This window comes from Nitrincola alkalilacustris (assembly GCF_008973755.1).
GTDB classification, from domain to species: Bacteria; Pseudomonadota; Gammaproteobacteria; order Pseudomonadales; family Balneatricaceae; genus Nitrincola; species Nitrincola alkalilacustris.
The window spans coordinates 172504-617830 of record NZ_WBOM01000002.1; the positions used below are offsets into that span (position 1 = coordinate 172504).

At 53.8% G+C, this 445327-nt stretch carries 392 protein-coding genes, 3 tRNA genes and 1 other RNA gene (1 of these 396 cut by a window edge); 237 read left to right on the forward strand and 159 right to left on the reverse strand.

The annotated features are described in order from the left end of the window. Window positions 1–417, forward strand: partial view of an oligoribonuclease gene (gene orn / locus F7R27_RS03650; protein ID WP_151702866.1) — the 3' portion only. It extends 126 nt beyond the left edge of the window; the window shows 417 of its 543 coding nt (coding positions 127–543); its start codon lies beyond the left edge, outside the window; its stop codon occupies window positions 415–417. A gap of 7 nt (window positions 418–424) precedes the next feature. On the opposite strand, the gene queG is transcribed toward orn, so the two are convergent. Beyond that, entirely contained in the window at window positions 425–1507 is a 1083-nt protein-coding gene (gene queG / locus F7R27_RS03655; protein WP_151702867.1) for a tRNA epoxyqueuosine(34) reductase QueG, read from the reverse strand. A 53-nt stretch (window positions 1508–1560) separates the two neighbouring features. Between queG and F7R27_RS03660 the strand changes: the two genes are divergently transcribed. The 12 genes from F7R27_RS03660 to F7R27_RS03715 all read left to right on the forward strand — a co-directional run bounded on the left by F7R27_RS03660 (window position 1561) and on the right by F7R27_RS03715 (window position 14990). Next, complete coding sequence (locus tag F7R27_RS03660; protein ID WP_151702868.1) at window positions 1561–3078, forward strand: NAD(P)H-hydrate dehydratase; 1518 nt, start codon at window positions 1561–1563, stop codon at window positions 3076–3078. Then, window positions 3075–3560 (forward strand): tRNA (adenosine(37)-N6)-threonylcarbamoyltransferase complex ATPase subunit type 1 TsaE, encoded by a 486-nt coding sequence (gene tsaE / locus F7R27_RS03665; RefSeq protein ID WP_151702869.1) that lies wholly within the window; start codon window positions 3075–3077, stop codon window positions 3558–3560. Before F7R27_RS03660 ends, tsaE begins: the two co-directional genes overlap by 4 nt. Before the next feature lie 13 nt (window positions 3561–3573). Beyond that, a complete protein-coding gene (locus F7R27_RS03670; protein WP_151702870.1) occupies window positions 3574–4920 on the forward strand; it encodes an N-acetylmuramoyl-L-alanine amidase in 1347 nt (448 codons plus the stop codon). A 26-nt stretch (window positions 4921–4946) separates the two neighbouring features. Then, on the forward strand, window positions 4947–6872 hold the full coding sequence (gene mutL, locus F7R27_RS03675) for a DNA mismatch repair endonuclease MutL (protein WP_151702871.1): 1926 nt from the start codon (window positions 4947–4949) through the stop codon (window positions 6870–6872). A gap of 5 nt (window positions 6873–6877) precedes the next feature. Then, complete coding sequence (gene miaA / locus F7R27_RS03680; protein ID WP_151702872.1) at window positions 6878–7819, forward strand: tRNA (adenosine(37)-N6)-dimethylallyltransferase MiaA; 942 nt, start codon at window positions 6878–6880, stop codon at window positions 7817–7819. 130 nt (window positions 7820–7949) lie between these two features. Beyond that, window positions 7950–8189, forward strand: a complete 240-nt coding sequence (hfq, locus tag F7R27_RS03685; protein WP_151702873.1) for an RNA chaperone Hfq — start codon at window positions 7950–7952, stop codon at window positions 8187–8189. A gap of 8 nt (window positions 8190–8197) precedes the next feature. After that, complete coding sequence (gene hflX / locus F7R27_RS03690; protein WP_151702874.1) at window positions 8198–9499, forward strand: ribosome rescue GTPase HflX; 1302 nt, start codon at window positions 8198–8200, stop codon at window positions 9497–9499. Window positions 9500–9571: 72 nt separating this feature from the next. Further along, window positions 9572–10795 carry an FtsH protease activity modulator HflK gene (hflK, locus tag F7R27_RS03695; protein WP_151702875.1) on the forward strand — a complete coding sequence of 408 codons (1224 nt, stop codon included), beginning with the start codon at window positions 9572–9574 and terminating at the stop codon, window positions 10793–10795. Then, window positions 10792–11718 (forward strand): protease modulator HflC, encoded by a 927-nt coding sequence (gene hflC, locus F7R27_RS03700; RefSeq protein ID WP_151702876.1) that lies wholly within the window; start codon window positions 10792–10794, stop codon window positions 11716–11718. The genes hflK and hflC overlap by 4 nt, the downstream gene beginning before the upstream one ends. 202 nt (window positions 11719–11920) lie before the next feature. After that, complete coding sequence (locus F7R27_RS03705; RefSeq protein WP_151702877.1) at window positions 11921–13093, forward strand: ATP phosphoribosyltransferase regulatory subunit; 1173 nt, start codon at window positions 11921–11923, stop codon at window positions 13091–13093. Between the two features lie 39 nt (window positions 13094–13132). Next, window positions 13133–14428, forward strand: coding sequence for an adenylosuccinate synthase (locus F7R27_RS03710; RefSeq protein ID WP_151702878.1), 1296 nt, complete (start codon window positions 13133–13135; stop codon window positions 14426–14428). 199 nt (window positions 14429–14627) lie between these two features. Continuing rightward, entirely contained in the window at window positions 14628–14990 is a 363-nt protein-coding gene (locus tag F7R27_RS03715; protein ID WP_151702879.1) for a hypothetical protein, read from the forward strand. Here the strand turns inward: F7R27_RS03715 and F7R27_RS03720 are convergent. Next, window positions 14974–15786, reverse strand: a complete 813-nt coding sequence (locus F7R27_RS03720) for an inositol monophosphatase family protein (RefSeq protein ID WP_240776218.1) — start codon at window positions 15784–15786, stop codon at window positions 14974–14976. The genes F7R27_RS03715 and F7R27_RS03720 overlap by 17 nt on opposite strands. A 187-nt stretch (window positions 15787–15973) precedes the next feature. Between F7R27_RS03720 and F7R27_RS03725 the strand changes: the two genes are divergently transcribed. The 11 genes from F7R27_RS03725 (at window position 15974) to F7R27_RS03775 (ending at window position 25521) form a co-directional block, all read left to right on the forward strand. Continuing rightward, window positions 15974–16732 carry an RNA methyltransferase gene (locus tag F7R27_RS03725; protein WP_151702880.1) on the forward strand — a complete coding sequence of 253 codons (759 nt, stop codon included), beginning with the start codon at window positions 15974–15976 and terminating at the stop codon, window positions 16730–16732. Then, entirely contained in the window at window positions 16725–17525 is an 801-nt protein-coding gene (cysE, locus tag F7R27_RS03730) for a serine O-acetyltransferase (protein WP_151702881.1), read from the forward strand. The genes F7R27_RS03725 and cysE (F7R27_RS03730) overlap by 8 nt, the downstream gene beginning before the upstream one ends. Before the next feature lie 81 nt (window positions 17526–17606). Continuing rightward, the gene (iscR, locus tag F7R27_RS03735; protein WP_151702882.1) at window positions 17607–18104 is read left to right on the forward strand and encodes a Fe-S cluster assembly transcriptional regulator IscR; all 498 of its coding nucleotides are present in this window, start codon (window positions 17607–17609) and stop codon (window positions 18102–18104) included. A gap of 57 nt (window positions 18105–18161) precedes the next feature. Beyond that, the gene (locus F7R27_RS03740) at window positions 18162–19334 is read left to right on the forward strand and encodes an IscS subfamily cysteine desulfurase (RefSeq protein ID WP_151702883.1); all 1173 of its coding nucleotides are present in this window, start codon (window positions 18162–18164) and stop codon (window positions 19332–19334) included. Window positions 19335–19348: 14 nt separating this feature from the next. Beyond that, window positions 19349–20785 carry a Fe-S cluster assembly protein SufB gene (gene sufB, locus F7R27_RS03745; RefSeq protein WP_151702884.1) on the forward strand — a complete coding sequence of 479 codons (1437 nt, stop codon included), beginning with the start codon at window positions 19349–19351 and terminating at the stop codon, window positions 20783–20785. 46 nt (window positions 20786–20831) lie between these two features. Further along, on the forward strand, window positions 20832–21581 hold the full coding sequence (gene sufC / locus F7R27_RS03750) for a Fe-S cluster assembly ATPase SufC (protein WP_151702885.1): 750 nt from the start codon (window positions 20832–20834) through the stop codon (window positions 21579–21581). Between the two features lie 2 nt (window positions 21582–21583). Continuing rightward, on the forward strand, window positions 21584–22894 hold the full coding sequence (gene sufD, locus F7R27_RS03755; RefSeq protein ID WP_151702886.1) for a Fe-S cluster assembly protein SufD: 1311 nt from the start codon (window positions 21584–21586) through the stop codon (window positions 22892–22894). Continuing rightward, the gene (locus F7R27_RS03760) at window positions 22887–24137 is read left to right on the forward strand and encodes an aminotransferase class V-fold PLP-dependent enzyme (RefSeq protein ID WP_151702887.1); all 1251 of its coding nucleotides are present in this window, start codon (window positions 22887–22889) and stop codon (window positions 24135–24137) included. Before sufD ends, F7R27_RS03760 begins: the two co-directional genes overlap by 8 nt. Window positions 24138–24151: 14 nt before the next feature. Continuing rightward, window positions 24152–24511 carry a HesB/IscA family protein gene (locus F7R27_RS03765; RefSeq protein WP_151702888.1) on the forward strand — a complete coding sequence of 120 codons (360 nt, stop codon included), beginning with the start codon at window positions 24152–24154 and terminating at the stop codon, window positions 24509–24511. A 2-nt stretch (window positions 24512–24513) separates the two neighbouring features. Next, entirely contained in the window at window positions 24514–25047 is a 534-nt protein-coding gene (gene sufT, locus F7R27_RS03770) for a putative Fe-S cluster assembly protein SufT (protein WP_206060363.1), read from the forward strand. A gap of 51 nt (window positions 25048–25098) precedes the next feature. Beyond that, the gene (locus F7R27_RS03775) at window positions 25099–25521 is read left to right on the forward strand and encodes a SufE family protein (protein WP_151702889.1); all 423 of its coding nucleotides are present in this window, start codon (window positions 25099–25101) and stop codon (window positions 25519–25521) included. A gap of 10 nt (window positions 25522–25531) precedes the next feature. Here the strand turns inward: F7R27_RS03775 and F7R27_RS03780 are convergent, their stop codons facing one another. Next, entirely contained in the window at window positions 25532–25801 is a 270-nt protein-coding gene (locus tag F7R27_RS03780; RefSeq protein ID WP_151702890.1) for an EscU/YscU/HrcU family type III secretion system export apparatus switch protein, read from the reverse strand. Then, window positions 25798–27870, reverse strand: coding sequence for a flagellar hook-length control protein FliK (locus F7R27_RS03785; RefSeq protein ID WP_151702891.1), 2073 nt, complete (start codon window positions 27868–27870; stop codon window positions 25798–25800). Before F7R27_RS03785 ends, F7R27_RS03780 begins: the two co-directional genes overlap by 4 nt. A gap of 248 nt (window positions 27871–28118) precedes the next feature. On the opposite strand from F7R27_RS03785, the gene ccmA reads away from it, so the two are divergent. From ccmA to ligA, 11 genes are all read left to right on the forward strand, one after another. Continuing rightward, a complete protein-coding gene (gene ccmA / locus F7R27_RS03790) occupies window positions 28119–28769 on the forward strand; it encodes a cytochrome c biogenesis heme-transporting ATPase CcmA (protein WP_151702892.1) in 651 nt (216 codons plus the stop codon). Window positions 28770–28774: 5 nt separating this feature from the next. Continuing rightward, the gene (ccmB, locus tag F7R27_RS03795) at window positions 28775–29506 is read left to right on the forward strand and encodes a heme exporter protein CcmB (protein WP_151702893.1); all 732 of its coding nucleotides are present in this window, start codon (window positions 28775–28777) and stop codon (window positions 29504–29506) included. A 9-nt stretch (window positions 29507–29515) separates the two neighbouring features. Beyond that, window positions 29516–30271 carry a heme ABC transporter permease gene (locus F7R27_RS03800; protein WP_276612554.1) on the forward strand — a complete coding sequence of 252 codons (756 nt, stop codon included), beginning with the start codon at window positions 29516–29518 and terminating at the stop codon, window positions 30269–30271. Further along, window positions 30261–30458, forward strand: a complete 198-nt coding sequence (ccmD, locus tag F7R27_RS03805; RefSeq protein WP_476739164.1) for a heme exporter protein CcmD — start codon at window positions 30261–30263, stop codon at window positions 30456–30458. Before F7R27_RS03800 ends, ccmD begins: the two co-directional genes overlap by 11 nt. Further along, window positions 30455–30988, forward strand: a complete 534-nt coding sequence (gene ccmE / locus F7R27_RS03810) for a cytochrome c maturation protein CcmE (RefSeq protein ID WP_151702894.1) — start codon at window positions 30455–30457, stop codon at window positions 30986–30988. The genes ccmD and ccmE overlap by 4 nt, the downstream gene beginning before the upstream one ends. Then, complete coding sequence (locus F7R27_RS03815; protein WP_151702895.1) at window positions 30985–32952, forward strand: heme lyase CcmF/NrfE family subunit; 1968 nt, start codon at window positions 30985–30987, stop codon at window positions 32950–32952. The genes ccmE and F7R27_RS03815 overlap by 4 nt, the downstream gene beginning before the upstream one ends. 14 nt (window positions 32953–32966) lie before the next feature. Beyond that, window positions 32967–33503: a DsbE family thiol:disulfide interchange protein gene (locus tag F7R27_RS03820; protein ID WP_151702896.1), complete on the forward strand. Its 537-nt coding sequence runs from the start codon at window positions 32967–32969 to the stop codon at window positions 33501–33503. Beyond that, window positions 33503–34039, forward strand: coding sequence for a cytochrome c-type biogenesis protein (locus F7R27_RS03825; protein ID WP_151702897.1), 537 nt, complete (start codon window positions 33503–33505; stop codon window positions 34037–34039). The genes F7R27_RS03820 and F7R27_RS03825 overlap by 1 nt, the downstream gene beginning before the upstream one ends. Then, complete coding sequence (gene ccmI / locus F7R27_RS03830; RefSeq protein ID WP_151702898.1) at window positions 34036–35268, forward strand: c-type cytochrome biogenesis protein CcmI; 1233 nt, start codon at window positions 34036–34038, stop codon at window positions 35266–35268. The genes F7R27_RS03825 and ccmI overlap by 4 nt, the downstream gene beginning before the upstream one ends. A 58-nt stretch (window positions 35269–35326) precedes the next feature. Continuing rightward, window positions 35327–37570, forward strand: a complete 2244-nt coding sequence (zipA, locus tag F7R27_RS03835) for a cell division protein ZipA (protein WP_151702899.1) — start codon at window positions 35327–35329, stop codon at window positions 37568–37570. A 132-nt stretch (window positions 37571–37702) separates the two neighbouring features. Then, window positions 37703–40042: an NAD-dependent DNA ligase LigA gene (gene ligA, locus F7R27_RS03840; RefSeq protein WP_151702900.1), complete on the forward strand. Its 2340-nt coding sequence runs from the start codon at window positions 37703–37705 to the stop codon at window positions 40040–40042. A gap of 82 nt (window positions 40043–40124) precedes the next feature. On the opposite strand, the gene F7R27_RS03845 is transcribed toward ligA, so the two are convergent. The 4 genes from F7R27_RS03845 to torR form a co-directional block, all read right to left on the reverse strand. Continuing rightward, window positions 40125–41540 (reverse strand): aldehyde dehydrogenase family protein, encoded by a 1416-nt coding sequence (locus tag F7R27_RS03845; RefSeq protein WP_151702901.1) that lies wholly within the window; start codon window positions 41538–41540, stop codon window positions 40125–40127. Between the two features lie 93 nt (window positions 41541–41633). After that, window positions 41634–42962 (reverse strand): alginate export family protein, encoded by a 1329-nt coding sequence (locus F7R27_RS03850; RefSeq protein ID WP_206060364.1) that lies wholly within the window; start codon window positions 42960–42962, stop codon window positions 41634–41636. A gap of 182 nt (window positions 42963–43144) precedes the next feature. Beyond that, complete coding sequence (locus F7R27_RS03855; protein WP_151702902.1) at window positions 43145–49501, reverse strand: AAA family ATPase; 6357 nt, start codon at window positions 49499–49501, stop codon at window positions 43145–43147. Between the two features lie 3 nt (window positions 49502–49504). Next, window positions 49505–50239, reverse strand: coding sequence for a two-component system response regulator TorR (torR, locus tag F7R27_RS03860; protein ID WP_151702903.1), 735 nt, complete (start codon window positions 50237–50239; stop codon window positions 49505–49507). 240 nt (window positions 50240–50479) lie between these two features. Here torR and peaA point away from each other — a divergent pair, with 240 nt between their 5' ends. From peaA to qhpG (F7R27_RS03895), 7 genes are read left to right on the forward strand one after another with little or no spacing between them, the layout of a single operon-like run. Next, window positions 50480–52078 carry a quinohemoprotein amine dehydrogenase subunit alpha gene (gene peaA, locus F7R27_RS03865; protein WP_151702904.1) on the forward strand — a complete coding sequence of 533 codons (1599 nt, stop codon included), beginning with the start codon at window positions 50480–50482 and terminating at the stop codon, window positions 52076–52078. 37 nt (window positions 52079–52115) lie between these two features. Continuing rightward, window positions 52116–53546 carry a quinohemoprotein amine dehydrogenase maturation protein gene (gene peaB, locus F7R27_RS03870; protein ID WP_151702905.1) on the forward strand — a complete coding sequence of 477 codons (1431 nt, stop codon included), beginning with the start codon at window positions 52116–52118 and terminating at the stop codon, window positions 53544–53546. 1 nt (window position 53547) lies between these two features. Further along, window positions 53548–53871 carry a quinohemoprotein amine dehydrogenase subunit gamma gene (qhpC, locus tag F7R27_RS03875; RefSeq protein WP_151702906.1) on the forward strand — a complete coding sequence of 108 codons (324 nt, stop codon included), beginning with the start codon at window positions 53548–53550 and terminating at the stop codon, window positions 53869–53871. Window positions 53872–53884: 13 nt separating this feature from the next. Further along, window positions 53885–54997 (forward strand): quinohemoprotein amine dehydrogenase subunit beta, encoded by a 1113-nt coding sequence (gene peaD / locus F7R27_RS03880; RefSeq protein WP_206060365.1) that lies wholly within the window; start codon window positions 53885–53887, stop codon window positions 54995–54997. A 6-nt stretch (window positions 54998–55003) separates the two neighbouring features. Continuing rightward, window positions 55004–56749: an ABC transporter ATP-binding protein gene (locus F7R27_RS03885; RefSeq protein ID WP_151702908.1), complete on the forward strand. Its 1746-nt coding sequence runs from the start codon at window positions 55004–55006 to the stop codon at window positions 56747–56749. Continuing rightward, complete coding sequence (gene qhpE / locus F7R27_RS03890) at window positions 56742–57425, forward strand: subtilisin-like serine protease QhpE (RefSeq protein WP_151702909.1); 684 nt, start codon at window positions 56742–56744, stop codon at window positions 57423–57425. The genes F7R27_RS03885 and qhpE overlap by 8 nt, the downstream gene beginning before the upstream one ends. Next, window positions 57422–58735 carry a flavin-dependent monooxygenase QhpG gene (qhpG, locus tag F7R27_RS03895; protein ID WP_151702910.1) on the forward strand — a complete coding sequence of 438 codons (1314 nt, stop codon included), beginning with the start codon at window positions 57422–57424 and terminating at the stop codon, window positions 58733–58735. Before qhpE ends, qhpG (F7R27_RS03895) begins: the two co-directional genes overlap by 4 nt. A gap of 51 nt (window positions 58736–58786) precedes the next feature. Here the strand turns inward: qhpG (F7R27_RS03895) and F7R27_RS03900 are convergent, their stop codons facing one another. Then, complete coding sequence (locus tag F7R27_RS03900; protein ID WP_168927417.1) at window positions 58787–59566, reverse strand: LuxR C-terminal-related transcriptional regulator; 780 nt, start codon at window positions 59564–59566, stop codon at window positions 58787–58789. Window positions 59567–59704: 138 nt separating this feature from the next. On the opposite strand from F7R27_RS03900, the gene F7R27_RS03905 reads away from it, so the two are divergent. Continuing rightward, window positions 59705–61399 (forward strand): FAD-dependent monooxygenase, encoded by a 1695-nt coding sequence (locus F7R27_RS03905; RefSeq protein WP_151702912.1) that lies wholly within the window; start codon window positions 59705–59707, stop codon window positions 61397–61399. 8 nt (window positions 61400–61407) lie between these two features. After that, entirely contained in the window at window positions 61408–61593 is a 186-nt protein-coding gene (locus F7R27_RS03910; protein WP_206060366.1) for a hypothetical protein, read from the forward strand. A gap of 43 nt (window positions 61594–61636) precedes the next feature. Here the strand turns inward: F7R27_RS03910 and F7R27_RS03915 are convergent, their stop codons facing one another. After that, a complete protein-coding gene (locus F7R27_RS03915) occupies window positions 61637–62281 on the reverse strand; it encodes a CBS domain-containing protein (RefSeq protein ID WP_151702913.1) in 645 nt (214 codons plus the stop codon). Window positions 62282–62399: 118 nt separating this feature from the next. Beyond that, window positions 62400–64415 (reverse strand): bifunctional tRNA (5-methylaminomethyl-2-thiouridine)(34)-methyltransferase MnmC2/FAD-dependent 5-carboxymethylaminomethyl-2-thiouridine(34) oxidoreductase MnmC1, encoded by a 2016-nt coding sequence (mnmC, locus tag F7R27_RS03920; RefSeq protein ID WP_206060367.1) that lies wholly within the window; start codon window positions 64413–64415, stop codon window positions 62400–62402. 168 nt (window positions 64416–64583) lie between these two features. Here mnmC and rfaH point away from each other — a divergent pair, with 168 nt between their 5' ends. The 5 genes from rfaH (at window position 64584) to F7R27_RS03945 (ending at window position 69575) form a co-directional block, all read left to right on the forward strand. Beyond that, the gene (gene rfaH, locus F7R27_RS03925) at window positions 64584–65075 is read left to right on the forward strand and encodes a transcription/translation regulatory transformer protein RfaH (protein ID WP_240776219.1); all 492 of its coding nucleotides are present in this window, start codon (window positions 64584–64586) and stop codon (window positions 65073–65075) included. A gap of 10 nt (window positions 65076–65085) precedes the next feature. After that, window positions 65086–66108 carry an NAD-dependent epimerase gene (locus tag F7R27_RS03930; RefSeq protein WP_151702914.1) on the forward strand — a complete coding sequence of 341 codons (1023 nt, stop codon included), beginning with the start codon at window positions 65086–65088 and terminating at the stop codon, window positions 66106–66108. After that, window positions 66109–67386, forward strand: a complete 1278-nt coding sequence (gene tviB / locus F7R27_RS03935; protein ID WP_151702915.1) for a Vi polysaccharide biosynthesis UDP-N-acetylglucosamine C-6 dehydrogenase TviB — start codon at window positions 66109–66111, stop codon at window positions 67384–67386. Next, the gene (locus tag F7R27_RS03940) at window positions 67383–68354 is read left to right on the forward strand and encodes an NAD-dependent epimerase/dehydratase family protein (protein WP_151702916.1); all 972 of its coding nucleotides are present in this window, start codon (window positions 67383–67385) and stop codon (window positions 68352–68354) included. The genes tviB and F7R27_RS03940 overlap by 4 nt, the downstream gene beginning before the upstream one ends. 141 nt (window positions 68355–68495) lie before the next feature. Next, a complete protein-coding gene (locus F7R27_RS03945; protein WP_151702917.1) occupies window positions 68496–69575 on the forward strand; it encodes an MraY family glycosyltransferase in 1080 nt (359 codons plus the stop codon). Here F7R27_RS03945 and nadC read toward each other — a convergent pair. Then, on the reverse strand, window positions 69565–70407 hold the full coding sequence (gene nadC, locus F7R27_RS03950; RefSeq protein ID WP_151702918.1) for a carboxylating nicotinate-nucleotide diphosphorylase: 843 nt from the start codon (window positions 70405–70407) through the stop codon (window positions 69565–69567). The genes F7R27_RS03945 and nadC overlap by 11 nt on opposite strands. 40 nt (window positions 70408–70447) lie before the next feature. Here nadC and ampD point away from each other — a divergent pair, with 40 nt between their 5' ends. The 3 genes from ampD to aceE all read left to right on the forward strand — a co-directional run bounded on the left by ampD (window position 70448) and on the right by aceE (window position 75277). Then, window positions 70448–71044: a 1,6-anhydro-N-acetylmuramyl-L-alanine amidase AmpD gene (gene ampD, locus F7R27_RS03955; protein WP_151702919.1), complete on the forward strand. Its 597-nt coding sequence runs from the start codon at window positions 70448–70450 to the stop codon at window positions 71042–71044. 340 nt (window positions 71045–71384) lie between these two features. After that, window positions 71385–72587 (forward strand): methionine gamma-lyase, encoded by a 1203-nt coding sequence (locus F7R27_RS03960; protein ID WP_151702920.1) that lies wholly within the window; start codon window positions 71385–71387, stop codon window positions 72585–72587. 5 nt (window positions 72588–72592) lie between these two features. Continuing rightward, a complete protein-coding gene (gene aceE, locus F7R27_RS03965) occupies window positions 72593–75277 on the forward strand; it encodes a pyruvate dehydrogenase (acetyl-transferring), homodimeric type (RefSeq protein WP_151702921.1) in 2685 nt (894 codons plus the stop codon). Between the two features lie 76 nt (window positions 75278–75353). Here aceE and F7R27_RS03970 read toward each other — a convergent pair whose 3' ends face one another. Then, entirely contained in the window at window positions 75354–77330 is a 1977-nt protein-coding gene (locus F7R27_RS03970; RefSeq protein WP_206060368.1) for a polysaccharide biosynthesis protein, read from the reverse strand. A gap of 194 nt (window positions 77331–77524) precedes the next feature. Then, the gene (locus F7R27_RS03975; protein WP_168927418.1) at window positions 77525–78433 is read right to left on the reverse strand and encodes an SPOR domain-containing protein; all 909 of its coding nucleotides are present in this window, start codon (window positions 78431–78433) and stop codon (window positions 77525–77527) included. Window positions 78434–78770: 337 nt separating this feature from the next. Here F7R27_RS03975 and F7R27_RS03980 point away from each other — a divergent pair, with 337 nt between their 5' ends. Further along, window positions 78771–81287, forward strand: coding sequence for an EAL domain-containing protein (locus tag F7R27_RS03980; protein WP_151702923.1), 2517 nt, complete (start codon window positions 78771–78773; stop codon window positions 81285–81287). Between the two features lie 105 nt (window positions 81288–81392). Then, window positions 81393–83516, forward strand: coding sequence for a GGDEF domain-containing protein (locus tag F7R27_RS03985; protein WP_151702924.1), 2124 nt, complete (start codon window positions 81393–81395; stop codon window positions 83514–83516). Between the two features lie 67 nt (window positions 83517–83583). Here F7R27_RS03985 and F7R27_RS03990 read toward each other — a convergent pair whose 3' ends face one another. The 4 genes from F7R27_RS03990 to F7R27_RS04005 form a co-directional block, all read right to left on the reverse strand. Next, window positions 83584–84354 (reverse strand): MetQ/NlpA family ABC transporter substrate-binding protein, encoded by a 771-nt coding sequence (locus F7R27_RS03990; protein WP_151702925.1) that lies wholly within the window; start codon window positions 84352–84354, stop codon window positions 83584–83586. A gap of 57 nt (window positions 84355–84411) precedes the next feature. Then, the gene (locus F7R27_RS03995; RefSeq protein ID WP_151702926.1) at window positions 84412–85077 is read right to left on the reverse strand and encodes a methionine ABC transporter permease; all 666 of its coding nucleotides are present in this window, start codon (window positions 85075–85077) and stop codon (window positions 84412–84414) included. Next, window positions 85074–86084 (reverse strand): methionine ABC transporter ATP-binding protein, encoded by a 1011-nt coding sequence (locus F7R27_RS04000; RefSeq protein WP_151702927.1) that lies wholly within the window; start codon window positions 86082–86084, stop codon window positions 85074–85076. Before F7R27_RS04000 ends, F7R27_RS03995 begins: the two co-directional genes overlap by 4 nt. Window positions 86085–86246: 162 nt before the next feature. Further along, window positions 86247–86579 (reverse strand): hypothetical protein, encoded by a 333-nt coding sequence (locus tag F7R27_RS04005; protein WP_151702928.1) that lies wholly within the window; start codon window positions 86577–86579, stop codon window positions 86247–86249. Window positions 86580–86677: 98 nt separating this feature from the next. Here F7R27_RS04005 and F7R27_RS04010 point away from each other — a divergent pair, with 98 nt between their 5' ends. Both F7R27_RS04010 and F7R27_RS04015 read left to right on the forward strand, forming a co-directional pair. Next, window positions 86678–87328: a peroxiredoxin gene (locus F7R27_RS04010; protein WP_240776221.1), complete on the forward strand. Its 651-nt coding sequence runs from the start codon at window positions 86678–86680 to the stop codon at window positions 87326–87328. A 72-nt stretch (window positions 87329–87400) separates the two neighbouring features. Further along, window positions 87401–87865 carry a protein tyrosine phosphatase family protein gene (locus tag F7R27_RS04015; RefSeq protein WP_151702930.1) on the forward strand — a complete coding sequence of 155 codons (465 nt, stop codon included), beginning with the start codon at window positions 87401–87403 and terminating at the stop codon, window positions 87863–87865. A gap of 21 nt (window positions 87866–87886) precedes the next feature. Here the strand turns inward: F7R27_RS04015 and F7R27_RS04020 are convergent. The 9 genes from F7R27_RS04020 to F7R27_RS04060 all read right to left on the reverse strand — a co-directional run bounded on the left by F7R27_RS04020 (window position 87887) and on the right by F7R27_RS04060 (window position 96107). Next, window positions 87887–87963, reverse strand: a tRNA-Met gene (locus F7R27_RS04020). Window positions 87964–88032: 69 nt separating this feature from the next. Next, window positions 88033–88455 (reverse strand): PilZ domain-containing protein, encoded by a 423-nt coding sequence (locus F7R27_RS04025; RefSeq protein ID WP_151702931.1) that lies wholly within the window; start codon window positions 88453–88455, stop codon window positions 88033–88035. Next, a complete protein-coding gene (locus F7R27_RS04030) occupies window positions 88452–89246 on the reverse strand; it encodes an OmpA/MotB family protein (RefSeq protein ID WP_151702932.1) in 795 nt (264 codons plus the stop codon). The genes F7R27_RS04025 and F7R27_RS04030 overlap by 4 nt, the downstream gene beginning before the upstream one ends. 4 nt (window positions 89247–89250) lie before the next feature. After that, window positions 89251–90039, reverse strand: coding sequence for a motility protein A (locus F7R27_RS04035; protein ID WP_151702933.1), 789 nt, complete (start codon window positions 90037–90039; stop codon window positions 89251–89253). A gap of 111 nt (window positions 90040–90150) precedes the next feature. After that, complete coding sequence (gene apaG, locus F7R27_RS04040; RefSeq protein WP_151702934.1) at window positions 90151–90537, reverse strand: Co2+/Mg2+ efflux protein ApaG; 387 nt, start codon at window positions 90535–90537, stop codon at window positions 90151–90153. A 16-nt stretch (window positions 90538–90553) separates the two neighbouring features. Then, window positions 90554–91357 (reverse strand): 16S rRNA (adenine(1518)-N(6)/adenine(1519)-N(6))-dimethyltransferase RsmA, encoded by an 804-nt coding sequence (gene rsmA / locus F7R27_RS04045; RefSeq protein ID WP_151702935.1) that lies wholly within the window; start codon window positions 91355–91357, stop codon window positions 90554–90556. 24 nt (window positions 91358–91381) lie between these two features. Further along, window positions 91382–92371 carry a 4-hydroxythreonine-4-phosphate dehydrogenase PdxA gene (gene pdxA / locus F7R27_RS04050; protein WP_151702936.1) on the reverse strand — a complete coding sequence of 330 codons (990 nt, stop codon included), beginning with the start codon at window positions 92369–92371 and terminating at the stop codon, window positions 91382–91384. Between the two features lie 6 nt (window positions 92372–92377). Further along, complete coding sequence (locus tag F7R27_RS04055) at window positions 92378–93670, reverse strand: peptidylprolyl isomerase (RefSeq protein WP_240776222.1); 1293 nt, start codon at window positions 93668–93670, stop codon at window positions 92378–92380. After that, on the reverse strand, window positions 93657–96107 hold the full coding sequence (locus F7R27_RS04060; protein WP_151702938.1) for an LPS-assembly protein LptD: 2451 nt from the start codon (window positions 96105–96107) through the stop codon (window positions 93657–93659). Before F7R27_RS04060 ends, F7R27_RS04055 begins: the two co-directional genes overlap by 14 nt. Before the next feature lie 117 nt (window positions 96108–96224). Between F7R27_RS04060 and F7R27_RS04065 the strand changes: the two genes are divergently transcribed. The 3 genes from F7R27_RS04065 to djlA are packed head-to-tail and all read left to right on the forward strand — an operon-like array spanning window position 96225 to window position 98795. Continuing rightward, complete coding sequence (locus tag F7R27_RS04065) at window positions 96225–97265, forward strand: aminoglycoside phosphotransferase family protein (RefSeq protein WP_151702939.1); 1041 nt, start codon at window positions 96225–96227, stop codon at window positions 97263–97265. After that, window positions 97262–97960 (forward strand): N-acetylmuramate alpha-1-phosphate uridylyltransferase MurU, encoded by a 699-nt coding sequence (gene murU / locus F7R27_RS04070; protein WP_151702940.1) that lies wholly within the window; start codon window positions 97262–97264, stop codon window positions 97958–97960. The genes F7R27_RS04065 and murU overlap by 4 nt, the downstream gene beginning before the upstream one ends. Beyond that, on the forward strand, window positions 97953–98795 hold the full coding sequence (gene djlA / locus F7R27_RS04075) for a co-chaperone DjlA (protein ID WP_151702941.1): 843 nt from the start codon (window positions 97953–97955) through the stop codon (window positions 98793–98795). The genes murU and djlA overlap by 8 nt, the downstream gene beginning before the upstream one ends. Here the strand turns inward: djlA and F7R27_RS04080 are convergent. Further along, window positions 98792–99868 carry a DUF3530 family protein gene (locus F7R27_RS04080; RefSeq protein WP_168927419.1) on the reverse strand — a complete coding sequence of 359 codons (1077 nt, stop codon included), beginning with the start codon at window positions 99866–99868 and terminating at the stop codon, window positions 98792–98794. The genes djlA and F7R27_RS04080 overlap by 4 nt on opposite strands. A 115-nt stretch (window positions 99869–99983) precedes the next feature. On the opposite strand from F7R27_RS04080, the gene rpe reads away from it, so the two are divergent. From rpe to F7R27_RS04095, 3 genes are all read left to right on the forward strand, one after another. Further along, window positions 99984–100658 (forward strand): ribulose-phosphate 3-epimerase, encoded by a 675-nt coding sequence (rpe, locus tag F7R27_RS04085; protein ID WP_151702943.1) that lies wholly within the window; start codon window positions 99984–99986, stop codon window positions 100656–100658. Further along, window positions 100658–101377, forward strand: coding sequence for a phosphoglycolate phosphatase (locus F7R27_RS04090; protein WP_151702944.1), 720 nt, complete (start codon window positions 100658–100660; stop codon window positions 101375–101377). The genes rpe and F7R27_RS04090 overlap by 1 nt, the downstream gene beginning before the upstream one ends. Window positions 101378–101539: 162 nt before the next feature. After that, the gene (locus F7R27_RS04095) at window positions 101540–102592 is read left to right on the forward strand and encodes a cytochrome-c peroxidase (RefSeq protein WP_151702945.1); all 1053 of its coding nucleotides are present in this window, start codon (window positions 101540–101542) and stop codon (window positions 102590–102592) included. A 65-nt stretch (window positions 102593–102657) separates the two neighbouring features. Here F7R27_RS04095 and F7R27_RS04100 read toward each other — a convergent pair whose 3' ends face one another. The 4 genes from F7R27_RS04100 to gatC all read right to left on the reverse strand — a co-directional run bounded on the left by F7R27_RS04100 (window position 102658) and on the right by gatC (window position 106314). Continuing rightward, entirely contained in the window at window positions 102658–102852 is a 195-nt protein-coding gene (locus tag F7R27_RS04100) for a bacterioferritin-associated ferredoxin (RefSeq protein WP_151702946.1), read from the reverse strand. Between the two features lie 218 nt (window positions 102853–103070). Continuing rightward, window positions 103071–104525 (reverse strand): Asp-tRNA(Asn)/Glu-tRNA(Gln) amidotransferase subunit GatB, encoded by a 1455-nt coding sequence (gene gatB, locus F7R27_RS04105; protein ID WP_151702947.1) that lies wholly within the window; start codon window positions 104523–104525, stop codon window positions 103071–103073. A gap of 13 nt (window positions 104526–104538) precedes the next feature. Continuing rightward, a complete protein-coding gene (gatA, locus tag F7R27_RS04110) occupies window positions 104539–105990 on the reverse strand; it encodes an Asp-tRNA(Asn)/Glu-tRNA(Gln) amidotransferase subunit GatA (RefSeq protein WP_151702948.1) in 1452 nt (483 codons plus the stop codon). Window positions 105991–106026: 36 nt separating this feature from the next. Next, window positions 106027–106314, reverse strand: a complete 288-nt coding sequence (gene gatC, locus F7R27_RS04115; RefSeq protein WP_151702949.1) for an Asp-tRNA(Asn)/Glu-tRNA(Gln) amidotransferase subunit GatC — start codon at window positions 106312–106314, stop codon at window positions 106027–106029. 200 nt (window positions 106315–106514) lie between these two features. On the opposite strand from gatC, the gene F7R27_RS04120 reads away from it, so the two are divergent. From F7R27_RS04120 to F7R27_RS04150, 7 genes are all read left to right on the forward strand, one after another. Next, window positions 106515–107552 (forward strand): rod shape-determining protein, encoded by a 1038-nt coding sequence (locus F7R27_RS04120; protein ID WP_151702950.1) that lies wholly within the window; start codon window positions 106515–106517, stop codon window positions 107550–107552. A gap of 121 nt (window positions 107553–107673) precedes the next feature. Next, window positions 107674–108477: a rod shape-determining protein MreC gene (gene mreC, locus F7R27_RS04125; protein WP_276612556.1), complete on the forward strand. Its 804-nt coding sequence runs from the start codon at window positions 107674–107676 to the stop codon at window positions 108475–108477. Beyond that, window positions 108470–108958, forward strand: a complete 489-nt coding sequence (mreD, locus tag F7R27_RS04130) for a rod shape-determining protein MreD (protein ID WP_151702952.1) — start codon at window positions 108470–108472, stop codon at window positions 108956–108958. Before mreC ends, mreD begins: the two co-directional genes overlap by 8 nt. A 6-nt stretch (window positions 108959–108964) precedes the next feature. Beyond that, window positions 108965–109573 carry a Maf family protein gene (locus F7R27_RS04135; RefSeq protein ID WP_151702953.1) on the forward strand — a complete coding sequence of 203 codons (609 nt, stop codon included), beginning with the start codon at window positions 108965–108967 and terminating at the stop codon, window positions 109571–109573. Window positions 109574–109602: 29 nt separating this feature from the next. Then, window positions 109603–111078, forward strand: coding sequence for a ribonuclease G (rng, locus tag F7R27_RS04140; protein WP_151702954.1), 1476 nt, complete (start codon window positions 109603–109605; stop codon window positions 111076–111078). An 11-nt stretch (window positions 111079–111089) separates the two neighbouring features. Beyond that, window positions 111090–114863 carry a YhdP family protein gene (locus tag F7R27_RS04145; protein ID WP_151702955.1) on the forward strand — a complete coding sequence of 1258 codons (3774 nt, stop codon included), beginning with the start codon at window positions 111090–111092 and terminating at the stop codon, window positions 114861–114863. A 3-nt stretch (window positions 114864–114866) separates the two neighbouring features. Then, complete coding sequence (locus tag F7R27_RS04150; protein ID WP_151702956.1) at window positions 114867–115691, forward strand: carbon-nitrogen hydrolase family protein; 825 nt, start codon at window positions 114867–114869, stop codon at window positions 115689–115691. Window positions 115692–115699: 8 nt separating this feature from the next. Here the strand turns inward: F7R27_RS04150 and yjgA are convergent, their stop codons facing one another. From yjgA to F7R27_RS04205, 11 genes are read right to left on the reverse strand one after another with little or no spacing between them, the layout of a single operon-like run. Further along, on the reverse strand, window positions 115700–116245 hold the full coding sequence (gene yjgA / locus F7R27_RS04155) for a ribosome biogenesis factor YjgA (protein WP_151702957.1): 546 nt from the start codon (window positions 116243–116245) through the stop codon (window positions 115700–115702). Between the two features lie 17 nt (window positions 116246–116262). Further along, the gene (locus F7R27_RS04160; RefSeq protein WP_151702958.1) at window positions 116263–116532 is read right to left on the reverse strand and encodes an HPr family phosphocarrier protein; all 270 of its coding nucleotides are present in this window, start codon (window positions 116530–116532) and stop codon (window positions 116263–116265) included. A 31-nt stretch (window positions 116533–116563) separates the two neighbouring features. Next, the gene (gene rapZ, locus F7R27_RS04165) at window positions 116564–117421 is read right to left on the reverse strand and encodes an RNase adapter RapZ (RefSeq protein WP_151702959.1); all 858 of its coding nucleotides are present in this window, start codon (window positions 117419–117421) and stop codon (window positions 116564–116566) included. Window positions 117422–117424: 3 nt separating this feature from the next. After that, the gene (locus F7R27_RS04170; protein WP_151702960.1) at window positions 117425–117889 is read right to left on the reverse strand and encodes a PTS sugar transporter subunit IIA; all 465 of its coding nucleotides are present in this window, start codon (window positions 117887–117889) and stop codon (window positions 117425–117427) included. 28 nt (window positions 117890–117917) lie between these two features. After that, window positions 117918–118208: a ribosome hibernation promoting factor gene (gene hpf, locus F7R27_RS04175; protein ID WP_151702961.1), complete on the reverse strand. Its 291-nt coding sequence runs from the start codon at window positions 118206–118208 to the stop codon at window positions 117918–117920. Window positions 118209–118262: 54 nt separating this feature from the next. After that, the gene (locus tag F7R27_RS04180; protein ID WP_151702962.1) at window positions 118263–119843 is read right to left on the reverse strand and encodes an RNA polymerase factor sigma-54; all 1581 of its coding nucleotides are present in this window, start codon (window positions 119841–119843) and stop codon (window positions 118263–118265) included. Window positions 119844–119886: 43 nt separating this feature from the next. After that, window positions 119887–120612 (reverse strand): LPS export ABC transporter ATP-binding protein, encoded by a 726-nt coding sequence (gene lptB / locus F7R27_RS04185; RefSeq protein ID WP_151702963.1) that lies wholly within the window; start codon window positions 120610–120612, stop codon window positions 119887–119889. A 2-nt stretch (window positions 120613–120614) separates the two neighbouring features. Beyond that, complete coding sequence (gene lptA / locus F7R27_RS04190; protein ID WP_151702964.1) at window positions 120615–121127, reverse strand: lipopolysaccharide transport periplasmic protein LptA; 513 nt, start codon at window positions 121125–121127, stop codon at window positions 120615–120617. Beyond that, a complete protein-coding gene (lptC, locus tag F7R27_RS04195; protein ID WP_151702965.1) occupies window positions 121114–121680 on the reverse strand; it encodes an LPS export ABC transporter periplasmic protein LptC in 567 nt (188 codons plus the stop codon). Before lptC ends, lptA begins: the two co-directional genes overlap by 14 nt. After that, a complete protein-coding gene (locus tag F7R27_RS04200; RefSeq protein WP_151702966.1) occupies window positions 121681–122217 on the reverse strand; it encodes a KdsC family phosphatase in 537 nt (178 codons plus the stop codon). It abuts the gene before it with no gap. Next, window positions 122217–123188 (reverse strand): KpsF/GutQ family sugar-phosphate isomerase, encoded by a 972-nt coding sequence (locus tag F7R27_RS04205; protein WP_151702967.1) that lies wholly within the window; start codon window positions 123186–123188, stop codon window positions 122217–122219. Before F7R27_RS04205 ends, F7R27_RS04200 begins: the two co-directional genes overlap by 1 nt. 387 nt (window positions 123189–123575) lie before the next feature. Between F7R27_RS04205 and F7R27_RS04210 the strand changes: the two genes are divergently transcribed. The 9 genes from F7R27_RS04210 (at window position 123576) to hisD (ending at window position 130171) form a co-directional block, all read left to right on the forward strand. Next, window positions 123576–124385 (forward strand): ATP-binding cassette domain-containing protein, encoded by an 810-nt coding sequence (locus tag F7R27_RS04210; protein WP_151702968.1) that lies wholly within the window; start codon window positions 123576–123578, stop codon window positions 124383–124385. After that, a complete protein-coding gene (mlaE, locus tag F7R27_RS04215) occupies window positions 124382–125164 on the forward strand; it encodes a lipid asymmetry maintenance ABC transporter permease subunit MlaE (protein WP_151702969.1) in 783 nt (260 codons plus the stop codon). Before F7R27_RS04210 ends, mlaE begins: the two co-directional genes overlap by 4 nt. A 2-nt stretch (window positions 125165–125166) precedes the next feature. Continuing rightward, window positions 125167–125625, forward strand: coding sequence for an outer membrane lipid asymmetry maintenance protein MlaD (mlaD, locus tag F7R27_RS04220; protein ID WP_151702970.1), 459 nt, complete (start codon window positions 125167–125169; stop codon window positions 125623–125625). Between the two features lie 4 nt (window positions 125626–125629). Next, the gene (locus F7R27_RS04225; protein ID WP_151702971.1) at window positions 125630–126286 is read left to right on the forward strand and encodes an MlaC/ttg2D family ABC transporter substrate-binding protein; all 657 of its coding nucleotides are present in this window, start codon (window positions 125630–125632) and stop codon (window positions 126284–126286) included. Then, entirely contained in the window at window positions 126273–126566 is a 294-nt protein-coding gene (locus F7R27_RS04230; RefSeq protein WP_168927420.1) for an STAS domain-containing protein, read from the forward strand. The genes F7R27_RS04225 and F7R27_RS04230 overlap by 14 nt, the downstream gene beginning before the upstream one ends. Window positions 126567–126668: 102 nt before the next feature. Further along, the gene (locus F7R27_RS04235) at window positions 126669–126908 is read left to right on the forward strand and encodes a BolA family protein (RefSeq protein WP_151702973.1); all 240 of its coding nucleotides are present in this window, start codon (window positions 126669–126671) and stop codon (window positions 126906–126908) included. Window positions 126909–126932: 24 nt separating this feature from the next. Further along, complete coding sequence (gene murA, locus F7R27_RS04240; RefSeq protein ID WP_151702974.1) at window positions 126933–128195, forward strand: UDP-N-acetylglucosamine 1-carboxyvinyltransferase; 1263 nt, start codon at window positions 126933–126935, stop codon at window positions 128193–128195. Between the two features lie 19 nt (window positions 128196–128214). After that, the gene (gene hisG, locus F7R27_RS04245) at window positions 128215–128859 is read left to right on the forward strand and encodes an ATP phosphoribosyltransferase (protein ID WP_151702975.1); all 645 of its coding nucleotides are present in this window, start codon (window positions 128215–128217) and stop codon (window positions 128857–128859) included. Between the two features lies 1 nt (window position 128860). After that, on the forward strand, window positions 128861–130171 hold the full coding sequence (gene hisD / locus F7R27_RS04250) for a histidinol dehydrogenase (protein ID WP_151702976.1): 1311 nt from the start codon (window positions 128861–128863) through the stop codon (window positions 130169–130171). Between the two features lie 114 nt (window positions 130172–130285). On the opposite strand, the gene F7R27_RS04255 is transcribed toward hisD, so the two are convergent. Further along, window positions 130286–131434: a S1C family serine protease gene (locus tag F7R27_RS04255; protein WP_151702977.1), complete on the reverse strand. Its 1149-nt coding sequence runs from the start codon at window positions 131432–131434 to the stop codon at window positions 130286–130288. Window positions 131435–131510: 76 nt separating this feature from the next. Between F7R27_RS04255 and F7R27_RS04260 the strand changes: the two genes are divergently transcribed. Further along, entirely contained in the window at window positions 131511–132272 is a 762-nt protein-coding gene (locus F7R27_RS04260) for a Nif3-like dinuclear metal center hexameric protein (RefSeq protein ID WP_151703249.1), read from the forward strand. 4 nt (window positions 132273–132276) lie between these two features. Here the strand turns inward: F7R27_RS04260 and F7R27_RS04265 are convergent, their stop codons facing one another. Beyond that, window positions 132277–132876 carry a Z-ring associated ZapG family protein gene (locus tag F7R27_RS04265; RefSeq protein WP_168927421.1) on the reverse strand — a complete coding sequence of 200 codons (600 nt, stop codon included), beginning with the start codon at window positions 132874–132876 and terminating at the stop codon, window positions 132277–132279. 261 nt (window positions 132877–133137) lie between these two features. On the opposite strand from F7R27_RS04265, the gene F7R27_RS04270 reads away from it, so the two are divergent. Beyond that, entirely contained in the window at window positions 133138–134676 is a 1539-nt protein-coding gene (locus F7R27_RS04270) for an HDOD domain-containing protein (protein WP_168927422.1), read from the forward strand. On the opposite strand, the gene F7R27_RS04275 is transcribed toward F7R27_RS04270, so the two are convergent. From F7R27_RS04275 to F7R27_RS04285, 3 genes are read right to left on the reverse strand one after another with little or no spacing between them, the layout of a single operon-like run. Next, window positions 134677–135246, reverse strand: a complete 570-nt coding sequence (locus tag F7R27_RS04275; RefSeq protein ID WP_151702980.1) for a cob(I)yrinic acid a,c-diamide adenosyltransferase — start codon at window positions 135244–135246, stop codon at window positions 134677–134679. It lies immediately after the preceding gene. Window positions 135247–135306: 60 nt separating this feature from the next. After that, window positions 135307–136092 (reverse strand): polyphosphate kinase 2, encoded by a 786-nt coding sequence (ppk2, locus tag F7R27_RS04280; protein WP_240776225.1) that lies wholly within the window; start codon window positions 136090–136092, stop codon window positions 135307–135309. After that, on the reverse strand, window positions 136085–137014 hold the full coding sequence (locus F7R27_RS04285) for a ketopantoate reductase family protein (RefSeq protein ID WP_151702982.1): 930 nt from the start codon (window positions 137012–137014) through the stop codon (window positions 136085–136087). The genes ppk2 and F7R27_RS04285 overlap by 8 nt, the downstream gene beginning before the upstream one ends. Window positions 137015–137095: 81 nt before the next feature. Here F7R27_RS04285 and F7R27_RS04290 point away from each other — a divergent pair, with 81 nt between their 5' ends. After that, entirely contained in the window at window positions 137096–137578 is a 483-nt protein-coding gene (locus F7R27_RS04290) for a YajQ family cyclic di-GMP-binding protein (RefSeq protein WP_151702983.1), read from the forward strand. A gap of 50 nt (window positions 137579–137628) precedes the next feature. On the opposite strand, the gene F7R27_RS04295 is transcribed toward F7R27_RS04290, so the two are convergent. Beyond that, window positions 137629–138390: an SDR family oxidoreductase gene (locus F7R27_RS04295; protein WP_151702984.1), complete on the reverse strand. Its 762-nt coding sequence runs from the start codon at window positions 138388–138390 to the stop codon at window positions 137629–137631. A gap of 414 nt (window positions 138391–138804) precedes the next feature. Between F7R27_RS04295 and F7R27_RS04300 the strand changes: the two genes are divergently transcribed. From F7R27_RS04300 to F7R27_RS04325, 6 genes are all read left to right on the forward strand, one after another. Further along, window positions 138805–139284, forward strand: a complete 480-nt coding sequence (locus F7R27_RS04300; protein ID WP_151702985.1) for an FxsA family protein — start codon at window positions 138805–138807, stop codon at window positions 139282–139284. A gap of 224 nt (window positions 139285–139508) precedes the next feature. After that, window positions 139509–139802 (forward strand): co-chaperone GroES, encoded by a 294-nt coding sequence (locus F7R27_RS04305; RefSeq protein ID WP_151702986.1) that lies wholly within the window; start codon window positions 139509–139511, stop codon window positions 139800–139802. A gap of 64 nt (window positions 139803–139866) precedes the next feature. Continuing rightward, window positions 139867–141510 (forward strand): chaperonin GroEL, encoded by a 1644-nt coding sequence (gene groL / locus F7R27_RS04310; protein WP_151702987.1) that lies wholly within the window; start codon window positions 139867–139869, stop codon window positions 141508–141510. Window positions 141511–141664: 154 nt separating this feature from the next. Further along, complete coding sequence (locus F7R27_RS04315; protein ID WP_151702988.1) at window positions 141665–142648, forward strand: GumC domain-containing protein; 984 nt, start codon at window positions 141665–141667, stop codon at window positions 142646–142648. Window positions 142649–142761: 113 nt separating this feature from the next. After that, a complete protein-coding gene (gene trhP / locus F7R27_RS04320; protein WP_151702989.1) occupies window positions 142762–144120 on the forward strand; it encodes a prephenate-dependent tRNA uridine(34) hydroxylase TrhP in 1359 nt (452 codons plus the stop codon). Between the two features lie 33 nt (window positions 144121–144153). Continuing rightward, the gene (locus F7R27_RS04325) at window positions 144154–145041 is read left to right on the forward strand and encodes a prenyltransferase (protein WP_151702990.1); all 888 of its coding nucleotides are present in this window, start codon (window positions 144154–144156) and stop codon (window positions 145039–145041) included. Here the strand turns inward: F7R27_RS04325 and F7R27_RS04330 are convergent. Then, complete coding sequence (locus F7R27_RS04330) at window positions 145025–145633, reverse strand: Lcl C-terminal domain-containing protein (protein WP_151702991.1); 609 nt, start codon at window positions 145631–145633, stop codon at window positions 145025–145027. The genes F7R27_RS04325 and F7R27_RS04330 overlap by 17 nt on opposite strands. A 245-nt stretch (window positions 145634–145878) precedes the next feature. Here F7R27_RS04330 and F7R27_RS04335 point away from each other — a divergent pair, with 245 nt between their 5' ends. Beyond that, window positions 145879–147384, forward strand: coding sequence for a fumarate hydratase (locus tag F7R27_RS04335; RefSeq protein ID WP_151702992.1), 1506 nt, complete (start codon window positions 145879–145881; stop codon window positions 147382–147384). A gap of 50 nt (window positions 147385–147434) precedes the next feature. Here F7R27_RS04335 and F7R27_RS04340 read toward each other — a convergent pair whose 3' ends face one another. The 3 genes from F7R27_RS04340 to galU are packed head-to-tail and all read right to left on the reverse strand — an operon-like array spanning window position 147435 to window position 151216. Next, window positions 147435–148700 carry a nucleotide sugar dehydrogenase gene (locus F7R27_RS04340; protein ID WP_151702993.1) on the reverse strand — a complete coding sequence of 422 codons (1266 nt, stop codon included), beginning with the start codon at window positions 148698–148700 and terminating at the stop codon, window positions 147435–147437. Continuing rightward, window positions 148697–150322 (reverse strand): glucose-6-phosphate isomerase, encoded by a 1626-nt coding sequence (gene pgi / locus F7R27_RS04345; protein ID WP_206060401.1) that lies wholly within the window; start codon window positions 150320–150322, stop codon window positions 148697–148699. The genes F7R27_RS04340 and pgi overlap by 4 nt, the downstream gene beginning before the upstream one ends. A 21-nt stretch (window positions 150323–150343) precedes the next feature. Further along, window positions 150344–151216, reverse strand: a complete 873-nt coding sequence (gene galU / locus F7R27_RS04350) for a UTP--glucose-1-phosphate uridylyltransferase GalU (protein ID WP_151702995.1) — start codon at window positions 151214–151216, stop codon at window positions 150344–150346. A 169-nt stretch (window positions 151217–151385) separates the two neighbouring features. On the opposite strand from galU, the gene F7R27_RS04355 reads away from it, so the two are divergent. Continuing rightward, window positions 151386–152732 (forward strand): UDP-glucose dehydrogenase family protein, encoded by a 1347-nt coding sequence (locus tag F7R27_RS04355; protein ID WP_151702996.1) that lies wholly within the window; start codon window positions 151386–151388, stop codon window positions 152730–152732. Here the strand turns inward: F7R27_RS04355 and F7R27_RS04360 are convergent. Then, window positions 152713–152928, reverse strand: a complete 216-nt coding sequence (locus tag F7R27_RS04360) for a DNA gyrase inhibitor YacG (RefSeq protein WP_151702997.1) — start codon at window positions 152926–152928, stop codon at window positions 152713–152715. The two genes, F7R27_RS04355 and F7R27_RS04360, sit on opposite strands and share 20 nt — an antisense overlap. Before the next feature lie 31 nt (window positions 152929–152959). Further along, window positions 152960–153559, reverse strand: coding sequence for a dephospho-CoA kinase (gene coaE, locus F7R27_RS04365; RefSeq protein WP_151702998.1), 600 nt, complete (start codon window positions 153557–153559; stop codon window positions 152960–152962). A 165-nt stretch (window positions 153560–153724) separates the two neighbouring features. Between coaE and F7R27_RS04370 the strand changes: the two genes are divergently transcribed. Then, on the forward strand, window positions 153725–155095 hold the full coding sequence (locus tag F7R27_RS04370; RefSeq protein WP_240776227.1) for an MATE family efflux transporter: 1371 nt from the start codon (window positions 153725–153727) through the stop codon (window positions 155093–155095). Here F7R27_RS04370 and dbpA read toward each other — a convergent pair. After that, a complete protein-coding gene (dbpA, locus tag F7R27_RS04375; protein ID WP_151702999.1) occupies window positions 155076–156455 on the reverse strand; it encodes an ATP-dependent RNA helicase DbpA in 1380 nt (459 codons plus the stop codon). The genes F7R27_RS04370 and dbpA overlap by 20 nt on opposite strands. 221 nt (window positions 156456–156676) lie before the next feature. Here dbpA and phbB point away from each other — a divergent pair, with 221 nt between their 5' ends. Further along, entirely contained in the window at window positions 156677–157426 is a 750-nt protein-coding gene (gene phbB, locus F7R27_RS04380; RefSeq protein WP_151703000.1) for an acetoacetyl-CoA reductase, read from the forward strand. Between the two features lie 73 nt (window positions 157427–157499). On the opposite strand, the gene F7R27_RS04385 is transcribed toward phbB, so the two are convergent. From F7R27_RS04385 to F7R27_RS04395, 3 genes are all read right to left on the reverse strand, one after another. Then, window positions 157500–160328: a DUF349 domain-containing protein gene (locus F7R27_RS04385; protein ID WP_151703001.1), complete on the reverse strand. Its 2829-nt coding sequence runs from the start codon at window positions 160326–160328 to the stop codon at window positions 157500–157502. A gap of 178 nt (window positions 160329–160506) precedes the next feature. Further along, complete coding sequence (locus F7R27_RS04390; protein ID WP_151703002.1) at window positions 160507–161691, reverse strand: hypothetical protein; 1185 nt, start codon at window positions 161689–161691, stop codon at window positions 160507–160509. 91 nt (window positions 161692–161782) lie between these two features. Then, window positions 161783–162211: a YchJ family protein gene (locus tag F7R27_RS04395; RefSeq protein ID WP_151703003.1), complete on the reverse strand. Its 429-nt coding sequence runs from the start codon at window positions 162209–162211 to the stop codon at window positions 161783–161785. 125 nt (window positions 162212–162336) lie between these two features. Here F7R27_RS04395 and sbcB point away from each other — a divergent pair, with 125 nt between their 5' ends. Both sbcB and F7R27_RS04405 read left to right on the forward strand, forming a co-directional pair. Then, complete coding sequence (gene sbcB, locus F7R27_RS04400) at window positions 162337–163791, forward strand: exodeoxyribonuclease I (protein ID WP_151703004.1); 1455 nt, start codon at window positions 162337–162339, stop codon at window positions 163789–163791. A 22-nt stretch (window positions 163792–163813) separates the two neighbouring features. Next, on the forward strand, window positions 163814–164404 hold the full coding sequence (locus F7R27_RS04405) for a hypothetical protein (RefSeq protein ID WP_151703005.1): 591 nt from the start codon (window positions 163814–163816) through the stop codon (window positions 164402–164404). 48 nt (window positions 164405–164452) lie between these two features. Here the strand turns inward: F7R27_RS04405 and F7R27_RS04410 are convergent, their stop codons facing one another. Continuing rightward, window positions 164453–167293 carry an insulinase family protein gene (locus F7R27_RS04410; RefSeq protein WP_168927423.1) on the reverse strand — a complete coding sequence of 947 codons (2841 nt, stop codon included), beginning with the start codon at window positions 167291–167293 and terminating at the stop codon, window positions 164453–164455. A 202-nt stretch (window positions 167294–167495) separates the two neighbouring features. On the opposite strand from F7R27_RS04410, the gene F7R27_RS04415 reads away from it, so the two are divergent. After that, window positions 167496–168392, forward strand: a complete 897-nt coding sequence (locus tag F7R27_RS04415) for a DMT family transporter (protein WP_151703007.1) — start codon at window positions 167496–167498, stop codon at window positions 168390–168392. 18 nt (window positions 168393–168410) lie between these two features. Then, on the forward strand, window positions 168411–169292 hold the full coding sequence (locus tag F7R27_RS04420; protein WP_151703008.1) for a Tim44 domain-containing protein: 882 nt from the start codon (window positions 168411–168413) through the stop codon (window positions 169290–169292). A 56-nt stretch (window positions 169293–169348) separates the two neighbouring features. Here the strand turns inward: F7R27_RS04420 and yaaA are convergent, their stop codons facing one another. Then, the gene (gene yaaA, locus F7R27_RS04425) at window positions 169349–170125 is read right to left on the reverse strand and encodes a peroxide stress protein YaaA (RefSeq protein ID WP_151703009.1); all 777 of its coding nucleotides are present in this window, start codon (window positions 170123–170125) and stop codon (window positions 169349–169351) included. A gap of 81 nt (window positions 170126–170206) precedes the next feature. Continuing rightward, window positions 170207–170440: a DUF2789 domain-containing protein gene (locus F7R27_RS04430; RefSeq protein ID WP_151703010.1), complete on the reverse strand. Its 234-nt coding sequence runs from the start codon at window positions 170438–170440 to the stop codon at window positions 170207–170209. 201 nt (window positions 170441–170641) lie between these two features. Between F7R27_RS04430 and F7R27_RS04435 the strand changes: the two genes are divergently transcribed. Together F7R27_RS04435 and F7R27_RS04440 are read left to right on the forward strand one after the other, a co-directional pair. Beyond that, window positions 170642–171919, forward strand: coding sequence for a tryptophan--tRNA ligase (locus tag F7R27_RS04435; protein ID WP_151703011.1), 1278 nt, complete (start codon window positions 170642–170644; stop codon window positions 171917–171919). A gap of 22 nt (window positions 171920–171941) precedes the next feature. Next, entirely contained in the window at window positions 171942–172787 is an 846-nt protein-coding gene (locus F7R27_RS04440; protein ID WP_151703012.1) for a sulfurtransferase, read from the forward strand. Between the two features lie 22 nt (window positions 172788–172809). On the opposite strand, the gene F7R27_RS04445 is transcribed toward F7R27_RS04440, so the two are convergent. The 4 genes from F7R27_RS04445 to F7R27_RS04460 all read right to left on the reverse strand — a co-directional run bounded on the left by F7R27_RS04445 (window position 172810) and on the right by F7R27_RS04460 (window position 177537). Next, the gene (locus F7R27_RS04445; RefSeq protein ID WP_151703013.1) at window positions 172810–174258 is read right to left on the reverse strand and encodes a DUF4139 domain-containing protein; all 1449 of its coding nucleotides are present in this window, start codon (window positions 174256–174258) and stop codon (window positions 172810–172812) included. A 23-nt stretch (window positions 174259–174281) separates the two neighbouring features. Next, window positions 174282–176342, reverse strand: coding sequence for an SUMF1/EgtB/PvdO family nonheme iron enzyme (locus F7R27_RS04450; RefSeq protein ID WP_151703014.1), 2061 nt, complete (start codon window positions 176340–176342; stop codon window positions 174282–174284). Window positions 176343–176405: 63 nt separating this feature from the next. Continuing rightward, window positions 176406–177254, reverse strand: a complete 849-nt coding sequence (gene kdsA / locus F7R27_RS04455; protein WP_151703015.1) for a 3-deoxy-8-phosphooctulonate synthase — start codon at window positions 177252–177254, stop codon at window positions 176406–176408. 79 nt (window positions 177255–177333) lie between these two features. Continuing rightward, on the reverse strand, window positions 177334–177537 hold the full coding sequence (locus tag F7R27_RS04460) for a DUF2788 domain-containing protein (protein WP_151703016.1): 204 nt from the start codon (window positions 177535–177537) through the stop codon (window positions 177334–177336). A 292-nt stretch (window positions 177538–177829) separates the two neighbouring features. Here F7R27_RS04460 and dauA point away from each other — a divergent pair, with 292 nt between their 5' ends. Beyond that, on the forward strand, window positions 177830–179587 hold the full coding sequence (dauA, locus tag F7R27_RS04465) for a C4-dicarboxylic acid transporter DauA (RefSeq protein ID WP_151703017.1): 1758 nt from the start codon (window positions 177830–177832) through the stop codon (window positions 179585–179587). On the opposite strand, the gene F7R27_RS04470 is transcribed toward dauA, so the two are convergent. Beyond that, on the reverse strand, window positions 179580–182201 hold the full coding sequence (locus F7R27_RS04470) for an EAL domain-containing protein (protein ID WP_240776228.1): 2622 nt from the start codon (window positions 182199–182201) through the stop codon (window positions 179580–179582). The genes dauA and F7R27_RS04470 overlap by 8 nt on opposite strands. Before the next feature lie 180 nt (window positions 182202–182381). Between F7R27_RS04470 and F7R27_RS04475 the strand changes: the two genes are divergently transcribed. Next, on the forward strand, window positions 182382–182981 hold the full coding sequence (locus tag F7R27_RS04475) for a DNA-J related domain-containing protein (protein ID WP_151703018.1): 600 nt from the start codon (window positions 182382–182384) through the stop codon (window positions 182979–182981). On the opposite strand, the gene F7R27_RS04480 is transcribed toward F7R27_RS04475, so the two are convergent. Further along, window positions 182964–184775 (reverse strand): flagellar regulator YcgR PilZN domain-containing protein, encoded by a 1812-nt coding sequence (locus F7R27_RS04480; RefSeq protein ID WP_151703019.1) that lies wholly within the window; start codon window positions 184773–184775, stop codon window positions 182964–182966. The genes F7R27_RS04475 and F7R27_RS04480 overlap by 18 nt on opposite strands. A 203-nt stretch (window positions 184776–184978) precedes the next feature. On the opposite strand from F7R27_RS04480, the gene F7R27_RS04485 reads away from it, so the two are divergent. Continuing rightward, complete coding sequence (locus F7R27_RS04485) at window positions 184979–185596, forward strand: LysE family translocator (protein WP_151703020.1); 618 nt, start codon at window positions 184979–184981, stop codon at window positions 185594–185596. Window positions 185597–185642: 46 nt separating this feature from the next. Further along, window positions 185643–186047, forward strand: a complete 405-nt coding sequence (locus F7R27_RS04490; RefSeq protein WP_151703021.1) for a hypothetical protein — start codon at window positions 185643–185645, stop codon at window positions 186045–186047. Between the two features lie 6 nt (window positions 186048–186053). On the opposite strand, the gene F7R27_RS04495 is transcribed toward F7R27_RS04490, so the two are convergent. Further along, window positions 186054–187076, reverse strand: coding sequence for an AbrB family transcriptional regulator (locus tag F7R27_RS04495; RefSeq protein ID WP_151703022.1), 1023 nt, complete (start codon window positions 187074–187076; stop codon window positions 186054–186056). A 212-nt stretch (window positions 187077–187288) separates the two neighbouring features. Here F7R27_RS04495 and F7R27_RS04500 point away from each other — a divergent pair, with 212 nt between their 5' ends. Together F7R27_RS04500 and F7R27_RS04505 are read left to right on the forward strand one after the other, a co-directional pair. Next, entirely contained in the window at window positions 187289–188854 is a 1566-nt protein-coding gene (locus F7R27_RS04500; RefSeq protein ID WP_151703023.1) for a methyl-accepting chemotaxis protein, read from the forward strand. Between the two features lie 12 nt (window positions 188855–188866). After that, on the forward strand, window positions 188867–189346 hold the full coding sequence (locus F7R27_RS04505; RefSeq protein ID WP_151703024.1) for a GNAT family N-acetyltransferase: 480 nt from the start codon (window positions 188867–188869) through the stop codon (window positions 189344–189346). A 20-nt stretch (window positions 189347–189366) separates the two neighbouring features. Here the strand turns inward: F7R27_RS04505 and F7R27_RS04510 are convergent, their stop codons facing one another. The 6 genes from F7R27_RS04510 to F7R27_RS04535 all read right to left on the reverse strand — a co-directional run bounded on the left by F7R27_RS04510 (window position 189367) and on the right by F7R27_RS04535 (window position 195802). Continuing rightward, window positions 189367–190020 (reverse strand): DUF1826 domain-containing protein, encoded by a 654-nt coding sequence (locus F7R27_RS04510; RefSeq protein WP_151703025.1) that lies wholly within the window; start codon window positions 190018–190020, stop codon window positions 189367–189369. Further along, on the reverse strand, window positions 190017–191222 hold the full coding sequence (zigA, locus tag F7R27_RS04515; protein ID WP_151703026.1) for a zinc metallochaperone GTPase ZigA: 1206 nt from the start codon (window positions 191220–191222) through the stop codon (window positions 190017–190019). The genes F7R27_RS04510 and zigA overlap by 4 nt, the downstream gene beginning before the upstream one ends. A gap of 139 nt (window positions 191223–191361) precedes the next feature. After that, window positions 191362–192171 carry a flagellin N-terminal helical domain-containing protein gene (locus tag F7R27_RS04520; RefSeq protein WP_151703027.1) on the reverse strand — a complete coding sequence of 270 codons (810 nt, stop codon included), beginning with the start codon at window positions 192169–192171 and terminating at the stop codon, window positions 191362–191364. Between the two features lie 146 nt (window positions 192172–192317). Beyond that, the gene (locus tag F7R27_RS04525) at window positions 192318–194492 is read right to left on the reverse strand and encodes a putative bifunctional diguanylate cyclase/phosphodiesterase (protein WP_151703028.1); all 2175 of its coding nucleotides are present in this window, start codon (window positions 194490–194492) and stop codon (window positions 192318–192320) included. Between the two features lie 27 nt (window positions 194493–194519). Continuing rightward, window positions 194520–195293 (reverse strand): DUF6969 family protein, encoded by a 774-nt coding sequence (locus tag F7R27_RS04530; protein WP_206060369.1) that lies wholly within the window; start codon window positions 195291–195293, stop codon window positions 194520–194522. An 8-nt stretch (window positions 195294–195301) separates the two neighbouring features. Continuing rightward, window positions 195302–195802, reverse strand: coding sequence for a hypothetical protein (locus F7R27_RS04535; protein ID WP_151703029.1), 501 nt, complete (start codon window positions 195800–195802; stop codon window positions 195302–195304). A 4-nt stretch (window positions 195803–195806) separates the two neighbouring features. Between F7R27_RS04535 and F7R27_RS04540 the strand changes: the two genes are divergently transcribed. The 19 genes from F7R27_RS04540 (at window position 195807) to F7R27_RS04625 (ending at window position 217114) form a co-directional block, all read left to right on the forward strand. Beyond that, window positions 195807–196085, forward strand: a complete 279-nt coding sequence (locus tag F7R27_RS04540; RefSeq protein WP_151703030.1) for a hypothetical protein — start codon at window positions 195807–195809, stop codon at window positions 196083–196085. A 246-nt stretch (window positions 196086–196331) separates the two neighbouring features. After that, entirely contained in the window at window positions 196332–196460 is a 129-nt protein-coding gene (locus F7R27_RS18905; RefSeq protein WP_276612555.1) for a hypothetical protein, read from the forward strand. Window positions 196461–196973: 513 nt separating this feature from the next. After that, complete coding sequence (gene arsS / locus F7R27_RS04545; RefSeq protein ID WP_151703031.1) at window positions 196974–197978, forward strand: arsenosugar biosynthesis radical SAM (seleno)protein ArsS; 1005 nt, start codon at window positions 196974–196976, stop codon at window positions 197976–197978. Next, window positions 197978–198919 carry a metallophosphoesterase family protein gene (locus F7R27_RS04550; RefSeq protein WP_151703032.1) on the forward strand — a complete coding sequence of 314 codons (942 nt, stop codon included), beginning with the start codon at window positions 197978–197980 and terminating at the stop codon, window positions 198917–198919. Before arsS ends, F7R27_RS04550 begins: the two co-directional genes overlap by 1 nt. Next, window positions 198916–201063 carry an FAD-dependent oxidoreductase gene (locus tag F7R27_RS04555; RefSeq protein WP_151703033.1) on the forward strand — a complete coding sequence of 716 codons (2148 nt, stop codon included), beginning with the start codon at window positions 198916–198918 and terminating at the stop codon, window positions 201061–201063. Before F7R27_RS04550 ends, F7R27_RS04555 begins: the two co-directional genes overlap by 4 nt. Window positions 201064–201080: 17 nt before the next feature. Further along, window positions 201081–201908 carry a sterol desaturase family protein gene (locus tag F7R27_RS04560; protein WP_151703034.1) on the forward strand — a complete coding sequence of 276 codons (828 nt, stop codon included), beginning with the start codon at window positions 201081–201083 and terminating at the stop codon, window positions 201906–201908. After that, window positions 201901–202665, forward strand: coding sequence for a TIGR04283 family arsenosugar biosynthesis glycosyltransferase (locus F7R27_RS04565; protein WP_151703035.1), 765 nt, complete (start codon window positions 201901–201903; stop codon window positions 202663–202665). Before F7R27_RS04560 ends, F7R27_RS04565 begins: the two co-directional genes overlap by 8 nt. A gap of 13 nt (window positions 202666–202678) precedes the next feature. Continuing rightward, window positions 202679–203287, forward strand: a complete 609-nt coding sequence (locus F7R27_RS04570) for a TIGR04282 family arsenosugar biosynthesis glycosyltransferase (protein WP_151703036.1) — start codon at window positions 202679–202681, stop codon at window positions 203285–203287. A gap of 89 nt (window positions 203288–203376) precedes the next feature. Further along, window positions 203377–204759: a sodium:solute symporter family transporter gene (locus F7R27_RS04575; protein WP_151703037.1), complete on the forward strand. Its 1383-nt coding sequence runs from the start codon at window positions 203377–203379 to the stop codon at window positions 204757–204759. An 86-nt stretch (window positions 204760–204845) separates the two neighbouring features. Continuing rightward, the gene (locus F7R27_RS04580; RefSeq protein ID WP_240776229.1) at window positions 204846–205430 is read left to right on the forward strand and encodes a sigma-70 family RNA polymerase sigma factor; all 585 of its coding nucleotides are present in this window, start codon (window positions 204846–204848) and stop codon (window positions 205428–205430) included. 2 nt (window positions 205431–205432) lie between these two features. Next, the gene (locus tag F7R27_RS18985) at window positions 205433–205615 is read left to right on the forward strand and encodes a zf-HC2 domain-containing protein (protein ID WP_420846612.1); all 183 of its coding nucleotides are present in this window, start codon (window positions 205433–205435) and stop codon (window positions 205613–205615) included. 254 nt (window positions 205616–205869) lie between these two features. Then, window positions 205870–206718: a tripartite tricarboxylate transporter substrate binding protein gene (locus F7R27_RS04590; RefSeq protein WP_240776230.1), complete on the forward strand. Its 849-nt coding sequence runs from the start codon at window positions 205870–205872 to the stop codon at window positions 206716–206718. Window positions 206719–206821: 103 nt separating this feature from the next. Next, window positions 206822–207769 carry a tripartite tricarboxylate transporter substrate binding protein gene (locus F7R27_RS04595; RefSeq protein ID WP_151703040.1) on the forward strand — a complete coding sequence of 316 codons (948 nt, stop codon included), beginning with the start codon at window positions 206822–206824 and terminating at the stop codon, window positions 207767–207769. Between the two features lie 172 nt (window positions 207770–207941). Beyond that, a complete protein-coding gene (locus tag F7R27_RS04600) occupies window positions 207942–208892 on the forward strand; it encodes a tripartite tricarboxylate transporter substrate binding protein (RefSeq protein WP_206060371.1) in 951 nt (316 codons plus the stop codon). A gap of 171 nt (window positions 208893–209063) precedes the next feature. Next, entirely contained in the window at window positions 209064–210014 is a 951-nt protein-coding gene (locus F7R27_RS04605) for a tripartite tricarboxylate transporter substrate binding protein (protein ID WP_151703042.1), read from the forward strand. Window positions 210015–210142: 128 nt separating this feature from the next. Next, complete coding sequence (locus tag F7R27_RS04610) at window positions 210143–211093, forward strand: tripartite tricarboxylate transporter substrate binding protein (RefSeq protein WP_151703043.1); 951 nt, start codon at window positions 210143–210145, stop codon at window positions 211091–211093. Window positions 211094–211280: 187 nt separating this feature from the next. After that, window positions 211281–213932, forward strand: a complete 2652-nt coding sequence (locus tag F7R27_RS04615) for an EAL domain-containing protein (RefSeq protein WP_168927424.1) — start codon at window positions 211281–211283, stop codon at window positions 213930–213932. 161 nt (window positions 213933–214093) lie between these two features. Beyond that, entirely contained in the window at window positions 214094–216220 is a 2127-nt protein-coding gene (locus F7R27_RS04620) for a putative bifunctional diguanylate cyclase/phosphodiesterase (RefSeq protein WP_151703045.1), read from the forward strand. A 195-nt stretch (window positions 216221–216415) separates the two neighbouring features. Further along, complete coding sequence (locus tag F7R27_RS04625) at window positions 216416–217114, forward strand: SDR family oxidoreductase (protein WP_151703046.1); 699 nt, start codon at window positions 216416–216418, stop codon at window positions 217112–217114. A gap of 69 nt (window positions 217115–217183) precedes the next feature. Here the strand turns inward: F7R27_RS04625 and F7R27_RS04630 are convergent, their stop codons facing one another. The 4 genes from F7R27_RS04630 to F7R27_RS04645 form a co-directional block, all read right to left on the reverse strand. Then, window positions 217184–218167, reverse strand: coding sequence for a calcium/sodium antiporter (locus F7R27_RS04630; protein ID WP_151703047.1), 984 nt, complete (start codon window positions 218165–218167; stop codon window positions 217184–217186). A gap of 169 nt (window positions 218168–218336) precedes the next feature. Then, the gene (arsJ, locus tag F7R27_RS04635) at window positions 218337–219557 is read right to left on the reverse strand and encodes an organoarsenical effux MFS transporter ArsJ (protein WP_151703048.1); all 1221 of its coding nucleotides are present in this window, start codon (window positions 219555–219557) and stop codon (window positions 218337–218339) included. A gap of 4 nt (window positions 219558–219561) precedes the next feature. Then, window positions 219562–220575, reverse strand: a complete 1014-nt coding sequence (locus F7R27_RS04640) for an ArsJ-associated glyceraldehyde-3-phosphate dehydrogenase (RefSeq protein ID WP_151703049.1) — start codon at window positions 220573–220575, stop codon at window positions 219562–219564. An 89-nt stretch (window positions 220576–220664) separates the two neighbouring features. Continuing rightward, window positions 220665–221006, reverse strand: coding sequence for a metalloregulator ArsR/SmtB family transcription factor (locus F7R27_RS04645; protein ID WP_151703050.1), 342 nt, complete (start codon window positions 221004–221006; stop codon window positions 220665–220667). A gap of 153 nt (window positions 221007–221159) precedes the next feature. Here F7R27_RS04645 and F7R27_RS04650 point away from each other — a divergent pair. Further along, a tRNA-Ser gene (locus tag F7R27_RS04650) sits at window positions 221160–221247 on the forward strand. A 210-nt stretch (window positions 221248–221457) separates the two neighbouring features. Here F7R27_RS04650 and F7R27_RS18990 read toward each other — a convergent pair. After that, the gene (locus tag F7R27_RS18990) at window positions 221458–221628 is read right to left on the reverse strand and encodes a YccF domain-containing protein (RefSeq protein WP_206060405.1); all 171 of its coding nucleotides are present in this window, start codon (window positions 221626–221628) and stop codon (window positions 221458–221460) included. 273 nt (window positions 221629–221901) lie between these two features. Here F7R27_RS18990 and F7R27_RS04660 point away from each other — a divergent pair, with 273 nt between their 5' ends. From F7R27_RS04660 to F7R27_RS04700, 9 genes are all read left to right on the forward strand, one after another. Next, on the forward strand, window positions 221902–222552 hold the full coding sequence (locus F7R27_RS04660; RefSeq protein ID WP_151703051.1) for a hypothetical protein: 651 nt from the start codon (window positions 221902–221904) through the stop codon (window positions 222550–222552). Next, window positions 222549–222989, forward strand: a complete 441-nt coding sequence (locus F7R27_RS04665) for a hypothetical protein (RefSeq protein WP_151703052.1) — start codon at window positions 222549–222551, stop codon at window positions 222987–222989. The genes F7R27_RS04660 and F7R27_RS04665 overlap by 4 nt, the downstream gene beginning before the upstream one ends. Before the next feature lie 58 nt (window positions 222990–223047). Then, window positions 223048–223596 (forward strand): hypothetical protein, encoded by a 549-nt coding sequence (locus F7R27_RS04670; RefSeq protein WP_151703053.1) that lies wholly within the window; start codon window positions 223048–223050, stop codon window positions 223594–223596. A gap of 153 nt (window positions 223597–223749) precedes the next feature. Then, a complete protein-coding gene (locus F7R27_RS18995; protein WP_206060372.1) occupies window positions 223750–223917 on the forward strand; it encodes a TA system antitoxin ParD family protein in 168 nt (55 codons plus the stop codon). 4 nt (window positions 223918–223921) lie between these two features. Then, window positions 223922–224095: a PIN domain-containing protein gene (locus F7R27_RS04680; protein WP_206060373.1), complete on the forward strand. Its 174-nt coding sequence runs from the start codon at window positions 223922–223924 to the stop codon at window positions 224093–224095. A gap of 174 nt (window positions 224096–224269) precedes the next feature. Then, window positions 224270–225562, forward strand: coding sequence for a hypothetical protein (locus F7R27_RS04685; RefSeq protein ID WP_151703054.1), 1293 nt, complete (start codon window positions 224270–224272; stop codon window positions 225560–225562). Continuing rightward, window positions 225552–226145: a condensin complex protein MksE gene (locus F7R27_RS04690; protein WP_151703055.1), complete on the forward strand. Its 594-nt coding sequence runs from the start codon at window positions 225552–225554 to the stop codon at window positions 226143–226145. Before F7R27_RS04685 ends, F7R27_RS04690 begins: the two co-directional genes overlap by 11 nt. Beyond that, window positions 226142–228910 carry a hypothetical protein gene (locus tag F7R27_RS04695; protein WP_206060374.1) on the forward strand — a complete coding sequence of 923 codons (2769 nt, stop codon included), beginning with the start codon at window positions 226142–226144 and terminating at the stop codon, window positions 228908–228910. Before F7R27_RS04690 ends, F7R27_RS04695 begins: the two co-directional genes overlap by 4 nt. Before the next feature lie 4 nt (window positions 228911–228914). Further along, the gene (locus F7R27_RS04700) at window positions 228915–229805 is read left to right on the forward strand and encodes a DUF7281 domain-containing protein (protein WP_151703056.1); all 891 of its coding nucleotides are present in this window, start codon (window positions 228915–228917) and stop codon (window positions 229803–229805) included. Between the two features lie 325 nt (window positions 229806–230130). On the opposite strand, the gene F7R27_RS04705 is transcribed toward F7R27_RS04700, so the two are convergent. From F7R27_RS04705 to F7R27_RS04775, 13 genes are all read right to left on the reverse strand, one after another. Continuing rightward, on the reverse strand, window positions 230131–230418 hold the full coding sequence (locus tag F7R27_RS04705) for a hypothetical protein (RefSeq protein ID WP_151703057.1): 288 nt from the start codon (window positions 230416–230418) through the stop codon (window positions 230131–230133). A 206-nt stretch (window positions 230419–230624) separates the two neighbouring features. Next, window positions 230625–231923: a lytic murein transglycosylase gene (locus F7R27_RS04710; protein WP_240776232.1), complete on the reverse strand. Its 1299-nt coding sequence runs from the start codon at window positions 231921–231923 to the stop codon at window positions 230625–230627. Between the two features lie 310 nt (window positions 231924–232233). Continuing rightward, on the reverse strand, window positions 232234–232557 hold the full coding sequence (locus tag F7R27_RS04720; protein WP_151703059.1) for a helix-turn-helix domain-containing protein: 324 nt from the start codon (window positions 232555–232557) through the stop codon (window positions 232234–232236). Between the two features lie 59 nt (window positions 232558–232616). Then, a complete protein-coding gene (locus F7R27_RS04725) occupies window positions 232617–232865 on the reverse strand; it encodes a hypothetical protein (RefSeq protein ID WP_151703060.1) in 249 nt (82 codons plus the stop codon). A gap of 27 nt (window positions 232866–232892) precedes the next feature. Further along, the gene (locus F7R27_RS04730) at window positions 232893–233633 is read right to left on the reverse strand and encodes a M15 family metallopeptidase (protein WP_240776233.1); all 741 of its coding nucleotides are present in this window, start codon (window positions 233631–233633) and stop codon (window positions 232893–232895) included. Window positions 233634–233637: 4 nt separating this feature from the next. Beyond that, the gene (locus F7R27_RS04735) at window positions 233638–234915 is read right to left on the reverse strand and encodes a TRAP transporter large permease (protein WP_151703061.1); all 1278 of its coding nucleotides are present in this window, start codon (window positions 234913–234915) and stop codon (window positions 233638–233640) included. Next, on the reverse strand, window positions 234912–235403 hold the full coding sequence (locus tag F7R27_RS04740) for a TRAP transporter small permease (protein WP_151703062.1): 492 nt from the start codon (window positions 235401–235403) through the stop codon (window positions 234912–234914). The genes F7R27_RS04735 and F7R27_RS04740 overlap by 4 nt, the downstream gene beginning before the upstream one ends. A gap of 83 nt (window positions 235404–235486) precedes the next feature. Beyond that, complete coding sequence (gene dctP, locus F7R27_RS04745) at window positions 235487–236518, reverse strand: TRAP transporter substrate-binding protein DctP (protein WP_420846611.1); 1032 nt, start codon at window positions 236516–236518, stop codon at window positions 235487–235489. A 97-nt stretch (window positions 236519–236615) separates the two neighbouring features. Next, on the reverse strand, window positions 236616–237557 hold the full coding sequence (locus F7R27_RS04750) for a LysR family transcriptional regulator (RefSeq protein WP_151703064.1): 942 nt from the start codon (window positions 237555–237557) through the stop codon (window positions 236616–236618). Window positions 237558–237662: 105 nt separating this feature from the next. Further along, window positions 237663–238082: a YccF domain-containing protein gene (locus F7R27_RS04755; RefSeq protein ID WP_151703065.1), complete on the reverse strand. Its 420-nt coding sequence runs from the start codon at window positions 238080–238082 to the stop codon at window positions 237663–237665. Window positions 238083–238430: 348 nt separating this feature from the next. Then, complete coding sequence (locus F7R27_RS04765) at window positions 238431–239603, reverse strand: MerR family transcriptional regulator (RefSeq protein ID WP_151703066.1); 1173 nt, start codon at window positions 239601–239603, stop codon at window positions 238431–238433. Window positions 239604–239869: 266 nt separating this feature from the next. Then, window positions 239870–240361 (reverse strand): EAL domain-containing protein, encoded by a 492-nt coding sequence (locus F7R27_RS19000; RefSeq protein ID WP_420846613.1) that lies wholly within the window; start codon window positions 240359–240361, stop codon window positions 239870–239872. Window positions 240362–240617: 256 nt separating this feature from the next. Further along, complete coding sequence (locus F7R27_RS04775) at window positions 240618–241526, reverse strand: LysR family transcriptional regulator (protein WP_168927426.1); 909 nt, start codon at window positions 241524–241526, stop codon at window positions 240618–240620. Between the two features lie 106 nt (window positions 241527–241632). Between F7R27_RS04775 and F7R27_RS04780 the strand changes: the two genes are divergently transcribed. Continuing rightward, entirely contained in the window at window positions 241633–242622 is a 990-nt protein-coding gene (locus F7R27_RS04780; protein WP_151703069.1) for a quinone oxidoreductase family protein, read from the forward strand. 62 nt (window positions 242623–242684) lie between these two features. On the opposite strand, the gene F7R27_RS04785 is transcribed toward F7R27_RS04780, so the two are convergent. Together F7R27_RS04785 and F7R27_RS04790 are read right to left on the reverse strand one after the other, a co-directional pair. After that, complete coding sequence (locus F7R27_RS04785; RefSeq protein ID WP_151703070.1) at window positions 242685–245135, reverse strand: GcvT family protein; 2451 nt, start codon at window positions 245133–245135, stop codon at window positions 242685–242687. A gap of 289 nt (window positions 245136–245424) precedes the next feature. Beyond that, window positions 245425–246876 (reverse strand): diguanylate cyclase domain-containing protein, encoded by a 1452-nt coding sequence (locus F7R27_RS04790; RefSeq protein ID WP_151703071.1) that lies wholly within the window; start codon window positions 246874–246876, stop codon window positions 245425–245427. A gap of 124 nt (window positions 246877–247000) precedes the next feature. On the opposite strand from F7R27_RS04790, the gene copM reads away from it, so the two are divergent. Then, window positions 247001–247378, forward strand: a complete 378-nt coding sequence (copM, locus tag F7R27_RS04795) for a CopM family metallochaperone (protein ID WP_151703072.1) — start codon at window positions 247001–247003, stop codon at window positions 247376–247378. 39 nt (window positions 247379–247417) lie between these two features. On the opposite strand, the gene F7R27_RS04800 is transcribed toward copM, so the two are convergent. Continuing rightward, complete coding sequence (locus F7R27_RS04800) at window positions 247418–249649, reverse strand: NADP-dependent isocitrate dehydrogenase (protein ID WP_151703073.1); 2232 nt, start codon at window positions 249647–249649, stop codon at window positions 247418–247420. A 179-nt stretch (window positions 249650–249828) separates the two neighbouring features. Then, on the reverse strand, window positions 249829–250887 hold the full coding sequence (pyrC, locus tag F7R27_RS04805) for a dihydroorotase (protein WP_151703074.1): 1059 nt from the start codon (window positions 250885–250887) through the stop codon (window positions 249829–249831). A 162-nt stretch (window positions 250888–251049) separates the two neighbouring features. On the opposite strand from pyrC, the gene F7R27_RS04810 reads away from it, so the two are divergent. From F7R27_RS04810 to F7R27_RS04845, 8 genes are all read left to right on the forward strand, one after another. Beyond that, window positions 251050–252684: an alpha/beta hydrolase gene (locus F7R27_RS04810; protein WP_151703075.1), complete on the forward strand. Its 1635-nt coding sequence runs from the start codon at window positions 251050–251052 to the stop codon at window positions 252682–252684. A gap of 139 nt (window positions 252685–252823) precedes the next feature. Further along, window positions 252824–253003, forward strand: coding sequence for a DUF6435 family protein (locus tag F7R27_RS04815; RefSeq protein WP_151703076.1), 180 nt, complete (start codon window positions 252824–252826; stop codon window positions 253001–253003). Then, entirely contained in the window at window positions 253003–253377 is a 375-nt protein-coding gene (locus F7R27_RS04820; RefSeq protein WP_151703077.1) for a thiol-disulfide oxidoreductase DCC family protein, read from the forward strand. Before F7R27_RS04815 ends, F7R27_RS04820 begins: the two co-directional genes overlap by 1 nt. Window positions 253378–253530: 153 nt before the next feature. Then, window positions 253531–254604, forward strand: a complete 1074-nt coding sequence (locus F7R27_RS04825) for an NAD(P)-dependent alcohol dehydrogenase (protein WP_151703078.1) — start codon at window positions 253531–253533, stop codon at window positions 254602–254604. Between the two features lie 223 nt (window positions 254605–254827). After that, window positions 254828–257002 carry a catalase/peroxidase HPI gene (katG, locus tag F7R27_RS04830; protein ID WP_151703079.1) on the forward strand — a complete coding sequence of 725 codons (2175 nt, stop codon included), beginning with the start codon at window positions 254828–254830 and terminating at the stop codon, window positions 257000–257002. Window positions 257003–257143: 141 nt separating this feature from the next. Continuing rightward, window positions 257144–260377, forward strand: coding sequence for a DEAD/DEAH box helicase (locus F7R27_RS04835; RefSeq protein WP_168927427.1), 3234 nt, complete (start codon window positions 257144–257146; stop codon window positions 260375–260377). A 102-nt stretch (window positions 260378–260479) separates the two neighbouring features. Beyond that, window positions 260480–260911, forward strand: coding sequence for an antitoxin Xre/MbcA/ParS toxin-binding domain-containing protein (locus F7R27_RS04840; protein ID WP_151703081.1), 432 nt, complete (start codon window positions 260480–260482; stop codon window positions 260909–260911). Next, window positions 260911–261426 (forward strand): RES family NAD+ phosphorylase, encoded by a 516-nt coding sequence (locus tag F7R27_RS04845; RefSeq protein WP_151703082.1) that lies wholly within the window; start codon window positions 260911–260913, stop codon window positions 261424–261426. Before F7R27_RS04840 ends, F7R27_RS04845 begins: the two co-directional genes overlap by 1 nt. A 4-nt stretch (window positions 261427–261430) precedes the next feature. On the opposite strand, the gene nadS is transcribed toward F7R27_RS04845, so the two are convergent. The 4 genes from nadS to F7R27_RS04865 form a co-directional block, all read right to left on the reverse strand. Further along, window positions 261431–261733 (reverse strand): NadS family protein, encoded by a 303-nt coding sequence (gene nadS, locus F7R27_RS04850; RefSeq protein WP_151703083.1) that lies wholly within the window; start codon window positions 261731–261733, stop codon window positions 261431–261433. Window positions 261734–261744: 11 nt separating this feature from the next. Continuing rightward, the gene (locus tag F7R27_RS04855; protein ID WP_151703084.1) at window positions 261745–262065 is read right to left on the reverse strand and encodes a type II toxin-antitoxin system RelE/ParE family toxin; all 321 of its coding nucleotides are present in this window, start codon (window positions 262063–262065) and stop codon (window positions 261745–261747) included. 165 nt (window positions 262066–262230) lie between these two features. Beyond that, window positions 262231–262998, reverse strand: coding sequence for a 3-hydroxyacyl-CoA dehydrogenase (locus F7R27_RS04860; protein ID WP_151703085.1), 768 nt, complete (start codon window positions 262996–262998; stop codon window positions 262231–262233). A 54-nt stretch (window positions 262999–263052) separates the two neighbouring features. Next, complete coding sequence (locus F7R27_RS04865) at window positions 263053–264210, reverse strand: acyl-CoA dehydrogenase family protein (protein ID WP_151703086.1); 1158 nt, start codon at window positions 264208–264210, stop codon at window positions 263053–263055. A gap of 132 nt (window positions 264211–264342) precedes the next feature. Between F7R27_RS04865 and F7R27_RS04870 the strand changes: the two genes are divergently transcribed. Beyond that, window positions 264343–265365 carry an AraC family transcriptional regulator gene (locus F7R27_RS04870; RefSeq protein WP_151703087.1) on the forward strand — a complete coding sequence of 341 codons (1023 nt, stop codon included), beginning with the start codon at window positions 264343–264345 and terminating at the stop codon, window positions 265363–265365. On the opposite strand, the gene F7R27_RS04875 is transcribed toward F7R27_RS04870, so the two are convergent. Further along, the gene (locus tag F7R27_RS04875; protein WP_151703088.1) at window positions 265350–265832 is read right to left on the reverse strand and encodes an Lrp/AsnC family transcriptional regulator; all 483 of its coding nucleotides are present in this window, start codon (window positions 265830–265832) and stop codon (window positions 265350–265352) included. The genes F7R27_RS04870 and F7R27_RS04875 overlap by 16 nt on opposite strands. 215 nt (window positions 265833–266047) lie before the next feature. Between F7R27_RS04875 and F7R27_RS04880 the strand changes: the two genes are divergently transcribed. The 5 genes from F7R27_RS04880 to F7R27_RS04900 all read left to right on the forward strand — a co-directional run bounded on the left by F7R27_RS04880 (window position 266048) and on the right by F7R27_RS04900 (window position 274252). After that, the gene (locus tag F7R27_RS04880; RefSeq protein WP_151703089.1) at window positions 266048–269587 is read left to right on the forward strand and encodes an indolepyruvate ferredoxin oxidoreductase family protein; all 3540 of its coding nucleotides are present in this window, start codon (window positions 266048–266050) and stop codon (window positions 269585–269587) included. 340 nt (window positions 269588–269927) lie between these two features. Next, window positions 269928–271142 carry a M24 family metallopeptidase gene (locus F7R27_RS04885; RefSeq protein ID WP_240776236.1) on the forward strand — a complete coding sequence of 405 codons (1215 nt, stop codon included), beginning with the start codon at window positions 269928–269930 and terminating at the stop codon, window positions 271140–271142. Between the two features lie 32 nt (window positions 271143–271174). Beyond that, complete coding sequence (gene dctP, locus F7R27_RS04890) at window positions 271175–272245, forward strand: TRAP transporter substrate-binding protein DctP (RefSeq protein WP_206060376.1); 1071 nt, start codon at window positions 271175–271177, stop codon at window positions 272243–272245. A 115-nt stretch (window positions 272246–272360) separates the two neighbouring features. Continuing rightward, window positions 272361–272960 carry a TRAP transporter small permease gene (locus F7R27_RS04895; protein WP_151703090.1) on the forward strand — a complete coding sequence of 200 codons (600 nt, stop codon included), beginning with the start codon at window positions 272361–272363 and terminating at the stop codon, window positions 272958–272960. Beyond that, window positions 272957–274252, forward strand: coding sequence for a TRAP transporter large permease (locus F7R27_RS04900; protein ID WP_151703091.1), 1296 nt, complete (start codon window positions 272957–272959; stop codon window positions 274250–274252). The genes F7R27_RS04895 and F7R27_RS04900 overlap by 4 nt, the downstream gene beginning before the upstream one ends. A gap of 8 nt (window positions 274253–274260) precedes the next feature. On the opposite strand, the gene F7R27_RS04905 is transcribed toward F7R27_RS04900, so the two are convergent. Continuing rightward, window positions 274261–275136, reverse strand: coding sequence for a LysR substrate-binding domain-containing protein (locus F7R27_RS04905; protein WP_151703092.1), 876 nt, complete (start codon window positions 275134–275136; stop codon window positions 274261–274263). A gap of 140 nt (window positions 275137–275276) precedes the next feature. Between F7R27_RS04905 and F7R27_RS04910 the strand changes: the two genes are divergently transcribed. The 4 genes from F7R27_RS04910 to F7R27_RS04925 all read left to right on the forward strand — a co-directional run bounded on the left by F7R27_RS04910 (window position 275277) and on the right by F7R27_RS04925 (window position 279236). Further along, window positions 275277–276401, forward strand: a complete 1125-nt coding sequence (locus F7R27_RS04910) for a GlxA family transcriptional regulator (protein WP_151703093.1) — start codon at window positions 275277–275279, stop codon at window positions 276399–276401. Between the two features lie 89 nt (window positions 276402–276490). Beyond that, window positions 276491–276964 carry a hypothetical protein gene (locus F7R27_RS04915; protein ID WP_151703094.1) on the forward strand — a complete coding sequence of 158 codons (474 nt, stop codon included), beginning with the start codon at window positions 276491–276493 and terminating at the stop codon, window positions 276962–276964. A 215-nt stretch (window positions 276965–277179) separates the two neighbouring features. Beyond that, on the forward strand, window positions 277180–278115 hold the full coding sequence (locus F7R27_RS04920) for a 6TM ABC transporter family protein (protein ID WP_151703095.1): 936 nt from the start codon (window positions 277180–277182) through the stop codon (window positions 278113–278115). Then, window positions 278115–279236: a toxic anion resistance protein gene (locus tag F7R27_RS04925; RefSeq protein ID WP_151703096.1), complete on the forward strand. Its 1122-nt coding sequence runs from the start codon at window positions 278115–278117 to the stop codon at window positions 279234–279236. Before F7R27_RS04920 ends, F7R27_RS04925 begins: the two co-directional genes overlap by 1 nt. Before the next feature lie 31 nt (window positions 279237–279267). Here F7R27_RS04925 and F7R27_RS04930 read toward each other — a convergent pair whose 3' ends face one another. Beyond that, a complete protein-coding gene (locus tag F7R27_RS04930) occupies window positions 279268–279897 on the reverse strand; it encodes a LysE family translocator (protein ID WP_151703097.1) in 630 nt (209 codons plus the stop codon). Between the two features lie 258 nt (window positions 279898–280155). Between F7R27_RS04930 and F7R27_RS04935 the strand changes: the two genes are divergently transcribed. The 4 genes from F7R27_RS04935 (at window position 280156) to F7R27_RS04950 (ending at window position 285192) form a co-directional block, all read left to right on the forward strand. Then, complete coding sequence (locus F7R27_RS04935) at window positions 280156–280473, forward strand: HPF/RaiA family ribosome-associated protein (RefSeq protein ID WP_151703098.1); 318 nt, start codon at window positions 280156–280158, stop codon at window positions 280471–280473. A 148-nt stretch (window positions 280474–280621) separates the two neighbouring features. Further along, window positions 280622–280852, forward strand: a complete 231-nt coding sequence (locus tag F7R27_RS04940; protein WP_151703099.1) for a DUF2798 domain-containing protein — start codon at window positions 280622–280624, stop codon at window positions 280850–280852. A gap of 201 nt (window positions 280853–281053) precedes the next feature. Then, complete coding sequence (locus F7R27_RS04945) at window positions 281054–284278, forward strand: ATP-binding protein (protein WP_151703100.1); 3225 nt, start codon at window positions 281054–281056, stop codon at window positions 284276–284278. Then, window positions 284275–285192: a GGDEF domain-containing response regulator gene (locus F7R27_RS04950; protein WP_151703101.1), complete on the forward strand. Its 918-nt coding sequence runs from the start codon at window positions 284275–284277 to the stop codon at window positions 285190–285192. Before F7R27_RS04945 ends, F7R27_RS04950 begins: the two co-directional genes overlap by 4 nt. Here the strand turns inward: F7R27_RS04950 and qhpG (F7R27_RS04955) are convergent. Continuing rightward, entirely contained in the window at window positions 285186–286643 is a 1458-nt protein-coding gene (gene qhpG / locus F7R27_RS04955; protein ID WP_151703102.1) for a flavin-dependent monooxygenase QhpG, read from the reverse strand. The two genes, F7R27_RS04950 and qhpG (F7R27_RS04955), sit on opposite strands and share 7 nt — an antisense overlap. Before the next feature lie 222 nt (window positions 286644–286865). Here qhpG (F7R27_RS04955) and F7R27_RS04960 point away from each other — a divergent pair, with 222 nt between their 5' ends. The 8 genes from F7R27_RS04960 to F7R27_RS04995 all read left to right on the forward strand — a co-directional run bounded on the left by F7R27_RS04960 (window position 286866) and on the right by F7R27_RS04995 (window position 299858). Next, window positions 286866–288428: a ferritin-like protein gene (locus F7R27_RS04960; RefSeq protein ID WP_240776244.1), complete on the forward strand. Its 1563-nt coding sequence runs from the start codon at window positions 286866–286868 to the stop codon at window positions 288426–288428. Continuing rightward, entirely contained in the window at window positions 288425–290728 is a 2304-nt protein-coding gene (locus F7R27_RS04965) for a hypothetical protein (protein WP_151703104.1), read from the forward strand. Before F7R27_RS04960 ends, F7R27_RS04965 begins: the two co-directional genes overlap by 4 nt. Next, window positions 290700–292076 carry a radical SAM/SPASM domain-containing protein gene (locus F7R27_RS04970; RefSeq protein ID WP_206060377.1) on the forward strand — a complete coding sequence of 459 codons (1377 nt, stop codon included), beginning with the start codon at window positions 290700–290702 and terminating at the stop codon, window positions 292074–292076. The genes F7R27_RS04965 and F7R27_RS04970 overlap by 29 nt, the downstream gene beginning before the upstream one ends. A 177-nt stretch (window positions 292077–292253) precedes the next feature. Further along, complete coding sequence (locus F7R27_RS04975) at window positions 292254–294056, forward strand: sensor histidine kinase (protein WP_151703105.1); 1803 nt, start codon at window positions 292254–292256, stop codon at window positions 294054–294056. Then, a complete protein-coding gene (locus tag F7R27_RS04980; protein WP_151703106.1) occupies window positions 294053–295414 on the forward strand; it encodes a sigma-54-dependent transcriptional regulator in 1362 nt (453 codons plus the stop codon). The genes F7R27_RS04975 and F7R27_RS04980 overlap by 4 nt, the downstream gene beginning before the upstream one ends. Window positions 295415–295683: 269 nt before the next feature. Further along, the gene (locus tag F7R27_RS04985; RefSeq protein WP_151703107.1) at window positions 295684–296646 is read left to right on the forward strand and encodes a TAXI family TRAP transporter solute-binding subunit; all 963 of its coding nucleotides are present in this window, start codon (window positions 295684–295686) and stop codon (window positions 296644–296646) included. 182 nt (window positions 296647–296828) lie between these two features. Continuing rightward, complete coding sequence (locus tag F7R27_RS04990; protein WP_240776246.1) at window positions 296829–298784, forward strand: TRAP transporter permease; 1956 nt, start codon at window positions 296829–296831, stop codon at window positions 298782–298784. Between the two features lie 135 nt (window positions 298785–298919). Beyond that, entirely contained in the window at window positions 298920–299858 is a 939-nt protein-coding gene (locus F7R27_RS04995) for a glutaminase (RefSeq protein WP_151703109.1), read from the forward strand. Window positions 299859–299885: 27 nt separating this feature from the next. On the opposite strand, the gene F7R27_RS05000 is transcribed toward F7R27_RS04995, so the two are convergent. After that, window positions 299886–300635, reverse strand: a complete 750-nt coding sequence (locus F7R27_RS05000; protein ID WP_151703110.1) for a response regulator — start codon at window positions 300633–300635, stop codon at window positions 299886–299888. A gap of 138 nt (window positions 300636–300773) precedes the next feature. Here F7R27_RS05000 and F7R27_RS05005 point away from each other — a divergent pair, with 138 nt between their 5' ends. Next, the gene (locus tag F7R27_RS05005) at window positions 300774–301109 is read left to right on the forward strand and encodes a DUF1904 family protein (RefSeq protein WP_168927428.1); all 336 of its coding nucleotides are present in this window, start codon (window positions 300774–300776) and stop codon (window positions 301107–301109) included. 79 nt (window positions 301110–301188) lie between these two features. Next, window positions 301189–302667 carry a GGDEF domain-containing protein gene (locus F7R27_RS05010; RefSeq protein WP_151703112.1) on the forward strand — a complete coding sequence of 493 codons (1479 nt, stop codon included), beginning with the start codon at window positions 301189–301191 and terminating at the stop codon, window positions 302665–302667. A gap of 88 nt (window positions 302668–302755) precedes the next feature. Here F7R27_RS05010 and ahpF read toward each other — a convergent pair whose 3' ends face one another. Further along, the gene (gene ahpF / locus F7R27_RS05015) at window positions 302756–304333 is read right to left on the reverse strand and encodes an alkyl hydroperoxide reductase subunit F (protein ID WP_151703113.1); all 1578 of its coding nucleotides are present in this window, start codon (window positions 304331–304333) and stop codon (window positions 302756–302758) included. A gap of 129 nt (window positions 304334–304462) precedes the next feature. Beyond that, window positions 304463–305032 carry an alkyl hydroperoxide reductase subunit C gene (ahpC, locus tag F7R27_RS05020; RefSeq protein WP_151703114.1) on the reverse strand — a complete coding sequence of 190 codons (570 nt, stop codon included), beginning with the start codon at window positions 305030–305032 and terminating at the stop codon, window positions 304463–304465. 279 nt (window positions 305033–305311) lie between these two features. On the opposite strand from ahpC, the gene nspC reads away from it, so the two are divergent. Together nspC and F7R27_RS05030 are read left to right on the forward strand one after the other, a co-directional pair. After that, window positions 305312–306409, forward strand: a complete 1098-nt coding sequence (gene nspC, locus F7R27_RS05025; protein ID WP_151703115.1) for a carboxynorspermidine decarboxylase — start codon at window positions 305312–305314, stop codon at window positions 306407–306409. 45 nt (window positions 306410–306454) lie between these two features. Continuing rightward, window positions 306455–307696: a saccharopine dehydrogenase family protein gene (locus F7R27_RS05030; protein ID WP_151703116.1), complete on the forward strand. Its 1242-nt coding sequence runs from the start codon at window positions 306455–306457 to the stop codon at window positions 307694–307696. A 127-nt stretch (window positions 307697–307823) separates the two neighbouring features. Here the strand turns inward: F7R27_RS05030 and F7R27_RS05035 are convergent, their stop codons facing one another. Both F7R27_RS05035 and trxC read right to left on the reverse strand, forming a co-directional pair. Then, on the reverse strand, window positions 307824–308150 hold the full coding sequence (locus F7R27_RS05035) for an antibiotic biosynthesis monooxygenase family protein (RefSeq protein ID WP_151703117.1): 327 nt from the start codon (window positions 308148–308150) through the stop codon (window positions 307824–307826). Window positions 308151–308211: 61 nt separating this feature from the next. Then, window positions 308212–308643, reverse strand: a complete 432-nt coding sequence (gene trxC / locus F7R27_RS05040) for a thioredoxin TrxC (RefSeq protein WP_151703118.1) — start codon at window positions 308641–308643, stop codon at window positions 308212–308214. A gap of 95 nt (window positions 308644–308738) precedes the next feature. Here trxC and F7R27_RS05045 point away from each other — a divergent pair, with 95 nt between their 5' ends. The 13 genes from F7R27_RS05045 to ureG all read left to right on the forward strand — a co-directional run bounded on the left by F7R27_RS05045 (window position 308739) and on the right by ureG (window position 318299). After that, the gene (locus F7R27_RS05045; RefSeq protein ID WP_151703119.1) at window positions 308739–309344 is read left to right on the forward strand and encodes an ABC transporter ATP-binding protein; all 606 of its coding nucleotides are present in this window, start codon (window positions 308739–308741) and stop codon (window positions 309342–309344) included. Beyond that, window positions 309331–310122, forward strand: a complete 792-nt coding sequence (locus F7R27_RS05050; RefSeq protein WP_151703120.1) for an ABC transporter permease — start codon at window positions 309331–309333, stop codon at window positions 310120–310122. The genes F7R27_RS05045 and F7R27_RS05050 overlap by 14 nt, the downstream gene beginning before the upstream one ends. An 88-nt stretch (window positions 310123–310210) precedes the next feature. Then, entirely contained in the window at window positions 310211–310675 is a 465-nt protein-coding gene (gene bfr, locus F7R27_RS05055; RefSeq protein WP_151703261.1) for a bacterioferritin, read from the forward strand. Window positions 310676–310690: 15 nt separating this feature from the next. Further along, window positions 310691–311158 (forward strand): bacterioferritin, encoded by a 468-nt coding sequence (gene bfr / locus F7R27_RS05060; protein ID WP_151703121.1) that lies wholly within the window; start codon window positions 310691–310693, stop codon window positions 311156–311158. A gap of 105 nt (window positions 311159–311263) precedes the next feature. Then, complete coding sequence (locus F7R27_RS05065; RefSeq protein WP_151703122.1) at window positions 311264–312151, forward strand: ATP-binding protein; 888 nt, start codon at window positions 311264–311266, stop codon at window positions 312149–312151. Window positions 312152–312236: 85 nt separating this feature from the next. Then, window positions 312237–313067, forward strand: coding sequence for an urease accessory protein UreD (locus F7R27_RS05070; protein WP_151703123.1), 831 nt, complete (start codon window positions 312237–312239; stop codon window positions 313065–313067). A 268-nt stretch (window positions 313068–313335) separates the two neighbouring features. Continuing rightward, window positions 313336–313638 (forward strand): urease subunit gamma, encoded by a 303-nt coding sequence (ureA, locus tag F7R27_RS05075; protein ID WP_151703124.1) that lies wholly within the window; start codon window positions 313336–313338, stop codon window positions 313636–313638. 10 nt (window positions 313639–313648) lie between these two features. Beyond that, window positions 313649–313954, forward strand: a complete 306-nt coding sequence (locus F7R27_RS05080) for an urease subunit beta (protein ID WP_151703125.1) — start codon at window positions 313649–313651, stop codon at window positions 313952–313954. 31 nt (window positions 313955–313985) lie between these two features. Then, on the forward strand, window positions 313986–315689 hold the full coding sequence (gene ureC / locus F7R27_RS05085) for an urease subunit alpha (RefSeq protein ID WP_151703126.1): 1704 nt from the start codon (window positions 313986–313988) through the stop codon (window positions 315687–315689). A 101-nt stretch (window positions 315690–315790) separates the two neighbouring features. Next, window positions 315791–316327: an urease accessory protein UreE gene (gene ureE / locus F7R27_RS05090; protein ID WP_151703127.1), complete on the forward strand. Its 537-nt coding sequence runs from the start codon at window positions 315791–315793 to the stop codon at window positions 316325–316327. Window positions 316328–316366: 39 nt separating this feature from the next. Next, entirely contained in the window at window positions 316367–316918 is a 552-nt protein-coding gene (locus F7R27_RS05095) for a HupE/UreJ family protein (RefSeq protein WP_151703128.1), read from the forward strand. An 8-nt stretch (window positions 316919–316926) separates the two neighbouring features. Beyond that, complete coding sequence (locus F7R27_RS05100) at window positions 316927–317625, forward strand: urease accessory protein UreF (RefSeq protein WP_151703129.1); 699 nt, start codon at window positions 316927–316929, stop codon at window positions 317623–317625. A gap of 47 nt (window positions 317626–317672) precedes the next feature. Continuing rightward, entirely contained in the window at window positions 317673–318299 is a 627-nt protein-coding gene (ureG, locus tag F7R27_RS05105; protein ID WP_151703130.1) for an urease accessory protein UreG, read from the forward strand. A 106-nt stretch (window positions 318300–318405) separates the two neighbouring features. Here ureG and gpt read toward each other — a convergent pair whose 3' ends face one another. Further along, on the reverse strand, window positions 318406–318909 hold the full coding sequence (gene gpt, locus F7R27_RS05110; RefSeq protein ID WP_151703131.1) for a xanthine phosphoribosyltransferase: 504 nt from the start codon (window positions 318907–318909) through the stop codon (window positions 318406–318408). 158 nt (window positions 318910–319067) lie between these two features. Then, window positions 319068–320846 (reverse strand): diguanylate cyclase domain-containing protein, encoded by a 1779-nt coding sequence (locus tag F7R27_RS05115; RefSeq protein WP_151703132.1) that lies wholly within the window; start codon window positions 320844–320846, stop codon window positions 319068–319070. Window positions 320847–321064: 218 nt separating this feature from the next. Here F7R27_RS05115 and F7R27_RS05120 point away from each other — a divergent pair, with 218 nt between their 5' ends. Further along, a complete protein-coding gene (locus F7R27_RS05120; RefSeq protein WP_168927429.1) occupies window positions 321065–321490 on the forward strand; it encodes a bacteriohemerythrin in 426 nt (141 codons plus the stop codon). Window positions 321491–321600: 110 nt separating this feature from the next. Here the strand turns inward: F7R27_RS05120 and F7R27_RS05125 are convergent, their stop codons facing one another. From F7R27_RS05125 to modA, 5 genes are all read right to left on the reverse strand, one after another. Then, the gene (locus F7R27_RS05125; protein WP_151703134.1) at window positions 321601–322551 is read right to left on the reverse strand and encodes an SPFH domain-containing protein; all 951 of its coding nucleotides are present in this window, start codon (window positions 322549–322551) and stop codon (window positions 321601–321603) included. Window positions 322552–322615: 64 nt separating this feature from the next. Beyond that, entirely contained in the window at window positions 322616–323107 is a 492-nt protein-coding gene (locus tag F7R27_RS05130) for an NfeD family protein (protein ID WP_206060378.1), read from the reverse strand. A 34-nt stretch (window positions 323108–323141) separates the two neighbouring features. Next, the gene (locus tag F7R27_RS05135; protein ID WP_151703135.1) at window positions 323142–324260 is read right to left on the reverse strand and encodes an ABC transporter ATP-binding protein; all 1119 of its coding nucleotides are present in this window, start codon (window positions 324258–324260) and stop codon (window positions 323142–323144) included. Window positions 324261–324263: 3 nt separating this feature from the next. Beyond that, window positions 324264–324941, reverse strand: a complete 678-nt coding sequence (gene modB, locus F7R27_RS05140; RefSeq protein ID WP_151703136.1) for a molybdate ABC transporter permease subunit — start codon at window positions 324939–324941, stop codon at window positions 324264–324266. Beyond that, a complete protein-coding gene (gene modA / locus F7R27_RS05145; protein WP_151703137.1) occupies window positions 324942–325763 on the reverse strand; it encodes a molybdate ABC transporter substrate-binding protein in 822 nt (273 codons plus the stop codon). 287 nt (window positions 325764–326050) lie between these two features. Between modA and osmF the strand changes: the two genes are divergently transcribed. The 5 genes from osmF (at window position 326051) to F7R27_RS05170 (ending at window position 329968) form a co-directional block, all read left to right on the forward strand. Next, on the forward strand, window positions 326051–326941 hold the full coding sequence (osmF, locus tag F7R27_RS05150; protein WP_151703263.1) for a glycine betaine ABC transporter substrate-binding protein OsmF: 891 nt from the start codon (window positions 326051–326053) through the stop codon (window positions 326939–326941). A gap of 51 nt (window positions 326942–326992) precedes the next feature. Then, a complete protein-coding gene (locus F7R27_RS05155; protein ID WP_240776237.1) occupies window positions 326993–328150 on the forward strand; it encodes an ABC transporter permease in 1158 nt (385 codons plus the stop codon). Then, on the forward strand, window positions 328147–329088 hold the full coding sequence (locus F7R27_RS05160; protein ID WP_151703138.1) for an ABC transporter ATP-binding protein: 942 nt from the start codon (window positions 328147–328149) through the stop codon (window positions 329086–329088). The genes F7R27_RS05155 and F7R27_RS05160 overlap by 4 nt, the downstream gene beginning before the upstream one ends. Before the next feature lie 17 nt (window positions 329089–329105). Continuing rightward, window positions 329106–329846 (forward strand): ABC transporter permease, encoded by a 741-nt coding sequence (locus F7R27_RS05165; protein ID WP_151703265.1) that lies wholly within the window; start codon window positions 329106–329108, stop codon window positions 329844–329846. Window positions 329847–329891: 45 nt separating this feature from the next. Further along, window positions 329892–329968: transfer RNA gene (locus F7R27_RS05170), tRNA-Pro, on the forward strand. A 55-nt stretch (window positions 329969–330023) separates the two neighbouring features. On the opposite strand, the gene F7R27_RS05175 is transcribed toward F7R27_RS05170, so the two are convergent. From F7R27_RS05175 to F7R27_RS05195, 5 genes are all read right to left on the reverse strand, one after another. Continuing rightward, entirely contained in the window at window positions 330024–331166 is a 1143-nt protein-coding gene (locus F7R27_RS05175) for an MFS transporter (protein ID WP_151703139.1), read from the reverse strand. After that, a complete protein-coding gene (arsH, locus tag F7R27_RS05180; protein ID WP_151703140.1) occupies window positions 331154–331891 on the reverse strand; it encodes an arsenical resistance protein ArsH in 738 nt (245 codons plus the stop codon). The genes F7R27_RS05175 and arsH overlap by 13 nt, the downstream gene beginning before the upstream one ends. A gap of 51 nt (window positions 331892–331942) precedes the next feature. Then, a complete protein-coding gene (locus F7R27_RS05185; RefSeq protein WP_409523094.1) occupies window positions 331943–332245 on the reverse strand; it encodes an ArsR/SmtB family transcription factor in 303 nt (100 codons plus the stop codon). Window positions 332246–332304: 59 nt separating this feature from the next. Continuing rightward, on the reverse strand, window positions 332305–333102 hold the full coding sequence (gene cysE / locus F7R27_RS05190) for a serine O-acetyltransferase (RefSeq protein ID WP_151703141.1): 798 nt from the start codon (window positions 333100–333102) through the stop codon (window positions 332305–332307). 94 nt (window positions 333103–333196) lie between these two features. Further along, a complete protein-coding gene (locus tag F7R27_RS05195) occupies window positions 333197–334027 on the reverse strand; it encodes a substrate-binding periplasmic protein (protein ID WP_151703142.1) in 831 nt (276 codons plus the stop codon). 182 nt (window positions 334028–334209) lie between these two features. Between F7R27_RS05195 and F7R27_RS05200 the strand changes: the two genes are divergently transcribed. Together F7R27_RS05200 and F7R27_RS05205 are read left to right on the forward strand one after the other, a co-directional pair. Continuing rightward, on the forward strand, window positions 334210–336636 hold the full coding sequence (locus F7R27_RS05200; protein ID WP_151703143.1) for a Lon protease family protein: 2427 nt from the start codon (window positions 334210–334212) through the stop codon (window positions 336634–336636). Next, the gene (locus tag F7R27_RS05205) at window positions 336633–337430 is read left to right on the forward strand and encodes a hypothetical protein (RefSeq protein WP_151703144.1); all 798 of its coding nucleotides are present in this window, start codon (window positions 336633–336635) and stop codon (window positions 337428–337430) included. The genes F7R27_RS05200 and F7R27_RS05205 overlap by 4 nt, the downstream gene beginning before the upstream one ends. 20 nt (window positions 337431–337450) lie before the next feature. On the opposite strand, the gene F7R27_RS05210 is transcribed toward F7R27_RS05205, so the two are convergent. After that, window positions 337451–338221 carry an amidohydrolase family protein gene (locus tag F7R27_RS05210; RefSeq protein ID WP_151703145.1) on the reverse strand — a complete coding sequence of 257 codons (771 nt, stop codon included), beginning with the start codon at window positions 338219–338221 and terminating at the stop codon, window positions 337451–337453. A 175-nt stretch (window positions 338222–338396) separates the two neighbouring features. Between F7R27_RS05210 and F7R27_RS18690 the strand changes: the two genes are divergently transcribed. From F7R27_RS18690 to F7R27_RS05225, 4 genes are read left to right on the forward strand one after another with little or no spacing between them, the layout of a single operon-like run. Continuing rightward, window positions 338397–339344 carry an acetoacetate decarboxylase family protein gene (locus tag F7R27_RS18690; protein ID WP_206060379.1) on the forward strand — a complete coding sequence of 316 codons (948 nt, stop codon included), beginning with the start codon at window positions 338397–338399 and terminating at the stop codon, window positions 339342–339344. A 14-nt stretch (window positions 339345–339358) separates the two neighbouring features. Further along, the gene (locus tag F7R27_RS05215; RefSeq protein WP_206060380.1) at window positions 339359–341551 is read left to right on the forward strand and encodes an NAD(P)-binding protein; all 2193 of its coding nucleotides are present in this window, start codon (window positions 339359–339361) and stop codon (window positions 341549–341551) included. After that, window positions 341548–345447, forward strand: a complete 3900-nt coding sequence (locus F7R27_RS05220) for a response regulator (protein WP_151703146.1) — start codon at window positions 341548–341550, stop codon at window positions 345445–345447. Before F7R27_RS05215 ends, F7R27_RS05220 begins: the two co-directional genes overlap by 4 nt. Further along, the gene (locus F7R27_RS05225; protein WP_151703147.1) at window positions 345444–346346 is read left to right on the forward strand and encodes a GGDEF domain-containing protein; all 903 of its coding nucleotides are present in this window, start codon (window positions 345444–345446) and stop codon (window positions 346344–346346) included. The genes F7R27_RS05220 and F7R27_RS05225 overlap by 4 nt, the downstream gene beginning before the upstream one ends. 28 nt (window positions 346347–346374) lie before the next feature. On the opposite strand, the gene corA is transcribed toward F7R27_RS05225, so the two are convergent. From corA to F7R27_RS05240, 3 genes are all read right to left on the reverse strand, one after another. Next, complete coding sequence (gene corA / locus F7R27_RS05230) at window positions 346375–347439, reverse strand: magnesium/cobalt transporter CorA (protein ID WP_151703148.1); 1065 nt, start codon at window positions 347437–347439, stop codon at window positions 346375–346377. Window positions 347440–347555: 116 nt separating this feature from the next. Continuing rightward, entirely contained in the window at window positions 347556–348278 is a 723-nt protein-coding gene (locus F7R27_RS05235) for a pirin family protein (RefSeq protein ID WP_151703149.1), read from the reverse strand. Window positions 348279–348323: 45 nt separating this feature from the next. Then, window positions 348324–348773, reverse strand: a complete 450-nt coding sequence (locus F7R27_RS05240) for a DoxX family protein (RefSeq protein ID WP_151703150.1) — start codon at window positions 348771–348773, stop codon at window positions 348324–348326. Window positions 348774–348887: 114 nt separating this feature from the next. On the opposite strand from F7R27_RS05240, the gene F7R27_RS05245 reads away from it, so the two are divergent. The 3 genes from F7R27_RS05245 to sbcC are packed head-to-tail and all read left to right on the forward strand — an operon-like array spanning window position 348888 to window position 354165. Next, window positions 348888–349838: a LysR family transcriptional regulator gene (locus F7R27_RS05245; RefSeq protein WP_240776238.1), complete on the forward strand. Its 951-nt coding sequence runs from the start codon at window positions 348888–348890 to the stop codon at window positions 349836–349838. A 53-nt stretch (window positions 349839–349891) separates the two neighbouring features. Continuing rightward, on the forward strand, window positions 349892–351136 hold the full coding sequence (sbcD, locus tag F7R27_RS05250) for an exonuclease subunit SbcD (protein WP_151703151.1): 1245 nt from the start codon (window positions 349892–349894) through the stop codon (window positions 351134–351136). Next, on the forward strand, window positions 351133–354165 hold the full coding sequence (gene sbcC, locus F7R27_RS05255) for an exonuclease subunit SbcC (protein ID WP_151703152.1): 3033 nt from the start codon (window positions 351133–351135) through the stop codon (window positions 354163–354165). The genes sbcD and sbcC overlap by 4 nt, the downstream gene beginning before the upstream one ends. A gap of 4 nt (window positions 354166–354169) precedes the next feature. Here the strand turns inward: sbcC and F7R27_RS05260 are convergent, their stop codons facing one another. Together F7R27_RS05260 and F7R27_RS05265 are read right to left on the reverse strand one after the other, a co-directional pair. Continuing rightward, window positions 354170–355042 (reverse strand): urea carboxylase-associated family protein, encoded by an 873-nt coding sequence (locus F7R27_RS05260; protein ID WP_151703153.1) that lies wholly within the window; start codon window positions 355040–355042, stop codon window positions 354170–354172. Between the two features lie 55 nt (window positions 355043–355097). Next, window positions 355098–357596 carry a cache domain-containing protein gene (locus tag F7R27_RS05265; RefSeq protein WP_151703154.1) on the reverse strand — a complete coding sequence of 833 codons (2499 nt, stop codon included), beginning with the start codon at window positions 357594–357596 and terminating at the stop codon, window positions 355098–355100. 192 nt (window positions 357597–357788) lie between these two features. On the opposite strand from F7R27_RS05265, the gene F7R27_RS05270 reads away from it, so the two are divergent. After that, window positions 357789–359414: a methyl-accepting chemotaxis protein gene (locus F7R27_RS05270; RefSeq protein ID WP_151703155.1), complete on the forward strand. Its 1626-nt coding sequence runs from the start codon at window positions 357789–357791 to the stop codon at window positions 359412–359414. 36 nt (window positions 359415–359450) lie between these two features. Here F7R27_RS05270 and F7R27_RS05275 read toward each other — a convergent pair whose 3' ends face one another. Genes F7R27_RS05275 through F7R27_RS05285 form a run of 3 tightly spaced genes read right to left on the reverse strand, consistent with a single transcriptional unit; the run spans window position 359451 to window position 363761 of the window. Continuing rightward, window positions 359451–360584 carry a lipocalin-like domain-containing protein gene (locus tag F7R27_RS05275; protein WP_151703156.1) on the reverse strand — a complete coding sequence of 378 codons (1134 nt, stop codon included), beginning with the start codon at window positions 360582–360584 and terminating at the stop codon, window positions 359451–359453. Window positions 360585–360597: 13 nt separating this feature from the next. Next, window positions 360598–363195 carry an ABC transporter permease gene (locus tag F7R27_RS05280; protein ID WP_206060381.1) on the reverse strand — a complete coding sequence of 866 codons (2598 nt, stop codon included), beginning with the start codon at window positions 363193–363195 and terminating at the stop codon, window positions 360598–360600. Beyond that, complete coding sequence (locus tag F7R27_RS05285) at window positions 363108–363761, reverse strand: ABC transporter ATP-binding protein (protein WP_151703158.1); 654 nt, start codon at window positions 363759–363761, stop codon at window positions 363108–363110. The genes F7R27_RS05280 and F7R27_RS05285 overlap by 88 nt, the downstream gene beginning before the upstream one ends. Window positions 363762–363972: 211 nt before the next feature. On the opposite strand from F7R27_RS05285, the gene F7R27_RS05290 reads away from it, so the two are divergent. The 5 genes from F7R27_RS05290 (at window position 363973) to F7R27_RS05310 (ending at window position 368336) form a co-directional block, all read left to right on the forward strand. Next, on the forward strand, window positions 363973–365043 hold the full coding sequence (locus F7R27_RS05290; RefSeq protein WP_151703159.1) for an AI-2E family transporter: 1071 nt from the start codon (window positions 363973–363975) through the stop codon (window positions 365041–365043). Further along, window positions 365043–366344, forward strand: coding sequence for a DNA recombination protein RmuC (locus tag F7R27_RS05295; protein WP_151703160.1), 1302 nt, complete (start codon window positions 365043–365045; stop codon window positions 366342–366344). Before F7R27_RS05290 ends, F7R27_RS05295 begins: the two co-directional genes overlap by 1 nt. Before the next feature lie 63 nt (window positions 366345–366407). Further along, window positions 366408–366788 (forward strand): DUF2946 family protein, encoded by a 381-nt coding sequence (locus tag F7R27_RS05300; RefSeq protein WP_151703161.1) that lies wholly within the window; start codon window positions 366408–366410, stop codon window positions 366786–366788. Window positions 366789–366824: 36 nt separating this feature from the next. After that, window positions 366825–367319, forward strand: a complete 495-nt coding sequence (locus tag F7R27_RS05305; RefSeq protein WP_151703162.1) for a copper chaperone PCu(A)C — start codon at window positions 366825–366827, stop codon at window positions 367317–367319. A 183-nt stretch (window positions 367320–367502) separates the two neighbouring features. Continuing rightward, window positions 367503–368336 carry a sensor histidine kinase gene (locus tag F7R27_RS05310; RefSeq protein ID WP_168927430.1) on the forward strand — a complete coding sequence of 278 codons (834 nt, stop codon included), beginning with the start codon at window positions 367503–367505 and terminating at the stop codon, window positions 368334–368336. 25 nt (window positions 368337–368361) lie between these two features. On the opposite strand, the gene F7R27_RS05315 is transcribed toward F7R27_RS05310, so the two are convergent. Next, entirely contained in the window at window positions 368362–369627 is a 1266-nt protein-coding gene (locus tag F7R27_RS05315) for an EAL domain-containing response regulator (protein WP_151703164.1), read from the reverse strand. Further along, the gene (locus F7R27_RS05320) at window positions 369620–372301 is read right to left on the reverse strand and encodes a PAS domain S-box protein (protein WP_168927431.1); all 2682 of its coding nucleotides are present in this window, start codon (window positions 372299–372301) and stop codon (window positions 369620–369622) included. The genes F7R27_RS05315 and F7R27_RS05320 overlap by 8 nt, the downstream gene beginning before the upstream one ends. Window positions 372302–372584: 283 nt before the next feature. On the opposite strand from F7R27_RS05320, the gene F7R27_RS05325 reads away from it, so the two are divergent. Genes F7R27_RS05325 through F7R27_RS05335 form a run of 3 tightly spaced genes read left to right on the forward strand, consistent with a single transcriptional unit; the run spans window position 372585 to window position 376647 of the window. Next, on the forward strand, window positions 372585–373622 hold the full coding sequence (locus F7R27_RS05325) for an ABC transporter substrate-binding protein (RefSeq protein ID WP_168927432.1): 1038 nt from the start codon (window positions 372585–372587) through the stop codon (window positions 373620–373622). A 5-nt stretch (window positions 373623–373627) separates the two neighbouring features. Then, window positions 373628–375862: an ATP-binding protein gene (locus tag F7R27_RS05330; RefSeq protein WP_151703167.1), complete on the forward strand. Its 2235-nt coding sequence runs from the start codon at window positions 373628–373630 to the stop codon at window positions 375860–375862. Next, a complete protein-coding gene (locus F7R27_RS05335; RefSeq protein ID WP_151703168.1) occupies window positions 375859–376647 on the forward strand; it encodes a TSUP family transporter in 789 nt (262 codons plus the stop codon). The genes F7R27_RS05330 and F7R27_RS05335 overlap by 4 nt, the downstream gene beginning before the upstream one ends. 27 nt (window positions 376648–376674) lie before the next feature. Here F7R27_RS05335 and F7R27_RS05340 read toward each other — a convergent pair whose 3' ends face one another. Continuing rightward, window positions 376675–377991 (reverse strand): mechanosensitive ion channel family protein, encoded by a 1317-nt coding sequence (locus F7R27_RS05340; protein ID WP_151703169.1) that lies wholly within the window; start codon window positions 377989–377991, stop codon window positions 376675–376677. A gap of 395 nt (window positions 377992–378386) precedes the next feature. On the opposite strand from F7R27_RS05340, the gene F7R27_RS05345 reads away from it, so the two are divergent. Beyond that, window positions 378387–379916: an MFS transporter gene (locus tag F7R27_RS05345; protein ID WP_151703170.1), complete on the forward strand. Its 1530-nt coding sequence runs from the start codon at window positions 378387–378389 to the stop codon at window positions 379914–379916. A gap of 32 nt (window positions 379917–379948) precedes the next feature. Here the strand turns inward: F7R27_RS05345 and gcvP are convergent, their stop codons facing one another. The 5 genes from gcvP to F7R27_RS05370 form a co-directional block, all read right to left on the reverse strand. Continuing rightward, a complete protein-coding gene (gene gcvP / locus F7R27_RS05350; RefSeq protein WP_151703171.1) occupies window positions 379949–382849 on the reverse strand; it encodes an aminomethyl-transferring glycine dehydrogenase in 2901 nt (966 codons plus the stop codon). A gap of 516 nt (window positions 382850–383365) precedes the next feature. After that, window positions 383366–383701 carry a YdbL family probable chaperone protein gene (locus F7R27_RS05355; protein ID WP_151703172.1) on the reverse strand — a complete coding sequence of 112 codons (336 nt, stop codon included), beginning with the start codon at window positions 383699–383701 and terminating at the stop codon, window positions 383366–383368. A gap of 11 nt (window positions 383702–383712) precedes the next feature. Beyond that, complete coding sequence (locus F7R27_RS05360) at window positions 383713–383913, reverse strand: YnbE family lipoprotein (RefSeq protein ID WP_151703173.1); 201 nt, start codon at window positions 383911–383913, stop codon at window positions 383713–383715. An 88-nt stretch (window positions 383914–384001) separates the two neighbouring features. After that, window positions 384002–386320 carry an intermembrane phospholipid transport YdbH family protein gene (locus tag F7R27_RS05365; RefSeq protein WP_151703174.1) on the reverse strand — a complete coding sequence of 773 codons (2319 nt, stop codon included), beginning with the start codon at window positions 386318–386320 and terminating at the stop codon, window positions 384002–384004. 48 nt (window positions 386321–386368) lie between these two features. Then, on the reverse strand, window positions 386369–387028 hold the full coding sequence (locus F7R27_RS05370; RefSeq protein WP_151703175.1) for an O-methyltransferase: 660 nt from the start codon (window positions 387026–387028) through the stop codon (window positions 386369–386371). A 143-nt stretch (window positions 387029–387171) separates the two neighbouring features. Between F7R27_RS05370 and F7R27_RS05375 the strand changes: the two genes are divergently transcribed. The 4 genes from F7R27_RS05375 (at window position 387172) to F7R27_RS05390 (ending at window position 392771) form a co-directional block, all read left to right on the forward strand. Continuing rightward, complete coding sequence (locus F7R27_RS05375) at window positions 387172–387525, forward strand: hypothetical protein (RefSeq protein WP_151703176.1); 354 nt, start codon at window positions 387172–387174, stop codon at window positions 387523–387525. Window positions 387526–388092: 567 nt separating this feature from the next. Further along, window positions 388093–389358: a cell division protein FtsA gene (ftsA, locus tag F7R27_RS05380; protein WP_151703177.1), complete on the forward strand. Its 1266-nt coding sequence runs from the start codon at window positions 388093–388095 to the stop codon at window positions 389356–389358. A gap of 94 nt (window positions 389359–389452) precedes the next feature. Then, window positions 389453–390661 (forward strand): cell division protein FtsZ, encoded by a 1209-nt coding sequence (gene ftsZ / locus F7R27_RS05385; RefSeq protein WP_151703268.1) that lies wholly within the window; start codon window positions 389453–389455, stop codon window positions 390659–390661. A gap of 184 nt (window positions 390662–390845) precedes the next feature. Further along, window positions 390846–392771, forward strand: coding sequence for a trypsin-like serine peptidase (locus F7R27_RS05390; protein ID WP_151703178.1), 1926 nt, complete (start codon window positions 390846–390848; stop codon window positions 392769–392771). 41 nt (window positions 392772–392812) lie between these two features. Here F7R27_RS05390 and F7R27_RS05395 read toward each other — a convergent pair whose 3' ends face one another. The 6 genes from F7R27_RS05395 to F7R27_RS05420 form a co-directional block, all read right to left on the reverse strand. Next, on the reverse strand, window positions 392813–394576 hold the full coding sequence (locus tag F7R27_RS05395) for an SLC13 family permease (RefSeq protein ID WP_151703179.1): 1764 nt from the start codon (window positions 394574–394576) through the stop codon (window positions 392813–392815). Between the two features lie 92 nt (window positions 394577–394668). Next, entirely contained in the window at window positions 394669–396198 is a 1530-nt protein-coding gene (locus F7R27_RS05400; RefSeq protein ID WP_151703180.1) for a carbon-nitrogen hydrolase family protein, read from the reverse strand. Between the two features lie 15 nt (window positions 396199–396213). Beyond that, the gene (locus F7R27_RS05405) at window positions 396214–397029 is read right to left on the reverse strand and encodes an RluA family pseudouridine synthase (RefSeq protein ID WP_151703181.1); all 816 of its coding nucleotides are present in this window, start codon (window positions 397027–397029) and stop codon (window positions 396214–396216) included. Beyond that, a complete protein-coding gene (locus F7R27_RS05410; RefSeq protein ID WP_151703182.1) occupies window positions 397026–397802 on the reverse strand; it encodes a TlyA family RNA methyltransferase in 777 nt (258 codons plus the stop codon). The genes F7R27_RS05405 and F7R27_RS05410 overlap by 4 nt, the downstream gene beginning before the upstream one ends. A gap of 161 nt (window positions 397803–397963) precedes the next feature. Further along, window positions 397964–398911, reverse strand: a complete 948-nt coding sequence (folE2, locus tag F7R27_RS05415) for a GTP cyclohydrolase FolE2 (protein WP_206060382.1) — start codon at window positions 398909–398911, stop codon at window positions 397964–397966. Between the two features lie 300 nt (window positions 398912–399211). Continuing rightward, window positions 399212–399709 carry an Lrp/AsnC ligand binding domain-containing protein gene (locus tag F7R27_RS05420; protein ID WP_151703183.1) on the reverse strand — a complete coding sequence of 166 codons (498 nt, stop codon included), beginning with the start codon at window positions 399707–399709 and terminating at the stop codon, window positions 399212–399214. 132 nt (window positions 399710–399841) lie between these two features. Here F7R27_RS05420 and F7R27_RS05425 point away from each other — a divergent pair, with 132 nt between their 5' ends. The 4 genes from F7R27_RS05425 to F7R27_RS18695 all read left to right on the forward strand — a co-directional run bounded on the left by F7R27_RS05425 (window position 399842) and on the right by F7R27_RS18695 (window position 403468). Further along, window positions 399842–401098, forward strand: a complete 1257-nt coding sequence (locus F7R27_RS05425; protein WP_151703184.1) for a D-amino acid dehydrogenase — start codon at window positions 399842–399844, stop codon at window positions 401096–401098. Window positions 401099–401179: 81 nt separating this feature from the next. Continuing rightward, entirely contained in the window at window positions 401180–401569 is a 390-nt protein-coding gene (locus F7R27_RS05430) for a RidA family protein (protein WP_151703185.1), read from the forward strand. 34 nt (window positions 401570–401603) lie between these two features. Then, window positions 401604–402698, forward strand: coding sequence for an alanine racemase (gene alr, locus F7R27_RS05435; protein WP_151703186.1), 1095 nt, complete (start codon window positions 401604–401606; stop codon window positions 402696–402698). Window positions 402699–402892: 194 nt separating this feature from the next. Continuing rightward, on the forward strand, window positions 402893–403468 hold the full coding sequence (locus F7R27_RS18695; protein WP_206060383.1) for an alpha/beta hydrolase family protein: 576 nt from the start codon (window positions 402893–402895) through the stop codon (window positions 403466–403468). A gap of 453 nt (window positions 403469–403921) precedes the next feature. Here F7R27_RS18695 and F7R27_RS05445 read toward each other — a convergent pair whose 3' ends face one another. Together F7R27_RS05445 and F7R27_RS05450 are read right to left on the reverse strand one after the other, a co-directional pair. Continuing rightward, window positions 403922–404716 carry a response regulator gene (locus tag F7R27_RS05445; RefSeq protein ID WP_151703187.1) on the reverse strand — a complete coding sequence of 265 codons (795 nt, stop codon included), beginning with the start codon at window positions 404714–404716 and terminating at the stop codon, window positions 403922–403924. Between the two features lie 82 nt (window positions 404717–404798). Next, window positions 404799–405359, reverse strand: coding sequence for a helix-turn-helix domain-containing protein (locus F7R27_RS05450; RefSeq protein ID WP_240776250.1), 561 nt, complete (start codon window positions 405357–405359; stop codon window positions 404799–404801). A 333-nt stretch (window positions 405360–405692) separates the two neighbouring features. On the opposite strand from F7R27_RS05450, the gene ffs reads away from it, so the two are divergent. The 8 genes from ffs to F7R27_RS05490 all read left to right on the forward strand — a co-directional run bounded on the left by ffs (window position 405693) and on the right by F7R27_RS05490 (window position 412498). Beyond that, window positions 405693–405789, forward strand: an RNA gene (gene ffs / locus F7R27_RS05455) — signal recognition particle sRNA small type. Window positions 405790–405980: 191 nt separating this feature from the next. Then, window positions 405981–407426: a sodium:proton antiporter NhaD gene (gene nhaD / locus F7R27_RS05460; RefSeq protein WP_151703189.1), complete on the forward strand. Its 1446-nt coding sequence runs from the start codon at window positions 405981–405983 to the stop codon at window positions 407424–407426. 110 nt (window positions 407427–407536) lie between these two features. Beyond that, entirely contained in the window at window positions 407537–409585 is a 2049-nt protein-coding gene (gene dnaX, locus F7R27_RS05465; RefSeq protein ID WP_151703190.1) for a DNA polymerase III subunit gamma/tau, read from the forward strand. Window positions 409586–409603: 18 nt separating this feature from the next. Next, a complete protein-coding gene (locus F7R27_RS05470; RefSeq protein ID WP_151703191.1) occupies window positions 409604–409936 on the forward strand; it encodes a YbaB/EbfC family nucleoid-associated protein in 333 nt (110 codons plus the stop codon). Window positions 409937–409939: 3 nt separating this feature from the next. Then, a complete protein-coding gene (gene recR / locus F7R27_RS05475; RefSeq protein WP_151703192.1) occupies window positions 409940–410548 on the forward strand; it encodes a recombination mediator RecR in 609 nt (202 codons plus the stop codon). Then, window positions 410548–411750: a ribonuclease D gene (gene rnd, locus F7R27_RS05480; protein ID WP_240776239.1), complete on the forward strand. Its 1203-nt coding sequence runs from the start codon at window positions 410548–410550 to the stop codon at window positions 411748–411750. Before recR ends, rnd begins: the two co-directional genes overlap by 1 nt. After that, the gene (locus F7R27_RS05485; protein ID WP_151703193.1) at window positions 411750–412037 is read left to right on the forward strand and encodes a YcgL domain-containing protein; all 288 of its coding nucleotides are present in this window, start codon (window positions 411750–411752) and stop codon (window positions 412035–412037) included. The genes rnd and F7R27_RS05485 overlap by 1 nt, the downstream gene beginning before the upstream one ends. Window positions 412038–412039: 2 nt before the next feature. Next, window positions 412040–412498, forward strand: a complete 459-nt coding sequence (locus tag F7R27_RS05490; RefSeq protein ID WP_151703194.1) for a YcgN family cysteine cluster protein — start codon at window positions 412040–412042, stop codon at window positions 412496–412498. A 77-nt stretch (window positions 412499–412575) separates the two neighbouring features. Here F7R27_RS05490 and F7R27_RS05495 read toward each other — a convergent pair whose 3' ends face one another. From F7R27_RS05495 to F7R27_RS05505, 3 genes are all read right to left on the reverse strand, one after another. Beyond that, a complete protein-coding gene (locus F7R27_RS05495; protein WP_151703195.1) occupies window positions 412576–414276 on the reverse strand; it encodes an ABC transporter permease subunit in 1701 nt (566 codons plus the stop codon). Beyond that, window positions 414261–415265: an ABC transporter ATP-binding protein gene (locus F7R27_RS05500; protein ID WP_151703196.1), complete on the reverse strand. Its 1005-nt coding sequence runs from the start codon at window positions 415263–415265 to the stop codon at window positions 414261–414263. Before F7R27_RS05500 ends, F7R27_RS05495 begins: the two co-directional genes overlap by 16 nt. Window positions 415266–415343: 78 nt before the next feature. Beyond that, a complete protein-coding gene (locus F7R27_RS05505; RefSeq protein ID WP_151703197.1) occupies window positions 415344–416366 on the reverse strand; it encodes an ABC transporter substrate-binding protein in 1023 nt (340 codons plus the stop codon). 169 nt (window positions 416367–416535) lie between these two features. Here F7R27_RS05505 and hisN point away from each other — a divergent pair, with 169 nt between their 5' ends. Continuing rightward, on the forward strand, window positions 416536–417348 hold the full coding sequence (gene hisN / locus F7R27_RS05510) for a histidinol-phosphatase (protein WP_151703198.1): 813 nt from the start codon (window positions 416536–416538) through the stop codon (window positions 417346–417348). 61 nt (window positions 417349–417409) lie between these two features. Beyond that, window positions 417410–418198: a DeoR/GlpR family DNA-binding transcription regulator gene (locus F7R27_RS05515; protein ID WP_151703199.1), complete on the forward strand. Its 789-nt coding sequence runs from the start codon at window positions 417410–417412 to the stop codon at window positions 418196–418198. A 10-nt stretch (window positions 418199–418208) separates the two neighbouring features. Here F7R27_RS05515 and F7R27_RS05520 read toward each other — a convergent pair whose 3' ends face one another. The 4 genes from F7R27_RS05520 to F7R27_RS05535 form a co-directional block, all read right to left on the reverse strand. Continuing rightward, window positions 418209–419933 carry an ATP-binding protein gene (locus tag F7R27_RS05520; RefSeq protein ID WP_168927433.1) on the reverse strand — a complete coding sequence of 575 codons (1725 nt, stop codon included), beginning with the start codon at window positions 419931–419933 and terminating at the stop codon, window positions 418209–418211. 188 nt (window positions 419934–420121) lie between these two features. Further along, window positions 420122–421807: a 30S ribosomal protein S1 gene (rpsA, locus tag F7R27_RS05525; protein WP_151703201.1), complete on the reverse strand. Its 1686-nt coding sequence runs from the start codon at window positions 421805–421807 to the stop codon at window positions 420122–420124. Between the two features lie 195 nt (window positions 421808–422002). Beyond that, window positions 422003–422776 carry a class II glutamine amidotransferase domain-containing protein gene (locus F7R27_RS05530; protein ID WP_151703202.1) on the reverse strand — a complete coding sequence of 258 codons (774 nt, stop codon included), beginning with the start codon at window positions 422774–422776 and terminating at the stop codon, window positions 422003–422005. A 1-nt stretch (window position 422777) separates the two neighbouring features. Further along, window positions 422778–424874: a carboxy terminal-processing peptidase gene (locus F7R27_RS05535; RefSeq protein WP_151703203.1), complete on the reverse strand. Its 2097-nt coding sequence runs from the start codon at window positions 424872–424874 to the stop codon at window positions 422778–422780. A gap of 228 nt (window positions 424875–425102) precedes the next feature. Between F7R27_RS05535 and F7R27_RS05540 the strand changes: the two genes are divergently transcribed. The 3 genes from F7R27_RS05540 to iadA all read left to right on the forward strand — a co-directional run bounded on the left by F7R27_RS05540 (window position 425103) and on the right by iadA (window position 428540). Then, window positions 425103–426392, forward strand: a complete 1290-nt coding sequence (locus tag F7R27_RS05540; protein ID WP_151703204.1) for a M18 family aminopeptidase — start codon at window positions 425103–425105, stop codon at window positions 426390–426392. 25 nt (window positions 426393–426417) lie between these two features. Next, on the forward strand, window positions 426418–427314 hold the full coding sequence (locus F7R27_RS05545) for a DMT family transporter (RefSeq protein ID WP_151703205.1): 897 nt from the start codon (window positions 426418–426420) through the stop codon (window positions 427312–427314). Between the two features lie 80 nt (window positions 427315–427394). Beyond that, a complete protein-coding gene (gene iadA / locus F7R27_RS05550; protein ID WP_151703206.1) occupies window positions 427395–428540 on the forward strand; it encodes a beta-aspartyl-peptidase in 1146 nt (381 codons plus the stop codon). 12 nt (window positions 428541–428552) lie between these two features. Here the strand turns inward: iadA and F7R27_RS05555 are convergent, their stop codons facing one another. Both F7R27_RS05555 and pyp read right to left on the reverse strand, forming a co-directional pair. After that, entirely contained in the window at window positions 428553–429746 is a 1194-nt protein-coding gene (locus F7R27_RS05555; RefSeq protein WP_151703207.1) for an AMP-binding protein, read from the reverse strand. A gap of 2 nt (window positions 429747–429748) precedes the next feature. Next, on the reverse strand, window positions 429749–431302 hold the full coding sequence (gene pyp / locus F7R27_RS05560) for a photoactive yellow protein (RefSeq protein ID WP_151703208.1): 1554 nt from the start codon (window positions 431300–431302) through the stop codon (window positions 429749–429751). A gap of 141 nt (window positions 431303–431443) precedes the next feature. Between pyp and F7R27_RS05565 the strand changes: the two genes are divergently transcribed. Then, complete coding sequence (locus F7R27_RS05565) at window positions 431444–432481, forward strand: NAD(P)H-dependent flavin oxidoreductase (RefSeq protein ID WP_151703209.1); 1038 nt, start codon at window positions 431444–431446, stop codon at window positions 432479–432481. A gap of 242 nt (window positions 432482–432723) precedes the next feature. Here the strand turns inward: F7R27_RS05565 and F7R27_RS05570 are convergent, their stop codons facing one another. Further along, a complete protein-coding gene (locus F7R27_RS05570; RefSeq protein ID WP_151703210.1) occupies window positions 432724–433644 on the reverse strand; it encodes a LysR family transcriptional regulator in 921 nt (306 codons plus the stop codon). A 216-nt stretch (window positions 433645–433860) separates the two neighbouring features. On the opposite strand from F7R27_RS05570, the gene F7R27_RS05575 reads away from it, so the two are divergent. Together F7R27_RS05575 and F7R27_RS05580 are read left to right on the forward strand one after the other, a co-directional pair. Then, window positions 433861–434535 carry a TorF family putative porin gene (locus F7R27_RS05575; protein ID WP_168927434.1) on the forward strand — a complete coding sequence of 225 codons (675 nt, stop codon included), beginning with the start codon at window positions 433861–433863 and terminating at the stop codon, window positions 434533–434535. Between the two features lie 196 nt (window positions 434536–434731). Next, complete coding sequence (locus F7R27_RS05580) at window positions 434732–435265, forward strand: GNAT family N-acetyltransferase (protein ID WP_151703212.1); 534 nt, start codon at window positions 434732–434734, stop codon at window positions 435263–435265. On the opposite strand, the gene F7R27_RS05585 is transcribed toward F7R27_RS05580, so the two are convergent. Beyond that, window positions 435171–436109: a LysR substrate-binding domain-containing protein gene (locus F7R27_RS05585; protein ID WP_151703213.1), complete on the reverse strand. Its 939-nt coding sequence runs from the start codon at window positions 436107–436109 to the stop codon at window positions 435171–435173. The genes F7R27_RS05580 and F7R27_RS05585 overlap by 95 nt on opposite strands. Window positions 436110–436232: 123 nt before the next feature. On the opposite strand from F7R27_RS05585, the gene F7R27_RS05590 reads away from it, so the two are divergent. The 5 genes from F7R27_RS05590 (at window position 436233) to F7R27_RS05610 (ending at window position 441023) form a co-directional block, all read left to right on the forward strand. Beyond that, window positions 436233–436961, forward strand: a complete 729-nt coding sequence (locus F7R27_RS05590; RefSeq protein WP_151703214.1) for an FMN-dependent NADH-azoreductase — start codon at window positions 436233–436235, stop codon at window positions 436959–436961. 112 nt (window positions 436962–437073) lie between these two features. Continuing rightward, window positions 437074–438024: an NmrA/HSCARG family protein gene (locus tag F7R27_RS05595; protein ID WP_151703215.1), complete on the forward strand. Its 951-nt coding sequence runs from the start codon at window positions 437074–437076 to the stop codon at window positions 438022–438024. Between the two features lie 94 nt (window positions 438025–438118). Further along, on the forward strand, window positions 438119–439075 hold the full coding sequence (locus tag F7R27_RS05600; protein ID WP_151703216.1) for a DNA-3-methyladenine glycosylase family protein: 957 nt from the start codon (window positions 438119–438121) through the stop codon (window positions 439073–439075). A 723-nt stretch (window positions 439076–439798) separates the two neighbouring features. After that, on the forward strand, window positions 439799–440092 hold the full coding sequence (locus F7R27_RS05605; protein WP_151703217.1) for a helix-turn-helix domain-containing protein: 294 nt from the start codon (window positions 439799–439801) through the stop codon (window positions 440090–440092). Then, window positions 440079–441023, forward strand: a complete 945-nt coding sequence (locus F7R27_RS05610) for a reverse transcriptase family protein (protein ID WP_151703218.1) — start codon at window positions 440079–440081, stop codon at window positions 441021–441023. Before F7R27_RS05605 ends, F7R27_RS05610 begins: the two co-directional genes overlap by 14 nt. Before the next feature lie 163 nt (window positions 441024–441186). On the opposite strand, the gene F7R27_RS05615 is transcribed toward F7R27_RS05610, so the two are convergent. After that, the gene (locus tag F7R27_RS05615) at window positions 441187–442773 is read right to left on the reverse strand and encodes an ABC-F family ATPase (RefSeq protein WP_151703219.1); all 1587 of its coding nucleotides are present in this window, start codon (window positions 442771–442773) and stop codon (window positions 441187–441189) included. A 248-nt stretch (window positions 442774–443021) separates the two neighbouring features. On the opposite strand from F7R27_RS05615, the gene F7R27_RS05620 reads away from it, so the two are divergent. Further along, window positions 443022–444347: a DEAD/DEAH box helicase gene (locus tag F7R27_RS05620; RefSeq protein ID WP_151703220.1), complete on the forward strand. Its 1326-nt coding sequence runs from the start codon at window positions 443022–443024 to the stop codon at window positions 444345–444347. Between the two features lie 297 nt (window positions 444348–444644). Then, the coding region (gene istA / locus F7R27_RS05625) for an IS21 family transposase (protein ID WP_206060391.1) at window positions 444645–445327 on the forward strand (683 nt) is incomplete at its 3' end.

Here is a 445327-nt window from a genome sequence, read left to right on the forward strand (position 1 = left end):
CCAGTCGTAACGGTTCATCAATCAGATGCTGTCCTGACACATATGGATGAATGGTGTACCCGGCAGCATGGCCAGTCCGGTCTGACGCAGCGTGTCAGAGAGAGTAAAACCACTGAAGCAGAAGCGCAGCAGATGATGATTGACTTCATCAGCCAGCATGTTGATAAGGGTGTCTCACCCATGTGTGGTAACAGTATCGGTCAGGATCGGCGTTTTCTGGTGCGCTACATGCCGGAGATGGAGGCGTTCTTTCACTACCGCAATCTGGATGTCAGCAGCATCAAGGAGCTCGCCAAGCGCTGGAAGCCGGATATCATGGGTGGTTTGAAGAAAAAAGGGACCCATCTGGCGCTGGATGATATCCGGGACTCGATAGAAGAGTTGCGTTATTACCGGCGTCACTTCTTCCGTCTTTGAGTCCTGCTCACTGAGTCGGATCAGATTTTTTCAGCTCGGTCAGTGCCCATTCGATATGCTCTCTGACCAGAGGTGATGCGCTGGCCAGTCTCTGCTGCAGTGCCTGTCTGACCTGCTCGCCACCGCGACTGTTGCCGAGCGCCACGGCGATATTGCGCTGCCAGCCTTCATGGCCTGTTCTGCGGATGGCTGACCCCTCGGTGCGTTGCAGAAAGGTGCTCTCATCCCAGTTGAAAAGGCTCAGGAGATCCGCCTGATCAAGGTGGTGTCTGGGCTTGAAATCATCCTCAGGGCTGCGTTTGGCGAAACGGTTCCACGGGCAGACCATCTGGCAATCATCGCAGCCGAAGATACGGTTGCCCATCAGAGGGCGCAGCTCAACGGGTATGCTGCCCTTGAGCTCAATGGTCAGGTATGAGATGCAGCGGCTGGCATCCAGTACATAAGGTGCCGGGAAGGCCTGAGTCGGGCAGATATCCATGCAGGCGGTGCAGCGTCCGCAATGGCTGCTTTGTTCCGGGGGGTCTACAGGCAAGGGCAGGTTGATGAACAGCTCACCCAGAAAGAACCAGGAACCGGCATGACGGTTCAGCAACAGGGTATGTTTGCCGATCCAGCCAAGGCCGGCATTGCGAGCGAGAGACCTTTCCAGTACCGGTGCGCTGTCGACAAAGGGGCGAAAGCTGGTTTCGGCAGGCGAGTGCTCACTGATCCAGCGACCCAGTGCTTGCAGCCTTTTTCGCATCAGTTTGTGATAATCACGACCCAAAGTGTAGCGTGCTATGTATGCCTTGTCCGGCTGCTGCAGGATTTTCAGTGTCTCGACTTCGGGGGGCAGGTAGTCCATGCGTACGCTGATGATCCGCTGGGTGCCGGGAACCAGCAGTGTCGGGTCGAGGCGCATGTCCGTGTTGCGATCAAGATAGTCCATCTCGCCATGCATCCCCTGTTCCAGCCAGGACTCAAGGCCTGCCAGCTCCTCCGACAGGTCGGTGTGAGTGATCGCACACTGCTGAAAACCCAGTTCTGTCGCCTTGGCTTTGATCTGTTCGGCCAGTGTGTCGAGTTCATTCCGGGTCGGGTGCGTCATATATCGGCGTGTTCTATTATACTATCAGGATAATTAAGGAGTTAGGGCTGATCATGGTTCAGAATAGAAGCAGCTTGCCTGCCACATTATACACGGCTGAGCAGTGTCGTGCGCTTGATCGTGTAGCCATCGAGCGCTTTTCCATTCCTGGTTTCAGATTGATGCAGCGTGCCGGTCATGCCGTTTTTGCCGAAATGTTGCAGCGCTGGCCGGGGTGTCGATCTGTAACTGTCCTGTGCGGTGCAGGTAATAATGGCGGCGATGGGTTGATTGTGGCCGGTCTGGCGCATCAGCAGGGGTTGAAGGTGCAAGTGTTGACGCTCAGTGCCGAGCCCTATCCTGAACAGTTGCAGGGTGAAGCGAGTCAGGCCTGGCAGTGGGCTGAGGCTGTCGGTGTGGTGACTCGCCCCTGGCGCAGCGAAATTGAGCTTACCGGTGATATCATCATCGATGCCATGTTGGGCACAGGGCTGCAGGGTGAGGTGCGCGGTCCGGTACGTGAAGCGATCTCCAGGGTTAATCAGTGCAATCGTCCGGTCATAGCGGTCGATATTCCCTCAGGGCTATGCAGTGATTCGGGACGTGTGCTGGGGACGGCGATAAAAGCCAGTCTGACACTGACGTTTATCGGGCTGAAGCAGGGCCTGCTGACGCATCAGGGTGTGGACTATTGTGGCGAGTTGCTGTTTGACGGATTAATGGTGCCGGATGAACTTTATGAAGCGATTCCGGTCAGCGGTTTTCGTACCGATGCTGAAGATGTTGCTGAAATGCTGCCGCCACGTCAGCGTTCGGCACATAAGGGTCTATATGGTCATGTCATGGTGGTTGGTGGTGAATATGGCATGGGAGGTGCCGCGTTGATGGCGGCAGAAGCCGCTGCCCGCAGTGGCTCCGGTCTGACCTCTCTGGCAACACGACCCGAGCATATAGCGTCAGCGCTGGCACGCTCGCCAGAGTTGATGGTGCAAGGCGTCAGTTCGGGGCAGGATGTCCAACCCCTGCTGGAAAAGCCGGATGTGCTGGTTGTGGGGCCGGGGCTTGGGCAGGGTGCCTGGGCTGGGCAGATGATGCAGAAGGCGCTGGCAAGTAAAAAGGCTCTGGTGCTGGATGCAGATGCACTGCATTTCCTGCACAATAGCACGGTGATGGCAAGCGTACGCGATGCTTGGGTTCTGACACCTCATCCGGGTGAGGCGGCAAGACTGCTCGGCACTGATTCGCGCAGCGTGCAGGACGACCGGTTTGCAGCTGTCAGAGAGCTACAGGAACGCTACGGTGGCACGATTGTACTGAAAGGTGCGGGTACTCTGACCTTTGATGGTGATGTTATCCATCTGTGTAATGCCGGTAATCCGGGTATGGCCTGTGGTGGCATGGGAGATGTGCTGTCGGGAGTGATCGGGGCACTGCTGGCGCAGGGGTTGAAGCCGGTTGATGCTGCGCGCATCGGCGTGCATGCGCATGCGCTGGCCGCCGATCTCTGTGCGGCAGAATATGGCGAACGCGGACTTATGGCGACAGATCTGATTGCAATGATAAGAAGGGTATTGAATGGGAAAGTGTCATGAAGTCGGGTGAAGGCAAGCTGTTTTTGCAGGATGAGCAGGCAACCCTGGATTTTGGTGCTCTGCTGGCACAGGCCGCTTCTGCAGGAGCTGTGATCTACCTGCATGGTGATCTCGGGGCAGGTAAAACCACGCTTGCTCGAGGTGTTCTGCGTGCGCTGGGGCACTCAGGCACAGTCAAAAGCCCGACCTATACCCTGGTTGAGCCCTATGAATTACCGAATGGCTCAGTGTATCATTTTGATCTTTACCGGCTGAATGATGCAGAAGAACTGGAATTTCTCGGCATAAGAGATTATTTTGATGGAAAAAGTCTGTGTCTGGTTGAGTGGCCTGAACGTGGTGAAGGACTTTTACCGGATGCTGATATGGATATAACCTTGAGTGAGAAGGGAAGCGGACGAGAAATATGCTGGGCTGCCAGTACTCAAGTCGGTCATCAACTGGCCGAAAAGCTGGATAATCAGTCATCAGCAAGTGAGTGAGCCTGAACAGAAAATGCCGAAGCTGAGCCTGAAATACTGGATACTGACATTACTTGCCCTGTTTGCGAGCAATCTGGTATTGGCGTCCACTGATGTACAGACAGTTCGTGCCTGGCTGGCGCCTGATAATACACGTCTGGTATTTGATCTCTCGGGCCCTGTGAAGCATCGCCTGTTTACACTGAGTGATCCCGATCGCATCGTCATAGATATTGAAAATGCCACCTTCCGGGCTTCGCTGGATAATCTGGGGCTGGAGAAAAGCCCTGTTCAGAATATTCGATACAGCCAGAACAACGGCGCTGTGCGAGTCGTGCTTGATCTCAAGGAGTCTGTGCGGCCCAAGAGTTTTGATCTGAAACCGAATGACCAGTATGGCCACAGGCTGGTGGTGGATCTTGAGCCGCGTCAGGTGGCCGAGGTGCCGAGTCGGGTGGTGACGCCCAATCTTGCTCCCAATCAGGTAAGGGATATCGTTATTGCGATAGATCCCGGACATGGTGGAGAGGATCCGGGGGCTATCGGACCGCGTGGGCTGCGAGAAAAGGATGTGGTGCTGGCAATTGGGCGTGAGTTGAAGCGACTGATAGATGCTGAGCCAGGCTACCGTGCAGTCATGATTCGTGATGGTGACTATTATGTCAGTCTACGTGACAGAACTGCCCTGGCACGCAGATCCAATGCCGATCTTTTCGTCTCTGTTCATGCGGATGGCTGGCACAGTCCATCTGCACGAGGGGCTTCTGTCTGGGTGCTATCAGAAAGAGGTGCCAGCAGCGAGATGGGGCGCTGGTTGGCCAGTCGTGAAAACAGCGCTGACCTGATCGGTGGTGTCGGGAGTGTCAGTCTTGAGGATAAGGATGATGTGCTGGCCAGTGTGTTGCTGGATATGTCCATGACTGCCAGTCGCACTGACAGTCGCCAGGTGGCGTCACAGATTCACGGCAACATCAGCCAGTTCGCCAGGATGCATAAAAAAGAGGTTGAGATGGCGGGTTTTGCAGTTTTACGCTCGCCGGATATACCTTCAATACTGGTTGAAACCGGCTTTATCACTAATCCGCAGGAAGCTGATCTGCTTAAAACTCCAGCCTATCAGGCGCGCATGGCTCAGGCGATTTTTTCCGGAATCACCGCCCACTTCTGGCAGAAACCGCCCGACAGGACCTGGATCGCCCAGCGCAAGTATGAAGGTGGGTCTCAGGGTGGGCCGAGCAGAACCTACCGTGTTTCACGAGGCGATACACTGTCTTTGATTGCTGCCCAGAACGGCGTCAGCCTCAGTGCGCTGCGTGAAGCGAATCAGATCTCTGGCGACCGTATCAGGGTGGGCCAGGTGTTGCGAATACCGGCGAGTTGATGTCGGCAACTGGAAATACCCGCGTTATGTCAAAAATCCAACTACTGTCGCCGCAGCTCGCCAACCAGATAGCGGCTGGTGAGGTTGTCGAACGTCCGGCGTCGGTGGTCAAGGAGTTGATGGAAAACAGTCTGGATGCCGGCGCTACCCGTATAGATCTGGATGTGGAGCAGGGTGGGATAAAACTCTTGCGGCTGCGTGATGATGGTCAGGGTATTGCGCGCGAGGATCTTGAGCTCTCTCTGAGTCGTCATGCTACCTCGAAGATTCAGGCGCTTGAGGATCTTGAGGCTGTTGCAAGCCTTGGCTTCAGAGGGGAAGCTCTGGCCAGTATCAGCTCCGTTTCCCGCCTCAAGCTTGTGTCACGTACGGCAGAACAGGACTCAGCTTGGGAGGTGCGTGCTGAAGGGCGGGATATGGCCACGGTTGTGACGCCTGCGCCGCATGGGCAGGGCACGACGGTCGAGGTGAGGGATCTTTTTTTCAATACTCCTGCCAGGCGCAAGTTTCTGCGTACCGAAAAAACCGAATATCGACATCTTGAGGAGGTGGTCAGACGTCTCGCCCTGAGCCGATTTGATGTCGGCTTTCAACTGGCGCACAATGGTAAGGCGATCTATCAGATGCGCCCAGCCAATAGTGAATTGGAGCGTGAAAGGCGACTATCCCTGCTGCTGGGTTCCAGCTTTATCGAGCATGCGCTGGTACTGGATATGCAGGCGGAAGCCTCAGGTCTGCGCCTGTTTGGTTGGGTGTCACAGCCGACACATTCACGCAGTCAACCGGATCAGCAATACTTCTTCGTTAATGGTCGCATCATCCGTGACAAGGTTGTCACTCATGCCGTGCGTCAGGCCTACCAGGATGTGCTCTATCAGGGGCGCCACCCTGCGTTTGTACTCTATCTGACCCTGGATCCGGCGCTGGTGGATGTCAACGTACATCCGACCAAGCATGAAGTGCGCTTTCGCGAAAGTCGTCTGGTTCATGATTTTATTTTCCGCTCACTGCATCGCGCCATAGCGGATATGCGCCCCGGTGACGATGCATCAGCTCAAGCCCCGCAGGGTACGAGTCAGGAGGAGGTTGTCGGTTTTCGACCAGGGGTCTCTCAGGATCACTATGAGCAGAGGCGAATGCCGCTGTATCAAAGTACCTATCAGAGCAACCATCATGGCCAGCAGGGCAGTGCACTGAGCTCAGCGGCTGTGCGGGATCAGATCAGCAGCTATGGTCGGCTCTATCCCGAGGCACCCCGTGGCGTGACCGCGCATATGGCAACCGGCGGGTCATCACAGATGGTTCCTGAAAAGGGCACTCATTCAACACCGCAGATGGCTGTGATGGGATCGGCTGATCCAGAGCGAGTGCCGCCGTTGGGTTTTGCCGTGGCGCAACTGCATGGCGTTTATATACTGGCGCAGAACGAGGCGGGTCTGGTGTTGGTTGACATGCATGCTGCACATGAGCGCATTGTCTATGAAAAGATGAAGATCTCCCTTGCTGAAGATCGCCTGCGTAGTCAGCCACTGCTGGTGCCGCTGAGTGTCTCAGTCAGTTCGCGTGAGGCGGATCTGGCAGAGCAACAGCCTGAGCTGTTCCATCGACTCGGCTTTGAGCTGCAACGCATGGGGGATGAAACCCTGGTGGTACGTCAGGTGCCGGTATTTCTGAGTAAGGCAGATGTCGCTCAGCTGATTCGTGATGTGCTGGCTGATATGATCGTGTTTGGCGAGAGTCGCAGGATAGAACAGCATATTGATGAGCTGTTGGGTACCATGGCGTGCCATGGCGCAGTGAGGGCCAATCGGCAACTGAGTCTTGCAGAGATGAACGGCTTGCTGCGGGATATGGAACAGACTGAACGCAGTGGGCAGTGCAATCATGGGCGTCCTACCTGGGTTCAGTTGGGCATGAATGAGCTGGACAAGCTCTTCATGCGGGGGCAGTAGAGCGAATGGTGCAGGATAAACGCCCGCCCGCCATTTTTCTGATGGGGCCGACAGCATCAGGGAAAACGGATCTGGCAATGCAGCTGCAGGACCGACTGCCGGTGGAGTTGATCAGTGTGGATTCAGCGATGATCTACCGTGGCATGGATATCGGAACCGCCAAGCCGGATGTTGAGACGCTGAAGCGCTATCCGCACCGTCTGATCGATATTCGAGATCCTGCTCAGGCCTATTCTGCGGCTGAGTTTCGAGCGGATGCACTCGCGGAAATGGCCGATATCACCGCAGCCGGCAGAATCCCTCTGCTGGTGGGTGGGACAATGATGTATTTCAATGCTCTGCAGCAGGGGCTGGCATCTCTGCCAGCGGCGGATGCGGAGTTGCGCCATAAATTGGAGCAGGAGGCTGAGCTGCTGGGCTGGCCGGCAATGCATGCTAAACTGGCGGAGGTGGATCCGGTCGCAGCCAGCCGCTTGAAGCCAAATGACTCCCAAAGGCTGCAGCGTGCCCTGGAGGTTTACCTCCTGACAGGCAAAACCTTGACCCGGCACTGGGAGGAACAGCAGCATCAGACGCTGCCTTATCGTATACTCTCCATGGCGCTGATGCCTGAAGACAGGGCCTGGTTGCATGAGCGGATCGAAAGGCGTTTCGATCAGATGCTGGCACAGGATTTTGAGTCTGAAGTTCGAACTTTATGGCAGCGTGGAGATCTTACAACACAGATGCCATCGGTACGCTGCGTCGGCTATCGACAGATGTGGGATTATCTTGAAGGAAGATCTGATTTCACTGCAATGCGGTATAAGGGTATAGTAGCAACCCGGCAACTGGCAAAACGTCAGATTACCTGGTTGCGTAGCTGGGAAAATGTACACAGGATTGAGTGTGGTAAAGACAATAAATTGTCTTATGCCTTGAACTTGATTCAAACAGTCGTTATATAGTTGAAGATTGGTGTGATCGAACACAAGCTCTCTCGTCATAGCCAATGGCTGATGCGTGCATTATTGATCAGCCAGCCAAACCCTAATATAACCAATAATGTAATATTTTTTTTACGGGAAGGAGTTTGCAATGTCAAAAGGGCAATCTTTACAAGACCCTTATCTTAACGTGCTGCGCAAGGAGCGTGTTCCGGTCTCTATTTTTCTGGTTAACGGCATCAAGCTGCAGGGGCAGATCGAATCATTTGATCAGTTTGTCATCCTGCTGAAAAACACCGTCAGTCAGATGGTTTACAAACATGCAATTTCAACGGTTGTTCCATCGCGCCCGGTCAAGTTACCGCAAGCTGATGAAAAGCCCGAAGAGTGAGTCGCTAATTGTTCTTTGAACGTCCCGAATCAGGAGAGCGTGCGATCCTGGTTCATATAGATATGGCATCAGAAGCCGAAAGCGAAAATCCGAGAGAGCTTGAAGAGCTGGCTCTTTCCGCAGGTGCAGATCCTGTCGTGTTCCTGAAAGGGACGCGCGCGGACCCTAGTGCCAAATTTTTTCTTGGTAAAGGCAAGGTGGAGGAGCTGTCGGAGCTGGTTCGACTGCATGAAGCCGAGCTGGTGATCTTTAACCATGCCCTCAGGCCAGCTCAGGAACGCAACCTCGAGCGTGAAATCCAGTGCCGTGTACTGGATAGAACCGGTTTGATCCTGGACATATTTGCTCAGCGTGCCAGAACGCATGAAGGTAAGCTTCAGGTCGAGTTGGCTCAGCTTGAGCATATGTCGACTCGTCTGGTGCGAGGCTGGACTCACCTTGAGCGCCAGAAGGGGGGTATCGGTCTGCGTGGGCCAGGTGAAACTCAGCTGGAAACAGACCGTCGGTTACTGCGTGGCCGTATCAAAGCTATTCAGAAGCGCCTTGAAAAAGTGCGCAAACAACGTGATCAGGGGAGACGAGCCAGGCAGCGTGCTGAAGTGCCGACCATTTCACTGGTAGGCTATACCAACGCCGGTAAATCCACGTTGTTCAATAATCTGACCTCATCAGATGTCTATGCAGCGGACAAGTTGTTTGCGACACTGGACCCGACATTACGTAAACTGGAACTGGATGATGTCGGTCCGGCCATCTTTGCTGATACAGTTGGTTTTATCCGCCATCTGCCGCATAAGCTGGTTGAAGCTTTCAGAGCAACGCTGCAGGAAACCTCCGACGCATCTCTGCTGCTGCATGTGATCGACTCCTTTGATGAGGAGCGGCAGGGGCATATTGAGCAGGTTAATCATGTGCTGGCGGAGATAGGTGCTGATGAGGTGCCCGCCTTGCTGGTGTATAACAAGATTGATCTGCTGCCCGATATCGAGCCCAGAATTGATCGTGACGAAGATGGTGTGCCCGTCAGAGTCTGGGTGTCGGCTGTTACTGGTGCTGGTACGGATCTGCTGTTGCAGGCGGTCAGTGAACGTCTCAGCACTGAGCTGTTTCAGGGTGAGTTGACGCTGTCACCTGCAGAGGGTCAATTCCGCTCTCAGCTTTATACGCGTGGGGCGGTGGTGAGCGAAAGGATTGAAGAGGATGGGCAGATCAGGCTGGATGTCAGAATGCAGCGTAAGGATCTGATGCAGATAATGAGTCGGTTGCAGCTGCAGGCTGAACATTATCTGCCACATGTTGTCGACCTTTAATCAGCTGTTGAAAGCAACATGCAGTAAAAGTTTTATAATTTCAATCAAAGTAGTGTGAATACGGAGAGAACTATGGCCTGGAACGAGCCTGGTGGAAATGGCAAGAACCATGACCCCTGGAGTGGTGGCGACAATGGCCGCGGCGGCAAAAAAAATGGAGGAGGCGGTGGCCCGGAGCAGGGACCGCCGGATCTGGATGAGGCGCTGCAGAAGGTTCAGGAGCGTCTGAGCGGTCTGTTCGGTGGTAGTGGCAATAAGGGTGGCAGCTCTGGCGGTGGCTCTGGTGGCAGCCATATGGGCAGTTTCACTCTGGTCGGTATCGCAGCAGTGCTGGCATTGCTGGTATGGGGGGCCATGGGCTTCTATACCGTCGATCAGCAGGAGCGTGGTGTTGTACTCAGGTTGGGTAAATTCCATACCATCGTATCGCCTGGTCTGCAGTGGAATCCACCGTTGATTGACCATGTGACCAAGGTCAATATCACACGAGTTCGTATCCATGATCATCGCGCCCTGATGCTGACGGAAGATGAGAATATCGTCGAAGTTGATATCAGCGTTCAGTACGTGGCTGAAGACCCAGAAAAATTCAGGCTCCGTGTCCGTAACCCTGAAGAGAGTCTTGCGCACGCCTCCGAGTCAGCACTGCGTCAGGTGGTGGGTGCATCCGAGATGAACTCCATTCTGACCGAAGGGCGTGAAATTCTTGCGGTGGCGGTTCTTGCACGATTGCAAAGCTATATGGATGCCTATAACACGGGTATTCGTATTTCCAACGTCAACGTCAGAAATGCGCAGGCACCGTCTCAGGTGCAGGATGCCTTCGATGACGTGATCAAGGCGCGTGAGGATGAGCAGCGAGTGAAGAACGAAGCTGAGGCCTATGCTAACGGTATCGTTCCTGAAGCGCGTGGTTTTGCGCAGCGTGTACTGGAAGAGGCTAATGCGTATCGTGAGCAGGTTGTGGCCAGTGCGACGGGTGAAACCAGTCGATTCCTGGCACTGATGAACGAATATCAGCGGGCGCCAGATGTAACCCGTGAGCGTCTGTATCTGGACACCATGGAACGTATCCTGGCAACCAATCCCAAGGTGCTGATCGATGTTGAGGGTGGCAATAACATGATGTATCTGCCGCTGGATAAGCTGATGGAGGGTCGTGGACAGTACCGCGACAGTTCTGGTCGGCCGGCACGCATGGATGACCAGAGTGTCAGACAGATTTCTGATCAGGTGCTTGAGCAGCTGCGTCAGCGTCAGTCAACAACTGGTGGCCTGAGGGAGGGGCGCTCATGAAAACCAATTCTGTAATCGTTCTTGTTGGTGCACTGATCCTCGTATGGCTTGCATCTGAGACACTCTATATCGTGGATGAAACGGAACGTGGTATCAAACTGCGCTTCGGTGAGGTGGTTCAGCCGGATATTCCGCCTGGGTTGCATTTCAAGATTCCGTTTGTGAACACTGTGAAAAAATTTGATGCGCGTGTCATGACCATGGATTCCAGGCCTCAGGCATTCCTGACCTTGGAAGCCAAACGTCTGATAGTGGATTCTTTCGTGAAATGGCGGATCAAGGATGTGGGCCGTTACTATGAGGCTACCTCTGGTGAAGAGATTCGTGCATCAAACCTGCTGGCCAGTCGTATTGAAACCAGTCTGCGTAACCAGTTCGGTGAGCGTACACTGAACCAGGTGGTGTCTGGCGAGCGAGAAGAGGTGATGATGCAGGTTAACCGAGCCCTGAGTTCGGTCGCTGAGCGTGAGCTGGGTATCGAGATCCTCGATGTTCGTATCAAGCGAATCGATCTGCCATCCGAGGTGTCGGCATCTGTTTATGATCGTATGCGCTCCGAGCGTCTGCGTCTGGCACGTGAGTTGCGTGCCCGTGGTAACGAGTTGGCAGAAGGTATTCGTGCAGATGCTGACAGGCAGACCACGGTTATCCGGGCCAACGCTTATCGTGAGTCAGAGATCATGCGAGGTGAAGGTGATGCTCAGGCGGCTGCCATCTACGCCAATGCCTATACCCAGGATCCGGAGTTCTACTCCTTCCACCGTAGTCTCCAGGCATATCGTGAGTCCTTCTCAGGTAACGGTGATGTCATGCTGCTCGAACCGAACAGCGACTTCTTCCGCTACCTGCGTGACTCATCCGGCGCGAATGGTTCGCAAAATGGTGGCGTTTCCGGCGCTACCAGCCTGCTGCCAACAAGGTAATGGTAAGACGAAAGCAGGTGCCAAAAGCACCTGTTTTCGTGGTATGATCAGCTAACCGGGTCGTTACCCGGTTTTTTTGTGACTTTTTATGTAGCTTTTCTGTAACTTTCAATGTGCTTTTTAAGTGCTTTTTATGTGAGAACAAGCGCCGTGATGCAGCTGTTTCGGGCTGTGTACGGTTCAGTTGATAGGGGAGTCAGGAATGGCATTGACTGACAGGTGGTTACTGCCTGAAGGTATCAAAGAGCTGTTGCCGCCACAGGCGCGTCAGGTCGATCTGCTGCGTCGTAAACTACTGGATCTGTATCACAGCTGGGGCTATGACCTGGTGATGCCACCTCTGGTGGAACATCTTGAGTCATTGTTGACGGGTACCGGACATGATCTGGACCTGAATACCTTCAAGCTCACTGATCAGGTCAGTGGTCATACCCTGGGTGTACGCGCAGATATCACGCCACAGGTGGCGCGTATCGATGCTCACCGCATGCGTACCAAAGGACCCAGTCGCTTGTGTTACTGTGGTACTGTTTTGCATACTCATCCGGCCAATATGCTGGCCAGCCGCAATCCGCTTCAGGCGGGTGCTGAGCTCTATGGGCACTCGGGTGTGGAAAGTGATGTCGAGGTGATATCACTGATGCTTGAAACATTGAGTACGCTGGGTATTCAGGATGAAATCACCCTGGATCTTGGTCATGTCGGTGTTTTCACTGCACTGGTAAAAGCGGCAGGTCTCAATGAGGATCAGAAGCAGGATTTTATCGATATTCTGCAGCGTAAGGCTCTGCCCGAGCTGGAGCAGTATCTGGATGCGCTGGATCTCCCGGCAGGCCTGAAGCAGAAATTGTCAGCACTGCCGCGCCTCAATGGCACGGTCGCTGCACTACAGCGCGCCCGTGAGCTGTTCGCAGGCTCGGATCAGGAGCTGGAGGCGATCGATTATCTTCAGGCGCTGGCTGAGGAACTTGGCAAGCGCTATCCTGAGGTGAAACTGTACTTTGATCTGGGAGAGCTGCGCGGTTATCACTATCATACAGGTGTGGTATTCGCAGCATATACACCCTCTTTCGGACAGGCGCTGGCCAAGGGTGGGCGCTATGATGAGATAGGGCAGGATTTTGGCCGGGCACGGCCAGCAACCGGATTCAGTACTGATCTGAATACTCTGGTGAATATCACCGGCTTGAGTCCGGAGCCGGAAAAGGCAATATTTGCACCCTATGGTCGCGATGATGCGCTGCATCAGGCGATCGCCAGTCTGCGTGCTCAGGGTAAGCGTGTCGTTCAGGCACTGAATGCCGATGAGGTGGCAGGTGTTGGCGAGAAACAACTCGTACTGCGTGATGATGCATGGGCTGTAGAGTCCCTTTGAGCAGACTTTGATTAACATTAACGAGCACTTGAGATTGTAATGGGAAAAAACGTCGTTGTTCTGGGCACCCAGTGGGGTGATGAAGGAAAGGGCAAGATTGTTGATCTGCTGACTGAGCAGATTGCAGCGGTCGTGCGTTTTCAGGGCGGCCATAACGCCGGTCATACACTGGTGATCGGTGGTGAGAAGACGGTTCTGCACCTGATTCCCTCCGGTATTCTGCACCGTAATGTACTCTGCCTTATTGGTAATGGCGTGGTGGTTTCACCAGAAGCGCTGTTGAAAGAGATTGCCGGGCTGGAAGCGCGTGGCGTTCCGGTCAGTGAAAGGTTGCGTCTGAGTCCGGCCTGTCCACTGATACTGCCATCTCATGTGGCACTTGATCAGGCGCGTGAGCAGCAGCGTGGTGACGCCAAGATAGGCACCACCGGCCGAGGCATCGGTCCTGCCTATGAAGATAAAGTGGCACGTCGTGGCGTGCGTCTTGCGGATCTGGCTTCACCCGAGCGCTTTGCAGTCAAGCTGAAAGAAGTGATGGCTTACCATAACTTCATGCTGCAGAGCTATTACAAGGTTGATCCTGTCGATTACGATCAGGTGCTGGCCGACTGTACCGAGATGGCCAAGATCATCGTGCCGATGATTGCCGATGTTACCGGTATTCTGCATGACCTGCGCAAGCAGGGTAAGAGCATCATGTTCGAAGGTGCGCAGGGTTCGCTGTTGGATATCGATCATGGCACCTACCCATTTGTCACCTCATCCAACACAACAGCAGGTGGTACTTCCACCGGTAGTGGTTTTGGTCCGCTGTACCTGGATTATATTCTGGGTATTACCAAGGCTTACACTACGCGTGTGGGTGGCGGTCCTTTCCCGACTGAACTGCACTGTGAAGTCGGGGCGCGTCTGGCTGAGCGAGGTCATGAGTTTGGTGCGACAACCGGTCGTGCACGTCGCTGCGGTTGGTTTGATGCCGTTGCGCTCAAGCATGCGATTCAGGTTAACTCCATCTCTGGTATCTGTCTGACCAAGCTGGATGTGCTGGATGGCCTGGAGCAGATCAATATCTGCATCGGCTACCAGGATGATCAAGGCAATACGATCAGCTATCTCAGCGGAAGTGAAGATTATGAAGCGGTAAGGCCGGTTTATGAGCAGATGCCTGGCTGGAGCGATTCGACTGTCGGCGTGAAGACGCTGGATGAGCTGCCTGCTAATGCGCGTGCCTATATCAGTCGTCTTGAAGAGTTGATCGAAGCACCGATCGATATTATCTCGACTGGACCTGATCGTGTAGAAACGATCGTTCTGCGTGACCCCTTCGACGCCTGATTGGCCCTCTTTCTTCAATCCGGCCTGTGACAGGTCGGATTGAAGTTCTCCTCGTTCTGATCCCTGCTGTTTTTATATGCTTTTTCGCTCTCTTGCGTGAGCGTGAATTCCTTATTGTTGTTTTTTCAATAAACGCTATTGATAATGCTTATCATTAAAATTAGTATAGTTGAAGATTAACACGTCAGAGGGAGGGCTTATGTCGAGAAATAATGCAGTGGACCTTGCGGACTTCATGATGCAGCATCATGAAGAGTTACTGGCGTATGCGGAGGGTCGCTTTGGTTCTGCTCGCCTGGCAAAGGAGATAGTCGGAGATCTGATGTTCTACCTCTATAACTTTGCCACTCCCTGCATGGAAGCGAATCCCATGCGGCAGGTGCTGGAGATGGTAACCCGGCTGGCGCTGTATAGAGAGCAGCTTGGTAAGGAGCGAAGTCGTACTGACAGGGCTGGGCGGACTGCCTGGTCGAGCCCTGCCACAAACCATTACGGGATGTTGGGGCAGGGCGTGATGCTTCCAGGCAGTCAGATAAGCTTTGCGCTCAAGGGTGAAGTTTGACAACGGGTTGCAGGGACTTCAGCAGTGCCTTGAACATTTTCGGGCTGCCGGCAACCAGGTTGCCGCTTTTCTGGTGACTGCTGCCACCGTTGAAGTCACCCACAAGACCACCAGCCTCCTGAATCAGAAGGATGCCGGCATCCTGCTCTGCTGCGGTCAGGCCCAACTGGAAGAATCCATCTAGGCGACCAGCAGCCGTGTATGCCAGATTCAGAACGGGTGAGCCGCTGGTAAAGGTGTTGCCGCCGGCGTTGAGGATTTCGCGAACCATCGCTTGATGCTGGCCGAGTTGTTCACGATCGCTGTTGCGGCCGAAGAAACCGGTGCCAATGAGAGTGCCCTGAACGGCTTTCTGATTGCTGACACGCAGGCGTCTGCCGTTCAGCTGAGCGCCGCTGCCGCGACTGGCTGTGAACTCTTCGGCAGTAATGGGGTTGATCACAACGGTGTGTTCGAGCTTGCCATTGACGCGGCCAGTCAGGCTGAGGGCGAACATCGGCAGGGCATTGGAAAAGTTGGTCAGGCTATCGACCGGGCTGATCTGCCACTCGCAGGTTGATGGGCCTTCACCTGTACCTTCGTGGCGACCCGTATATTCGCCATTCAGGGTATGGTGTGGATACGCCTTATGAATATTGTGCACAATGGTGCGTTCAACCTGAATGCAGGTATCATTAATAAACTCAGCCACGCTGGATTGTTCTGGTTTGATCAGATCCAGGCGTTCAACGGCACGAGATAGTTGTTCACCCGCAAGGCGGGCAGCCCGCAGGGCAATATTGACCATCGGTTGCATTAGTAAGGCGTCCAAATTGTTCAAGAGCAAAGGCATATTATACTGAAGTCGGGCCCCATGCTGAACACTTGATGGCCAATAATCCAGGCTATTTTGTCTTCAGGGCAGGATGCACGACTTCAGTTGAGGTTAAAAGTGCCGCGCTATCTGTTACTATACCCGCCTTATTTTTTACGAAAGTCGGGCTATGCTGGAACAGACGCGAATAGTACTGGTGAATACCACCCATCCAGGCAATATCGGTGCGGTTGCAAGAGCGATGAAAAACATGGGGCTATCTGATCTCTGTCTGGTGGCGCCCAAGCTCTTTCCTCATCCGGATGCCTTTGCCCGCTCGTCGGGTGCATCTGATCTGCTTGAAAGTGCCACTGTGGTTGATACGCTGGAGCAGGCGCTGGCAGACTGCCATCTGGCAGTGGGAACCAGTGCACGTGGGCGCCATATACCCTGGCCTTTGATGAGCCCACGACAGATGGCAACTGTTGCCACGACGCTGCAGTCGCAGTCTCGTCTGGCGGTGGTTTTCGGTCGCGAAGATCGCGGGCTGACCAACGAAGAGTTGCAACTGTGTCACCACCATGTCCATATCCCAACCAATGAGTCTTTCAGCTCCCTTAATATTGCGGCGGCTGTGCAGGTTATCACCTATGAGCTGCGTATGGCTGTGTTGGATCAGAATAAAGTCGAAGTCCCGCAGTGGGGTGTGGCATGGGATATAGAGCTGGCCGAAAGTCGAGAGCTGGAGCTGTTGTTTGATCATCTTGAGAAAACCCTGGTGGATATCGACTTCCTTGATCCGGATAATCCGCGCCAGTTGATGAATCGTTTGCGGCGCATGATTCTACGGGCAGTGCCGGATAAGGTTGAGGTCAATGTGCTGCGCGGTATTCTGACCAAGGTTGAGCGTCTGGCCGTTTCCCGAAAGTCAGGGGGTGATGATGTTTGAGCGCATGCGCGAGGATATCCAGTCAGTTTTCCATCGTGATCCTGCTGCACGTAATACCCTGGAAGTGATCACGGCCTATCCGGGGCTCCATGCAGTCTGGTGGCATCGCATGGCGCATTGGTTGTGGCTGCGCGGCTTCAAATGGCTGGCTCGTATCATCTCCAATTTTGTTCGCTGGCTGACCGGTATCGAGATACATCCGGGTGCCACTATCGGCAGGCGTTTCTTTATCGATCATGGCATGGGTGTGGTCATTGGAGAGACGGCTGTGGTCGGCGATGATGTCACGCTCTATCACGGTGTCACACTAGGTGGTACCAGCTGGAACAAGGGCAAGCGCCATCCGACGCTGTGCAATGGTGTGGTGTGTGGTGCCGGGGCCAAGATTCTGGGACCGATCACGATTGGTGAAGGTGCGCGCGTGGGCTCGAATGCCGTCGTGACCAAGGATGTGCCGGCCGAAGCCACCGTGGTTGGTATACCGGGGCGGGTGATCAGGCGGCAGGATACAGAGGCGGATGAACAGCGCAGACAGATGGCAGACAAGGTTGGCTTTGATGCTTATGCGGTCACGCGCGAAGTATCTGATCCGGTGGCGCAGGCGATCAGCAGTATGCTGGATCATATGCATGCCGTAGATAGAAAGCTGGATACCATGGGGCGCGTGCTCTGCGAGATCAAACCCGAATACTGTGACGAGAGGTTGCCTGAACTGAAAGAGGTGGATTTCGAGGTTGCAGTCGACTTGAAAGCTGATGTGGCTGTTTCAGACAGTCGAGATAAGGTTGACTAAAACAGTAGGTTTAATAGTTGACTAAAATCGTTGGTTTTAGCATAATCCTATTGAATCTCATAGGGGAATGCGAGGCAGAAAATGCGATTGACCACTAAAGGCCGCTATGCGGTGACAGCCATGTTGGATCTGGCGCTGCATGAAGGAAAGGGACCCATCAGTCTGGCCGATATATCCGAGCGACAGGGTATCTCTCTGTCATATCTTGAGCAGTTGTTTGCCAAGCTCAGGCGCAATGAACTGGTTTCAAGCGTGCGCGGGCCTGGCGGTGGCTATCAACTCAAGCGCGCTCAGGATCTGATTCATGTCGCAGAGGTGATCGATGCCGTGAACGAAGCTGTCGATGCGACTGGATGCAATCACAAGGCAAACTGCCAGTCCGGTGAAGTGTGTCTGACCCACTACTTATGGTGTGATCTCAGTGATCAGATCCATAACTTCCTCTCGGGCATCACGCTGGCTGATCTGGTTAAACGCAGTGATGTTCAGAGTGTTGCAGGCAGACAGGACCGTCGCCATCTGGACCAGATGATAGCCAGCAGCGGAAGAAGTGATGGCAAGCTATCTCGAATGGCCTGAGCGAAGACTCTGAGTGCCACACAGTTCACCCATTAACCGATTGAATGCAAGCGAGCAATGAAGCGCCCTATCTATCTGGATTATGCAGCAACAACGCCTGTTGATCCGCGTGTAGCGGATAAGATGATGAGTTGCCTGACACTTGATGGCAATTTTGCCAACCCGGCATCGCGCTCCCATATCTATGGCTGGAAAGCGGAAGAGGCGGTCGAGACCGCACGTCGCCAGGTGGCTGATCTGATCGGTGCCGACCCACGCGAAATTGTCTGGACATCCGGTGCGACTGAGTCAGATAACCTTGCCATCAAGGGGGTTGCTCATCAGCATGCACGGCGCGGCAAGCACATCATCACATCGATGATTGAGCACAAGGCGGTGATCGATACCTGTCATCAGCTCGAGCAGGAAGGTTTTGAAATTACCTGGCTCAAACCGGATGCACAGGGGGTGATTCATCCTCAGCAGGTAGCGGATGCCTTGCGCGAAGATACGATTCTGGTGTCTCTGATGCAGGTCAATAACGAGATAGGCACGATTACTGATATTGAGGCAATCTCCGAACTGACACGAAGCCAAGGTGTGCTGTTGCATGTGGATGCGGCACAGAGCGCAGGTAAACTGCCGATAGATCTGAGCCGTGTGCAGGTGGATCTGATGTCTTTTTGCGCGCACAAGCTCTATGGCCCGAAGGGTATCGGTGCACTTTATGTGCGAAATAAGCCCCGCGTCAGAATTGAAGCACAGATTCATGGTGGCGGTCATGAGCGAGGCATGCGTTCGGGTACGTTGGCAACCCATCAGATCGTCGGAATGGGTGAGGCCTTCCGCCTGGCAGGCGAAGAGATGGAGCAGGAGGCAGAACGTATTCTGCAGCTGCGACGTCGTTTATGGAGCCGAATTTCAGAGCTGCCGGGTATAAGCTTGAACGGCTCGGAATCGCAGCGGGTCGCAGGCAATCTGAATATTGCCGTGGCTGGTGTGGATGGTGAGCTGTTGTTGATGGCGCTGAAGGATATCGCCGTGTCGACAGGTTCCGCCTGCACCTCAGCCAGCCTGGAGCCAAGCTATGTGCTTAAGGCTGTGGGGATCCCGGATGCACTGGCTTTGGCATCCCTGCGTATCAGTATTGGCCGTTTCACGACGGAAGAAGAGATAGATTTTGCAGCTGCCCATATTACTCAGGTTGTAACGCAGCTCAATCGCGAGCCAGCGCTTGGTGGCGCACGTTAACAAAGGTAAAGATTATGTCTGAACAGGTCGAAAAGTTAATTCGCAAAGCCTACTCTGCCGGCTTCCACAGTGATATCGAGTCAAATACGCTGCCACCGGGGCTGAACGAAGATGTTGTTCGTTTTATCTCTGCCAAAAAGGGCGAGCCCGAGTGGATGCTGGAATGGCGTCTGAAAGCGTTTCGTGTCTGGCAGACGATGGAAGAGCCGACCTGGGCGCATGTGCACTATCCAAAGATCGATTTTCAGGCGATCTCTTTCTATTCCGCCCCTAAAAGCTTCGAGGATCGTCCAAAAAGTCTGGACGAAGTGGATCCTGATCTGATCGAAACCTATAACAAGCTGGGCATTCCTCTGCATGAGCAGGAGATGCTGGCGGGTGTGGCGGTCGATGCTGTCTTTGACTCCGTGTCGGTGGTGACCACCTTCCGTGAAAAACTCTTTGAGGCAGGTGTTATCTTCTGCCCGATCAGTGAAGCGGTGCATGCCTATCCCGAGCTGGTTAAAAAATATATCGGTTCTGTCGTACCACAGCGAGATAACTACTATGCGGCACTGAACTGCGCTGTGTTCTCCGATGGCTCTTTCGTTTATATCCCGAAAGGGGTGCGTTGCCCGATGGAGCTGTCCACCTATTTCCGTATCAATGAGCAGAATACCGGGCAGTTTGAGCGCACGCTGATCATTGCCGACGAAGGTTCGCATGTCAGTTATCTGGAAGGCTGTACCGCACCTCAGCGCGATGAAAATCAGCTGCATGCCGCGGTTGTTGAGCTGATCGCGCTGGACGATGCCGAGATCAAATACTCCACGGTGCAGAACTGGTATCCGGGGAATGAAGAGGGCAAGGGCGGTATCTATAACTTCGTGACCAAGCGCGGTATCTGTCACAAAAATGCCAAGATCTCCTGGACCCAGGTCGAGACCGGTTCAGCCGTAACCTGGAAATATCCCAGCTGTATCCTGAAAGGGGATAACAGCATCGGTGAGTTCTATTCGGTGGCGCTGACCAACAACTATCAGCAGGCGGATACAGGCACCAAGATGATCCATCTGGGCAAGAATACCCGCTCTACGATCATCTCCAAGGGGATCTCTGCCGGTAAAAGCCAGAATGCCTACCGTGGACTGGTCAAAATGGGCCCCACTGCCGAAGGTGCACGTAACTACACCCAGTGTGATTCGCTGCTGATCGGTGATCAGTGTGGCGCGCATACTTTCCCCTATATTGAAAGTGCACACCCGTCAGCCGTTGTGGAGCATGAGGCCACCACCTCCAAGGTGAGTGACGATCAGATGTTCCTGTGCCAGCAGCGAGGGCTGGATGCGGAGAAGGCGGTATCGATGATCGTCAACGGTTTCTGTCGTGAGGTATTCAAGCAGTTGCCGATGGAGTTTGCGGTGGAGGCCGGCAAGCTGCTTGAAGTGAGTCTTGAAGGCTCGGTCGGTTGATCGACAGTCATCTTTTAATGATTTTTTCAGTTTTGTGAGCGATGCAATGTTACAGATTAACGGTCTATACGCGAAAGTCGAAGAGCAGGAGATACTGCGCAACCTGAACCTGAACGTCAAACCCGGCGAAATCCACGCCATCATGGGACCAAACGGTGCAGGTAAAAGTACGCTGGGTAATATTCTGGCGGGTCGCCCCGGCTATGAAACAACGGCGGGCAGCATCAGCTTTCATGGTCAGGATCTGCTGGAGATGGACCCTGAGATCCGTGCGCGTGAAGGGCTGTTCCTGGCTTTTCAGTATCCGGTCGAGATTCCCGGTGTCAGCAATATGGAGCTGCTGAAAGCGTCTGTTGATGCGCGTCGCTTGCATAAGGGGCTGCCCGAGCTGTCTGCCATTGATTTCATGAAGATGGCGCGCGAAGCCTGCAAGGCGGTCAAGCTGGATCAGAGCTTCCTCAAGCGCGGTGTCAATGAAGGCTTCTCCGGTGGTGAGAAAAAACGTAATGAGATCATGCAGATGATGCTGCTTGAACCAAGCCTGTGTATTCTTGATGAAACCGATTCCGGTCTGGATATCGATGCTCTGCAGGTGGTGGCTGGCGGTGTCAATGCGATGCGTGCAGAGGATCGCAGCTTTATTATCGTGACCCATTATCAGCGCCTGCTGGATTTTATCATTCCTGATTATGTGCATGTTCTGGCCGCGGGCCGTATCGTCAAATCCGGCGACAAGTCACTGGCTCTGGAGCTCGAAGCCAAGGGCTACAGCTGGCTGGAAGATGAGGTGGCGTGAGTATGAGTGAGTTTCAGCAGCAGGCACTCAAGCTGGCCGGGCAGCAGCAAAGCCCGGGTTGGCTGGTAGGGCTGCGTCAGCGCAGTGCCGAACAGTGGCAGAAAGCGGCATGGCCGACGCGCAAAACAGAGGCCTGGCGCTATACATCGCTGATGCCACTTGAAAGTGGTCGCTTCGAAGAGTGGGCGCTGCCAGTCGAGGCCAGTGAAGCCCTTAGTCAGCAGTTGCTGCAGATCGATGCCTATCGCGTGGTTCTGGTTAACGGTGTGTTTGATCCTGCGCTATCGACTGAGTTGCCCGCATCCCTGGTGCGTTTCAGTGATGCCGATGCAGCCTGTCAGGCTCTGATCGAAGAGCACCTTGGTCGGGTAGCCGATCAGGAAAAACATCTGTTTGCCGCGCTCAACAGCGCCTGGACAAGCGATGGCTTTCTGCTGCATCTGAACAAGGGGCAGGTGCTGGATAAACCGCTCTATATTGTTCATCTGTCTCTGCCTGGCGAGAGTGCAGCGGTGGCTAATCAGCGTGTGCTGACGATTCTTGAAGCGAACAGCTCTGCACGGGTGATCGAGCACTATGTCACTGCAGACGGTCAGCAGCAAAACGGTTTCGTCAACAGCATCACCGAAGCGGTGGTGGGTGATAATGCGCAGCTTGAGCACTATCGCCTCAATCTGGAAGATGAAACGCTGCTGCATGTCGGCGGCGTGCACGTCAATCTGATGGCATCAGCTCGCTTTAACGGCTTTACCATCGCGCAGGGTTCACGTCTGAAGCGGATCGACTATCAGGTCCGACACCTCGGTCAGGGTGCCGAGCTGGATCTCAAGGGTGTCTATCTGCCACGCAATAACCAGCGCGTGGATTATCACACCAATGTTGAACATTGCGTCCCGCACTGCACGACCAATGAAGTCTTTCGTGGTGTAATCGGTGATTCCGCCAAGGCCGTATTCAACGGGCGTATCCATATTCATCCGCATGCGCAGAAGACGCTGGCCGAGATGAGTAATCGGAATCTGTTGACCTCGCTCAAGGCGGAGGTGTTCACCAAGCCCGAGCTGGAGATCTATGCGGATGACGTCAAGTGTGCGCATGGCGCCACAGTCAGCCAGTTGGACGACGGTGCGCTCTTCTACATGACCAGTCGCGGCATCTCAGAAGAGGAGGCACGTGTCATGCTCAGCTTCGGTTTTGTCAACGAATTGATCGAATCCTTGTCTGAAGAGACAGTGAAGAGTTATCTGCGTCCTCGTCTTGCGCAGCTTTTTGGTCAAGACGAAAAACTGACCAGGCATATTATTCATGAATAAGCCACTTGCAGCCGAGATCCGATCCCGCTTCGATGTGGAGGCGGTGCGTGCGGACTTTCCGATCCTGCGTCAGCAGGTCAATGGTCATCCGCTGGTCTATCTGGATAATGGCGCGACTACGCAGAAGCCTCAGGCGGTGATTGACGCGATTTGTCGTTTCTACTCAGAAGATAACAGCAATGTTCACCGCGGCGCGCATACCCTGAGCGATCGTGCCACGGAGAAGTTTGAGGCAGCGCGTAAAGCCCTTGCAGACTTTATCCATGCACCGGATCAGCGCGAAGTGATCTGGACGCGAGGCACCACCGAAAGTGTCAATCTGGTGGCTCAGAGCTGGGGGCGTACAAATCTGCAGCCCGGTGATCGGGTGCTGGTGTCGGCGATGGAGCATCACTCCAATATCGTGCCCTGGCAGATGGTGTGTGCCGAAAAAGGTGCCACAGTTGAGCCGATCGCGGTTGATGAGCACGGCTGCATCGATCTGGATGCATTTCGTTCCATGCTCGATGAGCGTGTAAAAATGGTGGCGGTCAACCATGTTTCCAATGCGCTGGGTACGATCAATCCGGTTGCTGAAATGGCCCGTCTGGCACATGCAGCAGGAGCGCTGATACTGGTTGATGGTGCTCAGGCTGCCAGCCACTGGATGGTGGATGTAGAGGCGATCGGTTGCGACTTCTATGCGCTGTCTGGCCATAAAATGTTCGGACCCACTGGTATCGGCCTGCTCTGGGGGCGTGCAGAGTTGCTGGAAGTGATGCCTCCCTGGTTGGGTGGCGGTGAGATGATCGAGTCGGTCAGCTTCGCCGGTACCACTTACAACCAGATACCCTTCAAGTTTGAAGCAGGTACACCCAATATTGCTGATGCAATTGGCCTGGCTGCGGCAGTCACCTATCTCAATAGTCTGGATCGTGACGGTGCGATTGCGCATGAAAAGGCGCTGCTGAACTATGCGCTTGAGAAAGCCGCTGCCTTTGAAGGCTTGCGTCTGGTCGGTACGGCGGTACAACGTGTATCGGTGATGAGTTTTGTGCTGGAAGGTATCCATGCTGCAGATATCGGCATGCTGCTGGATCAGCAGGGTGTAGCTGTGCGTACTGGTAACCACTGCGCTCAGCCGATCATGGATCAGTTTGGTCTGGATGGTACGGTCAGGGCCAGTTTCAGTTTTTATAATACTTTTGAAGATGTGGATCGGTTATTTGCTGCGCTGGAAAAGGCGCGAGAGTTTCTGCTCTAAGAGGAGAGATCTGTATGTCGGTTGAGCAGTTTGATCCGGCAACTCAAGTGGTTGCGGTACACCCGGCGGCGATTGAACATTTTCGTCGGCAGTTGGCACAGCGTGAGGATGCGAGCGCGGTGCGTCTGAGTGTGAAACCCAGCGGTTGCTCCGGTTATATGTATGTGCTGGATTTCGTGAATGAGCAGCAGGAAGGTGACCTGGATTATCAGCTTGCCGCTGATGTCAAACTGCTGGTCGACCGTGGCAGCCTGCCGATTGTAACCGGCACGGAGATCGATTTCGTGCGTGAGGGTATCAATCGTCAGGTCAAATTCATCAACCCTAACGCCAAGAGCGAGTGTGGTTGTGGCGAAAGCTTTAATGTGAGCTGAGAATGGAAAGACGCATGGTCGTGACGCTGGTTGATTGTCCAGCGCGAATAGTACCAGCCGGAACGCCGGTGACAATTCCGAAAGATACCTTTGTGACTATCACTCAGTCACTCGGTGGTAACTATACTCTGACCTGGAGTGGTCAGATGGTGCGGGTGGATGGCACAGATGCAGAGGCGCTGGGCCTGGTACCTGAAAAGCTGAGCTTTCCCGAGCCTGAAGATGACCAGATTCAGGAGGAGCAGGTTTGGGAAGCGCTCAGAACCATCTATGATCCGGAGATACCGGTTGATCTGGTGAATCTGGGGCTGATCTACAAGGTCAGCGTTGATCAGGATGCCAGACGTGTCGATATTCAGATGACACTGACTGCTCCGGGTTGTGGTATGGGGCCTGTGTTGGTTGGTGATGTCGAGTATCGTGTCGCCAAAGTGCCTAATGTCGAGACCGTCAAGGTCGAGCTGGTTTTTGATCCACCCTGGCAGCGCGATATGATGAGCGAAGAAGCTCAGTTGGCTACAGGTATGTTCTACTGAGCTTATGTTCTACCAAACTGCTCCTCTCTATCTGGAAATAAGGTTATCTGAATGAAACAGTTCGGCATCGATATCAGCGCCGACGATATTGTCGATACGCTCTCCTTCTTCGACACCTGGGAGGATCGCTATCGCTACATCATTGATCTGGGTAAGGAATTGCCACCCATGGATGAGTCTCTGCAAACAGAGGCGCATGAGGTCAAGGGGTGTCAGAGTCTTGTCTGGTTGTGTTATGAACGACAAGGCAACAAACTGAATTTTCAGGCACAGAGTAATGCGCATATTGTGCGTGGCCTGCTGGCAGTGGTTCTGGCCGCCTACAATGGCAAGACACCTCAGGATGTTCTGGCTTTTGATATTGATGATTACTTCAATCAATTGAATCTGATCAAGCACCTGAGCCCTAGTCGGGGCAATGGCTTGCGGGCGATGGTCAAACGCATTCAGCAGATCGCTCAGGTTAACGTCTGAGTTTGCTGGATCAAGTCTCTTTTTTCAAGTTGTAGGCAAAGGCGATCACCTCAGCGATCGCCTTGTACAGCGCTTCCGGTATCTCCTCTCCCAGCTCCAAGCGTATCAATACCTCCAGCAGCTCTGGGCTCTGGTGAATATGGATGTTGTTTTCCTGTGCTAGGGCAATGATCTGCTCGGCAATCAGGCCGCGGCCCTTGGCGACAAGGGTTGGTGCTGTGCCGGCTTCATGGTTATAGCGAAGAGCAACGGCGTTTTTGTTCAGATCTTCCGGTGTCATGTGTGCAGATCCACCAGATGTCGGGTGATCGGGTTTTGCTCTGCATGGTTGGCAGGCTTACCCAGTCGAATTCCTATTGACTCTATCTGAAATCCCTTGTTGCGCAGGTCTGTTTCAAAACCGGGTAAGCGATCCCGAATCAGTTTGACGGTCTCCGGCTGCTCGGCCCAGAAGCTGGTGGTCAGTTCCCAGCCGTCTTTAAGGCTGATCTCGGCATCAACCTTACCAAACTCATCCAGGGTGAAATGAAGTCGCACAGTCCAGGCCGTGACGAATTCACCCTCCTCATTTCGACGCCGATGCTCGGTGATCTTTAATTCGGCATTTTCCAGCTTCTGATCCAGCAGAATGGGCAGGTCCAGTCGGTATTGTCGCTCCTGACCACCGTCTGGCAGCTCTCGCCAGTTTTGCAGGCTGCCGATCTGTTGTGCGGTGGATCTGGCTAATAGTGAGTTGACCAACTGTGTCAGTTGTTCACGTGCTGCGGTAGGCAGCTGATCTGCCAGCTTCAGTAACTGTCCCAGTTGCTGTTTCAGATCCCCCCCCTGATTCAGTCGATCAGTAGACCCCTGGTGCAGGCGTGCTTCGCTGAGCAGGCCGCCCTGTTGCAGGTTGCGCTGAATCGCCTTGTCGGCGTCCTCGCTGCCGGGTTTTACGCTGAACATATTCAGCATCGACTGTACCAGTTGATTCAGAGCATTGTTCTGTTGAGTGCTGGACTTTGCGCTTAACTGCATCAGTTGATTCAAACCATCGGCCAGGGGGATTTGCAGTGGCAGCACCTCGCGTAACGCTTGTTGCATTGCAGACTGAATAGCCGGCTGTTGCGCAAGTGGCAGTGGCGTAGGGGGGAACTGGATCTGTACCTGTCCGGAGTCTGAGCGGCTAAGCGTGATCTGTTGACCTGTTTGCAGAGGTCTTGGGCTGATCAGTTCGACAATCTGTCCTGCCACCATGACGCGTACCGGGAAGCCCGATGGGCGTTGCACGGTGTCGGCCTGTGTCAGGCTGGCTGGCAGTGGGGATGGTGGCGTGGCAGGGGTAGTTGCTGGAGTCGCTTGTGTCGCTTGTGTGTTTGCTGCTGCCACCGCTGGCGTAGCTGGAATAGCAGGCGCTGCCATGCCGGCTGTACCGGATGCAGGTGCTGATGCCGTGGCTTGTGCTGAGCTCTGGCTTGCGGATGGTACAGTAGTTGCCGAGGCTGCAGCGTTAGCAGTTGACGGCGCAACATTGGGTATCTGGATGCTGTTGACGGCCAGGTTGCTTGCATTGTTGCTTACCTGATTCACGGCCTGTGCAAGAGGCGAGGTCTGCTGTCCCTGTTGAGCGGGTGCTGCAGAGGCTGGGGTTTGGGTCTGAGTGGCAGATGCATTTGTTGTGCCGGTGCCCGGGTTGGTGCTGTTGGCTGGTGCAACTGCAGTCTGGGCTGTAACAGGTGCAACCTGACTTGCTGGAGCAGCATTCTGAGCTGTTGCCGGGATTGTCGCGGCTGGCGCAGTCGTTGCTGGAGCGGCAGGAGCCGGTGCAGCAGGAGCAGATCCCTGTGCTGTCACAGTGGCGGGGCTTGTTGCAGCGGGTTGCGCAGCATTACCGGCCTGAGCGGTCGTTGTTGCCGGTGTGCTGCCGGGCTGTGGCAGCAGTACGGCAGTTTGAGGGGTATTGGCTGGCAGGCTGTTGATCATCGCCGCTGAAGTGGCTGCAACCTGAACTGTCAATGCTCTGGGGCCTGCTGCAGTGTTCTGATTACTGCGATCTGCAAGGCTGCTTTGCGGTGGCGGCGGAGGCGGTGCCACTGCTGTGGCTGGAAGCTGTATCTGTAACTGGCCGCCGGCATTCCGGCTCAGCGTAATAAGGCTACCCAGTGCAATCGGTCGCGAAGTTATCAGCTCAATCAGACGATTGTTTGCTTCTATCTGAATTCTGAACGCCTGATTCTGCAACTGATCCTGTGAGACCATTTTTACAGTACCCGGCAGCTCGCGCCCGACCGGCAGTATCCGGTTCAGGTCACCTTCGTTGCCGGAGCCACCGACAACGCGCATTGCTTGTACGTTGAGTGTTGGCAGCACTGTTATGTTTACTCCCCGTTTTACTGAATCTGGCCACAAGGCAATTGACCGGTTTTTTGACTCGGATCAGCCCCTGTATCAAATCAGTTGATATTCAAACTGACGTTGAAGTTCAGATCAGTTTATAATGACGCGTTTAGACTGTGTCGGCCAGTAGGGCTGAAAATTTATTACTGTCGCCCAATATCTCAGCGACAGATGCGATGCCGGAGTCAGCCTGTTTGTCAGATCAGCTTGTGTCAGAAAATATGTCAGAACAAGTGTCAGAGCCACTGCTGAGGGTTGAAAATCTGTTCTGCGAACGGGACGAGCGTGTTTTGTTCGACGAGCTGGGTTTTACGCTATCTGCTGGTCAGATCCTCCAGGTGGAGGGGCAGAATGGCAGTGGCAAGACAACCTTGCTGAGAATTCTCTGTGGACTTTCACGACACTATGAAGGCGAAATAGTCTGGCGTGGTGAGCCTGTCAGTCAGCAGCGAGAGCGCTATCACCGGGAGCTGGTCTATCTGGGTCATCAGCCGGGCGTCAAGGCGGTTCTTACAGCAGAGGAAAATCTGCGCTGGTATGCTGCACTTGATGGCTCCATCGATGATTCCGTTATCTCGTATGCGCTGATGCAGGTTGGCCTTGAGGGGTTTGAGGATGTGCCGTGTCATATGCTCTCAGCCGGTCAGAACCGCAGAGTTGGTCTGGCCCGACTCTATCTGAGTCAGGCACCTCTGTGGATACTGGATGAACCCTTTACAGCGATCGATAAAAAAGGGGTTGCTGCACAGGAGGCGCTTCTGGTTGAGCATGCCGAGCGAGGTGGGTGTGTGATTCTGACGACTCATCAGGAGCTGCAACTGACTGATTATCTTAGCCACATCAACCTGGACCGGCAGGTCGGAACTTCATGAACGATATGGGAACTAAGATTCGAAAGCTCGGACAACTATCCGGCACGAGTGAGGAGGTTTTTCGCCCAGGTTCCGTGTTGCTGGCGACGATCAGGCGAGAGCTGTTATTGGCTTTCAGACGACGCAGCGATCTGGTCAACCCACTGATCTTTTTCCTGATGGTGGCGACGCTGTTCCCACTTGGTATCAGTCCTGAGCCGAGTGTGTTGACACTGCTGGCGCCAGGCGTGGTCTGGGTGGCGGCGCTTCTGGCCACACTTTTGTCCATGGATAGTCTGTTTCGCTCGGATTTCGATGATGGCTCTCTGGAGCAGATACTGCTCAGCCCGCAGCCTCTTTTCATGGTGGTGCTGGGTAAGGTGGTGGCACACTGGATCATGACAGGTCTGCCGCTGACACTGATGGCGCCTCTGCTGGGTATCATGCTGTTTCTGCCGGCAGAGGGGATGGGTGGGTTGATGCTCAGTCTGTTGCTGGGCACACCGACCCTGAGCCTGATCGGTGCAATCGGAGCAGCGCTAACAGTGGGGTTGCGCAAGGGCGGTGTGCTGATCTCACTGCTGGTGTTGCCACTTTACATACCGGTGCTTATTTTCGGTACCGCAGCGGTGGAGGCGTCTGTGACGGGGCTTCCGGTGACCGGACACCTTGCGCTGTTGGGTGCACTGCTGGCGCTCGGTTTCAGCCTGGCGCCCCTGGCCATAGCCGCAGCTCTCAGAATTTCTGTCAGTGGATAGTTGAATAATATGAGTAATAAAAATTGGATGCCCCGCTGGTTTTACCAGTTAGCCTCTCCGCGCTGGTGCTACCAGATTACCGGCAAACTGATGCCTGGCTTTATCCTTGCTGCCGTATTGCTGATACTGGCGGGTGTCGCCTGGGGGCTGGCATTTGCGCCAGCTGATTATCAACAGGGCAACAGCTTCCGAATCATCTACCTGCATGTCCCATCTGCATTTCTGGCTCAGTCCATCTATATGACCATGGCGATTGCCGGTGCGATCGGCCTGATCTGGAAAATGAAAGTGGCCGATATGGTGGCCAAATCCTGTGCTCCGATCGGAGCATCCATGGCGATCTTGGCCTTGGTTACCGGTGCTATCTGGGGCAAGCCGACCTGGGGTGCCTGGTGGGTCTGGGATGCGCGTCTGACCTCCATGCTGATCCTGCTTTTTCTCTATTTCGGCGTCATGGCATTGAACTCTGCGATAGAAAACGAGTCAACTGCCGCGCAGGCGACCGCTGTGTTGGCTATCGTGGGGTTGGTGAATATTCCAATTATCAAATATTCAGTTGACTGGTGGAACACTTTGCATCAGCCTGCCACCTTCAAATTGACTGAAAAACCGGCCATGCCGGTTGAGATGTGGTTACCTCTCCTGATCATGGTGCTGGGTTTCTACTGTTTTTTTGCAGTTGCTCTGATGCTGCGACTGCGCAACGAAATCATTCAGCGTGAACGCAGAGCCGGCTGGGTGCGTGAACTGCTGATTGAAAAGTGAGGTTGCTGTGTTTTTCGAGAGCTTTGGCGAATTTCTGGCGATGGGTGGGCATGGTCTATATGTCTGGCTCAGCTATGGTTTTGGTCTGTTTGTATTGATTCTCAATATCCTGTTGCCCTTGCAGGCTAGAAAACGTTTGCTGATTCAGCAAGCACGTCGTCTGCGTAGAGAGGAGGCTCGCTCATGAATGCAGCTCGCAAGAAACGTCTGTATATCGTTCTGTCCATTCTGCTGGGTACCAGCGCAGCTGTTGGGCTGACAGCCTATGCGCTGAGCCAGAACATCAATCTGTTCTATTCACCTTCGCAGATTGCCGAAGGCGAAGCCCCAGCCAATACCCGTATTCGTGCCGGTGGCATGGTGGTAGAGGGCAGTATCAGCCGTGATCCCGGTACGCTTAAAGTCCGTTTTGATATCACCGACTATGCGCATACCGCGACGGTCCAATATAACGGCATTCTGCCGGATCTGTTTCGCGAAGGGCAGGGCATAGTGGCTCAGGGCTCTCTGGATCAGAATGGCATGCTGATCGCGACCGAAGTGCTGGCCAAACATGATGAAAACTACATGCCAAAAGAGGTGGCTGATGCGCTGGTCAAGGCTGGAAAGATGCCGGACTACAACTGGCAGCAGTCTGCCGAGGGTGAAGGAAAAGGGGGTGGTTATGGTCAGGGCTATGGTCAGGGAAATAACCAGAACCAGGGGTATGGACAATGATTCCTGAACTGGGTCAATTCTCGTTAATTCTCGGTCTGTGTCTGGCTCTGCTTCTTTCGGTAGTACCTATGGTGGGTGCCTATAATGGCAACCAGTTGTGGGTCGACTATGCGCGCCCATTGAGTAAAGGTGTGTTCGCATTTCTGTCCTTCAGCCTGCTGTGTCTGGGCTGGGCGTTTTTAAGCAACGACTTCTCGGTTGTCTATGTAGCCAATGGCTCCAACACCAACCTGCCCTGGTACTTCAAAATAAGTGCTATCTGGGGGGGGCATGAGGGCTCGCTGCTCTTGTGGGTCTGGATTCAGGCTGTCTGGACTCTGGCGGTTGCACTCAAGAGCAAAACCCTGCCACATGACATAGTCGGCCGAGTGCTGGGTGTCATGGGTATGATCACCGTAGGGTTTTTGCTGTTCATCCTGTTTACCTCCAATCCATTTGACCGCTTTCTGCCAGGTTTCCCGGCCGAGGGGGCCGATCTTAACCCTCTGTTGCAGGATTTTGGCCTGATAGTTCATCCTCCTACCCTTTACATGGGATATGTCGGGCTGTCGGTTGCGTTTTCATTCGCCATAGCTGCATTGCTCAGTGGCCGACTGGATGCCGCCTGGGCACGCTGGTCACGTCCCTGGACAACCGTGGCCTGGGCATTCCTGACCATTGGCATCGCTCTTGGCAGCTGGTGGGCCTACTATGAGCTGGGCTGGGGGGGCTGGTGGTTCTGGGATCCGGTTGAGAACGCTTCCCTGCTGCCTTGGCTGGTGGCGACCGCTCTGATTCACAGCCTGGCAGTGTCTGAAAAGCGCGGTGTATTCAAAAGCTGGACAGTACTGCTGGCCATTGCGGCTTTTTCACTGAGTCTGCTGGGAACCTTTCTGGTGCGCTCCGGGGTTCTGACCTCTGTACATGCTTTTGCCACTGACCCGCAGCGTGGGATGTTCATCCTGGGTATGCTGATTGTGGTAATCGGAGGCTCTTTATTGCTATATGCGCTTCGGGCCGGGTCGGTCAAGAGTGATTCGAGCTTCGGTCTGTTGTCGCGTGAAAGTCTGCTGCTGGTGAATAATGTCCTGCTGACAGTAGCCTGTGCCATGGTACTCATCGGCACACTTTATCCATTGGTAATGGATGCGTTGAATCTGGGTAAGATCTCCGTAGGGCCTCCCTACTTCAATGCCCTGTTTGTACCGCTGATGTCGATCATGGCCGTTTTTCTGGGTATTGCCACCGTCAGTCGCTGGAAACATACCTCCGTCTCTATGCTGGTTTCACAGCTCTGGCTGTCGGCAGTGGCGGCTGTTGTAGCTGGGCTCGTTACGCTCTGGCTCTACGGAGGAGTATTGGAATGGTGGGCGGGGCTTGCACTTGTTCTGGCTTACTGGATTCTTTTTACTGGCATGCGAGACATATACAACCGTGTCCGGCACCGTCGTAACCTGTGGCAGGGCATGCGTCAGCAATCGCGCAGCTTCTATGGAATGATACTGGCGCATATCGGTGTCGCTATCATGATTGTCGGCGTGGCGATGGTGACTGTCTTTGAAGAGCAGACCGACATGCGTATGGCACCGGGTGACAGGATGACCTTTCGCGATTACACCTTCATCTTTGATGGCACACGTGAAGTTCAGGGCCCGAACTATATTTCCGATATGGGACGTGTTCGAGTGCTGTATCAAGGCGAGCCCTACACAGAGATGTTTCCGGAAAAACGCCTGTATACCGCTCGCGGAATGGTTATGACACAAGTGGCGCTGCAGCCTGGGCTTTTCCGGGATCTCTATATTGCGCTGGGTGAGCAGCTTGAGCCGGAATCGGGTGCCTGGGCTGTCAGGCTTCAATACAAGCCCTTTGTGCGTTGGATCTGGCTGGGTGCCATTTTCATGACTGTCGGTGGCGTGCTGGCGGCAGCTGATCCACGCTATCGCAGGCAGGCACGGCGTGATGCCGAAATGGCCAAGGTCTGAAGGAGACTGTCAGGATGCGTAAGATTTTTCTCTTTATCCCGCTACTGGCTTTTCTGGCAGTGGGGGTGTTTCTGTTTCGTGGTCTGTTCATGGATCCGAGCAAACTACCTTCGGCGCTGATCGATAAACCCATTCCGACGTTCAGTCTGCCATCACTCTATGAGCCAGAGCAGATGCTGACTGCCGATAGTCTCAAGGGTGAGGTTGCACTGCTGAATGTCTGGGCAACCTGGTGCCCGACCTGTCTGGAAGAACATGGTCAGTTGAACAAAATCGCTCAGGAGGAGGGTGTCACCATCTATGGTCTGAACTACAAGGATGAGCCAGACAAGGCGCTGCGGTGGCTGGAGCGTTACTACGATCCCTACAAACTGGTGGTTGTGGATCAGGCAGGCTCACTTGGACTGGATATGGGGGTATATGGTGCTCCTGAGACGTTCATTCTTGATCGCCGTGGTGTGATACGTTATCGCCATGTCGGGGCTGTAGATGAGGCCGTGTGGCAGAAACTGCGCAGCATGATGCAGCAGATTGAAAAGGAAGAGGTCTGATGCGCTATCTGTTACTGTTTTTGCTGTTGATGCCGGGATTCGCGGTGGCTGCAATAGAGGGTTATGAGTTCAGCAGTTCAGACAATGAACGCCGTTTTCATAGCATGACCCAGGAGCTGAGATGCCCGACCTGTCAGAACCAGAATATCTCAGATTCGGATGCACCGCTTGCAGCAGACCTCAGGCGTGAAGTTCATCGCATGATAGAAGCCGGGGAATCTGATCAGGCGATTATCGATTTCATGGTGCTGCGTTTCGGTGATTTCGTTCATTACCGCCCGCGCCTGACCAGTACCACCTGGTTCCTCTGGTATGGCCCCTATGTGTTGCTTGCTCTGGGTTTTCTGGCAGTGATTCTGGTCAGTCATAATCGCCGCCGGAAGCGCAGAACTCTTTCGCCTGATGATGCCGATGCTGTGAGCAGCGCTGATGTGGTGCCGGACTCTGAAAACGAAACAGGACTTGAGGCACACCGGTTAACACCCCAGGAGCAGCAACAGCTGCAAAAACTACTGCAACAGGAACAGGATAAATGACATTACTCTGGGTTGGCATCGCGCTCCTGACGTTGGTGGCTGTCGCGATTGTTTTCTGGCCACTGCTGCGCAATCGGCATGCACATCTTGAAAAACTTCAGCTGGTGGATCGCAAGGCGCAGAATATCGAAATATTCAAAGAGCGGCTGAGTGAGCTGGAGCGCGAGCGAGATATGGGCACGCTTGCTGAACAGGAGTTTGCTGAGCTGAAAATCGAGCTGGAACGGAACCTTCTCTACGATGCAGCGGATATGCAATCCACGCAGTCTCGCGTACGGTTGGGCAAGCGTCAACTGATAGTGGTGACCCTGCTGGCATTAATGGTGCCTGTTATGTCGTTCAGTCTTTATCAGCATTTGGGTCGGGCGGATGACCTGGCCGTGGCGATGCATCGTGCTGCCTTTGATACCTCCTTCGCTGAGGGGCCAACCTCAATCGAGGAAGCGATCGAACGTCTTGAAACGGAGCTTGAACGAAACCCGAATAACCCTGAGGGCTGGTATCTGCTGGCAACTACCCTGATGAACCTGAATGAGTTTGATCGTGCTGTGGGCAGCTTCCGTCAGGCGCTCGATTATCTGCCGGAGTCTTCGCAGGAGTATCCGGGTGTGATGGGACAACTCAGCCAGGCGATGTTCTTTGCCCGTGGTGGCCAGGTTGATGATCAGGTGCGGGATCAGATAGACGCGACCCTGGCACTGGATGTGAATGAAGTAACATCGCTTGGTCTGTTGGGAATCGATGCATTTGAGCAGGGACGTTACGAAGAGGCGGCCCGCTTCTGGGAGCATGCGTTGGCTTATGCAGAAGAGGGACAGGCCAGTGTGTCTTTGCAAGCTGGTATTGATCGTGCCCGCGAGCGCATGCAGCAAGGTCAGGAGCCGGAGTTGCTGCGTATCACCATTGAGGTGGCGCCGGAACTGATGACCGAGATTCGCTCAGACCAGACTGTCTATGTTTTTGCGCGACCCGTAGGCGGGCGTATGCCGGCAGCGGCGATGCGCTTGCAGGTCCGGCAATTGCCGGCCACTGTGTCTTTTAATGATGCGATGGCGATGATGCCTGAGATGCGTCTGTCACAGTTCGAAGAGGTTGAAGTCGTGGCCCGGATCAGTCAGCAGGGTACACCTGAAGAGCAGCCGGGTGACTTTAAAGGGAGCCTTGGCAATGTTAAAGTCAGCACTTCGGATGGAACTTACACGCTGGTGATTGATCAGCTAGTAGAGTAGGCTTCAGTTTTTAATTTTTTACACTCAGACAGCAGAATACTCGGGATACGGTTACACCATGGAGATCAGTCTTCGCGAATGGCTTATAATTGGCGGTATTCTCGTCATAGTGCTGATACTGTTTGATGGCTGGCGCCGTATCAACGGTAATCGCAACCGATTACGTATTGATATAGATCCCAGTTTTTCCGACAGCGATGCATCAGAGTCCGGCAACCATTTCAATCCCGAGCTGCCTAATGGTGGTGCACGACCCTGCCGCAATACTTCAGTCGATCCAGATTCAGAGCAGGAGGTTGCTGAGGCACCTGCTGCTGAGGGTTTCAGGCATACCCGGTTAGGGGCTATGGTGCAGCCTCAGGCGCTGCAGCAAAAGGCAGAGCAAAAAATGGAGCCCTCGGGCACTAATCTCAGCTCAAATCTGGGTGCAAATCTGGGTGCCAAGCTCAAAGCCGCCTCTTCATCGGTTCTGGCAAAGGCTCAGGAAAAACCGGTAGAGCAGGATCGGATTGAGCCGGGTTTTGGTTCCATCAGTGACTCCACGCATGAGGTGGAGGACGATCAAGAGCTGTTACCGGGCCTGGAAAAACAGCAGAACAACGTTTATGGCACGACGGATGAAATGGAGGGGTATGAAACAGAACTGCCTCCGGATGAGCCTGTACGAAGCGAGCCTGTACAAAGTGAGTTGGTTCAGCCAGAGCCTGACCTGTCCGATGAGTCGGTTGAAGAGGTGTTGCTGGAATCTGAAGAGTATCAGGAAGAGGCCGACGAACCCAGAGAGCGCTGGATCTACTCCACGGATGAAATTCCGGAGCCACAGCTGGAAATTACTGTAGAGCCTGACACTCCTCTTGAGCGCGACCGTAATGAGTCTGTTGATCTTGGCGCCGAGGATAGTGATGCTTTTTTCTCTACCGAACTCGATTATGAAGAGCCGGTTGTGCCTGTCACGGATGCCTTGGTTGACGACAGCATTGAGGAGCTGGCAGAGGAGTCGGCTGAAGCGCAGTTTGAAGAGCTGTCTGAATTGATCTCTGAAGAGCTGTCTGATGAGCTACCCGAAGAGATACCTGATGAGCTGCTGTCTGAAGCCATCTCCCCGGACTTTGAGGAAGAGATTCCAGAGACATTGTCGACGCCAGATATCGAACCGCATACCGCAGACCAGGATAACGATACAGAAGCAACAGAAGAAGCCTGGGTACAGAACTTGTCGACGCCTGTCACGCATATTCAGGATACGCGTGCTCTGCATGAGATGGATCCTCTGTTTGATGATATTCCGCCCTTGCCGCGCAATACTGTTCGCCAGACGGTATCACAGCCATCTCAGCAATCCATACAACAACCGGCTCAATCCGCTCAGCCAGCGATACCGTCTCAGAAGCAGCCAGAAGTAGCTGCACAGGCACCTGTCGCTGAGCCAGAGAAGGGGCAGAACCTGGATCTGGATTTTGATCTGGATCAGCCTATTACCATGCTGCTGGGGCGGTCGCGTAACAAACGCGCAGCCATGTCCAACGCTACGGCTGAATCCGGCCAGAACGAGGTTCCGGCAGCTCCTGAGCCCAGGAAAAACACGCGACCCGAGCGTAAGAGAGCCCAGGCTCCCTCTGCCGGTGCCATACGTGATCTGTGGGCAGACCCGGAACCGAGCATTACTTTACCGGATATCGAGCCCGAAGCTGATTTTACAGCGCCTGTGCCTGCTCAGCGTGAGCGTCAGCCTGAAGAGGACACACCAACTTTTGCACAGGAAGCAGTTACTGAACCTTCTTTTTCTGCACCGGAGCCCGTCGCTGAGGCGACACCCGTGCAGGAGAGCAAACCTGCCAAAAAAGCGCTGACTGACCTCCCCGAGCCTGAGCATGTATTGGTGATCACCGTTGTGGGCGATGCCAAACAGCCTTTTTCCGGTGCATTGCTGCGCCGTGTCGTTGAGGCGTGTGGCATGGAACATGGCGACATGTCGATCTTCCACCGCTTTGAAGGAAGTGATGACACCAGTCCGGTGCAGTTCAGCATGGCAAATGCAGTCAACCCCGGTACTTTTGATCTGGAACAGATGGATGACGAGGAGACGCCCGCCGTTTCCTTCTTCATGTCGATGCTGGAGCCCCGTGATCCGATGACGGCTTATGAGTGCATGCTGGCAACCGCTGAAACGCTGGCCAAGCATGTGGGTGGAGATCTGCTTGATGAAGATCGTTCAGTTATGCGCCCACAGACCAAGGAGCACTACCGTCAGCGTATCCGTGACTTTGAAATGGAAAACCGCAGGCAGCAGCGTGTGCTGTAGTTCACCATTTTCAGCTCAGCACCATCAGCTCAGCACCTTCAGCCCAGCACTATCAGTTCGCCACTTCTGGTCCGAAGCTTCTAGCCGGAAACTTATAGTCTGTAACTTATAGCCTGAAATTAAAGTCACACTATGAATCCTGAAGTCCGTATCCAGCAGTTACGTGATCAGATCAACGAGCATAATTATCGCTATTATGTGCTGGATGATCCGACCCTTCCCGACGCCGAATATGACCGCCTGTTCGTCGAGTTGCGTGAGCTGGAGGCGGCCCATCCTGAGTGGGTGAGTGATGACTCACCTACCCAGCGTGTCGGTGCGAAACCCGATAGTGGCTTTGCCGAAGTCCGGCACGAAATGCCAATGCTGTCACTGGATAACGCCTTTACTGATCAGGACCTGACCGATTTTATCCGTCGGGTGCATGAGCGCCTGAAGCGACCTGCTGCAGAGGTGATCCAGTTCAGCTGTGAACCGAAGCTGGATGGCATCGCAATCAGTATTTTTTATGAGCAGGGGCGCCTGACTCGTGCCCTGACTCGTGGCGATGGTTACACCGGCGAAGATATCACCCTGAATGTGCGCACCGTGCGCAATGTGCCTGTCAGACTCAGAGGCGACGACTGGCCGGAGCGATTGGAGATCCGGGGTGAGATCTATATGCCGCGTGCCGGATTCGAAAAGCTGAATGAGCGCGCGCGTGAAAAGGATGAAAAAACCTTCGTCAATCCGCGTAACGCTGCCGCCGGCAGTCTGCGTCAGCTGGATCCGGCCATTACCGCATCGCGCCCTCTGGAGCTCTGCGCCTACAGTACCGGTATTGTCGAGGGCGGCACACTGCCCGACAGCCACTACGAAACCCTGAAGTTGCTGCAGAAGTGGGGGCTGCGCATCAATCCTGAGATGCGCTTGGTTGAAGGTCTGAATGGTTGCCTTGCCTACTACGAGCAACTGGCCAATAAGCGTGATGGCCTTGGCTATGATATCGATGGCATCGTGTACAAGGTGGATGACAAGCGCCTGCAGGAGGCACTGGGTTATGTTGCCCGTGCGCCGCGCTGGGCAATTGCACGTAAATTTCCGGCACAGGAGGAGATCACACGCCTCAATGCCGTGGAGTTTCAGGTTGGGCGCACCGGGGCGATTACGCCGGTTGCGCGCCTGGAGCCGGTGTTTGTCGGCGGCGTCACGGTCAGTAATGCCACATTGCATAATATGGATGAGATTGCCCGGCTGGATATCCGCGAAGGGGATCAGGTAATCGTGCACCGCGCCGGGGATGTGATTCCCAAGGTGGTGCGAGTGATCACCGAGCAGCGCACGGGCGATGAAAAACCGATTCAGGTGCCCAGCCATTGTCCGGTCTGCAGGTCGGATGTCGAACGCACCCAGTTGCAGCGCCACGGTAAAGGCAAGGTGCACAGCAGCGAAGGTTCTATCTACCGCTGTGTTGGCCGTCTGGTCTGCAGCGCGCAGCTCAAACAAGCGATCCTGCACTTCGTATCACGCCGTGCGCTGGATATCGAAGGCCTGGGCGAAAAGAACGTTGATCAACTGGTGGAGCGAAATCTGGTGCGCTCACCTGCCGATCTGTTTTCACTGACGGTAGATCATTTCCTGCAGCTTGAAGGCTTCGCACAGCTCTCGTCAGAAAACCTCTACAATGCGATTCAGGCTCGTAAGCAGACCACTCTGGCACGCTTTATCTTCGCACTCGGTATTCCCGAAGTGGGTGAAGAGACCGCCCGGACGCTTGCGACAAGCCTTGGATCGCTGCAACGGATACGCTCGGCGCTGCCTGAATTGCTGACCTGGCTGCCGGATATCGGAAATGAGGTGGCTTTCTCCATCGCTCACTTCATGCAGGATGAGCACAACCGTGAGATTCTGGATCGCTTGATTGAACAGGGCCTTGTGTTTGACGACGAAGGCGACCTGTCACCGGCTCTGGTGGGGCAGATCAGCTTTGCGCAGTTGCTGATCAAGATGAGTATTCCCGGTGTGGCACAGACCGGCGCCGAAACGCTGGCCAGTGTATTCACAACGCTGGATCAATTGCTGGGCGCCGATGCTGCCCGCCTTAGCCAGATACCTCGCTTCAGCGCAAAAGCGCGCGCAGGCCTGCTGGATCTTCTGGCAGATGATGACTGGTGCCGCCAGATCCGAGCGCTGGAACAGCAGTTGCGTGATTTTGGCATGCACTGGGAGTGTCAGGCCGAAGTTGCCGTGACGGAACAGCCACTCTCCGGCCAGACCTGGGTACTGACAGGTACGCTCGAAAGCATGACCCGCGATGAAGCCAAGGATCGCCTGGTGGCACTGGGTGCCAAGGTCAGTGGTAGTGTCTCAAAGAATACCGATTGTGTTGTGGCAGGCCCCGGAGCGGGCTCCAAGCTCACTAAAGCGGAGCAGCTCGGCGTACGGGTAATGGATGAAGCCGGATTATTAGCTTTTCTGCAGGAAAAGAGCTGACCTGCACTGAATACAGGTCAGAAAAACCTCAGCCATCTCTTGGTAACACAGATTACCAGTCTTGGCTGAAGGGGCTTTATACTCAGTTGCGATTGATGTTCAGTAACTGAGGAGCGGTGTATTCCAGTAATCCCTCTTCCCCGAACTCCAGTCCGAAGCCCGACATCTTGCACCCACCGAACGGGCAGTGTGGCAAAACTTCGGCATGGTTGTTGACCCATGCAGTACCGCACTCAAAGCGTAAGGCGATCTGGCTTGCCAGCTCTATATCATTACCCCAGACAGAACCACCCAATGCACTTTCGCTGGCATTCGCCTGAGTGATGGCATCTTCCAGATCCGTGTAACGGATCACCGGCAGCACAGGGCCAAACTGCTCTTCATTGACCAGGCGCATACCGTCACGGGCATCAGCCACAATAGTGGGCGGATAGAAGTAACCCGGCCCGTTCAATGGAGCGCCCCCGGTCAGAATACGGGCACCAGACTCGCGAGCATCGTCGACCAGAGTGCAGACCAGATCGAACTGTTTTTTGTTCTGAATCGGCCCGAAGGTCACGCCTTCATCCAGACCCGACCCTACTACCTGAGATTTGGCGATGCTGCTCAGGCGCTGGCACATCTCCTCATATTGAGACTCATGCACATACAGACGCTTCAGCGCAGCGCAGGTCTGGCCCATATTGAGAAAGGCGGTCTGAAAAATCGCGGGTGCTATCTTCTCCAGATCGGTACCAGGCAGCACAATGCCGGCATCATTGCCGCCGAGCTCCAGTGTCAGGCGCTTCAAATTGCTGGCAGCGTTGCGCATGATGGTCTGTCCGGTAGGCGTGGAGCCAGTGAAGACCACTTTACGAAGAGTTGGATGGCCGGTGATGGTATTGCCGATATCACGCTCACCCGTGACCACGTTGACCACACCGGCTGGCAGCACTTCATTGATCAGTTCGACCAGGCGCAGGGTGTTGAAGGGGGTGAAGGAGGAAGGTTTGATCACCAGCGTATTGCGGGTGCGAATGGCCGGCACTATATGCCAGATTGCAATCATCAATGGCCAGTTCCAGGGCGTGATGGAACCAATCACACCCAGCGGTTTGCGGTGTAACTCAATCAGGCGATTCTCCGAGTCCTCAATGGTTTTGACCGGCAGAGTCATCGCTGCGGTAGCGCGGGTCCAGGCTGCTGATGCACCCACCTCAATCTGAGCCAGACCGAGAGGTTTACCCTGTTCCAGTGTGATGATGCGGGCCAGTTCATCGGCATGGGCTTCGATCTTGTCGGCAATCGCATTCATCATCTCGGTAATATTGCTTTCCGGCGTATATTGCCAGGTTGCAAAGGCAGTCGAGGCTGCCGCAATTGCTTCTTCCAGCTGCCCGGCTGAGGCAGCAGGGCACTCACCCAAAGCGCTTCCTGTTGCTGGGTTGATCACACTGAAGCTGCCCTGCTCGCCGATTACCTTGCGGCCATTGATCAGCAGTGAATAGTTCATGTCCATCGTATTTTCCTTATTTTTGTCTCAAATGTCTGTATGGCCGGGTGTGAAGGGGAGGGGGCACCCGACCATGCATTTTCCGAACAACGCTAATTTTCAGAACAACACTACAGCCACCAACTGCCCATAGAGGTTGGTGCTCTTGCCACCGATCTGTGAGCCGCCATCGGCATCGCTGTGTTTGGGTCGATACACACCGATCAACGGGTTAATGATCAAGTGATCGTTAACCACCCACTCGGCATAAAGATCCAGCTCACGTCCATTCAGTGCGCCGGTGCCACCTGCCGTCTTGCTGAAATCGAAGTACAGAGCGCCTACTGACAGGGTCTCGCTCAGGCTGGCCGCCAAGCCGATATGATGAACCGCGGCGTCGCTGTTGAATGGCCCGGCATAGTTGGCGGCGACTTCGCCTTGGAACCATGTACCGTAGCCACGTGAAAAGCCGAAGAACAGAGGGTCAAAGCCCTCTTCAAAGCGAGAGTAACGATAGGTGATACTGGGGGTGAAAGGCAGGTCAGCAAAGGTCCAGCCGGTTTCAAGATACCAGGCCTTGGCATCAGGTGCTGTATCGTCCCCCTGGGTTTGTGTAACCCATTCGCCGGACAAGAACAGGTTTTCGACTCCTGCATCGCCCTGATAGCGCAGGCTGGTAGTTTTCTGACCATCACGATGGCTGGCTCCACCGTCCATGACACTCAGACCGCGAATATAGCTAAGAGCAAAGGTGCCATAAGGGAGTCCATACTCAAGATTCAGACCGGATAGCTTCATCTGTGATTGCGCTACGTTATCCGACTTGAGCCAGAATAGATCGCCGCTGAGGCCTTCGTCAGTGCCCAGGCTCAGAACCGCCGTGCGATCAAACGCCTGTCGAGGAGCCAGCCAATAGGCACCACCGCGATTCAGTTCGTCGCCCAGCGCATCGCCAAAGTTCAGGGCGTCACCATTGATCAGAAAACCATCGCCGATAGCAAAGGGCTGACGACCAAAGGACAGGTTCATCCCGTTCTCGCCAAGTGCCGGGATTAGGTTACCCGATTGCCAGCCGACATAGGCAGTTTCCAGGTTGGTCTTGCGCTCATTACCTGAGGTGAATCCACCCGCATCACCACTGCCCCAGGTGGCAGAGCTGACGATACCGATACCGCCGTAAAGACTGGATTCAGCCTGTAATACCTGAGAACCGGATAACCCCAGCTTCAAGTAGCCTTCCTGCCAGTTGATACTGCCAGCTTCGGTGTGGGCTCCCAGGTTGTAGCGCTCGCGACTGCTGAATACTCCCAGAAGAGCCTCAACATCGAGATTGAACTCAGTGCCGTTGTCGCTGTGAAGGGTGTAGGCCGATACCGGCGCTGAGATGGCGGTGATCACTGCTGCTGCCATTAAACCCAGCGGCAGGCGGCGCGATAGCGGGTAGTTCATGATCCATAGTCCTCAGGGAATCCGAGTGATACCGGGCAGGTGCCGCTCACTCTGATATTGTTATTATGTGTGTCCGAGGCTGAGGATAACGAGTGGCTGTAAACCAGATATGTGCTGAATGTAGAGAGGTGTATGAAGTTGTAACGAGTTGTAATAAGGCAAGGTTGGTGTCAAGACGAATATTACTGTTGGGTACTGAGTCCTGTAGTCAGGGCTGACTCCTGCAAGCTGGACAAGCTGGTGTCAAAAAGTTTTTTGAGATCAGAAAGTTGATCGGTTGATGGCTGGCTCTTATGCTCCAGCGCTTTGGCTTTCTCAGCGGCAGCACACAGCCCAAAGTTGCTGAAAGAGCCTGCCAGTGTATGCAGGAGATGTGTTCTGCGTTGATCCGATATGTCGGGTTGGCATAACTCTTCAAGAAACTGCTCACTCTGTAGTTTCATTTTTTGCATGAGTTGTTCGAACAGCTCCTGACCCAATTGCTGTCGATGTTGTTGCAGCAGTGATTGGTTCAGCAGCACAGGATCTGAACTGGCCTGCAGCGGCGCAGGGGATGGGTTGCCATTGTTCAGCAGGCGGCGCAACTCCTCGAACTGAAAGGGCTTACTGATCACGGCATTCATACCGGCTTCAAGGTATTGGCGCATCTCTGTTGGTGTGACGGAGGCCGTCAGGGCTATGATGCGTACCTGACGCTTGAAGGATTTTGGGTGTTGGCGTATGCGGCGAGTGGTTTCAATACCGTCCATATCCGGCAGATGAATATCCATCAGCACCAGATCATAGTCGCGGTCATTGTGCATGGACAGAGCCGTATAGCCGTCATCTGCGATACTCACCTGATGCCCTTCACTGCGCAGCAGTCCTGCTGTTACCTGCTGATTGATCTCATTATCCTCGACCAGCAGAATATCCAGTGGCTGATCAGGTTTACTCACAACGGCTTGTATCAAGGGTGTTGCCTGTTCTGGCGCTGATACCGGTTGCTCATAGCTCAGTTCAAACCAGAACCGACTGCCGACCTGTGGACGACTGCTGAAGCCGATATTACCCTGTTGCAGCTCGACCAGACGTTTGCAGATAGACAACCCAAGACCAGTACCGCCAAAGCGACGGGTGATGGAGCTATCGGCCTGAGAAAAGTGCTGGAAGAGACGCGGATGTGCACTTTCCGGAATGCCGATACCACTGTCCTCCACTTCAAAATGACAGCGCAACTGCAGATCAGAGTCCTCAATCAGGCGGGCCTTGAGGACAACATATCCGCTTTCGGTGAACTTCAGCGCATTGGTGCAGAGGTTCAACAGTATTTGATTCAGTGCTCTGGCATCGCCTCTGACACGTTCCGGCAGGTTTGGATCTAGCCGCAGAATGAAGTCCAGTGATTGCTGGTGTGCGGTGGGCAGGAGTAACTGATGCAGATCGCGCAGTATTGCCGGCAGGTCGAAGTCACTCACTTCCAGTGGCATCTGTCCTGCTTCGATCTTGGTGAAGTCCAGTACATCATTGAGAATACTCAGCAGTGAACTGCCTGAACGGTAGATCGCTTCCACCTGTTCCTTCTGCTCCGGAGTCAGCGGGCTGCGCAGCAGGAGCTGTGCCATCCCCAGAACGCCGTTCATCGGTGTGCGTATCTCATGACTCATGGTCGCCAGGAACTGACTCTTCGCCTCACTTGCCGCCTCTGCTTTTTCACGGGCCAGCTCAGCAGCCTCCTTGGCCTTGCGCTCACTGATATCGGTCAGTGATCCTTCGTAATAGATCAGTTCCGACTGTTCATTGAGAAGGCGTCGGGCAGAGATGGAAACAAATACGATATCGCCATTGTGGCGCAGCCAGCGGGTTTCAAAATTCAGGATATGGTTGTCCTGGCTGAGAATTTTCAGAAAACGGCGGCACTCCTCCGGGTCCTGGAAGCACTGGCGTGTCACGTCAGTCACGGACTGAATAAAGTGCTCGCTGGAGTCATAGCCCAGCAGACGAACCAAAGCCGGGTTGGCCGAAATGAAACGTCCTTGCGCATCCACTCTGAAAATACCTTCGATGGCGTTCTCGAACAGTGAACGATACTCCTGCTCCGATTGCTCAAGGCTCTGGTACAGCTTGGCGTTTTCTATCGATATCGCGGCCTGAGAGGCCAGTATCTGTAGTGTTTTCAGACGGTCACGGTTGAATATATCACGGCTCTCACCATGCTCAAGATAGAGAATTGCCGTCAGATCGCCATGATAGAGAATGGGAATGCACAGCAGCGAGTGTGGCCGATGGCGGCGGATATACTCATCCTGCTGAAACATCTGATGCGCCACTGCATTACCCAGCACCAGATTCTCCTTGGTGCGGGCGACATAGTGGATGATGGTCAGTGGCAGATGATCTGAACCCGCCTCCAGCGCCAGATTGTTGAAGGTACGATAGGGGGCGTCGAGGCTGGCTTCGGCTTCGATATACAGTTGTTGCTGCCGTTTCAGGATCAGCAGGCCGCGCTGTGCCCCGGCATTCTGCAGGGCGAGTTGCATCAGACGACCCAGCAGCTTTTCCAGCACGATCTCATCGGAGATCGCCTGTGATGCCTGTATCACCGAGGTGATATCAAAGGAGTGTGTGTCAAAGTTGCCTGAGTGAAGGGCGTCATCCACGGATTGATCAGCGGCAGGTGCCTCAATGATGGCTGGTGCTATGCCATAGTGACGACGCATCTGTGTCTGCTTGGCAGTGGCGCCCCAATCACCAAAAAGGCGATAGGCATCCATCAGGTAGCTGTGAGCAATTGCCGGTTTCTGCCAGTCAAGGCAGAACTGCCCGGCCAGCTCACAGGCCAGCGCCTCTTCCAGTACAAAGCTCTTCTCACGCGCTGTGCGGATCGCTTCTTCGTAATGGGTCAATGCCTGAGCCGGACGCCGTCTGGCTTTCAAGAGCTCCGCTTGCAGCAGATGATAGTGGTGTTGATGATTATCGGGTGAATACCCGGCAAGCTCACGGATATGGCGAAGGGTCCGGCGAATATGTTTCAGCTCACGATAACGATTTAAACCACTGAGTTTGGGTAGCAGGGAAAGGCGACACAGTGCAGTTACCACTTTAAGCCAGGGTGCAGTGAAGGTGCCACCGATTGAAGAGAGCAGTTTTTCACCCTCCAGGCAATGACGCAGTGCCGTATAAGCCTCTCCCAGCAGGTAGCAAAGCAATCCCTTGTAAAAGTGGTGCAGACAGATTGCCGTGCGGTGGTTTTCCCGCTTCAGTTCGGCCAGATCACGCTCTTCACTGTAGAAACGTCCATCCAGGCGCAGGGGATTACTGTTCTGCTCAGTCAGGTTATCGATGATCTGCAGTGTGAAGAGTGAGTATTGCAACGACTGCTCTTGTCCTGACTGTCGTAGCAGCTCGGTATACTGCTCCAGAGCCGGCTGGATCTCGTTGAGGTTCTGGCTGAGCGGGAAGGCATACTGAATATAGGCAGCCAGCGCATAGGCACTCCATTCCATATCACCGCAATCAAGGGCGAGCTGATGGGCCCTGAGCAGGGATTCCAGACAGAGTCTCAAGGGTTCGCGATAATGGCGGATATAGGTGTTGAACAGCACCAGGGTGCGCGGGTATGTCAGTGGAGCCGGGTACTGCAGATCCAGTTTGATGGCCAACTGACCCAGCTTGTAACCCTGTTCGATGGCATTGAACTGGCCACACAATACGCCACCGTAACCGGCAAAGGCCATCGCTGATGCCGGATTCAAGCCGTGTACAAGGCTTAGCTCCACCTCTTTGGCCATGACCAGTGGTCTCAGCTCTGAGCTGGAAAATTTGATCACACCGAACATGCTGGCCAGAATCGGCATGGCGGCCAGAAGTTGTGGAGACTGCATTTTTCGGGCAGACAGAATCTGCTCTTCAGTATGCTGCCTGAGCAGCCAATGGGTTCTCGCCAGAGCTCGCCAGAAATAAAGTTTGCCTGGTTTTTCCCGCAGTTTTACTCCAAGCCTGTCCAGCAGGTCCAGAGCGATCTTGAGGGCTTTGTCGAAACGGTTACGTGCGACCTGCGACTGAATACGGATCTCATAAAGACGCACCTTATCCAGCAGATCGTGCGCATTGGTTTCCACAGCCAGCATCAGTTGATCCATCAAACCCTGATCCGACTTGATATGGGCCAGATCGGCTGCTGCCGTGTGCAGATTCAGTGTCAGAGCATAATGCTGCAGCCAGGCATCAACCGGTAGCAGGGCAAGCCCCTGCAACAGATAGTCCAGTGCCGAATCGAAGGCTGCGGTCTCGCGTGCCCGCAGGCCTGCCCGCAGGTTAAGCTGCGCCAGCGACAGACGCTCTTCAGGCTCTGTTACCAGCCGGCGTGCCTGATTCAGATGGTTGGCTATCTCGAACAGCCTGCTCTCCTGCTCCTCCTCGTTCAGGCTTTTCAGCAACTGCTTGCCTATCTGCAAGTGCAGAGCTTCCAGGTCCGACTCACTGATCAGCGAATAGGCTGCCTGCTGCACGCGGTCATGCACGAAACGGTAACGCGAGCGGGCAGGGTCGATATGCTGAAACAGCTGAGAGCTGTCATCCTGAGGCACCACCAGCCCCTCGGTCAGCGCTGGCCACAGATCTCTTGCTGTCTGATCGGGGTGCAAAGTACTGACCAGCGACAGAATACGCAGATTAAAAACACTGCCGATGCAGGCTGCCAGAGGTAATACGCGCTGGGTAGCCACTGGCAGTCGCTGAAACTTGCTGACCATCAGTTCAATGACATTGTCGGTCATCTCCTGAACACGTATGGCCGCTTCATCCCATTGCCAGCGCTGCTCTCGAAAGGTGATCATCCCCTCCTGATAGAGTGAGTGGAGGAACTGATTCAAAAAGAAAGGGTTACCCTGAGTTTTCTGCAGGCAGGCCACTGCCAGTGAGCGACATTGATCTGGCCGACAGAGCAGGGTATCGGCCAGCAGATGGTTAACCTGCTGCAGATCCAGCGGTGTCAGTGACAGGCTGACTATCTGCTCTGAACTCTGATATGAACTCTGCTCCAACCGACTCAGAATCGTTCGCAGCGGATGACCGGCATTGACCTCCTGGTCACGGTAACTGACGATCAACATCAGGTGGCTCAGGTCGCCGATCAGCACCAGATGCTCAAGCAGGTAGAGAGATGCCAGATCGGCCCAGTGCAGGTCGTCCATAAACAGAACCAGCGGCTTTTCTGCGCTGCTCAGAACGCGCAGCATCTGAACGAAGAGCCTTGAAAAACGGTTCTGCTCCTCTGCAGGCAGCAGTACAGGGCTCTCCGGCTGTGGACCGATGATCAACTCCAGCTCAGGGATCAAGCGCAGCAGTACCTGAGCTTGCCTGCCCAGTGCTGACAGCAGTTGCTCCCGTTTCAGATCGATCTGTGGTTGAGGCTCTGTCAGCAGTTGCCGGACCAGGCTCTGCAGCGCTTGAATGATCGCAAAATAGGGGCGGTTGCGGCGAAATTGATCAAACTTGCCGCTGCTGAAGCTGCCACCACGCTCGTTCACATACTGACGCAGCTCAAGCACCAGGCTTGATTTTCCGACACCGGCATAGCCGCTGATCAGTGTCAGCGTGCGCTTTCCTGTCGCCGTCTGATCATAGCGCTGCTGCAGCTTCTCAAGCATGCTTTCACGACCATAGAGCTTTTGCGGAATCTGAAAACGCGCCGAAATATCCTGCTCGCCCAGTGGTGGCAGTTGCTGGTCAGGCGAGTGTTCCAGTTGCAGGCACTGTTGCAGGTCATGCACCAAGCCGATACTCGACTGATAGCGTTGAGCGGCATCCTTAGCCAGCAGTTTAAGCAGAATACGAGACAGACGTTCGGGGATCTTCGGGTTAAGAATATGCGGAGGTATTGGCTGCTTGGCGATCTGGTTATGGACCTGTTCCAGACTCTCCTGACTGATAAACGGGGGCTGGCCAGTCAACACCTCATAGAGTGTCACGCCAAAGCTGTAATAATCGGTTCTGTAGTCGATGCTGCGATTGATGCGGCCGGTCTGCTCCGGTGCAATATAGGTGAGATTCATCTGTGCCAGATCAGGAGCGAACCAATGAGCCTGCTCATGACTGAGCCGTGTACTCAGAGAAAAGTCGATCAGCTTCGGTGAGCCTGTTTGCGGGTGGACCAGAATATGATCCGGGCTGATCTGTTTGTGAATGATATGTGCTTCGTGCAGACGCCCCAGCAGCTCGGCAATACGGATCGCCAGTTGCAACCACTGAGTCCAGTGGCGAGCTTCGCCAGACAGAAGTTGTCGCAAGGGTACGGCACCTGAGTCAAAAAACAGAGTGGCCGGTCCTGTCTCCAGCGTGATCTGGCCAAGCGTTTGAGGCAGGTCTGGCAGATCGAGCCCTTGCAGTATCTCATACTCATGCTGCAGGCGACTCAGTCGTTGATGGCTGCTGAGCTGTCGATCCAGTTGCTTGATAATGACGGGTGCACCATCGGCCAGACAGAGCGCACGGCTGATACGGCAGAAACCCCCCTGATGAAGGCATTCGAGAATCCGGTAGCCAGCCAGAGTGCTCATGACTCAGTCGACCTGTGCAGCAAACATATAGCCCGCGCCGTGAGCTGTCAGAATGATCTGTGGGTTGGAAGGATCGTCATTCAATTTGCGCCTCAGCCGACCGATCAGCACATCCACCGATCGGTCGTTCGGTGTCCACTCCCGACCATGGATGGCGTCCATCAACTGATCACGCGAGAGCACCTGGCCGGGATGCATCACCAGGGCCTGCAACAGCCTGAACTCGCCTTCGGGTAAGCGCTCCTGAGTATCTTCTGGGCTGGTAAGCTGGCGCTTGTGAGGATCCAGCGTCCAGCCATCGAATTGCCAGCACAGTCTGGGACGGCTGCCGACAGCACCCTGCTCCTGATCCATATGCAGGACTCGCCACAGCAGATTCTTGGCACGTACCATCAATTCACGTGGATTGAAGGGCTTAGTGACATAATCATCCGCGCCCAGCTCCAGGCCAACGATACGGTCTATCTCATCTCCCTTACTGGTGACCAGTATGATGCCAACCCGCGAACTGGCACGCAATTCACGTGTCAGCGTCAGGCCATCCTTACCCGGCAGGTTGATATCCAACAGCACCAGATCCACCTGCTCCTGTCGTACACGCTGAGTCAGATCATCGGCTCGTTCCGTTTCACTGACACGATAGCCCTCTTTCTGGAAGTAGCTGACCAGCAGTGATCGTGAGGCCAGATCGTCCTCGACAATCAGTATATGGGCAGGGTGAGAGGTCTCATTTTTCATATTTCACTCAGACTCAAAGGCAACAATTCAAAGGCAGCAATTAAATGTCAGCAATAGTTCTACTCTGAACTGCACTATTCACCGAGTCAGCAAAAAGGGAAAGTGATTTTTACATTCTGTTACATCTGCGCACAACTGAGCACATTTTGGCAGTACTTCATTTACATGCCCGGTTTAGTTTAGCCATACCTGCCTTAAGGCATTTTTGCGGTAACACCATCTCATCATCAGTGAGGAGTGATGGCTTTGATTAATAATAAAACTAAAAAGGCACTGTCAGGAAGCGGCGTCCTGCTGCTGGCTGGCCTGGCCAGTCTTCCACTGGCGGCGCAGGAGGGTCATCAACTTCTGCGCAATAACTGTGGGGTCTGTCATGCCGAGTCAGGCAGTGCGGATAACCCTGTTTTCTCCCGTATCAGTGAGCAGCGCAAATCACCCGAAGGCTGGCTGATGACCATCAACCGCATGGTGCATCTGCGCGATGTTGAGATCTCTGCCGATGATAAACGCAATCTGGTGCGCTATCTGGCCGACACTCAAGGGCTTGCGCCCGACGAAGCTGCCCCCTTCCGCTACCTGCTGGAGCAGGACACCAATCTGATTGAAACAGGTGTGGACGCCGAATTGGTGGAAACCTGTGCACGTTGCCATTCGGGAGCGCGCTTTGCTCTGCAGCGTCGGACGGAACAGGAGTGGCAGTATCTGGTTGATTTCCATATGGGCCAGTTCCCGACCACGGAGCTGCATGCGCTGTCACGCGATCGCGCCTGGTATGAGATAGCGCGGAATCAGACGGCCAGTACTCTGGCCCTTCAGTATGCTCTGGACACACCCGAGTGGAGCCAGTGGCAGTCTGAACCGAAAGCTGATGTTACCGGGCGCTGGCGGGTGGTTGGCTTTGTACCCGGCAAAGGTGAGTTTGATGCCGTGATGTTGGCCGAGAGGGCAGATGATGGACGCTATGACCTCAGCATTACCGGACGTTACGCCGATGGCAGTGAGCTGTCTGGTGATGGCAAGGCGACTCTATATACCGGCTATGAATGGCGAGCTTCGCTGACCCTTGATGGTGTCCGCATGCGTCAGGTGATGGCGCTGGATGAGCAGGGGCTATCTGGTCGCATGTTCCTGGCAGCCGAACGCGAAATCGGCGGCTCAATTCAGGCCATACAGGATCAGGGCGAAGCGGCTGTGCTGGCATTGCTACCATCTTTTGTGCGCAAGGGTGAGCATGCAGAGGTGGAGGTCATTGGTCATAACCTTCAGGCAGATAGTCTGTCGCTTGGCGCGGGTGTCGTGATCGAGCAGATTCTCTCACAAGGCCCGGATAGCATCCGTGTGCGAGTCAGCGCCACAGGTGATGAGGGTATCTATCCGGTGCAACTGGGCGATGTTGCCCAGAGCGCAGGACTGGCTGTATATGAGCAGGTTGCCAGAGTCGATGTGCTGCCTCAGGACGCAGTGGCGCGTATCGGAGGCGGCGGCATGATGGCCAAGGTTAGAACAGCCTATCGCGTGGTGGGTTACAGCGCGGGTCCGGACGGCATTCCCGGTACGGAAGACGACCTGCGACTGGGTTACATGCCAGCCAGCTGGCAGATACTGCCAGCAGATGAGGAGGCCGAGCACGATCAGGATCACATCTATGCCGGTGAGATAGATGCTAACGGTATCTTCACTCCGGGTATCGATGGCCCGAATCCTGAACGGCGCATGTCGGCCAATAATGTCGGTCGCCTGACGGTGGTTGCCACAGTTACTGATGGCGAGGAGGTCGTCGAAGGATCAGGCAATCTGCTGGTATCAGTTCCCGATTTCGTGCGTCGCGTGCTGGACTGATACGTCCACCGAGTCCGAATAATAACAAGAGGTACGTATGGGAAACATGACGCTGGTAAAACCGAATCTGCATCGAGTGGATGTGGATGCGCGACAGATGCTGTTTCATATCCCCAGCAGTAGTCTTTTTGAACTGGATGGGCTCAGTCGTGAACTGCTGGCTCTGTTTGATCAGCATGATCAGGTCAGCCCCGAACTGCTCCATCCTCTGTTTGTGCGTTACGGTCAGAGCGATGTCGAAGAGGTGCTGTCTGAGCTGAGTATACTGGAGGTCGTGTCTGATGTCAGTCGTGTCGCCAGGATCAATACGGTGCCGCAGAAGGTGACGCAGTTCCCGCTCACCACGGTGGTGTTGAATGTGAACACCGGCTGTAATCTGAGCTGCACCTACTGCTACAAAGAGGATCTGACCACCCCGTCCAAGGGGCAGAAGATGGGCTACGATGTTGCGATCAAATCGATCGAGATGTTGCTGCGCGAATCGCCTAACCAACCAAGCTACCATGTTGTGTTTTTTGGTGGCGAGCCCCTGAGCAATATGCCGTTGCTGCGTGATGTGGTCGACTACTGCGAGAAACGCTTTGCCGACCTGAATGCCGAGGTTGATTTCACGCTGACAACCAATGCCACCTTGCTGACCGAAGAGCTGATCGACTGGTTTGATCAACACCGCTTTGGCCTCACCATTTCGATGGATGGACCCAAGGCGATGCATGACAAGAACCGTATCACGGTCGGTGGACAGGGCACCTATGATGTTGTCAGGAAAAAGGTGGAGTTGCTGCTCAGCCGTTATAAATCCCGGCCGGTAGGCTGTCGCGTCACACTGACACGAGGTGTGACCGATGTGGAGCGCATTTTTGACCATCTGTTCGATGAACTGGGATTTGCCGAAGTAGGTTTCGGGCCGGTGACATCGGGTGATATCAGTGATTTCAATCTGACCCAGGAGGAGCTGGCCGAAGTGTTTGCTGGCATGAAACGCCTCGGCAGACGCTATCTGCAGGAAGCACTGGCGGGCCGTAATCTCGGCTTCGGCAATATGCATCAGCTGCTGACGGATATGAACGAAGGCAACAAGAAACTGCTCCCCTGTGGTGCGGGTGTTGGCCTGTTGGCAGTGGATAAGGATGGTGGGCTTAACCTGTGTCACCGCTTCACCGGATCTGATCTGCCACTGTTCGGCGATGTCGACAAGGGCATCGACAAGCCGCGCCTGGCCGAATTTGTCGAGCAGCGCCTGGATCGCAGCAATACCGGCTGCGAAACCTGCCGTATCCGCAATCTCTGTTCCGGTGGTTGTTATCACGAAAGTTACGCTAAATATGGTGATCCCGCACATCCCTCCTATCACTACTGCGACCTGATGCGCGACTGGGTCGATTATGGTGTGGAGGTCTATTCGCGGATCATGCTGGAGAATCCGGGGTTCTTTGCGGCCCATGTCACCCCGAGGAGGAGTGCCTGAAATGAAGCATCTGAAGTCGATGAATAAGAAAGCGCACCTGATCAATCAGGCGATAAACCCGGAGCAGGTGGAGGAGGTGGTTGCGATGCAAACGGTAGTCGGGTGCACCGCAACCACCGATCCCGGTTGGGAGCTGGATCCGTTTGGTGGGCTGGGCTCGCTGTGTCAGCCGATGGAGTCTGATCTGTATGGCTGTGCTGACGCCTGCTGGTGGCCAGCGCAGGTGCCCGACACCATGAGTACCTACCCTGACTGGGGCAATGGGGTGGCAAAAGCGGATGAGGACTGGCGCAAGCTGGATGGTATCTTCGAAGATGGCGAGTAACGGAGCCGGGCATATGAAACTGAATAGATTGTTCAAACAACACAGCATCAAGGGGTTGGCTGCAGCACTCCTGTGTGCATCTGCTCTACCGGTCAGCGCAGCTCAGGAGTATCTGCTGACGGTCACCCGTCCCGGTCATCTGCATGTCATCGACATGAAAACCAATGAGGTGGAGCGCAGCTGTGATATTCCCGGAAAATTCGGTTCGGGGGCGATCACCGTATCACCGGATGGCAAGACCGCATTCGTGCTGAGTAATATCTGGGAAGATGTCTATGGCTTTGATATTCGCAGCTGTCAGATCGTCTTTCATGCCGCACAGTCCAGCGCTAGCGAAAGAGTGAAGAGCTTCCAGTCCCTGACGGTGAGTCGTGACGGCACTGAGCTCTATACAGTGCAGAATCCAACGCGACTGCTCAGTGATCGCTATGAAATTCTGGAGCCACGTCTGGCGGTATACAGGATTGCGGATGGTCTTGGCGCACAACCGGTACGTACCTTTCCGGTCGATCGTCGCATCACCAAAATTGCCGCAACCGATACCGGTGAGGTGATACTCGGGGGTGGTGATGTCAAGGCGATCAACACCCAGACGGGTGATGTGCGCATGGTTGCAGCCCTGCAAAACTGGGATCGTGGACCCTTATGGTTACCACCGGATGCTTTTGCCATGCACTCCCAGGGTGAGCAGGCGAATGAATATATCATGCCCTACGTGACAGCCCGATTCAGCGATGAAGAGTGGGATTTTGAAACCGCGGAATGGTGGTGGGGGTTGAGCCGTGTTGACCTCAGTACCGGCGAAGCGGAGTTGATAGAAGCAATTCCTTTCGAGTTTATAGTGTTCAACTTCATTACCGATCCGCGTGACAGCAATATCCTGTATGGCAGCTTCAACACCCTGTCCAAGCATGATATCAGTACGCAGGAGACACTGATCGTCAAGGAGATGCCGCACACCTACTACAACCTGAATATATCGGGTGATGGCTCGACCATCTATGTTGGTGGCACCAGCAGCGATATTTCGATCCATGATTCTGAAACCCTTGAAAAGATCGGGGCGATACATCTCAGTGGTGACATGACCACGTCGGACCTGAGAGTGGCCACGATTCGGGAATAACGCCTGATGACTATCCTGCACTGGTTGGAAGGTGCTATCGACAAGCCGGTCACGCAGAGTCTGCGGGCTGGCTTTGTCTGGTTATACAGCTTTGTCAGCCCGCGCCGGAAAGCGATTCTGGGGTTGCTGGGATTGTCATTGCTAGCCTCGATGCTGGTACTGCTGCAACCCTGGCTGACCAAACTGCTGATTGATGATGGCCTGCTGGCCGGAGACTATCAGGCGCTGGTGATTGTGGCGGCGCTGATGATGCTGGTCGGGATCATTGGCACATTGCTGTCGGGCGTCAATCGTTACCTGCACACGCGACTGTCAGGGCAGATCCTTTTTGCACTACGCAGTGATCTGTATGGTCACCTGCAACGCTTATCACCCGGTTTCTTTGGCAAACGTCGAGTCGGTGATCTGCTGTCACGTATTGATGGTGATGTTGCCACCATTCAGCGCTTTGCCGTGGATAGCCTGTTCTCGGCGATCAGCAGCCTGATCGGATTGGCTGGTGCCCTGATTCTGATGCTGGCGCTCTCCTGGCAGCTGTCTCTGCTGGTGCTGGTGTTGATTCCACTGGAGGTGCTCTGGTTGCGCCGCATGCGTCGTCAGGTGGAGCAGCGTACCCGCGATCTGCGCGAAAAGTCCGCCGATCTGTCCAGTTTTCTGGTGGAAACCCTGCCCGCGATGAAGTTTATTCAGGCTTCCGGTCAGGAGGCACGAGAAAGGTCACAGCTGGATAATCTCAACGATCAGTACCTGTCACGCCTGTTGAAACTGCAGGTGACCGAGTTCTTCACTCATGCGATTCCCGGCACTTTGACCTCATTGACCCGTGCATCGGCATTTCTGATTGGTGGCTGGTGGGTGATACAGGGGCAATGGCAACTGGGTTCGCTGATCGCTTTTTCGACCTATCTCGGCATGGCGATGGGGCCGGTCAACAGTTTACTGGGGCTCTATGTCGCGATTCAGCGCATGAGCGTCAGCCTGGAGCGGGTCTGGGAACTGAGAGCGACAGATATTCAAGTACAGGATGCAATCCAGCCGCGCCCTCTGGCACAACCGGCCAGAGGTCAGATTCAGCTCAGTGGGGTGTCATTTCGTTATGATGAGCAATCTGATCCAATACTGGACGGTGTCAGCTTTACGCTTCCTGCGGGACAGAAAATTGCGCTGAGCGGAGCCTCGGGTGTGGGTAAATCCACTCTGATCGACCTGCTGCATCGACATTTCGATCCAGATAGCGGCAGGATACTGCTCGATGGCGTTGATATCCGGGAGTTGGGCTTGGCTGATCTGCGTCGCAGTATCGCGGTGGTCAGTCAGGATATCACACTGTTTCGTGGCACTCTGGCGGATAACCTGCGCTATGCGGCCCCGGATGCCAGTGAGGCTGAAATACAGGTAGCAGCACAACAGGCGCAACTGGATGATCTCATCAACCGATTACCGATGGGGATTCATGGCCTGATTGGTGAGCGCGGCCAGCAGCTCTCGGGTGGCCAGCGCCAGCGTATCGCCATAGCCCGGGCTTTACTGCAGCAACCCCTGGTGCTGGTGCTGGATGAAGCCACTTCAGCGGTAGATGAACTGACCGAAATGCAGGTGATAGCTGCAGTGGACCAGTTGTTTGCCGACAAGACACGCATCCTGATCAGTCATCGACGCAGCACGCTTCATGGGGCCGATCTGCAACTGCTGCTGGCTGAAGGGCAGCTGAGGGGATTGCCATTACTGGATGAGGTAGTAGGTGATGGCTGAGGGCAGAGTGCGTATCGGGCTGGTGGACAGTGGTTTCAGCCCAGCGCAGGCGTCCTGGGTGCAGGTGGCTGCGGGCTTTGAAGTGATCGAGCATCAACTGTGGCTGGTGGATACCCAACCGGATCAACAGGGCCATGGTACGCGGCTGCTGGAGGTGATTCATGCACTGGCACCAGAGGCTGAACTGCTGATGGCTCAGGTGTTCAGGCAGCGTCTGACGACAACAGCGGCACAGGTGGCAGCAGCTATCGACTGGCTGGTTAAGCAGAAGGTCGATCTGATCAATCTGAGTCTGGGTCTGAGGCAGCACCGAGAGGTGCTGCAGCAGGCTTGTGAGCGTGCGTTTAAGGCAGGGGTTCATATCTGTGCAGCCAGCCCGGCACGTGGCGAACCTGTTTATCCGGCCAGCTACCCTGGTGTATTCAGAATGACCGGCGATGCACGCTGTGATCGTTATGAGATTGCGCATCTGGAAACCGCGTTTGCGGATTTTGCTGGCTGCGTGAAGCCTATCAATGGGCAGCAGAATCTCTCTGGAGCAAGTATTGGTTGTGCGCATATGAGCGCACATATCGCCCGTTATCTGGCTGAACAGCGAAGTAAACGTCCATCGCAGGTGCGACAGTGGTTGATCCAGCAGGCACATTACCAGGGCGCAGAGAGGCGATCGTCATGAGTCCACAAATTCTGATTCTTGGTGGTGGACCGGCGGCCGCGGCAACTGCAATCGGGCTGCGTCGTCTGCAATATTCGGTGACTGTCATCGCTGAACCCAGGCCATTTACTGCGGTGGAGGGTGTTTCGGAAAGAGCGCTGCAGGGTATGAATCATGCCGGATTTCACCATGCTCTAGCGACTGTCTCGCCGCCTTCTTTGCGTCGTGTGACCTGGCAGGGGCAGACCAGTGCCGCCAATACTGAGCACTTGATCGAACGTCAGAAATTTGATCAGGCGCTGGTATCGGACATGCAGGTGGCCGGTGTGGATTATCAGATCGGGCGGGTTATAAAACTGACCAGCGATGTCACTGGGCATAGTGTCGTGGTGCGCAGCCATGATGCAGGTGAATACCAATTGGATGCGGACTTCCTTGTAGAAGCCAGAGGGCGTGCAGCCCCGCTTGGAGAACTGCCCCGCCTGCGCGGACCGGAAACCCTCTCTATCCTGCAATACTGGCAGGGCGAGACAGGCCAGCCCTGCTCGGCGGTGGAAAACTTCACGGATGGCTGGGCCTGGATGGCACGCATGCTGGATGGCCGGCGTTACCTGCAACTGACGCTTGATCCCGCAGCAGAGAAGCTGCCACCCAAAGGCGAACTCGCGAGCTGGTGCACTGAGCGTCTGAACGCACTGACTCAGAGCACTCACTTCATGACCGGCGCGACCTATCTGGATCAGCATGCGCGTACCAGTACGCCTGTGCTGTGCCTGCAGTGTGCAGGGCATAACTGGTTACGGATAGGTGATGCCGCCATGGCTGTCGACCCCTTATCCGGCAATGGCATTTTTCAGGCGATCTCATCTGCGCTGCAGGCGCCGGCAGTGATCAATACATTGCTGACAAGCCCTGAGCAGCAAGAGATAGCCATCGCTTTTCATCAGGAGCGGATATCTGGGCTTTTCTACCGCTTTGCCCGTGTCGGGCGTGACTTTTATGCCGAGATTGATACAGACAGTCACCCCTTCTGGCACGCGCGCGCGCATTGGCCGGATCAGCAGTCCCTGCATACGACTGTTAGTCCCGATCAGGTCACAATCGGATTGCGCTCGGTGGTGGATGGATCATTGATTCGTGAAAGGCCGGTGGTGATCACACCCGACCAGCCGATGGGTATCTGGCATCTGCAGGGAGTGCAGATGGCGCCCTTACTGGAATCGCTGCAGCAGGAACCTGATACTGATCCGGTCACAATACTGCAAGCTCAACTGCCACCTGATCAGGCACGCAATCTGGTGCAGTGGATGCGCCAGCAGGGCTGGATCTGAGCGTTTCAGCCATACAGCCACTCAATTCGGTGACTCTTTTCAGCTACCTTTTCATCCACCCAGTAGTGCAATTAACTCGGTTTTACGCCTTATCCCCAGCTTCTGATAGGCGCGCTGGCGATAGGTCGATACCGACGTGGCCGACAGGTTGAGTGTCTGGGCGATGGTTTTGACCGGATGGGCGCGAGCGATCATCCGGCACACCTGTGCTTCACGCTCCGACAGCGACGCCAACAACAGATGACGCTGCCCCTGCAGGTCGGAATTATCGCGCAGCTGCCTGATCAGCAGGGCGCTGACAATCGGTACCGCCTGCTTCAGGCGCTCCAGCTCCTGCTGGGTAAACAGCCCCTTTTCCGCAGAACGGTAGAAGTTGATATAGAACAGGTTGCCGCTCTCCTCATCGCGCACAGCGATCGCGAACTTTTCATTCAATGCCGGCTGATTGAAAAACGTCTGACGGTACACTGCCGGCAGTGAGCGGTGCAGTAGCACTTCGCAGGCATGCTCTCCCGGATTATCCCTTACCTCAGCGATCAACTGTTGCAACAAACCATCCTTGCGGAACTGGCCCCCGGCATAGAGGCGAGCCAGCTCCAGGCCCAGCTCCGGGTTGCTCCGATTATGCGCCAGACGACAGCGCATCTGATCCGCGTGAGAGTCGAGCTCAAATACCATGAACTGCTCGATCACGGCGATCTGCGACATCAATTGAAAGAAACGCGGAAAAAAGCGGCCACTGCCCAGCGCCTCGATACACGAGGCGATGACAAGGCTCTGCTGCTGATCCGCAGTCTGTAATGCGTGCTGAGGCGAGGTCTTTGAAGGCATGCTGGCATCATTATCCGTGCAGGCCGGTCTGTCAATCTGTGTTGAGTTTGTCATAGTTTTACTAGGACAGGGCTCAGGGGCACCAGTGGTTAAGGTAGAGGTACAAGAACAACCAACAGGATTTCGAGGACGCCTCTGATGCATCAGCCTGATACCACGCCACGTCACTCCATCTATTATGACTACAGGGTTTACCCTTTCTCGCGCCCGCCGGAGATGGATGGCCACTCTCTGAACCACCAGGTAGTGATCGTCGGGGCCGGCCCGATCGGTATGATGACCGCTTTGAACCTTGCACAACATGGGATCCCCAGCGTGGTGCTGGAGGCGGATAATCAGGTGTCTCACGGCAGTCGTGCCATCGTTTTTACCCGCCGTTCGATGGAGATACTGCAGCAGGTGGGCGTAACGGCCCGCATACTAGAGAAGGCCCTGCCCTGGTCCAGAGGCAACTCCTTTTATCGTGGGCAATGTGTGTTTCGGATGGAGGCACCGGATACACCGGACAGTCGCTTTCGTCCAATGTACAACCTGCAGCAACAGTATCTGGAGGAGTATATTCTGGATCAGGTGATGCACAGTGAGCTGATCGAGATGCGTTGGGCCAGCAAAGTGATGGCCGTGGAGCAGGATGACAACAGCGTACATCTGACGGTGGACACTCCCGAGGGCGAGTATCGCCTGACAAGCGACTGGCTGGTGGCGGCTGATGGTGCACGCTCCTTTGTCCGCAGTGCCCTGAATCAGCGGATGGAAGGCGCGAGCTATAGTGGCCAGTTCGTGATTGCGGATATCCGCATCGATCTGGATTTTCCGACCGAGCGCAGGGCCTATTTTGATCCCGAGTGGAATCCGGGCAATACCGTACTGATGCATCGTGAGCCGGATAATATCTGGCGTATCGACTATCAGTTGCCGCAGGGTGAAACACCCGAGCAGGCACTGTCGGAAGCGTCGCTGCATCAGCGGATCAATGCGCAGCTGAAAATGGTCGGTATCGATGCTCCCTGGGAGCTGGACTGGTGTTCGGTCTACTCCGCCCGTACGCTGACACTGCCTGATTATCGCGTGGGGCGTGTGGTGTTTACCGGCGATGCTGCGCATATTCTGCCGATTTTTGGCGTACGCGGTGCCAACACCGGGCTGCAGGATTGTCAGAATCTGGCCTGGAAGCTGGCTCTGCATATCAAGGGGGTGGCCGGCCTTGATCTGGTGGACAGCTACAGCAGCGAGCGGGTGCAGGCGGCCAGAGAGATTATCGATGAGGCTGGCAAGAGTACTCGCTTCATGGCACCGCCGAGCAAGGGTTATCGCCTGTTGAGAGATGCGACCCTCTCCCTGTCCCTGCAGAAGGATTTCGTCGGCCCCTTGTTTCACTGGCGCACCTCTCGTGCACACAACTATCCCGATTCAAGCCTGAATACGGCGGCGGACAATGCGGTTTTTGCCAGTGGTCCGGCGAATGGCATGCCGCTGGAAAATATTCAGCTGAGCGAGAATAACTATCTGTTTGATCATCTGGATAACGCCTTTAATCTGCTTCTGTTCAATCTGACGCCAGTTCAGTTGGATCAGATGCAGACTCTGCAGGCTAATCTGCGGGCTGAAGAGATCCCGATCAATCTTCTGCATGTCACCAGTCGCCCTGCCGAGCAGGCGGAGCCATCTGTCACGCAACTGGTGGATATCAGTGGTCATATGCGCAGTGCCTATGGTGCCGGTTCCGGCAGTGTTTATCTGGCAAGGCCTGATCATCATGTCGCGGCGCGCTGGTTATCACTGGATGTGGCAGCGGTAAAACAGGCGATAGACAACATTCTGAATAAAGCATGAGAGGTAAGATGATGAACAGCAATCTGAGACCACAGGAGCTGGAAAGCGTATATGACGCGCTGGCCGAATCCCTCGATCAGGCCGGTGAGCAGGATCGGCTGTACCTGGTCAAGGTCGCCTTGTGTCTGGCCAATCTGACCGGTGATGCGGACGCGGTATTGAACAGTTTCAGAGAGTGTCTTGAGGATCTGTAGTCGATAAAAGAAGTTTACAGTCAGGATGAAAGCCGGGTCTGATTCAGGCCCAGCTTTCGATATGTGCGCTGTTGATCAGCAGGCGGATAAGATCCGAACGGGTAATGATACCCTGCAACCTGTCCTTGGCATCTATCACTGGAATGGCGGTGACAGGGTAGTTGACGAAAATGGTCGCAATCTGAGGCAGCTCAGTCTCAGGTGCTGCCACGATCATGCGTTTCTGGAAAGTCACGGCAATGGTGACTGTCGAATCCGTGCCATGATCCATGATCTCCTGGCGGGTTATCAGGCCCAGTGCTCTGTCCTCATCAGCGACAACAACCAGTTGATTTATTTCATGTTCTTCCATCTTTAGCCAGGCCTGGCGCAGGTTGTTCTCCGGTGAGATGGTCTGCACCGGCGAGGTCATGACCTTGCTGGCCGACAGGATGGGAATAGGTTTGGGCTTGCCGGCCTGCCGGGTTTCCTCATAGGCTTTTCCGGCATCCTTGCTGACAGCCGGTTGTTTACGGCGTGCCTCCGGGTCTATATGGAAAAAGTTCTCGGCATCATCTGTCAGATGCTCTTCAGAGCCGGGTGTATGACGGGAATGCTTGGGCTCAGTCAGGCCCTCGACACTGCGATCCTGAAACAGAGATCTCAAGGGTGTCTGTATCCGATATCCATGATCATAGATTGCCAGCATATTAGCAGCCTCCGCCTGTTTCTCTAACCTGTATCGGCTATATCAAATTAATCTTAAGCCGAAAAGTGTAAAACGTCTGTTTATTTGATGCTTAAATGATCACAAAGTTTATGCCGGGTCATAATTGATTACGGATAAGCCTTTTGATGATGAAGCGGGCCGGGTGGATCAGTTCGCTGAGAGAACGCTCCAGTGGCAGCGGCTCGTTGCAGATCTGAGCGGCGAGCAGTTCTGCGCTGATAGGGCAGGTGATCAGGCCTTTTGAACCATGGCCTGCATTGACAAAAAGCCCGTCATGGTAGCTCGCAGGAGTGCTGAAGCGCCAGTTGGCGTCGTCGCGCAGCTTGGCGTAGTGTTCGATGAACAGTTCGTAAACCGGCGCAGGGCCGACAACCGGCAGGTAGTCGGGTGTAGTACAGCGAAAACCGACGCGGCCTTCAGGAAGACTTGCCTGGCTCAGTGCGCCAAAGCCGGGAAGCGCAGCCAGCAGCTTGTCCAGGTTATCCTGCTGATCCCTGGCTGACAGCTGTATATCCTGCTGATGCAGATTGAAACTGGCACCATAGCAGTAGCGTCCGTGCAGGGCTGGTGAAATATAGCCATCGCCACAGACCACTGTCTTGATCCGGGGGAGGTCGGGAGTTGCATCGACATAACTGGTCTGGCCGCGAATCGGTTTCAGGGGCAGGTGGTGCAGTTGTTCAAACGCCGATGCTTCAGCTGCACCACAGACCACCACGACAGGTGCGCAGTAGTGTGCTCCCCTGGTTGTTTCAAGCATCCATTCATGTTGTACCCCTTGCTTAGTCCGGTTCAGTGACTGCACCGAGCAATCGGTGATCAGCTCTATCAGCGGATGTTGAAGCAGCCAGTGGCAGAAGGCTGGAGGCGACACCCAGCCAGCCGATGGAAAGAACAGGCCGCCCGAACTGACTTCACTGCCGGCAAGGTTGCTGGCAGATGGCTGATCCACCCACTGCACCAGCTCCTGGCTGTAATGACCCAGCGCTATCAACTCCCTCTGCCGCTCGGCTTCCTTATCTGTCAGTGCCAGTTGCAGCACACCACACAGATCCACCATATCCGGGTGCGAGTGTAGCAGTGGAGCCAGCAGACGTGTGGCCTGTTGAAAGCCTGCCAGATGAAAATCACTGTGTGCAGTGGGGCGGGCCGAGAGTTTGGCATAGAGGGCACCCTGAGGGTTGCCTGATCCGGCTTGTGCCGGCGCTGAGTGACGCTCGAACACTTTCACACTTATCCCACGCTCAGCCAGAGCACGTGCTGTGGTGGCACCTGCAAGACCCGCACCTATGATGATCGCTTCTGCGGGACGTTCAACCGGCTGTGGCTGGCGTGAAAACCAGATTGATCTGGTGGGAGCCTGTCTTGTCGGCTTCTCCATCGGATCAGTCACCATCTCGCCGGTCAGCATTTCGAGCTTGGAGCCAAAGCCCGGGGCTTTGTTCAGGTGAAAGCCGACTGTCGCCAGTCCATCCCGTACGTGTCTCGCCACAGTGAAAGTGGCCAGAGTGGTGCCCGGTTTGCTGAGCCGAGCCATGGTTTGAAACAGCGAGTCATGCCACATGGCAGGATTACGCGACGGGGCAAAACCATCCAGAAACCAGGCGTCAATGCGGGCATCCAGGGTCGGCAGCATCTCGATCAGATCACCATAGATCAGTGTCAGGTGAATGCGTCCATGATCGAATATCAGTCGATGGTAACCCTGTTGTGGCAGGGGGTAGCTGGCCAGGAGCTGTTCGCAACCATCTGAAAATTCAGGCCAGCAAGCGTGCAGTCTGCTCAGATCATCACGTTGAATCGGGTGCTTTTCAAAGGAGATGAAATGTAAAACGGCGCTGTCTGGTGCAGTGTTCAGCCACAGCTCTCTGGTGCATAAAAAGTTCAACCCCGTCCCGAAACCGGTTTCCGCAATCACGAAACATGACCGCGTCGTCAATACGTGAAAGCGCTCAGCCAGGCGGTTACCGGCAATGAAAACATGGCGCGATTCATCGACACCGCCATCGCGATTAAAGTAGATATCATCAAAATCAACAGCCACAGGTACCTGGTTCTGCCAGGTCAGGTTGGCACAGCTCAGCAGTCGGGAGGTGGCGATGGGCTTTTTCACTTATTATCCGGTCAGGTTTTCGAGTCGGCTGTATTATTGTCATAACTATTATTGGCATAACTATTTTTTGCATAACGACAGTCGGGCTGTAATCGATGCATAGCGCGAAGTATAATGCCAGAAAGGATGATCAGGCTGAAGGTTCAGTTTGGAACAGAGGAAGAGGTAATGACTGAACGGTCGTGGTATCTGGTGCAATGCAAGGCAGGGCAGACTGGGCGTGCAGATGAAAATCTTCGTAACCAGAACTATGAGTGCTTTCTGCCGATGCTGGAGGTTGAGCGTATCAAGGGGGGGCGTAGAAAACGTGTCACCGAGCCGCTTTTTCCCGGCTATGTGTTTGTCCATCTCGACAGAGTAGAGGATAACTGGGGGCCGATTCGTTCAACCCGTGGTGTATCCCGCATCGTCTCTTTCAACGGTATGCCGCTTCCAATCAGTGATGAGATCATTGATGAGCTGGAATCGAGATCCCGTATGTCAGGTGCGCTTCCTGCAATGCAAAAGGGTGATCGTATCCGTATAACTTCTGGGCCATTCAGAGAGCTGGAGGCGATCTTCGATTCGTTTGATGGAGAGGAGCGTGTCGTGATTCTGCTTGAACTGCTCCACACCCAGCAGCGTTTGCACCTGCCGATAGAGAGTGTGCTCAAGATATGACCGCATCCAGATGAAAGTATTGATTACGGGTGTTGCCGGATTTATCGGTTTCCATGTTGCGCGTGCACTGCTCGAAAGAGGGGATGAGGTTGTCGGCATCGATAATCTCAATGATTACTACGAGGTCTCGCTCAAGCAGGCCCGGCTGAAAGAGCTGCAGCCCTATGGTCTGTTCCGCTTCATCAGAATGGATATTGCTGACCGAGACGAAGTGGCGGCGCTGTTTGCACGTGAGAAGCCGCAACGGGTGGTGCATCTGGCCGCTCAGGCGGGGGTGCGCTACTCGATCGAAAACCCGCATGCCTATGGTGACAGTAATCTAACGGGTTTTCTGACTATCCTCGAAGGCTGTCGCCAGCAACAGGTCGAGCACCTGGTGTTTGCATCCTCCAGCTCAGTCTATGGTGCCAATGAGACCATGCCCTTCAGTACGGCGGATAACGTAGATCATCCGGTCTCTCTCTATGCGGCAACTAAAAAGGCTAATGAGTTGATGGCCCACAGTTACAGCCATCTTTATGGGTTACCCACCACCGGGCTACGCTTTTTTACAGTTTATGGTCCCTGGGGGCGCCCCGACATGTCGCCGTTTCTGTTTGTCAGGGCGATTTTGTCCGGGCAGCCTCTGAAAGTGTTCAATTATGGTCAGCACCGTCGGGATTTCACCTATATTGATGATATCGTAGAGGGTGTGGTTCGTTGTCTTGATCGTATTCCATCCGGTAATGCCAACTGGTCGGGTATGGTACCCGATCCTGCGAGCAGTCGTGCACCCTGGAAACTGTATAATATCGGTAACAGTCAGCCGGTTGAGCTGCTGAGGTATATAGAACTTCTTGAGCAGGCACTTGGGCAGAGCACGCAAAAAGAGCTGTTACCGCTACAACCGGGGGATGTCGAACACACCTATGCAGATGTCACCGAATTGATCCGTGATACGGGCTATGCCCCAAAGGTATCGATCGAGGAGGGTGTCACCCGCTTCGTTGACTGGTATCGCGCTTTTTACACTGATTCAGCTAAAGGATCTTGAATGCTGCAACTCCATGAGGTCAGAATCGCCATTATCGGCATGGGTTATGTCGGCCTGCCGTTGGCGGTTGAGTTTGGCAAACAGTTGCCCACGTTGGGTTTTGATATCAATCAGGCACGGCTTGCCGAGCTGGAGTCTGGACATGATGCCACGCTTGAGGTCACAGATCAGGAGCTGAAGTCGGCCACCCACCTGACCTTCAGCGCCGACCCGAAAGCAATGAAACGCTGCAATGTGTTCATTGTGACCGTGCCGACCCCGATCAATGACAACAAGCAGCCTGATCTGACACCTCTGCTGAAAGCGTCTGAAACCATCGGTGGCGTGTTAAAGCCCGGTGATTTAGTCATTTATGAATCGACTGTTTATCCCGGCGCAACCGAAGAGGATTGCGTACCGGTACTGGAGCGTGTGTCCGGTCTGATCTTCAATCAGGATTTCCATGTCGGCTACAGCCCTGAGCGTATCAATCCGGGTGATCGTCTGCATCGTGTCACCACGATTAAAAAGGTGACCTCCGGTTCCACACCAGAGGCGGCTGAGCTGGTTGATGCACTGTATCTGACGATCATCACCGCCGGTACCCATAAGGCGAGCAGCATACGTGTTGCGGAAGCTGCCAAGGTGATCGAGAACACGCAGCGGGATCTGAATATTGCGCTGGTGAATGAGTTGGCGATCATCTTCAACCGGTTGGGGATCGATACGCTGGAGGTGCTTGAGGCAGCTGGTACCAAGTGGAATTTCCTGCCCTTCCGGCCAGGGTTGGTGGGCGGTCACTGTATCGGGGTCGATCCCTATTATCTGACTCATAAGGCGCAGAGTGTCGGCTATATTCCTGACGTGATTCTGGCCGGGCGTCGCATCAACAGCCATATGGGGGCTTATGTTGCCGGTGAGATGATCAAGGCGATGCTGCGCAAGCGCATCCATGTGCTGGGCAGTCGGATACTGATTCTGGGGCTGGCGTTCAAGGAGAACTGTCCGGATCTGCGCAATACCAAAGTGGTGGATATTATTACTGCCTTGAAAGAGTTTGGCGCCGAGGTGGATGTGCATGATCCCTGGGTTTCTGCAGATGAGGCGCAGGCAGAGTATGGGGTTAAACCAGTCGCTGAACCTGCGCCGGGCATCTATGATGGCATCATTATTGCGGTTGCACATGATACCTTTCGCAATATGGGGGCTGAAGCGATTCATTCCTATGGTAAGGGGGATCATGTGCTCTATGATCTGAAATATCTCCTCAACAAGGAGCAGGCTGATATTCGTTTATGAATGCGCCAATCAAGGTGTTGATCACAGGTGCCTCTGGGTATATTGGCACTGCTTTAATGCGCTCTCTTGGTTCAGATCCACGCTTTAACTGCTTTGGAACACTTCGCCAACATACTGCGAGCCAGTCAACTGAAAAGTTTTTTTTGACCGGTGATCTGGATGCGGGTACAGATTGGTCAGGCATCCTGTCGGATGTGGATATTGTGATTCATGCCGCTGGCAGAGCTCATGTTATAAATGATCGGGCCGCAGACAGGGCGCTTGCATTTCGCAGAGTGAATGTTGATGCCACACAGACACTGGCCCTGCAGGCGGCAAAGGCAGGAGTCAAGCGGTTCATTTTTATCAGCAGCATAGGTGTCAATGGTTCATCGACACAGCAGAGCGCTTTTTCCGAGTTGCAGGAGCCAGCCCCAGAATCCGATTATGCTAGATCGAAACTGGAAGCAGAGCTGCAATTAATGACGCTCTTTTCAGATACCAATACTCAGTGGACAATTATTCGTCCACCAATGGTCTATTCAGCAAACGCGCCCGGTAATTTCAGACGCTTATTGAAGCTCGCAGCTGCCGGTTTTCCCTTGCCGCTGAAGTCGGTTGATAATCGTCGCAGCATCATTGCGCTGGAAAATCTGATTGATTTTATTCAGCTGTGTTGTGTTCATCCGGGAGCTGACAATGAAATATTTCTCATTGCTGATGAGTCGCCTGTATCCACTGCCAGCATGGTGAGCCTGCTCAGGCAAGGTATGAATAAACCGGAAAGACTTTTACCCATTCCAGTCGGATTGCTTTATCTCGGGTCCAGGCTCGTGAGCAAGCCTCTGCTTTTCAATCAGTTATGCCAGTCTCTGGTCATTGATATATCCAGGGCGCAAGGCAGACTTGGTTGGCGACCGGTTATCTCATGTGAAGATGCGCTGAAGAAAGCGGGACAAATCTATTTGCAGAATATCTCTACAGCGTGATTGTGGTGGAGTTAGCACCCTGAACCAGATGGCCCAGGAGTTAGCACTCTGACCCTAAACTAAATGGCCCACTAGCTACAGAAATTGAATTTATTGTCAATTGTCTGGATAATATGCCGACATTGAATAAAAGGATTAATAATGAGTGCAATCTTCTGGTTGCTGCCAATTGTCGTTTCAGCCTTTGTGCTGACCGGCTTCATGCTTCGGTATGCGTTGTCACGTAACATTCTTGATGTCCCGAATGATAGAAGTTCACATAGCCAGCCGACCCCTCGTGGCGGTGGCTTGGCGTTTGTGGCTACCTTTCTGACCGTGGTGGCTGTGTATGCAGCCTTCACTCTGGATACGCTGGGATGGGGGGTTGTACTCGCACTGATCCTGGGTGGTGGTCTGATTGCGCTGATCGGGTTTCAGGATGACAGGATCTATATACCGGTCAGATATCGTCTGCTGGTCCATTTCATAGCTGCTATCTGGGGGATTTACTGCCTGGGTGGTCTTCCGGATATGCCGGTGTTTGGCGTGGAAATCAAGTTTGGTTGGGCGGGCTGGCTGTTTGCCGCTTTTTATATGGTCTGGTTGCTGAACCTTTATAACTTCATGGATGGCCTGGATGGTCTGGCAAGCCTTGAAGCAGTCACCGTCTGTATCGGTGGCGCACTGGCCTACTGGGTGGCTATGGTCACTAGTGGTCAGGCAGTCAGCCTGACCGACAGCGCAATTCTGCTTCCGCTGTTTCTGGCGGCTTCCGTGTTTGGGTTTCTGCTGTGGAACTTTCCACCGGCGAAGATCTTCATGGGTGATGTTGGCAGCGGCTTTCTCGGTTTCACGATCGGTATGCTGTCGTTGCATGCCGCCTGGATTGAGCCGCAGCTGTTCTGGAGCTGGGTGATTTTGCTGGCGGTGTTTGTTGTCGATGCCACCTACACGCTGTTGTGTCGTTTGGTAAGAGGCGAGCAGATCTATCGTGCCCATCGCACCCATGCATTCCAATATGCATCACGTATGCTCGGGTCTCACCGGAGTGTTACCGTGAACGTCGCACTGATCAATGTTATCTGGCTGATACCGATGTCGCTGCTGGTGGCGATCGGTCGACTGGATGGCGCGCTGGGTGTGCTTATCGCTTACCTTCCTTTATTGCTGCTGGCTGTCAAACTCAAGGCCGGACAGCCAGAGCCGATAGTGATTCCTGATCTGGCGCGCGTCAGAAGATAATCCGCATCGACAGATCTATCGCTCTGCAGTGTTTAGTCAGAGCACCAATCGAAATAAAATCCACCCCGGTTTCTGCAAAACTCAGGAGCGTCTCGTCGGTGATATTACCCGAGGCCTCCAGTTTTGCTCTGCCTGCCGTGAGCTTGACCGCTTCGCGCATCTGATCGGGTGTGAAATTATCCAGCATGATGATATCGGCGTTTGCATCCAGCGCTTCCTGAAGCTGCTCCATACTCTCCACCTCCACCTCAACCGGCTTGCCCGGATGAAGGGACTGAGCAGTTTTGATGGCCGGAGAGATGCCGCCACAAGCCATGATATGGTTTTCCTTGATCAGAAACGCATCATACAGACCGATACGATGGTTATGGCACCCACCACAACTGACAGCATACTTCTGCGCAACCCTCAATCCCGGTAGTGTTTTACGTGTATCCAGCAGTCTTACGCCTGTTGCGGCAACACGCTGCGCATAGTGATGACTGGTGGTGGCCGTGCCCGACAGTGTCTGCAAAAAATTAAGCGCGGTGCGCTCAGCCGTCAGCAATGATCTGGCAGAGCCAGACATGGCGAAGAGCAATCCACCGGGTACGACCTGATCACCATCTTTGACATGCCATGTCAGCTCGACACTCGGGTCGACCTGATGAAACACCTCATCAACCCAGGCGATACCGCAGATCACCGCAAACTCGCGGGTGATCACCTGGGCTTTTGCCTGAGTGTCGGCGGCTATCAGATCGGCGGTGATATCACCCGTGCCGACATCCTCCTGGAGAGCATTCAGGACATTTTCTTTAATGGTTGGGTAGAGCCTGGTCAGATCGAGCATGCCGGTGTGTCATTCAGTTGCTATAGTAGAGCGCAGTTTAATGGAAAATCGTTTCCGGTCACAGCGGAGCAGAGTATTGAATAGGTATTTCAGCCTTCAGGAACATCTTTTGGTCCCAGCGGAACAGGTGGCGTCGCCGAACTTCAATGAGCGTCCAGCCGGAGAGGTCTCACTGCTGGTGATCCATAATATCAGCCTGCCACCGGGCGAGTTCGGTGCAGGCTACATCACGGATCTCTTCTGTAATCGACTTGATCCCGATGCGCATCCCTATTTCGCCGAGATAGCGCATCTGCAGGTGTCAGCGCACCTGCTGATCACCCGTACTGGCCGGGTGGTCCAATATGTGCCGTTTGATAAACGTGCCTGGCATGCCGGTGCCTCCTGCTTTGAGGGGCGGGATAACTGTAACGACTTCTCCATCGGTATCGAACTGGAGGGTACGGATGATACGCCTTACACCTCAGAACAATACGACGTGCTCAGCGTCGTGACTCGTGCGCTGATGAAGGCCTACCCGGCGATCACACCACAACGCATCACCGGACACTGCGATATCGCGCCCGATCGCAAAACCGACCCCGGCCCCATATTTGACTGGCCGCGCTTTATTGGCTCCCTTCAATCGACACTGTGAAGAAAAACAAAAGAAGCAAAAGGAAAAGGAAAAGGGGTCAGGTACATTTACGAAAAGGGGTCACAAAAGGGGTCAGGTACATTTACGCAGTACTGCGTAAATGTACCTGACCCCTTTTGCCTTTTGCTTTTCCTTGTCGTGCCTGGCCTCTCTTTGGTAAGAAATTCGAACGAGGTTTTTTCGGTCTTAATTTAAATATATTGGGGCATAATATGCCAAAAATTAACGTTTTATACCTATAAATGGCACAAATTCGCCTCTCAAATCACGCTATTCTGAATGGCATAAAGGCTGTGATCGGGATCACAGTGCCTGATAACAAGATAAAAGAGAGCCAATCATGTCTGCAAAAAAAGATCTGTCCTTCTCCACCCGTGCCATTCACAGCGGCTACGATGCCCGTGACAGTCAGGGCAGCCTGACGCCACCCCTTTATCTGACCTCCACCTTCTCCTTTGACAATGTCGAACAGGGTGCCGCACGCTTTGCTGGTGAGGAGTCCGGACACTTCTACAGCCGTATCTCCAATCCGACTCAGGAGTTGCTGGAGACGCGTCTGGCCGATCTGGAAGAGGGCGAGGCAGCGCTGGCAACAGCATCTGGCATGGGTGCCATCAGTGCTACACTCTGGACATTGCTGTCACCGGGTGATCGCATCCTGGCTGATATCACGCTCTATGGCTGCACCTTTGCTTTCTTTCGCCATGCGCTGGAGCGATTCGGGATCGAGATCGAGTTTGTCGACTGTACCGATCTCAAGGCTGTCTCTGCGGCACTGACCCGTAATACCCGTGTCGTTTATTTCGAAACCCCGGTCAATCCGAACATGCGTCTGACCGATATCCGTGCGATCAGTGATCTGGTGCATGGTTATGATCCCGAGATCAAGGTTATGGTTGATTCCACCTACTGCACACCGGCGCTGCAGAAGCCGCTGACCCTGGGTGCTGATCTGGTGGTCCATTCCGCGACCAAGTATCTGGGTGGGCATGGTGATCTGATCGCCGGTGCCGTGATCGGCAAGGCTGATCTGATTCAGCGTATCCGTCTTGAAGGCCTCAAGGATATGACCGGTGCGGTGATTTCGCCCTTTACGGCGTTTCTGGTGATGCGTGGCCTGAAAACACTCGAGCTGCGGATGCAGCGTCACAGCATCAGTGCTCAGTGGCTGGCAGAGAAACTGCAGGATCATCAAGCGGTTGAGGTGGTGTATTTCCCCGGCCTGGCATCCAATCCCTATCATGATCTGTGCAAACAGCAGATGAGTCTGCCCGGCGGCATGATCGCATTTGAACTCAAGGGTGGCTACGCGCAGAGCGTCCGCTTCATGAACAGCCTGCAACTGATCAAACGTGCGGTCAGCCTGGGTGATGCCGAAACCCTGTGCCAGCATCCGGCGAGCATGACCCACTCCACCTATACTCCAGAGGAGCGTGCCGCGCACGGTATCTCCGAGAGTCTGATCCGTCTGTCAGTCGGGTTGGAAGATGCTGGTGACATTCTGGCTGATATCGAGCAGGCGCTGAAACAGGCGATGGAGTGATCCCGATGCATGCGATACACCCGACAACCCCTGGCATCCATGATGAAGAGAAGGCGCTGGAGAATCAGGAGTGGCTGGAAGCCCTGAATAATCTGCTGGATTATCAGGGCGACGAGCGAGCCAGAGAGATGCTGCGCCTGCTGCAGAATCACCTGCTGTCGCGTCGGGTGTTTCTGCCGGAAGCCACGCTGAATACCCCCTACCGCAATACTATCGAGGTGGCGGATCAGCCCCGCTATCCCGGCAATCCCGAGCTGGAGCAGCGGATCGAGAACATCATCCGCTGGAACGCCTTTGCCATGGTTGTGCGAGCCAATGATAATGGCAGCGGAGTCGGTGGACACATTGCCACCTACCAGTCCGCGGCGACCATGCTGGAGGTGGGGTTCAACCACTTCTTCCGTGCCCGCAGTGCTGATTATGGTGGTGACCAACTGCTGGTGCAGGCACATGCCGCACCGGGCCTCTATGCACGTGCCTTTGTTGAGGGGCGCCTGAGCGAAACCCAGTTGATCAATTTCCGGCGTGAGCTGCAACCGGGTGGTGGCCTCTGCTCCTATCCCCACCCGCGGCGCATGCCGGAGTTCTGGCAAGGGCCGACGGCCAGCATGGGATTATCCACACCCTCTGCGATCTATCAGGCACGCTACATGAAGTATCTGGAAAATCGTGGCCTGAAGTCGGCCAACGGTGGCAAGATCTGGTGCTTTATCGGCGATGGCGAGTCAGATGAGCCGGAAGTACTGGGTAGTATCAACATGGCCTCGCGCGAGAATCTGGATAATCTGGTGATGGTGATCAACTGTAACCTGCAGCGTCTGGATGGCCCGGTACGCGGCAATGGCAAGATCATGCAGGAGCTGGAGCGCAGCTATCGCGGTGCCGGCTGGAATGTGATCAAGGTGATCTGGGGCAGTGAGTGGGATGCCTTGTTTGCGCGTGATCATCACGGCGTGTTGCAGGATCGCATGGACCGCGCGGTGGATGGCGACTATCAGTTCTATACCGTATCTGACGGGCCGACGGTGCGCGAGCACTGGACCGAGGGTAACCCCGAACTGACCGATCTGATGAAAACCCTCAGCGATGAGCAGATCCGCTGCATCCGCCGTGGCGGGCAGGATCGCAGCAAGATCTTTGCAGCATTCGACAAGGCAGCCAGAAACACAGGTCGACCAACCGTGATTCTGATGAAAACGGTCAAGGGCGATGGCATGGGTGCTTCGGCCGAAGGGCAGAACACTTCACACCAGAAGAAGCAGTTCACGGCCGAGGAACGGATCGCCATCGGGCGTCGCTTTGCTATCCCACTGAGCGATGAGCAACTGGCTGAAGCAGCTTTCTATACGCCGGAGGTGGCAAGTCCCGAAGCACAGTATCTGCATCAGCGCCGCGAGCAGCTGGGTGGTTATCTGCCGGCACGAAGTGAGCAATCGCCTGTGCTGACAGCTCCAGAGCTGGCGCTGTTTAAGGATGCACTGACTGGCAGCAAGCGCGAACTGTCCACCACCATGGCGTTTGTGCGCATGTTGTCGCAACTGATCAAAGTGCCTGAGTTGGGGCGTTTTATCGTGCCGATCGTGCCGGATGAGGCGCGTACCTTCGGTATGGAATCGCTCTTTACCCCTTTTGGTATCTACTCCAGCGAGGGGCAGAAATACAAGCCGGTGGATGCCACCAGCCTGCTCTCCTACAAGGAGGCAAAAGATGGCCAGCTGTTGCAGGAGGGGATATGTGAAACCGGAGCGATGGCGTCCTTCATGGCGGCGGGCACCGCCTATGCCAACTTCGGTGTGCCGACCATCCCCTTTTACACCTTCTACTCCATCTTTGGTTTCCAGCGGGTGGGTGACATGATCTGGGCCTGTGCCGACAGTCTGGCCCGCGGTTTCCTGATGGGAGGCACAGCCGGGCGCACCACGCTCAATGGCGAGGGGCTGCAGCATCAGGATGGGCATTCGCATGTGCTGGCGTCAACCGTTCCGAACCTGCTCAGTTATGATCCGGCCTTTGCCTATGAGCTGGCGGTGATTATCCGTGACGGCATAGATCGCATGTATCATCGGGGCGAGAAGATCTTTTATTACATCACCCTGTATAACGAAAACTACCTGATGCCGGCCATGCCGGATGATACGAAGCGTGTGGAAGAGGGGATACTGAATGGCCTCTACCGCTTCCAGCGCAGCGAGCAGGCAGGGCATAAGGTGCATCTGCTGGGCAGTGGCAGTCTGATGCAGGAGGTGTTGAAAGCCGCGCAACTACTGGAAGATCAGGGTTGCAGTTGCGATATCTGGAGCGTTACCAGCTACAACCAGTTACTGCGAGACGCTCAGGCGGCAGAGCGCACCAGACTCTTCAACCCGGAGGGCGAACATCTGAGCTATGTCGAGCGAGCCATGGCTAGTGAGCAGGGCGTGTTTGTTGCTGTCAGTGACTATATGAAATCCCTGCCGGGCAGTATTGCCCGCTGGTTTCCCGGTCGCTTTACGGCTCTCGGCACGGACGGCTTCGGCCTCAGCGAAAGTCGTGCGGATCTGCGTGATCATTTCGAGGTGGATGCGCGCTATATCGCCTGGGCTGCAATGGTTCATCTGTACCGGGATGGGCGAATCGACTCAGAGAGGTTAAATGATGCCAGAACGAAACTCTCCATTCCGTTGGACAAGCCAGATGCTGCTCTGCTCTGAAGAATAGATGTGGAAAAAGGGGTCAGGTACATTTACGGCCCACCGTAAAAAAGGTCAGTGGGGTCAGAGTCAGATCTCAATGCAAGCGGTCACCACTGAGGGCAGGCTCACTGACTGTCGGTTTGAGCCAGTCGACTACCGGGGTGTTGGGAGTGTAGCCGGGTACTGCCTGAATCAGGAGCGCCCGGGCCTCTTCTGGAAGCTGTTTGTCGACGGCCTGCTGCAGTGCCTGAAGGTGTTCGTATAGTGCGCTGTGGCTGAGGGCATCCTCGCTGGCGCGCATGATCCGGGGGTGTTCTGTGCCCACTATTTCGCCGGAAATCAGCAGCTCCTCGAAGAGTTTCTCGCCGGGTCTGAGGCCGGTGTAGGCGATCTCTATGCCTCCATCATGCTGATCATCACTGACTTGTAAACCGGCCAGATAAACCATTTTGCGTGCCAGGTCGATGATTTTGACCGGTTCGCCCATATCCAGCACGAATACATCGCCACCCTGCGCCATCGAGCCTGCCTGAATCACCAATTGAGCAGCTTCAGTTATTGTCATAAAGTAGCGGGTAATCTCGGGGTGGGTGACCGTAATCGGCCCGCCATTCGCTATCTGCTGCCTGAACAGGGGAACAACCGAGCCGGATGAGCCAAGCACATTTCCGAAGCGAACGATCGAGAAAACGGTCTTGATCTGTTTATGAGTTGTAAGGTCCTGAAGTATCAGCTCGGCCATGCGCTTTGTGGCGCCCATCAGGTTGGTAGGCCTGACGGCTTTGTCTGTCGAGATCAGGATGAATCGTTCCACCCCTGCAGCGGCTGCAGCCTCGGCAACCGAGCGGGTACCAAACACATTGTTCTGGATCCCCTCGATGATGTTCTGTTCAACCATTGGTACATGTTTATAGGCTGCCGCATGGTAGAGCGTATCCACCTGATAGCGTTGCAGGACACCTTCCAGGCGGGTGGTGTTCAACACAGAGCCCATGCAGGGAATCAGCTCGATATCGACACTGAGTTTAAGTTGGATGGCCCTCAATTCCTGATCGATTTTGTACAGCGCGTACTCATTCAGTTCATACATGATGATGGCAGTGGGCTGGCGCATGATGATCTGACGGCACAGCTCAGAACCGATTGAACCACCGGCCCCGGTCACCATGACTACCTTGTTTTTCAGACTGCGATCAAGCAGAGAATCGCTGGCAGGAACCGGGTCTCTGCCCAGCAGATCATCCACATCCACCTCACGGAGTTGATCAACTCTGGCTCCCCCCGAGACGATCTCTGGCATCGAGGGAATGGTCAGAACATGAACTGACAGCCCGTTAAGCTGATCAAGCGCCTGTTTGCGCTGAGCGCGTGATGCTGAGGGAAGTGCCATTAAGATGCGTGTGACACCGAAGTGAGAGACCAGACTGGCGATCTCTCGTGGCGGGTACACCTTGATGCCGATGACCGAGCTGCCCCACAGGGCCGGATCGTCATCAAGAAATGAGACGGGTTGGTACTCGCCGCCATTGCTCAGGGCAATAGCCAACTGAACCCCGGCTCCGCCGGCACCATAGATGATGACCGGCTCCTTGTCGACATGACGCTTCAGCAACCAGTGATAGTAGCTCCTGACCAGTAGTCGTGTACCACCGACATAGATCAGAGCAGCCATGGCAAAAGTGAATGCAACCGATACTGGCAGACCAGTGTTGGCTGGCAACAGTGCCAGTACCAGCAGACAGAGTGTCAGCAGGCCTACACCTTTCACAACGGCGATGATCGCCTGCAGACCCATGAAGCGCACAATAGCGCGATACAGGCCCAGTCGACCGAAAATATAGATGCCCAGCAAGGTGGTCAGAAAAAACAGCCAGCCGAAATCCTGTAGCAATGCCTTGGGCCAGACTTGGTTGGCCTGCAAGGCAAAAGCGGTCCAGAGCGCCAGCGGAATGATCAGCAGATCGGACAGAATCATCAACATCCGCTTGTGGGAGCGGCTTAACAGTATGATTTTACGATGAACCGGTAGTTCGCCCAGTTCGGAAAGCTGCTTTAATGGCTCTGATTGCATCAAAACTCCCTGAGATCAGCCAATACTATTGCCTGATATAGCAATTCAAAAGCGACCCTGAAAGGATGAGCTGAATAAAAGATGAACAGATTTTGATCCGGTATAGTACTGTATATGCGTCTTTATCGCCACGATTTATAAGAAAAGGGGTCAGGTACATTTGCCTTTGGTAAATGTACCTGACCCCTTTTCTTTTACAGCCTTCCGACAAAGCAGTCCTTGCCCTGTGATTTCAAACGTTCGCACTCTATGTTGGCTGAGCGGCTATCATCGAAGGGGCCGAGTTGCAGGCGGTATACCTGACGGCCGTTATTACGGGTAGAAAGGTTGATGAACGGGGTGATGCCGGCAGGAAGCTGATCGCCATAACGCTGCAGCCACTGGTCTCTGGCTGTGCTGGCCGAAGTCTCATCCATCAATGCGGCAACCTGAACATAATGCCCCGTGCCAGGCATTAGAGTGCTATCTTGTGCATTGTTTTTGCTGTCGCTGGATATCTCGATGGCTGCGTTGTTAGGCGGCTCCGTAGCGACCGCTACTAATCTGGGTGCGGGTTGTGCACCAGCAGTATCTGGATCTTCTGTTTCCTCATGGATCAGCAAAGTTCTGCTCAGTTGCAGTGCTTCATGTTGCTGCTGTGGTGTCAGTAACCTGGCCATTTCATCCCTTATGGTCAGCGCTTCAGGCAGGGCCTGCTCCGCAGCCAGCAGCAACCAGGCAAAGGCGCGCAGGGGGTCCAGCTCTGGCACTGCATTCTGATGCTCGAGAAGGGCAAGCAGATACTGAGCACGTGCATCACCTTGTTGCGCCGCCTTGTACCACCAGTCGTAAGTCGATTGAGTACGTGGCGAGTCATCGAATGCCACGTAATAGAGTGTACCCAAGTGCAGTTGTGCGCCGAGATGCCCCGATTCCGCTGCTGCCAGCAGGTATTGTTCTGCCTGTGCCGGGTCCGGTTTGCTGGCATAGGAAAAGTGATGACCCAGACGAAAAGCTGCAACAGTATCGCCTGATTCAGCCTGAGCGATCCAGCTAGACAGTTGCTCATCAGACACGCCTGACTGATCAGTCTGTATCTGAGCGTGACTGCTCGCGCTCGACATGAGCAGAATCAGCAGCAGGATTAATCGTTGGCAAAGGGTCATTCAGTACCTCTGAAATAATGGACTTTCAACTGAATTCAAATACTTGGTCATAGCTGATCGAAGCAGGTTGGATCACCTGCAGTGATTTACCCGACTGATCAAATAGGTTAGATTGCCTGTTGTTGTCAGCTTACAGCAGGAGCTGAACCTTGAGTATCTCCAGTGTGATCAAGTTGGTTAATTACTATATCAACAAACTGGATAATCCTGTACTGCGATTCATGGGCCTGGCATGTGTTCGACGTATCGAAGCATAAGGGTATGACCTGTTGATCTCTTTCTTTAAGTGACTCAAATGCGGATTACGCTCTATTTAGCCACTCTTCTGATTTTGCTACTGGCCATGTTGCTCAGCATCACTGGGTATTTGATACCGGGGGAAAGTATCAGTGGTCAGATAGTTCCCTTGTGGGTACCACTGGGTATCGGTTTGACGGCAGTACTGCATTATGGCAGATCCTTGTTGCCGAGTCGGAAAAAGAGAAAAACTGATAAGCGCTTACGATTGGCATTGCAGCTCAGTGCAGTACTGCTCAGCGTGGTTGGCCTGAATCAGCTGTACATGAAGCATCTGGATGAGCAGGTCGGCAGAGCGTTTCAACAGGATGTCAGGGTGCTGGATGCACAGATTCAGGCGATCGTGCAGCAGAATCTGGCGGAACTGGCCAGTCTTGAACAACTGGTCATGCCGGGTCGACTGGTTGATCCAGTTGCATTCAGGCAGGCGGTGCTGAACCTTCAGGCCAGTAATCCCTCTGTACTGGCCTATTCCTGGGATCCTGTCGTGCTGCGTGCCGAGCTGGAGATCTTTGAGCGCAGAACACGTCGAATTCTGAATGATCCAGACTATGCGGTTTATGGAGAGTCGATTGAGCCGGATGACCCGATCATTCCCGTGCAATTTGTAGAGCCGCTGGAGCACAATCGCCCGGCGTTGGGGTTTAATCTGCTGTCGATTGAGGATCGGCGCAACTGGGTCATGCTGGCTCAGTCTCTGGGGCGGCCGGTAGTGACCCAGATTCTGAATCTGACACAGGCGCCTGATGAACCTGGTTTGCTGATTCTGCATCCGGTTTATACTCTGCTTGAGCCGAACCATCTGCTGATGGGCAACAAGCAACTCTCCGGCTATATGGTTGGGGTTTTCACTGTGCAACGTATGTTTGATGCTGCACTGATGCGTGCCGGAATACAGAATATCGAATTCAGTCTGTATGAGCAGAATATGCCAGATCCTTTTTTCCAGACTCTCAGTGATGTGGCGCAGCAGGAGATCAGTTACGAAGCATTTTTTGATGTGGAGTTTGCTCAGCAGAGGTGGCGTATTCGTGCCGTTGCCGGTCCCGAGTATCGGGCACAGCATCCGGTCAGCAGTGCACAGCTGATGCAGACACTGCTGGTACTGGTAGGTTGTCTCGGTGGGCTACTGATTCTGGGAATGCATGACCGTGAACGCTTGCTGCTGGAGCAGGTCAACCGGCAAACCCGCAATTTGGCCTATCAGGCAAGGCATGATGACCTAACCGGGCTACCCAACCGATTGAGACTGACTGAGCGAGTTCAGGAGCGGTTTACTGTCGAAAGCAGTGAACCGTTCAGTGTCCTTTTCATCGATCTTGACCGATTCAAATTGATCAATGATAGCCTCGGGCATCAGGTGGGTGATCAACTGCTCAAACAGATGTCAGCCCACTTGCAACTCAAGTTGGTCGAGGGTAGTGAGCTGTTCAGAACCGGAGGTGATGAGTTTATCTTGCTGGTCAGTGGTGAGCGTGAACATGTCCATATGGAAGCAGAAAGATTTATCTATCTTTGCTCTTTGCCGCTGCAGGTGGAGCAGCACCATCTGCAGGTCACTGCGAGCATCGGTATCAGCCACTACCCGGAGCATGGTCAGGATCTGGATACTTTGATTAAACATGCTGATACCGCGATGTATCGCGCCAAGGCAAGGGGCAAAAATTGCTTCGAAGTCTATAATCCGGTATTGACCGATGCGGCTGTTGAGGCGTTTCAACTCGAGCAGGACTTGCGTGTAGCGCTTCATGAAAAGCAACTGCTGTTGCACTTTCAACCGCAATACTCCCTGCAGGATAGGTCGATCTGTGGCTTCGAGGCTCTGGTGCGCTGGCAGCACCCTGTGAAGGGTTTGCTTCCACCTGGCCAGTTTATTCCGCTGGCGGAAGAGACCAATCTGATCGTGCAGCTCGGCTGGCAGGTGATCGAGATGGCATGTGAGCAGATTCTGACCTGGCAGAAGGAGGGGATGGTAGTACCTCCTGTTGCGGTCAATATTTCGCCTCCACAACTGCTGGAGATGGACTTCATTCAGCATATCAACCGAATTGTTGATCGCTATCAAGTGCCCCGGGGGCTGTTGGAGCTGGAGATTACCGAGAGCCTGATTCTGCAGGATCCTGACATGTCGATCGATCTGCTGGGTCAGCTGAGACAGGCGGGTTATCGGTTGGCACTGGATGATTTCGGCACCGGCTACTCTTCATTAAGCCGACTGAAGCAGCTCCCGCTGGATCGTTTGAAAATTGATTACAGCTTTACGCGGGATATTGGCAAGAACCCCAAGGATGAGGCGGTAATTCTGACAGTAATTGCCTTGGGCCATAGCTTACAGATTGAAGTGCTGGCAGAAGGTGTAGAAACACAGGAGCAATACGAGTTTCTTAAACTGAAAGGCTGTAACAGTGTGCAGGGTTTCCTGCTCGGACGGCCGGTGTCGGCAGATCAATGCTGGCAATCAACGCGCGAAGTCATACACAAAGTTGATCTGAAGAAAGACAGTATCTCTTCTTGATACTTTATTTGCTCTTGGCAATATTAACTTACTAATTTTGCTATGCTGTAATCTTGGATATCAGTTCTGAGGCTGTCGCATGATGGGTCTGTTCGGGAGAGTGAAATGCTATTGAACTACCTGCGACCTGTGCTCATTCTGGCCTTGTTCCTCTGCTGTGCGAGCGCAACAGCTGCTTCTCGTATGTCTCTGGATCAGGGGTGGGAATATCGCTGGGGTGACTCACCTTTTGTTGATGGTGTGCCGCAATGGGTGTTGGCTGATGAGCCAGAGCATTGGCATGACATTGCGTTTCCTTCCAATCCTCCGGGGCGTCATTTACAGCAGAATGTCTGGTATCGGGTGGCGCTACCCCAGAGTAATTGGGTTGATCCGGTTTTGTATGTCACGAGTATCGATCTGATTGCAGAGGTGTATCTCGGAGCGAACAAAATCTACCATTACGGCGAGTTTGATGCTCAGGGCAAGGGCGATTTCATCGGCTGGCCCTGGCATATGATTGAGCTGAGCCCGGAGAATTTGGGCCAAACGCTCTATTTCCGGGTCTATTCCGACTACACCGACATCGGCCTCTGGGGTGAGGTGATGCTGATGGAACGACCGGATCTGCTGCTGATGGTTATCAGCAATTCGGTTGTGGATCTGGCGATAGCGGCTTTCTGTATCTTCATCGCTTTGTTGGCACTGGCGTTTGTGCCGATGCGACCGGGTAGCCGACACTTCGTGTATCTGGCGCTGTTTTCATTGGCGATTGCAGGCAAGTTGCTGGGCGAAAATGCCGCTGTTCAACTGGTGCTGGACGCCCCTCTGTTCCGAGTCTATCTGACGGCTGCATCCTACTTCTCGATGCCGATCTTTATCGCTTTCCTGTTAGGGCAGTGGTTGGGTAAAGAGGGGAGTCGGCTGATCAATCGCATCGGTCATCTTCATCTTGCCTATCTGCTTGTTGCACTGGGCTTATCGTTGATCGGGGTTATTCATCTGTCAATCACCTATCCGATCTTTGATGCACTCTTTACACTGACGCTGGTCGTGTTGTTGGTGTTGACCCTGCGTGATCTGAAACAGCTGAATGCTGATCAACGCCTGATTGTGACTGCTTTCAGTATCTTTGCGCTTTTTCTCCTGGTCGATATGGCAGTTGCACATGGCTTCCTGCCCTGGACACGTGTTCCGCTCTCGCTTGGTGGCTTGATCTTTATTTTAGCGCTGGTACTGATCTCCCTGCGTGAATATGGACAGACACAGAAAGCGGTGCGCCTTATGAATGCGACACTGGAGACGCGGGTCGCCGAGCGCACAGCAGCCATTCAGACCTATGCACAGATTGAACGTGAGCGCACTCAGCAGGCGGAGAGAAATCATCTGCTGAGTCTGAGGCTCGATGAGCTGGTCAATCAACTGCAGCAGTTGGATAGTCTCAATGAGGCCGGAGTTTTGCTGGCTCAGCGACTGCCTGAGGTGTTTGAGCCGACGCTGCTCAAGGTCAAGCTTCTGAGTCAGGAGGAGCGCTACGCTGAGGAGGAGTTAAGCGAGTGTGAGGTGTTCATAATAGTCCATCAGGTGCAGAGTGATCATCCGTTTGCCAAGGTATATCTGGATCTGACCTCACTGGCATCTGATGATGCAAGAGCGATGACCAGAGCCTTTCTGGTTCGTATGAGTGAACGGATCGGTGTGACCCTGACTGGCATCAATCTGCGTGAAAGCCTTCAGCAGATGTCCTATGAAGATGCGCTGACGGGGTTGAAGAATCGGCGTTTTCTGGACGACTCTCTCAAACGTGAGATAGCGCTGGCCAAGCGGCAGCAGAGCGCTTTGTCGATACTGATCTGCGATATAGATTTTTTCAAGCAGTTCAACGACCGTTTTGGTCATCAGGCTGGGGACATGGCATTGCGTGCGGTCGCGTCAGTGATGCTGGAACAGTTCCGGGAAACAGATGTCTGCTGCCGTTTTGGTGGTGAAGAGTTTGTTGTTGTCATGCCGGGTATTGCATCTGATAGCGCATTACAGCGTGCGCAGGACCTGTTGCGCAAAGTGTCTGAGCGAGAGTTGGTGTATCAGGGGCAGCATCTGGGGCATATCACAGTATCGATAGGTATTGCGACCTGGCCGAATGGTAGCTCCACACCGTACCAGTTGATGGACGATGCGGATCGGGCCCTATACCGTGCTAAGCAGAATGGGCGTAACAGGGTGGAGGTTCAGCAGATTGAGCATGCTTAGGCCAGCAGTCAGGTTGAAAGTTGAGGGGGGCTGATTCCTTCCCCCCTCAGTTTTATGGTTGTCTGAGTCAGAATGCCGGTACAACTGCACCCGTGTATTTATCCAGAATAAAAGCACGCACCTCGTCGGTTTTCAGGGCATCAACCAGAACTTTCAGCGCACTGTTCCCGGTATTGTCGGCATGTGTAACCAGAATATTTACATAAGGTGATTCGCTGCCCTCGATGAACAGAGCATCTTCGCTCGGAGACAGGCCTGCCTCCAATGCATAGTTGGTGTTGATCAGTGCCAGGTCCACCTGATTCAGCACGCGCGGCAGGGTGGCTGCTTCTATCTCACGAATGCGCAGCTTTAATGGGTTGTCAGCGATATCGCGTGGTGTTGCGGTGATACCTGCTTCAGGTTTAAGTGTGATCAGTCCTGCACTTTGAAGCAGCAGCAGGGCGCGACCGCCATTGGTGGCATCATTGGGGATGGCAATCTGAGCACGTTCCGGCAGGTTTTCCAGTGTTGAGTGCTTACTGGAGTAGGCGCCGAAGGGTTCAACGTGAACACCTGCCACGTTGATCAGAGCAGTGCCGCGTGTGGCGTTGAAGTTATCCAGATAGGGTTGATGCTGGAAGAAGTTGGCATCCAGGCGCTTTTCGGACACCTGTACATTGGGCTGAACATAGTCTGTAAACACGCTGATCTTCAGCTCCACGCCCTGTTCGGCCAGTTGAGGCTTAACAAACTCAAGAATTTCGGCATGGGGTACAGCCGTCGCGGCCACGCTGATTGATTCTGCCTGTACAGTAAAAGCAGCCAGAGCAGCAAAGGCAGCAAACAATTTTTTCATGGTATATCTCCGTCAATAACAATATCTGTGTAAGAACATCAGTGCAAAAATCTGCATTCACTTGCGTGAATAATGAACAACCAGTCGATCGCCGAGGCTTTGCAGGATCTGAACCAGTATCAGTAGCAGCACGACTGTGACGATCATCACGTCGGTCTGAAAACGTTGGTAACCATAGCGTATGGCCAGATCACCCAGACCGCCGGCACCCACTACTCCAGCCATTGCGGTATAGGAGACAAGAGTGATGGCCGTGACTGTCGTGGCTGCAATGATGCCGGGACGTGCTTCAGGCAGCAGAGCATTGGTGATGATCTGGCGTGTGCTGGCTCCCATCGCCTGTGTCGCCTCGATAATACCGCGGTCCACTTCGCGTAGAGCTGTTTCCACCAGCCGGGCGAAGAAAGGGGTGGCACCTGCCACCAGAGGTGGTATCGCACCGGCAACACCCAGAGAGGTGCCGGTTATCAACAGCGTCATGGGAATCATCACGATCAGCAGGATAATGAATGGCAGGGAGCGAAGGATATTTACGCAGAATGACAGTAGAGCATAAACGCCCTTTTGCTCGAACATCTGCTTTGGACCTGTCAGGAACAGCACAATACCTAAAGGCAAGCCCAACAGGATGGTGAACAGCATAGAGCCGCCCAGCATCATCAGGGTGTCCAGTGTCGCCATCCAGATATCGTACCAGTCTACATTGCTGAAAAACTGCATCATGCTCGGATCACCTCAACCGTTACCTGTGCCGCTTTGAGTTGTTCAATTGCCACATCGGCATCACCACCCACCAACGACAAGGTCAGTTGGCCGTAGGGTGTATCTCGTATATGGTCGATGCGACCGGACAGAATGCTGTAGTCAACACCCGACTGCCTTGCCACCTGGCCGAGCAGCGGCGCATAGGTGGCCTCGCCCTTGAAGGTCAGCCGTACGATACGCCCCTGTACCTGCGCAAAATCTCTGGATAGCTCCTGCTCATCCACATGCTCGGCCTCATATACAAAGCGGCGTGTGGTGGGGTGTTTAGGGTGCAGGAACAGATCCGAGACCTGCCCTTGCTCGACAATGTGTCCGGCATCCATCACGGCGACCTGATCGCAGACGCGGCGGATCACATCCATCTCATGCGTGATCAATACAATGGTCAGGTTAAGTTCACGGTTCAGCTCATTCAGCAGTTGCAGTACCTGTGCTGTGGTTTGAGGGTCCAGAGCGCTGGTGGCCTCGTCGCAGAGCAGAATTCTGGGATTGGTGGCCAGAGCACGTGCTATCCCGACGCGCTGCTTCTGTCCACCGGAAAGCTGTGCCGGATATTTCTGGGCATGGCTACTGAGCCCGACACGATGGAGCAGCATCGCAACACGCTCACTGATCTGAGTTGTTGAGTAGCTGCCTGCCAGCTTGAGCGGCATGGCCACATTGTCTGCAACTGTTTTGGAGGAGAGCAGATTAAAGTGCTGGAAAATCATCCCCAGGCGTTGGCGAAATTGTCGCAGCGCCCTGGCATCCATGGCGGTGACATCCTCGTTATCAACCAGAATGCGGCCTGCGGAAGGGGCTTCAAGGCGATTGATAAGACGCAGTAGAGTACTCTTACCGGCACCGGAATGGCCGATAAGACCGAAGATCTGCCCCTGTGGTATATACAGGTTGCAGGGCTCCAGTGCCGTAATCTCGCGTCCACCGACCTGGTAGGTCTTGTGTACACGTTCAAATTGGATCACAGAGAGTTAACCTTGTGGGTTGTAATGCTTTTAAGGAATATATGATGTGTTTTTTATGCAATTATATAGTAATAAATGGTGCGACTGCACCATAAATCAGGAGGTGCTAAACAATAATTTTTGCAGGTTATGATGAAATATGTTCATGTTAGTTCAGAGGGCTCAGGGTTTTAGCTGAATTCTTGGACGTGTCTGGTTATCCCCGAGCAAAGCACAAAACTCCTGCCGGCTGCCATCTCCATAGCTGACTACAACATTAAATCCCATGCCTGGGTTGTGGTTCAGTGCCAGCGTGCGGCTTGTACCCGGCGCGATACGAAATGAGCGAATGCTCGATTGGGTATCTGCACTTCCAAATTCGAGGTGTAGCGAATCGATCATCAACTCACTGGCATTGTAAAAAGTCACTTCCAGCCCCAGAACGGGTGAACTCATTCGACCTGCTATGCTACCCAGCAGCAGTGCAGCCAGTACACTGAAGAAGAGCTTCTTCATAAACTTCCTCTATCAAATTTATAGTTATATACATATTCAAAATTGGAATATGTGTGTTAAATTAGAAACACCTAATACTGAATATAGAGGATATGACAATGGAAATCACTGAAACTGTTTTTGGCTTACCGCGCTTGAATGAGCGTGCACCTGAGTTTTGTGCACCCACAACAGATGGTATGAAATCCCTGGATGACTATAAGGGAAAATGGCTGGTACTCTTCTCTCATCCTGCTGACTTCACACCTGTTTGCACGACTGAGTTCATGGCTTTTGCCAAAATGGCACCTGAGTTCAATAAGCGCAACTGTGAGCTGTTAGGGTTGTCAATTGACAGCCATCACTCGCACATTGCCTGGATGAGGAATATCAAGGAAAAATTTGGAGTAGAGATCCCTTTCCCCATTATTGCTGACCTGAAAATGGATGTTGCTCGTGCCTATGGGATGATCCACCCGGGTGCTGCGGACACGTCTGCTGTACGCGCTACCTTTATGATCGACCCGAATGGCATCCTGCGAGCAATGGTCTATTACCCTATGAGTAATGGTCGTTCAATTTCTGAGTTCCTCAGGCTGCTTGATGCGCTGCAGACCAGTGATGAATTCAAAGTGGCAACCCCCGAAGGTTGGCAGCCAGGCGATCGAGTGATCGTTCCACCATCAGCAACTGCAGCCGGTGCTAACGAGCGTGTTGAGTCTGGTGAGTATGATTGTGTAGATTTTTATTTCTGTACCAAACAGCTCTGAAAGACCATGATTGGAGTGGCAAGAGTCACTCCAGTCCTCTAAGTGTTTATTATTAAATTATGAGGTGAATAGATGGAGCTCCGAGAGCTTGAACCTGGTTTCAGCATTTGTCATGCGATCTATCCTGTCGATATTCCAGAGATTAAAGCGCTAGGTTTCAGATCAATCATTTGCAACCGTAAGCCCGGAGAAGCCGAAGATCATGTAGATGACTCTGAGTTGCGACTGGCTGCTGAGGCTGCTGGACTTGTCTGGGTTGAAATTCCAGTAGTGCCTGGCGAGTACACACAAGAGGCAGTGAAAGCCTTTAGTGAAGCGATTGAGGTGCTACCGACACCTGTACTTTGCTTCTGTCGGACAGGCCGTCGTGCTGCGTCATTATGGGTTCACAATCATCTACAGCAAACAAACTGCGATATAGGGCCTTTGCTACAAGCGGCTCATGCTGCGGGTCATGACCTGCAAGAGAGTTTTGCAGACGTAAGCAACATCAAAAAATCCCATTCATCGGACACAAAAAAACCGGGTAAACATTAAGCTTACCCGGTTTCTCTTAATTGGTAGCGGGGACAGGATTTGAACCTATGACCTTCGGGTTATGAGCCCGACGAGCTACCAGACTGCTCCACCCCGCATCAACGTGGGCAAACTATACGCCCGGGATGCGGGTATGTCAACCTATTGTTTTGTAAAGTTGGATAAAATTATGGCTTTTGGCCTGATATTTGCTCTTCCAGTTTTTTTCGCCGCTTTTCCAGGCGCTCTTCATGAGCCTGTTGTATCAGCACTTTCTGACAGTGGGTGATAAAGCGGGACAGAATCCGCTCATCCACCTCATTAAGCTGTTCAAATTCACCGGCATAATACTCGCTCCCGACTCGATTAAGCTTGAGCTGCAGATTGAGGTTAAAGGTCTGATCATCCAGTTGAAAGCTCAACAGAGCCGGATACTGTCCCGGCTGCAGATCCTTAGATCCATGAAACGCAATTCCGGTGTTGGAAAGGTCGAGGAGCTTCACCGGTTGATCGGCAATACTCAATTGCACCAGCTTGTCGCAGAGCTTTTTCATGCGGAACGAGCGGCGCCCCTTATCTACCAGGTTTTCGATACGTATCTCAGGTTTCATAGCCTTGGCTCGGGTATTTTTTCGAGTACAAACTCAATACGACGGTTGATGGCGCGGTTCACCTCGGTATCGTTGCGAACCAGGGGAAGAGATTCACCGTATCCGGTAGCTGTCAGCCTGCGTGGGGGAATGCCGCCATCTATCATATAGCGTAGCACGGTTGTGGCCCGAACAGCTGACAGCTCCCAGTTGGAGGGGAACTGAGCGGTGCTGATCGGGATATTATCCGTATGGCCCTGGATCTCCAGCTTGTACTGAGGATTGTTGAGCAGGGTTTCCAATATGGCATCAAGCATGGGTGTCATGGCGCGGTTAAAGGTAGCAGACCCTGATTCGAACAGCACTGCACCATTCACGCGCAGTGTCAGTTTGCCGTCCAGCGGGGCACCTATCTCTACCAGGTCCCCAACCTGCATCAGGTTCAGGGCCGATTCCAGCTCTGCAGTAATAGGCTCCCAGTCGATATCCAGTGAACTGGATACATGATCGTCTCGGGCATCGGGCTGGCTGATCGGGGCTTGAGCGGCTTGCGGGATCAGGGGTTGTGCCAGTTGAGGTATTTCAGTCTGTGCACCTGCATCGTATTCCAGCGGAATCAGGCTGGTAGCGCTGCCATCACGTGACAGGGCGATATTGAAAGCCTTCATGGTCTGGCTGAACGTTTCACGCTCAACGCTGGACATGGAAAACAGCAGCACAAAGAATACCAGCAGCAGGGTCATCAGGTCGGCATAGGTAGTCAACCAGCCGGGGCTGTCGCTGTCATCCATCAGTTGCTGCTTGCGGCTCATTGTTTTACTCCTTTGGTGCCTGCTGTTCGCTACGCCCAATTTTCAGGGGTTTGCGGGAATCTTCCGGCAGATAGGAGGAAAGTTGTTCATAAACATGGGCGTAGTGGTCATTGGTCAGAATGCTGATGCAGCCTTCGCGAATCACCTCAAGGTTGGTCACTTCCGACAGTGTTCTGGCTCTGAGCTTGCCTGCAATAGGCATGAATACAAGTGTGGCCAGCAAGGAACCATAGAAGGTGGTCAGCAAGGCAATTGCCATGGCAGGACCGATAGTGTCCGGGTTGGTCAGTTCGCTGAGCATCTGGATCAGACCGATCAGTGTACCCAGCATACCGAATGCGGGGGCATATAGCGCCATTTTTCTGAACACATCCTGTACGGTCATATGACGCGAAACCAGCGAATCTATCTCGTTCTGTAATGTATTGCGAATGACCTGTTCGGAGGCGGCTTCTGCGAGCAGGTTACAGGCACGACGCAAGACGTGTGAGTCGGTTTCGACATCCCCCAGGCGCAACAGACCATGCCGGTGACTGATGCGGCTCAGTTCCAGCATGGTATCGATCATATCCTTGACGTTGGTTTTGTCGCGGGTGAATACAATATAGGCAGCCCGAAAGGCGTTCAGTACATCCTTGAACTGCACTGTCAGTAAAGTGGCAGCGATGGTACCTCCGGCGACAATCATCAGACCGGGGATGTTCACGAATACATCAGCTTCACCCCCGATCAGTATGGCGGCGAAAATCAGCGCTAAACCCGAGATAATCCCAATAAGGGATGCAAAATCCATAATTTGCCCCTGATACTCAATCGCTTGATATTGAGCTTAACTGTTTAAGCCCGCCATTACACTTTACCTTTGTCGCCACTCCTCGTGAACCGTTGCTGGCACTCCGGTGAATCAGTGGAGTGCGTTGGGTTGGGCCAGTGTGAAGGGGGCAATCGCAGTGGTGAACGTCTCTTCGTCCTGAGTGGTCATCTGGTAGTGGCCCTGCATGGTGCCCACTTCTGTTGCGAGAACTGTGCCGCTGGTGTAGCTGAAGCTCTCTCCAGGGTTGATGACTGGCTGTTCGCCGACAACGCCTTCGCCCTGTACTTCCTGGATATGCTGATTGCCATCCGTAATCAACCAGGAGCGGCTGATCAGTTGTACCGGAACCGGGTTCTGATTGGTTATGGTGATCTGATAGGAGAATACGTAACGATGAGCATCCGGATCAGATTGCTCAGGCAGGTATGCTGTCTTCACGTCGATGAGGACGTTCTGTCCCAGTTCGTTAACTTCCATCTTGCTTGTGTATTCCTCAGTTGGTTTCAGTGATCGCATCACTGATGGTAACAAATTCTTGCAGTGTCAGGCGCTCAGGTCTCAGGCCGGGATCTATGCCCAGTGCCTCGAGTTGTTCTGCTGCCATCAGCGGCTTCAGGTTGTTGCGCAGGGTCTTGCGACGCTGGCCAAAGGCGGTTCTGACGACATTCTGCAGCATGGTGACATCTTTAGCGACAATTGGCAGCGTCTTGTATGGAACCAGTCTGACGATGGCTGAGTCGACCTTGGGAGCAGGGTTGAATGCAGCAGGCGGAACCAGGAAGAGGTTGTCCACCTGGCAATAATACTGAGCCATGATACCCAGACGACCATAGTGGTTGTCGCCCGGTTTTGCTGCCAGTCTCAGCACGACCTCTTTTTGCAGCATGAAGTGCATGTCCTGAATGATCCTGGCATGACTCAGCAGGTGAAAAATCAGTTGTGTTGAGATGTTGTAGGGAAGATTGCCGACAATTCGAAGCTGTTCACCCTCTTCGATCAGCGAGTGATAATCAAACTTCATGGCATCGGCTTCATGGACGCGAAACTGATCACCATGACGGAAAAACTTGGTGCGCAGTACCGGAACCAGATCACGGTCCAGCTCGACGGCATCCAGCGCACCTGCAGCATCCAGTAGCGGCTCTGTCAGTGCGCCCAGACCAGGACCTATCTCCACCAGATGCTCGCCGACTTTAGGCGAGATGGCGCCTACGATGCGGCGGATGACATGACCATCTTCCAGAAAGTTCTGGCCAAAGCGTTTGCGGGCCTTATGGCCCGGCGTCTGTTTACTCATTAGCTGCCTTTTCGTTGTTGCATATCAGTGCCTGCCAGCCATCGCCATATTACAGGCGTATTCAATGGCGGTGGTCAGGCTGCCGGCATCTGCCTGTCCGCTGCCTGCCAGATCAAGCGCTGTGCCATGATCGACAGACGTTCGGATGATAGGCAGTCCCAGCGTGATGTTCACGGCTCTGCCAAAACCTTTGTACTTCAATACCGGTAGCCCCTGATCATGATACATCGCCAGAACGGCATCTGCCTTGTCCAGGTGGTGTTCTGTAAACAATGTATCTGCCGGCAGGGGGCCGATCAGTCTTGCCCCCAGCATTCTGAATTCGTTCAGAACCGGGGTGATGATATCCAGTTCTTCATGACCCAGATGCCCACCTTCGCCGGCATGAGGGTTGAGTCCGGCAACCAGTATGCGTGGATTGCTGATGCCAAAGTGCTTTTGCAGATCATGGATCAGAACCGCCAGCACATCGCGCAGAAGGGGGGCGGTGATGGCATCGGCAACCTGCCTGAGCGGCAGGTGTGTGGTGGCCAGTGCCACCCGAAGCCCATCGGTTGCGAGCATCATCACAACCTTGCTGCTGCCGGTCAGCTGTTCAAGATACTCGGTATGACCACTGAAGGGGATGCCGGCATCATTGATGATACCCTTGTGTACAGGAGCGGTAACCAGTGCATTGAAACGCTGATCCAGGCACCCTTCTGTTGCCAGGCGAAGTGTTTCAAGCACATAGCTGGCGTTCGAAGTGCTCAGTGCTCCCGGCTGTACGGGGGCTTGCAATGTTACCGGCAGCACCTTGAGTGTGCCTGGTGAGGTTGCGACTGCCGGGGCTTCCGGGTCATAGGCTTCAAGTGCCAGAGGAAGCTGCAACAGGTCGGCTCGTTGCTGTAGCAGGTCAGGGTCGGCAATGACGATCATTTCATGCTGATGCCCCTGCTGGGCCACCTGTATACAGAGGTCTGGGCCGATGCCTGCCGGTTCTCCCGGTGTGATCGCTATGCGGAATTTTTTCAACAGTGATCAGCCTTTCAGGTCGATGAATGCCTGGGAGCGAATTTCACGCAGCCAGTTATCGAGCTCTTCTGTGTATTTACGCTGACGGATGCTGTTGCGAGCCTGAGACTCTCGCATCTCGCTTCCGACATCCTGGGTACGCCTGTCCAGCACTTCCAGAATATGCCATCCGAAACGGGATTCAAATGGCCGGGAGATCCGGCCCACAGGGGTGTCTTTCATCACCTGCTCAAATTCCGGTACCATCTGGCCATCCTGCGCCCAGCCAAGGTCGCCACCCAGCGAGCCACTGCCGGTGTCATCACTGTAGCGACGGGCCAGCTCTTCAAAAGGCTGCCCATCCTGCAGGCGGTTATACAGATCTACTGCAAGCACGCGGGTCTGCTCAGGGCTGCGAATCTCGTTGGGTGATACCAGAATGTGGCGTACCTGGCTCTGTTCGATCAGCGTAGCGCTTCCGCCACGGACGTCACGCACCAGCATGATGTTGAACCCGCTGGGTGTTCTGATCGGTGTCGTTATGCTGCCGGGCTGCATGCCGGCAACTTCAGCGGCGATGGCTCCTGGCAGCTCATTCTGACGGCGCCAGCCAAGATCACCACCATTCAGGGCATTCGGGGCATTGGATTGCGCCACGGCAGTATTGGCAAAATCTGCACCATCCTGCAGCTGTGAGAGTATCTCCAGTGCTTTGCGCTCGGCATCCTGAATCATTGCAGGGGATGCCTGAGAGGGCAGGGCAACGAGGATGTTGCTGAGCAGGAATTCAGCCTGCTCCTGCTGCTGCCCCAGCTCTGAGCTCAGATAATTTCGAACTTCCTGATCTGAGACCTGTATGCGGCGGTTGACATTGCTCTGCTGCACCTGGTTGAGCAGAATCTCTCGTCGGATCTGCTCGCGCGCCTGTGCATAGTCCTCGCCTTCGGCAATCAGAGCCTGACGAAACTGCTCCAGTGTCATATTGTTCTGAGCGGCAATGCCCTCGAGTGTCTCATTCAGCTGTCGATCACTGACACGCAGGCCCTGCTCCTCGGCTATCTGGATCTGAATGTTCTCCAGTATCAATCGATCCAGCACCTGCTGGCGCAGCGTGTCGGCAGGTGGGGACTGCATCCCTCTAGCAGCGATCTGCTGACTGACCAGCGAGGTGCGCTGGTGCAGTTCGCTCTCCATGATAATGTCGCTGTTAACGATCGCTATCACCCGGTCCAGCAGCTCCTGAGCACTGACCTGCTGGATGCAGAAAACGCTCAGCAGAACCAGCAGTGGCTGGCGCAGGAAACGCTTAAAACTTGTCATGGTCATCCTCTTTTATGCCTGTGATCTCTTCGATAAAGCCGCGGCCACCTTCAGGCCCGATGGTGCCAAGCCCACGCAGTACGAATTGTACGAATAGCCCTGTGTCCTGCTCAAAGTCTGCTGAAGGATTTCCTGACAGCCAGCGTCTGGCTGTGACACGCATTTTCCAGCAGCAGGTGCCGTATTCGACACCGAACAGTGTATCAAGGTTCTCACCTTCCTTGTGATCATACTGCCAGCGGCCAATCACATTCCACTTAGGGTTGATCGGGTAGCGGAAACCGATATCGGACTGACGGATGGTGCTGTCATTAGTATTGTTGGTGCCTTTCTTGTCACGATAGCTGATATAGAGCAAGCGCAGGTCATCTGGTGTAAAGGTCAGTTTGTAGTTCTGTTCACGCGTACTCAGACTGTTGCGATCAATTTCAGAGTCATGTGTGAAGCGCAGGGCGTCGGAGATATTCCAGCTTGCCAGCAGGGCGTAGTTGGAGCTGTTCTCATTACCTGTCCGATCTCCCGGGCGCAATATGTCACGGTCTCTGAAGTAATGTGCCTGCGCAACACCCAGGCGTGCTTTTTCAGACCCACTGGCGGTGTAGAAACCACTCGACAGACCAAGGGTGGCTTGTCGGGTGTCTGCCACCGTGTCATTTCCGCTCCAGCCATATTCATTGAACAGATTGTAGTAGCTGAAGCCCATGCGTGCCGAATCAAAGTTGAAGTAGCTCGGCTGCTCCACCCCGGGTACATCCAGCAGCATCAGTCTGGGTTCCAGAGACTGGGAGAAGCGGCTGTATTCACGATCAAAGTACAGACCTGTATCCAGGCTGGTAACCGGCGTGGTGACAGATGGACGTGAGTCCTGAGTCATCGACGTGTTGTCTAGCTGATACTGGCTGTGCCAGAGACTCACCTTGGGCTTTGCATAGCCCCAGGGTCTTTCAAAGAGATAGCTGACAGAGGGGCGCAGGTGTAAACGATCACCCACGATGCGGTCATTGCCTGTCAGCCCGGCCAGGTCACGCTGGAAGTTGACATATTCGGCAATATAGGTGAACTGCGCATCGGCAGGCAGTGCTTCACGACCGGTAAACAGCAGTTGCGGCTTGCGCTCATAGGGCGATTTACCGTCAATGATCGTTTGATAGCCATGAACGCGCCCAGTGAAATTCCAGCCGTTCCCTGTATACCGCATCTCAACTAACTGATCGAGATGATCCTTCTCTTCAACATCCAGCTTGGTGCCTAGGTCATTGAAGTAATCATCATCACTGACTCGGGTATAGTGGATGCGGCTGAACCAGTTCTTGAAGGGGGCGCCTTCATGCTCAACCTCAGTCAACCAGCGATTTTTCCCATAAATATTATCATCATGCAGGTATGAGGTACTGAGTGAGCTGATTGACCACTCATTCATGTATCTGAATTCGTTTTCCAGCAGCAGTCCACGTTTTTCAATCACTCTTGTCACCAGCGTGTCGTCGTAGTTTGGTGCCAGATTGAAATAGTAGGGTATGTTCAGCTGCAATCCGCTGTTGCGTGAAAAACTTCCGCTTGGGTACAGGAAACCGGATACGCGACGGTCATCGATAGGGAATTTGAAGTAGGGGATGTAGAAAACCGGCACATTAGCCACGGCAAATACAGCATGACGAGCAGTGCCAAAGCCCTCTTCCAGATCCAGCTCAACACTGCTGGCTTTGATCTGCCATGCATCGTTACCCGGTTCGCAGAAGGTCAGAGCACCCTTTTCCATGACAACACGATTATCTCCATAACGCGAAATACGTTTTGCAGAGCCGCGCATGTGCTCTTCATGCATCACATATTGCGCATTGATGAAATGTGTATCGCCGGTTTCAAAATTGGCATCCGCTCGATCACCTATCAACAAGAGGCCCTTTTCCCTGTAGCGGATCTGGCCTTCAAGAAAGGCTGTCATGTTGTCCTGGTCGATCTCGCCATACTCGCTGCTGATCATCCGGCTGCCCTGGCGCAGATTGATGCCGCCCACCAGGCGAGTCAGACGCGTGTTGAGGTCGGCACTGGATTCGATTGCATCGGCAAAAATCGGCTGTTCGCTGAAAGGAGCGTCGTCGTCCATGAACTCGACATCAGGTTCGATATAACCCCCGTGACACAAGCCGGGTGCCTGACCCTGTGGATAAGGATAATAATCCAGATGGGCAAACGGGCTGCTCAGACGCAGCCGGATATCATCTGACTGTGCTTGGGCTTGGGCTTGTGTCACGGCACGTGCTGCCGAACCCGTTGTCAGATTGCCGCTCTGCTGGCTGAAGCTGCAATCCCACTCACCTTCGGTATTGACGCGACAGTCCCAGCCATCGTTGCTGTCAGCAAGTGCAGCCTGTGCCGTGATGATGGCGGTAATTGCCAGTGAAAGTCTTATTGAAGCATGAAAATTGAAGGACATTCAGGTCGCCATCCAGTTGCAAACCAGGGGAAGTCGTTTCGTGCTTCCCGTCAGTCTAGTACTATACAAGCGTTGCATGATAAAGCATTCAATACACCAAGTGCTAGAGGATAGGGAATGGGAAGTAGGCTCACAGCCCTGAATGAGTGGGTAAAAGATGAAGTAGTGAGGTTAGGGCTGCCGGTTTCCGGAGAAATTCAGTTGGAGGCCGTATCGGGAGATGCCAGCTTTCGCCGCTATTTTCGACTCAGTGGAGAGGGAGTGAGCTGGATTGTGATGGATGCTCCGCCTGAGCTGGAGGACAGTCATCCCTTTGTGGCTGTGGCAAGTGCCTGGCATCAGGCGGGTGTCAGGGTGCCACAAATTGTCAGCCATGATCTGGCGCTGGGTTTTCTGCTGCTGGATGATTTTGGCAACACGTTGCTGCTGAGTCAGTTGGATGACAACAGCGCTGATGCTTTGTATGGGAAAGCTCTGGAGACACTGGTGGAGATTCAGCAGCAGTCGACAGCCTCCTTGCCACCCTATGACGAAGCCTTGTTGAAACGGGAAATGGGATTGTTTCGTGAGTGGTTTGTTCAGCAGTTGCTTGGGCTGAGTCCGGGTAAAGATACCAGGCAGATGCTGGATGAGGTTGAGGATCGTCTTGTGGATTCGGCCCTGTCCCAGCCTCAGGTCTGTGTACACCGGGACTATCATTCGCGCAATCTGATGGCGCTGGCTGATGGCGGTGTCGGTGTGCTGGATTTTCAGGATGCGGTCAGAGGTGCGGTGACCTATGATCTGGTCTCCTTGCTGCGTGATGCCTATATCGACTGGCCTGATCAGCGTGTGGCGGGTTGGGTCGAGAGCTATCGCGGCATGTTGGAAAAGCAACAGAGCGTTGCTGAGCCGGAGTTGTTCCTGCAACAGTTTGAACTGATGGGTATGCAGCGCCAGCTTAAGGTGTTGGGTATTTTTGCGCGGCTCTGGCTGCGTGATGGCAAGGCAGGCTACCTGGGTGATATACCGCGCACTCTGAGCTATCTCTATCGCGCATCCGGACGCTATCCTGTGTTTTCCGATTTCCACGCCTGGCTGGGCCAGACGGTGATACCAGTACTGGAAACCAATGAGCACTATCGAGCACAGTCGCTGTCACACTGGTGGAATACATGAAGGCGATGATTCTGGCAGCGGGCCTGGGGAAGCGGATGCGACCACTGACACTTGAAACTCCCAAGCCGCTGTTGACAGCAGGTGGCAAGGCTCTGATCGAGCACCATCTGGAGAATCTGGCAGCAGTGGGTGTGCAGCAGGTAGTGATCAATCATGCCTGGCTGGGCCACAAAATTGAGGCGGCACTTGGTTCCGGCGAGCGCTGGGGGCTTCAGATCCAGTACTCGTCGGAAGGAGAGCCGCTCGAAACAGGTGGTGGAATCTGGCGCGCTCTGCCATTGCTGGCACTGCGCGATGATGAGCGGTTGCTGGTGATCAATGGCGATGTTTATTCGGATCTTTCGCTGTGTGATCTTTTGTCGGCGCCGTTATCTGAGTCATGCCTGGCTCATCTGGTGATGGTGGATAATCCGGAGTGGCATCCGCAGGGTGATTTTCTGTTGCAGGATAATGGGCAGTTGAGCGGAACTGATGGGCGAGCACTGACATTTGCCGGTATCAGTCTGCTGCACCGAAAGCTTTTTCCACAGCAGGTGGACGTGGAGGCCTTCCCGTTGGCACCTTTGCTGCGCCAGGCGATAGAGCAGGGGCGAGCGAGTGGATACTGGCACCGAGGTATCTGGTCAGATGTAGGAACCCCTGCGCGGCTGGCTGAACTGAATCAACTATTAACTGAGCACAGTGGGCATGAATAACAAAGCACAAGGGCAGGGAAAACGCCTGGCAGAGGGTTTTTTGCGCTACAGAACAGGGCTGGTGATCGGCGGGATGATCGGGCTGGTTTCCGGAGGTATCTTCGGCTTGCTGTTTGGCGGGTTTATCGGCTATCTGTTGGAAAAGACGATCCGCAAGGCTAGGGATCTGTCACCGCAGCAGCTTTTCTTCAAAGCTACCTTCAGTGCCATGGGTAAGATTGCCAAGGCTGACGGCCGTGTATCCGAGAGCGAGATCGAGCTGGCACGTGAGGTGATGGCGCGCATGAACCTGAATGATGAGGCTAGAAAGCGTGCGATTGCCCATTTCAATGAGGGCAAAGGCAGTGAGTTTGATCTCGGTATCGTGTTGCAGCCGCTGGCGATCATGTTGCGCCGCCGTCCTGCCGTCAAATTGATGTTTATTGAGATGCAGCTGGCCATTGCGATGGCGGATGGTGAAATATCCGAGCCTGAGCTGCGAGTGATTGAGGAGATCTGCAGACATCTTCGATTCAACCCGCATGAGATGGAAGCGGTGGTGCAGCGTATCCGTGCTGCGCAAGCCTTCCAGCAACACAGTTATGATGCTCATGGTCGGGCGACACCCGGTAATCAGGGGATGTTGTTGCAGGATGCTTATGGTGTGATAGGTGTGTCGCCTGATGCGACGGATGAGGAAGTGAAAAAGGCCTGGCGTAAACTGATGAGTCAACACCACCCGGACAAGCTTGTGGCGCGTGGCTTGCCTGAGGAGATGATGCTGCTGGCTACTGAGAAGGTGCAGGAGATCCAGGCAGCCTACGAGCGCATTCGTGAAGCCAGAGGCATGCGTTAAAGATCCATGCTGAAAGGGTTGCGACCAGGAGGACGCTGTTCGGTCGGTGCGATCCCCTCTGAATACTCGTCGGACTCGTGCGGATCAAGCAGGTGTCGCTTCAGCTTTCCACGTACTTGTCGGCTCAGCCAGGGGTTGTTCCAGCCCCTGGCTGAGCCTGAAATTCTGGCCTGATGATAATCAGGGTGAGCGCTGCGGCGAGCTGCCTGTTGGCGTTGTCGTGCGTCAGGAGTTACAACTGGCTGGCCGGGTTGAGGTGTATGGTACAGATCTATGATAAGGCTGCGCAGTGAGGTAATGCTGGTAAGCAGGTCCGGCTGCTCAGCACTTCGGGATGGGCGCGGATCAATTATCAGCAAGCTGGGTCTGCTCTGTTCCGGCATCTGTTGAATGTAGTCGGCTGCCCAACCGGCACTGCTGCCGATGGCTATGATCACCTCTCTTTCCTCGGCGTTGGTGTCTCTGAGGCGCAACTCTTCCAGCCCGTTACCTATACGCTGCGAGATGCGCTGCGCATAGGGAGGGAGAGGTTCTGGCGCTGGTTGAGGTTCAGAAGAGATTTCCGGTGCTGCTGTCAGGCCTGCATCTGCAGCGGGTTCCGGTGCTGCTGAATCGCTGGCAACTGGAGGATCGACTCTCAGCGGCAGGGTGCGCTCCGGTATTGGAGGAGGGGCAGGCAAGGGCATCTCCATCACCAGAACTGTCCAGCCATGATCTGCCAGATAATGGCGCATATGTGCACTTTGTTCCACCCAGATTTCACCGCTGACAATGTCTGGCAGGATCAGAATACTGCCATGACTTTCAGCCGCATTGGCGAGCTGGATCAGCGCATAATAGGTTTCGTTGCCGCTTTCAAAGGTTTGAAGCTCTGTATCTGCAGGAAGTACCTGGGCCAGCCGCTCAGCTCTGGACATGCGGGGGGCTGCAAAACGCTCTGTAATGGGCGCTGGAGAATCTGCTGTACCAAATGCCGCATCAGGTGCTGTTGCTGGGTCGGGAATGTTTTCCTGAGCATGCAGGGGCATGGATATCCCGAGTATCAGTAAAATGGCAAGTAGGTGGCTGGTCATTGAGCGAATCACGGTTTCCCTGTTACTGGTGGTTTTGCACTGATTAAGAGGCTGCAGCCTCGGTTCTGCTGCGTTACAATAGCGCAAATTTCGACAACTGACGACCGGGATAGCCATGTCTGATTTTCTGATTGCCCCCTCCATTCTTTCTGCTGACTTTGCCCGATTGGGTGAAGAGGTGACTCAGGTGCTGGCGTCCGGTGCAGACGTGGTGCACTTCGATGTGATGGATAACCACTATGTGCCCAACCTGACCATCGGGCCGATGGTCTGCAAGGCACTGCGCAATCACGGTATCAAGGCACCGATCGATGTGCACCTGATGGTGAAGCCGGTTGATCGATTGATTGGTGACTTCATTGATGCCGGAGCCAGCTGGATCACCTTTCATCCGGAAGCATCAGAGCATATCGATCGCTCTTTGCAAATGATCCGCGACGGCGGCTGCAAGGCCGGTCTGGTGTTCAATCCGGCTACGCCCTTGCACTACCTTGATCATGTGATGGACAGGCTGGATATGATTCTGCTGATGTCGGTGAACCCGGGTTTCGGTGGTCAGAAGTTTATTCCCTCCACTCTGGATAAGCTGCGACAGGTCAGGCAGCGTATTGATGCCAGCGGCCTGCCGATCCGGCTTGAGATAGATGGCGGTGTCGGAATAGGTAATATTGCCGAGATCGCACGTGCCGGTGCCGATACCTTTGTTGCCGGTTCAGCTATTTTCAATACTGATGACTATGAAGCCACCATTTTGCAGATGCGGGCAGAGCTGGCGAAGGTGTCTGCCTGATGCGAGAACTGTTCGGCGGTGAATTGCCAGAGCTGGTGATGTTTGATCTGGATGGCACGCTGGTTGACAGTGTGCCCGATCTGGCTCGTGCCGTGGATCAGATGCTGTCAGCCCTGGAAAGGGAGCCAGCCGGTGAGGATCAGGTACGTGTCTGGGTAGGTAACGGTGCGCAGATGCTGGTCAGGCGAGCGCTGGCAGGGCGGCTTGTGCCTGTTGATGCTCCTGTTGATGCCTCGGTTGGTAATCATTTGGAAAACCCTGCCGATGCCGAGCTGTTTCCGATCGCCTATGAACTGTTTCTGGCTGCCTATGCTCAGTGCAACGGCCGCAGCAGTCGGCTTTATCCAGGTGTAATGGAGCTGCTTGATGCCTTGTGCAGAGCACAGGTGCCTATGGCTATCGTGACCAACAAGCCCCATGCCTTTACTGAGCCACTGCTGCGATCGCTTGAGATCGCTGGGTATTTCTGTCAGGTAGTGTCTGGTGACAGTCTCAGTCTGAAAAAACCTGATCCTGCTCAGGTTCACTGGGTGCTGGATAAACAGGAGGTTTCAGTCGGGCGTGCCCTGTTTATCGGTGACTCAATGCATGATGTCCGTGCGGCACGTGCGGCAGGGTGCCAGGTAGTCTGTGTCAGCTATGGCTATAATCACGGCGAGCCGATTGCGCTGAGTCAGCCGGATCGGGTGGTGGACTCATTGGCTGACTTGCTTACTTGATCATACATTTCCTGCTGGCTCCTTTCAGTGATTCGCACACCTCTATTCAACTGCTGCTTGATATAAATCAAGTTTGAAGCCTGTAATAATGGAACCAGTAAAACAAATATTGCTAATATGGTCTCAAGACCCCTAAGAGTTCGGGGTTATAAAGGAGGCTTTATGAAATATGCAATAGGCGCTTTGTCGACTGCCCTGGTTCTCGCACTATCAGCTCCTGTGATGGCGGATGAGAGTTTACAGCAGCGTGCGGCTGCTATCTTCAACCCCATTCCGGATGAGCCACCAGTGATCAAGGGCAATGTGTTGACGCCCGAGAAGGTAGAGCTGGGTAAGATGCTGTTCTTTGAGCCGCGCTTGTCTTCCAGTCATCTGATCAGCTGTAACACCTGCCATAACGTTGGCATGGGTGGGCACGATTATCTGCCGGTATCGATCGGTCATGGCTGGCAGAAAGGCCCGCGCAATGCGCCAACGGTTTTCAATGCCGTATTCAATGCCGCCCAGTTCTGGGATGGTCGGGCTGCTGATCTGGCTGAACAGGCGAAAGGACCTGTGCAGGCGGGTGTTGAAATGAGCAGCACTCCTGAGCGTGTTGTCGCTACTCTGAACAGCATGCCGGAGTATGTTGAACGCTTTAAGGAGTCCTTCCCGGGTGAAGCGGATCCGGTGACCTTCGATAATATGGCGGTTGCTATCGAAGCCTTTGAAGCTACGCTGATCACACCCAACTCCCCCTTCGATCGTTTCATCACAGGTGATCTGGATGCGTTGAGCAGTGAGGAGAAAGAGGGTCTGTCCCTGTTTATGGATCGTGGCTGTGCGGCATGTCATGCCGGAACCAACTTCGGTGGTGAGAATTACTACCCCTTTGGTCTGGTGAAGCGCCCTGGTGCGGATATTCTGCCACCGGGAGATAAGGGACGGTTCATGGTCAGTGGTACTGCAACGGATGAATATGTTTTCCGTGCGGCTCCGCTGCGCAATATCGAGCTGACTGCACCCTATTTCCACTCAGGTGCGATCTGGGAGCTGGAAGAGGCTGTGGCTGTAATGGGCACTGCTCAGCTAGGTACTGAGTTGAGTGATGCTGATGTCGGAGCGATCACTGCGTTCCTGCGCACTCTGACCGGTGAAATACCGCGTGTGGAATATCCACTGCTGCCAGTCAGCACCAGCGATACGCCTAAACCTGTAGATATGATTGAGTATTGATTTGATCTGTTGAGCTCAGCCAGTGCCGTATTACTGCGTGCGCTGGCTGTTCAGATCGACCTTTTTCAGATCGCATAGGCCAGCTGATCTGCGAGCTGTTCCTGCTCCGCGCGTAAAATCGCGCGTGCTACACAGGTGCACTTCCCGCACTGCCCACCGACATCCAGCTCGCGATTCAGATCACGAATCGAGCGCGCACCCTCAGCAACAGCTGCTCTTATCGCTTTGTCGGTAACGGCGTTGCAGATACAGACATACATGAATGTGACCTCGTGTGAAAGATACTAACAAGACAGTAACTAATAATAATTCGTATTCACTGAAATGCAAGTGTCTTTTTTTCATGTGACGATTTTTTTGCACTGAGGCTTGATGATAGGCAGATCAGGCTGTTCGACAGGTTCTGAACAGGCGGGGTTTTTGGGTGAGGGGTAAAGCGGGCCGGGACGTTGAGTTGTCCCGGCCTCAGGGGTAGAGGCTAGTCGCAGAGTGCGTCGAGCTTCTGTTTCAGCAGCCCCTGAACCTGTCCCGGGTTGGCCTTGCCCTGTGAAGCCTTCATGATCTGGCCCATGAAGAAACCGAGCATCTTGCCACGCTTGTCCGGCTCAGCTGCCTTGTACTGATCAACCTGCGTTGTACATTCGGTAATCACCTGGTCGACAATCGCTTCAATCGCGCCGGTATCCGTTACCTGCCTCAAGCCCTTGGCTTCGATGATCTCATCAGCGCTACCACCCTCGGCCCACATGATCTCGAAGACCTGCTTGGCAATCTTGCCGGTGATGGTGTCATCCTTGATGCGGGCGATCAGGCCGCCGAGTTGATCTGCGCTTACCGGACTTTCCTTGATATCCAGATCTTTCTGGTTCAGGTTTTTCGCCAGTTCGCCCATGACCCAGTTGGCAGCCTGTTTGGCATCGCCTGCTACCCGTGTCACCTGCTCGAAGTAATCAGCCTGCGCATGGTAGGCTGACAATACAGCGGCATCATATTCAGACAGACCGAACTCGCTGACAAAACGTGCCTTGCGGGCGTCAGGCAGCTCTGGCAGCTCTGCACGGATCTGTTCGATATAGGTATCGTCAATGATCACCGGCAGCAGGTCAGGACAGGGGAAGTAGCGGTAATCATTGGCTTCCTCCTTACTGCGCATACTTCGGGTCTCATTGCGTTCAGGATCATACAGGCGCGTTTCCTGAATCACGCGACCGCCATCCTCAATCAGGTCTATCTGACGGGCTACCTCAGTTTCTATGGCGCGCTCGATAAAACGGAAGGAGTTGATGTTTTTCAACTCGGTACGGGTACCGAGCGCTTCCTGCCCCTTTGGGCGCACCGAGACGTTGCAGTCACAGCGCATTGAGCCTTCTGCCATGTTGCCGTCGCAGATGCCCAGCGTGGTGATGATGGCGTGGATTTTTCTGGCATAGGCGGAGGCTTCCTTGGCCGTGCGCATATCCGGCTCTGATACTATTTCCACCAGAGGCGTGCCGGCACGGTTGAGATCGATTCCAGACATGCCATGAAAGTCTTCATGCAGTGATTTTCCGGCATCCTCCTCCAGATGAGCATGATGGATGCGTACACGGCGCGTGGTGCCGTCATCCAGCTCGATATCGATATACCCGGGGCCAACAATCGGTTCGGCCAACTGGGTGGTCTGATAGCCTTTGGGCAGATCCGGATAAAAATAGTTTTTACGGTCAAAAACAGAGCGCTTGCCGATCTCGGCATTGACAGCCAGACCAAACATCACCGCCATGCGCAAGGCGTTTTCATTGAATACAGGCAGGGTGCCTGGCAGCGCCAGATCGACGGCGCAGGCCTGGGTGTTGGGTTCTGCCCCGAAGGCAGTGCTGGCACCTGAAAAAATCTTGGTGTTGGTAGAGAGCTGAGCATGTATCTCAAGCCCGATGACGGTTTCCCATTCCATTTACACTATCCTCTCAAATGCCTGCCGGTGTCTGTTTATGCCAGTCGGTTGCCAGTTGGAACTGGTGCGCGACGTTGAGCAGTTTCGCTTCGGCAAAGTAGTTGCCGATGATCTGCAGACCGACAGGAAGTCCTGCCGTCTGTCCGCAAGGGATCGACATGCCGGGTAGTCCTGCCAGGTTCAACGACAGCGTGAAGATATCTTCCATATACATCGAAACGGGATCATTGCTTTTCTCGCCGATACGGAAGGCCGGGTGTGGAGTAGTGGGGCCCATGATCACATCCACCTGCTGCAGCGCGTTGATATAATCCTGCTGTATCAGGCGGCGGATCTGCTGTGCCTTGCGATAGTAGGCATCATAATAGCCCTCTGACAGGGCGTAGGTGCCGACCAGAATACGGCGCTGAACTTCACTGCCGAAACCTTCGCCACGGCTGCGCTTGTAAAGGTCTTCCAGATCTTTCGGGTCTGTGCAGCGATAGCCATAGCGGACGCCGTCAAAACGCGACAGGTTGGAGGAGGCTTCTGCCGGGGCAAGGATATAGTAAGCCGGAATCGACAGGCGGGTATTGGGGAGGCTGATCTCCTGCACGCTGGCGCCCAGTTTCTCGTATTCGCGGATAGCATTCTGGACCTGCTCAGCGATGGCGGGATCCAGCTCTTCGGCGAAGAACTCTTTTGGCAGACCGATTTTCAATCCTGCCAGTGGAGTATTCAAACCAGCCATATAATCGGGAACTGGCTGCTCGGCGCAGGTGGAGTCGAGCGGGTCGGCTCCTGCCATCACCTGCAGCATCATGGCGGCATCTTCTGCCGTGCGTGTCATGGGGCCAGCCTGATCCAGCGATGAGGCGTAGGCAACCATGCCATAGCGGGAGACGCGACCATAGGTTGGTTTGATACCGGTAATGCCACACAGGGCTGCAGGCTGACGAATAGAGCCGCCGGTATCCGAACCTGTCGTGGCTGGAGCCAGGCGTGCCGATACGGCAACAGCAGAGCCGCCGGATGAGCCGCCGGGCACGCGCTCTGTATCCCAGGGGTTGCGTGATGGGCCGTAGTAGCTGTTTTCGGTGGAGGAGCCCATGGCGAACTCATCCATATTGGTTTTGCCCAGCGTCACTGCACCGGCTTCGTTGAAGCGGCTTACCAGTGTGGCATCATAGGGGGAGATGAAGTTATCCAGCATTCTGGAACCGCAGCTGGTTTTGATGCCTTTGGTGCAGAACAGATCCTTGTGAGCAATCGGCAGGCCAGTAAAGGGGCCAGCATCACCCTGTGCAATACGCGCATCAGCTGCAGCGGCCTGCTGCAGCGCCTGTTCGTCGCACACGCTGATGTAGCTGTTGTACAGGCTGTCTTTGTCGTGAATGCGGTTCAGGTAGGCTTGGGTCAGCTCGGCACTGCTGAATTCACGTTTTTGCAGACCTTTGGCCAGTTCGGCCAGTGTCAGATCAAACATTGTCTGGAGTTTCCTTGCAGAATTGGGTGGCGATGATCATTCGATGACTTTGGGAACCAGGAACAGGCCATTTTCTGTTGCTGGTGCATTTCTCTGCAGCAGCTCGCGCTGGTTAGATTCGGTCACTACATCGGCGCGCAGGCGCTGAACGGCATCCAGCGGGTGTGCCAGTGGCTCGACACCGGTCGTGTCGATGGACTGCATCTGGTCAAAAAGGTGCAGAATGCTACTGAGGTTCTCGGCATAGGCCGGAATATCCTGGTCATTGATCTGCAGGCGAGCCAGATGTGCAATTCGTTCTACGTCGGATCGGTCCAGTGACATAAGTCGGTTACTCACTAAAAATAACTAATATTCTGTTTAATCCAAAAATGTCATGACGAAATACACGGTTCAACCATCTATTCTGTCAAAGATGTGTAAGTTAACACATTTGCTCCTTGCTCAAAATCCCCGCCATTGTTAGAGTTAGTGGCTTTCAGGATTATCGGCCAAATAGGGCTAATCTCAGGGTATCCACTTTCATGTTCAAGAAAATCCGAGGAATCTTTTCAAGCGATCTCTCCATCGATCTGGGGACCGCTAACACCCTCATTTATGTCCGCGATCGCGATATAGTGTTGAATGAGCCATCTGTTGTGGCAATTCGCACCACCGGGAATCAGAAGTCTGTCGCTGCTGTCGGTACTGAGGCAAAGCGCATGCTGGGTCGTACTCCTGGCAACATTACCGCAATTCGTCCGCTCAAGGATGGTGTTATTGCAGACTTTCATGTCACCGAGAAAATGCTGCAGTATTTTATCAGCAAGGTTCATGGCAACAGCTTCATGACCCCGAGCCCCCGTGTGCTGGTGTGTGTGCCCTGTAAATCCACTCAGGTTGAGCGTCGTGCCATACGTGAATCTGCCATCGGCGCCGGCGCGCGCGAAGTCTATCTGATTGAGGAGCCCATGGCTGCGGCAATCGGTGCAGGTTTGCCGGTTGATGAGGCCAATGGCTCCATGGTGGTGGATATCGGTGGTGGTACCACTGAAATCGCGGTTATCTCTCTGAATGGTATTGTCTATGCAGAGTCTGTTCGCATAGGGGGTGATCGATTTGATGAGTCGATAGTCACCTATGTGCGTCGCAACTACGGCAGTCTGATCGGCGATGCAACAGCCGAGCGCATCAAGCAGGAGGTCGGTACCGCTTACCCGACCAATGAAGTGCTTGAAATCGATGTTCGTGGTCGTAATCTGGCCGAGGGGATTCCACGCAGCTTTACGCTGAACAGCAATGAGATCCTGGAGGCGCTGCAGGAGCCTCTGTCTGCGATTGTCCAAGCGGTCAAGAGTGCGCTGGAGGGCTGCCCACCGGAGCTGGCATCGGACATTGCCGAGCATGGTATCGTGCTGACGGGTGGTGGTGCTCTGCTGCGTAATATCGATCGTCTGATCAGCGAGGAGACCGGTCTGCCTGTTATCATGGCGGAAGATCCTCTGACCTGTGTTGCACGTGGTGGCGGTAAAGCACTCGAAATGCTTGATAAGCATGCCTTCGAGCTGTTGACGCACGAATAAACAGGGCTGTCCATGAGGGTTGTGATATTTGATAAGCGCCTTGTTCTGAACAGGGTGGAGGTGCTTTATTAACCCTATTTTCAGACGAGGTAATCCACGCCCGCTGTTTATTGCTCTGTTAATACTCGCTCTTTTCCTGATTGTGGCTGATCTTAACTGGCCCAAGATGAAGGAGGGGCGGGTTTATCTGTCGCTGTTGATTACCCCATTGCAGTGGATGGTCGACCTTCCGGCGCGAGCGGCTGATAACCTCTCGGATGTTGTTGTCGATAGAGCCACGCTGGTGCGTGATAATGAGCGTCTGCGTACCGAGTCCCTGGATCTGGAACGTAAGGTCCAGCTCATGGCGGGTCTTGAGCGTGAAAACGAGCAGTTGCGCGATCTGCTCAATGCCCGCCAACGCATTGAAGCTGATGTCACCATGGCCGAATTGATCGGTATCAATCCAGACCCCTTCCTGCATGAGATTATTCTGAGCCGCGGCTCGGAGGATGGCGTCTTCGAGGGGCAGCCTGTTCTGGATGCTGGTGGCGTCATGGGGCAGGTACTGTCAACGGCACATTATACCAGTCGAGTGATGCTGATTACGGATGCCAGAACGGCGATTCCCGTCGAGGTGGTGCGCAACAATTTCCGTACCATTGCGATAGGTCGAGGTGTATCAGGTGAGCTGGAGATCGCTCATGTGCCCGACACTGCAGATATCCGTGAAGGTGACCTGCTGCTGACCTCAGGTCTGGGGGGGCGTTTCCCGCCGGGGTATCCTGTTGCCGTGGTGACCGAGGTGATTCGTGATCCGGGTCGCCCCTTCTCTCTGGTCAAGGCCAGACCATCAGCACGCCTTGACAGAAGTCGACATCTTCTGCTGGTGGATTATCGTGAATCCCGGCTGCCCGTTTCTGAGCCGGAGGGCGACAATGAATGATACGCGCCAGGGTGGTGGTTTCATCATCTTCGGCACTTTTCTCCTGGGCCTGATTCTGACGCAGGTACCTCTGCCGGATTTTCTGGTCTGGTCCCGGCCTGAGTGGGTCGCTCTGGTATTGATCTACTGGGTGATGGTGGTTCCACATCGTGTGGGGCTGGCCAGCGCGTTTGCCATCGGTTTACTGCTGGACCTTGTGCGTGGCAGTGTGCTTGGGTTGAATGCGCTGTCATTGACTATTATTGCCTTTCTTGTGCTGCTGCTCTATAAGCGGCTGCGCATGTTCCCGCTCTGGCAGCAGTCGATGATGGTGCTGGTGCTGGTGGGTATCAATCAGCTGTTATTTTACTGGATGCAGGGGATTACCGGTACGGCGGTTGCCGGGCTGATGTTCCTGCTGCCTTCTGTCATCAGTGCACTGATCTGGCCCTGGATCTATGTCATGCTGCATCGGATCAGGCGTACTTTCCGAATAGAGTAATCTATCATGAGTAGTAAGAGTGAACCTCGACTGGTGCTGGCATCAGCTTCTCCTCGCCGCAGTGAACTTCTGACGCAGATAGGTGTTAAACACCATAAGATGGCGGTGGACATCTGTGAAGATAAGTTGCCGGATGAGACTGCCATGCAGTATGTTGAACGTCTGGCCAGAGAAAAGGCTGAAGCCGGTTTTAAGCTGGCGGGTTCGGATCTGCCAGCTCTGGGATCAGATACCAGTGTCGTGGTTGATGGATTGGTGCTGGGCAAACCGGTTGATGAGCAGGATGCCGTGTCGATGCTGATGCGACTGTCTGGCAGAGTGCATCAGGTGATGACGGCGGTGGCAGTCTGTGATGCTCAGCTTTGCATCAGTCAGGTGGTTACGACAGATGTCACCTTTGTGAACCTGACCCAGGCGCAGTGTCGTCGCTACTGGCAGACATCGGAACCTTGTGACAAGGCAGGAGCCTACGGTATTCAGGGGCTGGGTGCTGTCTTTGTTGCATCTATTTCAGGCAGTTATTCTGCTGTGGTCGGATTGCCACTGATGGAAACAGCGAGCCTGCTGGCTGAATTTGCCGTGCCGGTCTGGACGACACCTGACACTACGCATTAATCTGCCCGACAGGCAGTAAGGAAAACAGAATGGCAGATGAGATTCTGATCAACTTCACGCCGATGGAAACTCGCGTGGCAGTGATAGAAAATGGCATGCCTCAGGAGGTTTATGTTGAGCGGGTCAGCCGGCGGGGCATAGTCGGTAATATTTACAAGGGTAAAATTGTGCGAGTGTTGCCGGGAATGCAGGCGGCATTTGTCGATATCGGGCTGGAACGTGCTGCCTTTATCCCTGTTGATGAGGTAATGGACCAGAACCTGCCGGCAGCTTCGCGTACAGGCGTTTCCATCGCACAGCTGCTGCGCGAAGGCGATACGCTGCTGGTACAGGTCACGAAAGACCCTATCGGTACCAAGGGCGCCAGACTGACCACGCATATTTCGGTACCCTCACGCTATCTTGTCCTGATGCCGGGCAATTCACATATCGGCATCTCTCAGCGCATTGAAGATTCGGCAGAGCGTGAGCGTCTGCGCACGGCGCTTGAATCTATTCTGAACGTCGAGGGTCAGGGGCTGGTTGATGAGAATGGCTTTATTCTGCGCACGGTGGCGGAAGGGATCAGCGAGGCTGAACTGAAGGCCGATCTGGATTTTCTGCGCAGACTCTGGGTCAAGGTTGATGAGCGGATCGGTAAATTGAAGGCTCCTGCCATCGTCTATGAAGATCTGCCGTTGCATATGCGTGCGCTCAGAGATATGGCGCATAGTGGTGTCGAGCGGATACGTATTGATTCAAAGGAGACCTACCAGCGCGCAGTAGATTTTGCACAGTCTCTGGTACCTGAAATTCGCGACAAGCTGGAATACTATCCAGGTGAGCGCCCGCTGTTTGACATGTTCAGTGTTGAAGAGGAGATGCAGCGTGCGCTGGGGCGCAAGGTCGAGCTGAAATCCGGCGGCCATCTGATTTTCGATCAGACCGAAGCGATGACTACCGTTGATGTGAATACGGGTGCGTTTGTCGGTCATCGCAATCTGGAAGAGACTATTTTCAAGACCAACCTTGAGGCTGCCACTGCGATTGGGCGCCAGCTCAGGTTGCGTAATCTGGGTGGTATTATCATTATCGACTTTATCGATATGGAAGACCCGGATCATCAGCGCCAGGTGCAGCGAACGCTGGAACGGATGCTGGAGAAGGACCATGCCAAGTGCAAGGTGACTTCCGTGTCGGACCTGGGGCTGGTCGAGATGACGCGTAAACGAACCCGGGAGAGTCTGGAGCAGGTGCTGTGTGAGCCTTGCCCCATGTGCCAGGGACGTGGTTCGATTAAAACCCCTGAGACTGTTGCCTATGAGATTTTTCGTGAAATTCTGCGCCAGCATCGTGCCTATGAGGCCGACAGCTATCTGGTGCTGGCAGCTGAGCTGGTGGTGGACTATATGCTGGATGATGCCTCCAGCCATGTGGCTGAGCTTGAATCCTTTATCTCCAAAACCATTCGCTTTCAGGTTGAGAGCATGTACAACCCAGAGCACTTTGACGTTGTGCTGCGCTGACGGAGTCGTTGATGCGACAGGTTGCTAGTCGCCTGCTCTGGCTGCTGCTTATCCTGGGGCTGCTGATTGCTCTGTTGTTGGTGGTGGTTAGAATAGCGCTGCCTCAGGCAGATATTTACAAGGATGTTCTGGCCCAGAAAGTCAGTGATCATCTGGGTATGAGTGTGACTATCGGCGCGATCGCTGGAGAGCTGGAGGGCCTGAATCCCGGTTTTACCCTGACAGATATCTCGATCGACAGTTTGTCACCAGAGCAGGCTCAGATTTCACTGATTGTCAGTGAACTGGATCTTAAACTCGACTTCTGGCGCAGTATAAAGTCCAGGGCGCCCGTATTTGAATTTCTCAACCTGTCAGAAACGGATCTGAGGTGGCAGGAGAAGCATGGACGCTGGTTACCGGACGGCGAGGCGAGTGAGGAAGAGAGTCTGCAGCCCTTGCTCAGGTTTCTTCTTCAGCAACCATCCATAACGGTGGAAAATCTGCATATTGGGTTGCAACCTGAACAGGGGAATCTGCAACTGATATCCCCGGTTAATGCACGTTTTGAGAGTACTGAGCATGAGTTTCAGGTCAGTGGCTCGATGCATATGCCGCTGCTGGGCAGTAACAATCAGATACGATTTGCATTGCAGGGTGGTGATGTTCCTCTTTCTGATCCTTTGCAGGGTGATCTCTCCTTCTATGTGAGTACGGATGCCTTAGGGCCTGAATTACTGCAGCTGTTTCCTCTCCCGGTCACTGTGAATGAACTCTCTCTGCAGACTGAGATCTGGGGTGACTGGCGCCATGGCCGGTTGAGCCACCTGCTGGGCAATATCACGCTCGACAGACTGGAGCTGGACCTGGTGGATATGCCCGGAATTCAGAAAGCGGGCATGCAGATTGCCTTGATTCCTTCCGGCAGTGAACATCAATTGCAGATCAAGGATCTGGTGTTGCATAGTGGAGGTGCTGCGTTCAACTTGCCACTGCTGGTGGCTGATATTGGTCTGCATGAAGAGTCACCGGCTCTGCATCATATCGGCATTCCGATGCTGGATCTTGGGGCAGTCCATCACTGGTTGCAGTTCCAGCCATTTTTGCCGCCCTTCCTGGATGACTTGCTGCTGACACTGGCACCTGAGGGAATACTGCGTAATATCAGGCTCGACTGGGACGACCCTGCTGATCTGATGAGCCTGAAGCTGGATGCTGATCTGGAAAACCTTGGTCTGTCTGCCTGGGATGAAGCACCGGCTGTCAGTGGTATCAATGGACGGCTGAAGGCCACCCTGACCGAGGGCGAGATTTACCTGCGCAGTGACGACTTCACCCTTTATTTCCCCGAACTCTATCCAGAGGGGTGGCGCTACGATAGTGCCGGTGGTGTGGTTAACTGGCGGATCGATGAAGAGGGGGTCAAGGTAGGCAGCGGACTCCTGCGGCTGGCGGATGAGTATGTCAGCGGCGCGGGTCGATTCAGCATGGTAGTGCCTTTTGATAATCAGGAGCAGACTGAGCTGACCCTGATGATCGGCATGACCGGCAGTGACGCTCTGCAGACAGAGCGTTATACCCCTTTGCAGGAGGTGGGAGAAGAGCTTCATGCCTGGCTGGCGGAGTCGATCATGGGCGGTCATCTGAATCAGGGTGGCTTGTTGATTCATGGCGGCACGCGTAGATCTGCATCCCCCTCTCCGATGACTGTTCAGCTGTTTTTTGATATCGATCAGGCTGAATTCTCTTACCAGCCCGGGTGGCCGGCTGTTGAGGAGGGCGATCTGTTCATGCAACTGTACAATGATACGATGCGGATCGATATTCGTTCAGGCAGGATTCGGGATACGAAAATTCACTCCGGCTGGGTCTATCTTCCCAGTGGTTCCGATCGTGTACACATCGCTGCGCAGCTTGAGGGCCCTGCCGGGGATCTTGAGTACTTTCTGAAACAGACACCTCTGCGTGATGAGATAGGCAACCCGCTTGATGAGTGGTCCCTGTCGGGTGAGTTGCAGACACAGCTGAATCTGCAGATACCCTTGAATGGTCGTGATAATCCCGAAATAGATGCAGTATCTCAGGTGACATCGGGTCGTCTGGTATCAGAGCAGCAACGGCTCGATCTGAGCGAATTGAAAGGTGAGCTAACCTACAGTACTCAGCGTGGTCTACATGCTGAAGGGTTGGAAGGTCGCCTGTTTGGTGAGCGAATCCGCGGCAGTATTGATACTGAGGGTGATCAACTGGGAATCAGTCTGACCGGGCGTATTGACCCCGCGCGTATGCGTGAATGGACGGATGTCAGTTTGCTGCAGTTAATGACCGGAGTGACCGACTACCACGCCCGGCTGCTGGTGTGTCCACAGCAACCGGATTGTTCGCGCTTGAGTATCAATACGCTGCTGCAGGGTGTGGCAGTGGATCTGCCGGCGCCTTATGGCAAGCCCTCAGACACGGAGCGGCTGTTGGAGCTGTCGATACTGCTGGATCGTGATGAGCTGATGTTCAGCTATAGTGATCAGTTGCATGGTGTTTTTGATCTGCAGATGCCCTTGCGCGGACATGTTCATCTGGGGACTGACGGTGTGACCTTGCCGGCAGGTCCGGGAATAGTAGTGGATGGACAGATAGAGTACCTGTCAGAGCCTGTGATCAGATCCTTTTTGTCATCTTTCACAGATGCGGCTGATGTGGAGGCTAGCCATGCGGTTCTGAGCCGTCTGGCGCTGAAAATCGGGCGCTTCGAGGCACGAGGTGTCTCGATAGATGATCTCGTCCTGGTGCTGAGGCCTGCGCTGGGTGGTGGTTGGCAACTTCAGCTGGCAGCACCCAATATGACGGGGCAGTTGTCTATACCAGAACATGATGGGCAGCTCTGGCGCCTGGATCTGGCACACTTTGCCCTGGTGGAGGGCATGCTGAGCGGTAAGGAAGAGGGCGTGCAGCCTGTGACTCCACTGTCGCCCGCAGATATTCCTGCCCTGGATATTCACGTCGCTGATCTGATAATTGGACAGAAGCCGATGGGCGAGTGGCGTTTGTCGCTCAGACCTGAGCGGGACCGGGTTGCGGTCAGGGGTATTGAAGGTGATCTACAACAGGTTCAGGTCAGGGGTGAGGCGACCTGGCACACTGGCAGCAGATCGAATACGGGGCTGACGCTGCGTATTGAGGGTGCCGATATCGGTGATGTGCTGGAGCGTTGGGGGTATGGCAGAGCGATTGAGACGGAGCGGATTAACTCGGATATCCAGCTAGACTGGTCGGGAGCGCCCTGGGACTTTGAGTTGGCCCGCTTGTCGGGCGAGGTTACGCTGAATGCCGTCAATGGCCGGTTGATTGAGTCGGGCAACAGTGCAAATTTCCTGCGAGTTTTCGGCATTCTGAATCTGAATACTCTGTCCAGACGCTTACGCCTCGATTTCAGTGATCTGCTCAAGCGAGGAGTGGTATTTGATCAATTAACGGCTGATTACCGATTGGAACAGGGAATTGCACATACGCGCGCCCCGCTTCAGTTGACTGGGCCATCTGCGGTGATGGGGCTTGAAGGGTCGCTGGATCTGATCAATGAAACCGTAGATAAATCGATTGAAGTGCTGTTGCCGGTAAGCAGTAACCTGACTATTGGTGCCGCTTTGCTTGGGGCACCTCATGTGGCTGGTGCTCTGTTTATCATAGACAGAATTACAGGTGGAAGCCTTGAGAAACTGACGGCTATCCGCTATACCCTGACAGGTGACTGGGGAGATCCACAGATCCAGTTGATTACTCAGGAAGTTGATCACGCGATCGGGGGGTGAGTCATGAAAGCAGGTGTCATTCAGATGGTATCTGGTGCCGAGCTGGAGCAGAACCTGAGCCAGGCAGAAAGGCTGATAGCTGAAGCTGCCCAGGCGGAGTGTACGCTGGCGCTATTGCCGGAGAATTTTGCCATCTTTGACAGTCGGCAGATGCGCTCTGTTGCCGAGCTGGAGGATACAAAAGGCAGGCTGACCGAGTTTCTCATCCACTGCGCCAGGGTTTATGGTCTCTGGCTGGTGGGAGGGAGTATTCCGGCACTGCGCAATGAGTCCAATGAAGCGCTCGACCGGGGGCGGGTACGCAGCCGCAGCCTGGTGGTGGATAGTGATGGTGAGATCTGCTGCAGTTATGACAAACGCCATCTGTTTGATGTCGATGTGGGAGATGCACAGCAGGTGTATCGTGAATCCGACTGGATTGAGCCGGGTGGTGATGAGGTTCAGGTAGTTGATACACCTGTTGGACGACTGGGGTTGAGCATCTGCTATGACCTGCGCTTTCCTGAGCATTATCAACGCCTGTTGGCTGCCGGTGCTCAGGTGATCAGTGTACCCTCTGCATTCACCTGGAAAACAGGCAAGGCACACTGGAAACTGTTGTTGCGGGCACGTGCCTGCGAAACCCAGTGCTATGTACTGGGAGCCAACCAGGGTGGGCGCCACAGTGAAACACGTGAGACCTGGGGACATTCGATGATTGTAGATCCCTGGGGGAAAGTGATCTCCAGCTGTAAACGGGGGGCTGCGCTTGTTACGGCGGATATCGATCTTGATTACCTGACCGATATCAGGCAACGCATGCCGGTGCGGCAACACCGGCGTGACTGATCCCGGACTCAGCTTTCCAGAGTATCATCTTCCAGTTCGTCCATCTCGCGCAGGTAACGAAATAGCTTGCGCGCATGTGCTGGTGGCTTCTGCTGCTCTCTTTCACGCTGGGCATTTCGGATCAACTGCCTGAGATGTTGGATATCACACTCGGGATAGGTCTCGATAAACGACTGCACAGTATTATTATCACCTGTAATAAGGCGTTCACGCCAGTTTTCCAGAGCATGAAACCGCTGGTTATGAGCCTGAGTGGAGGCATCAAACAGGTCCACAGCGGCCTGAATCGCTTCGCTGTCTTCGGTGCGCAGCAGCTTACCCAGATACTGCATATGCCGTTTCAGCGCGATATGAGAGCTGATACGCCTGCTCTCTTCAACCGCACGGCGCATATGTTCGCTCATCGGTACTTTCGCCAGTTGGTCAGGGCGCAGTTCAGACAACTGCTTGCCCAGCTCCTGAAGCGCATGCATCTGACGCTTGATCTCCGATTTACTGATCTCTTCGATATCGTCATGTTCGAGCTGTTCGTGTCCTGCCTTGCGTTTAATCATCAGTCATTTTTCCAGAATTATTCAGCTTCGTCGAAGCGGTTGTTGATCAATGTTTCCAACGCTTCGATCGCCAGTTGTTCATCCTCTCCATCAAGGTGAAAAATCAGCTCTGTACCCTGACTGGCCGCCAGCATCATCACCGCCATGATGCTCTTGCAGTCTGCAACTCGTCCAGCTTTCTCGACTTTTATGTCACAGGCATATTGGCTGGCAGTAGCCGTCAGCTTGGCGGCAGCTCGCGCGTGCAGGCCCAGCTTGTTAATGATGGTCAGGGAGGTTTTGATCATGTTGCTGTAGGGTTCTCTGGCTTGTCGGTGATCAGGTCAGTTCGCGGTGGCGTACCTGCACATTATCCATATGCTGACTGAAATGACCAGCAAGAGACTCGGCTATATACACGGAACGGTGTTGGCCACCGGTGCAGCCTATGCCGATGGTGAGGTAGCTGCGGTTGTCACGCGAGAAGCGCGGGATCCATTTTTCCAGGAAGCCGCGCAGATCATTCAGCATCTCCCGTACCTCTTCAGACTGCTCAAGGAATGTCTTGATCTCGGGGTCTCGGCCAGAATACTGGCGCAGCTCGGGTATCCAGTAGGGGTTCGGGAGAGCGCGAACATCAAAGGTGAAATCTACATCCAGCGGCAAACCATGCTTGAAGCCAAAGGATTGAAACTGAAGAGAAAGTGACTGCTCGGGTCTCTGGGCAACGCGCAGCTTGATAGTGTCGCGCAGTTCATAGAGTGTCAGTCTGGAGGTATCTATCCGGATGTCAGCCAGGCTGGCAATCGGCTCAAGCAGCAGTCGCTCCCTTTCGATCGCCTCCTTCAGGCCTGCACCACTGCTGGTCAGGGGGTGCTTGCGTCGTGTGGCATTGAAGCGTTTGAGCAAGGTGGCTTCAGCAGCATCAAGATAGATGACTTCGCTGCTGAGATCCGCAATCTGACTGATGTCGCGCAGAATATCCGGCACCTGACGCAGGTTGCTGACCAGGTTACGGGCATCAATACTGACAGCCAGACGCTCTGGACGATCAGGTGCCTGCAGCATCTGGTGGATGAGTTCGGGCAGGAGCAGGGCGGGAAGATTGTCGATACAGTAAAAATCGATATCTTCCAGTGCCTGCAGGGCGGTACTTTTACCCGAGCCGGAACGGCCGCTGAGGACGACCAGTTTCATCCGCTAACTCCCGTTACCCGAGATAGCCACAAGAGCCTTATAAAGCGAATGGCTGTCGGTACAGTTACGCAGCGTTTCGCGTACGTCACTGTTGCTGAAAAGTTCGGCAATGCTGGCCAGGGTCTGAAGATGCTGAGCGGCTTCATTTTCCGGTACCAGCAGGCAGCACAGCAGATCAACCGGGCGGTTGTCGATGGCATCAAAGTCTATAGGCTGCTCGAGTGTTATCAGAAGCGCCAGAGCCTGCTCACAACCGGGAAGGCGGCAGTGTGGAATTGCCACACCATCACCTATCCCGGTGCTACCGAGTCTTTCGCGATTAAGCAGTCCACTGAAGATGTCTTCAGTTTCAAGCCCTTCGACCTGGTCAGCAAGGGTGTCGCTGGCCAGTTCGAGGACTCGTTTCTTGCTGGCCGCATCCATGTGGCATAGTGTTCTGGATTCGGTCAGCAGCTCGGAGATATGCATAGGTTAATATCGGTCGTTGGTTAATGGATTATTTGAAAGACTTCATTTTTTCCTTGTGCTTGATAATCTGCCGATCAAGTTTATCAACCAGCCCATCAATTGCCGCGTACATGTCATCCTGTTCGTCTGTTGCAAACAACTCACCTCCGGCAAGGTGAACATCAGCCTCCGCTTTCTGGCGCGTTTTTTCAACCGTAAGGATAACCTGTACATTGGTAATGTTATCGAAGTGGCGCTCCAGCTTTTCAAATTTCGTATGCACGTATGCGGTCAGTGAATCAGTCAGTTCCACATGATGGCCAGTGATATTTATCTGCATAAGGCTTCTCCTTGTTATCAGGCACGATAAGGGTTGTTCTGTGCCTGTTTGTTATTAAAGCAAACGCTTGCGCTCATTAGAAGGTGGTATGTTCAGCGCTTCGCGATATTTTGCGATAGTGCGCCTTGCCACGTTAATGCCCTGCTCTTTCAGTAGCTGAGCAATCTTGTTATCGCTCAGAGGTTTTGCACTGTTTTCACCTGCAACCAGTTTTTTGATCAGGGCACGAATGGCGGTGGAGGATGCCCCTTCACCGTCTGCAGTCGTGACCTGACTGGAAAAGAAATACTTGAGCTCAAAGATGCCGCGTGGCGTATGGATGAATTTTTGTGTGGTGACCCTGGAAATGGTGGATTCATGCATGGAAACAGCTTCCGCAATATCGTGTAGCACCATGGGCTTCATTGCCTCCTCGCCGAAATCCAGAAACTCCCGCTGTCGTTCTACAATCTCGCTGGCCACCTTAAGCAGAGTATCATTTCGGCTGAGAAGGCTTTTCAGGAACCAGCGTGCTTCCTGTAGATGACTTTTAAGATAGTTGTTATCGGCGCTGTTGTCAGCCCTGCGGATCAAATCAGCATATTGAGTGTTGATGCGAAGCTTTGGTGAGGTGTCGGGATTCAGAGTCACAATCCACTCGTCACGGTGCTTGCTGACAATCACATCAGGGATCACATATTCAGACTGGCTGGAGATGATACTGGAGCCCGGGCGCGGGTTCAGTGACTGAATCAGTGAAATGATCGACTGCAGATCTTCTTCCTTGACGCGCAGTTTGCGCATCAGGCTGCGATAGTCGTGGCTGGCCAGCAGCTGCAGATGGTCAGAGGCCAGCTTTATGGCTTCTTTGCACCAGGGTAAAGCCGTGCCAAACTGTTTGAGCTGGATGATCAGGCACTCGCTGAGATCCCGAGCCGCCACGCCTGGTGGGTCGAACTGCTGTACGCGGTGCAGAACCGCTTCTATCTCATCCAGTTCGGCATCACTGAAATACTCTGGCTCCTGCTCCTTGAACTGCTCCAGCAGCTCTTCGGTCGATACTTTCAGGTAGCCATCCGTATCGATACCATCAATGATCGCCTCTGCGACCATGCGATCGGTATCGCTCATGGGTGTCAGATTGAGTTGCCAGTGCAGATGGTCCTGCAGCGTATCTTCGCGGGTATCATTTTCATTATCCGGCCAGTCGTCGGAAGAGGAGGAACCGCTCTGCTGCTGGAAGGTGTCGTCCCAGCTGCTGTCTGTAGCCAGCTCAGAGGGTATCTGTTCACTCCACTCACTGTCGGTATCCGGTCCGTCGAAGTTGTCTTCATTCTCGGGTTGGCGTTCATTATCGCTCGTGCTGGCCTTGTCGGCATTACCGGATAGCTGAAACTCGTCCTTATCTTCGAAACTTTTGCTGTCATAGCTGTCTTCATGCGCATCTTCATAAGAGGCTTCGTAGGCCTCCTCAATCGATACGACCTCTGGCTCATGCTCCTCTTCGCTGACCTCCAGAAGTGGATTATTTTCCAGCGCCTGCTGTATCTCCTGCTGCAGATCAAGCGTCGACAGTTGCAACAGTCTGATCGCCTGCTGCAATTGAGGTGTCATCGTGAGATGCTGGCCAATCTTGAGATGTAACGCCTGTTTCATATGCCAGTATTATCACTTGGGGTTAAACGGTGGATAAGGGTCATCATAATCTGAACTGTTCACCCAGATAGGCTGATCTGACTTGCTGATTCGCCATGATTGTCTCAGGATCACCCTCGGCGAGGATAGCTCCTTCACTGACAATATAGGCGCGCTCACAGATATCGAGTGTCTCCCGGACATTATGGTCGGTAATCAGTATCCCGATGCCGCGACTCTGCAGATGACGAATTGTCTGCTTGATATCATTGACCGAGATGGGATCTACGCCGGCAAATGGCTCATCCAGTAATATGAAGGCGGGTTCGGTTGCCAGTGCTCGGGCGATTTCCACGCGTCGTCTTTCACCGCCCGACAGGGACATGCCGGGGCTGTTACGGATCTGTGTGATATGAAACTCCTGCAGTAGTGCTTCAAGCTGCTCCTCACGCATATCCTTGCTCAGATCCTTGCGTGTTTCGAGTATCGCCATCAGATTGTCGCGCACACTGAGCTTTCTGAAAACTGAGGGTTCCTGAGGCAGGTAGCCGACCCCCCGCTGAGCACGATCATGCATCGGCATGCGTGTGATGTCATCCTGATTGATTCGGATATTGCCCTCATCTGCTGGTACCAGGCCGACAATCATGTAAAAACAGGTGGTTTTGCCTGCGCCGTTAGGGCCCAGCAGGCCCACGATTTCGCCCTGATTGATCTTGAGGGAAACATCACGCACAACCTGTCGGCCTTTGTAGCTCTTGGCCAGGTGCAGGGCTTCAAGCAGTGCCATAATCAGTTTCCGCTGTTTCTGGGTTGAATGACCATTTCGACACGCTGGCCACCACTTTCGCTGCCGAAAGCATCCACAATTGCCTGATCCATGTTGTACACGATTCGTTCACCGGTGAAGTTGTCGTTCCCCTGCACAACCCGCGCCTGATTGGTGATGGTGACCTGCTGCTGGGTAACATGGTAATTCATGTTCTGGCCATAGGCCTTGGTCAGAGGCTGGCCTTCGCGGTGCTGCTGATGAAATTCGGCGGGGTTGCCGGTTGAGATGATGCGTTCTATCTCACCGTCGGCCGAACGCCGCAGCTCTACACGATCTCCCAGTAGCAGCATGCTGCCCTGGCGTATCTCGACCCGACCTGTGTAGATGGTGACACCTGTCTGCTCATTCATGCTGGCCTGATCTGCACTGATGTAGATGGGCTCATTCTTGTCGCTTGGCAGGGCGTGTGCAGCCGGAGCCAAGAGAAAGCAGCTGCACAGACACAGTAGTACCACTTGTTTAATGCTTGACATAAATACCTCTTACCTCTGATAGCAGCTCAACACGCCGTTCTCTGAACCATGCCTGCATACCAACGGCATCGGTACGGCTTTGGCCATCTGTAAAGGTGACAGCCGCCTCTGTCGAAGCGAAGTCCAGTGGCGGAAACAGAGCCAGAACGCTGGTTGTCATGATCATGGGTGTGCCTTGTACAGGATTATCAATAACCTGTACATCCCCTGCAAGCTCAATCTTGGTTTCGTCATCCAGCATCCATGCCTCATTTGCTGTGATTTCGAGCAGTGAACCATCTGCCCGAGGCTGGAGCAGGACCGGGCTTGTCAGCTGTGTCTGCTCTAAACCGGGCAGGTGACGAGCCAGAGGGCTGGTGATCTCCTGCTGTAACTGGCCATCAGAACCGTACATCTGTATACGGGCATCGCGGATGAAGAAGTCTACCTCATCCGGCAAGGGCGCCCTGTCTGGCGAGCTATCTGTCGGTATGCCGAAAAAGCCCCAGAACAGGAGCAAGGGTATCATGATCAGCAGAGCCAGCAGAACACGAAGGCGAATCGAGGAGAACACTTAGCGGTACTCCTCGAACAGAGCATTGAGTTTGCCCTGTGCCGCCAGGATGATTTCGCAGAACTCTCGGGCGGCACCCTCTCCACCGCGGCGGCTGGTGCACCAGTCTGCTTCCTGACGCACCAGTGCATGCCCATCGGGGACCGTGGCGCCAAAAGCCACAGTAAGGATGGCAGACAGATCTGGCAGATCGTCGCCTATGTAGGCCGTCGTGGCGGCAGAGTGCCCGGTGCTGGTCCAGATCTCCTTCAGTGCGGTCAGCTTATCTTCACGCCCCTGCATCAGATAGGTGATGCCGAGTGCTCTGGCTCGCAGCTCTACCTGAGGTGAGGTGCGGCCAGTGATGATCGCGGTTTCCAGCCCTGCTTGATGCAGTAGTTTTATACCCAGGCCATCCAGAGTATGGAAGGACTTGATCTCCTGCCCGTTGGCCAGAAAATTAAGCTGACCGTTGGTGAGAATGCCGTCGACATCAAAAGCGACCAGATGAACCGATTTAAGCCGGTTGATCAAGGCTGAAGAGAGGTCATGAGTCATCAGATTACTCCCGCTTTCAGCATGTCATGCATATTGAGTGCGCCTATCGGGACACCCTGCTCATCCGTGACCAGTAATGCGTTGATCTTGCGCTCCTGCATCACTTTGAGTGCCTCGGCGGCCAGGGCGTGGGCCTTTACGGTGGTGCAGCCTACTGTCATGACATCAACGATGGCGGTGTGCTTGAGATCTATCTCCTGATCCAGTGTGCGCCTGAGGTCACCATCTGTAAAGATGCCCTGGAGCACTCCTTTGTCATCTGTGACAGCGGTCATGCCGAGGCGTTTGCGGGTGATCTCCATCAGTGCTTCGCGGATCGGCGTGGACAGGGTTACGCGTGGGATATCGTCACCACTGTGCATGATGTCTTCGACCCTCAGCAGCAGGCGCCGTCCGAGACTACCACCTGGGTGAGAGATGGCAAAATCCTCGGCACTGAAGCCACGGGCTTCAAGCAGTGCAATTGCCAGAGCATCACCCAGTACCAACTGAGCGGTTGTGCTGGAGGTCGGTGCCAGGTTGAGTGGGCAGGCTTCGCGCTCGATAGGGACATGCAGATTGATATCAGCAGTTCTTGCCAGGGTTGAGTCCGGGTTGGAAGTGATACTTATCAGGGGGGCGCCCATGCGCTTGATCAGTGGCAGTATGGTCACGACTTCGGAGGTTTCGCCGGAGTTTGAAATCGCAAGCACGACATCCTGCCCGGTGAACATGCCAAGATCACCATGGCTGGCTTCTCCCGGATGAACAAAGAACGCCGGGCTTCCTGTACTGGCCAGTGTGGCGGCGATCTTGTTGCCGATATGACCTGATTTACCCATACCGGTCACAATGATGCGGCCCTTGCACTGCATCAGTAGCTCGCAGGCATGGATAAAAGTCTCATTCAGGTGGTTCAACAGGAGATCAACCGCTTCCCGTTCAATCTCTATTGTACGCTTACCGGTTTCGAGAAAGTTGAATTCTGTCATGCAGTATCGGCTCGCCTCTCACTTGGCTTGAATCGGCTGCTCCACTGGAGCATTTCTTTAGTGACCGACAAGTTTACCCCAGCTAAGTCTCAGATCGTATCGGATTTGATGAATTCACTCCAATTCGGGTGCTGATCATCTGTGAGTTGAACCTTCAGCTGATAATGACAGTCAACAAATGATGCAATCCCGGTTTTGCCATCTTCAGTTCAGGTTCAGATTCATCTGTCATGCTTTGGCGCCGGTGATTGTGCTGACTGGTAGTGTGTAAACCGTGCTGCATTTTAACTTGAGCCGCCTAATGATATATTGGGCGGCTTTGTTGACAGTGATTGATAGGGTATTGCCAGAATGGAAGCGGAAACCTCACAGGCTGCGGCTCCAGACATGCTCAAAGACATAATTATCGATATCCGGGAACTCACCTTTTCACGTGGTGAGCGTATTATTTTTGATGGTGTGGATATCGCGATACCCCGTGGCAAAGTCACCGCCATCATGGGGCCATCCGGCAGTGGTAAAACAACCCTCCTGAAGCTGATCGGTGGCCAGCTTGCACCGGATCGGGGTCAGGTGCTGCTTGAGGGCAGCAATATCTCGCGCATGGGTCGTAATGAACTGTTCAAGGCTCGCGAGCGCATGGGTATGCTGTTTCAGAGCGGCGCTCTGTTCACAGATATGAGTGTATTCGACAATGTTGCCTTTCCCTTGAGAGTGCACAGTGATCTACCCGATGCAATGATTCGGGATATCGTATTGATGAAGCTGCAGGCTGTCGGTCTGCGTGGTGCGATCCACCTGATGCCCGCGGAGTTGTCTGGTGGCATGGCTCGTCGGGTTGCCCTGGCTCGCGCCATTGCGCTTGACCCGGACATAGTGATGTATGACGAGCCCTTTGCCGGACAGGACCCGATAGCGATGGGGGTGCTGGTGAATCTGATCAAGCGGCTCAATCAGGCATTGGGCCACAGTAGTATCATCGTGTCGCACGATATTCAGGAAACTCTGTCGATTGCCGACTACATCTATATTCTGGCCGACGGCAGGGTGGCCGCGCATGGCACACCAGCCATGCTGCGTGATGTTGATTCAGCGCAGGTTCGTCAGTTTGTGCAGGGATTGCCGGATGGGCCTGTACCTTTCCATTATCCCGCACCTGACTTCATGCAGGATCTGTTGGGTGGGGAGATTAAATGATTGATCGAATACAGCGGCTGGGACACAAAACCCTGTCGAAAGTGGCCGCTTTCGGGCGCTCCGGTCTGATATTGATGCATGCTCTGGTGGCTCGGCCTCAGCCGCTGGTGATGCTTCCATTGCTGATCAAGCAGATCTACTTTGTTGGCGTGTTGTCTCTGGTGATCATCGTCGTGTCCGGCTTGTTTATCGGCATGGTACTGGGGCTTCAGGGTTATACGATCATGGTTGATTATGGATCGGAGCAGGCGGTCGGGCAGATGGTTGCCCTGAGTCTGCTGCGTGAGTTGGCACCGGTCGTGACGGCGCTGCTGTTTGCCGGTCGTGCCGGTTCAGCGCTGACGGCTGAGATAGGCCTGATGAAGGCGACCGAGCAGTTGGCGAGCCTGGAGATGATCGGTGTTGACCCCCTGCGCCGGATCATAGCGCCTCGCTTCTGGGCCGGTTTCATATGCCTGCCGCTTCTGTCGATGATATTTGCCGTGGTCGGAATCTGGGGATCGTCGCTGGTGGCTGTAGACTGGCTGGGGATCTACAGCGGTGCCTACTGGTCAAACATGCAGCAGGCAGTCGATTTTACAGACGATGTTCTCAATGGCGTGGTCAAGGCGGTGGTATTCGGTTTTATCGTGACCTGGGTGGCTGTCTATCAGGGGTATGACTGTATTCCGACATCCGAGGGCATCAGTCAGGCAACAACCCGTACAGTGGTTTACTCCTCCCTTGCTGTACTGGGAGCGGACTTTATTCTTACTGCATTGATGTTTGGAGATCTGTGACAATGCGCATGCGTACAATGGAGATAGGTGTCGGGCTTTTCATGCTTCTTGGCTTTCTGGCTCTGATCGTGCTGGCACTGAATGTAAGTGGTCTGAATCTGACCAGCAAGGGGCAGGGCTACAAGGTCTATGCACACTTTGAAAATATCGGCGGCCTGTCAACACGCGCCCGGGTATCGATGTCGGGTGTCCATATCGGCGAAGTGACTTCGATTCGTCTGGACCCAGACCTTCTGATGGCTGAGGTGGAGATGGAGATCAGGCCTGAGTTCAATTTTCTGAGCGTTGACAGCTCAGCCCAGATACTGACCTCGGGTTTGCTGGGGCAGCAGTATATCGGGATCGTACCGGGTGGTGATGATGAATCCCTCCGGGATGGCAGTTTTATTTATGACACCCAGTCTGCTCTGGTCCTGGAGGATCTGATCGGACGGTTCCTGTTCAATCAAGTAAGCGAGTAGCGGTATGACTAAATATTTATCCCACAAGTTGCTGGTGCTGCTTTTGGCGTTTCTTCCTTTTCAGGTGATGGCAGTTCAGGAGGATTGGAAGGAGGCCAGTGCTGTGATTGAACAGGCCACCGAAAGAATGCTGGCAATGATGAAGGATGAAACGCTTTTGCAGGAAGCAAATCGTGATCAGTTGCTGGGTGAAGTGGAAAATATCGTGGAAGAGGTAATCGACTTCGAGCACTTTGCGCGTCGTGTCATGGGGCGTTATGTCAGAACGGCGACCGATGAAGAGATTCAACGCTTTGCCGATACGATCAAGTCGACGCTGATGCGGACCTACTCCCTGGCCATGGTGGGTTTTGAGGTGCGCAGCTACTCGATTTCACCACCCAGAGCGCCGAGTCCCGAGCCAGGCATGCAGGTGGTCAATGTCACCGTTACTTCAGGTGATGGGCAGAGCTTCGAGCTGCTTTATTACATGCTGAAGCAGGAAAGTGGTTGGAAGCTGGTCAATGTAATGGTTGATGGTATCAACCTGCGTATTACCTTCCGTAATCAGTTTGCCGATATGTATCAGCGCAGCCGCAGCATTGGTGCCGTGATTGACAGCTGGGAAGAGCGGATTGCGGGTGCGGTTGAAGAGGTGCTCAATGGTGATGCCGAAGGTTGAGGTCGGTGACGATCGAGTCTTGAAGCTCAGTGGTGATCTGCTGTTTTCGACTGTGGTCACCCTGCGTGATGAATTGCTGCAGACGATAGCCAGTCAAGGTCAGGGGACGCTGATTCTGGATATGGCGGGTGTGCAGCGTGTTGACAGCTCTGCGCTCTCCTTGTGGCTCTGCTGTCAGAGGCAGGCAAAGAGTAGTGGCGGAGAGGTCACGATTCGCAACCTGCCCAGTGATATGAGGTCGATTGCGGATCTGGTGGGGCTGGATGACTATCTGCATTGATTCCCGATCCGGGGCTGAACAGGCATAATCGCCTTTTCAGCCCTTTTTCGTTATTATGCGTGCCACAGTAATATTGAGTCACAGAGTATTTGGAGTTCTCCCATGCAAGCCCAAGAGGTTAAGCAGATTATCGAAAGTCAGCTGGAAGGCTGTCAGGTCATTACGGCAGGCGAGGGGTGTGATTTTCAGATCACGGTCATAGGTGAGATGTTTGCCGGTCTTTCTCCCGTGAAGAAGCAGCAGCGCGTTTATGCCTGCCTCCAGGATCAGATTGCCAGTGGTGCTATTCATGCCATCACGATTAAAACCTACACGCCTGAACAGTGGCAAGCACTGAACTGAAACCCCTGTCTGTCAGGAATTCCAATGGATAAGTTATTGATCGAAGGTGGTGTGACCCTCAATGGAGAGGTGCGCATCTCCGGTGCCAAGAACTCGGCACTGCCGATTCTGGCAGCATCACTGCTGGCAGATGAGCCAGTGACCATCTGCAATCTGCCACATCTGCACGATATCACCACCATGCTGGAGCTGCTGCGTCGCATGGGGGTTGAGCTGATGGTGGATGCCAAACTCAGCGTCGAGATAGATGCCACGAAGATTCATGATCTGGTTGCACCCTACGACCTGGTGAAAACCATGCGTGCCTCCATTCTGGTGCTGGGGCCGATGCTGGCTCACTTCGGTCAGGCCGAAGTATCCCTGCCGGGTGGCTGCGCCATAGGTTCGCGGCCAGTGGATCTGCATATTCGCGGCCTCGAAGCGATGGGTGCTGATATTCTGGTTGAAAACGGTTATATCCGTGCCAAGGTTGATGGTCGTCTGAAAGGGGCTACGATCTTCTTTGATACAGTGACCGTGACAGGTACCGAGAATATTCTGATGGCGGCAACGCTGGCAGAGGGGCAGTCTATCCTTGAAAATGCTGCGCGTGAACCAGAGGTCGTCGACCTGGCCAATTTCCTGAATGCGATGGGTGCGGATATCCGTGGTGCCGGTACTGACACCATCGTGGTAAACGGCGTGACGTCACTCAAAGGCTGTCGCTTCTCCGTACTGCCGGATCGTATCGAAACCGGAACCTTTCTGGTGGCTGCAGCGGCATCAGGTGGGCGTGTCAAGACCAAGAATACCCGCCCTGACATCCTCGACTCAGTGCTGCAGAAACTGCGTGAAGCAGGGGCCGTCATCACGACAGGTGAGGACTGGATAGAGCTCGATATGCAGGGTCGCCGCCCTAAGGCCGTGAATATCACAACCGCACCTTACCCTGCATTTCCAACAGACATGCAGGCTCAGTTTGCAGCCTTGAATGCGGTGGCGATGGGTGTCGGTATCATCAAGGAAACCATCTTCGAAAACCGTTTCATGCATATGAACGAGATGCGTCGTATGGGTGCGAACATCACGATTGATGGCAATACTGCCGTCATCGAGGGTGTTCGCAAGCTTCAGGGTGCGCCGGTGATGGCAACCGATCTGCGTGCGTCGGCCAGCCTGGTGATTGCCGCGCTGGTGGCAGAAGGCGAAACCCTGATTGATCGTATTTACCACATAGACCGTGGTTATGAGTGTATTGAAGAGAAGCTTCAGCAGTTGGGTGCGCGCATCCGACGAGTACCTGGCTGACATCAGAGACGAGATCCGAATGAAACAACAGCTGACTATTGCTCTGTCCAAGGGCCGTATACTGGAAGAGACGCTGCCACTGCTGGCAGCGGCTGATATCGTACCGGCTGAAGATATCTTCAGCAGTCGCAAGCTGATTTTTGATACCAATCATGCCCATATCAAGCTGCTGGTCATTCGTGCCACTGATGTTCCCACCTATGTCGAATATGGTGGAGCAGATATGGGTGTATCCGGTAAGGATGTGCTGCTGGAGCATGGCGGCAGTGGCTTGTATGAGCCGCTGGATCTCGAAATAGCCTGTTGCAAATTGATGGTAGCGGGGATGGCAGGTGCCAGACCTGTTGATGGGCGCATGCGTGTGGCGACCAAATTCGTCAAGGTGACGCGTGATTATTACGCCCGCCTGGGTGCTCAGGTGGATATCATCAAGCTTTATGGTGCCATGGAGCTGGCTCCGATCATGGGGCTGGCGGATCGCATCGTGGATATTGTGGATACCGGCAATACTCTGCGTGCCAACGGGCTGGAACCGATGGAGCATATTGCCGATATCAGTTCGCGTCTGGTGGTGGGGCAGCCGGCGATGAAAATGAAATATGACCTGATCCAGCCGATACTGGAGAAACTGACAGCAGCCGTTGTGGCCAAGCGAGGTGGTTGAGATGAGTCAGAGCAGCATAACCCGTCTGAATAGCCGACAGAGCGACTTCGACACCCGGCTGAACGAGCTTCTGGCCTGGGAGAGCGTGTCGGATAAGAAGGTCAATCAGATCGTGGAAGAGGTACTGGAGAGGGTCAAGCGTGATGGTGATTCGGCTCTGGTTGAGTACACGAATCGCTTCGATCGCATGCAGGCATCCAGTATGGCTGAACTGGAGATAGGTGCAGACCGTCTGCAGCAGTCTCTTAACGATCTTCCAGCGGATCAGCGTGCTGCGCTGGAACAGGCAGCGGCGCGTATCCGTGATTATCATCAGCGCCAGCTGGGGGAGTCCTGGCAGTATACCGAAGCTGATGGCACCCTGCTGGGGCAGAAGGTCACGCCTATGGATCGTGTCGGGATCTATGTGCCCGGTGGCAAGGCCGCGTATCCCTCCTCGGTACTGATGAATGCCATTCCCGCAAAAGTGGCGGGCGTTGCCGAGATCATCATGGTTGTCCCTACGCCTGATGGCAAGGTGAATGAACTGGTGCTGGCTGCTGCTGCTCTGGCCGGTGTTGATCGTGTGTTTACCCTGGGGGGCGCGCAGGCGGTTGCAGCACTTGCCTATGGTACCGAAACGGTACCCCGCGTTGACAAAATCGTCGGCCCCGGGAATATCTTTGTTGCGACGGCCAAGCGCGCGGTTTTCGGTGCGGTCGGTATCGATATGATTGCCGGTCCGTCGGAAATTCTGGTGATCTGCGATGGTCAGACAGACCCCGACTGGATTGCGATGGATCTCTTTTCTCAGGCTGAACATGATGAAGACGCACAATCGATTCTGATCTCGCCGGACAGTGGCTTTATCGATCGTGTTGAAGCCAGTATCGCTAAGCTGCTGCCTACCATGGAGCGTCGCGAGATTATCGAAGTGTCATTGCGTGAGCGTGGCATGCTGATCGAGGTGGCTGATCTGGACGAAGCGGCAGCCCTGAGCAATCGTATAGCCCCGGAGCATCTGGAGCTGTCTGTGGCTGATCCGCAATCCCTTTTGCCGCAGATCCGTCATGCTGGTGCAATCTTCATGGGGCGTTATACGGCTGAGTCTCTGGGTGATTACTGTGCAGGACCCAACCATGTGTTACCGACATCCGGTACGGCACGTTTCTCATCGCCCCTTGGGGTTTATGATTTCCAGAAGCGCTCTTCGCTGATCATGTTTTCAGCTCAGGGCGCATCCGAGATGGGTAAGGTTGCATCTGTGTTGGCGCGGGGGGAAAGTCTCACTGCGCATGCCCGCTCTGCTGAATACCGGATTCTGGATAAGTGATTCTGGATAAGTGATTGTGGATAAGTGATTGTGGATAAATAGTGTCCTGGGGCTTGTTCTTCAAATCCCGGCCTCCGGCTGAGTTCATACAGGCATACAGTACTGTATGATAGCTCAGCGGGTGGGTGGTCGCTCACCGATGGTGGCAATGACAGACATCTCTCGGCCGTTGCGCAGCACGGCCAGAGAGGTCTGCTGACCGGGTTTGAAGCGCGCAATGCGATTCATTGATGTTCTGCTGTCTTCAACCGGATGGCTGTCAATCTCCAGCAGAATGTCGCCAGGCTGCAGACCGGCCAGATGTGCCGGGCTGTCCCTGAAAATACCGGCTATCAATATGCCGCGCCGTGCGCCAAGTCCGAACGACTCTGCCAGATGGGGAGTCATCTCCTGTATTTCGATTCCCAGCCAGCCACGAATCACTCGTCCATGTTCGATCAGATCCTGCATCACCTGTCTGGCGATGGAGGAGGGGATGGCGAAGCCGATACCGTGTGATCCACCCGACTGCGAAAAAATTGCCGTGTTGATGCCCAGCAGATTGCCTTCGGTATCGATCAGTGCGCCGCCCGAATTACCGGGATTGATAGCCGCATCTGTCTGAATGAAGTTCTCATAGGTGCTGAGCCCGATACTGTTACGTCCCAGTGCGCTGATGATGCCCATCGTAACCGTCTGGCCAACACCGAAAGGGTTGCCTATGGCCAGTACGAGATCACCGACACGCTGCTCATCCGAGGTGTTGAGCGTGATGCTGGGAAGGTCGGTCAGATTGATTCTGAGTACTGCAAGGTCTGTTTCCGGGTCTGTACCTATGACGCTGGCCAAAGCTTCACGCCCATCCTGAAGTGATACCACGATACTGTCGGCACCACTGATGACGTGATTGTTGGTGACCACATAACCCTGGGGGCTGAGAATGACGCCGGAGCCGAGACTGGATTCGATACGCTCGCTTGAGGGTAGCCGGTCATGGTTGAAAAACTGCCGGAACAGTGGATCATTGAACAGAGGGTTGGCTTGCTGGCGAACAATGGTTCGGGTATTGATGTTGACCACGGCCGGTGCAGCACTGGCGACGGCGTCAGCAAACGATAACCCCCCCGACATGGCCAGTGTGTTCAGGGTCTCGCGCGACTGGGTCTCACGAATTTCAACAGTGGTGATCTGGGGGGCCAGTATCTCTGGCTTCAGCTGTAGTATCAGCAGTGCAGCCAGTATTCCGGTTATAATGGGCCAGCCTAGAAAGGTGAGTTTGCGCATTGATCTCTATCATATGTGTAAATGATTATATTATACGGACATGCTATCAGAATTGGGAATCGGCTTTATGCAGAATATGACGATTACAACGACCGAACTGGTCAGATACTGTGACACGCTGCTTCAGGCAGGGCGCTTTCGTGACTACTGTCCGAATGGTCTGCAGGTTGAAGGCAGGCCGGAAGTCGGGCGTATCATGACTGGAGTGACAGCCTGTCAGGCGCTGCTGGATGAAGCCGTCAAGTGGAAGGCTGATCTGCTTCTGGTGCATCACGGCTATTTCTGGAAGGGTGAGTCCGAGGCTGTTTGCGGAATCAAGCGCAAGCGTCTGAAAACACTTCTGCAGCAGGATATCAATCTTGTGGCTTATCACCTGCCCCTGGATGCTCATCCAGAGCTTGGCAATAATGCGCGTCTGGCCAAGCGGCTTGGTATTGAGGTGGATGGTACACTTGAGCCGGATAATCCGTTGGCGATAGGCAATATCGGTTCTCTGACTCAGTCGATAGCGCTTGAGCAGTTTACCCATCGTGTGACTGAGGCACTCAGCAGAAAGCCTCAGGTGATCAGCGGTGGTGCGCATCCTGTGCAGCGAGTGGCCTGGTGTACGGGGTCTGCAGAGCGCTATATCGAGCAGGCGCTGGCTGCTGGGGCTGATACCTATATCAGTGGTGAGATATCAGAACCGGTGGTGCATTTTGCGCGCGAGGCGGGTATTCACTATATCGGTGCTGGCCATCATGCCACGGAACGCTACGGTGTCCAGGCACTTGGCGCCCATCTGGCACGTCATTTTGGCCTTGAACACCGTTTTGTGGATATTGATAATCCCGTTTGAACTATCAGTGAACTGTGCGCTTGTCAGTCTCTTCACTTTCGTTAGTGTCAGATGAGGCAAGGTCTGGAATAGGGTTTTCCACCTTGTCGGCACTCTTTTTCAAACCGTAGCGATCAGAGAGGGTGCCCTCGTCTTCTGGCTTTTTGGGTGCGTAGTCGCGAGGCGGTTCGACATGAGGCTCTGTTTCATCTGCGGCGTCGGGCTGTGCAACAGGGGATCCGGGCTTTTCTGCAGCCTTCTGAGGCGCTTCAGCGGTTGCTTTATCAGTCTGCTTCAGGCTTTCAACCAGTTGCTGCGGTTGCAAGGGCGCCTTGAGTGCATTGCCTGCAGGCTGCCCGGGGCATAATGTCTGTGCGCTGCTGGCCAGATGCTGATGAACCTTGCGGTAGTTGTCGGTCAGCTCATTGACCAGGCTGGCAGTCTGTTCGAAATGGCTGGTGACATCCTTCTTGTACTTATCCATTTCCTGACGAGTGGCGGTCAACTCCTCTTCCAGTTTACGCTTCTGCTGTTCAGCATCACCTGACCTGCCGATCAGATATCCTATCAGGGCGCCGACAGCCAGTGCCGCTGCTGCAATGATCCAGATGTTCTCCAGTTCCACAAGCTTTCCTCTTATAATATGCACTTTATCATCATGATCAGACTGTAAAAAAGCTGATACATGGACTGATAATGCCTAATATATGGCGCTGAGGCAATTGGCTGATTGAATTGAGCGCTTTTGTAGGCAATCGACAGCTATACTGTCAGTCAGATGCCGTGGTTGTAAATTGATGTTGTGAGTCGATAAGTAAGTCATAGTTCTCCGAATCAGACAGGGATGTCACTGTATGAGTGAGCCGTCTTGAAGTATCAGGAAACCTTGAACGCAATCTATGCACAATTGGATCGTATCGGCGATCTGCCCGTTTTCAGTGCTACCGTAAACCATATACGGCAGATCAGCAGTTCCCGTGAGACGGATGCGATGGCGCTGGCCATAGCGGTCATGAAGGATGCCAATCTGACCACCAAATTGCTGCGTCTGGCCAACTCCAATTTTTACAACCGTGGCAGTGGCAAGATTACCGCTATCTCCCGGGCGGTGGTGCTGATCGGTTTCGAACGCATCCAGAATCTGTGCATGACGCTTAAATTGATAGAAAGCTTCAAGGAGAAAGAGCCGGGTACGGGGGTCGAGGATCTGCTGGTGGCGGCAGTCTTGAATGCCTCGGCTGCCCGGGATCTGGCTGCAAGTGCCGGCGTGCGGGATATAGAGGAAACCTATATCTGTGGCCTGCTGTATGGGTTGGGCGAGATAGTGGTGGCCTTTACCCTGCCGGAGCTGTATCGCTCCATGCTCAGAGAGCGCAAGCATGAAACCCGCTCCTGGGCCGAGATCCAGCAAGAGATAATGGGCGGGGATTTTGTCACTATCGGGCAGGATCTTGCGCAAAGCTGGGGCTTTCCGAAAAGTGTTGTCACGACTATCAATCCCCTGGGCAGGCCGGATGGGTCCAGCGCTGATGGACGTGTGAATCATGCGATCATTGCCGGGTGTCATCAGGTGTTTGAGCATATCTATCAGCGAGGTCATTCTGATGGGCGAGAGTATGCCAGCCAGATAGACGCCTTGTCTGAGGTTACGCGTCAGTCTCCGGAGAAGCTTGAGGAGCAGTTGCATAACTCTGTACGTGAAGTGTGTGATCATCTGGAGCAGTATGGCCTTTCACACAGAACCCTGATGCCACCCTTGCGCGTCAGTGGTAATGATGCGCTGGATGAGACAACACGCAAGATTGCCTACTATGTTCATTCGCGACAGGAGCGCAAAGCTGAGCGTGAGGAGCCTGAGGAAAATGGCGCTGCTGACCAGCAGAGGTTGCTGGCGTTGTATAATGAGCGCCAACTCTACTATCTGGAACGCCTCAATGATCTGATGACCGAAAAGGCGGCTGCCACGAAAATTCTGGCGACAGCGGTCGAGGGTATAGAGACCAGCAGCTCACTGGATCGTGTGGCTTTCTGTCTGCGCAGCGGTTCCGGCGATCAACTGGCCGCCAAATTGCTGGAGGGGGAAAATCTTGAACCGCTTCTGGGCTACTTCAAGCTCAATCGGAAGGATGCTGAGAGTAAATTGTTTTTCCGTATACTGGACAGGGGAGTGACACTGCTGGTTACGGATTGCAAAGAGGCTGGATGGCAGCAGCGTTTGCCAGCCGGCTTTCAGAAGCTGGTCAAACCCGCGGGAATGATACTGGCGCCGCTGGTGGTATCCGGGAAGCCTATCGGTTTGCTTTATGCTGATAAGCTTGAAGGTTCAGGTGCGGTTGAAGACAGGGATTTCAGGGTCTTCAACCAGTTCCTGGTACAATGCCGTATCGCACTCGATATGGGTAGGCATTTCGAAGATAAGCGCTGATCAGTCGGCTGCGGCTCTGGGCTTCCATAGAATCTCCTGCCCACCCTGTCGGCGTGACAGGGTTCTGGCCACTACAAACAGCAGGTCAGACAGGCGGTTGAGATAAGCTACGGAGAGCGGGTTGACGGTTTCCTGTGAGATGGACATCAGATCAACCAGGCTACGCTCTGCCCTTCGGCACACGGCCCGGGCAAGATGCGCCTGAGCGGCAGCCTGTGAGCCTCCCGGCAGTATGAACTCCTGAAGGGGTGGCAGAGACTGATTCAACTGATCCAGAAACACCTCCACTTCGCTGATAATATCGAGTGTCATGACACTGTATGCGGGGTCGGCAACGGCCAGCTCTCCACCGATATCAAACAGATCATTCTGTATTCTCATCAGCCAGGGGGTGATCGGGTCTTCAGGAGCAATACTGCTCGCCAGCAGGCCGATCAGGCAGTTCAGCTCATCCACTTCACCCAGAGCGTTGATTCTGGGGTGTGTCTTGGGCATGCGTTTACCATTTGCCAGAGCGGTGGTGCCCTTGTCACCGCTGCGGGTATAGATGCGATCAAGTCGATCAGACATGTTGGAACTCCTCATAAGTATCAGGTATGTATCGTCTGCCGGGTGATATGGGTATCACAGTCACTGCAGGGTGCTGACATGGAGTGTAATCAAGGGATCTGGCTCCAGCTCAATATCGGTATTACGATCAGGGTAAGGTAATTGGCTCAGAACCAGACGCATGGCATTGAGTCGGGCGCGTTTCTTGTCATCAGATAAGATGGCTGTCCAGGGGGCATCCGGGGTATCGGTATGCCTGAACATCGATTCTCTGGCTTCCGAGTAGGCATCCCACTTATCCAGGGATGCCATATCAATCGGTGAGAGTTTCCAGTGTTTCAGCGGGTCGCTCTGGCGGGCCTGAAAGCGTCTGAACTGTTCGTCACGACTGACATCGAACCAGAGCTTGAACAGACGGATGCCGCTGCGAACCAGCATCCGCTCCAGCTCTGGCACCTGACGCATGAATTCAAGATACTCCGAAGCAGAGCAGAAGCCCATTACGCGTTCAACACCTGCTCGGTTATACCAGGAGCGATCGAACAGAACCATCTCTCCCTTGGTTGGCAACTGCTTGATGTAGCGCTGAAAATACCATTGGCCACGCTCGGTATCCGTGGGTTTTTCGAGAGCAATGACGCGGGCATGTCTAGGGTTAAGGTGCTCCATGAAGCGTTTGATGGTGCCACCCTTTCCGGCAGCATCACGGCCTTCAAAGATGATCACGACTCTTTGTCCGGTTTCGCGTACCCAATTCTGCACTTTCAGCAGTTCTATCTGAAGGTCCCGTTTTTGCTCTTCATAAGCTTTGCGCGAGATCTTTTTTTCATAGGGGTAGGCCGTATCCGGGGTTTCCTGTTTATTCACTTCCTTCTCCCTTGGTGTAGTGCCGATTCTGCTGGCTGCGAATCTGATCCAGCAGCCGTTGATTATGAGGTAAAGTCATGCCCAGTTCTGCTGCCTCGCGACAGAGGAAACCGGTTATCTGCTCTATCTCTGTCTGGCGCTCCTGGCGCAGATCCTGCAGCATGGATGAAAAATTGTCTGCTGTCAGCAGTGCTATCTCGCAGACAGCATCGAACAGCGGGGTAGTGAACAGCTGCTGGCCTCTGGCGTGGGCTATTTGCTCAATCTCATCACAGATGCCCCTCATCAGCAATGAAAGCTTTGGGTCCGTAAGCAGATCACCATTTCTACACCCTTGAATAGCGGTTAACGGGTTGATGGCACAGTTGATCGCCAGTTTCCGCCACAGGGCACTTTTGATATCCGGTTCAGCAATGATCGCCGCATCGATCTTCTCCCATCCGTCGGGCAGGGTGAGCTGGGAGGTGCCCAGCGGGCCCAGGGTGATCTGTCCTATTCCGGCTCTGACAACCTGGAAGGGTGCCTCTCGCCAGGCGCCGTGAGTGGTGATTCCTGCCCATATCTGACGTGGAAAATACAGCCTTGCCACCTCCTGCTGCTGTCCACAGCCGTTCTGTAACAGTACAATCTGCGCATCTGGCGCTAATCGGTGTTGTATGGAGCTCAGGGCGGGTAGGGTATCATAGGCCTTGGTTGTCACAAGCAGATGGCGGATCTCAGCATTATCGGCTGCTGCTGAGGCATCAACACTGATGCTGCAGCAGGTGTCGCCATCGCGCAGTCTGATCTGCCGACCAGCTTGATTGAAGGTCTGCAGTTGAGACTGATTGCGCAGTATAAATGTCACTTTCGCACCGCTGTTGCACAGCAACTCTGCGCAAAGGCAGCCGATGGCGCCGGCACCCAGAATATACCAGTGCATCAGAACTCCCGTGATAGATTCAATCTGTGCATGATAACGGGACTGATGCCATGACAAAACAGAAACTTCAGGAGATAGACTATGCCTTCATTTGATGTGGTATCCGAACTGGATTCCCATGAGGTGACCAACGCGGTGGATCAGGCCAACCGGGAGCTGCAGAGCCGTTTTGACTTCAAGGGCGTCAAGGCTGAGTTTGAGCTGGATAAGGAAACGGTCAATATGACGGCCGAGGTTGATTTTCAGCTGCATCAGATGCTGGATGTGCTGCGTGGCAGGCTGACAGCGCGCAAGATCGATATCCGCTGCATGGAGGTCAAGGATGCGGATCTCAGTGGTGTAAAGGCAAGGCAACAGGTGTTGCTGCGTCAGGGGCTGGACCAGGTGCAGTGCAAGAAAATCATCAAGCTCATCAAGGATGCCAAGCTCAAGGTTCAGACTCAGATGATGGGTGAAAAGATTCGTGTCACCGGGAAAAAACGTGATGACCTGCAGGAGGCGATTGCCTTGCTGCGGGAGTCGGATGTTGAGTTGCCGCTGCAGTTCAATAACTTCCGCGACTGATCATGAACCGGTGTCGGTCATCTGTCTGGATGACCGACACCGGGTGTTGTCTAGATGCGCAGCGCGCCATCGACTTCAATGCAACGACCGTTGATATAGTCGTTTTCGAGAATGAAGCTGACAGTTCTGGCGATCTCTTCAGGCTTGCCCAGACGCTTGGCAGGAATGCCGGAGGCGATCTTCTCAAGCGCTTCAGGTTTCATGCTCATGACCATTTCCGTGCCGATGTAGCCCGGAGCGATGGACGCTGCACGAATGCCATAGCGTGCCAACTCTTTGGCCCAGGTGACAGCCATGGCTTCAACCGCTGCCTTGGTGGCTGTGTAGTTGGTCTGGCCCATGTTGCCGGAGCGTGAAACGGAGGAGATGTTGATGATGCAGCCTTCGTTGCCCAGCTCAATCATCTGGCATGCCGCTTCACGGGCACACAGGAAAGACCCGGTCTGATTGACATCAATAACCTGATTCCACTGCTCCAGGCTCATCTTGCCTACAACCTTGCCATCTTTGGCCTTGATGAACAGTCCGTCACGTGTGATACCAGCATTGTTCACCAGACCGTGCAGTGCACCAAAATCACTGACTACATCCTTGAAAAGCTGCTCAACTTCGGCTTCCACCGCGACGTTGGCAACATAGCCTCGAGCGATGACACCCAGCTCCATGCACAGGCCGATAGTGGTATCAAGATCTTCTCTGTTCATATCTGCCAGCGCCAGCTGAGCGCCCTTGGCGGCCAGTTCCAGCGCCATTGCGCGCCCCAGGCCACGCCCACCGCCAGTGATGACGATTACTTTGTTTTTAATATCCATTCAAGTTACCTATTTCATTGACATACGTCTGCTGCGTAGTGGTGCTTACGCTACTTGTTGGGTATCCACACAGTTATTGTGCGTTGCAATATGATGCAGCGCAACAAAAAAACTTGTCCGTTGCAAAGCAACTGTCATTGAAATGTGCTGAAATAGTGGTTTTTTTGTTGATCTGAAACAAATGTTTAGTATTAAAATATTGAATCTTATAGGTAATATATCTGTCATCTCATGCCTGAAGGTTGGCTTTAGACATTAGTCTAATATTAAGGGTGTATCCCTTACTTTCAGGTTCGCCAGGAGCAGGTTCTGATGGAGCAGAATCCCCATATCAGATACGGAGCTTGAAACCTGTCGGTTGCGCCCCGAAATAAACTATGATCCCATGGTTGTCTGTATCCCGGAGAGTGCCTGATGCGTATCCTGTTTCTGCTATTTGTCATAGTTCCCATTATTGAGATTACCCTGCTGATTCAGGTTGGTCAGTTGATTGGTGTCTGGTACACCGTCGGATTGGTGCTGCTGTCCGCTTTTATTGGTGTCAACATGTTGCGCTATCAGAGCCTGGCTACCCTGACACGTGCCCGTCAGCGCATGGATCAGGGCGAGATACCGGGCCAGGAGATGGCTGAAGGGATCGTGCTGGCCGTAGGCGGCGCACTGCTGGTGACACCCGGTTTTGTCACGGATGTGGTGGGTTTCTGTTGTCTTATTCCTGCTACACGCAAGGCGCTGGTAGGTACAGTCAGTCGGCACTTCACGGTAGTGACGAGTGCGCAGCGTTCCTCGTCAACCTTTTCAGAAGCTCAATCACCTTTTGATATGCCTCCTCGTCAGTCACAGGCACCAAGGCAGGGCGATATCATTGAGGGTGAAGTGACACGTCGGGATTGATTTCTTTTCTTCCACCGGCTTGAAACCCCTGTTGTGCTGCCCCATATATCCAGACAGCAGGATGCTGCAGCTGAATTACAATTTTTTTAACTGCAGATCTTGAAATGGCAGAACCTGCCCCCACTATTCAGACATCCTTGAATAGGATGAACGTCAGGTTCTGACTATTAACTCATAAATATTCAAACATCGCTTTAGATCCTTGATACCAGGAGAGCTACAAGATGACAATTCGTCCACTTCATGATCGTGTCGTAGTACGTCGCAACGAAGAGGAAAAAACAACTGCGGGTGGTATTGTTCTGCCGGGTTCTGCAGCTGAAAAACCAAATCGCGGTGAAGTTGTTGCGGTGGGTCCGGGCCGTGTGCTCAACAATGGTGAAATCCAGGCTCCATCCGTAAAAGTGGGTGACAAGGTTCTGTTCGGTCAGTACGCCGGCTCAAACGTCGTTAAGCTGGATGGTGAAGAGCTGATGATCATGCAGGAAAGTGAAATCTTCGCAGTCCTCGAAGGCTGATCAACTGAAGAATACCAACCTCCATCATTACAAAATTCAACGATTGAATAACAGGATTTAGAAAATGGCTGCTAAAGAAGTGCTTTTCGGTACAGATGCTCGTCAGCGTATGCTGGCTGGTGTCAATGTTCTGGCTGATGCGGTGAAGGCGACTCTGGGCCCTAAAGGTCGCAACGTTGTTCTGGACAAGGCTTTCGGCTCTCCTACCATCACCAAAGATGGTGTATCGGTTGCCAAAGAGATCGAGCTGAAAGACAAGTTCGAGAACATGGGCGCACAGATGGTCAAGGAAGTCGCTTCCAAGGCTAATGATGTTGCCGGTGACGGTACCACTACTGCGACTGTACTGGCTCAGGCGATCATCAGAGAAGGTCTGAAGTCTGTTGCTGCCGGCATGAACCCGATGGATCTGAAGCGCGGTATCGACAAGGCGGCTGCCGCTGTCGTTGAACAGCTGCGTGCAATGTCTGTTCCCTGCACCGATTACAAAGCGATCGCTCAGGTAGGTACCATCTCTGCCAACTCTGATGCTGAAATCGGTCGTATCATTGCTGAAGCAATGGAAAAAGTTGGTAAGGAAGGCGTCATCACTGTTGATGAAGGCTCCGGCTTTGATAACGAGTTGGATGTTGTTGAAGGTATGCAGTTCGATCGCGGCTACCTGTCTCCTTATTTCATCAATAACCAGGACAACATGTCTGCCGAGCTGGAAGACCCGTTCATCCTGCTGGTTGACAAGAAGATCAACAACATCCGTGAACTGCTGCCGGTTCTGGAGCAGGTTGCCAAGTCCTCACGTCCTCTGCTGATCATCGCTGAAGATGTTGAAGGCGAAGCGCTGGCGACTCTGGTAGTCAACACCATGCGTGGCATCGTCAAGGTCTGCGCAGTCAAGGCGCCTGGATTCGGCGATCGTCGCAAGGCGATGCTGCAGGATATCGCTGTCCTGACTGGTGGCCAGGTGATCTCTGAAGAGATCGGTCTGACCCTGGAATCCGCTACACTGGATCATCTGGGTAACGCCAAGCGCGTCACCATCACCAAGGAAAACACCACGATTGTTGATGGTGCCGGTGCAGCAGCAGAGATCGAAGCACGTGTTCAGCAGATCCGTGTACAGATCGAAGATACCTCTTCCGATTACGATCGTGAGAAACTGCAGGAGCGTGTTGCCAAGCTGGCTGGCGGTGTTGCCGTCATCAAGGTGGGTGCCGGTACTGAAGTTGAGATGAAAGAGAAGAAAGCGCGCGTTGAAGACGCGCTGCATGCGACTCGCGCTGCCGTGGAAGAGGGTGTTGTCCCTGGCGGTGGTGTTGCACTGATCCGTGCTCTGGATAAAGTTGGCGCACTTCAGGGTGACAACCACGACCAGACTATCGGTATCGAACTGACCTTCCGTGCGCTTGAAGCACCTCTGCGTCAGATCGTTTCCAATGCTGGTGGCGAAGGCTCTGTTGTCGTATCCAAGATCCGCGAAGGTGAAGGCTCATTCGGCTTCAACGCTGCGACTGATGAATACGGCGATATGCTGGAAATGGGTATCCTGGATCCGGCTAAAGTGACACGTGCTGCGCTGCAGGCTGCTGCTTCCATTGCTGGCATGATGATCACTACTGAAGCAATGATTGCTGATCTGCCAGAAGACAAGTCTGGCATGCCTGATATGGGCGGCATGGGTGGAATGGGTGGCATGGGCGGCATGATGTAATACGCCTTGCCCGGCTCTACCTGTCTATTCAGGTGCTAAGCCCCGTCGTGCGAGTGGAAGAACAGCTTCCGCATCTGCCCGACGGGGCTTTTTCGTTTTGTCTAAACCTGATAGGGTAACCTGAAATTATCTCATACAGAGGCTAATACCGCCGATGAGTGACCGAAAAGAACCGGATCTTAATCTTGCTGCCCTGAAAGTGCCTCCTCCTGAGCCTGAACCACCGGTACTGAAGCCGATGGGGAGACATGGCAGTAAGCAGCGTGGAGGGTGGCTGCGAACTTTCCTGGTCAGCGTGACATTGCTGTTTCTGATGGCGGCTACCGCAGGGCTGGCGTATGTCGGTAACGATATGCGTATGACGCTGATTGAACAGCAGCGCACTCTGAATCAATCTCAGGCGCGTATTGCCGAGCTGGAAGAGTTGCTGGCGATGGCCGATGACAATACCCAGCAGACAGGGCAGACTCTGGCCCAGCGTATCACTGAGCTGGAGAGCAAGGGGCTGGAAAACTACGAGTATTTCCATACCGAGATCATTCGTTTGTGGGAGCAGTCGGGTTCGATTGATGAAGAGGCATTTGCCGAACAGGGACAGCAGTTGATACAGCAGTCCGAGGTGCTGGACGCTCTGAGTCAGCAGGTGGCGTCGCTGGAAGAAATCACCGCCATGTCGCAGCGCTTGAGTACACTTGAGGAGCGTTTGACTGTGCTGGCTACACTGGAACAGCAGGTCAACAGTATTCAGGAGAGCAGCGGCAGCCTGTTGCCTGAGGTTGAGTCACGCCTTGACAGTCTCAGCGCATCTGTTGATGAAGGTGTCAATGCTTTGCAACAGGAGTTGAGCTCTACCCAGGGTTCGATTGCAAGTCTGGAACAGCGTCTGGGTGAAAATGCGTTTCTACTCAGTACAGAGCAGGAGCAGCGTGAGCGCCTGCAGCGTGAGTTGAATGCCCGTATCGATCAGGTGGCTGCACTGCCCAGAGGCGATACCAGTGGGCTTGCATCAAGGGTCAACAGTGCCGAGCAGGCGATCAATGCGATTGATGGCTTCAGACGCCAGACAGGGCAGGATATTCAGCAGCTCAGGCAGATCCTGAATGAACTTCAGTTGCGAGTACAGCAACTACAGAACTGATGCGGCTGTTTATGTGAATGCACATGCGTGCAATACCCCTGTTGTCGAGGTGGAATTGCACTTTTGCTGCTAAATCGGCACAATGGCGCGCTTCATAAAAGAGTCAGAATGCCATGCGAACACCAGAACTGTTGTCACCCGCCGGAACCCTGAAAAACATGAAGTATGCCTTCGCCTATGGCGCGGATGCTGTCTATGCCGGACAGCCACGCTACAGTCTGAGGGTGCGTAATAATGACTTCAACCTGGCGCATCTGTCCGAAGGGATCGAGATCGCGCATGGTCTGGGTAAAAAGTTCTTTGTTGCCAGCAATATTCTGCCTCACAACAGCAAACTCAAGACCTATATGGACGATATCGCACCGGTGATCGAGATGAAACCGGATGCACTGATCATGTCCGATCCGGGCCTGATCATGATGGTGCGTGACAAGTATCCGGAGATTCCGGTGCATCTGTCAGTTCAGGCCAATACGATGAACTGGGCGTCGGTGAAGTTCTGGCATCGTGCTGGAATCGAGCGTGTCATCCTGTCGCGCGAGTTGTCGCTGGATGAGGTGGCCGAGATCCGTGACCGCTGTCCGGAGATGGAACTGGAGGTTTTTGTTCACGGCTCATTGTGTATCGCCTACTCCGGGCGCTGCCTGCTGTCGGGCTATATCAATCATCGCGACCCCAATCAGGGTACCTGCACCAATGCCTGCCGCTGGAAATATCAGGCGCATGAAGCGCAGCAGGATGTGTCAGGTGATATTGTGCCGGTGCAGCAGTTTGAGCCAGTTTCTGCACCTGTTTCTGAGTCAGAGCCTGTCAATCAGCCATCCGATCAGATCTACCTGCTGCAGGAGTCCTCAAGGCCGGATGACTTTATGCCCGCCTATGAGGATGAACACGGCACCTATATCATGAATTCAAAGGATCTGCGTGCGATCCAGCATGTACATCGCCTGGCCGCGATGGGGATCGACTCGCTGAAGATCGAAGGGCGTACCAAATCCCACTACTATGTTGCACGCACGGCACAGGCCTATCGTCAGGCGATAGATGATGCTGTGGCTGGTCGTCCCTTTGATATGGGTTTGATGGATATTCTGGAGAATCTGGCCAATCGCGGTTACACCGAAGGCTTTTACCGTCGCCATGTGCACGATGAGTACCAGAACTATGAAACGGGTAACTCGGTGGGTGTGCATCAGCAGTTTGTCGGCGAGGTGGTTGAGCATGATGCGGCCTCCGGTATGCTGCAGATAGATGTCAAGAATCGCTTCGAGACCGGTGATACGCTGGAGTTGATGACCCCAGCGGGTAACCGCCGTTTCCGCCTCAGTGAACTGCTTGATCGCAAGGGTGCATCCATTGAGGCTGCCCCGGGTTCCGGTCACCGGGTCAGCATACCGCTGGATTTCAATACCGATATGACCTACGCACTGCTGATGCGTGATCTGCCGAATGCACCGTCGCGTGATGCCTGAGTGCGATAACCGCCAATTGGCGAGGTAGGGTCGATGTCGGCAGATATCTCACGCTACCGCTTTCAGCGCGCCTTAAGGCCATTTTCATTTCCGGTCGCGATGATCGCCTGCATGACCGGCGTAGCGCTGGCATGGGCCGAGGGGGCACGAATTGAGGGGCAGTCACTGCAGATCCTGTTGATTCTGCTCGGGGGTGTGCTGGCACAGGCGGGCGTCAATCTGATCAACGATTATGCTGACATCCATCTGATCCGTCGACAGCCCGGCCCCGACACAGAGCGTATCGTCAAGGCGATCCGGTTCAACTTTGTGTCCGGAATGATGTGCTTTCTGATTGCTGCACTGATCGCTCTGTATCTAATTACCCGCACCGGGCTTGAGCTGCTGTTTATCTGCCTGCTGGGGCTTGCCGGCGCCCTCGGTTATACCCTGAGCCCCGTGAACTACAAGAACCGGGGTCTGGGTGTGGTGATGGTGTTCTGGCTGATGGGGGTGCTGATGATCAGTGGCAGCCATCTGGCTGCCGGTGGTGAACTGTCCTGGAGTATTTTCTGGCTGACGATTCCCGTCAGCCTGCTGGTGTCGGCGCTGTTGCTGAGCAATGAGCTGCGGGATTTCGAAAGTGATCGGGAGCAGGGGCTGCAGACCCTGACGGTTCGAGCGGGCTATGCGATGGGCAGCAGGCTCTATCAGGCGTTGCTGTTGCTGGTGTGGCTCTGCATCGGGCTGTTCTGGCTGATCGGGCTACTATCCTATGCCTGGGTGCTGCTTCCGGCAGCGCTGCTAGTGATCCGGCCGTTACAGCTGCTGCAAGCCAGCCGTATTGAAAGAGTCCGCCTGCCACCGCTCACAGCGCGCGCCCTGATGGGCTTTGGTATTCTTTACTGCGTGATTCTGGTTCTGCCTAGTTTCTCATTCTGATACGGATATCCGAGCCATCCCGAACAGGGCGAACACGGGCATCGTTATCCTTGTAGTTGGCTGAGGCCAGGCCATATCCGAAGTGCACGGTCCAGATGAACTGATCCACCATGCGCGGTGTGGATGACCAGAAACGCCAGCCATGGGAGTTGGGAAAGGCACGAGTCGATATGGTAGGGCCTTCGGTACCCTGCTGGCAGCTTTCGCCCCGTGGTATATCCCAGCGTTGCTCCGCTTCACAATAGATCAGACTGCTGAGCTCATCAATATCCGGCAGGCGCCAGTCATTGCGGCCACTGCGGCCTTGACGGTTGAGCTGATTGATTTGAGCTCTGGCTTCGTCCCAACGTGTGCGTGTGGCGCTGCCGGCACAGGTTCGTCCATCCCACTCCTGACCCAACGCGCAACGCATCCACTGCAGCCCTGTTTTCATATCATAGATCGTGTGGTCGCTAAGGATGACGTAGCGTCCATCAATCAAGTCGCTCTGGCGCACGGTGATGGTGGTATCACGTGTGCTGCAGGCACTCAGCAGCAGGAGCAGAAGAGTCGACAGGGCGATTGCCCGCGCGGGTGGCAAGATAAATTTCATCAGCTTCCATTCTTACAGGTGAACATTAATGGGCACATTCTATCCTGTTAGCAGGAGCATCACTACCGCTGCATTTATCCAAAAGCCTTACGGGAAGCCTGACAAAATTGGTGTATAATATTGGCCTGAATTTATCTGGCTGAACTTATCTTGCTTAACTTACTGGCTGAATTTTTCAGTCGGGCCAAGGCAAGCTCCGCCAGGCACCTGTCAATCAATCCAAAGAGCCTGACTGGAGAATCCCGATGAGCGTAATTCGCCAAGAAGATTTCATCAGCAGTATTGCTGATGCGCTGCAGTTCATCTCCTACTATCACCCGATCGATTTCGTGAAAAGTGTTCACGAAGCCTACCTGCGTGAGGAGAACCCTGCAGCCAAAGATGCCATGGCACAGATTCTCATCAACTCGCGCATGTGTGCCGAGGGCAAGCGTCCGATCTGTCAGGATACCGGCATCGTGACGGTTTTCCTGAAAGTGGGTATGGATGTTCGTTGGGAAGCGAAAATGGGTGTGACCGACATGGTCAATGAGGGCGTGCGCCGCGCCTATATGCTGCCGGATAACGTGCTGCGTGCCTCCATCCTCGCTGATCCTGCCGGTAAGCGTCAGAATACCAAGGATAACACCCCGGCTGTGATCCACTACGAGATAGTCGAAGGGGATAAGGTCGAGGTACAGATCGCAGCCAAGGGCGGCGGCTCCGAGAACAAATCCAAGATGGTGATGCTCAACCCGTCAGACAGCATTGTCGACTGGGTGGTGAAAACCGTACCCACCATGGGTGCCGGCTGGTGCCCGCCTGGTATGTTGGGTATCGGTATTGGTGGTACGGCCGAGAAATCTGCGGTGCTGGCCAAAGAGTCGCTGATGGATTCGATCGATATTCACGAGCTGCGCGAGCGTGGCCCGCAGAACCGCATCGAAGAGCTCCGTCTGGAGATCATGGATAAGGTCAATGCGCTGGGTATCGGTGCACAGGGTCTCGGCGGTCTGACCACCATACTGGATGTGAAGATCAAGGATTACCCGACTCATGCCGCATCCTTGCCTGTGAGCATGATTCCAAACTGTGCTGCGACCCGCCATACCCATTTCAAACTGGATGGCAGTGGCCCGGCGATTCTGACACCACCGAGCCTGGAAGACTGGCCAGAAGTGACCTTCGAGGTGGGTGCCAGCACGCGCCGTGTCAATCTTGATGAGATAACTCCGGAAGAGGTTGCCACCTGGAAAGTAGGTGAAACCGTACTGCTTAACGGCAAGATGCTGACCGGGCGTGATGCTGCGCACAAGCGCATGGTCGAGATGCTGAATAATGGCGAAGAGTTGCCGGTGGACCTGAAAGGTCGCTTTATCTATTACGTGGGGCCTGTTGATCCGGTGCGCGATGAAGTGGTTGGGCCAGCAGGTCCGACAACGGCAACGCGTATGGACAAGTTCACGCGTCAGATCCTTGAGGCAACCGGCCTGCTGGGTATGATCGGTAAATCCGAGCGTGGCCCTGTGGCGATTGAAGCGATCCGCGACAGCAAGGCTGTGTATCTGATGGCTGTCGGTGGTGCCGCTTATCTGGTGTCAAAAGCGATTGTCGGCTCCAAGGTGCTTGCCTTCCCGGAGATGGGCATGGAAGCGATCTACGAGTTTGAAGTCAAGGATATGCCGGTGACGGTCGCTGTGGATGTAAATGGCGAGTCAGTGCATAACACTGGCCCCGCCAAATGGAAGGAGATCATTGCACGCAGTGCATGATCCTGTTCATGACCTTAAGGCAGAGCGGCTGATCGGCCGCTCTGTTCTCCTCAGCGACGCCCCACGCCATGATAGATAAACCCCTGCTGGCGCAGATATTCAGGCTCCCACAGATTGCGGCCATCAATGATCAATGGTGTTGCCATGCGATCTTTAATCTGTTGATAGTCCGGTGAGGCGTAGCTGCTCCACTCCGTAATCAGCAGCAAGGCATCACTGTTATCCAGTGCTGCATAAGGGTCCTGGTAGTAGGTCAACTGCGGGTGATCGCCATAGCGCAGCTTGATCTCGTGCAGGGCTTCCGGGTCGTGTAGTCTGATCAGGGCTCCCTGTGCCAGCAATGCATCGATGATGCGCAGCGCCGGGGCGTTATCGATACTGGTGATGCCGGGCTTGAAGGCAACACCCCAGAGGGTGATGATGCGCTGGCGCAGATCAAAACGGTAGTGTTGCCAGAGCTTTCTGAAAGGCAGCTCTTTTTGCTTTTCATTCTCGCTCAGTACCGTTTCCAGCAGGGTAGAGCGGCGTTTGTCACTCATCAGTGCGGCCAGACTCTCGATATACTGGGTAAAGTGCTGGCCACCGAAGCCGCAGCCGGGATTGAGGTAGTGTTGTCCGATACGGTCATCCGATCCCATGCCCTGGCGTACCAGTTCGATATCTACATCCACCTGATCGGCCAGATTGGCCAGTTCATTAATGAAGCCCAGACGCAGTGCCAGCATGCCATTGATGGCAAACTTGGTGAACTCAGCCTCGCGCGCAGTCATATAGAGCATCTGCTTGATCTGCTCGGTAAAGGGCTTCAGCAGGGTGCGCAGGGTCAGCAGGGCCTGCTGATCTTCGCACCCGATGATCAGCGAAGCGGGTGAGCTGAACTGAACCAGCGCAGTTCCCTGCTGCAGCGTATCGGGGATATAGGCCAGTGCCTGAGGTCTGGATGGATCAAGTCGCTCACTCAGTCGATCGCTGGCGCCAAGGCCGAAGTTGCTCTGATTAATGATCAGAAGCTGCTGGGAGTGCTGCGCCAGTTGCGTGACCTGTCGTTCAGCCATATCCAGACTGCCCGGCGACATGGCCAGCCAGTGTATGCCGGTGCTTTGCGCCTGTGCAGCCGTCACGGCCAGCAGGTTGCCACTGGTCTGCTGTTGTTGCAGAGTCTGCATCAGCCCCGGCTCGTGGCGGATACTGCTTTCATCTGGTATCAGGTGATCGTCTGCCGCTTCGCGCACCATCATCACCTGATTACCCTGACGTGCCAGACAGGCAGCAGCGACCCAGGCAGCGAGTTCATCACCCCATATGGCTATCTTCACAGACCCTTCTCCCTGTTGTACTGTCGTATCGTATCCAGCAACCCTTCCGTGGCAACATCAAACTGACCCGGACTGCGCTGCTCCAGTGCGTCAAGCAGCTCGGTTGCCATCACTTTACCCAGCTCCACACCCCACTGATCGAAGGGGTTGATATTCCAGATTACAGCCTGGCAATACACCTTGTGCTCGTAAAGTGCTATCAGCGCACCGAAGCTTTCCGGGGTCAGCTCATCCAGCAACAGGGTGCTGCTGGGTTGATTGCCCTTATAGCGACGATGGGCCTCGGCTGCCGGTTGCGGCAGCACGGCATCGCCCAGCGCCAGGGTGCGGGACTGAGCCAGGCAGTTGGCCAGTGACAGACGGTGCTGCTGCTTGAGGGATGAGCGCTGATCATCATAGCGACGTGCCGGTGCAATAAAGTCGCACATCACCGCTTCCGTTCCCTGATGCAGCAACTGATAAAACGCATGTTGAGCGTTGGGGCCGACTTCACCCCAGAGGATCGGGCAGGTTCTGTGCTGCACCGGATCACCTGTCTGGGTCACGGATTTGCCGTTGCTCTCCATCTCCAACTGCTCAAGGTAGGAGGGCAGGTGCGACAAGCGGCCATCATAGGGCAGGATCGCATGAGCATGAATGCCCAGCAGGTTGATGTTCCAGACCTCGACCAGTCCCAGCAGAGCAGGCAGGTTACGCATGAAGGGCGCATGCCTGAAGTGCAGATCCATCTCATGGGCACCACTGAGCATGCGCCGGAACCCTTGCATACCGATCTTAAGCGCTACCGGCAAGCCAATGGCAGACCAGAGTGAATAGCGTCCACCGACCCACTCGGCAAAGTGCAGCTGGTTCTCGTTCGGAATACCCCACTCCAGTGCCTTCCCGGCACAGGCCGTAACAGCGATGAAGTGCAGGCGCATAAACTCTTTGGCCGTGATCTGGCTTGCTTCCTGAAGCCACTGGCGGGCGGTGATGGCGTTGGCCAGCGTGTCGATGGTGGTGAAGGACTTTGAGGCCAGAATGAAAAGCGTGGTGGCCGGATTACACTGTGTCAGTACTTCGCTGAGCTGACTGCCATCCATCGAGGATACAAAGAAAAAATTTAGCCTCTGGGCAGTGGTCGGCTGGTACTCATCCAGCGCCTTGCAGGCCATCATTGGGCCGAGATCCGACCCGCCAACACCGACATTGACGATGGTGTCGATCGGTTCACCGGAGAAACCGCGCCACTGACCGCTGTGAATCTGTCTGACCAGATGCTCCATTTTACTCAGGGTCAGCTGGATGGACGGGATAATGTCTTCACCCTCAACCAGCAGTTGCTCAGTCGCCGGTGCCCGAAGGGCGGTGTGCAGGGCAGGGCGCTGCTCTGAAGTGTTGACTGGTTCACCCTTGAACAGAGCCTCTATGCGCGCTTGCAGATGACAGCTCTCCGCCAGTTGTTGCAGCAGTGGCAAAGTATCGGGTGTGATACGCTGTTTGCTCAGGTCCAGCAGCAAGGGTCCCTGATTCAGGCTCAGTTCCTGAAAGCGATCAGGATCAGCCAGCAGCTCTCGCAGATGCAGGGGTTTAATCACTCTGGCATGATCAGCCAGTTGCTGCCATGCCTGTTCCTTGTTCATGGTCACGTTATAGTCCGTCGTTTACAGCGATTGCAGGTACGCCTTGAGCGCCCCGGCGGTTTCAGGATGTTGCAAGCCAAAAGCAATATTCGCCTTCAGCAGACCCAGTTTGTTGCCACAATCGAAAGAGTGGCCTGTCATTGAGTAGGCTTCGAGTTGGGTCTCCGAGAGCAACGCATGCATTGCATCGGTCAGTTGTATCTCTCCTCCGGAGCCAGCTGCTGTCTGGCGGAGCAGCTTCATGATACGACCCGGCAGAATATAGCGCCCGACAATAGCCAGGTTGGAGGGGGCGGTTGCCGGTGCCGGTTTTTCGACCATGCTGTGGATGCGGGCGCCATCTCCAGGATTAATGCTGTGCCCCTGGCAGTCAATGATGCCGTAGAGGCTCACCTGCTCATGCGGCACCTCTTCCACCATGATCTGGCCGAATCCGGTACTGCGATAGCGCTCAACCATGCGTGACATATCATTACCGTCCTGCTGATCCTGTATCAGCATGTCCGGCAGCATCACCGCAAAATCGTCGTCACCGATCATCGCCTCGGCGCAGAGAACGGCATGTCCCAGCCCCAGCGCCTTGGGCTGGCGCACGGAGGTGATAGTGACATCGGCTGGCAGAATCGTCTGGATAGAGGCCAGCAAGTCAGCCTTGCCCTTGTTGCCCAGCTCGGCTTCCAGCTCATAGTGATAATCAAAATGATCTTCGATGGCGCTTTTGCCCGCACGGGTGATGAAGATGATATGACGAAATCCGGCCTTCACCGCTTCCTCGACCACATACTGAATCACCGGTTTGTCCACGACAGTGAGCATCTCTTTTGGAATTGCCTTGCTGGCAGGCAAGACCCGGGTTCCCAGACCGGCAACGGGAATCACGACTTTGGACGGCATGCTCATATCCTTATCTTCCTATGTGGCGATTCAAAACAACTGGATGGTCTATATTACCACAGACAATACTGGCGCAGACCAGAGTTGTATGCGGGTAACAATTGGTCACATTTATGGTTTAGAATCCCCAGATGTTCGATCAGTTTGGGTATCCCGGAATGGATAGCATATGAAGATTACAGTTTTTGGTACAGGGTATGTCGGATTGGTCACCGGAGCCTGTCTGGCGGATGTCGGTCATCAGGTGCTTTGTGTGGATGTAGATGTCGCCAAGATAGAGGGGCTCAAACAGGGGATTATCCCTATCTATGAACCGGGTCTTGATGAGCTGGTCCGTCGTAACCACTTACAGGGGCGGCTTGATTTCACTACTGATGCTGAGGCGGGTGTCGGTTTTGGCCAGTTGCAGTTCATTGCTGTCGGCACTCCACCGGATGAGGATGGCTCTGCCGATCTGCAGTATGTGCTGGCGGTGGCCGAGACGATAGCGCGACATATGGATGGTTATCGTGTGGTGGTGGATAAATCCACTGTGCCGGTAGGCACGGCGGATCGTGTGGCACAGCGTATCAGAGAGGTTCTGGCAGAGCGCGATATAGACCTGCCTTATGATGTCTGCTCCAACCCTGAGTTTCTCAAGGAGGGGGCGGCGATTGAGGACTTTACAAAAGCGCCGAGAATCATCGTCGGCACAGAATCAGAGCGGGTCAAGTCGCTGATGAAGGAGTGCTATGCCCCCTACAACTGGAATCACGACAAGCTCATGTTCATGTCGGTTCGTGCGGCTGAGCTGACCAAGTATGCAGCCAATGCGATGTTGGCAACCAAGATCAGCTTCATGAATGAGGTGGCCAACCTGGCTGAACGGCTGGGTGCGGATATCGAACAGGTGCGTCTTGGAATCGGGTCGGACCCTCGTATCGGCTATCAGTTTATCTATCCCGGTTGTGGTTATGGCGGCTCCTGCTTCCCCAAGGATGTGCAGGCGCTGGCCAGAACAGCCGAACAGGTGGGTTATACGCCCGAACTGCTGAATGCGGTGGAGGCGGTCAACCGGCGGCAGAAATCGGTACTGTTCAATAAGCTTAATCAGGCGTTTGACCAGGATCTGAAGGGCAGGGTGATTGCGCTCTGGGGGTTGGCTTTTAAACCCAATACCGATGATATGCGTGAAGCGCCGAGCCGGGTGCTGATGGAGGCGCTATGGCAGGCCGGTGCCATAGTGCAGGCCTATGATCCCGAAGCGATGGATGAGACGCGCAGAATCTATGCCGAGCAGCCGGGTCTGCGTCTGATGCCAAGCCGTGAGGCTGCCGTGGAGCAGGCCGATGCGCTGGTGATCTGTACCGAGTGGCGGGCGTTTCGCAGTGTGGATTTTGACTGGCTGAAGCAGACACTGCGCCAGCCTGTCGTGGTCGATGGCCGCAACCTCTTTGAGCCGGATCAGGTCAGAGAGGCCGGGCTGCTTTACTTTGCCATCGGTCGAGGTGATTCCATCAGTGGCGCGTTGGTGTAAAGGGCTGCTCTTCTACTGAGTCGCCTGAACTGTAGTCATTGATATCGGGGGCTACCGGGATCTGGTAGCCTTCGCTGGCCCATTCGCCGAGATCGATCAGCTTGCAGCGCTCACTGCAGAAGGGGCGCCACTTGTTGCTGTCGTCATAAATACTGGGTTTGCCGCATTGCGGACATTTGATTGTCTTGCTGGTCATGGTCTTCATTCTGTCGGTGGTTCGGGGTGGCTCAGGGGTGGCTCAGTTGCTTATGCAGGGCGTGGACTTCACGCTGCAGCGCGGCCAGATCACCACTATTGTCCAGTATCCAGTCGGCACGATCAAGGCGCGACTGGCGTGAGCTCTGTGCCGCCAGGATGCGCCGGACACCCTCTTCGGTCATATCATCTCTGGATTGGGTACGCGCTATCTGCAGTGATTCCGGCACATCCACTACTATCACACCATCGGTCAACCTGTGTTGATCAGTCTCCAGCAGCAGGGGGCTGGCCAGCAGCAGATAGGGTGCGTCCGGGTTGCTGCGAAACGTTGCAATGCGCGCCTCTATGCGTTGTCGGATCAGAGGATGCAGCAGTTGCTCCAGCCATTGTCTCTGCTGCGGCTCGGCAAATACCCAGTCACGCAGTTGGCGTCGATTCAGATGCCCATCCGCCTGTATGGCCTGCGGGCCGAAATGAGCCGCAATGAGCTGCAGAGCAGGCTCACCCGGCAGCACTACATCGCGCGCAACCTGATCCGCATCTATCACGGGAATGCCCAGCGAGACAAAGAGATCCGTCGCAGCACTTTTGCCACTGCCGATGCCGCCTGTCAGGCCCAGCACTTTCATAACAGCACCTTCATGGTTGATACCTTGAGATAGAAAGAGGTAGAGGAGCTTGGGAATAATCGGCTGAGGGTAGCACAGGATGGCGATGTGCCAAACCCTGGTGGCCTATCCATTTCTATGCAGCGCCGCTTACTGGTAAACTATGCGCTTTTTCAGGCTGGCCAGATGCGAAAAAAGGCAGATTTACTGAACGACCCGCTGCGTCCTGTGCTGGTGCGGATGACGGTGCCGATGATGTTCGGGATCATCAGTCTGATGCTGTTCAATCTGGCCGATATCTGGTTTGTCGCACAGCTCGGCACCCAGCCGATGGCGGCTCTGGCCTTTACCTTCCCTGTTTCCTTCGCGGTGGTCAGCTTGGCGATCGGGTTGGGTATCGGCACGTCAGCCACGCTGGCGAGACGTATCGGCAGCGGTGAGACTCAGTTTGCTGCCCGCATGGCGAGCGATAATCTGCTGATGACCGCTGCTCTGATGCTGTTGGTGGGGTATCTGGGTCAGTGGATTATTGATCCGATATTTCGTCTGATGGGCGCTGATGAGGCGCTTCTTCCGCTGATTGCGGACTATATGCAGATCTGGTTTGCCGGTTCTGTGTTCATGGTCTTGAACATGGTCTGTAACAGCATCTTCAGGGCCGCCGGTGATACCCGGATGTCTGCCGTGGTGATGCTGGTGGCCTCTGGCCTTAACCTGATACTTGATCCGATACTGATCTTCGGCTTCGGGCCGATTCCGGCGATGGGGATCAAGGGGGCTGCTCTGGCCAGTGTGATCGCCTGGAGTATCACCACCGTCACGGCGCTGTATCTGCTCTATTTCAGGCAGCGCATGATTCTGCTGAGCTTTTCACCCTTCCGACAGATCTGGCGCAACTGGTGCGAGGTGATGACGATCAGCCTGCCGGCGGCGCTGTCCAATATGATGACGCCACTGGCCAACGGTGTGCTGACGGCGATGGTAGCGGTGCATGGCGCCGAAGCGGTGGCAGCATTCGGAGTGGGGAATCGTATTGAGGCGCTGGCGCTGCTGGCTTGCCTGGCACTGTCGATGACCTTGCCTCCTTTTATCAGTCAAAACTTTGGTGCCGGACATCTGGATCGCGTCAAAAAGGCCTATGCCACTGTCATTCGTTTTGCACTGGCCTGGCAGATTGCGGTCTATCTGATTCTGGCGCTCCTGTCCGGGCCGTTATCGCAGCTGTTTACGGATGATCCTGAAGTCGCATATTGGATACGGATCTGGATACTTATCGTGCCGATCGGGTTTGGGTTTCAGGCCACTACCTTTCTCAGCGCTTCTGCATTCAATGCGTTGCATCAACCGATGCGCGCACTGCGGATCAGTCTGATAAGGCTGTTCCTGCTGTATTTACCACTGGCTTGGTTGGGGAACTATCTGTTCGGTCTGGAGGGGATGTTCTTTGCGCTGGTGCTGGCCAATACGCTGACGGCGATATTGGCCTGGAGCTGGATGCGCAGACTGCTGTTGCAGCTGCGCAGCGAGGGGCAGTTGGTCAGAGGCGGCGCACTTTGAACTGACGACCTTTGATCTTGCCTTCACGCAACTGCTCAAGCGCCTGCGTTGAGATGCTGCGTTCAACGGCAACAAAGGATTTGAAGTTGGTGATGTTGATCTTGCCGATCGATGTGGCATCCAGGCCACCGGCAACGGTCAGAGCACCCAGAATATCGCCCGGGCGCAGCTTCTCTTTGCGTCCGCCCGCTATGCACAGCGTTGCCATGGTGGCCGGTGCCAGCTCTTTCTGCGGATTGACTGTCGGCAGGGAGGGCATGCGCTTAACCGGTTGTCTTTGCAGCTCATCGATCCGCTGCAGACGGAAACTGTCCTTTTCAGTGTACAGGCTCAGTGCGATTCCCTGACGACCGGCACGACCTGTGCGACCAATGCGATGAGTGTAGATCGCAGGGTCCTGAGGCAGATCGGCATTGATTACCATATCCACCGTATCAATATCCAGACCGCGTGCTGCCACATCTGTTGCCAGCAAGTAGCGGAAGCTGCCGTTGCTGAACTGGATCAGCACCTGATCACGATCCAGCTGATCCATATCCCCATGCAGGACCAGTGCTCTGAGCCCTACGGATTTCATCTCTGTTGCCAGGTCATTACAGGCCTGTCGAGTGTTGCAGAAGATCACCGCAGCATCCGGCTGATATTTCTGCAGCAGTGCGTGAATCGCCTCGGCTTTGTTGCCGACCTCGCAAGGCCAGGCAAACTGCTGAATGCTGGTGTCATCATGCTGTGCTTCTACGCTGACACGAACAGGTTCACGCTGATAGCGTGCGCTGATCGCTTCGATCAGTTCCGGGTAGGTGGCGGAAAAAAGCAGTGTCTGACGGGTATCAGGTGTAGTGGCGATGATGGCGCTGATGTCGTCTTCAAAACCCATGTCGAGCATGCGGTCCGCTTCATCCAGCACCAGTGTGTTGAGTCTGTCCAGCACCAGTGTGCCCTTGCGCAGGTGGTCGCAAAGTCGGCCCGGCGTGCCGACCACTATATGCGCGCCATGCTCCAGTGAACCTATCTGAGGCCCCATCGGCTGGCCACCACTGATTGAGACGATCTTGATGTTGTCCAGATAGCGTGCCAGTCGTCTCAACTCATTGGCGACCTGGGTTGCCAGTTCGCGGGTGGGGCAGAGCACCAGTCCCTGAACGGCGAAGGATCGCGGGTTGAGTTTTTCCAGCATACCGATACCGAAAGCGGCTGTCTTGCCACTGCCTGTCTGAGCCTGGGCGATCAGGTCGCGGCCCTCAAGTACATAGGGCAGACTCTGCGACTGGATAGGCGTCATCGTTTCATAACCCAGTTGGGTCAGGTTGGCGATGGCAGTTTCAGGAAGCTTCAGGTTGGCAAAGGAGGTGGTATTCACAGCAGGTCCGGATCATAAGAAATTGTGGCACAGTATAACATGCTCCAGGTCAACTGGCTGGCGAATTCCGTGAAGTAATACTAGTGAAACAGATTCTGAACTACTATGATCAGGTAGAGGTCATCTGGAGAAAATGATCTTTACTGAGTTAACTCAGGATATTTCAGCAAGTGAATATATAAAACTAGAAAGTCGTTAATCACTGAAAAAGGGATGTGGATATGACAAAAAAAGTTGCTTTCGTAACCGGTGGTACGGGTGGTATTGGTACCGCTATCTGCAGAAGTCTGGCAGATGCAGGTTTTCGTGTGGTGGCCGGCTATAACAGCGGTGGCAACCATGATAAAGCGAAGGCCTGGCAGGAGGAGCAGCGCAAGGATGGCTATGAAATCGACGTGGCTTATGGTGATGTCACCAATACCGACTCTTGTGCTCAGTGTATCAAGACGGTAGAAGAGTTAACCGGCGGCAGCATTGATGTGCTGGTTAATAATGCCGGCATCACGCGTGACGGCATGTTCAAGAAAATGAGCTGGGAACAGTGGAGTGAAGTGCTGACAGCGAACCTGGACAGCATGTTCCATATGACGCGCCTTGTGATCAACCCGATGCTTGATAAAGGCTGGGGCAGGATCATCAATATCTCTTCCGTGAATGCGCAGAAAGGTCAGTTTGGCCAGTGTAACTACTCTGCCGCAAAGGCCGGTATTCATGGCTTTACCAAAGCCCTGGCCCAGGAAGTTGCAGCCAAGGGTGTGACGGTCAATACGGTTTCACCGGGTTATATCATGACCCCGATGGTGGCCAAGATTGCCGAAGAGATTCAGCAGAAGATCTGTTCTACGATTCCTGTAGGCCGTTTCGGTACGCCGGAGGAGATAGGACGTTCCATCGCCTTCCTGGCTGATGATAACTCGGGTTATATCACGGGTTCCGATCTGTCAATCAATGGTGGCCTGCACATGTCCTGATCCGGGACGGCAGCTCTGTCAAATCGGGGTCAGTATGGCCCCGATTGTTCTGCCCCAATACTGCTTAACCTCTTTATTCAGCCTGCAGAAGAGCGTCGAAGCGCTCGCTCAGATCATCCATCTGCCAGGCAAAAGGCACCGTTAACCATTCCAGTTCGAGATTGCGGATATCCTTGAGTCGGGTGGTGTCGGATTGCTGTGCGATGGCCTGCTGCAGCCGCTGCATCTGGTACTCCATTCGGATCGCCTGATCCTCTTCAGGAGAGGGGTGTCCGAGCAGTATTTCAAGTCTGACACACAGCAGTCTGGCGCTGTCATAGGCATTTTCGAGTTGTTCTTCAATGTCTGATGACTGGCTCAATGCTGCTTGTATCGTGCTGATGCGTTTCTGAATCAATCCTGCATAGGGGTCTTTCAGAAGAGCTGAATCCTCAGCGGCTTGTAATAGCTGTTGCAGATGATCCTGAACTGTATCATCCGCTTCTGCCAGTGATTGCTCGGCTTTTTCGCACAGGAGGCTCAGTCGCTGAAGTGTGGCGAGCTGATCCTTACTGATCAGGTCGGTCGCCAGGCTGATCTCTTTTTCAATGGCCTGCTTCAGTCGATCGTGCCGCTGCTGTATCTCATCCAACTGGCGCGGAGGCAACTCCAGAGCCTCGATTTCAGCCTGCGCTTTCTGCAGGCAGCTCAGACTGTGGGCAACACTGCGTGGAGCATGCAGACAGTTGCTAAGTGGCTCCAGCAGCAGGTCGGCCTGGCGCTGGCTGCGCTTGCCCTGCTGGGCAGCACTCTGCTCCTGCTTCAGGCGGGCAAAGATATAGTCGCTGTGTTCACGCAGTTGCTGCCACAGTACTCTTTCCTGGCTACGGAAGGTGACGCCTGTCTCTTTCCAGCGCTGTTGAATCTGTCGAATCTGCTCGGTGGCATGGCGGATATCGGTTTCATCTCTCAGGCTTTCGGCCTCGGCCAGCAGTGCCTGCTTCATCACCTTGCAGGCTTCCTTGTGGGCCTTCAGCTGGGCATCAGCCTGATTGATCAGTTGGTTGAACTGCTTCTGAGCCACCTTGCCCGGGCCGCGGTCTACCGGTACGAATCGACGCCATTCTCCCTTGGCGCGATTGATGATCTGCTCCAGTGCTCGCCAGTCTGCCTGCTCCCAGTCTATCTGCGACAGATAGATTTCCAGGTGTTCACAGATCTGTTCACGCTGTGCCAGATTCCACGCTCTGAGCTCGCTCTGCGCCTTGAAGTGTGCATCGCAGGGCGCATAGGCGGCAACCGAGGCTTCACGAAAACGCTGCCAGAGTGAGCGCGAATGCACCGGATCAGTCGCATCCAGCTCTTTCCAGGCTTTCTGCAGATCACGTATCTGCTCAGCCAGAAGGCCGGGTTCAATATCACTGTTGACCAGAGACTCCATCTGCATGCAGAGCTGCTCTTTCTTGGAGTTGGCAGCAAAGCCTTGCCAGTCTTTAAGCTCCAGAGCCTGTGCCTTGAGCTGTTTCAGTCGCGTATCCACTGCCTCTGGCAGCTTCTGGCTGAGTTGGACGGCGAGTTTATCCACCTCCTGTTCCAGCTTCTGTGCCTGACGTGCTTCACCCTGAGCCAGGGCGGTTTCCAGTTGCGTTAAGAGTTCACTGAGCTGGCTGATTTGACTGCCTTGCTGTTGTCTTAATGAGCGCTGCTCTGCACGCAAAGTCAGGATCTGCTGTCTGATCTGCTGAAGTGCATCAGGTTCGGGCAGTGTCTGCGGCCAATTGATGGCGGTTATCTGCGTGCTCAGTTTTGCCAGTTGCTGCTCGATGCCATGCACATCAGAAAATGGTGGCAGTGGATCAGTGATGCAGCTGTCTGAGTTGATAACACGCCAGGCGTCAATGGCTGCCTGAGCTGTCTGCTGCAGGTTGTCTGCTGCTGATTTGAGTGCCTCATTCTCCGGCAACTCTGCGATACGGTTGGTCAGTTGAGCCAGATCCGGTTGCAGCTCCGTCAGTTGTTCCGGGGTGTGACATGCCTGATCCAGTCTCTCTTTGAATTCAGATATCTCGGCAGCCAGTCGCTGGCGAAGCTGCTGCAGGGTCTGGGCAGCCTGGGCTTCCTGCTTAAGCTTCTCCTGTCGGGCGTTCAGCTCAGTCGAAATCGAGTGACCCTCTTCAAGCTTCTGCGCGAAACGCTCTGTCAGTTCAGAATCAGGATGCAGGGGGAGTTTGTCCCACTCCTGACTGATCGCCTGCAGGCGGATGGTGAAATGCAGTCTGTCTTCGCTGTCGATCAGGATGCTCAGGTTCTGTAACAACTGAGACTGCTGTTTGATGGCGGCTTCGGTACGCTGCTTGCTTTCATTAAGTTGCTGAAGCTTGTCTCGGACAATGCGAAGTACGGCTTTATCGCGCCCTCTGGCATTGCGATGCAGCTCCTCAAGTACCGATTCATCCTCTATCTGCTCCGCTGCAAGCTGGCGGATACCGGTCAGTGGTGCATTCAGCGCGATCTCTGCCAGGATTATCTGGCTTGATATTTTGCGCAGCGCCGCTTCATTGATCGCCGGGGTCTGACTTTTCAGAATAATCAGCTTCAGAGTCTGTTCAGAGCTGATACGAGCAATCCACTCAAGGCCCGATGCCGACGGGTTATCTACGCTCAGAAACAGCTCACAGAAGCGCTCGCCTGATACTTCTCGAAGGGCACTATCCTGCTCCTGATCCAGAATCTGCATCAGGATTTCTGGGTCCGTAAGCCTGGTGATGGCAACGCGTCGAACGTCCGGGCTGGTGTCCTGCAGTGCCAGACCTTTCAGAGTCAGATGCTGTCTGGGTTGGCTCGGATCCAGCTTGTCAGCTGCACGCGCCCGTACTTCAGGATCGGGATGAGACCATTTGGGTTTAAACAGGTTTGCTAACATCAAGCACCACAACCAGCACTTTGCAATGCCGGTAGCCCTAAAAAGAGATGAGCGAAGGGACAATATTGTAACGATCACTGAGCGTTTAATAAAGGCGAGGATGCGTCAGAAACAGCGTGAAAAGTTACTGTCGTCCGGCTTGTCATCGGCCGCTCAGTTTCACGGCGGGGGGATTATATCAGACTGTGAGGTCTACATGCTGTATTGTTCCGGCACGACCATCTTCATTCAGGAATACGCCGGTCGCCTGAACCTTGCCCAGTAACTCGTTGCTGCCCCGGGCATGGAGCTCAAAGGGTGTGGTTGCCTTGCCCAGATAGATGGCACCGACGCCGGCATCCGCCAGTGACACAAGCTGCTGTGTTTCGCTGCTTCCCGGTCTCATCCATAGCAGCAGCTGGCTGAAAACGGGGTCATTCTCATCAATCCAGCCATTATTATCACTGTCGTAGGCTGCCAGTTCTGCAAAACCATCACCGGTTCGGGCACCAAAGAGTTCGCCGCCATCATTGATCTTGCCGTCATTGTTTTTATCCAGCGCCAGAAATGCGCTGTTGCTGGCCAGTGTCGGTATCAGATCGTTTTTGCCATCCAGAGTCAGATCGAACTCAAAGCGCCTCTCACTCAGTTCAATGGCTGCGCCATCAAAGTTCAGAATCAGCGGATCGGCCAGTGCGGCCCCCATGCGCAGGGAGATGGTTTTGTGCTCATACAGCTCTCTGCTCATGTTCAGGTCAATATTGATCTCCAGTGACTTGCCATCGGCGGTTGTCACCTGCCCTCGGGCAGAGAACTGCATGTTTTCCTGTTGGTGGAAGGTCTCTTGATAATGGTACTCGATGCCGAGTTCCCCTGCACTCTCCCCCATACCAGCCGGTGCCCCTGTTGTCTGTCGGGGATTCGGAGCGGGCACTGCAGCGACATCAGAGGGGGCGGTGAGCTCTTCATCCAGCAGGGCGAAGTGCATCTCCTTGCCGGTCAGGGACTCGAACAGGCTCTTGATCAGTTGCGCGCGGAATCTGTCCTCGGATGAGAGCTCCAGACGAAAGGGCTCAGCTTTGTCGATCTCGTCAATACTCTGCGACTGTGGCCGTTGAGTCGGTGTCAGGCTGTCGGGATTCATGTCCATATTGTTCAGGGTATTAGAGGGGTCGCCTGCCTGCCGGCGCAGCTCGCTGTAGGTGAGCAGTGAGCTGCTTTCATGCACCTCATGGCGTGAGTATTCAGCCGCAGCAGTGACCTGACGGTTGCCTGATGCAGGATCGGTATGCACCATTCCAGCGCTCAAACGCTCCGAGATTTCCAGTCGGCTGTAGGCAGCATGGGATGCGTTCAACTGGAAGGAGCTGGCGTCGATACGCATGACGAACCTCGATCTATGAACCGTTTATCTTATCCTTTAGTAATCGGCAGATCCGGGTGAAAATTGAGCTGTATTTTCAGGGTAGGGTGAATCAGTCGCTGAGCAGTTCCACTTCGCCATCAACGTAATACCAACGCCCTTTGTCCTTGCGAAAACGGGAACGCTCATGCAGCACTCCACCACCTTCGGGAGCTTCAAAATGGGCCTCGAACTCTACTACACCCTTTTCATCGTTTTCCGTTCCGGCTTCTGTGGCCAGGATGCTCAGCCCTGTCCAGTTGGTGATCTGTGTCTGCTCCGCTATCAAGGCATGATCTTCAGGGTGGCGCTTCTCGGCGGCAGTGGTATCGATCAGATAGTCCACGGCACCGACGCAAAAGGCGGTGTAGCGGGATCTCATCAGGGCTTCTGCCGTGGCCGCATGCGTGGCCCCCTGGATCAAGGCTGAGCAGCAATCCGTAAAGCTTTTGCCTGACTGGCAGGGACAGGTCTGATCCGGTGTCACACTATCTGGCTGCATGCGGGTGATCCCCTGAGCTTAAGCTGTTAATCTTGGCTCATGATAAAACATAATTACCGTATCAACTATAAGCCTTTGCGGTAATGTGCTTCAGGCTCAAGCGAATCAGACTATGAGAGAGAGTTATGGTGCAGCCGGTTAAAGAGACCTTCTTCTGGCACGATTACGAAACCTTCGGCACTGACCCCAAGCGGGATAGACCGGTCCAGTTCGCGGGCGTGAGGACCGATGCCGACCTGAATATCATCGAGGAACCGGTGGTGCTTTACGCGCGCCCCTCAGATGATCTGTTACCCCATCCCATGGCCTGTCTGATCACCGGCATCACGCCGCAGAAGGCGCTGCATGAGGGCGTGTGTGAGGCGGAGTTTATCTCCCGGATACATGCTGAGCTGTCACGTCCGGGCACCTGTGGCGTGGGTTATAACAGTATCCGTTTTGATGATGAGGTGACGCGCTACACACTGTATCGCAACTTTCATGATCCCTATGCGCGGGAATGGCAGAATGGCTGCTCGCGCTGGGATATCATCGATATGCTGCGTCTGACCCGTGCGCTGAGACCCGATGGCATTGTCTGGCCGGAGTATGAGGATGGCAGGCCCAGCTTGCGGTTGGAGGATCTCAGCCGTGCCAATGGTTTGCAGCATGATCAGGCGCATGATGCTCTGTCGGATGTTTATGCCACCATTGCGCTGGCCCGTCTGGTCAGAGAGCGGCAGCCGAAGCTGTATGAGTATGTGTTGAATCACCGCTCCAAACAGGCGGTACAGTCGCTGATTGATGTTGCCAGCATGAAGCCGGTGCTGCATATCTCATCACGCTATCCGGTGGAGTGTGGCAATGCGGCGATAGTGGCCCCTCTGGCGCAGCATCCGACCAACCGCAACAGTACACTGGTCTGGGATCTTCGAGTCGACCCTGAGCCGCTGCTCAGCCATTCAGTTGAGGCGCTGCGCCATCTGATCTATACCTCGCGGGATGAGCTGCCCGCAGATGCGCCTGTGCTGGCGCTGAAGCAAGTGCATGCCAACCGCTGCCCAATCATTGCGCCTGCCGGCATGTTGAACACCGAGGAGGCCGCACGGTTGCAGATAGATGGCGATGTCTGTCGTCGTCACCTTTCCCTGCTGCGCAATGAGCCTGGTCTGGCGAAAAAAGTGGCCGACATCTATACTGAAAACGAGTTTCCAGCCGATGGTGATCCCGATCATATGCTTTACAGCGGCGGTTTTTTCAGTGATACGGATCGCAAACTGATGGAGCAGGTGCGGCGTGCAGATCTGGAGCAGCTGGCTGAGCTGGATCTGCCATTTCAGGATCCGCGCCTGGAGGAGATGCTGTTGCGCTACAAGGCGCGCAATTTTCCGCAGACGCTGTCTGATGATGAGCAGCAGCGCTGGGAGGAGTATCGCAGCCAGAAACTGCTGCATGGTGAGAAAAGCGGCTATCTGTCACTGCCGAAATTTTATGAGATACTGAACCAGCTGGGAGCAGAGCACGCATCAGATGAGCGGACGATGCAGATCCTTGAGGAGCTGGCGTTGTATGCAGAATCGATCTACCCCCTTGAATTATAAAAGGCTGCCTCCTAAGGCATTAGTGAAGGGATTATCGAAGAAGGGATTGGCATCACTGGGTATTCTGCTGCTCGCGTCTTCAGTACCGGCACAGCAGACCGAGGAGATACCCTATCGCGTTGTGACCGATGAGCATTTCTCCGGCATGGTCAGGGGGAGCTCAGCCTATGATGATATGGAGTGGGGCAGCTTTGATCGGGAGCAGATGCCGGAGATTCATCCTTCCGGTATCCGGCCTCCACCCGAACCTGTTGTGATCCACTACTCCGAACCGGAAGAGCCTTTTGTGGTGGAGATCACCCTTGATGAGATAGTGCGGCAGGATCCGCAGCAACGGGCAGCGGCGGCACGGGGTGAGGATCTGGTGTTTCGGCAGATCTATGATGATCTGTTTATGCAGCGCTGTTTCCTGATACAGGATGAGGACTGCGATCCGATGACGGGGCTGCGTGGCATAACGCTGGGGCCTGACGAAGTTGAAGCGATGGCGGCAGCGCTCGCTGCCGAGGCCGAGGCCGAGAGTGAGGAAGCACCACCGGAGGAGGATACCAGTTGGTTGCCTCGACTGAATGAACTTTATTTTTCAGGCATGCGGGTCGAGCAGGAAGAGTAGTAAGAGAAGCTGGAGTTTACCTCCAGCTTCTCTTACTGACGACAAGTCCTATTCGGTGACAAAAAACTCGGCAGTTCTGAGTTGATCAATCCTGTTTTGACTCGTCAAGGTCAGCTCTTCATCACTGATCTCTTCCTGCTTCTCTGACCCGAAATGGCGCAGTATCAGTTGGCGCTTCTGCAGGGCATGCAGTGTTTCAAGCAGAGTTTCCCGATCCAGTTGGCTTACGGCATCAGCAATCTGTATGTGTGTAGTGAAGGAACCATCTCGATCAAGCTCACGCCAGTATCTTGCTGAGCGGTCTGCCAGTGTGTTATCCGGCTGCAGCAACCTGGATCTCAGGCTCTGTCTGAACTGCTCCAGACTCTCGTCTGAGGTGTCGCTGATCAGCTCTCGCATCCTTACCAGAAAGTCAGTGAAGTGAGGCATCAGTTCCAGAGGGTCTGCGACAGAGGATTGCACGACCAGCGAAATGCCAGGTACATCCCGCAGCGGCAGGTAGTTGGAGAAGACTATGTAGCCAAACTGCTTCTCTGTTCTCAGCTCCGAGTAGAAGGGCGTTGAGATGATCTCGTTAAGCAGTGCGACAGCCGCACGCTCTTCAATGCTGCTGTTGCGCCCCTGCAGATAGAGGTTCAGTACCGCATCGTGGTGAGCCAGATCGAGCGTTTCGATCAGGGGTTCATCAGCAGGCAGCTGAATCACGGGAATGATAAACCCTTCATCTGCCTCCTCTATCAGTTGTTCTGCAACTCTGGTAGCCATGTTGCGAGCCGTGTCGTTGGTCAGGTTGCCGTGTGCCAGCATGCGCAGTTCGGCTTTTTCATAGATGACCGGGATAAAAGCCAGCAGATCCTGCAGAGTGATCTCCTCCAGTGCAGCCAGTTTCTCTTCGGTGCTCCAGCGGGTCATCAGCAGCGTGTACAGCTTCTGAAAGCTGAGTTGAGTCGGGGCTTCCTGCGCCTGATTGATCAGACTCTCCTGCATCTGGCGTTTGACGCGATCAAAGCGTGCAAGATCGGCTGTCGGGTTTTGCAGTACCAGCAAAAGCTCATCCAGCAGTAGAGGCTGTTTTGGACTGTAGCCCGACAGGCGCAGTGAAAAGCCGCGCAGATGGGGATAGAGCGAGGCAGACAACCCCGCGAGCATGGCATCATACAGTGGCTCATTCAGCTCGTCATTGACCATGCGGATATAGAGATCGGTCATTACGGCATTTTCGGTACTCTGTGCCACCGGACGCGACATCAGAGCAAAGAAGAAATCACTTCTGGGCAGCTCGAACTGCTGATCCTGCTGAAACCAGAGGCTGACACCTGGCTCCTGCAGCAGTAGTTCAGGAGTATCAGTCGCCTGTTCCCGCTCCACCAGAGACAGGTCGGTTGGAATGAATCGGTTACTGCTTCTGACGGCCAGTGCCTGATTAGACTGGGGTGCCTGCCAGCGGGTCAGTTGTTCGGGTTGAATCTGGGTAACCCTGTAGCCGACGTTGTAGCGTACTTCAGTCTGGTCGGTTTCCAGATCCTGAGCCTGACGGGTCAGCAGCATCTGCTCCGGAGTGATACGGTCCAGGTAGCGATGGATCAGATCCGCGTCAAACTCACCGAAATAGTATCCCGCATTGAGCAGATGTTGTGTCGGATAGCGCTGTTGAATCTGAGCCAGGGTGGTCACTTCGTGGATCGGCTGACGGCTCTCGCGGAACTGGAATTGCAGATCGGCCAGGGCCTTTTCCTCTTCAAAGATCCAGGATTGAACACCCTGCAGACGCAACTCCTCGATAAAAGCAAAGAAGAGTTCAACCACGCGCTCATAGTCTTCAAAACCCTTTTCTGTCAGGTCAATGGCGACATCAAAAGTGGCGCTGTTCTCAAGATCAAGGCCGCTGTAAGCCCCCAGCCCGTTGGCCAGACCTTCGGCCTTGAGCAGTGACAGCAGACTGCCCTCGCCCTCATAGCCTACCAGACTGGCGATATAGTAAAGCGGGCGCTTCTCCCAGTGAGGCTTGGTGGGCTCTACCGGAAAGCTCAGGCTGATGCTGCGTGTCTGGCGCAGGGTCTGGATATCCAGCAGGGCAGGCAGGGTGCCTTCACTGTACAAAGGCGCTTCGTCAATAAAGGGTTCGGCATCGAAATTGCGAATTTTACCGAAGCGCTCTGTCACCAGTTCGCGCAGCTCATCCAGTGATTGCGGGCCAAGTACCACCAGGCTCATCAGATTGGCTGAGTAGTAGCGATTGTAAAACTCAATCAGTTCATCACGAATGGACTGACCAGGCTGATCAGACAGAGAAGCCAGGTCACCCACGGCAAAACGGCTGAAGTGATGATCCGGATTCATGATTGCCTTGCTGACTTCGTGAGCACGGCGTCGATCATCACGGCGTCTGGCCTGAAACTCTGATTCGACGGCATGCCGCTCGCGCTCAACATACTCCGGGCTGAACAGCGGGTAGGTGAAAAAGGCAGCAAACCTGTCCAGTGCACCTTCGAATGCCTGAGGTTGTATATCAAAGAAATAATTGGTGTTTTCGTAGGCGGTGAAGGCGTTGTGATTGCCGCCATTGGCACTGATGTAGTGCTGATAGCCGTCGGCCTCAGGGTAGGGCTCTGTGCCGAGAAACAGCATATGCTCCAGAAAATGGGCAAGGCCCGGGCGATGCACAGGATTGGCTCCTGAACCCACGCCGACATCCAGTGATGCCGCCGCTTTTTCGGCTGAAGGGTCCGACACCAGCAGTACCTTGAGCTGGTTGTCCAATACCAGTGTTTCGTACTCACGGGTATCGTAAGGGCTGGTGATGATATGAGCCTGGCTGCTGCTGATATTCAGTAGCAGGAGCGCAAGCAAGGTGAAAATAAAGCGATTCAATCCTGTTAATCTGTGCATGAATAACCTGTTATTGCGTAACTGTGCTGAAAAAATGTCTGTCATTGTGACTGTAAAGCTCGACAGAGGTTCTATGTTATATACAGATCAATGACATTAGCATTGATGAGTTCAGTGTTGGTCTCTTAGCTCCGATGAAGGATGCACTCTTTTGTATCTACCGCTAGAATGACTGCCTTTATCATGATTGGGAAATATATCAGTGGCTTATATACTGCTTATCCTGACGGTGTTGTTCTGGGCAGGCAACTTCATTCTGGCACGAGCGATACATCTGGATATGCAACCCTTTACCCTGGCTTTCATGCGCTGGGGTTTGGCGCTCCTGCTGATACTGCCCTGGCTGCTGCCTAAACTGATCAGAAACCTGCCTGTCATACGTCAGTATCTGCCCCGGCTTCTGTTGCTCTCCTTTCTGGGTGTGGTCTGCTTCAACACACTGGTGTACCAGGGGGTGCAATATACCACGGCCAGTAACGCAACGCTGATGCAGTCGGCCATTCCCATCGTGATACTGGTGATCACCTCTCTTTTTCTGGGTGAAAAGGCCGGTTTCAGGCAGTGGGTTGGCGTCTTCATCTCCTTCTGCGGTGTTGTCGTGCTGGTCAGTCGGGGTGATCATCAGGTGATCACGTCACTGGATTTCAATCGCGGTGATCTATGGATATTTGGTGCCGTGATGAGCTGGGCACTTTACTCGGTGGCACTGCGCTGGAAACCTGCTGAGTTGGATGGTTTCACTTTTTTTGGCTTCTCTGTGCTGGCGGGTGTATTGGTTTTGCTGCCCCTTGCGATCTTTGAGCAAGGTGGGGTGCCGCTGCTTGAGATGCGTTCAGATATCATGATGACGGTACTGTACATGGCGATTTTTCCATCGATCCTGTCATTCATCTTCTGGAACAAAGGGGTCGCGGAACTGGGAGCGCCGACTGCCGGTCTGTTCATTCATCTGATGCCGCTGTTCGGCATGGCGCTGTCAGTACTGTTTTTGGGAGAGTCGGTTTACCTCTACCAATTGGTGGGGATACTGCTAATATTCACCGGCATCTATCTGGCGGTTGTTGCCCAGACATTGAAACGATTACAAAAACAAGTTTGATTTTTTACAGGAGAGCGCATGCGACGTCTGACATTACCCTTGATCACCCTGATGATAGGTCTGTTTTTACTGCCGTTGGACGCAGAAGCCAGACGTTTAGGAGGTGGTGGATCATTTGGAAAATCCTACTCCACACCTCAGCGCAGTGCGCCGGCACCTGCCAGGCAGCAGGAGGCTGCACCTGCACGTAATAACCCGGCTGCCGCTCAGCGCAGTGGCATGGGTGGTATGATGGGAGGGCTGCTGGCCGGTGGCCTGCTGGCCGCTCTGTTCATGGGCGGTGCCTTTGAGGGTGTGCAGTTGATGGATCTTCTGCTGCTCGGGTTGTTGGGTTTTCTGATCTTTAAAGTGGTGTCTGCCATGCGGGCCGGGCAGCGGCAGCAACAGCAGCAGCCTGCCTATGCTGCACCACGGGCTCAGAGCGATGCTCAAAACCTGTTTCGCCAGTCAGCACCACAGCCTGCCGAGACGTCGGCTTCGGGCTTCGATACAGCAGGTTCCCTGCTGGCAGAGCCGGAACTGACGCTGCCGGAGTGGTTTGATAAGGCCGCTTTTCTGGAGGGCGCACAGCAGCATTTCGTGCATCTGCAGCAGGTCTGGGACACTCAGGAGTGGGATGAGATCGCTGAATACACCTCCATTGAGTTGCTGCATCTGCTGCAGGCAGAGCGCGCCCGCCATGCGGCTGATCAACACACAGAGGTGGTGTCTGTGATGGCTGAGCTGATCAACTTCATTGATGAAGGTGATCATGTAGTGGCCAGCATTCACTTCTATGGCTGGATGCGTGAAGAGCGCGATGGTGAAACAGCCGAGTTCAGCGAAATCTGGCACTTGAACCGTGATATGCGCGGGCAGGGTGGTAACTGGGTCATTGTCGGTATCGAGCAATCCGCCTGATGCTTTATTTATCCCCTTTACCGAACAATCGGTAAAGGGGATTCAGAATGAGATGGTTATTCGGCGTGATCGCGCAGGAATACCCACTCATTCTCTTTCGAGTCTTTCGCAGAAAAGTAATACCCTTCCAGATCAAATCCTTTCAGATCTTCTGCAGTCTCAATACGGTTGGTGATCATGTATCGACTCATCAGACCCCGTGCCTTTTTGGCATAGAAGCTGATGATCTTGTACTGCCCGTTCTTCTGATCCTTGAACACAGGTGTGATGATCCGTGCCTTCAGCTCTTTGGGTTTGACCGCCTTGAAGTACTCGTTTGAGGCCAGGTTGATCACTACCGGGTCGGGCTGCTGCTCCAACTCCTGATTCAGTCGATCGGTGATCAATGAACCCCAGAACTGATAGAGATTATCGCCACCTGGATTGCTGACGCGGGTGCCCATCTCCAGACGATAGGGCTGCAGCAGGTCCAGTGGCCGCATCAGGCCATAAAGACCGGACAGGATGCGCAGATGCGCCTGAGCAAAGTCGAAATCCTCTTCCGAAAACAGCTCCGCCTGCAGGCCTGTGTAGACATCTCCCTTGAACGCCAGTACAGCAGGGCGAGCATTCTCGGGAGTATGGGCGGGGGACCAACTCCCATACCTTGCCACATTAAGGCTGGCCAGCTTGTCACTCAGTTTCATCATCTCAGCGATATCCTGAACGGATTTCTGCTTCATGGTTTTGATCAGAGTGGCGGCCTGATCAATAAGCTGTGGCTGGGTGTGGCGCTGGGTGGCCAGGGGGGATTCATAGTCCAGAGTTTTAGCAGGTGAGATAAGCGTCAGCATGTGTGTGGGCTTCTGTCAGTTCATGGGTATAGTGGAATGATGGGGCCGGATGGCCCCGAATCAACCCCGGAAAACTCAGGGTCAATCACGCAGGCGGGCGTTCAGCTCATCAACAACCTCGGCCCAGTCGGAATCGCTGCTGATCGCTTCACGCAGAAAATCAGCCTGAGACTGTGTCCAGAAGGTTGCGGACTCGAGCCGCACCTCACTGCTGAAAAGCTTGTGGGTCCTGATGAACTGCTCAATCTGCTGCTCTTCCGCAGGCAGTCCGAGCTGTTCAAATAGCGTTTTGAAATTGTGTGTGGATGTGTCCATATTGCCTCCGAGGCAAGATCATCACTGAAGTAAAGTCATAAGGTCTGACTGGTAGTGATAAGTGTTGGTCAGAGCATCGGCTTTGTCAAAAACCGACTTTATCAGTCAGATTTATTGCCATGCAGACTGTGCAGCAGCACAGACTTATTTTGTGTATTATAGAGCGCTATTTGTATCGAGTATTGGGCGTAAGAGCAGCAGATGAGTCAAAAAACCGTACTGACCGGAATCACCACAACCGGTACGCCGCATATCGGCAACTACCTGGGTGCGATCAAACCAGCGATTGAAGCGAGCCGGAACCCTGCCTTTAAAAGTTATTTCTTCCTGGCCGATTTTCATGCCCTGATCAAGTGTCATGAGCCGGATCGTGTCGCGGCATCAACACGTGAAATAGCCGCCACCTGGCTGGCGATGGGGCTTGATCCCGAACAGGCGGTATTCTATCGCCAGACTGATATTCCTGAAATTACTGAGCTGACCTGGATTCTGACCTGCCTGACCTCCAAGGGTCTGATGAACCGCGCTCATGCCTATAAGGCATCCGTCGATCAGAACCGCGAAGCTGGCAAGGAGGATCTGGATGATGGTGTGCTGATGGGGCTGTTTAATTATCCCATTCTGATGGCTGCCGATATTCTGATGTTCAATGCCGATATCATTCCGGTTGGTAAGGACCAGATTCAGCATATCGAGATGGCCCGCGATATCGCAGGTCGTTTCAATTTCCAGTATCAGCCTCTGTTCACACTGCCCGAAGCACAGGTGGATGAAGAGACGAAGCTGATTCCGGGGCTGGATGGGCGCAAGATGTCCAAAAGCTATAACAATACCATTCCACTGTTTAGTGATCGGGACACGCTGCGCTCGCTGATTTTCCAGATCCGCACGGATCTGCGTCAGCCAGGCGAGCCGAAAGATCCGGATGACAGCACATTGTTCCAGCTCTATCGTTGCTTTGCCAACGAGCAGGAGACAGCTGCAATGCGCCAGCGTTTTCTGGAAGGGATCGCCTGGGGGGATGCAAAACAGGAACTGTTCGAATATCTGGATGCCCAACTCTCTGATCCGCGCGAGCGCTATAATGAGCTGATGAATGATCTGGACCATGTTGAAACGGTTCTGAAAAGAGGTGCCGAGAAAGCGCGTGCCTATGCCTCTCCGTTGCTGGAAAAAGCCCGTATTGCAGTCGGTATTCGTCCTCTGACCTATGTGTCCACTGAACAGGTGGAAGTGCAGAAGAAGAAAGAGAAGAGTGCCGAAGAGCTGGAGCGTATCGAGCAGGGACGTTTGCGTGCGGTGATGATCCAGATCCAGCCTTTACTGGATCAGGTCAAACAATCCACCGATCCAGCTGCACAGGCACGCAAGGTTCTTGCAGAAAAACAGGCGGAAGTGGAGGGCGCAAAGAAAAAGGTCAGAGATAAATTGCAGAATGAACTGGACCTTCTGCAACAGTCATTGCAAGCCTATCTTTAATACCTTACCGCGGAGGTGAGAGATGTTCACTACCCTGATGAGCGTTGAGCAACTGGCTGAATGCATTGATCCGCTGATTATCGATTGCCGCTTTAATCTGGGCGATGTTCAGTACGGTGAGCGCAGCTATCTCGAAGGACATATACCGGGTGCTTATTACCTGCACCTGGACCATCATCTCTCATCGCCTGTTACCCCTGATACCGGCAGACACCCTCTGCCGGATCTGAACAGGCTTGGCTGGCATCTGCAGCAGTTGGGACTCTATCCGAATCGCCAGGTCGTTGTATATGACGATGCGAGCGGGGCGATTGCTGCACGTGCCTGGTGGCTGATCCGGATGCTTGGACATCAGTCGGTAGCCTTGCTCGATGGTGGCTTTCCTGCCTGGCAGGCACGTTTCCCTGATCGAATGGAGGAGAGCATTCCGGCAACATCCGCCTGTGCTGAGGATAGCTCGTTTGAGCCGATCAGTCTGGTGAAGGCAACGGTGACCAGTGAGCAACTGGAGTCGCTGCTGCAACAACGCACCTATCTGCTGGTGGATGCCAGAGCGGCGGAGCGTTTTCGTGGTGAGGTTGAGCCGATCGATCCGGTGCCAGGTCATGTGCCGGGAGCGGTTAACCGTCCGTTCAATGACAACCTGAACAATGGCCTTTTCAAGGAGCCCGGTGCACTGGCTGAGGAGTGGCAGGCGCTTCTGGGTGGCTATAGCCCGAATCAGGTGATACACATGTGTGGCTCAGGAGTTACCGCCTGTCATAACCTGCTGGCCATGGAGCATGCTGGGCTGGCCGGCGCAAAACTCTACGCCGGCTCCTGGAGTGAGTGGATACGCTCCCCATCCAGACCTGTCGTGACTAATTGATCAGCACTTGATCAGGGCATGATCACGACTTCCGGTCCTTCAGAGCAACCTTCAGAGTCAGGGTAACACTCTCCCTGGCTGGGACATCCAGAACCCAATAGGCATTGCCGGCACCATCTTCCTGATGAGGCAGGCTTGATTCCTGTATTTCCCACTGTTGCTGAAAACCGGCGCTGAGGCGCAGTGCACGGGCATTCTCAGAGCTGTTGCTTACGCTGATCTGCTGTTCCACCAGATGGCCATCGAAGGTTTTACTGTAGTGAGTCTGCTGACGGCTGATGCTCAGATCAAATGCGCGGCCCAGCGTCATCTCTACCTCTTCACCGGCGGCGATATTGCCGATGCGAGATGCGCCGATAAACTGCAGTTCACCCTTAGCATCCGGCCTGAAAACACGTGCCTGACCGGCAGGCAGGGGAGCAGCGGCTTCATTACCTGCCGGTGCCCTGAAACTCAGCATTATGTCCGGCTGCTGGCTATAGCGCTGCTGATCCAGAAAGGGATAGACCATGAACTGATGCTGGTAACTGATCCCGGCTGCCAGTGCTGGTATCTGAATCAAGGGTACCTGTTTGTGCTCCTGATCATGCAGACTCAAAGTCTGCGGCATGCGGTACAGGTGATAATCCTGGACACTCTCAGGTTCCTGAGCGTAGCTGTCGCTTTCCATGACCGCCATGGCGCGCATCATCTGGCCGCGTGGTGCTTCCGGGCGCTGGATGTCGCCCGCCATCAGGCTGATGTGGGCATTTTCATAATGAGCGCCACTGTTGTTATACAGCGATGCCAGACCTTCAATGGCGATCGCTGAAGCGTCCTGATTCAGTGTCAGCACATAATCCATCTGCCAGCCCATACCCTGAGTGATATAGGTGAATCGTGCTTCACCCTGATCCAGAGTACCTGATGTTCTGAAACTCAGGCGTGTATCCGGCTGCAGTTCCTGTGGGATCTCAGGGAATAGAAAGCGCCACTGTTCTGAGTGCAGGGGGACCGTTTCCAGTCGGCCCTGAATGCGGAAAATTGCCTGGGCACCATCAATGGAGAGCAGCTCTCCATCCAGAATGCTTTCCTGGCCAGTTGCCGGGTTCAGGCGTGCGAGTTGCAGAGGCTTGCCCAGATAGGCCTGCAGAAGGCTATTGAAATTCAGTGTGGCCAGTTGCAGGCTCTGTTCGAGAATAGTACCAGCACCCTGTATACGCAGCGTTTCGGGCAGCATGCGTGGACTGACATCCTTGATATTCAGACGCTGCCCTTCATTCAGAATCGGCAAGCGGCGAATATCTTCGATCAGGGCCATATCCTGGTTATAGAGTGTCAGTGAGAGGCTTTCCTGCTGGTATTGATCTATCTCCAGCAAGGAGGCTTGCAGCGGGAGTGCAAGAGTGGCTGCCAGAATAGCGAAACTCAGTGTGTTGAAAACAGGCTTTTTGAAGCCCGATATGTAAGAGCCTGATGTATCAAGACGCATGATGACATTCCTTAGTGATGTGTCTATTCGGGTAGATCGAGGGCAACTCGAAAACCCCAGGTGTTTCGGCTGGCATTGGCTGGATGGCGATAACGACTGGATGAGCGTATCAGGCGCGGAATATCAAACCAGGACCCTCCACGCATCACCTGATGCGTACAACCTGCACGTGTTCTGGCTGATCCATCCACAGGTGCGCCGATGTAGGTGTCCTCATAGCAATCCTGAACCCACTCATCCACATTGCCGTGCATATCGAAAAGGCCCCAGGCATTCGCTGGAAACTGTCCGACAGGCGCAGTGCGTTCACCATCCCATTCACTGCCACACTCATCACAGACTGCATGCCCGTCAAGGAGTTCATTTCCCCACCAGTAACTGGTGTCTGTTCCGGCTCTGGCAGCATACTCCCATTCAGCCTCGGTAGGCAGGCGATAGGGGTGACCTGTCTGTTGAGCAAGCCAGCGTGTATAGGCCACGGCATCGTGCCAACTGACATTGATCACCGGGCGTGAGCCTCTGCCCCAGCCTTCATCGCTTGGCAGGTTGCGGCCAGTGGACTGGGCAAACTGATCATATTCGGCAAAGGTGACTTCATGTCGCGACAGGGCAAAGGGTCGACTGATGGTGACCTCACGCACAGGCCTTTCGTTATCATCTCCCCGGTTATCGAGGTCACCCATCAGGAAGCTGCCAGCGGGCAGGATTGTCATGGGTGGTGCATGCTGACCCTCACCGAAATGATCCTGAAACACGCGTGTACGGGTGTCGGCCCCTTCGACTGAGTCCAGATCCTGAGGTGCATGATCACTGTCGGTGAGGGAACCAGACAGTTCTGCCACCTGATCTGCTGTGCCGGATGCTGCGGCATCCGTGGCAGAGGTTGCAGGCCCTGTGGTGTATCTCTCTGGCTCCGGTCCCGCTGCCGGCTCCGATTCGTTGGCAGTTGTCTGCACCCGCTGAATCGGTTGGTCGGTTGCATTTGGTGCTGTCAGATAACCCAGTGCCACTCCGATCAGTATGCCGATCAGCACTCCAACAAGGGCACCTGCAGTAAACAGGCGAAAGCCGCGGGTATTGGCACGGCTGAGTTGCTCACCCAGTCGGGAAGTGGCAGCGCGGGTCTGATCACCCAGGCGTTGCAGCGTGGGTGAAAGGGCTTTTTTGCGCTGGATCGGGCTCGCACCTTTTACACCTGTGTCCGGCAGCTCACTGGCGGCAGAGTTGTTGTCATCGGCTGACTCCTGATAAAGCTCTTTGAGCAGCACCGGGAGTGAGCTTTGCCGCTCCTCAATGTCAGTCGAAAGTGCCTTTTTCAACACCTGCCACTGGGCGGGTTTCAGCGAGGAGGGTGGGCGAAGTTCGCGCTGATATCGAGTGGACTCGTCATCATCTGGCTTGAAGGGAGGTTTGTTCTGATAGATCTGATAAGTCAGAGCGGCCAGTGCATAGATATCTGCTGCCAGACCTAGCGGCTGTGAGTGGAAGGCCTCAGGCGCCTGGTAGGCAGTGTAGGAGAGCGGGTTGCTCATGGTAGTCAGATAGGGATCCAAAGCTGCGCGCCAGTGGTATCCGATAATCTTCACCCCTTTGCCAGGAGGTAGAAAAATCAATTCAGGGCAGAGTCCGCCATGTGGCTTATGGGAGGAACGTGAAACGGTATCAAGAGCCTTGGCAGTCTGTATTACCAGCCCCTGCTTCTGCTGAAGCGAGAGTGATTTGAGCTGGTTATGCTGGATCAACGTGGCGAGCGTGCGATTGCCCAGTGGTTCGAAGGAGAGGAAACGGTGCCCGCCGCGATCCGCAAACAGTCCATAGCAACTGGCAAGATGTGGGTGTGCAATGGATCGGGTCAATAGCAGAGCACGTCTGAGTTGATCCAGAAAAGCTTCCTGCCTGGCCAGTTGGTTGTCCAGTATCAGGAGTGTGACCTCCGGTGATCCGGCGGTGGATATGTCCCGGGCACTCCATAGCTCACCCAGCGGGTGAGCGCCTCCCGGGGCGCTGAGCCTGAAATAATGATGGCTCGGCCCCAGTTGCTGATCAGGAGCCAGAGAGGGTGGCCGGGTGTCCTTACTGTCCAATTTTTGCTCCTTTGCTCTTCTACCCGTCTCCGTCTGTCCTGAAGGCTGTGGCGGCTGTCAGTATCAGGCAGACGTATCCAGAGGAGGCATCGATTTCACCAGCTGGTCTATCGCTTTCATCTGCTGCAGATAGGGTTCAAGTTTTGCCAGTGGCAGTGCACAGGGACCGTCGCATTTAGCTTTGTCCGGATCCGGGTGTGATTCCAGGAACAGCCCGGCAATACCCTGCGACAAGCCGGCGCGCGAGAGTTGTGCCACCAGCGCACGGCGTCCATCGGCAGAATCGGAACGCCCACCGGGCATCTGCAGCGCATGTGTGGCATCGAAGATCACTGGATAACCGAACTCTTTCATGATGCTGAAACCAAGCATATCCACTACCAGGTTGTTATAGCCAAAACTGGTACCACGCTCGCACAGAATCAGTTGGTCATTACCTGCCTCTTCGCACTTGTGCAGGATATGTTTCATCTCATGGGGTGCCAGAAACTGTGCCTTCTTGATATTGATCACGGCATTGGTCGATGCCATCGCCTGCACCAGATCTGTCTGGCGTGACAGAAAAGCCGGCAACTGGATGATATCGCACACCTCTGCAGCTGGTGCAGCCTGGTCCGGCTCATGGATATCGGTCAGCAGGGGGACGCCAAAGGTCTGCTTGATCTCCTGCAGGATCTTGAGGCCTTCATCCAGCCCGGGGCCGCGAAAGGAGTGAAGCGACGAGCGGTTGGCCTTGTCGAAGGATGCTTTGAACACATAGGGGATCTGCAGTTTCTGACAGACCTCAACATAGTGTTCTGCAATGGACAGAGCAAGGTCACGCGATTCCAGCACATTCATGCCACCGAAGAGAACCATGGGATTGTCGTTGCCAACGGCAATATCAGCGACCTGGATTATTTTCTGTTGCATTTCAATGGGTACCTGTGGCTATGGCTGAATCACTAGTATAGATGATAAGTGTCGTTTGGATTAACTGCGACAGTGATTTTCAGCCACCTTCTATCACAGCGACCAGAATCGTTTTCAGCAGGAAGGCGGCCAGCCCCAGCCCCAATACAAAGAACAGGATAAAGGTGCCGAATTTCCCGGCGTTGGATTTCTTGGCCAGATCATAGATGATGAAAAAGATGAAACCGGCAAAGATGACCATCCCGATGTTCAGCATCAGGGCTTCAATTTCTGCAAGGCGCATGATGGTTTCCGCGTAGTTAGTAAATAGTTAAACAAGTAGTTAATTAAGTAGTCAGGTGATTAAGCTGTCAGGCGATAGCAGTGCTTAGAAATTATGAACTGCGACTATCGAGTAAAGAATCTGGCGCTGATTCTACAGCAGGCAGTGGGTGATAAATACCCGATATTTTCAGGTGTATCTACGACTATTGAAGCATGGTTATCCCGTTGTATATTGTCCCCTTGAGGTTTATGGTTATAGATATATATCTTATTCATATCTTCCGGTTCTATCTTGAAGGACGCTTTACGACATGCCCACATCAAGGCGCTCCCGTCTGCATTCGCTGAGCTTTGCCAGCGCACTACGCGAAAAATTCAAAGAGGGTTACAGTCGTCGGGATCTCATGGGGGATCTGATGGCAGGTGTCACGGTGGGGATCATTGCTATCCCTCTGGCCATGGCACTGGCGATTGCCAGTGGCGTGCGGCCCGAATATGGACTTTATACCGCTATTATTGCCGGATTTCTGATTGCTCTGAGTGGGGGCTCCCGTTACAGCATTTCGGGCCCGACGGCTGCCTTCGTGGTGATTCTCTATCCGGTGACACAACAGTTTGGTCTGGCGGGTCTACTGGTGGCAACCCTGATGGCGGGGGTTATCCTGGTGGCGCTGGCGATTGCGCGCCTCGGTAGACTGATTGAATATATTCCCGAATCGGTGACACTGGGTTTCACCTCGGGTATTGCCATCGTCATTGTCGTGTTGCAGATGAGGGACTTCTTCGGACTGCCCATGAGTGTAGATCCGGAATCTTTCATGCACCGGATAGCCCTGTTGTTCGGTGCACTGCCAGATCTGGATATTGCCAACACACTGGTGGCGCTGAGTACACTGCTGGTGCTGATTTTCTGGCCACGATTGAAGATGCCGATTCCGGGACATCTTCCGGCACTACTGATCGGCACAGGGCTGGCCTGGCTGTTTGTCGTCAATGGGCTGGACGTCGCAACCATCGGTACCCGCTTCAGCTACACTCTTGCGGATGGAACAACCGGGCAGGGGATTCCACCAATCCTGCCATCTTTTCAATGGCCCTGGTTGCAACCCGGGCCTGATGGTGCGCCACTGGACTGGTCATGGAGTACGATTCAGGCATTGCTGCCCGCTGCCTTTTCTATCGCCATGCTCGGTGCTATTGAGTCATTGCTCTGTGCGGTGGTACTGGATGGTATGAGTGGGCGTCGACACCATGCCAATGGTGAGCTGTTGGGGCAGGGGGTTGGTAACCTGGTTGCACCTTTCTTTGGTGGTATCACGGCGACGGCGGCGATAGCTCGCTCAGCCACCAACTACAAGGCTGGTGCCCGCTCGCCAATATCCGGAATGATCCATGCGCTGGTGGTGCTGGCAGGTCTGTTGATACTGGCACCGATTCTGTCCTGGCTGCCGATGGCCAGTATGGCGGCCTTGCTGGTGATGGTCGCCTGGAATATGAGTGAGGCGCCGAAGGTCGTGCATCTGCTGAAGAAAGCGCCAGCGGGCGATGTGCTGGTGCTGCTGACCTGCCTTTCGTTGACTGTACTGTTTGATATGGTGCTGGCCATATCGGCGGGTATCGTCATGGCATCGTTACTGTTCATGCGTGATCTGGCCGGTATGACCCGCTTCACGGATATATCCTCCCAGCGCAAGCATGTTCCAGTTGAGCTGCCTGAGGGCTGGGTTGTGTTGAAAGTCAGTGGCCCGCTGTTTTTTGCAGCAGCTGAACGGGTGTTTGATGAAATGGCTGAAAAAGTCAGAGGGCTGCGCGGGGTTGTGCTTTATATGGATGGTGTACCGCTTCTGGATGCCGGTGGGCTGAATGGGTTTGATCGTTTTTCACTTTATTGTCAGCAGCAGGAAATTCAATTGATGATCGCTGACCTGCAGTTTCAACCCTTGCGTGCCATGGCAAGAGCGGGTGTTAAGCCAGCGCCGGGCCGTCATTTTACAGCAACGCTTGAGGAGGCCCTCAGCATCATCTGCTCCGACCCATCGGCTGAAGCTGTACAGGGTATCGCTACCTGATCCGATGCAGATTCTCTGATGGACGGCTGACACGCTCTGGCTTGTAGTTGAGCAGCCACTGTTTCAGCTCGTTTGCCGGCAGAGGGCGGGCAAACAGATAGCCCTGCTGGTACTGGCATCCCAGCTCATTCAGGAGCTGGCGCTGCTCTTCCGTTTCCACACCTTCTGCGATCAGCCGCAGCTTCAGACTCTTGGCCATGGAGATGATCGCTTCGACCAGCAGGGCGTCTTCACTGTCCTGGGTCAGGTCACGGACAAACTCACGGTCTATTTTCAAGGTGTCTATCGGGAAGCGCTTCAGGTAGCTCAGCGAAGAGTAGCCAGTACCGAAATCATCGATTGCCAGATGCACGCCAATATCCTTGAAGGCCTGCAGCCAGACAATGGTGTCGTCACTGTAGTCCAACAGCAGTCCTTCGGTTATTTCCAGCACCAGTTGATCGGGCTTGAAGCCAGTCTTGTCCAGTATCGAGGAGAGCTGTGTCGCATCCAGCCCCAGATCGCGCTGACGTCCGGATATATTGACCGAGAGGTAGAGGTGGTGACCTTCGCTGTTCCAGAGTGTCAGTTGGGAGCAGGCGGTTTCCAGCACCCATAAGCCGATCGGACCGATCAGACCGGTATCTTCAGCCAGCGGAATAAAGGTGTCAGGGGATACCATGCCCAGTCTGGGGTGGTGCCAGCGCAGCAGCGCTTCAACACCGGTAATTCTGCCGCTGCTACCCAATACCAGTGGTTGATAATAGATCTCCAGTTGCGACTGCTCCATCGCGATACGCAGATCCTGCTCCATCTCCATCATCGTGTTGGCCGTTTCCTGCAGGGCCGAGGTAAAGAATTGGAAGCGGTTACGGCCTGTCTGTTTTGCGCGATACATGGCAAGGTCTGCATTGCGCAGCAGGGCGTCGGCAGTTTCCGAATCGCCTGGGTGCAGGGCGATCCCAATACTGGCACCGATGAAGATTTCACGCCCACTGAGCTCAAAGGGATCAGAAATGGTTTTGATCAGCTTCTCGGCGATCAGCGCAGCATCACGATCAGAACTGATGTTATGCAGCAGGATCACGAACTCATCGCCGCCGAAACGGGCGACGGTGTCGCTTTCGCGCACGCAACTGATCAATCGCTCGGCCACTTGCAGCAACAGGTCATCACCAAACTCGTGCCCCAGAGTGTCGTTTACATTCTTGAAGCGATCGAGATCGACAAACAGCAGGGCTATCTTCTGGTTGTCTCTGTCGGCGGTGACAATGGCTACCTCAAGGCGATCCGCCAGCAGTGCACGATTGGGCAACTGTGTCAGCGCATCGTAATAGGCCTGATGACGGATATGTGCTTCATCCTTCTTGCGCTGGGTGATATCGGAGAACACCGCAACAAACTCTTTGGCCATGCCGGAGGAGTCGTTGATGGCAGATATGGATAGCCATTCTGGATAGACATTGCCATCCTTGCGTCGATTCCAGATTTCGCCCGACCAGTAGCCACTGATCAGAAGTTCGTGCCACATCTCCTCGTAAAAGGTCTCGCTGTGTCTGCCGGAGCTGAGCAGGCTGGGATTCTCTCCGATCACCTCCTCCGGGCTATAGCCGGTGATGCGGGTAAAGGCGTTATTCACCATTTTGATCCGGCCTTCGGCATCGGCAATCATGATCGCTTCGGTGCTGGTTTCGAATACCGTAGCGATCATGCGCAGTTGATCCTCAGCCTCTTTCTTGGCCGTGATATCCTCCTTGACAGCGATGAAGTGAGTGGTATTGCCATCCTGATCACGCAGTGCCGAGATGGATGAGGACTCCCAGAAAAGTGTGCCATCCTTTTTTCTGTTCAGCAGTTGTCCATGCCACTCCAAACCCTGCTGCAGTGAGTCCCACAGGCCTTGATAGACCGATTCGGGCATTTCGCCAGATTTGAGGATATTGGCATGCTGGCCGATCACTTCGTCAGCGCAGTAGCCGGTGACTTCGCTGAAACGTGGGTTGATATATTCGATGATGCCCTGGGTGTCGGTAATCATGACCGAGACCGGGCTCTGCTCCATGGCCCGGCCTAATTTTCTCAGTGCCAACTCGGCATCCTGAGTACGAGTGATATCGGTTCTGACACAGGCGATACCGCCCTCCTGGGTAGGGTTATCACTGGCTTGCAGCCAGCGCCCATCGGCCAGTTGTTCGATGTAGTTGCGTTGCTGGTCATTGTCAGAGGCGCCGCAGCATCCGGTCTGCATCAGATGAGTGGCATTCAGGTTGCATATTTCCTCCCAGTAAACGCAGCCACTGTCTTTGAGCCAAGGGTAGTAGTCGAGCCAGCGCTGATTACATAAAAGGAGCCTGCCATTGCGGTCGAACAGTGCAAAGGCCTCTGAGAGGCTCTCAACCGCATCATGCAGATGCGCTCTTGCCTGCTCGGATCGGGCTTTGGATTTCTGCAGGCGGTGCAGCAGATTACCGAGCAGCATCAGTAACAGCAGGGTGATGATGAGCAGGGTGACGCTGATCACTTCAGTATCCGTGACTGATGAGGTACGCTCTGCTGCGAGGGTCACTGAAGAGGACAGCAGTACAAGTGCTCCTGCTGACATCAGCGCTGCAGTGTGCTGAAAAAGTCTTTTCAAATGCAGTATCCAGCTACCTGATTGGGACGAGAAGCCGCCCTCTTGATTTATAGTTATTTTGCCAAGCTTTTCAAAGAGGGCCCATCATCCAACTTGTCCCCATGCTTTTCAAGCCTCGGGGCATTAATGTTACAGTCTAGCTGCCCTGGATCAAAATAGATCCATGGTATAAGGGGTGAAATGCAAGAAGATGAAGATATAGCGTTTGATGATCTGCTGGTTGATCTATTGGCAGAATACCCTGCCGGTATTTCAGAGTATCAGATGCTGAAGGAGCTGGACCGCAGGGATCTTATTCATCTGGATGAAGACAGTTTCAGTAATACACTGAAGCTGTTCCATGCCCATTTTCTGTTGTTTCATCGCCTTTATCATCTGCGTGATCGACTGCACCGTGAGGCTCGTCACTGCTTGCAGATCAATGCGCTGTCTATTCGTCTTTTGCCCTACAGCAGTTCTGATGCTGGCCTTGAGATGGCCGATAAACTGCGTGAGTACTATCTGGATATGACCCAGCTTGAGTCGACCGGCGAGAGTGAGCTGGAGCAGATGCTGGATAACTTCTGGCGCTATATGCAGACCGGTCGACCGCTGATCAGTGATGCAAAGCGATTACAGGCCTTAGAGGTGCTGGGGCTGGGGGCTGAGGCCAGCGCCCCGGAGATCAAATCCACCTGGCGTCGGCTGGCGATGATTCATCATCCGGATCGTGGTGGTGATGAGGAGCAGTTGAAGCGGATCAATGAAGCGATGCATATCCTTTCAGGTACGAAGCGGTAACCTCAGCAGAGAGCTGCTGATGCCCGATTTGACCGGATCGGAGAGCGCTTCGATAGCCAGATTGCTGTCGAGCAGCGATATATCCCGTGACGGAAACGCGCTGGTGTTTGCCAGGCTGTATACCAGACGAAGATGTGTTGGTTGTTGATTATCATCCTGACGCATCACCAGTCCGAGCGTCTGATCACTCAAGCGCACGGTTGACCCCAAGGGGTATTTACCCTGCTGTGCAATCAGATGACGGATGCTGGCCGTATGCAACTGATCCGGTATGCTCAGCATCTGCTTGATGGCAAGGAGCGGATGGTAGTGCACATCCTCCTTGATCCAGCGATGGCTCAATGTATCGTAGGCATCGACTGCGGCTGCCAGTTTGCCCAGGGGATGCAACTCTTCAGCCGTCAGCCCTTTCGGCAGGCCACTGCCATCCAGACGCTCAAGGCTCTGCCGGGTGATCACCAGCGTTTCTTTCGGTATACCGGGGATGCGTGCCAGTTGGTTGATCAGATCGTCCATATGTTCTCGCAGCTGAGCTGCACGATCATCTGAAAGAGTCAGATTTTTTTCTTCTATCCCTTCAGGAATCAATGACTTGGCCAGATCGTGGCAGAGACCGCTGAAAATCAGTCGTTCGAGGCTTTCCGGTCTGACCTGATCGGCTTGTTTGAAGGCAACAAAATCTGCCAGCAGAACACCCACTGCGATCGAGTGCTCAAACAGAAAATTATCGGCCGAGCGCATCCGGGTCAGAAGCAGCAGGTACTGTCGGTCCTGCAACCAGGCGCGCAGTAAATTGTGCGCAGCTTCCTGTGCCTGCTCAATGGGCAGCAGCTTCTGCATTCTCAGGGCTGCCACCAGGTCTTTCATGGCTATGACAGCCGACTGATGGGCGCGTCTGATATCCACCGGGGCGTCCTGAGTCTGGAGTTGCAGGGCGCTGAGCTTACGTGCGTTGTTGCTCGATCCGTTCTGCTCGGAAGGGGGTGTGGAGCCTGCCTGATCGGGAGTGCTCTTCACCTCGGCATCCATGAACACTGACTTTTCGCCGGGAATGAACAGTACCGGGGTGCCGGCAGGGTCACCACCATGCCTTTCATGGTTGATCTGATCACGCTGCAGATCAGTCACCAGATTGGCTACACGCGTTCGTTGCCCGCCATCCAGCGCCTCGAAGCGACAGCCACAATAGGTTTTCTGGCGAGTATCGTTATATTCAACCCGAATCAATACCAGATGCAAATCCAACTGAGCGGCGTTGGGGAATATCAGTGTCAGAGGCAAGGGCATCTGACCGGGAGACAGCTGCTTGGTCAGATCGCCATTAAACTCCAGACGACAGCCATCGACAGACAGATCCTTGAGTCGGCCATTGATCATGTCGTAATTGGCATCAGGCAGGCGTGCCATGATCTCCAGCATCGTCCGCACCTGTGCGCGAAAGGACTGACGCCGCTGCAGATAGTGGAGTTTTTTCGGCAGGGGGATATGGTAAGTGATCTCTCCCTGCGCTGAGGTGACAGCTTTGGCGACGACCTCAGTGCTGGTCAGCCGACAGCCATCATAAAGGGTTTCCAGGATCAGGGAGCGTCCATCCTGCAGGAGGTGGTTGCGGTTTTTCGGGAGGGCTTCATCCAGGATCAGTTGCTGTTGTTCGGTGTCGATCTCAACCAGATAGGAGGTCAGGCTCAATCCGGATTCGCGTGGTCTGATGGTGATCGGTGACAGTCGCGTCTGTATCCGGCGGAACATCAGCAGAATCTCCTTGCGGGAGGTGATCAACTGCCCTTCTGTCATGGATTGCTGCACTGCACGGCCTCAGCAGATGTGGTTGAATAATTTGAGTATAACACTGCTTTTTTCATTTCTGCGAGACGAAAAGTGCCACCTATGGGCAACACTGGGGGGAACTTGACTTCACCCGTTGTTGCCTGAGGTTTATACTGCACACCACATATCACCCTTTTAAATTACAGTGACAGATCGTCACAGGATTCATCATGTCCGTTGAAAGCGCCATAACCTATTTTGTCGCCATCTTCATTTTTGCCATTACACCAGGCCCCGGCATCTTTGCGCTGCTGGCGCGCGGCATGACATCGGGTATTCCTGCCTGTTTTCCGCTCGCGCTGGGCATGACGGTCAGTGATGTCATCTATCTCGTGCTGGCATGCTATGGCCTTGCGACACTGGCGGAACACTGGGGCGAGGTGTTTACCGTAATCCGGTTTGTCGGGGCGGCCTATCTGCTCTATCTGGGGTGGAAAATGTGGACGGCACCGATCCGTATTCAGGGTGTCGAAGGCGATAAGGATCAGTCAGGCGTGGTGATGAGCTTTGTGCAGGGGTTTCTGATTTCGGCTTCCAATCCGAAAGTGATACTGTTTTATATTGCGTTTCTGCCGACATTCATCGATCTGACCTCCCTGACACAGCGAGATATCGGATTGGTGGTGCTGTTGACGGTCGCCGGGCTGATGTGTGGTCTGATGCTGATTGCTGCCGGTATCTCGACGGCTCGTCGTTTTTTCCAGTCGGAAAAGGCGATGAAAAAACTGAACTATACGGCAGGCTCTCTGATGGTGGCCGCCGGGCTTTATCTGGCTGGAAAAGGTTGATACCTATCCGGCCCTTCTCTTCTGAAAACACCTACAGGAATATCTTGTGACAAAACCGATCAAATTTGCCATTGTTTTCTTTATCTTTGCCGCCAGCGGTCTGTTCCTCTGGAGCCAACTGGCTATCAAGCCTCTTTCTACTGATCTGACGCTGATAGGCCAGGGTAAGCCTGCACTGGTGCTGGCCTATGAGAACTTTGCGCCCTCCGGAATCGAGGCGATGGAGCGGATCAATCGTGTACGCTCCGATTATGAAACGAGCATCAAGTTTCTGGTTGCCGATATGGGCACACCTCAGGGTCAGGCTTTCACGGAGCAGTATGAATTGCTTGATGGCATGGTGATTTTTCTGTCTGCTGATGGACAGCCGGTCAGTATCGGTACAGTACCTGTGAATGAAAGTGAATTGCGTCGCCGGCTGGATAAAGATCTTGGCCGAGCCGGTATCTGAGTGAATTCATCGTTCTGATTGTCTGGGTACCCGGGTGCTGAGATAGCGCCCGATTGCAGGTGTGGCAAACATCAGCAGAAACATCCGTATGATGTGCATGAAAACGATATACAACGGGTCTATATCAGCGGAGGCGGCGATCAGTGCCATCTCGCCGATGCCGCCCGGCACCAGTGCCAGAAACGCGTGGCTGAAGGGAATGTCCAGCAGCCAGTATGTCATCAGAGCAAAACCCGCCGCTATCAGCATCGCCAGCAGAGTCGCCAGTACCGCGTAAAAGCTTACTTGCAGCAACTGCTTGATCCGGGTGCCGTAAAAGCGCCCGCCGATATAAGAGCCCAGCACGATAAAGGTGATCACCATCACCCAGCCCGGCAGGTCTGTATTGAAGCCAAGGCTGGCCAGAATCGCGCTGGCAAGAAGCGGCCCCAGAAACTCCGGCATGGGTAACCTTATCCAGCGGGAAGCCCACCATGCCAGAGGAACAAGCGGCAGGTAGAGCAGGGATTGACTCTGCTGGCTGTCGATGGCTGGCCCACTGAGATCGTACTCGGGCATCAGAAAGAAGATGACAGTAGTGCTGATGATCACAAGCGTGATGCGCAGCGTCTGAGCGATCGCAATCCAGCGCCCGTCGCCTCCCAGTTGCTCACCCATGATGATGACAGCGTTCAGATTACCGGGTAGAGAAGCGAAAATGGAGGTGATCAGATCCAGTTTTGCCAGCCAACGAAAAAGCAGGGTATTGACCAGAATAATCAGGATCACTGATAGCGTCATGATCAGTACACTGGGATACCAGTCAACCACCTGCTGGAACACTGCCGGCTCAAAACGACTGCCCAGCCAGAAGCCCAGCACACCCAGAAAAAAGCGGTTGCCCAGACGGTTGATACGTGTCTGCACACCGCAGATCGCCAGCACCATTATCAGGATCAGCGGGCCAAGCATCCAGGGAAGAGGTATATTGATCAACCAGGCAGCTGTGCCACCAGTGGCGCCCAGCATCAGTGTCGAGAGCGTTTTCAAACGAGATAAACCTTCTTGTCCATGAAAGCACCAGACTGGCAGCCTGGACTGTGTCAGTGGCTTTTACGGTGTAATGAAAGTAATTGAATGTCAAACGAAAAAATATCAGACAACCCGTAAATGAGCTCTTGTTTGATTTAGTAATCGGTCATATAGCGTTATACTGCAACTATCTATGCTGCTCATAATTATAAGGTTTCGGAGAAGCCAACATGAAAAAGAATCTGCCGGTTACAGACAGAGAGGTAGTCATTCCCGAGCATGACCCTCTTATCTCCTCCACGGATCTCAAAGGAATCATCACCTACTGCAATGATGCCTTCATTGCCGTCAGTGGCTTCAGCCGCGAAGAGCTGTTGGGTAAAAATCACAATATTGTGCGTCATCCCGATATGCCGCCTGCTGCCTATGCGGTGATGTGGGAGCATCTGAAGGCGGGTAAACCCTGGATGGGGGTAGTGAAAAATCGCTGCAAGAGTGGCGACTACTATTGGGTGAATGCCTATGTCACACCGGTTTCAAAAAATGGCAAAGTGGTTGGTTATGAGTCCGTCAGACAGCGTGCCCGGCCTGAGGATATCCAGAGGGCCTCTGAACTCTATGCCCGTGTGAACAAGGGCGGCAAAGCGCAGAACAGTACACCTGCCATCATCAAGGAGGCAGCCATCTATCTGCCGACGCTCGCAGCCGTGGTGCTTGCCTATCTGCTGGCGCTGTCGTTCGGCAAGGCGGCGTTGCTGCCGGCGGTGTTGTTGCCCGCCCTGGTGGCTGGTGCTACCGGTTGGGTAAGGCATACCCGCCAGTACAATCGTCTGCTGGACCTGATGCCGCACTCTTTCCGGCATGACCTTGCCGTACTGACCTATACCGATCGGATCGGGCCGGTGGCAAGGCTGGAGATGAGCATCCTCAGTGACCATGCTCATCTGAACACGGTACTGGTGCGCCTGCGTGAGGCGGCCCATGATGTATCCCGGCAGGCTGCTGAGGCTCATGTGATGAGTACTCAGGCTGCGGCCAGTGTGCGAGAGCAGCAGCATGAAACCGAACAGGTCGCGACTGCGATGAATCAGATGACTGCAACCATCGGTGAAGTATCCGGCCATGTTCAGAGCACGGCCTCCCAGGCTGAGGACTCGGATAAACTGGCACGTCAGGGTATGACGGTTGCGCACCACACGCGCCAGTCGATCGAGGATCTGCAGAAGACTGTCAATAACATCTGTCAGTCGGTTGAAGAGCTTGCCAGCAATACTGACAGTATCACCGGTGCTGCTGAGTTGATTGAGCAGATCGCCGAGCAGACTAACCTGCTGGCCCTCAATGCGGCCATTGAAGCCGCCAGAGCAGGAGATCAGGGGCGTGGTTTTGCCGTCGTGGCGGGCGAGGTCAGAGAGCTGGCTCGCAGGACGCAGGAGTCAACGCAGAAAATTCGTGGCATCATCACCAACCTGCGTGAGCGGGCGAAAGCGGCAGTCGATGCTGCCGAACATGGCCAGCAGGCAGCGGAAGAGGGTGTCCAGAATGTGCTGGAGGCTGAGCAGATGCTGACAGGAATCTCCGAATCGGTTACCAGCATTGCGGGTATGTCGGTACAGATGGCTGCTGCCGTTGAGGAGCAGTCACATGTAGCAGATGAGATCAATGGTCAGGTGGTGCGCATTGCAGAGCTGGCAAATCACAGTCTGTCCAGCGGGGCTGATGCGTCCGAGAAAAACCGCCACCTGGAGCAGAGTTCAGAAGCGCTTTATGAACTGGTGGACAGGTTCAAGAGATAATAAGGAAACAAAATGCTTGAAATATGTGAAGCGGATCTGAGTCTGCCGGTGCATGCCGCTGCTGTACTGCAGCTGATGAACGAGTATGCCTGCGACCCCATGGGGGGCGGTGAGCCTCTGTCTGAATATGCCAGGGATAATCTGATAGCCGAGATGCGCAAGCGTCCCACTATCCGGGTTGTTCTGGCGCTGGATGGTGACACCCCAGTGGGCCTGATGAACTGCATCGAAGGCTTCTCCACCTTTGCCTGCAAACCGCTGATGAACGTGCATGATGTGGTGGTATCCCAGGCGTATCGTGGCCGTGGCATCAGTAAGCTGATGTTTGCCAGGGCGGAGGAGATGGCGCGCAGGCTGGGGTGTGTCAAGATGACACTTGAAGTGCTGGAGGGCAATATGCCGGCACGCGAAGCCTATTCTGCACTGGGTTACCGCTACTATCAGTTGGACCCATCCATGGGCAGCGCAATGTTCTGGGAGAAAAAGCTCTGATCACGCGGAGGGTGTTCGTATCAGAGCATATCCAGCGTCAGGACCAGGCGCTTTTCGCCAGGGGCTGGCACAGGCGATCGGTGAATGATCCCCTTGCCCTCGTTGCCGCTGTATAACTCACCCTTGAACAGCGCCACATAGCCAGTCGGCAGTTGCTGTATGGCAGTGCCCGGGCGCATAAATCCTGACGTCGGATCATCACTGGCTGTTGTTGCAAGCAGGCGTCGATCAGCACCCTCATTCATGATCCACTCGGTTCCGCTGCCGCAGAAGGTGGTGATCATGCGCACGCCAACCCGATCAACATGAAAGCGCGGGCACATGGCTCTGTCCAGCCGGGCCAGACGTGCGCCGACCTCGTCGAGATCAAACAGACAGCTGAACGCATCAATCAACAGTGCGATTGCTTCATACAGCGGCTGGCCCGATTCAACCTTGCCCAGTTCGCCAAACATCTCCTCGGCCAGACTGTCCGGGTGCCCAACGGCGCGACGATCACTGCACAGGTTGCTGTGCAGCAGCGCCTGTGCAGTGGCGATCACCTGCTCTGCGTCTGGCAGAGGCACTGCCACCAGGTTGATATCCGGATCGCAGATCCGGCTGAGTTCGACAAACTCCTTGCCGATAAGCCAGTGCTCGTTTGAGTGGCTGAGCTGTTCTGCGGTATTCATCATGCTACGGCCTCGGCAAACTGCTCGGCAAAGGGATCAGTGAACTGTTTCCAGCCGGCATGGCCCAGCAGCATCTCTTCGTCGGTCAGCAGGCAGCTGTTCAGCGCCTTGATCACCTGCTGCTGATCCAGGTTCTGACCGATGAATACCAGCTCCTGTCGCATATCACCAAAAGGCTCCACCCACTTCTCCATGATGTATTGGCGGGTTTCCTCATCTTCTGGCCAGCGTGCTTTAGGGATCGCTTTCCAGAAGTGTCCGGCCAGGCCATGATGGGCGATACCACCGGCCTGACTCCACTGCCAGGCATGTTGCGGTTGGCTGGCCAGCCAGAAAAAGCCCTTCGAGCGCAGCAGCTTGCCAGTGGCCCAGTCATCATGGATAAATTCATGAAAGCGCTGAGGATGAAAAGGGCGGCGTGCTTCAAAGGTAAAGCTGCCGATACCATACTCTTCAGTTTCGGGCAGATGCTCGCCACGCATCTCTTTCAGCCAACCGGGTGCCAGCTGTGCCTTCTCGAAATCGAAGAGTCCTGTTCCCAGAACTTCGTCAAGATCCACCTGCCCCTGTGTGATCGGCAGAATCCGGGCATCCGGGTTAAGGCTGCGCAAAATGGCTGTCAACTCATCCAGTTGTGCCTGACTGATCAGGTCGGTTTTGCTGATCAGCAGCAGATTGCAGAATTCCACCTGCTCTATCAGCAGATCGGAAACGCTGCGCTCATCCTCCTCCCCCAGATGCTCGCCTGTCTCCTGCAGACTTTTCGCCTCATGAAAGTGCTGCAGAAAGTTAACGCCATCCACCACTGTGACCATCGTATCCAGCCGGGCAATCTGGTTCAGGATGCGCCCCTGCTCATCCTCGAAGGTGAAGGTTTCCGCCACCGGCAGAGGCTCCGAAATACCGGTAGATTCAATTACCAGATAGTCGAAACGTCCGGCCTCAGCCAGGCGAGCCACTTCGATCAACAGATCTTCGCGCAGGGTGCAGCAGATGCAGCCATTGCTCATCTCGACAAGCTTCTCTTCAGTGCGGCTGAAACCGCCCTGTTGCTGAACCAGCGCCGCATCGATATTGATCTCACTCATATCATTGACGATGACTGCTATGCGTTTGTCTTCTCGGTTATTCAGCAGGTGATTGAGTAGTGTGGTTTTTCCGGCACCTAAAAAGCCGGACAGAACAGTAACTGGCAGGGGACTCATGGCAGATCTCCGCGTTGGGTGCTCATTCTGATGATGATTAATATGTTATATCATAACATTTATTGAATGGGCCCATGCAATAGCATTTTGCAAGTTGGCAAGTGTCTGGTGGTAAGACAGCCAGGGCTCTGCTCTGTGATCAGCGCAACAGGCCAAGTACCTGCTGACTTTGAAGATTGGCCTGCGCCTGCATCGCAAGTGCCGACTGAGTTAAGATGTCGTTACGCGTTTTAGCCGCCATGCCCTGAGCGAAATCCAGATCCTCAATCCGGGAGCGCGCCGCCTGGGTCTGCTCATCCGCCGACATCAACTGGCGTGCTGCCGTGACAAAGCGGCTCTGTGCGGCCCCCAGCGATGCACGCTCCGACTCGACAAACTTCATCATCTGGTCAAGACTGCCCAAACTTTCTCTTGCAGCAGCACTGCTCGAGAGACTGAGATTGTCCAGATTGGCCATGGGCCCGGCACTCAGATCACGGCTTTCCAGCGCGATCTCCTGGCCCGGCTCGGTGCCGGCAAAGATGCGGGTTGTACCTTCCTGATTGAGTACCGGACGGCCCCCGAAATTGGTGTTCTGGATGGTCTGCTGAATCTGCTCTCGCAGCTGTGTCGCCTCCGCCTGCAGGTTGCGACGATCGGCATCTGTAAGGGTGCCATTGCCGGCCTGCACCGCCAGCTCGCGGATTCGCTGCAGGCTGTCGGTGACACTTGCCATACCACCCTCCGCCACCTGGGCCAGAGAGAGGCCATCATACACATTGTTGATGGAGCGCTGCATGGCGGTGGACTGGCTGCTCAGCCGTGTGGCGATCTGCATTCCCGCCGGGTCATCCGCCGCCGTGGTGATCCGCTTGGCGGCGGCAAGCTGGCGCATCACTTTCTGTTGCTGCTCCTGCACCTGCTGCAGCAGGCTGGACATACCGCTGCTTTTATTGATGCCGATACTCATTGCATGACTCCACTGATCAAACAAACGCCACCCAAGGGAGCTTTAGCCGAACACCCGATGTCTGGCTCAAGATCCAGGAAAATGATGAGTTCAGTATAGTCCTCTGCGCTGGAAAGTGCTGCAAGATTAAGCAGCCAAACAGGCTGTCAGATGAGCTCTGGTCGGGCTGCCTGCTTGAGGTGTGTGTCGCTGAATAATGCCGCACTTTGTGGCCTGCCGAAGTAGTAGCCCTGAAAATACTGGCACCCCAGTGACCTGAGCAGATCAGCCTGCTCTTGGGTTTCCACTCCTTCTGCCAGCACATCCAGACCCAGTGCTGCGCCGATATTGATCACCGCAGTACAGACGGCCAGATCCTGCTGATCTTCGGGCAGATCTTTGACAAAGGCACGATCTATCTTGATCTTGTGAACTGGCAGTTGTTTCAGATAGGCCAGCGAGGAGTAGCCGGTTCCGAAATCATCCACCGCCAGACCGATACCCATGGCAGCCAGCGCATTCATGGTTTTGACCGCTTCATCACTGTTTTCCATGGCGGTGCTTTCGGTTATTTCCAACTCCAGCGCCTCGGGTGGCAGGTCAAACTCATCCAGTATGGCGGCCACTTTCTGCACAAGACCTTCGACACTCAACTGCCGGGGCGACAGGTTTACCGCCATGATAAAGTCGGGATGGCCCTGGGCTCGCCACAGCGCTGCCTGGTGGCACGCCTCTCTCAGTACCTGCTCGCCAATCGGGATGATCAGGCCGGTGCTTTCGGCAAGCGGGATAAACTCCAGTGGAGAGATGATGCCTTCATCCGGATGACACCAGCGCACCAGCGCTTCGGCCCCCTTGATCTGACCGGTCGCGGCATGGATCTGAAGTTGGTACCAGTTTTCAAACTGCTGCTCCGACAGGGCATGCTTGAGTTGATTGATGCGCCGGTTGCGTTGCTCGACCTGTTTATTCATGCCCGCAACAAAGTAGTGCACCGCCTGGGTTTTTTCCAGCTTGGCATTACTCAGTGCCAGATCAGCATGACGAATCAGGGTTGCTACATCCTTGCCGTCGTCGGGAAAGACAGCAATGCCGACATTCGCTCCGCAGGAGAAGGTGTGTGCATTGAACTCGTATGGCATGCTCACGGCCGAGACCAGTTGCTCACCCAGCGCTGCTGTCAGGGTGGCATCGGTAAAGTCGGGTAAGATAATTCCGAAAATATCACCGCCTACTCTGGCCAGGGTATGAGAGGTGTCCAGTGTATTCTGCAAGCGCTGGCTCGCCATCTTCAGAACTTCATTTCCGGCCTCATGCCCGCCAATGGCATTGATGGCGGCAAAATCGCCAAGGCCGAGCATCAGCACTGCGAGTCTGCAGGAATCGGGCTTGCTCTGCTGCAGGCTCTGTTGCAGACGATCCTGAAAACTCGCCAGATTGGGCAGCCCAGTGAGTGGGTCATGGCTGCGTTGGTGACGCAGTGTCTCCTCATAGGCCATGCGCTCCTTTATCTCCTGTTGCAGCTGGATATTCACCCGGGTCAGCTCCTGGGTGCGCTCCCGTACACGCGCATCCAGGCTGGCATTGATATCTTCCAGTTCGTGTTCGCGTTGCGCCAGTGAGCCGAGATTTTCCGCTGCCCGTGTGAGCAGTCCGTCATATTCACGGGAGAGATCGCCCAGTTCATCCTGGCGCGTGAGTGCACTGAGATAACGCAGTGGATGTCCGGGGTCTTCACTGGCCTGCTGCATACGGCTGCGCAGAAACAGTGTTGGGCCCAGCATCAGCAGATGCAGTACCAGCATGGTGGTGACCGTGACGAAAAATGCGATAAGCAATACCAGACCAAGAATGCGCCAGACAAAAGCAACCAGTTCACCTGATACCTGTTGGGTGTTCAGTCTGATATCTGCCCGATACTCGGCGCTCAGATCCTCCTGCGTGAGGCTGACCTCCAGACGGTCCCCCTGGGCGATGCGGCGATGCCTCTGATTGGGTACAGGCTGAGATTCCAGCGCTTCACCGGTACTGAACAGCAGTGTGCCATCGCCTGAGTAGAGACGAGTGCCTGTGATCAGGGCGGTACCCGGCATGGTGCTGAGCTGATGAAAGGCCTTCTCAGTTGGCATCTCCTGCGCACCCAGCGTGGCCTTGATGACCTGACGACCGGATTCGGCTATGGCCAGGAGGCGGTCACGCTCATAGTTGACATAGGAGGGGATCAGGATCGCCGCCTCGATAAACAGAATACTCAGAAACACCGCTGCAGTGACTCGCCAGCAAAGACGACAGCCGAGTAGCCGCCTGAGGTTGGAGGGTGTGAGAGTAGTATGTCGAGTCATGTGACATGTTCCTTGGCAGAGGGTTGGTCAGCTCTCCAGAACTGCTTTTATCTCTGCCAGTGTAGCCTGAACCGAGATAGGCAGATAGCCGGTGATCTCCAGGCGGCGATCCTCGAATACATCCTGATCATGATGTGTTGTCTGCCATTGCTGGATTACCTGATCCCGGTGTCGGATCAGCCCCTCTATCCAGGGACGATAAAGTACCAGCATGGCAGTCAACCAGCGGTTGGTTGGCCAGGAGGGGTTGGCATGATCTATGGCAAATCCGGGCAGCATACGAATGACGTCTTCTGCACTGTACCAGGTTTCGTCTGTTACCCAGCGGTTGGTCATGAACAGGCCGATCGGATCACCCCAGCCATCCATTGAAATGGCAACCAGGTGTGACAAGGCGTTACTGCCCTGAGGCCACAGCTCATCAGCCGATGGCCAGCTCAGCGGTTGAATGTCGTTCGGCATGCCACCTGAGCGAAGAAACGTATGGAAATGACCATGTTCGACTGAACCTCTGTGAGCGTGATAATAATATTGCGAAAAGGTCTCTGCATCATAGACATCGTCCTTGGGGTAGTGGGTCATCTCATAGAACTCTCCCTGTCCCCTGAGCACCTCGCCCACGATGTTAAGTCCGCCTTTTTTCAGTACCCTTCGGCACTCCAGCACTTCATGACCCGCGTTGAACATTTTGGTCAGCAGGGCTCTGTCGAGTGATCTCAGATCAGCCACAAACTCTCCGGGATCTGACACCCCGGAGCGCTCGCTTTGCAGCATGAGATCCATTGGTAAGGACTCATTCATATTCATACTCAGGCTGCCTTGGCCTTGCAGGGATTTTTGACTGCACAGGGGTTAGCCGCACAGGGATTTGCCGCACATGGGTTCTTGGTGGCGCATGGATTTTTGACTGCGCAAGGGTTTGCGGCACAGGGATTGGCAGCGCAGCTACCCTTTGCGGCACAGGGGTTTGCCTGAAAACGCTTCTGCTCTTCCTCCATGAAGGCGGTCAGAGCAGCCAACTCCATGGAACCCCAGGGAAGTGGGTCGGCAGCCATGGGCGCTACCATGCACAGTTGTACCATCTCATCCAGATGGACTTGATCCATACCGAACATCGAGCTGGCCATATGAACCGGATGAGGGTAGGGGTTGGCAAAGGTCTGCATATAGCCTGCCAGGTCATTGTGGCAGGAGGCGCACGACAAACCGTTGCTGGACAGACTGGTGTCGGCAAACAGGGCTGCCCCGGTTTTCAGCAGTGCTTCGCGATCCGCTGTTGTATAGGGGGTATAGTCTGCCGGGCGTGTCACTGCTTTGGCAGCACAGGGATTTTTTGCGGCACAAGGGTTGGCTGCACAGGGATTAGCTGCGCAGGGGTTGACCGCGCATGGATTAGCGGCACATTTTGCCGTACAGGGGTTCTTGGCTGCGCAGGGATTAGCTGCGCAAGGATTAGCAGCACATTTCGCTGCGCAAGGGTTGGCTGCACAGGCATTTTTTGCCGCACAGGGGTTTTTAACAGCACAGGGGTTGGCAGCACAGCTGCCTTTGGTGGTGGCTGCGCAGGGTTTGCAGGCACGACAGGAAGCGTAAAGTGCGACAGGTATACCGCCCAGCAGGATAGTCATCAGTCCGGCAGATACAGCTGAAGCCAAGGTTTTTCTGTTGTCTGGTAGGTTCATGGTACTCACCGTTATTGTTTTGTGATGGTTTATGAGTAACCCGTTATGCAGGTTGCAAGGGTTAGTCGTACACTTCCGGTTAATCCTTACAAACTTATTTTGTTTTCATGATTGAGGGTTCTTCATTAAAAGAGGCCTGATGAAGAGGAAGGTTTAAATGGTGCAAATTGGACTCAAATGCAGCCCGGTTTGGTTATGTGATGCCATATCCTGGTTTTTCGGGTTGATGTTCCTGCTCGCGGTTGTCGGACTGGTGGTGATCATCATCCGGGAGCACAGGCGATGAAGCGATAGGCCAAGTGAGCGTGCCGAGACTGATTACAGTTGTTGTTTGGCCCTATGTGTTTCGGCAACGCGCGCTGTGATTCAGGCCAGAAGCAGTGGCAGCAAAACCAGACCGGCAAATGCGAGCCCCAGGCAGAAGCCAACCGATTATCAGGCCAGAGAGTATGGCTGCCAGGTAGATCCAGACCTGATGCTGTTCCAGTGTTGCGCGCATGGTATATCCTGTAGAGGTCTGCAAGTGCTTATGAGTGCGTAGTACTGTCACTGAGGGCCCAGTAACTAAAGGCCCAATAACTAAAGGTTCAGTACCAGGATGCAGTAACAAAAGTTGTGTAGCAGAACATCATCAAATAGTTTGAACCAGCCGCTTCAGTAGCTGTGTACCAAGTTAAAAAATTGAACCCAGACTGTAAGGAAAAGCGTACCCTCACCGACTCAGTCAAAATTGAAGTCAATTATTGAGGGCTTCACCAGGTTTAACTCTATTGTCAATCAGTCACGAAGGAAGCTGTCCATGCATGCCATGTTACCCAAACTGATCGCCACAGATTTTCCGCCACTGCGACGCAAGAAGCTGGATACACTGCAGGCCAATATCACCTATCGCTGTAATCAGTCCTGTGTGCACTGTCATGTCGCGGCCAGCCCGAAGCGCAAGGAGGAGATGGACTGGGACACCATGGAGCTGATGCTGGAACTGGTGGATCGTCATGGCATAGGTCTGGCTGATCTGACCGGAGGAGCACCCGAGCTGAATCCGCACTTCAGACGTCTGGTGAGCGAGTTGCGCCAGCGTGATGTGAAGGTGATCGACCGCTGTAATCTGACTGTTCTGTCTGAACCCGGGCAGGAGGATACCGCTGAATTTCTGGCTCAGCATCGAGTGGATATCGTCGCCTCGTTGCCTTGTTATCTTGAAGATAACGTCAATGCCCAGCGCGGTAATGGTGTGTTTCAGGCGAGCATTGCCGGGCTTAAACAGCTCAATGCACTGGGTTATGGTGAAGAGGGATCGGGTCTGCTGCTGAATCTGGTCTTCAATCCCCAAGGTCCGAGCCTGCCTCCTTCGCAGGTGGAACTGGAAGCCGACTACAAGCGCGAACTGGCAACCCGGTTTGGTGTCCACTTCAATCAGTTGTATACCCTGGCCAATATGCCGATTCAACGTTTTGGCAGCACGCTGGTGTCGAAGGGGCAGTTTGAACCCTATATGCAACTGCTGCGTAATTCCTTCAATCCCGCGACACTGGATACCCTGATGTGTCGCAGCCTGATCTCGGTCGATTGGCATGGCTATGTGCATGACTGTGATTTCAATCAGCAACTGCAGATGCCACTGGGTGACTCGCATAGGCAGGTGCATATCAAAGAGCTTCTTGAGCGTGATCTGGCAGGAGATCCCATTGCGATTGCCGATCACTGTTATGGCTGTACTGCCGGTCAGGGCTCCAGTTGTGGTGGAGCGCTGAGTGCTGATGCTGAAGAGGACAGTAAAACCTGCGCCGGAGCAGCGCATTGATGCAACCGGGGCGCAGTTGTCCGCTGGACTATCGATATCCACCATCGAGCTTTCGTCGTGCACCTGATTTCAGGTGTGATGCGCTTTATGTTGCTGGTGGGTTGTATGGCAACCCTTTTGCGCTGGATGAGATAGAGCGGATGCAGGCGTTGGAACCAGACAGCCGACTGGTATTCAACGGCGATTTTCACTGGTTTGATGCTGATGCATCACTGTTTGCTGATATCCAACAGCGTGTCGGTACGCAAGGTTTACTGGGGAATGTCGAGCAGGAGTTGGTTCGGCACCAGGATCAGCCAATTCCATCAGATGTGGGATGTGGATGCGCCTACCCCGATGACGTGCCGGATGCATTTGTGCAGCGCTCCAATCAGATCCATGCGGCTTTAAGCACGGCCATTGCTCAGCAGCCGTTACTGACTGCCCCTTTACGTGATCTGCCGCAACAGGCCATGGTGGAGGTGGCAGGGCGTCCGGTGGCACTGGTGCATGGTGATGCCACATCACTGGCCGGCTGGGGCTTTGCGCTGGAAGCGCTTGATGATCCGATGATGCAGACGACCTATCGTGACTGGTTTGAGCAGTCCGGCGTGGATGCCTTTGCCTGCAGCCATACCTGTCTGGCGGTGTGTCGTCGCTTGTCATCGGGTGTGGTGATCAATAATGGCGCAGCTGGCATGCCCAATTTTGCAGGCAGCCAGTATGGAGTGATCACGCGTATCGCAGCAGAGCCAGGCCCGCATCAACCTCTGTATTTTACCGAGTGGCGTGGTCTTCGCTACGAGGCATTGGCGGTGCGTTATGATCATGCTACCTGGTGGCAGCTGTTTACGCGTATCTGGCCTGAAGGCAGTGCCGCTTACCTTTCCTACGCGGACAGAATTCAACAGGGAACGACATTGCTGCTGAAGCAGGCGAGCCCGGCAGGAGCTTTTAAATGAAGAAAAAACTACTGATCATTACCGCGTTGATCCTTTTTCTGCTAGTTGCCTGGCAGCAGAGCTGGCTGAGTCTGCTCAGCCTTGAGAATCTGAAGGCGCAGCAACTGGTGCTTGAAGGCTGGCGTGACCAGCATCCACTGTTGTCCAGTCTGGTGTTCTTCGGCATCTACGTGTTGGTGACGGCGCTTTCACTGCCGGGGGCTGCGGTGATGACGCTGGCGGGGGGCGCAATCTTCGGCCTGCTCTGGGGGCTGGCATTGGTGTCCTTTGCCTCGACTCTGGGGGCGACTCTGGCGATGCTGGTGTCGCGCTATCTGCTTGGTGACTGGGTGCGCCGACGCTTTGCCGGACGTATGCAGGCGATAGACGCCGGTGTTGCACGTGAAGGTGGCTTTTATCTGTTCACGCTGCGGCTGGTGCCACTGTTTCCCTTCTTCGTCATCAATCTGGTGATGGGCCTGACCAAAATGCGGGTCTGGACCTACTGGTGGGTCAGTCAGGTCGGGATGCTGGCCGGTACCCTTGTCTATGTCAATGCCGGCACACAACTGGCCCGGATCGACTCGCTGTCGGGAATCCTCTCCATTGAGCTGTTGGGTGCCTTTGCGCTGCTGGGTGTGTTTCCGCTGCTGGCACGGCGTATCGTCGATCGGGTCAAGGCGCATCGGGTGTATCAGGGCTGGAGCAAGCCTAAACGCTTTGATCGCAATCTGATCGTGATCGGTGCGGGCAGTGGTGGTCTGGTCAGTGCCTATATCGCGGCGGCGGTCAAGGCGAAGGTAACGCTGGTTGAGCAGCACAAGATGGGTGGCGACTGCCTGAATACCGGTTGCGTGCCATCCAAGGCGATTATCCGTTCCGCCAGACTGGCCCAGGAGATGCGCAATGCGGATCACTATGGGCTTGGCAAGGCACAACCTGAGATCGATTTTTCCAGGGTGATGCAACGGGTACATCAGGTGATCGATACCATCGAGCCGCACGACTCGGTGGAGCGCTATACCAAGTTGGGTGTTGAGGTGCTGCAGGGCCGGGCCGAGGTGATCTCTCCCTGGGAGGTTAAAATAACCTCGGCAGACGGTACGGAGCAGGTGCTGTCGGCACGCTCCATCATCGTTGCGACGGGTGCTCGCCCTGCAGTACCAGATCTGCCGGGGCTGGATCAGGTGGAGTATCTGACCTCAGATAACCTCTGGCAACTGGAAAAACTGCCTGAGCGCCTGCTGGTACTAGGTGGTGGGCCGATCGGCTGTGAGCTGGCCCAGGCTTTTGCACGCCTTGGTAGCCGGGTGACACAGGTACAGCGCAATGCGCGCCTGATGCCACGTGAGGATGAAGAGGCCAGTGCGCTGGTGATGCAGCGTTTTCGTGCTGAAGGGATAGAGTTGTATCTGAACACCAAAGCCCTGCGCTTTGAAACAAGAGGTGATGAGCAGGTGCTGATTGCCGCCTCGCCTGAGGGGGAGTTGGTGCTGCCATTTGACCGTTTACTGCTGGCGCTTGGTCGAAGGGCCAACGTCAGCGGTTTCGGGCTGGAAGCGCTGGGTATTGAAGCCCGTGACAATGGCACGCTCGACAGTAACGGCTTTTTGCAGACCCGCTTTCCGAATATCTATGTTGTGGGTGATGTGACTGGGCCCTATCAGTTTACCCATGTGGCCGCTCATCAGGCCTGGTATGCATCGGTGAATGCGCTGTTCAGCGGTTTCAAATCCTTCAAGGTGGATTACCGCGTTATTCCCTGGGCTACCTTCACTGATCCCGAAGTGGCGCATGTCGGCTTGAACGAGCAGGAAGCGCAGGCCAAAGGAATCCCTTATGAAGTAACCCGTTTCGGCATTGATGATCTGGATCGGGCGATTGCCGATGGAGAGGCCTATGGTTTCGTCAAGGTGCTGACGGTACCTGGCAAGGATCGCATACTGGGGGTAACGCTGGTCGGGAACCACAGTGGTGATCTGATTGCCGAATATGTGCTGGCGATGAAGCATGGCATCGGGTTGAACAAGCTGCTGGGAACGATCCATATCTATCCGACCATGGCCGAGGCGAACAAGTATGCTGCCGGTGAATGGAAGCGCGCACATGTGCCGCACAGGGTTCTGGCCTGGGTGGAGCGGTTTCATTACTGGCGACTGGGTTAAGGGCAGGAAACAAGACAATGATGGCTGAGTGGGTGATCAGGCTGGGTGTGTTTCTGGGTGTGTTTGCACTCTGTGCTGCCGTGGAGTGGTGGCGCCCGAAACGCACCTGGCACTATGCCAGAGCACGTCGTTGGGGGATCAACCTCGGGATTACGCTGCTGAACTCAGTGCTGGCGCGACTTACAGTCGGTGCAATTGCCGTAACCACGGCGCTCTGGGCGCAACAGCAGGGCTGGGGACTGTTCAATCTGCTGGCACTCCCGCAGCCGGTGGTCTGGGTGGTCGGGCTGCTGTTGCTGGATCTGGCGATCTGGCTGCAGCATCTGGCGACTCATCATATTCCGGTGTTATGGCGTCTGCATCGCATGCATCATGCCGATCTTGAGCTGGATGTGACAACGGGCCTGCGCTTTCATCCGATCGAGATAGGCCTGTCCTTGCTGTACAAAGCGCTGATCGTACTGCTGTTCGGTATAGATCCCTGGGTGGTGATAGTGTTTGAAGTGATCCTGAACGCTTTTGCCCTCTTCTCTCATGCCAATATCCGTCTGCCGGCAAGGCTGGATCGCACACTGCGCACCTTGGTGGTAACACCGGATATGCACCGTGCGCACCATTCGATCCATCCGGATGAAACCAACACCAACTTCGGCTTTTTTCTGTCGATCTGGGATCGGCTCTTCAACACCTACACAGCACAGCCACGCGATGGGCATCTGCAGATGACGCTGGGGCTGGCGGAGTTCAGGGATGAGCAGCGGCTGGGCTTTATCAATATGCTGGCGATCCCGCTGGCACCGCTGAAACCGACCGTGACGAGCGAAGAGGAGGTGCGACATGGCTGAGCCGCGCATCTCCATCATCATTCCGGTGCTGAATGAAGCGGGGATGATTCAGGCGCAACTGGACAGCTTGCAGCCTCTGCGTGAGCATGCTGAGCTGATTCTGGTGGATGGTGGCAGTCGGGACGGCACACTGGAACAGGTCGGCGGGCGCGTGGATCACGTGTTGCGGAGCGAGCCAGGCCGGGCTACCCAGATGAATCTGGGGGCCATGCATGCCAGTACGCCACGGTTGCTGTTTCTACATCTGGATACTCGGCTTGAGTGGAAAGCGCTGCAGGCGTTGCTGATCCGCTGGCCGGATTCATCATGTATCTGGGGTCGTTATGATGTGAACATCTTCGGCTCACATCCGATGCTCAGGGTGGTGGCTTGTATGATGAATCTGCGTTCACGCCTGACTGGTATCGCAACCGGTGATCAGGCGATCTTTGTCTGCCGTGAACTATTTGCGGAGGCGGGAGGATTTCCGGAGCAACCGCTGATGGAGGATATCGAGATCAGTCGCCGACTGGGTGCGCGCCAGCGCCCTCTGTGCCTGCGCACGCGCGTCACCACTTCCGGGCGGCGCTGGCAGGAGAAAGGTGTCTGGCGCACCATCTGGTTGATGTGGTCGTTACGCTTTGCCTATTGGCGTGGTGTATCGGCCGAAGCCTTGGCTTTGCGCTATGGCTATCGTCCGGCAGTACAGCATCCGTCCGGACAGGGTTCGAGGCATATGTCGGGGCGTGTGTCGGGGGATAGTTCAGAGCATGGGTAGAGGAGGGTTATAGATGACCGCGCTGGCGATCTTTGCCAAGGCACCTGTGCCGGGTGAGTGCAAAACACGGCTGATGCCGATGATGAGTGCTGAAGCGGCGGCGAGTGTGCATCAGCAACTGGTGCTGCGCACCTTGCAGACGGCGCTCGCCAGCCAGCTATCACCGGTTCAGCTCTGGTGTGCCGGTGACAGCGAACATCCGTTTCTATTTGAGATCAGCCGCCGTTTCGGTGTGCAGCGGTTTCAGCAGCAGGGGGCGGATCTGGGCGAGCGGATCATTCATATGTTTGGTGAGCATCAACAGCCGTTGCTGCTGATCGGCAGCGACTGCCCGGTATTGACCCCTGAGCTGCTGCAGCGCTGTGCCGCTGAGCTTGAAACTCAGGATGCAGTGTTTCTGCCGGCAGAGGATGGTGGCTATGCACTGGTCGGGCTGAACCGGCCTGAACCTGAGCTGTTTCGTGGCATCCAGTGGGGCACCGGGCAGGTGATGGCTCAGACCCGTGAGCGCTTGCAAAGGTTGCAGTTGCGCTGGTCAGAGCCTGAGCAGGTATGGGATGTGGACAGGCCGGAAGACTACCGACGTGCGCGACAGTTGCTGGCGGGGCTGATCGTTCAGTAACCGGCCTGAATCAGCTGCCTGTCAGTGTAAGGATCATGTTGCTGCTGCGACTAAGGCTGCAGATAGATATCAAACAGGGAAAATCCGATATGAATGCAGTTGATATGCCTTTACTCATCTCCGCGCTGGTGCTTGTTGCGGTTGGCAGCCTTGTGCTGGCACCACGTGTCAGAACTGCTGAGGGCTTTTTTCGTGGCAGCAGTGATGCGGGCGTGCAGCCAGGTGTCCTGACGCTGACCTTCTCCCAGGTGACCACCTGGATCTTTGCCCGCTCGCTGTTGAATGCCGGGATTCTGGGGTATTTTTTCGGCATAGCCGGTGCTCTGGCCTACACTGCCTATTACGGTTCATTCCTGACTGGCTGGCTGATTGTGGATCGTCTGCGATTCAGACATGGATCAGCCAATATGCAGAGCTTTCTGCAGGCGCGATTTGGTCGTCTGGGTAATGCCTGCTTCAATTTTCTGTTGGTGATGCGGCTGCTGACAGAGGTGTTTGCCAACCTTCTGGTGGTGGGTATCGTGTTCGGTATCGCCGGATCAACAGAGTACACCCTCGCGATTCTGGCTGTGGTCGCAGTCACGCTGATCTATTCGATGACGGGTGGCCTGCGGGCATCGCTGCGGACTGATCTCCTGCAGATGGGCATTTTGCTGGTACTGCTTGCTGCCCTGTTTGTGCTGATGCTCCAGCATAGCCTGTTCGACCTTCCGGCAGTAATGATGAGTAGTCCCGATATCACATCGCCAGGCTGGATACTGCTGGTGGTGGCGCTGCTGCAGGTACTGAGCTATCCGATGCATGATCCGGTGATGATGGATCGCGGCTTTCTGGCTGATCGGGACACTACGCGCAGAAGCTTCATGCATGCTTTCTGGATCTCATCCCTGTGTATTCTCGCGTTTGGGCTGCTGGGTGTATTTGCCGGATTGAACAAGCTTGAAGGCGAGGAGTTTCTGACTTCAATTGCCCGCCTGCTGGGTGAACCTGCGATGCTGATGCTGGCCGTGGCGCTGGTGATCTCAGCCGCCTCGACCATGGACTCAACCTTTTCCAGTGCCGCAAAGCTGGCTGTGGTGGATATGGGTATGGGAAAGGGCAAGGCTGGCAGCGGGCGGATTGCGATGCTGCTGTTTGCGATTGGTGGGCTGGTGCTGGTGTTCTTTGGGTCTCAGGATCTGTTTTCGGCGGTGGCGGTCAGTGGTACGGCTTCGTTGTTTCTGACGCCGGTAATCATCTTCTCAATTCTGGCTGGACGCGAGGTCAGGTCATGGGCCTTTATGGTGACGTTCTTTGCGGCCATAGCGGGCTCGATCATCTACTTTCTGGAGAGCTCGGGCAGGGTCGGCTGGGTTGGTGCTCTGTCGGGTGTTGAACACAACTATGCCAAACTGCTGATCATCACGCTGGTGATTCTGCTGGTGGGGCTTGTCAGTTTTGTTCTGGCACTGGTACCACGAACCAAAGCATAAAAACCGGGTCTCAACTACGCAAAATTGAATATATGGCGTAAAGTTGGTTGAGATCCCTTTATTACATGCAATGGGGTGTTGCAGCAGTGACAGACAGGCAGGATAGTGAGTCATATGAAAAGCGACTTGAGGCAGTAAGACCAAGGCTTCTGGCGTTTGCCAGACTGCAGTTGGGTGATCAGCATACGGCTGAGGATCTGGTGCAGGATGCCTTGCTGGCCGCTTATGAATCTCTGGACAGGTTCCGAGGTCAGGCGAAATTTGAAACCTGGGTGTTCGGCATTCTGCGGCATAAGTTGCTGGATGAGATACGCAGTCGAAAGCGGCTGCAGCCGATCAGCCTGAATCAGGATGATTATCCTGATATCGAACACTTTTTTGCTGCCAATGAGATGTGGGAGCGAGCCGAAATTCCCCAGCCCTGGCATGAGCCTGAACAGGCACTGGAAAAGGATCATTTCTGGCAGGTGTTCGATATCTGTGTATTTCATCTGCCAACCAACACGGCGCGGGTGTTTACCCTGCGTGAATTACTGGGCATGGATACGGATGAAATCTGTGACAGCCTGGGAATATCGGAGCAGAACTGCTGGGTGATACTGCACCGGGCCCGCTTGAAGTTACGAGCCTGTCTTGAAAAAAGCTGGTTCCTGAATGAGGAGGCTTCCTGATGATGTCCTGTCGGCATTCCACAGAACTGATGTCACAGAAAATTGACCGGCCACTGACATTGAAAGAGCGTCTTTGGTTAAAGGGGCATCTGCTGATGTGTTTTCGCTGTCGGCGCTGTGATCAACAGCTGGATTTTATTCATCAGGCCTGCCAGAAGCGCAAAGAAGGAGGGGATGCCAGTTAAACTACTCTCAGAGCAGCTGTTTATGCGATATTATTAAATTATATTTTTTCTATGTAACTGCATGATTTATTTAATTTTGCTGGTTTGTGGACAGGTTATAAAAGGCGAATTAGACTGCATTGGAGGGGCATGATAATTAAAAGAAATAGCCTATGAAAATAAAAACGCTGTCTCATTTCACTGTACTTTTTACACTGTTCTTAAACGGTGTGACCCCACTTGCGGCTGACAATTTCCCGTCCAGGCCTCTGACGATGTTGATCGGGTTTAATCCGGGCGGCAGTACCGATGTGCAAGGGCAGGTGCTGGCTGAAGTCCTGTCCGAACAGCTCGGGCAACCGGTCAATATCATTCATCATCCCGGTGCCGGAGGTGGTGCGGCAGCAGCCATGCTGGCCAACAGCCCCGATCAGGGATATGTGTTCAAGTATGGGCTGTCCCTGCCATTTACCTTTGCTCCGCTCATCTCGCCTGCATCTTATGAACTGAACAGTTTTCGCTACGTGGCAGGCATCACCCTGGCTCAGGCAGCCATAGTCACAGGACGGAATAAGCCTTTCAAAACCTGGCAGGAATTAATTGAACATGCGAAGGCGAATCCGGGTTTGATCTATGCAACCCAACATACTCATGATCGTTTCATCATTAATCATATTGCCAAACACGAAGGCCTGTCTCTGCGTATCATGCCGACTACGGGTGGGGCTGGCATGGCGCCTCTGATTGTCTCGGGGGATGCGGATTTCGCCTACAGTGGTGGAACACACAGCGCCTATACTGATTCGGGTGAGATGCTGGTACTGGCCAGCCTGGCTGATGATCGGCTGGTTTATTACCCTGAGGCACCCACCTTACGCGAGCTGGGATATGATATCAGCATGCATGCCATTCGAGTGATTGCTGTTCCTGCCAACACACCGGATGAGCATGTCAGGGTACTGGCGGAGGCTCTGGAAATAGCCACTCGTGATCCCCGGTTTATTCAGGTGACTGAAGAACGGATCAGGATGCCGGTTGTGTTCATGAGCAGCGAAGAGTTGAACACCCTGTTTGCCAGTCAGGTTGAAGAGTATAAACAGTTGATTTCCGATTCGGCTGAGTAATCTTCTTTGCATGTGTAGCTCTTGCCTCCCTGATGGGCAGAGTTTCAGAATAGCTCTAAACTTCAGTGACGGGCACATCAATCTGCAATAAAGAAGTATATATATGAAAATTAAAACGTTTTTCAGGCTTGCCTTATATTTATCACTGCTGCTGGGAGTGGCAGCTATTGCAGATGACAAATTCCCATCACATCCGCTGACAATGCTTATCGGGTACAACCCAGGCGGCAGTACCGACGTGCAGGGGCGTGTTCTGGCCGAAGTGCTGGCAGAGCAACTGGGCCAACCGGTCAATATCATTCATAACCCGGGCGCCGGTGGTGGTGTGGCAGCTGCGATGCTGGCCAGTAATACAGATCAGGGCTATGTGTTTCAGTTTGGCTCGTCACTCCCGTTTACCATTGCACCGCTGGTAGCGCCTGCTTCCTACGAACTGGGTAGCTTTCGCTATGTGGCTGGGATGACCCTGGATCAGGTGGCGATAGTAACCGGAGCCGGCAAACCCTTCTCAACCTGGCAGGAGCTGATAGAGTACGGCAGGGATAATCCGAATCTGATCTATGTCACTCCGTTCACCCAGGATCGCTACATCATCAACCACATCGCAAGGCGTGAGGGACTTAATCTGCGTATCGTACCGATTACAGGTGGCGCTGAAATGGCACCGCTGATTGTATCGGGCGATGCGGACTTTGCCATCAGTGGGGGTACGCACAGTGCGTACACTGACACAGGGGAGATGCTCGTGCTGGCCAGCATGATCGACGAGCGGCTGGTCTCCTATCCGGAGGCACCTACCCTGCGTGAGCTGGGATATGATGCCAGTATGGGCTCCGTCCGCGTCATAGCAGTGCCTGCCGATACGCCGGATGAACGTGTCCGGGTGCTGTCTGACGCTCTGAAGGCAGTCACGCATGATCCCAGGTTTATTCAGGTGACGGAAGAGCGACTCAAAATGCCGGTTGTATTCATGAGCAGCGAAGAGCTGGATTCCCTGTTTTCCAGACAGGTTGAAGAGTATAAGCAGCTGATTGCCGACTCGGTTGAGTAATGTCCATTGGTGCTTTTTAGGATATGCAGGCGCTGATATGTTTCATGTTCTGCAACTGAAATCAGCTTTGTAACACATGTATCAGTTAGACCTTTCCCTGTTGGACAGACTGCTTAAGGCTCCCTAAACTGCACTGAACGGGTATTTCAATCAGCGAAACAGAAGTTTGCGTATGAAATTAAAAAATGCCTATCTGCTTGGCGGGCTCATTTCACTGTTCTTGATGGGGTCGTTTGTCTTTGCAGAGGACGATTTTCCGTCGCAGCCTCTGACCATGCTGATCGGGTTCAATCCTGGCGGAAGTACAGATGTTCAGGGACAAGTGCTGGCTGAAGTCCTGTCTGAACAGCTTGGGCAGCCGGTCAATATCATCTATCACCCCGGAGCAGGAGGCGGTGCGGCAGCAGCTATGCTTGCCAGCAACACTGAGCAGGGTTATGTCTTTCAATATGGGCTGTCACTGCCCTTTGTCTTTGCGCCATTAGTCTCGCCCGCTTCCTATGAGCTGAACAGTTTTCGTTATGTGGCTGGCATCAGTCTGGATCAATCGGCTATTGTCACCGGTCCGGACAAGCCCTTTAATACCTGGCAAGAGCTCATAGACTATGCAAGGGAGAATCCTGGTCTGACCTATGCGACTCAGGTTATTCTTGATCATTTTGTAATCAATCACATCTCGGAGATTGAGGAGTTATCACTGCGTATTGCTCCGACCACAGGTGGGGCAGACATGGCATCGCTGATTATCTCAGGCAACGCAGACTTCGCCATCAGTGGTGGTACTCATGCCTCCTATACAGATTCCGGCCAGATGGTGGTACTGGCCAGCCTGTCTGATGAGCGGTTGGTGTATTATCCAGAGGTGCCAACCTTACGTGAGCTTGGGTACGATATCAGCATGCATGCCATTCGGGTAATTGCCGTCCCTGCCAATACGCCGGATGAGCATGTCCGGGTCCTGTCGGAAGCATTGGAAGCGGTCACGCATGATCCCAGGTTTATTCATGTGACTGAAGAACGGATTAAGCAGCCGGTTATTTTCATGAACAGCGAAGAGTTACATACCCTGTTTGCAAGGCAGGTTGAAGAGTATAAACAACTGATTGCAGATTCGGTGAAGTAGTGCCCATTGGTGCCTGTTCTGATACACAGGCTGATTTACTTGATATCTCAGCTATTGGAATCAGTTCAGTTACACATGTATCACTCCTATTTGGCTTCTTGGACAGCGTGTAACCGACACCCTAAACTGCTATGGACGGGCATTTAAATCCGCAACAGCAGAGGTATGATTATGAAATCCAAATCGTTGTCTATGCTTGGTGTGTTTTTTGCCCTTCTGCTAACTGTTTCACCGGTCAGTGCAGATGATGGCTTTCCTTCTCAGCCACTGACTATGTTGATTGGTTTCAATCCTGGCGGGAGTACGGATATTCAAGGTCAGGTATTGGCTCAAGTTTTGTCTGAGCAGCTCGGGCAGCCGGTCAATATCATCCACCATCCCGGTGCAGGAGGTGGAGTGGCAGCTGCGATGCTGGCCAGCAATCCCGATCAGGGCTATGTCTTTAAGTATGGGCTATCACTACCCTTCACCTTTGCTCCACTGGCATCGCCTTCTTCCTACGAACTTAACAGCTTTCGTTATGTGGCGGGCATTACGCTGGATCAAGCTGCTATTGTCACCGGGCCTGATAAACCCTTCAAAACCTGGCAGGAGCTGATTGATCATGCCAAGGTCAATCCCGGTTTGGTTTACGCCACGCAGATTACTCCCGATCGCTTCATTATGAATCACATTGCTAAAATTGAGGGGCTGTCACTACGCATTGTTCCGACCACAGGTGGTGCGAGCATGGCCCCATTGATTATTTCGGGTGATGCAGACTTTGCTTTCAGTGGGGGGACGCATAGTGCCTACACCGACTCGGGTCAGATGCATGTGCTGGCCAGCATGACTGATGAACGGCTGGTACATTATCCGGGAGCACCGACCTTGCGCGAGATGGGCTATGATATCAGTCTTCACGTTGTTCGTGTGGTGGCAGTGCCGGCTAACACACCGGATGAACATGTCAGGGTACTGGCTGAGGCCCTGGAGGCGGCCACGCGTGATCCCCGATTTATTGAGGTGACTGAAGAGCGGATAAGGATGCCGGTTGTATTCATGAGTAGCGAAGAGCTGGATTCCCTGTTTGCCAGACAGGTTGAAGAGTATAAGCAGCTGATTGCAGACGCGGTCGAGTAACTGCCATTGATACTTCTCCTGATTCTCCTGGGCAGCTGTATCAGCTCTATCCCTGGTGGACAGAATTTCAAAGTCACCCTAAACTGCAATGAAAGGGTACTTCAATTAGCAAAAGCAGAAGTATGCATATGAAAAACAAAATGCTGTTCATGTTTGCTGTATTCGTATCATTGCTGCTGACAGGTCTCCCTGTTATGGCGGATGATGACTTTCCGTCACAGCCTTTGACAATGCTGATCGGATTCAACCCTGGTGGCAGTACCGATGTGCAGGGACGAGTACTGGCAGAAGTCTTGTCCGAGCAACTCGGGCAACCGGTCAATATCATTCATCATCCCGGTGCCGGAGGTGGTGCCGCTGCAGCCATGCTGGCCAGCAGTACCGATCAGGGTTACATTTTCCAATATGGCTTGTCGCTCCCGTTCACCTTTGCGCCACTGGCATCGCCAGCATCCTATGAGTTGAACAGTTTTCGCTATGTGGCGGGTATCACACTGGATCAGGCTGCGATAGTCACCGGACCGGATAAACCCTTTAAAACCTGGCTGGAGCTGATCGATTATGCCAAGGCTAACCCAGGCTTGATTTACGCCACGCAGAATATTCAGGATCGTTTCATTATTAACCGCATTGCCAAACTGGAGGGGCTGACAATACGTATTGTCCCGACAACGGGTGGCGCAGGCATGGCACCCTTGATCGTATCAGGCGATGCTGATTTTGCTTTCAGTGGTGGCACACACAGCGCTTATACAGACTCAGGGCAGATGCATGTACTGGCGAGCCTGGCAGATGAGCGTCTGGTCTACTATCCGGAAGCACCGACCTTGCGTGAGTTGGGTTATGATGTCAGTATGCACGCCGTTCGCGTGGTTGCCGTTCCTGTAGATACTCCGGATGATCATGTCAAAGTGCTGGCTGAAGCGCTTGAAGCCGTTACCCGTGATCCCCGGTTTATTCAGGTGACAGAAGAGCGGATAAAAATGCCGGTTGTATTCATGAACAGTGAAGAGCTGGATACACTGTTTGCCAGTCAGGTTGAAGAGTACAAACAATTGATAGAAGACTCGAATGAGTAGGGTTCTCCTGTCATGCATCGGGTGTTATTGTCGCTGAAGACAAAATGTACAAGGCCAGTAGTGGCAAAGAGGTCAAGGCTGGATGCAGTCAAACTCGCTATCAGCGGACAAAAAACCAAATGGACGAGGAAAATGGGAACTTAAGTTTGCAACACGGATAGCCTTGATCTTTGGATTCCTCGGGTTCATGGCGCTGGTTGTATCCATGGCCTATTCTGTTCGTACAGCTGAAATCAGCCTGCAATCTGAAATCGAAAACAGCCTTTTTCAGCGTCATCGCACGGCACAGACAATTCTTGAAAACAGACTCAATCTCCTTGAAGTGTATCTGCACACGGCTGCATCCAACCGTATTTTTACTTCACTGGCGGGCCAGGATGCCGAGTTCGACACGGTAGCCGAGGATATGATCTTCATGTTCCAGGACTCTGCCATGGGTGCGATTCTGGACGTTTTTTTCCTGCTGGACTATTCAGGCAATCTGGTTATGGATGCTGGCTTGCCGCTCTATGACATCACACCAGTGCTGACTAAAATGCGCTCCCCAGTCCACTACACCAATACCTGGCATGTCGTGACCAGTGATGATCTCACGTTAATGCTGAAAGCCGTTCCCATTTTTGATCCGGCCACTATTCAGTTGCGTGGCTACATGTTTGCCGGGCTGGCGATAGGACAGAACCGCTCTTTCCTGAGGGCCTTGACTGATAGGGCAGATCTCGACTATCTCGCGGTTGGCTCCGAGCGCAGGCTGAAAAACTATTACAGCAAGCTGGAAACAGGCGCTTTTCATACGGATGAACCGGTTGAGATGTCGCTGTTGAGATATCACGATGGTGTATATCTCATGCGCAAGCAGATGAAACTGGATAATAACACCTATCCCTTGTGGATAGAGTTCGGTGTCTCGGAGGAACGTTTTGTTTCTGCTACTGAAAACTACTGGCAATCGTTTTTTCTGCTGTCGGGTGGCTTTCTGTTTCTGCTCTTTGTGGCCGCCTGGCTGCTTCATCTCAGTCATGATCAGGCGATCGGAAAGCTGATCAAGTATATTCAGGCGATCCAGCAGGGCGTTCGCGGAGCGCACTTCACGACAACCGGGGTCTATGAGTACAACCAGGTGGGTGAAGCGATGCAGCGCATGGTAGAGGATCTCAATATCGCTGCCACAGTGTTTGAGTCCGCAGAAGGGATGATGGTGACCGACAAGGATAAGATCATTCTGCGCGTCAATCAGGCCTTTACCGATATCACCGGCTACAGCCCTTACGAGGTGGTGGGGCAGCATCTTGAAATCATTCGCTCCAGAAAACATGACCAGCAGTTTTATGAAAACATGAACGAGGCACTGGAGGAGGATGGTGCCTGGCAGGGTGAAATGTGGAATGTGCGCAAGAGTGGCGAGGAGTATCTGCAATGGACCAGCATATCGGCGGTGATGAATGATACAGAAGACAGCATCATCAACTATGTCGTGACTCTGGTGGATGTGACCCAGCGTAAAGCGGCAGAAACCAAGATCAGACAACTGGCATTCTACGATCAGTTGACTGACCTGCCCAATCGCCAACTATTGATGGAAAGACTGGTTAAGTCTCTGCTGGCAAGCTCTCGCAATGAGCACTATGGTGCGATCCTGTATATCGATCTGGATGACTTCAAAACCCTGAATGACACCAGGGGTCATGATATGGGTGACCGGCTGCTGAAAATGGTTGCCGAAAGACTCTTGGCCTGTGTCCGGCGCAATGACACTGTCTCACGTATCGGGGGAGATGAGTTCATCATCCTGCTGGAAGATCTCGGCAAGAATCAGGAAGCAGCCTCCAAGCAGGCGGATGCTTTGAGTAGAAAACTGCTCGAGACTCTGGCTAGACCCTATAGCTTTGAAGATCTGGAACATTTCAGTACGCTCAGTATCGGTATCACTCTGTTTCATGGCGAGAATGAAAGCGTGGATGACCTGCTCAAACAGGCAGATCTGGCGATGTATCAGGCTAAGGCATCCGGTCGCAATACGCATCGCTTCTTCAACCCGGATATGCAGGCTAAAGTTCTGGAGCATGCTGCGCTGGCCAATGATATCAGACAGGCACTGGTAAGGGATGAGTTTGTCCTCTATTTCCAGCCACAGGTAAACCATCGGGATCAGTTGATAGGGGCAGAAGTTCTGTTGCGCTGGACGCATCCGGAGAAAGGGATGATTTCCCCGGTCGAGTTCATACCGGTCGCTGAAGACACTGGGCTGATTCTACCGCTTGGGGAATGGGTCATTGATAACGCCTGCAAGGAGCTGGCGCTCTGGTCCAGTCAGCCTGAATCACGACACCTGGTGCTGGCGGTCAATATCAGTGCCAAGCAGTTTCATCAGGCTGATTTTGTCGAACTGGTACTCAGTTCAATCCGGCGATATGGGACAAATCCGGCGCGCTTGAAACTTGAAATAACCGAAAGCATGCTGCTTGAAGATCTGGATGATACCATCAAGAAAATGACACAGCTTCAGGTACATGGCGTGAGTTTTGCGCTGGATGATTTCGGTACCGGGTATTCATCATTGTCTTATCTCAAACGTCTACCGCTGGACCAGTTGAAGATCGACAAATCCTTTGTGCGAGATCTGCTCACTGATACACATGATGCCGACATTGCACGCACCATAGTTTCTCTGGCCAAGAGCATGAACCTGTCTGTCATTGCCGAAGGTGTCGAAACAGAGGAGCAGCGCAGCCGCCTGGCCAGTTATGGTTGCCTTGCATATCAGGGGTATCTGTTCGGGCGCCCCGTACCGATTGAGAAGCTCCAGCTGGTTCGTCACAGCTTTTCAGGCCTGGAATAGGCGAATCCTGTCTTGGTTGGGCAAGCCACTGTTTTTTCAGAAGCTATTCCTTCATGCCCTTTTCTTCACGAAAAGTTCTATACTCATTCAATGAAGTCTTGAATTTTTTGTTCTCACATGTGATGTTGTGGTGATAACAATCAGATGGAACATCGTCATTGATGACTGTATCCAATGCTAAAGTCTCCTCTAAACAGGGGAACCTTCCAACAGTTATGCTGGATGATCAGTTACTGCTGCGACAGCAGACAATCATCGAAGCAGCCAACCAGATGATTGCCACCATTGCGGTTGATCAACAGCTGATCTATCTCAATACTTTCGGCAGGCAGCTTCTGGGTGTTTCGCAGGACCATGATCTGCTGACAGAACCCCTTTATGTGCATGAGTTTCATCAAGCAGCCACCTACCAGTATCTGAATACTGAGATTTTCCCGAAACTTGTGGCCAATGCAGAGCGCTGGGATGGCGAGCTGGAGATCAAAAATCTGCAAGGTGAACTGATCCCCGCTCATATGACGATTGTTCCCCACCTGGATGCTCAGGGTGAGGTGATCTGGATAACCGGAATAGCCAAGGATCTCAGGCTGCGCAAACAGTACGAAGCGCAGCAGAGGCTGGCACTGCGAGTGTTCGATAATACCATCGAAGGTATCATGGTGACGGATGCTCAGGCACGTATCCTTCAGGTTAACCAGGCATTTGTTGAGATCACCGGATTTACCGAGGAGGAGGTCCTGGGTAGAACGCCAAAGATGCTGCGCTCTGAACATCACGATGAGTACTTTTATGATGCGATGTGGGATCAGGTGGAGGCGGATGGACGCTGGCAGGGTGAAATATGGAATCGGCGCAAGGATGGCAGTGTTTTTCTACAGTGGCTGTCGATCAACTGTCTGAGAGATCCTCACGGCAAGACGCAGTACTATGTATCAGTGTTTCATGATCTTACCGAAATGCGGGCCAAGGAAGCTGAGATCAGTCATCTATCCAACCATGACCCTCTGACAGGGCTGGGTAATCGGCATCTGCTGAATGAGCGTATTCATCACGCCATCCGTCAGGCGCGTCATCAAAGCAGTCGTCTGGCGCTGATGGCAATAGATCTGGGCGAGATACAACTGATCAATGAAACGCTCGGGCATGTGGCCTGTGATCGCCTGATTCAGAGCCAGGGAAAAAAGCTGGCCACGATGATGGACGATTCGGTGACGGTGGTTCGCTTCGGTGCAGATGAGTTTACCGTGTTGATAGAGGATGTTGTGGATCCTTACAGCGTCAGTCAGCTGGCCCAGAAAATCAGACAGTCATTGCAGGAGGCGGTTGAACTGGATGGACACCGTGTCCGCCTTAGCCCTTCATTGGGTATAGCTTTTTACCCTGAAGATGCCACAGATGATGGAGGGTTGCTGCGTAATGCTCAGGTCGCGCTGAATCAGGCTAAACAATCAGGTCGTGATACCTTTCGTTTCTATGATCAGAATATGGGCCAGGAGGCGCGTGAGCGGCTTATGCTGGAGCAGTCTCTGCGTGATGCGATCACTCAGGGAGCACTGGAGCTGCACTATCAACCCAAGGTATCGCTGAATACCGGAGCTATTTATGGTGCAGAGGCGCTGCTGCGCTGGAACCATCCTACGCTTGGGAGTATTTCACCGGCTGTGTTCATACCGATTGCTGAAGTGTCCGGGTTGATTGTCGAGATCGGCTACTGGGTATTTCGTGAAGTCTGTCGGCAGTTATCAGACTGGCGCCAGGACGGTCTGAAGTTGCCGCGTATCGCCGTCAATATGTCGGTTCAGCAACTGGAACGCACAGATCTGCTTCAACAACTGCTCAGCTCGCTGCAGACCTATCACCTGCCTGTTGATGCATTGGAGCTGGAAATTACCGAAACCGGCCTGATGAAAAGTGAAGGCCTGGCACTCAGCAGTGTGCAGTCGCTTTCATCAGAGGGCTTCAGACTGGCGTTGGATGATTTCGGTACCGGCTACTCCAGTCTTTCATATTTAAGACGCTTGCCATTATCCACTCTCAAGATTGATAGATCTTTCATCTCCGATATGCAGTCAGACCGCGTGGCGCTCAGCATCGTCAGAACCATCATCCAACTCTCACGAGATCTGGGCCTGGATGTGGTTGCAGAAGGTGTGGAGTTGAGCGAGCAGGTCGACCAGTTACGTGAGATGGGTTGTGACCTTGTACAGGGATATTTTTTCTATCGTCCGATGAGCGCAGAGCGGTTTCAGACACTGCTGCTGCCTCAGGAGGACAGCTCTGGCCAATGATATTTGATCTCTGTTGTCTGGCTCCAGCTTGTCCTCACACCCCTTCACTCCCTCCTCACTGTTTCTTATTACACATATTAAACGACCGGCATGACGGTAAATTTTCAGTCGCTGCTACACTTAAGGTAACCCGATAAACATAACAGCGGCGGTGAACTTGATCGGTCACACTGCCATGACAGTTGGAGATGGGACATGACAGCGACTGTGTTGATTACAGGGTGTGGAAGGGGGGTCGGGCTGGAGCTGGCGTATCAATATGCACGTGATGGTTGGCAGGTTCATGCCTGTGCACGGGATCTGGAAAGAGCAGAAGCTTTACGCGCCCTGGCGGCGGGTTACCCTGAACAGGTCAGCTTGCATGCGCTGGATATTACACGTGATGGCCAGATCACGGCCTTGAACCGTGTGTTGGGTGATACTGTGCTGGATCTGCTGATCAACAATGCGGGGTACTATGGGCCTCATGGGGTGCAGTTCACCCATCTGGACAGAGAGATCTGGCGTCAGGTTCTGGAGGTGAATACGCTATCCCCCCTGATGCTGACACAGGCGCTTCTGCCTCGTGTGGCCGCAGGCAAAATGAGGACCATCGCCTTTCTCAGCAGTAAGGTTGGCAGCATTGCCGATAATCGCTCAGGAGGCAGTTACTACTATCGCAGCTCCAAAACTGCGTTGAATCAGGCAGTGAAAAGCCTTTCTGTGGATTATCATGGTTCGGGACTGAAGTTTGTGATGTTGCATCCGGGCTGGGTGCAAACCGATATGGGAGGACCCAATGCACTGATATCCCCTGAGGAAAGTGTGACAGGACTCAGGCAGGTGATCGCCAACCTGACACCTGATCAGTCAGGCAGTTTCCTGAATTATGATGGCAGCGTAATTCCCTGGTGACACAAGGTTTCAGACCCCCTTGCAACCAGCGAATCAACAGGTTGCAAGGGGGAAGGAAGGGCAGGGCGCTCAGGCCAGTCCGTGGCTGATACTGTAAACCAGATAGCTGGTATAACCGACATAAGTCAGCAACAGGGCACCACCTTCAAAGCGGTTGATCCGACCTTTTCCCGGCCCCTTGAAGCCATAGCCTGTAATGAACAGTGACAGTGTCAGAGCCGCCATGACTGGCCAATCCCGATAAAGCACTTCAGCAGGAACAGCCAAGGGGTGAATCACACCCGCAATCCCCACAACCGCCAGTGTATTGAACAGATTGGAGCCGAGCACGTTACCCAATGCGAGATCATGCTCACCCTTCCTGACAGCGACCAATGCGGCTGCCAGCTCCGGCAGGGAGGTGCCGACGGCGACAATAGTCAGACCGATGACCAGATCACTGACCCCAAGCGCCATCGCGATATCGACCGCACCCCAGACCAGCATCCGCGAGCTGATCACCAGTACAACCAGACCGATCAGAAGCCACATGACGGCGGTCTTGAGCGGCATGGGATCATCTTTCAGTTCAGCGACGATTTCGGTACTCAGAATATCCTTGTGCTGCTTCATGCTGGTATGAATCGTCCAGTACATCACACCGGCAAAGACCAGCAGCATCAGGCCGGCATCCAGTCGGGAGATCTGTCCGTTCAACAACAAAAGGCCTGAGACCAGCGTGACACCACACAGCAGCGGCAGCTCCTGGCGCAATACACCGGATTTGACGGCGATGGGGCTGATTAATGCAGTCAGACCCAGAATAAGACCAATATTGGCGATGTTTGAGCCATAGCCATTGCCCAGTGCCAGCCCCGGATTACCCTGAAAGGCTGCGATGGCCGAGATAAACATCTCGGGTGCAGAAGTACCAAAGCCGATGATCACCATACCAATCAACAAAGGCGGCATGCCCGCATACTGCGCTGTGGCAGCCGCACCATCCACAAAACGGTCGGCACTCCATACCAGTAATCCCAGCCCGACAATAATCGCCAGTACCGCGAGTAACATGATTTAACTCCCTGAATGATAAAAACAGACCCGATTATGGGTAATCTGTACCACTTGTTGGTCGAACGACCATCTTCTGAGTGGTGGATAAAAAACATCGGCCATGCTATCAGGAAAAACAGCGTTTGCCTGCACTAATACAGGCTGGAACAGAAATATTCCCATGGCCTCAATGGATGGATTCAGAACCTGGTGATGGCAGTGCCAGTGCGATCAATGCTGCGATCAGAATAAAAGCGGCAGACACCCAAAGGCAGGCAATCAGCCCGGATGTCTGAAACAGCCAGCCAGACAACAAAGTACCAACAAGGCGCCCCATTGCATTGGCCATATAGTAAAAGCCGACATCCAGCGAAACACCCTCACCACGCGCAAAACTGACGATCAGATAGCTGTGCAACGATGAGTTGATGGCAAACAGCGCGCCAAATACAAACAAACCGACAATCAGCGTCATACCGGCCGACAGCTCCAGCATCAAAGCGATGGCTATCAGCGCTGGGATGGTGCACAGGGCAAGCCCCCAGCTAACGACGGACGCACGCCCGGGAACCTTATTGCGTTGCCTGCCGGTCAGTTTTGGCGCTTGTGACTGGATAATGCCATACACAATGATCCAGCTGGCCATGAAAGCACCGACCTCGCGAGAATCCCAGCCCAGTGCAGAGCTCAGAAACACCGGCAACGCCACGACAAACCACACATCACGTGCACCGAAAAGGAAAAAACGCGCTGCAGAGAGATAATTGACGGCACGGCTCTTGGACAGTATCTCGCTGAACTTCGGCTTGGATTTCATCCGCCCCATATCATTTTTCAGCAGCAGGAGAGACGCGATCCATACCAGCGCCAGTACGCTGGCCATCGCGACCACAGCACCTGAAAAACCCAACCACACCAGCAGCAGGGCGCCCAGAAAAAAGCCGATGCCCTTCAGTGCATTCTTGGAGCCGGTCAGCAGGGCAACCCAATGATAAAGGGTGCTCTGCTCATTGGCAGGTACCAGAAGCTTTATCGCGCTCTTGGCGCTCATCTTATTCAGATCCTTGGCAATACCCGACAGCGCCTGCGCCACCATCACCCAGATCAGCGTTAACCAACTCTCGGGCACCGCGAGCATCAGCAACGCGATCACCTGCAGGGCCAGCCCGATATTCATCGTGCGGTTAAGACCGAGCCGAGCCCCGAGCCAGCCGCCGACCAGATTGGTCACCACCCCGAAGAATTCATAAAACAGAAACAGCATGGCGATCTGCAGCGGAGCATAACCCAACTGGTGGAAGTAGAGCACCACCAGCATGCGCAAGGCACCGTCGGTCAGCGTGAAGGCCCAGTAATTACCGGTAACGACCAGATACTGGCGAACGCCCGGGCTCAAGGCTGCGAGCATGGTTTCAGCCCTTCTGATCCGACAGACCGACCTTCAGGGCCAGCTCTACCGTGCGGTTGGCATAACCCCACTCATTGTCATACCAGGCATAGATCTTCACCTGAGTGCCGTTGATCACCATTGTGGACAACGCATCGATAATGCTGGAGCGAGGGTCTGTACGGTAATCGATCGAGACCAGCGGGCGCTCCTCGTAGCCGAGAATGCCTGCCAGCTCACCTTCGGCGGCGGCTTTAAGCAGAGCATTCACCTCCTCGGGTGTGGTGGCTTTTTCAACCTCAAATACGCAATCGGTCAGCGATGCATTCGCCAGCGGCACACGCACGGCATGACCATTGATGCGACCCTTCAACTCAGGAAATATCTCGATGATCGCCGTGGCAGATCCGGTTGAAGTCGGGATCAGACTCATGCCACAGGCACGGGCGCGGCGCAGATCCTTATGCGGTGCATCCAGAATCGTCTGAGTGTTGGTCAGATCATGGATGGTGGTCATGCTGGCGTGGCGAATACCCAGATGCTCATGGATCACCTTCACGACCGGCGCAAGGCAGTTAGTGGTGCAGGAAGCGGCCGTCACAATCGGATGCAGGGCGGGATCATACAGATGATCATTCACACCCATCACCACGTTCAGAACACTGGGCTCCTTCACCGGTGCAGAGACAACAACGCGCTTGACGCGCTGATCGAGGTAATCCTGCAGGGCTTCGGTTGTTTTCATCTTGCCGGAACACTCAATCACCAGATCACAGTTTGACCAGTCCGTATCAGCAATCGCTTTATTGCGCGATACATTGATCGACTTGCCATCGATGACCATCTCATCACCCTGAGCAATAGCCTCATGCGCCCAGCGGCCGTGCACAGAATCAAAATTGAGCAGATGCGCCAGCGTATGGGCATCAGCACCTGGATCGTTGATCTGAACAAACTCAAACTCCGGCCAGTTCCAGGCAGCGCGCAGTGCCAGCCGTCCGATACGTCCGAAACCATTGATTCCGACTTTGATGGTCATGGGTTAAATCTCCCGTTACTGCACGTAAAGTGCACTAGTTATGACATGAGTATGACAAACAGATGATGCTGCAGCATCGCTGACTAACATCAGGAGCATAGCGGCAGGCCGCTGGACTCCCTGAACTGCTTCAGTGTGTTTAGCCCAGCGACGAGACCGCTCTGGTCAGCCTGCTCAAGCTGCGCCAGTACAGCGGTTGCCCACTCAGGCAGTTGAGGATTGATACGATAGTAAACCCACTGCCCACGGCGCTCATCCAGCAGCAGGCCACAGTTGCGCAACAGCGCCAGATGGCGTGAAATCTTCGGCTGTGACTCTTTCAGTACAGCCATCAACTCACAGACGCAAAGCTCTTTCTCGACCGTCAGCAACGCCGTTATACGCAAGCGTGTGTTATCTGACAGGCATTTGAAAAATACGACGGGATTCATCTTCTGATCAGTTCCATATCGGTGTTGGATTGATATGTGGATATGCATATTTAATCCTTTATGCACACCAAATTGCAACTTACTCTTGTGCTTTGTTGCGAGTTTGATAGAATGCGCAGCCTCAATTGCGGCGATCGCGGCAAGTGATGAGACGGTCAGGTGTCCGAGTGGCTGAAGGAGCACGCCTGGAAAGTGTGTGTACGGCAACGTACCGAGGGTTCGAATCCCTCCCTGACCGCCAATTCTATTAAAATCAATGGATTAGATAGGGTTTCCGCTTCAAATCCAGTAATTCTGAGGGTCTGACACTTAGGTCTGACACTTCAGTAGGGGTTTGAGATGGCAGCCACCATTCCATACACTTATCGAAGCACAGGTGGAACATACTACCTTCGCTACGTATTCCCTACCTCAATTCGTCAAATTTTTCCTCTTAGTCGTATTCTTGAAATCACAGCATCCAGCGGCGCGGATCCGCGCTCACTACGATTTGGCCGATAGGTGCTAATGCGATCAAAGCAAGGTTCAGATGCTGCAAGCCAAACGGAATTCCGATTATGGTGATGAAGCAGGCTAGTGCCGAGGCTAGATGACCGATTGCTAACCAGACGCCAGCAAAAATGAATCAGATAATATTACCTAACAGTCGTAACATGCCATCTACCTTGTAGCGCGGGAGGTGAGATCACCCCATAAAAACTCATTCCTTGCGATTTAACGCATTCTGCGCCAGCAGATGATGCGTGGCACGAGTGTTGTCTGCGATATCTATAAGAAATGCATCATTTACTAAGAATTAGTGCTATTTCAATACTACTGGATATTGATCTTTATATGTATTCTGTTCCAGAATGTCCCTTGTCCTAGGACGCAGGACGATTGGTAGGGGGAGTGCATGAAAAGTCAAGATGTAGTGTTGCTGCTTAAACTTATTTCGCTCCAAAAGCGTGAATCGGTGTGCGTGCATGGCAGTGGTAGCAGAAAAGCCTGGCCAGATGATTGGCAGGATTGGGACGATGAAATGGATGGTCGGCATACTCCTGTTGCTATGCACAGTCTTTCTGAGATTCAGGAGCAAGCCTACAGTGTGCGAAACCTTGAACATGAAACGGGTATCAGTAAATCACAAGTGAGCGCGAGCTTGAAGCGCTGCCTTGACGTAGGGCTGGCTATACGAGATCGTAAAACAGGCCTCCCACGTGCGAACACTAAGGCACTGTTTGAGTTTTTGGTATACGGAATCCGATATGTATTCCCGGCAAGAGCCGGAGAGTTGGCACGGGGTATTGGTACATCGTTTGCCGCTCCCGTGCTTGAGGGCAAGCTAATGACCGGGGGGGATCTAGTACCAGTATGGCCTGATGCTCAGGGTAACCGGAAGGGGCTTTCAGTTACTCCGCTGTATCACTCAGTGCCTAATGCGGTACGGCGTGATCCTGAGTTATACGCGCTACTGGCGCTGGTGGATGCTATCCGGCTGGGTAACCCTAGGGAAGCCAATTTGGCAGCAGATATGTTAAAAAATCATATGGAAGTGAGGGCATGAGTACACAGCAAGTACAGCGCATGATGCTCAAACAAGTCGCAGATGCACTGGGGCCTGAACTAAGAGCTAACATGGCATTTGTAGGCGGCTGTACCACCGCCCTGTATCTGAGCGACGAGTTCACCTTGGAGCAAGTTCGCCATACAGATGATGTTGATATCATTGTTCATGTCATGGGACGCGCTGCGTTCTATACACTGCAAAAAACACTTAGTCAGTCCGGCTTTAGAGTTTGTATGCCGAATCCCGGGGAAAAGACCCCGCCGGTTTGTGCCATGCAGTTGGGTGAGTTGCGAGTGGATTTCATGCCTGATGATCAAGATATCCTTGGTTTCACCAATCGTTGGTACCAACAAGCGCTGAGTACCGCCAATCGCTATGAATTGGAACCAGATCTGACGATTGGTCGATGCCGCTCAATCCAATACCAGCGATGAGTTCGCCTCGCGTTGGGCGCAGGAGTGTGTTTTAGCTGCTATGCGAGCGGAAGTGCCAATGGGTGATTCCGAATCGATCATACCAGAACTTCAAAGGGCATACTCATGCCTGAGGCATCAGTATTTGCATGATCGTGCCAGCTACTTAGTCGCATGTCTGGATTTGGATAGTCGTAAGGGAAAACTGTTGTTCGCAGGTGGTTGCTTACTGGGTATTGGCAACACCGGCATACCTATATGGCTCAATACCCCTCATACAGTAGAAGCCCATTTTCAGCGATATCCATTTAAAACTTCTATGAATATGAGTGGAACCGAGCACTTTCTTACCCGTGAGTTCAAGGGGAGACGTTTTATTGTCCCGGAAAATAGGTTGTTCGTTTGGTCCGAAGGCGTTAGCTTATTTTTCAGTACCGATGGCCATTGGCGAGAACACTTGCGTGATGGAGTCGAGCTTGAGTGCCTGCAGGATGATGCCAGTTTTTTAAAAGTCACCTTTGGCACGGCCCCGTTCACTGTTCAGCAGAGTACTGACACCCCTAATCTTTTTATTGTCGATCGTGGTGACTTGCCGGATATGGGAATGTGTCCGGTAATCCCACCTTGAGAGAAGTGCTCTCCATTTCTGCAGGTCACACACCACTGCGGGCGATAAGAATGTTCGGTTTACCTTAAAGTCATTATGTAGCAGTCTACTACAATTGAGTCGCATCAACTTAGATGGGGCATCATCACGGCTAAGGCATCATCGCCTCTTCGCTTGGAAGAAGGGCTGGTAAAGCAAGCGGCTCTTGCAGGAAAGCAGTGGCATCGCTCGACTGCAGAACAGATCGAATACTGGGCAGACATTGGTCGGCAGGTTTCCAGCACCATAACACCTGATACTCTTTTGCAGGTTTGCGCCGGTCTCCCGCCGTGTCACAGTTGAGCCCGTGGCTGCACACTACGGTGATATCCGTGCCTGTCTGGAGCGGCAGGGTACGACCATCGGAGTAAATGATTTGCATATTGTTGGACACGCCCGCAGCGAAGGTCTGACGCTGGTGACCAACATTCTGAAAGAGTTTGAACACGTTGAGGCGCTGCGCCTGGACAATTGGGTGTAGCGCTTACGCCAAGTGCTCGATCATCGCTTTATCCTGCTCAGTGATATCGATGTCGATGCCACTGTGGTCAATGTCAGACAACAGCCTTAAAGAAGGCTGGTGTAAAAAAGTGCAGTGTGCACCCAAAGATCTGTATATTGTCGGGATGCGACAAATATCAATGGATTATCATCTATGGCTTCCCCCAAGAGTCTAGTCCGGCAGCTGCATCAGCACTGGGCTGTTATTGAACATCTGTGCCGATTATCTCGCGAATTACCAGTGTTTGAGCCTTCCCGCGTCATCAGAGTGATTGAACGACTGCGTTCAAGCGACCGTGATGGAGAACCTGCGGATGTGCTGCGCGCCCTGTGCGCAAATGATCTGCTCCAGACGTTGAGCCGCTCTGATGATCTTCAGATAAATCCGTTGGTTCTGGACTTTGTCAGAGGTTTGACCCGAGAGCATGAGCTTGGATTATCGGCTGTTCTCAAGGCTCGTGTTGAGGCGATTCGTGATGCCACGCGGCTGGTCGAAGAGGGCATTGCGAAGGAGGAGATGGACAGCCTGAGAGAGGGGACGGTTCGCCTGGCTGAGTTGCTGCGTCAGATTGCCAGACAGCTTGATCAGGATCGGCATGCCATCATGGAACTCGCTGAAAAAGCCAAGGCCAGCGAAGCATCTATCCCCATTGCGCGCCGGTATCGATCAGTACTTGAGGCCTATGATCAATATGTAGAGCCGATGAATGAGATGATGGACAGCGGTCTTGGCGGGACTTTTTATCCATACCTGGAGCAGGCGGTTCATGTCCTTGATCGTGCCGAGGAGTATCTTTCAGTACGTGGCGCTCTGTACACCCAGCGTTTGCAGTTGCGACATGTCTCACAGCAGGCAAAAGAACTGAGGCGTCTTGGACGGCTCGTTGCGCAGCAGTGTGCCGATACTCTGCTGCCATTGCGTGATGAAGCCAGGCAGCATAACACCCTTTCGACGGCTGTTAGTGAGCTGCTAGGGCAGGTCCGCAAGCAAGGGTTGAGACGCGTTTATTACAAGGCTCCACCAGCCTGCGGGCTTCCCGGTTGGCAACGGACTCGAAGAGGTCGCCTGCAGCTGGGCGATGAAATACTCGAATTGATGGCCCAGGCACGCAACTATGCACCGGAGGTGCAATCCTTTCCGGAGTCAGTCTCTGGCGATCCGCAGGCAGTGCTGTCATTCTGGGTCGACGAGAAGCAGTTGCGGCTGGATTTGAAAGCCTCCTTGCCGGTAGAGAACCTGATGCAGTGGCTACAGTCGCGCTACCCTCATATACCTGATGCGGTAGTGCTGAGGCTATATCATGATCTGGTTCGTGATCCAGAGTGGCGCACCCAACTGCAGTATGAGTCAACATCCACTGACCTTCAGCATGTGCGTGTGATCTATCATCCGCACCGTCTTTTTTCACTGGCTACTGAGGAACCTGTCGTCGAACATGAGCACTGATATTGATCTGCAACAACTGCCTCGCCTGTCTGAGCTGTTCAAACTTTTTAATGCTGGCAAACACCTTAATCGTTTGTCGGACCCGTCTTTGTGGGTTGAGCTGGAGCAGTCATTACCCGCCTATACGGAGCTGTTCAAGGCATTAGGGTATGAGCTGTGCGTGGATGGCCGAGGGTTCGCCTGGTTTCATAATGAGGAGGTCAGCCCATCGGTCAGCGGGCAGTCGCGACAGTTGGCATTGCTGTTCATGGTTATTTTTGACACTCAGGCGGATGCCGGCTATTCCCTGCAACGGTTCAGCGAGTGGCGCGTGGATCGGAAGCTGATTGAAGTTGTCTTTGAACAGCATCAGGAACTGCTCATCGCAGAAGGGCTGGAGGTTGATGAGCTATTGGCGCTGTTGGCCAAGGCTGAAACCTTCGGATTTGCTCGCCAACACGTCGATTACTGGGAGCTGCTGCCGGCTGTCTGCCGATATCTGGATCACTTTGAGGCGTTGGCTGATCATCTGCGTGAGCAGGGTGCAGAGCAGGATAGCGGTGAGGATGAGGACGATATGTCAGATACAGGGGGGGTGTCATGATCCGTTATGGATTCCAGCGTTTGGTATTGCTGGGCAGTGCCGGGTATCAGAGGGCTGAGTTGCCGCTTGATGATGCCGTTTCGCTGATTGCCCCGAACAATACCGGTAAAACCAGCTTGATCAATGCGTTGCAGTTTTTGTTGATCATCAATAAGCAGCGGATGGATTTTGGCTCGCATGATGACAGTAAGACGCGCCGCTTCTACTTTCCCAATAACAGCGCCTATATCCTGCTGGAAATAACCTTACCTCAGACCGGCACTGTGGTGTTTGGCTGTGTGGGCAAGGGGGTCAGTTATGACTATGAATACTTTGCCTACAAGGGAGATCTGGTTGTTGAGGATTACCGCCTGCCCGAGGGCCATCTTGTACAACAGCCTCAGTTGATCAGTCATCTGGCAACACGGGGACGCAGTGTCTATCGCTATGATGCCAGTGAGTTTGCAAAACGGATCTATGGCGGCAGACTCAATGAGCGTCGGTCGGAACCGGATTTCACGGTGTTCAAGCTTGAGAACTCCAATGATGCTCAGGTGTTTCAACAGGTGCTCACGCGAACTCTGCGCCTGGATAAGCTGGCCTCTGCGGATGTCAAAAAGCATCTGTTGCAGATCTTCAGGCGGGATCTGCCGGATCGAAATATTAATTTCAAGCAGGTATGGGATGAAGCCTTTCATGATGTGAATGCCGATCGCGCACAGTATGAAGCGGCTAACTCGCAACTGGCCCTGATTCAGAAAATGGAAAGCTTCTATGAGCAGCGGCTCAGTCTGCGAGGCAAGCTGGTGGTGTGGCAGACACGGGTGAATGAGGCGCTGTCACAATGGCAGGATTACTATCATCAGCAGATAACATCTTTGACTGAGCAGGAGCAAATGCTCGAAGCTCAGCAGAAGCAGCAGACCGAGCGGATAAAGCAACTCACACGCAGTCAGGGTGATCTGGAACGTACGATAGAGCAGTTGGAAAAGGAAAATCGCGAGCAGACGCAGTTGCAAAGCCGGTTTTCACTGGTGTCGAGCCGAGCTGTGATGGAGCTTCAACTGGATGCCATTAAGCGCGAACTCTACCGTGTTTCAGCCGTATTGCAGCAGGCTGATGGCAGAACAGTGGCAGCAATAGAGCGTGCGCTCAGTCGGCAAAAACAGCACTTGGATACCCTGAAACAACAGAAAAAGAACCTCGATGATAACCTCTACCGGAGCCTGGGTGAGCAGTTGTCTGCCGAAGAGCTGGACCGGCTTAACCGTGTGTTGAGTGAGCAGGCGATGGTGTTGAGCAGCGAGCACTTCAGAGTTGATCTGACAGAGTTAAAGCGGGTGTTGGCGACAGCAACGGCCGATAGGGTTGAGCTGGGTGGGCTGTCGCTGAGTGTTGCTCGATTGCAGCCTGGTCACAAGCAACTGACTGAGGCAGCCCTGGATGAGCAGATTGCAGATACTGAGCGTGAACTCATCGGCCTCGAAGCGCAGCTTGCAGCTGCACAGTCGATGGAAGCGACTCGTCATAGAAAGCAGTCCCTTGAAAATGAGGTGCAGGAGGCACAGCAAGCGCTGGCCGACTATGATCGTTTGCAGTCACTGCTTGAGAGTGCCCCAGAGCGAGAGTTGGCTTTTCAGGCGCGAACACAAGAGCTGCATCAGTTAAACGATGAGCTTGAGCGGTTCAGTGAGCATACTGAAGCGCTTCGCCTGCAGCGAGAGCAGGTGATTGATCGCCAGAAACAGCTTCAGGATCAAAATGGCAGAATTGATCGTCTGCGCAATAATCGACTGGATCTGACAGAGGAGTTCAGTTATCTGAAAGCGCTTCCACATCATCCCTGGATGGCAGAAGAGGTGTGGCCATTGGATGAGTTGGCGAACAATATGAGGACCTTTCAACAGGACTGCCAGGCACTCAATCAGTTCAACAGCGAACTGAAAGCTGGGATCAGAGAGCTGCATGCGGGTGGGCTGACACGCTTTCAGTATAGTGAGGTGGAGGATCAGGAGCTTAAACGCATTATCGAGTTCAGTCATCAGTTACCGCAGGAGCGCGAAGCGCTGGAGAAAAAAGCACGCAGTGCGGTGGTGAATGTGACGGCGAGCTTGCGAGAGTTGCGCAACGGGCTGCTCACTTTTCAGAGCAAGATGCGTGAGTTCAATCGCTTAATCGGCCACCGCAGGCTGTCGGACCTCAAGACCTTCAAGATAGAAGCAGAAGATGAGTCACATCTGGTCGAGGCTATCAATGTCTTGATCGCCAAGGCTGAGCAGGTCGAAACCGGTGACAGTTTTGAACTGTTCAATCAGGAGAGTGTGCTCGACGATACTGCCCTGGACAGGGCGAAGCAGATACTGATTGATGAGGGCAATGCGCGGCATGGTCTGAAAGTGGATGATCTTTTTCGGCTGGTATTTGTGGTAGCCAAGTTTGATCAGGAGGCTGAGACATTTCAGGATATCGACAGTGCAGCATCCAATGGTACCGTGTTAATGGCCAAGCTGGTAACCGGGCTGGCCATGCTGCACCTGATGCAGGATAAACGGCATAAGCTTCACGCCATTTGCTATCTGGATGAAGCGCTGGCGCTGGATGGCCGTAATCAGGCCAGCCTGATTGAGACAGCACATGAGTTTGGTTTTTCGTTGATTTTTGCCTCTCCCGCGCCACTGACAACCGTGCGTTATTGTGTACCTATTCATCATAGTGACGGGGCTAATCACATCAGCCGTGACAGCTGGCAGATGTTGGAGCCGCTCAATAGCGAGGGGATCAGGTGAGCACATGAGTCGAACCCTGCAGTCAGCGCTGTTACGTCTTCTGCAAGCTGAGAATCAGCAGTTGTCATTATCTCAACTTACAGCCGGGCAGCGCAGAGCCCTGGATGATTTTTGCACTCGTACAGGGGCTGCCATGCAACAGCGCCAGGGCCGTGGATCCGTGTACCGTGTCTTGAACAGGGCTGTCGTTGAGCAACATCTGAATGATATGGGGGTGCTGTCGGAGCCGGACAGTGAGCTACCTCAGCGCTCTATTAATATTGCACGTTCACGATCAAGCAAATCAGGCAGACACGCTCATGCACTGACCTATCTGCTGGCAAAGGGCGTAAATGGTGCGACATGGCTGAGAGATGATGATGAGGTACTGAACCTTGAATACGACACTCAACGGCAGGGGGCGGGAGTTTTCACACTCGGCGAAATGGGTAAGGATGAGTGGGTCACCAGTGGCTCACTCTGGCTTGTAGAGAATCAGGCGCTATTCGATCATCTGGACTGGTTACCGGAACACAACCCGGCAACCCTTGTCTGGTACAGGGGACAACTACAGAATACGGTAATCGAGTGGCTGGCCAAACGGCAAAGGGCGGCAAGCGTAATACTCTTTCCTGACTATGATGGTGTGGGTTTGCAGAATTACCTCAGACTCAAGCAGCGCCTGGGACGTCAGGTTCAATTCTGGCTGATGCCGAACTGGGAACAGAAACTGAAGCTGTTTGGCAGCAATGAGTTGTGGAGAAAGAGTGCCGAAGAGTTCGAGTCAGCAGTCCGCCAAATTCAGCAGCTCCCCTTGGGTGATGAGGTCGAGGTTATGGCGTTGATGCGAGCGATGCAAACCAGTGGGCTGGCGCTTGAGCAGGAGGCGGTTTGGTTGACAGTGAATGAGGGCTGATCTGAATAAGTAGTGCCCAATTCGTTGAATGTTGCTGACTATGGAGTTGCTGTGGGCCGTTTTACTCAGAAAGGTGATGTGTACCTGAGCGCAAAAGAGGTCGCACTCTTGTTGAAGGTGCGCGAAGGGCACGTGTTGTATGCACTGCAAACCACTCAGAAAATTGGGAATGTGGTGCTACCAACCCCTCGAACAATTAATGGCAGCTATTACTTTCTATATAGTGAGGTAAATGCTGCCATCCAAGAGTCGACCTGACAGTTTGATCAGGCCTCAGATTGCTAGGGTAGTGATGGTGAACTAAGGAGGCTGCATATCAGTCTGCCTAATACTGTTTCTCCTGACGGCTTAATGCTTCCTGAGCCAGTAACTGGTGTGTGGCACGCGTGTTATCTGCGATATCAAGAACAGCCAGAACCAGGTGAGCAACCAGCACCTGAAACAATCCCCCCAGTATCGGGCTTGCACAGACTACTGACCCCATCAGTCCTAGAAACGGGTAGTCTGAAGTAAAGGCAGTCAAGATGATGACTACACTCAATGCTACAAGAACCCAACCGACATATATGATGATGCTGACGACCAGTTTTTGCTCCTGTCGTAGTAAAGCCACCTGTACAGCTTCGCGCCATTAATTAATTAGAATGAATATCATCTGCAACGAAAAGTGACTGCCGACTCTTTGAACTCAGCTGTATCGGAATTGCTTTTCTTCTGACTCATGACACACACCTTTTGTAGGCAGGTGATCTTACCTGCAGTTGTGTGTCCGGGAAACTATAGCCACTTCAAACAGGCCATCGCTACGATTAAAATAGATCAGTGACCTTTGATTCGCTGTAACAGTGACTGTGTCGCAAAGCCATCCGGTATTAATCCTTGATCATGTTGGAAAGCTCGTAAGCCATTACGAGTATTGGGTCCCATAATGCCATCAGCAGTTCCAACTGAATAACCGCGTGCGTTCAGGGCTTCTTGCAGCTCACGAACCTGTACGCGAGTGAGTGGCACTTGATCGCGTGGCCATGACTGCTGAACGCCTGGTCTATCCATAATGGCATCAGACAGTGTGGCCACGGCGAGGGCATAACTGGTGGCATTGTTATAGCGCAGTATGGCATTGAAGTTTGGTCCAACTAAGAACGCCGGGCCTTGAACTCCCGCCGGCACTATCACCGATGCGCTGGCAAAATTGGGAAGGGTGCCATTGATAGCTTTAATTCCTTGGTTTGCCCATTCAGCAGAGCTGCGACGATCGGTTTGGGTAAAGTCAAAGTTGGCAGGTAAGACCACCTCGACGCCCCACGGTTGATTGGCTTCCCAGCCGGCTTGTGCCAGATAGTTGGCCGTAGATGCCATGACATCCGGAATACTTCCCCAAATATCGCGACGACCATCACCGTCACCATCTTTGGCAAAGGACTCAAAGCTTGAGGGAATAAACTGGGTATGTCCCATTGCTCCCGCCCAAGAGCCGATCATCTCCTCAGCGGCGATTTCACCACTGTCAATGATGCGCAATGCGGCTAAAAGCTCCGTACGCGCAAACTCGCTGCGACGACCTTCATAAGCGAGAGTGGCGAAAGCACTCAGTGCTGAGAAGCTACCAAAATTGCGGCCATAATCACTTTCGATTCCCCAGATAGCCACAATCACTTCTGCAGGCACGCCAAAACGTTGCTGCATTTGCATCGCGGTTTGACGATGTTCAGCGAGTTTCGCTTGGCCATTAGCAATCCGCGTTCTTGATACCGCACCGTCTAAATAGTCCCATATGGGCCTTACAAATTCGGGTTGATGACGATCCAGCTCAATAATCCGTTCTATATAACGGACATTGTCCAGCGCCGACAGTGCTCTAGTGCTAATGCCTTGGGCAGCGGCATCACGGCGAAAGTCAGCTAGCCAGACGTTAAAGGAGACAGATTTTTTTTGTTCATGAGCAACGGGTGTTGTCGTCGCCGTCAGGGGCGAAGCTGGGGTAACGGCCGTATAATGAGGTGTGCTCGGTGTTTCCGTTTTTGAAGAGGCACAAGCCGACAGCACACCTAAGGTCAACACCAAGCAGCTACTAAAAAAAATCGAACGGCAGGAGCGAAACATAGTTGAATAACGCATTCTCGATACATTCCTTTAAGAAGAGTAGCACGTAGGCCAGGCCGGATAGAAGATTCTGACAGACTGGTGACAATATAACGGTTGTTGTCGCCCAGTGCAGTGAACTCGACCTTGGCAATCCATAATGATGGGCGTCCGGCCCAGTCCGCTCATGCGGCAACTGTTCGATCACTTCCACCGGGACATCAGCGGTAAAACGCATCCGCAATACTCAATACATTGCGACCATTTTTGAAGCCAGCGAGGTAGCCAACGAGTAGATCGTGGATTGTAAGTTGCAATACATTCACTTCATCGTTTGCGTCTGTGCTCATTCATCATCTCCCAACAGCCCTTGCCATGGGTCATCGGCTAATGACTTATTGCTGCCTTTGATGGACGGCCTTGAATCAACAGGTTTCGCGGACTCATCTGCCAGTACCGCCAACACAGCATTCAGCTTCTCTTGTGGAATCAGGAGCAGTTCACTTTTAAGCCCCTTGGCAATGAGTTCGAGGGTATCAAGCCTGGGGTTACCTTTGGACTCCAGTCGCTGATATTGCTGGCGAGATATTCCTACTCGCAGCAACATATCGTGCTGCTTCAGTGCCAGTTCCAAGCGGCGTTTTTTGATTTGTTCGAGTAGCGATTGCATATTGAAACATATATGTTGCTATTGTCAGATAAGCAGCATATTAGTTTCTTTTTGAATAATTAGCAATACATATGATGCTTTTTGGCTTTAAGGGGTGCTTTTCTGTATGCCACCTGACGGCTCAATGCTTCCTGAGCCAGCAATTGGTGTGTGGCACGTGTGTTATCAGCGATATTTTGCCTCTGTCGTAGTAAAACCACTTGTACAGTCTCGACGCCATCAATTTGCGCCAACTTAATAGCGTGTTTCGGCTCAGCTTCAGATTTAACCGGGTGGCTATGGTAGCCTGTCAGCAGGTCGTCAGGCATGAGAATCATGCCTGACGGGGTGAAGGGTTAGATCGAAAACTCGGTGGGCCCATAAAGCGCATGAGGCTCACCCCTGTAGCTGGCCCAGAGCTGATCACCAAAGTCATAATGCCACCATTCACTGGGCAGGTTGGTAAATCCCTGTAGTGACATGGCATTAAACAGCAGTCGCCGTCGATCACGTGCGACTTGCTCAGCACTGCTATCCCCAAACTGTTCAAAATAGTCTGTATGTGAGGCGGGTGAAGCTTCATCAAATCGGGTGCCCATATCAAGCATCAGCCCATCAGCATCACACAGCGTTACATCGACAGCACCACCAGTCAGGTGTGGACTGGGAGATTCCGGGTCACGACTGGCGATGGAGACAAACTCCCGTGTCATAGCGATGAGTTGCGTTTCATCTGCATCAGGGTGCTGTTGGTGCAAGGTTTCGTAAAGACTATCGAACAGGTACTGTTGTACACGCCAGGGCCTCCAGCCGTCCAGAATGACCAGGCTATATCCAGCAGGTAACGAGCGGGCGGCAGCCAGCAGGCGACGGTAGACGCCTTCACGGATAAAGCAGTCCGGCACAGCACCAGGTGTTCCCTGTCGGTTATATGCGGGGAACACCTTGATAGGCGTCGGGGCCAGTGACAGTGGCACCAGAGGTTCATTCGACTCCTTGATTGGGATACGACTGACCTGATTCCAGTCTGGTTCAGCCAAGTGTGGGATAGGGCTGTGAAACGGTTCAGTTATCAACGGATTCATATCATTCAACATCAGTTTATCCGATAGTTGCCGGCAACCAGAGTGTTAGCGCCGGAAAAAGTATCAGCAGGATAAGCACAAAAATAGCAGTCAGTACAAAAGGCCAGATGGTCTTGAATAGTTCAACAATCTCTATTCGACTGACGGCCGCTGCAACAAACACACAGGCACCCATGGGTGGCGTGATCAATGCAATGGTGATGTTCAGGGTTATTATGATGCCCAGGTGTACAGGGTCGATGCCTGCCATCATGGCGATTGGAGCAAAAATTGGCGTGAGCAGCATCAGTGCTGAGACCTCCTCCATGAACATGCCTGTAATAAAGGTGATCAGACTGAGAATCAGCAGAACCAGCACTGGCTGATCGACATAGGGTGACAATAGTTCGACAAACTGAGCCGGTACCTGGGCGTAAGACAACAGCCAGCTAATGGTAGCGGAGGCTGCCATGATCAGGAAAATCGCTGAAGTAAGCCGAGCTGTATCGACAATGGCTTTCCACAGAGCAGGGATTGTCAGTTGTCCGAGCAGCATACCGCACAGTGCGACATAGGCAGCCGTCAACGCGCCGGATTCGGTCGGTGTGACAAATCCCATCACGATACCCGCGACAATGATAAAGGGAGCCATCAGTGCTGGCATAGCACCCAATGCAGCCATTGCTATTATGCCCAGAGGAGGGAAGCTACCCTGTTTCTTCAACTGGTGTTTCCAGGCATACCAGGCATTCAGCCCCATAAAGGCGATGCCCAGAATGAGTCCTGGTACCACACCTGCCAGAAATAGGCTGCCGACTGACGTGTTGGTCAGCGAAGCATACAGAATCATGAATATACTGGGCGGGATGATTGGTCCGATCAATGAACTGCCTGCCGTCAGACCGGCGGCAAAAGCGGTGGAGTACCCCTCTTTTTTCATTGCCGGTACCAGCAGAGAACCCAGCGCTGAGGTATCCGCTACAGCTGATCCATTGACGCCAGCAAAGAACACACTGGAAACCACGTTGACATGACCGACACCACCACGCAAATGACCGACCAGCATTTTCGCCAGACGCATCAGGCGTTCAGTCAGACCACTGGCATTCATCAGGTTACCAGCCAGGATAAACAGTGGAATAGCCATCAGTGAAAAAACATTGATACCGCCAAAAAACTGCTGCGGCATAATACGGCCGATCATGGATGGGTCAACAAACATGAAGCCCACTACGGCTGTGGTCAGTAATGCCAGGAATAATGGCAATCCCAGTAATACATGGGCCAGAAAAACAAACAACATTATCAGAGTCATTCTGGGCTCTCCGACATGACAGGCAGACGTTTGGGGCCGTACAACAGCACCTGAAGTGCCAGCAATCCAAAGCCTATAGGCATAGACAGCATTGGCCAGGTTCTACTGACTCCTAAACCCGGTGTTTTGAACATCCCCACTGAAAGTGCGTAGCGGTAGCTGAATACTGCAGCGACAACAGCCAGTGTCAGTGTCAGCAGCCATTGGTAGATGATGAGTGTCTGTGACAGTCGCGATGGCAGCAGTGTTTCCAGCAGGGCTATGCGCATGTGTCCGCCTTCAATCCAGACGGCCCCGGCGGCAATCAATGTGCAGCCGATAATCAAGAAGCGTGCGGCTTCATCGGTCCACATTGGTGCACCGCCCACCAGATAGCGCAGTATGACGGCGTACAGGATGATCAATATGTTGGTCAATAACAGGGCGCTGGCCAGCATCAATGTCGATGTCTTGAGACAAGACAGGATACTTAATCGAAATGTATTCATAGGTTATCCATCGCTAACAGACAGGAGCAGTGCGAGGCACTGCTCCCTTAGTTGCACAGCTTAAGTTGCTCAGCTTAAGAAGATCAGTTGGCGAGTGTTCTGGCATCTTCCAGTGCCATGTCGATCAGTTGCTGATCGATGCCGCGTTCTTTCAACCAGCTCAGAAATGCTGGCTGACCTATATCACGAAAGGCATCAAGATCTTCACGTGTTGGGCGGACAACCTCCATGCCTTTTTCTGCCAGATAGGCAATACGGGATTCTACCTGTGCTTCATTGTGGACGCGTGCAGCTGTTGTGGCTTCTGCAACCGCTTCCAGGAATGCTGCACGAGTAGTGTCATCCAGGCTTTCCATCAGAGCGCTGTTACCCACCAGGAACTGCATTGAGTATTTGATATTGGCCAGTGTCAGGTATTGCTGCACCTCATACAGGCTGCCCAGAATGATGTACATGGGAGGGTTCATCTGACCGTCCGCTACACCTGTACGCAATGACATGTACACCTCTGTCCAGGGGATCGGAGTACCTGATGCGCCAAACGCTTCATACAGCGCTACCTGACTGGGATCCATGGCACGAAAGCGCAGGCCTTCAAAATCGGCTGGTGAGTGGATTGGGCGCTTGTTGTTGGTGAATGCCAGAAAACCGCCTTCCTCAACCACAGCCAGCATATCTATACCAGCGCGCTCCTGTAGTCTTGAAGAGATTTCCTGCCAGTATTTACCTTCGTCAAAGAAAGCCCGTGCAGAGTCAAAGTTCTCAAACAAGAAGGGTGTGGCGCTTACAAAAACTTCATCTACCAGCGGTGATACCCCGGCAAAAGATGCAATGTTCAGGCTTGGTGAGCTCATGGTCTGTTCCATGCGCTCCTCTTCTGTACCCAGCATGCTGTTGGGGTACAGCACCAGCTCAACTTGCCCTTGTGTTTTCTCTTCAACAAGTGTTTTCAAATGGGTGGCAAAAACATGGACGGCATTCTTCTCGGGATCAGGTGCGCCGTTGTAACTCAAGTTAACACTGGTAGCAGCTTGCGTGTTGGTGGCAAGCGTAGCAATACAAAAAATGCTGGCAGCGGCCAAGGCCTTAAGGGAAAAACCTCTATGTCTCAACATCATTAACTCCATTGTTGTTATTCAGAATAGCCGGTAGACCGGTTAACTGGATCTTAGGAGTAGACCTGTTGACTATGCAATATAGCTAGTGTTGTTTTTATATCAACACCTGGTGGCCGCTTAAACGGGGGGCGTCTGCACGGAAAAAGTGCATACCTTGACGTAAATGTGCCACACAGGCTTTAGCGGAAAGGGTTAGCTCGTGGCCTGCCAAGCTGACTATCTGTGCCCGAGCCCCATTAAGAATGCTATGTGCCATAGGCAGGGCATGAATCTCGCCGCGTTGAATCTCTGCGGCAACTGTCAGCTCTGGCATGAAGGTTACACCGATACCGGATCGGACAAAGTTCTTCAGTACGGTAACTGAATTAGTGTGCAATCGAGCATGCAGGTGAACACGCTCCTGCTGGGCAACCATATTGACCATCTGCCGCATGCCGAAAGGGTTATCCATTAGTCCCAGTGGCAGACCTTGAAGATCACTAAGCTTCAAAGGCCGCTCTAATGACAACAACTGGTGTTCTGGTGGAACGATAAGATCCAGCGGGTGGCAGGTTTCTACATGACAGGTCAGTTGGGGGTCGACCGGCGGGGCATATAACAACGCCAGATTGACTTCCATCTCCTTGACCAGGGAGATGGCTTCGTTGACACCTGCCATGCGCACTTCGATCTCGATCCCTTCAAATGCCGACATAAAGGATTGCAAGGGAGCTGCAATCAGATCACTGAGAAACCCTTCACCTACAGCAATACGCACTTCACCGCGCGCCAGTCCTTGAATAGCCATGATTTGCGACAAAACCACTTCTTCGGCACTGCGCTGAGTATGGTAGTGACGCACCAGCAGGCGACCGGCTTCTGTGGGGCGCATGCCATTGCCTTGGCGTTCACACAGTGCTACACCCAGGACCTCTTCAAGGCTTTTGATATGGCGACTGAGCGCCGAGGCATCAATATGCAGGTGAGCGGCTGCACGTCTTATAGAGCCACGTTTTACGACCTCATTGAGGCATGCCAGGGCGCGTTGATTCAACATCTATTAGTCCAAAAATTGTAGGATCATATTCACCAGAGAGACTGGGTGTCCCTTGGAATGATCGGGTATTGAGCTATTAAACTATGGAACCTTATGTTCTTGGACTTACAGCATCCAGCGGCGCTGATCCGCGCTCACGATGGTCTGGCCGATAGGTGCTAATGCGATCAAGGCCAGCTTCAGATGCTGCAAGCCAAACGGAATGCCGATAATGGTGATGAAGCAGACCAGTGCCGAGGCAAGATGACCGATCGCTAACCAGATGCCGGCAAAAATAAACCAGATGATATTTCCTATCAGACCGAATGCGCCGGTTCCGATATCACTCTGTCCATATAGCTCACGTCGGTTGACTGCTACCTTACCGAAAGGAAAAAAGGCAAAACTGCCTATGACAAAACACGCCTTGGCCCAGGGAATGCCAATGATGGTGATCAGTGCCAGTATGCCGACGATCCACCATGCCAGGCCCATCACCAATCCACCCAACACAAACCAGAGAATATTACCTAACAGTCGTAACATGGTACCTACCTTGTAGCACGTGGGGGAGAGCACGTGGGGGAGAACATGTGCCCGCTGCATCCTGCTAATTGTCTGTTCAGTTGCTTCACATTTTAACAGACAGGGGGCGATAGGTACCTATAACATCAGCCCCTGTTCTGGTCGAAGACCTGATCACGTCTGTTTTGGACTGTTCAATCTTGAATTTGCGCATGGGCTGACATCACAGACTGGCTAAATCACGGCGGAGTTGGCACTATCACTACCTGGTGGCGTATCGATCACTGGCCTGCATGCCGGGAATAATAATCTGCTGGACGCGATTCTGAGGCAGCTATGATGCATAGCCGGTATTCCCGTGGAGTTAAGTTACGCTCCCTTCTTTAATACAAACATTTGGTAGCCAAACTCGCCAAAATACTGTTCATAAAGCGCGATTTCCCTTTCTAAATCAGCAATTGCCATTGAGCTTGGCATACTCGGTTTGAGCTCAGCGATGCGTGCTTTGAGCGGTTGGTAATAGTCTGACCATGCTTGTTCGCTTAGGCTGTAATGATCAATTAACTCAAATCCTGCTTGTTGCATTTGTGTCAAGCGCTTGGCAATGGTTTGCATATCAGGGTATTCCTGCTGCCAGAACTCCCTAGCGATGGGGCTTGGCATTTCTGTAAGCCAAACTAAATCACTTAACACTAAGTAGCCGCCTGATGTGAGCAATGGTTGCCATTGTTCAAGGGCTTGCTCAATACCCATGATATATGCCGAACATTCCGACCAGATCAGATCAAAACTCGATGATGTAAAAGGCAGATCAGTCATGCTGGTGCAGGCAAGTGTCACTCGTCTCTCCAGTTGCTGCTGAGCGAGCCTCTCGCCAAGTTGATCAAGCGCGCTTTGTTCATTGTCTACCGCTACGATCTGCGCTTGGGTCTGCGTTGCCAGTAAGGTAGTAGAAAAGCCTTTTCCGCAGCCGATATCAAGGATCTTCTCCGGCGCGAAGGGTACGTATGACAGAGCCTTTAATGAGTCAGCATCTGAGCCTGGCCCCCAACGTTCAAGGGCTTGAAACACCGCCATAAAGTCGGCCATGTACTGATCGTGTTCGTTCATATCTTTTGACAACCATTTTAAATGCAGGGCCTGTTTTTCATTGAAGCCTTGCCGTTGTAACCAATCCAGATGAGCTTCTGGAGCTAATTTATCGGTCATTTGATGCCACGGACGCAGCGAGCCTTCACCCAACAAGGCCGCCAACAGTGTACGAGCCTGCTGCTTTTGAGCAATTTCAGCATCTAACTGCTGCAAGCGTCTTTCCAATAGAGAACGCTCAACCTTGCTATTTAAACAGGCTTTGCATTCACTGAGCGTCAGGCCACCCGCTCGTAATTGCAGCAACAAACGAAGATGCTGAACATCTTTCTCTGAATACAAGCGATAGCCATTACTTTGGCGCGTGCCTGCTAGCAACCCTTGTTTCTCGTAGTAGAGCAAAGTCGTGCGCGACAACCCGACTTTTTCGGCTAACTCAGAAATTTGATACAAAAGTTAAGCTCTCTTTTACGCAGACTCATTTTGACCTGATAAGAACACGATAAACTATGAAGTTATAGACAGGTCAACTTGTCTTGGCAAAAAAGTGTTGATTTGGGGGCTCTTTCTGTGAAACAGGAGGGCTACCTATGAAATACCTGAGCTTTAAGGTCGATGCCGCTCTGATGATCTTCAGATCAACCCGTTGGTTCTGGACTCTGCTCAATTTCGTTCAAGGCGGGATTACCGGACGCATTCAACAATGGAGGAATTTAGCCTTAATCCAAGCGGTTTTGGTTGCTGAGCAACTGTCGCCATCTGGGCTCAGGTATCGGGCGACTAAAATAATAGCCTTGACCTTTGGTGCACCCAAGCTGCTGCACTGTCGCTATCTGGCTCGGCAACTCAAGCCCCTCGGCGACTACATCGGCGCCAATCGCCTCGGCGATGACGATAACCGCCTTAACAATCGCCTGAGCGTAGGGGCCATTGTCCAGTTGGCAAACAAAGCTTTTATCGATTTTGATTTCGTTGAAAAAGTAGTCACTTAAATGCCCCAGTGACGAATAACCTGTTCCCAGGGGCTCAAGTGCTATAAACGCGGCTGCCGCCAGAGCCGTGCCGGGTTTCGGCGTTTCTGTCCGGGGAATGTCATCCACCAATGTCGCCTTAACGCTGTCGAGAGCCATTAGCAGGCTCGCAGCCTCTGGGTCGCCGACGAGATGATTCGGAGAATGTTCGCCTTTGGCAATCACCGCTACGCAAACCATAGGGAAAGCTGTGGCTAACGCCTCTGTAAGGTCAGTGAATAGCTCGTTATTATTTGGCGGTCCTGCCACGTATCACCCCTTGAGAAGCGCTTTAACAGATTTGCAGGATAGCTCCAGAGGAACAGTTTTGTTTGTGCGTTACCGTACATGCATGAGTCGGCTGTGTCGGATAACCATATAAACTGAGGTGGACCCAATCAGTTGGCGATAACATTTGAAGCTGCTGAGGTGTTGCTGATGATTTGTATACAAGGGATCACTGAGTAAAAGGTTTGATTTTCTCGCTGTGCAAAAAATGTGCGTTTTCATGCATGATGTCACTTATCAAGTCAGCGACAATTTTTACATGGGATAGCTTGCGTGATGTGGCATTTTTAATGAGCCATATTTCTGAGTCTAAAAAGTCTTCAAATTCAAACACTCGTTTCAGATCTGAGGCGTCTGCTATGAATTTTGGTAAAGCTGATATGCCGATACCTGAGATTACAGCTTGCAGCTGAGTGTTGAAGTTACCAGCACGGATAAAGGGTTTCGGACATTCACGGCGATCTTCCAGGAATTTAGCCAGCGGCAAATAGGACAGCTCAGTATCCCATGTAATGATCCGATGGCCTGTCAGGCCTGTTGTTTGGGTGGGTAACCCCATCTCTTTTATATAATCTGTCGAAGCGTAAAGCCCCTGAGATATATGGCCTATCTTTTGAATGGTGTAATCACCATGTGAAGGGCGGCTAAGGCGTACCAGGAGGTCAACATCTCCTTGTGTCAGCCTTGAGGATCGAACATCGGTCAATATCTCCAGCTGTATATTTGGGTATTTCTGAGCAATATGCTTCAGCCCAGGGATGATCAGGTACTGGCCTAACAGTTCTGGCAAGGATATACGCACGATACCCGATACTTCATCATTCTGGCGTACTGCATTTCTTTCCAGCCGCAGTAAGTGTGCTTCGGCCTGTTCAGCCATAGGCAGCAGGTTCAGACCGGACTCATTGAGTTCATACCCTGCTTTGCTGTGTCTGAAGAGCTCTGCTCCAATATCATGTTCGAGTTCGCTGACTCGTCTGGATACTGTCGAGGGGCTCACGCGGAGAACCTTAGCCGATTCGGTCAGGCTTCCGGTTCTCGCAACGGATAAAAAATACCTGAGGTCATCCCATTTCATATCTTTCCATATTTGAAATCCTGTTTTTGAATTTTGTCTGTATTCAGGCTGGTTGTCACTCGATAGAGTGATGATATGTCTAAAAGCGGATATCTGGGAAGTAACTATGCCTGTCAAATCGTATACATACATATTTGAGGAGTTTGGGGGATCGGATGTCCTCCATTGGAAAGAGGTAGAACTGCCAGAGCCAGGTGTCGGACAGGTTCTGGTTCGCCATGAGGCGATAGGAGTAAACTACATCGATATTTATCATAGAACAGGTCAGTTCGCTGCACCACTGCCACTACCCAGTGGGCTGGGTATGGAGGGGGCTGGTATAGTCGAAGCGGTTGGCGCTGATGTGGCAGGCCTTATGGTAGGCGACCGTGTCGCTTATGCGGGAGGTCCTCCCGGTGCATATTCTACGTCACGGTTGGTTCCGGCCGCACGAGCAGTGAAAATACCTGACTCGATTCCTAGTGACATTGCAGCAGCACTGCTTTTCAAGGGTTTGACAGCAGAGTATCTGATCACTCGTTGCTACTCGGTACAGGGCGGAGATACTGTTCTGTTTCACGCTGCTGCTGGCGGGGTCGGCCAAATTGCCTGCCAATGGTTGAACCATCTGGGTGCTAATGTAATCGGTACAGTCAGTAGTGAAGCCAAAGCCGTGGTTGCGAAAGAAAATGGTTGTCATCATGTGATCAACTACAGTAGCGAAAATTTTGTAGAGCGGGTTCGTGAACTCACGGGTGGTAAAGGTGTAGATGTTACTTATGACTCGGTTGGCCTGGATACTTTTCTGGGCTCTGTTGATTGTGTGAAAGTAAGAGGAACCGTTGTGAGTTTCGGTGCAACATCTGGGCCTGTCCCGCTGCTTGATGTATCTCTGCTGGGCGCCAAAGGCTCTATTTATCTGACACGGCCATCCATTGCTCATTACACAGCTGTAAGAAATGAATTGGAGGCAAGTGCGGCCGCAGTATTTGATAAAATTGAGAAGGGTATAATCAGGACTGACAATATCAGTCGTTACTCACTCAAAGATGCAGCGCAGGCACACAGGGATCTTGAGTCTCGCAGGACTTCTGGGGCTTTGATACTGACGCCTTGACTCTGGCTCGACGAGAAACAGCTGAATGGCTCTGATTTATATAGGACCTCGATGCATATAACTCAGCACTTGATCCTCTTCATGTCAGGGTCATAGAAGGGGCGAAGACTTGCCACTACCTCATATCGCCTGGTGGCGACTTCAATCTCGTACTTACCCTCCATCACCCAGTCAGCAGTGACACCGCTGTCGTTACAGACATAGCCCAGGGCGATGTTGCCACCGATGAAGTGGCCGTACATGCCAGACGTGGTGCGGCCGACAATGTTTCCATCTCTGTAGATGGGTTCTTCATGATAACTGGTAGCCTCAGGATCAAGGAACTTGAACAGTACCAAGCGTTTTTTTATGCCCTCGGCTTTCTGCTTGAGCAATGCCTCTTTGCCAATGAAGCCGCCCGGCTTATTGAAGTCTGAGGCAAAGGACAATCCTGCCTCCAGTGGCGTGTCACCCTCCATCACGTCATGCCCAAAGTGGCGATAGCCCTTTTCTATTCGCAGGGAGTTCAGTGCATGGTAACCGCAGAGCTTCAGGCCGTGGGGCTCGCCTGCGGCAACGATTCTATCGAACACATCTGGTGCGAATTCGGTTGGAATGTACAGTTCCCAGCCCAGCTCTCCCACGTAGGTAATACGGCTTGCACGCACGCGGGCGTAGCCGAGTTCGATCTCCCTGGACGTCGCAAACGGGAAGCCTGCATTGGACAGGTCGTCAGTGGTGAGTGGCTGCAACAAGCTCCGGGCATTCGGGCCCATGATGCTGATTACAGTCATGGAGGAGGTGACATCAGTTATGACAAGGTTCGCCTCAGCCGGTGTGTTACGGCGTAGCCAGTTCAGCTCGCGGGTCTGAGTCCAGGGGCCCGTCACGATGAGGAAGGAGTCCTTCTCAAGACGTGTGACAGTCAGATCAGCTTCAATGCCACCCCGTTCATTCAGCCACTGGGTATAGACGATCCGACCCGGCTCGACATCGATGTTGTTACTGCAAATGCGGTTCATGACCGGCATGGCATCGCGGCCCTGGACCAGAATTTTGACAAAGGAACTTTGGTCGAACAGGCCGACAGCTGTGCGTGCGGCATGGTGCTCGGCTGCAGACCACTCGAACCAGTTTTGCTTACCCCAGCTGTAACCATATTCGGGCTTCTCACTTTCGGGTGCAAAGAAGTTCGCCCGCTCCCAACCGACAACTTCGCCGAAACAAGCATTGGCGGCAGCCAGGCGGTCATGAAGAATACTTTTGCGGGCGTTCCGTGCAGTCTCGAACTGACGGAACGGCCAGTGCATGGCATAGAGCAATCCCAGACCCTCGGTAGTGCGGTCATACAGATACTGAGAGTTGCCCTGAAAGGGCTGGTTACGCTTGATATCCACATCCCACAGATCCATTGGCGCATGACCCTTGACGATCCACTCGGCAAGCACCTTACCGGCACCTCCCGCTGATTGGATGCCCACCGAGTTGAACCCGGCAGCTACAAAATAGTTGCGTAACTCAGGAGCCTCTCCCAGGTGATAGCGATCGTCAGGTGTGAAACTTTCCGGGCCATTGAAGAAAACCTGCAGCCCGGTCTTCTCCAGCGCAGGGATACGACGAATCGCCGCTTCCAGGTAGGGTTCCAAGTGGTCGAAATCAGGTGGCAACTCATCAAAACTGAAGCTGTCAGGAATGCCTTCATGCCCCCACGGCTTGGCGTTGGGTTCGAACGTGCCGATCAGCAGCTTGCCGGCATCGGTCTTGAAGTAGTTGCAGCCATCCAGGTCCCGTAGCGTCGGCAGCATGATGCCGTTGATTTCCGGCATCGGCTCCGTCACGACGTAGTAGTGTTCTGCGGCATGCAGGGGAATGTTAACGCCGGCTTTCTTGCCGAAATTGCGTGCCCACATCCCCGCGCAATTAACAACAAATTCTGCATCGATATCACCCTGTGCTGTAACGACACCAGCCGCCTTGCCATCCTTGATTTTGATGTCCAGAACATGGGTGTTTTCAATGATTCTGGCGCCGCCCATTCGAGCACCCTTGGCAAGTGCCTGGGAGACGTCAACTGGATTGACCACACCGTCCAGCGGCAAGTACACACCGCCAACTATGTCTTCAATGTTCAGAAGTGGCCACAGGTCCAGAGCCTGCTCAGGGTTAACAACCTCGCATGGAAAACCGCAAAGCTTGGCCATTGATGCGCCGCGCTTAAGTTCAGTGAAACGTTCATGATGTGTGGCGACGCTCAATGAACCGTTGCGCACAAAACCTGTGGCCTGACCAGTTTCTGCCTCAAGGCCTTCATACAATCCAGCACTGTATTTCGCCAGCATGCTCATGTTGTAAGTTGCACGCAGGGTTGGTACCAGGCCTGCGGCATGCCAGGTCGTGCCGCAGGTCAGCGTCTTACGTTCCAGCAGTACAACATCCTTGATGCCCAGTTTGGTCAGGTGGTATGCAACGCTGCACCCGATAACCCCACCACCGACGATGACAACTCGAGCCGAACTTGGAACGCTATTACTCATACTGAAACCCCCGGACACGCTAGTGCTGTTTGATGATCAGGCGGCTGCTTATGGACATCCCATGTGGCAGAGGTTCTATCCTGTACCGGATAGACCGAACTTTGCCAAGGCTCATCCGTTCGATTAATCCTAAGGTGATGAAGAAGTCACTGCAAGCGTCGTTTTTTACCCGCTTTCCACAATACTTCACATCATTCTGGGCGGCATGACCGTGTGTGGAGTTGTTGAGCAAACCCTATACCCGTCTGGAGCTGGCGACCAAAGTGCGCAGTGTGCTGGGTGCAGATAATTAAACCTGGTCTTCTTCATAAAACTGGACTGTATTGCGTCCTGCTTCTTTTGCCTGATACATGGCCTTGTCGGCACATTTCAGAATGTCGTCTGGGCTGGTTTCATGGTCCTGAAACACAAACACGCCAATACTCGCCGAACAATGGTGTTCGACGATGCTCTTCGCTTCACCTTCGCGGGTGACGTTCAGTTGGTAGATATCGGATAGTCTGACGCGGATTTTTTCTGCGACTGCCCGGGCCTGGGCGATGGACTCAGCATGATCCATGACCAGCTCGCCAAGCATCACCACAAACTCATCACCGCCAAAGCGTGCGACTGAGTCCACCTCGCGCACGCAGCTTTTTAATCGATTTGCTGCTTCAATCAACAGCATATCACCGACAAGATGCCCATGTTTGTCATTCAGCGGCTTGAAGTTATCCAGGTCGATAAACATCAAGGCGCCATGACGCCCAGTACGCATGCTGGCAGCCAGTGTCTGGCTCAGGCGATCGCTGAGCAAGCGGCGGTTGGGGAGTTGGGTCAGGGTGTCGTAGAACGCCTGGTGATGTATCTGCTCCTCCAGCTGTTTACGTTTGGTTATTTCACGGGTGATACCGTGAAAGCCAATAATTTTACCTTGCTCGTCCCTTACTGCTTTTGAGAACACCTCTCCCCAGATAGTTCTGCCGTCCTTGCAGAGGTGGGGGGCCTCGAAGCTGACAAAGCCAAGGTGTTTTCCTTCCAGTTCAGCCTGTTGCCGCTTGCGCCATACTTCTGTGACGATGGCTGCCCCCTCTTCGGTGAACAGTTCCAGAACATGATGGCCGACCACCTCTTCTGCCTTGAAACCACGAAAGTATTCATCCGAGGGGCTGATGTAGGTGATACGAAGTTCGCTGTCAGCCCGCCAGATCACATCCAGCGTGTCTTCAGTCAGTAGCCTGTAGAACGCCTCACTTTCATTCAGCGTACGGGTGCGCTCTTCAACCAGGGCTTCGAGTTCCCGGTTGCGATCCTCCAAATTAGAGAGTGGATAGACTTCGCCATCCTGTGACAGGTGATAGGGAAATGAGATGCCGCTGTGGACAATTTTCCAGGCTTCGCCTTCAAGACGAAAAATGAGGGCTAGTCGCGCTATCTCTCGCGAAAGAATACTTTCGGGAACCGGCAGGTGAATGTTGAAAAAGGCGGTCACAGCAACGACATGATCGCTCAAATCCTGCATCGAGATATCGCGCAGTTCGATGCGTATGCGCCCCGGTACTTCGGAAAAATCCTGCCGGGTGATCTTGATCCACTCCTCTCGGTCTGTGACCAGAACAGTCCCGCCGCAGGTGTAGCCGCTGAAGTCTTCGCTGAATAAAGAGGTGAGCCGATCATCGCGTGAGGCATAGAGCTCAAGATACTCGTCAAATAGTGCGCGAATATTATGGTGGCGGTCAGGATGAAGAGTGGTGGAGGTCATGGAGAGCACTCATTTTTTGACACAGACTATATTATATAATCCGCACATACCATATCAGAACTTTAAGTTGATCATTTTGTCACAATAGCAGTGAAAATAATTTCATTTCTTACAAGGATAATTTATGCGCACATTGCTTTTATTAGGTAGCCTTCTGATCACTACTGGTATCGCTTTTGCTGGTGGTCATGAAAAAAAAGCACATCACGGGCACCAAAATCATGGTGCATCAACAGAGGCTGTTCCTGCATCTGTTGCTGCTTTCCAATCAGTCAATAGCATGATGCACGAAGCAATGAGTATTGAGTTCACAGGGGACGCTGATGTAGATTTTGTACGCGGAATGATTCCACATCATGAAGGTGCCGTTGGTATGGCAAAAGTTGTTCTTGAGCATGGTAATGATCCCGAGATTCGTGCTTTGGCTGAAGCAGTCATTGAAGCTCAAGAAGAAGAGATTGCTATGATGAAGCGCTGGTTGTCTGAGCGCGGGATTGATTAGAGCAGGAGCCCAGAGCAGGGCCCCTGCTTGAGTCAGATCTTAACGAAAGCTCGCCAGGATCTCATTCAGCGTTTTACTTGGACGCATCACTGTATCAGTTTTCGCGTGATCAGGGTGGTAGTAACCCCCCAGATCAGCAGGCTGTCCCTGAACTTCGCTCAGTTCAGACAGGATGAGATCCTGCTTCTCTTTAAGCGCTTTTGCCAGAGGCGCAAAGCGTGCTTTAAGATCTGCATCTTCGTTTTGAGCCGCCAACTCTTCAGCCCAGTACATGGCTAAGAAGAAGTGACTTCCACGGTTATCCAGCTCACCGGTTCTGCGTGAAGGGGATTTGTTGTTTTCCAGCAGGGTTTCGGTTGCACGATCCAGTGCCTGGCCCAGTACGCGTGCTTTTGGCAGGTTCTCTTTCAGGCCAAGCTCGTCAAGCGAAACCGCAATCGCCAGGAATTCACCCAGAGAGTCCCAACGCAAGTGATTTTCCTGCAGCACTTGCTGTACGTGTTTAGGTGCAGAACCACCGGCACCTGTTTCGTACATGCCACCACCAGCCAGCATCGGTACGATAGAGAGCATCTTCGCAGAGGTACCCAGTTCCATGATCGGGAACAGGTCGGTCAGATAGTCACGCAGTACGTTACCGGTTACAGAGATGGTGTCCTTGCCACGGATCAAACGTTCCATCGTACGACGAATCGCAGGAATGTATGAGCTCACACGGATATCCAGACCTTCGGTGTCGTGATCTTTCAGGTAAAGCTCAACTTTCTTGCGCAGTTCCTGATCATGAGCACGCTCCTGATCCAGCCAGAAGATCGCTGGTGTATTGGATTGACGTGAACGCGTAACAGCCAGTTTAACCCAGTCGCGGATCGCGGCATCTTTGGTCTGGCAAGCACGCCAGATGTCACCTTTTTCGACCTCGTGCTGCATGATCACGCTGCCGTCAGCTGCGTTCACTATGCGCATGATACCGTCTGCTTCCAGCTCAAAGGTTTTATCGTGCGAGCCGTATTCTTCAGCTTTCATCGCCATCAAACCAACATTAGGTACGGTACCCATGGTGGTTGGATCGAATGCGCCGTTGGTTTTGCAGAAGTTGATCATCTCCTGGTAGATGCGCGCATAGGTACTTTCAGGCATGACTGCCTTAGTATCTTTTGGCTTACCATCCTGCCCCCACATTTGACCGGAGTTACGGATCATCGCAGGCATGGAGGCATCGACGATAACATCGCTCGGGATGTGCAGGTTGGTGATCCCTTTGACAGAGTCCACCATCGCCATTTCAGGACGACCTGCATAGCAGGCGTGGATGTCTACTTCGATCTCTTCCTGCTTGGAGTGTGGCAGTGTTTTGATTTTCTCATAAACACTGTTCAGACCGTTATTAGGGTTCACTCCCAGCTCTTTGAAGAGGTCGGCATGTTTCTCAAACACATCTTTATAATAAACGGTAACAGCATGACCGAACACAATCGGGTGAGATACTTTCATCATGGTGGCTTTTACGTGCAGCGACCACATCACACCTGAATCTTTACAGTCATTCAGGGTATATTCGAAGAAATCACGCAGCGCTTTGGCGCTCATGAACATTCCGTCAAGCACTTCACCTTTTTCGAGGTGCAGCTCTTTTTTCACCTCAACCTTACCATCCTTGCCGACGAACTCGATGCGCACATCGGTCTCTTCAGTCATGGTGGTGGATTTTTCACTTGAGTAGAAGTCGCCGCCATTCATGTAATCCGCGTGTGAACGAGAAGCCTTGCTCCAGGCACCCATGGAATGAGGGAATTTGCGAGCAAAAGCTTTAACGGCTGGCGGGGCACGGCGGTCAGAGTTACCCTGGCGCAATACAGGGTTTACTGCGCTGCCAAGAATCTTGCTGTAGCGCTCACGTGCTTGCTTTTCTTCTTCAGTTTTTGGCTCATCCGGGAAGTCGGGGATGTTATAACCCTGAGACTGAAGCTCTTTGATACAGGCTTTTAACTGAGGAATAGAAGCACTGATATTCGGCAATTTAATGATGTTGGCCGATGGATCTTTGGTCAGCTCGCCCAGTTCTGCAAGAGTGTCTGCTACGCGCTGATCTTCCGTGAGGTTTTCAGGGAACGCAGCAAGTACACGGGCAGCAACTGAAATATCGCTTGTCTCAACACTGATTTCGGCAGCAGCAGTAAAGGTTCTAACGATAGGGAGGAGGGAAAAGGTCGCTAGAGCGGGTGCTTCGTCTGTGAGCGTATAGATAATTTTCGGACTGTTTTCTGTCATTTTATTCCCCAAATGGTATAGATGCAGCGCTTCAAATCTTTGTCTCAAGCGCTGGATTCGCTTTTCTCGGTGGTAATTCTACCTGAGTCAGTGACGATATGACGTTATTCTTAAGTCTCCCCCTGGAGAGTGGCCTTTTCGCGCTGACTGCTTTGCTGGTGTGAACTGCACGATGTTGATTATTGCGTCGGTATCGGCTGGAGGTTCATCAGCTTCCAATGCAGGGTTTCCCCGGCGCGCAGCGGTACGATTATATCACTGCCGAAGGGCATTTCATCCGCCACCTGCCATTCCTCTTTGATCAGGGTAATCTGATCGGTATTCCGAGGCAGGCCATAGAAGTCTGCACCATAAAAACTGGCGAAGCCTTCCAGCTTGTCCAGTGCACCCAGATCTTCAAAAATTTCTGCATAGAGCTCAATGGCGGCATAGGCACTGTAGCAACCGGCACAGCCGCAAGCATTTTCCTTTGCTCCCTTGGCATGGGGGGCGGAATCGGTGCCGAGGAAGAACTTGTGACTGCCACTGACCACAGCATCCTGCAGGGCCTGCTGATGGACACTGCGCTTGAGAATCGGCAGACAGTAGAGGTGAGGCCGAATACCGCCTACCAGCATATGATTACGGTTATAGGCCAGGTGCTGAGGGGTGATGGTTGCACCCACCTTGTCGCCGTGCGCCATTACAAACTCGGCGGCATCACGCGTGGTGATATGTTCTACTACCAGCTTCATTTGAGGGTGGCGTGATGCAAGCGGGGTCAGAATTTCGTCCAGAAACTGCTTCTCGCGGTCGAAAATATCCACATGGTTATGTGTGACCTCACCATGCACCAGCAATGGCATATCGGCTTCCGTAAGTGCGGCACAGATATCGTCCAGCCTACCGAGGTCTGTCAGCCCTGAGTCTGAGTTGGTGGTGGCGCCGGCAGGGTAGAGCTTCACTGCCTTGACATGCTCACTGGCACCGGCAGCAGCGATCATTTCGGCACTGGTGTTATCGGTCAGATAAAGGGTCATCAAGGGATCGAACGAAATGCCCGGTGGCACATGGGCCAGAATACGTTCACGATAGGCCAGCGCCTGCTGGGCGTCGGTCACGGGTGGCTTCAGGTTTGGCATTACTATGGCACGCCCCATCTGGCGGGCTGTGGCAGGGACTACATGCTGCAGCACCTCGCCATCACGCAGGTGCAGGTGCCAGTCATCGGGGCGGGTAATCGTCAGGCGGTCTGTCATGGTGTATGTGTTCCGTCAAATGAGTTGAGATATTTTACCACAGAGATAGGGTTTGGCTCAGGTCCAGAAGAGTTGTAACGAATGACACGGCCTGAGATTATTACCTCACCAGGTCATTACCATCTCGTCGATTCAGTATTTTGAGAGGTACCTCAAAAGATCATGCGATTTTTTTCCTATCCGAACATTGTGGGCCTGCTGCTCGGAACAGTGTTTTTTGCCTTTTCGCTGACGCCATCGCTCCTGCCAAGGCCTTTTCTGATTCAAGGCGTGCTTTCTGGCTTGTCGTTTACCGTAGGTTATGGTGTGGGCATCACGGGAGTCTGGCTCTGGTACTATCTGCAACTGCCGGTATTCCAATCGCGCTGGTCGTTTCGCTTGAAAATGGTGGCGATGCTGTTGTGTGTCCTGTTTGCCATCAGCTTCATCTGGCAGGCCTCAACCTGGCAAAATGCATTGCGTTCCATGATGGGGATGGAGCCCTCGACAGGTATACAGCCCATCATGTTGGGGCTGATAGCTGGGCTGGTGTTTCTGGTGGCTCTGGGTCTGGCGAGGCTGTTCAAATGGATCATGCACTCCCTGGCGATACGTTGGCGACGTTATGTGCCTGATCGTATCTCCTACATGACCAGCTTTCTGGTTGCTGCAGTGCTTTTCTGGTCAGTGATAGATGGCGTATTGATGAAGGGGCTTCTGCGTGCTGCTGACAGTTCCTTCCAGCAACTGGACTCACTGATTGATGATGATATGCCACTGCCGGCATTGGACATTCAAACAGGCAGCTCTGCCTCGTTGATCAGTTGGAAAGAGCTGGGCCGACAGGGGAGGAGGTTCGTCGCAGAGGGCCCCACGACTGAAGATCTGAGCGCCTATTTCAATACGCCACTCCCCACCCCCATTCGTGTTTATGTTGGTCTGGAGTCGGCCGAGACGCCTGAGCTCCGTGCAAAGCTTGCGTTGGAGGAGCTGAAGCGAGTCGGTGGCTTTGAGCGTTCTGTTCTGCTGCTGGTCACGCCGACCGGCACCGGCTGGATCGATTCGGACTCACTGGACACCTTTGAATACCTGCATCGTGGCGATGTGGCTACGGTGGCGGCGCAATACTCCTATTTGAACAGCCCTCTGACGATGCTGACAGCAGCTAAATATGGGGAGGAAGCTGCCCGTGCTTTGTTCACTGAAATATACGGCCACTGGCGTACCTTGCCGCGAGATACCCGCCCGCGCTTGTATCTGTCGGGCATGAGTCTGGGATCGCTGAACTCTGATCTTTCCTTTGATCTGTACGATATTATTGACGAGCCTTTTCACGGCGCCTTATGGGCAGGACCTCCGTTTCGCAACGACACCTGGCGGCGCATCACTGCTCAGAGAGATCCCGGCTCCCCTGCGTGGCTGCCGACATTTCGTGGCGGTTCAGTGGTGCGTTTCATGAATCAGGAGCAGGGGCTGGATCGTGGTTCTGTGGAGTGGGGGGCTTTCCGTATCGCCTTTTTGCAGTATGCCAGTGATCCGATCACTTTTTTCAATCCTCATATCGCCTGGACAGAACCGGATTGGATGCGTGAACCTCGTGGTCCGGATGTATCTCCTGACCTTCGCTGGTTTCCTGTCGTGACCATGCTGCAACTGGCTGCGGATACGATGTTTGGTACTGCTCCGAAGGGCTTTGGTCATGAATATGCACCGGAGCACTACATTGATGCCTGGCTGGCGCTGACAGAGCCAGCCGGTTGGAGTGAGTCCGACATCGATCAGTTGAAGTCTTATTTCAAAAGTCGGCAAAGTGATTGATGCCATTATTTGACCTGGTGCCAGCAGCTGTTATCGTCAGCCCGCTGACTATAATATCTTTCTTGGTATTGGACCTGCGTGCTGAACCAAAATCGCTCATATCCGTATCACTTGGAAATACATCTAAGAGGTACGTGCCATGTTTGGTCTTTTTAAGAGTTCTGTCTCAAGCCAGGTCAAAAAGCTGCAGAAAGCCTATGAGTCAAAACTGGGTGAGGCGATGCAGGCTCAGCGCAGGGGGGATATCCATAGTTATTCAATCCTGTCGGAAGAAGCAGATAAGCTGCACAAACAGCTGACTGAGATACAGCAGTCGTGATGCATGAGACGGATGCAACCGACGTACCACGGCTTTTCTACGATGGCAGTTGTTCACTGTGTCGGCGTGAAATTGATCATCTACGCAACCGTCTTGTGGCGCACTTCACACTGGTAGATATCAGTGATTCCGGCTTTGAATCCTGGCAGGGTGTAGGCCGCCTGGCGATGATGAAGAAAATTCATGTCTGGACAGGAGTTCATTTTCTGGTTGGCCTGGAAGCCAGTCTCTATTACTGGGAGAAAGTAGGCTGGACAATTCCCGTATCCATTATCAGATTGCCCGGGGTTCATCGTTTGGCCGGCTGGGCATATGATGGATGGGCAAACTGGCGTTTTCGGAAGCGAGCTCAGTGTGGTGTTTGTTCCCGCTGAACTTGAATTTGATCTGTAAGCAAATTAAATCAGATATCATCCACCTTTTACCTTCCATCGCTCAATCACCTTGACTTGTCTCAGGTCAATACACCACTTGCAATCCTGTGTTTCTGTACTTGACTGTAAGTCAGCAAAACAAGGAGACGAGCGATGTCCATGATGAAAGCTGCTGTGTTCGTAGAGCCAGGTCGCATTGAAATAACTGACAAACCCATTCCCGATATCGGTCCGAATGATGCGCTGATCCGCATCACCACAACTACTATCTGCGGTACCGATGTCCATATTCTGAAAGGCGAGTATCCGGTGGCACCCGGTTTGACCGTTGGCCATGAGCCGGTCGGTATCATCGAAAAACTGGGCAGCAATGTTGAGGGCTATACTGAAGGGCAGCGAGTGATAGCAGGGGCGATCTGTCCGAGCTTTACCTCATACGCCTGTCAGGATGGTTGCTCCGCACAGGATGGCGGCAGCCATTCGCATGGTTACAAACCGATGGGTGGTTGGCGCTTTGGCAACACGATTGATGGTACACAGGCTGAGTATGTGCGCGTGCCAGATGCTCAGGCCAACCTGACGCCAGTTCCTGATGGCCTGACCGATGAACAGGTACTGATGTGCCCGGACATCATGTCGACCGGCTTTGCCGGTGCTGAAGCTGCCAATATCCGGATTGGTGACACAGTGGCCGTTTTTGCACAGGGGCCTATCGGCCTGTGTGCCACCGCCGGTGCCAAACTGCGTGGCGCGGGACTGATCATAGTGGTGGATGGTGTGGACAAGCGCCTGCAGATGTCGCGTCAGCTGGGTGCGGATGTCACACTCAACTTCAACGAGGTGGATGTGATTGATGAGATCATGAAAATCACCGGTGGACGTGGTGTTGATGCATCAATCGAAGCACTCGGTCTGCAGTCGACCTTTGAGGCAGCGTTGCGTGTCCTGAAGCCGGGCGGCACCTTATCCAGTCTGGGTGTTTACTCAGGTGACCTGACCATTCCTCTGGGGGCCTTCTGCGCCGGGCTGGGGGATCATAAAATCGTGACCTCGCTTTGCCCCGGTGGTAAGGAGCGGATGCGACGTCTGATGCAGATCATCTCCAGTGGGCGTATAGATCTCGGGCCTATGGTGACGCATCAGTTTGCGCTGGATAGCATTGTGGACGCCTATGACCTGTTTGCTCATCAGCGTGACGGAGTGCTCAAGGTGGCGATCAAACCCTGATAAGGGGAGGAATAATAATCTGCTGCAGAACCCCTTTTCGGTGCGGCCCTGATACGAGCAATCGGGCCGCATGGATGAATAAAAAATATCTATCGTGACAGTAGGGAAATAAAATCGCTGAAACCACATGCTGCGTCTGGTTTTCATCTATCCTGATACATGACTGAGGACGTGCCGGGTAATCAGGCACAGTCAGAAATAATGTCATTAACAGGAGTGTGATATGGATAACAAGAATACCGGTTCTGCTGGTCAATGCCCCGTGATGCATGGCGCCAACACTGCCAGCAGCAAAACCAATATGGCCTGGTGGCCAAACTCACTCAACCTTAACATCCTCCACCAGCACGACACCAAGACCAACCCTCTGGGAGAGAGCTTCAACTATCGCGAAGAGGTGAAAAAGCTTGATGTCGCGGCTCTGAAAAAAGATCTCACCGCGCTGATGACCGACAGTCAGGACTGGTGGCCAGCCGACTGGGGCCACTATGGCGGCCTGATGATCCGTATGGCCTGGCATGCAGCCGGCACCTATCGTGTGGCAGATGGTCGTGGTGGCGCTGGCACGGGCAACCAACGCTTTGCCCCGCTCAACTCCTGGCCGGATAACGGCAACCTCGACAAGGCGCGGCGTCTGCTCTGGCCGATCAAGAGAAAATACGGTAACAAGCTCAGCTGGGCCGACCTGATCATTCTGGCTGGCAATGTGGCCTATGAATCAATGGGCTTCAAGACCTATGGTTTTGCGTTTGGTCGCCCGGATATCTGGCACCCGGAAGAGGATATCTACTGGGGCTCCGAGAAGGAGTGGCTGGCGCCAACCGACAACCCGAACAGCCGCTATTCCGGTGAGCGTGATCTTGAAAATCCGCTGGCTGCGGTGATGATGGGCCTGATTTACGTGAATCCGGAAGGGGTTGATGGCAAGCCTGATCCGCTGAAAACCGCCCAGGATGTCCGTATCACCTTTGCCCGTATGGCGATGAATGACGAGGAAACAGTTGCACTGACGGCCGGTGGTCATACGGTGGGTAAGGCACATGGCAATGGTGATGCCAGTCTGCTCGGGCCAGAGCCGGAGGGCGCGGATATTGAGGATCAGGGCTTTGGCTGGCTGAACAAAACCAAACGTGGTGTTGGCAGTAATGCTGTCACCAGTGGCCTGGAAGGCGCCTGGACTACCAATCCCACCAAGTGGGACAACGGCTATTTCGAGCTGCTGCTAAATCATGAGTGGGAGCTGAAGAAAAGTCCGGCTGGCGCCTGGCAGTGGGAACCGGTCAGCATCAAGGAGGAAGATAAGCCGCTGGATGCCGAAAATCCATCAGTTCGTCATAACCCGATCATGACTGATGCCGACATGGCAATGAAGATGGATCCTGAGTATCGCAAGATCTCCGAGCGTTTCTACAAAGATCCTGCAGCTTTTGAAGACGCCTTCGCCCGCGCCTGGTTCAAACTGACTCACCGTGATATGGGGCCGAAAGCCCGTTATATCGGTCCTGAGGTACCCCAGGAAGACCTCTCCTGGCAGGACCCGATTCCGGCTGGGAACAGCAATTATGATGTGGCTGCCGTCAAGGCGAAGATTGCCGCCAGTGGGCTGAGTCTCAGTGATATGGTGACAACTGCCTGGAACAGTGCGCGGACTTTCCGCGGCTCCGATATGCGCGGTGGGGCCAATGGGGCTCGTATTCGGCTGGCGCCACAGAAGGACTGGGAAGGTAATGAACCTGCCCGTCTGGCTAAGGTGCTGGGAGTACTGGAGGGGATCGCTTCAGAAACCGGTGCCAGTGTGGCGGATGTGATCGTACTGGCCGGTAATGTCGGCATTGAGCAGGCGGCACAGGCTGCCGGTGTCAAGGTTGATGTGCCGTTTGCGCCGGGTCGGGGTGATGCCACACAGGAGATGACTGATATTGATTCCTTCAGCTATCTGGAGCCGGTTCATGATGGCTTCCGTAACTGGCAGAAGAAGGACTATGTGGTCAGTCCTGAAGAGATGCTGCTGGATCGCGCCCAGTTGCTCGGCCTGACGGCACCTGAAATGACGGTGCTGATTGGCGGTATGCGTGTGCTCGGCACCAACCACGGTGGCACGGCTCATGGTGTGTTTACGGATCGTGTCGGTGCCCTGACTAACGACTTCTTCGTCAATCTGACCGATATGGCCAATACCTGGAAGCCGGTGGGCAAGAACCTCTATGAGATCCGTGATCGGAAAACCGATCAGGTGAAGTGGACCGCCACCCGCGCGGATCTGGTATTTGGTTCCAACTCCATTCTGCGCTCCTATGCCGAGGTCTATGCTCAGGACGACTCGAAAGAGAAGTTCGTGCAGGATTTTGTCAAGGTCTGGACCAAAGTGATGAATGCCGATCGGTTTGATCTGGCCTGATCCACGCTGAGTGATCCGCAGGGCACCTCCTTCGGGACGTGCCCTGCTTCCCTTCTGATTCCCCGTTATCTGCTCCCTGTCAGTTTTTGCTCACCCCTTCCCACTGTCCACTGTTACTGATAGATGGATAGATCCTGTATCATGGCTGTTTTCAACGACCAAGACCAGACCATGCTGATCTATAACCGTGCAGATATTGCCCTGATAACGAGCCAGGCGGCGTTTCAGCGGGGTGAGCGATATTACGAACAGGGGCGGGTGATACTGCTGACTCAGAAACATGATGCCAGCCGTATCCGTGCACTGGTGGCCGGCTCCGGTTCACGGCCCTATGAAGTGGATCTGCAGCAGGATGAGGATGGTCTGTATGGGCTCTGTTCCTGCCCGGTAGGGCATGATTGCAAGCATGTGGTAGCAACGGCCCTGACCTGGCTGGAGGAGTATGGAAGCCACATGTCACGTGAGGCAGTGGATGAGGCTCTGCCATCCTGGGAACACTGGCTGGCATCGATGCCGACGTCGGTGGCTGATAAGGAGCCCGGAGCCCTGGAACCTGCCCGTCACTATCTCCTGTATGAGCTGCAACAGTCGGCGACCGGCCGGCTGGAGGTGAGCATGCAGAAGGGATATCTGAAGAAGAATGGCGACTGGAGCCAGTTGCGCCACTATAGCCCTGACCTCTATCGTATCAGTTACGACGTGCCTGAATTCATGACTCCGCAGGATCTTTCTGTGTTGCGCTTGCTCAAGGGCAGTGAGAACCCTTTTTATGGCTATGTGCTGGAGGGTGAGCGCGGCGCACTGTTGTTACAGCAGATGCTGCTGACACAGCGTTTACGTATGAAGAGCAGTGATCTCTGGATCAGGGCAGGGCACGATCAGCCGTTGAGCTGGTGCTGGCAGGAGATAAACGGCTCCAGCCGGTTGCAGCCGACCTTGGGTGAGGGGCAGGCATGCCAGGTGTTGCCCGTGACACCACCTTTTTATCTCATCGAGCAGCCGACTGAGCAGCGGTGTGTCATGGGCACACTGCTGACGGATATCCCCGTCAATCAGGTTGCTCATCTGGCATCGATGCCGGCCATTCCCCGGTCTGATCTGCCGCGCGCTGCACTGATGCTGCGCCACCGGTTCCGAACCGATCAGCTGCCCTTGCCTGAAACGGTTGACGAGGTGGAGGAGGTCAACTCGTTCACCCCGATCCTGACGCTGATCTCATCGGTAGGTGGCGATAGTATCCGCTTGCCCGGAATTCTGGTGACATTCGACTACGCGGGCTATCGGATCAGCTTCCAAGCAGACGATTATTCTGATCAGCCGGAGAATCCGGTGATCACGCTGCAGGACAAGACCCGCTTGGTACGACGTGACTATGAAGCAGAAGAGGGCGTTTTGGACGCGCTAGCCCAACTGGACTTGCGGATCTTTGGGCAGGAGGAGTCGGGGAAGTGGATCTGGCAACCGATCAGCAGCTCTGCGGCTGACTTTCTGAACCGCTGGCAGTCCCTGTTGGATGACGCGCTGCCTGCGTTTCAGGCACAGGGTTGGCAGGTGGAGATAGACCCGAGTTACCACTTTGAGGTCAGTCGTACCACCTTTGATATCCGTGTCAGTGATGGCGCTGATCACTGGTTTGAGTTTGGCCTGCGGCTGCCACTGGGTGATCAGTTGCTGGATACCCGCATTGTGATCGGCGAGTGGCTAGCGCAGGGGATGCCGAATGAGGTGGTGCTGGTGTCCGAGACGGGCTGGTTGCGGGTAGACGCTGGTCCGTTGCGTCCCGTGCATGGCCTGATTCTGGAGCTTTATCAGCAGAACCGGTTGCAGGCGCCGGTCACACTGCCGCCTTTCCAGGCGGTGCAGTTGATTGAGCAGGCGGATCTGGATCTGCGCGAAGCACCACTGACCGAGGAACTGATGCAACAGTTGAAAGCCTTCAATGGGCTGCAGCCTGTTCAGACCCCTTCAGGGCTCAGAGCAGAGCTCAGACATTATCAGCAACAGGGGCTGGCCTGGCTGGATTTTCTGCAGCAATACGGCTTTGGTGGCATCCTCGCGGATGATATGGGGTTGGGCAAAACCCTGCAGACACTGGCCCTGATTCAGCGCATGAAGGAGCAGGGCAGACTGACCAGTCCGGCTCTGGTCATCGCACCGACCAGCCTGATGGGCAACTGGCTGCATGAGGCTCGTCAATTCACACCGGATCTGAATGTCTGCCTTATCCATGGCCCTCAGCGTGCTGAGCAGTTTGAACAGATGGGCGGCAGCGATCTTGTCATCACCAGCTATCCGTTGCTGCTGCGGGATCTGCCACACTACGCAGCTATCAACCTCAGCCTGCTGGTGTTGGATGAGGCGCAAGCGATCAAGAATCCCAAGACCAAACTGGCGAGTGCTGTGCGCAGGCTGACGGCGCAGCGCCGCCTCTGCCTGACCGGCACACCACTGGAGAATCATCTGGGCGAACTCTGGGCGCTGATGGACTTCGCACTGCCCGGCCTGCTGGGGGGATGGGCTGACTTCAACGAGCAGTTTCGTAACCCGATAGAACAGGCGGGTGATCGTGATCGCCAGCAGTTGCTGGCCAGCCGAGTAGCCCCCTTCATACTACGCCGAACCAAGCGCGAGGTGGTGGCGGAGTTGCCGCCGAAAAGTGAAATGGTACAGCATGTCGAGCTGGGTGGTCGGCAGCGTGAGCTGTATGAAGCGATCCGAGTCAGCATGGAGAAACGGGTGCGGGATCTGATCGCCAGTAAAGGCCTTGCCCGCAGCCGGATCGAGTTTCTGGATGCGCTGCTGAAGCTGCGTCAGGCCTGCATTGATCCGCGTCTGGTCAAGCTGGATCAGGCCGGCAGCATCACTCAGAGTGCCAAGCTGGAGTGGCTGGAAGATAATCTGCCCGAGATGGTGGAGGAGGGGCGCCAGATCCTGCTCTTCTCTCAGTTCACTCAGGTGCTGGGGCTGGTTGAATCGCTGCTGATCAAGCAGGGTATTGAGTATGCCAAACTGACCGGTCAGACGCGCAAGCGCCAGCAGATGATCGACCGCTTTCAGTCGGGTGAAGCAAGGGTGTTTCTGATCAGCCTCAAGGCGGGCGGCAGTGGCCTTAACCTCACAGCAGCCGATACCGTGATCCATATCGATCCCTGGTGGAATCCGGCAGTCGAGCAGCAAGCAACCGATCGCGCTTACCGCATCGGGCAGGACAAGCCGGTGTTCGTCTACAAACTGGTGGCCTCCGACACAGTCGAAGAACGTATTCAACAGATGCAACAGAAAAAACAGGCCCTGGCCGATGCGCTGTTTGATGCCACAGGCAGTGCCAGCCTGCCATCTGATGGTGAGCAGTTACTGGCACTGCTGGCGGGGTGAATCGCCCTCGGTTGGCGTGTGTAATATCTGATAACATCAAATTGATGTCAGTGGTTGCTGATTTTGATGTATGATAGAGGCTGATGTGACGGGAGATTTATCATGCAGGCATCTATCAGTACCAATCTTCATAAAGGGAAGTTGCCGATTTCAGATTTGGCATTTACCGATCAGGCAGAGTTTATTCGGACTGTCAGACAGGGCCTACCCGGATCGGTGGTGCAATCGGCGATTGAGTTACTGGGTGATCGGGATATCTTTATTCGTCTACTGAATACCACATCAGGCAACCTGAGCCGTTTTTATCGCAAGAAAAACCTTGGCCGGGTCGACTCGGAAGAGCTGCTTGATACGCTGCGTGTCTTTTTTCAGGCCCAAGGGGTGTGGGAGAGTGATGACCTGGCCCGTGAGTGGTTGCATACGGCGGTTCCCGCGCTTAATGGCGAGCGCCCGATCGATCTTTTCGATACTTTCGAGGGACGAAACTGGGTGCGCCAGGTGCTGCGCAAGATCGAGCGGGGCGAATTTTCCTGATGCGCCACCTCTATCGCATTGGTCCCGAACAGTTTCTGGAGAATTACTCAGGTCTGGGTGCCAGTTATCGTGATGGAGGGCGGTGGAACAGCTCGGGTCATCCCGTACTTTATTTCGCCTTGTCACCGGCAACTGCCTTGCTGGAGATGGCCAACTACTTGCCATCTCCACGTCTGGTCCCGCCTGCATATCGTCTGGGGGTTTATGAGTTGGCTGATACCAGCTCAATTGCGCGATTGCCCGAGAGCGAGTGGCCGGCAGATTGGGCGCAGTATCCCTATCCGTTGTCCACCCAGTTGATCGGTGATCGTTGGCTGATGGCGGGGCATGAACTGGGCTTGATTCTGCCCAGTGCTGCCGTACCCGGCGGTATGGAGTCCATCATGCTGGTTAATCCTCAGCACTCTGCCAGTCAGTCAATACGTTTGATTCGCCAGATCAGTGATCTGTACAACGCGCGCGCCTTCAGCGGTATTGGCTCCGGGAAAAGGAGCGCCGGGGCTTTAGGAGGCTGAGCCATTAACCTGTCTGCTCCAGAATCTGAATGGTTTTTACTGGGTCAGCCTCAATCAGTGTCAGTAGCTTCTTGGTTGGACCAGACGGATTGCGGCGTTTGGTCTCCCAGCTTTTAACAGACTCAATGCTTGCGCCAATGATGCGGGCGAACTCCTGTCGTGATTTGCCAGAAACCTCCCGTATTTTTTTTACATCCGGGGTGCTGAAATGATGGACAGCGGAATCTGCTGGTAAGAGATCGCCTTTCTCAATGGCAACCATCTCCTCGGCACTGGCGAGGAGATCAGAGAACAGTTCGTCTTTCATGTCTAACTCCGTCAGTTGAGCTTATCTGTAATCGCTTTGAGTTGGGCTTTCTGGCTATCAGTGAGGTTGTCCTGCTCATTTTTTTGATAGATCAATGCCAAAAATAATCTGCCTGTGGAGGGCGTCAGGTTGTAGTATATGACCCGGACACCACTGCTCTTGCCCTTACCTGGTAAAGCCCAGCGTAGCTTTCTGAACCCACCTGTACCTTCAAGACGGCTGCCAGCTTCAGGGTTCACAATAAGTGCCTCTTGCATCTGGCGAAAATTGTCGTCGGACAGCAGCTCTTTTCGGCGCTTGCTGAATCCTGCCAGTTCAATAAAAGTTATCATCTTCCGTGTACCTAGTACATGACAATAGGTACATTGTACCCTTTTTAGGGAGGATGTACAGAGGCCCTCATGTTGGGAAATGGACATTCACAAGATCGGAGATTTGTCTGACTCAGGAGAGAAATCCCGCTGTGCGCGGTGTATCGACAGCGGGTCGGGCGGTGACTACTTCGCCTCCATCCGTATTCCCCCATCCAGGCGGATCACTTCACCGTTGAGGTAGGAATTCTGGATGATATGGGCGGCCAGTGAGGCGTATTCTGCCGGGGCGCCGAAGCGTTTTGGGTGTTGTACCATCTTGATCAGTGGATCGCGCACCTCATCCGGCATCGCCATCATCATCGGTGTATCAAAGATACCGGGAGCAATCGTCATGACACGAATACCGACTCCGGCCAGATCGCGTGCGATCGGCAGAGTCATGCCGCAGACACCCGCTTTGCTGGCACTGTAGGCGGCCTGGCCGATCTGTCCATCGAAAGCGGCAACAGATGCAGTGTTGATGATCACGCCACGCTCGCCGTTGGTATCCGGTTCGTTGTTAGCCATTTCAGCAGCAGCGAGGCGCAGCACATTGAAGGTGCCGATCAGATTGATGTTGATCACCTGAGAGAATTTCTCCAGTGCCAGTGGGCCGTTGCGTCCGACCGTTTTACCGGCCGGGGCGATACCGGCGCAGTTGATGCAGACATGGATCGTGCCGAAGGCTTCCACCACCTGGCGAATGGCGCTCTCGACAGAGGTGGCATCGGTGACATCCACGCGGGCAAACAGGGTATTACTGCCGAGCTCTGCTGCCAGTGCCTCTCCAGCCTCCTGATTCAGATCGAAGATCGCCACTTTGGCTCCCTGAGCAGCCAGTTGTTGTGAGGTGACCAGGCCAAGGCCCGATGCGCCGCCGGTGATGATGACGACTTTGTCTTTGATATCCATGGTGTAATCCTTGAAAGGTTCAGTATCTGGTTGTCAGTAAAATCACGCTATCGTTCAGCGAATCTCATTAAGTAGCTCTCGGGCAATGATAATGCGTTGTATCTCGCTGGTACCCTCGTAGATCGAGGTCACGCGCACATCACGCGCATGGCGCTCCAGTGGGTAATCCTGAATATAGCCATAACCACCGAGCAGTTGCAGCGCGGTGTAGCAGGCCTGGTTGGCTTTTTCCGATGCAAACAGCTTGGCCATCGAGGCTTCCTTGGAGAAGGGCAGGTCGCGCGATTTACGATCTGCTGCACTCAGCAGCAGCAGGCGGGCAGCTTCCAGGTCAGTATAGGTATCCGCCAGCATCCACTGCAGGCCCTGAAAGTCGGCCAGAGATTTACCGAACTGCTGGCGCTCGGTGATGTACTGGCGCGCATAATCCATGGCCGCCTGCGCGACGCCAAGTGCCAAAGAGCCGATACCGATGCGCCCACCAGCCAGCTCAGTGATAGCAATCCGGTAGCCCTGATTCAGCTCTCCCATCAGCGCATTGGCTGGCACGCGGCAGTTCTCGAAGCGCACTTCGTTGGTACAGGACGCGTGCTGTCCCATCTTCTTTTCTGCTTTGGAGATGATCAGGCCGGGTGTGCCGCGCTCCACCAGAAAGCAGGAGATCCCCTTGCCACGCGGCAGGCTGGAATCGGTCACCGCCCAGACAACAAAGACGCCTGCATACTCGGCGCTGCTGATAAACTGCTTCGTGCCGTTCAACACCCATTCATCGCCATCGCGCACGGCGGTGCTGCGCATGCCGGCCGGATCGGAACCAGCGGTGGCTTCGGTCAGGCAGAAGCTGCCGGCCGGGTATTCACCGCTGCAGATGCGCGGCAGATAGGTGGTTTTCTGCTCTTCGCTGCCGACTGCCTGAATCACCTCTGCCACCATATTGGTGACCGATACAGACACTGCCGTTGAGGCACAGCCTCGGGCCAGCTCGGTGATCGCCAGGCTGAAGGCGATACTGTCGGCACCAGTGCCGCCATACTCGGGATCGATCGTCAGCCCCATAAAGCCAAGTTCAGCCAGCTGCGAGAGGATGTTCAGAAACATCTCTCGGTCACCTGTCTGATCCAGCTTTTCGGCCACCGGTGCGAGCTCGTTCTCGGCAAACCGGCGCGCCATCTCCTGAATCATCGTCTGTTCTTCTGTGAAGCTGAAATTCATGGGGCTCTCCTGAGTCTATGAGCAATCATCTGTACTATCGCCTGAATGCAGGTTACATAAAATGACAAAAATTGACTGATTGAGTCACAAAATGTGACACTTGTATCGATTATCCACTCCTGAGGGCCAAGCATGGCAACGGTCGATATACAGTATGTCAGAGCTGCGCTGAACTGCGTGCGGCGCAGGGGGCTGGGTGTGGAGCGGCTGCTGATCGAAAGTGGCATCGATGGCGCTCTGCTTGATCAACCGGGAGCACGGGTGCATGGTGACTGCATGACACGGCTGGTGCAGCTGATCTGGATCTGGCTGGATGATGAGTTCATGGCCTGCACCGAGCATCCGTGCAAGCGGGGCGTATTTGCCCTGATGGCGCGCCATGCACTGCATTATGAAACCCTCGATGCGGTGCTGGAGCAGGGGATACAGCTGTATAACCTCTTCACGGATGATATCTGGATGCAGCTGAGCCGACAGGGGGATCTGGCGCGGATCGAGATCCGCTTTGCCCGGCCCGATCTGGACCCGGATGGCTTCTTCAGAGAGTTCTGGATGGTGATCTGGCACCGTTTTGCCAGCTGGCTGGTGGGGGAGAAGATACTGCTCGACAGTGCCGGGTTTGATTTTGTCGCGCCAGCACATCTGAATGAGTTGAAATATCTGTTCCCCTGTCGGCACCAGTTCGAGCAGCCTGCACTGACGTTGACTTTCAGCGCCGACTATCTGGAGCGCGCAGCGGTCAGAACGCAGCAGGATCTGGCCGTTTTTCTTCGGCGCTCGCCTGCCGATCTGATCACGATTCCTGGGCGTGAGAGCAGTTATGAGGCACGTATCCGCTCACTGCTGTTACATCAGCAAGGAGAGTCGTTGCTGTGCCCTTCATTGGAGGCGTTGGCCCGTCACTTCAATACCAGCAGCCAGACACTCAGGCGTCGGTTACGGCGCGAGGGCACCTCTTATCCGGCGATCAAGGCGGGTATCCGTCAGGATCTGGCAGTTGAAAAACTGCTGCTGCACAAGCTCAGTATCGCGGAGGTCTCGCGGCAACTGGGATTCAGCGAGCCGCGAGCATTCAGTCGTGCTTTTCGGCAGTGGACCGGGTTGACGCCTGCGGCATATGTGGAGCAGCAGCGGGGTGATCAGCGCTTCAGATGATCCAGCGGCAAGTCTGTTTTATAGCGCACCTGCTTGAGTGAAAAGCTGCTGCGGATGCTGTCGATCCCCTCGATCAGGGTCAGATGATCATCCAGAAAACGCTGGTAGGCCATCAGGTCGGGCACCACAACACGGATCAGATAATCAAAATCGCCGGTCATCAGATAACACTCCATCACCTCCGGCCACTGGGTCACGGCCTCCTCAAACGCCTGCAGATCCTTCTTCAGCTGATGGCTGAGCGACACCTGAATAAACACATTCACCGAAAGCCCCAGCTTCTGTGCTTCCAGCAGCGTCACCTTGCCGCGGATATAGCCTCTCTCCTCCAGAATCCTGACTCGGCGTGAGCAGGGGGAGGGCGATAGGTTCACCTTTTCGGCCAGTTCAAGATTGGAGATGCTGCCATCTGCCTGGAGTGCTTCCAGAATCCGGTAATCGATCTTGTCCAGGGGTGGTTGAGTCATGTGTGTGGTCCGTTGATCCAAGGGATGCGAATTCAGCTTCTGTGAGCCGGTTTTACCCTTTAGTGCTTAAAATTAGCACAATTGACTATTTAAATATGATTATTAGTGATCTATGCCAATAAATCTTTCTATCGCGCTTACTTTGGCATAAATGCCTACGCCTGTCATGGTAATTTTTTGGCATCAAAAATAAGAATTTCTGAGGCCTGTTCACCATGCTATTCGACAAGGATTATCAGCTCACCGACCGCTATACCGAGACCGAGGGGCGTGTCTTCATGACCGGCATTCAGGCGCTGGTCCGTTTGCCACTGATGCAACGTCAACTGGATAAGCGACAGGGACTGAATACCGCCGGTTTCATCTCCGGCTACCGTGGTTCGCCACTGGGCGCATATGATCAGGAGCTGTGGCGCAGCAAGCAGTTTCTGGCAGAACAGGATGTCCACTTTGAACCGGCTGTGAATGAGGATCTGGGAGCGACGGCTGTCTGGGGCACTCAGTTGATCGATTATTACCGTGAAGATGCCAGCAAGGACGGTGTCTTCTCCATCTGGTATGGCAAGGGGCATGGTGTCGATCGTTCGACTGATGTGTTCCGCCAGGCCAATGTGCAGGGCACGGCAAGGCATGGTGGCGTGCTGGCGCTGGCAGGCGATGATCACACCGCCGAATCTTCCATGTTTCCGCACCAGACCGACCAGGTGTTTGAAGCGGCGATCATGCCGATCCTGTTTCCGTCCTCGGTGGAGGAGTATCTGACGATGGGGCTGGCCGGTATCGCCCTGTCGCGCTACTGCGGCCTCTGGGTGGCGATGAAAACCATCACCGAAACCGTGGAGAGCGGGGCATCTGTTGAGATCCCGCCCCTGCCCGAGTTTGTGATTCCCGAGGATTTCGTAATCCCGCCACATGGCTTGAACTACGATTGCCATCTGCAGTGGCCCGCTGAGCGGATCGAATATGAACGGCGCATGATCGAGGAGCGTGCCCCGGCTGCGCATGCCTTTGTTTATGCCAACAAGATTGATCGGGTGATTCTTGAGGCGCCACAGCGTCGATTCGGCATCGTCACGGTCGGCAAGGCGCATGGTGATCTGCTGGAGGCGTTCCGCCAGCTCAATATCAGCGATGCTCAGCTGCAGGCAGCCGGTATCAGCATCTATAAGGTGGGTATGAGCTGGCCGCTGGAGCCACGTGGTATCCGTGAGTTTGCTCAGGGCATGGAGTCGCTGCTGGTGGTGGAGGAGAAGCGCCCGCAGTTGGAGAAGCAGATCAAGGAGCAGCTCTATAACTGGCCGGCCGATCAGCGCCCGCATATCTATGGCAAACGCGATGAGCAGAATCGTGTTCTGCTGCCGGAGGTGTTTGCCTTCACGCCGGAGATAGTGGCTCGCGCCCTGGCCTGGTGGCTCAGGGATACGCCGCTGGGACAACTGATGACACAGCATCTGGATCAGATCCCGCTACCCTGCACCACAGCGTCAAATCCAGGGATTGCACGTGCTCCCTACTTCTGTGCCGGCTGCCCGCACAACACCTCAACCAAGGTGCCCGATGGCAGCATCGCCGGTGCCGGGATCGGTTGCCATATCATGGCGCTGAGCATGGATCGCAAGGCCAAGACCTTCACCCATATGGGTGGCGAAGGGATCCACTGGGTCGGGCTGCACCGCTTCTCGAACCGTAAGCACATGTTTCAGAATCTGGGCGATGGCACCTATCAGCACTCGGGTGTGCTGGCGATCCGGCAGGCGGTGGCCAGCAATATCAACATCACCTACAAGATCCTCTATAACGATGCCGTGGCGATGACAGGCGGGCAGAAGGCCGAAGGTGAATTGTCACCGGCGCGGGTTGCTCAGCAGGTGTTGGCAGAAGGCGTCAATCGCGTTGCGCTGGTCAGTGATGATATCGCCAAGTTTGCCACTGATCCCGATCTGCCGGCCAGGGTGACCCGGCATGGCCGCGAGGAGCTGGATGCCCTGCAGCATCAATTCCGGGAGATAGAGGGCGTTACTGTCATTATCTATGAGCAGACCTGTGCGGCCGAGAAACGCCGCCGTCGCAAGAAGGGGCTGCTGATCGATCCCGATCGCCGCTTGTTCATCAACGACCGGGTCTGTGAAGGCTGCGGCGACTGCTCGGTGCAGTCCAACTGCATCGCCATCGAGCCTAAAGAGACAGCATTCGGGCGCAAACGTCAGGTGAATCAGTCCACCTGCAACAAGGATTTCTCCTGCGTGAAGGGCTTCTGCCCCAGTTTCGTGTCCGTTGCCGGGGCGCAGATCCGCAAGCCGGATGCGCGTCAGATCGAGGTACTGGAGCAGCAGGCCCTGGCGACTCTGCCATCGGTCACACCCCCTCAGTTGCAGGGTAACTATGCGATTCTGGTGGCGGGAATCGGTGGTTCCGGTGTACTGACGATCGGTGCTCTGTTGTCGATGGCCGCTCATCTGGAGGGCAAGGGTGCGACAACACTGGATTTCACCGGCCTGTCGCAGAAGAACGGCGCGGTGGTGGCACATGTGAAGCTGGCACCGACACCGGCTGATATTCATGTACCGCGTATACTCGATGGCAGCGCCAATCTGCTGCTCGGCTGCGATATGGTGGCGGCGATGGGCAGCATGACCAAACTGTGCAAGGGTCTGACGCATTCGGTGATCAATACCGCGGAAGTGCCGGTGGCCGCGTTTGTCGAGAACAATGATCTGTTTTTTCCTGCCGGCGAGATCAAGAACGCTTTTGTAGCCCAGACCTCGGCGGAAGCGGTCGACCTGATCGATGCGACAGGCCTGGCCGAAGCGCTGTTCGGCGATGTGATCGCCACCAACCTGTTCATGGTCGGCTTTGCTTACCAGAAGGGTCTGATACCGCTGAGTGAAGCGGCCATCGAACGCGCGATTGAGCTCAATGGTGTGGCTGTGAGTTTCAACCAGCGTGCGTTTCGCTGGGGTCGTCTGGCGGCGGCTGACCGGCAGGCGGTTTACCGTCTGATCGAAGAGTACAAGGGTACCGCCGACGGCACAGCGCAGAGCCTGCAGACACTGGATGAGAAGATTGATCACTTCTATCGTGAGCTGATCGCCTATCAGGATGAGGCCTATGCCCAGTCCTATCTGAATCAGATCAACGAGGTGCGCCGACAGGAACGTGAACGGCTGGGGGCGGAGGGTGAGCTGAGCAGTCTCGCAGCCCGATACCTGTACAAGGTGATGGCCTACAAGGATGAGTATGAGATCGCACGTCTCTATACCGATGATGCCTTCAGGCAGAAGCTGTCGGCGCAGTTTGATGGCGACTTCCGACTCACCTTCCATCTGGCACCACCACTGCTGGCGCGCCGCGACAAGCTGACTGGCCAGCCACGCAAAATGGCGTTCGGTGAATGGGTGCTGCCGCTGTTCAAGGGCTTGAATCGATTGAAAGCTCTGCGTGGCACGCGCTGGGATCTGTTCGGTTATACCCGTGAAAGAAGAGCGGAACGCCAGTTGGTTCAGGACTATCGGGCACTGATGACAGAGGTGATGAGCCGGGTGACTCGCGACAGTCTGCCACTGGTCCGTGATCTGTTGAGCCTGCCGGAGCAGGTGAAAGGCTATGGGCATGTCAAGGAGGGTAATCTGACCCGGATGCGCGAGCAGTGGACGCAGTTGATGACGCGCTGGGCGGGGGAGGAAACCAGGAAACGCTCGCAGCCTGAGATAACCGATGCTGCCGGGCGTAAGAAAGCCGAGCTGCTTATCGACTGAAACCGATATTTGATTCTGCACGCCAGTCTCATCGGGCACAGCCCCCTGGTGCCCGATGAGGCTTTTGTTTAAATCTATCCCACTCTATCCTGCTACCTGTTGCTCTACTTATACCTCCACTCTTGATCCAGGCAACGCTATCCCTCTGTTTTTCTTTCATCATTTGCATCACAAATGAAATCATCATCACTATTAATTTCTAAAATACATATCCCGGGCCTACTATCCTTTCAAGCGAGTTTTGTCATGCGTCCCTACTGATGGATGTGATGCGAAACCGCTGATCGACTTTTCACAGTTATAAGAACATAAGTCACAAAACAAAAGCGGGATAGCAAACATGATCACGATGCCAAAAAACCTGACTCTTCCCAATGGTTCCAAGGTGAAACCCACCTTCAGCAAGGCAGAGCTGGAGAGACGACTGAACCGGTTGCGTCAGCATATGGCCGAGCAGCAGATAGATGCCGTGCTCTTCACCTCTTATCACAACATCAACTACTACAGTGACTTCGTTTACTGCCGTTTCGGCCGCGACTACGGTCTGGTTGTGACGCAGGAAGGTTATACCACCATCACGGCGAATATTGATGGTGGCCAGCCCTACCGTCGTAACCAGCTGGGTGACAACCTGATCTATACCGATTGGCACAAGGATAACTTCTATCATTCCGTGATGCAGTTGATCGGTGGGCGGGCACGGGTCGGGGTCGAATATGATCACCTGACACTGCAGAATCAGCAGAAACTGCAGGCGGCCTTGCCAGGCGCGGAGCTGGTGGATATCGGTATCGCGACAATGAAAATGCGCATGCTCAAATCTGCCGAGGAGATCGAGTTGATCAGGCAGGGTGCGCGCATTGCCGATGTTGGTGGAGCAGCCATTCGCGATGCGATTGCGGTGGGTGTGCCCGAGTACGAAGTGGCACTGGCTGGTACTCAGGCGATGGTGCGTGAGATCGCCCGTACCTTCCCTCATGGTGAGTTGATGGATACCTGGGTCTGGTTCCAGTCCGGGATCAATACCGATGGAGCGCATAACCCGGTCACCTCACGCAAAGTGCAGGCGGGCGACATCCTCAGCCTCAATACCTTCCCGATGATTGCCGGTTATTACACCGCGCTGGAACGAACGCTGTTTGCCGAACACGCCTCAGACCGTCATCTGGAGCTCTGGGAGATCAACTGCAAGGTGCACCGCCGTGGTTTGGAACTGATCCGCCCGGGTGCGCGCTGCTGTGATATCGCTGCAGAATTGAACGAGATCTTTGCCCAGCATGACGTGCTGCAGTATCGCACTTTTGGTTATGGTCACTCCTTCGGCACGCTGAGTCACTACTATGGCCGCGAAGCGGGTCTGGAGCTGCGTGAAGATATCGACACAGTGCTCGAGCCCGGCATGGTGGTGTCGATGGAGCCGATGCTGATGATTCCAGAAGGTCGCCCGGGAGCTGGTGGTTATCGTGAACACGATATTCTGGTGGTGGGAGAGGGCGGTGCCGAAAACATCACCCGCTTCCCGTTCGGGCCGGAGTACAACATCGTCCGCGGATAAGCTTTTTCCATAAGGCCCTTCATGCCTCGGCCATGAAGGGCTGTCACTTCACAAATAACAAAGAAAAGAAGAGACCAAAGATGAAAATGATCAAGCGAGCCTTGTGCAGATCTCTAGCTGCTTTTTCGATCGTAACATCTGTCAGCATGAGCACCCTTTCATTTGCTCAGTCACAACAGAGCCACATTCTGGCTCATGTCATGCCTACGGATCACATTTTCCATAATGTTTCTGCAGTTTTCATGCGCAAGCTTGATGAACTGTCAGATGGATCGGTATCCATTCGCTATCATCCGGGAGGTGACCTTGGAGATTGGCAGACCATCACGCAACAAGTGATGCAGGGAGCCCTGCCCATGACTATGGCTTGGTCTAACTCTGAGCTCGATCCACGCCTTGATATTGCCAACCTTGGTTATGTGGCTGATGACTGGGACACTGCCGCCAGAGTATATGGACCTGGCAGCAGTATGGATGAGTTGTTCTCAACAATTTATGACGGCTTGAATGTTGAGCTGCTGGGCACATTGCCGACGGACTTTACCGGCTTTGTGGTGCGTCGTGGCGTTAAAACCCCTGAAATTTTCCCGCAGGACGCAAGAGGCTTCAAAATACGGGTACCTAATTACCCAATGGCAATAGATCGCTATCGAGCATTAGGCTTTTCAGTTGTGCCAATGGCATTTTCCGAGGTGCATATGGCACTTCAGACCGGTGCTATAGATGGCCGGGCATTTTCTCCCCCATATGAAGTTCTTCTGTTCAGCGATGTGCTGCAGACCTACGTTTACACACGAGAATCGTTTGAACCCACTTTCTGGCTTGCAAGCAAGCGCTGGATGGCCAGTCTGTCTGAGCAGGAGCGCACATGGGTTCGTGAAGCCGCTGACCACGCAACCCGCTGGGCCTGGGAGAATGCTGAGCTGCTGAGTCAGGGTTGGCTGGATAAAATTCGTGCAGCTGGCATCGATGTAGTTGAACTGGATCCTGAAGTCGCCAAGGCCTACAAGGCAACAGTGCTGGGTGTCGAGTGGCCGATTATGGAGCGGCTGTTAGGGAAGGAAACGATGGATCAGCTCAAGGTTATTGCTGGACTTGAGTGATAGCTCGACTTGCTATCCGCTCATCCACTTGAGTCAGTATGCTCGGGTGGGTGAGTGGCGATCTGACCCCCGGGATGTCTGAACGTCCCGGGCCTTGACTCCAGGGAGCATAATAATGACAACATCCTTTTCACCCCATTCCGATACTCGTTTGCTTGATCCTGTTAGTCCTGTTCCTTTGAATGATCAGAGTGGGCTGACGCGACTTCAGACCATTGAACGCCAGTTTTCAAATTTAATTGCATTGGCAATGGTGCTGGCATCTGTGAGTATGGGCCTGCTCATGGCAGTACAGGTTTTCTTGCGCTATGGGCTTGAGTCACCTTTTCTGGGTATAGAAGAGCTGGCGCCCATGCTGGCACTCTGGTCGTATTTCATGGGTATGGTTCTCGCAACCCGCGAAAGAGAACATATATCGGGTGGATTGATCACACTCATTACCCGCAATCCCGTGTTGCTGCTCTCCATACGACTCTTTGGCAGCGTCCTTTGCCTTGGTGCAAGCCTGGTCTTCGGCTATTTTGCCTGGAAGTTTGCCTCCTTCAACCTTGAGCTGGGCACTCGCAGTATCTACATGCGATGGCCTCGCTATCTTTGGGATCTAAGCATGGTTGCAGGCTTCTTTATGATGGCTGGATATCTGTTGCTGCAGATACTGGCTGAGTCAAGCAAGCTGCTCTCATTCATTCTCAAGCGTCGGGCGCAAAACTCATGACTTTATTCTTTATTGCGATTGCCGTTATTGTCGTTCTGATTCTTCTGGAAGTACCGGTTGCATTTGCATTCGGTATTGCGGCATTGGTCTACGGCTTTCTGAGTGGTACTGATCTTTCTTTTCATGCTGGTTATGGGTATGCACAGATCAGCTCTTTTTCGCTATTGGCACTACCTCTTTTCGTTTTGTCAGGGACCCTGATGGGAACGGGTGGTATATCAGATAGATTGCTTAATTTTGTAAATGCTTTTGTTGGCAGGACCAGGGGTGGGTTGGGAGCAGTAACTGTCCTCAGCTGCGCACTTTTTGGTGCCATATCTGGAAGTGCCTCCGCTGCGATTGCAGCAATTGGCCGTATCATGGTGCCACGAATGGTACGTGAGGGTTACCCTGCTGGACATGCTACAGCCTTAGTAGCCGTTTCATCGGTATTGGCACTGATGATTCCCCCCAGTATCCCGATGATCGTGTTTGCAATTGCTACTCGTCAGTCAGTCGCCAAGGTGTTTCTGGCCACTATGATGCCAGGCATTTTGCTCGCGTTGATATACTGTGCGCTGAACTTTTTGTTTTTGAGAAATAACCGAAGTATTCGAGTGGCTGAACCTCTGCCATTACAGGCAGTAGGCCGTGAAATATGGCAAAACGGGAAGCGTGCATCTTTAGCGGTCATCATGCCCTTCATCATTCTGGGGGGTATTTACAGCGGCATTGCTACACCGACAGAGGCAGGAGCTGTGGCGCTTGTTTATACGCTGTTGGTTGGCTTTCTGATATATAGAACACTGACTTTCCAGAAGGTTTTTCAAGCCGGGCGTGAGGCTGCGATTTTAACCGGATCCGTCATCATGGTGCTCTTTTTTCTTTTTGTCATGAGCAGAGGAATGATTCTGGCTGATATTCCTAACCAGTTCGCAGGTATGCTTTTGACAATATCTGATAATAAAATAGTTCTTTTGCTGATCATCAACCTGCTGCTGCTTATCATGGGCATGATTGTTGATGACGTGTCAGGAAGTGTGCTGGCTGCCATTATTCTCATGCCTGTGGTTAATGAGCTGGGGATTGATCCGATCCACTTTGCTGCAATAGTGGGTACAAATCTTGGTTTGGGTAACATATCACCTCCCTGTGCACCTTTGTTATATATGGCTGGTGGGGTATCTCGATTGTCTCTGGATCAATATATTGGACCTACCATGAAGTTTCTTCTTCTGGGGCACCTTCCGATGGTGCTGTTGGTAACTTTTATTCCTGAAATCAGTCTGTTTTTACCTGGACTGTTGGACTGAAAAAGCATTCATAATGTCTGAAATCGCTTGCTTTCATTTAAGCCTGTTTTCAGATAATCCAGTAGTATCTCCACCGCAGGTGAAAGGTGCTCAGTACTGTAGTTGAAACCAATCGCCACCTCGCCCAGTGAGGGCAGGTGGCCAAGTGCCTTGTCAGTTCTCAGGCGTGAAAGGGTTATCGTACTCGCCAGTGCTGAAATACCCAGCCCTGCTTCAATTGCAGCCTGAATCCCCAATAGGCTCGGTGTTGAATAGACCACTCGCCAGGGGATGCCGGCACTGCTCAGGGCGTCGGTGATATGCTGGCGATAGACGCAGCCTTTAGGATAAAGCACCAGTGGCACCGGCTCACCTGGTTCAAGTTTAAACCCTGGTGCACTGATCCACGACAGGGGTTCAATGATCGCATCTTCCGCCAGAATCTCATCCGAAGGGTATTCATCCATACTCATCACCAGATCAAAGTGACCACGGCGATAATCCTTGCGCAGGTTGACACTCAGATCACTGCTGACATCCAGCGTGACATTTGGATAAGCATTGGAGAAGCGTGCCAGTGCCAGCGGCAGAAAAGAGACCTCGAAGTCGTTGGGAATACCCAGGCGGATAGAGCCGCTGACGGAGGGCATCAGCATGCGGGTGACGGCGCTGTCATTCAGATCCAGAATTTTTCGGGCATACTCATACAGGGTTTCTCCCTGCGGGGTCAGGCTGAGGCTGCCGCTGCGATTGAACAGCGCGAGATTCAACATCTCCTCCAGCCGTTTCATCTGCAGACTGATGGCTGGTTGTGAACGACCCAGTTTTTCGCCTGCCTGTGTGAAACCCTTCAGATCATGAATGGTGACAAAGGTTCTTAACAGATCCATCGGCAGGTTTTTCATTTGATCTGGCTCCCGAGCTGGCTCGTATTTGTGTTAGTTATGGTCTGATTATATGTATTAATTTCTAAAATGCACCTGCGGCCTCTAAGATGGGATGACGAGTATGCCGCTTGGCGGTCTTCATTCAATAAAGGTTAATCATGATGCGGATATCTCAAGCGATCACTTCACCTGTTGCCCATGACCTTATGAACCATGACACTCTTAATCAGAGCCTTCTGAATCATGCTGCACTGAACAACATCTCTGTTGGGCACAAGCCCTTGGCTGAGAAGGTAGCAGTGCTGCCACCTTCTGCAACTGCCATCAGACACAGGCTGAGCGTGATGTTTGTGCTGTTGAAAAACTTTTCGATGGCATCCTTTACCAGTGCGGTGGATGCGCTGGTGACGGCACGGTTGGTTGACTCGACGATAGAGATCAAGACCCACACCTGCAGTATTGATGGAGAGAGGGTGATGAGCGATATCGGCATAGAGGTGGTGGTGGAGGCGCTGCCGCGCATCACTGCAGAGAGTCAGTTTGACATGCTGGTAATCTGTGGTGGCTATCGCACGCCGCTCATACCGGATGGGCGTATCCATGCCCTGATTCAATCCGCAGTGCAGCACAATAAATGGGTGGGTGGACTCTGGAATGGCAGTTATTACATGGCTCAGGAGGGGCTGCTGCGTGGCAGTGAGGTCAGTATCCACCCAGACAGCCTGGCACTGCTGTCTGAGAGCTTCCCGGCTGCTCATCCCAGTGATCGGGCGTATGTGATCAGTGATCGACTGTTCAGCTGCGCCGGTCCCGGCAGTGCCATGCAGGTGATGATCGAGATCTGTGGTCAGATTTTCGGCCATTCCATTCAGCGAGGCATTCAGGTGATTCTGGCCTGTGATATGCCAGCCTCCGAGGGGCCAAGTCTGGTCCGGCGCGATGGCGAAACACAGCTCCCTTATAGTCTGCGGCTCGCGATTGAGTTGATGCGCAGTAATATTGAGGAGCCATTGTTGCTGGAGGAGATTGCCCGCTATGTGAATCTGTCCCGTCGACAGATGGAACGGCAGTTCAGCCGCTATCTGGATATGACCCCATCCAGATACTATATTGATATCCGGTTGCAGCAGGCCAGGCGTCTGTTGCTGCAGAGTCATCTGCCGGTGATTCAGGTTGCAGTGGCCTGCGGGTTTATCAGTCCGGCACACTTCAGCCGCGCCTTTCGTGCCACCTTTGGTGTGTCCCCTAATAAGCTGCGTTTTCAGCAGAACAACGATGAGTAATATTCAGGTTATTGAGCGGCTTGCTGCTTGTCTTGGGGAATGGTTTTGCTACACTGTACATAATTTGAACAAAAGCAGAGTCGTGTCAAATGGATATCAGTTCAGCGCTGAGCAGTTTTTCCAATCTTGGTGCCAATATCGGTGTTGCCGCTAACCCGACTGGTGCCAATGCTGATCAAGCGTCTACTAATCGTAATGAGCCTTCTACCTCCTCTGCGGTCGCGCAAGGTCGTGCAGAGGCGGGTATTCAGGTCAATATCAGCAGTGCAGCACAGGAAGCACTGCAACAGGAGCTCAATGGCCAGCGTGTCGGCAATGTGAGTCAGTCAGAGTTGACCTATAACAATGCCGGGCAACTGGGGAATAATCCGCTAACTGCTGGCCCGTCTGACAATGCCGGTGCCCAGACCAGCCCACAGCCAGCTTCCGATGCGGATGATATCCGCAGCAGCGCGCTGGATAATCTGACATTGGGTATTGGCGCTGGCGAACCACAGCAAACATCCGCTCTTGAAAACTCCGAGCGTGAAGCCGTCGAATCCATCGGTGGCGAAGTCTTCTGATCTTCCTCTTTCCGCACCGGCCTGAGTCACTGACTCGGGCTGGTGTCTCTTTGTGCATCTGATCATCGCTCCAGCATCGATAAACCTGCCAACTTTGCCGGGATAATTGGGTTGCCTGCAGGACAGGTGTATGATGGGCCACTGAACTAAGAGCATCTGTTTACAGAGGTTTTTACTGTTCGCTTGCAAGGCATAACTATCCAGGGATTGAGCGCATGCTGTCATTTCTGCAGGGCTTTGCCATAGGCCTGTTTCTTATGTGTGGTCCATGGTTTATCACGGGGCTATTCAATCCGGGGCTGGTATTGCCGGATGATCGGGCCGATCGTTTGAACGTGTTCAAGCGCTATCTGTTCGTGATCCCCTTTCTCAGCTTTATTTTGGGCCTGACCTCACTCTGGGGGGGCTTCGGGCCGAGCCTGGCTGGCTGGTTGGCGGGGCTGGGTGTGTTGTTTGTCTGGGTTCCGGTTGAGCGCAGGGTGCGTGGCTTTCTGAACAGGCGGCGCCTGAAAAAAGCCGAGCAACAGGCGCAGGCTGAACTCCAGGCGAACCGAGCTGCCCATCTGAAGGAGCAGTCGACGGCGAGTCTCGATCTGGATGATCCGGCAGAGCAGCATGACCCGATTGTCAGATCCCTGCAGCGCTGTAAGGAGCAGCTCAGGAAGGTGGCGCTGGATCTGGCTCAACCGGACAGGTTCTATACTCGATACATCACTCTGCAGAGCTTGCTCGCACAAAGATTCGAATCGGGCGAGCTGGCGATGCAGCGTTCACAGACGTTGATTCAGGATGTGTATGGCAGTGTTATCCATCGGCTTGATCGTATGGTCGAGCTCCAGGTGCAATTGAACGCGCTGGATCCGGCCTTTATCCGGCGCCGACTGGATGATTCAGCGTTGATAGGCAAAGAGCGACTGGCGCTTGAGGCACGCTGGACACTGGTCGAGACAAGCCGCCGGCATTTGGATCAACTCAAGGCCGACAATGAAACAGCGCTGACGGCACTGGACACCACCAGTATTGCGCTGATGCAGCTGCAAACGTCCGATCCGGGTGTTCCTGATGCCGATAAGGTGATGGCAGAACTGGATCGTTTCAATCAACGTGTTGCTCAATATGAACATGTCACTCAATCAAGGAAGGCACGATAATGGAGCCACTCGCACTACCTTCACCGGAACAGCTTGAAAAGGAGCTGGATCTGAACAGCGCAGCGCCCGAGCCGGAGCAGATGAGCGATGAAGCGCTGCGCTTTGTTGAGTCCCTGTTCACGCAACCGCCACAGGTGCAGCGCAGCCAGATTGATCAACTGGGGCTGAATGCTCAGACCGAATCAGCGCGCCAGGCCAATCTGCTGAATACGCCGATGGAGCAATTGGCTGGCCAGAGCAATGACGCCAGCGAGGTGGCCCGCGCCCTCAGTGATCTGCGCAACATGATGCAGCAGCTCAAGCCGGATCATCAGGCACTAGAGGCCAAGGGGATAAGCGGCCTGCTGAGCCGTCTTCCCGGCGTGGCCACTCCGGTTCAGCGTTACTTCAAACGTTTTGAAACCGCACAGGATACCCTGAACCGTCTGATCAAGGGGCTGGAGGCCGGCCGTGACAGGCTGAGTCGAGATAATGTCACTTTAAGCCATGATCAGCAGGATATGCGGACCTCGCTGGGGGCGTTGCAGCGCCATGCAGCGCTGGGAATGAAGATTGACGAAGCGTTGCAGTCGCATATTGCCCGAAAGGATGGAGGCACTGAATCCACTTCATTTATTGAGGAGGAGCTGATCTTCCCATTGCGGCAGCGGATCCTGGATCTGCAGCAACAGCAGGCGGTGTGTCAGCAGGGGATACTGGCGGTAGAGGTGATTATCCGTAACAATCGCGAGCTGATCCGCGGAGTGGACCGTGCCCTGAATGTGACCATGTCGGCACTGCGCGTGGCGGTTACGGTAGCGCTGGCTCTGGCCAATCAGAAACTGGTGCTGAATCATATCGATGCCTTGAATGAGACCACCAACGATATGATCGCCGGCACCGCTCAGGCGCTTCGTCAGCAGGGGGTGGATATTCAGACACAGGCGGCATCGGCGCAACTGGATATGCAGGTGCTGGAACAGGCCTTTGAAGATATGCTCGGCGCACTGGATGATCTGTCCAGCTATCGACAAAAGGCACTGCCGGCCATGACCGAGCAGATCAAACGCATGCAGGAGCTTACTAAACGTGGGCAGGCCTCGATTGATACGCTGGCCTCTGGTGAGCAGGCAGCAACCTGAGGCAAGGTCCTTCAGGAGCCAGTACCCGGTTTCAAGCTGTCTGTTCCAGAAACTGCCACAGCATGCGCAGTGCCAGCAGCGCGAGGAGTATGGCAAAGGTACCTTCAATCCAGGGGCGAAAGGTCAGAAACTTCTGACGAGTGGCTGTGGCTGACAGTAGCAACGCCACCAGCAGGTACCACAAGGTATCGATACTCATCGCCAGCAGTGCGATCAGCCCTTTGGTACCCAGTGCATTATCTGCTTCAAAAAACTGGCTGAACAGGGCAACAAAAAACAGCGGCACTTTCGGGTTCAGAAAAGCGATCAGAAAACCATCACGCCAGGCTCTGCCCGAGGTGGTTGGTTCGGGCAGCGTTGCCGGGGCAGGGCGAAGGGCGCTGCGGCCCGCCTGTGTGGCGAGGTACAGCAGGAATAGAGCCCCGGCAGCCTGGATGACTGATCCCAATGCCGGCACCGCTACCATGACCGAGGCGATACCGATCACACTCAGAGCTGCATAGATGCCGATCCCCAGACCATGAGCCAGAGCCGCAATCATTCCCTGTTGTCGACCACCGAACACACTGTGCCTGACGATGATCGCAAGGCTTGGTCCCGGTGACATGGCCCCAAGTAAAAAAATCCCGGCCAGCGCCAGCCACTCACTCCACTGCAACATACTCAGTAAATCCCTTCAGGCGTGAATTAAATAGCGGCAAACATTACAGACTCCGGTTTTTTTCTTCAAGGCTTGTTTTTTCTTCAGGCTTTCAGGTGAACTCAGGGGCTGCATGGGTATCAGAACAGGGAGTTGCTTTTTTATGCACAGGGATGTGCTGTATGCTGGCAATGCAGGAGCAAATGCCAGCGATGACGCCTTTTGGTGTCAACTGAGGTAAGCTTTTTTTGAGTCAATAACTGAATAAAGGAAAACTTCATGCAGATTCAAGTCAACACGGATAAGAATATCGAAGGAACCGAAGCGTTGAAGCAGCAGGTTGCCTCTACGCTGGAGCGTATACTGGACCGGTTCAGTAACCATATCACGCGTGTGGAGGTTCATCTGAGTGATGAGAACAGTGCCAGTAAGGACACATCAATGGATAAGCGTTGTCTTCTTGAAGTGAGGGTTGCCGGCATGCAGCCAGTATCGGTCACTGATCAGGCTGATACGGTGGATCAGGTTGTCACGGGAGCTGCACGTAAAATGGTCAGTGCCCTCGACAGCGCTCTGGGTAAAATGAGTAAGAGCTGAGATTCTTTCAGGCTGCACCTGAATGACCACATTTGATCATTCAGAGCACTCAGGTGAGGCCGGATGTGCTTCACCTGCAGTCTTGTATTTGCTGGCCCAATCGGAGTAGTGTGTCGTCTATCAACTCTACGGATATTGGACAGATCTCATGTTCTTCTCACCCCGCTATACCCGCCTGGTCTTTACCTTTCTGATGTCTATTTACATGGTCAGTATCATGACGCTGGTGATTACACTGGTGAACACCGGCTTAGAGCCTGGCCTCCTTTTGCGATGGTTGAAGGCGTTTATCGTTGCCTGGCCTGTTGCCTTTGTGCTGATTCTGGTCGGCGCACCTCGCCTGCAGCAACTCTCAAACAAGATGATCCGGCAAGTCTGAGCTGCAAATCAGTGATTTAGAGCTGTTAGATTTCGATGTGTCGCCTTAGTGATTGTACATGTAACAAAATGAGTTTATTCTCGATATTACTCCGATTGAATGCCCATGCATGTTTAATTAATATCGCTGGGAGCTTATATGGAAAGGTGATGGGCTTCTTTTCGATGTTTGAATCATCCGCTCACTGACCAGGAATACAGGATGCGTTTAGCCCTCCTAAATCGTGTATCCAACTACTTTGCCACCTCTCTGGCAGCATCCACGCTACTACAGTTTGCACTGCGCATCACGCTGGTTGTGATTGCTGTCACACTGGTCAGCTACTGGCATATCGTATCCAGTCTGCAGGACATCAACGATGATGGCCTGCGCAATTACATCTCTGAACGTGCACAGAAAGAGAGTGATATCTTTCGCTCAGCCGAGAGTAACCATACCATCGCCAAAGCGGTGTTCACTGAATACTGGCAGGACCAGCACGCCAGTGAATCGCTGGATTTTGATCGTATCTGGCAACACTTCCCTGATGGCACTGTGCGTATTCCGCAAGCGGTCTTTGATGGTGTGATACGAGGGGATGGAAGTCGCAGTCACTCCATCTCAGGTTTTGTCGGACTGGGTGCGCCGATGGATGAACTGGAGTTTCGTAATCGGCTGGTGATCTCCTACTGGTTGATCTCACGCTTTGGAGAGGCCTGGAGTAAGGACTTCCCCAATTTCTACATCACCATGCCGGAAAATGTCGTACTGGGTTACTGGCCTGGTGTGCCTTGGGGGCTGGAGGCAGAGGCCGAGTTCGATATTACCCAGGAGGAGTGGTATTACGTGGCGGCCCCTGAGCATAATCCTGAGGGGGGTACAGTCTGGACCGGCCTCTATTATGACTATACGGTTGATCAGTGGATGGTCTCCAACATCACGCCGGTTGTGTTGGTAGACCAGCATTTGATCAATTTCGGCCATGATATCCTGCTGAATGATCTCTTTGAGCGTGTCTTTAATGATCGTCTTGAGGGTGCCTACAACTTTATTTTGCGCAGGGATGGGCGACTGATCGCGCACCCGGATAAGGTCGATGCATTGCGCGAGGCTGAGGGCCGGCTCTTTATTGAAGAGTTGAATGATCCTGCCCTTACCTCCATGTATCAACGAATCATGCAGGGGCTATCGCGCCAATCTGGCGATGTGATGCTGCTGGATGATCAACATAATGATGTATTACTGGCCGTTGCACCCATGCCAGGGCCGGATTGGCTGTTTGTCACGGTTTATCCAAAATCTCTGTTGACCTCTGTTGCGTTGGAAACCGCCCGCTTTATTCTCTGGCTGGGATTGATCTCACTGATCGTTGAGATGTTCATGTTGTATCTGGTGTTCCGTCGCAAGGTAATTGCACCCTTGAATACTTTTGCGCTGGCATCCGATCATGTCGCGAGTGGTCGCTATGATCTGAGCCGTGTTAACGGCATGCCGCAATTGCTCAAACAGGGCAATGAGACCGGATTGCTGGCGCGTACTTTTCAGCGCATGTCCAGTGATATTCAGAGCTATGGGCTGGAACTCGAGAGCAAGGTCGAGGCGCGGACCGAACAGTTGAAACTGGCAACAGAGGAGGCGAAAAAAGCGGATCACGCCAAATCCGATTTTCTGGCTCGAATGAGTCACGAGATACGGACACCGATGAATGCGATTATCGGGCTGAGCCGTCTCACATTGAACACCTCTCTGGACCCGGACCAGCGAGCGTATCTGGAAAAAATCCAGCTTTCTGCGGATCTGCTGATGGGTATCATCAACGACATACTGGATTTCTCCAAGATCGAAGCGGGCAAGCTGATGCTGGAAGAGGTGCCTTTCCAACTGCACGAAGTGCTGGATAACATCTCCCATGTCATCGCCTTGCGTGTCGAGAGTAAGGGGCTGACATTCATCAATGAGATAGATCCGGACGTTCCACTGTATCTGAAAGGGGATCCTCTGAGGCTGGGGCAGGTGCTGATCAATCTGGCGAATAATGCCGTCAAATTTACTGAGCAGGGACAGGTACAGATAAAAGTCTGGAGCGAGCGCACAAATGATCATCAGGTGACGCTGCACTTTCTGATTCAGGATACCGGCATTGGCATGAAAGCAGAGGATATGAAGCATCTGTTCAGTGCTTTTTCTCAGGCTGATGGCAGTATTACGCGTAAATATGGTGGTACAGGATTGGGACTGGCGATCTGTAAGCAATTGGTGGAGATGATGAATGGCCGTATCTGGGCTGATAGCGAGCCAGGTAAAGGTAGCCAGTTCCACTTTACTGCTGAGTTTGCGCTGTCAGATGGCAGGCAGTTTGAGACTGTCGATCCCAGATCTGACTGTCAGCCGGGTGCTGTCTTGCCAGAGAATAGTCATGATTTGATGAGCCGGGCGCGTATATTGCTGGTCGAAGATAATCCAATCAACCGCCTGGTTGCCGAGTCTTTTCTGGAAGAGTTTGGCGTAGAGGTGGATGCGGCCGAAACCGGCGCGATGGCACTGGATATGTTGAATTCCAAATCCTACCAACTGGTGTTGATGGATATTCAGATGCCGGAAATGGATGGATTGACGGCAACTCGTCTGCTGCGTGCGGATCCACGCTTCAGAGATCTGCCGATCATAGCGATGACTGCACATGCGATGTCAGGCGACAGAGAGAAGAGTCTTGAGGCTGGGATGAATGATCACCTGGTCAAGCCAGTCAGCGCGGATCAGCTTCATGCCCTGCTGGTGAAATGGTTGGGCGGCGGGACGGCAGTATCCTCTGACACCTTGGCAAAAACAGCACAGCAGATCCACTCATCTGGTCCTGATCTGCCTCGATGTCTGCCCGGTATCGATATGAATGAGGCCGTTGAGCATGCCCGCTATGACAATGCCTTGCTGCTGAAACTGCTGAAAAATTTCTATCATACCTATCATGATCTACCACTTAAGCTGGATGGCCTGGAACCGAAAGTGATCAGCGATCTGGCACATACCATCAAGCCACTGGCTATCTTTTTTGGCGCTAAACGTCTTGCAGACAGCGCTCGGAATCTGGAGCAGTCTGTACGTGGTGGTTCGGATGTCGACAGATCCCGAGCGGTATTCAGTGACGCCTTGCAGGAGGTGATGTCGGGCCTGGAGGAGGTGGTGGCACTGGCACCTGAGGAGTTCAGCGGCGTTTCCTTCGATCCCGAGAAGGCTGCCGGGTTGTTGAGTAGCCTCAAGGAGAAGCTGCTGGCAGATGATGCCAATGCCGAGCTGATAGTGCCCGAGTTACTAAAGTGCCTGCCAGGTGAGTCCTTTGCCTCCATGCTGGCAAGGCTGGAATATTATATCGATGATGTTGAGTATGAGCAGGCGCTTGAGTTGACTGCCAGTCTTTCCAGCAAGTTGCATGAAGAGTTATTGACATGAACAGTACTCCATTGGAAAGACAGCAGAAAGTACTGATAGTGGATGATGAGCTGCTGAATCGTAAACTGCTGGCCGATATTCTGCGTGATGACTACCGGGTGATTCTGGCCAAGAACGGATCGCAGGCTATTGAAATGGTCAACAAGCATCAACCCGATCTGATTCTGCTGGATATCATCATGCCCGGTGAAAATGGCTATCAGGTGCTGGTGACGCTGAAAAGCAACCCACAGACACAGGATATTCCAGTTGTGTTCATCAGTGCACTGGATACCGACCGGGACGAGGAGAAGGGGTTGGTTCTGGGCGCGACGGATTACATCTCCAAACCCTTCAGAAAATCGCTGGTCAAAGCAAGAATCGATAATCATATGCGAATGGTAAGTCAGCGAAAGCTGCTTGAGGAGCTGGCAAATCTTGATGGCCTGACAAATGTCGATAATCGACGCTGTCTTGAGCAGAATCTTGATGAAGAGTGGCGCCGGGCACAGCGCAACCAGCAGCCACTGTCGTTGGCCATGCTGGATGTGGATCATTTCAAGCAGTTTAATGACCACTACGGGCATGGCGGTGGCGATAAGGTGTTACGGCAGGTCGCCAGAGCGATGCGTGCCCAGATCAAAAGACCGGGAGACAGAGTTGCGCGTTATGGTGGAGAGGAGTTTGTGATCCTGCTGCCTGAGACCACACATCAGGATGCTGAGCGCATCATGGATAAGTTGCGTCAGGCGATTGTCGATCTGAAGATACCACATGATTATTCTGAGGCAGGTCCCTATCTGAGTGTCAGTATCGGTGGTGCGACACTCATGCCGAATGAGCATGAAGAGCCCATCACCCTGCTCAACAAAGCCGATGTGTCACTCTATCGGGCCAAGAATCTAGGGCGCAATCGCGTGATCTGGAATCAGTAACCGGAGCTCCTTTGTATCAGACGGCGCTGCCATAACCAGTGTAGTATGCGAAGACTGCTCTGAGCAGGTACTCGATGACTCCACTTTTCCACTATGTCTTCAAGCGTATCGCCGGTCGTGAGCAGCTCTATCAGAGGCACCAGTTCAATGTGCTCCACAAAGGCGATTGGGCGCTCGAGACTTGGATGGCTCAATGCCTTCGCTGAAGTGACGAGATCTCCCTTGAGTATCGGTAATGCCGTGAAGCTGGCTGCCGGGTGCAGCATCAGTTGTGTGTTTCGGGGCAGCGGGGTCGTTTCAGGGGAAATCGTCAGATCAGAAGCTCCGTCTGCCTCATGGCCTGCAGCGCGGGCCTGCCAGAACTCAGAAGCTGTGACAGCTGCCTGCTCTGCATAGAAGCGGCTTGCCCAGCGCTGATGCCGCGTGATGGTTTCCTGTTGTCGCTGTCGGTAAAACTCGGCCGCCAGCTCACCTCGCTCAGATAAACTGAGCTGTGTATGCACCACCACTGCCGCCTGCAGTGCCATGCTGATGGCAGACTGCACTCCCTGAGATGAGATGGGGTCCAGTGTGACGCAGGCATCTCCGACTCTGATAAGATCTTCACTGACAGGCGATTCGCTGTAGCTGGCGCTAGCGTTGCAGGCGGTGATCGGCCCTGTTGGTGAGTGATTGACAGGGGGCATCGGATTATCGACAAGCGTGCCGCTCAGACAGGGAGCGAGCAGGCTGGACCCTTGCAACTGTTGACGATAAAACCCTTCCAGATGATCCCTGCCAATACCTGAGCAGGTTTTAGGATCGACAAAAACACAGGCATTGATGAGGTTATCCGGCAGGGGAGCGCTCCAGAACCAGAGGTTTTCTGCGGCTTCCACACGGCTTTCCGGCCCAGTCATGCCACTGTTCTTCCAGTATCCATAGAGCGCTAGAGTGGCGACACCCAGGCGTTTGCGCTTGTTCGCCACCACGCTCTGTCCGCTGGCATCAATGAGATATTCACACTGAAGCAGCTCGGTGCGCCCTGCACGGTTCAGGTTCAGCTGCCATCCGCCGGCATCAAGACGCATGGCACTTGTCACACGGACCGGCTGCAGTATCTCAACACCCGCCTCGCGAGCGGACTCCAGCAGCAACTGATCAAACCGCCCTCGGTCGACCTGCAGCCCAGGCTCACCCTCATAGGTTTTAATACGTAACTCACCACCCCAGTGGATGATGGCCTGATGGGGACGGAGGAAGCCCGCTTCCTCCATGATCTCACGCAGCTCTAGCTGGTCAAGCAGTGGCAGGATGGCCGGTGTCAGCGATTCACCGATATGCGGGCGTGGAAAGAGTGACTGTTCGATAAGCCAGACCTCGTGTCCCAGCTCTGCAAGGCGCTGAGCAACGCAACTGCCTGCCGGCCCGCCACCCAACACACCTATCTCAACTCTTGCATAATCACTCATTCATGCTTGCCTGTTACCTGAACCTGCTACCCAAAACTGTTGCTCAAAGTGATCGTGTCATCTAAGGTTATGGTCGATCCCGCTATGCCACTCTTTATAAAATCGTCTCAAGATTGGCGCAGGATCATCACACAACAAAAATAACATAGTTCACCTGATCTGGTCAGAGATCCTTCTCATGTCGAGCAGTTCGGGTTCTGGCCTGCACAAGGAGACTTCGTGATGCCCTCTGCCATGAGCAAACATCTGGCCAATTTTCCTACCGCTTCTTTCGCCACCTTCTCAAACTCTGCCCTTGCTGAGGCTTTGACAGCGGCACAGAGCGATCCCAATCTCGGTAAACCCGATGATTTTACCTGGCGCGATTATCTGCTGATGCTGCTGCGTATCGATGCCGGTATCGAGCATGCCCTGATGGTGCAGTATCTCTATGCTGCCTACTCGCTCGGTGGAGAGCAGGTGCCGCCCGATATACGCCCGATGGTGCGGCGCTGGCAGCAGACCCTGCTCAGCATCGCCAAGGAGGAGATGGGGCATCTGATCACGGTGCAGAATGTGATTACCTGTCTGGGCGGTGCAATCAGCCTGGAGCGCGAGGATTACCCCTGGGACCATGACTTTTACCCCTTTCCGTTTGAGCTAGAACCCCTGACGCTGGACTCGCTGGCCAAGTATGTCTATACCGAAGCGCCGATCGGCTGGGGCGAGCAGGGCCGTTTGTCAGGTGCGGCAGAGCAGGTACACACAGTTCTGCAGGAAAGGCATGAGGGGTTACGGCAGTCGATACTGTCCCGATTGCAGGCCCAACCCGTTCCGCCTAAACCGGATGGGGTGAAATCGGTCGCGGCACTGTTCAAGGTGATTCTGGGTATTCTGCAGGATCCAGATCGTCTGTCTGAGGATGACTTCAATGCTGCCAGCTATGCCTGGCAGGCGAGTTGGGATGCCTGGTCTTGCAATCATGGTCAGCGCTCAGGGGAGGAGGCAGCCGATGAAAACCAGTTTCAGGGGATGCCTGGCGGTGCCCGGACCTGTCCGACCACGGCGGATCTGATCATTGTACCGGTGGCGACCCGTGATGATGTGATCGATGCATTGCAGCAGGTGGCAGAGCAAGGTGAATCGCCTCATTCCGAACAGGAGCAGTCGCACTTTGCACGTTTTCTGCATATCTATGATGAGTTCAGCACTCACTTTCCATCGGGTTGCGAGACGCAACCGGCACGAGAACTGCCGATCAATCCCACCACCTTTGCCAATCTTCATCAGTCCGATGGTGATATGGCACGGCGCTCAACCCGCATCACACATCCTGAGAGCGTCAAATGGGCTCAGTTGTTTGATCTGCGTTATCGTCTGCTGCTGACCTTTCTGGCCCACTCCTTCCGACTGGCGCGCGCGGTTAATCCCAACAAGGGCGCAGGTACCTATCAGGCGGTGGTACACAGAGCGTTTGGTGAAATGTATAACTTAAAGGCGATCTCTGAAATTCTGGTACGACAGCCCCTGGATGCCGATCCTGACCTGCCATTTCGACCTGCCGGACCTCCGTTCCAGATGCCCTATACGCTGGAACTGCCGGAAACCTCCAGCAGTTGCTGGCTGCAGTATCTGGAAATGCTCAAGGCCTGTGCCAACCTGCGTGCGACATTGGAGCAGAATGGCGATCTGTCTCCACGCGAAACCGAGTATCTACAGACTCAGGCCAATGCCGATCGTGCCTGCGCAGATTGGCTGAATACCCAACTTGAAGCCGCGCGAGTCAGTGAGGAGGTTGCACCATGAAGCTGGTTGATATTCGTCTTCTGCCATCCATGGCGATTGCGCGGCTGGGTTCAGCCAGTGAACCGCTGGATAACTATCAAATTGAAACCGACCCCAAAGCACCGCTGGATTTTCGGCGCATCACCCGTGCTGAAACCTTTATTGTTGATACCGAGAGCGGTGAGATCACCGACGTTTTGCCCCCTAGTGACCAGCCACCGGCGTTCAAAAGCGGTAACCGGATTCGGCCAGTGGCGCCGTTTATCGAGGCGTTTGCCAGTGTGGTTGATGACTCGGGTGAGGAGCGTCTGGTGCCGCTGGATATCCATCTGATTGAACAGATGGGGCTGAGTGTGCGCTGGCAGATCGAGGCTGGTAATCTCAAGGTCTATCGCCGCACACGCAAGGAAAAGGACAAGGTACTGGCGCGACTGAAAAACATTGATGATCATCAGTTGCACCCACTGAAGGGTGAGTGCCGTCATTTCATCAAGGATGAAACTGGTAAGCGCAAGCATATCCCGCTGGGCAGAATTCAGTTCATCAAGCCGACACCAGCGCATCCTGAGATAAGACTGCGCTTCACGCCCGGTACAGGTGATGTTTATGGCAGTACGCCGATCGACCGACCAGACGGACCTGATGCACAGACGATGGGCGGCCCGACCTATTCTGATATCGATATTCCACCGGAACGTATTCTGTATGACAGCGAGCGCGGTACCTGGAACGGAAAATACCGTGACGACAACCCGACACTGAACACCCTTTCGCAGGGGCTCTATGCTGCCTACGGCAAGGCGCCCTATTTCAACTACTACGATGATCCACAACCGGCACGGGGCTATCTGGATGATGCCTGTGACGGCATCGTCACGCTGGAATTACTGGACAGCAAGGGGAGGATCGTCTTCAGCAGCAAGGCGCGCTTCTGTGCTGCGCCACCGATTTTTGCGCCTGACTCCGAGTTTGTGCGCACGGTGCAGGATGACGTGCTGCAGGTACTGCTGGGGCCGAGTGTGGACAATCCGGATGGCGTGCCGATTGAAGCGTCTCTGGATATCGTGCGCCGTGCCTACGAAACGGTGCGCTTCATGAATGTCGCGGTACTTAATGGCGATACGGTCAAGGGTCGGCCGAATCATGCCGATACCATGCCGGCGGATGATTCCAGCGATTTCAACCGTCCCTATGCACCGGTCATGGCTCCTCATTCGATCGATACCCTGTCGATCACAGCGCTGCATCAGCAGCTCTACACCACCCTGAGCAGTGGCGCGGCTCCCTGGTTCTATGACCTGATGCGCAAACCGACCGAAACGGCCGATCTGACCGATAAGGGGCGGCGCAAGATGCCGGCGTTGATGTCGGGTGCCGATACCTGCTATCTGGCATTGACCTATCGCCAGTTGGATACGATCAAGCATGCCGGGCAGGGCGGTATGTTTGACCAGCCTGCCGAGCCGCCGGCAGCGCCGGCACTGACACCGCGCAACCTGACGGCGCAGTTGATGTATCGTGGCCGTGGTAACCCGGTCAATGCCCATATCGCCTCATCGGTCGGCAACTGCTGTCCGGGTCTTGAGCTGGATTTCCGCAGTGTCTGGAAGCGGGCTTTCGAAGGGATCACGCTGGTGGAGCATGACAACTTCGTGCTGGAGGCCGAGGGGGAGCATGCCGATCTGAAAGGTCATCGTCTGCTCAGTATCGAGATCCCGGATGAGCAGGGCAGGATTCAGGTCTGGCCGGTGGTGGTACAGGCGACCGGACCAGCAGCGGATGGCGACAGCGTAGGGCCTTTGCCATCGGCAGACAGCAACGACTCCATCGTCAATCTGGAGTGGTCCAATACCCTGTCGCATATCTGGAAGTTCAAGGGGCAGTATCTCTCCTGTCGTTTCACGCGCGAGAAGATGCCGGATCGGCAGGTGCTGGCCGATATCCCGAAAAAACAGACCATCAAACGCAAGCTGAAAGTACGTGACTTTTTCGAGGAGGACTCGACGGTTATCAATGAAGCCCTGGCCAGCCCCGGCGAACTGACGCAGGGGCTCTGTTCACCCTGGCAGAATGATTTCCGTGAGTGCGTCTGCTATTACTGGGCCTCCAGTCGACCTGATTATGTCAATGTCGAACCGTCTGCCGATGGCGCCAGCCATGGTGATAACTGGATGCAGAAAAAACGTACCGGCCAGTATGTGGTGGATGATTATCGGGATAATCGCATGATCAACTATCAGGAGCTGTTTACCCAGTGGGAGACCTTGCTCAAGTTCCAGATCGGAGGCCGTGATGTCGCAGACGACCCGAGCGGGGATTGATCCAGAGGCGTCTCGCATCCCGCTGGCAGTTGATCCCTCGGTACAGGCGGCGACAGATCATATGCGCTCATCCCAGCCGCGATCACCTGATCTGCATCTGTGGCGCAATGGTGATCAGGCGCAACTGCTGGTGGTTAATGGCAGTCGTCTGTTCGATCTGAATCCTGAGCTGGAGCAGCAGGTGCTGCAAGCACTGGATCAGGGTACGGAGTCCGATCTGCTGAAACGACTCGGTATCGACGGTGCGCCGATGATCAATGATCAGGCCCCGGATAATCTTCCCGTGCATGCCTTCTCGCTGGCGATTGCACAGAAGTGTAACCTCGGCTGCAGCTACTGTTATGCCCAGCAGGGGGATTTCGGCGGCACGGCCAAAAGCATGTCGCTGGAAACCGCGCTGCAGGCAGTTGATACGCTGATAGATCAGACTCCGGCAGGGGGGCGTTTCAATCTGGCCTTTATGGGTGGAGAACCGCTGGTTAACCGTGATGTACTGATAGCAGCCACCCAGCATGCCCATCAGCGTGCTCAGGCACAGGGGCTGACGCCACTATTCTCCATCACCACCAATGGCACGCTGCTGACAGAGGCCGATGCTGATTTCTTTGAGGATCATGGATTTGCCGTAACCCTGAGTCTGGATGGTGTGGGGCATATGCATGATGCCCTGCGTCCCTTCAAGGGCGGGCAGGGCAGTTTCGATCGCATCATGCGGCGTGTGCAACCCTTGCTGGATCGTCAGCAGCGCATGCAGGTGTCGGCGCGTGTCACCGTGACACCGCGTAATCTGGCGTTGCGAGAGATGCTGGACTGGTTCCTGGAAGCGGGCTTTCACAGTGTCGGTTTTTCGCCGATGCTTAATTCACCGACCGGGCAGGATGAGATGGACCAGGCGGCACTGGCCGAGATGCTGGCGCAGATGATCGATTGTGGAAATGAATTCGAGCGCCGTTCAAAACTGGGGCAGCGTTATGCTTTCTCCAACCTGCTCAATGCGCTGCGTGAGCTGGAAAAGGGCACGCATCGGCCCTATCCCTGCGGGGCGGGGGCGGGTTATATGGGTGTGTCAGCCACGGGTGATCTGTTTGCCTGCCATCGCTTCGTCGATGATGATGCCGGGGCGATGGGGACTCTGCTGCAGGGTGTGGATGCTGCAAAACAGTCAGACTGGCTGGCGCAGCGGCATGTTCATCAGCAGCAGCCCTGCAATCAGTGCTGGGCGCGTTATCTCTGCGGCGGTGGGTGTCATCATGAGGTGCTGGGCAGTGGGCGTCACGCCTGTGATTATGTGCGTGGCTGGCTGGAATACTGCATGGGGGCTTATCTGAGGATGATGCCAGCTCTGTAAAGGTAATGTTGACGTGCGTGCATGACACCAGCAAGGGGCTTCTATACATGTGTCTGGGAATACAAGGGGAGGGGCACATCAGTTCCCTTCTGAGGAGTGACCTATTAGACTTGAACTACCCAGTAGCCTGACTTTTATCCCGGAGATCAGGCGAAAAACTACTCTGATACGGTCACTATGACGGCAAACATCTCCTATCCTTCGGGCATTAGCCCCGGTTATCGTTACCTGCCAAGCATTTTGCTGGGATGCTTCGTGCTGTTGGTGTTGTTACTGGCCGCGACTGATCGCTGGATGATGTCCCTTGAGATCAGCCAGACGGCCGAACGCTCGGTGCAACGACTTGGTGCCTACCGAACTTCGCTGGACACCACGATAAACCGCCACCACTATCTGCCGCGAATACTGGCATCCGATCCTCGTATCGTCAGTGCGCTGGCCAATGACGCCGGGGACAACCCGGGTGCGGAAGAGTTGATGTTCCTGTCGGTGCTGCTGCAGTCCATCAATCTTGAAGCGCAGTCGGATCAGATTTTTCTGATGGATACGACCGGCATGACACACTGGTCGAGCAACTATGACTCGGTGCATAGCTTTGTCGGCAGTAACTACTCGTTTCGTCCCTATTTCACCACCGCGATGGCGGGTCAACCCGGGTTTTACTTTGCCGTTGGTGCGACTTCGGGTGAGCCGGGGCTGTTTCTGTCATCACCCGTCTACAGTGATCTGGGTGATATTCTGGGGGTGATAGTCGTCAAGATCGATCTGCGGCCACTGGAGCAGAGCTGGCTGGCATCAGGTGATTCGGTCTGGGTGACGGATCAGGAGGGAATCATCTTCCTCTCCTCATCGCCGCGCTGGCAGTATCATGCCACGCGACCGCTGGATGATCTGTATCTGGATCAACTGGCTCAGACACGTCAGTACGGAACTGCACCGGTGATGGAGCTGACACGTCTGGATGAGTGGCAGGGTACTCAATGGCAGGCGTTTGATCTGCAGGATGAGGGCGAGCAACTGGCCTTTGCCTCGACGATCAGAGATTACCCCTGGCAGATGCACCTGCGGATGCCTCTGTCCGAGATCCGTTATCAGGTGCGTCTCAAGCAGGGGCTGCTACTGCTTTTTGGCGTGATGTTTGCCGGTGCGCTGTTGTACTACCGTGAACGTCATCGTCGTCATGAAGCACAGCGCGCGCTGCAGCAAGCCAATGAAGTACTGGAACAACGTGTAGAAGAGCGCACCCGCGACCTCAAAGAGGCGCAGGCAGCACTGGCACAGAATCAGAAACTGGCCGCCCTTGGGCGCATGTCATCCGCGATAGCGCATGAGATCAACCAGCCGATCACCGCTTTACGGAACTACACAGCCAGCAGCCGAGTGCTGCTGGAGCGCAACAGTACCGATATCGTGAGGCAGAATCTGGAAAAAATGGATGGCCTGACCGAACGTCTGTCGGCCCTGTCCCGCCAGCTCAGAATATTCTCCGGCAAACGCAACACCGGAAGTGCTCCGGCGTCTCTGCATGCACCGGTGCATTATGCGCTGGATGTACTGCAGCCGCGCCTGGATGCGGCAGGTATAGACTGTCGCATCGATCTGGGCGAGGAGCGCTGGGTACTGGCGAATGCGATGATGCTGGAGCAGATACTGGTCAACCTGCTCAGTAACGCGATTGATGCACTGGCAGATAGGGACGATGCTCGTATCTTTATCCGTCTGACCCAGCAGGAGGATGCCCGGGTGTCTCTGCAAATCGGTGACAATGGGCCGGGCATGGATAAGGAGTTGCAGACAAAGGTGTTCGAGCCGTTTTTCACCACCAAGTCAGTCGGCGAAGGGATGGGGCTGGCGATCAGTTACAGTCTGGCGCATGATATGGGCGCAGAACTCACCGTCAGCAGCGAGCCACCCAATGGGACCTGCTTCTCACTCACCTTCAATGCCGTGATGGCGCAACCCTTTGAGGCAAGTGCATGAGATCATCTCTGCAAGCTGTGATCATCGACGATGACCCGGCTGCTCTGGAGTCACTGGAGCAGTGGCTGATGCTGGCCGATATCCAGGTACAACCCTTTTCCGATGCGCGCAAGGCATTGGAGATACTGCAACCCGATTATCCGGGTATCGTGATCAGTGATATTCGCATGCCCGGCATGGATGGCATGAGTCTGCTGAAAGCGGTGGACAAACGTATTCCTGTCATTCTGATCACCGGACATGGCGGGATCTCACAGGCAGTCGAGGCGATGAAACTTGGCGCCTATGACTTTGTCGAGAAGCCCTACAAGCCTGATCGCTTGGTGGATATGGTCAAGCGCGCCTGCGAGCAGCGTCAGGTGACACTGGCGATGGCACCACAGCATCAGCAGAGCACCGACGATGGTCTCGAAAATTTCGTGATTGGCCATTCCGATTCGATCCGCGTTTTGCGCCAGCAGATCAGAGGGCTGGCACAGGTCAATGCCGATGTGATCATCGCCGGAGAAACAGGCACCGGGAAGGAGAGGGTGGCTCGCAGCCTGCATAAGTTGAGTATCCGCCGCGACCACCCGTTCGTGGCGATCAACGTGGCTGCGATCCCCGAGAATCTGCTCGAAAGTGAGCTTTTCGGTCATGAAGCCGGTTCATTTACCGGTGCAGTGAAAAGCCAGCCGGGTATCTTCGAGGCCGCCAACAACGGCATTCTGTTTCTGGATGAGATAGAAAGCATGCCGATGGCGTTTCAGATCAAGCTGTTGCGCGTGCTTCAGGAACGTGAAGTCACTCGCGTCGGCTCGCGCAAACCCATCTCATTGAACGTGCGCATCATCTCTGCAACCAAAGAAGATCTGCGCCAGGCCGCCACAGCTGGCCGCTTCCGTGAGGATCTCTATTATCGGCTGATGGTGGCCGATATCCATCTGCCCCCCTTGCGTGAACGCCCCGGTGATATCCCGTTGCTGTTCGGCCACTTCCTGCGCGAAGCTGCCGCGGCTAACCAATTACCGGCACCGGAACTGAGCTATGAGGATCTGGTTGCACTGGAGATGCACGAATGGCCCGGCAACGTGCGCGAACTCAAGCATACGGCCGAGCGCTATCTGCTGACACACAGCTTCAACGACATCTCGATCCAGGAACTACTGCAACTCGGTTCAACCAACCGCCTCGCACCGAGCAGCGAAGAGGGCTCGCTGACAGCCCGACTTGAACAGGTCGAAAAAGCTCTGCTGAGCGCCGAACTGGCCCATCACAAAGGCAGTATCAAAGAGGTGATGGAAGTCCTCGACCTGCCACGTCGCACCCTGAATCAGAAAATGCAGAAATACGGCCTGCGCCGTGAAGATTTCATCTAGTAAAGAAAAGGGAAAAGGGGTCAGGTACATTTATCGCAAAGCGATAAATGTACCTGACCCCTTTTTAGTACCTGACCCCTTTTTACTTTTTCCGGCAATAAGCAGAATTTTGCCTATTAAGGTTCTAGAGTAGGCGAAATTTAGCTTATTGAATGGGCATTATTTCTTTAATCTATTGTAATTATTAGTCTTTGTATTCTGGCACATCCTTTGCTATACACATAGAGTACGCAATGTACGCACTACAACAATAATGTGGAGAAAAACCAATGCGTCGTATAAGCAAAGTGCTTTGTGCTGCTGCCCTGATGGTGAGTGTTTCAGCTGTGCAGGCACAACAGAACCTTTCTATCGCCACCGGTGGTACCGGCGGTGTCTACTATCCAATCGGTGGTGGTCTGGCTGAGCTGATCAGTCGTCATATCGATGGCTATTCCGCTGTTGCTGAAGTGACCGGAGCCTCGGTTGAAAACATGGGTCTGATTCACCGTGAAGATTCTGATATGGCATTGGCTCTGGCTGATACTGTTTATCAGGCATACAACGGTACGGGCCAGTTTGAAGGCCGCAAGCTGGATGTGTTGGCGCTGGCGTCGATCTATCCTAATGCGGTTCAGATTGTGACACTGGCAGACTCCGGGATTACCTCCCTGGCTGATCTGAAAGGCAAACGTGTTTCTGTTGGTGCGCCAGGTAGTGGTACTGAGCTGAATGCGCGTGCGCTGCTTGAGTCCAATGGTGTTAGCTATGATGACTTCTCGGTTCAGCGTCTGAACTTCAACGAGACTGCTGATGCGCTGCGTGATGGTGATATCGATGCAGGCTTCTGGAGTGTTGGACCACCAACCAGCTCAATTCTGAGCCTGGCAACGACTCGCGATATTACTCTGATCAGCCTAAGTCTGAGCGAAATTGCCAATGCACAGATGGCTGAGCCGGTATTTGCTCCTTACACGCTGAGTGCTGGAATGTATGAAGGGGTTGATAAGGCGACCGAAACAGTCGGTATCCCCAACGTACTGACAGTGAACTCAGGTATGGATGAAGAGCTGGCCTATCAGGTTACCAAGCTGCTGTTCGAGCGCGTTGAAGATCTGCGTGCCATCCACCCGGCTGCCAATGATACCACTATCGAATTCAGCCTGGTTTCTACACCTATTCCACTGCACCCAGGTGCCATTCGTTACTACGAAGAGATTGGTGTGAGCGTTCCTGATCGTCTCAAACCTTAATCTCCCAGCGGGTCGGTGTTATGCATCGGCCCGCTGTGATGCTGATGACCTATCGATAGACTGAACTACTCGACAGACTGAATCTCTCGGCAGACTGGAAAACCACCATGAATAACTCAATTGTAGCTCCTTTGCAGCCGGCTACCTCGTGGCTGCCGCTGGCACAGTCAGGCCCTGTGCCGATGCGCTGGCTGATTGCGATACTCGGCATTTCGCTCTCTCTGTTCCAGCTATACAGTGCGGGTATACAGCCCTTAGGTCTGTTTTATCAGCGCAGTATTCACCTTGCATTGGTATTGATGCTGGCATTTCTGATTTTTACACCTTTTGGCTCCAAGCGGGGACCAATCGCCTCGATCGTTGATATGGCGTTTTTCGGAGCATCCATTCTGTCGGGTTTTTATCTGGTTTTTTATCTTGATGAGATATTTGGTCGCGCCGGTTTCTGGAATCAGACGGATATTATTGTTGCTGTCATCACGACTGTAACACTGCTGGAAGCCAGCCGTCGTGCAGTTGGGTTGGGTCTCACTATTATAGGTATTATCGCCATTGTTTATGCGATGGCGGGTCCACGTGGCGAGCTGCCCTGGATTGGTGAGTGGTTGCCGGGCATATTGAATCACCGGGGCTATACCCTTGAGCGTGTGGCTGCTCAGATGTACCTGGGGCAGGAGGGGATTTTCGGCCTGCCACTGGGTGTTGCTGCCACCTTTGTATTTGTATTCGTTCTATTCGGTGCCCTACTTGAAGTGACGGGTGCCGGTAAGTTCTTTATCGATCTTGCGTTTGCGGCGACAGGGCAGCAACGCGGAGGCCCTGCAAAGGCAGCGGTTCTGGCATCTGCCAGTATGGGTTCCATCTCCGGCAGTTCCATCGCCAATGTTGTGACAACCGGTGCATTCACCATCCCCTTGATGAAAAAGCTGGGATACAAGCCTGCACAGGCTGGTGGGATTGAAGCAGCGGCAAGTACCGGTGGTCAGATCATGCCACCTCTGATGGGAGCAGGTGCCTTCCTGATCGCGGAGTACACCCGCGTACCCTACATGGATATCGTAAAAGTCAGTATTTTCCCGGCGCTGCTCTATTTCGCTACTGTGTACCTGTTTGTTCATATCATTGCCGTTAAACAAGGTATGCATGGTCTGCCGAAGAAGGATCTACCAGTGCTGAAAGAGGTGATGGCACGTGGATGGTTCTTCCTTGCCCCCTTGATTCTGCTGGTCTATCTGCTGGTAAGCGGTGTTTCGCCGATGCGTGTCGGTTTCTATGCAGTTACCGGGATCATCGTTGTAGCTGGCATCAATGGACTATGGCTGGCGATCCAGCGGGGGCAAAAGCAGAATCGACTCAAGGAGGAGGTGACAACCGCTCTGAAGGTCGGCTTTGTGAAGCTGATGCATGGTCTTGAACTCGGCGCCCGCAATGCGGTGTCGGTGAGTATCGCCTGTGGTGTTGCCGGTATCGTGGTGGCCGTGGTGGGGCTGACCGGGCTTGGCCTGAAGTTCTCCTCCATGATGATCGCTTTCTCGGGCGGTAATATCCTGCTGGCTCTGCTGCTGGTGATCATTGCAAGCCTGATCCTGGGTCTGGGCTTGCCGGTCACGGCGAGCTATATCGTATTGATCGTGCTGGTGGGCCCGGCGCTGACCAATGAGTTCGGCATCCCATTACTGATCGCTCATCTGCTGGTGTTCTGGTATTCACAGGATTCGAATGTCACACCGCCGGTGGCACTGGCCGCCTTTGCGGCGGCCGCCATCGCAGGAAGTAAGACCATGGAAACCAGTGTGCAGTCCTGGAAGTTCGCCAAGGGGCTATATCTGATACCGCTGTTCATGGTGTTCAATCCGGAAATCATTATGGGTGGGCCGCTGGAGGTATTGCTCTGGAATGGCTTTATCATCATTCTGGCCCTGATAGCATTCGCAGCCTCTATTGAGGGGTATCTGTTCACCTGGATGCAGTCCTGGATGCGAGCTTTGCTGGCACTGGCGGTCATTGGGGTCTTTTATCCTTCGCTTCAGGTGGAGATGCTGAGCGTCGGTGTGATGTCGGTGCTCCTGGCCTTTAACTTCCTGCAGTACAAGCGGCTTGGCAGAAAAGTAACCACCACATCTGAGGTGGTGTCGTAAGGAGAGGCTGAGGTCTGCGGATCTGGTTTCTTATGCTTTTTTGTTATTCCATCTGTGCGTGAGTTGTCGTTTGCTGTATAAACGGCAACTCACGAAACGAGCCAATGAGAAGCTCGAAAGTCAGCAGGTGGAGAGATGGAAGGTATACTAAAGCAGCCGCAAAATCTGGCGAAGTTATTGCAATCCTTGGTGGACGAGGCCAGCAAACTGCCGGTTGAAGGTGATGTCGCCAACTATATCCCGGCTCTGGCAGCCGTTAATCCCGATCAGCAGGGATTGGCTGTTGCGACGATCGACGGACAGGTGGTCAGTGCCGGTGATGCCACCGTTCCCTTTTCCATCCAGAGCGTATCCAAGATTTTCGGGCTGGTCATGGCGATGAACCGGGTCGGCGATCAGCTCTGGAAACGAGTGCATATGGAGCCTTCCGGCCAGCCCTTCAACTCCATCGTTCAGTTGGAGTGGGAGCATGGCATTCCTCGTAACCCTTTTATCAACGCCGGTGCCATCGTGGTCTCGGATATCCTCGCGACGCACTACTCAGCCTGTAAAACAGCGCTGGTCAGTTTTGTTCGTCAGCTTGCCGGTTGTGAAACCATCTACCCAGATCATGAGGTTTATCTGTCTGAGAAGTTGCACGGTAACCGTAATGCTGCACTGGCATATCTGATGAAGAGCTTTAACAATATTGAAGCGGAAGTTCAGGATGTGCTCGACTACTATTTTCATCAGTGCTCATTGAGCATGACCTGTGAGCAACTGGCGGTGAGCCTGTCGTTTCTGGCCAATCGAGGTGTTCACCCTCATAGCGGGCAGTCGATCTGCACGAGGCGCGATGCCCATAGAATCAATGCGATCCTGTCCACCAGCGGCATGTATGATCAGTCGGGTGAGTTTGCCTTCACGGTAGGTTTGCCAGCCAAGAGCGGCGTCGGCGGCAGTATTATCGCGGTGGTGCCTAACTACGGTGTGATCGTGGCCTGGAGCCCTCGCTTGAACAGCTTCGGCAACTCCTGTCGTGCTATGCACATGATTACCCATCTGGCCGAGCGGCTGGGATTGTCGGTGTATTGATAGGGGTCTTATGACCAGCTTGAGCCTCTACCTGAGGCTCGCTATGTAATTTGAGATATGCTCTAACTTCTCCGGGTCATCATCTACAAAGGTGACTTTAACAGAAACGAATGGCGTGTCGGCCCGGTTGTCGAAAGCCTCAATCCGTGAAACGAAACCATTAATACGAGCGACGCCATCGCCCGATAGCTGCTCTATATCAACAACCACTTGTTCAAGAATGCCGGGAAATGCGCTGTCTTCATTTTTAATAACCACCAGTACATCGCGCAGACTGATATCCTTGATGGCACAGCGAAAAAACTGATTACTGGTTCGTAGTTGTGCGAGGCCTTTGGGTTTTGCCCCGGCTTTCTGTTGCGTCTGTGGTTTGGCTGCGGCTGTCTTGGTTGTTTCAGCAGGCTTACCGAACAAGAGCTTCTGCATCTTCCCTTCCAGCTGTGCTGCCGAGAAGGGCTTACCCAGATAGTCACTCACGCCCGATTGAATCGCTTTCAGAATGTAATCACGTTCACCACGACTGGTTGCCATGAGAAATGGGGTTGTCTTGTACTGCTCTTGCTGGCGTGTCCACTGCAATAACTCTAAACCTGACATCTGCGGCATCTCCCAGTCACAGATAATCAGGTCATAATGACCCTTTTCCAGACATGACTGCGCCTCTTTACCGTTAAACGCGGAGATAACCGATGCTTTCGGAAAAGCATTACGAACAATACGCGTCACGTGTGTGCAGATTGCCTTAGCATCGTCAACGACTAATACAGATAAACCCATCCTGTGCTCCACTTTAAGTAGTTCAGTCGATGATTGAGCCACATTAACCTTGAGACGGCAATGGGCAGGGTTTAGATTGATGCGGTTGGCTTGTATAAGTCATAATGCATGTTACAGAAAAATGATGAGAGCAGAGCAATGCCGCAACTGATTTTTCATGGTGTAAAGAGCGATGATGTCAAAACCTGTTCGACAGCTCTGGTGGAAGAGTTGGCGCAGGTGATGGAGACCTCAACCGATAATTTTCTGCTGGAGGTGATCAACTCGGTTCAGATTTTCAACGGGAGAGAGGAGGTCAAACCCTATCCCTTTGTGGATGTGCGCTGGTTTGAGCGCGGGCAGGTGGTGCAGGATGCCAGTGCGGCTGTCATCACTCAGCACCTGAATCGGGTAGGCTGCGATCCGGTTGATGTGATTTTCACAGCACTTCGTAAAAATGCATATTATGAGAATAGTACTCATTTTGATACCTGAGAGATGGCTTTTCAGGCTCTGGTAGATCATTCGTGGAATCCAGTGTTTCGCAGTAAAGCCGACAGGAAACGAAAAAAACATGCATCCAGGCGAAAAGATTGCTCATCCCAATCGCTACATAATGACCCATATCATGCTCTGGGTTTTTATTCCAATGCTGGTCAGTATCGGTGCATTTAACGGTTATCGAATATATAACGATCATCGTTTGATGTTGAATCAGATAGAGCAGGATGTTGTTGGTTCTTTGCATCTGATCAATGAAGCTATCGCCATTCTGGAGTCCCTGTTTGAAAACAGAATGAGCGAAGGCCTGGATATTTTTATGGAGCAGTATCATCTGTCGGGAGAACAGCCTGGAAAAATTGATCTTGAAGCCCTGAGTGCTCGGCTGGATGACCAGATGGACCTGTATATCATCAATGCTGACAGCGTTGTTCAATACTCCACTCTGGAGCAGGATATTGGCCTGGATATGAAAACTCTAGGGAGTTTTGCTGACTATATTGAGCAAATTCGTGCAGCAGGTTTGCCCCAGGTGGACCCTGTCAGTAAAGAAACCCTGACGGGGTTCTATCGCAAATATGCCTATGCACCAACACCTGATAAAGAGTGGATTCTTGAGCTGGGCTTGAAAAACAGTGTTATTTCATCTTATCTACAAGCGCTTGATCCGGTTAGAGTCATAGAGCGTCTGGTCAGCAATAACCCGGTATTGAACGGAATCAGGATGATTGACAGAGATGGTTGGGAGATCTCAATGTCGACACCCAGTCAGGTGGACGATGTCATTGCTGAGCGAGCTCTGCAAGTCGTCGAATCCTCACAGGATCTTGAAATCAGCCAGTGGAACAGGACATTACGCTATATTGAGCTATCCTCTGACGGTGATTTTAAGTGGGGCGTGTTAGATCAGGTCATAGAGCTGGATTATAATCGTGCTTCGTTAATGTCAGGCATTATTGCCAATCTGTTGGTTACTGTTTTCAGTATTCTTATCTGCCTGGTGTTGGCACGCCGTTTTCGCCGAGTAGAACTGGAGCTGCGCCAGCATGCCGTTTATGACGTTTTGACCGGTATTTACAATCGACGTTATGGGATGAGTATACTCGAAAGAGAAGTGAGCAGGTCAAAACGCCTGAACACTCCTTTTAGCTGCCTGCTGATCGATATAGACCATTTTAAATCCATTAATGATGATTATGGGCATGATGTTGGAGACCAGGTTTTGAGACGCGTCAGTCAGGAGCTCCAGAAGTTTATCCGTCCTTATGACAGTTTCTTTCGGTATGGCGGTGAAGAGTTCATGATTCTCATGCCTGGCTTGACACTACAGGAGGCCTACAGTTGTGCCGAACGTATGCGAGAGATCTGTGAGTCAGTAAAGTTTTCGTTGAGCAAAACAGATCCTGACTTGAATATCACATTCAGTGCCGGAGTGGCTCAGTGCCAACCGGATGATACCCATAAAACCTTGATCAAGCGCGCCGATAAAGCGCTCTACGAAGCGAAACGCAGCGGGCGTAATAAGGTTCTTTTGAGCACCGCTTCTTCCTGAACGTGTTTGTGGTGCTTGTACGCCATTCAAATACTGGCCTTTAGAACATCAAACAGCGCCCTGTCACCAGACAGAGCGCCGTAATGGATCAGGCTGCGTTCTGAGCCTGCTCAGGTATTGGGGTTCTGATCAGATGATCAAAGGCACCCAAGGCTGCCGTGGAGCCGCTGCCCATGGCGATGATGATCTGCTTGTAAGGCACGGTGGTGACATCGCCGGCGGCAAAGATGCCCGGCACAGAGGTTTCACCGCGTGTGCCGATCTCTATCTCGCCGCGTGGGCTTAGCGCGATATCACTGTCCTTCAGCCATTCGGTGTTTGGTACCAGTCCGATCTGGACGAAGATACCAGCCAGCGTAATCTCTCTGGACTCACCTGAGGCACGATCGGTATACACCAAGCCGGTGACACGCTGTCCGTCGCCCTTGACCTCGGTGGTCAGTGCTTCCTTGAAAATGGTGATATTGCTCATCGAGCGTGCTTTGCGCTGCAGCACTTCATCTGCACGCAGTGTGTTGTCAAACTCCAGCACCGTGACATGCTCGACGATGCCGGCCAGGTCAATAGCTGCCTCGATACCCGAGTTACCTCCACCGATCACGGCAACACGCTTGCCCTTGAACAGCGGGCCGTCGCAGTGCGGACAGTAAGCCACACCCTTGCCACGATACTCCTGTTCACCCGGTACATTCATTTCACGCCAGCGCGCACCGGTCGCGAGGATCACGGAACGGCTTTTCAGCAGGGCGCCATTTTCCAGTTCCAGCTCGAACAGGTCGCTGCCACTCAGTTTTGCTGCTTTCTGATTGGTCATCAGATCGACATCATACTCCAGTACGTGCTGCTCCAGATTGGCCACCAGTTTAGGGCCTTCTGTCGCCTTGACCGAGATGAAGTTCTCGATGCCGACCGTATCCAGCACCTGTCCACCGAAGCGCTCAGCCACCAGGCCGGTACGGATTCCTTTGCGTGCCGCATAGATTGCGGCGGATGCAGCAGCAGGGCCTCCGCCGACGATCAGTACATCGTAGGGTGCTTTGCTGCTCAGCTCAGCAGCCTGTTTTTTCGCCGCGCCGCTATCCAGTTTGTTGACGATCTCAGGCAGCGTCATGCGACCCTGGCCGAAAGTTTTGCCGTTCAGGAACACGGTGGGTACAGCCATAACGCTGCGCGCTTCAGCCTCTTCGGTGAACAGCGAACCATCGATCATTACACTGCTGACTTTCGGGTTCAGGGTCGCGATCAGATTCAGGGCCTGTACCACATCCGGGCAGTTCTGGCAGGAGAGGGATATAAAGGTCTCGAACACCATCTCGCCATCTAACTGCTTGATCTGATCGAGCAGTGCCTGTTCTGCCTTGGCGGGATAGCCGCCATTCTGCAGCAGGGCCAGAATCAGTGAGGTGAACTCATGGCCCATGGGGATGCCGGCAAAGCGCACACGCGGGGCTTCACCGGCAGGACCGATCGCCATGCTGGGCTTGCGCACATCAGCATCGGGGCGTTCGATCAGGGAAATCTTGTCTGACAGCTCTGCGATCTCATACGCCAGACCTGACAGTTCTTTGCCTTTTGGGCTGTCATCGGTGGAAACGGTTATCTCGATCGGATTAACGATCTTCTGCAGATAGGTGTCCAGCTGTTGTTTGATGTTGGAATCCAGCATGAGTCTGTCCTTAAGCCCATGGATGGGCTGTATGCTGGCAACGCAGGAGCGGTTGCCAGTAAATGATTCTAGAGAAGGTGTCGGCTACGACAGCCAGAAGGCTGCCGCAGTCCGACGGGGGAGCAACGCTTAGATCTTGCCGACCAGGTCCAGAGAAGGAGCCAGTGTGTCAGCGCCTGGCTGCCATGCAGCAGGGCAGACTTCGCCATCGTGAGTGGCAACGTACTGAGCGGCCTGGATTTTGCGGACCAGCTCTTTGGCAGAGCGGCCGATACCCAGATCGTGCACTTCAGATACTTTGATCTCGCCTTCTGGGTTGATCACGAAAGTACCACGCAGCGCCAGACCTTCCTCTTCGATCATCACGCCGAAGTTGCGTGAGATAGTACCTGTTGGGTCACCGATCATTGGATACTGGATCTTCTGAATAGTGTCAGACGCATCGTGCCAGGCTTTGTGAGTGAAGTGCGTGTCGGTGGATACGGAATAAACTTCCACGCCCATCTCTTTCAACTGACCGTAGTAGTCAGCCAGATCACCCAGCTCAGTCGGGCAGACAAAAGTGAAGTCTGCAGGGTAGAAGAACACAACAGACCACTTACCTTTCAGGTCAGCGTCAGTGACGTTGATGAACTCACCATTATGGAAAGCCGTGGCGTTGAAAGGTTTTACAACGGTGTTGATCAGTGTTTGTGACATCTTGTCTCTCCAGTGTGGTTAAAAAATATTGTTTAAAGTGTTTGTGCTTTAAAGGGTTACGAGAACGCTTTTTGGTAACGACACCCTTCGTTACCGCTCGATGTGTATAGTAGGGATCTGGTGTTAATATTGAAAATTAATTGATTAAATATAAGTGATTGCAAAAAGCTATACGATGAGTCGTGATGTCGCATTCCCGTAACGAAACGAGTGCACTATAATAGGCGGTTTTACCTAGCCAACGGTGGACTCGTCCGCTCAGGAGTGAATGCGAAATCCATGATCAAGACACCTTACTATCTCATCGATAAAACCAAGCTGCTGCGCAATATGGAGAAGATCGCCTATGTGCGAGAACACTCCGGTGCGAAAGCGTTGCTGGCACTGAAATGCTTTGCCACCTGGTCGGTTTTTGACCTGATGCAGGAATATATGGATGGCACCACCTCATCCTCCCTGTTTGAGGTCAGGCTGGGGCGTGAGAAGTTTGCCGGTGAGACGCATGCCTACAGTGTGGCCTATGCCGATGATGAGATCGACGAGGTGTTGGCCAACAGTGACAAGATCATCTTCAACTCGATCAGCCAGCTGAATCGCTTTGCCGACAAGGCCGCCGATGCCGTCAAAGGGCTGCGGGTCAATCCCGGGGTCAGTAACTCTGAGTTCATTCTGGCCGATCCGGCACGCCCGTTCAGTCGTCTGGGGGAGTGGGATCCTGAAAAGATCGAAGCAGTGATCGATCATATCTCCGGTTTCATGTTGCACTATAACTGCGAGAACAACGATTTTGATCAGCTTGATCAGTCGCTGGCACGTATCGAAGAGCGTTTTGCTCATCTGTTGCATCAGGTGGAGTGGGTCAGCCTGGGTGGTGGTATCCACTTTACCGGTGAAGGCTATCCGCTGGATCGCTTCTGTGCCCGCCTTAAGTCATTTGCTGAACGCTATGGGGTGCAGGTTTATCTGGAGCCGGGTGAGGCGGCCATCACCCAGAGTACCTCGCTGGAAGTCACTGTGCTGGATACACTTTATAACGGCAAGCATCTGGCTGTTGTCGACAGCTCCATCGAAGCGCATCTGCTGGATCTGCTGATCTATCGTCAGGAGGCGAAAATGGCCCCCTGTGATGGCCCGCATACCTATATGGTGTGTGGTAAATCCTGCCTTGCCGGAGATATCTTCGGTGAGTTCAAGTTTGACCATGAACTGCAGGTCGGTGATCGTCTCTCTTTTGAGGATGCTGCCGGTTATACCATGGTCAAGAAGAACTGGTTCAATGGCGTGAAAATGCCTTCGATTGCCGTGCGTCAGTTGGATGGGCGCGTTGAGGTGGTCAGGGAATTCACATTTGATGATTTTGCAAATAGCCTCTCCTGAGCGAGGAGGTGACCGATTGAAAAAAGGTCGAGTTGAGGAAATGAAATGAAGAAAAATGTTCTGATTATAGGTGCAGGGGGGGTGGCCCAGGTTGTGGCTCACAAATGCGCACAACACAATGATCTGCTGGGCGATATCAACATTGCATCGCGCAGCATTGAAAAGTGTCACCAGATCATAGCCAGTGTGAACGAAAAAGGTGCCATGAAGGTACCGGGTGTGCTCGAAGGGCATGCGCTGAATGCACTGGATGTCGAAGCAACCAAGGCGCTGATCGAGAAGACGGGTTCTCAGATCGTGATAAATGTCGGGTCTGCTTTCGTCAATATGCCGGTTCTGACAGCCTGTATCGAAGCAGGTGTTGCGTACCTGGATACTGCCATCCATGAGGAACAGGACAAAATCTGCGAAACGCCACCCTGGTACGGCAATTACGAGTGGAAGCGTCGCGCAGTCTGCGAAGAGAAGGGTATAACGGCGATTCTGGGTGTCGGTTTTGACCCGGGTGTTGTGAATGCCTATGCCGCTCTTGCTGATCGTGAATATTTCGACAAGATCGACTCCATCGATATTATTGATGTCAACGCAGGTAGCCATGGCCGCTACTTTGCAACCAATTTCGACCCTGAGATCAATTTCCGTGAGTTTACCGGACAGGTCTGGTCCTGGCAGAACAGCCAGTGGACCAGCAATCAGATGTTCGAAATCAAGAAAAACTGGGATCTTCCGGTGGTTGGCGACAGCCAGACATTCATGACCGGACACGATGAGGTCCATTCGATTTCACAGAATCTTGATGTGCCGAATGTCCGCTTCTGGATGGGCTTCGGTGAGCACTACATCAATGTATTCACCGTGCTGAAAAACCTCGGCCTGCTATCTGAACAGCCGGTTACAACGGCTGAAGGGCTTGAAGTGGTGCCGCTCAAAGTGGTTAAGGCGGTACTACCTGATCCTGCATCACTGGCACCGACCTACAGTGGCAAGACCTGTATCGGTGATCTGATCAAAGGTCAGAAGGATGGCCAGGAACGCGAAGTGTTCATCTATAACGTTGCGGATCATGCTGATGCCTATGAAGAGGTTGGCAGCCAGGGTATCTCCTACACCGCGGGTGTTCCACCGGTGGCGGCTGCGATCCTGATTGCACGTGGTGACTGGGATGTCGGCAAAATGGTGAACGTTGAAGAGCTTCCACCCCAGCCGTTCCTCGGCCTGCTGAACAAGATCGGCTTGCCAACGCGTATTCGCGATGAGCAGGGTGATCGTGCACTTCATTTCGACTGATCGGCTCTGCTGAACTGGTCGCACAAAAACCGGCTGCCTGAGGGTGGCCGGTTTTATGCCCAAGGATGGGCAGTATGCTGGCAATGCAGGAGCAATTGCCAGCCATTTGAACACCGCAGCCTGATTATCAAATTCCGGCTGAGTCATCCTTTGGCAACACGACCCACTCCGGTTCCTCAAACTCTCCGATCACGGTGATCTCACAGGTGCGGGCATGCTTTTCCAGTATCGCCTTCACGGTGGCATCGCGCCGGTCATCCTTAGCATCACGGTGCGCTTTGGATTCCCAGGTTGCGATCGCCAGCAGGGTGTCTGGCTCGCCAATTTTGCGATGCAGATAGGTGCCTTGGGCGCCGGGTGTACGCTGAATAATCTCGCTGGCTTCTATCCAGGCGGCGGCATACTGCTCCACCGTATAGCCTGGCTTCATGCGCACTTCAAAGATGAACTTCATGGGCTGACTCCTCCTGAGGCAATCGGTGATCACATCAAGTATTGCAGCTCAGCCCTGAAGGTCAAAGGTGTTGTTCTACCCAGGCCTTGAACTGAGCAGGTGGCAGAGCGCCAGACAGGCGATCAACCTCCTTGCCCTGTTTGAACAGTATCAGTGTGGGAATGCTGCGGATGCCGAAGCGTTGCGCGAGTCCCTGTTCTGCCTCTGTATCGACCTTGCCGAGGCGCACCGAGGGCTCCAGTGCTGCTGCGGCCTGTTCAAAAACAGGTGCAAACTGTTTGCAGGGGCCGCACCATGATGCCCAGAAATCCACCACCAGTGGCAGGTCCGAACTGGCATGTGCGTTGAAATAGGCCTGTGTCAGGTTGATGGGGTGCCCGCTGAACAAGGGTTGTTTGCAGGCACCGCAACGACCCTCTGTAGAGGTGCGGTTGCTGGGTACCCGGTTTTTGCGATGGCAATGCGGGCAGGCAAGAATCTGTGAATCGGACATGGCAGTTTCTCCGGTGTTTGTGCTTAGATGGTGTTGGTTGAGATATATTTCAATCCTCTTATCTATTTTCTACCCCATGATCAGGAAACATCAGGATGAGTCTGATTTTGCGACAGCTGGCCGTAGGGGATTTGAAGCCTCTCTCACTGGAGATAGCACCGGGTGAAATTCTATGCCTCTCAGGAGCCTCCGGCAGCGGTAAAAGCCGTCTGCTGCGGGCCATTGCTGATCTTGACCCGCATCAGGGCAGCGTATGGCTCGAAGGTACAGAGCAGTCGAGTGTATCAGGACACTGCTGGCGGAACTGGGTGCGTCTGGTCCCGGCGGAGAGTCAGTGGTGGTTTGAAACGGTAGAGGAGCACTTTCCAGCTGACAAGGAGCAGGATCTTTCCGCACTGGGGCTAAAGCAGAAGATGCTTAAATCGCCAGTGAGCAGGCTTTCATCAGGCGAAAAGCAGCGGCTGTCACTGGCAAGGGCTTTGGCGGTAGCACCGCGAGCTTTGTTACTGGATGAGCCGACAGCTAATCTTGATCCGGATGCCACTGAGCAGATTGAGCGCTGGTTGCTGCAGTCAATCAGGGCGCATCAATGGCCTGTGATCTGGGTGGCGCATGATCCGGAGCAGATAGCGCGTGTGGCGAGTCGCCATTACCAGCTTAAAGCAGATCAACTGAGGGAGGTTAGCCATGGAAGTGATTGATCTGGCCTGGTGGCAATTGGGGCTGGCGGCACTGATGGTGGTCGCGCTGGCGATCTGCTCTCATCTGGTGCGTCTGGGGGTGGAGAAGAGCCTGCTGATTGCAGCCGTTCGCACGGTGGTGCAGCTGAGTCTGATCGGTCTGGTGCTGGAGGCGCTGTTTGCGACTACTGCGCTGCACTGGGTTGCACTGATGGCACTGGCGATGCTGCTGATTGCAGGACGCGAGGTGACACGGCGTCAGAAACGACGTCTGACCGGTGGCTGGGGCTTCGGTATCGGTACCCTGTCGATGTTTCTATCCTCCTTCGCGGTCACGATTCTGACACTGACGGTGATTATCGGCCCCGATCCCTGGTATACCCCGCAGTATGCGATTCCTCTGCTGGGTATGATGCTGGGCAATACCATGACCGGGGTGGCGATCAGTCTGGATCGCCTGACCGAAACTGCCTGGCAGCAGCGTGCGGCAATAGAAGGCCGCCTGATGCTGGGACAGACCTGGCAGCAGGCAATAACCGACATACGCCGCGATGCAATGCGCAGCGGCATGATACCGACGATCAATGCAATGGCGGCAGCCGGCGTCGTCAGCCTGCCGGGGATGATGACCGGTCAGATACTCGCCGGCAGCTCGCCTGCGCTGGCGGTGAAATATCAGATACTGGTGATGCTGACCATAACGGTTGGAGTGGGTTTCGGAACGCTGGCAGGCGTCACGCTGGCCAGTCGTCGTTTGTTTGATGGTCGGGAGCGCCTGCGTATGGATCGTCTTGTCTAGGTTTTCATCGCTTTGGGGGTTTGTATTCTCGAGGTTGCTTGATCATACTTCTCCCATCTGAACAGATGGATCTTTGCGGAGAAAGATGATGAAGGGCAATAAGCAAGTTATCAAAGAGTTGAATAAAGTACTCGTGTCGGAGCTGACTTCGATCAACCAGTACTTTCTGCATGCGCGCATGTATCGCAACTGGGGGCTGAACGAGCTCGATGAGGTGTGCTACAAGAAGTCGATCAAGGACATGAAACAGGCCGATAAACTGATCGAGCGGGTGCTGTTTCTGGAAGGACTGCCAAACCTTCAGGATCTGGGCAGGCTGAAGATCGGTGAGGATACGGTTGAGATGCTCGGCTGCGATGAGGCATTCCAGAAAGAACAGCTCGAACTGCTGCGTCATGCCATAGCTTTGTGCGAAAAAGAGCAGGACTATATCAGTCGCGAGCTGCTGGAAGATATTCTGGAGTATGAAGAGGAGCACCTCGACTGGCTCGAAACGCAGCAGTATCAGGTTCAGAATCTGGGGCTGGAAAACTATCTGCAGTCTAAAGTGTAAAGGGAGAGTAACGAAATGAAAGGCAATACCCAGATAATCGCTGCGTTGAATAAATTGCTGGCCAACGAGCTGGCGGCGATGGATCAGTACTTCATTCACTCCCGCATGTATCAGGACTGGGGCTTGAACAAGCTGTATGAGCGTATTGATCATGAGTTCGATGATGAAAAGGGTCATGCATCCAAGCTGATAGAGCGTATTCTATTCCTGGAAGGCACGCCGGATATGTCCACACGTGATGTGATCAACGTGGGCAAGGATGTACCAGCTATGCTGCAGAGCGACCTGGATGTGGAGTATAAGGTTGCTGGCATGCTCAAGGAGACGATAGCCCTGTGCGAAAAAGAGCAGGATTATGTCACGCGGGAGATGCTGGAAACCCTGCTGGATGATACCGAGGTTGATCACGCCTACTGGCTGGAAAAACAGCTGGGTCTGATTAAACTGCTCGGTCTGCAGAACTACCTTCAGTCGCAGATCTGATTCTGCTGGTTTAATTGTTCTGCTGGTCACTTCCGCTTATGCTCAGAGGTCAACGCCGACACATTTATGTGACGGTGACACTATCTGAGCATAAGAGGTGAGTGGATGTCTGAACAGGCATTTCAGCGAGCAATACTGGCTGAGCTCAAGCGTATCGCCAGTGCACTGGAGCAGGATCATCGCCCCCCGGAGGTCGATTGGCGCAGCGTTGAAGCGGGTGTCTGGCGACAGCGCGAGAATGACGGCTGGATCGAGCCGATCAGTGCAGCCAGCCCGGTGGCATTGACTGATCTGGTAGGAATCGATCGCCAGCGTGAGCGAATCGTTACGAATACCCGCCAGTTTCTGGATCGGCTGCCAGCCAACAACGTGCTGCTCTGGGGCGCTCGCGGAACAGGCAAATCCTCGTTAATCCGTGCTTTGCTGCGTGCCTATGCGGTAGAGGGCTTGCGCGTGCTGCAGGTGGATCGTGATGATCTGCTGCACCTGCCAGCGATTCTGTCGCACCTGTCGGCACAACCTTTCCGTTTTATTCTCTATTCTGATGATCTCTCTTTTGAACGCAATGATGCCAATTACAAACGGTTGAAGAGCGCGCTGGATGGTGCGTTGTCATCGGCACCGGATAATGTGTTGATCTACGCCACATCCAACCGTCGGCACCTGTTGCCGGAATCCTCGACCGATAACCTCCAGGCAAGCTGGGTTGATGGCGAACTGCACCCCGGGGATGCAATAGAGGAGACGATCTCGCTGTCGGACCGTTTCGGCCTGTGGATCAGCTTCTATCCCTTCAATCAGGATACTTACCTTGCAGCTGTCCAGCACTGGATAGGTCAGTTGGCGGTCCGGCATGGACTTGAGTATCAATGGACGGAAGCGCTGCAGAAAGAGGCGGTCAGTTTCGCTCAGGCACGCGGAGTACGTTCCGGGCGCAGCGCCTGGCAGTTTGCCTGTCAGTGGGTAGGGGCTGCGGCACTGCAATCGTACTAACAGTGAGTTGTTAAAAAACAATCTGGCACTAACCTTGCTTCAATCAACCTGACACTTTTGTGATAGTGATGGAATCGAGGTTGAGATGAATGTTGCAGTGACCCGTAAAGGCTGGGAGGCCGAGCTGGAGATGGTGTTCTCCAGCCGACATGGCGCAACCCGACTGAGTAAGCGGAGCCGGCGTGGGCCACTGGCGCTGCAGCGCCCATTTTATCCTGAAGGCGAGGTGTGTCACACCTATCTGCTGCACCCACCGGGTGGTCTGGTGGGGGGAGATCAGTTGCAGATCAACCTCAGGGTTGAGCAGGGTGCACACGCTCTGCTTACGACGCCCGGTGCAACTAAATTCTATCGCTCCGATGGACGTCTGGCTCAGCAGCGCCAGCATCTGGTGGTGGATCAGGATGGTGCTCTGGAGTGGTTTCCTCATGAGAATATCTATTTCCCCGGCGCGATTGCGCAGCTTGATACCCGCCTGGAGCTGGCAGCCAGCAGTCGCTTTATCGGCTGGGAGCTGCAGTGCCTCGGGCGTCCGGTGATCGATGAGGTATTCACCTCGGGGGAGGTCAGAGCAGGTCTGACGCTGATGCTGGAGGGGAAGCCTGTCCTGATTGAGCAACTGGTCACCGAAGGGGATCAACTGATCCGTTCGGCATCCGGTCTGCGACAGCATCCGATGAGCGGCACGATGATTATTTACGCGCCGGATCTTCCTGATATTGAGCCGATTCGAGAGCTGTTGGCTGAATCGCACCAGGTTGTTTCGGCAGCGACCTGTGTTGATGGCGTACTGGTGGTCCGACTGCTGGGTAACCGTACCGAATCGATGCAGCGCATCATGATTAGTATCTGGCAAATGATTCGTCCACAGGTGTTTGGCAGGCCAGCCTGCCTGCCGCGTATCTGGTCTACCTGAAGCTATCTCTATTTTCATGCTTTATGGTGCATCGCTTTACTGCATTGTTTAGGTGCATAAAAGGAGAGTGCTTTTCAATGTGCACTGTTCTCGTGCACATTCATTTATCCCCGAAACAGCATCACCCGTGAACCTCTACTGAATTGGTTGATTTCGCGTTGTGCGCCATTTTGGTACGCAGTTTGCAAAAGTACCGTCAGACACACCGAACTGAGTGAAGACTAGCTTAGCCAAGACAAGCTTAGCCAAAACAAGCAGGAGCTGACTGATGGAGCTGACCCCACGCGAGAAAGACAAACTGATGCTGTTTACGGCAGGTCTTCTGGCCGAACGGCGTAAGGCACGTGGCCTGAAGTTGAACTACCCGGAAGCGATTGCTTATATCAGCGCCGCAGTTCTGGAAGGGGCTCGCGATGGAAAAACGGTGGCAGAGTTGATGGATTATGGCCGTACCCTGCTCACGCGCGATGAGGTGATGGAAGGGATAGCCGAGATGATCCATGACGTTCAGGTGGAAGCCACTTTCCCGGATGGCACCAAGCTCGTGACTGTCCACGAACCGATTGTCTGAGGAGAGAAACATGATTCCCGGTGAAATGCAGGTAATGGCAGGTGATATCGAGCTGAATGTCGGTCGCGACACTCTGACGGTGGAGGTCGCCAATACCGGTGATCGACCGGTGCAGGTCGGCTCTCACTATCACTTCTTTGAAACCAATCAGGCACTGCGCTTTGATCGTGACCCCACGCGTGGCTATCGCCTCAATATAGCGGCCGGTACGGCTGTGCGGTTTGAGCCGGGCCAGAGCCGAACGGTTGAGCTGGTGGCCTATGACGGTAAGCGCGAAGTCTATGGATTTCAGGGCCAGATTATGGGCGCGCTCTGAGCGCAGCAGCAACTGACAGGAGTGCGTGAACATGGCAAAGATTTCCCGGCAGGCCTATGCCGAAATGTTTGGACCGACAACCGGTGATCGCCTGAGACTGGCAGATACAGAGCTTTGGCTGGAGGTTGAGAAGGACTTCACCATCTATGGTGATGAGGTCAAGTTTGGCGGGGGTAAGGTGATCCGCGATGGTATGGGGCAGAGCCAACGCCCTGATTCCGAAACCATGGATCTTGTGATCACCAATGCGCTGATTATCGATCACTGGGGTATCGTCAAGGCGGATGTCGGCATCAAACATGGCCGCATTGTCAGTATTGGCAAGGCGGGCAACCCGGATGTGCAGCCTGGTGTCACGATTGTGATCGGGCCAGGTACGGAGGTGATTGCCGGTGAGGGGCAGATACTCACGGCAGGAGGCGTCGACTCGCATATCCACTTTATCTGCCCACAGCAGGTTGAAGAAGCACTCAGCTCCGGGGTTACCACCATGCTTGGTGGTGGCACCGGCCCTGCCACAGGTACTAATGCCACCACCTGTACACCCGGCCCCTGGAACATCTATCGCATGCTGGAGGCGGCTGACTCAATGCCGATGAATCTGGGCTTTCTTGGTAAGGGAAATGCGAGCCAGCCAGAGGCGCTGCGTGAGCAGATTGCGGCTGGCGCGATGGGGCTCAAACTGCATGAAGACTGGGGAACCACACCCGCAGCCATCGACTGCTGTCTGAGTGTTGCGGACGAGATGGATGTGCAGGTCGCGATCCATACCGATACCCTGAACGAGTCGGGTTTTGTCGAGGATACGCTGGCTGCCATCGGTGGCCGAGTGATTCACACCTACCATACCGAGGGGGCGGGTGGCGGCCATGCGCCGGATATCATCAAGGCGTGTGGTGAATCCAATATTCTGCCGTCCTCCACCAATCCGACCCGACCCTACACGATCAATACGGTGGATGAGCATCTGGATATGCTGATGGTCTGCCATCATCTTGATCCGTCGATTGCTGAAGATGTGGCGTTTGCGGAATCGCGGATACGGCGTGAAACCATCGCTGCGGAAGATATTCTGCATGATCTGGGGGCGTTCTCAATGATCGCGTCTGATTCCCAGGCGATGGGGCGAGTCGGTGAGGTGATCATCCGCACCTGGCAGACGGCGCACAAGATGAAGGTGCAGAGGGGAGCTCTCAGTGGCGACACGTCCCGCAATGATAATAACCGCATCAAACGTTACATCGCCAAATATACGATCAACCCGGCACTGACACATGGTATCGCGCACGAGGTCGGCTCCATCGAGCCGGGTAAGCTGGCAGATCTTGTGCTCTGGAAACCCGCTTTCTTTGGCATCAAGCCCAGTCTGATCGTCAAGGGCGGGATGATTGCGATGGCGCCGATGGGCGATCCCAACGCTTCCATCCCGACCCCTCAGCCCTCTCATTATCGCCCCATGTTCGGTTCCATCGGGCGTGCCGTACAGAGCACCTCAATGCTGTTTCTGTCACAGGCAGGGATTGCGGCGGGTGTGCATGAGAGCCTGGGGCTGCGCAGCCGGATCGGTGAGGTGCGCGGCTGTCGTACCGTGACCAAGGATAAGATGATTCTGAACAGCTACCAGCCGGTGATAGAGCTTGATTCCCAGACCTATGAGGTGCGCGCCGATGGTGAGCTACTGGTGTGCGAACCGGCAGACTGCCTGCCGATGGCGCAGCGCTACTTTTTGTTTTAGGTGCGCTGATTTAGGTGCGTTGTTTCAGGTGAGCTGTTTTAGATGCGCTGTTTCAGAAGTGGGCTTTCACGTTTATACGCAGTTTTTAAAGGATAGGCACAATGATTCGATTTACCCGAAAACTGGATGACGCAGCACAGGCGAATGTCAGCCTCAGCCTGCCGATAGACCAGCGGATTCGCAGCCGATTGCGGGTGACCCTGGATGATGGCCGTGAAGCGGGGCTATTTTTGCCGCGGGGCCAGATTCTGCGCGGTAGTGATCTGCTGGCGAGTGAGTGCGGGCTGATCGTGGTGATCAAGGCGGCGCCTGAATCGGTATCCACTCTCTACAGTGATGATCCCTTTGCTCTGATGCGGGCCAGTTACCACCTGGGCAACCGCCATGTACCGCTGCAGATAGCACCGGGATTTGTGCGCTACCAGCATGATCATGTTCTGGATGCGATGGTAGAGGGTTTGGGGTTGAGTGTGACCTGTGAAACAGCGCCTTTTGAACCAGAGGCCGGAGCCTATGCCGGTGATGGGCATGGTGGCCATCATCATGGCGATCATCAGGATGGTCATCACCACAACCATCAACAAGGCCATCAAAAAGACCATCACCACGATCATCACAAACATGACAACGATGAATAGCAGGATCACTGCACTGACGACCGACAGAAGGAAACACGCATGAAACTGATCAAGACGATGACGTTTACCCTCGCTCTGTTGAGCTCTCCATTGGCACTGGCGCATGCGGGTGTTCATCTCAGTCATGGCTTTGTTGAAGGGCTGTTGCATCCGTTGACCGGCCTGGATCATCTGCTGATGCTGCTGGGTGTGGGTGCAATGGGAGCCTGGATGGTGGCCGAGAAACGCTATGCACTCTATGCCGGTGCGATCATCTCCCTGCTCGGTGGTGCACTGCTGGGGCTGGCAACCGGTTGGGGTGCCGGTGTTGAGGAGATGATTCTGCTGTCACTGTTTGTAATAGCCGCTTGTCTCTTTTTCAAACGCAGCAATCCAGTGGCGATGGTGGCGGCCCTGATGCTGGTGCTGTTTCATGGCTGGGCGCATGGGATCGAGATGCCGGCAGGTGATGTGTCAGCCTTTCTGCCGGGTATGTTGCTGATGGCGACGGTTCTGATGGCTGTTGGCTTTATGCTGGGCAAGCTTATCCAGCCCAAATGGCTGGGGGCGGGCAGTGGTGTGGCAGCGGCTCTGATCGCAGCATTGGGTTGAGCCGATTCATGCTGTCTGACCTGCGTCTTTTCCAACTTATCAGCCCAGCCCTGCCGGTGGGTGCGTTCACCTATTCTCAGGGGCTGGAGTGGGCGATCGAGGCGGGTTGGGTGGTGGATGCTGATTCGCTGGCGGACTGGCTCGGCAGTGTCATGCAGCACAGTGTGATGTCGCTGGAACTGCCGATTCTGATCCGTCTGCATCGTGGTTTTTCGGCGTTACATCTCGTTAATGAAGCTTCTGAGGCTGAAGCGACAAAGCAGATGATTCGTGACTGGTGCCAGTATCTGATCGCCAGTCGAGAGAGCGCTGAACTCAGGGCAGAGGAGCGACAGCGGGGTAAGGCACTGGCCGTTTTGTTGCCATCTCTGGCGATCGATCTGCCGCCTGATACTGCTGATGCGATCCGACAGACACAACTGGCCGGTATGGCGCTGGCAGCTGTGCGCTGGGGCATTGCAGAAGAAGCCCTGTGCCAAGGTTATCTGTGGAGTTGGCTGGAGAACAGTGTGATGGCAGGGGTCAAGCTGGTGCCTCTGGGGCAGACGGCGGGGCAGCAGTTGCTGCTGAAACTGTCAGAAAAGGCTCCCCTGATGATTGAGCAGGCGTTGTCCTTGCCGGATGCGTTGGTCGGCAGTTCAACCCCGGCGCTGGCGATCGCATCCAGCCGCCATGAAACCCAATACACCCGGCTGTTTCGTTCCTGATACGGAACTTGAGCTATTCATTCAATGATAATTCTGGATAAATGATAATGAGCGACTACAAATCCCCTCTGCGAATCGGTGTCGGTGGTCCGGTTGGCTCCGGTAAAACCGCACTGCTTGAAGTACTGTGTAAAGCGATCAGAGATAATTTCAGCATCGCGGTCGTCACCAACGATATCTATACCCAGGAGGATGCCCGCATCCTGACCCAGGCAGAAGCCTTGCCGGCTGATCGCATCGTGGGTGTTGAAACCGGAGGTTGTCCTCACACAGCGATTCGTGAAGATGCCTCAATGAATCTGGCAGCGGTCGAGGACCTTGCACGGCTGCACAAGGATCTGGATGTGGTCTTTGTCGAAAGTGGCGGCGATAACCTCAGCGCTACCTTCAGCCCGGAACTGGCGGATCTGACCATCTATGTGATTGATGTGGCAGAAGGGGAGAAGATTCCACGCAAAGGTGGCCCAGGCATCACGCGTTCAGATCTGCTTGTGATTAACAAGATCGACCTGGCGCCCTATGTTGGCGCTGATCTGAGTGTGATGGAGTCGGATACCAAGCGGATGCGCCCCGGCAAGCCCTATGTGTTTACCAATCTCAAGACCGGTATCGGGCTGGATGTGATCATTGAATTCATTATCAGGCAGGGGATGCTTGAAGCCAAGGCGGGATGACTATCGGTTAACAATCGCCCACATGCGTGTCTTATATTTCAGTCACACATGTGGGCAGCGTCTCTGTAAAGCAGTCTCAGTAAAAGCCTCCTCAACTAAACCAGTATCAGCGAGGATTGCGCTCAGCCAGCGGTGCGGAGAAGGTGTACTCCATATCCCAGGGGAAACGGATCCAGGTATCCTGGCTTACTTCTGTAACAAAGGTGTCTACTAAGGGCTTGCCGGCTGGTTTGGCATAGATCGTAGCAAAATGTGCCTTGGGCAGCATCTCGCGGACATGACGGGCGGTCTTGCCGGTATCAACCAGGTCATCAATCAGCAGCATCCCTTCGCCATCACCCTCAATACCTTTCAGGATATTCAGCTCACCCTGAAGTAAGGCTGTGCCACTGTCGGCATCTGTCTCGTAACTGGTGACACAGATGGTGTCGATCAGTCGAATATCCATTTCTCGGGCGAGGATGGCTGCAGGAACAAGACCTCCACGGGTGATTGCCACGATACCCTTCCACGGGCCCATTTCAAGCAGGCGCCAGGAGAGCGCTCGGGCATTACGGTGCAGTTCTTCCCAGGATACGGGGAAGTCCTTGTTGTATGGATTAACTGACATGATGTGGCTCTCCATGGGGTTGACGCCTTCAGGCCATCACCCTTTGTCAAGGTAATGGCCTGTTACAAAGGCGCGACCCCGTTAAAAAAGTGCGCTATTTTAACCTGCTGTCGTCTATTTGTCAGTCAGAAAATAGGCATCAGTACTGCCTGGCTGTATCAGGTTTTAACTTTCGATTCGACCTCATAAAAACGCCATGAGGATTTACCTGATGCTTTGGCCTGATACATGGCCGCATCACCTGCTATCATAAGCTTGTCAAGCGATGTGCCATGTTCAGGGTAAAGCGCTATGCCAATACTGACACCTATTTCACACACCTTATCCTGATACTCGATGGGCGCTCTGATAGCCTGAATCACCTTGTCGGCAACAACGCTGGCATCCTCTTCTGAGGCGATATTTTCCAGCAGTATGACAAATTCATCACCCCCGATGCGCACAACCGAGTCACTGCCACGTATCTCAGAGCGAAAGCGCCCAGCCACAATCTTCAATACCTCATCACCAGTAGTGTGGCCATACTGATCGTTGATCGGTTTGAACCCATCGAGGTCCATGTACAGCAGCGCCATGCGCTGATGATTACGACGAGCCTTGAGATCGGCTACGTTGAAGCGATCATAGAATTGTGTACGGTTGGGCAGGCCGGTAAGGCTGTCATGTTCAGCCATATGGCGGATTAGGTCCTCTGAGGCTTTACGTGAGGTGATATCTATCATGGTGCCGATCGTACCTACAACCTGCCCGTTGGCGTCCTGGTGTGTTGTGGCTCGAACAACCACCCAGAGAAAGGTGCTGTCAGCACAGCCGATACGAAACTCCTCCATATAGGGTGTGCTGTCAGTGTTTCTGATCAGTGCAAAGCAGCGCTCTTGGGCGCGGGGGTGTTCATCCGGATGCAAAAGCTCAATCCAGTCCCTGCCCAATCGGCTCTTGATGGTAAAACCGGTCAGAGATTGAAACGCCGGGTTCAGGTAGGTAATCCGTCGCTTGTTATCTGTCTGAAAAACGACATCCTTGATATGCTCAGACAACTCACGATAAAGCCTTTCAGAGGACTCAAGTCGGTAGGTCTGGCGACCAATATACCAGACAAACAGGGTGCTGATGAGTGCCAGGAGTACGCCGGTAGTTTGCAGCAGCATCACTAGCCACAGATGCTTTCCGGTTGATCCGGCTGTAGGTCTGGCTGCGATCTGCCATTCGCCGTTAAGCACTTTTACCTGGCTGTAGATAACTGCCGGGTCATTGAAAATAGTAGGATCGCCGTAAAAAATGGCACCTTCTTTGCCCATTCCATCAACCCCCCGCAAGGCAATATTGAGGGGGTTGTCCGCTCCGTCAATACCGGCGAACTGGAGTAACTGCTCGAAGTCTATTGGAGTGCTCATCAGTCCCCAGTAGCGATCACTGCCATCAGACTCCGTGACAAAAACCGGTACACGATGAATCACTCCCATACCACCCTGAGCGAGATGATGCGGGCCAGCAAGGACAGGTTGGCCAGTTTCCATGACACGACGTGTAGCTGCTCCCTGCTGAGGGTGGTTGAGGATATCCAGCCCTAACGCGGCTTCATTGCCTTCCAGCGGATAGACATAACGGATGATATTATCTGGAGCCAGGGTGATATTTCTTATCACTGTATCCTGCTCAAGCAACTGAGCTGAAATGGCTTCAAACAATGCATGTTCGATATCACCAGTGGTTGACACAAAAGCCACGAGTCCTGCCGTCAGATTGATGGCACCATTGAATGCGCCCTCAAGCTGAGCACGCATCTCAGACAGTTTTTCAACATGGAGAGCGCGTTCCTGTTTGAGAGCCTGGCTGTCATAAAGGGCTGCAGCTACAAAGAAAAACAACCCTGTCACTATTCCGACTATCGGAGGTGATAAGGGTCTGATAAACCGCAACAAATTGAAACGTTTCATGCTGTGAGCATCCGTTTTACTGCCAAGTGCTGCTCCCCCGGCTTTCCATGAACTCAGTCATTTACGCTATTATAGGCATAATAGACCCTTTGGTGTGAAAGGGATTCGGTTTTGATTTGAAGAGTGTAACAGGTTAGTGTGTAACCTTAATCCGGCAGTATGATCAGTTTGATGCTGAACAGCCTGTCGAAAAAATGAACAATGTGGGGAACCAAGTAATGTCAACTCATCTTGAGGCCGTTGATCACGTGGGTATGCAGACCACTCACGAGGAAGAGATGGCGCTTTTTGAAAAGATAAGTGCATATATTCATGAGATTCGCAAAGGCTCTGAGCACAAGCAAGAGCTTGAAAATCTGCTTATCACTTTGCTTGAACATGCTCAGCTGCATTTTGCTGAGGAAGAGCAGATGATGCAGGAGATCGACTTTCCGTCCTATGAGGCTCATGCTCAGGAGCATACTGAGGCTCTGGTCAGGCTGGAAGCGATCGTTGAAACCTGGCGCAAATACGAGAATCTGGATGTGCTGGAGCGAGGTTTGATGATCGATTATTACGACTGGCTGAAGCATCATGTTCTGACGATGGATATGCTGACAGCACGTTTTATCAATATTCATCAAATGCAGCAGGAAGCTTCCTGACTGGTCAATTGATCAGAGGCGGAGTTCAGAGGTGGAGAGTGAGTGGCCCCAGACCCGATTATCGGGCCTGGAGCTTTGTCTATGTCAGTTACTTTAATGAGACGGCGGGATTATCTGTTCTGATCGAGCAGTTCCTTCAGGCTGCCAACAGCACCCAATACGCTGGATGACTCGTATGGCAGGAAGACGCGATCGCCCTCTTTAGCGATCTCGGGCAGGGTTTTAAGGTACTCAAGACCAAGCAGATAACCGATAACCAGCTTTGGATCAAACTGTCCGCCACCTGCAGCCAGGATCTGGTCAATAGCCTGGCGCTCACCTTCAGCACGCAATATGGCAGCCAGTTTTTCACCCTCGGCAACCAGTACGTTCGATTCCTTCTCACCCTGCGCTCTGGCGATGGCAGCTTCACGCTCACCATTGGCCTGAAGCACCAGAGCACGACGCTCACGCTCAGCAGCCATCTGCTTACGCATCGCATCTTCCACTTCACGAGGAATAGTGATGTCCTGGATCTCGACACGGGTAACCTTCACCCCCCACTTGTTACCGGCCTCATCCATGACGATCTGCAGTTTATCGTTGATCTCCTGGCGTGACTCAAAGAGTTTATCCAGCTCCATCTTACCCATTTCGGAACGCAATGAGGTTTTGGCCAGAATCTCAATCGCCTGCACCAGGTTCTCTGCCTGATACACGGCTCTCTCAGGATCGATTACCTGGAAATAGAGTGCTCCATTGACCGAGACACTGACGTTATCGGCTGTCACCACTGACTGTCCCGGGAAGTCGAGGACCGTTTCACGACGGTCTATGCGTGTCACTTCACTGACGATCGCAACAGGTTCGTTGTTGATGATCTGATATCCACGCATCTTGATCGAGCGCGGCAGGTCTACAAAAGGAATGATCCAGTTGATACCGGGTGAGAGAGTCTTGTGATAACTGCCGAGGCGCTCAATGACGATCGCTTCGGACTGCTGAACGATCTTCAGCCCTTTGATGACGAGTATCAGCACCATGATGCTGATGATAATCGCTATGACTAGCATGACTTCCATTCTTGTATCCTTGCTGTATATCGGTGGTTTGAGGTGTCGTTGTTGAACTGTGGTTAATGATGCTTCAGTCAGTCAGCGCGGTGATGCCATCAAATCGTATGATCTGGATCTTCTCGCCTGGGTGAAGTTCACGCGCCGAGAGACTCTTGACTGGGTAGCTGTCACCTTCAACACTGACTCGCAGGCTACCCTGGTTATTCAGAAAAAGCCTTCCGGACAGCATATGTTCTTCACCGGCCAGCGCACTTCGGCGCTGAGACGGTGAAATCTTTGAGAAAAGAAATTTCAGCAGTGGTGCAAGCACCGCAGCTGCACCGGCGAAGGCAAACCATTGCGCCGAAACAGGCAGGCCGATCAGCGCAGCCAGCATGCCAAATAAAGCGGCAATACCGATCGCGAGGGCATAAAATCCGGTTCCAAGAAGTTCAACGATCATTAAAATGACGGCTGCTATGAGCCAGAAGTGCCAGGCATCCATGGTAATATCCCTATCATCTGGTGGATCAAACAGAATCCCCTCCAGCCTTGTCGGCCCAAAGTCGCACGTCCCAACCATGAGAGATTGCTCCGATGCGATCTCGGAGGATCAACTAGAGTATAGCAGAGTGGAAGATATGCATAGCCTTTGTCTTAAGGCTGAGTGTGACTGGCATACCGACTTTCAGGCTCTGACGTTCAACATAGTGATGAGGGACATAAAAACCGATAGGCAACTCCGGCGCATGCTGTGGCGTGATGCGTAGGCTCGCATGAGGCCCAAGCCTGACCAGTTCGCTGATGGTACCTGCAACCGGGTTCTCGCTGTCGCCGGGTACCGGACGATCCGGGCGCTGCAGCAGGATACTCTGGGGTGGGGCCATCCAGCTCAATGTATCTCCGGGATTGAAGGGCTCTTTCGATTGAATCTTCAGTGAAATGCCCGACCAGTCGAGCGTCAGTAATTCATCATCACGACTGATGACTTGGGCGCTGAAAATATTCTGCATGCCAAGTAGTCTAGCAACCACTGGCGTTGCCGGGTGAGACATCAGCTCATCCGGGGTGGCGACCTGCAGTTGTTTGCCATGATGCAATACGCAGATGCGATCAGCCAGTTGCAAGGCCTCATCCAGATCATGTGTGACCAGCAGCGTCGGAATATCAATCGATTGGCGTAGAACTACCAGTTCACGCCTGAGCTTGACCCTTGTCACCTGATCCACCGCAGAAAAGGGCTCATCCAGCAGCAGCAGGCGCGGATGAGGCGCCAGTGCGCGGGCCAGTGCCACGCGCTGTCGCTGGCCACCCGAGAGTTGACGGGGGCGTCTATTTTCCAGGCCGCTCAGATTGACGCGTTGCAACCATTGATCTGCCACCAGCGTACGGTTGGCCGCCGGAATACGGCGCAACGCCAGCAGCAGGTTTTGGCGTGCGCTCAGATGCGGAAAGAGCGCATAGCTCTGGAATACCATCCCGACATGACGGGTTTCCGGCTTAAGTGAAATACCACGTGAGGAGTCAAACCAGCACTCACCATTATTCAGAATACTGCCATCCACCTGCTGATAGAGGCCAGCCAAAGCCCTGAGCAACGTTGTTTTTCCGCTCCCGGACGGACCGACCAAGGCTACCAGTTCTCCGGGGTGGCATTGCAGATCCACATCCAGCGGGATATCGCCTGTGCCGCGCAACCTGATGCGAAGTCCTGCTTTTGTCTGTATCTCAGTCATGCTCTATCCGGCGTCAGATTGTTTGTGATCTATCTGGAAGCTTTTCCACTGCAACAGCAGCAGACTGAAGAAAGCGATTCCCAGCAGCAGCAGCGCCATGTTTCCGGCAGCATCCATATTAAAGGCCTGAACCTGATCATAGATGGCAATCGACAGGGTACGTGTTTCTCCCTCCAGGTTACCCCCAACCATCAGTACCACACCGAACTCTCCCAGTGTGTGTGTAAAGGTGAGCAGAAACGCACCGAGCAAACCGGGCCATACGAGGGGCAGCTCCACTTTCCACAAAGACTGCCAGGCATTCAGACCACACACGCGCGCGGCATCTCTTATCTCGGAGTCGATATTGGAAAAGGCATGCTGGACTGGCTGAATCGCAAAAGGCAGATTGGCAATCAGAGACGCCAGCAGCAGCCCCTCAAAACTGAATGCCAGAGAGCGATTGAACAACCAGTGCCAGAGGCTACCCAGCGGGGCATCAGGCGAAATGCTGAGCAGAAAGTAATACCCCAACACTGTCGGCGGCAATACAAGCGGCAGAAAGATCAGGCTTTGAATGAAAGGGCGTGCCGGTATCTGTTTCCAGGCCAGTGCACGGCCCATGAAGATGCCCAGTGGCAGCAGCAATACACTGGTCCAGAATGCCAGCTTCAGCGAGATCTCAAGCGCTTTCCATTCCATTCAGGGGGATCCGAATCCGTGAGTTGACAGGATATCCAGTGCGGGTTGTTCCTGGAGAAACTGATAAAAAGCCTTGGCAGCAGGGCCTGCATTATTCATCAACACCATACGCTGGCGCAGCGGGATGTGCGCTGTTTCCGGGATCAACCATGCCTGCCCCGGCAGGTCACGACTCTTCAGCAGGGGCCAGGCCACTATGCCGGTGCGTGCAGCACCTGACAGGGCAAACTGCACTGCCTGAGCGGCATTTTCACCCAGTACCATTCTTCCAAGCAAAGGCTCTTCAAGTGACAGGGTCTGCAACCAGCTCATCGCAGCAACACCATAAGGGGCATGACTGGGGTTGGCAATGGAGAGCCGACTGCTCTTGTCTGTGTTATCCAGCCAGGCCCTTAAAGCCGATTCAGCATCAGTTGCATCAAGCGGGTCCCGACTGAAAAAAGCGATACGACCCCGCGCATAGTCAGTGCCCTGATCCAGTGTAAGCCCATCGTCGTAGAGCATCTCAACGTAATTGGCCTGGGCAGAGAAAAAAAGCTCAAAAGGCGCGCCCTGGCGCAGTTGAGTGGTAAAAACACCTGACGAACCATAGGTAACCTGCACTCTGTGTTCCGACTGTTGATGAAACAGCTCCTGAACCTCCTTCAGGGCCAGTTGCAGGTCGGCAGCGGCAGCCACCCGAGCAGGCGGCTGTGATTGTGCAACAGAGGTAAATGATAGTGTCAGAGCTGTCAGGGTAAGGAGCAGAGGTGCGCACACCCTTTTCAGGATAGAGTTTTTCAGAAGAGAAGACTTAACTTTTTTGTATGTGTATGTGCTCATCACGTAAATTCCCGGGCAGGTAGTGTGAATCTATGCATCTGAGGACTATAACGCAACATGCAATACCTGACTATAAAGTCAACAAAATATTAATGAGTACTACTTAGTTGGTAGTTGGTAGTTGGTAGTTGGGGTTTATTTTAATCTTGCTTGGAAAATGCCCTGAGCAGGCATCGAGGCTTATTAAGGTGTCATTATTCAAGAGCATCTTCTATGCTTTCAAAACATGAGTTGAGATCAGGGTGGATTTAAGGATGCAGAGTCTGGATGCAAAAGTGCGCAAAATAATGCTGGTATTGCTGTTGGCACTGTTTGCCTTCGGTACTGTTCATGCGCAGGCGCAGGTTGTCGTTTCTTCGAAAATTGATACCGAGGGCGCCGTTCTCGGGCAGATCATCTATCAGGCGCTGGAGCGGGCAGATATTCCGGTTGAGGATAGAATTCAACTGGGCGGTACCAGTATTGTCCGTGGTGCCCTTATTGCCGGTGAAATCGGTATCTATCCGGAGTATACCGGTAATGGTGCCTTCTTCTTTGACCGAGCTGATAGCCCGGTGTGGAAAAATGCGCAGGAAGGGTACGACCTGGTGAAACAGCTGGATCTTGAGGCCAATCAGTTGGTCTGGCTGGAACCTGCGAATGCCAACAACACCTGGGCAATGAGTGTGCGTGGTGATCTTGCGCGTGAGCATGGTCTTGTCACACTGGATGATCTGGCTGCCTATCTGGCATCCGGTGGTGAATTCAAATTTGCAGGCAGTGCCGAGTTTGTCGAATCCCCCAGTGCATTACCTGCTTTTCAGGAAGCCTATGGATTTACCCTTGGATCGGATCAACTGCTGATTCTGTCGGGTGGTAACACCGCCGCAACCATGCGTGCAGCGGCGCTGCAGACCAATGGCGTTAATGCGGCCATGACCTATGGCACAGATGGAGGATTGCAGGCACTCGATCTGCTGGTGCTGGAGGATACAAGAGGAGTGCAGCCGGTATATCAGCCAGCCCCGGTGGTCAGGGCGGATGTGCTGGAAGCTTATCCTCAGATCAGCGATATTCTCAAGCCGATTTTCATGGCACTGGATCTTGAAACCCTGCAGCGTCTGAACGGGGATGTTGCCGTGCAGGGGGCAGATGCGGCTCAGGTGGCCAGTGATTTTCTGGATAGCCTGAATCTCTGAGTTCGGTTTATCTGAAACTGTGAGCTTCTGAATCTGCCGGGATTGCTGTACGTGAAATCGACCTTGCCCGTTAACCGGGTTTTATTGGTGCTGGTATTGCTGGCACTGGCATCCCTCTGGGGGCTGGATTATGCCAGTGTGCAGCCTAATCGTATTGTGCCCGGAGCCGGGCAGTCGCTGATGTCGGCTCTGGGCTGGCCCTGGGCATCCGTTCTGACACTGCTGTTGGTTATCTGTGCATGCACTCCTGTGCGTTCATCAAGAGCTTTGTTGTATCAACTGATGATTGTCGTCCTGCTGATACTTCAGTTGCCTTTGAGCCTCGGCTGGTTTATCGAACGTCATATTGATCCCGCTTTGCCCTATGCTCGTGCCGGTATTGGTGCGGGTTTCTGGGTACTGTTGTTCCTGCTTGGATTGATGCTGATCGAGATCAAACAGCGCATCAGGCTCCATGCCGGCTGGTCACTGGTTATCTGGTTGTTGATACTGGCTGTTATTCTGATTTCTGTGCCCTGGCTTGAGCCTCTGGCACTGATGCGTGAGTATCAGACGCGATCCCAGCAGTTCGCTCAGGCATTGCGCAGCCATCTGGCGCTGGTTGGCGGGGCAGTCGGATTCAGTCTGGTATCCGGCTTTATACTGGCGCTGCTGCTCAATCGTTATCCCGCTGCACGCAAAAGCTGCTTTGGTGTGCTCAGTTTTATCCAGACCATTCCCAGCCTCGCGCTGTTTGGCCTGCTGATTGCGCCACTCAGTTACCTCTCTGCCAATTCGCCTTTGCTACAACAGCTGAATGTGCGTGGTATCGGCTGGGCACCGGCACTGCTGGCGCTGATTGCCTACAGCCTGCTGCCAATGGTGCGCAATACCTTTATCGCTCTGCATGAAGTCAGTGCTGATGTGCTGGAGTCTGCGCGCGGTATGGGGATGAGCCCCAGGCAGGTGTTTATGCAGGTGCGCCTGCCTCTGGCGCTGCCAATCATTATTGAAGGGGTTCGGATCACTACCATTCAGGCGATAGGTTTAACGGCGGTGGCAGCACTGATCGGGGCCGGTGGGTTCGGTACTTTTATTTTTCAGGGGCTTGGGCAGGCGGCTATGGATCTGATTCTGCTGGGGGCACTGCCCATTATTGTGCTGGCGCTGTTGGCCGATGCTTTTTTCAGCGCAGCGGCTGATCGTTTCAAGCCGGGAGTCAAAGGATGATAGAGCTGATCAATGTCAGTAAGCGTTTCGGGGATGCCACCGCAGTGGATGATATATCGCTGACCATCGAGTCGGGCGAGTTCTGTGTGCTGGTGGGCACCTCAGGCTGCGGCAAGTCAACGACGCTGCGTATGATCAATCGATTGCTGCCTCACTCGGATGGTCGCATCAGAATCGATGGCGAAGAGATCTATCAGATTGATGAGCAGAAGTTGCGCAGGCGTATCGGCTATGCGATTCAGAGTACCGGTCTGTTTCCACACTGGAGTGTTGAACGCAATATCTCGGTGGTGCCGCGTCTGTTGGGTTGGCCAGCGGCGAAGATCGATGCCCGTATCCGCGAACTGCTGGCGTTGCTGGATCTGCCTTATGAGGAGTTTGCCGGCAAGTTTCCGAGTCAGTTGTCGGGTGGTCAAGCACAGCGGGTTGGTGTTGCACGGGCGCTGGCAGGAGACCCGGATATCCTGCTGATGGATGAACCTTTTGGTGCGCTGGACCCGATCACACGTGAAAGTCTGCAGAATGAGCTGCTCAGGATACAGTCGCAGATCCATAAAACCATCGTATTCGTGACCCATGATATGGATGAAGCGCTGAAGCTGGCGACGCGCATAGTGGTGATGGATAAGGGAAAGATCGTGCAGCAGGACACTCCGCAGCAGCTGTTGCGACATCCTGCTAGTGAGTTTGTGGAAAGCCTGCTCGGAGGTCAGGAGCGAGGCTTGAAACAGGCGGGCTTGCTCAGATCGGGTGATCTGATGCAGCTTACAGATGACATGATTGATGGTGATGGACCATCGCTGCAGGCCACAGACAGTATCAGGGTGGCGTTGTCATTGATGCTGACACACCATTGTCGCAGCCTGCCGGTTCTGGATCAGCAGGGTAATCAGATCGGGGTGCTGCATCTGGATCAGTTACTGGAGCCTGCCCCGTGAGTCTTGTTCGCAGAATCATGCATCAGGGTTTCATGCCGCTTTTCTGGTTGGCGCTGCTGCTGAGTGCTGCGCTTGGGTTACACCAATTGGAAACGCTGTTTCAGTGGATTCAGCCGGATACACGCGCGGTGATCTACAGTCGTGACAGTTTTCTCAGCCTGCTGCTGAATCATCTGAGCATTGTCGGCATCGCAGCTCTGGTATCGATAGTGATCGGTGTCGGTGCAGCCATCGCCGTTTCCCGTCCCTGGGGCAGGGATTTCCTGCCATTGGTCAGCCAAGTGGCCTCCATCGGTCAAACCTTTCCGCCAGTGGCTGTATTGGCGCTGTCTGTACCTCTATTCGGTTTCGGTGCTGTGCCAACGATGTTTGCTCTGATTCTGTATGGCCTGCTGCCGATCGTGCGTAATACCCTGGTTGGGTTGCGGGGGATTGATTCATCTGTGCTGGAGGCAGCCAGAGGAGTTGGCATGTCATCTGTTCAGGTGCTGCTGCAGGTAGAGCTGCCACTGGCAATGAATGTGATTCTGGCGGGTATCAGAACCTCGGTGACAATCAATATCGCAACCGCGGCCATAGGCTCGACTATCGGTGCCAGCACCCTGGGTGATCCGGTGATCTCCGGCCTGGTCAATGGCAACACGGCTTATGTGCTGCAGGGAGCGATTCTGATCGGTCTGCTGGCGGTGACAGTTGATAGTCTGTTTGAGCGCTTGCAGAACAGCTTTTCTGTGATGGAGGATAGATTAATCAAGTAGGTATTGCGCTCAGGGCGCACAGGATTAAAATATCCACAGCAGTATCGGAGTGTAGCTCAGCCTGGTAGAGCACTACGTTCGGGACGTAGGGGTCGCAGGTTCAAATCCTGTCTCTCCGACCAATACTGCATCCTCCCAGTGCCAGCTATCTTATCGGCTTTCTCTTCAATTCCGATTTCAAGATGGTAGGACTCTGTGCTTTCTCCATTGCCGAAATATCAGCAGTGCAATCAGTAGCGTCACACTCCAGTAGAACCAGTCGAGAATGCCCTGAGTCACCAGCACGGCAGCGATCAGTGCGCCGCAGGCGGCTGCCAGATCGCGCCAGAAAGTAAAGGTGTTGAGCGAGAGCTGGCGTGCCGTATCATCGATCGCTTCATCAGCCAGCAGTTTGGGTAGCAGAATCATCACCAGCCCGTGCCCGATAATCGCCAGAACACTGGCGAAGATGATGCCTGCTCCCGGCATCAGCAGGCCGGATATCAGCAGTAGTCCCAGAGCACCATAAAGCCATACTGTCAGACGATCAAAAGGGTTGAAGCGCACGGTGATCAGTCCGACGCTGAGGTTGAATATTCGCTTACCCACCATCAGCAGTGCTGCAGTGGCGAGTGCTGCTGCAGTGGTTCTGTCCAGCGCAACGAGCTGAGGGGCCAGCATCACCATCCAGACACCATCAAACAGCAGACAGACCAGAAAGGTGATCTGATGCCAGCCGGTGGGCCAGGGAAAGGTTGCTCTTGCCGATCCGACACCGTTTTTTTCGGGCTTTGGCAATGCCAGAGCGGGCAACAGGGCGATCAGGCATAGAGTACTGGCCAGAATCAGCACAGCCGAGATTGATAGATGCAGAGTCAGCCAGGGGGTTGCCAGCAGTACCAGTAACGGGCCTATCTCCTGAAAGGTGGTATACCAGCCGAGGTTTTTCATACTGCTGGCTTTATGCTCAGTGGCGTAATGCAGGCAGGCCAGACGCATCAGTGCGTAGGCACAACCCCATAGCAACCTGGCCAGCAGCAGTATCCAGGGGCTGGCGATCACCACGAAGCAGAGGCTGGCCAGTGTGGCCAGCACGACCGCCTGCAGTGTCGCGTTGCGTGCCCCGACGCGTTGAAAGTACTGCACCAGCCAGGGATTTATCAGCAGCCGGACAAAACGGTTGGCCGACAGCAGCAGTCCGACCCAGAGCAGCGTGATGCCAAAGGATTCGAAGTAGAGCGGCAGCAGCAGATAAAGGATAGCATCGGAGACCAGCGTCAGGGTCAGAACCAGACTGGCCAGAATCGTTGCATGGCTGGACCGATCTATCAGCCGCAGCATGACACTTTGACTTTAGTGGTGTCATGATTATCGGTCATGCTGTTTCCTTCGGCGGCATAGAGCTCCTTGTTTTCGGAAAAGCGAAAGGTCAGCAGTTCGCCATGGTTGCGCATCAGCAGGGTAATCCGAAACAGCTCCTCCATGACATCCACCACACGGTCACGATAGCTGGAGTCTTTCATGCTGCCATCTTCGTTGAACTGCTGCCAGGCCATCGGCACAGAGGATTGATTGGGGATGGTGAACATTCGCATCCAGCGCCCCAGTATACGCAGGGCATTAACAGCGTTGAATGACTGCGAGCCACCACTGACCTGCATTACGGCGAGGGTTTTACCCTGGGTCGGACGAACGTTGTTCAAAGTCAGTGGTATCCAGTCGATCTGGTTCTTGAACACTGAGGAAAGATTGCCATGAATCTCCGGCGAACTCCAGACCATGCCTTCACTCCAGCTGGCCAGTTCGCGCAGTTCCCTTACCTTGGGATGATCAGCAGAGGTGTGGTCAAACACCGGCAGACCAGCCGGATCATAGACGCGCACTTCGGCGCCAAAGTCAGCCAGGATCGTGGCGGCCTCCAGTGCCTGCTTGCGACTGAAAGACTCAGGTCGCAGCGATCCGTAGAGCACCAGAATGCGAGGTGGGTGCTGGTTCTGGCGTTGTTGTCCCTCCGCCAGTTGGCGCAGGGTTTTACTGATGTTGTGATGGGGAGTCAGCGGCTTCATGGCTTAATCCTTTTATGTTTCTGGATTTATCGAAATATTTGGGCGAAAAAATCAACAACGTTCATCGGCACAGCACTCCTCCATCAGAAACTGGATCAGCAGATTCAGGCGTTCATACTGCGCATGACATCTGAGCACACGCCCTTCACGTACCTGCACGACCAATCCAACCTTAAGCAAACGGCTGATATGGTGCGAGAGAGTGGAACCCGGGACATCAAGCTGCTGCTGAATATCAGCGACCGGCATACCCCGGTTGCCAGCCTTTACCAGTATACGATAAAGGCTGAGGCGGGTAGGGTGGCCCAGTTCTGCGAGCTGCTCTGATGCCTGTTCGAGTGTCAGTCTTGTCATTTGGCTGATTATGACATGGAAACAGAGGTCGTCAAGATATTTCTAGAATAATGGAAATATTATTCGCCGCCACTCTCGATCTCCTGATCCATCGCCAGTGCCGGTTCAGCGCAGCCGGGATGACCAACGACACGGGCGGGTACCCCGACAACAGTGCAGTGTGGTGGCACATCTTCGAGTACCACGCTGCCTGCACCGACCTTGGAGCCGGCACCGATACGGATGTTGCCCAGTATCTTCGCACCGGCACAGATCAGTACACCGCGCTCAACCTTGGGATGGCGGTCGCCAGTGTCCTTGCCAGTACCTCCCAGCGTGACCTCCTGCAGCATGGAGACGTTATCCCCCACGACAGCGGTTTCGCCGACCACCAGCCCGGTGGCATGATCAATGAACACACCACTGCCAATACGGGCTGCAGGGTGAATATCTACACCGAAGACCTCTGAGATGCGGCTTTGCAGATAGAGTGCCAGAGCACGGCGGTTCTTTTGCCAGTACCAGTGGGCTATGCGATACGCCTGCAGCGCATGAAACCCCTTGTGATTTAGGTAGGGGTTGGCCAGGCTGTTGGCGGCAGGATCACGATCGACGGTGGCGCACAGGTCCTTGCGTGTGATATCCGCGATATCTGACGAGGTATGAAGTGCCTGCCACAGTACTTCACGCAGGCTCATGGCAGGGAGGTCCAGCGACGATAGCTTACCTGCCAGCAGATAGGAGAGGGAGTCCTCAAGCGTATCGTGATTGATGACGGTGGCATGAAAATAGCTGGCGAGAACCGGCTCACTCAGGGCCAGTGAGGTGACTTCATCACGCAGGGCATTCCAGACATTGTCATTTTCCGGGGCTGACATACAACTCTATTCCTGTTGCCTGAAGCAGGCGAGCTGAAGGCAGGCCTGCAGTTTATGGTTGGCTTATGCAGACAAGGTAACTCAAGGGCAGGTGTTATTCCAGTTCAGAGAGCAGATCATGTGCCTCGTAGATCTCTCGTATCCGACCGGATTCCACCATCTCCAGCAGCGACTTATTCAGATCGTCATAAATATGGAAATGGGGTGACTGGCGTGACATGCCGTAGTAGTTGCCTATTTCGTTGAGGTAGCGATAGTGCGCATAGCTGTATTCACTATGGCCCAGCTTCTCCAGTGCTATCTCTATTGCAGATTGATCCAGAATAACCATGGTGTCAAAGCGCCCATGGATAAACATCTGAGCCATATTCGTATCATCTACTGATTCAATTTTCTGCAGCAGCTCATCCTGGTTGAAGCGATCAAAATAGGCAGTGCCTCGCTTGACCCCGATGGTCATATCATACAGGTCTTCATAGGACTGTATCCTGCCCTCTTCACCGGGTCTGACCAGAAACAGTATATCCCGGCGCTGTGTGGCAATGGGGCCGAGAAAGGCGACGAATGCCTCGCGTTCCTGGTTGCGTATTGTGCGCGGTACCAGATCGATCGCACCTGTCTGCAGCTCTTCGTAACTGCGTGCAAAGGGGCGATTCGTCCAGTGAATGCTGTAGCCTGTCCTCGCGGCGGCCTCCTCAAGAATATCCTTGAGTGGACTGATCATGCGGCTGTACTGTCCATCAAACACCATTTCAGGTGGGCGGTGACGAAAGTCAGCTCTCAATACTTTTGAAATCTCTGTTTTCCCTGCTTGAGCATCAAGCGTGTCAGACACTGCCAGATTGACTGAGCCAGCAAGGGCTGCTGCCATGATCAGCATGACAGCCAGAAACCTGGATGTGGTGGCTGTACTGGTTGTATGCATATGAAATTTCCATGCTGTTATGACATTTTTAATTTTAGGTCATAACTCGCCGTTTCGCGGGTTGCTCCGAATGTTCAGGCTGTTTGTCTGATGTTCGGGTAGATCAGTGCCGGGAGACTGCTAGACTTGAGTGAAGGTAGATACGATTTTCCGAGAGTAGCGGTGATGATAAGGAGATAAGCATGTCCCCGATGATACCTCTGACAGCTGATCAGTTGTACAGCCATTGTGAAGGCAGCACGCTGGGGTTTGATACAACAGCTCAACTGAATGACAGTGTATCGACCGTTGGACAGGATCGTCTGCTCAAGGCTTTGTCGTTCGGGGCAGGCATCCGCAGCAAAGGCTTCAATGTGTTTGTCATGGCGCCGGAAAAGAGTGGCCACCAGCAGATCGTGGAGTCCTTTCTGCAGACGCGTGCGGCTGGTGAAGCGGTGCCATTGGACTGCTGCTATGTGTATAACTTTGATAAACCTGTAGCTCCGAAGTTGCTGCAGTTGCCGGCGGGGCTGGGGCAACGCTTTGCCCGTGGGCTGGAGCGCCTGGTGGATGAGTTGCGCAGCGCCATTCCCGCGGTTTTTGAAACAGACGAGTATCGCAGCCGCGTGTCTGATCTTAATCAATCACTGGCTGAGCGTCAGGCGGCGGCAATCATGGAGGTCAAGGAGGAAGCTAAAAAAGAGGGAATAGTACTGCTGCATACACCGACCGGTTATACCCTGGCGCCACGCAAGGGGTCAGAGGTGCTGGACTCAAAGGCTTTTCTGGCACTGCCCGAAGAGGAACGCAGGCAAATGCAGCAGGCGATAGGGCGGATAGAGTCGCAACTGCAGGCCGTATTGCAGGAGTTTACCCTGTGGCGCAAGGATACCCAGGAGCAGTTGCAGCATCTGAATGAAGAGATGGTGGTTTTTGCAGCGGGCAATGCAATAGATGAGCTGCGCAGTGAGTATTGGGACAATAATGCTATTTGCAGTCATATCGAGTCGATCCAACAGGATCTGAGTCGTCATGTAAATGTGTTTCTCGGGCACATGAATGAGGGTTCTCTGCCGGAGTCCCTGCTGGCGCGCTATCAGCTCAATCTGTTGGTGGATAACAGCGAGACTCAGGGAGCCCCGATCATCCATGAAGATCTGCCCAATCTGGGACGTACCCTGGGCAGGGTTGAACATCATGTGGTTCAGGGGGCGCTGGTCAGTGATTTCACGCTGATCAGGGCTGGAGCGCTGCATCGTGCGAATGGCGGTTATCTGGTTCTGAATCTGCGCAAGTTGATTTCGCAACCGATGGTATGGGAGGCGTTGAAGCGCGCACTGTTTGCTTCAGAGATCCGGATTGAATCAATTGAACGCTTCTATAGCCTGGCCAGCACTGTCTCTCTGGAGCCGGAACCTGTGCCACTCAACGTCAAGGTGATACTGATTGGCAGTCGCTATCTATACTACCTGATGGGCCAGTGGGACCCGGATTTTAACAAGCTGTTCAAAGTACAGGCGGACTACGCGGATGAGATTCCTGTCACTGAGAAAAACCTGTCTTTCTATGCCAGCTTTATTGCCGGGATTGCCAGACGTCATGAGCTGCGACCCCTCACAGCAGGTGCGGTTGCCAGAGTGATTGAGTATTCCAGTCGTCTGGCGCAGGATCAGACTTATCTGTCGGCTCAGGGGGAGAGCCTTTCTGACCTGCTGCTCGAAGCAAACTACTGGGCTGAGCAGGAGCAACAGTCAGTCATTGAGGTCGATGCAGTGCAGACGGCAATAGATGAAAGCAAGCTTCGCGCATCACGGATCCACGAACGCATGACCGAGAGTATCCTGACTGGCAAGAGCCTGATCGATACAGAGGGTGAAGTGGTCGGTCAGGTGAACGGCTTGACCGTCTATGATCTCGGAAATTACCGCTTTGGCCGTCCTGCCAGAATAACTGCTACGGCTCGACTGGGGCGTGGGCTGGTGATCGATATTGAGCGTGAGGCCAAGCTTGGCGGGGCTGTACATTCGAAGTCTGTACTGATCTTGTCGAATCTGCTCGGTTCCCGCTATGCCGGGGAGAGTAATCTGCCGATAGTGGCCAGTATCACGTTTGAGCAGTCCTATGGTCATATTGAGGGTGACAGTGCCTCGGTGGCCGAAGCCTGTGCATTACTGTCGGCAATCGCCAAAGTGCCGCTGAAGCAATGTTACGCCGTGACCGGATCAATCAACCAGCTAGGTCAGGTGCAGCCGATCGGTGGGGTGAATGAAAAGATAGAGGGCTTCTTCGAAATATGCCGATCACGCGGATTTGCGAAGGAGCAGGGGGTGCTGATTCCGGCCAGTAATCTGGTCAATCTGATGTTGAACAGTGATGTTCGCAAAGCCGTGGAGCGTAAGGAATTCAGCATCTATGCCATCGAAACCCTGGATCATGCACTGGCCTTGCTCAGTGGTTTACCGGCCGGTGAGCTGGATAGCGAGGGGGTTTATACTGAGGGTAGCTTCAGTCGTCTGGTTCAGGAACGATTGAAATATCTGAATAAGGTTCAGCATGAACAGTCACGTGACAAGAGCAAAGCAGATGACGGCAAAAACCTGGACAGTGAGGCGGAAGAGGGTCCGGCATGAAACGCATAGTCTATTACCTCGACAGCAGTCATCGCGGAATAACCGCTCTGGAGCAGGTGGCTAGCTTTGCTGCCCAGCGACAGGCGGAACTCAGAGCCGTGTTCATTGAGGATCAGAATCTGATGCGCTGTGCAGAGCTGCCCTTCGGGCGTGAGATAAGCCTGATGACCGGTCGTGCCAGACCCCTGCGTGTCGACAGCCTGCGACGACATTTGCGATTGGCGCATGACAGATACCGTGGTTGCCTTGAACAGCTCTCCAGGCGTCAGCCGCTGCGCTGGAGCCTTGAGGTTTCACACACGGCAGACCACGATTACCGGCGCACTGCTGCAACTGAAGAGGGGCTCTCTGAAGAGGAGCTTGAGGATGTACTGTTGGTGACAGATCATCCCGGTGAGAGCCCTGTTGCAGATATTCCCCGGTGGATCAGATTTCCGGGTGCTGTGATGCTGTTCTGGCAGGGAGGGCGTCAGTTCTCTCTTCTGCTGTTGTATTGCGATCAGATTGACAGCGCCCCTCGGCTGATTGAGTCTGCCCGCAGACTGGCCGAGAGAGAGCAATTGCCACTGATCTGTCTGTTGCCCGCGAAAAGTGACGAACTTCCACTGCTAAGGAGCATTATTGAAAACAGATTACCGGACAGCACTGTGCAGGAGGTATCTGAGTGGCAACTCAGACATCTGCTGACACTGACTGAAGGCCAGCCCTATCTCTTGCTACTGAGCAAGGAGAGTGATCTGTTGCAGGAGGGTTCAGTGTTGAAGTCGGCCAATGCCTGTCTGTTGCTGCCTTGACTCGAAGGGTTAATTTGGGGCTAGACACCTGAGCGCAGCCGATAGAAACGAATCGCATTGCCACTGAGGACCCGCTTGGCCTGATCGGGTTCAAGAGTATCGCAGATGAGTTGAATATCTTCATGACGAAAGCGAAGCGGAGCGCGTGTGGAGGGCAGATCACTGCCGAACATCAGGGCGTCGGGATTGGCGGCATAGAGTGCCTTTAAGGCAGAGGGAATATCAAAGTCGACACGACTGAAGCCGCTGGCCTTCACCTTAACCCCCTTTTCGGCCAGATGCAGCAGTGTTCTGAAGGCGCGTCGGTTGAGTCCGAGATGGTCAATGCTCAGCGCTGGCAGGGATTCAAGAATCGGGCAGAGCTCAGCCAGCATCTCGCCATCCGCGTACACCTCGGCGTGCCAGCCGACTGTTTCGTAAACGCGTCTTGCAAATTTATCCAGGTAAGAGACCGCTCCACCGCCTCCACGCTTGAAATTGAAACGTATCGCGCGAACGCCCAGGTGGTTGAGTCGAATCAGTTCTTCATCTGATACCGTCGGGGGGAGCTGGGTGACACCAACAAAATGGTTGCCCAGTTGCTTCAGCGCCTCCTGCAGATAGCTCTGATCCTGTGCCTGAAAGGATCCCGAGACAACGACACCGCCCGCCAGCTCATAGTTCAGCATTTCTGCGAGGTAGTGCTCATGGGTGTACTCATCCGGGAGGTAGCCCTGGTTGGCGACCAGCGGAAAGCGCGGGTCTATGATATGCAGATGAGCATCAAATACTTTTATCTTGTTATAGCTCATGCTGCAGCATCTCCAGCTCCAGTGACTGTTCAGGAGGAGCAGACTCTATAGCCGAGTGCCGGCCTGAGTCTGTCATATGCTTCTCCTATGATAGGGTTTGGGTTTTCTTTTGTATCAATTTAATGCATCTTTGACGGATCTCAACCTGAAGAAACAATAATAACAAGGAGCGACCATGTCAGATCAGACACCCTACGCCCGTTTTCCTGGACAAGTCATCGCTGCACCACCCTGTCGTATGCTGAATGCCAATATGTATGGCTTCTTCATCAAAGGGAATGTCGTCAATATCCAACAGTATATAGATGAAACGCTGAATGTGGTGCCGTTGGGGCAGGATCGCTTCCAGGCACTGATGTCCTACTGCATGCTCACCTTCACCGATATCGAGAATATCAAGCCGGTATCAGAGCCCTATGCCAGTCAGGGCTGGTTTCAGGAAACCGATATCATCATCTGGATACCGGTTGCGCGCATGCAGGGTATGAAGATCAAGAAAATTTACTGGTATCCTGCGTTTATCTGCGTGAACAACATCTATGCACTGGTCAATGGGCGTGAAATCTGGGGCTTCAACAAGTACCTGTGTGACTATCAGATGCCCTCAATCGGTGCCGATCCAGACCTGTTCAGCATGACTGTAGATGCCTTCACACACTTCTCGCCGGATACCAAAATGGCGCCGGTTGAGCTGTTTCGCGTCGAGAAGGTCACAAGCGGTGAGGAGAAACCGCTGGCAGATCTGTCTGAGCTGCTGCGGGAGGGCTTCGATCTGATGAGGTCTGATGCGGACTGTTTCAAACTGGATCTGGAGGATCTGGCAAAACTGGTAGCGGATTTTTTCCATCCTCAAGTTGATCAGCTATTGTTAAAGCAGTTTCCGGATGGTGAAGGGCAGAATGCGGTGTATCAGAAACTGCTGCATTCACCCTCGGTGGTACAGAAGCTGCATGATATCAAGTTGTATGGACATGCCTTTGAGTTCACGCTCAATCAGGTGGATATGTTTCCACTGCAGGATATGTTCGGCATTCAGGTGGGTACTCAGAGCAGTGTGCTGAACTTTAATGTATTGTTTGACTTTAATCAGCAGGCTGCCTTTGAGCTGACCAGCGAAGACTGATAGGGATAGGGATGATGTCAGATTCAGCACAACCACAGAAGATTGCCATTCTGGGCGGCGGCGTGGCAGCCATGACCGCAGCCTTCTACCTGACCGAGACGCCGGATTGGCAGTCAAAATATCAGATAGATGTTTATCAGCTCGGCTGGAGGCTCGGAGGTAAGGGGGCGAGCGGGCGCAATCCCGAGATGGGTGAGCGTATCGAGGAGCATGGCCTGCATATCTGGTTTGGCTTTTATGCCAATGCTTTTCGTACCATACAGACCTGCTATGAAACGCTGGACAGACCACCTCAGGCACCGCTTGCCACCTGGCAGGATGCCTTCAAACCGCATGACTTCATAGTGTTGCAAGAGTGGATCGATCAGCAGTGGCAGAGCTGGCCTCTGATGTTTCCCGAAGTACCCGGTAATCCGGCCCATAGCAATGAAGAGCTGAGTATCTGGGCACTGCTGAGTAAGCTCTATTACTGGATCAAACAGTTCATGCAGCAGTTGCAGGCACATCCTCAGGCGGCTGCAGTGGATGCGACACTGAGTGATCCTGCCATCACGGGTGCACATCCTGCTTTCAAACAACTGGCCAGCTATCTGTCAAAAGATGCCGACCTGCTGGCGTCACGCTTTCAGACCGATATCAAGGAAGCACTGGATCTGACCGGTGAAATGCTGGAGGGACTGGCTCAGGGTGATAAGGCGGTTGCCACGCAACACGGAAGTGTCCTGCATTTTCTGCTAAAGCAGCTTAAACATTGGCTCGATGATCGCTTTGATCACTTGCTGGATACTCATGCCGAGATTCGCAGGCTCTTCATCATGGCGGATCTGGGGCTCTGCATCGGGATAGGCATGCTGGAAGATGGCGTACTGGAACAGGGGTTTGATGTCATCAATGATATCGATTTCATGGACTGGCTGCGCAAGCACGGTGCCAATGAGCAATATACCGTCAATTCGGCACCGGTGCGTGGCTTTTACGATCTGGTTTTTGCTTATGTCGATGGGGATATATCCCGCCCCAATGTCGAGGCTGGAACCCTGCTGCGTGCCATGATGCGGATCGCGCTGCTGTACAAGGGCGGTGTCATGTGGAAGATGCAGGCAGGCATGGGGGATACCATCTTTGCACCCATGTATGAGGTGCTGAAGCGGCGTGGCGTGAACTTCCATTATTTCCATCAGGTCAACGAACTGGTGCCCGAGGGTAACAGCATTGCCGAGATCCGTATGACCCGGCAGGTAGACCTGCGCGATGGCCTTGATATTTATGAGCCCCTGGTGGATGTGAAGGGGCTTCCCTGCTGGCCTTCAGTGCCCAATTACCAGCAGATAAATCCGGTACAGGCCCAGTTGCTGCAAGATAACCATATCAATCTGGAGTCCTTCTGGAGTGACTGGCCTGAGGTCTATCAACGTCAGTTTGGTGAACCGCTTTCCACTCTTCACCTGAGAAAAGGGGTAGATTTCGATAAGGTGATCTTCGGTATTTCGGTCGGATCCATTCCACATCTTTGTCCGCAGTTGCTGGTGCAGGATAAAGGGCTGGATAAGATGGTGGGCAGTGTTAAAACCGTGGTGACCCAGGCCTATCAGATCTGGACCGATACCACGCTTGCCAATATGGGCTGGACCAATCAGCCGGACGGCCAGCAGCCGGTGTTGAGCGCATTCACGGAGCCCTATGATACCTGGGCGCCGATGGATCAGTTACTGTGTCGTGAAGACTGGCCACCTGCGTTGGAGCCCAAAAATGTGTCCTATTTCTGCAGTGTGCAGCCTGTGTCCGACTTTCCGCCACCCTCTGATCATGCTTTTCCGGCACGCTGTCGGGCCGAGGCCCGGGACGGTGCCGTGAATCAGCTGCAGCAGGATATCTGGAATCTGCTGCCCTCGGCTGCTTCGCCAGGGGAGTTCGACTGGTCAATCCTGATCGACCCGTTGCAGCGCAAGGGGAAAGCGCGCTTTGATGCCCAGTACTGGCGCAGTAATATAGACCCCTCCGAACGCTATGTGCTGTCGGTTGTGAACAGCAGTCAATATCGACTGGGTACGAATGAGACCCTGTTTGATAACCTTTATCTGACCGGTGACTGGATCCGCACGGGGCTGAATGCCGGTTGTGTCGAGGCGGCAACCATGGCAGGCATGCACACATCTCGTGCCATCTGCGGCCTGCCTGCTGTTATCGTAGGAGAAAAAGATCTGTGATATCTGTTACCCCCTGCCTGCAGCGAGTCTTGCTCGTCCTGCTACTGTTTATCTCCACCTGGGCCGTTGCAGAGCAGGAGCATGCCTCTACGCTTTGGGCCAGCGATCTGCAGGGGGTTGATCTAATGAAATCGGGGAGATTGCTCAGGGGAAATTCTGAGCAGTTTCCTCATGATGTCGGTGATATTGATGAGTGGCTGGAAAGGCTTGAGCCATTGGACAAGGTTGCCTTTGATGGCGACGCCTTCTGGTTGCATGCCCGTATCACCAATGATACCGAGCATATTCATTGGGCACTCTACCCCTATGGCTCGGTAGTTGAACATATCACGCTGAGGCTTTACTCATCGGTTGGCATGCAGGAGGTGAAAACCGGCTATCGACATGATCATGAGTTTCAGTACCACTATGGTGGCTCGGTCAGGCTCCTGCCCGGTGAGAGTTATGATCTGGTAGTACTCTTCGAAAGTGATTTTTTCTTCGCCCCCACCAAGATTCTTCTGAAAACAGAGGCTGACTTTGCTCGTCTTGTGACCTGGGAGAATGCATTGATCATGCTCTGCCTGGGCATAGGGCTGGCGCTGGCGATCTATAACTTCTTCGTGTTTGTCGGGGCGAGAGACAAAACCTATCTCTGGTACTCACTGTTTGTACTGTGCTGGGTCTGGGGTTGGGCGCAGGTACTGAATGTGCATGCTGAGCTGTTCGACTTCAGAGCGCCGGGTCTGCATATGGTCGGTTTTCTGCTCCTGCCACTGTTCAATACTCTGTTCTTCATACGCCTGCTGAATCTGTGGCGGCATCACCCGCGTGCAGCCAAGTTTGGCCTGGCCATAGCGGCGCTTGGTGTGATAGGCATCCCCTTTTCACTGGTGTCGCCCGGATGGGGGCTTATTTTTGCGACCATCGCCACCGCGGGGATGATGATGACAGGGCTTTATGTCGGTTTCATGTCCTGGCGCAGAGGGTTCCGTCCGGCACGATATTTCCTGCTGGCTTACATCACGCTGCTGATCCCCAACATGATCGGTAATATGCTGAATCTCGGCATTCTGCCCAGTATCAATGTCAATATCTACCTGCTTGGGCTGGTGGGAGTGACGCTTGATGCGCTGCTGCTGGCGTTTGCCATGGCAGACAAGGTACGACTGATCAGTGAAGAAAACAGGGATCTGACGCTGCATCTGGAGCACAAGGTGCGACAGCATACCGCAGACCTGCAGAAGAGCCTGCTGGAGCAGGAGGCCATTCTGGATAATGCACTGACCGGCATAGCCTTCCTCAGGGATCGTGTGATTCAGCGCTGTAACACCGGATTCGAACAATTGTTTGGTTACCGTCAGGGAGAACTGAACGGTCAATCCACCCGAGTGCTCTATACCACAGAGAAACAGTTCGCTGAGCAGGGGGATCAGGCCTATAGAACTATTTTGTCGGGTGATCCCTATCATGCGGATCTTCAGATGGTGCGCAAGGATGGCAGTCAGATCTGGTGCACCACCCATGCCAAACTGGTCGATTCACGAGATCCGGACAAGGGGGTTGTGCTGGTCACTCAGGATATCACCGCACGCAGACAGGCTGAGCTGGAGCTGGTGGATGCTAAACGCAGGGCTGAGGAGGCCGCTGAGTACAAGTCGATGTTCCTGGCCAATATGAGCCATGAGATCAGAACCCCGATGAACGCGATCATAGGTATGAGTCGACTGGCTTTGAAAGCCGGCCCTGATACTCGTGTGCGCAACTATCTCCAGAAAACGCTGACCGCTGCGGAAAATCTGCTGGGTATCATCAACGACATCCTGGACTTCTCCAAGGTAGAGGCTGGTAAGCTGGATCTTGAGGTTGCATCTTTCGATCTTGATGATGTGCTGGATCACCTGGCCGATATGATCGTGATGCGCTGCGATCCGAAAGGGGTCGAGGCGATACTTCGAGTGGCGCAGGATGTACCGATCCATCTGATTGGTGACTCCCTGCGACTGGGGCAGGTGCTGACCAATCTGGCCAGCAATGCGGCCAAATTTACCTCACAAGGCGAAATTGTGGTCGGGATCCGGGTTGTCGGTCGCACTGGTGAACGCATACAACTGGAGTTCTCGGTCAGTGATACAGGCATCGGCATGGATGCTGATCAGGTATCGGCACTGTTCCGGCCCTTCACTCAGGCAGATGCCACCATTACCCGGCGCTATGGTGGCACTGGGCTGGGGCTGGCGATCAGTGCCCAGTTGGTGGATCTGATGGGTGGTCATATAGAGGTGGAGAGTCAGCCGGGTGTAGGCAGTCGTTTCAGCTTTGTACTGGAGTTTGGGCTTGATCCTGAATATACGGGCAGCCAGTTGAGAGCAGGCTTGCCACCATCTCGTATTCTTGTGGTGGATGACAATGTGATTGCACGCGAAGTGATGGCGGAGATGGTTGGCTACTTCGGTCTGGATGTTGTTACCGCTGAATCTGGGCCTGCTGCTCTTGCGATACTTGAGCGCGCCAGTGAGCAGGGTCAGGCATTTGATCTGGTGCTGATGGACTGGCGCATGCCGGGATGGAACGGTATCGAAACTGCACGTCGGATCCGAACGGATAAACGGCTTGCCAGCGCACCGGCAGTTCTGATGGTCACCGCTTTTGCGCTGGAAGATGTGATGCGGGATGCGGCAGATGCCAACCTGGATGGATTCCTGATCAAGCCGGTACACCCTGCCTCACTGTATCAGCACCTGCAGGATATTCTGAGCCCCGACAGTGCAAGGCTTCAGTCCGGCATGGATCTGGAAGAGCTGAATCAGGAGACTCTTGTTGCCTTGAAATTGAGACGAGGTGGCAGAGTTTTGATCGTTGATGATAATGCGATCAATCGGGAAGTGGCGGTAGAGATGCTCTCTGAGCTCAGAATAAACCTTGATCTTGAACTTGCCGTCAATGGTGAGGAGGCTCTGACCAAAGCCCGGAAAGGTGAGTTTGATCTGATATTGATGGATATTCAGATGCCTGTGATGGATGGGCTGGAAGCGACACGTCGTATCAGGCAACTGGGTGATCAGTGGTCATCAGATAATCTGCCGATCATTGCCATGACCGCTCATGCGCTGGCCAGTGATCATGAGGTCAGCCTCAAGGCTGGCATGAATGACCATATCACCAAGCCGATCAATCCGGATCATCTTTATCAGACGCTGGTTAAGTGGATGAAACCCATCCCGCAAGAGCGCTACTCAAGTGCACCTGAGGCTGACAGTTATCTGGCAGAGTCCAGCCCGGTCAGTCAGAGGGAAGCAGGAGATGAGCAACTGCCGACAATCGAAGGGGTTGACTGGGAACTGGCACTGAGCCGGTTGAACCAGAACCGCGAACTGTTGTTCAGACTGATAGATAATTTCCGCAGTACCTATAGCGATGCGTCAGCCAGCATGACGGATGCCTGTCGTACAGGAAAGCTGGATGAGGTGACAGACCAGGCTCACTCCATCAAGTCTGCTGCAGCCTATCTGGGGGCGCTTGAGCTATCCAGTCAGGCCAGTCAGGTTGAGGTTGCGCTGAGGCAGGGTAAACAGCAGGAAGCTGCAATGCTGATACCCGATCTGGTGAAACAACTGGATCAGCTCATCCAGGCTCTGAGCCGTATCAGACAGCCGGTCGAGGTTCTTGAGGAGGCACGGATACTGCCTGTATCAGAGTTGATGGAGCAGTTGACAAGGCTGGATCAGCTCCTGTCGGAAGCGAACACCCGCGCTTCCGATCTGCTGGATGAGCTGATGCCGGCGGTCAATAGTGAGTGTCAATCCTATCTCTCCAGAATACGTCTGGCGTTGGATGAGGTGGAGTATGAAGCCGCGCGTATACTTCTCAATGCTCTGGTGACCGATTTGGGCTATAGCCTGGGAGAGATGAAATGAGATCACTGCTGTCGGATAAGATATTGATCGTGGATGATCATGTCGGCAGTTTGCATCTGCTGGATAGTCTGCTGAAGGTGGATCATACGGTGATTCTGGCCAAAACAGGGGAGCAGGCGTTGGCGTTGGCGCGTCAGCAATCGCCTGATCTGATCCTGCTGGATGTGAGGATGCCTGATATGGACGGCTATCAGGTTTTAAAGGCCCTGAAAGGCGATGAGCGAACATCGACGATTCCGGTGATCTTCATTACCGGTCTGGATCGACCGGAGGATGAGGCTCAGGGGCTGCAGATGGGCGCTGTGGACTATATTGTCAAACCCTTCAACAGTCTGGTGGTCAGAGCGCGTGTCGCGACACATATCAAACTGGTGCGTCAGCGTCGCATGCTGGAGTTGCTGGCCAATATTGATGGCCTGACAGAGATGCCCAATCGCAGACAGTTCAACACCGTGTTTGAAGCGGAATGGCGGCGCTCACGACGTAATGGTTTGCCTCTGGCAATTGCAGTGGTGGATGTGGACTGCTTCAAACAGTACAACGACCATTACGGCCATGCCGAAGGCGACAGAGTCCTGCAGGCATTGGGCCGTCATCTGCAGCTGGCAGCCAAACGCCCGGGTGATCTGGCAGCGCGTATTGGTGGTGAAGAGTTTGTACTGATCATGCCCGGCACGGATGTGGATCATGCCTTGAAAGTATCCGAGGCACTGCGGCGCCAGATAGAAGCACTTGGCATCAAGCATGAGTTTTCGGAGGTTAAACCCTTCATCACTATCAGTATCGGCTTGGCCACCTCAGTAGAGGCGGCTATCGACTCCGCTGATATGCTCTTTCGCCGTGCGGATGAGCGCCTTTACAAGGCCAAGGGGCTTGGGCGCAATCAGGTGGTGGTATAAACCTGCCCAATAAGGTCGCTGTTGATGATCAGAACCAGTGCCTGCGTTTGAAGTAGAGCAGCAGGCCGCAGACAACAGCAGTCATGAACAGCAACACGCCAGGGTAGCCCCAGTGCCAGGCCAACTCAGGCATGAATTCGAAATTCATGCCATAGACACCTGCAATAAAGGTCAGGGGCATGAAGATGGTGGCGATCAGTGTCAGTGTCTTCATTACTTCGTTCATGCGATTGCTGGCACTCGACAGGTACAGGTCCAGCATGCTGACCAGCAGATCGCGCAGGGTTTCAATCGTATCCAGTACATGAATCGTGTGATCGTACACATCGCGCAGATAGAGGCGCGTTTCCTGGCTGACCAGCGGTGTTTCATCACGACTCAGCCGGCTGAGCAGCTCTCTCAGCGGCCAGACGGCCTTGCGTAACAGCAACATCTCGCGTTTGAAGTGATGAATATGTGCCAGAGTGCCGGGTGTAGGGTTCTTGATCAGCTCATCCTCAAGCAGCTCTATCTCATCTCCCAGATTTTCCAGCAGCGTGAAGTAGTGATCCACCACAGCATCTATCAGGGCGTAGGCCAGATAGTCGGCATCAAGAAAACGCTTTCGGCGGCCTGAGCGCAGTCGCTCACGGACTCCGTCAAATACATCTCCCGGCTGTTCCTGCAACGAAATCACCAGGCGTTCACCCAGAATAAGGCTGAGCTGTTCAGTACGAATCTCACGCGTTTTCTGATCAAACTGAAGCATTTTCAAGACGATATAGAGATAGCCATCATACTCCTCAAGCTTGGGGCGTTGATCGGTATTCATGATATCTTCCATCACCAATGGATGAAGCTGCAGCAGTTTGCCGAGGGATTCGATCAAGGGGGCCTGATGGGTGCCATCGACATTGATCCAGGAAACAGTGTCACTGGTCAGCAACGGGAGGCAGAGTTCAGGATCACGAAGACGTTGCTCCGTGAGATGGGTCTGATCGAAATCGAATACTTCCAGCTGTGTTTCGGCGGCACTTCCGGTTCCTACGTGCACCAGGGTGCCGGGTGCAGCCCCGACCTTCTTGCCACGTTTGATCACCAGTTTGCGTGACATGCTGCTCTCCTGTTTACGATGGCTGAGTCCATGAGTTGCAAAGCGCAGCATAACGGAGAGACGAGTCAGGCGCCAATACCCTCGTGTTGTTATGAGGAGCATGACGCCTGTCAGAATCAGGGAAGATCGAACAGCAGAGCTCTGACCGGCTCTTCGCCCGCTGTCAGTTGCAGTTGTGTCAGCTCACCCAAGCGGACGCCATCTCCAGGATGCATTATCTCTTCAGCAGATACAGGCCCATCAACTGACAGTCCTTCTATCTTCAGATCACCATCAATCAGATGCAGGTAGTAGCGTCTGTTAACATCGGAATCCAGGTGCAGGGTCTCTCCTGGCTCCAGCAGCAACTGATACAGCTTCATCTTCTGCTTGATCACAAGACTGTCCGCTGCACCATCCGAGCTGGCCACCAGCGTCAGACCTGGCTTCTGACCGAAGTCCTTCTGCTGATAACCCGGGCTCTGTCCGTAGACATCAGGCAGAATCCAGATCTGCAGAAAATGCAGATGTTCACTGTCTGAAGCGTTGTATTCGCTGTGGGTGATCCCACTGCCTGCAGACATCAGCTGAAACTCACCGGCGGGCAGATGAGCGACATTTCCTTCACTGTCGCGATGAGCAATCCTGCCCTGCAGCACATAGGTGAGGATCTCCATATCCCGGTGGCCGTGCGGAGCGAATCCTGCTCCCGGCGTCACGCGGTCATCATTGATCACCCTGAGTGCGGAAAATCCCATCTGCTTCGGATCATGATAGTGCCCGAAGGAGAAGGTGTGTAGACTCTTCAGCCAGCCGAAACTGGCTCGCCCTCGTTCGTTAGCCTTTCTGATCTCAATCATGCGAACCCTCCCGGGAGGCGGCATGACCGCCCCCCTGTCAATATATCAGATGCGTGCCTGCAGCAGACGATCAAGACTCAGGCGGCCACCACCTGCCAGCAGCAGTGCCACAGAGCCTGACAGCAGCGCCAGTCCGAACTCATAGCCGTTGTTACTCAGGAACAGACCATGTTCAAAGTGTACGGCAAAGATCGCCACCAGCATGGTGAAGGCCAGAATCAGCGCTGTGGGGCGTGTCAGCAGACCGAAGATCAGCAGGATGCCGCCAAAGAACTCTGCCGAACCTGCGCCGAGTGCCATCAGATAGCCAGGTGTCAGGCCGATCGAGGCCATCCACTGTCCGGTAGCCTCCAGTCCATAGCCGCCGAACCAGCCGAACAGCTTCTGTGCACCATGTGCAGCGAAGATGATGCCCAGCGGCAGACGCAGTGCCAGAGAGGCCCACTGGCTGTCGGTTTTGATCAAAGTGTTAAAAAGTGTGTTCAGATTATTCATGGCATGTGTTCTCATTCAGTTCGTTAAATTTGAATAGTGATTTGTTCACTAATCGGCAATGTGTGAACTTTATGCCTGGATCGCTTGACATAAAAGCGGAATGATTTGATATTGATGTTCAAATTATTTGAATATCGAGTGGATTGTCAGATCATGCACCATGCCATCACGCTGGACGCCCTGAGGGTGCTGGATGCGATCGAACGTAAGGGCAGCTTTTCAGCCGCCGCGGATGCGCTGTTTCGTGTTCCCTCAGCCCTGACCTACACGGTGCAGAAACTGGAGTCGGAGCTGGGTGTCAGTCTGTTTGATCGCAGCGGGCAGAGAGCGCGCCTGACCTCCGCCGGACAGCTTGTTCTGGCAGAGGGGCGGGAGCTGCTGCTGGCTGCCAGTCGCCTGGAGGAGGCGGTCAAACAGCTGGAGTCCGGTTGGGAAACCCGGCTGCGTATTGCACGCGATACGATTCTGCCGGTAGAGCCGTTGCTGCGGCAGATTCGCGCCTTCCATCAACTGGATAAGCCGGTGGCACTGGATATCAGTGAAGAGGTGTTGGGCGGAGCCTGGGAGGCATTGGTTGCGGATCGCTGCGATCTGACGCTGGGCGGCAGTGGTGACCTGCCCAAGGGAGCGTTTGAGTATCGCCTGATGGGTGAAGTGAGCTTCGTATTTGCCGTGGCCCCGGAGCACCCTCTGACTCTGCATGACGGGCCGCTGGATGCCGCAGCAATAGCCGCCTATCCCACTGTGGTGGTGGCAGACTCCTCGCTGAGCATGCCGTCCCGTTCATCAGGCATACTGGAGAGTCGGCAGCGTGTGCGGGTAGCGGATATGAACACCAAACTGGAAGCGCAGCGGCTGGGGGTGGGTGTAGGCTTCGTGCCGCGGTATCTGGCGGCATCACTGCTGGCTAAGGGCGAACTGATAGAGCTGCCGTGCAGCGTACCACGCCCGCAGGTGCCGCTCTATCTGGCCTGGCGCAAAGATAATCAGGGCCGTGCACTGGCCTGGTTTATCGACGCCTGCCTGCAGGCGAACTGGCTCGACTGTCATCCACTACCTGATTGATAATTACGGTTTTCTGCTACCATACCCGCTTAACGTCTTTGACAGGGACCGCTATGCGTCTGCTCCATACCTCCGACTGGCATCTGGGCCAGCACTTTTTCGGCAAAAGCCGCCAGCCCGAACATCAGGCCTTTCTTGACTGGCTGATTAAACAGGTGATCGAGCATCAGGTGGATCTGGTGCTGGTGGCGGGTGATATTTTTGATACGGCCTCACCTCCGAGCTATGCGCGCGAAATGTATAACCGCTTTGTCGTGGCGCTGCAGAGTACGGGGGCACAGCTGGTGGTGGTTGGCGGAAATCATGACTCTGTGGCGATGTTGCATGAGTCCAAGGCCTTATTGGCTTGCCTCAATACCCATGTACTGCCGGGCCTGGCCCAGCCGGAGGAGCATCTGCTGCTGGTACCGGATCGTGACGGTGAGCCGGGCCTGCTGCTGTGCGCGCTGCCTTTCATGCGCCCGCGTGAGCTGATCACCAGCCATGCGGGGGAGGGTAGTGCTGAAAAGCAGCAGACGCTGGGGTTGGCCATTCGTGACAAGTATCAGCAGATATGGGAACTGGCACAGGCCAGACGTGTGAGTCTGGGGAGGGAGCTGCCGATTATCGCCACCGGTCATCTGACGGTGATGGGGGCTACCCTGACCGAGTCGGTGCGTGAGATCTATATCGGAACACTTGATGCGTTACCGGCTGATGCCTTTCCGCCGGTAGACTATCTGGCACTTGGACATATCCACAAGCCGCAACAAGTGGCCGGGCAGGCACATCTGCGCTATTGCGGCTCACCCATTGCATTGAGTTTCGATGAGGTGAAGCAGGAGAAGGAGGTGCTGCTGGTGGAGTTTGATACGACAGCACTGCAGCAGGTCAGCGCTTTGAAGGTCCCGCGTTGGCGTCCAATGGTGTCGGTTAAGGGGGATCTGGAACAGATTGCGAGCCAGCTGCAGGAGGCGGCGGCGATGGGAACGGAGGCATGCCCGGTCTGGGTGGAGGTCACAGTTCGTGCCGACAGCTACCTGAATGATCTGCAGGAGCGGATACAGACCCTGACACAGGGGGTGCCGCTGGAGGTGTTGCGTATCCGCCGTGAGCGCAGTCAGGCGGTGTCAGGACTTGCCGTGCAACTGCGGGAAACGCTGGCAGAGCTGACACCGGAGGAGGTGTTCATGCGGCGACTGGAGCAGGAGGATATGAACGAAGAGCAGCGCCAGTCACTGCTGCTGATGTACCGGCAGCTGCTGGAACAGATAGCGCATGAGGAGGGTTCTGAGCCACAGGGAGAACAGCAGGCATGAAAATACTCACGCTGCGCCTGAAAAACCTCAACTCACTGAAAGGCGAGTTCAAGATAGATTTCACCCAGGCGCCGTTTGGCGATAATGGCCTCTTTGCCATCACCGGTGCTACAGGAGCAGGCAAAACGACGCTGCTGGATGGAATCTGCCTGGCACTCTATCACCAGACACCGCGCATGAAAGTGGTCTCTGCCAGCAGCAATGAGCTGATGACCCACCATACCGCCGAAGCGCTTGCCGAGGTTGAGTTCGAAGTGAAGGGCGTCGGCTATCGCGCCTTCTGGAGCCAGCGCCGCGCACGTGATCGGGTGGATGGAAATCTGCAGGCGCCGCGGGCTGAGCTGGCCCGCATCGCCGACGGTGAGATACTCAGCAGCAGAATCAATGAAAAACTCGCCATGACCGAGCAACTGACCGGTCTGGATTTTGCCCGCTTCACCCGCTCCATGCTGCTGGCACAGGGAGGTTTTGCGGCATTCCTGAATGCCAGCCCGAACGAGCGTGCCGAACTGCTGGAGGAGCTGACTGGCAGTGATATCTACGGCGTCATCTCCAAGCGGGTGTACGAACGCACCGCTCAGGAAAATCAGGCGCTGGAACTCCTGAAAAGCCACATGGGCGGGTTTGAACTGCTCAGTGATGAGCTGCTGGCAGAGCTGGAAGCCGAGCGCAGTCAGTTGGCGCAGCAGGAAGAAAGGATAACAGAAGCGCGCGACCGGCAGCTTGCGCTCATCAACTGGCGTGAGAAACTGGATCAGGCGCAGCAGCAGGCCGAGCTGTGTCGGCAGCAGCAACAGCAGGCCAGCGCCGAACAACAGGCGAAGCAGGCTGATCTGCAGCGCCTTGATCACAGTGAACCAGCTGAGCGCCTGCGCTTTCCATGGCAGAGCCGGCAGGAAGCCCTGCAGGCAATGAAGCAGGCCGAAACTCAGCGCAGCGAGCTGATCGGTTCACGCAAACAATTGTTGTCACAGTGGTTGCAACGGCAGCAGCAGGCGAGTCAGGCACTGGCACAGGGCAAAGCACAACTGACAGCACAGCAGCAATCCCTCAGGCAGGCGCAACAGACTGCCGAGGCTTCACTGCAACTGCTCGACAGGCAACTGGCTGCTGCTCAGTCGGTAGTCAACGTGCTACTGGGGGAACTGTCGGAAGCAGAGCTCAGGCAAAAGCTGCAGCAACAGCAGAGTGTGCTGGACGATCGCCGCAGGGTGGTACAGCAGCTGCATAATCTGGTGAAGCAACAGACCAGGATGCAGCAGTCACGACAGCAGGTCCGGGCCCGCCTTGAACAGTTGCAGCCGGAGCTGACCGAACAGATCAAACTGAGGGACAGTCTGCGGGACAGCTGGAAAAGCCTGAAAGAGCAGGTGGAGGATAAACAGCGCCTGCTGTTGCAGGAGCAGCGGATCATGGCGCTGGAAAAATATCGTGCCGTGCTGCAGCCGGATGAGGCCTGCCCTCTGTGTGGCTCGCATGAGCATCCATCGATTGAGGCCTATCAGGCGCTGGAGTGTTCGGCGACCGAGCAGGCGTTGCTGCTCAAGCAGCAGGAGTGGGAGGCGGTCAGGCAGCAGGGTGAAGCAGTGGGTCATCGGGTGACAGCCCTGCTGACCGAACAGGGGAAAATGGAGGAGGAGCGGCAGCGATTTGAGCTGGAGTGGCAGCAGGCAGAGGAGGAGTGGCGAGGCTACTGTACTCAACTGGATGCCGTGCTGTCCGATCAGGCAGCACTGGAGCGTTATGCGCAGCAGCAGGAGACTGACGCGAAAGCCCTGAAAAGTCAGATAGAGCAGCTGGATCAGGCCTCCAGTGCAGTGCAGCTGCAGAAGCAGGAGTTGCAACAGGCCATAGATCAGTCGCGCCTGCTGCAGGATAAGCAGGTGCAGCTTGATCAGCAGCAGGCGCAGTGGCAGCAGCAGGCGCAGCGCCTTGAGGAGCTGCAGCAGCGATGCACCGACCTGAACGGAGAGTCGGTCGCAACAGCAAGCGAGGGTGTTCAACAAGGGCAGTCGCTGACTGAAGAGGCATCTTCGGCGTTGCCACAGATGATAAGAGTAATGGAGAGTCTGCTGGAGCAGATGAGTCGGCTGGAAGGGCAGCTGCAGGCTCAGCAGGAGATTTACCAGCGTCAGGCGCAACAGACAGATGAACGTGAGCAGGAGTGGCTGCAGGCGCTGGAGCAGAGCCCCTTCAGTGATGAAGTCGCGTTCAGAGCCGCCCTGCTGCCGGAGACTGAGCGCCAGACGCTGATCCAGCTCAGGCAGACATTGGAGCGGCGGGTACAGGATGCAACCTCAAGGCTGGAGGCCGCGACAGAGTTGCTGGGTGCGTTGCAGAGCGAGTCTCTGACTGAACTGGCGCTGGAGCAGCTCAGAGCAGGGCAGGAGGAGATCACCAGGCAGTTGCGCGAACTGGGACATCGACAGGGGCAGCTGTCCTCCCGTATTCAGGCTGATCTGGAACGGCGGCAGCAACTGGCAGCACTGCAGCAGCAGATCACTCAGCAGCAGGCGATTCATGAGCAGTGGCAGCGTCTGAACAGCCTGATAGGCTCGCGTGAGGGAGACAAATATCGCCGCTTTGCTCAGGGTTTGACACTGGATCACCTGATCTCACTGGCTAATGAGCAGTTGCATCGACTGCATGACCGCTATCAACTGGCGCGCAAGCCTGGGGCCGAGCTGGATCTGGAGGTGATCGATACCTGGCAGGCGGATGCTGCGCGTGATACGCGGACCCTGTCAGGTGGCGAAAGTTTTCTGGTCAGTCTGGCGCTGGCACTGGCCTTGTCTGATCTGGTCAGCCACAAGACCAGTATCGATTCGCTGTTTCTGGATGAGGGCTTCGGCACGCTGGATGCCGAAACCCTTGAGATTGCGCTGGATGCGCTGGATAACCTCAATGCCAGTGGCAAGACGATTGGCATCATCAGCCATGTCGAGTCGCTCAAGGAGCGTATTCCAGTGCAGATACAGGTCAGCAAGAGCAGCGGGCTGGGGGTCAGTACGCTGCGTATTTGCGGTTAAACCGCTATCCCTTGCCGAACTTTTCGGCTTTGATTGCCGTCCAGTCGACCTCCGGCTGGCGCAGGCCATGCCCGCCTCGATAGGCTGGTGATTCTGGTGCCACCCAGCCTTCGAGCGTATCGGGGGCGAGCTGATAGATCTCGACGCCCAGCGGGCGACACACCTCCAGTGGATCGCGTGCCTCCGGCCCCCACAGGGGTACCGACAGGTCTCCTCCGGGGCAGGTTGACAGGGCGCAGAGCAGATCTATCTCGGCAAAAAACTCCAGATAGTCGCCTTTCTTGGCAGGGCAGGCCTTCATGAAGTACTGATCCTGCTCGTTCAGCCCAGTGCACTGGAACACATTCAGCACATCGTGCACATCCCGCTCATCCAGTCCGAATGGGAGCACGGCCCGCACCAGATTGGAGTGGCAATGGAAGTCGAAATCCTCACCGGTCAGCAGGTGATTGACATAGGGGTCGCAACGCGTGCCGAGCAGATCATGAAGACGCCCACCCTCGGCATCCACACCATAGTCAGCCAGGCTGTCGTCGGTAATGGTGGCAATGGGGCGAAGATAGGGTAGAACACTCCACAGGCGATCATGAATACTGATATGAGCGCGCTGAATCTGGCGTGTGCGGGAGGCCCAGAAGCGCTCGCGCGGGTTATGCAGATTCCACAGATTGAGGTCCGCAACCTGCGGGCCCTCCAGTGTCACGATCCGAAATACATGACCAGCCGGCACTGTCCAGGCGCGGCCACTGCGGATAGGGATGGTGTGCGACTCGATCAGCCTGCGCCCCGGTGTCTCTCTGATGCGGTCATAGAGCGCCTTGTCAATCGCCAGTGATGATCCTTCGCCCGCCTGATATGCGGCTTCTGTACCCGACATGATCGCCTCCATTACTCTGAGTTCAGTATGAAGGTTATAGCATTTTTTCCCTGTATCAGGCGATGTCTGTGGTGTTGTCTGACACGATCTGATCAAAAAAACAGTAGCGGCTTTTGCCGGACATCTTCGCCTGATACATCGCCTGATCGGCTTCACGCAGAAGCTGGTCGGCATCGGTTGCCAGGCCTTCTGAGGTGCTTTTCGGGTAAAAGGTAACACCGATACTGGCCGATACTTCAACCCTGGCACTATCTAGTCGGATCGGTCGGGAGGCTGATTTCAGAAGACGATCCAGAATCGGGATACAGGTTTCCTGGCTGTCCAGGTCGACCAGTACCGCAACAAATTCATCGCCACCCAGCCGAGCCAGGGTGTCACCTTCACGCAGGGCCTCCTTCATTCGGCCGGCAACCTTGATCAGCAGGGTATCACCGGCCTGATGGCCGTGGGTGTCATTGACCGCCTTGAAACCATCCAGATCAAGATAAACAACAGCCAGAAGTTGCCCCTGGCGGATCGTATGCGCCATCGCCTGATGCATGCGATCCGCCAGTAGAATCCGGTTTGGCAGATGGGTTAATGCATCATAGTGCGCGATATGTCTCAGTTGCTGTTCATGGCGTTTGAGATCGGTGATATCAGAGAAAAGCGATACAAAGTGGGTGGTGTTACCCTGAGCATCCTTGACGGCACTGATGGTCAGCATCTCTGCGTAGACTTCGCCATCCTTGCGCCTGTTCCAGACCTCACCGCTCCAGTGTCCGGTTTTGATCAGTGACTGCCATAGATGTCTGTAATATTCCTGACTCTGTCGGCCTGAGTTGAGAAGACGTGGATTCTGGCCCAATACTTCATCTCTGGTAAATCCGGTGATACGGGTAAAGGTTTCGTTCACATCGAGTATTTCGCCATCTGCGGTCGTGATCATGATCCCTTCGCGTGCATGGGTGAATACACTGGCTGCCAGGTGCAACTGGCCCTCGGTGCGTTTGCGCTCTGTGATATCTCTGGAAACCCCCAGAAGTTGTCTGGGCTGGTTGTTTTCATCCAGCAATAGTGTCAATACCGCCTCCGTCGGCAGTACCTTGCCATCCTTGCATGGGTGGTAGAGTTCAATGCTGAAATTACAGGCTGCCATGTCACCTGATCTGACTCTGGCGATCTCTTGCTGTAGTTGATGTTCAAACCGGATCAATGATTCAGGTGTCAGGGAGTTATCAAATGGGTGCATCAACACCTGATCAGGGGAGTAGCCCAGAAGTCTCATCACCGAGGGGCTGATGTAACTGAAGGTTTTTTCCGGCAGATCTATCAGCCAGATGATGTCATTACTGTTGTTGGCAATCAGTCGATAACGCTCCTGGCTTTTCTGTAACGCACGACTGAATGCGCGATTGTCTGCATGGTAGCGGGCAAAGAGGTTGCGTGACCAGAAGGAAAAAAGCAGAGATGCTGCAACACCGATGATCAAGGCAATCGTCACGGCACCTGTGAGTGTCCAGACCTGCTTGCCCAACGAGGCTTGATGTTCAGCCAGTTCCCTGTTCAGAGAGGCTTTCATCTCATCATCTTTCATGGTCACAACCATAATCCAGCCCCAGGGGGTAGTTGTGTTGACCAGTGCGGTTTTCAGGTAGGTCGTATCAGAACCCGGGTCGGAAAATTCATATTGAATGAAGCCACCGCCTGTATGAGCATGCTCATACAAAGACTTGATCGCTTCGCGCTCTATGGGTGGCATGTCACTGAAGTGTCTTCCTTCCAGAGTTGGATCATTGGGTGACAGCAGTGAGTAACCCATCTCATCTATCAATCCGATATAACCACTTTCCGCAAAGCGGAAGCTGCGAAAGCGAGCCAGGGCTTCCTGTTTCAGCAGTTGATCCCATTCATAGGTGTAATCGCCGGTACCGATCAGCCAGTCAAAGGGCTCGAAATAGCGTACATAGGCCAGCTTGTCAGCCATCTCGGTCGGATTGTCGGGTCGGTACCAGCGATAGTTCGAGAAGCCTTCGCCTGCAGGCAACCGCGCTGCTTCGATCAATCCGCGCATGATGTAATGGCCGGTATCGTCACGGTTATCGATACCCATTGTGCCCTCAACTTGGGGGGCGGTCGGCAGCAGAATGAACTGCCCATCCATATCGTCTATGAAAAAATAACCCCGGTCATCGAAGAAGCGAATATCCCGCAGTGCCTCAACGATCAGACGTTTGATCTCCTGTTCGGAGTGTTCAGCAGACGCTTGCCGATAGATCGCTTCCACCATCTGTATTGCGTTGTCTACCTGTTCACGTATGCCATGACGCAGCATCGCCTCGGTTCGGGAACGAGTGAAGTCAATATAGCTGATAGCTGAGTCCATCTCGTTTTGCAGTCGGTTCTGCTGCTCGGCCGTGGCAGCGGCCTTGATACGAGTGATGGAGGCGCGATAATCTTGAGCGGCCTGCCAGGAGAGGTATCCACCCAGAAGTGTCGTCAGGAGCAGAATCGTGATCAGCGTGCCGATCAGGTGCAGGCGAGGCACGGTTTTTTCATTGATATTCAAACGCACACGGTTGCCTTTTATTGATCCTGATCAATAGATGATTTGTTATATATTAGTGAAAAGCAGAAGGCGTTCTACTTGGCAGACATCCGTGCTAGCGTCTATATTCTAACCGAATTCTATCCCAATATCTAAGACTTATGTCTGCAGGTATGCAGGCCAATTTCATGGCGTGAACTACGTAAAGGACCCTACACCATGTTTCAAAACCTGGCGATTAACAAAAAGCTGCTGATCCTGATTCTATTGGCTGGAGTTGAGCTGGTGATTCTGACCAGTCTGGCACTCTTCACCATGCGCAACTCGCTGCAACAGGAGCGAGAGCTTCAACTTAATGCGCTGATCGACAGCGCTTACTCCCTGGTACAGGCCCAGTACACTCAGGCTCAGAGTGAAGGCGTTGGCAGTGATGAGGCTCAGGCTCAGGTGCGGCAGTTGTTGCAGAGCATGCGTTATCAGGGCGAAGAGTACTTTTTTGTGATAGATAAGCAGGCGCATGTGGTCGCGCATGGTGGTAATCCTGCGCTGATGGGGCGGGATATGACCGGCTTTCGTACCGACGATGGTCGAGCACTGTTTGTCGAGATGGCGCAACTGGCAAACCGTGGTGCCGGAAGTGCTTACTTTCGCTACAACTGGCCACGTGCTTCCGGCTCCGAACCTGTTGCTAAGCTCTCTTATCTGAGAGTATTTGAACCCTGGGGCTGGGTAATTGGCAGTGGGGTATATATTGATGATCTGGCAACCTCATTCCAGCGCAATCTGCTTATCATGGCTGCAGTGCTGATAGCGGGGCTGATACTGCTGGTGGCTGTTGCCGTGCCTGTTGCCCGCTCGGTTATCCGTCCTCTTGAGAGGATTAATCAAGTGATGGCTCAGGTGGCTGAGGGAGACCTGAGCGTGAGGACTGCCCTGACCAGTCGGGATGAGCTGGGCAGAGCGGGTCGGCGTATTGATGACACGTTGAACACTTTTCAGCAGTTGATTCAGCAACTGGCAGCCTCTGTCACACAGGTTTCCGGCAGTGCAACTGATCTTGCGCGCAGTGCTGAGGCCACCAGTCAGGCACTGGACAAGCAGACTCGTGAGACCGAATTGCTCTCCGCTGCCATGAACCAGATGGCTGCGAGCATTCATGAGGTTGCGCGCAGTGCCAGTGACACCTCGACCGCTATTGATGAGGCAGATCATGAGGCGGACGAGGGCAGTCACGATGTGGAAGATACCGTCATGAAAATTCAGGCACTGGCGAGCGAGATTGAAATGGCTGCCGGTGTGATCAAGGCGCTGGAAACCGACACAGTGCAGATCAGCGAAGTGCTGGGCAAGATCAAGGCGATCTCGGAACAGACCAACCTGCTGGCGTTGAATGCCGCGATTGAGGCTGCGCGTGCAGGTGAGTCCGGGCGCGGCTTTGCAGTGGTTGCTGATGAGGTGCGTCAGTTGGCAAAACGTGCTCATGAGTCCACCGATGAGATCAGTGATCTGAACAATCGTCTGCGCTCGGCGGCGCAGCGTTCAGTTGAAGTGATGGAGCGCTCCCGCATCCGGGCTGATGAAAGTGTGTTGACGGCAGAGCATGCCGGCAAGGAGCTGCAGCGGATCGTTACTCATATGGACAGTATCAGGGATATGGGGCTGCAGGTAGCGTCAGCAACAGAGGAGCAGAGCCAGGTATCTGAGGAGATGAACTCCAATCTGCTTAATATTACTCAGGCATCTGAAAATACGGTGATGGCGGCGAGCACGGTTGCCAGCAGCAGTGAGCAACTGCAGCAACTGGCAACTGAGTTGCAACGCCAGATCAGCCGCTTTCGGGCCTAGTTGTACTTCTGCACGAGGTCAGGCTATCTGGTGATATCAGTAGCCGGTCATCTCCAGATAGCCAACCCCCTGATGGCTGCCATCGATGCTGATCGGCCCTTCCCAGTAAGGATAGGTGGTATCCATCCAGGCAGTGGGGTTGAGTGCTGATACCTGGGTCTTCAGCTCGCGATGGGGGATCTCGATCTCCCAGGCAGTGGGCAGTTGCTTGCCGGCAACAGGGGTGTGATGCAGAGGCGTCATGATCACCACGGCATCCTGCAGGGGCTCTGTATTGCCTTCGGCACTGATCCAGGTGCCGGAGTGGAAGGGCTTGTCGGCTGTATGGCGAAGCTGGAACAGCATCAGCTTTTCGCCTGTTTCCAGATGCAACGAAAACCAGTCCCAACCTTGCTGTCCTTCCGCCAGCCACTGGCTGCTCCACTCCCTATCCATCCAGGCCTGCCCGGTAACGGGGATCACCTGATCTCCAATCTGTAACTCGCCCTCTGCAGCGAAAAAAGGCTGGCTGTAGTAGTAGGATGCCTGTCCCTGCTCTGACTTCAGGCTGAAACCCTGATCGCCCTGCAACACAACCTGCCGATCAGTTGTCAGGCTCAACTGATAGCTGAAGGTTTCTGTTGTTGCTTCCAAGTGCAGATGAGACAGCGGATCATCACCTGTATCGGCCAGACTGAGCAGTTGCCAGTTATCGATCCAGGCATGAAAGGGTGTCAGCTGCACATCGGCCTGGCCGATACCGCCACGGGCAAAGTTTTCACTGTGCAGATGTTGTTCGGCAGAGGTGATGGCTGCATGTCCCATCCACAACTGCTGATTCTGCCAGCCGCTTCTGGGTGTATCGGCATCCAGAGGTTGTCGAAACAGGGTCCATTGAACACCATAGGGTGTGCCATCCGGCCCCTGCAGGTTTGCAGTCAGATACCACCACTCGGTGCGGAAGGTTGGGTGTGGCGCATGGTCCTCAGGAAAACTGAGGGTGTGACCGGGTAGCACCTCGGTAAACCCTTCACCGCTGGCATCCAGACCGGCAAACCCGCTGGGCGATGCGCGTTCTGCGCTTTGATCGCAGCCAGTCAGGAGTGATAAAAGCAGTAAAAGCCCCAGTCCTGCAGTAGCTTTTCGCACACGCCCGATCAGAACCGGCTTCAGGCGGTTGTTTAAATGCATAACTGTATCCACATCAGCGTTCATCAGCGAAAACCCTCAGCAGTGTGGCAGGGGAGGTTCGGGCCAGCTTCATCACCGGCCAGATGGATGCCAGCAGGGCAGTGATGATGGCCATCAGAAAGAGCTGCAACCATTGCAGCGGAAACAGATGCAGCGGCAGGCGCCAGCCAAACGCCTGCACGTTGATGACCGAGACCAGACACCAGGCCAGCAGCAGGCCCAGTGGTATGGCTATTAATGCGGTCAGGCCAGCCAGCAGCAGGGTTTTCAGCAGTTCGACCAGAGCCAGTTGGCGTCGGGTGATGCCGAGTGCCCAGACCGGAGCGAGTTGCGGCAGGCGGCTGCTTGCCAGCGAAATCAGACTGCTGAAGAGTGCAATTCCGGCTACACCCAGAGTCAACCCATTCATGGCGCTGGTGGCTGTGAAAGTACGCTCAAAGATCGCAGTCGACCAGCTTTTCAGGCTGGCCTGATCCATCACCTGAGAGGCGTTGAGGTTGAATGAGGCTTGCAGATCACTGATCAACTGAGGTGCGGCCTGTGGATCCAGTCGGATGCCAAAGCTGCCCCGTTGAGCTTCTGGCCAGTGGGCCTTCAGCAGGGACAGATTCAGAATAATCTGACCCTTGGGATTACCATAGTCGGGGTAGATGGCAACCAGCCTCAACGGCAGATCGCCCTGAATCCCCGGTAAACGGACCTCATCTCCCAGACTCAGCGACAGACGCCTGGCCAGTTGTTCGCTGATCATGGCGCTGCTGCCTTGAGCCAGTTGCGTCCAGGCATCATCACTGCGCTGCAGCAGTGGCCAGTTGTCACGATAGGTGGCGTGATCCCTGTACCCCTGAAGCTGCACCGGCCAGCCCTGCAACTGTATCTCGGTGCTCCAGCCAGGCAGTGCCGCTTCCACTTCCGGTCGCTGCTCCAGCCATTCAACCATTGCCAGAGCCTGAGTCTCATTTTCGGCGCGCAGATACACTTCAGATGCCAGACGCTGATCAATCCAGCCGGTGAAGGTCTGTCTGAATCCTTCAACCATGGTGCCAACGCCGATATTGGCCGACAGCGCCAGTAGCAGAGCCATCAGGGCCAGCGACAGGCCAGACAGCTGTTGCCGGGTATCGGCCCAGAACCAGAACATGAAGGCTGAACGGCTGCGGCGCTCGGCCAGTTGCAGCAGGGCACCTAGCAGCACCGGCAGCAACAGCGTGATACACAGCATCAGGCCTGCAAGCATAATGAATCCTGCGATGAGTCCCGCCTGTGATTGCCAGGCGATCAGCGCTGCCAACAGCAAGAGCAGCGCGATAACTCCCTGTTTTCGATGCAGGCTCTGCTGGCGCTGCAGCCAGGCGTCCGGTTGCGCGATGCTGAGCAGCGGCAGGCGATAGCTCTGCAGCAACCCTTGAGCCGACGCGATCAATGCGCCGAGCAGACAGATACCGAGCCCGCTGAGCCACCACCAGAGGCTTAGTTGAAGCTGCCCGGCGATACTGGCGCCATACAGCCCTCTGAGACTCGCTGCGACATCCGGCAGCAGCCAGGCTGCAATCAGGTAACCGCCGATCATGCCGGCTGCACCTGCCAGAAGAACCAACAGCAACAGCTCCAGCAGCAAACCCAGTATCAGGACACCTCTTGAAACACCGCAGGCACACAGGGTGCGAAACAGTGATCTGCGCTGCTCGAAGGCGATTCCCATGGCCGCATGCACGATAAACAGGCCGACTACAAAGGCCAGCAGTCCCAGTGCAGTCAGGTTGAGATGGAAGCTGTCTGTCAGGCGTGCCAGATCAGCCTCCTCGTCACTGGAAGCGACTCGAAGCTCTTCTTTCGTGGAATGTTTGATGTATTGAGTCAGGCGTTCACGCTCGTCATCACTCAGCTCCGGGATCAGCAGTGCCGAGAGGAGATCCGGCTGCCCCAGCAGTGTCTGAGCAACTCCGATATCCACCACCAGCAGCCCGGGTGGTAAACCAGCGCGTTCCGTCAGGGGTGGCAGGTGATGTGCGGCCACAAGCGGCTGATCACCAGCGGCAAGCCCCAGTTCCTGAAGCGTCTCCGGTGCGATGTATGTCTGTCCTGGTGGGGTCAGAAACTGGTTAAGGCTGCCCTGACCACTGCTGACACTGGCGATACGAGTATCCCCTGGCAGGGTGACCGGATCGATGCCGATCAGTTGCAGATTCTGCTGCATGACACGGATGCGTCCTTCAAGCAGCGGCGAGACCCGAAACCCTCCCCGTCGCAGCTCGATATAGAGTTGCTGGGGAAAGGTCTGTCCCTGTGTGCTGATCAGGCGTTCTGTTGCGTCACTGCCGAACAGCGTGGCGGCACGATCATAGCTGCTGCGTGCCTGAGTATTCAGAGCTTGAATACCGCTCCACAGGGCAGTTGCCAGCATCAATCCAGTGAATAGCGTGGCCAGTTGCACCGGGTGTCTGAGCCAGTGGCTGGAGAGTGTCTGCAACAGCCAGCGCAGCAGGTTCAGCCGCTGCCGAGCGCGAGAAATAGCGCTGTGGTTCATGTCAGACTGCCTGCCACCAGGTGTACCTGTTGTTGCAGTTGACTGGCGAGTCGGGTGCTGTGTGTGACCATCAACAGACTGCATTGGGTTTCCTGTATCAGATCCAGAAACAGAGCCATCACCTGGTCCCCGCTTTTTTCATCCAGGCTGCCGGTGGGCTCATCTGCCAGCACCAGATCAGGTTTTCCGGCTAATGCCCGACCTATTGCAACACGCTGCTGCTGACCGCCTGAAAGCTGCTCAGGATAGCGATCCAGCAGTGCTGAAAGACCCAGATGTTTGATCAGCGTCTGCTGCCATTGCGGATCAAAACGTCCGGCGATCCTGGCCTGAAATGCCAGATTGTCTCTGACTCTGAGGCTGGGGATCAGATTGAATTGCTGGAATACCAGCCCCAGATGACGGCGCCGGTAGTCAGCACGGTCCGACTCACTCAACCGACTGAGCTCCTGCGTTTGAAAGTGTATTTTGCCCGTGTCGGGCGTATCCAGTGCAGCGACCAGATGCAGCAGCGTGCTCTTGCCACTGCCGGACTCGCCCATCAAGGCCAGACTACTGCCCGCTCCGAGAGTCAGGTTGATATCCCTCAATACCGTCAGTGGCCCTTGCGGGGTAGGATACTGCTTATTCAACGTCTCTATTGTCAGCATCTGTGCTCATTCATCGAAAGTCGTTCATCAAAGTCAGTTGTCAAAAGTCAGCCATCAAAAAGTGAGATCAATCAGTCTCATACGCGTGTCAGCCAAGCTGGATTGCTCTTCACAAGGAAAGTCCAGTATGCAGGACATTCGCGCCTGATACGTTATACAATCATAGCGAAATTAACCCACTATGAGCATGCACTGGGGTCTGGATACCATGATGAAGGAAAGTCAGGGGCTGAAATGGCTGTTGGGCCTGGCGGGAGTGATTGTCATTATTGCCGGTTTGAAAGCAGCAGAAACCATCGTTATACCGATCATGCTGGCACTCTTTGTGGCGATCATCAGTATGCCTTTTCAGAGGCTGTTGACCAAGCGGGGTGTTCCTCCTGCTCTGTCGGTGCTGATCGTGTTACTGACGCTGGTCGTGTTTGGCGGCATCCTGGTCACGGTGGTGACACAGTCGATAGACAGTTTCATCTCTCGCCTGCCCAACTATCAGGTGCGCATGCAGGAGATCATGGCTGATCTGCTGCCTTATCTTGAAGGCCACGGCCTGCCGCTCAGCAAGGATCTGGTGATGGATCATTTCAATCCGGGTCAGGCGATGGGGCTGGTCGGTACCATGCTCGCGAATGTTGGCTCTCTGCTGACCAACCTTTTCCTTGTATTGTTTATCGTCATCTTTCTGTTGCTGGAAGAGGCCGCATTCTCCAAAAAGCTGCGTGTTGCACTGCCCAATGCAACCAAACAGCTCTCCAGTGCCAGTGGCTTCATGCGCCAGGTTAATCAATATCTGATGATCAAGACCACCATCAGTTTTATTACCGGGGTGCTGGTGACCTGCTGGCTCTGGTTTCTGGATGTGGATTTTCCAGTCCTCTGGGGACTGATAGCGATGTTGATGAACTATATTCCCAATGTCGGTTCACTGATTGCCGCCGTGCCGGCTGTGCTGCTTTCCCTGGTACAGCTTGGGGTCGGTGATGCGATGCTGGTGGCTTCGGGGTATGTCGCTATCAATGTGATCATGGGTAATCTGATAGAGCCGCGATATATGGGGCGCGGACTGGGTCTGTCACCGCTGGTGGTGTTCCTGTCGTTGATTATCTGGGGCTGGTTGTTTGGTCCGGCCGGAATGTTCCTGTCCATCCCGCTGACCATGATCGTCAAGATTGCACTGGAGCAGAATCACAGTACGGCCTGGATCGGTATCATGCTTGGAAGCGAGCCGTTGGATGAAGAGGTGGAAGAGGCCAATCAGAAAGCGCTGCAGTCCGGTGAACACTGATGCCGGTTATTGAGCCTGCAGTCTGGGGTGTGCTGGCGCTGCTGGCGGCACTGCTGTTGCTGGCGGTGATGGCCTGGCGGGGCCAGGTGCGGCTGAGCGATCAGTATCAGCAGTGGCTGGAGGAGGAGAAAACGGCCCATAAGGATCTGCAGGCCGAGTACCATCTGCTGCAGACTCAGCATGCAGCGCTGAGAGCGACCACACAACAGAAGGACGGACATTTTGCCGAGCAGATTCAGCAGCTGGAAAACAGCCGTGAGCGTCTGAAGCAGGAGTTTGAGCTGCTGGCGACAGAGATACTGGAGCGCAAAGGGCGTACTTTCACCGAATTGAATGAGCGCAGTATTATCGGGCTGCTGCAGCCCATGCAGACCGAAATGAAAGGCTTCAGAGATAAGGTCGAAAAGATTCATGAGCAGGAACTGCAGCAGCGGGCAGAGCTGCGCATGGAGCTGAAGCAGCTTCAGGCGCTGAATCGAGAGATCACCGAGCAGACACACCAGTTATCCACTGCGCTGCAGGGGCAGAAGAAGATGCAGGGCAACTGGGGTGAACTGATACTGGAAAACGTGCTGGACAGCGCCGGTTTGAGGCCGGATCTGGATTATCGCCGTGAGGTCAGCTTCACTACCGACGAAGGTCGTTTTCGGCCCGATGTTGTGGTGTATCTGCCACAGAACAAACATCTGGTGATTGATGCCAAAACCTCCCTGTCTGCCTATACCCGATATGTGAATGCTGAAGAGGATGAGTCGCGTCAGATCGCGTTGCGTGAACACTGCAAAGCAATTGCAGCACGTATCGATGAGCTGGCAGGCAAGAACTATGACCGTTTGCCAGGGATCAACAGCCCTGATCTGGTGATCATGTTCATCCCGATAGAATCGGCCTTCAGTGAAGCAATTCGTCATGATGCCAGTCTGCATCAGCGAGCCATCGAACGGCATATACTGGTGGCAACCCCGAGCACTCTGCTGACGAGCCTGAACCTGGTACGTCAGCTCTGGCGTCTGGAAGATCAGAGCCGGCATACTGCAGAACTGGCCGATAAGGCCGAAAGCTTTTACCGCAAGCTGAACTCTTTCCTCAACAGCATGATGGATGTCGGCAAAAAACTCGACAGTGCCCGGGACAGTTATGATCGAGCGCTGGGGCAGCTGTGTGATGGCAAGGGGAACCTGATCAAGCAGGCGGCTGATTTCAGAGATCTGGGGGTGGCGGTCAAGCAGGAGTTGCCGTCAGAGCTGACGGAAAGGGCTGCGCTTGAACTGGAGCGCTCCTCAGAGCAGAAAGTGCAGTAAACCGATTTGGTTTTTTGAGCAAGGGTGTTACTCTCTGGGCAAAGTCTTTTTCAGTCGGATAATATGGTATTCAACACTGACCTGTCTCGCAAGGTATTGATCAGTCTGGCCATTATGGCCATGCTGTCTCAGTCCGTGGCTGCACTGAATATGTCTGTAACTGGCGGACGCTTCGAAACGGTGGAGCTGTGTACCTGGCATGGTGGTGTTCAACTGGTTCGGGTTGAGCTGCCTGGCTCAGGTGGTCCGGCTATGGATCATATCGACTGTCTCATCTGCCTTACGGGACAGGTAATGGCTACAGGCGGGGAGCGGCAATTACAGTTGCCTCCGCTCACCGGAGAAAGACCGGCAATCTATCAACAGCAATCACTGCGATTGCTCATCATTCCTCAACCTCCCAGCCGGGCTCCGCCTCGATCTGTGCTCAACTACCTGACATGACATTTCTTTTTTAATCCTGAAAGGATCTTTTTTATCATGCGTAAACTCATAGCGAGCGTAGTTGTTGTGCTGACAAGTCTTATGGCAGCGGTGCAGGTTGCTGCACATGATTTTCATGCAGGTGATCTCAGAGTCGTACACCCCTTCTCCATGCCGACACCTCCGGCAGCAAGAGTCGGAGGTGTATTTCTGGATCTTGATAATCAGGGAGATGAAGCCATAGCACTGGTGGATGCCCGCTCGATGCTGTCGGATGTGGTTGAAATACATGATATGGAAATGAAGGATGGCACCATGCGTATGTTCCGTATCGAAGAGCTGCGGGTGGAGCCGGGTGAAGTGATCAAGATGCGTCCCGGTGGTGGATATCACTTGATGCTGATCGGTTTGAAACAGCCTCTGGTGGAAGGAGAACACTTTCCACTCTGGCTGACTTTCTCAGATGGCAGCGAACTGGAGGTGGAGGTCTGGGTTCAATCGATGAGTGACGGAGCAGCGGCTGCTGATGGCCATCATGATCATAAACACTGATCTGATAAAATTCAGTTGCTGATAACCTTCGGGCAATTGATAAACAGTCCTTTCAATTGCTCGATTCAAGCTTATTCAGTTATAAGAGTGTTTTTCAGCTATAGTGAACAAGGGTGTTCAGATGTCTGAGTGAATCAGACAGGAATGTGTATATCAGGGAGTTGGTTGTGCTGGAATATCAACATGAATGATGACAGCTTGGGTGAGCCTGTGTCCCATACTGGCAGAGAGCTGGATGTCCATCTTATTCACTCAGAGAAGATGGCCAGCATCGGGCAGTTGGCGGCAGGTGTCGCGCACGAAATTAATAATCCGGTTGGTTATGTTTTTTCCAATCTAAAGATCATGGCGAAGTATATCCGCGATCTGCAGACAATTATTGATACGATTGATACATCATCAAGCCTTGAAGAGGTCAAGGCGGTCAAGCGAAACATCGACTATACCTATATCAGACAGGATCTTGAGGATCTGCTGAGTGAGTCTGTCTATGGTGTGGAAACAATTATTGACATTGTGTCGGCGCTGAAGGACTTTTCCTACGATGATGGTGATGAGTACAAGGAGGTAGATCTGTACAAGGGTCTCAACAGTACGCTGAGTGTTGTTAATAATGAGATCAAATACAAAGCTGAGATAGTGAAACAGTTCAGTGATTTACCGCTGGTTGAGTGCGTGCCTTCACAGATCAATCAGGTGTTTATGAATCTGCTGGTCAATGCTGCGCACGCGATAGAAGAGACAGGAGTGATAACCCTGTCGACCTGGGTGGAGGGTGACAGGGTCTGGTTTGAGGTTGCTGATAATGGCGTTGGGATGGATGAGGCAACGTTAAGCAGAATATATGAGCCTTTTTTCACTACCAAACCTCCGGGGCAGGGGACAGGGCTGGGTCTGGCAATTTGTTACAGTATTCTCAAGAAGCATAATGCAACAATGGAGGTAGAGTCAGAGCTCGGAGCAGGTACCCGGTTCAGGTTCTTCCTGCCTATTAAAAGACAAACGCCCATGTCATAGAGCTGTTTCATACTGCCTCAATTAATCAAAATTTCTTGCCTATCAGCGCATCAATGCCAGAGTTTTCAATCCAGTTGGCGACATCTTCTGCCGGCATGGGGTGTGCAATCAGATATCCCTGAGCCAGGTCACAACCGTTCTCGCGCAGGTAGATAAAGGTTTCCTGATCCTCTATTCCTTCTGCTGTGGTGACCAGCCCCAGGCTGTGTCCCAGATCAATGATCGACTTCACGACCGTTCTGGACTCCTGTGACTGCCGTGCCGTCAGGACAAAGGATTTATCCACTTTGATCTCGGTGAAAGGCAATCTCACCAGCTGCAGCATGGAGGAGAAGCCCGTACCGAAATCGTCCAGAGAGAGTTGAAAGCCCTTCATGCGCAAGCGTGTCAGCGTATCCAGTGAGGCGGTGGGGTCTTCCATGGCACTGGTTTCAGTCAGCTCGAAAATGATCTGCTCCGGTAGAATCTTCAGTTCCTGACAGTAGCTCTCTATCTGTTCGAACAGCGCAATATCTCCAATCGAAAGGGCCGAAATATTCAGTGATAACTTGATAGGTTGTCCCTGATTGATGCCTGAGTGTGATTGTATCTCCGGACTCTGGCAGAATTGAGCAAACCAGCTTAATGATGTTTTTGCCATCTGCTCCGTCAGCTTCTCGATCATATGATGGGCTTCGGCCTGCATGATAAATTGATCGGGTGCGATGAAACCAAAAGCCGGATGGCGCCAGCGGGCCAGCGCTTCAAAGCCAGAAAGAGCACCATTGGAGCAGTTTATTTTGGGCTGATAAAACGCCTGAATCTGACCCTGGTCCAGTGCTTGCTGCAGGTCGGCAACTTTAAGAGATGGGCTGCTGCGCTGTGGGACATTGACTGCAGGCATCGTCGAGGATAGCTCTGCTGGTGTTTCCGTTGTAAGCAGATTGCGGAGCTGGGCAGGAGAGAAGGGCTTGGGCAGCACACCGAGAATGTTCAACCCATGCTCTGAGGCGGAACGACTGGCAGCATCCAGAACGCGTCCACCCATGCCACTGGTAATGATAATACCTGCCGTACATGTACGCCTGGCCAATTCTGTCATGACCTGAACCCCGTCCTGACCCGGCATGATCAGATCGATGGCGATGATATCCGGGCACCACTCCTGAACCTGTGTAAAGAAAAGCTCTGCTTCAGTCGTGAACTCCGCATCCCAGCCAGCCATTTTGGCGATACGGCGTATTGTCTGACCGATCATGGGGTCGTCATCCAGTATCAGTAATCTGTGAGCTGGGGGCGGGGCATCATTCATGATGTTCACTCAGTGCTTCGCGCACTTTTTGCAGGAGATCCTGTCGTTTATAAGGCTTTTCAAGCAGCATTACGCCTGGGTCAAGCCGTCCGTTATGCACAATGGAGTTCTGTGTGTAACCTGAAGTATAGAGTACTTTCAGCGCCGGGTTGTGTAATTGGCACAGTCCGGCAAGATCGCGTCCGCTCATGCCTCCGGGCATCACCACATCGGTAAACAGCAGGTCAATATCCTGACGGCTCTTGAATATATTCAGTGCCGTTGGCCCATTTTCAGCAGCTATAATCTGATAGCCTGCCAGCTCGAGCTGGCGCTTGGCAAACTGAAGAACCAGGTCATCGTCTTCAACCAATAGAATTGTTTCATTACCCTGCTGGTTGCGCTCCAGTTCTGCGCTGGTGCTTGGCTGTTCCTCACTATCTGTGGCGCGTGGCAGATAGATCCTGATGGTGGTGCCCTCTCCAAGTTCAGAATAGATGTTGATATGTCCCTGAGACTGTTTCACAAAGCCATATACCATGCTCAGACCCAGTCCGGTACCCTTTCCTTTTTCCTTGGTGGTGAAAAAGGGCTCGAATACACGCGGCAGGTGCTCCTGCGAAATACCAGAACCTGTATCAGAAAGGGCCAGCACCACATATTTACCCGGTGCTATCTCGCCATGATGAGAGGCGTAGGACTCATCCAGCTCAATATTGTTTGTTTCAATAGTCAGTTTGCCGCCTGAGGGCATGGCATCGCGGGCATTGATGGCCAGATTGAGCAGAGCACTTTCAAGCTGTCCGGGGTCGACCAGGGCTGGCCAGATCTCAGACTTTGCCATCAGGCTGATTTCGATATGCTCTCCCAACGCGTGTTGCAGCAAAGATGTCATGTCATTGACTGTCTGATTGATATCAATCACCTTGGGATCAAGAGGTTGACGCCGTGCAAACGCCAGAAGTCGGGAGGTCAGTTGAGAGCCTCGACTGGCAGCATTACAGATGATCTCAGCCAGTGGCCATTTGTCATCATCCGTTGGCAGCTCCTCCATCAGCAGTTCGGCATTACCGATTATAACGGTTAACAGGTTATTGAAATCGTGTGCGATACCGCCGGTCAGATGTCCGAGCGATTCCAGACGCTGAGCCTGGCGTAACTGCTCCTGATCCTTACGCTGCCGTGTAATATCCTGAAGGTAGGCTGTCATACCATCTGCTGCCGGGTAGGTACGCACATCCAACCACATATCATCAGCTTCCCAATGCGTTTCAAAAGCTGTGGGCTGGTTTGAATCGAGAGTGCTGTATAACTGCCTGATCAGTTCACTGTCTTGCGGAATATCGGTGACTTCCCAAATCACATTTCCTATCAGTTGGTCATGGTGTTTCTTCAGTATTGTCTGCGCTTTATTGTTGATGAAGGTGAAGCGAAACTGTTTATCCAGTGTGAAAAAACCATCGGTGATACTTTCTATGGTGCTGGTCAGGCGCTGTGCAAGGTATTCGGTTTCACTTTGAAGATCCTTCAACTCCTGGATATCAATCGATGTACCATAGTATCGAAGGATCTGGCCATCGGCATTGCGTATCGGAGTGGCGCGAGTCAGGTGCCATACGTAGATACCATCTGCACGTAGAATGCGAAATTCGACACGGTATGGCTCATGTCTTTTAGCAGCTCTTTGCCAGCAATTAACCGTGTTTTCACGATCATCCGGGTGGATAACCATCATCCAGCCGCCTGGTTTTGACAGGGCTTCAGCAGGTACACCGGTGAACTTTGTCAGCAGTGAGTTGAAGAACTCAATCTTGCCGTCGGGCCTGGTGGTCCAGACTATAATCGGCATGCTATCAGCCAGTTTGCGGAAGTTGTTTTCGCTCAACTCCAGCTCTTTTTCAATGCGCTTCTGGCTTGTTACATCCATGAAGGCGCCTTCCACGGCACAGACTTTTCTGTTGTCATCCAGGATCGGTTGGCCTATTGCTCTTACCCAGAGCGAATTGCCATGCAGCGTGTTGATCTGCAGCTGCAGATCGAAGGCGATCCCTTTTGACACGCATTCATTGAAGCTCTTTTCAATTTCCGGACGACTGGCTTCGGTATAGTAACTGAGCGCCTCTTCAAGCGTTGCTCTGTAACCGGGGGCATGGCCATGAAGAACCGCAACTTCATCCGACCAGGTCATGGTTTGGCTGGCAACATCAAAGTGCCAGCCGCCAAACTGCGCAATCTTGCCGGCCATGGTCAGTATGCGATTCTGCTCTTTCAGTTTGGAGTCAGTTATCTTCAGCTTCCTGTTGGCCGCTTTCAAGCCGGACATATCGCGCAGGGTTTTCATGCATAGCAACCCTGTCAGACCGATAGCGATGATGCTGAAGATACGATTACCCATGATCAGGTAAAGCGAAAAGCCTTCAGGCGCAGGTGGGGAAATAAAGTACCCCAGTGCTGTCAGGGTCATTGCAGCAGCCGAGGTAAAGGTGATTAGCTGAGTGCTGCCTGAGCACACCAGAAGTAACAGAAGCGGGCAGTAGAGCATGCCATGCGAAAACCCCAGCTGGGTAAACATCTCCAGCAGGAATAGCGTAATAAGGCTGACGGAAGCCAGGGGCTTCCAGACTACAGACAGACGTTTTTCAGATGGCCACTTTGACAGCTCTGCGAATGTTGAACTCCTTTTGAAAAGCCCCATGCCTGATGTTCTCCTGAGAGCCTGGTAGTCCTGAGTAGAGCGGACATATTCAGTGTAATACATATCTGTTCAACAGTGTTGATGTGAATCTCTATTTCCAGCTGGTCAAGGTTTACAAGGCTGGATAAACAGCGCAAAGTATTGATGTGACTTGTATTGTCGGTTATTCCCAGCTATATCTTTTGGCAGTCTCTGGGTTTCGAGGCAGGTTCTGGCGGGGAGCAGGCTCGCGCAAGTTGATGCGCGGTCGTTAATGGATACCATACATGACTGGATACCCTGTATGTATAAGCTAAAATTCAGCAGGATGCGCTTTTCGGCTTTCATGCTTGTGGTGCTCCTCTTCTCTGCCTCTGGCGTTGTGGCCTCTTCATCTGTCCGTCTTGGTGGATCGGGCTGGGTAGCTGATGCACCAACAAAAGTGGCTGATCTGAAGGGGTATTTTAATCCTGATTCTGCTGAACCTCCGATTGAAGTGCTTTACTTCAACTCAGGTAAAGAGGCGCTGGAGAGTCTGTTACGTGGCGATCTGGAGGTTGCACTGGCTGCAACCTCCCCAGTGGCAATTCAGCTTTTGCGAACGTCTGAACAGGTGGGAGCCGATGGCGACGATCTGGTGATCCTGTCGTCGGTCAGTCTTTCCAATCAGTCTCACTATATCATTGCAGCGGCCGACCGTGGCATCCACTCAGCGGAGGAACTCAATGGGCGGCGTGTTGGCGTTATGCTGGGCACATCTGCACATTTTGCCTGGTACCGCTTTGCTATTACACATGCATTGATGAAAAGTGAGATAACTCTGGTCGATATACCAATATCCGAGCAGTCACAGCGATTGCTGGCTGGGGAGGTCGATGCGGTGGTGAGCTGGGATCCCTGGGGGCTTCAGATACAGCAGGCACTGGCTGGAAATGCTGTCACTTTCACTGCCCGGGAGATCCATACGGTAGACTGGTTGATTGTAACGCGCAGAGGCTTTGCTGAAGCCAATCCTGATCTGATGGATCGCATTCTATCTGGTTACGCAATGGCCATAGAGTTCATTCAGAAGCAGCCGGAGTCAGCTCGCCAGCTGCATGCGGATTTCAGCGGTCTCCCCAGCGCAGAGCTGGCACAAATGGAGCAGGGGATCATCTGGCGTATGGCTTTGAACTGGGCGGTACTGGCGAATGTTGAGGCGCAGTTTCAGTGGCTTAATACCTGGCCTGAATACACCGATACCCTCCCACCGGCACCTGCACGGTATCTTCATGCCGAGCCTTTTAATCGTGTCATTCCCGGTGGTGTAACGCTGCCATTCTATATGCACAGTGTGGATTGACAGCAATGAAGCTTCGCCGGATTTCAAGAGTATTCATTTTCTTTACCCTGGTTTGTCTGGTGTTGCTGAGCATTCAGGGAGGGCTGACCTGGCGTCAGGTGACTAGCGGATTGGCAGAGATTGATTCCCTGCTGGAGGTCAGGCAACAGGCAACCAGAGTGGCTGCCGCGATCGATTATATTTCTCTGCTCAGGTATGACCCGTTGATCATCGAGGGGGTGCATCAGGATGTCATGCAGATAAGCCAAAGTCTGAATACCTTTTCGCGTCTTGAGGCTCAGGTTGCTCAGCAACATATCAGGGAGATAGCTTTTATCTGCGACCAGTTGCGTGCAATTGATATCCCAGGGTATGAAGTGGATCGTTTTGTTGCCAGCCAGTTGCTTTTGCATATCAATGGATTGAATGAATCTCTGGAGCTGCTGCTGGCTATCCCTTATGAGAATCTGATGCAACAGTTGCTGGGTACGATGGCCAGCTTTGTACTGGGTGTTGTGGTGTTTGCCTGCATGTCTCTGTTCGGCTTTGTTCTTATCTTCCGTCGTATTGGATTACCTATCAGAGTCATTCAGGAGAGTGTGCATGAGTTTGCCAAGGGTAACAGGCAGACCAGGATTAATCTGGATGGACAGGATGAGTTGGCACAGCTGGCAGCGTCCTTTAATTATATGGCAGCTAAGCTGGCGCTGAATGAACAGGAGCTCGCATCAAGTGAAGAGCGCTTTCGCTTACTGGCCAGAGCGACCGTGGATGCAATATGGGACTGGGATCTGACCAGTGACCGGATCTGGTGGAGTGAAGGCCTGGACAAGACCTTTGGTTACAATCTCAAAGAGATGGATCAGTCGCTTGAAACACTCACGGGCCCTGTCCATCCAGAGGATGTGACTGAGATGAAGGCATCATTGCAGGAAGCGATCCTGTCAGGCAAGGAGGGGTGGAGAATGGAGTATCGCTACCGAAAACAGAGTGGTGACTATGCTCATATCGAGAATAATGCGTTTGTGATTCATGATGCCAGTGGGCAGGCGGTCAGAGTTATCGGTGGCATGACTGATCTTTCGGAACAGGTGCAACTGGAAGAGCAACTGCGACAATCTCAGCGGCTTGAATCCATTGGGCAATTGACGGGTGGAATTGCTCATGATTTCAATAATTTGTTGACTGTCATACTGGGTAATGCGGAGCTGCTGGAGGATGAGCTGCACAGTAATGATGAGCTCAGGCCACTGGCGGAAATGATTGGAAAAGCGGCGCAGCGAGGAGCTGGCCTGACACAGCATCTGCTGGCCTATGCGCGTCGTCAGGTGCTCAAACCGGATCTGCTGGATGTAAACCGGATGGTGAGGGATATGAGTGGTCTGCTCAAGCGCTCGCTCGGTGAGCAGGTCGAAATTGAGATAAATCTCAAGCCGGATCTGTGGCCGGTACTGGCAGACAGAACGCAGCTTGAGAGTGCCATACTCAACCTCTGTATCAATGCGCGTGATGCGATGCCAACAGGCGGTTCATTGACCATCGAGACTGAGAATGTGCAGTTGGATGATGACTATACGCTTCACTATCAAGATCTCAGGCCCGGTGAATATGTGCGGCTCGCCATTTCCGACAGCGGTATCGGGATAGAAGCAGACTGCCTGAGTAAGGTGTTTGAGCCCTTCTTTACGACGAAAGAGCAGGGTAAAGGTACTGGGCTGGGGTTGAGTATGGTCTTTGGATTCATCAAACAGTCCAACGGGCATATCAATATCTACTCAGAGCCGGGAGAGGGCACGGTTGTCAGGCTCTATCTGCCCAGAGCAGAAGAAGTGGCAGAGGAGGAGGCCATATCCTCTGCTATGCAGGGCGATGGGGTACTTTTCAGGAAGGTGCTGGTGGTTGAGGATGATGAACTGGTCCGGGGTCATGCTGCAGAGTTGCTTGAATCACTCGGATACCAGGTGCTGTCTGCTGAAAACGGAACATCTGCTCTGGAGCTGATTAGCCAGGATGATACGATTGATCTGCTGTTTACAGATATCATAATGCCGGGCGGAATGAATGGTCGCGAGTTGGCCGATCAGGCACTTCTGATACGTCCTGAATTAAAGATATTGTTTACATCGGGTTATACCGAGCATGCGGTCCTTCAACAGGGGCGGCTTGAGCCAGGCATACAGATGCTCAGCAAACCCTATCGCCGCCAGGATCTGGTGGAAAAGTTGACAACTCTCACGGGTGGTACCGAAAAAATATCATGATCGATCTTATCTGGTGGCAGTACGCCCTTATCGGGCTGATTTTTATCTGGAGTGGTTTTGTTCGTTCCGGGCTGGGTTTTGGTGGAGCAGTGCTGGCGCTGCCATTCCTATTGCTGATATTGGACGAGCCGTTGGTTTTTCTACCGATCATCTCTGTGCATCTGTTGATCTTTTCCAGTTGGATTGCACTGCCGGGATTTTTGCTGGCACGCCGTCAGGCAAAGGAATCCGGCGTCAAAGCAGAAGGGAATATCGACTGGCAGTATCTGGTCAAGAGCCTCAAGATCATGGCCATTCCGAAGCTGATCGGTGTGCTCGGTTTGTTGACGCTGCCTGGCAATATCATGACGATCATCATATTCGGCATCATACTGGTGTATGCCGTTGGCTATATTATCAACAAGCCCTTTCGCAGTAATAACCGATATCTGGATGCTGTTTTTCTGATGCTGGGTGGCTATGTCAGTGGTACATCCTTGATCGGAGCGCCGTTGATAGTGGCTGTCTATGCCACACATGTTGCCATGCATCAACTGCGCGATACGCTTTTTGTTCTCTGGTTTATTCTGGTGGCGATCAAGATGACTTCATTCGTCATCGCAGGAGTGGATCTGCAATTGATTCACCAGCTCTGGCTGCTGCCCTGTGCCTGGATAGGTCATATGATCGGTGAACACTTTCACCGTCGGTTGGTCAAGACGGAAACAGCTACATTCTTCCGTGTGCTGGGTGTCATGCTGGTGGTTGTCAGCCTGGTGGGGATCACCAGGCTGTTGATGGCATAGACAGAGCGGGCGAGCGCTGTCAGCCGGTCAGGACTCCTGAGCCTCTGCCATGGGTGTTTTTGCCGGAGTTGCCGTTTTGTCTGCGAGCCTGTGGTCTAATTGAGTCACCTGAGTCAGTTGCCTGAAGTCATAGCCCGTTGGCGATTGGTGCAGACGTAAGCCAAACTCAGGCACCACCGCGACAATATGATCAAATATATCGCCCTGAATACTCTCATATAGAACCCAGGCGGTGGTATTCGTGAAGGCATAAACCTGAAGCGGGATACCATCACTGGTGGGTTCCAACTGCCTTACCATCAGTGTCATATCCTGATGTATGCCGCTATGTGCTTTCAGATAAGCCGTCAGATAAGCGCGGAAGGTACCGAGGTTTGTCAGTCTGCGGCCATTGATGCGGTTGCTGAGATCAGCCCTCTGCTCTTCGTTGTAACGTTTGATCTCATCCAGACGGCTTTCGATATAACCTGACAGCAGGTTGGCTTTGCGCAGGTGCAGTACCTCTTCGTCAGTCAGAAAATGCACGCTGCTGGCATCAATTCGGATGCTGCGCATGATCCTTCTGCCCCCGGAATCCTGCATGCCACGCCAGTTTTTGAAGGAGTCTGAAATCAGGGCGTAGGTGGGCACTGTCGTGATGGTGTGATCCCAGTTCTGAACTTTTACCGTTGTCAGTGTTATGTCGATGACATCGCCGTCGGCACCATACTTCGGCATCTCCAGCCAATCACCGACCGCCAGCATGCGGTTTGCTGACAACTGTATACCTGCTACAAGGCCCATGATCGGGTCCTTGAACACCAATAGCAAAACGGCCGTCATGGCACCCAGACCGCTGATCAGAATCACCGGGGATTTACCGATCAGGACTGAGATGGCCAGTACCGTGATGATCAGAGCCGAGATCAACTTCAGTCCCTGAAAGATCCCTCTCAGCGGCAGATCCTTACTCAGACGGCTGTAGCGTGACAGGTCAAGCAGTGCATCAAGCAGGGAGTAGAGGGTCAGCAAGCCGAACAGCAGCATCCAGAGTTGAGTGGCACTGGTGATCAGTAATAATGAAAAAGAGCCGGATTCAAGCCAGAGACCCGCCTGTATCTGGATAATGGCTGCCTGAATGGTGAAGGCAAAATGATTGAACAGCTTCCCCTCGAAGAGCGCCTTGTTCCATACACGCTTCGAGCGGCTGGCCAGACGTTCGACGACACGTCGCAGAATTCGGTGCAGGAGAAAGTGTGTCAGAATTGCGATGACCAGAATCAGCGTCAGTGCAATAATCAGCGACGTCAGTGAGGTCGATTCAACATTGATATATTCCAGCCATTGTGAAACGAGTTCGAGCATTGTTAAGTCCATCTAGTCGTTGAAGCGGTATCAATAGACCACAAGTCTAGCATGTGTGAGCGGTGTCTGATGAGTGCCGGACCCAACAGAGCCATAAGATTTTAATAAGCGGTTGAAAACTGCCATATCTTGACTAGAGTCATAGTACAAATGTTTCAGAGTCATGTACTATCCTTTCGCGGTTCAGGTTTAGCGATATGGATTGAATCAGTTGTCGCAATCTGATTGCCGACATGCGCTCAACAGGACGTTGAATCAGTGTTTTTTTGTATAAAATATATTCGACTATCTCTTAATTTTCCTGATGGTGTGATAGCATGCCGCGCTTCTGAGTACCTCTCGCATGCAGCACATCAGATTACCCAATACTTCAGCACCTTTTTCCGGATTGACACATGAGAACCGCCGCTCGCGCTTTGATATCGCTTTATTCCAGCTATGGACTGCTGGTATTGGCAAATGCCCTGTTCACCACGGTTATCAGCCTGCGTGCAGATATAGAAGGCTTTGTCGTGCAGACCATCGGTCTGCTGATGGCCTGTTACTTTCTGGGCATGTTTGTCGGTGCACGTTTTACCTCAGGCATTATCCAGCGGGCTGGTCATATTCGTGCCTTCGGTGCGTTTGCTTCCTTTATCTCCATTTCGCCTCTGATGCATATTCTGTGGATAGACCCCTGGGTATGGGGTGTGCTGCGTTTAATGGATGGTTTCTGTCTTGCCGGGCTTTTCATCATCACCGAGAGCTGGTTGAACGCCCGCTCGAGTAACGAAACGCGCGGCAGTATCATGGCTTTGTACATGGTGGTGAACTATCTGGCGTCCGGTCTGGGCCAGTTGCTGTTGATCTTTGCAGAACCGGGTGATTTCCAACTGTTTGCCATAGCGTCCATCTGTTTCTCCCTGTCACTGCTGCCGCTGCTGATGACCCGTACCGAGGCACCGGCTCCGCAGCCGGTGAAGGGGTTTACGGTCATGCCGCTGTTGAAGGTGGCACCGACAGGCTTATTCGGTGCGGTGTGCTCTGGGTCGGTCAATGCGGCGTTCTTTTCGATGGCGCCTATCTATGCGCAAGGGCTAGAGATGTCTGTCAGGGATATCTCGCTGTTCATGATGGCAGGGGTTTTTTCCGGTCTGGTGCTGCAGATTCCGATCGGTAAACTGTCTGACCGCATTGAGCGACGCAAGGTAATAGCCGGGGTCAGTTTCGGTGCGCTGATGTGTAGTCTGTCAATGATTTTGATCGTGCAACTGGGATTGCCTACCTACTGGCTGTTTTTCAATGTGTTTGCCTATGGATCCCTTGCATTTGTGATCTATCCGCTGTCGGCGGCACATGTGAATGACTGGAGTGACCCGGATCAGTTGATGCAGACCTCATCAGGGCTGTTGGTAGGCTATGGTTGTGGCGCCATATTTGGCCCGATGCTCAGTGCCGGGCTGATGGGTAAATTCGGACCTTCAGCTCTGTTTATCTATATTGCCGTGAATCTGTTTTTCATGATGCTGTTTGCCATCTATCAATCCCGCGTGGCGGGTCTGCAGCGCGAGAAAATCGAGTTTATTCCTCAGGCTGCTGTCCAGTTCCCGACCGAAGAGCTTTATCATGCTGCGCAGGATGATGCTGATCCGGTACCGGAGGAGTTGTACGACAGTGGCACTGACGAGCCGGCGCAGGAACCGGAGATCAGACCGGAAGAGATTGCTGGTGTTGAGGATAATGAGACCAGTGGGCATGGTGTCGTTGAAGAGTATGTAACTGATGCACCGGATGATATGAGTTACGAAGAGCTGAAGAAGGAGATTCAAGAGGAGCTTCATCCCGATCCTGTTGAGCAGCAGGACGCTGACTTTCCACAAGAGTCGTCGGATGACGAGGCAGATGAAAACACTGATAAGAAAAAGCCGCACAAACCGTCTGAGTAACGGCTGGTGCGGCTATTCGGTAGTAATGGCAGTTACTCTGCGTAAGCTTCCGTAGGAATGCATGAACAGAACAGGTGGCGGTCACCGTAGACGTTGTCTATGCGGTTGACCGTCGGCCACACCTTACCATCCTTCAGCCAGGCAGCCGGGAAGGCGGCCTGTTCACGGCTGTAAGGACGATCCCAGTCGGACAGCATATCATCCTGCGTATGCGGGGCATTGCGCAGTGGGTTGTTGTCCGCATCGATCTGGCCTGATTCCACCAGCGCGATCTCTTCTCTGATCTTCTGCATCGCTTCAATAAAACGATCCAGCTCTGCTTTTGATTCTGACTCGGTTGGCTCGATCATCAAGGTGCCGGGCACCGGGAAAGACATGGTCGGCGCATGGAAACCAAAATCCATCAGGCGCTTGGCCACATCCTCTTCAGAGATGCCGGTGCGCTCTTTCAGCGGGCGCAGGTCGATGATGCACTCATGTGCCACACGCCCGTTACGACCACTGTACAGTATCGGATAATGCTCACCGAGCCTTTTAGCCAGATAGTTGGCATTCAGAATAGCCGTTTCGGTGGCTTGTCTCAGACCCAGTCCACCCATCAGGGCGATATACACCCAACTGATGGACAGGATGCTGGCACTGCCCCAGGGCGCTGCGGACACAGCACCGTTTCCGGCATCCGGCCCCTCAATGGTCACGACAGGATGGTTGGCAACGTGCGGGATCAGGTGTTTCTTGATACCGATGGGCCCCATACCCGGACCACCGCCACCATGCGGAATGCAGAAGGTCTTGTGCAGGTTCATGTGCGACACGTCTGCACCTATCTCTGCCGGCTGGCTGATCGCCACCTGCGCGTTCAGGTTGGCACCATCCATATAGACCTGGCCGCCATGGGTATGAATGATCTCGCAGATATCACGGATACCCTCTTCGAACACGCCGTGTGTCGATGGGTAGGTGATCATCAGACAGGAGAGTTCATCCTTATGCAGTTCTGCTTTCTGACGCAGGTCTTCAATCTCGACGTTGCCCTTTTCATCACAGTTCACCAGCACCACTTTCATATCAGCCAGTGCAGCGGATGCCGGGTTGGTGCCGTGAGCGGAGGTCGGGATCAGGCAGATGTTACGATGTCCCTGGCCCTGTGCCTGATGATAGCTGCGGATCGCCAGCAGGCCGGCATACTCGCCCTGAGCACCTGAGTTGGGTTGCATGCAGACCGCATCAAAGCCGGTGATGGCCATCAGCATCTGTTCCAGCTCGGCGATCATCTGCTGATAGCCGTGGGTCTGCTCCTGAGGGGCGAAGGGGTGCATATTGCCCAGTTCAGGCCAGGTGACCGGAATCATTTCGGCGGTGGCGTTGAGCTTCATGGTGCATGAGCCCAGTGCAATCATGCTGTGCACCAGCGACAGATCACGGTTCTCCAGACGCTTCAGATAACGCAGCATCTCGGTTTCACTGTGATGTGTGTTGAACACAGGATGGGTCAGGAAGCTGGATTGACGAACCAGATCATCAGGTATGGACGCCGAACCCTGAGCAACGATATCCGCATCAATTGCATTCAGATCAAGTGAGTGGTCAGCACCGATGATGCAGTTCCACAGCGTCTCTATCTCTTCGCGTCCGGTGCGCTCGTCGCAGGTGATACCGATACGGTCATCGCCGACTTTACGCAGGTTGATCCCTTCGACCAGCGCACGGCTGGTGATGACATCGCGCATGTCACCGACGCGGATGGTCAGGGTGTCGAACCAGTAGCGGTTACAGATCTCGACATCATACTTTTTCAGACCGGCAGCCAGTATGTCAGTCAGACGGTGGACGCGATTGGCGATGGTTTTCAGGCCTTCAGGTCCGTGATAGATGGCATAGAAAGCAGCCATATTGGCCAGCAGTGCCTGAGCAGTACAGATGTTTGAAGTCGCTTTCTCACGGCGGATATGCTGTTCACGAGTCTGCATCGCCATGCGCAGGGCGGGCTTGCCGCGTGTATCCACTGAAACGCCGATAATGCGTCCAGGTACTGAGCGTTTGTACTCATCGCGGGTAGCAAAGAAGGCAGCGTGAGGGCCGCCGAAGCCCATCGGTACACCAAAGCGCTGAGCGGAGCCGAAGACAACATCGGCACCCAGCTCACCCGGTGGCGTCAGCAGAACAAGGCTCAAGATATCGGCTGCGACACAGAACAGGGCTTTCTTGTCGTGTGCCTTCTCGATCAAGGTCTGATGGTTACGGATTTCGCCGTGGGTATCGGGGTATTGTACGACAACACCGAAAATATCATGTTGATCGATCAGCTCGGCAACATCGCCGACAATCACGTCATAACCGAGTGGTTCTGCACGTGTCTGGATAACGCTGATGTTCTGTGGGTGCAGATTTTCGTCCACCAGGAAAACATTGGCTTTTTTGGCTTTGGACATGCGTTTGCACAGTGTCATCGCCTCTGCAGCTGCGGTAGCTTCATCCAGCAGAGATGCATTCGCCAGATCCATACCAGTCAGATCCATGATCATCTGCTGAAAGTTCAGCAGGCCTTCAAGGCGACCCTGAGCAATTTCAGGCTGGTAGGGTGTGTAAGCTGTATACCAGCCTGGATTCTCCAGTACGTTGCGCAGAATCACATTAGGGGTGATGGTATCGGTATAGCCCATGCCGATCATGGAGCGTTTCACCTGATTCAGGCTGACCATATGCTTCAGATAGCTCAGTACTTCGCTCTCGGTGCGTGGCTCAGCAAGAGGGATTGGCTGTTTAACCTGGATTGAACCCGGGACTGTTTCCTTGATCAGTGCATCCAGTGAATCAAGTCCGAGGGCTTCAAGCATCGCTTGACGCTCATCATCTGATGGACCGATATGGCGACTGATAAAGTCTGCTTTCTGTTCAAGCGTATTCAGAGAGGACTGATTCTGTGCACTCATCGTTCAGGAATCCTGCGTTTAAAGTTCAGGGGTATAAAAAGTTCAGGTGTAAACTGCCTGCGGCAGCTTGAACTGACCTGAAAGTCGGTAGAGGCTATAATACTGCGTTTGTTTCTTTTTGTACAAAAAAATGATCATTTGTTTCCTATAGGAAACTCCGTCGCTTTGCCTTTATCTCTTGCCGGCAGCATTCGCTTCAAAGTTATCAGACCTGCACCATACATGTTTTGTTATGTATCTTGGCAACCGTGAATACAGGCCGTGATAGTGGCGTAATGCATGAAAAACGATACATATGATACACCTTGAAACAGTTTTCCACTAATCTCAGGGTATCATTCATATGGATGGTCTGATGTGATGGGTGATGCAAGTGAGGTGAGGCGAGGACGAGCAGGGGGCGCTGGTGCATATCAGTGGTGTGATGTGGGACATTACCGAGCATAAGCCCGGGCAGACAGCCAATCACAACAGACGTCATGCTGTTGAGGCTGGCTGCGCTTGTATGGGCTCAGGCTATTTTTTTCGCCACTGACCATTGGCATCCTGAATATATTCGCCAGGCGCTGCACGTTCATGCAGGCGTTGTCCCATTCTCTGCTCGAATATCTCCAGTGTGACGGATGCACTCTCGGCGCTGGACTGATAATGCGCCTTGCGCTTGGTGTTGATCTCATTCACCAGTGCTCTGAGATCTGCACTTGGTGAAGGGGTGACAATACCCAGATAGCCGTTGAGCTGCTCACCCACTGCGCCGGATGACTTGGCCTGCTCAAGCGTCATGCTCCAGGCGGGCAGGGCAATCAGCAGGAGTGCCAGCATGGCCAATACTTGTTTAATTTGCCTTGTCATGCTACTTCCTCCTAGAACAGGTCGCTGTTCTCATTGAACAGATTGTCTATCTCTTTATCCACCTTGATCAGAATCTCATGCTGGATTTTGACATTGAGATTGATTGTGATGGGCTCTGATGGCGCCTCTACCTTGACTGTCGGGTTGCAGCCGGTCAGTACGACCAGTAGGCCCGGCAGCAGGAGCCAGTGCCATCTTCGTTGTGTACTCATAACCGGTTCTCCTTTCATTTTCCGATATAGTGCATGAGTCAAGTAGAACATACTAAAGCTGAACCTATCCCTAACAATCTGATGAAAACTACTGTCTGAAGTGCTGATCAATGCGATCCGTGATTCTGCCGGTAAGTTGCAGGGCTTTGAGAAGATCAAGAATATTTTCCTCAATACTGATGGTCAGATCAATCGGACGACCATCCTGCCAGTCGGGGTTTCGGCCCTGAATTCTGGCGACAAGATGCGCATCGCCAGAGGGCTCATAATCCAGAGTCAGATGGAGCAGGCTGAACTGCATGTCGGTCAAGGCTTCAAACGCCATTCTGAGTCCGAAATTGCCTGCGGCCATGCTGCCCAGTGCAGCGTCAGGGGTATAACGTATCACGCCTCCGGGTTCAACGCTTTGCAGGAAACCACTGCTGATACTGATCTGTCCATCACTGATGGTGATCGGCAGTTGTCCGGTGATGACTCCCTCTCCATAGAGTCCCTGCTGTGCATAGAGTTCAAGTACGTCTGTCAGTCTGATGCCATCGATGCCGATCAGAAAGGTGCTTTGCAGCTGCAGCGGATTGATCTCAATACCGGGTAAGTTGATTTTACCACCGAGTAAAGTGATGTAGGAGGGTGTCAGCCTCAGCAGAGGGTTGGTGCCGGGGCTCATGTTGAACTGATAGCCGAGTGACGGGCCTCCGACAGGCAGGCCGATATTGATGTAGCGGATGTTGACCTCGCCGGCATCTCTGAGCTGGCCCTGACTGTTGTACTGTAGTTCGGAGCGCCAGTTGATCCCTTCAAGATGTGTTTCTTTCTGGCTCAGGTGCAGATCGGTCACTTGCTGTCGGCTGGTCAGTGTCCAGGTGTTGTCCTGAGCAATGAATCGTCCATTGGCGCTGAGCCGGCCCTGATGAAAAGCAAGCTCTGCGGGTAGCTCGGGTATGAAGCGCCTGAATAGAGGGTACTGACCCTGAATCGAGAAGGGTGTCAGTTGCCAGTCGATTTCAGCTTTTCCTGTCAGCTCTGCGGATAAGTCTGCGTTGATCTCTATTGGCAGTTCCAGTGTTTTGATCAGCAGCTTGCTGCTCAGTTGCTGTCTGGCGATATTGAAGGTGAACTCACCGCCCAGAGAGGCGCTGGGAAGCTCGCGACCCTCAAGGCTTGCGGTGATGGCCGGCAGGGTGATACGCCCCTTCAACAAATCGCTGTTTAGGCTTGCAGGCTGCAAAGTGATGGCTATCGGCTCCAGCTGGAGTTTTTCGACACCCTGAACCTTCACGCTGGCTGCTTTTACCCTGGCTGAGAGAGAAGAGCGCTGCCAGTCCTGCACCTCAGCTAATGGACCGCTGATCTGCAGCGCCTCCATTAAGGTCACCTCCAGATCGATCAGTTCCATATCCGCCTGAGAGAGCTTTCGGATCAACACGCGGCTGGTGGGTGCCAGATTGATGCTCACATCTCCCGCCTTCAACTGTGCACTGCCCTGAATTCTGCTGTTCAGCTCACCCAGATCCGGGTGTTGTATCTGAATATCCACCAGGGTGCCTATCTCAATATCCAGTGTCTGCAGCAGAGTTGTCGGGTCCAGAGGCAACAGCTGTGGAAAGCGTATCTGGCTGCCCAGTGTGAGATCACTTTTCAGGATGGGCAGTTCGACGCTCAGCTCTGGCATCTGCGTGTTTATCCACTGCTGGATCCGTGATAGATCAAGCTGATGACTGAGGCTGAATATCCAGTCGTCCCCTGAAGGCTCAAAATTGCCGGCGGCGCGGTACAGGGTTTCTTCCAGATAGTGCAGCCGGGTAGTGAATGCGAGATCTCTGTCGAGTGTCAGGTCGGCATAACCCAGATGCTGATCATCGTAACGGATGGCCATTCGCGACTGAAACAGGTTTCGTGTGATCTCGACAAAGCCGGATGCCGATGCCAGTGGCGTATCTTCAGCCTGGTAGCGGATATTCAACTGTCCGATGATCAGGCGCTGCGAGGGAGCATAAGCAAAAAGGCTGGCCGGCAGTTCAGGTGGCAGTGACAGAGTGTTGTGCCTGCTCAGCTCATCCTCTATACGCTTGGGTATGCTGCTGTCGGCTTCTATGGTCAGATTGGCCTGGGCTACGCGCACCTCTGTCAGCTCCTGAGTCAGCAGCAGATTCAGCGGATCAAACATGACTACCAGAGAGTCTGCTTCCAGCTGCATGCGTCGACCATCCTGCTCCTGTGTAAAAGCAAGGTGGCTGACCTCTATCTGATCCCAGCGTGGGTGTGTCATGGCAAAGCTGGTTTCGCTGAAACCCTGTTCGGCAAACCAGTGTTCTATAGCGTTACGTGCCAGGTAGGGCAGGGCGGCATAGGACAGGGCCGCCAGCAATAGGGGTAACAGGGCCAGCAGTAATATCAGTTTGCGCATACACTACCCTCCCTTGTCTGCACACTTACCTCAACAAGCTGTCTGGATTCAGTCTCGCTTGCGTACTACATTCAGTCCGTCGCGCAGTGTCAGGAATATATTCTCCACATCAGGATCCGCAGCGATGCGTTGATTGGTCTCCACCAGAATATCATCTATCTCTGACTCGGGTTGCAGGACCTTTCCAGACCAGAGTACGTTGTCCAGTACGATAAGCCCACCCGGGCGAGTCATTGCCTTGACGCGTTCATAATAGTTCAGATAGTTGCGTTTATCGGCATCAATGAAGGTGAAATCCAGTGTGATATCCAGTGACTCAATCGTATCCAGGGCGCGTCCAAATATGACCTCAATCTTGTGGCCATGTTCACTGCGGTCAAAAAATGTCTGTGCCAGTTCTATGGCACGTGGATTGGTTTCGCAACAGATCAGGCGGCCATCCTCAGGCATCCCTTCGGCTATGGACAGGGCCGAGTAACCGGTGAACATGCCGATTTCAAGTGCGAACCTGGGCCGAACCAGCGCCGACAGTATCTTCAGGCTGCGCCCCACCAGACGGCCGGAAAGCTTTTGCGGCCACCCCATATGTTCCTGTGTCGCGTTGACCAGCTCCTGCAGCAATGCGGGTTCAGGAGTGGTGTTGACGAAGGCGTAGTCTTCGATGCTTTCATCAACCAGGTAGGGCGTATTGACCAGCTTCTTTGTCATGGATATCGGCGCAAGTAAGTGAAATGAGTGCAAATTGTAGCACTATTCTGTCAGCCAGTTCACAGGTAAAAGAGTTGGTCGGGTGCGGCTGGGGTTTGTGCCTGAATTCGAATACAATGCTCAGCCTTGATAAGGAGACAATGATGACTGACACCCTGATGATATTCCTGCTGACCGGATTGGTATCCATGTCTGCCGCACTCAGTGCCGGTACTCTGAACAAGCTGCCTGAGGATAAACGCCCGGATTTTCTGAAGAGTCGTAATGGCCCGGTTACTGTCATCATGATTGGCAACTTCGCGGCTCTGACCCTGATAGGTGCACTGGCATTCGGTTTCAGAAAGCTTGACTGGTGGATTCCACTGACCTGTATTTTTCTGACATTCCCCGTCGTACATATCCTGATTCTGCAACGATTACTGGGTAATCTGCGTAATCTGTTCCTGATGGCGCCACTGGTACTGGTGTCGATTGTGGTGCTTTACCTCAACTGGTGATCCGACAAGCCCGCATAAACTGTTGCCCTGCGTCCTGAGCAGGGTGGACTGGAAGAGTTGTCGCTTTTATTGAGACACTCTTCCTTGAGTGCTCAGGATGCGATGGGTTGTTTTGCCTGATCAGGGTGCAATCTGTCGTTTTTTTCTCAACACAGTGCAGGGTATTGGAGTCTCTTTTAAGTGCGGTAACTTTCATGAATAATCAAAATCAAGTTTTGATTATTTCGCGAGTATTCAAAATTAAGGTTTGATAAGTCGTTTTTATTCAAGATTAAGTTTTGATTTAAACTGAAAATCTCATAATGAAAAATTTGCCTTAAGTTATTTTACAAGCGGCAAAACTTTTCACCTTCAACTTTGCTACTTCCTTGAAATTGATCAAAATTTATCCTAAAGGTGGCAAAATACTGCCGATATAGCAATGTAGAAAACAGTTGAATCTATACTGCTCCCTCGGTGATAATTGGTTTGTAACCGAGATTTTTATTTGATTGAAAAGTTGGCCTGCTATTTGCGTTGTATTACACAGAGCCTCTTCTAATCGTTTTATAGGTGTGCTCAGAAACTATGCTGACTGGTAATAACATGATCGTAGCGCTCGATATCGGAACCTCAAAGGTGGTATGCCTGGTGGGTGAGCTACGGCCGGACGGCAGCATCGAAATCGTGGGGGTTGGCTCTCATCCTGCTACCGGGATGAAGCGTGGTGTTGTTGTGAATATCGATACGACAGTCGCTGCGATTCAGCGTGCTGTCGAAGAAGCCGAATTGATGGCGGGGTGCAAGATTCATTCGGTATCGGCAGGCATCGCCGGCAGCCATATCAGCAGCCTCAATTCACATGGCATTGTGGCGGTGCGTGATCGTGAAGTCTCCGATTATGACCTGGAGCGTGTGATTGATGCTGCGCGTGCAGTGGCCATTCCTGCCGACCAGAAGATCCTGCACATCCTGCCGCAGGAGTACATGATCGACAACCAGGAAGGGATCAAAGAGCCTCTGGGTATGTCCGGAGTTCGCCTTGAAGCCAAGGTGCATCTGGTGACGGGTGCGATCAATGCGATCCAGAATATCGATAAATGCATACGGCGTTGTGGCCTGGAGGTTGACGCCATAGTGCTCGAACAGTTGGCTTCGAGCTATTCGGTGTTGACTGAAGATGAGAAGGACCTGGGCGTCTGCATGGTGGATATCGGTGCAGGCACAACCGATATAGCGATCTTTACCGGTGGTGCAATCCGCCATACGGCTGTGATCCCGATTGCCGGGGATCAGGTGACTAATGATATCGCGATGGCGCTGCGTACACCGACTCAGCATGCCGAGAAGATCAAGATCAAATATGCCTGTGCTCTTGCGCAGCTGGCGCATCCGGATGAGATGATCAAGGTGGCAAGTGTCGGTGATCGTCCGGCACGTGATCTCTCCAGGCAGTCGCTTGCAGAAGTGGTGGAGCCGCGCTACGAAGAGCTGTTTACTCTGGTGCAGGCAGAGCTGAGGCGTTCCGGTTTTGAAGGTCTGGTGGCAGCCGGAATCGTGCTGACGGGTGGCACATCAAAAATGGAAGGAGCTGTCGAGCTGGCGGAAGAGGTGTTTCACATGCCTGTTCGCCTGGCTGTACCGGACGGCGTTCGAGGTATGGAAAATCTGTTGCATAACCCCGTTTATGCTACTGGTATCGGCTTGCTTCATTACGCGCGTCATGCGCAGAGCAGTGTCAGTGAGTCTGGCCTGACAGTGCCGGAAGCGGCCAAGAATCCGAAACAGCCCTCGCGGTTTGTGATGCCGAACCTGCTGGGCAGGGTGAAAACCTGGTTTCAGGGAAATTTTTAGATCGAGCAGCAGTAAATAGAACAAACGTTAAACATGAGTTTAATCAGTTAGATCAACTCGTCGCAGAGCGGGAAAATCCTGGAGGGATATGACAATGTTTGAGCTGGTTGATAGTCTGCCGCAGAGTGCGGTAATCAAGGTTGTCGGTGTTGGCGGTGGTGGTGGCAATGCGGTTGAGCATATGGTCACGACAGATGTCGAAGGGGTCGAATTCATCTGTGCCAACACCGATGCACAGGCGCTGGCCAAATTGGTCACGCGCACGGCGCTGCATATCGGCGGCGGCTTGACGAAGGGGCTGGGTGCCGGAGCGAATCCTGAAGTGGGCCGTCAGGCGGCCATTGAGGATCGCGAACGGATTGCTCAGTGTCTTGCTGGCGCCGATATGGTGTTTATCACTGCTGGCATGGGTGGTGGCACCGGTACCGGTGCTGCGCCGATTGTCGCGGAAGTGGCGAAGGAAATGGGTATACTGACGGTGGCAGTGGTCACCAAGCCCTTCCCATTTGAAGGTCGCAAGCGCATGAAGATCGCGGAAGAGGGGATTCGTGAGCTTCAGGAGCATGTTGATTCTCTGATCATCATTCCGAACGAAAAACTGCTGCCTGTACTGGGCAAGAACTGCAGTCTTCTGGAGGCCTTCAAGACAGCGAATGATGTTCTTAAAGGAGCGGTGCAGGGAATTGCGGATCTGATTATCCGTCCGGGCATGATCAACGTCGACTTTGCTGATGTGCGTACAGTGATGTCCGAGATGGGCATGGCGATGATGGGTACGGGTCATGCGCGTGGTGAGTCACGTGCGACGATCGCCACCGAGGCCGCCATCAACAGCCCGCTTCTGGAAGATATAGATCTCAAGGGAGCCAGCGGCATTCTGGTAAATATCACGGCAGGACTGGATCTGAGTCTGGGTGAGTTTACCGAGGTTGGTAGTATTGTTGAGGAGTATGCCTCCGAAAGTGCCACGATCGTTGTAGGTACAGTTATTGATCCCGAGATGCATGATGAGATCAGAGTCACTGTTGTGGCGACGGGGCTGTGTAAGGCGGGTTCTGTCTCATCAGTTGAACCTATGCGTGTTGCCAGTGGCGATACTCGTGGTAGCAGCTTTACCAAGACTGCTGATTTCAGTCAGATGGATCTGCCAACGGTGGTGAGAAACAACCGCCAGCAGGATGACAAGTCTGCTGCACGCAGAACCGAGGAAAAGGTCGAGCATCAACCAGCCATGAAGCGCACAGGAACAGACGATATGGAGTTTCTGGATATCCCGGCATTCCTGCGCCGTCAGGCGGACTGAATAAGGGCCCGTCGGGGTCTGCATAGACTGTTTAACCTCCAGGTTAGCCGCCCCACTGTGGGCGGTTTTTTTATTGTGTAATGGGCGCATAATACTGTCAGAAGTGGTTAACTATAAAACCACATCACGGATGTGAACAGATAGGTATACATCCAGAAATGGATATACGCGAGGTGTTTCCTGTATGACCTTCAGGCAATGTTTGTTTCTGGCTGCGCTGTGGATTCCCGGTACTGCCCAGGCGACTGAGTCACATTACGAATCTGCTCCTTTTATTCCGCATCAGGCAGGTCTTGGAGAGGTTGTGAAAGGGGATTTGAATATCTCTTCGAGCGGCTTCAAAAAGAGCCTCAAGGGTTTAGAGTTCGCACCGCCATCGACCCGTGTTACATTGCAACTGAGGCCTGTGGATGAGTTTGATACCCACTCACCTGAGGCCGGCTCAGCTGATGAGCCCTCTGAGGGGCAGCTCAAGGCCTTCAAAGTGGGAGATGGCTACAGGACAGTTGATTTCCCTTATATCGATCTCGCATCCCTGGACTGGGTATCTGTTGCATCTGGAGGTTTTCGTTCTGTTATGGATCTGAGTATTCCGGGTCAGCCTTCTGCTTTCCGTATTGGATTAAGCCCGGATTTGTTTCCCGAAGGGGTCGAGTTGTACCTCTACAGCCCCCTGCTGCCCGTCCATTACTACGGCCCCTTTACCGCTGATATGCTGAGTAAGCACCCTTCAGATGAGACCTACTGGTTGCCGGTTGTGGAAGGGGGGCTTGCTCGCCTGGAGCTCTACATAGACCATCCAGCACAGCTGGCACTGAAAACACTTGAGATAGATTATGTTTCGGTGCTGCATGACTCAGTCATATCTCGGCACTTGAAAAGCCTTGATGAGGTGGGTGCGGCGGGAAGTTGTCATCGAAATGTCAGTTGTGATGCCGATAGTTTGCTGTTGTCTGATACGACAGCCAAATACCTGATAACTTCCAGCTTCGGCTCGACATATATGTGTACGGGGATGCTGCTGAATGATGCGGTCAGTAGTCAGGAGCCCTGGTTCGCAACAGCCAATCACTGTGTAGGTCGTAACAGGGAAGCTGCATCCATGCAGTTCTACTGGCGATTCAGGAGTGCATCCTGCACGAGTAATCAGGCAATAACGCCCTTGCAGACAACGATTGGCGGAGGGGATCTTCTGGCAACAGACAGTATTCTTGATGTTTCATTCCTGCGCCTTAATGAGAGGCCTCCCGTTACGGCAAGAGCGGGTTGGACCAGCTCTCCTCAGTCATTGCAGACATCAGTGCGCGGTATTCACCACCCCAGAGGAGATCTCCAGAAGCTCAGCAGCGGTCGAATCATCGATACGGATTATTGGGACCGGCCAGCCTTTCCTGATACACATTGGGTAGTGCGCTGGAGTACCGGGGCTGTCGAGTCCGGTTCAAGTGGCTCTGGGATATTCAATGGTAATAATCAGCTGGTCGGGATTCTGACAGGAGGTTCCTCCAGCTGCACTTTTCAAAGCGCTCCTGATTACTATGGCCGCTTCGATCTCGCTTATCCCGAACTCAGGGAGTGGCTGGTACCTGATCCGGTGGATACTGACAGGGTGCTGATCTCGGGATCGGTTTCGACCATGATGGCTCAGCCGACACCTGTCTGCGCCATGGTGCTGATCAATGGACAGCATATGTTTTCCTGTGATGGTCAGGGAGGTTTTGAGCTTGATGTGCCCCTGGATGCTAATGGAGAGATCACCATCTTTGCCTTTGCGGATGGTTTCGCCCCTTTCAGGGCTGTCATTCGGCCTGCTGCTGAGAGGATCACCTACCAGATCCCCATGCAGGCTGATTACAGTGCCCCTCCGTTCGTGTCTGTTGAAAGTCTGACAGTGCTTTCTGGTAATCGGGCGCGTGCAACAGGCAGAATTACAACGCAGCAAGGCGTTCCGCTATGTTCGATGGTGCTGATCAATGGTCAGCATATGTTTACCTGTGATGGTGAAGGGCGCTTTGATCTGACGGTACCGCGTGCAGCGGATGGGTCGCTGACATTGTTCAGTTTTGTGGATGGATTTGCACCCTTCAGACAGGTGTACAACGGTTTCTGAGGCCCGCATCCTTGCGGGGCTTAATCCCTCTGGGCTTAGCGCTATAGCCAGAAGAACCAGATAGCACCGACGGTTGTCAGGCCAGTGACCAGATTCATCGGCAGGCCCACTTTGAGGAAGTCCGTAAAGTGGTAGCCACCCGGGCCATAGACCATCAGGTTAGTCTGGTAGCCCAAAGGGGATGCGAAGCTGGCTGAAGCACCCATCATGATGGCGATGACGAAGGGTTCGGGTGCAAAACCCGCTGCATTCGTCATTTCCAGCGTGATGGGTAGCATCAGAATCGCTGCGGCATTGTTGGTGATCATCTCCGTCAGCAACGATACCGCCAGACAGGTGAGCAGCAGCATCAGCAGCAGGTTGCCGTTACTGACAGAGACCATATGCTCTGCCAGGAAGCTGGCCAGACCGGTCTTATAGAGGGCAACACCCATCGCAAAGGAGGCTGCTATGGTGATCAGGACCGTCAGATCAAGGCTCTTTTGCATGTCGCCGGAGCTGCAGCAGCCAGTCAGCAGCATGGCCGCAGCACCCAAAAGAGCAGCGTTGAGCATGCTGGTGATGCCAAAGGATGCCAGAGCGACCAGTCCGGCCAGAATGCCCCAGGCTATCCAGGCTTTCTGATGGCGGGGTGTCTGGGCTTCAAGGTCATTGATCAGCAAGAAGTCGTGTGCATGGCGCTGGCGCGTAACAAACGCCGGGCGGGCTTCCAGCAGCAGGGTGTCACCTGCCTGCAGACGAATACTACCCAGATTACCCTTGATACGTCTGGCACCACGCGCCACTGCAAGCACTACCGCACCATAGCGATCCCTGAAGCGTGAGTCGCGGATGGTCTGTCCGATACAATCACAATGCCCTGATACCACGGCTTCCACCAGGCAGCGCTCAGCTTTGTCCTTGGCGAGCGTGGGTGTGCTGTCATCGGTTGACGCCACAATGCCGTGGATGCGAAGCAGGTCGATGATCGCTTCCGTATCACCGGCAAAAACCAGCCTGTCACCACCTTTCAGTCTTTCCTGAGAGGGGACGGCTGTCACGATATTACCATCGCGTTCGATCTCGACCAGATACACCCGCTCAAGATCGCGCAGCCCTGCTTCGGCAACCGTTTTGCCAACCAGAGGGCCGCCATAGGCAATGGCGACTTCGAGTGTGAACTCACGAAGGTTGCTGAAGGGTTGCTCTTTTTCACGTTGTGGCAGGGCTTTGGGTATCCACCAGAGCATGAACAGCAGCCCGACCACTGCGACCGTCAGGCCGACGCTGGTGATGGAGAAGAGTGACAGGCCTTCATGTCCACTGAGGCTCTGGAACTGGCCATTAACGATCAAGTTGGTGCTGGTGCCGATCAAAGTCAGGGTGCCGCCGAGAATGGCGGCATAGCTCAGAGGCATCAGCAGCAGGTTGACTGGCACGCGAATTTTTTTCGACCAGGAGATGACGGCCGGAATCATCGTGGCAACAACCGGCGTGTTATTCAGAAAACCGCTGAGCAGCAGAACCGGAAGACTCAGGCGGAACTGGGCTTTTCTGACAGAGTCGGGTTTGCCCAGCAGATATTTGACGACGATATCGATACCGCCGGAATGGTGGATCCCGGCAGCAACAACAAACATGGCGGCCACGGTGATCAATCCGGGATTGCTGAAGCCGGACAAGGCTTCGGCCGGATTCAGAATGCCGGTCACACTGAGAATGATCAATACGGCCGTCATCACCAGATGAGGGCCGATTCGTGTGAAGATAAGGGTAGCCAGCGCCCCGATCACGAGTGTGGCGCAAAGCAGTGCTTGCCAATCCATGATGTCCTGAATACCGTTGCTGTATATATTCAGGGAGCAGGATAACCTTATCTATTTATCATATAAAGGAATAAAAAATAATTTACTTATAACTAACCATCCATTCTCCAGCGCAGTCGATACAGATCCAGCCGCCTGTCTTTAAGATTGGTGACAGAGCCCTCATTACGAATCACTCGAATACGTGACAGATCAAGGTCGGAGAACATGATCATCTCGGTATTTGGTGTGGTTTCCGACATGATGGCATCGTGCGGAAAGGCAAAGTCAGACGGCGAGAAAACTGATGACTGAGCATACTGCACATCCAGGCTTTTCACCGATGGCAGGTTGCCGACACTGCCGCAGATCACGACATAGCACTCGTTTTCAATCGCACGTGCCTGGGCGCAATGACGTACACGCAGGTAACCGTTCTTGGTATCGGTCCAGAAGGGCACGAAGAGTATATCCATATCCTTGTCGGCCAGTATGCGTGCCAGCTCCGGGAACTCGACATCGTAGCAGATCAGAATACCGACACGACCTGCATCCGTTTCGAACACCTCCAGTTCATCACCGCCACGTATCACCCAGTCACGTCGCTCATGGGGTGTGATATGCAGCTTGCGCTGCTCTGCCACAGTCCCATCCCGACGACACAGGTAGGAAACATTATAGAGGTGTTCACCCTCCATGACGGGCATGGAGCCGGTGATGATATTGATGTTATAGCTGACGGCCAGGTTAGACATATAATTGCGAATCTGGTCAGTCAGTGTCGCCAGGAAGCGGATCGCTTCAGTCTGGTTGGTCTGATCGGTCAGCCCCATCAGCGGCGCATTGAAAAACTCCGGCAGTACGGCAAAGTCGCTCTGGTAGTTGGTAATGGCATCAATGAAGTATTCGACCTGCTCCAGCAACTCCTCCACCGAACTGACTTTACGCATCTGCCACTGCACCGCCCCGACCCGGACCTGCGTCGGGCGGCTGTTGATGACGCTTGTTGACGGCTCAAACAGAATGTTGCTCCACTCCAGCAAGGTAGCATAGCCCTGGGATTTATCATCCTCAGGCAGATACAGCCCCAGCAGGCGTTTGACCTCAAAATCATTGGCCAGCTGAAAACTCAGGATCGGGTCGTAGATCTCACGGCTGCGAACCCGATTGATATATTCACTCGGAGAGAGCTCATCAGAGTGTTCGTGATAATTGGGGATGCGTCCGCCAGCCAGAATGGCACGCAGGTTCAGCTGCCGACAGAGCTCCTTGCGCGCATCATACATGCGGCGGCCCAGCCGATAGCCGCGATAATCAGGGTGGATCAATACATCAAGCCCATAGATGGCATCACCCTCGGGATTATTGAGGATAGTCATCCGCTTGCTGATCAGGTCATCGTAGTTGTGCGGGTTACTGAACCTGTCATAGCTGACCTGAACCGTGAGGGCTATCCCGATCAGTTGCTCGCCATCCAGTATGGCAATCTGTCCTTCGGGAAAGTCGTCTATCAGTTTGTGGATGGTGTGTTCGGGCCAGGAGCCACCGATGTCGTTGTAGACTCGGTCCATCAGTATTTCCAGCTGGAGATAGTCACTATGTTCCAGATTCCTGACTATCAGATGCATATCGTCGTGTTGCATGGCGTGCCTCTTATGTCAGATGGCTGTTTCGTTGGTACTGAACAGCATGGGTTTGTTACTGACCGGACAGGTGAAGCCGAGTTCACAGGCTTCTAGCTGCAGACCGTCGCGGTTCTTGTTGTGCTTGCCGTAATTGGGGTCCCCCATCAAAGGGTGGCCAATCATCTCGAAATGGCGTCTTATCTGGTGCGTACGCCCTGTCTCAATGCGTATGCTGAGTTCGCTGACCCCTTTGTCCTTATCGAACTGCAGGCGCTGGAAGTGTGTCAGTGCAGACTTTCCATCCAGCGGCAGGTCTATCGTTCCTGCTTCGTCTGTTTCGCCGATCACGATGGCGCGATAGCACTTCTTGACTTTGTTTTCCCTGAACTGGGCTGACAGGCTGGCCGCGCCCTGGCGGTTGTGAGCCAGCAGCATCAGGCCTGATGTTTCCCTGTCCAGGCGGTGCACCAGAAAGACGGGCTTGTTCAGTTGTTTTTCTGCGATTCTCATCAAGGATAGATGATCACTGAAGTTATTGCCCTGCGCGACGATCCCGGCAGGTTTGTACCAGACGCTGCAGGCCTTGTTTTGAAACAGGCACTGAACGCCCTCGGGTGGTGTACGTTGCAGCAGCTCGGCATCGTGATAAAGTTCAAGGATGTCACCCTTACGGACGATGGTGGTGCTGCGACGCAGGCGTTTACGCTGGCGCTGAACCAACCAGACGGCACCCTTGTTCATGGCGTCCTTGATGCGCTGCTTTGACAGCTGGCTCAGCTGTGTCAGAAGAGTTGCCGCATCCTGACCATCCTCTTCGGCAGTGATGGTGTGTTTCAGTGAGATCTTCACAATGCTTCCTCAAGGGCAGGGCGGCTGGCCAGTAGCAGAAATTCATGATTGCCATCTCCACCCAGAATCGGGCTTTCGCGGTAGGCAAAAGGTTTTAACCCGTGTGTTTCGCAGCATTGGGTGATTTTTTCCTGCAGGTCGTGATAGAGCGAGTCATCGCGAACTATCCCACCTTTTCCGACTCCTTCCGGGCCCACCTCAAACTGAGGTTTCACCAGCGAAATCAAGATACCTCCGGGCTTGAGCAGCGGTGTCAGTCCCGGAAGTATCAATGTCTGTGATATGAAGGACACATCCATCACCACCAGATCAAAGCCTTTGCCAGCGGTGTGTTGCAGCAGTTCATCGGTATCCAGATGACGTGCGTTACTGCCTTCATAGCAGATCACCCGAGGGTCCTGGCGCAGCTTCTGAGCCAGTTGATCATGTCCGACCTCAATCCCGATCACTTTGACAGCGCCCTGCTGCAGCAGACAGTCGGTGAAGCCGCCTGTAGACTGGCCGATATCCAGAGCGATGGTTCCCTTTACCGGTATCGGGCAGTCCTGGAGTGCATCAAGCAGTTTCAATGCGCCACGTGAGACAAAGTGATCGGCAGCGCCGGGGACGATATGCAGCTCTGTCTCTTCGGGCAGCTTAAGTCCCGGTTTTGTGGCGGTTTTCCAGTGATTGTCGACGAGGTAGCTGACACGTTCATCGGCAATAATCTGCTGGGCCTGGCTGCGGCTTCGGCATAATCCGCGCTCGGTCAGTAGAAGGTCAAGACGTTGCATAGTGTTTTCCGGCGAATGAAACAATCACCATTATATGAGATGTACCGGGTATGTAATACAGTCGGCCGACTTGCGTTGCCATATCTGCGACAGGTGGGCTGGTAGTGGCGTGTGTGAAGGAGGTGTCGGCACGCTCCATTGGCGGGCCGACACTCAGGTGTTCAGCGTTGCAGCAAGGGCTTGTACCCGTCGGGTATTCCTTTGCTCACGACGGCGACAGCATCATGATCGTGCAGGCTTTCGTGATGCTCAACTCTGACCCAGAAGTCCTTGTAGCTGGAGATGCGGTTCAGCGCTGACTTGAGGCGTCTTGCCGCATCTTCACAGAACATCATGTTGGCGCCGTTGAGTCGCGCAAACTCCTGCTCATCTTCGCGTTTCACTGCTGTCTGAACTGGCGTCTGCAGTGCATCTTCGGCTCTGTTGATCAGGTCTATGACCGGCAGGGCGGTGATTTCATCAGGGTCAAGGCGAACCCAGATACGCGCATAGCTTCTCTGGCTGTGCGGTGTGGCAACACTGCCGCGTTCAGATCGCAGCCAGGACTCAACCTGTTCACGTGGCACGCTATCCTGCCCGCTGAAATCATCACGAAATGCCTGCTGCAGGAGTTGGCGCGACAGGGCCGCGGAGCAGGGGCAGGTGGATGAATAGGGCACAGTGACACCCAGCTCGATCGCATACTCGCCTTTACTCTGAACAACCTGAATAACCGTCGGGTAGGGCTTCCAGCCACTGAACTCACTCTTCAGGGCGGGGCGCTTCAGTGGATAGTCGAAGCGGAACTGAATCATGGCTGATTCACTGATCCCTTCATGGCTCTCGCAGATGTTGCTCAGCAACTGGTGCAGCGAGCGGGCTTCTACGGCTTGGTCGGCTGCAAAGTCATTCAGCAACAGATAGAGGCGCGACATGTGGATGCCCTTGACCTCGGGGTTCACTACATCGACATGGATATCAAGATGTGCAACCACAGGCTGCAGGCGTCCATCTTCCTGCAGCATGTTGACCGGCAGGGAGATCTGACTCATTCCTACCCAGTCGAGTGTTTCGCGCGCCAATGGGCGTGCGGTTGCGGCGATGTCCGGCATCTCCAGTTTTGCATTCATGAGCAGCCTCTTCATCAGCAGTGACGTAGTGATACAGTCATATTATACAATGTCGTGTCATTTCGCTTGTCCCTGTACGCCACATGCGATCTTTTCGCAGTTGCCCCAACGACTGATTGCAACGTAACTACGCCGACATCTCCTTTATGGATCAGCAGGTCTGTGCCGATTTTCAACGTAATCTGACAATCTCCACAGGCTCCCGTGAGACCGTGCGATTGGAAACCGCGTATTATCGCCTCTTTGCGTCTCATTTTCAAAGATAAGTGTGTATTAAAACTTTGCAATCCACTCTTTAATTCAATTTCTCTGGATGGGAAGTTGCAGGCTCTCCTTGACGCTCTCCATGACAATGTAGCTTTTCGAGTTTTTCACACCCGGCAACTTCAGCAGCATGTCGCCGAGCAACTCACGGTAGTGGGACATATCCTCAAGTCTTGCCTTGAGCAGATAATCGGCATCGCCCGAAACCAGATGGCACTCCATGATATAGGGCAGATCGGTGACCGCCTTGCTGAAACGCTCAAATGCATCTGCAGATTGGTAAGACAGGGCTATCTCGACAAACACCAGCAGATCATAGCCAAGTCTTTCCGGGTTGATGTTGGCGTGATAGCCGGTGATGAAGTTGTCCCGCTCCAGACGTTTGACGCGCTCCATGCAGGGTGTAGTCGACAGCCCCACCCGATCGGCGAGCTCTGTATAGGAGATGCGGCCCTCCTGTTGCAGGACATTCAATATGTTGCGATCAATACGATCCAGCTTTCGCGGTGGTGATTTTACAGTCTTGCTACGCATAGGATTTCCTGAAATTTTCTTTATAGCGAAATAATCACCTGATTTATTCCTTAAATCAAAAAAAATTTCTGTTTAATTTGACCTAGAATAGACATATATCGCGTTTAAATTTTCAGTTCCGGAGTGGTCGCTATGCACGTAATGATTCTCGGCAGTGGTGTGGTGGGCGTAACCAGCGCCTGGTATCTGTCACAGGCAGGGCATGAGGTAACGGTTATTGACCGTCAGCCAGAGCCGGCACTGGAGACAAGTTTTGCCAATGCGGGACAGATCTCCCCCGGTTACTCTGCACCCTGGGCTGCGCCTGGCATACCGCTCAAGGCGATCAAGTGGATGATGCAGGATCTTGCGCCGCTGCGCATCAAGCCGCAGATGGACCCAGTTCAGATGCGCTGGATGGCACAGATGCTGTCAAACTGCACCGAAAAAGCCTATGCGGTGAATAAGTCACGCATGCTCAGAATCGCCGAGTACAGTCGTGACTGCCTGATCGATCTGCGCGCCTCTGTAGGTATCGAATATGATAACCGTGCCAAGGGTCTGATTCAGCTGTTCAGAACTCAGAAGCAGGTGGATGGTGCCGAGCAGGATATGAAAATTCTGTTGGAGTGTGGCGTCAAGTTCGAGCAGTTGTCTGTGGAACAGGTGGTGGGCTATGAGCCGGCACTGGGTCATGTTAAAGAAAAGCTCAAAGGCGGATTGCGTCTGCCCGGTGATGAAACCGGCGATTGCTTCCTGTTTACGCAGCGTCTGGCAAAGCTTTGTGAAGAAAACGGCGTTAAATTCCTGTTCAACACCTCGGTTGAGGGGCTGGAATCCGATGGGCGTGATGTCACTGGAATTCGCATTCAGGGCGAGACGCTGAAAGCGGATCGCTATCTGCTGGCACTGGGTAGCTTCAGCCCGAAAATGCTCAAGCCACTGGGGTTGGAAGTACCTATCTATCCGGTAAAAGGCTACTCCCTGACGCTGCCTGTGGTAGATGAAGACCGCGCGCCGGTGTCCACCGTAATGGATGAAACCTACAAGATCGCACTGAGTCGACTCGGTGATCGTATTCGTGTGGGTGGTACGGCCGAGCTGACCGGCTACGATCTGTCATTGCCGGAAAGTCGCCGTAAGAATGTCGAATTTGTCGTGAACGACCTGTTCGGTGGCGGTGGTGATATGTCGCGCGCTGAGTTCTGGACCGGTCTGCGTCCAATGACGCCAGACGGCACACCGATTGTCGGGGCTACACACTTCCCGAGTCTGTACCTCAATACCGGGCATGGCACACTGGGCTGGACCATGTCGCTGGGTTCAGCAAAACTGGTGACCGATCTGATCAGTAACCGCACACCGGATATCGATCCCGACGGTCTGGGGATACAGCGTTACCGCAAATAATGGTTTAATCCGGCAGCAGGTGGGAAAGGGTAGTGCTTGCCCATGCCTGCTGCCAATATCATTAAAATTACTGGAGATATCATGTCCAACAAAACGATCATCAGCACTGACAAGGCGCCTGCCGCTATCGGCCCTTACTCTCAGGCAGTCAAAGCAGGTAACACGGTTTACATGTCTGGTCAGATTCCGCTGAATCCAGCCACCATGGAGATGGTGACCGAATCATTCGAGGCTCAGGCCGTACAGGTGTTTGACAACCTGAGTGCAGTGGCTGAAGCAGCGGGTGGTTCACTGGCTGATTGTGTGAAGCTGACCATTCTACTGACCGATCTGGCAAACTTTGCTCAGGTCAACGAGATCATGACCCGTTACTTCAACGAGCCCTTCCCGGCGCGCGCTGCCTACGCAGTGAAAGCCCTGCCCAAGGATGCCGATATTGAAGTCGAAGCCGTCATGGTGCTGAACGACTGATCCATTTTTTGTGTAAGACTGATCGGAAACCATCATGGCAAGACAAGCACGTGCAGTCATAGATCTGGCTGCAATCAAGCATAACTATCGATTGGCAAAGGCCCAGGCACCTGCTGCCAGAGCTGCCGCCATTATCAAGGCGGATGCCTATGGGCATGGTGCTGTTCAGGTAGCAAAGGCATTGGCTGACGAGGTGCCGGCTTTCGGGGTGGCGGCCATTGAGGAAGCCATCGAGCTCAGAGAGGCTGGCATTACCCAGCCGATACTGCTGCTTGAGGGCTTTTTCGAAGCCTCTGAGCTGGATCAGATAGAGTCTTATGGTTTCTGGTCGGCATTGCACACGGATGAACAGTTGCTGGCTCTGGAGAGCAGGCTTTCTGATCCGGCAGCCACGCTGACGCTGAATGTATGGGTCAAGGTTGATAGTGGCATGCATCGACTGGGTTTTGCGCCCGAGCGGACCGCTGAGGTGGTTGAACGTCTGCGCAGGCTGAAAGGGGTCAGGGATATCGTCCTGATGACTCACTTTGCCTGCTCCGACGAGCCTGAGCGGTCCATGACTCGTGAGCAGATCGCCTGCTTTGAGCGTGTCGCATCGGGTCTGGACCTTCCGGTCAGTCTGTCCAATTCGGCAGGTGTCATGGCCTGGCCTGATGCGCATGGTCAATGGTTAAGGCCGGGTATCATGCTCTATGGCGCCAATCCGTTTGCCGGCAGTCAGGAGGTGGCAGATCAGCTGCAGCCTGCCATGACCCTGACCTCTCAGATCATTGCCGTGCGCGATGTCCCGGTAGGTGAGGCGGTTGGTTATGGTTGCAGCTATGTGTGTGATCAGCCTCGTCGTATCGGTACCGTGGCGATGGGATATGGCGATGGCTATCCACGCCACGCCCGCAGCGGGACACCGGTTATCGTGCATGGACAGAGAACCTCTCTGGCCGGACGTGTGTCGATGGATATGCTGACGATAGATCTGACGGATATTCCACAGGCAAAAGTAGGTGATAAGGTAGAGCTGTGGGGTAAACAGCTACCTGTGAGCGAAGTGGCAACCTGGTGCGATACCATCCCCTACACCCTGCTGACCTGCCTGACACGGCGGGTCAAGCGTGAATATGTGGACGCCTGAGTCAGAAGTTGCACTCTGGCATTTGCACCTGAAAACTATATCGACTAAATTCAGTTAACAATCTGGAACTACTGACTTGCTGTGATGGAGCACCGGCGGGGCGGTAGCATGTCTCGCGTATAGAAAGCTCCTTGCTTACAAGGCGCTGCTGCCGAAAAGTGGCAGAGCGCAGCGTTAGCCAAATGGAGATTAGCTTGCACGAAGAATTAACCTTTCCATCGGATAAAATATTGCTTTCAGGTACTCTTTCTATACCTGAAAATGACACCCCATTGCCTTGTGTAATAATGGTTCATGGTAGTGGTGCTCAAGATCGGAATGGTAATATTTCGGGTTTTAATACTCAGATTTTTAAGTACATTTCTGATTATTTATTAGAGCGGGGAGTGGCTACTTTTCGTTATGATAAAAGAGGTTGCGGAAAAAGTGAAGGGGATTTCAAGGTCGCTGGGTTATCTGAGTTGGTTGACGATGCTTGTGCTGCGATTGATTTTATAAGCCAACAATCAAGTCAGGTGGATTCAAAGAAAATCTTCCTCTTGGGGCACAGTGAAGGGGCTGTGTTGGCTCCCGAAATCGCATCTAAAAGAGAGCATCTGGCCGGGCTGTTGATGCTATGTGCTAGTCTGAGGAGTTTCGAGGAGGATGGAGTCAAGAATGCTGAGGTACTTAATCGCGATTTAAATAAAATGACAGGAGTTAAAGGAAAGCTGGCCCGATTTTTTCTTTATAGTAAAAACCCATTAAAAACCATGAATAAGCTCAGGTAAAAGGTTGAAAAAACTAATGCTAAGAGAGTGTGGGTTTCTTTTACCAGAGTAAGTGCGAAATTTTATCGAGAGACGTTTAACTATGATGTTAAATCGTTTTTGAAAAATACCCGGCATCCAATATTGGCTATTGGGGGTAGTAAGGATTTTCAGTGCCATCCCGATGATACGCTTTTAATTAAAAATATCTCACCAGGCCGGTCAGATGTTTATATTGTTGAAAATATGGATCATATGCTAAGGATTCAAACAGGAGATTCATCAATATTGAATTATGCCAGTTCATGCAATGAACCAATAGCTCAAGAGGTTAATCAGATCATTTGTTCATGGATAATTAATCAGAAACTACACAGTTACTCAAGATAATAAAAGTAGTCTGCCCTATCCATTATTCGACGAAGGGTAGGGGGCCTGGAAGCCAGTCGACGAATCAGGCTGTAGCGTTATCCGTTAATCAAGAATACGCTGCAGCAGCTTCTTCACGGTTTCCGGTTCAAAGGGCTTGTCGACCAGTGCGTTCACACCACTTTGGTTGATGTTGCTCAGGTGTGCCTCATTGGCCTCGGATGTCACCATCAGGATCGGAATATGGGCGTGGTAGGAGGAGTTGCGGATAAACTCCGTTAACTGCAGGCCATTCACTTCCGGCATGTTGTAGTCTGTCACGACCAGGTCTATGTTCTCGCGCTCCAGAATCTGGATCGCCTCTGAGCCATCATGAGCTTCAGTCATGAATCTTATGCCAAGATTGCCCAGCACCTTCTGGATCATTTTGCGGGCCATGCGGCTGTCATCAACTACCAGTACACGCAGATCATCCACGTTATAGTTTTCCAGCTCCAGCTCATCCGGTGACAGAAGGTCCAGAGTAGCATTGATGGCAGCACCCAGGTGTTGTCGGGTAAAGGGCTTGGGCAGGATCGCAACAGCGCCGGATTGTTTGAATACTTCCAGATGCCAGCGGCGGTTCTCGCTGGAAACCAGCATGAAGGGCAGGTCGGCCAGCTTGGGCTGCTGGCGGATCGCCTTGAGCAGTTCTTCAGCTGAGCCGTCCGGCAGGTGCAGTGAGCTGATGATCAGGTCTGGGCGGACCTTGTTGATCTGCGCCATCGCTTCCTTGATGTTTTCAGCCGTATCAATCGCCATCACCTCCTCTTCCTGCAGCAGTTGCACGATGATTTTGCGCTGAACCTGTGAGGGTTCGACGAGCAGGATATGTAGATTGGAAGCTGAAATCTGTTGCATGCATCTATCTCATTGTTGTTTTTATTGCTCAAAACAGTATAGCGCCATTGTTAACTCGCTTGAACAGCAGTGCAAGAGAGAATCAGGCAGTTACCCAGAGGATCTGCGCATCCTCTTTGCTGAGTGACACCAATACATGACCCATTTCGCAGTCATAATAGGCGCTGTCACCTTCATCCAGCTCAACCGGCGCATAAAACTCAGTATAGAGCATGATGCGTCCACTCAGGACATACAGGAACTCTTCTCCACCGTGTCTGACCCAGCCGTTATAGTCGTTGAAGTCGCGTGCCCTGACCACGGTCTTATAAGGGATCATTTTCTTGCTGGTCAACTGGGTGGCCAGTATCTCGTGCTCATAGGTGGGAGTGGGGTGGGGCTCACCCTCACCCTTGCGGGTGATATCCCGGCGACCACCACCGGGCAGCCCCTTGCTTGGCTGGGAAAATAGCTGGGGAATATCAATGCCAAGCCCTTTGACCAGTTTGCTAACCGCTGTAAAAGTGGGGGATATCTGTTCGTTCTCGATTTTGGACAGGGTGGAGCGGGCAAGGCCGGTACGCTTGCTGGCTTCTTCAAGTGTCAGATTTTGACTGAGGCGGATCTGGCGCACACGCTGACCCAGCTGAAGTGGTTCAACCATCACCTCAGCTTTTTTGCTGCCATCTGCCTCGGATCCGGATTTTTCGACCCGTAAAAGATGGGACTGGTCAGGCATCAGTGAGCTCCTTTGAATTGTTGACACAAGGTAATGCTACTCAGAATACACCATGCAACCCTTGGGGTGAACAAAACAACCTTGCCATTCGTGAGGTTGATGCAGGCATGGCGACGCTTTATGAATACCTGAGGTCGTATCGAGATTGATAAATTTGCATTCTGGGCGTTTGCAATCAACTGTTTTGCTGCTTATACTGCGCGCCTGTCTGAAGCCGATGTGTTTCAAGGCAGGGCGGAAGCCACGTTATGGTGGTTCTGCCGGTCCTCTCGCAACGATACACCGTGAACCTGGTCAGGCCCGGAAGGGAGCAGCCACAGCGGTCGACTCGTGTGCCGGGATGTGGCTGGTGGAGCCACCCCCATCTCACGATCTTCCCTCAGATTCAACTTTTCGTAAATTTCCGAAAATTTGTTCGCATTTTCTAAACTTTTGTGTCTGTTTCAGATGGTTCTTATGACTCGGTAATGATAATATTCGCGCACTTTTTCAGTGGGCGAAATGGCCACATTTTGCCCGTCCTGTAACACACTTTGTGATTGGCAAATGAATAATAAAATAAGCTTCACAATTCTCACTGGGCTCTTCCTGCTCGGCTTGAGTGTGCCTGCTTTTGCTGCTGCTGGCCCTCTCGATCTCACCGCTTCCGTTCCGGGTTTCATCGCCTTGGTCGTCTTTGTTTTTGCCTATGTTCTCGTCATGGGTGAAGAGAAACTGCATCTCAGAAAATCCAAGCCTGTACTGGTGGCAGCCGGTATTATCTGGGCGCTGGTTGGCTGGGTATATGTGCAGGAAGGTATGACCGGTTTGCCGGAGGATGCCTTCAAGCATACGCTACTCGAATACTCCGAGCTGATGTTGTTCCTGCTGGTGGCGATGACCTATATCAATGCCCTGGAAGAGCGGCGTGTGTTTGATGCTCTCAGAGCCTGGATGGTGCAGCGTGGCTTCAGTTATCGCACACTTTTCTGGCTGACCGGATTTCTCGCCTTCTTTATCTCACCGATTGCCGATAACCTCACTACCGCGCTGTTGATGTGCGCCGTGGTGATGAAGGTTGCCGAGGGCGACAAGCGCTTTGTCAATCTCTGCTGTATCAACATCGTGGTTGCGGCCAATGCCGGCGGAGCGTTCAGCCCATTTGGCGATATCACGACCCTGATGGTCTGGCAGGCTGGGCTGGTGCGTTTTGATGAGTTTTTTGCGCTGTTCCTGCCATCGCTGGTCAACTATGCCATACCGGCAGCCATCATGAGTTTCTTTGTCGAAAATCGTAAGCCTGTGCCCTCGGATGAGGTGGTGGAACTCAAGCGTGGCGCACGCCGTATTCTCGCGCTGTTCCTGCTGACCATCGCTACGGCAGTTGCCTGCCATACGTTACTGCACCTGCCGCCAGTTCTGGGCATGATGGCTGGTCTGGGTTATCTGCAGTTCTTCGGTTATTTCCTGCGTATGACGCTGCCGAGTTCTCTGGCTAAAAAGCGCACTCAGGCCGAGCTGGCGGGTGACAAGGAGAGGATGAAACGTCTGGGTAGTGTGGTGCCTTTCGATGTGTTCAGTCGTGTTGCGCGGGCTGAGTGGGACACGCTGCTGTTCTTCTACGGCATCATCATGTGTGTCGGTGGTCTGGGCTTTATGGGTTATCTGGCGATGATGTCAGATATTCTCTATACCCAGTGGAATCCTACCTATGCCAACGTGGTGCTGGGTGTTGTTTCTGCTGTGATCGATAACATCCCAGTGATGTTTGCAGTGCTGACAATGCAGCCGGAAATGTCACACGGCCACTGGTTGCTGATTACCCTGACAGCCGGAGTGGGTGGCAGTCTCTTGTCGGTGGGTTCAGCCGCTGGTGTGGCGCTGATGGGGCAGGCACGCGGTATCTACACCTTCTTTGGTCACCTGAAGTGGGCGCCGGTGATCATGCTCGGGTATATCGCCAGCGTGCTGGTGCATCTGTGGTTGAATGAAGCGCTGTTCAGTGTCTACTGAGCAGCGTTTGGCCTTGCCCGAAGTGAGAGACTGAGTGGCGACGTGAAGCTGGAACCGTGTTAGGATAACCGCTTTCAGAAACATCGGTTTCAAGGGTTGATACACGGACAATGAGCTATCAGGTACTGGCGCGCAAATGGCGTCCAAGACGCTTCACCGAGATGGTTGGGCAGGAACATGTGCTCAAGGCGCTGGTCAATGCATTGGATGATGGTCGTCTGCACCATGCTTACCTGTTTACAGGTACACGTGGTGTAGGCAAGACCTCAATTGCCCGTCTGTTTGCCAAGTCGCTCAACTGTGAGGAGGGTATCTCCTCTGAGCCTTGCGGTAAATGTACCGCGTGTCTGGAGATAGCCGAAGGTCGCTTTGTTGATCTGATAGAGGTCGATGCTGCCTCTCGGACCAAGGTTGAGGATACGCGTGAACTGCTCGAAAATGTTCAATACGCCCCCACACATGGCCGCTTCAAGATCTACCTGATCGATGAGGTGCATATGCTGTCAGGGCACTCCTTCAATGCCCTGCTGAAAACACTTGAAGAACCACCTCCGCATATCAAGTTTCTGCTGGCGACCACCGATCCTCAAAAGCTGCCCGTCACGATTCTGTCACGCTGTCTGCAGTTCAATCTGAAGAACATGATTCCACAACGGATCGTGGAGCATCTGGCGCATGTGCTGACGGAAGAAAGTATCCCCTATGACGAGCCATCCCTGTGGCTGTTGGCAAGATCTGCCGAGGGCTCGATGCGAGACGCGCTGAGTCTGACCGATCAGGCGATCGCATTCGGTGGAGGGCAGGTTAATGAGACCGATGTGCGGGCGATGCTGGGCACCATTGATCATCGTCTGGTGTATCGTATTCTGGAAGGTCTGGCCGACCATGATCCGCATGCGGTGATTGAAACGCTGGCAGAGCTGTCGCGCTTCTCACCCGATTATCAGATGCTGCTGGGCGATATTGTCTCTCTGTTGCATCGTATTGCACTGGCTCAGATGCTGCCGGATGCCATCGACAATAGCCTTGGAGATAAAGAGCAGTTGCTGTCGCTGGCGAGTCGCCTGCGGGCTGAAGAGGTTCAGCTTTACTATCAGATAGGTCTGGTCGGGCGCAAGGATATGCCCTATGTGCCGGATGCGCGCGAAGGGCTGGAGATGGTGCTGCTGAGAATGCTTGCTTTCCGTCCTGCCTCGGCGCAGCCGTTGGCGGCAGTCTCGGAGCTGAAGCAGAGTACTGTAGCAGCTACGGCCAGTGCTTCAACGACCAGTGCTGCTATGACCGGCTCTGCTACGACCGGTTCTACTACGACCAGTTCTGCTGCACCTGCAGGGCAGCCTGTCGGCACTAGCCAGCAGAGCGAAGCTGTGCAGTCAGCTCCAGAGCCGCCATCTGTGGCAGCAGAACCGACTCAGACACCGGTGCTTCGCGATCATGATCAACCGGCAGATACGCCAGTATCACCCATGGCAGAGCAGAGTGCCCCACCCTGGGATGATGAGGTCCCACCCTGGCTGGAACAGGAGGGGGAGGCTAACAGCACAAAAAAGCCTGAACAGCGCTCTGATGATCCAGTGACCAGGGTTATGCCGCCTGCCCTGGAGGCGGTGCAGCCCCAGGCTGCAAGCACAATAGTGCAGAAGTCAGTTGCAGAGGAACCCATCACCAAGGTTTCAGATCAGGCTGAGCCCCGGCAACAGACATCTACTACGGGGGCTACCGAACCAGAACCGGTTGCCCCGGATGAGGCTATCCCGGAAATAGAAGCACTTCAGGTCCGGGATTGGGTCACGCTGGTGGATCGCACGGGACTTTCCGGCATGACCGCGAATATTGCCCGCAACCTGTCACTGGAACAGGTGAATGGTCATGAACTGGTGTTTCACTTCACGATAGAGCAGGACGAGCTGATTAACGATACTCAGCGCACACGTATTGTGGATGCGCTGCAGCAGACCTTTGGGTGTGAGCTTCAGGTGGTGTTCAAGCGTGAAGAGCAGCGTCAGGAAACACCTGCACGCTATGCCGCCAGAAGGCGTGCCGAGCGGCAGGCCGAGGCTGTTGCTCTGCTGAGCCAGGACCCGATCGTACAGACATTGATTGAACAATTTGACGCCAGACTCGTCACAGAGTCAGTCATCCCGATAGATTCAGAGTGATTACAGAGGTAACAGACCATGATGAAAGGTATGGGTAATATGGGCAACCTGATGAAGCAGGCCCAGAAAATGCAGGAAGATATGCAGCGTGCTCAGGAAGAGATCGCCAAGACCGAGATCACCGGTGAGTCCGGTGCTGGTCTGGTGAAAGTCGTGATGAATGGTCGTCATGATGTGAAAAGCGTTGCCATCGATGACAGTCTGATGGAAGAGGAAAAAGAGATTCTTGAAGATCTGCTGGCGGCCGCTGTGAATGATGCCGTGCGTAAAGTCGAGCAGCATACGCAGGAGAAAATGGCGGGTCTGACCGGTGGTATGGGTCTGCCGCCTGGCTTCAAGATGCCGTTCTGATTCATGGCGTTCAGTCCTTTATTACAGCAGTTGATCACATCCTTGCGCTGTTTGCCCGGCGTTGGTCCGAAAACAGCGCAGCGCATGGCGCTGCACCTGCTTGAGCGGGATCGCGACAGTGCCCGTCAACTGGCGGCAGCGATGCTGGATGCCGTTGAGCGTGTCGGAGAGTGTTCGCGCTGCCGTACGCTGTCGGAGGAGCCTGTCTGCGAGATCTGTGCGGATGAGTCGCGGGATCACTCCATCATCTGTGTGCTGGAATCCCCGGTGGACCTGATGGTCATTGAGCAGACCGGTGGTTTTCAGGGCGTCTACTTTGTCCTTAAGGGGCACCTGTCACCGATTGATGGCGTCGGGCCGGATGATCTGGGGATCTCGCAGTTGATTGATCGGGTTGAACAAGGTGGAGTCAGTGAGTTGATACTGGCGACCAATCCAACCGTTGAGGGGGAGGCCACCGCCCACTACATAGCTGCCCAGCTTAACCATTGTGATGTCAGAATCAGTCGCATCGCCCACGGTGTTCCGGTTGGCGGTGAGCTGGAATATGTTGATGGTGGTACTCTGGCGCATGCAATGGCTGGCCGACGTTCACTGAGGAGTGAGTCCTGATGCAGATGACTGAAGCCGTTGATTGGCAGTTGCTCGAACAGAGCGCCAACAACCCGATCTGGATAGGTGATGCAGAAACGCTGGCCAGATACTGCAGCGAATGGTCGCAACTGCCACTGATCGCAATAGATACAGAGTTTGTTCGCACCGAGACCTTCTATCCGATTCCGGGTTTGATACAGGTGGGTGATGACAGCCACTGTTACCTGATCGATCCGCTGAGTATTGATGAGTTTGGTCCCTTTATTGAGTTGCTGCAGAACCCTGCGGTGATCAAGGTGCTGCACTCCGGCAGTGAGGATCTTGAACTGTTCCAGAACAGCTTCGGAGTGATACCACAGCCGCTGTTTGATACTCAGATCGCCGCTGCTTTTATCGGCTGGGGCTTCAGTATGGGGCTGCAGCGCCTGGTGCAGCATGCGTTGGGTATTGAGCTTGGCAAGGCGCATACAGTGTCTGACTGGTTGAAGCGACCGTTGACGCAGGAGCAGGTCCACTATGCGGCCCTGGACGTGGCCTATCTTGCGGCGATTGCCCATCAGCAGATTCAGCTGTTGCAGGAGAAGGGCCGTCTGGAGTGGTTTCGTCAGGAGTGCGAGGCTCTGCGCCGGAACTGTCTTGATGAAGATCCACAGGGTAAGGTTTACTATCTCCGTTTCACTCAGATGAATCTGACTGACCCTGAGCGGCTGGCCGGTTTGCGTGATCTGGCCAGTTGGCGCGAGCAGGTATGCCGCAGCCGGAATCTGTGCCGTGCGCGTGTGTTGCGAAACGAGGTGCTGCTGGAGATCATCAATCGCTGGCCGACTACCCTGGAAGAGTTGTCAGCCGTGCCGGATCTCTGGCGTCAGGTGGTTAACAGGGATGGAGCCGAAATAATGGAGGTGCTGGCGAATGCCGCAGAATCTGCCGAGCAGAACCCACCCTTGCCGATCAGCCTGCCTGTGCATGTTTACTGGAACAGCCAGTTGAAGAAGATGCTGGCAATGGGGCGCAAGATCGCAGCCGAGCAGGATATCCAGCCGGAGATATTGATTCGCCGTCGTGATGTTGAAAAACTGATTAATTCGCGGGATGAGCAGGGTCGGTTTTATCTGCCCGACTCACTCAGCGGCTGGCGTAAACCGCTGGTTGGTGACCTGCTTTATGAGAAAGTCTGTGCCTTCGATGCCGAGCGCACAGGAAGTGAGAAAAAACTGTAATGCTGATATGTTCAATTTACAAAAGCTCGCGTAAAGATGAGATGTATCTTTATGTGGACAAGAACGACAAGTTGTCGCGGGTGCCGGAGTCGCTGCTGGAGATGTTCGGCAAGGCGATTCATATCATGGATATGCCACTGACGGGTAAGCGTCAACTGGCACGTGTTGAGCTGGACAAGGTGCTTGAAGGGGTCAGGGAGAAGGGCTACTACCTGCAGATGCCGCCACCGCGCGAAGAGTACATGTTGGATCTGTACCGTAATCGCCCCGAAAGCGGAGTGCGCTGAGCTTGGCCTGGGAACCCTTCTGGCAGCGCAAGACCCTGGAGCAGATGACGCGCCGGGAGTGGGAGTCTCTGTGTGATGGCTGCGCGCTCTGCTGTCTGCAGAAAGTAGAGGATGAGGACACCGAAGAGGTGTTTTACACCACGGTGGTGTGTCATCTGATGGATGGTCAGAACTGCCGTTGTACTCAGTATGAGCGCCGCACGGAGCTGGTTCCCAACTGCGTGCAACTGCGTCCTGAAGATGTATCGGAGTTTCACTGGTTGCCGCCAACCTGCAGTTACCGCCTGATTCATGAAGGCAAACCGCTGCCCGAATGGCACCCGCTGCTGACCGGCAAAAGCGATACGGTTATCTCCGCAGGCGCTTCCGTATTGAGTGTTTATCAGGTGCGCGATAACGAGATCACAGACGATGAGCTGATTGATTATGTGATCGAGGATGCCGTGTTTTACAGGGGCTGAAACCGCCCCTGTAAAACACCTTTCCAACAGCTCCCCTAGGTACCCCCTTCAGTTACCCTCTCACTGTTTAACTCTTGTCAACTGACGACCGCTACAGAAGCGCGGCTGCGTGACAGGCGGAAAAGTATCAGCTTCATCAGCCCCAGTGCGATCAGAACCGACACCATGATGCAGGTCGAGAACGCGGCTGCCTGGGTGGTGAAGCCTGCCTGATCCAGCCTCAGTACCGATACGGCACCGACACTCAGCGTGGGTGAGATCAGGAATATCACCGCCGACAGTGTCACCATTGAACGCATGAACAGGAAGAAGAAAACCGCCACCAGCGTGGTCATCATGAAGGGCAGTATGGCATCGCGCAGGCTGTTCATAACGCCGCCTCCCATGCAGGATACCGTCTCCTCCAGTGCCGGCGGAACGGCCCGGATGCCCGCCACCATGGTCAGAAAGCCCTGGGAGTGGAAGTGATAAAAGTTACACAGAGCAATCAACAGACCCGTACCATAGAGCATACCCAGCATCGAACCTGGCGCATTGAAGGACAGGACATAGGAAAGCCCCAGCACCAGCCCAGGCACCCCGACCGGCAGAATTGCCAGCAGATAGATCGCCTTGGCGAAGCGTCTGGGCAGCCGGCGCTGTGCCATGACCAGTGCAAAGAGTGCAACCACACCTATGATGGCTGCTTGGAAAGAGACGATGAAGGATGTCCAAAGCGGCGTATAACCGCCCGACAGGGTGATATTGTAGTTCGCAAGTGTGAACTCCATGCGGTAGGGCCATAGGCGCATGAAGCTGGCGTAGACAACAGTCAGCACAATCATGAAGATAATCAGACCGACACTGTGCACCACTGCAGCCAGAGGGATATCGCGCAGAGGCACAAATTCACGTGTTACCGGAATGGCGCTTTCGGAGCTGCCGCCGAATTGGCGCTGCGATGACACCTTCTCGATATAAACCGCCACCAGCGTCGGCAATAGCAGCATGATGCCGATGACCGCGCCCATGTTGAAGTTCATCTGGCCCACCACCTGGCTGTAGATCTCGGTAGCCAGTACCCGATAGTTGCCGCCGATGACAGCAGCATTACCAAAATCGGTAATGGTGACGGTAAACACCACAAAAGCCGCACTGAGCAGGCCGAACTTGGCGTTGGGCAGCGTGATATCAATAAACTGTCTCCAGCGTGACGCGCCCATCATCAAGGCGGCATCATAATAGCGGGAGTCTGAGTGGCGCAGTGAAGCCTGAATGATCATCACCGCCTGCGGCAGGGCATACATGCTGTTGGAGATCAGCAGTCCCCAGAAACCATAGATCTGGATATTCCACCCGGTATACTGGCTGACCACTCCGTTGCGACCCAGCAGGAAGATCAGCCCCAGTGCCTGAACCAGTGACGGCGCCAGTAGTGGCAGAATCAGAGCGATGCGGATCAGGTACTGCCCACGAATAGTGGTGCGCTGCATCGCATAGGCGATAGCAAAACCCAGCGTCACGCAAAGCAGCGTGGTGGCTGAACTCATCACCAGACTGTTGGTGATGACGGTCGGAATATGCGACATGCCGAACACTTCGGTGTAGTTGCTCAGACCGAAGTTGCCATCCCGTTGAATGAAGCTGCGTTTGGCGATCAGAAAGACAGGATAAAGAAAGAACAGGAGCAGGCCGATTAATGGAATGATCAGTGAAACAGAGAGCAGCAGCCTGTCTTCCCACTCCATTCGACGGGCAGTGGCGTGATCTATGGCGGCTGTTTTCAGATGCGTACCCATGAGCCGGCCTCCGGTGCTACCTGCAGCGTAACGGCATCCCCCTCTGCGAGTGAGGGGAAACGATGGCTCTCGGCGATCAACTCACGGCCCTGCCAGTCGATCAGAATGCGGCTGATATTTCCGAGAAAGGTGATCGCCTTGACGATACCCGTGCCGGCATCATCCTTAACGACATTCAGATCTTCCGGGCGCAGCGACAGTTGAAATTGCAGCTCATCCTCCGGGATTCCCGGTGAGAGTGCCGGCAGTGTCTGACGAATCCAGTCGGGATCGAGAAGGTTGCTGGTGCCGACAAAATCAGCCACAAAGCGCGTCTGGGGACGGGTGTAAAGCTCCAGAGGGGTGCCTATCTGTTCTATGACACCCTGGTTCATGCAGACGATTCTGTCTGCCATGGTCAGCGCTTCCTCTTGGTCATGGGTGACCATGATGGTGGGTATACCCAGGCGACGCTGCACATCGCGGATCTCCAGTCGCATCTCTGCACGCACTCGGGCATCCAGCGCAGACAGTGGCTCATCCAGTAACAGTACGGCTGGGTCTACAGCCAAGGCGCGAGCTATCGCAACGCGTTGCTGCTGTCCACCGGATAGCTGATGCGGGTAACGATGGGCCAGTTCAGGCAGGCGGATCAGTTCCATCAGCTCGCGTACCTTGGCCTCTGCATCCTTCTGTGGCCACTTGCGTATCTTCAGGCCATAACCGATGTTTTCTGCCACCGTCATGTTGGGGAACAGCGAGTAGGACTGAAACACTATGCCGAAACCACGCTCTCTGGCCTGGACCTTTGCCAGATCTCGCCCGCCGAGAGACAGTGTGCCACTGTCGAAGGGCATCAGACCGGCAATGATCCGCAGTAAGGTGGTTTTGCCGCAGCCGCTGGGACCCAGCAGACAGACAAATTCGTTGCTGCCGACCTCAAGATTGATATCGTTCAAGGCCAGGAAGTGGTCAAACGATTTTGAAAGGTTCTTGATTATCAGATGCATGGCAGGTATTGACCCCTAACGGGAGGCAGAGGCCCGCAAGCTTCAATCAAGCTGTACGGGCGAGTGCCTCGCTGACTGTTATCGACCGACGGCTGCTCTCCAGGCGTTCAGAATGTCATCACGCTCTTGCCCCGATTTGGCAAAATCGACAGGGAAGAGGATGTCTGACAGGTTCTCCGGGAGTCCGGACATATCCGCCAGTGTGGTTCTGGGCACACCGGGAATGGTGATGATGGACTTGTACTCAGAGTAGGCTTCAGCCGCTGAACTCGACAGGGTCCAGTCCAGGAAGCGTTTGGCATCCTCTGCATTGGCGCTGCCCTTGATCAGCCCGGAGCCTTCCAGTTCATAGCCTGCCCAGTCTGCAGGAATGATCATCTCGATAGGGTAACCCTGTTCGATGCCTTTCATCGCAACAAAGGAGAGTGATGCGCCTATGGCATATTCACCCACCTGTGCCATACGGCAGGGTCTGGAGCCTGAGGTGGTGTACTGCGCCATGTTCTTATCCATCTCCTTGATCAGCTCCCAGCCTTTTTCATCACCCAGTCCCTGCAGAATGGCAGCGATCTGGAGGTAGCCGGTACCTGACGATGAAGGATCGGGCATCACTATCTCGTCCTTGTAGACCGGGTTGGTCAGATCCTGCCAGGAGTTTGGCATCGGCAGACCCTTGGCGGACAGGCGCGGAATGTTGACGCAGAAGGCTCCCATGTAGCCGGTGGCGGCAAACCAGGTGTCGTCATCAGCCTTGTACTGAGCGGGCAGATTTTCGGAGCCCTTGGCAGCGTAGGGTTCGAGCAGTGAGTTGATGCGAGGGTTGAGAATGTTGGTAACCGCGAATCCCCAGAGTACATCGGCCTGGGGGTTATCCGCTTCGGCGATCAGTCGGGCGCCGAGGTCGCCTGTTGAGAGGCGCAGAACATTGACATTGATATCAGGCAGATCTTTTTTGGCAGCAGCCAGATAGGCGCTGATTTCATCCTCCTCAAGAGAGGAGTAGACCGTTATATCACCTGCATATGCAGAAAGTCCGAGTGTCATGCCGAGCAGGGTTGAGACAGTGGTCAGCAACGCAGCGTTGCGTTTTAGCCGTTTCATGATTGACGTCTCCAGCTTTGGTTGTTGTTTTTCGGATTGGTCGGGGCTGTCTTTTTCGGAGCTGTAAATGATCTCTTTTTATGTGGCAATATGTGTATTTATGCAAAAATATGGTTTATTGTCCAATAATATTACATATTTTTTTCAACGGCCGGCAGGAGTGATAACAATGACAACTGACAGCTCTGCAGATACAAGGGTGGATCAAGAGGCGCTGAGGGAGTTTGCCGTGAAGCTGGCCGGGCAGGCTGGGCGGCAGGCGCTGCAATGGTTTCGCAAGCCACTGACCATAGATCTGAAGGGTGATGAAAGCCCGGTCACCATCGCCGATCGCGAGGTGGAGGCAGAGCTGCGCAAGGCATTGGCGTCACGCTTTCCTGAACATGGCGTACTGGGCGAGGAGCATGGTGATGAGCGATTGAATGCCGACTATGTCTGGGTGGTTGATCCCATAGATGGCACTCGGAGCTTCATCACTGGCTGGCCTGTCTGGGGTACGTTACTGGCCGTGCTGTATAAAGGGGTGCCCAGTGTCGGTATCATAGAGATGCCTGCGCTGAATGAGCGCTGGGTAGGTGAACTGAATGGATCTACGCGCTTCACCAGTCAGCAGGGTGAAGTTGAGATCTGTCATGTCAGTGCCTGCCGAGCACTGGAGACTGCGCGCTTTTATACAACCTCTTTGCTCTATTTTTCCGATCAGGATCGTAAGCGGATAGAGCAGATTGCCGATGAGGTGGATATCATGCGCTTCGGTGGCGACTGTTATGGCTATGGCTTACTGGCCTGTGGTCATATTGATCTGGTGATTGAGTCCCTGCTGCAGCCCTTTGACTATCTCGCACTGATTCCAATCATAGAGGGCGCTGGTGGAGTGATCACGGACTGGCAGGGCAATCCACTGACAATGAATTCAGACGGACGTGTAGTGGCGGCTGCAACACCTGAGCTGCACCGTCAGGTGCTGAAGAAGCTTGCATGACAAGATGGTTTCATAAGGCCAGGTTGATACTGACCCATTTATTTCTGTTGGAGAGCGTGCAGTGTGGTTTGAAGAGCGACGTCAGCGGATCAGAACACTACTGGCCACTTTTGGCAGGGTGACGGTTGACCGTATCACCAGTGAGATGAATGTCTCGCGCGAGACCGCGCGCCGGGATCTGATGGAGATGGAGGCGGAAGGGGAGTTGCGCCGTGTGCGTGGTGGTGCGGTGGCGCTGGAGGATAGTCAGGAGGAGCCGCCTTTCTCGGTGCGAGCGTCGGTACGGGTGAAAGAGAAGCGCATGATTGCCAAGGCTGCGGCTCAGTTGATCAGCAGTGGTCAGATACTGTTTCTGGACGCTGGCAGTACGACTGCGATTCTGGCAGAAGAGTTATCCAGTCTGAGTGGGCTGACTGTTATTACCAACTCGGTTGAGGTTGCGCAGAAGATCAGTGAGCGCAGCAGCGTTCAGGAGAGAGGTAATCGTGCGCTGCTGGTGGGAGGAGAGATGAGTGAAGATCCACCGGCCACCTTTGGTGAGGTGACTGTGAATGATCTTCATCGCTATCAGGTGGATATAGCACTCTTGTCACCCTTTGGTCTGGATGTGCGCAAGGGGGCTACCAGTTTTAATCCTCATGAGGCAGAGGTTGCCCGGGCGATGATTCAGAACAGCGGCAAACTGATTCTGCTGGCGGATCATTCCAAAATCGGCACCATCAGCCGGATTGCCTATTGCACCTGCGAGCAGATAGATCATCTTGTGGTGGATGCCCGGGCGGCTAATGCTAAGGAGTGGACAGCTCTGGCCAGTTCCGTAAAAGCGACTACGCTGGCCAGCCGTATCTGATCAAGCGGCTTTACTGCCCCTGATCCTCCTTGATGCGGGCGTCAAGCAGAGAAAATAAGCGACAGGCTGTATCGAAATCATACTCCTTGATGGCATTGTTGATATCGTGCAGGAGAGTGCTGTACTGACTCAGGCCGGGTTGCGAGGCAAGCAGCTCCAGCAGCTCAACAGCGCGTGTGTCATTGTCGGCCAGTAATGCGGGCAGTTGCAGCAGCAAGGGTTCTACTCTGGACCAATCAAGTGTTTGCGGCCCATGTTTACCGGCTGTCGGCAGATTAGGTTTGTAAGTGGCGGTTGTCGCTTTATGAGTCTCTTTGGGGTCATGCAATGACAGGTGCGGATGGTTAGTGGGCTGACCTGCCAGGTGGAAGCGTGCGCTGAAGATGAAAATGCTGCCCCGGCCCGGCTCACTTTCCACGCGTATCTGTCCACCAAGGAGTTCAACCAGCTCCTGGCAGATGCTGAGCCCCAGGCCTGTGCCGCTGTAACGCCGACCAGTTGAGCTGTCCAGTTGCCCAAACGGCTGAAAAAGTTGTCCAACCTGCTCCATGCTCATGCCTATCCCTGAGTCCTGCATGGCAAACTGAAGCAGCAGTGTGTTTTCCTGTCTCTGCAACAAGGAAACTCTGAGCTGAATGGAGCCCCTGTCGGTAAACTTGACAGCATTATTACTCAGGTTCAGCAGTATCTGACTGAGGCGTTTAGCGTCTCCTTTCAGATCTGTAGGGATCTCCGGCTGGCGTTCCATTCGGAACACCAGCCCCTTCTCCTCTGCCAGTGGTAAGATCAGACTGTTAAGATTATCCAGAATATCTTCAAGGCAAAAGTCATGCTCCTCAAGCATGAGGCTGCCTGAGTTGAGCCGGGAGAAATCCAGAATATCATCAATAATGCGCAGCAGTGCGTGTGCGGCGCGGTTAACCTTGCGGATATAACTTTTCTGAGTTGGCGGCATATCTGCCTGAAGGGCCAGGTGCGACATGCCGATAATGGCGTTCATGGGGGTGCGGATTTCGTGACTGATATTGGCCATGAAATCCGATTTGACCCGGCTGGCTTCCTCCGCCTGCTCCTTGGCAAGGCGCAGTTCATGCGTGCGCTCCTCAACAGTCTGCTGCAGATTTTCACCCTGTATCTGAAGCTCTCTGGTAATGGCGCGGTTGGTTCTGAGCAGCCTTCTTGAGTTGAACATCTCGGAAATCAGCAGCGCAATCATGAGTGCTGCTGATAGCAGTACGCCACTGAAGAGGTAAAGAATCTGGCGTGTGAAGCTGTTGATCCTGTTCTGGCGTGCTACGGCATCCTGGGTGGCCTGCTGGGTTGCCTGAATACCCAGCTGGCGAAGCTCTATGGCAAGGTCAGTATAGCGATCACCGATCCGGGTGGCGCCTTCAAGGTCGCCCGGTTGCAGGTGATTCAGTTCGTCTTCGGTTTCCTGCAGCAGGCTCAGGCTTTTTGCACGAAGGGGTGGGAAGCTTTCGAAAGCGTTAAGGTTGTTGATATAGCGCTCGGCCGTGAAGAGCTCAAAGCGGCTCCAGAGAATTTCAAACCTCAGTATCAGATCGTCAATCTGAGCGTCAGGGTTGGCTGCATGCTGGTAAAGGGCTGTGACAAAACGGGCTGTTTCGAGTTCAGCCTGAGAGATCAGCCAGAAATTAACAGTACGAAACTCATCCTGAGCAACCCTGTTTTCGCGCAGCAGATCGCGACCGCTCAGCAGAATCATTACGGTCATCAGAATACTCGCGAAGATCAGGGCAATATATCGAGCGCGCTTATAGTAGTGTTTTAGTTGCATATGCGCTTAGTGTTCGGCTGCTGAATACCTTGAGTGTAGACCTGTCCTGAAGCGCTTGCATAAAAAAAGGAGCACCGGGGTGCTCCTTTTTTGTCGCAGCTGAATGTAACTCAGCCGGGCAGGGATCAGTTGTTGCGGCTGTTAGCCATCTGCTGCTTGATCAGATCACCGATGGTGGTCGGACCTGCAGTTTCAACTTCCTGGTTGCGAACAGCGCTGATGGCAGCTTTCTCTTCTGCAACATCCTTGGCACGGATCGACAGACTGATCACACGGTTACGACGATCAATGTTGATGATCTTGGCTTCAACCTTGTCACCCTCTTTCAGAGCGGTGGTGGCGTCTTCCAGACGATCAGCAGAGATTTCGGAAACCTTCAGAGTCGCTTCAATGCCTTCAGCCAGCTCAACGATGGCCGCTTTAGGTTCAACGCTCTTCACAGTACCGTTGACGATGGTGCCTTTCTCGTTGGCTGCCAGGAATTCAGCGAATGGATCGCTTTCCAGCTGCTTGATGCCGAGAGAGATACGCTCTTTTTCTGCGTCGATAGACAGGATGACCGCTTCAACCTGGTCGCCTTTCTTGTACTGACGCAGAGCTGTTTCAGGGTCGATCTCCCAGGAGATATCAGACATGTGAACCAGACCGTCAAGATCGTTATCCAGACCAACGAAGATACCGAAATCGGTGATGGTCTTGATAGTACCGCTGACTTTGTCATTGGTAGCGAACTGCTCAGAGAAGCCAACCCATGGGTTCTGGCTGCACTGTTTGATACCCAGGGAGATACGACGACGCTCTTCATCAACATCCAGGATCATCACTTCTACCTCATCACCGATCTGAACGATCTTGGATGGGTGGATGTTTTTGTTGGTCCAGGACATTTCAGAAACGTGTACCAGACCTTCAACGCCGTCTTCGATAGAGGCGAAGCAGCCGTAATCAGTCAGGTTGGTAACACGAGCGTTGACCTTGCTGCCAGCAGGGTAACGGTTTTTGATCTCTTCCCATGGATCTTCAGACAGCTGCTTCAGGCCCAGAGAGATACGGCCGGAATCTTTGTCGAACTTGATGATCTTGACAGAGATTTCGTCGCCAGGATTGAGCATTTCACTTGGGTGGGAGATACGCTTCCACGCCATGTCAGTGATATGCAGCAGGCCGTCAACACCACCCAGATCGATGAATGCGCCGTAGTTGGTCAGGTTCTTGACGAAACCTTTAACAACCTGGCCTTCTTCCAGGGTCGCGAGCAGTTCATCACGCTGAACACTGTTCGCTTCCTGCATCACGGCACGGCGTGATACAACGATGTTGTTGCGCTTGGGATCCAGCTTGATCAGTTTGAATTCAAGCTCTTTACCTTCCAGGTGATCAACATCACGGACCGGACGAACATCTACCAGTGAACCTGGCAGGAAGCCCTGAATGTTGTTGATGTTGACGGTAAAGCCGCCTTTGACCTTGCCAGAAATGAAGCCTTTGACAGTCTCTTCGGCTTCAAACTTGCTCTGCAGAATTTCCCATGCTTCGGCGCGCTTGGCTTTCTCGCGTGACAGCTTGGTTTCGCCGAAGCCATCTTCAACCGCTTCCAGTGCTACTTTGACACTGTCACCGATTTTGATTTCAAGCTCATTGGCGTCGTTCAGGAACTGTGCACGTGGAATAACTGCCTCAGACTTGAGGCCAGCATTGACGGTAACCCAGTCGCTGTCGATGTCGACAACTTCACCGGTTACCAGGGTGCCTGGGGTCATATCCAGAGATAGCAGGGATTCTTCAAACAGATCAGCAAAGCTTTCGCTCATGTAGTTAAGTCCTATAATTTACCGCCGAAGCGGTTTTTCAGCCTGCAGTGCCAGCCATGCAGGGTCGGTTATCGCAGGTTGCAGCCATGGCCATCGCGCTGGCGTTGTAGGATGACGGAGCTGCAAAAAAGATGACAAATTATACAGAATATACGTAAGGGATGACAGACTTAAATCAGAAAAACAGAGGGCTGCTCAGAGGGATGCTTGCAACTGCTGTCTGACATTCAGTTGGCAGGGTGTCAGAACCGTATCCAGATCCCCCCTGAGGGCTTCAGAAAGAACGGCTTCTTCAGGGTGGTGGAAGTAGGCGAGAATTTCGCGCTCCTCCTGAATGGAGTTGGCAGCCAGTTGTATCGCATCGCCGACACAGAAAATGAAGCCTGTCAGATATTCGTGAACAATATGTTCGCGTTGCGGCCTTTCCAGAATCAGTCGGTTTTCTTCAACAAATCTCTTGTATTCCATGCGCCCGGCAGCCGCCATCACCTGCTTTCTCAAACTACCGAATCGTTCGGCTTCCACGCGGTTGTTGAGAAACTCATTCAGGAAATTCTCAACTCTGTTGAGCTCCTCACCGAAGGTTTCGGGGATGAAGTGGCTGTAGAATTCACGATCCGCTTCCAGTGAACGGATCCGCTCTTCCAGGGTTTCGATATGTCGGTGCAGCGTCTGTTTTTCTGCCAGAAGATTTTCTCGCTCCTGGACCAGGCTGCGGATCACACGCTCGCCGGGTGAGAGTTTTTCTTCGGCAAAAGTGGGGGGCAGTTGCGTCTGCCCCATGATTCCTACGGTGACTTCATTTGGATTATCAGTAGCGAAGTGAATGCCGAACTGTTCCAGGCGCTCTCTGTTAACGCCCTGCTGTCCAGCCACCATCTGAGCTACGAAAAAACCAGCTACACCAACCGCCAGCACCAGCACCAGCAGGCCGATGATCAGAATAAGTTTTTTGGCACTTATCTGCATATCAGTTACCGTTTGCCACCTTGTTTTCGTTTGCCACTGTCTGGCGCAGTGTCAGATCAATGTAGTCCACCAGCACCTGTGCACTTTCGTTCAGGATGGACTCAGTTTCTGGGTTGATGGTTCTTCCCTGATTGTCTTTCGGCAGCAGGAGTTCAAGTTCTGCAAGGGTTTCGACGGCCTCTTCACCCTTGGCAAGACGACGCCTGTTTTCGGTTTCCAGTTGCCACTCTTCAGCTTCTTCGCGTTGACTTCGCAAGGCCACCATATTCAACGGAATATCTGTCTGGTTCCTCATCTCTTTCATCCGCGATACCTGCTCGTGCATGAACATGAAGTCGGGGTCTTCGCCTGTACGTCTCAGGTGACGAGTCGTCAGCTCTTCAATCATCATGCTGAGGCTTGGAAAGCGGCCATAGCGCACAGGATGCACCTGATCCCAGGGCAGCGCGCCTTCCAGTGCACTTTCGCCTATCTCTTTTTCATCATAGAGGGTCGGGAAGCTGATGCTGGGCTCCACGCCCTTGTTCTGGGTGCTGTCGCCGGATATGCGATAAAACTTGGCGTGGGTCAGTTTCAGCTGGCCATGATCCAGCGGGAGCAGGGTTTGAACCGTGCCTTTGCCGAAGGTACGGCTACCCAGCACCAGTCCACGGTCATAATCCTGAATGGCACCTGCAAAAATCTCGGAGGCTGACGCGCTCAGGCGATTGACGATAACGGCAAGAGGCCCGCTCCAGGCTATTTTGGGGTCGAAGTCGCCCAGTATATCCACACGACCGCTTGCGTCTCTGATCTGCACAGTCGGGCCGCGGGATATGAAAAGCCCGGTCAGCTCGTTGGCTTCACGCAGAGAGCCGCCACCATTGTTGCGCAGATCCACTATCAGCCCATCAATTCCTTCCTGCTTGAGTTCGGTGATCAGTTTTTCGACATCACGGGTAGTGCTCTTGTAGTTGGGGTCGCCTGATTGCATTGCGGCAAAGTCGATGTAGAAAGCCGGGATTTCGATCACGCCGATACGATAGGGCTGGTTGTCACGAGTGATTTCCAGTACGCGCTTCTGCGCTGACTGTTCCTCAAGCTTGACCTGCTCACGTACGATGGTGACTTGGCGGCGCTGAGAGCGATCCACGGCATCGGCGGGAATCACTTCAAGACGTACCTTGGTACCGCGAGGGCCACGGATCAGCTTCACGACATCATCCAGGCGCTGGCCCACAACATCTTCAATGGGGCCCTCTTCACCCTGTCCGACTCCGACGATGGTGTCAGCAGCGCGTAGCTGGCCTGTCTTGTCTGCCGGACCGGCCGGGACAAGGCGCACAATCTTCACATACTCATCTTCGCTCTGCAGGACCGCACCGATACCTTCCAGAGACAGGCTCATATTGATCTGGAAGTTTTCCTGGCTGCGGGGTGACAGGTACTGGCTGTGCGGATCAAAGACATGGGCAAGGGCATTGATATAGCGCTCGAACACATCTTCACTGTTGATCTGCTCAACTCGATTGCGTTGATTCTGGTAACGTTTGATCAATACTTCACGCGATTCTTCAAGGCTGCGATCAGCCAGTTTTAGGCTGAGAATAGAGCTCTTGAGGCGTTTGCTCCAGAGGTCGTTCATCTGCGCTTCGCTGCTGATCCATTCGGCCTCGCTGCGGTCCGATTCAAATACGGCATCCTCTTCAAAATCAAAGGTATGGTTTTCATCGTTAAGCATTGCCAGCAGGTAGTCCAGACGCTCAAGATTGCGCTCTTTGAAGCGGTTATAGATAGTGAAGCCCGTTGTGGCGTCTCCACTGTATAGCTCCTGGATCAGTGTGTTGCGAAAGGATTCGAACTTTTTGATATCCTCGGCATAAAAATAACTGCGAGTAGGGTCAAGATCCTGCAAATAGCGATCCAGAGCATTGGATGCCAGAGCTTCATCAAGCTGCATGCCGGTGTAGTGATTCTGCTGCAGGGCTGCAATGACGTTCAGCAGTGCCTGTTCATGAACAGGTTCCGGGGCCAGTCTGGCCAGAGCTGTGGTCTGTGTCAGCAGCAGGCAGGTGAAGACCAGGCTCAGAAACACCGATTTCAAATTGTGTATTGCCATGTGAGATATTTTCCTGATTCTTCCATCAAGGGCTATGACATGCAGTTTTATACGCAAGTTCCGTTGCATCAGAGCTGCCAGTGTAGTTATCGGCCGCTGGGTTGTAAAATTTACCTTGGGTATCATTCACTAAAGCTATAAGCTGATAAACAAATTAAAGAACCACACAGGACAGACATCTCGAAAAGTTGTTACGAGATGTCCGATTTATAGCAGGAGACACACCCTGTGCACAAAGATCAATTCAACCAGGCGCTGATCAGCTTCCTGGATACATCGCCAACCCCTTTTCATGCTGTTGCAGTCATGCGCGAGACCTTGCGCCATGCAGGCTTTACCGAACTGGCAGAGGAGGAGGTGTGGAATACAAGCCCTGGCGGAACTTACTTCACATTGCGCAATGGCTCATCCATCCTTGCCTGGCGAGAACCGACTCAGGCGTTCGGGGTTGAGGCAGGTTGGCGCATGGTGGGAGCGCACACGGATTCGCCCTGCCTGAAGGTGAAACCCCAGCCTGAAATGTATCGTAAAGGTTATCTGCAGCTGGGGGTAGAGGTATATGGTGGCGTGCTGCTCAACCCCTGGTTTGATCGTGATCTGTCGATGGCCGGTCGTGTCAGCTATCGGGCACTTGATGGATCATTGAAAAATGGTCTTGTGGATTTCAAGGATGCAGTGGCAACTATTCCAAGTCTGGCTATTCATCTTGATCGAGAAGCCAATAACACCCGATCAATCAATGCACAGACCTATCTTCCGCCGATACTGGGGCAGTCGGACGGCAAGCTGGATTTTCGCAACCTGTTGAAAGGACGGCTGCTGCATGAGGGTTATGATGATGTGGCCGATGTGCTGGATTTTGAGATCAGTCTGTATGACTGTCAGGGTGCATCACTGATCGGTCTGAACCAGGAACTTCTCGCTTCTGCCAGACTGGATAACCTTTTGAGCTGCTTTATTGGTTTGCAGGCGCTGATCGATTCTCCGACAGGGCCTGGGCAGGTGTTGATCTGCAATGACCATGAGGAAGTCGGCAGTGTCAGCGCCTGTGGTGCGCAGGGGCCGATGCTGACTCAGTGGCTGCAGCGTGTGACGCCACAGCAGGCCAATGCCTATCAGGTTCAGGCGCGTTCGCTGATGATCTCAGCCGATAACGCCCATGGTATCCACCCCAATTTCTCGGATCGCCACGACGATAATCATGGCCCGTTGCTCAATGGTGGTCCCGTCATCAAGATCAACGCCAATCAGCGCTATGCCAGCAACAGCGAAACCAGCGCACGTTTTCGTGATATGGCACAGCAGGAGCAGATTCCGGTGCAAAGCTTTGTTGTGCGCACGGATATGGCCTGCGGCAGCACTATCGGGCCGCTGACAGCCGCCGAAACAGGTATCAGAACCGTGGATATCGGTATTCCACAGTTTGCCATGCACTCGATTCGGGAGCTGGCAGGTGCCGATGACCCACATCGCCTGTACCGGGTGCTGAAGCGGTTCAATGAGACGGAACTGGTCTGACGATCCGACACCCTGAGGATAAACCGTGCACCCCAGAATCATAGACTGGTCGCTGATCGCCTATCTGTCGTTAGGCTGGGGCGCCTCCTTCCTGCTGATTGCCCTGACGCTGGACTCCATACCACCGGTGACGCTGGTAAGCATTCGGGTGATCATCGGTGCCCTCGTGCTGCTGGCAATCATGCGCCTGCAGGGGCTCAGCTTCCCTGAAGATAAACGCTGGTGGGGGTATTTTACGATCCTCGCATTGATCGGCAATCTGATGCCCTTCACGCTGATCTCCTGGGGGCAGACACAGGTTACCAGCAGCCTTGCCGGTATTCTGATGGCATTGATGCCGATCACGACCATGCTGCTGGCGCATTTTCTGGTTGCAGGGGAGCGCATGACCTTGCATCGGGTGATTGGATTCATACTGGGTTTTCTGGGAGTGGTGGTGCTGGTGGGCGGTGAGGCGCTGTCGGGGCTGGGAGGCGCGACGATCATTGCACAGATGGCGATACTGCTGGCGACCAGTTGCTATGCGATCAACAGCATCTACGCCAAGCGGTTGCCGCGTATCAACGTGGTGGTGGCTGGTGCAGGTACTCTGCTGATGGGCAGTATCATGGTGTTGCCGGTTGCGCTGTTGCTGGATCGTCCCTGGGAGTTGGAAGTCACGCTTCAGGCGGGGCTGGCGGTTACGGCGCTGGGAGTTTTCTCGACGGGGCTGGCAACCTGGGTGTTCTTCCTGATCATTGCCCGACGCGGTCCCGGTTTTCTGGCCATTATCAACTACATCATTCCTGTGATAGCCTTTGCGGCTGGTGTTCTGTTGCTGAACGAGCCGGCAGGTCTGAACAAGATTATTGCCTTGATCATGATTCTGTCGGGTATTGCTATTGCTCAGGGCGTCCGGCGCCCACCCGTCAGAACCCAATAGACAGTAGTCAGAAATTGACTGTATCCAGAAATAGACAGTACCCAGAAATAGAAAACTCAAAGAATAAGAACGAGATCATCATGCTGACCCTGATAAAACATGCACGACTCTTTGCGCCCGACGACAAGGGCATTTGCCACCTTCTGCTGGCCGGTAACCGGATCTGGAAAATCCTGCGCGATCAGGATGATCTGTCTGCCTGGTCATCGGTGCCGGTGATAGATGCTTCCGGGCGCTGGCTGACCCCTGGATTTGTCGATGGCTTGGTGCACTTCTGCGGTGGTGGTGGCGAAGGTGGCTATCATAACCGCACGATGGAGCTGGACCCGCAGGAGGCGGTTCGTTCAGGCGTCACCTCCATGATCGGTGCGCTGGGAACAGACTCCATCACACGCAGCCTGGCCAATCTGCTGGGCAAGGCGCGCGAACTGGCGAGCCATGGCCTGAACACCTGGTTTTACTCCGGCTCCTACCACTATCCGGCCACAACACTGACCGGCTCGGTACAGACCGACCTTCTTTATATTCCCGAGATCATAGGGGTAGGTGAGGTGGCGCTGGCGGACAATCGTGGCTCTTACATCACACCCAGGCAATTGATCAATCTGGCCGCTGAAACCCGTCTCGGCGCCTTGTTGGCCGGTAAAAAGGGAGTGGTTTTCTGTCATATCGGTGCGGGCAGTGATCAACTGGATGTGATCAGGCAGGCTGTGGCTGAGTCGGATTTTCACCTGAGCTACTTTGTGCCGACCCATATGAACCGTAACCTTGATCTGTTGCAGACGGGCTTTGCGTTTGTGCGTGATGGTGGCTATATCGATTTCACTACCAGCTCGACTCCCGAATTGATCGCCGAGGGGGATATTCCGGCTGAAAAAGCATTGGCGCTGGCCTTGGAAGCAGGTGTCGCGGCGGATCGCCTGACCTTCAGTTCGGATGCCAATGCCAGTCTTCCGCTGTTTAATGAGCAGGGGGATTGCATAGGAGTCACACCGGGGCGCCTGATCAGCCAGTTCAACTCTATGGTGGCCGCTATTCGTGATTATCAGGTGGCACCGGAAGTGGCACTGGGATGTATCACTCGAAACCCTGCCAAAGCTCTCGGGCTTGCAGGTAAGGGGGTGATTGTTGAGGGCGGTGATGCGGATATGGTGCTGATCGACCCCGAAAACTGGCAGATTGATCAGGTCTGGTCGGCAGGTCAGTCACTCTATCAGCGCTGCTGAGGCCTGTTACGCTTATTCGATCAACCAGTCAGACAGCTTGTTCATCGAGTTACGTGGCAGGCTGTCACCAAATGCAAAGTGACCGGGAATCTGCCCTGCCGGCAGTTGAGTGGACAGCCAGCGCCTGAGGCTATGCTCCAGGCTGGCGAAGTCGCTGTCTGGCAGGTCTTTTTCAGGCACAACAAAAGCCTTGAGGCGCTGACCCTGCAGGCGAACAGCCGCTTCTGCCACTGCCTCATGCGTGCTGATCAGCCCTGCGATCCGGTCGGGATAGACATTAACGCCTGCTATCTGAACCGCCTTATCCTTCCTGCCTGCTACCACAAAGTGCCTCGCGTCTGACCATTCCAGCCGATCAGGCAGGTCTGCTCTGAGGCAGTCTGATACGGCTGTGTCACCCTCTATCGTCCAGTGGGGCATCAGTGTCAGAGGTGATTCGGGCGAGCGTCTATAGCCGAGCCCTGCCGTTTCGGAAGAACCATAGATCTCGAGCAGTTCCGCCCCCTGGTTTATCAGCTGCCTGAGGGTATCACTGTTACTGGGGCCAGCTGCGGTAACTGCCTTGCAGCCGGGCGGCAGACGCATCCCGGTACTGACCCAGCGCTGCCAGAACTCAGGCACCGCCACGAGAATATCACCAGGCTTCAGATTGCGTTCAATCGATGTCAGCAGGCGTGTGCGAGCATCAATCACCTCTGTATCAGGTCCGAGCAGATCCGGCAGCAGTACCGTGAAAATAAAGCCATAGATATGATGTGCCGGGACCAGACTCCAGACTCTTGCTTGTTGATCAGGGGCAGTCTGACGCTGCAGGCACTCTCTGAGAAAAGAGGCCTCCCTCAGCAGATGCGTCAGGGGCTGTTTATGTCGAGCAGGTTCTCCTGTGCTGCCTGAACTGAAAAAGCTGATATGGTCGTGGTACTGCTCAAGGCTGTCGCAGGCGATATCCACCCAGCCGTTGAGTGAGGGTTGTGCCAGCAGCAGATCCTCCAGCCCTGTCTCGGTGATATGCAGTGCCTGAGCAAAAAGAGTGGCAGACTCGACCAGTTCCAGTGAGTCCAGGTTCAAGGGTGCGTCTCGCCAGCGCTGAGCCAGTAAGGCGTTCGCAGGGGAGGGCAGGGTGATGCCGGGTCGCTGTATCGTCAGTCGATGCATGACCAGATCCAGCGTAAAGCGGCGCAACTGCTTCCTGTCCCTCCACCACATATTCAGCCTACCCGTTTGACCAGTATCCAGTAGGAATCACCACCGAGCGCTTTTTTCATCTGCACCTTCACTTTGGTGGGTTTCATCTTGTAGTCGAAGATATATTCAAAGCTGGTATTGAGATTGCCGCTTTTCACGCCCCGATCAAAGGTGCCTTTGAACTCCGGAGTATTAGTGCAGGGGGCTACATCCTTGAAGAAATCCTTACCGATAACTTCACGAGGGTTACGTCCGGTGATATCGCCTTCAGCAGAGTTATAGCGACGTATCTTGCCGTAGCGATCCAGCTCAATCGCCCCATAGGCCAGCTTATCCAGTTCGCTGGCTGACAGACTGTCGATATCCTGCTTACCGAACTCCAGCGCGCTGCTGCGGTTCGACATGCCGGTTCTGAAGCGGGATATCAACTGCTCAAGCTGCCGTGCACGCTGTGACAGGGCAGAGCTGACCTCCTGGTTAAGACTCATCGCCTGAGTATTTTCTTCAGCCATGGAGTTGATTCGTGTCATGCTCCGGCTGACCTCTTCCGTAACCTGACTCTGCTCTCTTGCCGCAGTTGCGATCTGCTGCCCCATATCATTGACTGACATGACGCTGCGGCTGATTTTCTGCAGTGCTTCACCTGCAATGTTGGACTGCTCGACACAGTTCAGGGCCTGGGCGCTACCCTGTTCGATCTCTGTGGTGACTGTGCGCGATGAAGCCTGCAGCTCAGAGATGATGCGATGGATCTCCTGAGTAGCCTGTTGTGTGTTGGATGCCAGTTGGCGCACCTCGTCCGCGACGACGGCAAAACCTCGGCCATGCTCGCCGGCACGGGCTGCTTCAATTGCGGCATTCAGGGCCAGCAGGTTGGTCTGATCGGCTATGCCTGCAATGGTATCTATCACCTTGCCGATATTCTGGCTGCCATCATCGAGACGTTTCACGCTGGATTGCAGTCCTTCCATACGCTGGGCCAGGCCACTGATGGAGGAGATGGTTTGAGTAACCACCTTCAGGCCGGTATCTGTCTGATGGCTGGCTTCCGCCGCCGCCTCAAGTGTCGACTGCGCATGACCGGCCATCTCGTTTGACGAGGCAGCCATCTCAGCGCTGGCTGAGGCCACGGTATCGGTTTCGGACTGCTGCGATCGTGCCAGCTCCGTGCTCTGGCTACCGTTACTGATCAGTTGCTCGACCGCTACGCTGAGATCATCAGAGGTGGTGATCACCTCCTGAATGATCTGCTGCTGGGTGTCGGCATGTCGGTTCACAGCCTTGAACAGAGCGCCCAGCTCATCGTCACGGTCGTGGTCAAGACGCAGATTCAGATGTTGCTCCATCTTCTCAAGCTGTGAAATGTTGCGCTGAATCGGCTGATTCAGTCGACTGCTGATCAGCGATGCCATGACAATACTGTTCACCACCAGCAGGGACAGCATCGTGACAGTCAGCAGCACCCCCGATTGCTCAATGCCTTGCCAGTGCAAATAGCCCAGGCTGATCAGCAGAATAGACAACCCGAAAAGGTTGGTCGTTAACAGCATTCGGGTCATGAAGCTCAGGTGTTTCACGATATCAACCTCTCAGGGCGTTAGTCAGTAGTCTTGTAATGTTTATCATCACATTATCATACGTAACATATATAAGCTCAGGATCATCCGTGTAGAATAAAATATAATTAAAAAGCGAGCTGATCAGTTGAGGAGAGCCAAATGGCCGCCGTGCAGAGAATGTTAAATCTGGCGTTTCCGATTATTCAGGCCCCCATGGCCGGTGTTCAGGACAGTGCGCTGGCGATTGCTGTTTCCAACGCTGGGGGGCTGGGTTCATTGCCCTGTGCGATGCTGTCATCCGAGGCGCTGCATATCGAGTTGAGCAAGCTGCGCTCAGCCACTGACAAGCCCTTCAATGTCAATTTCTTCTGTCATCGCTCGCCTGTGCCCGATCCGGCGGCGGATGCCCAGTGGCGAGAACTTCTGCTGCCCTATTATCAGGAGCTGGGTCAGGATGCTGATGCGATTCCGTCAGGGCCGGGAAGGTTGCCTTTCAGTGATGAAGCTGCCGACACCCTCGCAGCTTTTCGACCCGCTGTAGTCAGTTTTCACTTTGGTCTGCCCTCTGCTGATCTTCTGGCGCGCGTGCGCAGTTGGGGCAGCCGGATTTTTTCCAGCGCGACGACGCTGGAGGAGGCCCTGTGGCTGGAGGAGCAGGGTGTGGATGCCGTCATTGCACAAGGAGTGGAGGCGGGCGGGCATCGTGGCATGTTTCTGAACGACGATCTGACAACACAGGTGGGAACCTTTGCACTGCTGCCTCAACTCAAACAGGCGTTGCGAGTGCCGGTGATAGCCGCAGGGGGCATTGCGACTCCCGAAGGGGTCAGGGCAGCGCTGGCGTTGGGTGCTGATGCCGTGCAGGTGGGTACTGCATATCTGCTCTGTCATGAGGCGACAACCTCAGCCGTGCACCGGCAGGCGTTGAAAAGTGTCCAGGCACGGCATACGGCAATTACCAATCTCTTTACCGGTCGACCGGCACGAGGCATCGTCAACCGCATCATGCAGGAGCTGGGACCGATCAATCAGTTGGCGCCGGCTTTCCCTCTGGCTACCTCGGCCATAGCTCCCCTGAGGGCCAAAGCCGAAAGCCGTAACAGTGGTGATTTCTCACCCTTGTGGGCAGGGCAGAATACACAGGGCTGCAGGGAGGTCAGTGCGGCCGAGATAACGCGCTGGCTGGCTGGCGATTGAGCTGTCTTAAAATCTGTGTGTTTGAAAAAAATACCGGAAAGCTGATGGTGCTTTCCGGCTAAGGGCTATCAGCAAAGGGTGCAGACAAAAGTCACGCTGATAAAGGAGATAAAGCGCCACATGAAGGGCATAACAGGAAGAAGAAACTGTTATGGCCCTATCTTGCCGCAGCCATCGGGACGTAACAATCGATCAGTTTCAACGCTCAGATAGCGCACCATCAAACTTTTCTGAGACGCAGCTTACTGCGTAGTGCCGAAACGCTGTTGTAATAGTGACAGAAACAGATCCCTTGCCTTGTTTACACGCGAACTCGACTTGGTGATGGCCGACAGACCAAGGGTGAACTGTTTGCGTGTGGGTACCAGTGCCCGGATCTCGCCGGAGTCAACATAGGGTGCTGCATAGCACTCAGGCAGAAATCCCAGATACTGCCCAGACAGAATCAGCGGCAAACGTGCTTCATAATGATAGGCGGTGGCACGGATGTTCATGCCCGCGATCTGATCGGCTGCTTTCTCATGCTGTTTGATTCCCCCCTGAACCAGATCATATTGCCACAGACGCTCATCCGTGATCGATCTGTCCGGCTCTTTGAACAGGGGGTGGCTGTTATGGCAATAGAGATGGCAGATATCAGTATATAGCGGGTGATACTCCAGACCCTCCATCTCGCGGTGTGACGGAATGAAGCCTATCTCGGCTTCTTCGTTGAATATCATCCGCTCGATCTCCGACATGGAGGAGACATTGGCTACTACATATACGTCAGGTGCCAGTCCGTGCAGTTCACGAATCAGGCCCGGCAGGTCCAGGCGGCTGTCCATACTCACAGTATCGGAAAAAACCAGCCGCAGATCCCCCGACAGCCGTGCATTGAGATTATTGACGGTGGCCCGGAACACCTCAAGGTTCTCAAACATCTGCTGCAGTGACTGATAGATGGTGGCGCCTTCTTCCGTCAGCGAAAAACCGCTGCGCCCCCGCAGGCAGAGTTTCAGATTAAGACGCGCTTCAAGATTAGCGATATGAACGCTGATGGTGGATCGGCTGATATTCAGCTCACTCTCGGCTGCTGAAAAGCCCCCACACTCCACCACTGTCGCAAAAATTCTGAGCAGCTTGATCTCATAGTCGCCCATCTGTCCCAGTCTGTACTTCATGGTTGTAGCCTGTTTCTTATTATGATCAGTTTTATTGAATTGCTTCTGACTCTGTCAGCATAAGCCAAACCTGTGCCAGTGTCAGTGGCATCAGTTTGAATTTGCTCAATCTGAGCGTTGAATCGGCACTATTTTCCGTTCAGATCCGCTGGTGGAGGATGGTGCCGTTATAACCCTTCCTCAATTTCAATGTTCAGCAAATATAAGGAAAACAAGATGCAACCAGTCAAGCGGATCACGGCAGCGATGCTGCTGAGTGTACCCTTTGTTGTCGTGGCACCGGCGGCCACGGCAGAGGCTCTGGAACTGTCGGCCAATGTCAGCTTGGTATCTGACTATGTGTCGCGTGGTTACAGCTACTCGAATGGCCGCCCGGCGCTGCAGGGTGGTTTTGATCTTGAACATGAAAGCGGTCTCTATGCAGGTATCTGGGGCTCCAGCGTGTCTGCCAGTGCCATAGCCGAAGGCAGTGATGGCGTGGAGCTGGATCTGTATGCCGGCTTTGCCGGTGAGCTGGGTATGCTGGGATATGATATTGGCGTGGCACACTACATATTTCCCGGATCACAGCCGCGTAAGGACACCGACTCCACTGAACTCTATCTGGGTGTCTCATGGGAGTTCCTGAGCCTGACCTATTACCGGGATATCGACTTCAAGAGCAACTACTACAACCTTGATATCGCCTACCCGTTACTCGACAACCTGACACTGGATGCCTCACTCGGTTACACAGATCCGGATGATGATGCCTCCTATCGTGACTGGCGCTTTGGTGCCAGCACCGAGCAGTTCGGTCTCAACCTTGGGCTGCACTACATCAGCAGCAATGTTAAGGATGAGCCCAACTTTGACGATGTCCTGGTGCTGTCACTGACCAGGTACTTCTGATCCACCATCTGCCTGTTTTACAGAGGAGAAGGGCATGTCACGCCTGTCACTGAAAATCAAACTGCTGATCGGTGTGACTTCTCCTTCATATAATCCTGATTTGGTTGTAATAACTGGATTGATTGTGGATGATCAACGTGAGCTCCAGAGTCCTGATATTGTCATCAGATGGATATTTATACACAGGGAGGAGTCAGTGCAACTATTTGAAACAGAAAGATTGATCGGACGCCATTTATCTCATCAGGATCTCCATGACCTCACTGAGATTCTGAGTGATCCCGAGGTTATGAAGTATTCGGTTCGTGGCGTTTGTGACGAGGAAACTACCAGAAACTTTATCCACTGGTGCCTGGAGTCCTACTCAACACATGGTGTTGGGCCATGGGCATTGATCGAGAAGAGCACGAGTGAGTTGATCGGTTTTTGTGGTGTGGGTCCCGAGATAGTTGATGGTATAGAGGAGATGAATCTCGGCTATCGACTGGCCAGAAAATCCTGGAACCGGGGGCTGGCGACTGAAGCGGTCAGGGCGGCTCTTGAATATGTCTTTACTCAACACTCCCTTGCATCAGTGATTGCGATTATTGAGCCAGAAAATAGTGCATCTATCAGAGTATCCGAGAAGGCTGGGTTCAAGGATTATTCGGTTCATGTGTTTCATAACCGGCCTGTGCGTTTGTACCGTATTTCTCACGAAGTCCAGTCACCCACTCATGTATGGCGATGATGGCAGGTTCATGGGCACGACTCTGTGGATAGGTCAGGAAGAATGGCTTGCCCATCAGCTCCGGCCCGAACGGGCAGACCAGGCGCCCAGAGCGTAACTCATCCTTTATCAGCTCGGTACTCATCAACGCAATGCCCTGACCATCCAGTGCTGCCGAGATAGCGTGGGTTTCATCAGAAAAGATCAATCCGGTGCCGACATCCAGTCCAGGCACCTGTGCCTGATGTTGCCAGCTGTACCAGTCAACCGGAGAGGGTATCGCCTTGCAGGGCTCAAAGTGCAGCAGGGTGTGCCGGGGTAATTGCTCAGGCTCTGTCAGCCCGAGGAATGGGCTGCAGACCGGGGCGAACATATTCACAAACAGCTTTTCCGACACCATGCCAGGCCAGTTACCATCGCCATAGCGTATCGCCATATCCGCCATTACCCCATCCAACGTGGCATTTTCGTGTGAGGTGTGGATGCTCAGATCCAGTTTTGGATGAGCATCCCGCAGCAGACATACCCAGGGCAGTAACCAGCGAACGGCGACAGCCGGTGTCGTCGACAGGGTGATGGCCAGGCGCTCTGGCGGTTCACGCAGTTGTGTGATGGTGTCGGCTATGGCATCAAGCGACTCACTCAGCACATGCAGCAGTCGACGCCCTTGGGGTGTCAGCACCAGTTGACGGGGCTTGCGCACAAACAGTGACAGGCCAAGAGACTCCTCCAGTTGTCTGATCTGATGGCTGATCGCAGTTGGCGACACCGACAGCTCTGCAGCCGCCTGTTTGGCGCTCAGGTGCCGTGCGGCGGCTTCAAACGCTCGCAAGGCGGAGAGTGAGGGCAGTCTGCGTGGGCTCATGGATGAATTTTATTTTGCTGTAAGTGAAAAGAATCGTCGTTTGTCGTGCCATATAGTATCTGGCTTAATTTCATGATCTGTCAACTGACAGGTGAGATTAACTCAGTTAAAGGAGATGTAAAAATGGCCCGTCTGTTATATCTGGATGCCAGTGCACGCCCTGGCCGTGCCGGTACACATGAGCATGGCTCATTAACCCGTCGTCTGACCCATCACTTCATTTCGCGCTGGCGTGCAGCCAGGCCTGAAGATCAGGTGATTTATCGTGATCTGGGGGAGACGCCCCCTGATCCGGTCAGCGGTGAGTGGATACATGCTGCATTTACATCCGAAGAGCGCCGAGAGGAGTGGATGAACGAGGTGTTGACTGAGAGCGACCGCCTGGTTGATGAGCTGGTCAGTGCGGATATCCTGGTGCTGGGAGTGCCCATGTATAACTTCAATGTGCCGTCTGCCTTCAAGGCCTGGATCGATAACATCGTGCGTGTCGGTAGAACCTTCGATTTCGATCCCTCCAATACGCAGGAGCACTATATCCCTTTGATGACAGGGCGTCGGGCAATCGTACTCTCATCTCGTGGTGGCGTCGGGTTTGAGCCGGGTGGAGAGCTGGCGCACATGAATCATCTGGAGCCGAGTATCAGGACCGCTCTTGGTTTTATCGGTATCACCGAGCTGCACCAGGTGGCGATAGAGGGGCAGGAGATAGGTGGTGAGGTGTTGGCAACATCCATACGTGAGGCTGAAAATAAAATTGATCGGCTGGTTGAGGGGTTGCTGGCACAACAGCCTGAAGTCTTGCACTCAGAGAAAGCTGACGATAGCAGGCTGATGGCTACAGAAGGGGCGTAACGCCCCATAAACATTCATTTTTTTTGCAAAGGATCTATACTAAGGCTGATGAGTGCTGCCTGAGCGGATGTTAGGTATCACCCAGGGTTCTAACATAAAGGGAGTGCTCAGCATGCCGAACAGAAAAATCATTGCTGTGGTCGGGGCCACAGGTGCTCAGGGTGGCGGGCTTGCCCGGGCCATTCTGCATGATATCGGAAGTGAGTTTCAGGTCCGTGCGCTGACACGCGATATAAAGTCTGGCAGTGCGATTGATCTGGCCGAGATGGGGGCAGAGGTTGTTGAGGCGGATCTGGATGACCCTGTCAGTGTCCGTAAGGCGTTCTCCGGGGCATATGGTGCTTACTGCATGACCAATTTCTGGGAGCACTTCTCGCCGGACAAGGAGCTGAGTCAGGCTGCAAACATGGCTGCTGCGGCCAAGGCGGCCAATCTGCAGCATGTGGTCTGGTCAACGCTGGAGGATACACGACGCTGGGTACCGCTCGAGGATGATCGCATGCCGACCCTGATGGATAAGTATAAAGTGCCTCACTTCGATGCCAAGGGTGAGGCCAATATACTGTTTATTGAGCAGGGGATACCAACCTCCTTTTTGCTGACCTCCTTCTACTGGGATAATCTGATCTACTTCGGCATGGGGCCCAAGCGCGGTACCGATGGAGTATTGGAGATCACCTTGCCTATGGGGGATCGCAAGCTGCCGGGTATCGCATCCGAAGATATCGGTAAATGTGCGTATGGTGTATTTCGAGAGGGTACTTCCAATATCGGAAAAATGATCGGCATTGCCGGTGGTCATCTGACCGGTGCCGAGATGGCTGAAGCGCTGACTCAGGCGCTGGGTGAGCCTGTCAGATACAATGATGTGCCCCCTGAAGTCTATCGCAGCTTCGGCTTCCCCGGGGCGGATGATCTGGGCAATATGTTCCAGTTCAAGCGTGACTTCAATGAGTTGTTTGTATCAGCCCGCGATATCGAACGCTCACGGAAGCTAAACCCCGAGCTGCAGAGCTTTCAGCAGTGGCTGGCGCACAATAAGGACAGAATTCCGTTGGAGTAGGCCAGAAATATCGGGTAAGAGCTGAAAGGTGAGAGCAGTCGTTCATTGGTGTAGTATTGATCGCCGGAGGTGGCAGATGAAAGGAGCCGATGCCATGAACGATCAGCAAAGACGTCTAGCGAAGCGGGCTTCTACCAGTTTGCACTGCAGCTTCGGGTTGCCGCCTGATTATCGGCAGCAGGATATACTGGCTTTTCATCAGAGAGACACTCAGGAAGTGGCGGAGCGAGTTGATGACTCTGAGCTATGTAAAGGTTTGCGCTGGCGTGGTCATCCTGCCTGTCTGAAGATCGCTTTCGAGCCTAGCAGGGCAGAGGTAACCCTGGAGGTTGATCTGGAAGCTCATCCGTATAATGACACTCTGCCGCCCGATAGCCGGGTGCAGTTTGAATGCATGGCCAGGCGCATGCTGGGTCTGACACAGCCGGTCGAACAGTTTGAAGCGCAGTATGCCGCTCACCCATTGCTGGGGCCGCTGATCCGGCGTCGCCCAGGTTTGCGTGTGGCGATGACATCCACCCCCTTTGAGGCGCTGACCTGGGCGATTATCGGGCAGCAGATCAGCGTCAGTGCGGCCGTCTCGATCAGACGCAAGCTGATCCAGACAGCCAATATCCGCCACACAGGTGGGCTATTGTGTTACCCGGATGCGCAGGCCATTCTCGGTATCCCGGATCAGGCGCTGCTGCAGGCAGGTCTGTCCCGAACCAAGGCGCAGACGATCAAAACTCTCAGTGAAGCAGTGGTGGGTGAGGAGTTGCAACTGGATCAGTGGGTGGAGGATCTGGATGCTGAAAAGGTCAGTGAACACCTGAATGCCGTGAAAGGGATCGGCCCCTGGACCGTCAGTTATGCCCTGATGCGTGGTTTTGGCTGGCTGGATGGCTCTTTGCATGGGGATGTGGCAGTAAGGCGCAATCTTCAGGCTTTGTTGGGTCGGGATGAAAAGCTCACCCAGCAGGAAACTCAGCGCTGGCTCGCGGATTATTCACCCTGGCGAGCGCTGGTCGGTGCGCATCTATGGGCGATACAGGCTGCCGATGGTTATTGATAATAAATGACATAGGAAGACGACCTTGTTGGGACTCTACTTGCGCTCGTCATCAATTTCCAATCAACCATTCTCCATGAGATCTTTTTTGACTATCAGTCAAAAAATACTTGCTTTATGTGTGAAATTCGTTATTATTGTAAATATACAGGATGTACCATCCTGATGCTCTTTAAAAGATATGACCTTAATCTGAACATGATTGTGACTCATTAGAGTCGATTGTCTTTGGCAATCAGCTATCCAGTAAGCGTTCAATAACCCTCATCAATGCCGCCAAGCGTAGAGGTAGTGGTTAATAGTGCATAAATCGACTGGAGGAGCAACTAAAGTTGCTCCAAGAATGAGTGGCCTGTGCTGTCCATAGCATTTCTATTCAGTTCAGTATTGTTTTGTCGACTGGTGCAATGTTGCACTGAATGACAAAGAGGTTTTAGATTATGAATAATAGTCACCGTCTTTTAGAGAAATCCATTGAGTCGCTTAAAATGATTCGATCGGAGATGCATGATGATATGGACAGCAGTGAACAAGCGAAGCTTGACAAGGTTATAGCGGATCTTGAAGAGTATGGGGCTGAAATGTCACCTAACCAGCTACTAAATGTACTGGGTAAGTGTTTGCTATTGGTCCCTGCTGTAGAGAAACTATTAACAGCATTGTCAAAGCTATAAGTGTTGCGATGTTTACAGCAGGTCACTTCTTTTCTTGTGAGGTGAAACGATGAATATTGGGAGAGCATTGACTCTTTGTAGAAATCAAAAGGGAATGACTAAAACTAAACTTGCAGAAGCAGCGGATGTTTCTATTTCATATCTAACTTTGTTAGAACAAGGAAAAAGAGACCCTAACCTTTCAACGATAAATCAAATTTGTAAGGCTATGGATATTCCAACAAGTATTTTTATGTTTTTAGCTTCAGATGCTTGTGATCGAGAAGGGATTAGTAATGAATTAGCCGAAAAGCTGTCACATACTGCTCTTTCATTGATGGAGCAAAAAGTTGAATCAACCTAGATATCCTTTTGCTCCTATCGGTGACCTGGAAAAGCTTTCTTTAGCTCTAGGGGTAAAATTACTGGAGCTGTATGATCTTAAAGCTCGCTCTAATGAACTTTTTTTTCAAACTAGAGATATAGTGAAGCCTGACGGATCTCATCGGATTACTTATGATGTCAGGGCTCCGCTTAAGTTGGTTCATGGTAAAATATGTGAAGTGTTCCTTAGAAGGGTTGAGTATCCTGAATATCTTCAGGGTAGCATCAAAAAAAGAGATTACTTAACTGATGCGAATAAGCATGTTAGATCAAAGGTTTTGATTAGCGAAGATATAACGAATTTTTTTCCATGCATCTCGAAAAAAGTCATTCATGAAGTATGGGTTGGCGTATTTGGTTTCTCTAACGAGGTTTCTGATTTTTTGGCTGAACTCGTCACGCTTGATGGTTTTGTTGTTCAGGGTTCAAAAACTAGCAGTTATCTATGCAACTTGGTTCTTTGGAGTAGAGAGGCGCAGCTAGTAAAACGGCTCAAGATGAAAGGGTTGGTATATACAAGGTATGTAGATGATATTACTGTGTCATCTAAAAGAATTCTTAATAACAAAGAAAAGTCTGATATTATAAATAGTATCTACGCTATGTTTCGCAGTGTCGGGGCAAAGCCCAATAGAAGAAAGCACAAAATAATGCCTCGAAGTGCGCAGCAAGAGGTTCATGGGGTAAATGTAAATAGACAGCAAGCCACGATGCCAAAATATAAAAGGAATCAAATACGGGCAGCTGTGCATGAGTGCGAGATTATATTTGATAGCGACTCAAGCTCTGAGACGTATATTTCAACGTTCAATAGTGCAATGGGTAGGGTCAATACATTAGGGCGTATGCATAAGGTTGAAGCTGAGAAGCTAAAGGTGAGGCTTGAGGCTGTTAAGCCTATACTGGTTTGATGCCAGCCTTATTCAGCATATCTGTTTTTAAAAAATGCATGACTACATGCCAAGTAACAATGAAATGACCCATCACAGCTAGCTATGATGGGCCATTCATTCACATGTTGTGCTTATTGTATTGACTCATGGTGGTCTTTATCTACGTTTAATCAGGCGCCTATCAGACGATGCCCTGGCTACGCAGATAGTCGTCGTAGGTGCCGCTGAAGTCGGTGATGCCATTGGCGCTGAGTTCAACAATGCGCGTGGCCAGTGATGATACAAACTCACGGTCGTGGCTGACGAAAATCAGTGTGCCGGGGTAGTTCTCCAGTGCCAGGTTCAGCGCCTCGATCGACTCCATATCCAAGTGGTTGGTCGGCTCATCCATCAGCATCACGTTTGGTTTGATCAGTGTCAGCTTGCCGAACAGCATACGGCCCTGCTCACCACCCGAGATCACCTTTACGGACTTGCCTATCTCATCACCGGAGAAGAGCATGCGGCCCAACGCACCACGGATCGCCTGCTCGCCACCGCTGGTCCAGCGTGACATCCACTCAAACAGTGTGGCTTCTTCGGCAAAATCCTGAGTGTGGTCCTGAGCAAAATAACCAACCTCGGCACTGTCGGTCCATTTTACCTCGCCGCTGTCGGGCGTCAGATGACCACTCATGCACTGCAGCAGGGTGGTTTTACCTATCCCGTTAGGGCCGATGATTGCAACACGCTCGCCTGCCTCCACCTGCAGGTTGAAGTTCTTGAACAGCGTGACGCCATCAAAACTCTTGGATAGATCCTTCAGGGTGACGGCCTGCTTGTGCAGTTTTTTCTGCTGCTCAAAGCGAATAAAGGGGCTGACACGGCTTGAAGGTTTCACCTCGTCGAGCTGGATCTTGTCAATCTGGCGCGCACGCGATGTCGCCTGCTTGGCTTTAGAGGCGTTGGCCGAGAAGCGGCTGACAAAGGTCTGCAGTTCGGCTATCTGTGCTTTTTTCTTGGCGTTGTCCGACATCAGGCGCTCTCTGGCCTGAGTTGCAGCGGTCATGTATTCATCATAGCTGCCTGGGAACAGGCGCAGTTCGCCATAATCCAGATCCGCCATATGGGTGCAGACCTTGTTCAGAAAGTGGCGGTCATGCGAAATGATGATCATGGTGCTGCTGCGCGACGTCAGAATCTCTTCCAGCCAGCGGATAGTGTTGATATCCAGATGGTTGGTCGGCTCATCCAGAAGCAGCACATCAGGGTCGGAAAACAGTGCCTGAGCGAGCAGAACACGCAGTTTCCAGCCGGGGGCCAGAACACTCATCGGCTCGTTATGCTGTTCTATCGGAATTTCCAGGCCCAGCAGCAGTTCACCGGCGCGGGACTCAGCCGTATAGCCATCCATCTCGGAGAATTCGACTTCGAGCTCTGCTACTGCCATGCCATCTTCTTCGGTCATGTCGGGTAGCGAGTAGATACGGTCACGCTCAGCCTTGACGCGCCACAGCTCCTCATGGCCCATGATGACTGTATCGATAACGCTGACGTTCTCGTAGGCGAACTGATCCTGACGCAGCTTACCCAGACGCGTGTGCTCATTCAGCATCACATGTCCGGAGCTGGGATCAAGGTCGCCTCCCAGAATTTTCATGAAGGTGGACTTGCCACAGCCGTTGGCACCGATCAAACCGTAACGGTTGCCGTTACCAAACTTGACAGAGACGTTTTCAAACAGGGGCTTGGCCCCGAACTGCATGGTGATATTAGCGGTGGAAATCAAGGAAAGGACCCATAGATGGTGGTTGGCGTCGTATGTTGCAACATACTTGATGTAAAAGGAGCATTATTATACAGGTTTGGCGGGCAGTTGTGTTACTATGTGCTCGACTTTATGTAGTACGCTTTCCATGTAGTGTAGTAACCCAATGTAGTACCCTTAATCGTACCTTATTGATTACCCACCCAAGTACTGTATTCAGCCTTAATTCCCATCCGTCCTTCTTTGGGACATTATATGTTCGGAGTCACATGCCTTTTGCTTCCCTCGGTCTGAACGAGCAGCTCGTTCAAGCTATTAACGAATGTGGTTATACAGAGCCAACCCCCATCCAGCGCCAGGCGATTCCTGTTGTGCTGAAAGGCGGAGATTTGCTCGCTGGTGCTCAGACCGGTACCGGCAAAACCGCAGGCTTTGGCCTGCCCATGTTGCAGCGTCTGGGTGAAACCGACGCAAAACCCCATACCAATGGTCGTGCACCTGTGCGCGCACTGGTGCTGACACCCACACGTGAACTGGCCGCTCAGGTTGAAGATAACCTGCGCGAATATGCCAGACACACCCCTTTTCGCACCCTGGCGGTGTTTGGTGGTGTCAACATCAACCCGCAGATGAAAGCGCTGGGTCGCAAAGTCGATATCGTGGTGGCAACGCCCGGTCGATTGCTGGATCTGGTTTCGCAGCGCGCTCTGGATCTGTCACGCATCGAGATTCTGGTGCTGGACGAAGCGGATCGCATGCTGGACATGGGCTTTATCCGCGATATTCGTAAAATTCTGGCGATGTTGCCGAAAAAGCGTCAGAACCTGCTCTTCTCAGCGACCTTCTCGGAAGAGATCAAGGCGCTGTCGCAGGATCTGCTGAATAACCCGGCGATGATCGAAACTGCCGTGCGCAACGCCACTGCTGATACTGTTGAGCAGGCGTTCTATGGTGTCGACAAGGGGCGTAAGCGTGATCTGCTCAGCTACCTGATCGGCAACAATAACTGGCAGCAGGTGCTGGTCTTCACTCGCACCAAGCACGGCTCCAACCGTCTGGCTAAACAGCTGGAGCAGGATGGTCTGCCGGCGATGGCTATCCATGGTGACAAGAGTCAGGGCGCGAGAACCCGCGCACTGAAGCAGTTCAAGGATGGCGAGCTACGCGTGTTGGTTGCGACCGATATCGCAGCCCGCGGCATCGATATCAGCGAACTGCCACACGTGGTTAACTTCGAACTGCCCCACGTACCAGCCGACTACGTTCACCGTATCGGCCGTACCGGACGTGCAGGCAGCTCCGGCAGAGCCATATCACTGGTCTGTCATGAAGAGAAGCCGCAGTTCAAGGCGATCGAAAAACTGATCAACAAGCGCTACGAGCTTGAAGTGCTGCCAGGATTCGAGCCGGGCCCTGAAGAGCGTATGATGCCTGCTGCCAAGCCTGCCGGTAATGGCAGGGGGCGTGGCGGCAATGGCAACCCGCGCCAGGGTGCGGGACGCAATGGTGTCGGTCGAAGCAAGCCGGCGACTGCAGCAGCTCCACGCAGCAACAAGCCGAGCCGTCCTCAGCGTCATGCACGGCATGATGCCTGATATGAACAGCTCCGGCTGACAATCGGGCAATTAGTTCGTATTGAAGAATCCCCTCGTGAATCTGCCAAGGTTTGCGAGGGGATTTTTTGTTCATGGGTACGGTATTATTCCGTGATTGCGCTTAAGGTGCATAACGGCGATCATGATTGGCTGATGGGTCAGAGTGTTAATGGCCAACTAAACTGACCCACCTCTGGCCATTAATTTTGACCCACCCTCAGGGTGGCTTTGGCCACCGAAATCAGTACCTTCCCCTCATGATGACGAACAAGGGGAAGGGTTTTGAAGGAGTGGGTTGTGATTCATAAAATCAAAGCATTGCACGATAGCGGCCAGGGACTTTCGGTCCGAGCCATCAGCAAACAGCTATCAATCTCTCGCAATACCGTACGTAAATACCTGCGCTTATCCGAAGAGGTTATTCAGGCGCAGCAGTCCGATCCTTGCCGTACTAAAAAGCTGGATGAGTACCGCAGCTATCTGGTGTATCTGCTGGGCGAGTTTCCTGAACTCAGTGCGGTTAAGGTGGCCCGTAAACTGCGCACCAAGTATGGTTCCATTCCAGCGTCGGATCGCAGCTTGCGACGCTATATCCAACAGTTGCGACAAGAGGTGTCGATCGCTCAGGTGCGCTACTTTGAGCCCATCATTGATGATGTACCCGGTGTTCAGTGTCAGGTTGATCCTGGCGAGCTGCGTGGGGTTCGGGTGGGTGATCAGGAGGTCACGCTTTACTTTGTTGTCTTCGTACTCTCTTACTCGCGTCAGATGTATGTGGGGTTAGCCTTCCGGCCACTGGATACCCAGACCTTCATTCAGCTGCATGATGAAGCCTTCCGCTATTTCGGTGGAGTCACCGAAGAATGTGTTTATGACCAGACCAAGCTGGTGGTCATCAAAGAGCAGTACCGTGAAATCGAGGTCAACCAACGCTTTTATCAGTATGCCACCACAGCTGGCTTCAGAATCCATGCCTGTGA

Bases quoted from the DNA above. Each gene is read 5' to 3' on its own strand.
- queG (WP_151702867.1), bottom strand. From the start codon at position 1,507: ATGACGCACCCGACCCGGAATGAACTCGACACACTGGCCGAACAGATC.
- F7R27_RS03660 (WP_151702868.1), top strand. From the start codon at position 1,561: ATGGTTCAGAATAGAAGCAGCTTGCCTGCCACATTATACACGGCTGAG.
- tsaE (WP_151702869.1), top strand. From the start codon at position 3,075: ATGAAGTCGGGTGAAGGCAAGCTGTTTTTGCAGGATGAGCAGGCAACC.
- F7R27_RS03670 (WP_151702870.1), top strand. From the start codon at position 3,574: ATGCCGAAGCTGAGCCTGAAATACTGGATACTGACATTACTTGCCCTG.
- mutL (WP_151702871.1), top strand. From the start codon at position 4,947: ATGTCAAAAATCCAACTACTGTCGCCGCAGCTCGCCAACCAGATAGCG.
- miaA (WP_151702872.1), top strand. From the start codon at position 6,878: ATGGTGCAGGATAAACGCCCGCCCGCCATTTTTCTGATGGGGCCGACA.
- hfq (WP_151702873.1), top strand. From the start codon at position 7,950: ATGTCAAAAGGGCAATCTTTACAAGACCCTTATCTTAACGTGCTGCGC.
- hflK (WP_151702875.1), top strand. From the start codon at position 9,572: ATGGCCTGGAACGAGCCTGGTGGAAATGGCAAGAACCATGACCCCTGG.
- hflC (WP_151702876.1), top strand. From the start codon at position 10,792: ATGAAAACCAATTCTGTAATCGTTCTTGTTGGTGCACTGATCCTCGTA.
- F7R27_RS03705 (WP_151702877.1), top strand. From the start codon at position 11,921: ATGGCATTGACTGACAGGTGGTTACTGCCTGAAGGTATCAAAGAGCTG.
- F7R27_RS03710 (WP_151702878.1), top strand. From the start codon at position 13,133: ATGGGAAAAAACGTCGTTGTTCTGGGCACCCAGTGGGGTGATGAAGGA.
- F7R27_RS03715 (WP_151702879.1), top strand. From the start codon at position 14,628: ATGTCGAGAAATAATGCAGTGGACCTTGCGGACTTCATGATGCAGCAT.
- F7R27_RS03720 (WP_240776218.1), bottom strand. From the start codon at position 15,786: ATGCAACCGATGGTCAATATTGCCCTGCGGGCTGCCCGCCTTGCGGGT.
- F7R27_RS03725 (WP_151702880.1), top strand. From the start codon at position 15,974: ATGCTGGAACAGACGCGAATAGTACTGGTGAATACCACCCATCCAGGC.
- cysE (WP_151702881.1), top strand. From the start codon at position 16,725: ATGTTTGAGCGCATGCGCGAGGATATCCAGTCAGTTTTCCATCGTGAT.
- iscR (WP_151702882.1), top strand. From the start codon at position 17,607: ATGCGATTGACCACTAAAGGCCGCTATGCGGTGACAGCCATGTTGGAT.
- F7R27_RS03740 (WP_151702883.1), top strand. From the start codon at position 18,162: ATGAAGCGCCCTATCTATCTGGATTATGCAGCAACAACGCCTGTTGAT.
- sufB (WP_151702884.1), top strand. From the start codon at position 19,349: ATGTCTGAACAGGTCGAAAAGTTAATTCGCAAAGCCTACTCTGCCGGC.
- sufC (WP_151702885.1), top strand. From the start codon at position 20,832: ATGTTACAGATTAACGGTCTATACGCGAAAGTCGAAGAGCAGGAGATA.
- sufD (WP_151702886.1), top strand. From the start codon at position 21,584: ATGAGTGAGTTTCAGCAGCAGGCACTCAAGCTGGCCGGGCAGCAGCAA.
- F7R27_RS03760 (WP_151702887.1), top strand. From the start codon at position 22,887: ATGAATAAGCCACTTGCAGCCGAGATCCGATCCCGCTTCGATGTGGAG.
- F7R27_RS03765 (WP_151702888.1), top strand. From the start codon at position 24,152: ATGTCGGTTGAGCAGTTTGATCCGGCAACTCAAGTGGTTGCGGTACAC.
- sufT (WP_206060363.1), top strand. From the start codon at position 24,514: ATGGAAAGACGCATGGTCGTGACGCTGGTTGATTGTCCAGCGCGAATA.
- F7R27_RS03775 (WP_151702889.1), top strand. From the start codon at position 25,099: ATGAAACAGTTCGGCATCGATATCAGCGCCGACGATATTGTCGATACG.
- F7R27_RS03780 (WP_151702890.1), bottom strand. From the start codon at position 25,801: ATGACACCGGAAGATCTGAACAAAAACGCCGTTGCTCTTCGCTATAAC.
- ccmA (WP_151702892.1), top strand. From the start codon at position 28,119: ATGTCAGAACAAGTGTCAGAGCCACTGCTGAGGGTTGAAAATCTGTTC.
- ccmB (WP_151702893.1), top strand. From the start codon at position 28,775: ATGGGAACTAAGATTCGAAAGCTCGGACAACTATCCGGCACGAGTGAG.
- F7R27_RS03800 (WP_276612554.1), top strand. From the start codon at position 29,516: ATGAGTAATAAAAATTGGATGCCCCGCTGGTTTTACCAGTTAGCCTCT.
- ccmE (WP_151702894.1), top strand. From the start codon at position 30,455: ATGAATGCAGCTCGCAAGAAACGTCTGTATATCGTTCTGTCCATTCTG.
- F7R27_RS03815 (WP_151702895.1), top strand. From the start codon at position 30,985: ATGATTCCTGAACTGGGTCAATTCTCGTTAATTCTCGGTCTGTGTCTG.
- F7R27_RS03820 (WP_151702896.1), top strand. From the start codon at position 32,967: ATGCGTAAGATTTTTCTCTTTATCCCGCTACTGGCTTTTCTGGCAGTG.
- F7R27_RS03825 (WP_151702897.1), top strand. From the start codon at position 33,503: ATGCGCTATCTGTTACTGTTTTTGCTGTTGATGCCGGGATTCGCGGTG.
- ccmI (WP_151702898.1), top strand. From the start codon at position 34,036: ATGACATTACTCTGGGTTGGCATCGCGCTCCTGACGTTGGTGGCTGTC.
- zipA (WP_151702899.1), top strand. From the start codon at position 35,327: ATGGAGATCAGTCTTCGCGAATGGCTTATAATTGGCGGTATTCTCGTC.
- ligA (WP_151702900.1), top strand. From the start codon at position 37,703: ATGAATCCTGAAGTCCGTATCCAGCAGTTACGTGATCAGATCAACGAG.
- F7R27_RS03845 (WP_151702901.1), bottom strand. From the start codon at position 41,540: ATGGACATGAACTATTCACTGCTGATCAATGGCCGCAAGGTAATCGGC.
- F7R27_RS03850 (WP_206060364.1), bottom strand. From the start codon at position 42,962: ATGAACTACCCGCTATCGCGCCGCCTGCCGCTGGGTTTAATGGCAGCA.
- F7R27_RS03855 (WP_151702902.1), bottom strand. From the start codon at position 49,501: ATGAGCACTCTGGCTGGCTACCGGATTCTCGAATGCCTTCATCAGGGG.
- torR (WP_151702903.1), bottom strand. From the start codon at position 50,239: ATGAAAAATGAGACCTCTCACCCTGCCCATATACTGATTGTCGAGGAC.
- peaA (WP_151702904.1), top strand. From the start codon at position 50,480: ATGGCTTTGATTAATAATAAAACTAAAAAGGCACTGTCAGGAAGCGGC.
- peaB (WP_151702905.1), top strand. From the start codon at position 52,116: ATGGGAAACATGACGCTGGTAAAACCGAATCTGCATCGAGTGGATGTG.
- qhpC (WP_151702906.1), top strand. From the start codon at position 53,548: ATGAAGCATCTGAAGTCGATGAATAAGAAAGCGCACCTGATCAATCAG.
- peaD (WP_206060365.1), top strand. From the start codon at position 53,885: ATGAAACTGAATAGATTGTTCAAACAACACAGCATCAAGGGGTTGGCT.
- F7R27_RS03885 (WP_151702908.1), top strand. From the start codon at position 55,004: ATGACTATCCTGCACTGGTTGGAAGGTGCTATCGACAAGCCGGTCACG.
- qhpE (WP_151702909.1), top strand. From the start codon at position 56,742: ATGGCTGAGGGCAGAGTGCGTATCGGGCTGGTGGACAGTGGTTTCAGC.
- qhpG (WP_151702910.1), top strand. From the start codon at position 57,422: ATGAGTCCACAAATTCTGATTCTTGGTGGTGGACCGGCGGCCGCGGCA.
- F7R27_RS03900 (WP_168927417.1), bottom strand. From the start codon at position 59,566: ATGCCTTCAAAGACCTCGCCTCAGCACGCATTACAGACTGCGGATCAG.
- F7R27_RS03905 (WP_151702912.1), top strand. From the start codon at position 59,705: ATGCATCAGCCTGATACCACGCCACGTCACTCCATCTATTATGACTAC.
- F7R27_RS03910 (WP_206060366.1), top strand. From the start codon at position 61,408: ATGATGAACAGCAATCTGAGACCACAGGAGCTGGAAAGCGTATATGAC.
- F7R27_RS03915 (WP_151702913.1), bottom strand. From the start codon at position 62,281: ATGCTGGCAATCTATGATCATGGATATCGGATACAGACACCCTTGAGA.
- rfaH (WP_240776219.1), top strand. From the start codon at position 64,584: ATGACTGAACGGTCGTGGTATCTGGTGCAATGCAAGGCAGGGCAGACT.
- F7R27_RS03930 (WP_151702914.1), top strand. From the start codon at position 65,086: ATGAAAGTATTGATTACGGGTGTTGCCGGATTTATCGGTTTCCATGTT.
- tviB (WP_151702915.1), top strand. From the start codon at position 66,109: ATGCTGCAACTCCATGAGGTCAGAATCGCCATTATCGGCATGGGTTAT.
- F7R27_RS03940 (WP_151702916.1), top strand. From the start codon at position 67,383: ATGAATGCGCCAATCAAGGTGTTGATCACAGGTGCCTCTGGGTATATT.
- F7R27_RS03945 (WP_151702917.1), top strand. From the start codon at position 68,496: ATGAGTGCAATCTTCTGGTTGCTGCCAATTGTCGTTTCAGCCTTTGTG.
- nadC (WP_151702918.1), bottom strand. From the start codon at position 70,407: ATGCTCGATCTGACCAGGCTCTACCCAACCATTAAAGAAAATGTCCTG.
- ampD (WP_151702919.1), top strand. From the start codon at position 70,448: ATGGAAAATCGTTTCCGGTCACAGCGGAGCAGAGTATTGAATAGGTAT.
- F7R27_RS03960 (WP_151702920.1), top strand. From the start codon at position 71,385: ATGTCTGCAAAAAAAGATCTGTCCTTCTCCACCCGTGCCATTCACAGC.
- aceE (WP_151702921.1), top strand. From the start codon at position 72,593: ATGCATGCGATACACCCGACAACCCCTGGCATCCATGATGAAGAGAAG.
- F7R27_RS03970 (WP_206060368.1), bottom strand. From the start codon at position 77,330: ATGCAATCAGAGCCATTAAAGCAGCTTTCCGAACTGGGCGAACTACCG.
- F7R27_RS03975 (WP_168927418.1), bottom strand. From the start codon at position 78,433: ATGTCGAGCGCGAGCAGTCACGCTCAGATACAGACTGATCAGTCAGGC.
- F7R27_RS03980 (WP_151702923.1), top strand. From the start codon at position 78,771: ATGCGGATTACGCTCTATTTAGCCACTCTTCTGATTTTGCTACTGGCC.
- F7R27_RS03985 (WP_151702924.1), top strand. From the start codon at position 81,393: ATGCTATTGAACTACCTGCGACCTGTGCTCATTCTGGCCTTGTTCCTC.
- F7R27_RS03990 (WP_151702925.1), bottom strand. From the start codon at position 84,354: ATGAAAAAATTGTTTGCTGCCTTTGCTGCTCTGGCTGCTTTTACTGTA.
- F7R27_RS03995 (WP_151702926.1), bottom strand. From the start codon at position 85,077: ATGATGCAGTTTTTCAGCAATGTAGACTGGTACGATATCTGGATGGCG.
- F7R27_RS04005 (WP_151702928.1), bottom strand. From the start codon at position 86,579: ATGAAGAAGCTCTTCTTCAGTGTACTGGCTGCACTGCTGCTGGGTAGC.
- F7R27_RS04010 (WP_240776221.1), top strand. From the start codon at position 86,678: ATGGAAATCACTGAAACTGTTTTTGGCTTACCGCGCTTGAATGAGCGT.
- F7R27_RS04015 (WP_151702930.1), top strand. From the start codon at position 87,401: ATGGAGCTCCGAGAGCTTGAACCTGGTTTCAGCATTTGTCATGCGATC.
- F7R27_RS04025 (WP_151702931.1), bottom strand. From the start codon at position 88,455: ATGAAACCTGAGATACGTATCGAAAACCTGGTAGATAAGGGGCGCCGC.
- F7R27_RS04030 (WP_151702932.1), bottom strand. From the start codon at position 89,246: ATGAGCCGCAAGCAGCAACTGATGGATGACAGCGACAGCCCCGGCTGG.
- F7R27_RS04035 (WP_151702933.1), bottom strand. From the start codon at position 90,039: ATGGATTTTGCATCCCTTATTGGGATTATCTCGGGTTTAGCGCTGATT.
- apaG (WP_151702934.1), bottom strand. From the start codon at position 90,537: ATGGAAGTTAACGAACTGGGACAGAACGTCCTCATCGACGTGAAGACA.
- rsmA (WP_151702935.1), bottom strand. From the start codon at position 91,357: ATGAGTAAACAGACGCCGGGCCATAAGGCCCGCAAACGCTTTGGCCAG.
- F7R27_RS04055 (WP_240776222.1), bottom strand. From the start codon at position 93,670: ATGACAAGTTTTAAGCGTTTCCTGCGCCAGCCACTGCTGGTTCTGCTG.
- F7R27_RS04060 (WP_151702938.1), bottom strand. From the start codon at position 96,107: ATGTCCTTCAATTTTCATGCTTCAATAAGACTTTCACTGGCAATTACC.
- F7R27_RS04065 (WP_151702939.1), top strand. From the start codon at position 96,225: ATGGGAAGTAGGCTCACAGCCCTGAATGAGTGGGTAAAAGATGAAGTA.
- murU (WP_151702940.1), top strand. From the start codon at position 97,262: ATGAAGGCGATGATTCTGGCAGCGGGCCTGGGGAAGCGGATGCGACCA.
- djlA (WP_151702941.1), top strand. From the start codon at position 97,953: ATGAATAACAAAGCACAAGGGCAGGGAAAACGCCTGGCAGAGGGTTTT.
- F7R27_RS04080 (WP_168927419.1), bottom strand. From the start codon at position 99,868: ATGACCAGCCACCTACTTGCCATTTTACTGATACTCGGGATATCCATG.
- rpe (WP_151702943.1), top strand. From the start codon at position 99,984: ATGTCTGATTTTCTGATTGCCCCCTCCATTCTTTCTGCTGACTTTGCC.
- F7R27_RS04090 (WP_151702944.1), top strand. From the start codon at position 100,658: ATGCGAGAACTGTTCGGCGGTGAATTGCCAGAGCTGGTGATGTTTGAT.
- F7R27_RS04095 (WP_151702945.1), top strand. From the start codon at position 101,540: ATGAAATATGCAATAGGCGCTTTGTCGACTGCCCTGGTTCTCGCACTA.
- F7R27_RS04100 (WP_151702946.1), bottom strand. From the start codon at position 102,852: ATGTATGTCTGTATCTGCAACGCCGTTACCGACAAAGCGATAAGAGCA.
- gatB (WP_151702947.1), bottom strand. From the start codon at position 104,525: ATGGAATGGGAAACCGTCATCGGGCTTGAGATACATGCTCAGCTCTCT.
- gatA (WP_151702948.1), bottom strand. From the start codon at position 105,990: ATGTTTGATCTGACACTGGCCGAACTGGCCAAAGGTCTGCAAAAACGT.
- gatC (WP_151702949.1), bottom strand. From the start codon at position 106,314: ATGTCACTGGACCGATCCGACGTAGAACGAATTGCACATCTGGCTCGC.
- F7R27_RS04120 (WP_151702950.1), top strand. From the start codon at position 106,515: ATGTTCAAGAAAATCCGAGGAATCTTTTCAAGCGATCTCTCCATCGAT.
- mreD (WP_151702952.1), top strand. From the start codon at position 108,470: ATGAATGATACGCGCCAGGGTGGTGGTTTCATCATCTTCGGCACTTTT.
- F7R27_RS04135 (WP_151702953.1), top strand. From the start codon at position 108,965: ATGAGTAGTAAGAGTGAACCTCGACTGGTGCTGGCATCAGCTTCTCCT.
- rng (WP_151702954.1), top strand. From the start codon at position 109,603: ATGGCAGATGAGATTCTGATCAACTTCACGCCGATGGAAACTCGCGTG.
- F7R27_RS04145 (WP_151702955.1), top strand. From the start codon at position 111,090: ATGCGACAGGTTGCTAGTCGCCTGCTCTGGCTGCTGCTTATCCTGGGG.
- F7R27_RS04150 (WP_151702956.1), top strand. From the start codon at position 114,867: ATGAAAGCAGGTGTCATTCAGATGGTATCTGGTGCCGAGCTGGAGCAG.
- yjgA (WP_151702957.1), bottom strand. From the start codon at position 116,245: ATGATTAAACGCAAGGCAGGACACGAACAGCTCGAACATGACGATATC.
- F7R27_RS04160 (WP_151702958.1), bottom strand. From the start codon at position 116,532: ATGATCAAAACCTCCCTGACCATCATTAACAAGCTGGGCCTGCACGCG.
- rapZ (WP_151702959.1), bottom strand. From the start codon at position 117,421: ATGAAACTGGTCGTCCTCAGCGGCCGTTCCGGCTCGGGTAAAAGTACC.
- F7R27_RS04170 (WP_151702960.1), bottom strand. From the start codon at position 117,889: ATGCATATCTCCGAGCTGCTGACCGAATCCAGAACACTATGCCACATG.
- hpf (WP_151702961.1), bottom strand. From the start codon at position 118,208: ATGCAGATAAATATCACTGGCCATCATGTGGAACTGACTGATTCACTG.
- F7R27_RS04180 (WP_151702962.1), bottom strand. From the start codon at position 119,843: ATGAAACAGGCGTTACATCTCAAGATTGGCCAGCATCTCACGATGACA.
- lptB (WP_151702963.1), bottom strand. From the start codon at position 120,612: ATGGCACTGCTTGAAGCCCTGCACCTGGCCAAGAGCTACAAAGGCCGA.
- lptA (WP_151702964.1), bottom strand. From the start codon at position 121,127: ATGTCAAGCATTAAACAAGTGGTACTACTGTGTCTGTGCAGCTGCTTT.
- F7R27_RS04200 (WP_151702966.1), bottom strand. From the start codon at position 122,217: ATGACTCATGACCTCTCTTCAGCCTTGATCAACCGGCTTAAATCGGTT.
- F7R27_RS04205 (WP_151702967.1), bottom strand. From the start codon at position 123,188: ATGACAGAATTCAACTTTCTCGAAACCGGTAAGCGTACAATAGAGATT.
- F7R27_RS04210 (WP_151702968.1), top strand. From the start codon at position 123,576: ATGCTCAAAGACATAATTATCGATATCCGGGAACTCACCTTTTCACGT.
- mlaE (WP_151702969.1), top strand. From the start codon at position 124,382: ATGATTGATCGAATACAGCGGCTGGGACACAAAACCCTGTCGAAAGTG.
- mlaD (WP_151702970.1), top strand. From the start codon at position 125,167: ATGCGCATGCGTACAATGGAGATAGGTGTCGGGCTTTTCATGCTTCTT.
- F7R27_RS04225 (WP_151702971.1), top strand. From the start codon at position 125,630: ATGACTAAATATTTATCCCACAAGTTGCTGGTGCTGCTTTTGGCGTTT.
- F7R27_RS04230 (WP_168927420.1), top strand. From the start codon at position 126,273: ATGCCGAAGGTTGAGGTCGGTGACGATCGAGTCTTGAAGCTCAGTGGT.
- F7R27_RS04235 (WP_151702973.1), top strand. From the start codon at position 126,669: ATGCAAGCCCAAGAGGTTAAGCAGATTATCGAAAGTCAGCTGGAAGGC.
- murA (WP_151702974.1), top strand. From the start codon at position 126,933: ATGGATAAGTTATTGATCGAAGGTGGTGTGACCCTCAATGGAGAGGTG.
- hisG (WP_151702975.1), top strand. From the start codon at position 128,215: ATGAAACAACAGCTGACTATTGCTCTGTCCAAGGGCCGTATACTGGAA.
- hisD (WP_151702976.1), top strand. From the start codon at position 128,861: ATGAGTCAGAGCAGCATAACCCGTCTGAATAGCCGACAGAGCGACTTC.
- F7R27_RS04255 (WP_151702977.1), bottom strand. From the start codon at position 131,434: ATGCGCAAACTCACCTTTCTAGGCTGGCCCATTATAACCGGAATACTG.
- F7R27_RS04260 (WP_151703249.1), top strand. From the start codon at position 131,511: ATGACGATTACAACGACCGAACTGGTCAGATACTGTGACACGCTGCTT.
- F7R27_RS04275 (WP_151702980.1), bottom strand. From the start codon at position 135,246: ATGTCTGATCGACTTGATCGCATCTATACCCGCAGCGGTGACAAGGGC.
- F7R27_RS04285 (WP_151702982.1), bottom strand. From the start codon at position 137,014: ATGCACTGGTATATTCTGGGTGCCGGCGCCATCGGCTGCCTTTGCGCA.
- F7R27_RS04290 (WP_151702983.1), top strand. From the start codon at position 137,096: ATGCCTTCATTTGATGTGGTATCCGAACTGGATTCCCATGAGGTGACC.
- F7R27_RS04295 (WP_151702984.1), bottom strand. From the start codon at position 138,390: ATGGATATTAAAAACAAAGTAATCGTCATCACTGGCGGTGGGCGTGGC.
- F7R27_RS04300 (WP_151702985.1), top strand. From the start codon at position 138,805: ATGCGTATCCTGTTTCTGCTATTTGTCATAGTTCCCATTATTGAGATT.
- F7R27_RS04305 (WP_151702986.1), top strand. From the start codon at position 139,509: ATGACAATTCGTCCACTTCATGATCGTGTCGTAGTACGTCGCAACGAA.
- groL (WP_151702987.1), top strand. From the start codon at position 139,867: ATGGCTGCTAAAGAAGTGCTTTTCGGTACAGATGCTCGTCAGCGTATG.
- F7R27_RS04315 (WP_151702988.1), top strand. From the start codon at position 141,665: ATGAGTGACCGAAAAGAACCGGATCTTAATCTTGCTGCCCTGAAAGTG.
- trhP (WP_151702989.1), top strand. From the start codon at position 142,762: ATGCGAACACCAGAACTGTTGTCACCCGCCGGAACCCTGAAAAACATG.
- F7R27_RS04325 (WP_151702990.1), top strand. From the start codon at position 144,154: ATGTCGGCAGATATCTCACGCTACCGCTTTCAGCGCGCCTTAAGGCCA.
- F7R27_RS04330 (WP_151702991.1), bottom strand. From the start codon at position 145,633: ATGAAATTTATCTTGCCACCCGCGCGGGCAATCGCCCTGTCGACTCTT.
- F7R27_RS04335 (WP_151702992.1), top strand. From the start codon at position 145,879: ATGAGCGTAATTCGCCAAGAAGATTTCATCAGCAGTATTGCTGATGCG.
- pgi (WP_206060401.1), bottom strand. From the start codon at position 150,322: ATGAACAAGGAACAGGCATGGCAGCAACTGGCTGATCATGCCAGAGTG.
- galU (WP_151702995.1), bottom strand. From the start codon at position 151,216: ATGCCGTCCAAAGTCGTGATTCCCGTTGCCGGTCTGGGAACCCGGGTC.
- F7R27_RS04355 (WP_151702996.1), top strand. From the start codon at position 151,386: ATGAAGATTACAGTTTTTGGTACAGGGTATGTCGGATTGGTCACCGGA.
- F7R27_RS04360 (WP_151702997.1), bottom strand. From the start codon at position 152,928: ATGACCAGCAAGACAATCAAATGTCCGCAATGCGGCAAACCCAGTATT.
- coaE (WP_151702998.1), bottom strand. From the start codon at position 153,559: ATGAAAGTGCTGGGCCTGACAGGCGGCATCGGCAGTGGCAAAAGTGCT.
- F7R27_RS04370 (WP_240776227.1), top strand. From the start codon at position 153,725: ATGCGAAAAAAGGCAGATTTACTGAACGACCCGCTGCGTCCTGTGCTG.
- phbB (WP_151703000.1), top strand. From the start codon at position 156,677: ATGACAAAAAAAGTTGCTTTCGTAACCGGTGGTACGGGTGGTATTGGT.
- F7R27_RS04385 (WP_151703001.1), bottom strand. From the start codon at position 160,328: ATGTTAGCAAACCTGTTTAAACCCAAATGGTCTCATCCCGATCCTGAA.
- F7R27_RS04390 (WP_151703002.1), bottom strand. From the start codon at position 161,691: ATGCGTATCGACGCCAGCTCCTTCCAGTTGAACGCATCCCATGCTGCC.
- F7R27_RS04395 (WP_151703003.1), bottom strand. From the start codon at position 162,211: ATGCAGCCAGATAGTGTGACACCGGATCAGACCTGTCCCTGCCAGTCA.
- sbcB (WP_151703004.1), top strand. From the start codon at position 162,337: ATGGTGCAGCCGGTTAAAGAGACCTTCTTCTGGCACGATTACGAAACC.
- F7R27_RS04410 (WP_168927423.1), bottom strand. From the start codon at position 167,293: ATGCACAGATTAACAGGATTGAATCGCTTTATTTTCACCTTGCTTGCG.
- F7R27_RS04420 (WP_151703008.1), top strand. From the start codon at position 168,411: ATGCGACGTCTGACATTACCCTTGATCACCCTGATGATAGGTCTGTTT.
- yaaA (WP_151703009.1), bottom strand. From the start codon at position 170,125: ATGCTGACGCTTATCTCACCTGCTAAAACTCTGGACTATGAATCCCCC.
- F7R27_RS04430 (WP_151703010.1), bottom strand. From the start codon at position 170,440: ATGGACACATCCACACACAATTTCAAAACGCTATTTGAACAGCTCGGA.
- F7R27_RS04435 (WP_151703011.1), top strand. From the start codon at position 170,642: ATGAGTCAAAAAACCGTACTGACCGGAATCACCACAACCGGTACGCCG.
- F7R27_RS04440 (WP_151703012.1), top strand. From the start codon at position 171,942: ATGTTCACTACCCTGATGAGCGTTGAGCAACTGGCTGAATGCATTGAT.
- F7R27_RS04445 (WP_151703013.1), bottom strand. From the start codon at position 174,258: ATGCGTCTTGATACATCAGGCTCTTACATATCGGGCTTCAAAAAGCCT.
- kdsA (WP_151703015.1), bottom strand. From the start codon at position 177,254: ATGCAACAGAAAATAATCCAGGTCGCTGATATTGCCGTTGGCAACGAC.
- F7R27_RS04460 (WP_151703016.1), bottom strand. From the start codon at position 177,537: ATGCGCCTTGCAGAAATTGAAGCCCTGATGCTGAACATCGGGATGGTC.
- dauA (WP_151703017.1), top strand. From the start codon at position 177,830: ATGCCCACATCAAGGCGCTCCCGTCTGCATTCGCTGAGCTTTGCCAGC.
- F7R27_RS04475 (WP_151703018.1), top strand. From the start codon at position 182,382: ATGCAAGAAGATGAAGATATAGCGTTTGATGATCTGCTGGTTGATCTA.
- F7R27_RS04480 (WP_151703019.1), bottom strand. From the start codon at position 184,775: ATGACAGAAGGGCAGTTGATCACCTCCCGCAAGGAGATTCTGCTGATG.
- F7R27_RS04485 (WP_151703020.1), top strand. From the start codon at position 184,979: ATGTCCGTTGAAAGCGCCATAACCTATTTTGTCGCCATCTTCATTTTT.
- F7R27_RS04500 (WP_151703023.1), top strand. From the start codon at position 187,289: ATGAAAAAGAATCTGCCGGTTACAGACAGAGAGGTAGTCATTCCCGAG.
- F7R27_RS04505 (WP_151703024.1), top strand. From the start codon at position 188,867: ATGCTTGAAATATGTGAAGCGGATCTGAGTCTGCCGGTGCATGCCGCT.
- F7R27_RS04510 (WP_151703025.1), bottom strand. From the start codon at position 190,020: ATGATGAATACCGCAGAACAGCTCAGCCACTCAAACGAGCACTGGCTT.
- zigA (WP_151703026.1), bottom strand. From the start codon at position 191,222: ATGAGTCCCCTGCCAGTTACTGTTCTGTCCGGCTTTTTAGGTGCCGGA.
- F7R27_RS04520 (WP_151703027.1), bottom strand. From the start codon at position 192,171: ATGAGTATCGGCATCAATAAAAGCAGCGGTATGTCCAGCCTGCTGCAG.
- F7R27_RS04525 (WP_151703028.1), bottom strand. From the start codon at position 194,492: ATGACTCGACATACTACTCTCACACCCTCCAACCTCAGGCGGCTACTC.
- F7R27_RS04530 (WP_206060369.1), bottom strand. From the start codon at position 195,293: ATGAATGAGTCCTTACCAATGGATCTCATGCTGCAAAGCGAGCGCTCC.
- F7R27_RS18905 (WP_276612555.1), top strand. From the start codon at position 196,332: ATGGTGCAAATTGGACTCAAATGCAGCCCGGTTTGGTTATGTGATGCC.
- arsS (WP_151703031.1), top strand. From the start codon at position 196,974: ATGCATGCCATGTTACCCAAACTGATCGCCACAGATTTTCCGCCACTG.
- F7R27_RS04550 (WP_151703032.1), top strand. From the start codon at position 197,978: ATGCAACCGGGGCGCAGTTGTCCGCTGGACTATCGATATCCACCATCG.
- F7R27_RS04555 (WP_151703033.1), top strand. From the start codon at position 198,916: ATGAAGAAAAAACTACTGATCATTACCGCGTTGATCCTTTTTCTGCTA.
- F7R27_RS04560 (WP_151703034.1), top strand. From the start codon at position 201,081: ATGATGGCTGAGTGGGTGATCAGGCTGGGTGTGTTTCTGGGTGTGTTT.
- F7R27_RS04565 (WP_151703035.1), top strand. From the start codon at position 201,901: ATGGCTGAGCCGCGCATCTCCATCATCATTCCGGTGCTGAATGAAGCG.
- F7R27_RS04570 (WP_151703036.1), top strand. From the start codon at position 202,679: ATGACCGCGCTGGCGATCTTTGCCAAGGCACCTGTGCCGGGTGAGTGC.
- F7R27_RS04575 (WP_151703037.1), top strand. From the start codon at position 203,377: ATGAATGCAGTTGATATGCCTTTACTCATCTCCGCGCTGGTGCTTGTT.
- F7R27_RS18985 (WP_420846612.1), top strand. From the start codon at position 205,433: ATGTCCTGTCGGCATTCCACAGAACTGATGTCACAGAAAATTGACCGG.
- F7R27_RS04590 (WP_240776230.1), top strand. From the start codon at position 205,870: ATGTTGATCGGGTTTAATCCGGGCGGCAGTACCGATGTGCAAGGGCAG.
- F7R27_RS04595 (WP_151703040.1), top strand. From the start codon at position 206,822: ATGAAAATTAAAACGTTTTTCAGGCTTGCCTTATATTTATCACTGCTG.
- F7R27_RS04600 (WP_206060371.1), top strand. From the start codon at position 207,942: ATGAAATTAAAAAATGCCTATCTGCTTGGCGGGCTCATTTCACTGTTC.
- F7R27_RS04605 (WP_151703042.1), top strand. From the start codon at position 209,064: ATGAAATCCAAATCGTTGTCTATGCTTGGTGTGTTTTTTGCCCTTCTG.
- F7R27_RS04610 (WP_151703043.1), top strand. From the start codon at position 210,143: ATGAAAAACAAAATGCTGTTCATGTTTGCTGTATTCGTATCATTGCTG.
- F7R27_RS04615 (WP_168927424.1), top strand. From the start codon at position 211,281: ATGGCGCTGGTTGTATCCATGGCCTATTCTGTTCGTACAGCTGAAATC.
- F7R27_RS04620 (WP_151703045.1), top strand. From the start codon at position 214,094: ATGACTGTATCCAATGCTAAAGTCTCCTCTAAACAGGGGAACCTTCCA.
- F7R27_RS04625 (WP_151703046.1), top strand. From the start codon at position 216,416: ATGACAGCGACTGTGTTGATTACAGGGTGTGGAAGGGGGGTCGGGCTG.
- F7R27_RS04630 (WP_151703047.1), bottom strand. From the start codon at position 218,167: ATGTTACTCGCGGTACTGGCGATTATTGTCGGGCTGGGATTACTGGTA.
- arsJ (WP_151703048.1), bottom strand. From the start codon at position 219,557: ATGCTCGCAGCCTTGAGCCCGGGCGTTCGCCAGTATCTGGTCGTTACC.
- F7R27_RS04640 (WP_151703049.1), bottom strand. From the start codon at position 220,575: ATGACCATCAAAGTCGGAATCAATGGTTTCGGACGTATCGGACGGCTG.
- F7R27_RS04645 (WP_151703050.1), bottom strand. From the start codon at position 221,006: ATGAATCCCGTCGTATTTTTCAAATGCCTGTCAGATAACACACGCTTG.
- F7R27_RS04660 (WP_151703051.1), top strand. From the start codon at position 221,902: ATGAAAAGTCAAGATGTAGTGTTGCTGCTTAAACTTATTTCGCTCCAA.
- F7R27_RS04665 (WP_151703052.1), top strand. From the start codon at position 222,549: ATGAGTACACAGCAAGTACAGCGCATGATGCTCAAACAAGTCGCAGAT.
- F7R27_RS04670 (WP_151703053.1), top strand. From the start codon at position 223,048: ATGGGTGATTCCGAATCGATCATACCAGAACTTCAAAGGGCATACTCA.
- F7R27_RS04685 (WP_151703054.1), top strand. From the start codon at position 224,270: ATGGCTTCCCCCAAGAGTCTAGTCCGGCAGCTGCATCAGCACTGGGCT.
- F7R27_RS04690 (WP_151703055.1), top strand. From the start codon at position 225,552: ATGAGCACTGATATTGATCTGCAACAACTGCCTCGCCTGTCTGAGCTG.
- F7R27_RS04695 (WP_206060374.1), top strand. From the start codon at position 226,142: ATGATCCGTTATGGATTCCAGCGTTTGGTATTGCTGGGCAGTGCCGGG.
- F7R27_RS04700 (WP_151703056.1), top strand. From the start codon at position 228,915: ATGAGTCGAACCCTGCAGTCAGCGCTGTTACGTCTTCTGCAAGCTGAG.
- F7R27_RS04710 (WP_240776232.1), bottom strand. From the start codon at position 231,923: ATGCGTTATTCAACTATGTTTCGCTCCTGCCGTTCGATTTTTTTTAGT.
- F7R27_RS04720 (WP_151703059.1), bottom strand. From the start codon at position 232,557: ATGCAATCGCTACTCGAACAAATCAAAAAACGCCGCTTGGAACTGGCA.
- F7R27_RS04725 (WP_151703060.1), bottom strand. From the start codon at position 232,865: ATGCCTGACGACCTGCTGACAGGCTACCATAGCCACCCGGTTAAATCT.
- F7R27_RS04730 (WP_240776233.1), bottom strand. From the start codon at position 233,633: ATGTTGAATGATATGAATCCGTTGATAACTGAACCGTTTCACAGCCCT.
- F7R27_RS04735 (WP_151703061.1), bottom strand. From the start codon at position 234,915: ATGACTCTGATAATGTTGTTTGTTTTTCTGGCCCATGTATTACTGGGA.
- F7R27_RS04740 (WP_151703062.1), bottom strand. From the start codon at position 235,403: ATGAATACATTTCGATTAAGTATCCTGTCTTGTCTCAAGACATCGACA.
- dctP (WP_420846611.1), bottom strand. From the start codon at position 236,518: ATGTTGAGACATAGAGGTTTTTCCCTTAAGGCCTTGGCCGCTGCCAGC.
- F7R27_RS04750 (WP_151703064.1), bottom strand. From the start codon at position 237,557: ATGTTGAATCAACGCGCCCTGGCATGCCTCAATGAGGTCGTAAAACGT.
- F7R27_RS04755 (WP_151703065.1), bottom strand. From the start codon at position 238,082: ATGTTACGACTGTTAGGTAATATTCTCTGGTTTGTGTTGGGTGGATTG.
- F7R27_RS19000 (WP_420846613.1), bottom strand. From the start codon at position 240,361: ATGGTTTGCGTAGCGGTGATTGCCAAAGGCGAACATTCTCCGAATCAT.
- F7R27_RS04775 (WP_168927426.1), bottom strand. From the start codon at position 241,526: ATGAAATGGGATGACCTCAGGTATTTTTTATCCGTTGCGAGAACCGGA.
- F7R27_RS04780 (WP_151703069.1), top strand. From the start codon at position 241,633: ATGCCTGTCAAATCGTATACATACATATTTGAGGAGTTTGGGGGATCG.
- F7R27_RS04785 (WP_151703070.1), bottom strand. From the start codon at position 245,135: ATGAGTAATAGCGTTCCAAGTTCGGCTCGAGTTGTCATCGTCGGTGGT.
- F7R27_RS04790 (WP_151703071.1), bottom strand. From the start codon at position 246,876: ATGACCTCCACCACTCTTCATCCTGACCGCCACCATAATATTCGCGCA.
- copM (WP_151703072.1), top strand. From the start codon at position 247,001: ATGCGCACATTGCTTTTATTAGGTAGCCTTCTGATCACTACTGGTATC.
- F7R27_RS04800 (WP_151703073.1), bottom strand. From the start codon at position 249,649: ATGACAGAAAACAGTCCGAAAATTATCTATACGCTCACAGACGAAGCA.
- pyrC (WP_151703074.1), bottom strand. From the start codon at position 250,887: ATGACAGACCGCCTGACGATTACCCGCCCCGATGACTGGCACCTGCAC.
- F7R27_RS04810 (WP_151703075.1), top strand. From the start codon at position 251,050: ATGCGATTTTTTTCCTATCCGAACATTGTGGGCCTGCTGCTCGGAACA.
- F7R27_RS04815 (WP_151703076.1), top strand. From the start codon at position 252,824: ATGTTTGGTCTTTTTAAGAGTTCTGTCTCAAGCCAGGTCAAAAAGCTG.
- F7R27_RS04820 (WP_151703077.1), top strand. From the start codon at position 253,003: ATGCATGAGACGGATGCAACCGACGTACCACGGCTTTTCTACGATGGC.
- F7R27_RS04825 (WP_151703078.1), top strand. From the start codon at position 253,531: ATGTCCATGATGAAAGCTGCTGTGTTCGTAGAGCCAGGTCGCATTGAA.
- katG (WP_151703079.1), top strand. From the start codon at position 254,828: ATGGATAACAAGAATACCGGTTCTGCTGGTCAATGCCCCGTGATGCAT.
- F7R27_RS04835 (WP_168927427.1), top strand. From the start codon at position 257,144: ATGGCTGTTTTCAACGACCAAGACCAGACCATGCTGATCTATAACCGT.
- F7R27_RS04840 (WP_151703081.1), top strand. From the start codon at position 260,480: ATGCAGGCATCTATCAGTACCAATCTTCATAAAGGGAAGTTGCCGATT.
- F7R27_RS04845 (WP_151703082.1), top strand. From the start codon at position 260,911: ATGCGCCACCTCTATCGCATTGGTCCCGAACAGTTTCTGGAGAATTAC.
- nadS (WP_151703083.1), bottom strand. From the start codon at position 261,733: ATGAAAGACGAACTGTTCTCTGATCTCCTCGCCAGTGCCGAGGAGATG.
- F7R27_RS04855 (WP_151703084.1), bottom strand. From the start codon at position 262,065: ATGATAACTTTTATTGAACTGGCAGGATTCAGCAAGCGCCGAAAAGAG.
- F7R27_RS04860 (WP_151703085.1), bottom strand. From the start codon at position 262,998: ATGGATATCAAAGACAAAGTCGTCATCATCACCGGCGGCGCATCGGGC.
- F7R27_RS04865 (WP_151703086.1), bottom strand. From the start codon at position 264,210: ATGAATTTCAGCTTCACAGAAGAACAGACGATGATTCAGGAGATGGCG.
- F7R27_RS04870 (WP_151703087.1), top strand. From the start codon at position 264,343: ATGGCAACGGTCGATATACAGTATGTCAGAGCTGCGCTGAACTGCGTG.
- F7R27_RS04875 (WP_151703088.1), bottom strand. From the start codon at position 265,832: ATGACTCAACCACCCCTGGACAAGATCGATTACCGGATTCTGGAAGCA.
- F7R27_RS04880 (WP_151703089.1), top strand. From the start codon at position 266,048: ATGCTATTCGACAAGGATTATCAGCTCACCGACCGCTATACCGAGACC.
- F7R27_RS04885 (WP_240776236.1), top strand. From the start codon at position 269,928: ATGATCACGATGCCAAAAAACCTGACTCTTCCCAATGGTTCCAAGGTG.
- dctP (WP_206060376.1), top strand. From the start codon at position 271,175: ATGAAGGGCTGTCACTTCACAAATAACAAAGAAAAGAAGAGACCAAAG.
- F7R27_RS04895 (WP_151703090.1), top strand. From the start codon at position 272,361: ATGACAACATCCTTTTCACCCCATTCCGATACTCGTTTGCTTGATCCT.
- F7R27_RS04900 (WP_151703091.1), top strand. From the start codon at position 272,957: ATGACTTTATTCTTTATTGCGATTGCCGTTATTGTCGTTCTGATTCTT.
- F7R27_RS04905 (WP_151703092.1), bottom strand. From the start codon at position 275,136: ATGAAAAACCTGCCGATGGATCTGTTAAGAACCTTTGTCACCATTCAT.
- F7R27_RS04910 (WP_151703093.1), top strand. From the start codon at position 275,277: ATGATGCGGATATCTCAAGCGATCACTTCACCTGTTGCCCATGACCTT.
- F7R27_RS04915 (WP_151703094.1), top strand. From the start codon at position 276,491: ATGGATATCAGTTCAGCGCTGAGCAGTTTTTCCAATCTTGGTGCCAAT.
- F7R27_RS04920 (WP_151703095.1), top strand. From the start codon at position 277,180: ATGCTGTCATTTCTGCAGGGCTTTGCCATAGGCCTGTTTCTTATGTGT.
- F7R27_RS04925 (WP_151703096.1), top strand. From the start codon at position 278,115: ATGGAGCCACTCGCACTACCTTCACCGGAACAGCTTGAAAAGGAGCTG.
- F7R27_RS04930 (WP_151703097.1), bottom strand. From the start codon at position 279,897: ATGTTGCAGTGGAGTGAGTGGCTGGCGCTGGCCGGGATTTTTTTACTT.
- F7R27_RS04935 (WP_151703098.1), top strand. From the start codon at position 280,156: ATGCAGATTCAAGTCAACACGGATAAGAATATCGAAGGAACCGAAGCG.
- F7R27_RS04940 (WP_151703099.1), top strand. From the start codon at position 280,622: ATGTTCTTCTCACCCCGCTATACCCGCCTGGTCTTTACCTTTCTGATG.
- F7R27_RS04945 (WP_151703100.1), top strand. From the start codon at position 281,054: ATGCGTTTAGCCCTCCTAAATCGTGTATCCAACTACTTTGCCACCTCT.
- F7R27_RS04950 (WP_151703101.1), top strand. From the start codon at position 284,275: ATGAACAGTACTCCATTGGAAAGACAGCAGAAAGTACTGATAGTGGAT.
- qhpG (WP_151703102.1), bottom strand. From the start codon at position 286,643: ATGAGTGATTATGCAAGAGTTGAGATAGGTGTGTTGGGTGGCGGGCCG.
- F7R27_RS04960 (WP_240776244.1), top strand. From the start codon at position 286,866: ATGCCCTCTGCCATGAGCAAACATCTGGCCAATTTTCCTACCGCTTCT.
- F7R27_RS04965 (WP_151703104.1), top strand. From the start codon at position 288,425: ATGAAGCTGGTTGATATTCGTCTTCTGCCATCCATGGCGATTGCGCGG.
- F7R27_RS04970 (WP_206060377.1), top strand. From the start codon at position 290,700: ATGTCGCAGACGACCCGAGCGGGGATTGATCCAGAGGCGTCTCGCATC.
- F7R27_RS04975 (WP_151703105.1), top strand. From the start codon at position 292,254: ATGACGGCAAACATCTCCTATCCTTCGGGCATTAGCCCCGGTTATCGT.
- F7R27_RS04980 (WP_151703106.1), top strand. From the start codon at position 294,053: ATGAGATCATCTCTGCAAGCTGTGATCATCGACGATGACCCGGCTGCT.
- F7R27_RS04985 (WP_151703107.1), top strand. From the start codon at position 295,684: ATGCGTCGTATAAGCAAAGTGCTTTGTGCTGCTGCCCTGATGGTGAGT.
- F7R27_RS04990 (WP_240776246.1), top strand. From the start codon at position 296,829: ATGCGCTGGCTGATTGCGATACTCGGCATTTCGCTCTCTCTGTTCCAG.
- F7R27_RS04995 (WP_151703109.1), top strand. From the start codon at position 298,920: ATGGAAGGTATACTAAAGCAGCCGCAAAATCTGGCGAAGTTATTGCAA.
- F7R27_RS05000 (WP_151703110.1), bottom strand. From the start codon at position 300,635: ATGGGTTTATCTGTATTAGTCGTTGACGATGCTAAGGCAATCTGCACA.
- F7R27_RS05005 (WP_168927428.1), top strand. From the start codon at position 300,774: ATGCCGCAACTGATTTTTCATGGTGTAAAGAGCGATGATGTCAAAACC.
- F7R27_RS05010 (WP_151703112.1), top strand. From the start codon at position 301,189: ATGCATCCAGGCGAAAAGATTGCTCATCCCAATCGCTACATAATGACC.
- ahpF (WP_151703113.1), bottom strand. From the start codon at position 304,333: ATGCTGGATTCCAACATCAAACAACAGCTGGACACCTATCTGCAGAAG.
- ahpC (WP_151703114.1), bottom strand. From the start codon at position 305,032: ATGTCACAAACACTGATCAACACCGTTGTAAAACCTTTCAACGCCACG.
- nspC (WP_151703115.1), top strand. From the start codon at position 305,312: ATGATCAAGACACCTTACTATCTCATCGATAAAACCAAGCTGCTGCGC.
- F7R27_RS05030 (WP_151703116.1), top strand. From the start codon at position 306,455: ATGAAGAAAAATGTTCTGATTATAGGTGCAGGGGGGGTGGCCCAGGTT.
- F7R27_RS05035 (WP_151703117.1), bottom strand. From the start codon at position 308,150: ATGAAGTTCATCTTTGAAGTGCGCATGAAGCCAGGCTATACGGTGGAG.
- trxC (WP_151703118.1), bottom strand. From the start codon at position 308,643: ATGTCCGATTCACAGATTCTTGCCTGCCCGCATTGCCATCGCAAAAAC.
- F7R27_RS05045 (WP_151703119.1), top strand. From the start codon at position 308,739: ATGAGTCTGATTTTGCGACAGCTGGCCGTAGGGGATTTGAAGCCTCTC.
- F7R27_RS05050 (WP_151703120.1), top strand. From the start codon at position 309,331: ATGGAAGTGATTGATCTGGCCTGGTGGCAATTGGGGCTGGCGGCACTG.
- bfr (WP_151703261.1), top strand. From the start codon at position 310,211: ATGAAGGGCAATAAGCAAGTTATCAAAGAGTTGAATAAAGTACTCGTG.
- bfr (WP_151703121.1), top strand. From the start codon at position 310,691: ATGAAAGGCAATACCCAGATAATCGCTGCGTTGAATAAATTGCTGGCC.
- F7R27_RS05065 (WP_151703122.1), top strand. From the start codon at position 311,264: ATGTCTGAACAGGCATTTCAGCGAGCAATACTGGCTGAGCTCAAGCGT.
- F7R27_RS05070 (WP_151703123.1), top strand. From the start codon at position 312,237: ATGAATGTTGCAGTGACCCGTAAAGGCTGGGAGGCCGAGCTGGAGATG.
- ureA (WP_151703124.1), top strand. From the start codon at position 313,336: ATGGAGCTGACCCCACGCGAGAAAGACAAACTGATGCTGTTTACGGCA.
- F7R27_RS05080 (WP_151703125.1), top strand. From the start codon at position 313,649: ATGATTCCCGGTGAAATGCAGGTAATGGCAGGTGATATCGAGCTGAAT.
- ureC (WP_151703126.1), top strand. From the start codon at position 313,986: ATGGCAAAGATTTCCCGGCAGGCCTATGCCGAAATGTTTGGACCGACA.
- ureE (WP_151703127.1), top strand. From the start codon at position 315,791: ATGATTCGATTTACCCGAAAACTGGATGACGCAGCACAGGCGAATGTC.
- F7R27_RS05095 (WP_151703128.1), top strand. From the start codon at position 316,367: ATGAAACTGATCAAGACGATGACGTTTACCCTCGCTCTGTTGAGCTCT.
- F7R27_RS05100 (WP_151703129.1), top strand. From the start codon at position 316,927: ATGCTGTCTGACCTGCGTCTTTTCCAACTTATCAGCCCAGCCCTGCCG.
- ureG (WP_151703130.1), top strand. From the start codon at position 317,673: ATGAGCGACTACAAATCCCCTCTGCGAATCGGTGTCGGTGGTCCGGTT.
- gpt (WP_151703131.1), bottom strand. From the start codon at position 318,909: ATGTCAGTTAATCCATACAACAAGGACTTCCCCGTATCCTGGGAAGAA.
- F7R27_RS05115 (WP_151703132.1), bottom strand. From the start codon at position 320,846: ATGAAACGTTTCAATTTGTTGCGGTTTATCAGACCCTTATCACCTCCG.
- F7R27_RS05120 (WP_168927429.1), top strand. From the start codon at position 321,065: ATGTCAACTCATCTTGAGGCCGTTGATCACGTGGGTATGCAGACCACT.
- F7R27_RS05125 (WP_151703134.1), bottom strand. From the start codon at position 322,551: ATGGAAGTCATGCTAGTCATAGCGATTATCATCAGCATCATGGTGCTG.
- F7R27_RS05130 (WP_206060378.1), bottom strand. From the start codon at position 323,107: ATGGTTGGGACGTGCGACTTTGGGCCGACAAGGCTGGAGGGGATTCTG.
- F7R27_RS05135 (WP_151703135.1), bottom strand. From the start codon at position 324,260: ATGACTGAGATACAGACAAAAGCAGGACTTCGCATCAGGTTGCGCGGC.
- modB (WP_151703136.1), bottom strand. From the start codon at position 324,941: ATGGAATGGAAAGCGCTTGAGATCTCGCTGAAGCTGGCATTCTGGACC.
- modA (WP_151703137.1), bottom strand. From the start codon at position 325,763: ATGAGCACATACACATACAAAAAAGTTAAGTCTTCTCTTCTGAAAAAC.
- osmF (WP_151703263.1), top strand. From the start codon at position 326,051: ATGCTGGTATTGCTGTTGGCACTGTTTGCCTTCGGTACTGTTCATGCG.
- F7R27_RS05160 (WP_151703138.1), top strand. From the start codon at position 328,147: ATGATAGAGCTGATCAATGTCAGTAAGCGTTTCGGGGATGCCACCGCA.
- F7R27_RS05165 (WP_151703265.1), top strand. From the start codon at position 329,106: ATGCATCAGGGTTTCATGCCGCTTTTCTGGTTGGCGCTGCTGCTGAGT.
- F7R27_RS05175 (WP_151703139.1), bottom strand. From the start codon at position 331,166: ATGCTGCGGCTGATAGATCGGTCCAGCCATGCAACGATTCTGGCCAGT.
- arsH (WP_151703140.1), bottom strand. From the start codon at position 331,891: ATGAAGCCGCTGACTCCCCATCACAACATCAGTAAAACCCTGCGCCAA.
- F7R27_RS05185 (WP_409523094.1), bottom strand. From the start codon at position 332,245: ATGACAAGACTGACACTCGAACAGGCATCAGAGCAGCTCGCAGAACTG.
- cysE (WP_151703141.1), bottom strand. From the start codon at position 333,102: ATGTCAGCCCCGGAAAATGACAATGTCTGGAATGCCCTGCGTGATGAA.
- F7R27_RS05195 (WP_151703142.1), bottom strand. From the start codon at position 334,027: ATGCATACAACCAGTACAGCCACCACATCCAGGTTTCTGGCTGTCATG.
- F7R27_RS05200 (WP_151703143.1), top strand. From the start codon at position 334,210: ATGTCCCCGATGATACCTCTGACAGCTGATCAGTTGTACAGCCATTGT.
- F7R27_RS05205 (WP_151703144.1), top strand. From the start codon at position 336,633: ATGAAACGCATAGTCTATTACCTCGACAGCAGTCATCGCGGAATAACC.
- F7R27_RS05210 (WP_151703145.1), bottom strand. From the start codon at position 338,221: ATGAGCTATAACAAGATAAAAGTATTTGATGCTCATCTGCATATCATA.
- F7R27_RS18690 (WP_206060379.1), top strand. From the start codon at position 338,397: ATGTCAGATCAGACACCCTACGCCCGTTTTCCTGGACAAGTCATCGCT.
- F7R27_RS05215 (WP_206060380.1), top strand. From the start codon at position 339,359: ATGTCAGATTCAGCACAACCACAGAAGATTGCCATTCTGGGCGGCGGC.
- F7R27_RS05225 (WP_151703147.1), top strand. From the start codon at position 345,444: ATGAGATCACTGCTGTCGGATAAGATATTGATCGTGGATGATCATGTC.
- corA (WP_151703148.1), bottom strand. From the start codon at position 347,439: ATGTCACGCAAACTGGTGATCAAACGTGGCAAGAAGGTCGGGGCTGCA.
- F7R27_RS05235 (WP_151703149.1), bottom strand. From the start codon at position 348,278: ATGATTGAGATCAGAAAGGCTAACGAACGAGGGCGAGCCAGTTTCGGC.
- F7R27_RS05240 (WP_151703150.1), bottom strand. From the start codon at position 348,773: ATGAATAATCTGAACACACTTTTTAACACTTTGATCAAAACCGACAGC.
- F7R27_RS05245 (WP_240776238.1), top strand. From the start codon at position 348,888: ATGTTCAAATTATTTGAATATCGAGTGGATTGTCAGATCATGCACCAT.
- sbcD (WP_151703151.1), top strand. From the start codon at position 349,892: ATGCGTCTGCTCCATACCTCCGACTGGCATCTGGGCCAGCACTTTTTC.
- sbcC (WP_151703152.1), top strand. From the start codon at position 351,133: ATGAAAATACTCACGCTGCGCCTGAAAAACCTCAACTCACTGAAAGGC.
- F7R27_RS05260 (WP_151703153.1), bottom strand. From the start codon at position 355,042: ATGTCGGGTACAGAAGCCGCATATCAGGCGGGCGAAGGATCATCACTG.
- F7R27_RS05270 (WP_151703155.1), top strand. From the start codon at position 357,789: ATGTTTCAAAACCTGGCGATTAACAAAAAGCTGCTGATCCTGATTCTA.
- F7R27_RS05275 (WP_151703156.1), bottom strand. From the start codon at position 360,584: ATGCATTTAAACAACCGCCTGAAGCCGGTTCTGATCGGGCGTGTGCGA.
- F7R27_RS05280 (WP_206060381.1), bottom strand. From the start codon at position 363,195: ATGCAGTCTGTTGATGGTCACACACAGCACCCGACTCGCCAGTCAACT.
- F7R27_RS05285 (WP_151703158.1), bottom strand. From the start codon at position 363,761: ATGCTGACAATAGAGACGTTGAATAAGCAGTATCCTACCCCGCAAGGG.
- F7R27_RS05290 (WP_151703159.1), top strand. From the start codon at position 363,973: ATGAAGGAAAGTCAGGGGCTGAAATGGCTGTTGGGCCTGGCGGGAGTG.
- F7R27_RS05295 (WP_151703160.1), top strand. From the start codon at position 365,043: ATGCCGGTTATTGAGCCTGCAGTCTGGGGTGTGCTGGCGCTGCTGGCG.
- F7R27_RS05300 (WP_151703161.1), top strand. From the start codon at position 366,408: ATGGTATTCAACACTGACCTGTCTCGCAAGGTATTGATCAGTCTGGCC.
- F7R27_RS05305 (WP_151703162.1), top strand. From the start codon at position 366,825: ATGCGTAAACTCATAGCGAGCGTAGTTGTTGTGCTGACAAGTCTTATG.
- F7R27_RS05310 (WP_168927430.1), top strand. From the start codon at position 367,503: ATGAATGATGACAGCTTGGGTGAGCCTGTGTCCCATACTGGCAGAGAG.
- F7R27_RS05315 (WP_151703164.1), bottom strand. From the start codon at position 369,627: ATGAATGATGCCCCGCCCCCAGCTCACAGATTACTGATACTGGATGAC.
- F7R27_RS05320 (WP_168927431.1), bottom strand. From the start codon at position 372,301: ATGGGGCTTTTCAAAAGGAGTTCAACATTCGCAGAGCTGTCAAAGTGG.
- F7R27_RS05325 (WP_168927432.1), top strand. From the start codon at position 372,585: ATGTATAAGCTAAAATTCAGCAGGATGCGCTTTTCGGCTTTCATGCTT.
- F7R27_RS05330 (WP_151703167.1), top strand. From the start codon at position 373,628: ATGAAGCTTCGCCGGATTTCAAGAGTATTCATTTTCTTTACCCTGGTT.
- F7R27_RS05335 (WP_151703168.1), top strand. From the start codon at position 375,859: ATGATCGATCTTATCTGGTGGCAGTACGCCCTTATCGGGCTGATTTTT.
- F7R27_RS05340 (WP_151703169.1), bottom strand. From the start codon at position 377,991: ATGCTCGAACTCGTTTCACAATGGCTGGAATATATCAATGTTGAATCG.
- F7R27_RS05345 (WP_151703170.1), top strand. From the start codon at position 378,387: ATGAGAACCGCCGCTCGCGCTTTGATATCGCTTTATTCCAGCTATGGA.
- gcvP (WP_151703171.1), bottom strand. From the start codon at position 382,849: ATGAGTGCACAGAATCAGTCCTCTCTGAATACGCTTGAACAGAAAGCA.
- F7R27_RS05355 (WP_151703172.1), bottom strand. From the start codon at position 383,701: ATGACAAGGCAAATTAAACAAGTATTGGCCATGCTGGCACTCCTGCTG.
- F7R27_RS05360 (WP_151703173.1), bottom strand. From the start codon at position 383,913: ATGAGTACACAACGAAGATGGCACTGGCTCCTGCTGCCGGGCCTACTG.
- F7R27_RS05365 (WP_151703174.1), bottom strand. From the start codon at position 386,320: ATGCGCAAACTGATATTACTGCTGGCCCTGTTACCCCTATTGCTGGCG.
- F7R27_RS05370 (WP_151703175.1), bottom strand. From the start codon at position 387,028: ATGACAAAGAAGCTGGTCAATACGCCCTACCTGGTTGATGAAAGCATC.
- F7R27_RS05375 (WP_151703176.1), top strand. From the start codon at position 387,172: ATGACTGACACCCTGATGATATTCCTGCTGACCGGATTGGTATCCATG.
- ftsA (WP_151703177.1), top strand. From the start codon at position 388,093: ATGCTGACTGGTAATAACATGATCGTAGCGCTCGATATCGGAACCTCA.
- ftsZ (WP_151703268.1), top strand. From the start codon at position 389,453: ATGTTTGAGCTGGTTGATAGTCTGCCGCAGAGTGCGGTAATCAAGGTT.
- F7R27_RS05390 (WP_151703178.1), top strand. From the start codon at position 390,846: ATGACCTTCAGGCAATGTTTGTTTCTGGCTGCGCTGTGGATTCCCGGT.
- F7R27_RS05395 (WP_151703179.1), bottom strand. From the start codon at position 394,576: ATGGATTGGCAAGCACTGCTTTGCGCCACACTCGTGATCGGGGCGCTG.
- F7R27_RS05400 (WP_151703180.1), bottom strand. From the start codon at position 396,198: ATGCAACACGACGATATGCATCTGATAGTCAGGAATCTGGAACATAGT.
- F7R27_RS05410 (WP_151703182.1), bottom strand. From the start codon at position 397,802: ATGCAACGTCTTGACCTTCTACTGACCGAGCGCGGATTATGCCGAAGC.
- folE2 (WP_206060382.1), bottom strand. From the start codon at position 398,911: ATGAATGCAAAACTGGAGATGCCGGACATCGCCGCAACCGCACGCCCA.
- F7R27_RS05420 (WP_151703183.1), bottom strand. From the start codon at position 399,709: ATGCGTAGCAAGACTGTAAAATCACCACCGCGAAAGCTGGATCGTATT.
- F7R27_RS05425 (WP_151703184.1), top strand. From the start codon at position 399,842: ATGCACGTAATGATTCTCGGCAGTGGTGTGGTGGGCGTAACCAGCGCC.
- F7R27_RS05430 (WP_151703185.1), top strand. From the start codon at position 401,180: ATGTCCAACAAAACGATCATCAGCACTGACAAGGCGCCTGCCGCTATC.
- alr (WP_151703186.1), top strand. From the start codon at position 401,604: ATGGCAAGACAAGCACGTGCAGTCATAGATCTGGCTGCAATCAAGCAT.
- F7R27_RS05445 (WP_151703187.1), bottom strand. From the start codon at position 404,716: ATGCAACAGATTTCAGCTTCCAATCTACATATCCTGCTCGTCGAACCC.
- F7R27_RS05450 (WP_240776250.1), bottom strand. From the start codon at position 405,359: ATGGTTGAACCACTTCAGCTGGGTCAGCGTGTGCGCCAGATCCGCCTC.
- nhaD (WP_151703189.1), top strand. From the start codon at position 405,981: ATGAATAATAAAATAAGCTTCACAATTCTCACTGGGCTCTTCCTGCTC.
- dnaX (WP_151703190.1), top strand. From the start codon at position 407,537: ATGAGCTATCAGGTACTGGCGCGCAAATGGCGTCCAAGACGCTTCACC.
- F7R27_RS05470 (WP_151703191.1), top strand. From the start codon at position 409,604: ATGATGAAAGGTATGGGTAATATGGGCAACCTGATGAAGCAGGCCCAG.
- recR (WP_151703192.1), top strand. From the start codon at position 409,940: ATGGCGTTCAGTCCTTTATTACAGCAGTTGATCACATCCTTGCGCTGT.
- rnd (WP_240776239.1), top strand. From the start codon at position 410,548: ATGCAGATGACTGAAGCCGTTGATTGGCAGTTGCTCGAACAGAGCGCC.
- F7R27_RS05485 (WP_151703193.1), top strand. From the start codon at position 411,750: ATGCTGATATGTTCAATTTACAAAAGCTCGCGTAAAGATGAGATGTAT.
- F7R27_RS05495 (WP_151703195.1), bottom strand. From the start codon at position 414,276: ATGGGTACGCATCTGAAAACAGCCGCCATAGATCACGCCACTGCCCGT.
- F7R27_RS05500 (WP_151703196.1), bottom strand. From the start codon at position 415,265: ATGCATCTGATAATCAAGAACCTTTCAAAATCGTTTGACCACTTCCTG.
- F7R27_RS05505 (WP_151703197.1), bottom strand. From the start codon at position 416,366: ATGAAACGGCTAAAACGCAACGCTGCGTTGCTGACCACTGTCTCAACC.
- hisN (WP_151703198.1), top strand. From the start codon at position 416,536: ATGACAACTGACAGCTCTGCAGATACAAGGGTGGATCAAGAGGCGCTG.
- F7R27_RS05520 (WP_168927433.1), bottom strand. From the start codon at position 419,933: ATGACCGTAATGATTCTGCTGAGCGGTCGCGATCTGCTGCGCGAAAAC.
- rpsA (WP_151703201.1), bottom strand. From the start codon at position 421,807: ATGAGCGAAAGCTTTGCTGATCTGTTTGAAGAATCCCTGCTATCTCTG.
- F7R27_RS05530 (WP_151703202.1), bottom strand. From the start codon at position 422,776: ATGCAGATAAGTGCCAAAAAACTTATTCTGATCATCGGCCTGCTGGTG.
- F7R27_RS05535 (WP_151703203.1), bottom strand. From the start codon at position 424,874: ATGGCAATACACAATTTGAAATCGGTGTTTCTGAGCCTGGTCTTCACC.
- iadA (WP_151703206.1), top strand. From the start codon at position 427,395: ATGCTGACCCTGATAAAACATGCACGACTCTTTGCGCCCGACGACAAG.
- F7R27_RS05555 (WP_151703207.1), bottom strand. From the start codon at position 429,746: ATGTGGTGGAGGGACAGGAAGCAGTTGCGCCGCTTTACGCTGGATCTG.
- F7R27_RS05565 (WP_151703209.1), top strand. From the start codon at position 431,444: ATGGCCGCCGTGCAGAGAATGTTAAATCTGGCGTTTCCGATTATTCAG.
- F7R27_RS05570 (WP_151703210.1), bottom strand. From the start codon at position 433,644: ATGAAGTACAGACTGGGACAGATGGGCGACTATGAGATCAAGCTGCTC.
- F7R27_RS05575 (WP_168927434.1), top strand. From the start codon at position 433,861: ATGCAACCAGTCAAGCGGATCACGGCAGCGATGCTGCTGAGTGTACCC.
- F7R27_RS05585 (WP_151703213.1), bottom strand. From the start codon at position 436,109: ATGAGCCCACGCAGACTGCCCTCACTCTCCGCCTTGCGAGCGTTTGAA.
- F7R27_RS05590 (WP_151703214.1), top strand. From the start codon at position 436,233: ATGGCCCGTCTGTTATATCTGGATGCCAGTGCACGCCCTGGCCGTGCC.
- F7R27_RS05595 (WP_151703215.1), top strand. From the start codon at position 437,074: ATGCCGAACAGAAAAATCATTGCTGTGGTCGGGGCCACAGGTGCTCAG.
- F7R27_RS05600 (WP_151703216.1), top strand. From the start codon at position 438,119: ATGAACGATCAGCAAAGACGTCTAGCGAAGCGGGCTTCTACCAGTTTG.
- F7R27_RS05605 (WP_151703217.1), top strand. From the start codon at position 439,799: ATGAATATTGGGAGAGCATTGACTCTTTGTAGAAATCAAAAGGGAATG.
- F7R27_RS05620 (WP_151703220.1), top strand. From the start codon at position 443,022: ATGCCTTTTGCTTCCCTCGGTCTGAACGAGCAGCTCGTTCAAGCTATT.